Consider the following 461,373-nt stretch of genomic DNA (forward strand, 5'->3'; position numbering starts at 1 on the left):
CGAGCGACGGCAACTCGGCGACGGTGAGCCAGGGTGACGCGACCGCGGCGCTGACCGACGACAGCTATGGCAACACGAGCACGATCAACCAGGCGGGCAGCGGCGGCCATGTCGCCGAGGTGACCCAGCCCGGGCTCGCCAACAACAGCTCGGTCGATCAGACGGGCGATGCCGGCGAGGCGTACGTGACGCAGAGCGGCGCGCTCAACGGCTCGACGGTGGCCCAATCGGGGACCAACGACGACGCCTATGTCACCCAGAGCGGCGACGGCAACTCGTCCGACGTCGTCCAGGATGGCGAAAACGTGCTCGCGACCGTCGATCAATCGGGCAATGGCAACACCAGCCTGGTCGATCAGACCTCGCCGGGCGGCATTCGTCCGATCGATTCGTCGGCCTATGTCAGCCAGGCGGGCGACAACAATTCGTCCGAGGTCTATCAGCGCGCCAATCAGGGCTATGCCGAAGTGTGGCAGAACGGCACCAACAGCACGTCGCTGGTGCTGAACTACGGCAACCGCTCGGTCGCCTATGTCCATCAATTGTCGGGCGACCAGAACGACGCCACGGTCACGCAGCGCGCCGAGGACAGCGATGCGCTGATCGAGCAGACCGGCGATCGCAACACCGCCAGCATCACCCAGCGTGAAGACAGCCCACCGACCGAGAATTTCTCGGCGCAGATCTGGCAATCGGGCGACGACGGCCAGTCGTCGATCGATCAGGACGGCGACAACCACTGGGCGCAGAACGCGCAGACGGGCAATTTCGACGTGTCGACGATCGTCCAGACCGGATCGGGCAGCTATGCCGGCGCCGGCCAGTATGGCGACAACGACACCTCGTCGATCACCCAGGCCGGCAGCGCGCAATATGCGCTGGTGCTCCAGTATGGCGACGGCAACAACTCGATGGTGGACCAGAGCGGCAACAACAACAGCGCGCTGGTTCAGCAGTTCACCGACGGCAACAGCTCGTTCGTGACGCAGTCGGGGTCGTTCAACTCGGCGACCGTCAGCCAGTAATCCTTGCGGATCCGGGGGCTTCCACCCTCGCCCCCGGATCCCTTTTTTGCGGAAGGCCGCGCCATGAAGCGCTTATGCTTTTTCACCGGGCTCGCTCTACCGGTCGCCGCCGCCACGGCCACATCGGCCTCGGCGCAATCGGTCGCGATCGACCAGACCGGCACCGCCAACGCCGCGACCATCGCCCAGGACGATCCCGACAAGAAATTGCTCGCATCGATGATGGGCGACGGCAACGATCTTCGCGTCCGTCAGACGGGCGCCGCCGCCGATCTGACCGCACTCAGCGACGGGGCGGGCAATGTGCTCGACGCGGTGCAGGCCGGTGATCCCGGCGGCGCCAATATCGCCATCGTCAGCCAGTCGGGCGTGGCCAACACCGCCACCGTTCAGCAGATCGCCGCGAGCGGCGCTGCCAACGAATTGACGCTGCTTCAGGACGGCAACGACAATAGCGCCTCGCTGTCGCAGCACGGCGCGGGCAATCACCTCGACGTGAGCCAGTTGGGCGACACCAACGACGCCGCGATCGCGCAAACGGGCTATGATCTCGGGCTTATCATCAACCAGAGCGGCGGCGCCGCGATCGCCGTCACCCAGACCGGGTTCTGACGATGCGGGCCGTGCGATCACCGCTGGCGGCGGCGACGGGCGCGGCCGCTCTGGCGGCGTGCGCGCCATCGGCGGCGCAGCAGCGGATCACGCCGCCGCCCGATGCCGGCCTTCAGACAAGTCAGGACCACGATATCGCGGTTCGGCAAATCCCGCAGGAAACCGGGTCGCCGTCACAGCGCAATCGTGTCGAGCAACTCGACCATGACGAGACCCCGCGCGCCGAGGTGTCTCAATTGCCCGGCGATGCCGAGATCCTTCCGAGCGCCCCGGCGCCTGAGGCCGGGCTGGAGCAGGTCACGCGCCGATCGCCGCAGGCGGACCTCTATGCCGAGGTCGCCGCCGTCTGGGAACTCATCCGCCGCCGCGGCCAGCAGCCGACGCCCGAACTGATCGCGCGCGAGATCGGGCCGGACCTGCTCGCGCGGTTCCTCAACACCTTTCCGGGGTCCGAAGGCATGTTCGGGGTCGATTCGGACGTGCTGCCGATCAAGCCCCCGCAAGACCCCGCGCCACCGAAGGCAGGCCGCTGAGATGCGGCCGGGACCAGCGCTCATCGGCGTTGCGGCGGCAGGTATCGCCGCGATCGCTTCGCACGCATCCGCACAGGAGAGACCCATGACAACATCGTCCAGGCCGGTCGCCATGAACGTCACCCGGCAAAACGGCATGGTGGTCGTCAGCGTCGTCGGCCGAAGCGCCATTCCGCGGGTCGTCCGTTTCGTGGTCGATGTCGACGGCCGCTCGACAACCCGAAACCTCGCCCGAAGCACGGTCGGCCCGGATTCGAAAACGCTATCGGTGGTGCGCTTCGCCGATCTGCCGCCCTGGCAGGTGACGCTCGACGTCGACGAACAAGGCAGCGATCACTACACGCTGCACGCATCGGACAAGGCGCTCGAGTGAGGATGCATTATTGAACGGCCGGTCGTCTACCGGTCAGCCCAAGGCGAGCGCGCCGGTGAGGTCGCCCGGTGGAGGGCCGCCGGCCGCGATCATCGCACGTTCGCGCTCGATCAGGCCGGGGAGCTTTTTCAGCCCGAACCGCCGCGTGATGAAGCGCGCGATCGAACCGGTGTCGTAGATCGTGTGATCGACCTCGCCGTGGCGCGCGTGCGGCGAGATGACGAGCGCCGGGATGCGCGTGCCCGGCCCCCAGCGATCGCCCTTGGGCGGCGCGACGTGATCCCACCAGCCGCCATTCTCGTCGAAGGTGACGACGACGAGCATCTTTTCCCATTGCGGGCTCTTTTGCAGCGCGTCGATCACCCCGGCGATATGGCGATCGCCGGCGTCGACGTCCGAATAGCCGGCGTGCATGTTGAGGTTGCCCTGCGGCTTGTAGAAGGTGACCGGCGGCAGCGTGCCCGCCTCGACATCGGCGAGGAATTTGTTGGTCCGTGCCGTCTCGCCCAGGCCGCCGTCGCGCAAGTGCCGCGCGCGCGCCGCGGTACCGGGAGCGAACTGGACGAAATAGTTGAGCGGCTGGTGGTGCGGCTGGAAATTGGGCCGCGAGGGAAATTGGGCGTCGTTGGCATGGCCCGCCAGCGCCGCGTCCCAGCCGCCGGCATACCATGCCCAGTCCACCCCGCGCTGCGACAGCATGTCGCCGATCGTCGCGTGATGCTGCGGCACCAGCGTCTTGGCATCGGACCAGTCGGCATAGCCCGGCCGGTTGGGGTCGAGATCGTAGGTCGGGGCATAAGGCGGCGTCATCGTGTTAACCGCCCAGAAATCGGGGGTGATCGAATTGGGCACCAGCCGCACCGGGCCATCGAGCGCGCTGGCCGGCGACCGATCGGTCTGCTTCGGGCGGATACCGTGCGGATCGTCGCCTTCGAGCGCGGTGATGCGGCCCCTGGCCGGGCTCTTGTCCGCGTTGGGATAGAAAGGCGGCCGCGCGGCGATCAGATATTGGTGATTGAGATACGAGCCGCCAAACGCGCCCATGAAGAAATTATCGCACAAGGTGAAGTCGCGCGCGATCTGCCACAGTCGCAGGTTGGCGGCATTGTCGCCATAATGCCCCATCACCAGCGCGCCGCTGTCTCCCCAGGCGACGAAGCCGTCGTTGCGCCCGCCGTTGATCTGCAACTGGTTGTTGTAGAACGCATGGATCAGATCGCGGGTGACGATGCCGTGCGGCAGCGGATCGCCCTCCGGCGTGCTGAGCGCGAACGGCGCGTTGGGAAGCGGTGCGATCCCATTCTCGTCGATCAAATATTCGCGATGCTCGACGACCTGCCGGTGCGGGACCAGCCCCTCCCAGATCGGCGGCAACCGCTCAAGCACGCTACCGTCGCGGTCGCGCTGGGTGTAGCGTTCCGGCGGCACTTTCGACAGCGGCTGCTCGACCCCGGGAAAATCGCCGAACAGATTGTTGAAGCTGCGGTTCTCCGCATAGATCACGACCACGGTGTCGATATGGGCGCGCAGGGCTGCATCATCGACGGTGCGCCGATCGCGCGCGCGCGTCGGCGCCGCACTCACGGTCGCGGGCGTCAGGGCCGCGCCGGCGGCGGCGGCAAGGCCACCGAGAAGCAGGCGGCGTTCCGGCGAAAGAGGATCGTCCGAGCCCGGCGGATTCTCGCTCATGTCGTCTTCCTCCTATCGTCGCGCAATATCTGCCCGCCTGCCCGCTTCCCGTTGAAACGTCTATCGAATTCGCTGGCGCTTGCCGTGTTCCTGCGCCGGAATCCGTTGCTTCGAATCTGGAATGGGGGGATCGGGCAGGATCGCCACATTATTCCGGGCGAGCGCCAGCATCTCGTCCGTCCCCGGCAGGACCGGCGGCCTGCCGGCAGCCTGATCGAAGCGGAAAACCGACGTGAGATCGCCGAAGGTCTTGCGGCGCCAGTCGCTGATATTGGGTTCGCGCACGCCGGTGATCCGTTCCAGAAATTGCAGGACCGAGGTGTGGTCGAACCGCTGGCTGGAGACCCAGCCGCCTGCCGTCCAGGGCGAGACGATGATGCAAGGCACGCGGAAGCCGGCGCCGATCGGCATGCCGTCGACAAATTCCCGCGACGTGCCCGCGGGGGGGACGGGCGGCGCGACATGATCGAACAGACCGTCGTTCTCGTCGTAATTGAGGATGAAGACAGTCTTGGCCCAGACATCCGGGTTGGCGGCGAGTTCGTTGAGCCGGCGCGCGATGAAATCGGCACCGGCGGCGGGCATGTAATCGGGATGCTCGCACCCCACGGCGGAGGGCATCAGCCACGAAACGGCGGGCAGGCGATCGTGACGCACGTCATGGGCGAACCGGTCCTCGTCGGCATCCGGCAACCCGCGCATCGCCAGTTGCGAACCGGCCGCGGCATTCCGGAACCGTGCGACATATTTGAATATGTTGTTGGGGCGTTTCCCCATGTCGCCATATTGATAGATGCGCCAGTCGATCCCGGCGTCCTGCAATCGTTCGGCGTAGGTTTTCCAGCGAAATCCGCCGGGCGGCATGATATTCTCGATTACGGGCCCGCCGCCCGCCGCCTCTGGATCGAGCATGCCGCTCATATGATAAAACCGGTTCGGCCAGGTCGGCCCCATCACCGAGCAATGATAGGCGTCGCAGATCGTGAACGCCTCAGCCAGCGCATAGTGGAACGGGATATCTTCGCGCTTGAAATAGCCCATCGTATAGGGGCCATTCATCCCATCGGCGGCGCGGTGCGCCGGCAGCCACCGATCCATCCTGCCGCCGTTCCACGCCTGATGCTGCACCGCCCAGGCATGGCTGGTGGAGGGCAGCTTCTGCGCGTTGGTGGCGAAGGTGTCGAGATGGAACGGCAGCAGATAGCCGTCGGGGTTTGCCGCGTCCGGCTGATGAAAGACGTTCCTGCCCGTCGAGAGCATCTGCGCTTCGGGATCGCCGAAGCCGCGCACGCCCGACAGCATGCCGAAATAATGGTCGAACGACCGGTTCTCCTGCATCAGCAGGACGACGTGCTTGATGTCCTTCAACGTGGCTGCACGGCGTGGCGCCTGCGCCATCAGCTTCTGCACATTGGGCGGCATCAATGTCGCCGCCGCCGCAACCGACGCAACCTGCGCCGCGTTCGTCAGCAACCGGCGGCGCGTGAATACGGGCGCGCTCGACATTGATGAACTCCCTACTTGTCCAGTCTTACGGTGCGATTCCCGCCGCGATCGGCGGCGAACCGCCGACGGCCTGAAGGTCCTATTTCGATGTCGCCGGCCCGGTGCCCAGTGTCGGCCATTTGACCCCAAGCTGCTCAAGATACGATCCATAACGCTGCGGATCGTAATAATGCTTGGCCAGCTCGGGCTTGTACCGCGCCATGAGTTCGGCGTTCAGCCATGTCGGCGGCGTATCGTCCTTCGCCAGCATGGGGACGTATTGCTGATCCTTCGTCTGCACCTCACGGAAATAGCGCTTCGCCTCCGCCAACAACTTTGGCTTGGTCAACAGGTCGACGACCGTCATCGCCATCACCTTGGCGCCCGCCTGCACGCCCTTGTGCGCGATCGGCGTCGTCATCGCGATGGCGTTCGCCCAATTGTGCCCCGGCAACCCCGGGATATTGGCCGGATAGCGGATGGTGATCGTCGGCACCGTCCAGCTCACATCGCCGATATCGTCCGATCCCGCCGACTTCGGTTCCTTGGGCGGCGGACCGAACGCCGCCAGTTTCGTCGGCAGGCCGGTTGTCACCGTCGCGCCGACATTTTCCTGCACCGCGCGCGCGAATGCCTGATCGTCGGCATCCCACTTGGGGAGGCCGACCGCGACGATATTGGCCTGGGCGGCCTCCGCCATCGGCCGATTGAAATTCTGCGTTGCCGCCGCGCCCAGGATGCGCCGGCTGACCGTGGTGCTCGTCATCTTGGCGGCGCCGTCGGCAATGGTGTCGGCGGTCGCCAGCATCTTTTCGATGGCGGCGAAATCCATCTCGCGCAGATAGAACCAGATCTTCGCCTCTGACGGCACCACGTTGGGCTGATCGCCACCGTCGCTGATGACATAATGCGAGCGTTGTTCGGGCCGCAGGTGCTCGCGGCGCATCTCCCATCCATTGGCCATCGCGATCGCGCCGTCGAGCGCCGACCGTCCCCGCCACGGCGCCGCCGCCGCATGCGCGCTCTCGCCTTCGAACGTATATTCGACGCTGACCATGCCGGTGCCGTTCGGCCGCCCCCAACTGGTGGCGAGCTGGCTGCTGACATGGCTGAAGATCGTCGCATCGACGTCCTTGAACACGCCGGCACGGACGAAACGGGCCTTGCCGCCCAGCAGTTCCTCGGCAACGCCGGGCCAGATCACCAGCGTGCCCGGCGTGCGCGTGCGGACCATCCAGTCCTTCACCGCCAGCGCCGCGACGATGTTCATCGCCTGCCCGCTATTGTGCCCCTCGCCATGCCCCGGCGCGCCCTCGACCATCGGTTGGCGCCACGGGATGCCGGGGGTCTGGCTTGCCTTAGGAATCCCATCGATGTCGCTGCCCAGCGCGATCACCGGGCCGTCGGCGCCGTTCGTCCACCGCGCGGTCCACCCCGTCGGCAGCCCTGCGATGTCGCGCTCGATCGTGAAGCCTTCCTTTTCGAGCAGGGCGGTCAGATACCGTTCGGTCTCATGTTCCTGGAAGCCGATTTCGGCAAAGCTGAACAGTTCGTCGTTGATGACCTGCGACAGCTTCGCGCGCGCCTCCACGCCGCGCACCACCTCGGCTTTCGCGCCGCTCGGCGGGGTTTGTGAGATAGCGGGGGAAGCAAGCGCCAGCACCCCCGCGACGGCGATGAGGGATCGGATCATGCCCCTGCTCTCCTTGTTGGAGAGGCAAGCGAGGGATGAAACCCCCGCTTGCCTCTCGTTCTACATGCTTAGAAATTCATGTTGATCGTCGTGAAGAAATACCGGCCGACGACGCCATAGATCGACGTATCACGGTAAATCCCCGGCAGATATTTCGGCATGGTATTCATGATATTGTTCACACCAAAACCGATACGATATTTATCGCCGATATCATATTGGATCGACAGGTCGTTATATACTTTCGCAGGGATATGCTGCTGCGGATAGGCCTCGTCCGAATCGGTGTTCAGTTCATAGGTCGCGGCGCTGATGAAGCGCGTGTTGAGCGTGACGTTGAGATCGTCGATCTTGTACCCTGCCAGCAGATTGCCCCGGAACCGGGGGTTTCCCCACGCGCCATCATAGACGATGTCCCCTTCCGGGATGCCCGGCGTGGTTTCGGTCACCTTGTCGAGCAGGTAGCTGCCCTTGAACGACAGGTTGAGCGCGCCGCCGCCCAGCGGCCGATGATAGGCCAGCCCGATATCGATGCCGCGCGCATAGAGGCGTGCGGCGTTGAGCTGGTTCGATTCGACCCGCGTCGCATAACCGGTGGCGGGATCGCGGGTAACGCGCGCGCAATAGGGATTGTCGATCGTCGGCGCGTCGACGCAAAGCCTGATGAGTGTGGCGTAGGAGAATTGGGTGATGACATTCTTGATGTCGATATCCCAATAATCGACCGTCACATCGAGGCCCGGCACGAAGCTCGGTTGCAGGATGACGCCTAGCGTCAGGCTGTTCGAGGTTTCCGGCTTGAGGTCGGGGTTGCCGCCGGTGACGACGACCGGCCCGATCCGGGGCGTCTCGAACGGGGTATCGATCCCCAGCGCCTTGCAGTTCGCCGCCCGCGTCGCGGAGGCGTAATACAATGCCAGCGAGCACGCATCGGTATAGGCGCCGGTGAGCGTTTCGACCTTCGCTTCGTAAAGCTCGCCGAAATTCGGCGTGCGAACGCTGCGCGAGCGAACGCCGCGGAAGCTGACCCCGTCGATGGGCGACCACATCGCGCCCGCCTTCCATGCATGGGTGGCGCCGACGGTGCTGTAATCCGAATAGCGGTACGCGCCTTCGACCTCGAGCCGCCGGGCGAACGGCAGATCGCTGAGAAGCGGAACGACCAGCTCGCCGTATGCCTCGCTCACGCTGAACGCTTCGTCGAGTTCGGGATGCTCGGACGGACCGGCGCCGTAGACCAGCTCACCGGCAAGCGCGAGCGGATCGTCCGTCGTCCGGAGCGTTTCCCTGCGGTGCTCGGCACCCACGGCGACCGAGACATCGCCATAAGGGAGAGCGAACAGCGGGCCGTTGATATTCGCCCCGTAAATCTGTTGCGTATTGACCCGCTTCTCGTGGCGATCGGCCATCGCCCACTTGATCTGCGCATCGGTCGCCGGCGCCGTACTGAAGATGTCGAACGGCACACAACCCTGCGCGCGCGCCGCCGCATCGCGGCAGATGGGATCGCCGGTGACGGGATCGGCGATGGCATCGCGCGCGGCGATCCAGTGCGACTTCCAGGGGGCGTTCGCTTCGGTGACGTTGTCGGTTACCCGGCCATATTGCCAGAAGGCTTCCCATTTGAACCTGGAGCCCAGCTTGCCGCCAAGCGACGAGCCGATGGTATAGCTTTCCCGGTTATGATCTTCTTCCCGCTCCGGGAAATTGCCGTAGGTCCGATCGATATACAGCGACGTCAGGTTGTTATCGAGCATCACCTGCCGGACGGAATCGGGCAGATAGGGGTTGTCCAGCATCGCGCTGGCGCCCCGCCCACCCGGCACCGGGCCTGAGAAATAGGTCGTACGGCTATCGTCGCGCCAATAATTGTACGTGCCGTCGTACTTCTGGCGCGCATAGGAAAAGTACGTGCCGAATTCGATTGCGTCGGTGACCTGGTAATCGAGCCGGCCCATCAGCGCCAACGACTTGAGGCCGCCCTGGAACTGGTCGCGATCGCTCAGGTTCCTGCCATCGCCGCCATCGCAGACGGCATATTGCCCGGGGCTGTATTCGATGTCGCACTTGGATTCGCGAACGTTGCCGCCCTCGACCATGTAGCGCTTGCCGCCGAGCCAGTAGGTCGGCACGTAATCATAATAGAGCTGCCGGGTGTGCGGCGAGTACACCCGATCGGGAATGCCGTCATCGATGCCCGTATTCTCAGGGTTTGCCCGGTACGTCGGCCAATCGCGCCAGTCGAAGCGATCGGTGTAGATCAGCGGATTGGATTGCGAATAGGCGCCGCCGATCGAGAAGGTGCCCCGGCCATCGGCAAACTTGCCGCCGGTGGCGGCCGAGACCAGATATTTCGCGGCGTCGCCCTGCTCCGAAATCCCGGCCAGCCCGGAAATGTGGAGCCCCTCGATATCGCGCTTGGTGATGACGTTGACCGCGCCGGTCACCGCATCCGCGCCGTAAATGGCAGCAGCACCGCCGGTGACTACCTCGATCCGATCGATCATGCTCACCGGGATCATGCCGATGTCGACCGCGGAGGAGCGGGCCGACCCCGACACGCGCCGCTGCCCGTCGATCAGCGTCAGGCTGCGATTGGTGCCGAGATCGCGCAGGTTGACCGCCGAGATACCGGCATCCCACCCCCTGACATCGCTGCTGAGGTTCTGGTTGGTGCCGAGCGCCGGATCGAGTTCGAGCGCCTCGATCGCGCTGATCCGCCCGAGGTCGATCGCCTGCTCCATGCTGGTGACGCTGACCGGCATCGGCGACTGGAGTTCGGGCCGGGCGATGCGCGAGCCGGTGACGACGATCCCCTCCCCTGCCTGCGATCCTTCATCACCGGCCGGCGACGAGGCCTGCTGGGCAACAGCGGGAACGGCGGCCGCCATCAATGTCACAGCCGATGTCGCGAGGAACAAACTTGCCTTCAATCTCATGATGACCTCCCAGTAACACATTGTGATTTTTGTATAATATTATGAACGAGCGACCACGAACAGCACCCCTGGCGGCGGCTATGCGCGCCTTCGGCCCCCTATCGCGTCACGCCGTCTGCCGAGCGTTCTCAATATCGTTAATGTAACTCTGCCATATATCGCTATTGTCGTCAATATGGACATATTTCGTTGAAATATATTATGTTTATGTGAAAATTTGCCGTCTCGATGCCGCTATGGACAGACTCTCTATCCTAATTTACAATAACGATAATGTTACAGGGCGAGGATCAGCGATTGGCCTTTAAGGCACGCGATATGGATGCTGTGGCGCCCCCGGCCCCGCCGCACCCGCGACGGCTTGCGGTATCGCCGTCCAACCCGCGGCGCCGGCGCTCGCCTATCGCGATCGTGCGACAATCCGATGACCATCGCGCAATCGGGCATAGGGCAAACATCCGGCGTCGTTGCCGGGCCGGGGAGCAACGCGCTTCCCGCATCGATCGATTCATGGAAAACGGCGCCGTGCAGGAGTTCGACGCGCCGGTACGCCAACCTCAACCGATTGGACCTGTCAGATGACGCAAGCCCCGCCAGCAGATACCGGCGCCGCACCGGCCAAGAAGATGCCGCGCAAAGCCTGGTTCATCATCGGACTGTTGATGGCGCTGCTGGTGCTCAACTATTTCGATCGGCAGACGCTGTCGATTCTCAAGCCGATCATGAAAGACGAGCTGGCATTCGACGACGAAGCCTATTCGTTGCTGACCTTCGCGTTCATGCTGCCCTATATCGTCATGTACGTCGTGAGCGGCCGGCTGATCGACCGGTTCGGAACACGGATCTGCATGACGCTGTTCGCGGTCGGCTGGTCGGTTGCGAACATCGCGTCGGGCCTGTCGCACAGCTTCAGCCACCTCGCCGCGTCACGCGTGCTGATGGGCGCAGCGGAGCCCGGCGCTTTTCCCGTCGTTCAGCGTGCCATCCTGAACTGGGTCCCGATCGAGCGCCGCGCGCTGGCGATCAGCATCGCCACGCCGGCCGGCAATATCGGCGCCATTCTCGCGCCGCCGCTGATCGCGGTGCTGGCGACGGCCATCGACTGGCGCGCCGCCTTCGTGATTCCGGGTGCGATCGGGATCGTCATCGCGATCCTGTGGTGGTTCACCGACACCCGGCATACGCCGCCTGCCCAGCCGATCGCGGATGCCGCGCCGACGCTGCCCGAGCCGGTCGACGAAGGCGACGCCTCGATTCGCGGGCTGATGCGCGACAAGAGGTTCTGGTCGATCATCGCGGCGCGGATGCTGAGCGATCCGGTCTGGTATTTCTATCTGTTCTGGATTCCCGGCTATCTACAGGAGCGCGCCGGGCTGTCGCTGTCCGAACTGGGGGTCGTCGGCGGGCTGCCGTTCATCGCCGCCGTGCTGGCGTGCATGGTGCTGGGCCGCATAGTGGATCGCTTCACCGAGCGCGGCCACGATTCGATCCGCGTCCAGCTTTGGATTTTCGCGCTCACCGCCGCGCTGATGCCGCTGGGCGCACTCATCACCATGACCTCGAGCGTGGCGGTGGCGATCATCATCATCACGATCGTCGTCGTGGTCTGCCAAGGCTGGTTCGTAGGCTATTACGTGCTGCTGGCGGGCCTGTTTCCGGCGCGCGTCAATGCCTCGGCGGTGGGAATCCTCGGCGCGGTCGGCGCCAGCACGGCGCTGGTGTTCAACCTGTTCGCTGGATCGATCCTCGCGCATTTCGATTATGTCGCGCTGTTCACCGGACTGGCCGTGCTGCACCCGCTATCGGCGGTGATCCTGATCGTGGTGATCGGGCGCAGCCGGCGCAAACGATCAGCGCATGCTTGACGCGCGGATGACGAGTTCGGGAACGATGTGATCGTTGACGACGCGATCGTCCGCCTTGCCCTGAATCCGGTCGAGCAGCCGGCGCGTGGCGCGTCGGGCGACCTCCTCGAAGGGCAGGAGCAGTGTCGACAGCGGCGGCTCCATGAACCGGGTGAACGGGTGGTTGCCCCATCCCATCACCAGCACGTCGTCGGGAATCCGGATGTTGCGCTCACGCAGCGCGCGGTACAGGCCGAGCGCATAATAATCGTCCCCGACGACGAAGGCATCGGGGCGCCGACCGCGATCGAGCAGGTCGCTGGCGACGCGATAGGCGTCGTCGGCATGCCATGATTGGGAAACGCGAAACGAGCGCGCCGGCGGGACGAGCGCGAGATTGTTGCGCGGGTCGAACGCAAGCCCGTGCCGCTCGAGCGACCGCCGGAATCCCTCGGTGCGAAGCCGGATGGTGGAAAACGGCATATCTTCGTCGAGCAGTACGACGTCCTTTGCGCCCCGTGCCAGGACGGCGTCGGTGGTGAGCTGGATGCCCGCCTCGTTGTCGGTGGAATAGAAATCGACGTTCAGTTCTGGCAGTTCGCGGCTGACGAGAACCAGGGGAATGCCGGCCTTGATGATCGGCGTCCAGGCGGTCGAACGCTCCTGCACGGGCGCCGCGATGAGACCATCGAGCCCGGATCGCAGCGCCCTGTCGATGGCGTCCTGCTCGCGTTCAGCCGATTCGTAGGAGAGCAGCAGCAGAACCGTGTAGCCGGCGTGCTGCGCCTGTAATTCGACCTCGCTCACCAGATCGGAGAAGAAGGGGTTGGAGATGTTGGTGACGATCACCCCGATCGTCTTGCGCGAGCCGAGCACCAGCGAGCGGGCGTGGACGTTCGGAACATAGCCGAGACGCTCGGCCTCGGCCTTGATCAATGCCCGGGTCGTCGCGCTGACGCCCGATTTGTCGTTGAGCGCGCGCGACACCGTATTGGCCGTCAACCCGACGGCCTTCGCCAGATCCTGAAGAGTGGGCTGACGACGCCCCTTGATCACCTCCGCCATGCCCCGCGTCTCCCGTTTCGACACCCGGAGTCTAGCGCCCGACACGGCAGGCGCCAAACTTACATTATCGTTATTCTCCTTTCTCGATTTCTAAAGGACCCCTTCACGCAAGCAGGATTGCGTATATGAAAAATATACATTTTATATCAACTTTATACCTATTATATTGACGGCCACAACCCTGTGTGGCAAGGGTACATTAACGCTATCTAACGAGGCGGAAAATGGCAGATGGTCACGCGGAAGAAGCAAGGTTCGATCATGCAATCGCTGCACAGGCCTGCCGCTGGCGCTCGACTTGGCATTGCCAGGCAGCTTGCGTCGCCGGCTGAGCCAATCCGGGCGACGGCAGCCCAACGCGTTTCCCTTCACCCCCAAACCAGCCAATAAGAAAGAAGCCTGTCCGCGATGTTCAAGCAGAATGCGTCGATCCACCTGCCCAGCAGCGAGGTGCCCGTCGCCGGCACGTATGACGTCGTCGTCTGCGGCGGCGGGCCGGCGGGCCTGATCGCGGCGGTGGCCGCGGCGCGCAATGGCGCGAAGACGCTGCTGATCGAACGCTATGGTTTCCTCGGCGGCATGTCGACGAGCGCGCTGGTGACGCCGATCAGCGAGTTCCGCCATTTCGGCAAGCAGCATATCGGCGGAATCCCGTTCGAGCTTCTTCGGAAAGCGGCCGAACTCGGCGGCGCGGACGTGACGCTCGAAAGCGGGAATTTCCCCGTCAACGACGAAATCCTGAAGCTCGCCGCGCAGCGCCTTCTGCTCGAAAGCGGGGTGACGCTTCTCTACCATAGCTGGTTTTCGGACTGCGTGATGGAGGGCGATCGCGTCAGCCACGTCGTTGTTCAGAACAAGGCGGGCCGCGTCGCCTATGCCGCGGAGATCTTCGTCGATTGCACCGGCGATGCCGACCTTGTGCGGGCAGCGGGCTTCCCCACCACCAAGGGCGACGTCCTGCAACCGGCAACACTCTGGTTCCAGTTGGGCGGCGTCGACACCGATGCGCTCGACCATCTTTTCCGCGACGCCGTCGACGGGATGCTGCCGGTATCCGAGGTGATCCGTTCCCGCCTGCTCGAACTCAACGAACAGGACGAGATCCCGATTTTCGGCGGGCCGTGGATCAACAAATTCTTCCACGACGGCATGGTGAGCATCAACGTGCTCCGCGAGGCGACCGATGCGAGCGATCCGGCGTGGTTCACGCGGACCGAATGCAGCCTGCGCGAAAACCTGCAACTCATCATCGAGATATTGCGCCGCGAATTCCCGGAGTTTCGGGACTGCTGGCTGGCGAAATCGGGTATCCAGACGGGCGTGCGCGAATCGTACCATATCGTCGGCCTCTATGAGCTTCAAAGAGACGACATCCTGTTCCCCAAGGCCTTTCCCGACACGATCGCGAAAGGCGCGCACGTCATCGACATCCACGCGAGCGACAGCAACGACCAGAACGGCCTCGTCATCCCGCGGCAGGAATATAACGTTCCGTTCCGCTGCCTCGTGCCGCAAGGCAGCGTCAATCTCGTCACCGCGGGCCGCTGCCTCAGCGCGGACGGCCCCGGATTCGGCTCGGTCCGCGTCATGGCGACGTGCATGGCAATGGGCCAGGGCGCCGGGACGGCCGCCGCGCTGAGCGTCCGGCACGGCTACAGCATGTCCGACATGAATTTCGAGCATCTGCGACAGACGCTGATCGAGCAGGGCGCGGTCGTCGATTTCGACAATGTCGTCAATCCCGAGGCGCCGATCGAACTGTCGGTCTACCCGGCCATCTGATCCCCCGCTGAAAGGGGGAGGAGGGAAAGTTGTTCACATGATGCGGGGCGCCCTTGACCACCGGGACGTCGACGGCGGCAATTGGATGGCATGACATGAGCGTCGCCCAGCCTTGTTACGATCGCAGCCGGTTGACGCCGGGTATCGTCCATATCGGTCTCGGGAATTTCCATCGCGCCCATATGGCGGTGTATCTCGACGACCTGTTCGCCCGCGGCGAAGACCACGATTGGGCGATCCTGGGCGCCGGCGTCCGCCCGGCCGACGCGAGGATGCGCGATGCGCTCAAAGCGCAGGACTGCCTGTCGACGGTGATCGAACTTGATCCCGAGGGAAAACGCGCGCGGCGTATCGGTGCGATGATCGATTTCATCGCCGTCGATCCATCGAACGGGCCGCTGATCGCGGCGATGTCGCGGCCGGAAATCCGTATCGTGTCACTGACCGTCACCGAGGGCGGCTATTTCATCGATCCCGCCACCGGCCGGTTCGATCCGTCAGCGCCCGACATTGTTGCCGATAGCGCCGCCCCGGATCGTCCGACGACAGCGTTCGGCGCGATCATCGCCGCGTTGCGGAACCGCCGCGAGGCCGGGGTTGCGCCCTTCACGGTGCTGTCGTGCGACAACCTGCCCGGCAACGGCGACGCAGCACGCACCGCGACTGTCGGGCTTGCCCGCCTGTCCGATCCCGATCTTGCCGAATGGATCGATGCCACCGCGACCTTCCCCAACGGCATGGTCGATCGGATCGCGCCGGCGACAGGCCCGCGCGAATGCGCGATGGCGGCCGCGTTCGGCCTCGACGATCCGGTGCCCGTAACGTGCGAGCCGTTCCGCCAATGGGCGCTGGAAGACCGGTTCGCATCGGGGCGGCCGGCGTTGGAAAAGGTGGGCGTTACCTTTACCAGCGACGTTCACGCCTTCGAGACGATGAAGATCCGCATCCTCAACGGGGGCCATGCCATCATCGCCTATCCGGGCGGGATCAAGGGCATCGGGCATGTCCATGACGTGATGGCCGACGAAACAATCGCCGCTTTCCTCGACCGAATCGAAACCGACGAGATCCTGCCGATCGTGCCGCCCGTTCCGGGCCAGGATCTGGACGATTACAAGCGCTTGATCCGCGATCGCTTCGCCAATCCCGAGATCGCCGACACCGCGCGGCGGCTGTGCTTCGACGGGTCGAACCGGCAACCGAAATTCATCATCCCTTCGATCCGCGACAACATCGCCCGGGGCGTTATGCCTGAAGGGCTGATCCTCGCCAGCGCACTGTGGTGCCGCTATTGCTACGGCATCGATGAGCACGGGCAGGCGATCGCCCCCAACGATCCCAACTGGGAGACGCTGACGGCCGCGGCCCACGAGGCGAAGCAAAACCCCGCACGGTGGATCGCCATGCGCGCGATCTACGGCGATCTCGCGGACGATCGCGACGTCGTCGCGGCCTTTGCCGACGCGCTGCATCTCGTCTGGAGCCAGGGAGTCGACGCCGCCATGTCACAATACATCGCGAACAGGCCCGATCGGGCACGTCACTCATGACCAGAGCGAGAACCGCACGATGACCGGATTTGCGTTCGACCGCCGCACCCTGCTTCGCGCCGGCGGGCATGCCGCGCTGTTCGCCGCGCTGGCCCGCACGCCGGCGCTGGCCGCGCCCAAATTTCTCGACGATCCCTTTGCATTGGGAGTCGCCTCGGGCGATCCGGCGCCGGACGGTTTCGTGATCTGGACGCGCCTCGCGCCGAAGCCTTTCGAACCCCACGGCGGCATGGCCGCCGAGGCGGTCCAGCTCGGATGGGAAGTGGCGGAGGACGACGCCTTCCGCAGAATCGTATGCGCGGGCAAGGCGCTCGCGCGGCCCGAGTTGGCGCATTCGGTTCACGTCGAGATCGCGGGCCTCAGCAGCCATCGCCGCTATTGGTATCGCTTCGTCGTCGACGGGATTCGCAGCGACACCGGCACGGTCCGCACCGCGCCCGCCGCCGGTGCGGCGCTCGACCGCCTGCGCATCGCGGTCGCGGGCTGCCAGCATTACGAACGCGGCCTCTTCACCGCCTGGCGCCACATCAGCCGCGAAGCCGATCTCGATGCCGTCTATCATTACGGCGACTATATTTACGAGGGGAAGCCCGCCAGCGCGGCCGCGGCCACCAAGGCGCCGCTCGTTCGCCACCATGACAGCGACGAAATCTACAGCCTCGACGATTATCGGCGGCGCTACACGCTCTACAAGGTCGATCCCGATCTGAGGGCCGCGCATGCCACCGCGGCGTTCGTGTCGTCGTTCGACGATCACGAGGTCGAGAACGACTGGTCGGGCGATCTCGACGCGAGCAGCACGCCGCCCGAAATCTTCCTGCTGCGCCGGGCCGCGGCGATGCAGGCATGGTACGAACATAGCCCCGTGCGGATGCGCCAATTCCCCTATGGCGGCGCACCGCAGACGTATCGGCGGCTCGATTTCGGCCGGCTGATGCGCCTTCATGTCCTCGACAAGCGCAGCTATCGCAGCATCCGCCTGTGCGAGAAGCCGGGCGACGGCAATTGCGTCGATACGCGCGACGCGCCGGATACGATGCTGGGCGATGCGCAGGAACGCTGGCTCGGCGACGGGCTGACCAGCGCCTTCGACTGGAACCTGCTGGGGCTCGGCGGCCTCGTCATGCCCTTCGACCGCTCGGCGCAGAAAGTGCCCTCGAACGGCTACGACAATTGGACGGGCTATCCCGACGCGCGCGAGCGGCTGATCAAAATGATCGGCGAGCGTGGCAAGAACGTCGTCATCACCGGGGGCGACAGCCATATGTTCTTCATCGGCAACGTGCCATCGCGGCGCGGCGATCTGGAAAGCCCGCCGGCTGCGCCCGAGTTCCACGCGACGTCGATCAGCTCGAGCAGCAGCAACGGGCTTCCCATCGGCCCCGATCCGCGCAAGGCGACCAATCCGCACATCTCGATGATCCACGATCAGCGGGGCTATCTGGTGTTCGATGTCGCGCCGAAGGCCTGCAACGTCGACCTCCGCGTCGTCGATCAGGTGTTCACGCCGGGCGGCAACGTCAGCACGCTGGCGCGCTACGTCGTCGAACCCGGCAGGCCGGAGGCGATCCGGGCCTGATGGTCGCTCGCGACCGCGGCCGCGATTTCCTGTCGCGCACGACGCGCTATAGTGCGCTTGCGGTACACCGAAACAGCGGCGGCCCCTGCCCGCCTTCCGCGAGGATCACATGGCCAATTCTCCCCTGATCGCCGGCCTCGAACTAGGCGGCACCAAATGCGTCGCCATCCTCGGCACCGGGCCTGGCGACGTTCGGGCACGCGACACCGTGCCGACCACCGATCCCGCCACGACGCTGGCGGCGCTCGAGCAGGTGCTCGACGGCTGGCAGTTCGACGCGCTCGGCATCGCCTCTTTCGGCCCGCTCGATCTCGATCCGCGCAGTCCGGCCTATGGTTCGCTCAGCGCGACCCCCAAAGCCGGTTGGGCGGGAACCCACCTGACCCGCCGACTCACCGCGCGCTACGGCACGCCGCTGGCGATCCAGACCGATGTGGTCGGCGCGGCCTTCGCGGAACAACGCTGGGGCGCAGCGCAGGGGCTGGCAAGCCATTGCTATATCACGATCGGCACCGGGGTCGGCGTCGGGCTGATCTCGGGCGGCCGGCCGGTGCAGGGCGCCGCGCATGGCGAAGCGGGGCATATGCGCGTGCAGCGCGTGCGCGGCGACGATTTCGGCGGCGCCTGCCCGTTCCACGGCGATTGCGTCGAAGGGCTGATCGCGGGGCCGGCGCTTGCACAAAGGTTCGGCCGGCCGGGGCGCGAGATTGCCGATGGAGATCCCGAATGGGACCTGTTCGTCCACGATCTCACCGGGCTGCTGCATAATCTGGTCGTCACCGCCGCGCCCGAACGGATCGCCATCGGCGGCGGCGTGATGACGTCTCGCGCGCGCCTGTTCCCGAAGCTGCGCGCCGCGCTGGCGGCAAGCATCGCCGGCTACGGCTCGTTCGCCGCTTATGCCGATCAGCTCGACGATCGCCTGGGGCCGCCGGGGCTCGGGGCGCTGGCCGGCCCGCTGGGCGCGCTCGCGATGGGGCTCGAAGCCATGGACGAAACGCGCGGGTAACGCGCGAGCGCTGGCGCTGCTGAACGAGCTTGATCCACTGGCGTGTAAAGCGGCACCGCTGCCGATTCAGCGGGCTGATCCGAGCCCTATATCGAAACGGGAGACTTTATGGCGGAGAGGGTGGGATTCGAACCCACGGTACCCGTAAAGGCACAACGGTTTTCGAGACCGTCCCAATCGACCACTCTGGCACCTCTCCGCAAGAAAGGTATCCGCGAGCAAGCGCGGCGGCCGATGTGCGCGCGGCGTCTAACCCAATCGATACCGGCCCGCAAGCGCCGGGTTGTGCGCCGCCGAATCGCCATTAGATTGGGGGCATGGATCGTTCCCATCCGCTGCTTCCGCACACCGACGCCGACACGCCGCTTCCGGCGGTCGCGCACGCGAATTTCACGATCGGCGATGTCGTACGTCACCGCATGTTCGATTTCCGCGGCGTGATCTTCGACATCGATCCCGTCTTCGCCAATACCGACGAATGGTATGACGCGATCCCGCAGGATCTGCGCCCGCGCAAGGACCAGCCCTTCTACCACCTGCTCGCCGAGAACGGCGATTCGAGCTATGTCGCCTATGTCAGCCAGGGCAATCTGGTGCCCGACGACAGCGACGAGCCGGTCGATCATCCGGCGCTGTCGGGGCTGTTCACCGATTATCAGGACGGCCGCTACATGCTGCGGCGCGAACACCGGCACTAAATTCGCACGGGCGCCGACCAAGAGGCGTTGACAGAATCGGTCCGCTGGCATAGGCGGACCCCCTTTCCCGCCGGGCCTGGCTCGCGCGGGCACATGCATTTGGAAAGTGATGAGGGCCATGTTCGCAGTCGTGCGCACAGGCGGCAAGCAGTATCGTGTTGCCGCCGGAGACAAGATCGTCGTCGAGAAGATCGGCGGCGAAGCCGGTGACAAGGTGACGCTGGGCGACGTGCTGCTCGCGGGCGAGGGCGCCGAGTTGAAGGCGGTCGACGGGCTCACCGTCGGCGCCGAGATCGTCGCGCAGGCCAAGGGCGAGAAGGTCATCGTCTTCAAGAAGCGCCGCCGGCACAATTATCGCCGCCGCAACGGCCATCGCCAGCAGCACACGATCCTGAAGATTCTCGCCATCGGCGAAGAGAAGAAGGAGGCCGAGCCGAAGAAGGCCGCCGAGCCCAAGGCGGAAGCCGCGGCGGAACCGAAGGCTGCCGCGCCCAAGAAGGCGCCGGCGAAGAAGGCGGCGGCGAAGCCCGCGGCCGACAAGGCCTGAGCGCGAAGGAGTTTAGACAATGGCACATAAAAAAGCAGGCGGTTCGTCGCGTAACGGCCGCGATTCGGCAGGCCGTCGTCTCGGCGTGAAGAAGTTCGGTGGCGAAGTCGCCATTCCGGGCAACATCCTCGTGCGCCAGCGCGGCACCAAATTCTATCCCGGCCGCAATGTCGGCATGGGCAAGGACCACACGCTGTTCGCGCTCGTCGAAGGCCGCGTGACCTTCCACCAGGGCAAGCTCGGCCGAAAGTTCTGCTCGGTAGACGCGATTATGGCGGCGGCCGAATAACATCGGGTGACCATCCGGGTCGCCCACCGAGGCGATCCGGGTTCCACCGCAATCGGAACCATCAAGGGAGACGGGTCGCCCCGGCTCCCTTTTTTGTTGCTCCCTCCCCCGCTGTCTCGGACGCGTCACGGTGACGCGTCATGGGGCCGCTCAAAAGCGTGAGGAGAGCGTATGATGTTCGCCCGTACCAAGAGACTGACCCTGCGGCCCGGCTGGCCCGAGGACGCGCCCGCCCTGCGCCGCGCGATCGGGCACGAAGCGGTGGTCGCCAAACTCGCCCGCGCGCCCTGGCCCTATGCGCTGGAGGACGCCGAGGCGTTTCTGTCGCTGCCGCGCGGCGCCGCGCAGCCGAGCTTCCTGATCTGCGCGCGCGAAGGCGATACCGCCGAGATCGTCGGCGGGATCGGCATCCACCGCGCCGAGGACGGCGCGCACGAACTCGGCTACTGGCTGACGCCCGCCGTCTGGGGACGCGGCTATGCGACCGAGGCGGGCCATGCGGTGATCGCGATGGCGCGCCACGCGCTCGGCTATCGGCGGCTGCACGCCTGGCATTTCGTCGACAACCCCGCGTCGGCGCGCGTACTCGCCAAGCTCGGCTTCCGCCCGACCGGCCGGACCGAGCCGCGGCGCTCGATAGCGCGGGGCGGCGTCGCGCCGGGGGCAGCGTACACGCTCACGCTCGACGAAGGGGAGAGCGACGATCCGCTCCGCATGGCGGCGTAGGCTCCTTATGCGCCTGTGAAAGCAGGCGTCCGGAATTGCGGGCGACACACGTTGGGCTCTGGATTCCCGCTTTCGCGGGAATCCTGCCCGGCGCACGCCCTCGCCTTGATCTTCCCTGCGAATCCGCCGACAGGGAAAGGATAATGGCCGCCACCGCCCTCGCTTCCCGTCGCCGGATGACCCCGCAGGAATCGCGCGACGCCGCGCTCGAGGCGGCGCGCGCGCTGCTGCTCGAATCGGGGCCGCAAGCGGTCACGCTCAAGGCGGTCGCGGCGCGGATCGGGCGGACACACGCCAATCTGCTCCACCATTTCGGCTCCGCGGCGGGACTGCAAAAGGCGCTGATCGAGCGGATGGCGGGTGCGATCACCTCGACCATTCGCGACGCGGTGCTCGAGGCCCGCGCGGGCGATCAGGATCCGCGCGAAGTGGTCGATCTGACCTTCGATGCGTTCGGCACCGGCGGCGCGGGCGCGCTCGCGAGCTGGATGATCCTGTCGGGCGACGAGGACGCGCTCGACCCGATCCTGACCGCAATCCACGATCTGGTCGACGAACTCGCGGAGGGAAACGACGATGCCCACCCCATCCACGAGGAAACGTTGCAGCTCGTGCTGATGGCGCTGGGCGACGCGCTGCTCGGCGGGCCGATGGCGCGCGCATTGGGCCTGCCGCGCGACAAGGCGCGCGATCTTGCGTCTGACATGCTGCTCGGTGGGCGGAAAGCGGAATAGAGCGTCAGACTGCGGGGTGGCGAAACCCGCAGCTTTCGCTATCTAGCGGCCATGCATTTCCTTGATCAGGCGAAAATCTTCGTGCGCTCGGGCGCCGGCGGACCCGGCGCGGTGAGCTTTCGCCATGAAAAGTTCATCGAATACGGCGGGCCGGACGGCGGCAACGGCGGCAAGGGCGGCGACATCATCTTCGAGGCAGTCCACGGCCTCAACACGTTGATCGACTTTCGCTACACCCAGCATTTCCGCGCGCCGCGTGGCAAGGGCGGTGCGGGATCGAACCGCACCGGCGCGGGCGGCGACGATCTGATCATCAAGGTGCCGGTGGGCACGCAGATCCTGAGTGAGGACAAGGAGCATGTGCTGCTCGACTTCACGCGCGAGGGCCAGCGCGAGGTGTTTCTGCGCGGCGGCGACGGCGGCCGCGGCAATCTGAGCTACAAGACCTCCACCAACCGCGCGCCGCGCCAGCACGGCACCGGCTGGCCGTCCGAAGAGGCATGGGTGTGGCTACGGCTCAAGCTGCTGGCCGATGCCGGGCTGGTGGGGCTGCCCAATGCCGGCAAATCGACCTTCATCAATGCGGTCACCAACGCGCAGGCCAAGGTGGGCGAATATGCCTTCACCACCACCCGCCCCCAGCTCGGCGTGGTACGCCACAAGCAACGCGAATTCGTGCTCGCCGACATTCCCGGCCTGATCGAGGGCGCAGCCGAAGGCGCGGGGATCGGCGACCGCTTTCTGGGGCATATCGAGCGCTGCCGGGTGCTGCTCCACCTCGTCGATGCGAACGACGAGGATGTCGCCACCAGCTACGGCATCGTACGCGACGAACTCGCCGCTTATGGCGCGGGGCTCGACGGCAAGCGCGTGATCGTCGCGCTCAACAAGATCGACACACTCGACGACGAACTGATCGACGCGCTGTCGGCCGAACTCGAACAGGCAAGCGGCGCGCCGGTCATCCCCGTCTCGGGCGTCGGCGGCACGGGGGTCGACTGGGTGCTCGACAAATTGGTCGAGGCGCTCGGCCCCGCGCCCGACGCGGTGCCCGACAATGACGAGGGAGAGGAGGCGATCGAATGGTCGCCGCTATGAAGCGCCGGGCGTTTGAAATGACAGGAGACGCGCTTGGAGAATGAAGCCAACCGCTTTTCCCCCGGCACCTGCCCGCGGCTGATCGTCAAGGTCGGTTCGGCGCTGCTCGTCAGCCACGAAGGCGAAGTCCATACCGATTGGGTCGAGACGCTGGTCGCCGACATCGCCGGCCGCGCGCAAGCCGGGCAGCAGGTCGCGATCGTCAGCTCGGGCGCGATCGCGCTCGGCGCGCGACGGTTGGCACTGCCGGGCGGCGGCCGCAACAGCCTGGAAGACGCGCAGGCGGCGGCCGCGACCGGCCAGATCGCGCTCGCGCACATGTGGTCCGACCTGCTGTCGGCGCGCGGGATGACGGCCGCTCAGGTGCTGGTGACGCTCGACGACCTCGAGGATCGCCGCCGTTATCTCAACGCATCGGCGACGCTGGGCCGGCTGCTCGGACTCGGCGTCATCCCGATCATCAACGAGAACGACACCGTCGCGACCGAACGCATCCGCTTCGGCGACAACGATCGCCTCGCCGCGCGGATCGGCCAGGCGTCGGACGCGAGCGGCGTGATCCTGTTGTCGGACATCGACGGGCTGTACGATTCGAACCCACACACCAACCCGGACGCCACGCTGATCCCCGTCGTCGAGACGATCGACGGCGAGATCGAAGCGATGGCCGATCGCAAATCCTCGTCGGGCATGGGATCGGGCGGCATGGTCTCCAAGATCGAGGCGGCGCGGATCGCGACCGCCGCGGGGATCGACCTCGCGATCATCTCGGGCCACGGGCCACACGCGCTGGCGCGCTTCACGCATACCGGCCACGGCACGGTCTTCGTCGGCGAAGGCCACCCGACCGCACGCAAGGCATGGATCGCAGGCGGCCTCACCTCGGGCGGCACGATCCGCGTCGACGAGGGTGCGGCGAAGGCGTTGCGCGCGGGCAACAGCCTGCTTTCGGCGGGCGCCACCGCGGTCGAAGGCAATTTCGCGCGCGGCGACATCGTCGAGATCGTCTCAACCAAGGGCCGTCGCATCGCGCGCGGCCTGTGCGAATATGATTCAGCCGCCGCGCGCCTCATCATCGGCAAGCGCACCGACGAATTGACCGAGATTCTCGGCCACGCCCCGCGCGCCGCGCTGGTCCACCGCAACCATATGGCGCTGGTGTGAGCACGCTCGCGCTGACCGGCGGCACCGGGTTCGTCGGCGGGGCGCTGATCGATCGCGCGATCGCGGCAGGTCACGATGTTCGTGCGCTCACCCGGCGGCCGCAGCCCGAGCGCGAGGGGGTGGTCTGGATCGATGGTGCGCTCGATTCCCCAGACTCGCTCGACCGGCTGGTCGCCGGCGCCGACGCGGTGATCCACGTCGCGGGCGTGGTCAATGCGCCCGATCGCGCAGGGTTCGTCGCGGGCAATGTCGAGGGGACGCGCGCGATCGTCGTCGCCGCCGAACGGGTGGGCGTGCGGCGCTTCATTCACGTCTCGTCGCTCGCCGCGCGCGAACCCGCGCTCTCGGCCTATGGCTGGTCGAAGGCAGAGGCCGAGAAGGTCGTCGAAGCCTCCGCACTCGATTGGGTGATGGTGCGCCCGCCCGCGATCTACGGCCCCGGCGACATGGAGATGCGCGACCTGTTCCGGCTGGCGCGGTGGGGAATCGCCTTGCTGCCGCCGCCGGGCAAACTCTCGGTGATCGAGGTGTCCGATCTGGCACGGCTGCTGCTCGCACTGGTCGATGCGCGCTCCAACCGCCGCGTGCTCGAAGCCGATGACGGCAAGCCCGGCGGCTGGACCCACGACGAATTCGCACGCGCGATCGGCCACGCGGTCGGCCAGCGGGTAATGCCGATGGCGCTGCCGCAACCGTTGCTCCGCCTCGCCGCGCGCGGCGACCGGCTGGTGCGCGGCGCCCGCGCCAAGCTGACGCCCGATCGGGTGGCGTATTTCTGCCACCCCGACTGGAGGATCGACGCGGAAAAGCGCCCCGATCCAGCATTCTGGCGGCCCGAGGTGCCGACATTGGAAGGGCTTGCCGCGACCGCGCGATGGTATCGTGCCCATTCGCTGCTATAGGCGAGCCGAAATGCCGCCGCATTTGCGCGTCAGATGCGGATTCAACCAAAAAGTGAAAGCAAGCCATGAGCGACCGCCAGCAGACCTTCGACAAGGTTGCCGAACTGATCGCGCCTTTCAACAAGAAGGGCGTCACGCTGGGCGAGGCGACGACCTTCCAGGGCGATCTCGAATGGGACAGCCTGACGGTGATGGATTTCGTCGCCGCGATCGAGGACGAGTTCGACATCCTGATCACGATGAACATGCAGGCCGAGATCGAGACCGTCGGCCAGTTGGTCGATGCGGTCGAGAAACTGAAGACACAATAATTCCGTTCGCCCTGAGCTTGTCGAAGGGCCGTTCTTTCTTCGAAGCGGTAAGAAGAACGGTGCTTCGACAACCCCGGATCAAGTCCGGGGACGAACGGTTGGGATTATGAGCCGATGACCGATACCACCACCCCCGCACGCGACCTGATGAGCAAGTTCGATCCGCTGATCGCCGAACGCCAGGCGCTGATCGATTCGGGCGTCACCGATCCCTTCGCGATCGTCATGGAACAGGTGAAATCGCCCACCGAAGCGGTGATCAAGGGCAAGGACACGATCCTGCTCGGCACCTATAATTACATGGGGATGACCTTCGATCCCGACGTGGTTCAGGCGGGCAAGGACGCGCTCGACCAGTTCGGATCGGGCACCAACGGCAGCCGGATGCTCAACGGCACCTTCCGCGACCATGTCGGCGTCGAACAGGCGCTGCGCGACTTTTACGGCATGTCGGGCGCGATCGTCTTTTCGACCGGCTATATGGCCAATCTGGGGATGATCTCGACGCTCGCGGGCAAGGGCGATTACGTCATCCTCGATGCCGACAGCCACGCATCGATCTACGACGGCTGCAAACAGGGCGTGGCCGAGATCGTCCGCTTTCGCCACAATTCGGTCGAGGACCTCGACAAACGGCTCGGCCGCCTGCCCGCCGAAGCGGGCAAGCTGGTGGTGCTCGAAGGCGTCTATTCGATGCTCGGCGATATCGCGCCGCTCAAGGACATGGTCGCGGTCGCGAAGAAGCACGGCTGCATGGTGCTGGTCGACGAAGCCCATTCGATGGGCTTTTTCGGCCCCAACGGGCGCGGCGTATACGAAGACCAGGGGCTGGAGGGCGAGGTCGATTTCGTCGTCGGCACCTTTTCCAAATCGGTCGGCACCGTCGGCGGCTTCTGCGTGTCGAACCATCCCAAGTTCGAGGCGATCCGGCTCGCGTGCCGCCCCTATATCTTCACCGCCAGCCTGCCGCCCTCGGTAGTGGCGACGGCGGAGGTCTCGATCCGCAAGCTGATGCACGCCCACAACAAGCGCGCACATCTGTGGGAAAACGCCCGCACGCTCCATAACGGGCTCACCGAAATGGGCTTCACCCTCGGCACCAAGACACCCGATTCGGCGGTCATCGCGGTCCTTCTGGACGATCAAGAGCAAGCGGTCGCGATGTGGCAGGCGCTGCTCGACGGCGGCCTTTACGTCAATATGGCGCGCCCGCCGGCAACCCCCGCGGGCATTTTCCTGCTGCGCTGCTCGGTGTGCGCCGAACATAGCAGTGCGCAGATCAGCACTATTCTAAAAATGTTCCGTGCCGCGGGGCAGGCCGTGGGCGCGATCGGCTGAGCCGAACCAATGCCCTAGGCGCGCGACCCGCGTTTGGCTAAACTCAGCGACGAATGGACGAAATGGCGGGCGCACATCCGGGGACTGGGGCTCCGATCGTCCACTGGCGGATCATCTTGCTGGTGGTCGCGGCGGTGTTGGGGATCGGCGTGCTCACCGCGCTGGTAATCACCGTATCGGGCGCCGACCGCGAGCGGGACCGCGCGCTGCGGCTGCAATCGCACAGCTACGAAGTCATGATCCTGACCGGCGGGCTGGCGAGCACGCTCCGGCAGGCCGAGGCATCGCTCGGCCGCTACGTCATTTCGGGCGATCGCCAGCTCGGCCGACTCTATTACGAGCAATGGGCGCGCGCCGGGCGGCAACTCGATCGACTCGACCAGGTGACCGGCGACGATCCCGGCCAGCAGGCCCGGATCATCCGTCTGCGCACGGCCTATACCGAACGCGGCGCCGCGCTTTCCGATACCGCGCTCAGCACCTTCTACAACAAGAACAGCCAGGCGCTGGCGCGCTTCTACAAGGCTCGCGCAAGCGACTCGCTCAATACGGTCAACCGCATGCTCGACGAGATCGTCGCGCACGAACGCACGCTGCTGGGCGATCGCACCAAGACGGCAGCGGCAACGATCGACCGCGCGAACCGGGTGGTGAAGATCCTGGTCGCGTTCGGCACGCTGATCGTGCTCGCGATGATCGTGCTCGGCTGGCTCGCCGTGCGCGCGCTCGGCCAACGCGCCGCCGCGCGCGCCGAGGCCGAGGCCGATCGGCTGCGGGTCGAAGGCCTTGAGGAGATGATCGCCGATGCGACCGCCGAACTGAAGCAGCAGGCCGCCGAGAACGCCGAAACCGAAACGAAGCTGCGCCAGGTCCAGAAAATGGAGGCTGTCGGCCAGCTTACCGGCGGCATCGCGCACGATTTCAACAATATGCTCGCGGTCGTCCTAGGCGGGCTCGAACTCGCAAAGCGCAACGTATCGACCGATCCGGCGACCGCGACCCGCTATATCGACAACGCCACCGAGGGCGCCAACCGCGCCGCCGCGCTCACGCGCCGCCTTCTCGCCTTCTCGCGCGCCGAAGCATTGCTTCCCGAAGCGATCGACGCCGGCGCGCTGATCGCGGGGATGACCGAATTGCTCGATCGCACGATCGGCGATGCGATCACGGTCGAGACGCGCACGGGCGACACCGACTGGCGGATCTGGGCCGATCGCCACCAGCTCGAGAACGCGCTGCTCAACCTCGCCGTCAACGCGCGCGATGCGATGGAGGGGCGGGGCACGTTGACGATCGCGGTCGACGGCGCGACGCTCGCCGCCGAGGAGATCGGCCGGTGCGCGGCGGGCGATTATGTCCGCATCGCAGTGTCCGACACCGGTTGCGGCATGACGCCCGACGTGCTCGAGCGCGTGTTCGAGCCGTTTTTCACCACCAAGCCGGTCGGCAAGGGCACCGGGCTCGGCCTCAGCCAGATCTTCGGCTTCCTGCGCCAGTCGGACGGCGAGATCGCGATCGCCTCGACGCCCGGCGAGGGCACCACCGTCACCGTCTACCTGCCGCGTCACGTCGGCGAAGCGGTCGCCGCGGCCGACCGCGAGACCGGCGAGCCCGCCGCCCTTCCCGTCGTCGGGGCGATCGAGGTGCTCGTCGTCGAAGACGATCCGCGCGTGCTCGCCGCCACGGTCGGGGCGATCGAGGAACTGGGCCACCGCCCGATCGCGTGCGGCGATCCGCTGCTCGCGCCCTCGGTGCTCGCGCGGCATCCCCAGATCGAGCTGATCGTCTCCGACGTGCTGATGCCCACCCAGACCGGGCCGGAAATGATCGCGGCACTGGCGCCGCTCAACCGCCACCTCGCGGTGCTGTTCGTCACCGGCTATTCGGGCGAGGCGACGGGGGCCGATTTCCACGGGCACACCGTCCTGCGCAAGCCGTATACGCTCGCCGGGCTCGAAGCCGCGATCGCGACCGCGATGGCGGTCGAACGCGCCGCACCGCCGCACCGGGTCGCCGCCGAATAGGGCTGACGCGCGGCGCGCGCGCCGATATAGCGGGCGCTCCACGCATTATCGGGACCACCGGCGCGACCGCCATGAAATCGATCGATCGCTATCTGGCCCGGCTGATCGCGGTGCCGTTGATCTCGACGTTGCTGATCGCGGCGATGCTGCTCGTGCTCGATCGCATGCTGCGATTGTTCGAGTTCGTCGCGACCGAGGGCGGGCCGATCAGCGTCGTCTGGCGGATGCTCGCCAATCTGCTGCCCGAATATCTGGGGCTCGGCATCCCGATCGGGCTACTGCTCGGCATCATGCTCGCCTTCCGGCGGCTCGCCACCTCGTCCGAACTCGATGTGATGCGCGGCCTCGGCATGAGCTATGGGCGGCTGCTGCGCGTGCCGATGATGTACGCGCTGGTGCTCGCCGCACTCAACCTCGCGATCGTCGGCTATGTCCAGCCCTATGCGCGCTTCCAGTACGAACGGCTGCGCTTCGAACTGCGCTCGGGCGCGCTCGGCGCCTCGATCAAGGTCGGCGAGTTCACGCATTTCGGCAAGGATATGACGCTCAGGATCGAGCGCAGCCGCGACGACGGCCGGCAATTGTCGGGCATCTTCGTCCATGCCGACACCAAGACGGGCAGTTCCTATTCGGCCAATGCCGAGCGCGGCCAGTTCCTCGCCACCGACGATCCCGACGTCATCATCTTCCGGCTGACCAACGGCACGCTGGTCAACGACGCGCCCGGATACCGGACGCCGCGCGTGCTCACCTTCACCTCGCACGATCTGCCGATCAACCTGCCCAAGTTCGAAACCTTCCGCGCGCGCGGCGGCCGCAACCTCGAACGTACGCTGCCCGAGCTGGTGCGCTACAGCCGCGATCCCGGCGCGTCGGCGGAAGTGCGCGATACCTCGCGCGCCGAATTCCATTTCCGCATCGCCGAGGTCGCGACGATGCTGCTGCTGCCGCTGCTCGCGGTCTCGCTGGGGGTGCCGCCCAAGCGATCGACCTCGGCGCTCGGCGTGTTCCTGGGCATCGTGATGATCGTCAGCTACCACAAGGTGAACCAATACGCCGCCGATATCGGCGGGCTCGGCCGCATCGATCCGCTGATCGCCTTGTGGGTGCCGTTCCTGATCTTCGCCGCGCTGATCCTGTGGATGTACCACACGATCGCCTATGTGCCCGGCGGCCAGCCGATCGGCGGGCTCGAACGCGCCTTCGCCAAGCTCGCCAAGGCGGTGACGCGCTGGCTGCCCGGCCGCCGCAAGGCGCGCGCATGAGCCAGGCGAGTTTCTTCCCGTCGCGCACCGTGGCCTTCTACATGGTGCGGATGTTCCTGGTGCGGACGTTCGTGATCGTCGCCGCGCTGGTACTGGTGCTCCAGACGCTTGATCTGCTCAGCGAATCGGGCAATATTCTCGCGTTTCCGGGCAACGGCCAGGGCGAGGTGTGGCGCTACGTCTCACTGCGCAGCCCGCAGATCATCGCCTTCGTGCTCCCCTTCTCGGTGTTGCTCGGCACGATCGTCACGCTCGCGACGATGAACCAGAACAGCGAGGTGATCGCGCTCAAGGGCGCAGGGCTGTCGGCGCATCAGGTGCTGGCGCCGCTGATCCTCGCGGGGTTGGCGGTGTCGATGATCTCGTTCGCGTTCAACGACCGCATCGTCGCGCGCGCCAGCGCGACGCTCGATCAATGGAAGGCGGTCGAATACGGCCCGCTGCCGATCGATCGGGGCGATCGCACCAACGTCTGGGTGCGCGACGGCGACGATCTGATCCGTGTTGGCCAGATCCGCGGCCGGGGCGATGCAGCGCAGCTCGGCACCGTCACCGTCTACGATCGCACCGACGGGCGGCTGACCGGCATGCTGGCGGCGCCGCGGGGCGTTCGCGACGGTGACGGCTGGCGGATCGGCCCGGTCAAGAGCTTCGACGTCGCCAGCGGCCGGCTCACCACGCTCGACAGCGTCGTGATCGGCCACGGCGTACGCCCCGATCAGTTCACGCTTTCCAATATCAACGCCGACGGATTGTCGTTCGGCGCGCTCAAGGAAGCGATCGACGATCTCGATGCCGCGGGCCGCCCCACCAAGACGCTGGAGGGCGCGCTGTGGCACAAATTGTCGGGGCCGCTTTCGGCGATGCTGATGCCGATTCTCGGCGCGGTGGCGGCGTTCGGGCTGGCGCGATCGGGCAAACTCTTCGTCCGCGCGGTGATCGGCATGGCGCTGGGCTTCGCCTTTTTCGTCGCCGACAATTTCGCACTCGCGATGGGCAGCCTCGGCGCTTATCCGCCCTTCCTCGCGGCGTGGGCGCCGTTCCTGCTGTTCCTGATGATCGGCGAAGCGGTGCTGATCCGCACCGAGGAATGAGTTCTACCCGCTGATGTGAGGCAGTGCCGCCAATCAGCCGAGCCGCATCGTGCTCCGCGCGATCTTGGCGATCAGCCCCGGCATGCCCTTGTAGTTTGCCTTGTTATAGGGCGAATCGGCTTCCACCGCGGCGGTGATACGGCGGTGCGCCTCGCCAAGCGCATGATAGGGCACGCCCGGCAGCAGGTGATGCAGCGCGTGATAGCGCAGCCCCACGGGCGCCCACAACGCGGGCAGCGTCGCCGGCGGGGGAACGTTGACCGAATCGAGATATTGCGCGGTGACGCTCATCGGCTCGCCGTCATTCTCCCACAGATGCGCGACCAGGGTGCGCACCTGGTTGAGCAATGCGACCCCCGACGCGATCGCAAGAACAATCGCGAAGGTCGGGAGCGGGATCACCCCCGTCGCGACCAGCGCGAGGAGCGCGATCGCCCAGACGCTCGCCGCCGCCTCGACGCGGTGCCACAGCCGCTTCGCCTCACCTTCGGGCGCGCGGCGGCGAAAGCGCGGGTTGATCGCCAGCGCCGAATAACGCTCGACCACCGTCTTGCGCAGCCCCGGCACGACCAGCGACAGCGGCGTCAGGATCGCATAGCGGATCAGCAGCCCCACTGGTGCCAGCGCCGCGATCACGATGAACGCGGGTAGCGTCCACGGCTTCATCAGCGCGAGCGGCAGATACTCGGGATCGTCGGCGGTGCCGTACCGCGTCTTGGCGTGGTGCAGATTGTGCACGCCTTCGTACATGAACGAGGGCGTCAGCATCGGCACGCCGACCAGCGCATTCCAGCCGAGCCGGAAACCGGGCATCGCAGCGTGCTTGATATGCGTCAGTTCGTGGATGAAGCTGAGCGCGCGATAGAGCGCGAGCACCGCCACCACCCCGGCCGCGACCGCCCAGCCGCCCGTCAGCGTGACCGCACCGGCCAACGCACCATAGCCGATCGCCACCGACGCCAGCAGATCGGCCCAATAGATCGCCGGGCGCGGCGTATTGAGATCGCGCGTCAGCTCCGCCGCGGCGCGCAGCATCGCCTTGTCGTCCGCGATCCGCAGCCGCGGCGCAGGCGCAGCCCCGGCCGCAGCGCGGCGCGCGTTCGAGGGAAGCGTGGTATCCATGATCGGGTGCATTGGCGAGAAATAGTGGCTGGAGCATGGCGTTGCCAGTGCCAGATCGTCACACGTCGCCGACGTCGATCGATCAGAGCGATCAGCGGCGCCGATCAAAGGCGGCGTGGTTGAATCCGGTTGCGGCACCGGCCCTCTCCCCCGCCCCGCCTCCCATGCAGTATAATTACTTGGGAGGCGGGGCGGGGGAGAGGGCCGGTGCCGCCTGCCACACAAATGCGGCCTCGTCATCGCCATCTTCGCCCGCTACAGCGCGGCGATCCTGTATCGAAAGGCAGAACGTGGCAAACACCCTGACGATCCGACCCGTCCTTTCCAAGGCCGATCGCAAGGCGTTCGTCGACCTGCCCTTCCACCTCTATCACGACGATCCCAACTGGGTGCCCCCGCTCAAGACCGAGGCGCTGGGGTTGATCACGCCCGAAAAAAACGGCTGGTTCAGCCATGCCGAAGCGCAACTCTTTCTCGCCGAGCGCGACGGCCGTATCGTCGGGCGCATCTCGGCGCATATCGACACGCTGGCGCAGACCATGCCCGCCGAGCAGGGCTTCGGCCCCGGCTGCGGCCAGTTCGGGCTGATGGAAGCTGTGGACGAGGCGGTTTTCACCGCGCTGCTCGCCACCGCCGAAGCCTGGTTGCGCGAGCGCGGCATCACGCGCGTGATCGGGCCGATCAGCATGTCGATCTGGGAGGAACCGGGGCTGCTGATCGAAGGCTATGATCATCCGCCGACGGTGATGATGGGCCACGCCAAGCCCGAATATCGCGACTGGATCGAACGCGCGGGGTTCACGCCCGTCAAGCAGTTGATGACCTATGATCTCGACATCACCCAGGAATTCCCGCCGATCGTCAAGCGCATCATCCAGTCGGGCGAGCGCAATGATCGCATCGTCATCCGCGAGGTCGACAAATCGCAGTTCGAGCGCGAAGCCGCGATCATCCTTGCGATCCTCAACGATGCGTGGGCCGATAATTGGGGGTTCGTGCCGCTGACCCAGCCCGAGATCGACGATGTCGGCAAGAAATTGAAGCCGATCGTGTTCAACGACCTGATCCGCATCGCCGAACTCGACGGCCGGCCGGTCGCGTTCATGATCACGCTCCCCGATCTCAACGAGGCGATCAAGCCGCTGGGGGGCAGCCTGCTGCCGTTCGGCTGGGCGAAGCTGTTGTGGTGGCTGCGCAAGCCCAAGGTGCGCACGATGCGGGTGCCGTTGATGGGGGTTGTCAAGGAGCTGCAATCGTCGCGCATGGCGAGCCAGCTCGCCTTCATGATGATCGAGTATATCCGCCGCGCCTCGGTGGCCCATTATGGCGCGACCCGCGGCGAGATCGGCTGGATCCTCGACGACAACCAGGGGATGCGCGCGATCGCGGAGACGATCGATAGTCGCGTCAACAAAGTGTACCAGATTTACGAAAAGGCGTTGTGACGCGCCTTTTACCCATCATCCCGGAGACCGAATGAATGTCGATCATGTCCGACCGCTGGATTCGCGACGCCGCGCGCAACCATGCCATGATCGAGCCGTTCGAGGACGGCCAGCGCCGCGAGGGCATGATCAGCTACGGCCTGTCCTCCTACGGCTATGACGCGCGCGTCGCCGACGAGTTCAAGATCTTCACCAATGTCGACAGCGCGGTGGTGGACCCCAAGAATTTCGCGGCGAACAGCTTCGTCGATCGCAAGACCGACGTGTGCGTCATCCCGCCCAATAGCTTCGCGCTCGCCCGCACGGTGGAATATTTCCGCGTGCCCGACGACGTACTCGTGATCTGCCTCGGCAAATCGACCTATGCGCGTTGCGGGATCATCGTCAACGTGACCCCGCTCGAGCCCGGCTGGGAAGGGCATGTCACGCTCGAATTCTCGAACACGACGCCGCTGCCGGCGAAGGTCTACGCCAACGAAGGCGCGTGCCAGTTCCTGTTCCTGCAAGGCAACGAGCGCTGCGAGACGACCTATGCCGACCGCGCCGGCAAATATATGGGCCAACGCGGCGTCACGCTGCCCCGGCTATAGAGTGATTTCGAGCCGGATGGACTCATCCGGCGACTCGGAAATCACGGCGAACAAGAGAAAATCTGGAGTCGCTCCGGTTCAATCGGAACCGGATCGACTCCGGGCCAGCGCGGTTCTGAAGCAGCGGCGACGATAAAAAAGGGGCGACCCGAAGGCCGCCCTTACTTCGTGCCGTCGCTGGCGCGAAAAGGTTAGAAATCCCGATAATATTGCTCGTTGCCGATGAAACCCAGCTTGGTCACGCCCGAGCGCTTGATGATCGCCAGCACCGCATCGACCTTCGCGTAGCGCGCGTTGCGATCGGGCTGGAAGTGCAGTTCGGGCTCCGGGTTCATCGTCGTCGTCTGATCGAGATACTGACGCAGCGTCACATCGTCGACCGGCGCACCGTTCCACGCCACCACGCCCGCGGGATCGATCGAGATCTTGTTCTTGTCCGGCTCGATCGGATTCTGCTGCGCATTGGGGTCGTTCTGCGGCAGATCGACCTTAACCGCGTGGGTCTGGACGGGGATGGTGATGATGAACATGATGAGCAGAACGAGCATGACGTCGATCAACGGCGTCGTGTTCATTTCCATCATCGGTTCGCCGTCGTCTTGGCCACCACTCATTGACATGTCGTGTAACTCCTGACTCTCGCGCTCACAGACGCACCGAGCTGCCGCCCGGGGGCGGTTCGGAAATGAAGCCGACGCGCGCGAAGCCCGCCATCTGCATGGTGTAGATCGCCCCGCCGATGCAATGATACGGCGTGTCCACGTCGCCCCGGATATGGGCTTCGGGCAGTTCGAGGTCAGGGGCATTGACCCCGCCCTGGCGCGCGATCTCGAGCTTGAGCTTCTCGACCGCCCGGTCGAGCAGTTCCTGGCTCGTCACCTTGGTCATGTTCCAATAGACTTCGCAGTCACCGGTGGGACCGGCCTTGATCGAGAGCGACACGTTCTCGGGCTTGGTCGTGGTCGGGTCGAAGCGCACGTCGGGCAGCTTGACCGGCACCGACTGGATCACGACCGGAACCGCGATCAGGAAGATGATGAGGAGCACCAGCATGACGTCGACGAGCGGCGTCGTGTTGATGTCCGACATCGGGGTTTCGGTGGAGTCTCCACCAACGCTCATCGCCATTTGAGAGCTATCCTCTGCATTCTTGTCTACCGCCGACTCATCCGGCGACGGAAGAACCGGCGCCGCGTACCGGCGCCGGTTCCTGTCATTTTACGAGCGCTTCGGCGCGGCAGCGGCAGTCGCCGCGGCCGGCTTGGCGGCCGCCCGGGCGGGCGCATTCGTCGGCTTCACCGAACCGGCCGACGCCAGATAGCCGAGCACGTCGTTCGAGAAGGCCGACAGGTCTTCGGCGATCGACTTGTTGCGGCGCTGGAGCCAGTTGTAGGCGAGCACGGCGGGCACCGCGACGACGAGACCGAGCGCGGTCATGATCAGCGCCTCACCGACCGGGCCGGCGACCGCGTCGATCGACGCCTGGCCGGCCGCACCGATCTTGATGAGCGCGCGATAGATGCCGATAACCGTACCGAACAGGCCGATGAACGGCGCGGTGGCGCCGACCGTCGCGAGGAAGGCGAGTCCCGAGCCGAGCTTCGAGTTGATCGCCGCTTCCGACCGCGCGAGCGAGCCGTGAACCCAATCATGCGCCTCGACCGGATCGGTCAACTGGGCGTGCTGGTCCTGCGCGGCAAGCCCGTCGTCGACGATCTGCTTGTACGCGGAGTTCTTCTCGAGCTTGGCCGCGGCTTCGCGCAGATTGGGCGAATTCCAGAAGCTCTGCCGGACGCGCTTGGCCTGGTTCATGATCTTCTGCTGTTCGAACAGCTTGGTGAACAGGATGTAGAACGAGACGATCGACATGATGACGAGAATGCCGAACGTCACCTGCGAAATCAGGCCGCCTTCGCGAAGAGCGGGGATGAGGCCATACGGATTGTCGCCCGCGGGGGCCGCGGCGCCCGCGGCAAGAATGGTCATGAGCATTTGGCGTTGTTCCTTGTTAGATCAATATTTCGAACTGGAGACCGGGTCACGCGGGGCGGCGTGATCGCCACCCTGCGCTCCCGAAACCGGCGGTCAGCCGGTCAACTTCCACGTGACCGATTGTGTGAGCGAATCCGAAATCGGATTGCCGCTCTGGTCCTTCGCCGGCGTGAAGCGCACCCTCGATCGGAAGATGCGGCACGTCGTGTCGTCGAGCGAATCGTTGCCGCTCGATGACGTGACGGCACAGTTGGTGACCTTGCCATCGGTCCCCACTGTCAGGCGAACGCGCGTCGTGCCCTCGGCATTCTCGCGTTTCGCCTGCGACGGATAGTTGTCCGGCCCGAAAAACCGACCTGCATTGCCGCGGATCTTCGCCGACTGGTCGACGCGCGGCGCGGGCGGCGCCGGCGGCGCGGGCGGCACGGCGATCGGCGTCGGCACATACACCTTGGGCGGCGTCGGCACGGTGTTCATGATAACCGGCGGCGACGGCGTGCGCACGATCGGCGGCGGCGACACCACCGGCGGCGGCGTCATCGGCTGGTCGGGCGGCGGCGGCGGCGGCGGCTCGTCCGGCGGTGGCGGTGGCGGTGGCTCGACGTCGAACGTGTTCAACTTCTCCGAAACCTTCTTGACGTATTGGTACGCCAGGCCGGTCACGAAGGCATAGCCGAGCGCAACGTGGAGCAGGCCGACAATCACCAGCGCCACTACGCGACTTCCGCTCGCATTCCTATCAGCGTAGGCCATTCAGAAACGACACTCCCTCAATCCCAATGACAGGTCCGGCTTAATCTCATTCGATCCCGTCAGGCCGACCAATCCCGTTCAGGCTAACCCAGCCCGGCAGAGATCGCGAGTCTCTATCGACACCAATCGCTCGACGCAACGCCTTGTCTCACGCAATAAACGTACAAACGGCGTCTTGCAGAATTATTTCTGTATAGAACGATTGGTATCGCGTAACGCTACACGCATGTTTTACGTTCCCAAGGCGCTCCTCGCGGCGGCCGCCGCGCCGCTGCTTCTCGTCAGTCCCGCTTTCGGACAAAATGCAGAACAACCGGGAAGATACGCGCTTTCCGGCCCGCGCTATGCCGACTTCGCCGATCTCGTTCTCGCCGCGCCAATGATCGTCGACGCCGTGATCGCCAGCGTCGTGCGAATCAAGGGCGAGGAGGCCGCCGGCGTCGCGCCCGGCATGATGCGATTCTACGTCAATGCCGAGGTTCAGACGCTGATCCGTGGATCGTCGGGCATCCCCAAAAAGGTCGGCTATCTGGTCGACGTGCCGGTCGATTCGCTGGGCAAGACCCCCAAGTTGAAGCATCTGCGCGTGCTGCTGTTCGCCCGCCCGGTCGCGAATCGGCCCGATCAGATCCAGCTCGTCGCGCCCGACGCGCAGCGCCCGTGGTCGCCCGCGGCGGACGCGCTGGCGCGCCGGATCGCGCGCGACGCGGTGGCGGCCGATGCACCGCCGGTGATCACCGGCGTGGGCAATGCCTTCCATGTGCCCGGATCACTTCCCGGCGAGGGCGAGACGCAGATTTTCCTCGCGACCGCCGACGGCAGCCCGGTCTCGCTCAGCATCCTGAGCCGGCCCGGCGAGCAGAAGCGCTGGGCGGTCGCATTGAGCGAGATCGTCGACAATGCGGCGGCCCCGCCCCGGCCCGATACGCTGCTCTGGTATCGCCTCGCCTGCGCGCTACCGCCCGAACTGCCCCAATCGAGCCTCGATACGGCCGATCCGGCGAGCGCCAGCCAGGCCCGCGCCGATTACCGGTTCGTGCTGCGCTCGCTCGGCCCGTGCGATCGCAGCCACTCTTATTGACGATTCGGCACCGGTTCGAATCCAACTCTCAGCGGCGGTGACGCACCAGCGTGATCCCGATCGATTCGCCCGCCTCGGCGATCGCGAGCTTGACGATTCGCACCGCGACGCGCGCGACGCGTTCGTCCTGTAGAAACAACGTTTCGGCGATAAAGTCCGCGACGCCCTCGATCAATATGAAGTGCCGGCCCTCGGGCAGGTCGGTCGCCGCGCGTTTGAGATCGAGATAATTCTTCGAATCGCCCAGCGGCGAATCGGGGGTGAAGCGATCGGGGCAATCGAGATCGACCGTCAGCGAAATCCTGAGCGGCTGCGGCAGGTGCGTCTCCTCCGAATAGATGCCGGTGAGCACCGGCGCTTCGAGATCGTGGACTTCGAGCTGGAGACGGTCGCGCTGCATGGCCGCGCCCTTAGGCCCGCCCTCAGCAAACGGCAACGGGCGTATGCTCTGTCTGGCGGCACCGGACTTCTATTGGGAATGCGCCTATGGCGCATTGCGGCCCCGGCGCGGAAATCGCTCTCCCGCGATTTCCCAAGCAAACTCCCTTTCAGGCCGCCGCGCTCGGCCGGGCGGTCGCGGCGGCGTGCCAGCGCGCGATGTTGCCGTCGCCCTCGGGCACCGCGAGCCGCGTCGCGCGGGCGAAATCGATCGTCACCAGCGCGGTGATGTCGGCGAAGCTGTAGCCGCCGCCCGCGATCCATTCGGTCTCGCCCAGCCGCGCATCGAGCCCCTCGACGAAGGCATTCCACATGATCGCCCCGCGCGTCGCTAACTCGGGAATCTGTGGAATCGGCGGCCATTTCCCCGATGCGGCGCGATCCTTGAACGCATCGCGGCTGTTGCGGAAGGCGTAGACCACGGCGGTATAGCCATCATTCTCGATCCGCCGCGTCCACGATTCGATTCGCGCGATCTCGATCGGGCTCGTCCCGAACAGCGGCGGATCGGGCTGGAGAGCTTCGAAATAGCGGCAGATCGCCGCCGATTCGCAGATCACTTCGCCATCGTCGAGTTCGAGCGCAGGCACCGCCCCGCGCGCGTTGATCGCGAGATAGGCGTCACCGCGCTGCTCGTCCGAGCGCAGATCGACCATGACGCGTTCGACCTCGATCCCCTTTTCGGCGAGATAGACGCGCACCCGGCGCGGGCTCGGCGCCCATTCGGCATCGTACAGCTTCATCCCGATCACCGCCCTTTCGTGATTCGCGCTTGCCAGAACCTCTCACAGAGCTAAAGCGCGCCGCCCCGGCCGTCCATCGTGCCGGCCCTGGAGGATATGCCCGGTGCCGCAGTTCGTGCCCCTTTCCGAGATCGACGACGCCGCCGTGGAGCACTTGCTCGACCGCGCGTTCGGCACCGATCGGCACGCGCGGACCGCCTATAAGGTGCGCGAAGGCACGGCGCCGATCGCGGCGCTGAGCCTTGCGCTCGTCGAGGATGGCGCGCTCCTCGGGACGATCCAGTGCTGGCCGGTGGCGCTTGCGGGCGACGATGGCCGTGCCTGGCCGCTGGTGATGGTCGGCCCGGTCGCGATCGATCCGCCGCGGCAGCAACACGGGCTGGGGCACCTGCTGATGGAAAAGATGCTCGCCGCCGCGGCCGCGATCGGCGCGAGCGAACGGCTGATGCTTGTCGGCGATCCCGAATATTACGGGCGCTTCTTCGGCTTCACCGCCGATCGGACCGGCCAATGGCGCCTGCCCGGGCCAGTCGAGCGCCACCGCCTGCTCGCGCGCGGCGCCGATATCCCCGATCGCCCCGGCCTGCTCGGGCCGCGTTTTTGTTAGAGACTCGCACCGGCCCGCTCCCCCACCCCACCTCCCAAGTCATTATACTTGCATGGGAGGTGGGGTGGGGGAGCGGGCCGGTGTGGCCTCGGAAATCGCTCTTCCGCGATTTCTCAAACAAACTCCGGATTTGCATACCTCCCTGGACCGAACCCCCCGCCCCGAACTTGCCGCACCCGCGCGGCTCGCCTACCCAGCGGCCGATGCCGATGCCCGCCCAACCCGATTTCGCCGCGCTGTCGCTCGATGCCATCGCCGCCTTCGCGCGCGATCGGCGGTTGCCGCCGGTCGATCGGTGGCACCCGGCGCATTGCGGCGACAGCGAGATGCGCATCGCCGCCGACGGCACCTGGTTCCACCAAGGCAGCCCGATCGGGCGCGCCGAGCTGGTGCGACTGTTCTCGACGATCCTGCGGCGCGAGCCCGATGGCGGCTATGTGCTGGTGACACCCGCCGAGAAACTGGGAATCGCGGTCGACGACGCCCCCTTCGTCGCGGTCGAGATGAAGGCCGAGGGTGACGGCGCACGCGCGCGGCTCGCTTTCCGGCTCAACACGGGCGACATAGTAACGGCGGGGCCGGACAACGCGTTGCGGCTCGCGCACGGCAGCGACGGCCCGCGCCCCTATCTGCGCGTGCGTGGCGGGCTCGACGCGCTGATCGCGCGGCCGGTATTCTACGACCTCGCCGAGCGTGCGCTGGCCGGCGGCGACACCCCCGCCGGGGTGTGGAGCGATGGCGCGTTTTTCGCATTGGACGCCGGATGACGCTCACCGATCGCCTGCGCAGCGCGCTCGACCATCCGACCGAAGGCATCGTCCTGCTCGCGGGCGACGAGCGCGACGACGACATCCGCGGCCGGGGCGGCTCGATCATGCCCGCCGCGGTGCTGGTGCCCGTCACCGACCGCGCCGAGCCGGGGGTGATCCTCACCCAGCGCACCGAAACGCTGAGCCGCCATCCCGGCCAGATCGCCTTTCCCGGCGGCCGCGTCGATCCGGGCGATGCCGATGTGACCGCCGCCGCGCTGCGCGAGGCCGAGGAGGAGATCGGCCTGCCGCCGGCGCGCGTCACCGTGATCGGCGCGGCCGATCGCTATCGTACGGTCACCGGGTTCGAGGTGACGCCGATCGTCGGCGTCGTGCCGCCCGATCTGGTGCTGACGCCGCACGAGGCCGAGGTCGCCGAGGTGTTCGAGGTGCCGCTCGCTTTCCTGCTCGACGGCGCCAACCATGTCGAGGCGAGCGTCGAATGGCAGGGCCGCGACCGCCATTATTACGAGATTAGCTGGGACGGCCACCGTATCTGGGGCGCCACCGCGGCGATGATCGTCAACCTGTCGCGGCGGCTGCGATGGACCGCGTGACGCTTCCCGACGCCGCCTGGCGCCGGCGCGCGGGGCTGGCGCAGCTCGTCGACGTGCTCGGCGCGGCCGGGGGCGAGACCCGCATCGTCGGCGGCGCGGTGCGCGATACACTCCTCGGCATCGGGCTCGACGTCGCCGATGTCGATCTCGCGACGCGCCATCCGCCGCAGGAGGTGCTCGATCGACTGCGCACGGCCGGGATCAAGGCGGTGCCGACCGGCCTCGCGCACGGCACGATCACCGCGGTGCTCGACAGCGGCCCAGTCGAGGTGACGACGCTGCGCCGCGACGTTTCGACCGACGGCCGCCACGCGATCGTCGATTATACCGACGACTGGCGCGAAGACGCCGCGCGGCGCGATTTCACGATCAACGCGCTCTACGCCGATCCGCTGACGGGCGAATTGTTCGACTATTTCGGGGGGCTCGACGATCTCGCGGCGGGCCGCGTGCGCTTCATCGGCGATCCCTTGCAGCGCATCGCCGAGGATCATTTGCGCATCCTGCGCTATTTCCGTTTCCACGCGCGCTTCGGCGATACGCCCGATCCCGCTGGGCTCGACGCCTGCACCGCGCGCGCCAACGACCTGATGGCGCTCTCGCGCGAACGGATCGCGATGGAGGTGCGCAAGCTGTTGGTCGCGCGGAATGCAGTGCCGGTGGTGCGGCTGATGCTGGCGCGCGGCATCTTCGCGCCGATCGTGCCCGAAATCGATGCCGGCGGCGTCGATCGGCTGGCGCGGCTCGCCGGGGCCGAGGCCGCCGCCGCGATTTCCCCCAATCCGATCCGGCGGTTGGCGGCGCTGCTGCCGGCGGAGCCCGAGACCGCCGCCGCGATCGCCGCCCGGCTCAAGCTCTCCAATGCCGAGCGCAAGCGGCTCGCCGTCGCGCAGGCGCCGATCGACGAGGCGACCAGCGAGGCGCTGGCCTATCGCCGCGGCGCCGGCGGCGCGGTCGATGCGCTGCTGCTGGCGGATGCCCCGGCCGAGGCGGCACGCATCGCCCACTGGACACCGCCCGGCCTGCCGATCGGCGGCGGCGCGCTGGTGCGGCGTGGCGTCAAGGCCGGGCCGGATGTCGCCCGGCTGTTGCGGCGGATCGAGCGGCAGTGGATCGACGAAGGGTTCCCGGCCGCCAACCGCGCCGAACAGCTCGCCGATCAGGCCGCCGAAGAATGGTTGCGCGCGACCAGATAAGCGTAGGCCGCATCGGGATCGAGCGCGCGCGCGAAGGCATAGCCCTGGCCGTAGGTGCAGCCCAGCGCGGTGAGCGTCTGCGCGAGTTCGGGCGTCTCGACGCCTTCGGCGGTGGTGTCCATGCCCAGCGCCTGGGCAAGGCTCAGGATCGCCCGCACGATCGCCACCTTGTCGCGATCGGCGAGCAGCCCCATGATGAAGCTCTGGTCGATCTTGAGCACGTCGATGGGGAGCTTCTGCAACGAAGCGAGGTTCGAATAGCCGGTGCCGAAATCGTCCATCGCGACGGTGCAGCCGATCTCCTTCAAGGCGTGCATCGTGCGCGCGATCCGATCGGGATCGGTGATGAACGCGCTTTCGGTGAGTTCGAGCGTGAGGCGGTTGCCCGTCAGCCCGCTCGAGTCGACCACGCGTTCGACGACGGGGGCGATATCGTCGCGCTGGAGCTGGATCGCCGACAGGTTGACCGCGACCCGCACCCCGCAATCGCCGCCGGCGCGCGCATCCCATTCGACGAGCGTCGCCGCCGCCTTGTCGAGCGCCCAGCGCCCCAGCGGCACGATCAGCCCCGATTCCTCGGCGACCGGGATGAAATCCGACGGCGGATGGGCGGTTCCCGTCTCGTCGGTCCAGCGCGCAAGCGCTTCGAACCCCGTCACCAGGCCGGTGCCGAGATCGCAAATCGGCTGGAAGGTGAGCCTGAGATCGCCATTGTCGATCGCGCGGCGAAGCGCGGTCTCCATCTCGAACTGGGCGTGCGCCAGCGTCAGCGCGCGCGGCTGATACGCCTCGACCAGCCCGCTCGTCTTCGATCGCTTGACCGCAAATTGCGCGTGGCGGATCAGCACGTCCGGGTCGTCGAGACACGCGGTGCCGAACGCCACGCCGATCGCGCAGTCGATATGGAATTCGAGATCGGAAAGGCGAAACGGTGTCGCCAGCGCGCTGCGGATGCGCGCGGCGACGCGATCGGCCTCGTCGGGCGTTTCGTCGATCGCCATCAGGATGCCGAATTCGTCGCCGCCGATCCGCGCCAGCGTGTCGCGCACGCGCAACGCACCCTTGATCCGGCGCGCGACAGTGATCAGCAGTTCGTCGCCCGCCAGCGCGCCTAGGCAGGCGTTGACGCGGCTGAACCGGTCGAGATCGACCACCAGCACCGCGCACGATGCCACCTTGCCCGCCTCGATCATCGATTCGAGCCGGTCCGAGAAGCCCGCTCGATTGGGCAGCCCGGTCAGGCTGTCGGTCAACATTTCGCGCCGTAGATGCTGCTCGGTGCGCACCTCGGCGGTGCGATCGACCAGCGTGACGAGGCAGCGGGTGGCGCCCGAATGATGCGCCCGCGCGAGCGTGACCCGATAGTGGCGGCACTCGATCGGGTCGCCCGCCTGCCACGTCATCTCATATTGGTCGGCGTCCGAGGCGAGGAAATCCTCGATCTCGGTGCCCAGTGCCCGAACGAGCGCCGACGGGCGGCGATCGAGCGCGAAGCCGGCATCGTGAAACGCCCGATTGGATGCTTCGATCGCCAGGCCACCGGCGCCAAGCGCCAGCAGCGCTGCGGGAATCGGCAGCATGTCGAGCCTGCGCACGGTTTCCCCCGGCGCCGGAATCGCTTCCGCATCCGGCCGGCCTGTTGCGCCCCCCGCGCAATCGAGCTTTTCCAGCGCCATCAACCCGGCGCTTAGGGGAATGAGGTTAACGGGGTGCTAAGCCAGCGCCCCCGATCAGGTCACCGCGCGGCGGACGGCATAGCGCGATTCGCGGAATATCTCGCCCCGGACGATTCCCGCCAGCACCTCGCCCGCGCGCACGACATCCTCGAAACCGAGATAGAGCGGGGTGAGCCCGAAGCGCACGATATCGGGATCGCGGAAATCGCCGATCACCCCGTGCTCGATCAACGCCTGGCAGATCGCATAGGCATCGGGATGGCGAAAGCTGATATGGCTCCCCCGCGCGGCCGGATCGCGCGGGCTGACGCACGCCAGCCCGATCGCGTCGCCCGCCGCCGCCAGCACGTCGAACAAGGCGGCGCTCTTGGCCTCGAGCGCGGCCATCTCCGCCTCGAGCGCGAGATCCACCCCGGCTTCGAGCCCCGCCAGCCCGAGGATCGCAGGCGTCCCGCTCAGCCAGCGTTCGATCCCCGGCGCCGGGCGATAGCCGTCCTCGAACGCGAAGGGCGCGGCATGGCCCATCCAGCCCGACACCGGGTTGGCGAGCACCTGCTGCCAGCGCTCGGCAACGTAGAGGAACGCCGGCGCACCGGGGCCGCCGTTGAGATATTTGTAGCCGCAGCCGACCGCAAGATCGGCACCCGCGCCGCCCAGATCGACCGCGACCGCGCCGGTCGAATGGCTGAGATCCCACAGCATGAGCGCGCCGGCGTCGTGCGCGCGCGCGCTCCACGTCGCCATGTCGAAGCGCGCGGCGGTCTTGTAATGGACATGCGTCAGCAGCAGCACCGCGGTATCGTCACCGATCGCGCCGGCGAGCGCATCGCGCGGCACCGCTTTCAGCCGCGCGCCGGGAACGCAGCCCACCGCGCCCTCGGCGATGTGAAGATCGGTGTGAAAATTGCCCAGCTCGCTGACGATCGTGGTGCGAGCGGGATCGCGGCGCAGCGCGGCGACGAGCAGCTTGAACAGGTTGGCCGAGGTCGAATCGGCGGCGATCACCTCGCCGGGCCGCGCGCCGATCAGCCGCGCGATCTTGTCGCCGATGCGGCGCGGCGCCTCGATCCAGCCTTCGTTCCAGCTTCGGATCAGCCGCTCGCCCCATTGCCGGCGGACGAGATCGTCGAGCGCGGGCGGAGCCGCGCGCGGCAGCGCCCCCAGCGAATTGCCGTCGAGATAGATCACGCCGTCGGGCAGCATGAAGCGGTCGCGGAACCGCCGCAGCGGATCGGCGGCATCGCGCGCCCGCGCCTCGTCGCGCGTCATCGTCATGCGAACGCCGCCGCGATCAGCGCTGTCGCAGTCGCCCAGGCCGCGCTGCCCGGCGCGACCAGTTCGACGTGCCCGGTCGCCTCGACGACGTGCAGCGTCGCGGCGTCGCCCGCCGCCGTCGCCTGGTCGACATAGGACGTGCCGAGCCGGAGCGGGACGATGCGGTCCTCGTCGCCGTTGACCAGATGCTGCGGCACCCCGAGCGGGAGCAGGCGGGGCACCGAGGTATCCGCATAAGGATCGGGATGCGCCGCGGTTTGCGGCCCGACGAGCCGCGCCACCACATCGGTGCCGCACCCGTTGTCCGGGCTCGCGGCGACCGCTTCGAGATCGGGCAGCCCGCCGAGCGCGACGACGGCATCGATCCGCAGCGGATCGCCACCGGCAAGCGGACTCGCCGCGGGCAGCTTCGACCGCCCCGCAAGCCACAGCGCCAGATGCGCGCCCGCCGAATGCCCGACCGCGACGATGCGGCGGGTGTTCAAGCCGAAGCGCCCGGCGTGATCGCGCAGCGCGTCGGCGGCGCGCGCGGCATCGAGAAAGGTGCCGGGATAGCCACCGCCGTCGCGATCGACCCCGCGATAGTCGATGTTCCACACCGCATAGCCGGCATCGCGCAGGTCGGCGGCGATCCAGTCCATCAGCGAGCGATCGGCGACCGCCGTCTGCCAGCATCCGCCATGCACCATCAGCACGGTCTTGAACGGCCCGGCGCCCGCGGGCCGCCACACGTCCACCCTCTGCATCCGGTCGTCGCCATAAGCGATCGTCGCATCGGGGCGCGATCGGGGGCGGCGGGTGAGATCGTCCCACGTCATCGGCGCGGGGGCCGGCGGCGGCGAACCGCCCGTCAGCACGAAAGGGAAAGCGCGATCGATGGGATCATACCCTTCCCTACCCGGCGGCGGCCGGCGCGCCAATCCTCAACGCCGATCCTCAACGATAGCTGGAGAACCTCGTGTTACGCATCTGCTGTCGTGCCGTGCGCCGCCACGGCGCATCGAACTGATGCGCGCTGAGGCGCGCGAACGCGTGATCGAGACCCTGGAGCGAGGCGCGCACGAACGCCGCGACATTTTCGACGAATCGCCCGCGATACTGGGTCCAAACGGGGCTATAGAAATCGTGATTCATGGCAAATGATCCTTCTGCGTCTTCAGACCATCCTTCCGACCCCACCCATATCCGGTCGAAAGCCGCGCGATGCCAACAAATCGTTGGACGCAATTGACAAGCTGTGCTTATGAGTTCGAAACCATGCGCACCCTGCCCCCGCTCGCCGCCGTCCGCGTCTTCGAAGCCGCCGCGCGGCACGAGAACTTCACGGCCGCCGCCGCCGAACTCGGGATGACGCAGGCCGCGGTCAGTTATCAGGTCAAGTTGTTGGAAGAACGGCTCGGCGTGCCGCTGTTCCATCGCGAGAAGCGTCGTGTGACGCTGACCGAGGCGGGGCGCCGCGCGGCCGCCCCGGTCAGCCGCGCGTTCGACGCGATCGACGGCGCGTTCGCGGGGTTGCGCGCCGAGGACGAGGGGCTGCTCACGATCTCGACCTCGAACACCTTCGCCAACACCTGGCTCGCGTGGCGGCTGGGGAGCTTTCAGGTCGCGCATCCCGAAATGGCGGTGCGGCTCCAGACCACCGACATCCTCACCGATTTCGCGATCGACGACGTCGATGTCGCAATCCGCGCCGGGCGCGGGGGGTGGCCCGATCTCGTCCAGGAAAAGCTGATCGCCATCGATTTCACGCCGATGTGCAGCCCGAACTTTCTCGCCCGGCACACGATCGCGACCCCGGCCGACCTGCTCGACGTGCCGCAGATCAGCCCGCACGATCCGTGGTGGGCGCACTGGCTGCGCGAGGCGGGGGTCGATGTGCCCCCCGGCCCGCCGCGCGCCGGCGTGCGGCTCGATTCGCAGGCGCACGAGGGCCATGCCGCGATGGCGGGCCAGGGCGCGGCGATGCTGACCCCCTTCTTCTGGCGCAACGACCTTGCCGAACGCCGCCTCGTGCGCCCCTTCGAGCAGCTTTCGACGCGCGGCTATGCCTATTGGTTGGTCTATCCCGAGCACCGCCGCAACGTGCCCAAGATCAAGCGCTTCCGTGCGTGGCTGACCGCCGAGCTCGCGCGCGACCTGCCCAGCCCGGTGTAACCCCCACCCCACCCGCGTTCCGCGCCCGCTTTCGTCGCCGTGCCGAAACGGCTATCGCCCCCGCATGGCTTCAGACGTCACCGACCTTCCGCCCGATAATCCGCCGATCGGCATCCTCGACGCCCCGTTCGATTCGGCGTTGTCGGAGCGCTACCTCGTCTATGCGCTGTCGACGATCACCGCGCGCTCGCTACCCGACGTGCGCGACGGGATGAAGCCGGTCCACCGCCGCCTGCTCTGGGCGATGCGGCTGCTCAAGCTCGATCCCACCCAGGGCTACAAGAAATGCGCGCGCGTCGTCGGCGACGTGATCGGCAAATATCACCCGCACGGCGACCAGTCGGTCTATGATGCGATGGTGCGGCTCGCGCAGGATTTCGCGCTGCGCTACCCGCTCGTCGACGGGCAGGGCAATTTCGGCAATATCGATGGCGATAACGCCGCCGCCTATCGCTACACCGAGGCGCGGCTGACGCAGGTCGCGATCGACCTGATGGACGGCCTCGACGAGAACGCCACCGATTTCCGCCCGACCTACAATGGCGAAGACGAGGAGCCCGAGCTGTTCCCCGGCGCTTTCCCCAACCTGCTGGCGAACGGCGCCGCCGGCATCGCGGTCGGCATGGCGACCTCGGTTCCGCCGCATAACGCCGCCGAACTGCTCGACGCCGCGATTCTGCTGATCGACCAGCCAAAGGCCGACGACGCCGCGGTGCTCAGCCACGTCAAAGGCCCCGATTTCCCCACCGGCGGCCAGCTTGTCGACAGCCCACAGGCGATCGCCGAGGCCTATGCCACCGGGCGCGGCACCTTCCATACCCGCGCGCGCTGGCACGTCGAGGATCAGGGTCGCGGCACCTGGATCGCGGTGGTCGATCAGATCCCCTACGGCGTCCAGAAGGGCAAGTTGATCGAGCAGATCGCGAGCCTGATCAACGACAGGAAGCTACCGATCCTCGCCGACGTGCGCGACGAATCGGATGCGGCGATCCGCATCGTCCTCGAACCGCGCAGCCGCACGGTGGAGGCCGATCTGCTGCTGGATTCGCTGTTCCGCCTGAGCGATCTCGAAAGCCGCTTCTCGCTCAACCTCAACGTGCTCGACGCGACGCGCACCCCGCGCGTGATGAGCCTGCGCGAGGCGCTGCTTGCCTGGGTCGAGCACCAGTTCGTCGTCCTCCAGCGCCGCTCCCAGCATCGGCTCGACAAGATCGCCGACCGGCTCGAGCTGGTCGGCGGTTACATCATCGCCTTCCTCAACCTCGACCGCGTGATCGCGATCATCCGCACCGAGGACGAGCCCAAGCCGGTGATGATCGCCGAGTTCAGCCTCACCGACCGCCAGGCCGAGGCGATCCTCAACATGCGGCTGCGCAGCTTGCGCAAGCTCGAGGAAATGGAGCTGCGCCGCGAGCAGGACGCGCTGGAAAAGGAACGCGCCGAGCTTGAACAGCTCCTCGGCAGCGAGGCGCGCCAGCGCACCCGGCTCAAGCGCGATCTGGCCAAGATCCGCGACCGCTACGGCCCGGAAACCGAATTGGGCCGCCGCCGCACGCTGATCGAGCAGGCCGGCCCGGCGCGCGACATTCCGCTGGAGGCGATGATCGAGCGCGAGCCGATCACCGTCATCATGTCACAACGCGGCTGGATTCGCGCGATGAAGGGCCATGCCGATCTCGCCGCCGCCGATGCGCTCAAGTTCAAGGAGGGCGACGGCCCCGCCTTCGCCTTCCACGCGCAGACCACCGACAAGATCCTGCTCGCGGTCGCATCGGGCCGCTTCTACACGCTCGGCGCCGACAAGCTGCCGGGTGGGCGCGGCTTCGGCGAGCCGGTGCGCTCGATGATCGACATCGAGGGCGATCAGGACATCGTCGGCCTCTTGCCCGCTAGCGCGGCCGAAAAGCTGCTCGTCGTCGCCAGCGACGGCCGCGGCTTCGCGGTCAAATCCGCTGACGTCATCGCCGAAACACGCAAGGGCAAAACGGTGGCGACGCCCCGAAAGGGCGCGAAGCTCGCGCTCGTCAAGCCGATCGCACCCGCCCATGATTATGTCGCCGCGATCGGCGACAACCGCAAGCTGCTCGTCTTCCCCTTGTCCGAACTCGCCGAGCTGGCGCGCGGCCAGGGCGTCCAGCTCCAGCGTTACCGCGACGGCGGGCTCTCCGACGCCACGACCTTCACCTTCGCCGACGGGCTGAGCTGGGCGATGGGCGGCGACACCGGCCGCACCCGCACCGAGCCCGACATGAGCGGCTGGCGCACCGCGCGCGGCGCCGCCGGCCGGATGCCGCCGACCGGCTTTCCGAGGAGCAACCGGTTCTCGTGACGCACTGACGCTCACCGGATTGCCAGGCACGACCTTTACCGTTGCTGCCGAGGTGGGGCCGCCCGCGCCCCTATCCGCGGCGGGATCGGGCGGCCACACACGCCGCTGCGCGCCGATCTGAAGGCATATCTCTATCGCCTGCGAACCGAGCCGCTCACCGCGCTCAACCTGCTGATACCCTCGCGCCTGCCCGAGCGCGCGAGGGCCATTTCAAGGCGCCTGAAGCACCTCGTCATTCCGGGGTGACGTGAACACCCACCTTTTCCCATTCGGCGGCCGTCTTACAGACTTTGCGTGACAGGATGGTTCCGGTCGTCTGCTTGATCCGCGTGCAATACTTGACCTCGCCGTCGGACGACTTCTCCACCTTCATGTGCGGCGCGTCTGCGCTGGGATCGTTCGTGCGATCACCTGCCGCATAAGCCGCGGAGCCCGCCGTGGCGGCGAAGCACAAAGCGATGGTGCCGATCAGGCCATTGCGGGCGAAATTCCGGGTGTTACGCATAATATCCTCCAACATCCGCTGCTATCATCGTCAGCAGCGAGTGTAGCAGTGCATTATGTATGCCAAACACTTAAGTCATTGAGATATAATAATCCCTATGCCGGGATGCGGGCACAATCCGGGATAAAACCCCGGAATTCGGCCGTGAACGCAAATTGTTGGGCATCGCCGACCTGATCGATCCTGACCAATCGCGTAAAACTGTTCGCAACCGGACACGGACGCGATTGCTGCCAATTCGTCGCGCTTGACCGACGCATCTCCAGAGCGGGTCGGATCGAATTTCGATCGTCGGGTATGCAAACGCCCTTGCCGTATTGACCGATCCGCGCGACCATCAGTTTCAAACACGAACCTGATGGAGACCGGGCATGGCCGAAGCCTATATCGTGGAGGCGGTGCGCACCGCCGGCGGCAAGCGCGGCGGCCGGCTCGCCGGATGGCATCCGGCTGATATGGCCGGCGCGGTGCTCGACGCGGTCGTCGCGCGGGCGGGCATCGATCCGGCGGCGATAGAAGACGTCATCATGGGCTGCGTCAGCCAGGGCGGCGAACAGAGCTTCCAGATCGGGCGCGGCGCAGTGCTCGCCTCGAATCTCCCCGAGAACGTGCCTGCGGTGACGATCGACCGCCAGTGCGGCTCGTCACAACAGGCGATCCAGTTCGCCGCGCAAGCGGTGCTCTCGGGCACGCAGGACGTGGTGATCGCCGCCGGGGTCGAGAGCATGACGCGGGTGCCGATGGGCTCAACGGGCGCGCTGTTCGCGCAAGCCGGGCTCGGCACGGCCAAATCGCCGCGCCAGGAAGCGCGTTATCCCGGCGTCCACTTCTCGCAATTCGTGGGCGCCGAGCGGATCGCCGCAAAATACGACTTCTCCCGCGATGCGCTCGATCGGTTCGCGCTCGAAAGCCACGTCCGCGCAGCCGCCGCCACGACGCGCGGCGACTTCACCGACGAGATCGTGCCGTTGACGATTGAGACCCCCGAGGGCGAACAGCAGCATCATATCGACGAAGGCATCCGCTTCGACGCGACGCTCGACGGCATCGGCGCGGTCAAATTGCTCAAGGAAGGCGGCGTGATCTCGGCAGCGAACGCCAGCCAGATCTGCGACGGCGCCAGCGCGGTGCTGGTGGTTTCCGAGCGCGCGCTGAAAGAGCATGGGCTGACACCGCTCGCGCGCATCCACAACCTCACCGTCACCGGCGGCGATCCGGTGGTGATGCTCGAGGAACCCCTGTTCGCAACCGACAAGGCACTCAACCGCGCCGGCCTCTCGATCGACGACATCGATCTGTACGAGGTCAACGAAGCATTCGCCCCCGTGCCGCTCGCGTGGCTCCGGCATGTCGGCGCCGACCCCGCGAAAATGAACGTCAACGGCGGCGCGATCGCGCTCGGCCACCCGCTCGGCGCCAGCGGCACCAAGCTGATGGCGACGCTGGTCCATGCGCTCGGCAAACGCGGTGGCCGCTACGGGTTGCAGACGATGTGCGAAGGCGGCGGCATCGCCAACGTCACGATCGTCGAGCGGCTGTAACGATACACCGCCATCCCGGCGGATCAGGGAGAGGCTTCATGGAACTCGACACCACGATTTCAGCCGTCGTCACCGGCGGCGCGTCTGGGCTCGGCGCGGCAACCGCGCGGGCGCTGGCGGCGGCGGGCGTCAAGGTCGCGATCTTCGATCTTCAGGCCGAAAAGGGCCAACAGGTCGCCACCGAGATCGGCGGCACCTTCTGTGCGGTCGATGTCACCTCGGACGAATCGGTCGATGCCGGCTTCACCAACGCCCGCGCCGCCAACGGGCAGGAATCGATCCTCGTGTGCTGCGCGGGCACCGGCAATGCGATGAAGACCGCGAGCCGGTCGAAGGAAGACGGCACGATCAAGCATTTCCCCGCCGAGGCATTCAACTGGCTGATCCAGATCAACCTCGTCGGCACCTTCCGCTGCGTCGCCAAATCGGCCGCGGGCATGCTGACGCTCGATCCGCGCGAGGACGGCGAACGCGGCGCGATCGTGATGACGGCAAGCGTCGCCGCCGAAGACGGGCAGATCGGCCAGGCCGCCTATTCGGCGTCGAAGGGCGGCGTCGTCGGCATGACGCTCCCGATCGCGCGCGACCTGATGAACGAGGGCATCCGCGTCAACACGATCCTGCCCGGCATCTTCGACACCCCGCTGCTCGCCGCCGCGCCGCAACCGGTGAAAGACGCGCTGGCGGCCTCGGTCCCCTTCCCCAAGCGGCTTGGCCGGCCGGAGGAATATGCCCGCCTCGCGCTCGCGATGATCGAGAACCCCTATATGAACGGTGAGGACGTGCGGCTCGACGGCGCGATCCGCATGGCGCCGCGCTAACGCTCAAAGAGCAAAAATCGGCAGCGCACTGTCCTACAAAGCCGAATTGTGCTTTAATCGGGGATGATCGTTGATTGCCCTCGCCGCGACGCGGTGCGCCGGTGTGCGGCGAGGCGTTTTGGCCTAACCTTTGCCTAACCTTCCGCGCGCGCGGGGGTGTCGATTGGGCGGGCCGCCGCCCTCAATCCTCGAACACCGGGGGCCGCTTCGCCATATTCGCCGCCACCGCTTCCATCATATTGGGCTGGCCGATCACCCTCACCTGCTCCTCGGTCTCGGCCGCCAGCATCGCGCGTGGATCAGCGTCGTGCGCCATGTTGAGCAACCTTTTGGCGCCCCGCACCGCGTGCGGACTGCGATCGGCGATGATGCGCGCGAGCGCCATCGCCTCGGCGCGCGGATCGTCCGCCAGCCGGGTGACGAAGCCGTGCGCCAGTGCCTCCCCGGCATCGAATTCGCGCGCGGTATAGACCAGTTCGCGCAGCACATCGTCGCGCACCAGGGTGCGCCAGAGAGGGAAGCCCGCCATGTCGGGCACCAGCCCCCAATGCGTCTCGCGGATCGCGAAGCGCGTGGCGGGCGCGGCGACGCGAATGTCCGCCCCCGACATGATCTGGAAGCCCCCGCCGAACGCGACGCCGTGGACCGCCGCGATCACCGGCATCGGCAGCATCCGCCAGCCCCATGTCACATGCTGCGGCAGGATCGCGCCGTCGGCATTGCGGCCACGTGCCGACAGCCCCGATCCGCCCGCGGCCATGCTCGCCATGTCGAGCCCCGCGCAAAACCCCCTGCCCTCGCCCGACAGCACCACGCAGCGCACGTCCTTGCGCTGGCCAAGCGCATCGATCGTCGCGCCGATCGCGTCGAACATCGCCGGATCGAGCGCGTTCATCTTGTCGGGGCGAGCAAGGCGGACGTCGGCGACCTGATCGGCGACGGAGAAGATGACGCGGTCGTTCATGGAACGAAGGCTATCCCGATGGCGACGCCGCTTCAATCCGCGACCGCGCGCGGGTGAGCCTGGGCGCTTGGCGAACCCCATGCGGCGCGTGTAACAGGCGCGGCGATGACCGCCTTTCCATCCTTCGATCCCGAACGCTTCCTCGCCCACGGTCTGGGCGGGCACACCGGGTTGCTGGGGATCACGCACCACGCACACGGCGACGATTGGGTCGAGCTTGCGCTGCCTTATAGTGAAACCCTGATCGGCGATATCGCCTCCGGGGTGCTCGCGTCCGGCCCGATCCTGTCGATGATGGATATGGCGACCAGCATGGCGATCTGGCTCAAGCGCGGCCACTTCCGCCCGCAGGCGACGCTCGATCTCCGCATCGATTATCTGCGCCCCGCAACCCCGGGCAAGACAGTGATCGGGCGCGGCGAATGCTATCGCATCACCCGCTCGATCGCCTTCATCCGCGGCCAGGCGCACGATGGCGATGCCGACGATCCGCTCGCGCATGTCGCGGGCACCTATATGTTCCTCGACATGCCCGGTGCGGAGGCCAAGGCGTGACGCTGCCGCCTTATGCCCACTTGCTCGGCCTGTCGGTCGAGCCCGGCGATGGCGGCGCCCCGGTGCTGCTCATGCCCTTTTCAGACGACGTGCTCGGCCGGCCCGGCTTCCTGCATGGCGGCGCGATCGGCGGGCTGCTCGAAATGGCGGCGATCGTCGCGCTCCACACCGCGCTCGAAAGCGAGGGCGGCGGGCGGATCAAGCCGATCAACGTCACCGTCGATTATATGCGCGGCGGCCGTGAAAAGGAGACGCGCGCCCAAGGGATCGTCACTCGGCTCGGCACGCGGGTCGCCAATGTCGAGGCCACGGCGTGGCAGGACGATTCGACCAAGCCGATCGCCTCGGCACGGATGAACTATCTGATCGTGCGCGATATTTGACGGTTCGATTCGTCGCACTGTCGTTGCCGCCGGCGCCCCTGCCCGATAACCGGGATCGATCTGGATCAGGGAGGACGGGGCATGATGGGCTTGCGGATGTGGCGGTTGCTGTTGGCGGCGATCGGGGCGAGCATGCTGGTGGCGGCACCGGCCCATGCCCAGTTCGACCGGCTGGTCGATGCGCTCAAGGACAAAGCGATCGACGCGATCACCCAGCCGAATCAGGCGCGACCCGCCAGCGACGAACCGCAGGCCAGGCGCGCGCGACTGACGATCGATCAGGGCTTCGATTTCACTCCCGGCCCGCATGTCGTGACCGCGATCGACTTCGGCGACAGCGCGGTCGGCTCCATGCCGCCGGCGTGGAAGACCAACGGCTCAGGCCAGATCGTCGCCTCGCCGGACCTGCCGGGCAAGTGGCTCGCGCTCCAGGCGTTCGCGACCTACAAATTGACGACGCCGCCAACGCTGCCCGAACGCTTCACCGTCGAGTTCGATATCGTGCCGGTCGGCGACACGCTGCGCGACGCAGGGGACGTGACCTTCGGTTTCGCGGCCGACAACAGCGTCCAGAGCTACATCCAGGACGCCTATAACGACGGCGCGATCACCGCGGTCGAGCTGAACTTCGCGGGTGACAGTTCGGTCGCGAGCAGCGCCACGGGCGTGTCGCACTTCTTCAAGCCCGCACTGGACGGCTATATCAACCGCGCGATGCATGTCTCGATCGCGGTCGATGGCGATCGGATGCGCGTCTATATCGGCCGTGAAAAGATCGCCGACGCGCGGCTGTTCGACGGCAACCGCGCCAGATACCTCTTCGTCAGCGCGCCGGTGCGCTACGATCACGGCGCGCAGACGCTGATCGGCAACCTGCGTATCGCAGCGTTCGAATAAATCGCGCTGCTCACCCCTTCGGCGTCAGCCGATCGAGCGCGCCGTCATCCTGGAGCAGCCAGATCGCGCCGTCGGGCGCCTGGATCACGTCGCGGATGCGCGCACCCATGTCCCATTGCTCGGCGGGCCTGGCAGTCGCGCCGTTCAATTCGACGCGGATCAGCGCCTGCCCCGAGAGCGCGGCGAGGAACGCCGAACCCTTATATTGGGGGAACAGGTCGCCGGTATAGATGATCATCCCGCCGGGCGAGATCGACGGGTTCCACCACAATTTCGGCGCTTCGAATTCGGGCTTGCTCGGATGATCGGGGATCGGCTGGCCGCTGTAATTGTCGCCGTTCGAGACCACCGGCCAGCCGTAATTTTTGCCGGCCTCGATCAGGTTGAGTTCGTCGCCGCCGCGCGGCCCCATTTCGGTTTCCCACAGCCGCCCGTCGGGGGCGAAGGCAAGGCCGTACGGATTGCGGTGCCCCGTGCTCCACGTCATCGCGCGCACGCCGCCCTCGGCGTACATCGGATTGCCCGGCGCGGCCTTGCCGTCGAGCGTCAGCCGCAAGATCTTGCCGAGCAATTGCTCGGGATCCTGTGCGGGCGAGAAGCGCTGGCGCTCGCCCGAGCTCAGGAACAGATATTGGCCGTCGGGCGAGAAGGCCACGCGCGCGCCGAACTGCCCCCCGGGACCGTTCGAGCCCGAGCGCCAGAGCACCGACACATTCTGGAGTGCGGCGCGCGCAGGGTTGGGGGTGGCGAGCGTACCCCGCGCCAACGCGAGCGCGCTCCCCTTCTCGCCGGGTTCAGAATAGGTGAGATAGACATATTTGCTGTCGGCGAAATCGGGCGCGATCGCGACGTCGAGCAGCCCGCCCTGCCCGCCGGGCTCGACCTTGGGAACGCCGCTCACCGTCACCACCGATCCGTCGGCATGGCGCAGCTTCAGCGCCCCGGCCTTTTCGGTGACGAGCAAGCCGCCGCCGGGGAGGAATTCCATCCCGAACGGTTCCTCGAACTGGCCGATCTTCTGAATCGTGAAGGGTTGCGCGGTCGCCGGCAGATTCGCCTTGCCGGCGGTCGCGGGCACGTTCTTGATCGAGGCGTCCTGCGGCGCGTTCTTGGGCACCGGCTTGCTTGCCGAGGCGGGCTGCGGCGGCACGAACGCCTGGCCGGACGCCGCCGCGTCGCCGTTCGCGGGCTGCGATTGCGCTTGCGGCTGCGCGGAGCAGGCGGGGCTGGCGAGCAGAGCGACGAGGGCAAGGCGACGAATCATGGCGGGCCTTTCGAGAGCTTGGATGAAATGCGCGAACGACCCGTATAGCCGGTTTCAGTCATGCTGAAACAGAGACGGCACCGGCCGGCTCCCCCACCCCTCCACCCATTCAGTATACTGCCGTTGGGAGGTGGGGTGGGGGAGCGGGCCAGGGCCGCTTCCACGTAAGTGGAATAAACCCTAGCCAAGCACGGTTACAGCGGATGCGCAACGTGCTTGCCAGCGACGGCGGACGCGCCTATATCGCGGGCGTTCTCTTACATCGTCAGGTGAAGGAGGTCGGCGCCCCCCGGTTCCGGCGCCGGTGCCTTACGCCCATTGGAAGTGTGCATGGCGGACATCGCCCGGTTGACGCAGATGATCGAACCCGAGGCGCAAGCGCTCGGTTTCGCGCTCGTGCGCGTCAAGATGTATGGCGGCACGTCCGATCCCACGCTCCAGGTGATGGCCGAGCGCCCCGACACGCGCCAGCTCACGATCGACGATTGCGCCGATCTGTCGCGCCGCATTTCGGATCGGCTCGACGAAGCCGAGGCGACAGGCCGCGATCCGATTCCGGGTGGCTATCGGCTCGAGGTCAGCTCACCGGGGATCGATCGCCCGCTCACCCGCTTGCAGGATTATGACGATTGGAAGGGCCATGAAGCGCGGCTTCACCTCGTCGGGCCAATCGACGGACGCAAGCAACTCACCGGCATCCTGCTCGGGCTCGACGCCGGGCGCGTCGCGATCGATGTGAAGAAGTTCCAGACAATGACGGTCGATTTTGCGGCCATCGCGGACGCCAAGCTGCTGATGACCGATAAATTGATCGCCGCAACCCAACCCCTGTCCGCCGAAGGTGCGGACAAGGTTATCGAAGTGGAAGGATAAGTCCCGATGGCCACCGCCGTTTCCGCCAACAAGGCCGAGCTGCTCGCGATCGCCGATTCGGTCGCCAAGGAAAAGCTGATCGACAAGGCGATCGTCGTCGAGGCGCTCGAGGAAGCGATCCAGCGCGCCGCCAAGACGCGCTACGGCGCCGAGAATGACATTCGTGCGAAACTCGACCCCAATTCGGGCGACTTGCGCCTGTGGCGCGTCGTCGAAGTGGTCGAGGCGGTCGATGATTATTTCAAGCAGGTCTCGGTCAAGGACGCGCAGAAGCTCCAGGCCGGCGCGGTCGTCGGCGATTACATCGTCGATCCACTGCCCCCGATCGAGTTCGGCCGCATCCAGGCGCAGGCATCGAAGCAGATCATCTTCCAGAAGGTCCGCGATGCCGAGCGCGAGCGCCAGTTCGAGGAATTCAAGGATCGCGTCGGCGAGATCATCACTGGCGTCGTCAAGCGCGTCGAGTTCGGCCATGTCGTCGTCGATCTCGGCCGCGCCGAGGGCGTCATCCGCCGCGACGCGCAGATCCCGCGCGAAGTGGTGCGCGTCAACGACCGCATCCGCAGCCTGATCCTGAAGGTGGTGCGCGAGAACCGCGGGCCGCAGATCTTCCTCAGCCGCGCGCATCCCGATTTCATGAAGAAGCTGTTCGCGCAGGAAGTCCCCGAAATCTACGACGGCATCATCGAGATCAAGGCCGCCGCGCGCGATCCCGGCAGCCGCGCCAAGATCGGCGTCATCAGCCACGACAGCTCGATCGATCCGGTCGGCGCGTGCGTCGGCATGAAGGGCAGCCGCGTCCAGGCGGTCGTCCAGGAGATGCAGGGCGAGAAGATCGACATCATCCCCTGGTCCCCCGACACCGCGACCTTCGTCGTCAACGCGCTCCAGCCCGCGAGCGTCAGCCGCGTGGTGCTCGATGAGGAAGAAGACCGCATCGAGGTTGTGGTCCCCGACGATCAGCTCAGCCTCGCGATCGGCCGTCGCGGCCAGAACGTACGGCTCGCCTCGCAGCTCACCGGCAAGGCGATCGACATCCTGACCGAGGACGACGCGAGCGAGAAGCGCCAGCGCGAATTCCTCGAACGCTCCGAGATGTTCCAGAAGGAACTCGACGTCGACGAGACGCTGGCGCAGCTCCTCGTCGCCGAGGGCTTCGGCGCGCTTGAGGAAGTCGCCTATGTCGAGGCCGACGAGATCGCGGGCATCGAGGGCTTCGACGAGGAACTCGCTGCCGAATTGCAGAGCCGCGCGCAAGAAGCGCTCGAGCGTCGCGAGGCCGCGGCGCGCGAGGAGCGCAAGGCGCTCGGCGTCGAGGACGCGCTCATCGACATGCCGTATCTGACCGAGCCGATGCTGGTCACGCTCGGCAAGGCAGGCATCCGGACGCTCGACGATCTCGCCGATCTGGCGACCGACGAACTCGTCCAGAAGAAGCGCATCGAGCCGCGCCGCCGTCAGGAAACGAGCAACCGGCCCGAGGATAAGGGCGGCGTGCTCGCCGAATACGGCCTCTCCGACGAGCAGGGCAACGAGATCATCATGGCCGCCCGTGCGCACTGGTTCGAGGACGAGCCGGCGCCCGCGGAACCCGCGGCCGAAACCGGGGAGGACGCGAATGCGGAAACCTCCCAATGAGACGCTGAAGCGTAACGTCGGCACTCGCTCATGCTTCCCCGCTCCCTTCGAAGGGAGGGGAGCATGAGCGCCGATCCCATCCGCAAGTGCATCCTTTCCGGCGACCGTGAGGCGCGGGGCGACCTGATCCGGCTCGCGCTCGCCCCCGACGGCCGGATCCTGCCCGACGTGCGCGCCAAGGCGCCGGGGCGCGGCGCGTGGATCGGGGTGACGCAGCGCGATCTCGAACAGGCAACCGCCAAGGGCCGCCTGCGCGGCGCGCTGGCGCGGGCATTCAAATCGGGTGACCTGACCATCCCCGACGATCTGCCCGCGCTGATTGCCACGGCCTTGCAGAAAGCGACGCTCGACCGGTTGGGGCTGGAGGCGCGCGCGGGCCATGTCGTGATCGGCAGCGAGCGGATCGAGGCGGCGGCGCGATCGGGCAAGCTCCATCTGCTGTTCCACGCCGCCGACGCGAGCGTGGACGGCAACCGCAAGCTCGATTCGGCGTGGCGCGTCGGCAGCGACGCCGAAGGAAGTGACTTGCGGGGGTTGGTTCTTCCCGTCGGACGCGCCATATTGTCCTTGGCCCTTGGCCGCGAGAATGTGGTACATGGCGGCCTGACCGACCCCGATGCCGCCCGGCGATTGCGCGAAACGCTCGATCGCTGGCTGTATTTTATCGGACCCGACGAAGACACGGTAGCTTGCGAAACGGCCTCGCAAGAGCCATCGGCGTTCGAAACAGGCGGACCCGGACCGGCCGACGAGACGACACGAGGATTTTGAGTGAGCGATACGGACAACGAGAAGCCGAAACTGGGCGCCCGCGCGCCGCTGGGCCTGAAGCGTACGGTCGAGACCGGCAAGGTGAAGCAGAGCTTCAGCCACGGCCGCTCGAATACCGTGGTGGTCGAGGTCAAGCGCCGTCGCGTGCTGGGCAAGCCCGGCGAGGCCGAGGCACCGAAGATCGACGCCGAACCGCCGGCCCCGCCCGCACCTGCGCCCAAGCCTGCCGCGCCGGCACGCGCCGCGACGCCCAGCGAAACGCCGCGCGAGCGCCAGGAACGCTTGCTGCGCGACGCCGAGGAACAGCGCATGGAAGCGCTGGAGGAAGCGCGCCGTCGCGAGGACCGCGAAAGGGCCGAGGCGCTCGAGGAGGAGCATCGCCGCGCCGAGCGGAACAAGCGCGAGGCCGAAGCCAAGCCCACGGCCAAGCCCGAAGCCCCGGTTGCGGCTGCGGAAGCGCCGGCGGCAACACCGGCGCCGGCGGCCGAAGCCCCGACGCCGACCCCCGCCCCGCGCCGCGAAGTCCAGCTCGACGATTCGCTGCCCGCGCCGCGCCGGTTCACGCCGGTGCAGCGCCCCGAGCGGCCGCAACCCGTCGCGCGCCGCGCGGAACCCGACGTTTCGGGTCCACCGTCAACGAGCAAGCGTCAGGAACCCGCGAGCAAGCCGACGCGGGAACGCAAGGAGCGTGAAGATCAGCGTCGCTCGGGCAAGCTCACCGTCAATCGCGCGCTCGGCGGCGACGACGGCGCGCGGGCGCGCAGCCTGGCCGCGCTCAAGCGCGCGCGAGAGAAGGAACGCCGCAGCCACACCGGCCCGCGCGAGGCGCAGGCCAAGCAGGTTCGCGACGTGATCGTCCCCGAGACGATCACCGTCCAGGAACTCGCCAACCGCATGGCCGAAAAGGGCGCCGACCTCGTGAAGGCGCTGTTCAAGATGGGCATGGCCGTCACCGTCAACCAGACGATCGATCAGGACACCGCCGAACTGCTGATCACCGAATTCGGCCACAATGTGAAGCGCGTATCCGAATCGGACATCGACCTGTCGCTCGACACCGCCGAGGATTCGCCGGAGGCGCTCGAGCCGCGCGCGCCGGTGGTCACGATCATGGGCCATGTCGACCACGGCAAGACGAGCCTGCTCGATGCACTGCGCGGCACTGGCGTCGCGTCGGGCGAAGCCGGCGGCATCACGCAGCATATCGGCGCCTATCAGGTGACGCTCAAGGACAAGTCGAAGATCACGTTCCTCGACACGCCGGGCCACGAGGCCTTCAGCGAGATGCGCGCGCGCGGCGCCGACGTCACCGATATCGTCATCCTGGTGGTGGCGGCCGACGACGGGCTGATGCCGCAGACGATCGAGGCGATCAACCACACCAAGGCGGCGAACGTGCCGATGATCGTGGCGATCAACAAGGTCGACAAGGAAGACGCCAACCCGCAGCGCGTGCGCGAGCGTCTGCTCGAACACGAAGTGATCGTCGAGGAGATGTCGGGCGACGTCCAGGATGTCGAGGTATCGGCGCTTAAGAAGACCGGGCTCGACGAACTGGTCGAGAAAATCCAGCTCCAGGCCGAACTGCTCGAACTCAAGGCCAACCCGAACCGCGATGCCGAAGGTATCGTGATCGAGGCCAAGCTCGACAAGGGCCGCGGGCCGGTCGCGACGGTGCTCGTCAACCGCGGCACGCTCCGGGTCGGCGACGTGTTCGTCGTCGGCGCGGAAAGCGGCAAGGTCCGCGCGCTGATCGACGACAAGGGCCGCCAGGTGAAGGAAGCCGGTCCTTCGGTTCCGGTCGAGGTGCTCGGGCTTTCGGGCGTCCCGTCGGCGGGCGATCCACTTCAGGTCGTCGAGAACGAAGCGCGTGCGCGCGAGGTCGCCGAATATCGTCAAAGCGTGCTGCTGCAAAAGCGGACCGCGCAGGCCCCGGCGAGCCTCGAAAGCATGTTCAGTGCCTTGAAGGACAAGCAGGCGATCGAATATCCGCTCGTCGTCAAGGCCGATACGCAAGGCTCGGTCGAAGCGATCGTCAGTTCGATCAACAAGATCTCGACCGACGACATCAAGGCCCGCGTGCTGCATTCGGGCGTCGGCGGCATCACCGAGAGCGACGTGACGCTGGCCGGGGCATCGGGCGCGCCGATCATCGGCTTCAACGTCCGCGCCAACGCCAAGGCGCGCGAGATCGCGGTGCGGCAGGGCGTCGCGCTCAAATATTACGACATCATCTACGATCTGATCGACGAGATCAGGGCGGGGATGGCGGGCGAACTCGGCCCCGAGGCGTTCGAGACGGTGGTCGGCCGTGCCGAAATCCGCGAGGTGTTCTCGGCGGGCAAGCATGGCAAGGCGGCGGGCCTGCTCGTCACCGAAGGCGTCATCCGCAAAGCGCTCAAGGCGCGCATCACCCGCGAGGATGTCATCATCTACACCGGCGAGATCGCGTCGCTCCGGCGCTTCAAGGACGATGTCGCGGAGGTCCGCGCGGGGCTCGAATGCGGTGTGACGTTCACGCAGAACTTCACCGACATCAAGCCGGGCGACTTCCTCGAAACCTTCGAAGTCGAGATGCGCGAACGGACGCTGTAGGAAACAACCGTCATGCCAGCGAAAGCTGGCATCTCGCGCTGCGGGAGCGTCTTCACCGTCGTTCCTGCGGCCTGAGACCCCAGCTTCCGCTGGGGTGACGCCGTCTTGGAGGCCGCGTCATGCGAAACGACACCCCCGAAACCCAATCGATCCGCACGCTGCGCGTCGGCGAGCAGGTGCGGCATGTGCTGTCCGAAATCCTTGCGCGCGGCGACGTGCATGATGAAACGTTGGCCAAACACATGGTCAGCGTCACCGAGGTGCGCATGTCGCCCGATCTGCGTCACGCCACGGCGTTCGTGAAGCCGCTGCTCGGCAAGGACGAAGAGGCAGTGCTCAAGGCGCTGCGCACCAACACCGCCTATCTCCAGCGCGAGGTCGCCACCCGCGTGAAGATGAAATACGCCGCGCGCCTCAAATTCCTCGCCGACGACAGTTTCGACGAAGGCGGCCATATCGACGCGCTGCTGCGCTCACCCAAAGTCGCCCGCGATCTCGGCGAGGACTGACAAACACGCAAGGGCGCTTCAATCGCAGACGGGCACCAGCCCGAGCGTCATCGGCCCGCCGGCAGCACTGCCGATCGGCCGGGTTGCCATGTGGCACCCCTTCCCGTCCTTGCTCGAGGGAACCGGCGCCTTGCGGCTGAGATCGTAATCGATCCGTATCACCGCGCCGGCGGGAAGCCCGTGCGCCGCCTTGCCGTTGCGGACCTCGCTCGTCATCGTGAAATGCGTCGGCGAGACCTTGCCCGAATAACGGAAGGTCGATCCCGCGTCGGTGCCGCCTCCGGTGATGACGCCGCCGGCCGAGATCCGGATCAGGATGTCGCCGGGATCGCTGCGCCAGCCCGATCGATCGTAGCCGCCCTTGACGTTGGTTTCGATGTCGATGCGCGCGCCGGAAACCTTGGCTTCGAGCCGAAAGTCAGCGCGCGCGGGCTTCATGTGCACCAGCCGCGCGGTGCCGCGGCCTTGCTTGATATCGGGCTTGCGGCCGGGAATCTCGACCCGGATCGCCGCGGCGCCCACATAGGGGCTGCCGCCGAACCGCTCGTAGACGTCCTGCGCGAGCATGGGGGTCGCAGATGCGGGAACGAGGCCCGCACCGGCGACCGCGATGAGCGTCAGACCGCGCGGCGATCGTAAGGCGGTTCGCAAATCGGTTGGTCGCATGCGGGCCCCTCCAGCGATGATGCCGCGCATGGCGACCCGTCTTCAACCGCTTGCGTGGCGGCGCGGTTCCTGCTGATCCGAATAACCGAACTGCTCGAGCGCGGTCAGATAGCTTGCGTGATAGCGCTGCCCCACCGCCTCGGCATAGACCGGCACGGTGGCGAGATTGGCCGCGAGATTGGTTTCGACCGCGTCGCGCACGATCCCCCAGCTTGCCAGATCGCCCGCCGCTTCGCGTAGCCGCGCGCGAAAATGCTCCTCGGCGCGCGGGCGCGGTAGGCGGTGGTTGCACCGATCTTCCTCGGGCTGCTCGACGAGCATATCCAGCACCCCCAGCCGCTCGATGATCCGCCATCCGGGATAGGGATCGCGATCCTCATAATCGTGGACGAACAATTGTCGCCCGGGCATCGCCGCAAAACCCGCCAGGAAGGCGTGATAATCGAAGCAGAAGAACCAATAAGGCGTCGCGCCGGGGCCGTAATGCGGCTCGGGCAGGAACAGCACGCCCTTCTTCATGATCTCGGAGAACATCGTCAGGCTGTCGGCATAGGTATGCCAGCTCAATTGCGAATGCAGGCTCTCGAAATAGGCGCCGGGCGCGCGGATCACGGCATGCCATTCGATCGCGTCGAAACCATGATCGGCGGCGACCCGTTCGATCAGCAGCGCGATCTCGGGGTTGAAGACGACGCCTTCGAGATTCTCCGACGACAGGATCATCGTGTGCGCACCCGCCGCCTTTGCCTCGCCGATCATCGCCTCGAACGGGCCGGCATCGCCGACGAGGAGCGGATTCGCGGTATCGTGATGCGCGGCATAGCCCGGTTGCGGCTGATACCAGATGCCGCGCAAGGCGAGCACCGAGCTGTGGCGGTTCAACAATTCCTGCAAATGCGTCGAGGCGGTCTTGTGGAAGCCCATATGGACGATCAGGCGCACGCGGTGTCTCCTTTTGCGCGCCAGCCTAGGAAGCGTTGGTTAACGTGGTGCTAACCTTGTGCGGGCGCGGGCGCGATTGACCGCAGCGGGGCGCCACGCCATGCCGATGCGCATGGCCAAGCTCTATTTCTACTACGCCTCGATGAACGCGGGCAAATCGACCACGCTGCTCCAGGCCGATTTCAACTATCGCGAGCGCGGCATGGAAACGATGCTGTTCACCGCCGCGGTCCACGATCGCGGCGGTGCGGGCGTGATCGATTCGCGGATCGGCCTATCGACCCCGGCAACGCCCTTCGCCGCCGATACCGACATTGCGGGGCTGGTCGCCGATCGCCACGCGCACGGCCGCATCGCCTGCGTGCTGATCGACGAGGCGCAGTTCCTCACCGCCACGCAGGTGGCGCAACTCGCCCATATCGCCGACGTGATGGGCATCCCCGTCCTCGCCTACGGGCTACGCACCGATTTCCAGGGTGAATTGTTCGAAGGCTCGGCGCGGCTGCTCGCGATCGCCGACGCGCTCATCGAGTTGAAATCGGTCTGCACCTGCGGCCGCAAAGCGACGATGAACCTGCGCGTCGATGCCGAAGGACGCGCGGTGCGCCAGGGCGCGCAGACCGAAATCGGCGGCAACGATCGCTACGTCGCGCTGTGCCGGCGGCATTTCGCCGAGGCGATCGACACAACGGGGACGCTCAGCATCGGTTCAGCCGAGAGCTGCTAAGGGGCGGGACGAGGAGTTCGCACATGCGCATCGCTTCGATCGTCACCGCGCTCGCGGCCGGCATTGCTGCCGCCAGCGCCGTCGCCGCGCCTGGACAATCGCAGCGCAAGATCGGCGTCGAGACCAAAATCACCAATGCGGGCCACGGCGGCATCCGCAACTGGCAGGCCGGGCCACCCAGAAGCGGCATCCTCTACATGCAGGACCGCAGTTTGAAATGGTACGAGGTGACGATGAGCGGCCCATGCATCGAATCGCATGCAGGCCCGGTCACGGTCATCTACACGACCGACAATATCGGCACGTTCGACCGCTTCTCGAATGTGACCTTCCCCGATTTCGGTCATCGAAGCTGCGGCGTGAAAAGCATCAAGACCAGCCTGCCGCCTCCCGGCCAGCCGGGAGCCCCCAAACCGGAGAAGTGATCGCGCTTGGGTTCGCTTCCACGAACGTGGAATACGCTCTAAGGCCCGCGCGATGCATGGCTGGATCATCCTCGACAAGCCCGTCGGCCTCGGCTCGACCCAGGCCGTCGCCGCGGTCAAGCGCGCGCTCCGGACGGGCGGCTATCCCAAACGCAAGGTGGGGCACGGCGGTACGCTCGATCCGCTGGCCTCGGGGGTGCTGCCGATCGCGATCGGCGAAGCGACCAAGCTCGCCGGACGGATGCTCGACAGCGCCAAGATCTACGCCTTCACGATCACCTTCGGCGAGGAGACCGACTCGCTCGATGCCGAGGGCAAGGTGATCGCGACCAGCGCGTCGCGCCCGACGATCGCCGCGATCGAGGCGGTGCTGCCGCGCTTCACCGGCGCGATCGAACAGGTGCCGCCGGCGTTCTCCGCGCTCAAGGTCGACGGCAAGCGCGCCTATGATTTCGCGCGCGCGGGCGAGGACGTGACGCTGGCGACGCGATCGGTGACGATCCATGCTCTCTCTCGCGATGACGCCCCCGATGGCGGAGCCGACGCGCCGGTCGCTAGTGTGACGCTGACCGCCCATGTCTCCAAGGGCACCTATATCCGCAGCCTCGCGCGTGACATCGCGCACACGCTCGGCACAGTGGGGCATGTCACCATGTTGCGACGCCTCAAGGCCGGGCCGTTCGGCCTCGATCCGGCGATTTCGCTGGACAAATTGGACGAAGCCGCTAAGGCCCGCGCCCTTGAAGACGTGTCTCTGCCGTTGAGCACGGCGCTGGACGACATCCCGGCTCTCGCGCTCACCCCCGATCAGGCAGGGTCGCTCCGTCAGGGGCGAGTCTTGGTCGGGATCGCTGCCCACGATGGCCAACACCTTGCGTTCGAAGGCGAAATGCCGGTTGCGTTGGTGGAGGTCCTGAACCGCGAGGTTCGCGTCGTGCGCGGGTTCAATCTTACCCCCGATGTCGAAGGAAAGTGAATGTCGATCACGCAGGAGCGCAAGGACGCGCTCGTCAAGGAACATGGCCGCGCCAAGGGTGACACCGGCTCGACCGAAGTGCAGGTCGCGATCCTCACCGAGCGCATCCGCAACCTCACCGAGCATTTCAAGACCCACGCGAAAGACAACCATTCGCGCCGCGGCCTGCTGATGCTCGTCAACAAGCGCCGGTCGCTGCTGGATTACCTCCGTCATTCGGACGGCCAGCGCTACCTCGATCTGATCGCGAAGCTCGGGCTTCGCAAGTGACGCAAACGTTCGGCCCGCTTCGGCGGGCCGATTACGTATTGCGTCATCCCCGCGAAGGCGGGGATCCAGAGCCAAGAGCGTAACGCTCGAGACCCTGGGCTCCTGCTTTCGCAGGAGCACATGCTTGCCGGGCCGCAATTCGGTGATCCGGCACGAGCCACGAATGGCTCCCTCAAAGGCCCCAGGCGCATAGGGCACCTGGAGTGAAGGAAACAGAATGTTCGATACGAAAACTGTAAGCATCGAGTGGGGCGGCAAGACCCTCACGCTCGAAACGGGCCGCGTTGCCCGCCAGGCCGACGGCGCGGTGCTCGCGACGCTCGGCGAAACCGTGGTGCTGTGCGCCGTCACCGCCGCCAAGTCGGTGAAGGAAGGTCAGGATTTCTTCCCGCTGACCGTGCACTATCAGGAAAAATTCTCGTCGGCCGGGCGCATCCCGGGTGGCTTCTTCAAGCGCGAGCGTGGGGCGACCGAGAAGGAGACGCTGACCAGCCGTCTCATCGACCGTCCCGTCCGCCCACTCTTTCCCGAAGGTTTCTACAACGAGATCAACGTCATCGCGCAGGTGATGAGCTATGACGGCGAGAACGAGCCCGACATCCTGGCGATGATCGCCGCGTCGGCCGCGCTCACCATCTCGGGCGTGCCCTTCATGGGCCCGATCGCCGGCGCGCGCGTCGGCTATGTCGACGGCGAGTTCGTTCTCAACCCGACGCTCGAAGAGGCCAAAAGCGGTGATCTCGACCTCGTCGTCGCCGGCACTTCCAATGCCGTGATGATGGTCGAATCCGAAGCCGCCGAGCTGTCGGAAGAGACGATGCTCGGCGCCGTGATGTTCGCACATCGCGCGTGCCAACCGGTGATCGACGCGATCATCGACCTCGCCGAGCAGGCCGCCAAGGAGCCGTGGGAACTCGCGCCCAAGGCCGATCAGTCGGCGATGAAGAAGAAGCTCGAGAAGCTCATCGGCAAGGATATCGCCGCCGCCTACAAGCTGATCAACAAGTCCGAGCGGTCGGACGCGCTCAACGCGGCGCGCGCCAAGGCGAAGGAAGCCTTCGCCGACGCCACCCCGCAGGACCAGATGGCCGCGATCAAGCTCGTCAAGAAGCTCGAGGCGGAAATCGTGCGCGGCGCGATCCTCAAGGACGGCAGCCGCATCGACGGCCGCAACACCAAGCAGATCCGCCCGATCGAGGCGATGGTCCGCTTCCTGCCGCGCACCCACGGCTCGGCGCTGTTCACCCGCGGCGAGACGCAGGCGATCTGCACCACCACGCTCGGCACCAAGGACAGCGAGCAGATGATCGACGGGCTGACCGGCCTGTCGTACGAGCGCTTCATGCTCCACTACAACTTCCCGCCCTATTCGGTCGGTGAAGTGGGCCGCTTCGGCGCCCCCGGCCGCCGCGAAATCGGCCACGGCAAGCTGGCGTGGCGCGCGCTGCATCGCGTACTGCCGACCACCGAAGAGTTCCCGTATACGATCCGCGTCCTCTCCGACATCACCGAGTCGAACGGCTCGTCGTCGATGGCGACGGTATGCGGCGGCTCGCTGAGCATGATGGACGCCGGCGTGCCGCTCAAGCGCCCGGTCTCGGGCATCGCGATGGGGCTCATCCTCGAAGGCAAGGATTTTGCCGTCCTTTCCGACATCCTCGGCGACGAGGATCACCTCGGCGACATGGACTTCAAGGTCGCGGGCACCAGCGAGGGCATCACCAGCCTTCAGATGGACATCAAGATCGCCGGCATCACCGAGGAGATCATGAAGGTCGCGCTGGCGCAGGCACATGAGGGCCGCGCGCACATCCTCGGCGAAATGGGCAAGGCGCTCGATCACACGCGTGAGGAACTCTCGGCGCACGCCCCGCGCATCGAGACGATGCAGATCGACAAGACGAAGATCCGCGATGTCATCGGCACCGGCGGCAAGGTGATCCGCGAGATCGTCGCCACCACCGGCGCCAAGGTCGACATCGACGACGAGGGCGTGATCAAGATCTCCTCGTCCGACGTCAGCCAGATCGAGGCGGCGCGCAAGTGGATCGAGGGCATCGTCGAAGAGGCCGAGGTCGGCAAGATCTACACCGGCAAGGTCGTCAACATCGTCGATTTCGGCGCGTTCGTGAACTTCATGGGCGGCAAGGACGGCCTCGTCCACGTCTCCGAGATGAAGAACGAGCGGGTCGAGAAACCCACCGACGTCGTCTCCGAGGGCCAGGAAGTGAAGGTCAAGGTGCTCGAGATCGATCCGCGCGGCAAGGTTCGCCTGTCGATGCGCGTCGTCGATCAGGAAACCGGCGCCGAACTGGAAGACACCCGCCCGCCGCGCGAACCGCGCGAGCGCGGTGACCGTGGTCCGCGTGGCGATCGTGGTGATCGCGGCGGCCGTGGCGGCGATCGCGGTCCGCGCCGTGATCGCGGGCCTCGCCGCGACGACGACCGCGGCCCGCGTCGCGGCGGCGGTGAGCACAGCGACGGCGGCAAGGACGAGGGCGACGCGCCCGAATTCGCCCCCGCCTTCCTGACCGGCGATCGCGACTGAGCGGTTCGACCGACGACATGAAAAAGGGCTCGGCGAGCGATCGCCGGGCCCTTTTTCGTTATCCCGGCCCGCGGCGGCCCACACCCCTGTTCTCCCGCGAAAGCGGGAGTCCGGAATCACAAGCGCCACACCCGGCGACGGAGAACCGGTACGCTCACGCCGCCGCGTGCTGGCCCTCGTCGTCAAGCTCGCGCAGGTCGCGCCCCAGCGTCTCGCGGCCGAACCACGCGACCAGCACCAGCGCCGCCATTGTCGGCACGATGATGAGCCCCGCCACCACCGTCATCGTCGGCACCAGCGCGGTGATGGCCAGCCCCTGCGCGATCAGGCCGCCCGTCTTGGTGCACGCCGCGACCCAGCCGGTCGCGCGGCCGCGCACGCGCAGCGGAAAACTCTCGGCGGTATAGGGCAGGATGACCGCCAGCAGCCCGTTCGATCCGACGATCAGCAGCGCGACCGGCAGCACCGGGCCGCCGCCGCCCGACAGTTCGAGCCACATCACGCCGAGCAATCCGGCAATGGTGACGCCAAGCGTCGCGACGAGCGACCATTTGGTGCTCCACCGGCTGTAGATCAGCGCCGCGAGAAAGACCGTGGGAAACGAGATCAGCGCCGATTCGGCGAGCAGGCGGCTGCTGGCGCCCACCGAATAGCCCTTTTCGATCAGGTCGGCGGGAAGCCACAGCAACAGCCCGAAGCTGATGAAGCCCCACGACAGCCCGCCGATGCTGAGCCCGGCGAGCTTGCCGATCAGATGGCGGCCGGTGAGCGGCGAATGCGCGATCCCGCGCGCCGCGGCTCTGGGGGTTTCCTCCACGATCCGTCGCGCCACCGCGCCGAAACGGCGCATCACCGCCTCGGCTTCGTGTTCACGCCCCCGCGAGATCAGGAACTTGGCCGATTCGGGAATGTACCCGCCGAGCATCACGAGGAGCAAACCGGTCGGCAGATTGACGAGCCACAGGATGCGCCAGCCGAAGATCGGCTGGAGCAGCGCCGAAACCCCGCTCGCCGCGAGATAACCGCCCAGCGCACCAAGGCCGCCGACGAGTACGAGGCTCCACCCGCGATGACGGCTCGGCATCATCTCGGCGAGCAAGGCATAAGCGACGGGCAGCATCCCGCCGGCCGCGGCGCCCATCATGAAACACATGCCCACATTCCATGCCAGGCTGGGCATCGCACCGCAGATCGATGTGCCGACGAACATCACCGCCGACAGCAGGATCGACGCGCGCCGGCCATAGATATCGGCGACGATCCCCCACAGCACCGAACCGACAACGGTTCCCACCAGCGCCGAGAAAGCGATCAACGACGCGGTTTCGCGCGAGACCCGGTATTCGACCGCCATCCCCGGCACGACGAAGCCCAGCGCCGCCGGCTTCATCACGTCGACCACCAGCGCGATCACGAGCACGGTCATCAATTTCCAGTGCGGCGCGCCCAGCACGGCATCTTCGGGCGCGGAAATGGTGATATCGGCCACCGCTCCGCGATGCGCGACGAAATTGCGCGGCAATAGGCCGTAAGCGGCGACGAAGACCCCGGCGACGATCAGGAACATGCCGATCAGCATCGGCGTGTCCATCGGCATCCCGGCCATGTGATAGCCCATCGACCGCGACATCAGGAACATCGGCAGGTGCAGCAGCACCCCCGCCGTCACCGCGACGCAGCCGAGGACGAAGGCCCAGAGCGCCTGCCGGTCGGACAAGGTACTGCGCAATCCCGATGTCATCGAATCCCCCACTTCTCCGGCCGGCTTATAGCCAGCCGAAGCGATAACGCTATCATCCCGCGCCGACGCGCTGTTCCGCAAGCCGCATTTCGGATGAAATGACGCCGCTCTGTCGCATCGGCGATCGAGGATGCGCCGATTCGCGCGCCGTACGGGCGCGGCGACGACCTGCGCGGGACTTCAACTTGGCGACTATCCCTTTTCATCCACCCCCCGGCGAAGGCCGGGGTCCAGCATCGGGCGGCTCGTAACTGGACCCCGGCCTTCGCCGGGGTGGGAAGAAGGGGGCATTTCGGCGCTTACCTATCCGAAGGGGATAGTCGCCTAATACTTTGCGGGAACCTTGTGGGAGAGCGGGCGGAAGAGCGCCAAGGGTTCCGGCGATGCGCAGCATCGTTGGAATGGCGCTGGAGGGCGGTGCCGCCTCATGCAAGGAGGTCCAGGGGGTTCTGTTGCCCGGCCCCCCTGGCGGCCGCTGGAATCCGCTTCTGTTGCCCGGTGCGGTCCAACCGCGCTTTTGTCGTTCTAACCTAGACCGTGAGGTCTTGGGTTAGGCCGCAATCGCGAGCGCCTCGTTATCGTTGGCACTTGTGTTATGGGCCGTCGCGGTGGTCCCATTCCGGGCGAAAACAGCGCTTTTCAACACACGTCGATCCTGGTTCGGCCCCGTCAGTTGGCCCCGCGAGCAGGAGAGCCATCTGGTGGAGCCGCCGGGTACTGCCCCCGGGTCCGCTGCGCCTATTGTACGCCGCAGTTTATCGCCATAGCCGGCCCGAAAGCCGGCACCCCCTATATAGGCGCGTGGGCCTGAAAGAAAAGCCGCCTTACGCCGCCCCCTGCGCCCTCGAAGCGCCATAATGCGGGCTCATAGCCCGATCATGTTGACGCAGCGTTCTCGTTACGCGCTCCGCGCGATGCTCTATCTTGCTCAGACACCTGCCGGCGGCCCGCCGATCGCGATGCACCGCATCGCCTCGCACGCCAACGTGCCGCGCAAATTCCTCGAGCTTATCCTCGCCGACCTGCGCGACGCCGGCTTGCTCGTCAGCCGGCGCGGCAAACTGGGTGGCTATCATCTGTCCAAGCCCACCCACCTCGTGTCGCTGGGCGAGATCATCCGCATCATCGAAGGCCCGCTGGCGCTGGTGCCGTGCGTCAGCCGCACCGCCTACCGGCGCTGCAAGGATTGCGAGGACGAAGCGACGTGCGCGATCCGCCACGCGATGATGCGCGTGCGCGACGAAACCGCGCGCATCCTCGACGGCACCAGCCTTGCGGACGCCACCGCCGAGGATCTGGCGGCGGCCTGACGCGCAGGCCGCCGGCCGGAACGCTTACTGGCCCCCGCGCTGCGCCTTCAGTTCGTCGCGGATTTCGCGCAGCAGCACGACATCGGCGGGATCAGCCGCAGGCGCCTCGTCCTTCTCGAAACGCGCCATCGCCTTGTTCGCGTAGCGCACGAGCAGGAAGATGATGAACGCGAGGATCAGGAAGTTGATCGTCACGGTGATGAACTCGCCATAGCCGAACAGCGGCACGCCGGCTTCCTTGAGCGCGGCGTAATTGGTGGGCGAGCCCGCATAGCTTTCGGGGATCGGCCCGAGGCGGATGAAATAGCTCGAAAAGTCGAACCCGCCGAACAGCCAGCCGACCACGGGCATGATGACATCGTCGGTCAGCGACTTGGTAATCGTCGCGAACGCGCCGCCGATGATCACCGCGATCGCCAGATCGAGCACGTTGCCACGCATCACGAATGCCTTGAATTCGCTCAACATCCTGAAATCTCCCTTGACGAACACCGATTTCGGTTTCGCCTTGTAGCGCGCTTCGCCTAGAATAAGGAAGCAAGGGACTGGAGGAGGAAAGCGCATGAAATACCGTGCCGGAATCGTGCTCGCCGCGGCGATGACCGTGAGCGCCTGCGGGATCAATTCGGTCCCGACAGCAGAAGAGAACGTCAACGCGCGCTGGGCCGACGTCCAGGCCGATTACCAGCGGCGTGCCAATCTGATCCCCAACCTCGTCAACACGGTGAAGGCTTCGGTCGCCGCCGAGGACAAGATCCTGACCGACGTCGTCAACGCGCGCGCCAAGGCGACCGCGATCCAGGTCAATGCCGAGGATCTCTCCGACCCCGCCAAGATGCAGCAATTCGCCGCCGCGCAGGGCCAGTTGGGAGGCACGCTGAGCCGTCTGCTCGCGACCGTCGAGGCCTATCCCGAGGTCAAGAGCCAGACCAATTTCACGACGCTGATGAGCCAGCTCGAAGGCACCGAGAACCGCATCACGATCGCGATCCGCGATTATAACGGCGCGGTGCAGGAATATAACACCCGCATCCGCACCTTCCCCGACGCAGTCGGCGCCAAGATATTCTACGGCGCCAAGCCCAAGGTGCCCTATCAGGCGACGACGCCGGGCGCCGAAAACGCGCCGACGGTCGATTTCGGGAACCTGAGCTGATCGTCAAGGCGGCCCTCTTCCTGATCATCTGCGTCGTATCGTCCGGATGCGACAGCGGCGCTGCGCCGGCATCGTCCGAAGCGACACCGGCGTATCCGTTTCCGGCGCTCACCGGGCGCGTCGTCGATGCCGCCGACCTTCTGCCCCCACAGCAGGAGGCGAGGCTGAGCGACCGGTTGAAGGCCGTCGAGGTTCGCAGCCGACATCAGGTTGTCGTCGTTACCGTGCCATCGCTCGGCGGGCATACGATCGAGGATTACGGGCTGCATCTCGGCCGGACCTGGGGTATCGGCCGCAAGGATTACAACGACGGCGTCCTCCTGATCGTCGCGCCGAACGAACGCAAGGTGCGGATCGAAGTCGGCTACGGCCTCGAAAAGGCGCTGACCGACGACGAGGCGGCCGCCATCATCGACGACGACATCCTTCCCGCCTTCCGCAAGGGAACCATGCCCGAAGGCATCGAGGCAGGCGCCTCGGGAATCATCCGCGAAATCGCGCCGGAGGCTAACGCGTCATGAAGTGGCTGTATCTCATCCTGCTCGGCGTCCTGCTGTCGTGTACAGGCACGTTCGCCCACGCGCAGACCTTTCCCGCGCTGTCGGGCCGGGTGGTCGATACCGCCGATCTGCTCGATCCCGCACAGGAAGCGCAGCTCACCCAGCTCTCCGAACAGATCGAACAAGCCTCGTCGCGGCAGTTCGTGGTCGCGACGGTGCCCGACCTGCAAGGCTATCCGATCGAGGATTACGGCTACAAACTCGGCCGCGCATGGAAGATCGGGCAGGAAGGCGCCAATAACGGCATCCTCCTGCTGGTCGCGCCCAACGAGCGCAAGGTGCGCATCGAGGTCGGCTATGGGCTCGAGCCGATCATGACCGACGCGCTGTCGAGCGTCATCATCAACCAAGCCATCCTGCCGCGATTCCGCGACGGCGATATGGCGGGCGGGATCATCGCGGGCGCCGATGCGATCGGCGAGCAGATGAAGCTGCCGCTCGAAGCCGCCGAGCAGCGCGCGCAACAAGTGGTGAACGAGCGGGGCGACAGCGACGACGGCGGCGGCTTCTTCGTCGCGATCTTCTGGATGTGCATCCTGTTCTTCGTCATCTTCCCCACAATCTTCGGCCACGCCCGCGGACGACGCCATCGCGGCGGGCTCGGCTCGGTCTGGGTTTGGGGACCGATACTCAGCGGCTTGAGCAACGGCAGTTCGAGCGGCGGATCGAGCTGGGGCGGCTTTTCGGGCGGCGGCGGTGGCGGTTTTTCCGGCGGAGGCGGTTCGTTTGGAGGCGGCGGCGCCTCGGGGGGCTGGTAGATGCGCGTCAACCGATTGACCGAAGCGGAGCACACCCGCGTCACCGAAGCGGTGCGTGCGGCCGAGCACGGCACCGACGGCGAGATCGTGACGATCGTCACCGCGCGCTCGGACGCCTATCACGATATCGCACTGCATTACGCGATCGGCACGATGTTGCTCGTCGTCGCCCTCGCAGCGTTGTGTCCTGCCGCGCTGGAAGCCAGGATCGCCTGGTTCTCGGGCGGCTGGGCCAGCGAGCCCCAGCCCGGCCGCAGCTTCTTCGCGCTGATGCTGATCGAGGCGACCGTGTTCCTCATCGTGCGCTATGTATTGACCTGGCGCCGATTGCGCATGGCGCTCACGCCCAAGGCGACGCGGTCGCGACGCGTGCGGCGGCGCGCGGTCGAATATTTCAGGGTCGGTGCCGAACGGCGCACCGTGGCGCGGATCGGCATTCTGCTCTACCTCTCGCTCGACGAGCGGCGCGCCGAGATCGTCGCCGACGAGGCGATCCACGGCAAGGTAGCCGCCGAGCGCTGGGGCGACGCGATGGCAGCGCTGGTCGATGAGGTTCGCGCCGGACGACCCGGCGAGGGCATGGCGGCGGCAGTAGCGCAGATCGGCGCGATCCTGGCGGAGACCTTCCCCAAGACCGAGACCGACACCAACGAACTTCCCGATCGGCTGATCGAATTGTGAGCACCGATCCCGTCGAGACCGTCTGGCAGGGCGAATTCATCGCCGCCAAGCGCCAGGGCAAGTGGGAATATGCGGCGCGCGCCCGCGGCATCCAGGCGGCGGTGATCCTCGCTATCGACGCAGGCGACGTGATCCTGGTCGAGCAATACCGCGTGCCGCTGGGAAAGAAATGCCTCGAACTACCCGCCGGGCTGGTGGGCGACGAAACCGCGGACGAGGCGCCCGAGGCTTCCGCGGCGCGGGAACTGGAGGAGGAAACCGGCTACCGCGCCGGGGAAATCGAAAACCTCGGCTTTTTCTATGCGTCGCCCGGCATGGTCTCGGAAGGGTTCACGTTGGTGCGAGCACACGGGCTGACCAAGGTCGGGGCGGGCGGCGGCGACGGCGACGAGCAGATCACCGTCCACCGCGTGCCGCTGGCCACCATCGCCGATTTCGTGGCCACGAAGCGCGCCGAGGGGCTGGCGATCGACGTCAAGCTGCTGTTGCTGCTGTCGCCGTCGATCCTCGGCTGAACCTCAGCGGAAATTGTCGGCATAGGCCTGGAGCTTGAGCGTCTTCGCGGGCGCGGGCGTCACCGTGAAGGGCAGCCCCTCGCGCTCAGCATAGGCCTTGGCCGCTTCCAGGCTCGCGAAGCTCAATCGTACCTGCTCGCGCGTGTCGCCCGATCCGGCCCAGCCGGTGAGCGGATCGGCACGCTTCGCTTCGCCCGGCTCGAACTCGACCACCCAGCGATCGGTACGCGCCTTGCCCGACTGCATCGCGTTCTTGGGGCGTTGATAAATCCTGACGCTCGGCATGATGGCTCCTTGTTCGATCGCGGCATTAGCGCGGTTTTCCGTCGCGTGCATCCGCCTTTTTGGTCCTGAGCGTCGCCGAGGCCGAGACGGGGTCGTCGGGCCAGGGGTGCCGGGGGTAGCGCCCGCGCATCTCCCTGGCGACCGCCACCCAGCTTCCGGCCCAGAAACCCGGCAGATCGCGCGTGGTCTGGATCGGGCGTCCCGCAGGCGAGGTGAGACTGAGGACCAGCGGCACACGCCCGCCGCCGACGGTCGGGTGCGTCGCGAGCCCGAACAGCGCCTGCACGCGCAATTCGACGCGCGGGCCGCCTTCGGCGCCATAATCGATCGCGTGGATACTCCCGGCGGGGGCGTCGAAGCGGACAGGCGCCAGTCGGTCGATCGCCTGCATCGCCTCCCAGCCGATGATCCCGCGCAGCGCATCGGTGAGCGCACCGGGCTCGATCTGGTCGAGCCGGCGCTTGCCGGTGAGCAAGGGGCCAAGCCACTGATCGGCGCGATCGAGCAGCGAGGCATCGTCGAGCGCGAGATCGGCGCCGCCATGATCGGCGGCGAAATGCGCACGCTCGCGCAGCGCCAGCGCGGCGTCGCTCCACGGGAGAAGATCGAGGCCGTGCGTGCGGATGCCGCCGAGTAGCGCCGCGGCGATGGCATCGGGATCGGCGTCGCCATCGGGGCCGCTGGCAAGCCGGATCGCGCCGAGCCGACGTTCACGCAGCGCCTTCACCCCGCCCGTCGCGGGATCGAAGGCGGCAGTGCGGCGGGTCTCGATCCGGTCACCGAACAGCGCCTCGACCGTCGCGGCGTCGATCGGCGCGGCGGAGAGGATGCGCGCGCCTGCGGCCATCCCCTGCGTTTCGGCGACCGCGAGCCAATCGTGACGGGCGAGCGATAGGGTGGGATCGAGGCGGAACCCCCTGCCACCGACCGACGCCCAGGTCTCGCCCGAAGAATCGCGGCGGCGCGCGACACGATCGGGAAAAGCGAGGGCGATCGTCACCCCCACCTCGTCATCCCCGCGGAAGCGGGAACCCGGTTCCTGCGGATCGGATTCGGTGCGGCGGTCGGGAGATGGGTCCCCGCTTTCGCGGGGATGACGCAACAAGGATGTCCATCGTTTCGCCAGCCCCCGCCCCGCCTCGGCGCGCTTGCCTTTTTCGGTGCGCCAGCGGCGCAGACGGGTGTCGAGATCGGGGTCAGCGCCGCCAAGCCCGCGTTCGCCGAGCAATACGGCGACCTCGGCGGCGGTGCGCGCGAACCCGAGATCGGCGGCGGCGACGAGCATATGACCAAGGCGCGGCGGCAGCGGGAGTGTGGCGATTGCGCGACCGTGCGCGGTCGGGCGGCCCTGGGCGTCGAGCGCACCCAGCGTCGCGAGGCGAGTGCGCGCCTCGGCGATCGCGGCTTCGGGCGGGGGATCGGTCCAGTGGAGAACGCGTGGGTCGGCAACGCCCCAGAGCGCGCAATCGAGCGTCAGCGCCGACAAATCGGCTTCGAGGATCTCGGGCGGATCGAAACGCGGCAGCCCCGCCGTCGCGGCTTCCTCCCACAATCGGTACGCGATTCCCGGTGCCTGCCGCGCGGCGCGACCGGCGCGCTGGGTGACCGCCGCCTGGCTCGCGCGTTCGGTGACGAGGCGCGTCATCCCCGCCGCGCGATCGTAGCGGGGGCGCCGCGCCAACCCCGAATCGACCACGATACGGATACCGTCGAGCGTCAGGCTGGTCTCGGCGATCGCGGTCGCCAGTACCACCTTGCGGGTGGCGGGATCGGGCGCGATCGCGGCGCGCTGCGCGGCGGGATCGAGGCTGCCGTGGAGCTTGTGGAGAACCACGCCCTGCCCCAGCCCGTCGAGTCGTTCGGCGGTGCGCTCGATCTCGGCGACGCCGGGCAGGAAGGCGAGCACCCCGCCCTCCCCCTCCGCCAGCGCGATGCGGACGGCGGCGGCGACCGCCTCTTCGATCCGTGCTTCGGCACGACGGCCGAGATAGCGCAGTTCAAGCAGGAACGAACGGCCCTCGCTCTCGATCACCGGGCAGTCGCCCATCAACGCGGCGAAGCGCGCACCGTCTAGCGTCGCCGACATCGCGATGAGCCGCAGATCGGGCCGAAGCGAGCCTTGCGCGTCGAGCGCGAGCGCGAGGCCGAAATCGCTGTCGAGGCTGCGTTCGTGGACCTCGTCGAACAGCACCGCCGAGACGCCGGCAAGCTCGGGATCGGCCTGGATGCGGTTGGCGAAAATGCCTTCGGTGACGACCGTGACACGCGTTTTCGCCGAGCGCTTCGTATCCATTCGCGTCGCGTAACCGAAGGTCTCGCCGACGCGCTCGCCCGCCTGTGCGGCCATCCGCTCGGCCGCGGCGCGCGCAGCGAGACGTCGCGGGCTGAGCAGCAGGATTTCGCCGGTGCACCAATTCTCGTCGAGCAACGCGGGCGCCACCGCGGTCGTCTTGCCCGCGCCCGGCGGCGCCACCAGCACGGCGTTCGCGCCCGCGTGCAAGGCCGCGAGCAGATCGGGCAGAACGGCGTGGATGGGCAGGTCGGTCATGGGTGAAGTGGAGAAAGTGGAGAGTGTCGCGCGGTTCTGCCGGGGATACGCAAGATTTCCGAGATCCAGCAACAGACGAGGATTGGCGAGCGTGGTGTCACGCACCCTTTGTGGCATGAATCACCCTTTGTAGGACAGAGGGTGAACGGATTGCGTCGGGCGGCGCGCAACTGGACCCCGGCCTTCGCCGGGGTGGGAAGAAGGGGACAATTCGGCGTTTAGGGTCAGGACCCTACGTATCCGAAGGGGATCGTCGCCGGTCACAACATAAGACCGAACCGTTCAAGCAGCTTGATCACCCTTTCTCGCTTGCGTAGCGCTTGCGCATGGCCTCCCTGCCCAAAACCGACGAAGACGCCGCCGCCGAACTCGCACGGCTCGCGACCGAGATCGCGCGCCACAGCGCGCTCTATCATACCGACGACGCGCCCGAGATTTCGGACGCCGATTATGACGCGCTCGTCCGCCGCAACAGCGCGATCGAACAAGCGTTTCCACACCTGGTCCGCGCCGATTCGCCGAGCCGGCTGGTGGGCGCGGCGCCCGCGGGGCACCTTGCCAAAGTGCCGCACGCACGGCCGATGATGAGCCTCGACAACGCCTTTTCGGACGAGGAGGTCGAGGAATTCGCCGCACGGGTGCGTCGGTTCCTGCGGCTGGCCGACGACGAGAGGGTGGCATTGGTCGCCGAACCCAAGATCGACGGGCTTTCCTGTTCGCTGCGCTACGAGCACGGCCGGCTGGTACAGGCGCTGACGCGGGGCGACGGGCGGGTCGGCGAGGACGTGACCGCCAATGTCCTGACGATCGGCGATATTCCGCGCACGCTGCCGGCGGACGCGCCCGAATTGTTCGAGGTGCGCGGCGAGGTCTATATGGACAAGGCCGCGTTCGCCGCGTTGAACGCGCGGCTGCTCGCCGAGGCCGAGGCGGCGGGCGATGCGGGCAAGGCGCGGCAGTTCGCCAATCCGCGCAACGCCGCCGCGGGATCGCTGCGCCAGAAGGACGCGACCGTCACCGCGGCGCGCCCGTTGCGCTTCCTCGCGCATGGCTGGGGCGAGACCAGTGCCCTGCCGGGCGACACGCAGACCCGGGCCATCGAGGCGATCGGGCGCTGGGGGTTTCCGGTCGCCGACGCGCTGCGCCGCGTCGAGAGCGTGGCGGCAGCGCTGGCGGTCTACAAGCAGATCGAGGCGGCGCGCGCCGACCTGCCGTTCGATATCGACGGCGTCGTCTACAAGGTCGACCGGCTCGACTGGCAGGCGCGGCTGGGGCAGGTTGCCAAGGCCCCACGCTGGGCGATCGCGCACAAATTCCCCGCCGAGCGCGCGCAGACGACGCTGGAACGGATCGACATCCAGGTCGGGCGGACGGGCAAGCTGACGCCCGTCGCGCGGCTCGAGCCCGTCACGGTGGGCGGCGTCGTCGTGACCAACGCGACGCTGCACAATGCCGACGAGATCGCGCGGCTGGGCGTGCGGCCGGGCGACCGCGTCGTCATCCAGCGCGCGGGCGACGTCATCCCGCAGATCGTCGAGAACCTCACGCGCGACGTGGAACGGCCCGAATGGTGCTTCCCGAGCGTCTGCCCCGATTGCGGATCGGACGCGGTGGCCGGCGACGGCGAAGTCGATATCCGCTGCACCGGCGGGCTGATCTGCCCCGCACAGCGCGTCGAGCGGCTGCGCCATTTCGTCAGCCGCGGCGCGATGGACATCGAGGGGCTGGGCCTGAAGCAGATCGAGGATTTCTTCCACGACGGGCTGATCCACACCCCCGCCGACATCTTCCGGCTGACCGAGGCCGAATTGCTGCCGCGCAAGAAGGACGGCAAGGTGTGGGCGGCCAACCTGCTGGCGGCGATCGAGGCGAAACGCACGCCCGATCCGGTGCGCTTCCTGTTCGGGCTTGGCATCCGCCACGTCGGCGCGATCACCGCGCGCGATCTGCTGAAGGCGTTCGGCACGGTCGAGGCCATCGCCGGGGTCGCCACGCGCGCCGCCGCCGAACCCGAGGCGCGCGGCGAGATCGAGTCGGTCGAAGGCGTCGGCCCCGTGGTCGCCGAGGCGCTGGTCGATTTCTTCGCCGAGGAGCATAATCGCGCAGCGTGGGACGACCTGCTTTCGGTCACCCACCCCCTGCCCTTCGCCCAGGAAACCCGCGAGTCGGAAGTGTCGGGCAAGACATTGGTGTTCACCGGCAGCCTCGAGACCCTGAGTCGCGACGAGGCGAAGGCGCAGGCCGAGACGCTGGGCGCGCGGGTTGCCGGATCGGTCTCCGCCAAGACCGACCTCGTGATCGCGGGGCCGGGCGCGGGATCGAAGCTCAAGAAGGCCGCCGACCTCGGGATTCGGGTGATCGACGAGGCTGAATGGGCCGCGATCGTGGCCGCCGCGCGGTGATGCTTTTTTGCAACGCAATATAACTCTGTGGCGATCTGGCCCCAAGCTCGGTTGACTGTCACCCAAAGGAAATATTTGGGAGGCAGGGGCGCTCGTGACGCCGGGCAATAAGAACCCGCCACTTTAGGACCCTCACATCTCAATCTCCTCAGGGGAATGATTCACATGCGTATGACCTTTCTCACCGGCGTGGCCTTTGCCGCGCTGACCCTTCCGGGCGCGGCCTATGCCCAGTCGACCGGATCGGTGGACTTCGACAACGAGATCGTCGTCACCGGCGAGCGCGTCGGCGATGTCGGCGGCGTTCAGGTGCCGGAGACCACGAAGGCCAAGGCCGTGCTGACGCAGGAATTCATCAAGCGCCAGGTGCCGGGCCAGACGGTCGACGACATCATCAACATGCTGCCGGGCGTCAGCTTCCAGAACAACGATCCGTTCGGATCGGCGGGCGGCACGCTCACCATCCGCGGCTTCGACAACAGCCGCATCTCGCAGACCTTCGACGGCGTTCCGCTCAACGATTCGGGCAATTACGCGCTCTATTCGAACCAGCAGCTCGACCCCGAGCTGATCGAGCAGGTCAACGTCAACCTGGGCTCGACCGACGTCGACAGCCCGACCGCCGCGGCCTCGGGATCGACCGTCAACTACCGCACGCGCAACCCGTTCGACGAGTTCGGCGCGCGGTTGCAGGGTTCGGTCGGCGATTACAGCTTCTTCCGCATCTTCGGCGCGGTCGATACCGGCGTGTTCACGCCGTGGGGCACCAAGGCGTTCTTCTCGGCCAGCCATGCCGAGAACGACAATGTGTTCAACGACCACGGCAAGATCGACAAGCAGCAGTATAACGCCAAGGTCTATCAGCCGCTCGGCGACAACGGCGACTTCATTTCGATCGCGGGCCATTACAACGAGAACCGCAACAACTTCTTCGGCTCGGTCGGCCTGCGCAACGATCGCGCCGTGACCGGCGGCTTTCCGCAGACCAAGGACGAGCGCTTCTACGAGGTTGGCCGCTGCCAGATCGACACGCCCGAGCCGGGCGTCGCGGATGCCCCCAATTCGTGCGGCACCTCGTTCGACTATCGTTTCAACCCGTCGAATACGGGCAACATCCGCGTCAATTCACGCTTCACGCTGGCCGACGGCCTCGTCCTGACGGTCGATCCGAGCTACCAATACGTCAAGGCGAACGGCGGCGGCACGACCACCGGCTATGAATATAGCCGCGACGTCGACGGCACCCCGCTGTTCGGCTATATCGGCGGCAAGCCCTATACCGGTGTCGATCTCAACGGCGACGGCGATCTGCTCGACGCGGTCACGATCCTTCAGCCGAGCCAGACGCAGACGCACCGCTACGGCGTGATCGCTTCGCTGCGCTACGACCTGTCGGACACGCAGAGCGTGCGCGTCGCGTACAGCTACGATCGCGCGCGGCATCGCCAGACCGGCCGGATCGGCCTGCTCCAGGCGAACGGCAATCCGTTCGACGTCTTCCCGATCAACGATCCGGTGATCGCGGCGGACGGCTTCGCACCCAGCAAGCGTGACCGCCTGTCCTACGCGACCCTGCATCAGGTGTCGGGCGAGTATCGCGGTTCGTTCTTCGCCGATGCGCTGATGATCAACGCCGGTGTCCGCGCGCCGTTCTTCAAGCGCGATCTGAGCAATTACTGCTTCACCACCAGCGCGAGCGGTTTCGTCGACTGCTTCGGCCGGGACAACGATGCCGCCAACGCAGCCTATGCGGCCGCCAATGCGGGCGTGCAGGGACCGCAGCAGCGCGTGCTCAAGTACGACAAGGTGCTGCCGAACGTCGGCTTCACCTACAACTTCACCCCCGTCGTGAGCATGTTCGCGAACTATTCGAAGGGGTTGCAGGTGCCTGGCACCGACAATCTGTATAACAGCTTCTTCTTCGCACCCAACAGCGATGCCGCGCATCCGAACCCGGAGACGACCGACAATTTCGATCTCGGCGTGCGCTACACGTCGAGCAAGGTGCAGGCGCAGGTCAGCGGCTGGTACACGATCTTCAATAACCGGCTGGCATCGGCTTACGACCCCGTCACCGACCGGACGATCTATCGGAACCTGGGCCGCGTCGACAAATACGGCATCGACGGCAGCATCGCCTACGCGCCGATCCCCGAGGTCCAGCTCTACGTCTTCGGCTCGTACATGAAGTCCAAGATCAAGGACAATGTGCTGGTCGACACCGACACCAGCGGCAACCCGATCTATGCGATGACCGCGGGCAAGCGTGAATCGGGCGCGCCGGTCTATACGATGGGCGGTCGCGCCTCGGGCCAGCTTGGGCCACTCGAACTGGGTGTCCAGGCCAAGCGGACGGGACCGCGCTACGTCAACGACCAGAACCTGCCGATCACGATCGGCGGCGCGCAGGTCTATGGCGCCAAGGTGCCGGCCTATACGCTGGTCGATCTCGACGCCCGCCTGCCGCTCGACTGGGCGGGGCTCAACGACAAGACCTTCCTCCAGCTCAACCTGTCCAACGTCTTCGACGAACTCTATGTCGGCGGCTTCAGTGGCGGGTTGCCGGCGGACAACGCACCGTTCGTCCAGATCGGTTCGCCGCGCACCTTCATCGCGACGATCAACTTCCAGATCTGAGCATAGCGACACACCCGAGAAACAGCCGCCCCCGGAACCATCCGGGGGCGGCTTTTCTTTTGGCGGTCAGGCGGGGGCGAGGCCGAGCCAGCGGCGCGGGCCGGGCACCCACCGCAACAGCGTCCGTTCGAGCACCAGCACCACGATCAGCGTCGCGCCGAACAGCGGCAGGGCGAGGCCGATCAGGAGGATCCCGCCGATCAGCGCCCAGCCGAAGCGCGGGCGGGTCAGCGGCAAGGGAGCGCCGAGCAGCCCGCCGGGACGACGGCGCCACCACATTACCGCGCCCGAGACGGCGAGCACCACCAGCAGCAGCGCGGTGAGCGTGCCCGCGATCTGGTTGGCGATGCCGAAATACGCGCCTTCGTGGATCGCGATGCCGTAACCGACCACGCGATCGATCCAGTGGCGCTGCGCGAAGTCCTTGCGCGCGAGCACGCCACCGCTGCCCCCATCGACAACCAATTGCGTGCGTAGCGGCCGGTTGGCCGCCTCCGACGTCACCGTCCAGCCCGCCGCGCCCGCCTCGGGCGGGGCAACCATCACCGGGGCGGCGAGATCGAGCGGGCGGACCGCGGCGATCACCCGCGCCAGATCGCCGGGCCGCGGCGCGGCGTGCGCCATCGTCATGCCTTGATGCTCGGCGTGTGGCCCCAGCATCGGATCGGCGACCGGTGGCACGGGCCTGGCGCCGCCGATCGTCCAGTCGATCGGGCCGTCGGTGGTGCCCGTCAATGTGCGGATTTCGGCGAAATAGCTGCCCCATGCCTGAGCCCAGGGTAGCCCCGTCACGATCAGGAAGCACGCCGCGAGCGATACCCAGATGCCGGTGACGGCGTGCAGATCGCGCCAGAACGCGCGGCCTCCCCGCGTGAGGCGGGGGTAGAGCACGCCCGCAAGGCCGCGACGCCCGCGCGGCCACCACAGGTAGAGGCCGGTCAGCAGCATCACTAACGCCCAGCACGCCGCGGTCTCGACGAAGAAGCTGCCGAGCGGCCCCGCGAGCAATTCGCCGTGGAGGTGGAAGACGAGCCGGAGCGGCCGCTGCTCCTCGACGGCGACCTTGAGCACCCGCGTCGTGGCGGGGTCCACATAGGCACGCTGCTCGATGCCGTGCTTTCCGATCAGGATCTGCACCGCCTGATCCGGGGAATCGGGAAGCTGGTATTTGTGCAGGCTGGCGCCGGGCACCGCCCCGAGCGCGGCGACGACCTGCGCGTCAGGGGCGGCGGACGGCGCGCCCGCGGCGACATGGGCATAGGGCCGATCGAGCCACGCCTCAATCTGCGGCCCCCAGGTGTAGATCGTGCCCGTCAACGCGAGCCAGATCACGAACGGAATGCAGAACAGCCCGGCATAGAAATGCCAGCGCCAGACCGCATTGTACCAGCGCGTGCCGGGGGCGTGGACGCTCATAGCTTCACCCCCGCTTCGACCACGAAGGTGCGCTGCGGATAGGGATGATAGACCCAGGCGCGATCGTTGGTGAGATTGTTGACGCCGCCCGAAATCCGCAACCGATCGGTCACGTCGAGATTGGCCTTGAGATCGAGCGCGAACAATTCCGACGTATAGCCGTAGGTGTCGCCGCGCAGCAGCCCGTCGAGATCGGTGTTGGGCCGGCTCGCATAGCGCAGGCCGACCACGCCTTGCAGCGTCGGCGACACACGCCAGCGCAGATTGCCGTTCAGGCGCCAGCGCGGGATACGCGGGAACTGGACGCCTTCGGAGGCGGGATCGGCGTGGTTTGTCGCGGTGATCGCATCGATCCAGGCGGCGTTGGCGTCGATATCGAGGCCCTCGACCGGCCAATCGCGCGCCTCGGCGATCAGCTCGGCGCCATATTGCCGCGTGGCATCGATATTCTTGAAGCTCGAGGTCGAAACGCCGTTCTGGTTGAACCCGATGAAGCTGAAGATGGCATCCTTCACACGCTGATAGAAGACGCTGCCCGTCAGCGTGACCGGGCCGATGGCGTGGCGCAGCAGCAGGTTCGCGTCGCGGCTCTTTTCGGGCTTGAGATCGGGATCGAAACTATCCTCGTTGAAGCTGCCGTCGCCGTCGAGTGAACCCTGGAACAGCTCACCCACGGTCGGAAAGCGCGTCGCGGTGGCGAGGCTGAGTTCGGCGACCCAATCGCCCGCGAAGGCATGGCGCAGCGAGAATTTGGGGCTGAAGGCCGATTGCGCGCGCGCGGCGTAAAGTTGCGTGGCGTATCCGGCCCCTGCCCTGCCCGTCAGCCCGCCGTCATAGGCGCGCCACCAATCGTGCCGGGCGCCCAGCGTGAGCAGCGTCTCCGGCCCGAGATCGATCGCGTCTTCGACGAACGCCCCGATCGTGCGCGTCCGGCCGAAGGTGCGCGTGCGCAGCGCGCCGCCGGTGGTAGCGCGCCAATCGGCGGTGTCGACCACGCGCTGATCGGTTTCGTAGAGATTCGAATTGACGCCGAAGGCGATGTCGTGCGCGCCGAAGCTGCGCGTGACGGTGAGATCGCCCGTATACCACCCGGTCGGCCCCTGATCGGTGCGCTGGCCCGCGCCGCCCGTAATGCCTGCCCGCCAGCCGTTCGAGGTTCGACTGGTCTGGTCGGCGAACCGCAGCGTCGAGAGGTTGGCGCGCACGGTGAAGCCGGCAACCGGGCCTTCGAGCCGTACCCCGGCAAGCCATTCGTCCTTGTCGGCGATGCCGAGCCGGAAGGTCGAGGCAGGGTCGAGCGTCCAGCTATGACCATTGATGCTGATGGCGCGTACGGCATTGCCATAGAAGGGATCGCCCTTGCCGTCGCGCAGATAGGTTTGCGGATGCAGCGTTTTTTCGCGGTTCCACCAATAAGCGACCAGCGCCTCGGCGTGGAACGCGCCGCGATCGTAGCGCAGTTGCGCGCGCGCCTGATCGTGGCGCGTCTCGACGGGCGAATAATCACCCACGACGGGCGCGACGATGCCGTCGGTGCCGCTTACCGGCACGCCCGCACGATCGATGATCGCCCCGGTTACCGGCGTGCCGGCGGCGGGATCGGCGTAAAGCGCGGGCGAATAGCCGGGCAGGTAGAATTGTTGCGGCTGGCCGGTGTTTTCGAGCCGCCGGAACGACACGCGCAGACCCCACGGGCTGCCCGCCTGTTTGAGCGCGAACCCGGTTTCCGCCGCATAGCCGTAATAGGTGTCGCGGGTGCCGTATTGCCGATAGGGCTGCGCAAAGCCCTGGAGTGTGGCGAAGGCCGAGGTCTCGGTGGGCGCGCGGGTGGTGATGTTGACGATGCCGCCCATCGAATTGCCCGGATAATGCGCCGAATAGGGACCGTAGACGACGTCGAATTGGGCAACCTCGCTTGGGCTGACGATCCCCCAGGCGGGCGGGTAGCTGAACGAGTTGCCGAGGAAATTCGACACCACGAAGCCGTCGACCATCACCAGGCTGCGCGCCGACTGGGTCGAGTGCGTGCCGCGAAAGCCCGGCACCGCATTGTTGTCGCCGATGAAACGCGTGCGGACGAAGAAATCGGGCGCGTATTTGATCAGATCCTCGGTGTTGAACGCGTTGACCCCGGCGAACTGATCGTCGCCGAGGCTGACCGACAGGCCACGCGGTTCGATGGTGATCGGCGCGCCCTTCTGGCCGACGACGAGGATGTCACGGCCGGAATCGGCAGACGTATCCTGCGCGGCAGCAGGGGCCGCGGCGAGCGCCGACAGCAGTACGAGCGCGCTCAAGGGCGCGCGATAACGGATATTCATGGAGTCTCCTCGCTCAACCAGCAGCGGGCACGCGGGAGGCGTGCCCGATCGGTCAGGCGAGGAGCGGCGGCCCTGTCGGCGGCGGCGGCGGCGCGGCGAGCCCGTGCCCGATCGCCACGGCCGCGCGTACGAGCGCGCGCGGCTGCGCCACGATGAAGGGAACCGTCGGCGCAAGCGCGAGATCGGGCAACGCCGCGGCGAGACCGAGGCCGGCGAAGGTGCAGGGGTGGCTGCCCTGATCGTAGGGCGACGGCTGATCGTGCGTCGCGCCGGGTATCGCCGCGCCGGCGTGATCCATGCCCGCGTGACCCATATTCATGCCGGCATGATCCGCGGCGGCCGCCATGCCGGCATCGACCGGCCCCATGCCCGTGCAGATCGTTATCCGCACCGCCCCGCTCGCATCGGTGACGGGCATCCAGCCTTCGGGCACGGCCATGCGCACCAGCACCGCGCAGGCGAACAGCGCGATCATCAGGTGGCGCTGGAACGCCGTAAGAGGCCGGAACGCCCGCATCGCCCGCGCCATGCCATTGCGGCGCACACACCGCAATCGGCCCGATTGTCCACCCGCCCGGTGCGCCTGCCCCTTCCCGCCGCCCGGCGAGCCGCTATATGCAGGCGTTGCGATGCGCGCTCCCCGCCCCATCCTTCCCGAGCTGAAGCCCGGTACGACGCCGGGAATCTTCTCGCGGCCGTTCTTCGAGGACAAGAACCGCGCCTTCTGGATGCTCCAGGGCGCGGGGTGGCTGGGCTATCTGCTGCTGCGCACCGTCGTCAGCATTTCCAACGGCTTCGACATCAAGATCGTCGTCAACACGGTGATCGAAGCGATCATCGGCTATTGCATCACGCTGCTGCTCTCGACGCTGTTCGGATTCTATCGCCGCCGATTGCCGCAGATCACGGGAATCCTGATCTCGCTGGCGACGCTGGCGGCGGCGACGGTGCTGTTCGCGGTGCTCGACGCGTTCAATTTCTCGCTGTCGAGCGACCAGCCCGGCGTAACGCTGACGCGCGCGGTGGGGACGACCTATATCGCGTTCATCTCATTAACCGGCTGGTCCGCGCTCTATTTCGGGATCAATTATTATCTGATCGTCGAGGATCAGATCGACCAGCTTTCCAAGCTCGAAATGCAGGCGTCGTCGGCGCAGCTCGCGATGCTGCGCTATCAGCTCAACCCGCATTTCCTGTTCAACACGCTCAATTCGATCTCCACCCTGGTGCTGCTCAAGCAGACCGAGCGGGCCAACGCGATGTTGAGCCGGCTGTCGTCGTTCCTGCGCTATACGCTGGCCAATGAGCCGACCGCGAACGTGACGCTGGCGCAGGAGGTGGAGACGCTCAAACTCTATCTCGAGATCGAAAAGATGCGGTTCGAGGAACGATTACGCCCGCGGTTCGATATTGACCCCAAGGTCGAGAAGGCACGGCTGCCGTCGTTGTTGCTGCAACCCTTGGTGGAGAATGCGATCAAATACGCCGTCACCCCCAAGGAGGAAGGCGCCGAAATCGTCGTCCAGGCGCGGCTGGCCGGAGACAGAGTGCAGATCACCGTGACCGACACCGGCCCGGGGTTGCGCGAAACGAAAACACGCCCAAGCCTTTCGACCGGGGTCGGGCTGGCCAATATCAGGGACAGACTGGCGCAGGCATTCGGGCCTGACCACCGATTTGAGACGCGATCGAACCGCGGGGGAGGGTTCGGGGTGGACATTGAAATTCCGTTCCAGCTCGAGGAACCGACGAGAGAGGCCGCATGACGATCAGAACGATTTTGGTGGATGACGAGTCGCTGGCGATCCAGGGACTGCAATTACGGCTCGAGAGCCATGACGACGTGGAGGTTATCGACACCTGCACCAACGGCCGCGAGGCGATCCGCTCGATCAAGACCAACAAGCCCGATCTCGTCTTCCTCGACATCCAGATGCCGGGTTTCGATGGCTTTTCGGTGGTTCAGGGCATGATGGAGGTCGAACCGCCGCTGTTCGTCTTCGTCACCGCGTATTCGGATCACGCGATCCGCGCGTTCGAGGCACAAGCGGTCGATTATCTGATGAAGCCGGTCGAGGAGGCGCGGCTTGCCGACACGCTCGATCGCGTCCGGCTGCGGCTTTCCGAGAAGCGCAACGTCGAAGAAATCGAGAAGCTCAAGGAAGTGCTCGCCGAGGTCGCCCCCGAAGCGGCGGAAAATATGAGCGATGGCGGCGAACTCGCGTCGAACCGCTTCGAGAAGCTGATCAACATCAAGGATCGCGGCCAGATCTTCCGGGTCGACGTCGATACGATCGAAAGCGTCGAGGCGGCGGGCGATTACATGTGCATCAAGACCGGCGACAACACGCTGATCCTGCGCGAAACGATGAAGGATCTGGAAAAGCGCCTCGATCCGCGCCGCTTCCAGCGCGTCCACCGCTCGACGATCGTCAACCTCGATCTCGTCCGGCAGGTGAAGCCGCACACCAATGGCGAATGCTTCCTGGTGCTCGATTCGGGTGCGCAGGTGAAGGTGAGCCGGTCGTATCGCGACGTGGTCGCGCGGTTCGTGCACTAGGATTTAAAGCGGCACCGGGCCGCGACAGAGAAAGAAGGCCGCACCCGCCCTCCCGATCAATCGGGCGACGGGCGCGGCAGGTTTGGGGCTCCACCACGGCGCGGCACATTGCGCCGATGGCGGAAATCTGGCGGACGAGGCGCAAGGGGGCCGCACCCGCCGGGCGCCGTCAGTCCTTGACGACGATGGTGACGCCCTTCTCCGCCCATTCGGCCTGGGTGTAGCAGACCGTCTTGGGCAGCGGCGATTTCTTCGACTTGTCGATCATCGTGCGGGGCATGCAAAGCTTGCTCGTCGCATCCTTGATCGCCGAGGCGGGGACGGTGATCGTGTGCTCGTCCTTGTCCTTCGCGATCGCCGCGGTGGGCAGCATGGCGGTGCCGAGAACGGCCGCAGCGCCGGCGAGAACGATCAGGCGGGCGGGAACCGAATGCTTGGACATGGAAATTCTCCTTGGACGCTGTGATATCTGAGGCGAGCAGGGGGCCGCCCGCAGCCGTGACACTGCATTAATGATGCCAAACACCGAAAGCCGCGGGCGGGCGTCCTCAATCGTCCGCGGGAGGCGGAAAAATCGCCGAATTATGGGGTTGAATGCGAACAACTGGGTACGATGCTGCTTTTCTGGTTTCGCGATGCTGTTCATAATCGGACACAATTGCCCGCTCTCGGCCAATCGCCACCGATCCTGATCGCAGGTTTCGGGACGGCGCAGGCGAAGAATGCTGTATCCTGGGCCAACACGACTCAGTGCTAGGAATATGATGACCGAGCCTTTCCAGACCTTCGCCGCGCTCCATGTGCCCGGGAACCCGCTGATCCTGTTCAACGTCTGGGATGCCGGCAGCGCGATCGCGGCGGAGCGTGCAGGCGCGAAGGCGATCGCGACCGGCAGCGCCTCAGTGGCGATGGCGCACGGGATGAAGGACGGGGAGAACCTGTCGATCAACGAGGCGCTCGCCAATGCACAGCGGATTGCGGGCGCGGTGCATCTGCCGGTCACGGTCGATTTCGAAGGCGGCTATGCGATCGACCCCGACGGCGTCGGCGCCAACCTCGCCCGGCTTGCCGCGACCGGCGCGATCGGCTGCAATTTTGAGGATCAGGTGGTGGGCGGCGACGGCCTGCACCCGGTGAATGCGCAGGCGAGGCGGATCGCGGCGGCGCGCGCGGCGGTGGGCGCCGATTTCTTCATCAACGCGCGCACCGACATCTTCCTCAAGGCCAAGCGCGAGACGCACGACGCGGCGATGATCGATAGCGCCATCGCGCGCGCCCATGCTTATGCCGAGGCGGGTGCGAGCGGCTTCTTCGTGCCGGGGCTCGGCGATCTGGCGCTGCTCGAGCGCGTCTGCCGTGCGTCACCGTTGCCGGTGAATTTCATGGCGTATCCGGGGGCGCCGTCGGCAACCGAGGTCGCGGGCGCGGGCGTTGCCCGCATCAGCCACGGGCCATTCCCTTATTATCTCGCGATCGAAGCGTTCGAGACCGCCGCCCGCGCAGCGTTCGGCACCAGCGCCGCCGCGTAGAACTTGTTCCACTTATGTGGCAGCGAGCCGACGCGCCCTCACGGACGTGCGTCAGTCGGCCGGCGTTTCGCCCTCGCCCGCCTTGCCGGCATCGAGGAACCATGCCTCGACCGGCCCCGACAGCTTGATCGTCAGCGGCTTGCCGCGGCGATCGACCTTCTTGCCCAGCGCGACGCGCACCCAGCCTTCGGACATCGAATATTCCTCGACATCGGTGCGTTCGACGCCCTTGAAGCGGATGCCGATGCCGCGCTCGAGCACGGTCTGGTCGAAATGCGGGCTTTCCGGATCGATCGCGAGCCGGTCGGGGGGCGAATCACTGTTCATGGCCTGGGCTTTTGACGCGAAAACGCCGCCGATGCCAGAGCCGGAGTCGGCGGCGTTCGCGTGGACCGGAGTCGGCGGCGTTCGCGTGGAGTTGTATGCGATCGGATTTTGAGTGTCCGTTTGGGGATGCGCCTTTCGGCGCATTGCGGCACCGGCCCACTCCCCCACCCGGCCACCCAATGCGATTATCCTATGGGTGGCCGGGTGGGGGAGCGGGCCGGTGCCGCCTCGGAAATCGCTCTTTCGCGATTTCCCGAACAGCCTCTTAGCGGCAGACGCGCACGCGGACGTGGCGGCCGTAATAGGGATCCCAGCGCCGCTGCGTGTAGCAACGCGGGCGATAATCGCGATAGCGGTACGAATAATAGCGCGGCGGCGGCGCGTAATAATCGCGATCATAATAGCCGCGATCGTCATAATAGCGGTCGTTATAATAGCGATTGTCGTAGCGATCGTTGTCGCTCGACGCGATCGCGGCACCGATGCCGAGGCCGATGATGCCGCCGACGAGCGCCGCCGCGGCCGCATCGTCGCCGCCGTGATGCCGATTGTGATGCCAACGCTGCGCCTCGGCGGGCGCCGCGACCGTCAACGCCGTGGCGCCGAGCGCGACAGCAAGTCCAGCCTTCTTCAAAATGGATTGCATGGGTGACCTCCGGTAAACGCCTAGAACTGGGAAGCACGCTGCGGCAAACAACGCACGTTTCCGTCCAGTGTTTCCTTGTGTATCGCAGGCGTGCTGAACTCGCCCGGAACGCGACGTTAAGCGCCGGTTTAACCACCCCACCCCCGAGGTAGAGGCACGAATGGCGTATTGGCTGATGAAATCCGAACCCGACGCTTATGGTTGGGACGACCTGGTACGCGACAACGGCACCGAATGGGACGGCGTGCGCAACAATGCGGCCGCGCTCAACCTGCGCAAGATGGCGGTCGGCGACCGCGCCTTCTTCTATCACAGCATGACCGACAAGGCCGCGGTCGGCGTGATGGAGATAGCGCGCACCGCGAAGAAGGACGGCGCCGAGGGAAATTGGGTCTCGGTCGCGGTCAAGCCCGTCGCGCCGCTGGAGCGGCCGGTGACGCTCGCCGAGATGAAGGCGACGCCTGCGCTGAAGGACATGGCGACGATCCGCCAATCACGGCTGTCGGTATCGCCGGTGACCGACGCCGAATGGGCCGCCATGATGGCTCTGGCGGAGAAATCCGGGGGTTAAGCCTTGCGATCAAGGCCGATATATCGATAATCGATAAAACCTCTTGACTCGATATCTGCTGCCGGAATATATCGTTTATCGATAATTCATTTATCGAGGAACGATGATATGTCGACGCAACCCGCACGACAGAACGACACGCTTTTGCTGGTCGCCGAATGGATGACATTGCTGCTGATGCTCCTTGTCGGCATCGCCATGATCGCACTTGCGATCGCCGGGATCGTGCTGTTCCTCGACCGCACGAACCAGTTCGCCGAGCCCGCCGCGCAGGCCGCAATGTCGGTCGCGGGATTTGCGGCGCTGGTCGTGCTCGGGATGGCGGGCGGGCTGGTGCTGCTGATGCTTGGGATACGCTTTCTGCAAACGATGCTCGAGATCATCAGATCGGTCGGCAAAGGCGATCCGTTCGTCTCCGCCAATGCCGCGCGGCTGCGGGCGATGGCGTGGCTGCTGCTGGCGATCCAGCTCGGCGGGCTGGCGCTCGGCATTTACGGCCAATGGCTCGGTAAATTCTCCGATTCGATCCACATCAAATCGGATTTCTCGATGTCGGGGCTGGTCGGCGTACTGGCGCTGTTCGTGCTGGCGCGGGTGTTCGCGCACGGCACCGCGATGCGCCGCGACCTGGAAGGGACGGTCTGATGCCGGTCATCGTCCGGCTCGACGACCTCCTCCACGACCGCCGGCTGACGCTTTCCGAGCTGGCGGACCGGGTGAGAATCACGCTCGCCAATCTGTCGATCCTCAAGACCGGCAAGGCGCGCGCGATCCGCTTCTCGACGCTCGAAGCGATCTGCCGCGAACTCGATTGCACGCCGGGCGACCTGCTCGATTATCGCGACGACGGCGATCCTGGCGCCGACTAGGGTCAGGAGAAGATATTGGCGAGCGTCTCCTCGGCATCCGGGCCGTCGGTTCGCGGATCGAAGCCGTATTCGTTCTCGCCCGACGTCCCCGGCAGCAGGCCGATGATGATCGTCGCGATCCAGCCGACATAAGGAATCGCGGTCGCCAGCGACCACCAGCCCGACCGATCCTGATCGTGGAGCCGCCGAATCTTGACCGCCCAGCTCGGCAAGACCCCTGCGATCAGGACGACAATGGCAACGAAGCCCCATACCGAATCGAATAGCGAGCGATCGTCCTGCACGCCTGCAAGCAGGGCGAGGACGATCAGCACGCTGTAGAAGGCCCCGTAAAAGGCGAAGAACTCGCCGCGCCGGGATCGACCCGCGAAATCGTTATAATGCCGCCACGGCCGGAGTATCGTTGCGAGCATGCGGTTCCCCCTTGAACATCAGCATGTTGCATCGACTTCCGGCGCGCGGCAAGCGTCAGGTGGTCAGGCCGCGTCCTTCTGCCGCGACGCGCGCTTGCGCTCGTGCGGGTCGAGGTGGCGCTTGCGCAGGCGGATCGACTTGGGCGTTACCTCGACCAACTCGTCGTCGTCGATATAGGCGATCGCCTGTTCGAGCGTCAGCCGCTTGGGCGGGGTGAGGCGGATCGCGTCGTCCTTGCCGCCCGAGGCACGGAAGTTGGTGAGCTGCTTCGCCTTCATCGGGTTGACTTCGAGATCGTCGGTCTTGGCGTTCTCACCGATGATCATGCCTTCGTAGAGCGGATCGCCGGGCGCAACCATCAGCACGCCGCGTTCCTCGAGGAAGCCGAGCGCATAGGCATTGGCCTCGCCGCTGCCGTTGGAGATCAGCACGCCGTTCTTCCGCCCGACGATGTTGCCCTTGTAGGGGCCGTATTTCTCGAACAGCCGGTTCATGATCCCGGTGCCGCGCGTGTCGGACAGAAACTCGCCGTGATAGCCGATCAGGCCGCGCGAGGGCGCGGAGAAGGTGATCCGCGTCTTGCCGCCGCCCGAGGGGCGCATGTCGGTCATCTCGGCCTTGCGGGTCGCCATTTTCTCGACGACGGTGCCCGAATATTCGTCGTCGACGTCGATGACGACGGTTTCGTACGGTTCCTCGCGGCCGTTGCCTTCGTCGCGGAACAGCACGCGCGGACGGCTGATGCCGAGTTCGAAGCCCTCGCGGCGCATCGTTTCGATCAGCACGCCCAATTGCAGTTCACCACGCCCGGCGACTTCGAACGAATCCTTGTCGGCGGCCTCGGTGATGTGGATCGCGACGTTCGATTCGGCCTCGCGGAACAGACGGTCGCGGATCATCCGCGACGTGACCTTGGTGCCCTCGCGCCCCGCCATCGGCGAATCGTTGACCGCGAAGCGCATCGACAGCGTCGGCGGGTCGATCGGCTGCGCGTGGAGCGGCTCGCTGACGCTGGTATCGGCGATCGTATTCGCCACCGTCGCGACCGTGAGCCCGGCGAGGCTGATGATATCGCCGGCCTTGGCTTCCTCGACAGGCACGCGATCGAGCCCACGGAAGCTCATCAGCTTCGATGCGCGGCCGGTTTCGACGATGTTGCCGTCGTTATCGAGCGCGTGGATAGGCTGGTTGAGCTTGACGGTGCCGCTCGCGACGCGGCCGGTGAGGATGCGGCCGAGGAAATTGTCGCGATCGAGCAACGTCACCAGGAAAGTGAACGCCGCGTCGGGATCGACATCGGGGGCGGGCACGTGCTCGACGATCTTCTCGAACAGCGGCGCCAACGTGCCTTCGCGCACATCGGCATCGGTGCCGGCATAGCCGTTGCGGCCCGAGGCAAAAAGAACCGGAAAATCGAGCTGTTCGTCGGTGGCGTCGAGGCTGACGAACAGATCGAACACCTCGTCGAGCACTTCCTGCGCGCGGCTGTCGGCGCGGTCGATCTTGTTGACGACGACGATCGGCTTGAGCCCGAGCGCGAGCGCCTTGCCGGTGACGAACTTGGTCTGCGGCATCGCGCCTTCGGCCGAATCGACGAGCAGGATCACGCCATCGACCATCGACAGGATGCGTTCGACCTCACCACCGAAATCGGCGTGGCCCGGCGTATCGACGATGTTGATGCGGGTGGTGCCGTGCGCCCCTTCCCATTCGATCGAGGTGCATTTGGCGAGGATCGTGATCCCGCGTTCGCGTTCGAGATCGCCCGAATCCATCGCGCGTTCGTCGACGCGCTGGTTCTCGCGGAAGGTGCCGGACTGGCGGAAGAGCTGATCGACGAGCGTGGTCTTGCCGTGATCGACGTGGGCAATGATCGCCACGTTGCGTAGGGGCATGGGCATTTCCTGGAAATGAGGTGCGCGCGCCATATAGCAATTGCTGCGTTGCGGGAAGGGCGCATGAAAGGCTGGCGTGTCGCGGCCGGCGGCGCTAGCTTTGGCCCATTAAAACAACAAAATAGTGCGAACTGGGGGATATATGGGGGGACGGACGACAGGCGCATTGCGCCTGGGTGCGGCCATATCGGTGTTGGCGGCGGTGCCCGCGGCGGCGCAGAATCGCTCGGGCGACAATGCCGTGACGCAGGCCGAGGACGCGTTCGGCGTCTCGATCGGCCGCGAGACGCTGGGCATCTATTCATCGAGCAATGCGCGCGGTTTTTCGCCCTCGGCGGCGGGCAATGTGCGCGTCGAAGGGCTCTATTTCGATCCGGTCTATCTGCTGACGAGCATCCTCGCCGAATCGGCGAGCGTGAAGGTGGGGCTTTCGGCGCAAAGCTATCCGTTCGCCGCACCGAGCGGGATCGTCGATTTCTCGCTTCGGCGCCCGGGGGACAAAGCGGGGCAATCGTTCCTGTTCGATAGCGACAGCTTCGGCAGCTATGGGCTCGAACTGGACGGTTCGCTGCCGGTCTCGCAAACGCTCGGCATCGGTTACGGCGTCAATTTCGGCCGCAGCGAATATCCCGACGGCACCGACGGGCAGCATCTTTCGGGCGCAGTCTATGCGCGCTGGGGCCCGTCCGACGATATCGAGCTGGTGCCGTTCTGGACGGCCTCGAAATCGTACAATGATGAAGCGGGGCCTTATTACATCCCGGCGGGCGATTATCTGCCGCCCCAACCCGAACAGCGCCGTTTCGACGGCCCCGGCTGGGCAGACACCCGCTATGTCGCGGGCAATCACGGGCTGATCGCGCGCTACGTGCCTACCGAGAACTGGGAGGTGCGCGCGGGCGCATTCCGATCGGTCTATGATGCGCAGGCGGGCTATACCAACCTGCTGCTCGACGTGACGCCCGAGGGCGACGCCGACCGGCTGATCATCGCCGATCCGCGCGCCAAGCAGGAATCGGTGAGCGGCGAGCTTCGCGTGACGCGGCTGATCGCGGACGGGCCGCGGCTGCACACGATCCATCTCAGCCTTCGCGGCCGCCGATCGAGCGGCGATTATGGCGGATCGGACGAGGTCGACCTGGGGCCGACGCGGATCGGCGTACCGGTGATCGCCGACAAACCCGATTTCACTTTTGGCGAGGTGAGCACTGACAAGGTGCGCCAGCTCAATTACGGCGTTTCGTACGAAGGCCGGTGGAAGGGCGTGGGGGAGCTGGGCTTCGGCATTTCCAAGGCCGATTACCGCAAGCGCACGCTCTACCCCGCGACCGCGCCGATCGTCGCACAATCGCATCCGTGGATCTACAACGCCACCGCCGCGGGCTATCTGACGGCCAAGCTCGCGCTCTATGCGGGCTATGCGCGAGGGCTGGAGGAAAGCGGCGTCGCGCCGCCCAACGCCACCAACCGCAACCAGCCGCTGCCCGCGATCCTCACCTCGCAGCGCGACGCGGGGCTGCGTTATTACCTGACCGAGCGGGTCAAGCTGGTGGCCGGCGTGTTCGACCTGCGGCGGCCCTATTTCGGCTATGATGCGAGCGGCCGCTATGCGCGGATCGGGACGACGCGCAACCAGGGCATCGAGATGTCGGTTTCGGGCGCGCTCACCAGGCGGCTGAACATGGTCGCGGGCGGCGTGTTCCTCAAACCGCGCGTGATCGAGGATGCGACCGCCGCGACCGCGATCGGCAAGCGGCCGGTGGGGCTGCCCGACCATTTCATCAACTTCAACCTCAACTGGCGGACGCCGATCGCCGAGGGGCTGTCGTTCGATCTGGCCGGCGTGCATCGCGGCAAGACTCCGGCGACCACCGACAATGCGCTCTACGTGCCACCGCGGCTGACGGTGAACCTCGGCGCGCGCTATCTGTTCAAGCTCGATGGCAAGGACGCGTTGTTCCGGGTGCAGATCGTCAACCTGTTCGACGAACAGGGGTTCAGCATCGCGGGCCCGGGCATCTATGCCGCCAACGCCGGTCGCTACCTCAGCGGCTATTTCGCGATCGATTTCTGACGCGGAGCGGTGATGGTACATGGTTGAACTGCGCCGGTGTCATAGATAGATGATACACTTGCAGCGCGGCGCAAAGCGGATCATCTATTCATCCGCGCGAGCATGGAGACGATGATGGCGACCACGGCGACCGAAACGGCCGAACAGGATCTGAAGCTGACCCCGCCCGAGCCGGTGCCGGTGGTGGCGCCCGAAAAGGCCGTCGGGCTGGTGCCCGTCGACGACGCGACCAAGACCAAGCTCGAGGAGCGCGTCGACGCGTTCGTCACCGATCTGGTCGCGCAGGATGCCAACAGCCCCGAATTCGGCAAGCGCGTCGATGCGATCAGCGCGATGGGGCAGCGCGAGATCCGCGAGGCGGCGGGGCAATCGAATCGTTTCCTCGACCGGCCCGTGCGCGCGATGGACAAGGATAATGGCGTCGGCGCCGACCTCGCGCAGCTTCGCCGCACGATCGAGGAACTCGATCCGGGCCGGCAGGGCAGCCTGACGGGGCCGCGCAAATTGCTGGGGATCATCCCGTTCGGCAACAAGATGAAGAATTATTTCGACGGCTATCGCTCGTCGCAGACGCATATCGCGGCGATCCTCAAGAGCCTCGGCTCGGGCAAGGACGAGCTGTTGATGGACAATGCCGCGATCGACACCGAGCGCGCCAATCTGTGGACCGCGATGGGGCGGCTCGAACAGATGATCGTGCTGTCGAAAACGATGGACCAGAAGCTCGAGGACACCGCCAACGATCTCGACCACAGCGACCCCGCCAAGGCCAAGGCGATCCGCGAGACCGCGCTGTTCTACGCCCGCCAGCGCACGCAGGATCTGCTGACGCAGATGGCGGTGACGGTGCAGGGCTATCTCGCGCTCGATCTGGTCAAGAAGAACAATGTCGAGCTGGTGAAGGGCGTCGATCGCGCCTCGACCACCACCGTCGCGGCGCTGCGCACTGCCGTCACCGTCGCGCAGGCGCTGACCAGTCAGAAACTGGTGCTCGACCAGATCACCGCGCTCAACACCACCACCGCGGGGATCATCGATTCGACCGGCAAATTGCTCAAGAGCCAGACCGCGACGATCCACGAACAGGCCGCCGCCTCGACGATTCCCGTCGAGACGCTCCAGCGCGCGTTCCAGAATATCTACGACACGATGGACGCGATCGACACGTTCAAGCTGAAGGCGCTCGATTCGATGAAAACGACGGTCGATACGTTGTCGACCGAGGTCGAGAAGTCGCGCGGCTATATCGCGCGGGCCGAGGGCGCAGCGCAGAATGCGGGCGCATCGGCCAACGAGCAGTTCAAGCTCGAGGCGCTGTGAGGATGAGCGAGGTCGACGAGCAGATCGCGCGCTCGAACGAGCTGCTCAACCGCACGTCGGAACGCTATCGCTCGCTCTCGTCGCGGCGGCGCGAACGGCAGAAGCAGACGCTGGTGAGCCGGCTGGGGCGGATCGCAGCGGCGGATATCGCGATTCTACTGGGCGCGATGGTGCTCGGCTGGTTCGTGCCGCTGGGGATCGGCGGCGCGATGCTGGTGATGCTGTTGCTGCTCGTCGCCACGATCGGCTTCGCGATCTTCCCGAGCGAAGCGACGATCACGACCGAGAAGCTCGACGAGGCGCCGCTCAAATATCTGCCGATGCGCACCGAGCAATGGCTCGAACGCCAGCGCGGCACGCTGCCGACGTCGGCGCAGCGGCTTCTCGATGGGATCGGGCAGCGGCTCGAGACGCTGGGGCCGCAGCTCGTCAATCTCGACGACGCCAGCCCCGCGGCATCCGAGGTCCGCAAGCTGGTGGGCGACAATCTGCCCGAACTGGTCAAGGGCTATGGCCGCGTCCCCGAACCGCTCCGGCGCGTCGAGCGCAACGGCAAGACCCCCGATCAGCAATTGCTCGACGGGCTCGGCGTGATCGATCGCGAGATCGCGCAGATGACGCGGCAACTGGCCGAAGGTGATCTCGATCTGCTCGCGACACGCGGGCGCTATCTCGAGATCAAATATCAGGGCGACGATACGATCGAGGGGTAATTTCCCCCACGCGCCCCTATCGCGCGGCGTATCTTTCGGCGCGGTCGCGTAGCCGCTCGACCGCAGCCCCGTGCAGCCCCGTCGCGGTTGCCAGCACGCCAAACGCCTCGGCGCTACGGGTGTTGAACGCGAGCGGCTGGCCGAAGGCGTCCGAAATCTCGGCACCCGTCTCGCGCGCGATCAGCGTCGCGGCGGCGATGTCCCATTCGTGGCCCCAGCGCAGCGTCGCGACGAGATCGGCCTCGCCGGCGGCAACCATCGCGATCCTGAGCGCAATGGAATTGGGGCAATAGACCGCGACGAGATCGCGATCGACCTTGGGTAGCGCCTCGCTCGGCACGCGGGCGCCGGCAAGCTCGGTACGATGCGCCGCACGAATCAGGGCGCCGTTGAGCGTCGCGCCCTGCCCGGTCTCGGCGCGGAAGACGGCGGCGCGCGGCGGACAATCGAGCACACCGATCACCGGCTGGCCGTGTTCGACCAGCGCGACCGACACCGCCCAGCCTTCACGCCCGCGTATATAATCGCGCGTCCCGTCGATCGGATCGACCACCCAGAGGCGGCCCCTGGTCAGCCGATCATCATTGTCGACGGTTTCCTCGGACAGCCAGCCGGCATCGGGAAGCAGCGCCGTCAGCCGTGTGCGCAACAGCGCGTCGACTTCCAGATCGACCTCGCAGACGGGGTTGCCAGGGGTCTTGTCCCAGCGCCGGAAATCGGTGCGCCAGCGGGTGAAGGCAAGCCGCCCTGCCTCTTGCGCGATCGCCGCTACGGCGTCGGCGAGCGCCTCAGCCACTCGCCACCGTCATCCCTTCGATCCTGATTGTCGGTGCGTCCACGCCATAGCGATACGCGAGATCGCTGGCGGGCGTAAGGCCGGCGAACATATCCTTCAGATTGCTCGCGATCGTGAATTCGCTGACCGGCGCGACGATCTCCCCGCCCTCGATCAGGAAGCCCGAGGCGCCGCGGCTGTAATCGCCGGTGACCAGATTGACCCCCTGCCCGATGACTTCGGTGACGAGCACGCCGCGGTCGATCTCGCCGATCAGCGTGTCGCGCGGTACCTTGCCCGCCGCCATCGCGAGATTGCCCGGCGAGACGCCGCCGCCGCGCGCGGCGTGGCCGGTGGGCTCCAACCCCAATTGGCGTGCGGCGGCGCTATCGAGCAGCCAGGTTTCGAGCATCCCGTCGGTGACGATCGGGGTGGGCGACACGGGCAGCCCCTCACCATCATAGGGACGCGAGCGCAAGCCGCGGGGGCGGTGCGGATCGTCGGCGATGTCGACGCCGCGCGCGAACACCCGGCTGCCGAGGCAATCGAGCAGGAAGCTCGTCTTGCGGGTGATCGCACCGCCCGAAATCGCACCAAGCAGATGGCCGAGCAGGCTGCCGCTGATCCGCGAATCGAACACCACCGGCATCGCGCCGCTCCTGACGCGGCCCGGGTTGAGGCGGGCCACCGCGCGCTCACCCGCACGCACGCCGATCGCGGCCGCGCTTTCGAGCGCAGCGGCGTGGCGCGCCGAATGATGCGCCGAATCGCGCTCCATCGCGCCGCTGGTGCCTGCCAGCACGCTGGCATGGAGGCCGTAGCGCGTCAGTTCGTAGGCGCCCGCGAAGCCGTGGCTGGTCGCGATCGCCGAGACCGCGCGCGCCGCCCCCGCGCCCGCGCCTTCGCTATTGGTGACGCCTTCCACCGCGCGCGCGGCATCCTCTGCCTCGAGCGCGAGTGCCTTGAGCGCTTCGGGGCTCGGTTCGGCGCGATCGGCGAGATCGAGTTGCGGGGGCGCGCCGCGGAGCAAGCGATCGGCGGGAGCAAGGCCGGCCCATTTATCCTCGGGCGCCTCGCGCGCCATGCGGATCGCACGATCGACGAGGTCGTCGAGCGCGGCGCCGGCAAGATCCGACGTCGAGACGCTGGCGTTGCGGCGCCCGCAAAAGACGCGCAGGCCCAAATCCTCGGTTTCCGAACGGCCGACATCCTCCAGCGCGCCAAGGCGCACCGACACGTCGAGCGCGGCGTGCGCGGAGAAGCCGACATCGGCGGCATCGGCCCCGGCGCGGCGCGCGCGGGCGACGACATCCTCGACGAGCGCACGGGCTTGGTCTGGCGATTTCATGCGGTGCCACTTAGGAGCGGCGCGGCCGGAATCAAAGCAGTGCTCTGTGCTGTTTCAATTACCTTGAAACACAGAGCGGCACCGGCCCGCTCCCCCACCCCACCACCCAAGTCATTATGCTGCATGGGTGGTGGGGTGGGGGAGCGGGCCGGTGCCGCTTAATAAACTGGCTCAAAGCGCCTGGCCGACGACGACGCAGCCGAGAAACATCAGCAGCCCGGCAAAGCGGTTCGCGCGGAAGCGGTCGAGCGCGTTGGCGCCGTCTTCGGTATCGAGCGTGGCGATCTGCCAGCCGAAATGGAGCGCGACCGGCGCGAGCGCGACAAAGGCGAGCGGATCGGCGCGCACCTGCCAGATCGCCACCGCCCACAACGCCAGCGCAAGGGCATAGAAGCCGGCAGTGCCCACGCGGACATGGCGCCCCATCCTGAGCGCCGACGAGCGCACCCCGATCAGTGCGTCATCCTCACGATCCTGAAGCGCGTAGATCGTATCGTAGCCGATCACCCACGCGATCGCCCCGCCGTAAAGCAACAGCCCCGGCAGCGTCAGCGCGCCCGCGACCTCGGACCAGCCGACCAGCGCCGCCCATGAGAAGACCAGCCCGAGCCACGCCTGGGGCCACCAGGTGATCCGCTTCATGAACGGGTAAGCGGCAACGGGCGCGAGGCTGGCGAGCGCGACGATCGCGGCATAGGCCGAGAGCTGGAGCAGCACGACCAGCCCGATCAGGCACAGCAGCACCAGCCAGACCCATGCCGCGGTGAGCGACACCGCGCCCGAGGCGAGTGGGCGGGCGCGGGTGCGCGCCACTTTGCGATCAAGGTCGCGATCGACGATGTCGTTATAGACGCAGCCCGCGCCGCGCATCGCGATCGCGCCGAGCAGCAGCCACGCGATCAGATCCCAGCGGCGGAATGCACCGCCAGCCAGCGCGACGCCCCACGCTCCCGGCCAGAACAGCAGCCACCAGCCGATCGGGCGATCGAATCGCGCCAGCAAGGCGAACGCCCGTAACCGCGGCGGCAGATGCCCAACGAGGCCGCGATGCTGGGTATCGGGGACGATCTCGGCGGGTGCGGTCATTCGTAGCGCAGCACTTCGGCCGGATCGACCGCGGCGGCGCGGGTGGCGGGGAACAGCGTCGCCAGCACCGTACCGACCAGCGTCATCACCACGATCCCGACAAGTTCGAGCGGGCCGATGATGAAGGGCATATCGAGGAAGATGCCATAGCCGCTGGGCGCGGCGTTGCTCGCCATCTGCGCGCCGAGCGCGGCTGAAAGCGGCGCCTTCGAAAAGACGAGCCCGAGCCCGATCGCGAGCCCGACGACGGTGCCGATCCCGCCGATCACGCTGCCCACCGCGACGAAGATGCGGATCACCGACGCGCGCGAGGCGCCCATCGTGCGGACGATCGCGATCTCGCGGTGGCGCGAGCGGACCAGCATGACCAGCGACGACATGATGTTGAACAAGGCGACGAGCACCACCAGCGACAGCACGATGAACATGCCAACATGCTCGACCGCGAGCGCATCGAACAGCGCCTTGTTCATCTCGCGCCACGTCTGAAGCGTCGCCTTGCCCGCCAGTTTCGCCTTGAGGGGCGCGAGGATGCGATCGGCATGTTCGGAATCGCGGGTCTTGACGTCGATCCGGCTGACAACGTCGCCCGCGCCGACCATGCGCTGGACCGCGGGCATCGTCGCGACGATGCGGGTCGAATCGTACTTTGCGTTGTCCGAATGGAAGATGCCGGCGAGGCGGAAACTGTAGAAATCGGTGTCGATGCCGCCGTCGGGCTCGAAACGGACCATCATCAGCGACACCGGTTCGCCGACATAGACGCCGAGCTGTTCGGCAAGGCCGCTGCCGATCACGACCTCGCCGTCGCCCTGCGGCGCGTGGCCGGTGACGAGCGCCTGCCCCGGCTGGACGAGCGGGTTGGTGGCGAGCCGATCGGGCGGCAACCCTTGAAGATCGGCGGCATAGGTGCGGCCGTTGACGCTGGCGACGACGTCGCGTTCGATCGCGGGGCCGGCAGAAACCACGCCGGGAGTGGCCTGTGCGGCAGCGGCGAGCTGACGCCAATCCTGAAGAAATTCGCCCGGCCGGGTGACCGAGGCATCGCCGTCAATGCTCGCGAATTGCTGCACCAGCCGCGCCTCGGCGCCGTTCATCACGCTCATCACGAGGATCAGCGAGGCGACGCCAATCGTCACGCCGAGCATGCCGATCGCGGCGACGAGGAGCACGATCCGCCCGCCCACGCCGGGCAGCAGATAACGCCCGATCAGCATCCGTTCGAACCGGGAAAGCATGGCCCAAGTCCCTCGCCGATCGTAGCGGACGCCGCAAGCTGTTTCGCTTTCGGGGCAGACGCGCACGGCGCGGCGTGCCGGAATTTGTTCCGCTTGCGTGGAAGCGGGCCGGTGCCGCCTCTGTTTCAGTTACGCTGAAACAGCTTATAGCGACCTCATGCCCGCAACCCCCGCCTGGCCACCGCAATCGACACCGCGCCTGTTCGTCGAGGCGCCCCTGCATGCGGGCGCCGCCATTCCGCTTGACGGCGCGCCCGCACATTATCTGCTGTCGGTAATGCGGCTGAAGGAGGGCGATCCGGTCAAGCTGTTTGACGGAATGAGCGGCGAATGGCTGGGCATCGCGCGCGCGGTGCGCAAGCGCGATCTCGTGCTCGAGGTGACCGAAAAGCTGCGCGAACGCGAAGCGGTGCCCGATCTCTGGCTGTGCGCGGCGCCGATCAAGAAAGGCCGGATCGACTGGGTGGCCGAGAAGGCTTGCGAGTTGGGCGTCGCGCGACTGGTGCCGGTGCTGACACGCCGCACCGTTGTCGATCGCGTCAAGGACGAGCGGTTGCGCGCGCATATGATCGAGGCCGCCGAGCAATGCGGGCGCACCGCGGTTCCCGAGCTTGGCGAGACGCTGACGCTCGATGCGATGCTCGCCCGCTGGCCCACCGGGCGCGCCTTGTTCTTCGCCGACGAAACCGGCGGCGCGCCGGCGCTGGACGCGATGCGCGCTCGCGCCGGCCCGGCGGCGATCCTGATCGGCCCCGAAGGCGGGTTCGATGATGCCGAGCGCGCGGCGATCCGAGCGCTGCCTCAGGCGATCGGCATCAGCCTTGGCCCGCGTATCCTGCGCGCCGACACCGCCGCTGCGGCGACGGTGGCCTTATGGATGGCAGCAGCGGGCGATTGGTGATTCTGATCTAGCGCCGCCCGGCCCCCTCCCCTACATCGCGCGCATGACGACCAAGACCGTGACGGACAGCCACGCGGCGGTGATCGAAAGCCGGTCACAGCTCATCGACAGCTTCGCGCGCGGCGAGAAGCCTAGGGAACGCTGGCGGATCGGCACCGAGCACGAGAAGTTCGTCTATGCCAAGAGCGATCTTCACGCACCGAGCTATGACGAGCCCGGCGGTATCCGCGACCTGCTGACGGGCCTCACCGAATTCGGCTGGCAGCCGGTCGAGGAGGCGGGCAAGATCATCGCGCTGACCGGCCCCGACGGCGCCATCAGCCTCGAGCCTGCGGGGCAGTTCGAGCTTTCGGGCGCCCCGCTCGACAATCTGCACGAGACCTGTGCCGAGGCGGCGCGGCATCTGGAGCAGGTGAAGGCCGTCGGCGATCGGCTCGGGCTCGGATTTCTCGGGCTGGGCATGTGGCCCGACAAGACGCGCGCCGACCTGCCGGTGATGCCCAAGGGCCGCTACGCCATCATGCTGCGGCACATGCCGCGCGTGGGCGATCTGGGGCTCGACATGATGCTTCGGACCTGCACGATCCAGGTCAACCTCGATTACGCCTCCGAAGCCGATATGGTGAAGAAGTTCCGCGTCGGGCTCGCGCTTCAGCCGCTCGCGACGGCGTTGTTCGCCAACTCGCCCTTCACCGAGAAGAAGCCCAACGGCTATCTTTCGTATCGCAGCCATATCTGGTCCGACACCGATCCGGCGCGCACGGGGATGCTGCCGTTCGTGTTCGAGGCTGGCTTCGGATACGAGCGCTACGCCGACTATATGCTCGATGTGCCGATGTACTTCGTCTATCGCGACGGCCGTTATATCGACGCCGCCGGGCTGTCGTTCCGCGATTTCCTGAAGGGCGAGCTGGCGGCGCTGCCCGGCGAGAAACCGACGCTCGACGACTGGAACGATCACCTGTCGACCGCCTTTCCCGAGGTCCGGCTCAAGACCTTCCTCGAGATGCGCGGCGCCGACGGCGGGCCGTGGGGGCGGATCTGCGCGCTGCCGGCGTTCTGGGTGGGGCTGCTCTACGACGCGGGCGCGCTCGATGCGGCGTGGGATGTTGTCAAGCACTGGACGATGGAGGAGCGCGAGGCATTGCGCAACGCGGTGCCCAAGCTGGCGCTCGACGCGCCGATCGCGGGTGGCGGCATTTTGCGCGACATCGCGGGCGAGGTGCTCGATATCGCGGCGGCGGGATTGTCGGCGCGCGGCCGGCTCAATTCGTCGGGCGACAACGAATCGGGTTTTCTCGAGCCGCTGCGCGAGATCGTGCGGACCGGCAAGGTGCCCGCGCAGACGCTGCTCGATCAATATCGCGGGTCGTGGGACGAGGATGTTTGCCGGCTCTATCGCGAGACGCGGTTCTAGGCCCTAGCCACTCGACCGCCCACGCAGGCGCGCGAACAGGCGTGGGACGGGGCCGTTGCGTTCCATCCATTCCCAATAGGCGACGTAATCGGGATCGGCCTTGAGGTGCTTTTCCTCGGTCTTGGCGCGCCAGTAATAGACGCCGCTGACGACCGCGAGGATCAGCGTGTTGCGCGCGGCATCGACAAGGCTGCCGGTGGTGAGGAAGGGCAAGGTCGCGCACCACCAGAACAGGTTCTTGGCGAGATAGGCCGGGTGGCGCGACAGCGCGTAGGGGCCGTGCGTCAGGATGCCGCGATGCGTGAGGTTCGAGAAGCGCAGCCCGAACGCGACCGTCGCCCAGGCGTAGATCGCGGTGAGCAGCACGAGGACAATGCCGGTCGCGCTCAAGAGCCACGGATGCCCGGCGAACCAGTGCATCCAGCTTCCGTCGCTGAAATTGCCGATGCGGTAATCGAGCGGGCCGCCATCGTTCATCAGGATGAAGGGCGGATAACAGATCAGCGCCGCCGCCCAGGCCGAGGCATAAGGATTGGCGGTGCGGATATGCGCATCGAGCGGCCGCATCGTCAGCATATAGCCGACCGTCGCGAAGCCCACGTCGACGACGAACATGAAGGTGATCAGCCAATTGGCGAGCGCGACCGGATCGTCGAACAGCGCGCCCGTATCGGCGCGGATGAAATCGCCGAACCCGCCGGGCACGATCGCGAGCATGAAGGCGAGGTAGAAGCCCTTGACCGCCCAGCTTCGCAGATGGTTGGCGATCGCCTCGCGGTCTGCGGGTTCGGTGCCCATCAGCCAGGCGCCGAGCGCATAGGCGCCGTCTTTAGGCTCGATCAGCCGGCGATCGAGCCACAGCACATAGGGAACCGAGAGCACGAAGACGAACGGCGCCGCGCGTTGCAGGCACCACATCGCGAACGCGAAATTATCTTCCCAGTAGAAACGGAAGGTAGCGTAGATAATCGCGATGCCGGCCCAGGTGAGCCACAATCCCGCAATCTTGGTGAGGCTGATGTCGAGCGTCTCGCGCCACGGGCGCACCGTCTTCCAGTCGATGCCCGTAGAGGCGCGGCGATGGACCTTGTCGACGACCAGCGCCCACAGCACCATCGGCACCCCGCACGCGAGCACATTGACGAGCGCGGCATAGGGACCGTCCATCCCCACCAGCCGCGCGATCACGCACCAGCCGATCATCCCGACCATCCCCGCCAGCCCGATGCCGTGGCCGACCGCCGATGCCGGCCGCGGGTCCGTGGTGGCGGCGGCGAGGGATTTATCGTGGAACATCGGCCGCGGCATAATCCGCAATGGTAAGCAACCCGTGAAGCATGCGTCGCCGCTTGATCTGGCGCGCGCCGCCCGCTACCTCCGCACATCCGGCCCGTGAGCGGGTATAGCACAATGGTAGTGCAGCAGCCTTCCAAGCTGAATACGCGGGTTCGATTCCCGCTACCCGCTCCAATCCTTCGCCTTTGCCTGTCATTTCGCTGCATGTGTCATACAGCGCCGCTACACGCGCGGCGGTGCGTAATCGGGCTTGTAACGAGACGACAGGAGACTCGACCATGCGTATCGCAAAGATCGCGATCACCGCCGGGCTGCTGACGAGCGCGCTGGCGCTCGCGGGCTGCTACAACGACCGCCCGGGCCGCTGGGGCGACCATCACCATCGCGGGCATCATGGCCACCATGATCGCGGTGACCATCGCGGGCACGATTGGCGTCGCTGAGGCGCCGGCGTATCGATCACGGTTCTGGATGATCCCGGCGCCCCGGCGGTGGTGGACAGGGCTGGATTCGAACCAGCGTACGCTCACGCGGGCAGATTTACAGTCTGCTGCCTTTAACCACTCGGCCACCTGTCCCTGGGACCGCCGAAGCGAGGGCGGTCCAATGCCGCCCCGTGCCGCCCATGTCAACGCCCCCATCAACCTCCCGGCCGGGGTTGCGCAGGCTGACACCGCAACCTAGTGCTTGAGCCAGACAATACGCTTTGGTTCGAGGGGGTTTCATGCGCCATTTCGTTCTTGCCGCCGTCGCGCTGGGCGCGGTCGCGATGCCGCTCGCCGCGCAGCCGGCCGATCGCGGAGCGGTCGATCGCGGCGCGGTCAACCGCATCATCGATGAAGGCACCAACCACAGCCAGGTGATGCAGACCGCGCAATATCTCTCCGACATGATCGGCGCGCGGCTCACCAATTCACCGGCGATGCGCAAGGCCGAGGACTGGACGCAATCGCGCTTTCGCGACTGGGGGCTCAAGAACGTCCACAAGGAGGGGTTCGAATTCGGCCGCGGCTGGTGGATCGAGCGATCGCAGGTGCGGATGACGACCCCGCGGGTGATCGAGCTGACCGCGATCCCGATCGCCTGGTCGCCGCCAACCAACGGCACGATCTCCGCCCCCGTCATCGTCGCGCCGATGAGCAAGGCCGAGGATCTCGATCAATGGCGTGGCAAGCTTGCCGGCAAGATCGTGCTGGTGACACGCCCCGACGAAGGCTCCGAGCCCGATCGCGCGCCGTTCCGCCGCTATGACGATGCCGACATCGCCAAGATGGACGAATTCGAGCAGCCCAAATACGATCCCGAGGCCGCCGACCGCCGGATGAAGCGCGCGACCTTCGCCAAGCAGCTCGACGCCTTCCTCAAGGCCGAGGGCGCGCTTGCCTATGCGACGATGTCGTCGCGCGACGGCAAACTGATCCACGGCACGGGCTATCTGTTCGCAAGCGGCGACAGCCAGGTGATGCCGGGCTTCGAGATCGCGGCAGAGGATTATCGCCGCCTCGCGCGGCTCGCCAAGGTGGGGCCGGCGCCCGTCGTCGAGATGACGAGCGTGGTCCATTACGACGATACGGACAGCAAGGCGTACAACATCATCGCCGAGATTCCGGGCAGCGACGCCAAGGCCGGCTATGTGATGGCGGGCGCGCATCTCGATAGCTGGGTTGCGGGCGACGGCGCCGCCGATAACGGCGCGGGCACGGCGATGATCATGGAGGCGGCGCGTATCCTTGCCGACATGGGCGTGCGGCCCAAGCGCACGATCCGCTTCGCGCTCTGGGCGGGCGAAGAACAAGGGTTGCTCGGCAGCCTTGCCTATGTCGAGCAGCATCTGGCGACGCGGGGCGACCCCAACGTGCCCGAAAAGACTGGGCTGGAGCGCTATTTCGGCTGGCAGCAGCGCTGGCCGATCCATCCGCGGCCGGGCTATGGCGACCTTGCCGCCTATTTCAACATCGACAACGGATCGGGCAAATTGCGCGGGCTCTATGCCGAGAACAATCCGGCAGTGGTGCCGATCTTCCGCGAATGGCTGGCGCCGTTCGCGGCGATGGGGGCGAACCATGTCGTGATGAGCCGCACCGGCGGCACCGACCATGTCTTCATGCAGGCGGTGGGCGTGCCGGGCTTCCAGTTCATCCAGGACCCGCTCGACTACGGCAGCCGCCTGCACCACACCAATGTCGATACGTTCGATCATCTGAAGGCCGAGGACATGCGACAGGGATCGATCGTGCTCGCATCGTTGCTGCTCGACGCGGCGAATGCCGACCAGGCGCTCCCCCGTCCGCCGATGCCGACCGAGCCGGTGCCGACCGATCCCTACGCTTATCCGGACGAGGAGTGATGGCGAAGCGCGGCCATCGGCCGAGCCACGGCACCCCGGGCCGCCCCCGCTTCTGGGGGCGGCATGCGGTGACGGCGGCGCTCGCCAACCCCGAACGCACCGTCCGCAAGGTGTGGGGCACGCGCGAGGCGCTCGCCGGACTCGATCTGCCGCCGGTGATTCCGGTCACCTATGCCGACGTTACCGATCTCGCGCGGCTGGTGCCGGGCGACGCCCCGCATCAGGGGATCGTCGCCGAAGTCGACCCGCTCGAGGATATCTGGCTGGGCGATCTGCTCGACCGGCGCGGTGATGACAGGCGCCCGCTGATCGTGCTCGATCAGGTGACCGATCCGCATAATGTCGGCGCGATCTTGCGCTCGGCCGCGGCGTTCGACGCACTCGGCATCGTCACGCAGGATCGCCACGCGCCGCCCGAATCGGGCGTGGTGGCGCGTGCCGCCTCGGGCGCGCTCGAACTGGTACCGTGGGTACGCGTGGTCAACCTCGCGCGCGCGCTCGACGAGATTGCCGAGGCCGAGTTCTGGCGGATCGGCCTCACCGGCAATACCGAGACGACGCTGGCACAGGCGATCGGCGACAGCCGCGTCGCCTTGGTACTCGGCGCCGAAGGCGAAGGGATGCGACAGAATACCGAGGCGCATTGCGATGTGCTCGCGCGGCTGCCGATCTCGCCGAAGATGGAGAGCCTCAACGTCTCCAACGCCGCCGCGATCGCGCTCTATGCCGCAACGGTGGGCTGACCGGCGGGCGGCACGACGCGGCAAGCTTACATTTGATGCCGAATAGGTCTATATAGGTGCGGCTACAGTCGCATATCGACGGTCTTCGGCGCTTTGCGGCACCTTCTTCCTTCTTTCCCTGCTGCCGAAGCATCGGGCGTGCCGACAGTCGGCGCCCCCCTGAACGAAAGAAAGAAGGACTACCGCAATGGCCATCTCCGGCACCGTCAAGTTTTTCAACGCCGACAAGGGCTATGGCTTCATCGCCCCCGACGAAGGCGGCAACGACGCCTTCGTGCACATCACCGCGGTCGAAAAGGCGGGGCTTTCCACGCTTCGTCAGGACCAGCGCGTGACCTATGACCTCGAGGACGATCGCCGCGGCAAGAAGGCCGCGGTCAACATTCAGGCGCTCGACTGATACCGGCGCACCGGCGGCGGCACTCGTGAGACGCCGCCGGTGCCCGTTTTCGCCACATCGACCGCGTTCCTCCTCAATCTCGAGAGCCCCTATGGCCGACGACCCCGTTTTCTACCGCGCTCGCGCCGCTGCCGAGCATGCCGCCGCCGAAGCCGCGACGCTCGACAATGTCCGCGATCGGTGTGAACGCGCCGAGCGCGCGTGGACCGCGATGGCCGAGCGCGCCGAGCGCACCCGCCGCCAGCGCGACGTCCGCGAAGCCGCCACCGCCGCCCGCGCCATCGACGCCGCGTCGCCCGTCACGGTCGATTGACCACCTGTGCTGTCCGCCGCCGAGCACGGGCGCGCGGGTCGCATCGACGAGAAGCAGGCGCCGTCTCCGAAATCGACGCGCGCACCGGGCCTTACCCGTCAGCGTGCACCTTCGGCGTTCAATCTGCCTTTTAGATCGTCGAACCTGCCCTGGATATGCGTTGCGAGCAGGTGTTCGGTCGCCGCGGCATCGCGATCGAGCCACGCGTCGATAAGCTGGCGATGTTGGAGATCGGCACGATCCTGTCGGCCCGTCGGCCGCAGATACGCGATCACATAGCGTTCCGACATCACCTGGAGCCGCTCGACCAATTGCGTGGTGAGTGGCCGATCGCCCGCCCGTACGAGAGCGGCATGAAAGATTCGGTTACGCACGCCGATATCGGGGCTGCTGTTGCCGATCGCGGCGTCGAGTTCGTCGAAGGCACGCTGCGCGGCCGCGCGCTCCTCATCACCCGCGACCGTCGCGGCAAACCCGGCGGCGCGCGGTTCGATCGCAAGCCTGAGCGCGAAAATCTCGTCGACCTCCCCCGCCGTCATCCGTCGCACGAAATAACCACGGTTGGCCTGGCTGGTGAGCAGGCCTTCCTGTTCGAGCCGCGCCAGCGCCTCGCGCAACGGAATCTTGGAAATGCCAAGTTCAGCAGCAAGCGCGTCCTGCCGGATCGCGACATCATGCGGTAGCCGACCGGTGACGATGCGTTCGCGAATGACATCGAACACCTGTTCGGAAAGCGTGCGGACGACGATGCTCACGGGCTTTCCCCTTGATCGAACGTCGGTTTACCGCCGAATCGCCATCGCCCGCTTCGCCCACGCCGGCTGCGGACGACGCGCGCGATCACAATATCTTCACCGCCGTTTCCAATGCGGCCGCCGTACCGATCGGGTTGCGCACCGGCATCGTGAAGGGGGCGGCTTCGATCTCGAACACGTCGCCGGGTCGCGTCTGGACGCCCTCGCTGAACGACAGCGTCGCGGTACCGAAGAAATGGACGTGGACATCGCCCGGGCGGCGGAAGCCGGGATATTTGAAATGATGGTGTTCGAGATTGCGGATCGCATGCGACATATTCGCCTCACCCGAGACGAAGGGCTTTTCCCAGATCGTTTCGCCGTCGCGCACGATGCGGCTGGCGCCTTCGACATGATCGGGGAGCGCGCCGGTCAACAATTCGGGGCCGAGCGCGGCCGGGCGCAGCTTGGAATGCGCGAGCCACAGATAATTGCCGCGTTCGGTGACGTGATCGGAAAATTCGTTGGCGAGCGCAAAGCCGAGCCGGACCGGCGTGCCGTCGTCAGCGATCAGATAGATGCCCGCGATCTCGGGCTCCTCGCCCGCGTCGAGCGCGAAATCGGGTGAAGGCAGCGGGGCGCCGGGGGCAATCAGCGCGGCGCCATCGCCCTTGTAGAACCATTCGGGCTGGACGCCGATGCCGCCATCGGCGGGCTTGCCACCGTCGACGCCCATCAGGAACATCTTCATCGAATCGGTCTGGTGCGCGGCCTCGGTCGCGGCGCGGTGCATCTTGTCGCGCCCCTCGGCCGAGCCGAGGTGCGTGAGCCCGGTGCCCGTCATCAGCAGATGCGCCGGATCGCGATGATCGATCGGCGCGAGCACGGTCACCGTATCGAGATCGACCGCATCGCCCAGCCCCGCCGCGCGCGCCTGATCGGCAAGCCCCACGCCCGCCGCCAGCGCCGCCTGTGCGAGATCGTAGAGCGTCTCGACGCCCGAGACGCGGCGCGGTGCCTGATCGGCGGCAAGAATGGCGACGCCGCGCCCGGCGGCATCACGAAACTGAACGAACCTTGTCGACATTACATCCTTATCCTCGAATGATCCCGGTTCACGGCCGTCTCATCAGACGGCGAGTTGTTCATCGGTCGGCGGCGGCTCGCTGCCCGACACCACCGGCCTGGCGCCCCAGAGCGCGTAGAACAGCACGTAGAGTTCGCACGCCGCGGTCAGCAGGAACGACATCTGCAACCCGTAGAGATCGGCGAGCCAGCCCTGGATGATGACGAGCGCGCCGCCCGCGATCGCCATGATCAGCAACCCCGACCCCTCTTCGGTGAGCGGCCCCAGCCCGCGGATGCCGAGCGTGAAGATCGTCGGGAACATGATCGAATGGAACAGCCCCACCGAGATCAGTGTCCACATCGCCACCGGTCCGGTTGCGAAGGTGGTGATGATCATCACGACGAACGCGCCGATCGCCGCCCCCGCGAGCACGCGCTCGGCGGGGATCGAGCGCATCAGGAAGCTGCCCGCGAACCGGCCGACCATCATCCCGCCCCACAGCAGGAACAGATAGTTCGACGCCGTGGCGTGGCTGATATTGCCGATTTCCGGTGCCGAGACGAAGTTGATGAACAGGTTCGACACCCCGATCTCGGCGATCAGATAGATGAAGATCGCCGGCACCCCGAAGACGAGGTTGCGGTGCCGCCAGAGCGAATGGTGTTTGCGTTCCTCGGCGGCGGCGCGGCGCGTCGCGGTGCCGAGTGCAGGCAGGTTGAAGCGTGCGATCACGATCGCGAGCACGACGAGCACCCCGGCCACGATCAGATAGGGAAGCTGCACCGACTGGGCATCGGCCAGCCGTTCTGCCATCGTCATCTCGGCCGCCCCGTCGAGCCGCGTGCCCGAGGTACTGCGCGAGAGGATGAGATAGCCGCCGAACAATGGCGCCAGCGTCGTCCCCATCGAATTGAACGCCTGGACGAGATTGAGCCGCGACGATGCGGTCTCGGGCGAACCGATCACCGCGACATAGGGGTTGGCCGCGACCTGGAGCAGCGTAATCCCGCTCGCGACCACGAACAGCGCCGTCAGCACGACGCCGTAAGAGGGGATGCGCGCGGCGGGGATCATCATCAGCGCGCCCGCCGCCATTACCATCAGCCCCACTACCAGCGACTTCTGGTAGCCGATCCGCTCGATCAGCTTCGCCGAGGGGATCGAAGCCACGAAATAGGCGATGAACCACACCGATTCGATCAGCGTCGTCTGGGTGTAGTTGAGATCGAACACGCTGCGCAGATGCGGCAGCAACGTGTTGTTGATGACGGTGATGAAGCCCCACATGAAGAAGAGCGTCGCCAGCAGCGTCAGCGCCGAACGATAGACCGGCGCCGCCCCGCCGGGCGTCGCGGCGGGCCTTGTCGGGATCGATTCGGCAGGGGGTGGCAGGGCCATCAATCGCGTCCTCTCATGCACATATCGCGGATTCGGCTTTCCATTCGTTCTTGTCTGAGTATATACGGTTATAGCGCAGGTCAATCGTCTCGCGGAGGGATATCCCCATGCAATTGCACGCCATCGGATCGGCCATCGCGCTCTTGGCGCTGGCCGGTTGCTCGGCCCAAGGTAGCGACGACACCAGGCAGGAGAACGGCGTGACGGCACAGCGATCGCACTTCGGCACGCTTGCCGACGATACCCCGATCGAGGCGGTGACGCTGACCAACGATCGCGGTGTTTCCGCACGGATCATCACCTATGGCGCGACGCTGCAATCGCTCAGCGCGCCCGACCGCGCCGGCAAGAGCGCCGACGTGCTGCTCGGCTATGACGATCTTGCGAGCTATGTCGACAAACCCAATTATTTCGCGGTGACCGTCGGCCGCTATGCGAACCGGATCGCGGGCGGGAAGTTCAGCCTCGACGGCAAGGCCTATCAGCTCACGCTCAACGACGGCGCCAACTCGCTCCACGGCGGCACGCGCGGGTTCGACAGGCAGGTGTGGCGGATCACCGACGTCAAGCAAGGGCCGGTGGCGAGCGTCACGCTGGCGCTGACCAGCCCCGACGGCGACCAGGGCTATCCCGGCAAAGTCGAGGCGACCGTCACCTATGCGCTCGACGAGAAGAACCGGCTCACGATCGATTTCAATGCCACGACCGACACGCCGACGGTGGTCAACATGACCAATCACGGCATCTTCAACCTCGCCGGCGAAGGCGCGGCCACCGGCATCCTCGGCCACAAGCTGACCGTCCCCGCCTCGGCCTATACGCCCGTCGACGCGACGCTGATCCCGACGGGCGAGTTGAAGGCGGTCGAGGGCGGCGTGTTCGATTTCCGCAAGGGGCGCATCATCGGTGAGGGCATCCGCGACGGCAGCGATCCGCAGATCGTGATCGGGCGCGGCTATGACCATAATTTCGCGCTCGATGCCGGGCTGACGGCGGCGCCCAAGCTCGCCGCGCGGCTCGAAGATCCCGGGAGCGGACGCGTGCTCGAGGTGCTGTCCACCGAACCCGGCGTGCAGGTCTATACCGGCAATTTCCTCGACGGCACGCTCGTCGGCAAGCACGGCCATCTCTATCGCCAGGGCGACGGCATCGCGATGGAACCGCAGAAATTCCCCGATGCGCCCAACCAGCCCAAGTTCGCCTCGGCACGCGTCGATCCGGGCACGCCCTATCACCACCGCATGATTTTCCGTTTCTCGACGACAGATTGACCCCGGAGCCTTCAAGACATGACCGACGACCCAGCCACGCCCAAGCTGCGCAGCCGCGCGTGGTTCGACAATCCCGACAATATCGACATGACCGCGCTCTATCTCGAGCGCTATCTCAATTACGGGCTGAGCCTCGAGGAACTGCGGTCGGGCAAGCCGATCATCGGCATCGCCCAGACCGGCAGCGACCTGAGCCCCTGCAACCGGCACCATCTGGTGCTGGCGGACCGGGTGCGCGAGGGGATTCGCGACGCGGGCGGGATCGCGATCGAATTTCCCGTCCACCCGATCCAGGAAACGGGCAAAAGGCCGACCGCGGGGCTCGACCGCAACCTTTCGTATCTCGGGCTCGTCGAAGTGCTGTTCGGCTATCCGATCGACGGGGTGGTGCTGACGACGGGCTGCGACAAGACCACGCCCGCCGCGCTGATGGCGGCCGCCACGGTCAACATTCCCGCGATCGCGCTGTCGGTGGGGCCGATGCTCAACGGCTGGCATCGCGGCGAGCGCACCGGATCGGGGACGATCGTGTGGAAGGCGCGCGAACTGCTGGCCGCCGGCGAGATCGATGACGAGGGGTTCATCCAACTCGTGGCGTCGTCGGCGCCGTCGACGGGGTATTGTAACACGATGGGCACGGCGACGACGATGAACAGCCTGGCCGAGGCGCTGGGGATGTCGCTGCCCGGATCGGCGGCGATCCCCGCGCCGTATCGCGACCGGCAGGAAGTGTCGTGGCGCACGGGCAAGCGCATCGTCGAGATGGTGCGCGAAGACCTGAAGCCATCGGACATCATGACGCGCGCGGCGTTCCTCAACGCAATCCGGGTCAATTCGGCGATCGGGGGATCGACCAACGCGCCGCTCCATCTCGCGGCGATCGCGCGGCACATGGGCGTCGAGCTGAGCCTCGACGACTGGCAGGAGCACGGCCACCACATCCCGCTGCTCGTCAACCTGCAACCGGCGGGCGAATATCTGGGCGAGGATTATTACCATGCCGGCGGCGTGCCCGCGGTCGCGGCCGAACTGATCAAGCATGACCTGCTCGATACCGAGGCGATGACCTGCACCGGCAGGACGATCGGCGAGAATTGCCGCGACGCGCGGATCGAGGACGAGCGCGTGATCCGCCCCTACGACCAGCCGCTCAAGCAGGATGCCGGGTTCATCGTCCTGCGCGGCAATCTGTTCGACGCGGCGATCATGAAGACAAGCGTGATCTCGCCCGAATTCCGCGAGCATTATCTTTCCAACCCCGACGATCCCAACGCATTCGAGGGCGAGGCGGTCGTGTTCGACGGGCCGGAGGATTATCATGCGCGGATCGACGACCCCGCGCTGGGCATCACGGTGAACACGCTGCTGTTCATGCGCGGCACCGGGCCGTTCGGCTATCCGGGCGCGGCCGAGGTCGTCAACATGCGCCCGCCCGCCTATCTGATCCGCGAAGGTATCCATGCGCTGCCGTGCATCGGCGACGGCCGGCAATCGGGGACGAGCGGCAGTGCCTCGATCCTCAACGCCTCGCCCGAGGCGGCGGTGGGCGGCGGGCTGGCGCTGCTCAAGACCGGCGATCGCGTGCGGATCGACCTCAACCGCGGCACCGCCGACATGCTGATCTCCGACGCCGAACTCGCCGAGCGCCGCGCCGCGCTGGAGGCCGCGGGCGGCTATCCCTATCCGCCCTCGCAGACGCCGTGGCAGGAAATCCAGCGCGCGACGATCGGGCAGATAGCGTCGGGCGCGATCCTCGAAGGCGCCGAGACGTTCCAGCGGATCGCGCAGACCAGGGGCTTGCCGCGCGACAATCACTAGGGGCGGGTCGATTTCCCCGCGTTCGACGCCATCGCTTGCGGCACGATGGACCCTGAACTTGTTCGGCGACTATCCCCTTCGGATACGTAAGCGCCGAATTATCCCCTTCTTTCGACCCCGGCGAAGGCCGGGACCCAGTTGCGAGCCGCCCGATGCTGGACCCCGGCCTTCGCCGGGGTGGTGAATGAAAGTAATTCGGCGCTTACGTATCCGAAGGGAATAGTCGCCCAATTTTCAGCCTATGCCGGCGCCTGCTCGTCCTCGCGCATCGAAATCTCGGTGTCGGCGAGCGCGAGATCGATCAGCACGACCATCGCCTCGCGCGCGGCCTCCGCGTCGCCGGCGACGATCGCCGTGTGGAGCGCGCGGTGTTCGGGCATCGGATCGCGGGGCAGCGCGCGGCGGCGCTGCTTGAAGATCGTCGTCCACGCGACCGCCGCCATGATCGAACTCGACAGCGTCGAGAGCAACTGGTTGCGCGCCGCCTCGATGATGAGGCTGTGGAAACGCTGATCGGCGGCGCGGCCCTGCTCGGTCGACAGCCCGTGCGTCGTCATCTCGTCGAGCGCGTCGGCCATCTGGCGGGTCTGTTCTTCGGTGTGGCGCGCAGCGGCCGCCGCGGCGGCGGCAGGCTCGACGATCATACGCAGCTCGAACAGGTCGCGCAGGAATGCCGGGCTCGGCTCGCTTGCGAACTGCCACGCAAGCACGTCAGGATCGAGCCGGCTCCACCGCGCCGGATCGGTGACGCGCGTTCCCGCCTTGGGGCGGCTTTCGACCAGACCCTTGGCCGAGAGGATGCGGAACGCCTCGCGCAGCGCCGATCGCGACAGATCGAGCTGATGGCTGAATTCGATCTCACCGGGAAAGAGATGGCCGGGCGGAAATTCGCCGCTGAGGATGCGGCGCCCAAGCTCGCGCGCGAGCGAAGAATGCAGCCGTAGGTTGAGGTTGCCCTTCAGAAGGCCCGAATCCTGCGGCCCGTCATGATCGTCCAACCCCGCCCCCTGCGCCCTTGCGCTCTTTTCCGGCCACTTGCCAAGGCGCGTCGTCGCATGGGACGCGGGCGTCGGCGTGGCTCTCCTGTCGGAAGATATATTGTATAACGTATTGAGCCGTCATGCCAGCCGCGCGCGCAGCACAGCGCGGCTGTTATCGGGTCCACACCCGATCGAAGCGCGCGCCGAGGCCGGTGATGAGTTCATATTGCGACATGCCGCTCGCGGCCGAGGCGGCGGGCAGATCGTAATCGAGCGCGACCCAATCGCCTTCGGCAAGCTCGGGCGCGGCATCGACGCCGATCGCGACCAGATCCATCGATACGCGGCCGAGCACGGGGAGCGCCGCATCGCCGGCACGCGCGACGCCCTTGCCCGAGAAGCCGCGAAAATAGCCGTCGGCATAGCCGAGGTTGAGGATCGCAACCTCGGTATCGGCGGGCGCGCGCCAGGTGGCATTGTAGCCGACGGTGCCGCCGGCGGGAACACGGCGGCGCTGGAGCACCTGCGCCTCGGGCGTGACGACCTGCGCGATCGCTTCATGCCCTTCGCGCTGGCGGCCGCCGTAGAGCGCGATGCCGGGGCGCGTGAGATCGAAGGCGTAATCGGCGCCGAGCGCGATGCCCGATGAATTGGCGAGGCTCATCCGCCTCGCGCCGGTGCGGCCCGCGAGCGCGGCAAAGGCATCGCGCTGGCGCGCGTTCATCGCCTTGTCTTCGTCGGCGCAGGCGAGGTGGCTCATCAGCGTATCGATCGCGAGACCGTCGAGCAGGCCGCTCCTCACGTCTTCGGGCGCGACGCCGAGCCGGTTCATGCCCGTATCGACCATCACGTCGCACGCTCCCCCGCCGACCTCACGCCAACGCGCGATCTGCGCCGGGGTGTTGAGCACGGGCCGCGCGATGCCGCTCATCGCCACCGCGGCATCTTCGGCACGGACGCCGTGCAGGACAGCAAGCGGCAGCGCCAGATCGCGCAGCGCCTCGGCCTCCGCCCAGGTCGCGACGAGGAAATCACGGCAGCCGGCATCGGCAAGGCGCCGTCCGATCCCGGCGGCCCCAAGGCCATAGCCGTCGGCCTTGATCGCCGCGCCGCACGCCGCGCGCCCGCTCATCGCATCGAGCACGCGCCAATTGGCGACGAGCGCCGCGGAATCGAGACGGAGGCGGAGGGGAGCGATCATGAAGGCGTGTCTAACGTTCGAGGGCCGGATTGCGCCACCCGTTCGCCGGCAGCACGAACGGAATCGGAAGCCGCCCGACCTCTAGCCGTGCTCCGGCGCGCGCGCCACCCTCAGCCCGCCTCAAAAGCGCCGGGGCGCGGTTCCTTGAGCCAGAACAATGTCACCACCAGCGCCAGCGCGACAACCGCCCATGTGTACCACAAACCAGCATAGGGATTGCCTGTCTTGGCGACGATATACTGGCTGATGAAAGGCAGGAAGCCGCCGAAATAGCCGCAGCCGAGATGATAGGGGATCGACATCGAGCTGTAGCGGATGCGCGGCGGGAACATCTCCGACAGCAAGGCCGCGACCGGGCCGTAGGTCGCCCCCGACAGCGCGCTGAGCGAGATGATCGCGATGACGATGACGAGCACGTCCCGCCCCGCCGGCACCACCGGATCGAGCCCGTAACCATTGGTGGTGAGCACCGCGTCGAGCGCCTGCGGGGTGGGATCGGCGACAGGGACACCGCCCACCGTCACCACCGTCTCCGGCGCCTTGAGCGTGGTGTAGGCGATCCCCTTTTTGGAGAAATAGTCGAGCAGGCGGCCGCAAGCGTCGTCTTGCTGCTTCGCGAACGGGCTGTAGCCGCAATCGGGGCCGGAGACGACGATCGGCGCGCGTTCGGCCGCGGCGGCGAGGTGCGGGTTGGCAGCGCCGCCGATCACCCAGAAGATCGGGAACAGCAGCACCAGCGTGACCGCATAGCCGATCACGATCGGCTTCTTGCGCCCGACGCGATCCGACAGCCGCCCGAAGAACACGAACCAGAACAGCCCCGCCGCGGCACCAACGCCGGTGAGGAGTTGCGCCGCGGTCGGCGCGACGCGCATCGTCCCTTGCAGGAACGACAGCACGCTGAACATCGCGGTGTACCAGATCACCGTCAGCCCCGCGGCGATGCCGAGCATCGCGACGATCAGCCGGCGGATATTGCCCGGATAGGTGAAGCTTTCGACGAACGGGTTGCGCGCCGTCTCCCCTTTGGCCTTGAGCGCCTTGAACACCGGGCTTTCGGACAGTTTGAGCCGCATCCACAGCGACACGGCGAGCAGCAGCAGCGAGAAGACGAACGGGAAGCGCCAGCCCCACGCATCCCACGTCTCGGCCGGCATCGCAGCCTTGGTGAGCAGCACGACCGCGAGGCTGAGCACGAACCCGCCCGCGACGCTGGCCTGGATGAAGCTGGTGTAAAAGCCGCTTTTCCCCGGCGGCGAATGTTCGGCGACATAGATCGCCGCCCCGCCATATTCGCCGCCGAGCGCGAGCCCCTGCGCGACGCGCAGCAGGATGATGATCACCGGCGCGGCAAAGCCGATCGCCGCCGCCGAAGGGACGAGGCCGACGCCTGCGGTCGCGAGGCCCATCACGGTGATCGTGATCAGGAAGGTGTATTTGCGCCCGAGCTTGTCGCCGAGATAGCCGAACAACACCGCGCCCAGGGGGCGGAAGCCGAAGCCGACCGCGAACCCCGCCCAGGCGAGCAGCGTCTGCACCATCTCGTTGCCGGTGGGGAAGAAGGTGCGGCCGATGATCCCCGACGCCGCCAGCGTGCCGTAGATGAAGAAATCATACCATTCGAAGATGGTGCCGACCGACGAGGCCGAGATGACGAGGCGGATATCGCTTCGGCTCGGCGCCGGTTCACCCGTCGACTCGGCCACGCTCGCCATGCTTGCCCCTCCCCCTTTTTCCACGGCGTAGCGCGGGGCGCGGCCAAAGAAAATAGGGTACGGATCGGGCCTAGTCGGTTTTCAAGTAGCGCGTCTGCATAAAGCGCTTCGCAAGCCTCCCCGTCACCCCGGACTGGTTCCGGGGTCCAACGTGCCTCAGGCGCTGACGCTCGTGGCGGGTTGGATGCCGGAACAAGTCCGGCATGACGATGGCGTTTGTTCCTACGCCGCCCCGCCCGAGGTCTTGATGATCGCGGAGAAATCGAGCGCGCCGTTGCCGGCGGCGGCGAAGGCTTCGTAGAGATCGCGCGCCTTGGCGCCGATCGGCGTGTCGGCATCGACGCTCGCCGCCGCCTCGATCGCGAGGCGCAAGTCCTTGAGCATCAACGCGGTGGCGAAACCGCCCGCATAATCGTGGTCCGACGGGCTTTCGGGGCCGACGCCGGGGACCGGGCAATAGCTCGTCATCGACCAGCTCTGGCCCGAGGAGACCGACGCGATGTCGTAGAACGCCTGGCTGTCGAGCCCGAGCTTCTTCGCCAGCGCGAACGCCTCGCACGTCGCGATCATCGTCGCGCCGAGGATCATGTTGTTGCAGATTTTGGCCGCCTGCCCCGCGCCGTTGGCGCCGGCGTGGATCACCGCCTTGCCCATATCGGCGAGGAACGGCTCGGCGCGCTCGAACGCCTCGCCGCTGCCACCGACCATGAAGGTGAGGCTGCCCGCATTCGCCGCCGCGATCCCGCCCGAGACGGGGGCGTCGACCGCGGTCAACCCCTTGGCGGCGGCGGCATCGGCGACACGCCTGGCGGTGGCGACATCGATCGTCGAGCAATCGATCAGGATCGCCGCGGTCGAGGCGGTGCCGAACACGCTATCGGTATAGACCTGTTCGACATGGCTTCCCGCCGGCAGCATCGTGATGACCGCCTCGGCATCCTCGGCCGCTTCCCTGGCCGAACCGACGGGCAGGCATCCTTCCTTCTTCGCGCGATCGAGCGCGTCCTGCGAGAGATCGAAGGCGTGTACGTCATGGCCCTTTTTGGCGAGATTGGCCGCCATCCCGCCGCCCATGTTGCCGAGCCCGATGAAACCGATGCGTGCCATGCTTTCTCTCCTCATCTCCCCTCCAGCCCGGCGGGAGGAGAATACTATTTCCCGGTCCAGTTCCCCGGCCGCTTCTCGACGAAGGCGGCCATGCCTTCCTTCTGGTCCTGCGTCGCGAACAGGCCGTTGAACAGGCGACGCTCGAATTGCACGCCCTGCGTCAAATTCGTCTCGAACGCGGCGTTCACCATTTCCTTGTTCGCCAGCACCGCCAGCGGCGGCATCGCGGCGATCGCGGTGGCAACCTTGACCGCTTCGTCGACAAGATCGGCGGCGGGGATCACGCGGCTGACGAGACCGGCGCGTTCGGCCTCGGCGGCGTCCATCATCCGGCCGGTGAGGACCATCTCCATCGCCTTGGCCTTGCCGACCGCGCGGGTGAGGCGCTGCGAACCGCCCATGCCGGGCGAAACGCCGAGCTTGATCTCCGGCTGGCCGAATTTCGCGGTATCGGCGGCGAGGATGAAGTCGCACATCATCGCCACCTCGCAGCCGCCGCCGAGCGCATAGCCCGCTACCGCCGCGATCACCGGTTTGCGCGTCTGCGTGAAGCGTTCCCAACCGGCGAAATGGTTGGTGCCGTACATCGCGGCAAAGCCCATGTCGGCCATTTCCTTGATGTCCGCGCCCGCGGCGAACGCCTTGTCGCTGCCGGTGAGGACCGCGCAGCCCTGCCCTTCATCGGCGTCGAACACGGCAAGCGCGGCGAGCAGATCGTCGAGCACCTGCGCATTGAGTGCGTTGAGCGCTTGCGGCCGGTTGAGCGTGATCAGCGTGACACGCCCGCGCTTCTCGACGAGCAGGGTCTGGTAATCGGGCATTCTTGTCTCCGTTATCGCGGTGTCCACGCCTCGTCGTCAGCGAGCGGCGCGAAGATCTGATCGATGACGTGGTCGGTCACGCCGCCGGGGGTCGCCGGGTTCCAGCGCGGGGCGTTATCCTTGTCGACGATCACCGCACGCACGCCCTCGATAAAATCGTGGCGCTGGACGACGCGGCTCGCGACGGCATATTCGCGCGCCATCTCGTCGGCGAAGCTCGCCATCCGCGCGCCGTCATGGAGCAGCCGGAGCGACACCTTCATCGTCTGCGGCGATTTGGTCTCGAGGATCGCGCGTTGCTCAGCCGCCCAATCGCCGCCGTCGGCGGCGAGCGCGGCGAAAATTTCCTCCACCGTGTCGGCCGCGAACAGGCGATCGATGTCCGCACGGCGCGCAAGGATCGCCGCCTCGGGCGGATCGGTATCGAGATCGTCGAGGATCACCGCGATCGCCTGCGGTTGCTCGGCAATGCGCCCCTTGGCATGGGCAAGCGCGTCGGCGGGCAGATAATGCGTCGCGAGGCCGAGCGCCTTGCACTCGGCTCCGTCGAGCCGGTGGCCGGTGAGCGCGAGGAACTGCCCCATCCGCCCCGGCAGCCGTGACAGATACCAGCCGCCGCCGACATCGGGGAACAGCCCGATCCCCGTTTCGGGCATCGCGAATTTGGTGTTCTCGGTGGCGATGCGGAATTTGGCCGGGAGCGAGATGCCGACGCCGCCGCCCATCGTGATCCCGTCCATGAACGCGACCACCGGCTTGGCATAGGTGAACAGCGCGTGGTTCATGCGATATTCTTCGAAGAAGAAACGCCGCGCCTCGACACCGTCGCCTTTCGCGCTTTCGGCAACCATGCGGATGTCACCGCCGGCGCAGAAACCCCGGCCTTCCGCATGATCGATCAGCACCGCCTCGACCGCGAGGTCGCCGCGCCACCGATCGAGCGCCGCGGACATGGCAAGGCACATATCGATGTTGAGCGCGTGGAGCGCCTTCGGCCGGTTGAGCCGGATGCGGCCGACGCGGCCTTCGATAAGGGTGAGGACGTCGTCGCTCATTGCCGCGTCAGCTCGCGACCGACGATCATGCGCATCACCTGGTTGGTGCCTTCGAGGATCGAGTGGACGCGCAGATCGCGCCAGAAGCGCTCGATCGGGTAATCCATGAGATAGCCGTAGCCGCCGTGAAGCTGGAGCGCGCGATCGACCACCGCGGAGCCGGTGTCGGTGGCGAGGCGCTTGGCCATCGCGGCGAAGCGCGTCTTGTCGGGGGCGTTGGCGGTCACCTTGACCGCCGCGACGTAGAGCAGCGCGCGCGCCGCCTCCAATTCGGTGGCCATGTCGGCAAGCGTGAACTGGGTGTTCTGGAAATCGGCGATCGCCTTGCCGAACTGCTGGCGCTCGCGCGTATAGCGAACCGCCTCGTCGAGGCAGCGCTGCGCGCCGCCGAGCGAGCAGGCGCCGATGTTGAGCCGGCCACCGTCGAGTCCCATCATCGCGATGCGGAAGCCCTCGCCCTCGGCGCCGACCAGATTTTCCACCGGCACGCGGACGGACTCGAACATCACCTGCGCGGTCGGCTGCGAATGCCAGCCGAGCTTGCGTTCCTGCGCGCCGAACGACACGCCGCGCATGTCCTTTTCGATCACCAGGCACGAAATGCCCTTTGGCCCGTCCTCGCCGGTGCGGACCATGACGACATAGAGATCGTTCTCGCCGCCGCCCGAGATGAACTGCTTGGTGCCGGTGACGACATAATGATCGCCGTCGCGGACTGCCTTCGTCCTGAGCGCCGCCGCGTCCGAGCCCGACGACGGTTCGGTGAGGCAATAGCTCGCGAGCGTCTCCATCGTGACAAGATTGGGCAGGTATTTGTCCTTGACCCGCTGCGCACCGAACCGGTCGATCATCCACGACGCCATGTTGTGGATCGAGATGAAGGCGCTGGTCGAAGGGCAGCCATAGGCCATCGCCTCCATGATCAGCGCCGATTCGAGCCGGCCGAGATTGATGCCGCCCGATTCCTCGCTGACGTAGATCGCCGCGAAGCCGAGATCGGCGGCCTCCTTGATCACCGCGCGCGGGAAGATGTGTTTTTCGTCCCACTCGGCCGCGTTGGGCGTGATGCGATCGGCGGTGAAGCGGCGCGCGAGTTCCTGAATCTCGCGCTGATCGGCGGTGAGGTCGAATTGGGTCATAACGGTCCTGTCTTCGTCATGCCGGACTTGATCCGGCACCCAGAGCCCGAAACAATGTCGGCGGGGACTCTGGATACAGACGTTCGCCAGCATGGCGGGAATGGAGATGATGGAAAAGCAGCCCGCGGTCTACATCGTCGCCAGCGCGCGTAACGGTACGATCTATACTGGCGTAACCTCGCATCTGCTCGGGCGAGTCCACCAGCATCGCACCGGAGAAGTCGAAGGTTTCACCAAGCGTTATCACGTCAGGCGCCTCGTCTGGTTCGAGCCGCACGAGATCATGGAATCGGCGATCGTACGGGAAAAGCGGATCAAGAACTGGCCCCGGCGCTGGAAGCTCGACCTGATCGAGAAGGACAATCCGACGTGGCGGGACCTGGCCGAGGATTTCGGATTCGCGCCATTGCCGCAAGCATTGGACGGATCGACGCCCCATCGGCAAAGATCGACCGCCAGTGTTTGGGACTCTGGATCCTGACGTTCGTCAGGATGACGGCAGAGGGAATGCGCCACCCCTTCACCCCATCGTCGGGATGACGAAGGCGTTTTCGCCCGTGGCCGAGCCGTCGGGCCAGCGCTGGGTGACCTTCTTGTTCTTCGTCCAGAAGCGCACGCCTTCCATGCCGTGCTGGTCGATGTCGCCGAAGCCCGAGCGTTTCCAACCGCCGAAGGTGTGATAGGCGACCGGGACCGGGATCGGCACGTTGATGCCGACCATGCCGACGTTGACGCGCGCGGCAAATTCGCGCGCGGCATGGCCGTTGCGCGTGAAGATCGCGACGCCGTTGCCATATTGGTGGCGCGATGGCAGTGCGAGCGCTTCCTCGAAATCCTTCGCGCGGACCATCTGGAGGACGGGGCCGAAAATCTCCTCCTTGTACGAACTCATCTCGGGCGTGACGCGATCGAACAGCGTCGGGCCGACGAAGAAGCCGCCTTCATGGCCTTGCAGCGTGAAGCCGCGCCCGTCGACCACCAGCTCGGCGCCCTCGTCGACGCCTTTCTGAATCCAGTTTTCGATGCGGGCCTTGTGTTCGGCGGTGACGACGGGGCCGTATTGCGCCTCGGCATCGGTCGAGAGTCCGACGCGTAGACTGGCGATCGCGGGGAGCAGTTTCTCGCGCAGACGATCGGCGGTCTCGTCGCCCACCGGCACAACCACCGGGAGCGCCATGCAGCGTTCACCCGCACTGCCGAAGGCGGCACCCGCGAGATCGTTCACGACGGCATCAAGATCCGCGTCGGGCATGACGATGCCGTGGTTCTTGGCGCCGCCCATCGCCTGCACGCGCTTGCCGTTCGCCGTGCCGCGCGCATAGACATACTGCGCGATATCGCTCGAGCCGACGAAGCTCACCGCGCCGATCGCCGGATGATCGAGGATCGCATCGACCATTTCCTTGTCGCCGTGGACGACCTGCAAAATGCCCTCGGGCGCGCCGGCCTCGACCATCAACTCGGCGAGGCGCACGGGCACGCTGGGGTCGCGTTCGGAGGGTTTGAGAAGGAAAGCGTTGCCGCACGCGATCGCCGGGCCGAACATCCACATCGGAATCATCGCCGGGAAGTTGAACGGCGTGATCCCGGCGACCACGCCGATCGGCTGGCGCATCGAATAGACGTCGATCCCCGGCCCGGCGCCCTGGGTATATTCGCCCTTCAGGGCATGCGGGATGCCGCACGCGAATTCGATCACGTCGAGCCCGCGCTGCACGTCGCCGCGCGCATCGGCCACCACCTTGCCGTGTTCCGACGACAGCAAATGCGCGAGTTCCTCCAGATGTGCCTCGACCAGTTCCTTGAAGCGGAACAGCACGCGCGAGCGGCGCTGCGGGTTGGTCGCCGCCCAGCCGGGTTGCGCCGCCTCGGCCGCCGCCACCGCCGCATCCAGATCGGCGCGGGTGCCGAGCGCCACGCGCGCCTGCACCTGGCCGGTATTGGGGTTGAAAATATCGTGGCTGCGAGCCGACCCGCCGCCCGCATGGCCGGCGATGTGGTGGTCGATGGTGCGCATGGTCTCTCCTCGGCAATGTCGTGTCACGCGCCGCTTCGGCGCCCGAACGCACGCCGCACGGCCTGGCCGACCTGAGTCGGTCTTTGTAATAAAGTTGCTTGTGCCACAAGCGAAGACCGGAGTCAGCCGGTCGCCCGTCCGATCGGGATGCACAGGGGCCGCCCGGCGGAATCGGCGGTGACGCTGACATCAATCGCGAACACCGCGCGCAGATTGGCGGGGGTGAGCACCTGCGCCGCAGGGCCGAACGCGGCGACGCGGCCGGCCTTGAGGAGCAGCACGTCGTCCGCCGCGCGGCCCGCCTGGACGAGATCGTGGAGGACGATCGCGACCCCCGCCCCCGCCGCGGCGCGCGCGCGCAGGCGATCGAGGATGTCGATCTGGTGGGCGGGATCGAGGCTGGCGAGCGGTTCGTCGGCGAGCAGCCATTGCGGCGCGCCCGCCAGCACCCGCGCGAGCAGGACGCGGGCGCGCTCGCCGCCCGAGAGTTCGTTGACCGGGCGGTTCAGCAGATCGGCGGTCGCGGTCGCGGCGACGGCGTCGGCGATCGCGGCGTGATCGCCTTCCGAGAGCCCTGCGAAGGGCGCATGGTGCTGGGCGCGGCCGAGCGCGATCACGTCGCGCGCGGGGACGTTCCAGTGGATCGCGGCATCCTGCGGCAGATAGCCGATCCGGCGCGCCCGATCGCGCGGATCGAGCGCGGCGACATCGCGCTCCCCGAGCCGGATCGCGCCGCTCTGGATCGCGACCAGCGCCGCCATCGCCTTGACCAGTGTCGATTTGCCCGCACCGTTGGGGCCGAGGATCGCGGTGACGCGGCCGGGGCGGAAGGTGGCGGTGATGTCGTGGAGGACCGCGCGGCCGGCGAGCGTCACGCCGAGGCGATCGATCGTCAGATCCATGCCAGCCTCCGCTGCCGGAGCAGAAGGGCAAGGAAGAAGGGCGCGCCGATCAGCGCCATTGCGACCCCGAGGCGGACCTCACCAGGGCCGGGCGCGAGGCGGCATAGGCTGTCGGCGGCGAGCACCAACGCGGCACCGCCGAGCGCCGAGGGCAGGAGCAGCGCCGCCGGGCGGTGCCCGAAGATCGGGCGCAGCAGGTGCGGCACGACGAGACCGACGAAGCCGACCACGCCCGTCACCGCGACGCTCGCCCCGACCGTGAGCCCGGTGCCGAGCACGACCAGCGCCTGCAACCGCCCGAGCCGCACCCCCATTGATCGCGCCGCCGCCTCGCCGAGCGTGAGGGCATCGAGCGCGGGGGCGGTGAGGAGCAACAACAGCGCGCCGATGCCGAGGAAGGGCAAGGCCGGCAGCAGATCCGCCCAGCCGCGATCGGTGAGCGCGCCCATCAGCCAGTCGATCACCTCGGCGGTGGCATAGGGATTGGGGGCGATCGAGATCAGGAACGCGGTGAGCGCGCCCGACAGGCTGGCGAGCACGGTGCCGGCGAGGATGAAGCCGACCGCGCTCTGCGTGCGCCAGGTGAGCGCGGCAAGCAGCGCCATCGAGCCCGCCGCCGCCAGCATCGCGCAGGCGAACACTCCGCCCGCCCAGCCGAACACGATCGCCGCGACCGCGCCGAGCGCCGCCGAGGACGACACCCCGACCACCGCCGGATCGGCGAGCGGGTTCCTGAGATAGCCTTGCAGCACCGCGCCCGACAGCCCCAGCACGGCGCCGAGCACGAGCCCGAGCACCGCGCGCGGCAGGCGCAGTTCGAGGACGATGCGCCACAAGGGATCGGCGCTCCACCATGCCGAAAACGGCACCCAGATCTTGCCCGCCGTCAGCGACGCGGCGAACAGCAGCACGACCAGCGCCGCGAGCAGCGCGAGCTTGGCGGTGCGGCTCATTCGAGCACCTGTTGGCGGATCGCGGCGAGCGTCTGGACCGCGGGGATGATCGTCGGGCCGCCGCAATTGACGAGGTTGCGCGGGAACGCCGCCTGCCGCGTGCGATAGGTGAGCACGCGCGTGCGGATCGCCGATTCGCGCGTCGAGAATTCGGGCGCCATGATGAGTTGGGGCGGATCGCCGAGGATCGTCTCCAGCGGCAGCCGGCCGGTATGCTGCAATCCGTAATCGGCGGCTGCATCACGCAGGCCGACATGCGTCATCAATTCGTCGAGCAGCGTACCCCGCCCGGTCACGAGATCGCCGCTGATGTAGAGCAAGGCCGAGGGGCGCGCGGCATCCGTCGGTTTCGTCGCCGCGAGCGCCTGATCGATCCGCGCGACCATCGCCTGCCCGCGCCCCGGCCGATCGACTGCGCGCGCCAGTTCCAGAATCTGCGCCTTGCTGGCGGCGATCGTCGTCGGCGAATCGAACAGGAGCACGTTGAGCCCGGCGCGTTCGTAGGCGGCGCGGGTCGCAGCGGGGGTGAAGGTGCTCGTCACCACCAGATCGGGGCGAAGCGCGATCACCTCCTCTGCGGTGCCCGCCGTCACGCGGTAGCGGCGCGCGACCTCGGGAGGCAGCGACGTCGCGGTGGGGTCTTGCGAATAATGGCTGATCGCGGCGATCCGATCGGGCTCGACCAGCGAGACCAGCATCTGATCCGCGCAAGGATTGGTCGAGACGATCCCGCCATGCGTCGCCGGCGCCGGCCTGTCACAGCCGGCGAGGACGAGCAGCAGCGGCAGGATCGCCGCACGACGCATCAATCGAGCCTCATCCGCACCCCGCCATAAGCCGCGCGACCGACCGTGCCATAGCCGAACACCGTCTGGTAGCGCTCGTCGAACAGGTTCTCGATCCGGCCGTAGAGCGCGAAACGCTCGCCGACCGGCAATTCTGCCCGCACGCCCGCCAGCACGTAGCCGTCGAGCCGGGTGACATTGCCGGCATCGTCGTAGCTGTCGCCGACGACGCTGACCGTGCCGCCGAGACTGAGCGCGAAGGGAAAGCGATAATCGGCCGAAAAATTGACCGTCTCCCTCGGGCGGCGAGCGAGATCATGGCCGAAATTGGCGCCCGGGGTGCGGTTGCGCGCCCTGGTGTAGGTATAATTGGCGCTGACCGTGAACGCATCGATCGGGCGCAGCGCAATGCCGACTTCGACGCCGCTGGCGCGCGCACGCGCGATATTGGCATAGGTGAACGTGCCGAGATCGAAATCGATCTGGTTATGCGTATCGCGATGGAAATAGGTCGCGCCGACGCGGACGCGGCCGTCGAGCAGCGCCTGCTCGATCCCCGCATCGTAGCTTTTTGCCGTTTCGGGCTCGAGGCTCGGCGTGCCGTAGGCGCCGTGGAGCTGATAGAGCGTCGGCGCCTTGAACCCTTCGGCATAGCTGGCGCGCAACGTCGTGCCGGTCGCGAGCGCGAGCGCCGCGTTGGCGCCGATACTGGTGTGGCTGCCGAAATCGTCGTGATCGTCGTTGCGCACCCCGCCGGTGACCGTGAGCTGGCGCACCGGCTGGACGATCAGTTCACCATAGACGCTGGTGGTGCCGGTCGACGCGGTGGTAGTGCCGTCGTCGAAGCGGCTGTCCTCATGCTCGGCACCGGCGACGATGCGGAGCTGATCGAGGACGCGGTAATCGCCCTGATACTCGTAGCGCTCGGACCGACCACGACCGATGAAAAGCGCCGCCGCACCGACACCAGGATCATAATTGTCACGATTGACGTCGGCGATGGTGAAGGCGGCACGGTTGCGGAAGCTCCCGAAATCGGCATGGACGCCGGCATAGCCGTAGAGTTCCTGCGTCGTCGAATATTCGGGCGTGTCGGCGAAGACGTAGGCGGGCGGCGGAAAGCCGTCGAGATCGATCTTCGAATGGGCATAGTAACCGCGCAAATCGACGCCGATGCCGTCGGTGACGTCGATGCCGAGCCGCGCGCTGCCGCCGATCTGGCGATAGCCATCGCGCTCGGTGCCGTCGGCCGCCGCCGAGATGCCGTCGCTGCGCAGGTATCCGGCGGTGAGCGCGCCCGAGAGCGCGCCGCTGCGGCCGGAGACCGCGCCGTTGGCGACGACGCTGTCCGCCGCGCCATATTCGGCGTTCGCGCGCGCGGCGACGCCGGCTTCGGGCGGCCGTTCGGTGACGATGTTGACGACGCCGCCGATCGCCTGGCTGCCCCAGGGCACCGAATTGGCGCCGCGCAGCACCTCGACCCGTTCGACCGAGCCCGAGAGCAGGCTGCCGAAATCGAAGGCGCCGCCGGGCGACGACGGATCGTTGACGCGCACACCGTCGATCAGGACCAGCGTCTGCGTGGCCTCGGCACCACGGATACTGAGGCTCGTCAACGTGCCCGGCCCGCCCGAACGGGTGACGCTGATGCCGGGGGTGGTAGCGAGATAATCGGCGATCGAGACGGTCTGGCGCGCCTCCAGATCGTCGCGGGTGACGACGGTGATCGCGTCGCCGGTCTCGTTCACCGATTGCGGCGCGCCGGCGGCGGTGACGACGACATCGGCGGGCGTTTCCTGCGCAAGCGCGGGGGCGGCGAACGCAGCGGTGGCCAGAAGGAGCAATCGATACGGGGGGGTCATGCGGGTCTTCCTCGATGCAACCGCCGCGCACCATTGCGAGCGGACGAAATGTCGCTCGCTCGAGGAAAAAGCCCCTCGTCCGCCCGGCACACCCCGTCCGCGCAGAGGATCGACCGCGACGGGCAGGTCTCCTGACTCCCGGGTTATCGCGGGCAACGCCGCCTTCCCGGGGCATGAGCCCCAGTGGCGTGATGGCGTGCCGGCTATCCGGTTACAGTTGCGGGGGCAGTGCCGGGATTGCGGAACCTGAATTCCGCGCACCGAACTTCCCTTTTGATCCCTCTCGGGAACCCGTCACGCGGGAGCCTCTAGCGATTTGCGACGAACCGATCAAGTTCGACGAAAAGAGGGCTTTTCAAGACAGGTTGTTTATGATCCTTAAAGGGTAGGGTGGCAAAGGTAACAATTATTATTCGGGCGGGGGCCTGCTATGAAGGGTATCATAGGTGAGGCGCTTGAAGCGCCGCCGACAGACGGCGAAGGGCGGCCGGTGATGGGCATCGTGGTCGGATCACTCGGCGCGCTGGCGCTGTGGGCCGGAATCCTGGGATTGATCAGCCTGATCCTCTGATTCGGCGAGATCGGTCCTAATGATTGTGGCGCGGCGTTCGCGCCGCAATCCCTCTGTATTTGAGCGCGAATTCCAGCGCGGCGCCATCGGCGAGCTGGCCGCTCTTTTCACGAAACAGCTCTTCCCAGGGCGAATGGCTTTCGGGCAGCAGCGGCGGCGCTTCGGCCCCGCGCCGCGCGATCTCCGCTGCATCGACCAGCGCGTCGCACGTCCCCACGTTCAGATCGACGCGAATCACGTCGCCGGTGCGCAGCCAAGACAAGCCGCCGCCAACCGCGCTTTCGGGGCTGACGTTGAGGATCGACGGGCTGTCCGACGTTCCCGACTGGCGGCCGTCGCCCAAGGTCGGCAGCCAGGCGATGCCACGGCGGAGCAGCGCATCGGGCGGCTGCATGTTGACGACCTCGGCCGAGCCCGGCCAGCCGATCGGCCCCGCGCCGCGCATGACGAGGATGCAATCCTCATCGATCGCCAGCGCGGGATCATTGATGCGGTGATGATAATCGTCCGACCCGTCGAACACGATCGCGCGGCCCTCGAACACGCCTTGCGCCCCCGGGCGTGACAGATAGCGCCGACGGAACTCATCCGAGATCACCGAGGATTTGAGGATGCCGAGATCGAACAGATTGCCGGACAGCGCGAGATAACCGGCCTTTTCCATCAACGGATCGCCGAACGGGCGGATCACCTCGCGATCGCGCGATTCGCAAGGCTCGATATTCTCGGCGATCGTGCGGCCGGTGCAGGTGAGGCAATCGCCGTCGAGCTTGCCCGCTTGCAGCAATTCCCACAGCACCGCGGGCACGCCGCCCGCGCGGTGGAAGCGCTCGCCCAGATATTCGCCCGCGGGCTGGACGTTGGCGAGCAGCGGCAGATCGTAGCCGTGATCGGTGAGATCGCGCGGGGCGAGATCGACCCCGGCGTGGCGCGCCATCGCCATGATGTGCGGCTGCGCGTTGCTCGACCCGCCGATCGCGGTGAGCAGGCGGATCGCATTGAGGAAGCTTTCGCGCGTCAGGATCGCCGAGGGGCGCAGGTCTTCATACGCCATGTCGACGATGCGGCGGCCGGTTTCATACGCCATCTGCCCGCGCTCGCGGTAGGGTGCGGGGATCATCGCGCAGCCGGGGAGCGCCATGCCGAGCGCTTCGGCGATCGAATTCATCGTCGAGGCCGTGCCCATCGTGTTGCAATGCCCCGCCGACGGCGCGCTGTCGCACGCACGATCGAGAAATTCGTCCTCGCTGATCTCGCCCGCCGCGAGCTTGCGGCGCGAGCGCCAGATGACGGTGCCCGAACCAACCAGTTCGCCCTCGTGCCAGCCGTCGAGCATCGGGCCGCCCGACAGCACGATCGCCGGGATATCGACGGTGGAGGCCGCCATGATCGCGGCGGGCGTCGTCTTGTCGCATCCCGTCGTCAGCACCACCGCGTCGAGCGGGTAGCCGTAGAGCAATTCGGTGAGCGTCAGATACGAGAGGTTGCGATCGAGCGCCGCGGTGGGGCGGCGGCAATTCTCGAAGATCGGATGGACGGGAAATTCGATCGGGATGCCACCTGCATCGCGGATGCCGTCGCGCACGCGCCGCGCGAGATCGAGGTGGATGCGGTTGCACGGCGCCAGATCGCTGCCCGATTGCGCGATGCCGATGATCGGCCGCCCGTCGCGAAGCTCGGCCGGGGTCAGGCCGTAGTTCATGAACCGTTCGAGATAGAGCGCGGTCATATCGGCGCGGGCGGGGTCGGCGAACCAGTCGCGCGAGCGGAAGCGGCGCTTGGGAGTGCGGTCGGTCATGCGATCTTGTTAGCGCTACCTAACTCGCACTTCAATGCCGGTGCTTGAATGCCGGGCCGATATCGCGCCGCCCGCCGGGCAAGGGCGCCTTACTTCTTCCCCGCCACCACCTCGGGACGACGGCGGCGTGGGGGGGCATCGGAATGCCGCCGCACGAGCGAATAATCGAGCAGCACACGCCGATGGGGTGACGGCTTGCCGCTCCGCCGATCGCGCGCCTCGACGACGAGCTGATCGAGCGCGGCGCGCGACATATCCGCGATCGGCTGATGAATCGTCGTCAGCGCGGGCCAGATCGTGGTCGCAAACGGCGTGTCATCGAACCCGCAGATGCTGAGATCGCCGGGCACATCGACCCCGCGGCGGTGCGCGACCGCGACGGCGGCGGCGGCCATATCGTCGTTGCTGGCGAAGATCGCGGTGGGGGACGGATCGCGCGCCAGCAGAAGCTCGGCCGCGTCGAGCCCCGAGCGATAGGTGAACAGGCCCTGCGCGATCAGCGCCTCATCGACCTTCGCACCCCGCTCCTCAAGCGCGGCGCGATAGCCTTCGAGCCGGCGCGCGCTGGCATGCTGGTTGGGATTGCCGACGATGAACCCGATGCGATCATGCCCCATCGCGAGCAGATGCCTGGTCATCGCGCGTGCGGCCTCGAAATCGTCGATCCCGACCGAGGAGACGCGATCGGGCGGGCGCGCGCTTGCGACCACCACCACTGGCACCTCGGCTTCGCCGAACAGCGCGATCACCTCGGTCGCGTCGCTGAGCGGCGGCGGCAGCAGCACGCCATCGACGCCGCCGTCGATCAGGTGGCGCGCCGCGCGCTGTTCGTCCTGGCCAGGTTCGCATTTCTCGATCACGAGCTGGACATCGCCCCGCGCCGCCTGATCGAGCACGCCGACCAGAAATTCGCTGAGATAGGCCGCGCTCGGATTGCTGTAGAGCAATCCGATTCGCACCTGCCCCCCGCCCGCGAGGCTGCGCGCGGCCGAGTTGGGCGCGTAATTGAGCGCGCGGATCGCATCCTCGACCGCGGCGCGCGTGAGCGGCCGCACCGTCTGCTCGCCGTTGATCACGCGCGAGACCGTCATCGGCGAGACGCCGGCGCGCTTGGCGACGTCGGCGATCGTGGGGGCGCTGCTACCGCGCCGGCTGGGTTTCTTGGCCAAAATCGTTCCTCTGTTGTCTGATCAATGCCCCGGAGCATAGGGAAAGCGCAATGCCTTGTAATAATCGAGGTCATGCGCGGGCGGCCTCGCGCCCGGCGGCAAGGGCAATTTCGACAGCGACTGGAAATAGGCGATCGAGGCGTCGCGCCACCATCCGGCCTCACGATGCTGGATCGCGAGGAACGTCGCGGCCTTGGCATAGCGTTCGCGATCGACATAGCGGTCGAGCCCCGCCCAGGTCCGCTGCATGGCGGCAACCGCATCGACCCCGCGGCCGTAGCGACTGACGAGCGTGTTCCACAAACTGTCGCCCGATGCCATCCGATAGCCCCACGGCAGATGGTGGAACCACAGCAGGTAATCGTCGCCCACCGTGCCGAGATCGGCGAAGCGCCGCGCCACCGGCGGCGCATATTGCGCGACCGCATCGCTGCCCGATGCCGTGCGATCGAAGCCGATTCCGTTCGCGTCGGCGCGGTTGTAATAGGTGGGGTTCCATTCGGGGCGATCGAGATCGCCTACCCACGGCGCGGGGCCGTAATGGTGGCCGGTCGCCATCTGGTGCGCGAGACCGAGCGGAGTCATGTAATCGACCGCCGCCTGACGCGACCCCATCATCATCGCGGCGACGGGCGCGACGAAGGCGGGATCGGTGGTGAAGGTCTGTTTGATCCATTCCTCGGCGATCGTGCGCGACGACAGATCGGGATTCCAGGCGAGGCGGCCGAAGGCGTACCAATTGGCCTGATTGAAATCGGAGCCCGTCCAGTCGCGATCCGAGCCGATGTTCGCGACGCCCGCGATCGCGCTCAAAGCGTGGCCGTCGAGCCGGCCTTCGATCACCTTCGCGACCGTCGAGCCCTTGCCCTTTGCATAGGTGTCGGCGTCGAGCGCTTCCTCGAACAGCGGCGCGAGGTAGACGAGATGGGTCGCGAAGCCGAGATATTCCTTGGTGATCTGCACTTCGAGCGCGAGCGGCGTTTCCGGCATCGCGCCGAACAGCGGCGAGAATGGCTCGCGCGGCTGGAAATCCACGGGGCCGTTCTTGACCTGGAGGATGACGTTGGCGGCGAACCTGCCGTCGAGCGGTTTGAACTCGCTATACGCCTGTCTGGGGCGGTCCTCGGCATTGTCGGCCGAATAGACGAAGGCGCGCCAGATGACGATGCCGTGATGCGGGCGAAGCGCGGCGGCGAGCATGTTGGCGCCTTCGGCATGGCTGCGGTGATAATCGCCCGGGCCGGGCTGGCCTTCCGAATTGGCTTTGACGAGGAAGCCGCCGAAATCGGGAATCGCGGCATAGATCTCGTCGGCCTTGGCGCGCCACCATGCCGCGACCTGCGGATCGAGCGGATCGGCGGTCGGCAAGCCGCCGAGCACCTTGGGCGAGGCGAAATTGACCGATAGCCACACCTTGATGCCATAGGGCCGGAAAACGTCCGCCAGCGCCGCCGCCTTGGCGATGAAGCGCGGCGTCAGCATGTCGGGCGCGGCATTGACGTTGTTGAGCACGGCGCCGTTGATGCCGATCGAGGCATTGGCGCGCGCGTAATCGGTGTAGCGCGGATCGCGGTAATCGGGCAGCCGCCACCAATCCCAGATCGATTGCCCGGCATAGCCGCGCTCGACGCTGCGATCGAGATTGTCCCAGTGATCGAGCATCCGAATCGCGATTCGCGGCGCCGACGACATATCGAGATCGTCGAGCCGCGCCCCCGTCTGCGCCAGCCGCAGCCAGGCGAAGGCGCCGTGGAGCAGCCCGATATCGGTGTTGGCGGCGATCACCGTCACCGCCGCGCCGTCGAGCGTGACGCTGCGGATCAGATAGCCTTCGTCGCCGAGCCGGGCGAGCGGCAGGCCGAGGGCGGTGAGGCGAGGAAGTTCGGCGGGCGTGCCGATCACGAGCGCGCCGGCGCGCGGTGTCGTGGCGCGCGGCGGCGGTGCGCCGAGCAGGCCGGCAAGCCCGCGATCGAGTTCGCCGAGCGCCGCGCGCAGGCTGGGCGACGGATCGGCGGGCGCGAGGATCGCGGCGGCTTGCGCGGCGACGACGGCGCGCGGGGCCGCCGCGAGCGGGCGATAGCGGAGCCAGAGATCGTAGCCGTCCTCGGCGTGCGCGGCCGGCGCGATCCCCAGCAGCAACGCCAATGCCAGCAGCAGCCTCGTCATCCACCCCCTCCTCTTCGCGGTTGACAACCTCCTAGAGCATGGTAGCGCTATCAGCAACGGCCGCGGTCAGCGCGGCGTGAACTTGGGGAGGATGGGAATGAAGGCTCACGCGATCCTGGGCGCTGTTTCGGCTCTCGCACTGGTTTCGGCCGCACCCGTTCCCGCCCCCGTCGCCGCTCCCGCTCCTGCGGCCGCCGCGCAGGCGGAGCAGCCGCTCTATCGGCAGGTGTCGGCGCCGGTCGCCGACCGGGTCGAAGATCTGCTCGCCCGCATGACGCTCGAGGAAAAGGTCGCGCAACTCGAGGTCGTGTGGACGGGCAAGACCGCCATCTTCGACGCGAACGACCAGTTCGACGCCGCCAAGATGGCAAAGGTCTATCCCAACGGAATCGGCGGGGTCGCCCGCCCTTCCGACGCGCACGGCCCGATCTCGCCGCGCGAATTGCCCGGGCGCGACGTTGCGCAGACGATCCGGCTGGTCAACGCGATGCAGAAATGGGCGACCACCAAGACGCGCCTCGGCATCCCGATCCTGTTCCATGAGGAAGGGCTGCACGGTTACGCCGCGCCGGGCGCGACCAGTTTCCCGATCCCGATCGGGCTCGCCTCGTCATGGGACCCCGATCTGGTGCGACGGACGAACGTCGTCACCGCGCGCGAGATTCGCGCGCGCGGGGTGACGCAGGCGCTGTCGCCGGTGGTCGATATCGCGCGCGACCCGCGCTGGGGCCGGATCGAGGAGACGTTCGGCGAAGACCCCTATCTGGTCGGCGAGATGGGCGTCGCCGCGGTCGAGGGGCTGCAAGGGCCGGGGCGCGCGCGCGTGCTCAAGCCGGGGCATGTCTTCGCCACACTCAAGCATCTGACCGGCCACGGCCAGCCCGAGAGCGGCACCAATGTCGGCCCCGCGCCACTTTCCGAACGCGAATTGCGCGAGAATTTCTTCCCGCCGTTCGAGGAAGTGATCCGCCGCACCGGCGTCGCCGCGGTGATGCCGTCGTATAACGAGATCGACGGCGTGCCGAGCCACGCCAACAAATGGCTGCTCACCGACGTGCTGCGCGGCGAATGGGGTTTTCGCGGCGCGATCACCAGCGATTATTCGGCGATCGACCAGTTGAAGGATATCCACCACATCGCGGGCGACCTGGAGCAAGCCGCGCGGCTGGCGCTCGCGGCCGGGGTCGACATGGACCTGCCCGACGGGCTGTCGTACCGGACGCTCGTCAAGCAGGTGCGCGAGGGCAAGGTCTCGCAAGCCGCGATCGACCAGGCCGTGCGCTATGTGCTCGACATGAAGTTCCGATCGGGGCTGTTCGAGAATCCCTATGCCGACGTCGCCGCAGCGGAGGCGATCACCAACAATGCCGACGCCCGCGCGCTGGCGCTTGAGGCGGCGCAAAAGTCGATCGTGCTGCTCAAGAACGACGGGCTATTGCCGCTGAAACCAACGGGCACGATCGCGGTGATCGGCCCCAATGCGGCCAAGGCGCATCTCGGCGGCTATTACGGGATTCCGCCGCACACCGTATCGCTGCTCGACGGCGTCAAGGCCAAGGTCGGCGATCGGGCACGCATCGTCTATGCCGAGGGCGTCAAGATCACCGAGAACGACGATTGGTGGGCGGACGAGGTGACGCTCGCCGATCCCGCACAGAACCGGCAGCGGATTGCGCAGGCGGTGGAAGCCGCCAGGGGCGCCGACACGATCATCCTCAATATCGGCGGCAACGAACAGACCAGCCGCGAAGCCTGGGCCGACAACCATCTCGGCGATCGCGACGACATCGTCATGGTGGGGCAGCAGCAGGAATTGTTCGATGCGCTGAAGGCGCTGGGCAAGCCGATCGTGGTGGTGCTGACCAACGGCCGCCCGCTCTCGGTCAACCAGGTCGCCGAACAGGCCGACGCGCTGATCGAGGGCTGGTATGGCGGCGAGCAAGGCGGCGCCGCGATGGCCGACGTGCTGTTCGGCAGCGTCAATCCCGGCGGCAAGCTGCCGGTGACGATCGCACGCTGCGTCGGGCAATTGCCGCTGTTCTACAACCACAAGCCGAGCGCGCAGCGCGGCTATCTGTTCGACACCACGGCGCCACTGTTCCCGTTCGGCTACGGGCTCAGCTACACCAGCTTCGAAATCGGCGCGCCGCGGCTGTCGGCGGCAACGATCAGCACCGGGGGCAGCGTGACCGTGTCGGTCGACGTCGCCAACACCGGCAAGGTCGCGGGCGACGAGGTGGTCCAGCTCTATATCCGCGACAGGGAAAGCTCGGTGACGCAGCCGGTGAAGGAGCTGAAAGGTTTCCGCCGCGTGACGCTGGCGCCCGGCGAGAAGCAGACGATCAGCTTCACGCTGACGCCGCGGTCGCTCTCGCTGTGGAACATCGACATGAAGCGCGTCGTCGAGCCGGGCGCGTTCGACATCATGGTCGGGCCCGACTCGCGCACGCTCAAGACGGTGACGCTGGTGGTGTCGTGAGGCTGCTGCTGCTCGTTGCCGCGACGCTCGCCGCCGCGCCGCTGGCGGCGCAGGAACCGCATTGGGTCGCGTCCTGGGGATCGGCGCAGCAGGTGCCCGAACCGCATAACGCGCTGCCCGACGATGCGCTGACCGATGCGACGCTGCGCCAGACGGTGCGGCTTTCGCTGGGCGGCACGCGCGTGCGGGTGCGCTTCTCGAACGCGTTCGGCACCGCACCGCTGACGATCGACGCCGCCGCGATCGCGCGGCCGGTGGCGCGCGGTAAACCGCAGATCGTGCCGGCGACCAACGTGCGGCTGAGCTTCGGCGGGATGGCATCGGTGACGATTCCGGCGGGGGCGGAATATGTTTCGGACCCGGTGCTCTTCGACGCGCCGGCTGGATCGGACGTCACGGTGAGCATCCATTATCCCGAGCCGCCCGCGCGGCAGACCGGCCATCCGGGATCGCGCGCGACATCGTTCGTGGCACCGGGCAATCGCGTCGGCGACGCCGATCTGCCAGGCGCGATGCCGGTTGAGCATTGGTATCAGCTTGCCGACATCGAAGTGGCGGCCGACGGCCACGCGCGCGCGATCGTGACGATCGGCGATTCGATCACCGACGGGCACGGTGCGACCACCGACGGCGACGATCGCTGGCCCGACCAACTCGCCGCCCGGTTGCGCGCGGCGGGCGCCGACGCGGCCGTGATCAACACCGGGATCGGCGGCAACCGCGTGCTGCTCGACGGGCTCGGCCCCAATCTGCTGGCGCGGTTCGACCGCGACACCGCCGCGCGCAGCGGCGCCACCGACGTGATCCTGCTCGAAGCGATCAACGATCTCGGCACGCTGACGCGCGACGCGCCGGTATCGCAGGCGGAGCACGATGCGCTCGTCGCGAAGATCATCACCGGATACGGCCAGGCGATCGACCGCGCGCATGCCCAAGGTCTGCGCATCTGGGGTGGCACGCTGACGCCGTTCGTCGGCAACGATTATTATCATGCCGATGCCGCCAACGAGGCCGACCGCCAGGCGCTCAACGCCTGGATTCGGACGCCCGGCCATTTCGACGGCGTGATCGATTTCGACCGCGCCGTTCGCGATCCCGCGCAGCCGGAACGACTCTTGCCGGCGTACGATTCGGGCGATCATCTCCACCCGTCGCCCGCGGGCTATGCGGCGATGGCGGCGGCGGTGCCGATCACGGCGTTCACACCGAACGGGCCGAGAATCGCGATCACCTTCGACGATCTGCCCGCGCACGGGCCGCTGCCGGAGGGCGACAACCGGGTCGCGATCATGGCGGCGATCAGCAACGCGCTGAAGGAGGCGGGCGTACCGCCGACCTATGGCTTCACCAACGGCGGCTTCGCCGAGAACGAGCCAGCGTCGACGCCCGCACTGGCGGCGTGGCGCGCCTCGGGGCAGGTGCTCGGCAATCACACCTGGTCGCACATGAACCTCAATGAGAACGCCCTCGCGGCGTGGCAGGCCGATCTGCTGCGCGACGAAGCCGTAATCGCCCCGCTGATGACCGACAGCGACTGGCACTGGCTGCGCTACCCCTATCTCGCCGAGGGCGAGACGCCGGATAAGTGGCAGGCCGCGCGGCGCTTCCTCGCCGGGCACGGCTACAAAATCGCCAGCGTGACGATGAGCTTCGGCGACTATGCCTGGGCGGCGCCCTATGCGCGTTGCGTGGCGAAGCAGGACGACGCGGGGATCGCCGCGCTGGAGGCGAGCTATATGAAGGCGGCGGCCGATGCGCTTTCCTGGGCGCAGGCGGCATCGAACAAGGTCGAGGGGCGCCAGATCCCGCTGGTGCTGCTGATGCATGTCGGCGCGCTCGACGCGCGGATGCTGCCACGGCTGCTCGACTTCTACCGTGCACAGGGCGCGCGCTTCGTGTCGCTGGCCGAGGCCGAGCGCGATCCCTTTTATGCGGGCGACATCGCCCCCGCCACGGCGCGTCATCCGGCGACGCTCGAGGCGGCCGCGATCGCGAAGGGGGTTGCGCTCCCACCCGCGCCCTCGCCGCCCGCCACGCTGGAAAGCATTTGCCAATGACAGACAGGTGGCGCAGAGCGACGGTGACGCCCATAGAATGCTTGACTCGTGGGCCGTATCGCATATTGGTAGCGCTATCACACGCGAGGGGATGCACGAGATGGATTTTGCGGTGACGACCGCGTTGCCGGCCGATTGGCGGACCGGCCGGTTTGTCGGGCGCGTCGACCGCGGCGACGGCCCGTGCGTCATCCTGATTCGCGACGGCCGCGCCATTGATATCACCCACGCCTACCCCACCGTTTCCGCCTTCGCCGCGGCGGGCGCGCCCGATTGCGACGGCGAGGACCTGGGGGCGCTCGACGCGCTCGGCCTGTCGGTGACGGCGATCCCGCGGCTGCTGAGCCCGATCGACCTCCAGTGCGTCAAGGCATCGGGCGTCACCTTCGCGGTCTCTGCGATCGAGCGCGTGATCGAGGAGCGCGCGCGCGGCGATGCGGGCAAGGCGGCCAAGGTGCGCGGGCGGCTCGAGGAGCGCATCGGCGGCTCGATCCGATCGGTGGTGCCGGGCAGCGGCGACGCCGCGGCGCTCAAACAGGCGCTGATCGACGACGGCATGTGGTCACAATATCTCGAGGTCGCGATCGGCCCCGATGCGGAGATTTTCACCAAGTCGCCGGTGCTCTCGACCATCGGCTGGGGCGCCGAGATCGGCGTGCGATCCGATTCGACGTGGAACAACCCCGAGCCCGAAGTGGTGCTGCTGGTCGCGCCCGACGGCCGCGCGCTGGGCGCGACATTGGGCAACGACGTCAACCTGCGCGATTTCGAGGGGCGATCGGCGCTGCTGCTCGGCAAGGCCAAGGACAATAACGCCTCGTGCTCGCTGGGGCCGTTCATCCGGCTGTTCGATGGTGATTTCACGATGGACGACGTACGCGCGGCCGAACTCGATCTGGAGATCACCGGCGCGGAGGACGGCTATCGCCTGACCGGGCACAGCTCGATGCGCGAGATCAGCCGCGATCCCGACGACCTCGTCCGCCAATCGCTGAGCGAGCATCATTATCCCGACGGCTTCGTGCTGTTCCTCGGCACGCTGTTCGCCCCCACCCAGGACCGGGACGAGCCCGGGCGCGGCTTCACCCACAAGATCGGCGATCGCGTATCGATCGCGACGCCGCGGCTCGGCACGCTCGTCAACCGCGTCGTCACCTCGAAACAGGCCGCGCCCTGGACGATGGGGATCGGCGCGCTGATCACCAATCTCGCCGGCCGGGGGCTGCTCGGGCGCGCCGAATGATCGCTTCCGCCTACTTCATCACACGACGTCAAGGACTGCCTGAATGCTGCAAGAAGTGAGCGCTGCCGGCACCGATACCGCCCGGTCTGCGCACTATCCGAGCCTCGCCGACAAACGCGTGTTCATCAGCGGCGGCGGTTCGGGGATCGGCGCCGGGCTGGTCGAGGCGTTCGCGCGCCAGGGGGCGCGCGTCGCCTTCGTCGACATCGCCGACGCCCCCTCGCGCGCGCTGGTCGAGACGGTCTCCGCGAGCGCGCGCCATGCGCCGCGCTTCGACCATTGCGACATCACCGATCTCGATGCGTTCAAGGCGGCGATCGGCGCGGTCGAACGCGATTTCGGCGGTATCGACGTATTGATCAACAACGCCGCCAACGACGACCGCCACGATATCGACGCGGTGACGCCGGGCTATTGGGACGACCGCATGGCGGTGAACCTGAAGCATCAATTCTTTGCGGCCCAGGCGGTGTGGCCGGGGATGAAGGCGCGCGGCGGCGGATCGATCATCAATTTCGGCTCGATCTCGTGGCACCTCGGGCTGCCCGACATCGCGCTCTACCAGACCGCCAAGGCGGCGATCGAAGGGCTGACGCGCAGCCTTGCGCGCGAACTCGGCCGCGACCGGATCCGCGTCAACACGATCGTCCCCGGCAATGTCGAAACGCCGCGCCAGGCGCAATGGTACACCCCCGAAGGCGAGGCCGAGATCATCGCCGGCCAGTGCCTGAACGGCCGCATCCAGCCCGCCGACGTCGCCGCGATGGCGTTGTTCCTCGCCTCCGACGATGCGCATATGTGCACCGCGCACGCGTATTGGGTCGACGCCGGCTGGAGCTAGGGCCAATCGCCATTCAGCCCATGTCGGCCTGCAAATGGCGGCCTCTCGCGCTTCCGGTGCTCACGTACCTGAAAGTACGCTGCGCGCCGGGTCACGAGACACCACCATTTTCGGCTCGACCTGAACTGAATGGCAATCGGCCCTAATCCGTCGAGGAGAGCATATCATGGCCAGTGAGATCACGCGTCGCGAGGGCATGGCCTTGCTGGCGGGATGTGGACTGGCCGGGCTCGGGCTGATCGCGTCCGGTGATGGCGCGCGCGCCGCCGCGGCGCCCTCGATCGACGCCGTCGCGCGCAAGGGCAAGCGCCGGTTCGGGTCGGCGTTCGGCTGGAGCCCGCCCGGCGCCGATGCGGGCAGTTTCGCCAATCCCGCCTACGCCGCGCTGCTCGAACGCGAGTGCGGCGTGCTGGTACCCGAGAACGAACTCAAGTGGCAGGCGCTGCGGCCCGATGCGGCGAGCTTCGCGTTCGATCGCGTCGATGCGATGCTCGATTATGCGATGCGGCAGGGCATGGCGGTGCGCGGCCATACGTTGCTGTGGCATCGCCCCAAATGGATGCCCGCCTGGGCCGAGAGCCATGATTTCGGCAGTACGCCGGCCACCGAGGCCGAGCGGCTGCTGACGACGCATATCGAGACGGTGATGCGCCATTGCGGCCCTCGCATCGCAAGCTGGGACGTCGTCAACGAGGCGGTCGATCCCGAGACCGGCGGGTTGATCGAGATCGCGCTGTCGCGGGCGATGGGCGGTGCGCAGCAGTCGATCGATCTCGCCTTCCACACCGCGCGCGCCCACGCGCCCGCGGCCGAACTGGTCTATAACGATTTCATGAGCTGGGGCGCGGGCAGCGCGACGCACCGCACGGGCGTGCTGCGGCTGCTCGAAGGTTTCCGGGCGCGCGGCGTGCCGGTCGATACGCTGGGCATCCAATCGCATCTCGTCACCAACGGCCCCGACATCGCCGCCACCGTCGCGCGGCAGGAAAGCGACTGGCGCGCCTTTCTCGACGCGGTGGTGGCGATGGGATACCGGCTGATCATCACCGAACTCGACGTGCGCGATACCGGGCTGGCGGCGCCGTTCGCGGTGCGCGACCCGCTCGTTGCGGACTATACGCGCGCCTATCTCGATATCATGCTCGGCTATCCGCAGCTTGGCGACGTGCTCGTCTGGGGGATGTGCGACAAATATAGCTGGCTCGACGGGTTCGACCCGCGCGACGACGGCAAGCCGCGGCGCGGCTGTTGCTACGATCCCGATTTCCGGGCGACGCCGATGCGCGCCGCGATCGCGGCGGCATTTGCCGGAAGGTTAGGCGAAAGTTAGGCCAAAACGCCGCACGAAACCCAAGTCTATCAAAGGGATACCCGCGCCTCGATCTGCCGCGAACATGACAGAGTCGGGCTTTGTAGGACAGCCCCTTTCGCCTCGCCGTCCTTTCGAGACGGAAAAGGGCGCCCCTCCTTGCGGAGAGGCGCCCTTCCTGCGCCCGAAGGTTCCCGGCGTTACAGACTGCCGCGGATGATGAACGAGAAGCGGCGATCGTTCATGAAATAGGATCGCGGCCCGCGCAGCCCGCTGGTCGTGAACATCTGCGAGGTCTTGGTGATCTCGTTGGTCAAATTCACGCCCTGAACGCCGAGCTTGACGCCCTTGTAGATCGTGAACATCGCCGAAGCGTCGATCTGCCCGGTCGGCTCGTTGAAGATCGGATAATAAGGGAAGATCACATCCGACGAGGTGAGCAGGAAGCGCGAGCGCCAGTTGTACGCGGCGCGGAGCGACACCGGCCCCTTTTCGTAGAACAGCGCGACGTTGACGTTGTGCTTCGACAATTGTTCGAGCGGCAATCGGAAATCGGTGCCGATCGGCGAATTGGTCACCGGATTGCCGTTGTTGAGCCGCGAATTGGGCAGCCCCTTGCTCTCGATATAGGTATAGCTCGCGCTCGCCCCCAGCCCGCTGAGCAGCCCCGGCAGGAAATCATACGTCTGCTGGTAGGCGACCTCGAACCCCTTCACCTTGCCGCTGCCCTCGTAATTGGCCGGGCCGCGCGCCTGGAAGGTTTCGGTGATGCCGTTGTTGGTAAGCTGGATCGGCACCACGTCCTGGAAGAAGAAGTTCTTGATGTTCTTGTAGAAGCCATCGACCGTCAGCGAGCCGACGCGCGCGAAATACCATTCGGCGGTGATGTCGAACTGATCCGAGATCGCCGGTTTCAGATACGGATTGCCGCGCGTGGTGGCGAGCTGGAGCGTGTTGCCGTCGAAATTCGCCTGGAAGAAATTCCGGGTGTCGGCGAGTGACGGCCGCGCCAGCGCTCGCGATCCGGCGAAGCGGAGCAGGAAATTGTCGGTCAGGTTGAGCTTGAGGTTCAGGCTCGGCAGGAAATAATGATAGGTATTGGTCGCGCTGACCGGCTGCGCGACGCCATCACCGGCGAACGCCTGCAAATCGGCATAGCCTTCCGGCCCGAGCTGGCAGATTCCGCCCGGACGGCTCGGCGGCGTTCCCGGCGGCGCGTTATCGGGCGGCGGCTGGAGCGCGCAGCGCACATCATAGGGATCGGTCACGCCCAGATTGGTCGCCGTGGGAATCCCGAACGCACCGGCCGAACGCAGCTTGGTATCGACGTAGCGAACACCGATATTGCCCGACAGCTTGAGCCCGCCATCGGCATATTCGTCGTTGCCGAAACTCACCATCATATAGGCGTTGAGGTTGCGTTCGCTGACGGTCTGGATTTCCTGCGGCAGGAAATCGGTTCCCGGGACCACCCCCGCACGCTGCGAGGCAGGCACCCAGCGGTTGGTTGCGGTGGCACCGTTCTCGTTGTGCCAGATATCGTTGATGCTCTTGAAATATTCGGCCGAGCCCCGATAGGCTTCGATCAGGTTGCCGTTGAAATAATATCCCCCGGGCGGGCCGGATGTCTGGCCACGGAAGAAGTTGTCGAAATTGTAGAAGCCCGAATATTCCGGCGACTGGGCGAAGCTGACCGCCGAGCCCGACCACACCTCGCTGATCGCACCCCAGTTATAGGCCGAACTGCGGATCTTCTGATCACGATCGGCATAGCGCGCGCCGACCTTGAGGTGCTTGAGGAACGAGCCGTCGTCGAAATTATACTGAGTGTCACCGCGGAACGACCATTCGTTGCCGACGCTGTGTTCGATGTGATCCATCGCCGCGCGCCAGAACGAGAAATTGGGGTTCCTGAAATATTCGGAATCGCTCGCCGCCGCCATGTCGGGATTGGGCGTCGCCCAGCCCGCGGCGAGCGTCAGCGGCTTGTGCGGGATCACGACCGGAATGTCGCCGGTGAGATCGATCTCCTGATCGGCGAAGGTCGATCCGAACACGCTCATGTCGGTCGTGTCATGCTCGGCATGGACATGTTGGGCGTCGACATTGAACGACCAGCGGTCGTTGGGCGTGAACTTGAAGTTCAGGCCGTAATCCTCGACGATGTTCTGGTCCTCGACCTCGCGACGCGACAGCGATTGCTGGATGCCGCCGGTGGGAACGTTGGTCGTCGCCGAGCCGCTGTCGCCCGAACGCCAGCCGTTGCCGGGAAGCGTGATATAGCCGCTCTCGAAAACGCCGTTCTCGTCATATTGATAATTGTCGAAGCCGCCGACGGGGCATTCGGCGCGCGTCGAGGCCCCAGGGCCAGCGTTGTTCTGCTGACAGCCGTAGGGATAGGTATTGTATTCCGACAGATCGGGCGCGCTTTCGAACGTATGCTCGCCCCAGCGCTGATACGAATCGGTGCGCAGGAATTGCGCGGTGAGCAATGCGCGGCGATCGAGGCTTTCCCACTGCCCCGCCACCGCGATGCCGGTGCGCTGGCGATCGTAATCCTGGGTGCGGAACTGGCCGCCGAGCGGCGCATAGGCCAACGCCAACGGATCGGCGAAACCGTCTGCGCCGGGCGTCTGCGCGGCCCCGCAGGTATTGGCTGGATTGGCGATCGTAGTCGCCGGATCGTCGGGATTAGTGATGTTCGCCGGGATCAGCGTCGTCGAATCACCGCCGCCCGGCAGCGGATTGCGGCAGACCGCGGTGCTCGTGGAGTTGGCGGCCGTGGTCGACGCGTTGTCGCGGGTTTGGTAATTGGTGATCTGAAGGCCGTCTGCGCGGCTGTAGATCTGCGAATAGGAAACATCGGCGAGCAGGCCAACCCGGCCGATGCCGGTATTCCAATTGTTGCTGAACAATGCCGAGACAGTGGGCGACCATTTCTTCGCCATGTCACCGTAATTGGCCTCGACGTCGAAGCTGAACAGCATGCCGTCATGATCGAAGGGCTTGCGCGTGTTGAGGTTGACGGTGCCCGACAGCCCGCCTTCGATCATCTCGGCGGTGGCGTTCTTGTAGACCTCGACCGACCCGAGCAGTTCGGACGGCACGTCGGAAAAGTTGATCGCCTGACCGTAGACGCCGGTCGAGAAGGTGTCGCGGCCGTTGAATTCGGAGCGGACGAAGCTCAGCCCGCGGACAACGACGCCCGAGCCTTCGACCGAGAAGTGATCGGGATCGTTGCTGCCCGCGAAGCGATTGATCGCGACGCCGGGGACGCGTTGCAGCGCCTCGGTGACCGAGCGATCGGGCAAGGCGCCGATATCCGACGCGGTGATCGCATCGACGATCGTATCCGAATTACGCTTGATCTCCTGCGCGTTGGCAAGGCTTTCGCGAATGCCGGTGACGACGATCTCGCCGCCGCCCGACGCGGCCTGATCGGTATCCGTGCCGCTCTGCGTGGCCGGCGCATCCTGCGCCCAGGCCGGCAGCGCCGCGATCGCGCCGCCCAGCGCGAGCAGCGAGGCCCCGCAGCGCAGCGCCACACCGGTAGCGCTCCCACGATCGCCGCGCAGCGCGCGACGCAAATTCAGGAAGTCCCCCATGCATCCCCTCCCACCTGATAGCGCTAACAGCTTCTGCCACGCCTTGTTTGTGCCTCTTGCGTAACGCAAGACCCGCGTCGCTGCAAGATAGCGCAATATTCGCGACGGCAATCACCCCCCAATTGTGGCAAAACTATCACGACGCCCCGCGCCGCGCCCGCGCAAACCCCCGGAAATCCGCTATGCGCATGTGCGGGCGTCTCTAATGTATCGCTAACTTGATTGTTTGACGCTGCGCCGCCGGCCTCTCTAGAATAGCGCCCGACGGGGGGAGGACGAGAGCGGCATGGGCATGGGCGGCAACACCGGATCAGGCGCGACGGCACCAGGCGGGACGGCACCGGGCAGGGCGACGGACCAGGACACCGGCGGCGCACGCGCGCCGATCGAGCGACTCGTGATCGTCGGCGGCGGCACCGCGGGGTGGATGGCCGCCGCGGCGTTCTCGCGCTACCTCAACAACGGCCGCACCAAGGTGACGCTGATCGAATCGGCGGAGATCGGCACGATCGGCGTGGGGGAAGCGACGATCCCGCCGATCCTCAGCTTCAACAAGATGCTCGGGATCAACGAAAACGAGTTCATCGCGGCGACGCAGGGCACGTTCAAGGCAGGCATCGAATTCGTCGACTGGGGCGCGATCGGCGAGCGTTACGTGCATCCGTTCGGCTATCACGGGCACGAGATCCACGGCGTCGCGTTCCACCAGCTTTATCTGCGCGCGCGGGCACAGCGGCAGATGCCGCCGATCAGCGACTGGTCGATGAGCGCGGCGGCGATCCGCCACGGCCGCTTCGCGCGGCCCGGCACGGGGGCGTCGTTCCCGCTCGACCAGCTTTATTACGCCTATCAGTTCGATGCTGCGCTTTATGCCAGATACCTGCGCGGCTATGCCGAGCGCGGCGGGGTCGAGCGGATCGAGGGCAAGGTGGTCGACGTCGCGCTCGACGGCGAGAGCGGTTTCGTCACCGACCTGACGATGGCCGACGGGCGCATAATCGCGGGCGACCTGTTTCTCGATTGCTCGGGGTTTCGCGGGCTGCTGATCGAGCAGGCGCTCAAGACCGGCTATGACGACTGGTCGCGTTGGCTACCGTGCAACCGCGCGGTCGCGGTGGCGACCGAGAATGTCGTGCCGCCCGAGCCGCTGACACGCGCGACGGCGCGGGCGCGCGGCTGGCAATGGCGCATCCCGCTCCAGCACCGGATGGGCAACGGCCTGGTCTATTCGAGCGCCTATCTCTCCGACGACGAGGCGCGCGACACGCTGATGGCGAACCTCGAAGGCCCGGCGCTCGCCGATCCGCGCACCTTGTCGTTCACCACCGGACGGCGGCGGCTGTCGTGGAACAGGAACGTCGTCACGCTCGGGCTGTCGAGCGGGTTCGTCGAGCCGCTCGAATCGACCAGCATCCACCTCGTCCAGGCCGGGATCGCCAAACTGATCGCCTTGTTCCCCGACAAGCGCTGCACCGCTGTCGAGCGCGACGAATATAATCGCGCGATGAAGGATCTGGCGGAGGATATCCGCGATTTCGTCATCCTCCATTTCCACGCGACGCGGCGCGACGATTCGCCGTTCTGGGATTATTGCCGGACGATGGAGCCGCCCGACAGCCTCGCGCGCAAGATCGCGCTGTTCCGCGAGAAGGGCCGCGTCTTCCGCGACAATTTCGAGCTGTTCGCGACCCCGAGCTGGGTGGCGGTGATGTTCGGCCAGGGCATCTGGCCCGAGGGATACGATCCGATCGCCGACGCGCTCGACGAATCGAGAGTCGACCAGGCGATGGCGCAGATGCGCCGCGATTACGAAGACGCGGCGCTGCGGCTGCCGAGCCAGGCCGAGTTCATCGCGCGCTGCTGCGCGGCGCCGGCGATGCCGATGGCGGCGGCATCATGATCGACGATCCGATCCGCCGCATCGTCATCGTCGGCGGCGGCACCGCGGGCTGGATGGCGGCCGCCGCCACGGCGCGCATTCTGGGCGCGATGCCGGGGCTTTCGATCACGCTGATCGAATCGGAGCAGATCGGCACCGTCGGCGTCGGCGAGGCGACGATCCCGCAGATCGTGCTGTTCAACGCCTTGCTGGGGATCGACGAGCCCGACTTCGTGCGCGCGACCAACGCAACCTACAAACTGGGCATCGAGTTCATCGACTGGGTGCGGCCCGGCCATCGCTACACGCATCCGTTCGGCTTTTACGGGCTCGACATGATGGGGATCGAATTCCACCATCACTGGCTCAAGGGCCGCACGCTCGGCGATCGGCACAGCCTCGACGATTATGCGATCTCGATCGTCGCGGCGCGCGCCGAGAAATTCCTGCGCCCGCGCCCCGACCAGCCCAAATCGCCGCTCTCCAAACTCGCCTATGCCTTCCAGTTCGACGCCAGCGCCTATGCGCGGATGCTGCGCGGGCTCGCCGAGGCGGGCGGGGTGACGCGCGTCGAAGGCCGCATCGTCGATGCGACACAGGCCGGCGAGCGCGGGCTGATCGAGCACGTCACGCTGGCCGACGGGCGCACGATCGCGGGCGACCTGTTCATCGATTGCTCGGGGTTTCGCGGGTTGCTGATCGAGCAGGTGATGAAAGCGGGGTTCGAGGACTGGAGCAAATGGCTGCCGTGCGACCGCGCGCTCGCGGTCGCGAGCGAGCGCACCGCCGACTGGCAGCCGCTGACGCGATCGACCGCGAAGCCGGCGGGGTGGCAATGGCGCATCCCGCTCCAGCATCGCACCGGCAACGGCTATGTCTATTCGAGCGCGCACGTCTCCGACGACGAGGCGGCGGCGACCTTGCTCGCGGGGCTCGACGGCGCCGCGCTCGGCGATCCGCGGCCGCTGCGCTTCACCGCGGGGCACCGCAAGGCGGCGTGGGTGGGCAATGTCGTCGCGCTGGGACTCGCCAGCGGCTTCCTCGAACCGCTCGAATCGACCAGCATCCACCTCGTCCAGACCGGGATCGCGCGGCTGATGACGTTGTTTCCGACGCGCGCGTTCGATCCGCGCGCGATCGCCCGCTACAACGCGATGACGCTGCGCGAATATGTCGACATCCGCGATTTCCTCGTGCTTCATTACAACGCCACCGAGCGCGACGACACGCCGTTCTGGGATTATTGCCGCAATCTCCCGCCGCCCGAGGGGCTGAAGGCCAAGCTCGAGATGTTCCGCGCGTCGGGGCGCATCTTCCGCGAGCATGACGAATTGTTCACCGAGACGAGCTGGCTGTCGGTGATGGCGGGGCAGGGAATCGAGGCGGCAGGCTATCATCCGGCCGCCGACCTGCTGGCGGACGACGAGACGCTGACGCGGCTCCGGCATCTGCGCGAGGTGGTGGCGCACACCGCCGCGGCGATGCCGACGCAGCAGGAGTTCCTGCGCCAGGAACGATCGCTGGCCGAACAACCGCTCGCCCGCGCGTCGTGAGCGGGCTGCCCGCCCCCCGCCCCATCGCCGAATACGAGAGCGTCGATCGCGCGCGCTTCCTCGATGAGATCCGCCCGCTGGCGAAGCCCGCCGTGCTGCGCGGGCTCGGCGCGGGCTGGCCCGCGGTGGCGGCGGCGCGCGCCTCCGACGAGGCGGCGGTCGAGCATTTGCTGGGGTTCGGCCCGACGCGCGACATCACCGCGATCATCGGCGCGCCCGAGATCGGTGGGCGTTTCTTCTATCGCGACGACATGCGCGCGCTCAATTTCGCGCGCGGGCACGCGCCGCTCGGTGACGTGCTCGGCCGGTTGCTGCGCGACCGCGCCGATCCCGCACCGCACGCGATCGCGGTGCAATCCGAGGTGCTGCCCGAATTGTTGCCGGGGTTCGCCGAGGCCAACGCGATCGATCTGTTGCCGATGCCCGCGCCGCCGCGCGCGTGGATCGGCAACACGATCCGGGTGGCGCCGCATTACGACCTCAAGGAGAATATCGGCGTGGTCGTCGCCGGGCGGCGGCGCTTCACGCTGTTTCCGCCCGAGCAGATGGCGAACCTTTATCCCGGCCCGCTCGAACTGACGCCCGCGGGCACGCCGATCAGCATGGTCGACCTCGCCGCGCCCGATCTCGACCGCTATCCCGGCTTCGCGGACGCGATGGCGAGCGCCGAGACCGCGACGCTGGAGCCCGGCGACGCGATCTACATCCCCTTTCACTGGTGGCACGGGGTCGATTCGCTCGATCGCTTCAACGTCTTCGTCAATTACTGGTGGAACGAGGCGCGCGGCGATCTGGGCAATCCCTATGACGCGCTGATCTACGGCCTCTACGCGCTACGCCATTTGCCCGCCGACCAGCGCGCGGTGTGGCGCGACGTGTTCGATCGCTATGTCTTCGCGACCCACGGCGACCCGGTCGCGCATCTGCCCGACCATGCCAAGGGCGTGCTCGGCCCCGATCCCGACGCGACGCTGCTCGGCCGGATGCGCGCGACGATCAAGCAGCTTGCGGCTAGGTTGTAGGACAAGAGCGGGCGTCCTGAACTTGTGTGGTAATTCTCCCTTTCGGGAACGTGATCACTCAACCATCCCTCGACCACCCCGGCGAAGGCCGGGGTCCAGTATCGGGCCGCTCGCAACTGGACCCCGGCCTTCGCCGGGGAGGTCGAGGGGGAGATAATCCCGCATAGCCATGCCGCTTTACTCGTGGTAGCGTTAGCACAAACATAGAGGGGAGCGGGGATGCGCGGCGGATCGCCGATCTGGGGCGTGCTGGCGATAGCGCTGGGAGCGCTCACGCTGCCGGGCGCCGCGTCGGCGCCGCGCACCGCGACCTTCGCCTGGGTCGATTATACGGGCGACGACGCGCTGCCGCCGGGGGTGACGCAAGCGCCGGGCGATTATCGCAATCCGATCCTCGCCGGCTTCTATCCCGATCCCAGCATCACGCGCGCGGGCGACGCTTATTATCTGGTCAACTCGACCTTTTCCTATTTCCCCGGCCTGCCCGTCTTCAGGAGCACCGATCTGGTCCATTGGACCCAGATCGGCAATGCGATCGACCGGCCGGACATGGTCGATTTCGGCGCGCTGGGGGTGTCGCGCGGGCTCTATGCGCCGGCGATCTCGTATCGCGACGGCACCTTCTGGATCGTCAACACCTGCGTCGATTGCGGCGGCAATTTCGTGATCACCGCGACCGACCCCGCGGGGCCGTGGTCCGATCCCATATGGCTCAAAGAGGCGGCGGGCGGGATCGATCCGTCGCTGTTCTTCGACGACGACGGCAGCGCGTGGCTGGTCAATAACGACGTCCCCGCCGAGCCGCCGCGCTACGACGGGCACCGCGCGATCTGGCTGCAACGCTTCGATCCGGCGACCAAGCGGCTGGTGGGTGCGCGGCGGGTGATCGTCGATGGCGGCGCCGATCCGGCGGCCGATCCGATCTGGATTGAAGGGCCGCACCTTTTCAAGAAAGACGGGCATTATTATCTGATCGCGGCCGAGGGCGGGACGGCGGAAAACCATTCCGAAGTGGTATTCCGTGCCGATGCGGTGACCGGGCCGTACGTGCCCTTCGTCGGCAACCCGATCCTGACCCAGCGCAATCTGCCCGCGACCCGCGCCTTCCCGATCACCTCGACGGGCCATGCCGGGTTCGTCGATACCGGCAAGGGCTGGTGGGCGACCTTTCTCGGCGTGCGGCCTTATGACGGGCGCAACTTCAACACCGGGCGCGAGACCTTTCTGCTGCCGGTGACGTGGGCCGACGGCTGGCCGCGGATCACCGCGCCGGGCGCGGCGGTGCCCTATGTCCATGCCCGGCCCGACTTACCCGTGGCAACCGCGCCCGCCCCCACCACGGGGCCGATGACGCGGCGCGAGCGATTCGATGGCCCCGCGCTGCCGCTCGACTGGATGATGCTGCGCAATCCGGCCGGGCATTGGTATCGGCTTGGCGACGGCGCGACTCTCGACGCGCGGGCGGTGGGGCTGGGCGACAGCGGCAATCCCTCGTTCCTCGCGCGCCGGCAGCAGCATCTGAACGCGAGCGTCACGACGCGGGTGCGGTTCGCGCCCGCACAGGACGGCGACCGCGCGGGGCTCGCCGCGTTCCAGAACGACGATTACTGGTTCTTCCTCGGGATCGAGCAAGTGGCGGGCAAGGCGATGATCCGGCTCGACCGCCGCGCCGGAGAGCGCAACCCGAAAGCGGGAACGATGGTGGCCGAGGCGCCGCTCGACGCCGCTGCCGGTGCGCCGATCGACCTTCGCATCACGGCACGCGGCGGGCGCTACGACTTCGCCTATGCGACCAGGCCGGGCGTGTGGCGCGTGCTCGCGCGCGATGTGGACGGGACGATCCTGAGCACCGAGGTCGCGGGCGGATTCGTGGGGACGATGCTGGGGATTTACGCTTATGCCGCCGATTAGTTTTGGGGGAACGCTCATCGCCCGATCGTCATGCCGGACGTGTTCCGGCATCCGCCGTCCCGCAGATGCCGCGGCCGATTGGTTCGCGGCCCGGCGGACCCCGGAACACGTCCGGGGTGACGGAGCGAGTGCGCTGAAGGCACGCACGATCGGCGGGATCGCGTTTGCGGTCATGGTCGCCTTGGCCACGCCGGCATCGTCGGCGGCGCCCGCCCCCTCGGCGCCGATCCGGCTCAACCAGATCGGGCTGCTGCCTGACGGGCCCAAGCGCGCCTTGCTGCCCGATGCGGCGACGGCACCGCTGAGGTGGACGCTGGCCGATGCCAGGGGCGCGACGGTCGCGTCTGGCGAGACGATCGTGATCGGCGACGACGCGGCGTCGGGCGAGCATCTCCATCTGATCGATTTCGGTGGCTTCACGGGGCGCGGCGAAGGCTTTCGACTGCATGTCGGCGCGCGCGAGAGCCGCCCGTTCGCGGTTCAGCCCGGCCTCTACGCGCCGCTCAAGCACGCGGCGCTCAATTATTTCTACCAGTCGCGCGCAGGGACGCCGATCGAGGCGCGCTATGCGGGCGGCGATCGCTGGGCACGGCCGGCGGGGCATCCTCACGAGATCGTCACCTGCGTGGCCGGCACCGACGAACAGGGCAACCGGTGGCCCGGCTGCGCGAATAGCTACGACGTCACCGGCGGCTGGTACGATGCCGGCGACCACGGCAAATATGTCGTCAACGGCGGGATCGCGCTGTGGACGCTGCTCGACCTTTATGAGCGGGGCCAGCGCTGGAAGGCGCCGCCCTTCGCCGATGGATCGGCGGCGCTGCCCGAGGCGGGGAACGGCACCAGCGACCTGCTCGACGAGGCGCGCTGGGAGATGAATTTCCTGCTCGCGATGCAGGCGCCCGCGGGAACCACGATGGCGGTCGTGCCCGACGTGGCGCGCGCGGCGAAGGGGCTTGCGCCGGTGCCGACCGACGTTTCAGGCATGGCGTTCCACAAGGTCGCCGACGAACATTGGACGGCGCTGCCGATGCCGCCGCAGGACGACCCCGAGCGCCGCGTGCTGTTCCCGCCGAGCACCGCGGCGACGCTCAACCTCGCCGCGACGGCGGCGCAATGCGCGCGGATCTGGCGCACGATCGATCCGGCCTTTTCGGCGCGCTGCCTCGATGCCGCCCAGCGCGCCTTCGCGGCGGCCGAGGCGCATCCCGACATCTACCCCGTCGCCGATTTCACCGGCAGCGGCGGTTATGGCGACGGGGCGCTCGCCGACGAATTCTACTGGGCGGCAGCCGAATTGTTCGTCACCACCGGCGCGCCGCATTATCGCGCCGCGATCGAGGCGAGCCCGTTCTTCCGCGGCCCCCAAGCCGGCGAGTTCGGCTGGCCGACCACCGCGACGCTGGGCACGATCGCGCTCGCGACGCTGCCGAGCGCGCTGCCCGCGGCGGATCGCGTGCGGCTGGGCAAGGCCATCGTCGCCGCCGCCGACGGTTTCCTCAGCGACGAGGCGCGCGTCGGCTATCGGATTCCGTACGATCCGCCGGCCTATCCCTGGGGCTCAAACTCGAACCTGCTCAACCGCGCGATCCTGCTCGCGCTCGCGGGCGATATCACCGGCAAGCCGGCCTATCGCGACGGCGTGATCGACGCGATGGATTATATCCTCGGCCGCAACCCGCTCGACCGTTCGTTCGTGTCGGGGTTCGGCGCGCGGCCGATGACGCAGCCGCACCACCGCTTCTGGGCGCACGCGGCCGACGCGGCGCTGCCCCCTCCCCCGCCCGGCGTGCTGTCGGGCGGCCCCAATTCGAGTTCGCGCCGGGCCGACGAGATCGGCGCCGCGATGGGGCCGTGCGCACCGCAGCGCTGCTGGGCCGACGACTGGCGCGCGTTCTCGATGAACGAAGTCGCGATCAACTGGAACGCGCCGCTCGTCTGGGTGGCCGCGTGGCTGGACGCGCACGGGTGATTGCCTTGGTGCCACACGTGACGCTAGATGCGGCGGACAGGAGAGGCCGTGCCCAAATCGAGCCGTAGAAGCCGGGGAACGGCAACGATCCTCGACGTGGCGAGCGTCGCGGGGGTCTCGTCGATGACGGTGTCGCGCGTCGTCAACGGCGCGCCCAATGTGCGCGACAGCACGCGCCGCCGCGTGCTCGAGGCGATCGAGCAGCTCAATTATTCGCCCAACACCGCCGCGCGCTCGCTCGCCGCGGGATCGGCGACGCATATCGGGCTGTTCTACGCCAACCCATCGGACGCCTATCTGACGCAGTTCCTCGTCGGCGCGCTCGACGGCGCACGCCGCGCCGGCTGCCATCTCGTCATCGAGGTGTGCGAGGGCGAGACCGCCGAGGCGCAGGCCGAGGCAACGCGGCGCTTCGCCAACACCCGCGTCGAAGGCGTCATCCTGCCGCCGCCGGTGTCCGAATTCGAGCCCGTCCATGCCGAACTCGCCGCCGCGGGCATCCCGGTGGTGTCGGTCGCGCGTGGGCTCGCGCCCGCCGACGCGCTCAACGTGCGGATCGACGATTACGAAGCGGCGAAGACGATCACGCGCCATCTGATCGGGCTCGGCCACCGCGACATCGGCCATATCCGGGGGCATCCGGGACATATGGCGAGCGCCGAGCGGCACCGCGGCTTCAACGACGCGCTGGCCGAAGCGGGGCTGGATCCCGACGCGGCACCGGTGGAACAAGGCTATTTCAGCTACAAATCGGGGCTGGTGGCCGCCCAGCGGCTGATCACGCGGCCGCGCCGCCCCACCGCGATCTTCGCCGCCAACGACGACATGGCCGCCGCCACGGTTTCGGTCGCGCACCGCAGCGGGCTCGAGGTGCCGCGCAACATCAGCATCACCGGTTTCGACGACACCGCGCTCGCGACCTCGATCTGGCCCGAACTGACGACGATCCGCCAGCCGATCGCGGCGATGGCCGAAGCGGCGCTCGACCTGCTGCTCGCGCATCTCGGCGCGGGGCGGGGAAAATCCCATGCGCGCGAACGGGTGCTCGATTTCGAATTCGTGATCCGCGATTCGGCGGGGCCGCCGCACCGCGACAACGCCTGACGGGGAGCCCCCTAGGGTCCGGACCCTAAGAAAAAGCTCGCGCAATACGCTGCTAGCGCTAACATAGCGGTTCATCCGATCGACGAGAATCGGGCGGCAAGGAGAGACGGGGATGACTGAGGGGACCGACGAACGGGTCAACAAGGGCCTGATCGCGCTGATCGTGGCGGTCGCGACGATCGGCGGCTTCATGTTCGGATACGATTCGGGCGTGATCAACGGCACGCAGGACGGGTTGCGCCAGGCGTTCGGGCTCGACGATGTCGGGCTGGGGATATCGGTCGCGGCGCTGCTGCCGGGCTGCGCGGTCGGTGCGTTCGCCGCCGGGCGGCTCGCCGACGCGATCGGCCGCCGCGCGGTGATGATGCTCTCCGCGCTCGTCTTCATCCTGAGCGCGCTGCTCGCGGGCGCCGCGCCATCGGATGTGATCTTCATCTTCGCGCGCTTCTTCGCCGGGCTGGCGGTGGGCGCGGCGAGCGTGCTCGCGCCGGTCTATATCAGCGAGGTGACCCCGGCATCGATCCGCGGGCGGCTGTCGAGCGTCCAGCAGGTGATGATCATCGCCGGGCTGACCGGCGCGTTCCTCGTCAATTACTGGCTGGCGCACAATGCCGGGCATTCGACCGAAATCTTCTGGCTCGGCTATCCGGCGTGGCGCTGGATGTTCTGGGCACAGGTGATCCCGGCCGGACTGTATCTCATCCTGCTGCTGCTGATCCCGGACAGCCCGCGCTACCTCGTCATGAAGGGCCGCGATGCCGACGCCGAGAGCGTGCTGTCGCGCATCCTCGGCGCCGGCGCGGGCGTGCGCAAGGTCGGCGAGATCCGCGCCTCGCTCGCTGCCGACCACCACCGCCCCCGCCTCGCCGACTTGCGCGACAAGGCGACCGGCAAGGTACGCAAGATCGTGTGGGCGGGAATCGGCCTCGCGGTGTTCCAGCAGCTCGTCGGCATCAACATCGTCTTCTATTACGGATCGGTGCTGTGGCAGTCGGTGGGGTTCAGCGAGAACGACGCGCTGCTGATCAACATCCTGTCGGGATCGCTTTCGATCCTCGCGTGCCTGTTCACGATTTTCACGATCGACCGGATCGGGCGCAAGCCGCTGCTGCTCGTCGGATCGGCGGGGATGGCGGTGACGCTGGCGATCGTCGCCTTCTGCTTTTCGACCGGAACGCTGGTCGACGGTTCGCTCCAGCTTTCGGACCAGTACGGGCTGATCGCGCTGATCGCGGCCAACGCCTATGTGATCTTCTTCAACGCAAGCTGGGGCCCGGTGATGTGGGTGATGCTCGGCGAGATGTTCCCGAACCAGATTCGCGGCTCGGGGCTCGCCGTATCGGGGTTCGCGCAATGGGTCGCCAATTTCGGGATCAGCGTGAGCTTCCCGTGGATGGCGGCGAATATCGGGCTGCCGGTGACCTATGGCTTCTATGCCGCGGCGGCGTTCATCTCGTTCTTCTTCGTGCGCGCGATGGTCCACGAGACGCGCGGGCGCGAACTCGAAGAGATGGAAGGCTGATCGACCGGCCCCGCGCCCACCATCGGATGGGTGCGGGGCTCGTTGCGCTATTCGACCCCCTCGCGCTTCCTGAGCGCGATCTTGCGGTCCACGCCGTAAGCATAGCCGCCCATGCTGCCGTCGGCGCGTTGCGCACGGTGGCAGGGGATGACGACGGCAACGTTGTTGGCCCCGCACGCCGTTCCCGCCGCGCGCACCGCACGCGGGTTGCCGGCGGCGGCGGCAAGCTCGCTATAGGTGCGCGTCTCGCCCGCAGGGATCGCGCGCAGTGCCTGCCACACCGCCTCCTGGAACGCGGTGCCCTGGACGTCGAGCGGCAATTGCTGATCGCGCTCGGGCGATTCGACGCTGGCGACGACGCGCGCGGCAAGCTCGGCGAGCGCGGCGCCGCCGGCCGTGATCTCGGCCTTGGGAAAGCGCGCGCGCAGCGCCGCCGCGTCCTCGTCGAACGACACGCGGCACAGCCCCTTGTCGGTCGCCGCGACGAGCAGCGGGCCGAGGCTGGTCTCCGCGACCGTCCAGCGGATCGTCACCCCCGCGCCGCCGCGCTTCCACGCGCTCGGCGTCATCCCCAGCCGCCGCGCGCCGCTGTCGTAGAAGCGGCTCGGCGCCGAATAGCCGGCTTCGTAGATCGCTTCGGTCACACTCGTATCCTCCTTCAAGGCATCGGCCGCGGCACGGGCGCGCAGGCCGCGCGCATAGGCGGCGGGCGTCACGCCGGTCGCGCGCTTGAACAGGCGGTGGAAATGGTGCGGCGCATAGCCGACGTGCGCGGCGAGATCGTCGAGCGCGATCGCTTCCTCGGCGGCCTCGATCAGCGCGATCGCGCGCGCGACGGCGATTCGATCGCGCCCGACCTCGTCGGGCTTGCAGCGCAGGCAGGCGCGAAACCCCGCCGCGCGCGCTTCGGCCGGATCGGCATAGAAAGCGACATTCTCGCGACGCGGATGGCGCGCGGGGCAGCTCGGCTTGCAATAGATGCCGGTGGTTCTGACCGCGACAACGAAGCGACCATCGGCGTTGCGATCACGCATCGAAAAGGCGGCCCAGGCGGCGTTGGTGTCGATGTCGGTTTGTGTCATGCAACCGATATAGGCGCGCCGTCGCGGCGATGCTTCCCGTCGCTTGCCATCAAAGCGGATTGAGAGTCTGTTTGGGCTGCGCTTTCCGGCGCATGGCGGCACCGGCCCACTCCCCCACCCGACCACCCATAGGATACTGTCGTTGGGTGGTCGGGTGGGGGAGTGGGCCGGTGCCGCCTCAGAAATCGCTCTTTCGCGATTTCCCAAACAGCCCCTTAACGCTTGCTTCAAGCGCGTGCGACTATGCTGGCGCGGATGGCGCACGCGGCTGATAATCGATTCGATCCCGGCGCCACGGCGGCGGCGGTGCGCCCTCGCGTGCTGATCGACCGCCGTTTCACGCCGCTCTACGCGATGGCTGCCGCCGGCGTGGCCTTCCTGATCGTGGCGGTCGCGTTCAGTGACTTCGGTTATGCGCACGACCCGCTCGACGCGGTCGCGATCCTGCTCGTCGGGTTGATCGCAATCGGGATGGCGGCGCGCTGGCTGACGGTGCCGATCGTGCCCGATCTGGCCGAAACATTGGCGCTGTTCGCCGCGTTTTCGGTGCTGGCGCCGTTATGCGCGGCGATCCTCGCGACCACCGATTTCCCGCTCGCCGACCCATATCTTTCGGCGATCGATCGCCACCTGTTCGGGTTCGATCGTGCGCAGGCCGTCGCCCTTGTCTATCGATCGTCGACCGCCGTCGCGGCGATGCGGATCGCTTATGACAGCATCACTTTCCAGCCGCTGGCGCTGCTCGTCGCGTTCGCGGTGACGGGGCGCAACGATGCCGCGCGACGCTTCCTCGGCGCGTGGGCGCTGACGCTGGCGATGTGTCTGGCGGTCTTTTCCTTCGTGCCTGCGACGGGAACGCCGCCCTACGATCTCCACTGGCTCGATACGTTCGAGCGCTTGCGCAGCGGCGCGCTGCGGACATTGGGCAGCGAGAGCCTGACCGGCATCATCACTTTCCCGAGCTTTCACGCAGCGGCGGCGGTGCTGCTCGGCTGGGGCTTCGCGTCGTTCGGCAGGCTGGGGTGGCCGCTGGTTGCGCTCAACGCCCTGATGTTCGCCTCCGCGATCGTCGGCGGCGGCCATTATCTGGTCGATCTGATCGCGGGCGCGGCGGCGGCGCTGATCGGGCTTCGGCTGGCAGCGCGGCTGATCGCGTAGCGTTATTCCGCGCGTTCGGCGAGGATCGTCAGGCCGCGCTCGTTGACCTCGGCGAAACCGCCTTCGATGCGGATCGTCTCGGGTGTGCCCTTTTCCTCACGATGGATCACGAGATTGCCGTCGCGAATCGTCGACATCAGCGGCGCGTGATGCGCGAGCACGCCGAAATCGCCCTCGCTGCCCGGCACGACGACCATGTACACGTCCTCGGAGCGGACGAGGTGTTCGGGAGTGACGAGTTCGAAGTGGAGCATGTTGGATTCCCTTGGCCCCTCCCCCGCAGGGGAGAGGCCGGATAGTGCTTACGCCGCTTCGGCCAGCTTCTCGGCCTTGGCGATCGCCTCGTCGATGCCGCCAACCATGTAGAAGGCGGCTTCGGGCAGGTGATCATATTCGCCGTCGACCACCGCCTTGAACGAGCGGATCGTGTCCTCGATCGCGACGAACTTGCCGGGGATGCCGGTGAACACCTCGGCGACGTGGAACGGCTGGCTGAGGAAGCGCTGGATCTTGCGCGCGCGCGCAACCGTCAGCTTATCTTCTTCCGACAATTCGTCCATGCCGAGAATGGCGATGATGTCCTGCAGGCTCTTATACTTCTGCAGGATCGACTGGACGGCACGTGCGGTCTCGTAATGCTCTTGCCCGACGACGCGTGGCTCGAGCACGCGGCTGGTCGAATCGAGCGGGTCCACCGCGGGATAGATGCCGAGTTCCGAGATCGCGCGGTTGAGCACCGTGGTCGCATCCAGGTGCGCAAACGACGTTGCCGGCGCCGGATCGGTAAGATCGTCCGCGGGGACGTAGATCGCCTGCACCGACGTAATCGAGCCCTTGTGGGTCGAGGTGATGCGCTCTTGCAGCGCGCCCATGTCGGTCGACAGCGTCGGCTGATAGCCCACCGCCGACGGAATGCGGCCGAGCAACGCCGACACTTCCGAGCCCGCCTGCGTGAAGCGGAAGATGTTGTCGACGAAGAACAGCACGTCCTGGCCTTCGACATCGCGGAAATATTCGGCGATCGTCAGGCCCGAGAGCGCGACGCGGGCACGCGCGCCCGGCGGCTCGTTCATCTGACCATAGACCAGCGCGACCTTGGAGCCTTCCGAGGTTGCCTTGCCCTCGGCGTCCTTGGCGATGACGCCCGCGTCGAGGAATTCGTGATAGAGGTCGTTGCCCTCGCGGGTACGCTCGCCGACGCCGGCGAACACCGAGGTGCCGCCGTGGCCCTTGGCGATGTTGTTGATCAGTTCCTGGATCAGCACGGTCTTGCCGACGCCGGCGCCGCCGAACAGGCCGATCTTGCCGCCCTTGGCGTAGGGCGCGAGCAGATCGATGACCTTGATGCCGGTGACGAGGATCGCGCTTTCGGTCGACTGATCGACGAACAGCGGCGCGGGCGCGTGGATCGGCGCGGTTTCGGTCGCGCCGACGGGGCCGAGTTCGTCAATCGGCTCACCGATCACGTTGAGGATGCGGCCGAGCGTCTTGGGGCCGACGGGCATGCGGATCTGCGAGCCGGTGTCGGTGACGACCTGGCCGCGGGTGAGACCGTCGGTCGCGTCCATCGCGATCGTGCGGACGGTATTCTCACCGAGATGCTGCGCGACCTCGAGCACGAGGCGGTTGCCGTTATTGTCGGTCTCGAGCGCCGAGAGGATCGCCGGAAGCTGATCCTCGAACGCCACGTCGACGACGGCGCCGATCACCTGGCTGATGCGGCCGACATTGTTGGTCGTCGCCTTGGGCGCCGCGGCCTTCGCCTTGGGCGCTGCCGCCTTCGTCGCGGGCGCAGCCTTCCTGGCGCGCGGCTTGGCGGCTGGCTTCTTGGTGGTGGGGGCTTCGCTTGCCATGTCTGTCAGTCCTGCCTTTTAAGTCGTGCTTCCCCGGGGAAGGCCAAATTATAGAGCTTCCGCTCCGGAAATAATCTCAACCAGTTCCGTCGTGATCGCGGCCTGGCGGGTGCGGTTGTACTGGATCGTCAGGCGGTTGATCATGTCGCCGGCGTTGCGCGTGGCATTGTCCATCGCGGTCATGCGGCTGCCCTGTTCGGACGCCGCATTCTCCAGCAGCGCGCCGAAAATCTGGATCGCGATGTTGCGCGGCAGGAGATCGGCAAGGATCGATTCCTCGTCGGGCTCATATTCGACGGCGGCCGACGAGGCGGGCGCGGCCTCGGCGCTGGTATCGATCGCGACCGGGATGATCTGGCGGCCGACCGGCTCCTGCACCAGCGCCGACTGGAAGCGGGCGTAGAACAGGTGCGCGACGTCGAACTCGCCCGCCTCGTAGCGGCGGACGACCTCGTCGGCGACCTTCTGCGCGTCGGCGAACGCGACCGACTTGATCCCGCTCATGTCGTGATCGCCGGCGATCAGCGTCGGGAAGAAGCGCTTGAGCACCCGCCCCTTCTTGCCGACCACGAAGAAATGGACCTGCTTACCCTCGGCGATGAGCGCTTCGGCCTTGCGCTTGGCGGCGCGGACGATGTTTGAGTTGAACGCGCCGGCCAGCCCACGCTCCGACGTCGCAACGATCAGCAGGTGCCGATCGTCCTTGCCGGTCCCGGCGAGCAGCTTCGGGCTCGACGCGCTGACGGTGATGCGCGCGGCAAGGCTCGCCATCACGCGTTCAAGGCGTTCGGCGTACGGGCGACCGGCGACCGCCGCTTCCTGCGCGCGGCGCAGCTTGGCGGCGGCGACCATCTTCATCGCCTTGGTGATCTTCTGCGTCGACTTCACCGAGCCGATGCGGATCTTGAGGGCCTTGAGTGACGCCATCTAGCTTCCCTTGTGTCCCCGTGAAGGCGGGGACCCAGTCTGGGCTCCCGCCTTCGCGGGAGCACAATCAATTACGCAAACGTCTTCGCGAACGCGGCGAGCGCGTCCTTGAGCTTGGCCTTGGTGTCGTCCGACAGGTCGCGCTTGTCGCGGATGTCGGCGAGCACGTCGGCGTGGTTGGCGCGCATGTCGGCGAGCATCGCCGCCTCGTAGCGCGTCACCGCGTCGACCGGAACGTCGTCGATATAGCCGTTGGTGCCCGCGAAGATCGATACCGTCTGCTCCTCGAACGGCATCGGCGAGAACTGGGCCTGTTTCAAAAGCTCGGTCAGCCGTGCGCCGCGGTTGAGCAGGCGCTGCGTCGAAGCGTCGAGGTCCGAGCCGAACTGCGCGAACGCCGCCATCTCGCGATATTGCGCCAGCTCGAGCTTGATCGAGCCCGACACCTTCTTCATCGCCTTGGTCTGCGCGGCCGAGCCGACGCGGCTGACCGACAGGCCGACGTTGATCGCCGGGCGGATGCCGGCGAAGAACAGATCGGTTTCGAGGAAGATCTGGCCGTCGGTGATCGAGATCACGTTGGTCGGGATATAGGCCGACACGTCGCCGGCCTGCGTCTCGATGATCGGCAGCGCGGTGAGCGAGCCGTTACCGTGCTCGTCGTTCATCTTCGCGGCGCGTTCGAGCAAGCGGCTGTGGAGATAGAAAACGTCGCCGGGATAGGCTTCGCGGCCCGGCGGACGGCGCAGCAGCAGCGACATCTGGCGATAGGCGACCGCCTGCTTCGACAGATCGTCATAGACGATCAGCGCGTGCATGCCGTTATCACGGAAATATTCGCCCATCGCGCAGGCCGTGTAGGGCGCGAGGAACTGAAGCGGCGCGGGCTCCGACGCGGTCGCGGCGACCACGATCGAATATTCCATCGCGCCATTTTCTTCGAGTTGGCGGACGATCTGCGCGACGGTCGAGCGCTTCTGCCCGATCGCGACGTAGATGCAGTAAAGCTTCTTGCCTTCGTCGTCGCCGGCGTTGATGCCCTTCTGGTTGATGAAGGCGTCGATCGCGACGGCGGTCTTGCCGGTCTGGCGGTCGCCGATGATCAGCTCGCGCTGGCCGCGGCCGACGGGAACGAGCGCGTCGATCGCCTTGAGGCCGGTCTGCACCGGCTCGTTGACCGACTTGCGCGGGATGATGCCCGGCGCCTTGACCTCGACGCGGCTGCGCTGGTCGCTCACGATCGGCCCCTTGCCGTCGATCGGGTTACCGAGGCCGTCGACCACGCGGCCCAGCAGCCCCTTGCCGACGGGGACGTCGACGATCGTGCCGGTACGCTTGACGTCGTCGCCTTCCTTGATCTCGGCGTCCGAGCCGAAGATCACGACGCCGACGTTATCGGCCTCGAGGTTCAAGGCCATGCCCTGCACGCCGTTCGCGAACTCGACCATTTCGCCCGCCTGGACGTTGTCGAGCCCGTGGATGCGCGCGATGCCGTCACCCACGCTCAACACCTGGCCGGTCTCGCTGACCTGGGCCTCGATGCCGAAATTGGCGATCTGATCCTTGATGACCTTCGAGATTTCTGCGGCGCGGATATCCATGTGCGTGCCTTAGCCTTTCATCGCGTACGCGAGGGAATTGAGACGGGTGCGGATCGAGCTGTCGATCATCTGGCTGCCGATGCGGACCTTCAGCCCACCGAGCAGCGCGGGATCGACCGAGAGATCGACGGCGACGTCGCGGCCGAGCCGCTGACGCAGCGCCGCCTTGAGCGCGTCGACCTGCGCGGCCGACAGCGGGTGCGCCGAGGCGACCTCGGCGGTGGTCTCCCCGCGGTGGTGCGCGGCGAGTGTCCGGAACGCGCGGATGATCGCGGGAAGCTGCGCCAGCCGGCGATTCGCCGCGAGCACGCCGAGGAAGTTCGCGGTGGTGCCGTCGAGCTTCATCGCCTTCGCCGCGGCGGCGACCGCCTTGCCGGCATCGGCGCGCGAGACGAGCGGGCTGGTCGTCAGCGCCTTGAAGTCGGGCGATTCGGCGAGCGCCGCCGAGATCGCGGCGAGGCTCGATTCGACCTTGTCGATCGTACGGGCATCGCGCGCGAGCGCGAACAAGGCGGTGGCGTACCGCCCTGCTAAGCTCGCTTGAATACCGCCGGACATCTCCACGGACGCGGGTTCCTCTTCGGACAGACTGAAAGTGGCCCCATGCAAAAAGGGGCCCCGAAAGGGCCTCCTATGGGTTGCGCGGCTGCTAGCATCGGGGGCTGCGCGATGCAAGCGTCGCGCCCGCTCCGGCGGCATGTGTGAAATATTGCTCGATTTCATCAAAGTGTAACACCCGGTTTACCATCCATTGGGGTCCAGCCGCCGATAGACGGGGCCGACAAACAACCGGGTCCGCTGTCCTCATGCTTGCTTCGCTTCGTTCGCTTCTTCGTTCCTCGCCGCACGCCGTCGGGATCCGCCAGCAATTGCGGCGCGTCATCTGGGCGCTGTTGGCGACGCAGACAGTGCTCGGAATCACGCTGATCGGCACGACGATCGCGACGAGTTACGGCGTCGACACGCTGGTCACCGACCGGCTTTATCCGGTGAGCGAACTGCAAACGATGACCGATGCCTATGGCGTGGCGCTGGCGACCGCCCACAAGGTGGAAAGCGGCAACCTCTCACCGAGCAGCGCGATCACGGCGATCGACGCGGCGCAGACCGCGATCGCAAGCAACTGGGCACGCTTCAGGGCGCATGACCTGATCCGCGATCACGCCCGCGAGGTCGCGCAGATCGAGAAAGCGCGCGTCACCGCCGACGACGCGATCGCTGATCTCGAGAACCTGCTGCGCAACGGGCAAACCGATCGGCTCGATTTCTTCGTCAGCGGTGCGCTCTACGCCGGGATCGATCCGCTGACGGTCGCGAGCAACGCCCTGATCGAGCAACTCCGCACCGATGCCGAGCGCGAGCGCCGCTCGCTCGAGGCGGGATTCGTGCGCGTTTATCTGATCGCGATCCTCGCCACCCTGCTTGCCGCCGCCGTCAGCATCTGGGGGATGCAGATGGTGCGCCGCCGCATCGTGCGGCCGCTTGCCGAAATCGCGGTGGCCACGCGCGGCATCACCGACGACCGGCACGACGTCGCCATTCCGGACCTCGATCGCAGCGACGAGATCGGCGACATCGCCCGCGCGCTGGCCTTCGCCCGCGCGCGCTCGATCGAAGCGCGCGACCTTGCCGAACGAACCCGTGCCCAGGAAGAGCGGCTGCACCAGCGTACGCTCGATGATCACGCGGCCCGAGCCCGCCGCGGCGCCGCGCTCGACCAATTGTTCGGCCTGTTCGAAGAGAAGATCGGCGCCACCGTGCGACGTCTCGCCGCCGCCGGGCCTTCACTGCGACACACCGCCGCGAACCTCTCTTCCGAAGCCGAGGCCACCGAGCGGCACGCGCTTGCCACCGCAACCGTTGCCGAGCAGAGCGCCGCGAGCGTCCGCACAATCGGGCAATCAGGCGCCTCGCTGGCACAGGCGATCGAGCAGATCAGCCATGAGGCCGATGATTCGCGTCACCGGGCGCTCGCCGCGCGCGACGCGACCCGCGCCGGGCGCAACGACGCCGAATCGCTCGACGTCCTGATCGGCGAGATCGCCATCGTGCTCGACTTCATCACCGCGATCGCCGCGCAGACAAACCTGCTGGCGCTCAACGCCTCGATCGAGGCCGCGCGCGCAGGTGAGGCCGGACGCGGTTTCGCGGTGGTGGCCGAGGAAGTGAAGGGCCTTGCCCGCCAGACGCAGACGGCCGCCGGCGAGATCGACCAACGGCTGGCGACGATCCGCGCCGCAGCCGACACGATGCTGGTGACGATCGGCGCGGTCGACGATCTCGTGACGAGATTCGACCAGTCGTCGGACAGCGTCGCGACCGCAGTGGGACGCCAGCGCGACATGACGCGCCGAATTGCCGGGGCGATCGACGATGTCGAGAGCGGCACCACCGATGCGGCGCAGAACATGCAGCGATTGGGCGAGCGTGCCGAGCAGTCGCGCCGCACCGCGCAGGAATTGTCGCGCACCGCCGACGATGTCGCCGATGGAGTCGAGACGCTGCGCGGCCAGATCAATCGCCTGATCGCAGACGTCCGTGCCGCCTGATATGTTCGATCGCGCGCCGGCACGGTAAGAGAAGGACGAGGAGACCTAGCCGATGGGCAGGATGATCCGCATGACGATGGCCGACGGCGCGGAGATCGGCGTTTATCACGCCATGCCCAAAAGCGAGCGGCGCGGCGGGCTGGTGGTCGCGCAGGAGATTTTCGGGATCACCGATCATATCCGCGACGTCGCGGACGGCTTCGCGCGTGACGGTTACGAGGTGCTGGCACCGGCATTGTTCGATCGTGAGGCGCCGGGGCTGGAGGCGGCTTACGAAGGCGAGGATCGCGCAGCGGCGATCGCACTGGCGCGGGCGCATCCGCTCGACCAGTCGGTGCGCGATGTCGGCACCTGTGTCGCCATGCTCGCCGACAAAGGCCCGGTGTTCGTGGTCGGCTATTGCTATGGCGGCTCGATCGCCTGGCTTGCGGCGACGCGGATCGACCGGATCGCGGCGGCCTCGGGCTATTACGGCAGGCTGGTGCCCCAGCATCTCGACGAAACGCCGCGCGTGCCGGTGATCCTGCATTTCGGCCGGCACGACGCAAGCATCCCGATGGCCAAGGTGCAGAAGGTGATCGACGCCGACCCGCCGCTTACCACCGTCCACCTCTACGATGCCGGGCATGGCTTCAGTTCGGATCGGTGCAAGGATTATCACGCGCCCTCAGCCGATCTGGCCCGCACGCGCACGCTCGACCTGTTTCGCGCCAACGGCGGGTGATCCGGGCGGTTTTGCTTGCCCGTCGCGCGCGCCTGATCGTCAGCGACCGCCGAGCGAGCGCAGCAGATAGGTGCGGATATAGTCGGCGCGCGCCGGCGAAGGGGCGTCGAGCACGGTGCGCGCATGCGGCGGCAGGTGATCGGCGGCGTGCGCCGCCTCCGCGCCGAACACGTAATGATCGAGCCAGCCGCGCCATGCCGCCCGTTCGGCCTGGGGCAGATCGCGCATCGCGACCAGGGCATGGACCAGCGCCGGAAACGGCGAAAGATCGGAATATCCCCGCCAGTAATTGACGAGGACGTTGAACGGCCCCGCCGCCTGAACGTCGTGCCACCACAGGCCGGGAATGTAGATCGCGTCGCCGGGCTCCAGCTCGGCCGTCATCGCGTGCGCCAGTGCCTCGGCGAAGCGCGGGTAGCGCGCCAGATCGGGCGCGGCGAGATCGACCATGCTCGCCGGCTGGCCCGCCATCGTCACGTCGAGCGGGCCGACATAGAGATTGGCGATCTGATCGGGCGGGAACAGCGTGAAACGCCGCCGCCCGGCAACCACGCAGGCGAGGTTGCTCGACACGTCGTAATGCGTCGAGACGTGGGTGGCATTGCCGATCCAGACGCGCGGCACGGCATCGGGGACCGGCAGGCGAAGCGGGTTGGCGTCGACCCAGCCCGGCAGATGATCGGCCGCGGCGGCCGCACCGGCATAGAGCGCGGGCGCGGGCGCGGGCCGATCGGTTTCGGCAAGCGCGACCAGCCTGGCAAGGAGCGCCGGCAGCGGCACCGCTTCACGCGTGAAATTGAAGCCGCGCATGTCGTCGCGATAGAAGAAGCGCCCGGCGATCTCCGGCGGGCCGATCATCACCTCGACCGGGTGGTCGTTCGCGAAGCCGGCGATATAGGCCGCCGCCGCCCGCGGGCTGACACCGGCCGCGACCGCCGGCCAATCGGCCACCTGCCCGCGCAGCACGACGGGCCGGTACGCGGGCACGATCTCTCGCGCGAAGGTCTCGGCATCGACCGCGCCGCGTTCGGGCAGCGGTGCGATATTCGGAAGGGCGGCGGCGTTGCTCACGCCACCTGGTATCGGGTGATCATCGGCATCAGCACGCTTTCCATCACCGCATAGCCTTGCGCGGTGGGATGGACGCCGTCGGACGCGGTGCCCGGCTTCATCGCGCCTTCGGGCGTCGCAAGTGCGGGGGTGTAATCGACGAAGGTCGCGCCGGCGCGCCGCGCATAATCGGCAATCCACGTGTTGAGCGACCGGATCTTGTCGGTGACCGCGAGCCCCGGCCGCCACGGGAAGCCGTCCGACGGCGGGATCGAGGCAAGCAGCACGTCGATGCCCGACGCCCGCGCGATCTCGGTCATCATCACCAGATTGTCCTGGCTCTGCGCCGGCGTCATCGGGCCGGTATTGCCGGCGATGTCGTTGGTGCCCGCCATGATATGCACCGCTTTGGGTTTGAGGTGGACGACATCGGCCATCATGCGAAGCACCATCTGCGGAGTCGTCTGGCCGCTGATCCCGCGGCAGACACGGCCGGCGGTCGCGAAGAAATCGGGGTGGTTGCCTTTCCAGCCCTCGGTGATCGAATCGCCCATCATCACCAGCCCCACCGGCTTGCCCGACGCCTTGAGCGCCGCATTCTCGGCGGCATATTTGCCGAGCCACGCGAAATCCTCGCGCAATTGCTTCTCGTGCGCATCCTCCGCGACAGCGGGCGCGGCCGAGAGCGCGACCGGCAAGGCCGCGACGGCAAAAAGCGAGCGGCGGGTAAACTGGTCCATCGTCGGCATCCTCTCTACGTTGGCGACGCCGCAGCCGTGCGGTCGTCATCCGGCCCGATCTTGCGTCCGCGCGTCGCCTGATTGATACATCAAATTAAATAATCAATCGTCGGGGCGCTGGTAGCGCAATCAGGAGGGGCAGGATGGAAAAGGCGGGCGCTGACGTCAACCGGGGAGGCGTCAACTGGAACGCGGTGATCGCGGCGAGCCTCGCGGGGCTGCTGTTCGGGTTCGATACCGCGGTGATATCGGGCGTGACGGGAGCGTTGCGGAGCGAATTCGCGCTGAGCGCGGTGGGGCTCGGCACCGCGGTGTCGGCCGCGCTCGTCGGCACGTTGGTGGGCGCCCTGGGCGCGGGCGCGCCGGGCGACCGGTTCGGCAGCCGCACGGTGCTGGTGTGGATCGCGCTGGGCTATATCGTCTCGGCGATCGGATCGGGCGCGAGCTGGGATCTGGCCTCGTTCGTCGCCTTCCGTTTTCTCGGCGGGCTCGCGATCGGTGGATCGTCGGTGCTGGCGCCGGTCTATATCGCCGAGGTCAGCCCGGCGAAGCGGCGCGGGTTTCTGGTCGGGCTGTTCCAGCTCAACATCGTGATCGGCATCCTGGTCGCTTATGTCAGCAATTTCGCGATCGGACAGCTTGCCGGGGGCGATCTCGTCTGGCGGCTCAAGCTCGGCATTGCCGCCGCGCCCGCCGCTTTGTTCCTCGTCATGCTGTTGCGCATCCCGCACAGCCCGCGCTGGCTGGTCGCCAAGGGTCGCCATGACGAGGCGCATCACGCGATCGCCTTGCTCGACATGGGCGAGCCCGCCGCGCTGATCGAGAGTTTCCGCACCGTCCACGCCGGGCAGACCGAAGGACGGCTGAGCTGGACGCGCCACCGCAAGCCGATCCTGCTCGCGATCGGAATCGCGCTGTTCAACCAGCTCTCGGGGATCAACGCGATCCTCTACTATCTGAACGACATCTTCGCGGCAGCGGGCTTCTCCCGCGTTTCCGCCGATGTGCAGGCGGTGGGCATCGGCATCGCCAACCTGGTCGCGACGCTGATCGGGATGGCGCTGATCGACAAGGTCGGGCGCAAGCCGCTGCTGATGGTCGGCGCGGGCGGCACCGGGATCGCGCTCGCGGGCGTCGCGACGATCTATGCGACCGGCACCGGGCAGACATTGCTGCTGCCCGCGCTGATCGGCTTCATCCTGTTCTTCGCGATCAGCCAGGGCGCGGTGATCTGGGTCTATCTTTCGGAAATCTTCCCCACCGCGGTACGCGCGCGCGGCCAATCGCTGGGCAGCGCGACGCATTGGGGGATGAACGCGCTGCTCGCGTTCGGCTTCCCGGTGGTCGCGCGGCTGACGCAGGCCGCGCCGTTCTGGTTCTTCGCCGCCGCGATGGCGGTGCAACTGGTGGTCGTCTGGCGGTGGTTTCCCGAGACACGCGGGGTCGATCTCGAAAAAATGGATCGAGTGGTGCGTTAGATGTGAGCGGCACCGGCCCGCTCCCCCACCCCGCCTCCCAATCAGCATAATGTCTTGGGAGGCGGGGTGGGGGAGCGGGCCGGTGCCGCTTCAACAAAAAAACGGGCGTGATCCGGCGGGAAGGTGCCGGACCACGCCCTAAGATACCGCGCGCGTCAGTGCAGCGCGGCGCTTGATCGTCCCAGGGAAGGTCGTGCGGGACGCCAAGTCATTTGGGGCAGGCCGCGATCTGATCGGCGACGGTGCCAAGCTGCACGGTCGCGAGGCTGATCACGGCCTTGCCCGAGGTGGTGAGCGCGAACGGAACGTCGAGATGCTCCATGTCGACGCCCTGGTTCGCGAAACATTTGAGCGGAACGCCATAAGTGCGCCACGCACCCGGCGCGGCGAGACCGGCAAGCGGCACGCTGGCGCTCGCGGTGCCGCTGCGCGCCGACAGCGTCAGCGTGCTGGCGGGCGCGGTATCGACGCGCATCGTCGTCACCAGCATGAGATCGCCGTTGCTTTCCCGCGCGACATCGACCGGCGCCTGGGTCGTGAGCGCAATCGTCGCTTGCGCCTTGCCGCCGAAAGCGAAACGCCGCGCGCCTTCCTGAACGATATGATCGGTCGCCGTCACCGCGACATCGCCATTGGCGCCGGTCGCGGGAACAGTGGTGATCCGCGTCTGCTGGCCGGCGGCATCGGCGACGATCAGCGACCAGCTCGCCGCGGGGACGCCATTGGCGAAATAGGTGCCTTGCTGCGCATTGTCCGCGACGCCGGGGTCTTCGGACAGCGGCGGCACCGCCGTGTCGCTCGTCGTCTTGAGGCCGTAGCCAAGCGCGAACAGATGCTTGCCCTTGGCATCGGCGGTGGCGGGCCAGGGGAAGCTCAGCGTGCCGCGGAATTCGTGTGCGACCTTGCCGTCCGTTCCGGCGAGCAGCATGTCAGCGACGCCCGCACCTTCCGAGCCCGGCAGCCATGCGACGACGAAAGCGTCGGCGGCGTTGATCTCCGGGTTCACGAACAGCGGCCGCCCGGTGAGCATCAGCGCGACCACGGGAATCCCCTGCGCCTTCAACTTCTTCATCGTCGCCAGCGGCGCGCGCAGTTCTGGCTTCAACTGGAGCGTCTTCAGGTCGCCCTGAAATTCGGCATAGGGCGTCTCGCCGAACACGACGATCGCGGCATCGGGTTTGGCGCCGGTGAAGCTGCCGTCGGGGGATAATGTCGCGGTGCCGCCGGCCGCGCCGATCGCGCTGTTGAGCCCGGCCCAGATCGAGGTCGCACCGGGAAAATCCTCGGGCTTGAGCCCGGTGCCCTGCCACGACAGCGTCCAGCCGCCCGACTGGCGCGCGACATCATCCGCGCCGTCGCCAGCCACCAAGATGTTGGCGCCCGGATTAAGCGGCAGCACACTGCCGTTGTTCTTCAAGAGCACCAGCGATTCGCGCACCGCCTGACGGGCGATCGCGCGATGCTCGGGGCTGCCAAGCACGTCATATCTGCCCGACAGCAGCCGCGACGACGGCTTGCCCGCCTCGAACAGCCCGAGCCGCATCTTGACGCGCAGGATGCGGGTGACCGCATCGTCGAGCCGCGCCATCGGAATGGTGCCGTCCTTCACCTGGGCGAGCAGGCTGTGCCAGAGCGGCTTCCAGCTATCGGGCGCCATATACATATCGAGCCCGGCGTTGATCGCCTGCGGGCAGCTCGCGTTGGTGCAGCCCGCGACCTGGCCGTGCGCGTTCCAATCGCTGACGACGAAGCCGCCGAACCCCATCCTGTCCTTGAGCACACCCGTGACGAGGCTCTTGTTGCCCGCCATCTTGACGCCGTTCCAGCTCGAAAAGCTCGTCATCACCGTCTGCACGCCGGCATCGATCGCGGCGACATAGGGCAGGCCGTGAATATCGCGCAGTTCGGCCTCGCTGATCTTCGCGTCGCCCTGGTCGTGCCCATCCTCGGTGCCGCCGTCGGCGAGGAAATGCTTGGTCGAGGCGATGACGTGCGGCCCCTTGAGGATGTCGGTCGCGCCCGGCTCGCCCTGCAACCCGCGGATGAACTGGCCGACATAATCGGAGACCAGCCGGGGATCGCTCGAATAGCCTTCATAGGCGCGGCCCCAGCGACCATCCTGCGGCACGGTAATCGTCGGGGCGAAGGTCCATTCCTGCCCGGTCACGCGGATCTCGGCGGCGGTCGCCTCGGCGATCCGCCGCATCAGCGCGGGATCGTGCATCGCGCCGAGCCCGACATTGTGCGGAAACAGCGTCGCGCCGATGATGTTCGAATTGCCGTGGACCGCGTCTATCCCCCAGATCACCGGAATCCCGACGCCGCCGCCGCTCTTGTCCACCGAGGCGGCGTAGAATTCGTCGGCAAGCTGGAGCCATTTCGCCGCCGGCGCGAGATCGTCGCCATAAGGCCCCGAGCTGCCGCCGTTGAGCACCGAGCCGAGATGATATTGTTTGACGTCGGCGGGCGTCACGCTGGCGATATCGGCCTGGACGACCTGCCCGACCTTTTCCTCGACCGTCATCCGCTGGAGCAGGCCCGCGATGCGTTTTTCCAGCGCCGGATCGGCCTTGTAGGGCCAGTGCGCCTGCGGCCAGATATCGGGGTGGGCAATCGCTTCGGGCGGGATCGCCGGCGCCGGCGCCTGCTGCGCCGAAACCGCGCAGGCCGCGCCGATCGCCAATGCTGTTGACGCTAACATCAAGAGGCCCTTGCGCCTCTGGATCATTGCCCGCATGACCATCCCCTCTTGTCTCCGAGTATATTATTAAATTAAATTGAAAAGCAATTGGCATTGCTCCCGGCGCGCGTATCTTGGCATCGCCCGCGCCCAAGGGCAATGGGAACGTTCACAGGAAGGTAACGGGAGATGGCGGAAACGCTCCACACCATGAGGCACGGCGCGGCTGCCCGGCCTTACGAGGAACGCCGCGCATGAGCGTGCTGCCCACGCCCGGCCGCGTTCGCCTGTCAGGAACCAATCTCGAGCGGGCCGCCGATCACAATCAGCGCGTGACGCTGCACGCGATCCGCGTCAACGGCTCGCTGACGCGGGTCGATCTGGCGGCGATCACGGGGCTGACGCCGCCGGCGATCGCCAACATCACCAAGCGGCTGCTGGGCGACGGCCTGATCGAGGAAGCCGGCCAGCGGCGCGGCGGGCGCGGCCAGCCGCCGACCAAGCTCGTCATCAAGCGCGACGCCTGCCACGCGATCGGCATCAACATCGATCGCGACCACATCACGCTGGTGCTCGTCGATTTCGCGGGGCAGACGCTCGCGCGCGTTTCGGAAGAGGTCGATTTCGCGCTGCCGGGCCATGTCCGCGATCTCTATCGCCGTTCGGTGCGTGGGATGCTCGACGATGCCGGGGTCAAGCGCGCGAGCCTCGTCGGGCTGGGGGTCGCGGTTCCCGACGATCTCGGGCTGGTCGACCTGCCCGGCCGCCCCGCCACCTATGCCGAATGGGACGCCATCGACATGGCCGAATTGTTCGAGGAGCCGTTCGACCTGCCCGTCTTCGTCGAGAACGACGCCGCGGCGGCTGCGATGGGCGAGATGCAGCTCGGGCTCGGCCAGAAGCTGTCGAGCTTCTTCTACATCCTGATCTCGTCGGGGCTGGGCGGCGGGATCGTCGTCGACGGCGCCTATTTCCGGGGCGCCGACGGGCGTTCGGGCGAGCTGGGCTTCCTGCGCGCGCCGACCGAGGACGGCGGCATCCAGCAGGTGCAGAAGCTCGTGTCGCTGTCGGGCCTCGCCAAGCACCTCGCCGCCGATGGGCTGACGCTTGCCGACGCGCTTGCGGCCGACCGGTCGGCGCGCGCCGAGACGAGCATCCAGACCTGGATCGATCGCGTGGCGCAGCGGCTCTACGTCCCGCTCGAGGCGATCAACTGCCTCGTCAACCCGGGCATGGTGCTGATCGGCGGGCGGCTGCCCAAGGATCTGGTCGAGCGGCTCGCCACCGCCGCGCAGGCGCGGCTCAAGGAGCGCGGCGACAATATTCCGGTGATCGCACCGGTCGCGCGCGCCGCACTATCCGAAGATGCACCCGCGGTGGGCGCCGCGATCCTGCCGTTCAGCCATTTCCTGCTGCCTAAGCCGGGCGCGCTCTGGAAAGCGCCCGCCGACACCACCCGCCGCACCGCCAGGCACGCCTGACCGGGGATCGATGACAGACGCCAATTCAGTGGAGAGCCGCATGCCCACCCACAACAAGGCCACCGGCGCGTTCGCCTCGGTCACCACATTGTTCTTCGTCTGGGGGTTCATCACCTCGCTGGTCGATCCATTGGTCGCGGCGGTGAAGGGCATTTTCAACCTGTCGAACGTCGAGGCGCAGCTCAGTGCGTTCGCCTTTTTCATCGCTTATGGCATCATCTCGATCCCGGCAGCGATCCTGGTGTCGCGACTGCGCGCGGTGCCCTCGATCGTGCTGGCGATCGCGATGATGATCGCGGGCTGCTTCGTCATCCTCGCCGGCACCAACCTCGACACCTATCCCGGCGTGCTGCTCGGCCTGTTCGTGATCGCCAGCGGGATCACCATCCTGCAAGTCGCCGCGAACCCGCTCGCCGCCGCGCTCGGCGTGCCCGAACGCAGCCATTTCCGCCTCACCTTGAGCCAGGCGTTCAACTCGCTCGGCACCGTGCTAGGCCCGCTGCTGGGTGCGAACCTGCTGCTCAAGGGCGTCGAGGTGAAGCCCGGCGAGGTGATCGACGCGACCGCGCGATCGAATGCGCTCGGCGCGATCGACCTGAGCTTCGTGATCATCGCCGTGCTGCTCGCGTTCCTCGCCGGCTTCATCTGGTGGTCGCGCCGGCGCATCACCGATGCCGCCCCGCCCGCCCCCGCGGCACACGGTTTCGGGCAGACGCTTGCCGAGGTCGCCTCGTCGCGCTGGGCGCTGATCGGCGGGCTCGCGATCTTCCTCTATGTCGGCGCCGAGGTGGCGATCGGCACGCAGATGGCGTTGTTCCTCAACAGCGAATCGATCTGGGATATCCCGCTCCAGCACGCGGGCTATTATGTCAGCCTCTACTGGCTCGGCGCGATGATCGGCCGGTTCGTCGGCTCGGCATTGCTGACCCGGATGAAGGCACACCGGCTGCTCGCGGTCAACACCGCGATCGCGGCGGCGCTGTGCCTGTTCGTGGTGCTGACGCGCGGCGTGCCGGCGGGTTATGCGGCGCTGTCGATCGGGTTGTTCAATTCGATCATGTTCCCGGTGATCTTCACGCTGACGCTCGAGCGTTCGTCGGCGAGCACCGACGCGACCTCCGGCTTCTTGTGCATGTCGATCATCGGCGGCGCGATCATCCCGCTGATCGTCGGCAAGATCGCGGACATGAGCGGCTATTCGACCGGGCTCGCCGTGCCGATGCTCTGTTACGTCGTGCTCTGCGCGATCGCGATCGCCGCCGGCCGCGCGCGGACGCACGCCGCGGGCGTCGACGGCGACGAGGAATTCGTGAGCCCGCATTGATCGTGGGCGCCATCGCTCCTAACCCGTTCGCCAAACGCACGGCGGAGACCGGGCGAGCGGGTCGGGAGACGATGATGATGAAGCTGCTGGCGGCGCTCGCGCTGCTGCTAATGGGAGCGCCCGTCATGGCGCAGGCGTACAACCCGCGCGAGACCTTCGCACCGCTCGATCTTGGCCAGCCGGTCAACCGCTACCGATCGGCCAACGGGATGCCCGGGCCGGATTATTGGCAGAACCGCGCCGATTACGCGATCCGCGCGACGCTCGATACGCAGGCCAAGGCGATCCGCGGCACAGTGCGCATCGCCTATACCAACAACAGCCCCGACACGCTCGACGTGCTGTGGCTGCACCTCGATCAGAATCTCTACAAGACCGATTCGAGGGGCTATATGGCCGCCGGCGGCAAGCTGCGCGGCACGACCGACGGCATGACGCTCACCTCGGCCGAGGTTGCTGTCGGCAAGGCCAGGGCAGTCGCGGTCACCCCGCTGATCAGCGACACGCGCGCGCAGCTTCGCCTTCCCACGCCGCTGGCACCAGGCGAGACGGCGATCGTCACGCTCGCCTATCATTTCACCATCCCCGGCGAGTTCGGCGGGCGCATGGCGTGGGGGAAATCGCGCGACGGCGAGATCTACGATCTCGCGCAATGGTATCCGCGGATGGCGGTGTATGACGATCTGCGCGGCTGGGACCCCCTCCCCTATCTCGCGCAGGAATTCTATCTCGAATACGGGGACTTCGATTACTGGCTGACGGTGCCCGCCGACATGATCGTCGCCGGATCGGGCGAATTGATGAACCCGGACGAGGTGCTGACCAAAGCGCAGGTCGCGCGGCTGGAAAAGGCGAAGGCCAGCGATGCGACGGTGATGATCCGATCGCCGCAAGAGATCACCGATCCCGCCAGCCGGCCCAAACGGGACGGCACGCTGACCTGGCATTTTCGCATGGAGAACACGCGCGACGTGGCGTGGAGCGCGTCGAGCGGCTTCGCGTGGGATGCGGCGCGGATCAATCTGCCGGGCGGCAAGACCGCGCTCGCGATGTCGCTCTACCCGGCGGAGAGCCAGGGTGCGGATCGCTGGGGCCGCTCGACCGAATATATGAAGGACGCGGTCGAGCGCTTTTCGGCCAAATGGTACCCCTATCCCTGGCCCGCCGCGATCAACATCGCGGGGCCGGCGACGGGGATGGAATATCCCGGCATCGTGTTCGACGGCATCGACGATGCGGGCAAGGAACTGTTCTGGATCAGCGCGCACGAAATCGGGCATTCGTGGTTCCCGATGATCGTCGGCTTCGACGAGCGCCGCCACGCCTGGATGGACGAGGGCTTCAACACCTTCATCGACGTCTACGAATCGGACGAGTTCAACAATGGCGAATACGCCCCCAAGCGTGACGGCGAATATGCGCCGGGCGGCGGCAATCCGGTCGACGAGATATTGCCGATCCTCGCCGACAAGGACGCTCCGCCGATCCTGAGCCGCAGCGACACGATCGTCGAGAAGTGGCGCCATCCGGTGACCTATTTCAAGTCGGCGCTGGGGCTGATCCTGCTGCGCGAGCAAATCCTGGGGCCGGAGCGGTTCGACCATGCGTTCCGGCGCTTCACGGCCGCCTGGGCATTCAAACACCCCAAGCCCGCCGACTTCTTCCGCGCGATGGAGAATGATGCGGGCGAGGATCTGAGCTGGTGGTGGCGCGGCTGGTATTTTGAGAACTGGCAGATGGATCTCGCCGCCACGAAGATCGCCTATGTCGACGGCGATCCCAAGAACGGCGCGCTGGTGACGGTTGAGGCGCGCGACAAGCTCGTCATGCCGGTGACGCTGCGCGTGGTCTTCGCCGACGGCAGCAGGAAGGACGTGCGGCTTCCCGCCGAGACATGGATCCGGCAGGCGGCGACCGCGGTGCCGGTGGGGGGCGCGTCGAAGGTGGTGTCGGCGACGCTCGATCCCGACCACAAGCTGCCCGACAAGGATCGGAGCAACAACGCGGTTACGGGCTAGCTGGTGGCAGAGCTCCTGCGACAGCAGGATCTTTGCCAAGCCCTCGTCCGTCATTCCCGCGAAGGCGGGGATCCAGACTGGCTAACCTTCGAGGCGATGGCCGACGTTTCAATTCTGGATTCCCGCCTTCGCGGGAATGACGAAAGGCAGAAGCGCAAGGTGCTTTAATGGAAATCCCGCGATTTTGGCACGATCCGCACGTTGCGGGGGTGGCGCGACAGCGCGTCGGGCCCGACCGGCGCGACATCGGCTTCCGACAGATGATCGAGCAGATCGGTGCGGTCGACGATGCGGCTCGCCATCAGGTGGACGACGCCTTCGCGGCTGCGCTGGATGCGGCCTTCGACGAGCATCAGGCGCGAAGCCATCACCGCGCGGCGCCACATCTCGAACTGGCGCGCCCAGAGCACGATGTTGGTGATGCCCGTCTCGTCCTCGATCGTGATGAAGATCGCATTGCCCTTGCCCGGTCGCTGGCGGATGAGGACGATGCCCGCGGTGCGGACGAACGCGTCGTTCCTTGCATTATCGGTTTCGGCGCAGCTCAACACCCCTTCGGCGGCGAGCGTGGCGCGCAGGAAGGCCATCGGGTGATCCTTCAGCGACAGCCGCGTCGTCTGGTAATCGGTGACGACGTGTTCGGCCGTCGACATGGCCGGCAGCGCGACGTCGGGCTCCGCGCCCAGTTCGCGCGCAGCGGCCGCGGCGAACAGCGGCAATTCGGCAGCGGGCGTGCGGCGGACCTCCCACAACGCGGCACGGCGATCGAGCCCCAATGAACGGAACGCATCGGCATCGGCGAGGAGGCGCAGCGCGCGCTGGGGGAGCGCCGCGCGGCGGGCGAGGTCTTCGATGCTGGCGAAGGCGCGAGCGCCCCGCGCCGCAGCGATGGCGATTGCCCAATCCTCGCGGAAACCGTCGATCTGGCGGAGTCCGAGGCGTAACGCGGGGCCGTCACCTCGGACTTGTTCCGGGGTCCAACGTGCCTCAAGCGCTGACGCTCGTGCAGGGTTGGATGCTGGAACAAGTCCGGCATGACGGGAGGATTCCAACCCATTGTCCCACCCGCTCGCGTTGACGTCGATCGCGCGCACCTCGACGCCGCCCTTCTCGCGCGCGTCGCGGACGATCTGGGCGGGGGCGTAGAAGCCCATCGGCTGCGAATTGAGCAAGGCGGCGGCGAACACCGCGGGCTGATGGCATTTGAGCCACGCCGAGACATAGACCAGCCGCGCGAACGACAATGCGTGGCTTTCGGGAAAGCCGTAGCTGCCGAAACCTTCGATCTGCTTGAAACAGCGTTCGGCGAAATCCTGGCCGTAGCCGCGCCGCATCATGCCGCCGACCATCTTCTCGCGGAACTGGTCGATCGTGCCGACATTGCGGAACGTGGCCATCGCGCGGCGGAGCTGGTTGGCCTCGGACGACGTGAAACCGGCAGCGACGATCGCGAGCTTCATCGCCTGCTCCTGGAACAGCGGCACGCCGTAAGTTGCACCAAGCAGGCTGCGCAGTTCGTTCGGATCATGGGGTAGCGCGGGTGAGGGATAATCGACTTTCTCGACGCCGCTCCGCCGCCGGAGATAGGGATGCACCATGTCGCCTTCGATCGGCCCCGGGCGCACGATGGCCACCTGGATCGTCAGATCGTACAATGTCCGAGGCTTGAGCCGCGGCAGCATGTTGATCTGCGCGCGGCTTTCGACCTGGAACACGCCGATGCTGTCGCCCTTGCACAGCATGTCGTAGACGGCCTCGTCGCCGGCCTCGAGATCGACCTCGAGATTGTGATCGCCGAGCCCGTGCGCGCGCATCAGATCGAAGCTCTTGCGGATGCACGTCAGCATGCCGAGCGCGAGCACGTCGACCTTCATCAGGCCCAGCGTATCGATATCGTCCTTGTCCCATTCGATGAAGCTGCGGTCGTCCATCGCGGCGTGGTGGATCGGCACCGTCTCGTCGAGCCGATCCTGCGTCAGCACGAAACCGCCAACATGCTGCGACAAATGGCGGGGGAATTGCAGCAGCTCGCCGACCAACCAGCGCAGCCGCGCAATCGCCGGATCGGCAAGATCGAGGCCGTTCTCGGCAAAACGGCGTTCCTCGACGGCGTGCTCGTAGCTGCCCCAGGCGGTGCTCGCGAGCTGGGCCGTCACATCTTCCGAAAAGCCGAGTACCTTGCCGACCTCGCGCACCGCGCTCTTGGGGCGATAATGAATGACGGTTGCCGTGACCCCCGCGCGGTGGCGACCATAGCGCTTATAGACATATTGCATCACCTCCTCGCGCCGCTCGTGCTCGAAATCGACGTCGATATCGGGGGGCTCGTTGCGGTCGCTCGACATGAAGCGCGAGAAGAGCAGATCGTGCTTAATCGGATCGATCGACGTGACGCCGAGCAGGAAGCAGACGATCGAATTCGCCGCCGAACCGCGGCCCTGGCACAGGATCGGCGGCTCCTGCGACCGGGCGAACTTCACGAGATCATGGACGGTGAGAAAATAATAAGCGTAGCCACGATTGCGGATCAGATCGAACTCTTCGGTCAGGGAGGACTGGATTTTCTCGGGCAGGTCGTCGCCGTAGCGCGCGTGCGCGGCCTCGATGACGAGATGTTCGAGCCAGTCCTGCGGCGCCCAGCCGTCGGGCACCGGTTCGTGCGGATATTCGTAGTTGAGCTGATCGAGCGTGAAGTCGATACGCGAGGCGAAACAGGTCGTCTCCTCGATCGCCTCGGGGAAGCGTCGGAACAACCGCATCATTTCGGCGGGCTGCTTCAGGTGGCGCTCGGCATTGATTTCGAGCCGACGGCCCGCTTCGGCAATGGTAGTGCCTTCGCGGATGCAGGTGAGCACATCGTGCAAGGGACGCTGTTCGGGCGTCGCATAGAGCGCATCGCCGACCGCGATCATCGGCACGCGGGTGCTCCGCGCAAGCGATGCCAATCGTGCCAGGCGTCGCTGATCGTCACCGCGATGATGCATTGCCGCACCGAGCCACACTCGTCCCGGTGCCTTGGCCGAGAGCCGGGCCAGCAGCTCGGAAAGATCGCGCGGCAGCGCTTCGACGAGGCGGAGATGCGTCGTTTCCGGCGCGACCGCCGCACTATCGTATGGAACCGGCTTTCGATGCGGCGTCTGATCCGTCGCCGTGGAGTGCGGCAGCACGATCAGCAGCAGATCGTCGAGATGCGCGAGAAGATTGTCGAGCTCGAGGATGCAATCGCCCTTCACCGCCTGAAGATTGCCCGCGGTGAGCAGCCGGGTGAGCCGCCCCCAGCCGCGGCGGGTCATCGGATAAGCGACGATGTCGGGCGTGCCATCGGTAAAGACGAGCCGGGCGCCGACCAGCAACCGCAGATCGGTGCGGCACCCGGCCTCCTCTTCTTCGGAGAGCACGAGCGGCGCCCCTTGGGCGCGCTTCTCTTCAATCAAGGCGATCCGCGCCTTTTCGGGCGCATCGCGCAGCGCCTTGTAGGCGCGCACCACGCCGGCGACGCTGTTGCGGTCGGCGATGCCGATCGCGGTGTAACCGAGCGCCATCGCCTCGGCGACCATGTCCGAAGGGTGCGAGGCGCCGCGCAGGAAGGAGAAATTGGTCGCGGCGACGAGTTCGGCGTAGCTCACGCGAACAGCCCGTGCATGTACCAGCGGGGATCGTCCTTCTCGCGATACAATCCGTTGCGGAACACCCAGAAGCGGCGGCCGCTGGTGTCCTCGACGCGGTAATAGTCGCGCGTCAGCCCGGCATTGTCGGCGCGGCGCCACCATTCGGCGGCGATCCGTTCGGGGCCTTCGTAGCGGACGATCGTGTGCGTCGTGCGACGCCAGTGGAAGCATCGCGGCGGGCCATCGGGCACCTCGGCCGTCACCTCGATCGGCTGGGGCGGATCGAAGAGATGGAGCGGGCGCAGCGGCGGCTCGCCGGGGGTGGGCTCTCCCCACGGCATCGGGGCGCACGCCTCGACCGCGGGGAGCGCGCGCACCCGCTGCTCGGGGATATGCGTGTCGCGCGGCACCAGGCGGCGGAAGCGGGCGCGACCCATGCGCGTGCCGAGGCGATCGATCAGCGCGATCATCTCGCCGTCACGCGCCTCGCCGCCGTCGAGCGCGAGTTGCGCGGGCGCGAGCGGCGCGAGCACGGGCACGGCCAGCCGGATCAGATCGAAACCGAAACCGGGGTCGATCGGATCGGCGAGGCCGTCGATCCGTTCGCCGAACAGGCGCAGCACCAGTGCAGGATCGCGCGTCGGCAGGCTGGTCTCGACCGCGAGATCGCGCGTCGCGCCATCGCTCCTGAACAGCCGTACCGCGAAGCGGCGGCCGCCCTCGCCGCGCGCGTCCATCGTAACGGCGGCCTCGCGGGCGAGATCGCCGATCACGCCGAGCGCATCCTCGGCGCGCGCGATCGGCTCGGCGAAGCGGCGGTCGACACGCAGCGCCGGCGGCGAACGGCGCGGGGTAAGGCGGCTGTCGGCACGACCGAGCAGGCGCGCGAGCGCATCGGTCGCCGCCGTGCCGAAGCGCGCGGCGAGCGGCGCGGTGGGCCGGTCTGCGAGGTCGCCGATCGTGCGCAACCCGGCGCGGCGGAGCGCGGTGACGGTTTCCGGGTCAAGCCGCAGCCCCGCGATCGGCAGCGCATGGATCGCCCCGGCTTCGTCGGTGACGGGCAGATCGGCATGGCGGGCGAGCGCCTGTGCGGCCTCAGGCGTATCGGCGAAGGCGGCCTGCCCCTCGACGCCCCAACGCATCGTCTGCCGGCCGAGATCGGTGAGCATCGCCGTCTCCCCGCCGAAGACATGGGCGCTGCCGGTGATATCGAGCGTCAACCCGGCAGGCGGATCGAGCGCCACCATCGGCGTGTAGCGATCGCAGGCATCGGCAAGGCGGGCGAGCAGCCGTGCGTCGGCCGCGGGATCGGCGTCCGCCACCGCGAGATCGGGAACGCGCACGCGCGCATCCGCCAGCGGCAGGCCGGGGGCGAGACCGAGTGCGTGCACGGCGGCATTGCACGCGACGAGCCGCATCGCCCCGCGCTGCTTTTCGACCAGCGCGAGGGGCTGTCCTCCGCCGTGTTTCTGCGAAGGCGGGAGCCCAGAGTCGCGGGCGTCGTCCTTTGTGACCCTGGATTCCTGCTTTCGCAGGCATACTTGCTCTTCAAGCCGCAGCCGATCCGTGCTCAGCCAGGGGAACCATAACGCCAGAAAGCGGCGCTTCGGCAAATCCGCGCGCGTCACGATCCCATTCCACGCGCCAGTGCTGCCCTGCCACGCCGCCACGCTGGCGCAGAAGCGTGAGATCGAGCGCGGGAAAACCCGGCGCCTTCGCTTCGAGCGGCTGCGAAGGGGCCGCCGCGACCTGCCAGCGCGTGTGCGCGGCGCTGGGCGCAGGCGCGGCATCGACGCGCAGCATCAATGCGGTGACGCCCGAGGCTTCCGCCGCGACCGCCAGCCGCCGGCTCGCGGTCAGATCGAGCGGGCGCGGCTGACGCCACGATTCGATCACCGCCACGCCGACCTCGTCGCAGCGCACGATCTCGGCCGCCACGCGCAGCAGCATCAACGGATCGGCGGCGACTCCCAGCACGAGGCGGGCCGGATCGATCCCCAGTTCGGCCAGCCCCGGCGCGTGCAGATGCGCGGTGCGTTCCGCCTCGTCCTGACGCAGCCAGACGATCGGGGCGGTGTCGCCCAACCGCGCGGCCAGCATCGCCGCGAAGCCCGCCGCCGCCGCCACATCGCCCGGCGTGGCGGCGAAAATTTCGTGCAATCGGCCGCGTGCCAGCCCGCCGCCCAGCGCCGCCTCGATCGCGGGCACGCCCAACGCCGCACGCGCGGCCGGCACCGCCGCCGGCCGCCGCTCGAGCGCGGCAACCTTGCGGCGCAGCGCCTTCAGGGAAACGGAATGGGACACACACGACTCGACGCCATTGTTCGCTATTTGTTCCAAATTACGGCCGGGGGCGGGCGAGAGTCAACGACTTCCCATGTTTCCCCTGCAAAGGGGGATTTCAGGGTTTGTACGGCTCGGGCTGGCAACCGAGGACGGGGTCGAACGTCACCTTGCGGCTGGCGACGAGCGGCACCGAGGCGGTGATCGTCCTGGTCTTCGAATCGTCGGCGAGGTGGATCACCTCCATGCCGGGTTCGAAATCCTTGTAGCAGCTCTTGAGCGGGCGGCCCTCGATATAGCGGCACCCGCACGCGACGCGCGCGCCGTAGCCGACGCCGAGCTGGAGCTTGGGGGTCATCAGATGCGCATAGAGCGCGACCCCGGCCGCGAGCAGCACGATCAGCGCGAGCGCGCCCCAGCCGATGATGCGTCTTGTCTTCATGGCCGCCGAGACTAGGCTGGCTTGATGCGGATCAAAAGCCTGTTCGCGCTTCCCCTTCTCGCCCTGCTCCCGGCGAGCGGCGGCGCGCAGCCGCAGAACATGATCGCGCCGCTGTTCGTCGCCGATCCGGGCACCCGCGCGGTGCTGCTGATCGAGGACGGACGCGTGATCGCCAAACGCTATGCGCCGGGCTTTTCGGACGCCAACCGCTTCATCTCCTGGTCGATGGCGAAGACCGTGACGGCGATGCTGGTCGGCGAATTGGTCGCCGACGGCAAGCTCGCGCTCGATGCCCCTGCGCCGGTGCCCGAATGGCACCGCCCCGGCGATCCGCGCGGCGCGATCACGCTTCGGATGCTGCTCCAGATGCGCTCGGGGCTTCGTCATACCGAGATCGGCGATCCGATCGAGCGATCGGACACCAATCAGGTGCTGTTCGTCGGCGGCACCGGCGATATGGCGGCGAAGGCGATCGCCCAGCCGCTCGAAGCGGCGCCGGGGACCAAATTCGAATATTCGTCGCTGACGACGATCATCCTCGCGAAGATCATCGCCGATACGCTGACCGACAGCACCGATCCCAGGGTGCGCGCCACGACGTATCGCGACTTCGCCACCGAGCGGCTGTTCCAGCCCGCGGGGGTGACGAGCGCGTTCCTGGAGTTCGACGGCGCGGGGACGCAGATCGGCGGATCGCTCATTTACATGACGCTCGACGATTGGGGGCGGATGGGCCGGTTGCTGCTCGACGGCACGGGCGCCGACGGGGCACAGGTGATCGCGCCCGACTGGCTCGCGTTCATGAAGGCTCCCTCGCCGCGCGATCCCGAATATGGCGGGCAGACCTGGCTCAACCGCGCGGGCGGGAGCGACCCCGACGGGCCGACGCTGTTTCCCGACGCGGCACCCGATACGGTCGTGTCGATGATCGGGCATCTCGGCCAGTTCGTCATCGCCGGCACCGGCGCCGACCCGCACGATCCGGGCACGCACCATGCCATCATCCTTGTCCGGCTCGGCAAGACGCAGGATAGCGCGCTGGCGCCGACGCGGCAGGCGCTGGGAAGAGTCGTCGGGAGTCTGATCCAATGATCGAGCGCATCGGCCATATCAACATCCGCACCCCCGCGCTCGACGAGACGCTGACGTTCTACGAGGACGTGTTCGATCTCGTGCGCGGCCCCGCGTCGACGATGGCCGACCAGACCCGCAATGCCTGGCTCTACGACCGCGACGGGCGCGCGATCATCCACGTCAACATGCCCGCCGAGGGCGAGGATATTCCCGCGGTCGGCGCGCGCGGGCGGATGGATCATGTCGCCTTCGATTGTCGCGATCCCGATGCGATGGAGAAACGGCTGACCGATCTCGGCATCGCCTATCGCCGCCGCGACACGCGCGTCGCCGGATTGACGCAGATCGTGCTCAAGGACCCCAATGGGATCAACCTCGAACTAGCGTTCGGGACCGAGCACGCGCTCGCCCCCGCGCTGGCGCGCTAAACTTTGATTTCCGGGCGGCACCGGCCCGCTCCCCCACCCCACCTCCCATGCAGTATAATGACTTGGGAGGTGGGGTGGGGGAGCGGGCCGGTACGGCTATCCACGGCAGTGGATCAAATCAAAGCGCGAACACACCCTCGATCACCGTCACGCACTGGCCGCCGAGCACCGCGCGGTCGCCGTCGAGGCGGCAGGTCAGGTGGCCACCGCGCGCGCTGGCCTGAAACGCGGTGAAGCGATCGCGGTCGAGGCGGTTCGTCCAATAGGGCGTCAGCACCGCATGCGCCGAGCCGGTGACGGGGTCTTCGTCGATCCCCGCGCCGGGCGCGAACACGCGGCTGACGATATCGGTCTCGTCGCCGGGGGCGGTGACGATCGTCAGCGTATCGCCGGCGGCGGCGAGGCGGCGAAAATCGGGAGCGCACGCGCGCACCTGGGCCGCGGTTTCGAGCACCACGACGCCGTAGCGATTGGGGTGCCAGAGCGTTGCGACCGCGCTGCCCACCCCCAGCGCCGCGACGATCGCGTCGAGCGGCTTGGGATCCGGCCCCCAAGCGGGGAGCGCGAGTTCGTAGCCGCCGCCCGCCCGCGTCACCGTGAGCCCGCCCGCCTTGCGGGTGCGAAAGCGCACCCGATCACGGCCGGGATCGGCCGAGAGGGCATAATGGCCGCTCGCGAGCGTCGCGTGGCCGCACAGCACGACCTCCACCGTCGGCGTGAACCAGCGCAGCTCGAAATCGGCCCCCTCGTCCTCGGCAGGGACGAGGAAAGCGGTTTCGCTGAGGTTGTTCTCGGCGGCGATCGCTTGAAGCATCGCGTCGTCGAGCCAGGCGTGGAGCGGCATCACCGCCGCCGGGTTGCCGGTGAAGGGTGCGTTCGCGAAGGCGTCGATCTGCGCGAAGGGAATGTTCATACGCGCTTGCCGAACCAATGCGGGGTGACATCGGCCTCGACCAGCGGATTGTCGGTATCGACATGGCCTTCGGGATCGACGTGGATCAGCACCTCGACCTTGGGGAAGGCGCGCTTGAGCGCCTTTTCGACATTCTCGACGATATCGTGCGCCGCGGCCACCGTCAGATCGCGCGCCACCTCCATATGGAATTGCGCGAATTCATGCGCCCCGGCGCGGCGGGTGCGGAAATCGTGGATGCCCTTGATCCCCGGCTGACGCGCGGCGACCTCGACGAAGCGCGCGCGATCCTCCTCGGACCATTCCTTGTCCATCAGATGATCGATCGCGGTCGACGACGCCTTGAACGCGCCCCAGAGCAGCCACGCGGCGATCGCGATGCCGAAGATCGGATCGGCCGCGGGAATCCCGCCGAACTGATCGAGCGCGAGCGCGAGGATCACCGAGCCGTTGAGCAGCACGTCCGACTGGTAATGGACGTTATCCGCCATGATCGCGACCGAGCCGGTCTTGCGGATCACCTGGCGCTGATACCAGAGCAGCACCAGCGTGGCAGCGATCGCGACCAGCGAGACGCCGATCCCGAATCCGGCGTCGTGCGTTTCGACCGGGTTCGTGAGCGCCTCGATCGCGCGCCAGGCAATGCCGATCGCCGAGGCGGTGATCAGCGCGACCTGGAACAGCGCCGCCAGCGCCTCCGCCTTGCCGTGGCCGAAGCGGTGATCGTGATCGGCGGGCGTCGCGGCGAGGCGGACGCCGTAGAGCGTGACGAGGCTCGCGAGCAGATCGAGCCCGGTATCGGCGAGCGAGCCGAGCATCGCGACCGATCCGGTGTGCCAGGCGGCGAAGCCTTTCAACAGCAACAGGAAGCACGCCATCCCGACGCTCGCCAGCGCGGCGCGCACGGCGAACGGCAGCAGACGGCGGCGTTCGTTCTCGGTCACGGGTAGAGCAATCCTTCGGTCCAGCCGTCGCCATCGCGGGTGAACAGCCGCCGTTCGTGGAGACGGTGCGCGCGATCCTGCCAGAATTCGATCCGTTGCGGCGCCACGCGATAGCCCGACCAATGCGGCGGGCGGGGCACCTCTACGTCGGCAAAGCGTGCCTTCACGGCCGCGAACCGCGCTTCGAATGTCGCGCGGCTATCGAGCGGGCGCGACTGATCCGACGCCCAGGCGCCGAGCTGCGAATCACGGCTGCGGGTGGCGAAATAGGCATCGGCCTCGGCATCGGCAACGATGCTCACCGGGCCTTCGATGCGAATCTGGCGGCGCAACGATTTCCAGTGGAAAAGGAGCGCGGCCTGCGAGTTTTCGGCAAGGTCACTCGCCTTGCGGCCCTGCTGATTGGTGTAAAAGACGAACCCCCGGGCGTCGTGCCCCTTGAGCAGCACCATCCGCACCGCGGGCTGGCCGGCGGCATTGGCGGTGGCGAGCGCCATCGCATTGGGATCGTTGGGCTCGGTCTCGCTCGCTTCCGCGAGCCAAACGTCGAACAGCGCGAGCGGATCTTCAGTCATCAGCCCGCTGCGCACCCGCTAAGTGGACAAAGTGGAGAGTATGGCGCGGGTCGCGCGACCGCCGCCAAAAAGCCCGCAAAGAACCAGTGGAGGGAGGAGAATCCGGCATGGTCACGCCCATAACCCAATGCCACGCTGTAGGACAGCGCAGACATCGGGCGGCGGCACGCGCGGCAGAATCGGAGGCTTCGGAACCACGCCGCCCAGCGCGCATTGAATCGGTTTCGGGAATGACGGGAGACCGGGAATGGCCGCGCGCGCCTATTGGCAGGGACAGATCAGGCTCGCGCTCGTCTCGATCCCCGTGGAGATCTACCCCGCGACCAAATCGGGCGCGACGGTGAGCTTTCGCCAGATCCACGAACCGTCGGGCAAGCCGATCCATTACGAGAAGGTCGTCACCGGCATCGGCCCGGTCGATACCGACGAGATCATGAAAGGGTATGAATACGAGAAGGGCGAATATGTCCTGCTCGACCAGGACGAGATCGACGCGGTCAAGCTCGAATCGAAGAAGACGCTCGAGCTGACGCAGTTCGTCGACGCGCACGAGATCGACGTGCTTTATTACGAAAAGCCTTATTTCGTGGTGCCCGCCGACGATCTCGCCGAGGAAGCGTTCATCGTGCTGCGCGAGGCGCTGAAGCGGACGAGGAAGGTCGGGCTCGGCCAGCTTGCGCTCAGGGGCCGCGAATATGTCGTCAGCCTCAAGCCGTGCGGACGCGGCATGGTGCTGGAGACGCTGCGCTACGCCGACGAGGTCAACAAGGCGCAGGGCTATTTCCGCGACATCCCCGACGCCAGGCCCGACGCCGAACTGCTCGATCTCGCCGAGGCGCTGATCGAGAAGAAGGCCGCGCCGTTCGACCCGAGGGAATTCCACGACCGCTATGTCGATGCGCTCCACGAATTGATCGCGCGCAAGCGCAAATCGAAGAGCAACCGCAAGATCATCGAGGAGAAGGATGAGCCGTCGGGACGCGGCGCCTCGAACGTCGTCGATCTGATGGCGGCGCTCAAGAAGTCGATCGAAAAGCCGGGGAAGAAGACTCCCGCGAAAAAGCCGGCGGCGAAGAAGCGTGCTTGAGCGATTATTTCAAGCGACTCGTGTGATGCAGCCCGCTGGAGATGGGCCCCCGCCTTCGCGGGGGTGACACAGGAGCAAGTGGGGGTGACGCAGGAGCAACAGGTGGCCACGACATCAGACCCGCTCGCGCTCTACAACGCCAAACGCGATTTCGCGAAAACGGCGGAGCCCGCGGGGACGCTCGCCAGGGGGCATGGCAACGCCTTCATGGTGCAGAAGCACGACGCGACGCGGCTGCACTGGGACTTGCGGCTCGAGATCGACGGCGTGCTCAAGAGCTGGGCGGTGACGCGCGGGCCGAGCCTCGATCCGGGCGAGAAACGACTGGCAGTCAGGACCGAGGATCATCCGCTGTCCTATGCGACCTTCGAGGGCACGATCCCTGCGCAAGAATATGGCGGCGGCACGGTGATGCTGTGGGACCGCGGCACCTGGGCGCCGATCAAGGGCAAGTCGACAAAGGATCTGGAGAAAGGACACCTCCACTTCATCCTCGACGGCGAGCGGATGAAGGGTGCATGGCTGCTGATCCGGCTGAAGCCGCGTGGCAAGGAGACGCGCGAGAACTGGCTGTTGCGCAAGATCGACGACGCCGAGGCGGGCGGCACCGATACGTTGGTCGAAACGGGCCTGACGAGCGTGAAGACCGGGCGGACGATGCAGGAGATCGCGGAGGGAAAAAAGGCGCGCGTTCTCCCGCGAAAACGGGAGTCCAGAACCAAGAGCGGCGCGCGTGGGGCTCTGGATTCCCGCGTTCGCGGGAATACCGGGCTACCCAAATTTCGCGACCTCCAGCTCTGCACGCTGGTCGATGACGTGCCCGCGGGCAATGGCTGGATCCACGAGGTCAAATATGACGGCTATCGCGCGTTGCTGGCGGTGGGTGGCGGCACGGCCAGGGTGTTCACGCGTACCGGGCTCGACTGGAGCGACAAATTTGCCGGCATTGCCGAAGCGGCGGCGGCATTGCCCGTCGCGAGCGCGCTGATCGATGGCGAGATCGTCGCGTTCAAGGACGGGCGGCCCGATTTCTCGACGCTCAAGGACGCGATCTCCAACGGCGGCGACATGACGTTCTTCGGGTTCGACCTGCTGTCGCTCGACGGCGAGTCGCTGGAGGCGCTGCCCAATGTCCAGCGCAAGGAGCGGTTGCGGGCCGTGCTCGACGGTGCCGGCCCACGGCTCCAGTTCGCCGAGCATGTCGTCGGCGAAGGCGAGACGCTGTTCACCGCGATGTGCCGCGAAGGCTATGAGGGGATCGTCTCGAAGCGCGCCGATGCGCCGTATCGCGGGCGACGAACCAAAGCCTGGCTCAAGATCAAATGCACCCGACGGCAGGAATTCGTGATCCTGGGCTGGACCGAGAGCACGGCCAAGGGGCGCGGCTTTCGCGCCCTGCTGCTTGGCCAGCACAGGGACGGGAGGCTCGTCTATTCGGGCAAGGTCGGCACCGGGTTCGATCGCGACACGATGGCGGCGCTGCGCACCAGGATGGACCGGCTGGCGCGCAAGACGCCGACGGTCGAGGCGCCGCGAGCGGCGACGCGCGGCGCGCATTGGATCACCCCAAAGCTGGTCGCCGAGATCGCGTTCACCGAATTCACCCCCGACGGCGCGCTGCGGCATCCGAGCTATCTGGGGCTGCGCGAGGACAAGCCGGCGGAGGATGTGATGCCCGAGATACCGAAGAAGGCGGCGGCGGCGCGCATCACGGTCAAGGTGACGCACCCCGAGCGGCTGATCTTTCCCGACAGCAAGGTGAGCAAGGGCCAGCTTGCCGATTATTATGCCGCGGTGGCGCCGATCATGCTGCCCTGGGCCGCCCACCGGCCGATCAGCCTGGTGCGCTGCCCGCAGGGGCGCGGCAAGAAATGCTTCTTCCAGAAGCACGATGCGGGCTCGTTCGGAAAGCACGTCCGCCATGTCGACATCACCGAGAAGGACGGCAGCGTCGAGCCGTATCTGTACGTCGAGGATGCCGACGGGCTGGTCCAGTGCGTGCAGATGGGGACGATCGAGTTCCACGGCTGGGCATCGTCGGTGGGGACGCTCGAACAGCCCGATCGGCTGGTGTTCGATCTCGATCCCGACGAGGGGCTCGACTTCGGCGATGTGAAGAAGGCCGCGATCGATCTCAAGCAGCATCTCGCCGACATCGGGCTGACGAGCTTCGCGATGCTTTCGGGCGGCAAGGGCGTGCATGTGGTGGTGCCGTTGACGCCCGGAGCCGACTGGGACGCGACCAAGAGCTTCGCCGAACGCTTCGCCCGCGCGCTCGCCGAGGCCGAGCCCAACCGCTTCACCGCGACGATGGCCAAGGCCAAGCGCAAGGGCAAGATATTCATCGACTGGCTGCGCAACCAGCGTGGGAACACCGCGGTCCTGCCCTATTCAGCGCGCGCGCGCAGCGGCGCCCCGGTGGCCGCGCCGGTTTCCTGGAGCGAATTGAAGGATATCGAGACGCCGGCGATGTTCTCGGTCGAGGATGTCGATACACTGATCGGGCGCGCCAATGCCCGCGCGCTCGACGGCTGGGGGGTGGCCAATCAGGTGCTGCCCGACGTGTAAGGGGGCGCGGCTCTGCGAACGCGGGAGTCCAAGATACGAAGCGCCGCTACCCCGCGACTCTGGGCTCCTGTTTTCGCAGGCGTACGGGATCAACTCCGGCGGGCGGGGAGCGCTGCCATCACCGCGTCGCGCTCGGCGTCGGTCATACTGGTCCAGCGGGCGATCTCGTCACGCGTGCGCGCGCAGCCGCGGCAGCGATCGGTGGCGGGATCGAGCGCGCAGAGGTTGATGCAGGGGCTGGCCATCGGGCGGCGCGGCACGATCTCGACGATGCCGGCCATCGCCCGGATCAGGGAATCCGCGCCGACAGGAAACCGGGGACGGGGCCGTTCCAGCCGCCGTCATCGTCGAGCGGTTCGTCGTCGCGGGGCCGGGCGCCGCGATCGGCGCGCCGTTCGGGCGGCCGCTCACGACGGCGGTCTCGCGCAGGTTTGCGATCGGGCGCGCGGTCTTGGTCGTGGCCCCGGCCTCGCCCCCGGCGTGCGGGCTTTTCCGCCTCGGCCGGCGCGGGCGCGGCCTCGGGCGCGGCTCCGGCATCGAGGCGCGCGATCGTCTGCCCGGTCAATTTCTCGATATTGGCGACATTCTCGACGTCTTCCGGGGTCACGAACGTATAGGCCGTGCCGGTGGCGCCCGCGCGGCCCGTCCGGCCGACGCGGTGGACGTAATCGTCGGGATGCCAGGGCGCGTCGAAATTGAAGACGTGGCTGACGCCCTTGATGTCGAGCCCGCGCGCGGCGACGTCGGAGGCGACGAGGATGTTGATCTCACCGCGCTTGAACAGATCGAGTTCGGCGAGCCGCTGCGGCTGTTCCATGTCGCCGTGGATCTCGCCGGTTTGGAAACCCGAGCGCTTGAGGCTCTTGTTGAGTTCGCGCACGGTCGTCTTGCGGTTGCAGAAGATGATCGCGGTGCGGACCTCGTCCTGGCGCAGCAGATCGCGCAGCCGCCCGCGCTTGTCCGCCGAGGCGACGGGCACCAGCCACTGGGTGATGTTGACGTTGGTGGTCGCGGGCCGCGCGACCTCGATCGTCTTGGGGCTGTCGAGGAATTTGTCGGCGAGCTTCTTGATCGGCGCGGGCATCGTGGCCGAGAACAGCAAGGTCTGGCGCTGCTTGGGCAGCTTGGTGCAGATTTCCTCGATATCGGGGATGAACCCCATGTCGAGCATCCGATCGGCCTCGTCGATCACGAGCAGATTGCACGCGGTGAGCAGGATGTTGCCGCGCCCGAACAGATCCATCAGCCGCCCCGGCGTCGCGATCAGCACGTCGACGCCCTTTTCGAGCGCCTTGACCTGATCGCCCATCGACACGCCGCCGATCAGGAGCGCCATCGAGAGCTTGTGATATTTGCCGTATTTCTCGAAATTCTCGGCGACCTGCGCGGCAAGCTCTCGCGTCGGCTCGAGGATCAGGCTGCGCGGCATCCGCGCGCGGCTGCGCCCCTGCGCCAGAATATCGATCATCGGCAGCACGAACGACGCGGTCTTGCCGGTGCCCGTCTGCGCGACACCGATGATGTCGCGCATCATCAGCACACTGGGGATCGCGCTCGCCTGGATGGGCGTTGGCGCTTCATAACCCGCTTCCGCGACCGCGCGAAGCAATTCATCCGAAAGGCCGAGATCGGCAAAGTTCATTGGGGAATCCGGAAAGAGGAGCGGCCCGATCCATCGTACCGCGCGATCCGCGCTCGCGGATTTAGCGGCTAATGTCAAGGTTTCCCGCGCGTCAGCGCGCGGGAACGAGGTGTTTGAGCGCGACGATGGGGCAATTGTCGCCCGAGCGCGAACGGATCGAATCGCGCCGCGCGCAGAGCCGGCCGTCGCTGGTTCGCTTCAGGTAGAAGCCCGAATAGAAATCGAGCGCGGGGCAATCGTCGCCCAGCTTGGCGCGCAGCCTGCTGCCGCCGCGCACCACCAGATCGACGCTGTCCGGCTCGGTGATCGTCGCCGCGGCCAGCGTGTCGACGGCGACGCATTTGGGCGCGTCCTTCTCCACCCAGCGCAGCGGCTGGACGTCGGCGATCGGCTGGCGCCCCGGCGGGATCGGCATACGCGGCACGCGCACCACGATCCGCTCGTGAATCGTCACCTGCTGCCACGCGATGCCGCCCGGCGGCCCGGCCGGCGCAGCGGCCGGCGCGGCGAGCAACAGCAGCAGCGCGGCAGGGAAGACGAGGCTCGACATGCGGGCACAGCTTCTAGCGCCGAGGGTTGAACAGTCGATGAATTTGCCCGGCCTGCCGCACGTGCTACGCGCTGTCGCCATGACCCCCGGCCAAACCGCCCTGCTCGATCACTTGCGCGACCGGATCGGCTCCAAGGCGATCATTACCGAGCGCGACGCGATTGCGCCGTGGGAAACCGACTGGCGCGGCCGCTGGCACGGGCACGCGCCCGCCTTGCTCAGCCCCGGATCGACGCAGGAAGTCGCCGCGATCGTCGCCGCTGCGCGCGCGGCGGGCGTGGCGCTGGTGCCGCAGGGCGGCAACACCTCGATGGTCGGCGGCGCGACGCCGCCCGAGGACGGGTCGGCGCTGATCCTGTCGCTGCGGCGCCTGAACCGCGTGCGCGGCATAGATACGCACGCCAACCTCGCGATCGCCGAGGCCGGAGTGATCCTCGAGACGCTGCATCAGGCGGTCGCCGCCGAGGGCCGCCGCTTCCCGCTGACGCTGGGATCGCGGGGGAGCGCGACGATCGGCGGGCTCGTCTCGACCAATGCCGGCGGCACCCAGGTGCTGCGCTGGGGGACGATGCGCGGGCTGGTCGCGGGAATCGAAGCCGTGCTGCCCGACGGATCGGTGCACGACGGGCTCGCGGTGCTCAAGAAGGACAATCGCGGTTACGACCTGACCCAGTTGCTGATCGGCGCCGAAGGCACGCTGGGGATCGTCACCGCCGCCGCGCTCCGGCTCGCGCCCGCGATCACCGCGCGCGCGGTCGGCTGGGCGGGGTGTGCAAACCCGGTCGACGCGCTCGCGCTGTTGCGGCGGATGCAGGCCGCGACCGACCGAATCGAGAGTTTCGAGATCATCCGCGGCGATTCGCTTCGCCGCGTGCTCGATCACGTTCCGGGCACGCGATCGCCGCTGGCCGGGCAGCACGCCTGGCACGTGCTGATCGAGGCGGTGGCGAGCGACCCCGAGCCGGTACCCGGAGCCGAATCGCCCGCCGGCCTGCTCGAACGGCTGCTGGCGCCCGCGCTGGCCGACGGGCTGATCGCCGACGCGGTGGTTGCAGCAAGCGAAGCACAGGCCGAGGCGTTCTGGCGGCTGCGCGAATCGCTTTCCGAAGCCGAGCGCGCGGGCGGGCCGGCGCTGCAATTCGACATCTCGGTGCCCGTCGAGGCGATGCCGCGCTTCATGCTCGACGCGGCCGCCGCTGCCGAGGCGCGCTTTCCCGGCACCCACGCGACCGCGTTCGGCCATCTCGGCGACGGCAATGTCCATTTCCATGTGCGGGCGCCCACAAGCGCCGCAGCCGACCGTTGGTACGCCGATGAGGCGCCCGCGATCACGCGATTCGTCGACGATCTGGTGGTCGCGGCGGGGGGATCGATCTCGGCCGAACACGGGATCGGCCAGATGAAGCTCGCCGAACTCGAACGGCTCGGCCCGCCCGCGCGGCTCCACGCGCTGCGCGCGATCAAGGCGGCGCTCGACCCCGCCGGGTTGCTCAACCCCGGCAAGCTCGTCAGGCTTGCGCGCGAGCCCGCCGGGAAATAGAGCCGGGTGGAACCGAAACAACCGGCGCGCCGCGCCCCTGCATCTGGAGAGTTTTTCAATGGCCAGCGCGCCGCAAAGCCAGCTTCCGCTTTTCTACAACGCGCTCGAACCGCTTTCGAGCCAGGCGCATGCCAAATTCCGCACGCGCACCCGCGATAAGGCGCCGTTCCTCGCCAGCCAGCACGCGGTGCCGCTGACGATCGACGAATTCCCACTTGTCCAGCGCTTCATGCCGATCGTGTTCACGCTGGGCGACGACGCGATCCCGATCGCGCTGATGGGCTTGAACGAAGGTGTCAACGTGTTCGTCGACGACGAAGGCACGATCACCGAGAAGAACCTTTACATCCCGGCGTATATCCGCCGCTATCCGTACATGCTCGCGCGGCTGCGCCCCGACGCGCAGGAACTGTCGCTGTGCTTCGATCCGACATCGGACGCGATCGGTGATTTCGAGGAAGGCGAGGCCTTGTTCGACGGCGACCAGCCGACCGACTTCACCAAGGGCATCCTCCAGTTCAACGAAGCGTTCGAGCAGGCCGGCGGCCGCACCCAGGCGTTCATGAAGGAACTGAAGGAACTGGGCCTGCTGATGGACGGCGAGATCAGCATCCAGCCCGAGGGCGCCGAGCGGCCGTTCATCTATCGCGGCTTCCAGATGATCGACGAGAAGAAATTGCAGGAACTGCGCGGCGACCAACTGCGCAAGGCCAACCAGAACGGCATGTTGCCGCTGCTCTACGCGCACCTCTTCTCGCTCTCGCTGATGCGCGAGATTTTCGGCCGCCAGATGCAGCTCGGCAAGATGCCGCAGCCGCAGGCGCAACTCGATCCGGTCGCCTGAAATGGCCCCGGCACGAGCGACGAGCCCGGCGGGCCGCTATTCGACGGGCGCGATCTGGTTTCACTGGATCATCGCGTTGCTCGTGCTGTTCAACCTCGTCGTCGGCATCTTCCATGAAGGGGTGCCGGCGCTGAGAGCCTTGATGGGCACGCACAAGGCGGTGGGGATCACCGTGCTCGCACTCACGCTCGGGCGGATCGCGTGGCGGCTGGGGCATAATCCGCCGCCGCTGCCCGGCGAGGTTGCGGGCTGGGAACGCACCATCGCCCAAGGGATACGCTGGGTGTTCTACGCGCTGCTGCTGATCATGCCGCTGACCGGCTGGGCGATGGTATCGGCCAGCGCAAAGCCGCGGCCGATCGCCTGGTTCGGGCTGTTCGACGTGCCGTTCCTGCCCGTGACCAAGCCGATCGCCGGCACCGCGCACGAACTGCACGAAACGCTGGGGCTGCTGTTCGCGGGGCTCGTGCTGCTGCACATCGCAGGCGCGCTGCGCCACCATCTGCTGCTCAAGGACGGCGTGCTCGCGCGCATGATCCCGGGGATCGCCCCAAAGCGCTGACGGGGCGTGTGAAAATGGCGTCGGTTGCGGCGGGCATGGGCCTTGAAGCGACTGAACCTCTGTCCTATATTCGTGAGGTACGGCTTCGTGTCCCCCCCTTTCGCGAGGTCGTATGACACGCCTTCGGGCGTGTGTCCTCCCTGAACCTTGGCCACCTCGTGCCCCGCGCACGAGGTGGTTTTTTTATGTGGGGTTCGTGGCGCGCGGGAGGCGCACCGGCGCATCCCCCTATTCGGCCGCCAGCGCGCCCGGCTGCGCCAGCGCCTCGTCGGCGAGCGCGTCGATCATCCGGCGCAACACGGCCGCGGTGCGCGCCAGCCCCTTCCCCGGCCGATCGAGCGCCGCATCGAGATAGAGCGCGCGGCACAATTCGACCTGGACGGCGTGGATTCCCGCCCGCGGCGCGGCGTGGCGTTCGAGGATGTGGCCGCCCGCATAGGGGCTGTTGAGCGCGTAGCGCAGCCCGGCGGCGTCGGCCTCGCCTTCGAGCCGGGCGACGAAGCGCCCGCCCGCGCTTTTGCCGAAGCGATCGCCGAAGACGATACGGACCGTGTCCGCCGCCGTGCCGAGCGGCGGCATCGAATGCAGATCGAGCAGCACCGCGATCCCGAAACGCGCGCGCGCGGCGGCGAGCGTGCGCGCCAGCGCGGCGTGATAGGGCCGGTGATCGAGCCGGATCCGCGCGACGATCTCATCGGCGGTGAAGCGACGGCACCACAGATCGCCCGATCGCGCGGCGCGGCGCGGCACCAGCCCGAGGCCGCTGCGCAGCTTGGCAGACTGGAACGGCTGCCGCCCGGCGGCGGCGCCATCGTCGACGCGCGGGTCGCGTTCGTGTTCGGCGCGGTTGAGATCGATCCAGGCGCGGGCGCGGCGCTGGACGAACACGGTTTCGCCGACGCGCGCCGCCAGTGCCACGCGATCGACCGCGCGATCCTCCAGCACCGTCAATTGCGCGATCGGCACCCGAAGCGCGGCCCGCAGCGCGAGCGGATAATCACGCCCCGCGTGCGGCACCGAGAGCACCACCGGGCTGGTCGGCTCGGCAGGTCCGTGGCGGTCGAACGGCGGGGCATCCTCCATTGCCGTTCAACTTAAGACGGGCGACGCCTGTCAGCAATCGTCGCATTGCGGGACGTATAGCGGGTTGGGCCAGACGCGCGTCGGGCTGGAAAATCTTAAACGCTTTGCGCATAACCTGATCCGTGACGTGTAGGGGCTCCCGATGATCCGAATTCTGCTGGCCGAAGACGACCAGGTGATGCGCGAATATCTGACGCGCGCGCTCGAGCGGTCGGGCTATGCGGTGAGCGCGGTCGATCGCGGCACCGCGGCGATACCCTTGCTCGAAACCGAGCGGTTCGACCTGCTGCTGACCGACATCGTCATGCCCGAGATGGACGGGATCGAACTCGCGCAGCGCTGCGCCGAGATCGCACCCGATACGCGCGTGATGTTCATCACCGGCTTTGCCGCGGTGACGCTGAAGGCGGGACGCACGATGCCCGAGGCCCGCGTCCTCTCCAAGCCGTTCCACCTGCGCGACCTGGTGCTCGAGATCGACCGCATGTTCGAGATCGAACGGATGTCAGGGGGGAAATAGGGTTTCTTGCCGTTTGCAAAAGGCGGCGCCGGCCCACTCCCCCACCCCGGCGCCCATACAGTATAATGTCTTGGGTGGTGGAGCGGGGGAGCAGGCCGGGGACGCCTCTGTTTCCGTGTCATTGAAACAAACCACAGAGCGCTTGCATGCGCCCGCATCCCCGGCTACAGCCCGCCACCTCGTGGGCGTGTAGCTCAGTGGTAGAGCACTGTGTTGACATCGCAGGGGTCGCAAGTTCAATCCTTGCCACGCCCACCATTATTCGTTGCGAATGCAACACGCAGACAGGCCTGGCCGCGATCGACGGCCGGGCCTGTTTGTGTTGCGGCCCCCGATCGCCGACGTTCGGGCGCTGCCGGAACGCGAAAAAATCCGCCCCCGAAACGAATTCACATCCTATCCTCCAGAATCGCGGGTTCGTAAAAGAAGCCCGCGCGGCGGCGGCACGATCCATCGATATCGCCATTGCCGTCGCAGCGGCCTTGCCAGTACGCGTATAAAATATTACCAATTGAAAAAAGCGAGAGAGGTTGAATGGTTAGGCAAATAGCTGTTCCGCGCGCTACCGTCGCGGCGCGCAGGAACACCTTGCTGATGAATGACGGGCAATGCGGTTGCCTTGAGGCCACGAAATGACCGATGACGTTCTTCCCCGCACCGGATCCTCCGGCGACGGCGCAATATCGATTCCCGCCGCGCCGGTGGCGCGATCCGGGACCGGTCGAGCAGGAGCGTCCACGATGGCATCGCCAGCCAAGTTCGGGAGATACACCGAAGGCACGCTTTCGAGCCACGATCAGGTCGCCCGCGCGCTGGGCACCGAGATCCTCGCCGGCGTCTATCCGCCCGGATCGAAAATCCCCGGGGAAAGCGAAATCCTGCACCGTTTCGGCGTGTCGCGCACGGTGTTGCGCGAGGTGCTCAAGACGCTGACCGCCAAAGGGCTGATCGTCTCCAAGACGCGGGTCGGCACCACCGTGCTCGATTCGTCGCACTGGAATTTCTTCGATGCCGACGTGCTGTCGTGGAAGGTCAGCCAGGGTTTCGATGCGCATTTCCGCCACGACCTCACCCAGGTCCGCCTCGCGCTCGAGCCGGCCGCCGCCGCCGAAGCCGCCGAACATCGTTCGGACGAGGATGTCGCCGATCTACGGCGCTGCATCGCGCAGATGTGGGATGCGACCGAGAGCGCGCGCGCCTTCGCCGAGGTCGATCTCGATTTCCATCGCGCGGTCGGCAAGGCATCGGGCAACGTCCTGATGCGATCGATGTCGGCGGTGGTGGAAACCGCGCTGGTCGCCTCGTTCACGCTCAGTTCGCCGTTCCGCGAGGAGCACGAACACGAGGTCAGCGTCCGCGGTCATGAACGCATCGTCGATGCGATCGAGGCACGCGACGGCCCCGCCGCGGCGGCGGCGATGCGCGCGATCATCGGCCACGGGGTGGGGCGCATCGCCAAGGCCGAGGCCGGCGCGCAGCCCTGAACCCCCGCGCGCGGCGAGACGCGTGCCGCCTCGCCCGCTTGCTATCGTGAGGAACCACAAGACATGATCGACCGTCGTTCGCTTCTCGGCGCCACCGTGGCCGGCACCGGCGCGATGCTGCTGCCCGACGCCGCTCGCGCGATGGCGGCGGCCGCCGCCGATCCGGTCGCGCCCTATCGGACGCCCTACAAATATCCTAAGCTGATCCTCGCCGGATCGGGCATCCCCGGCAGCTTCGACGAGAAAGCGGTCGATTGCCCGTTCGTGTTCTCGGCCAACGGCAAATTCTACCTGACGCACGTCGGCTTCGACGGCATCGGCTATCAGACGGGGATCTGCGAATCGGACGATCTGATCAACTGGCGCCGGCTCGGCATCATCATGGCGCGCGACCCCGATGATCCGATCACCCGCTACAACATCGCCTGCGCATCGATCCTGCGCGAGAACGGCCTGCAATCGCCGGCACGGCTGATCAAGGTCGGCGGGCGCTATGTCGCGGCGTGGCACGCCTATCCCAATGCGGGTTACGAGGAAGGCGCGGCGGTGATCGGCCTCGCCTGGAGCGACGACTTCATGCACTGGGAGCGCGGCCCGGTGATCCTGCGCGCCGAGGACGGCGCCGACTGGGAGCGCGGCGGGCTCTACAAGCCGACGCTGATGAAGGACGACGATACCTTCTATCTGTTCTACAACGCCAAGACGACGGGTGAGCCGTGGCACGAGCAGACCGGTCTTGCCACCTCCAAGGATCTCAAGACCTGGACGCGCCATCCCGGCAATCCGATCATCCCGAACGGGCCGCGGGGCGCGCCCGACGCGCGCTTCGCCAGCGATCCGGTGCTCGTCCGCCACGACGGCCGCTGGGGCATGTTCTATTTCGGGCTCGCTTATGACGGCCACGCACGCGACCTGCTCGCGCTCGGCAACACGCTGACCGACTTCAGGAAGGTCGACGAGGTGCTGATCGACGTCGGCCCGCCGGGATCGATCGACGAGAAATACGCGCACAAGCCGTCGGTCATCTACCACGACGGCGCGCTCTATCACTTCTACTGCGCGGTCAGCGGCAAATGGCCCAACGACGTGCGCGGGCTGGCGGTAGCGCGCTCCAAGCCGTGGTAAAATGACAACGGCCCCGGCGATGAACGCCGGGGCCGTCGCTACCACCGTCACCGGCGCCCTTCCCTGCCGGCTCAGGCGAGCGGATAGAGCCTGGCATTGAGCAGGCGCACCGGCCCCAACAGGCCCGATTCGAGCAGCGGCGCTTCTGCATCATAATGTTTCCAGGTGGCGAAGGCGACGCGCTTGCCGGCGGGCATGGGCTTGCCATCGCGGAACCAGCCGGGGAGCGCGGTGATGCCGCCGGCCGTGCTGGCATTGACGACGCTATACTCATCATCGGTCGGGAAATGCTCGTCGCCGATCAGGCGATTTGGCCAGAGATTGGTGACGCTGACCTCGAGCGTGTTGGTGCCCGCACGCACCGCATCGGTGACGTCGATGCGGTAGGGCGGCTTCCAGAGCTTGCCGAGATCGCGGCCGTTGACGCGCACCGCGGCGATCACCTCCACCCGACCGAGATCGAGATAAACCCGCTTGTCGCCACCGAGTGCGCCCGCCGCCACGGCGAAGCGCGTGCGCCATGTCGCGGTGCCGGAGAAATGGCGGACACCGAAATCCTGGTGCCGATGGAGCGAGCCCAGCCGATCGAGCGTGATCGCAGCCGGGGCGCCGAGGTTCGGCGGGAAGGCGACCTGCCACGGCCCCGCGAGCGCCGCCGCCGGGGCGATGCCGCGCGCCTCGATCGGGCGCGCGCCGAGCGCATAGGCGCCGTCGCGCCAGATCAGCAGACCGTTATCGGCGACCTCGATCGACGGCACGTCTTCGGGCGTGGGCGGCCCCGCGGCGGTGCGACCGGCCAGATCGGCGGCGGAGAACACGCGCGGATGGACTTCGAGCGCTTCCAGATCGCCTTCGAAATAGCGCGGCCGGGCGCCGGGAAAGCCCGTCATGGCGTGGACGCGCGATGCCGATGCGGCGCCGGTGCCGATCAATTTGCCGTTGAGGAACACGCTCGGGCGGCCCCTGTCGTAGCTGACCGCGAGATGCGTCCAGCCCGCGATCGGCACCGTCAGCGCGAGCACCGCGCGATAGGTCTCCCCGGCATTCTCGTAGAGGATCACCCCGTTGCGCCCCACCGACACCGCAAGCGTGGCATGGCCCGCGCCGAAGGTGGCGTCGCCCGCGGGCGGATCGAGCACGAAGCTGGCCCCGGCGTGGCCGAGCGTGACCAATTCGCCGACGCGCGCAAGCGCCTCGGCGCGGGCAGCGACGGTTTCAGGGTCGGTGCGATCGGAGGCGATCGCCGGGGTTACCGGCCAGAGGTCGGTCTCGGGCTTGATCCACGCGGTAACGGTGAAATCGTGCGCCGCCTCGACCCCGGCGGGCACGCGATAGGGCCGGGTCTGCAACACCGCGCCCGCAGGACCGGTGAGCGCCGTACTGCCGCCTTGGGCGGGCTCGCGGAACACAACGAAGCACGAGCCCGCCTCGTCGAGGCGGAGCGCGACGCGGGTGCGGCCGTCGACCTGTTCGTAGACCGGCAGCGCGCGCGTCTTGCCGGTCATCGGATCCCACAATTCGGGGCGGCGGCCGGTGACGCGGAAGGTGCACACCAGATCCTCGGCCCGGCGCCGGCCGTTAGCGACGAAATAGATATCGGTATCGTCGGTGCGGCGGTGGATCCAGTTGATGAAGGGATCGGCCGACCGCGCGGTGATCTCGACATCGGGCGCCAGCCGCGCGGCGTCGAGCACTTGCCGAAGCGGCATCCCCCAGAACACCCGGCCGCGCCCGACATCGCGCGCGGTGCGCGTCTTGCCGTCGAGATCGCCCCAGAGGTCGTCGGCGAGGCGGCGGACCTCGGCATCGCTGTCGGGATAACCGCCGAGCCCGTGCGATTGTTCGACGCGCGGGCCGACCAGCCACATGCCGGCGCGGACGTAGCCCGCGAGCTTCGCCAGCAGGTCGCGCGTGATGCGGCGATCCTCGGGCATCACCAGCACGCGGTAACGGATACCCTCGGGCAGCACGATCTCGCCGTCCTCGATCCGCACGCGGTTCATCAGCACATCGGCATCGGCGACGTCGTAATCGTGGCCCGCGGGCACCGGTTGCGGCAATCTGGGCCGCGCGCCCGACAGCGTGGCGGCGATCGGCTCCTCGATATGGACAGGCACCTGGACCGGCGAATTCTCGCCCGCGAAATAGAGGATATCGGCGGCAAAACTGCCTTGGCGGAGCAGATGCTGGCAGCGCGCGGCGTAGGTCAGCCACGGGCCGGCATCGTCGAACCAGGTATTGGTGCGATCGAAATGGAAACCCCACGGCCCCATCGTCATCCCCGGCCTTGCGGTCGGATGCGGCTGCTGCGCGTAGCGGTGGAAGACGAAATGGTTGAGCCCGAGCGCGTACATCTCGTCGCCGAGCGCCTTCATCGCATAAGGGTGTTCGAGCCAGCGCGATTGCGCCGGGCGGCCGGTGAAACTCTCGGCGCCGATGAAGGTCTTGCCGTGGACGTGCGCGGTGGTCGCGGCGACCTTGACCGAATAGGCGGCGGCGCCACCGCGCACCCAGAATTCGCCCATCAGCGCATCGACCTTCGCGCCCGCCTGCTGATCGTCGAACGGACCGTTGCCGTACGGCTCGGTGTACGAGACGAGGCCGTGCTTGCCGCAGAGATCATGGAAGCGGCCGTAATAGCGATCCTCCATGAGCAGCGCGTGGACGCGGCGCAAATCCCACAGGAAGCGTTCGGAAATCTCGGCATCGCCAACGACGCGGCCGGTGACCGCGGGCATATAAGGCGTGAGCGCATAACCGCGCCGCGCCTCGAACTGCTCGGGCAGATCCGCCGTCCAGTTCTGCATGCCGCCTTCGTAGCTGTCGATCACCGCACCGGCGAGATCGCGCTTGCCGAGGCGTTCCATCGCCGAGATCACCTTGGCGAAATACTGATCGAAGTGGAAATCGAGCGCGGCGGTGCTGAACTTGTCGCATTCGAGCCCCAGCCCGGCATCGGGCGCGGCGATGTTGCGCGCGCCCGTCGCGGTGTGGCCGAAGCGCAGGATCGTCCAGTCGCCGCGCGGTGCCGCCCAGCGCAGCCGCCCGTCGGCGTCCATGAAACGGCTGACGTCGATCACCTTGCCGGGATCGATCGCCGCATCGGATGCGCGCGGGGTTTCGCCGGCGTTGACATAGCGCCCCCAACCCGCCTTGTCGCCGGTATCGGCGATGCGCGGATCGGCGGAGAGCGCCAGTTCGACCACGCGCATCGGCGTCGGCATCGAGACCCGGAAGAATTTGGCGCTTGCCGTCTCGAAGCTTAGGATGATTGGCGGATTGGTGTGGAGCCGCCAGATCGGCATCGGCGCTTCGCCGATCGCGCGATAGGTGCGCCCGTCGTCCGACGCCTCGATCCGCACCATCGCCCGGCTCGCGTAATTGGCGGTATCGTCCGCCGTCGCGCGCAAGGTTAGCGATCGCGCGCGATAAGGACGCGCGAATTCGAGCACGAGCTGCGCCGGATCGGCGCCGGGCGTAACGTCGAGCCCGGTAGTGCTGTCGCCGTCGACGAGCACGCGGATGTCGGCGGGCGCCCCGTCGAGCGTCGTGCGCACGATCTGGCCGCGGGCATTGGCGCGATCGCCGGGCAGCGCCGGAAAGGCGATCACCATCGCGTCGCGATAATGGCCGAGCCGGACGAGCGGCGTGGGCAGGTGCTGATCGATCGCCTTGCCACCGGCGAGCGTGACTTCGCTCCACACCAATTGCTGCATCGACAGTTCAGGCGTGATCCACGGGCCGCCGCTCGACGACCAGCCGGGGCAATTGTGGAGCGTGAACGAGAGGCCGAGGCGGTTGCTTTCATCGACCGCGTGGCGGACCAACCTGACCCATTCGGGGCTTTGGGTGCCCGCCGGCCCAGCCGGAATGCCGCAGCCGACATCGAACATCTGCGTGCCCCCGACGCCGACGCGCGCCATCGCTTCGAGATCGCGGGTGATGCCGTCGGCGGTCGCGTTGCCGTTCATCCAATGCCACCAGGTGTGCGGCCGGGAATCGACCGGGGGCGTCTTGAAGCCGTCGAGGAGCCGGTCGCCACCCTCGGCGAGCGCGGGCGCCGGCCAGTTGAGCGCTACCGCGAAACTGCCCACGGCGGTTCCCGCCAAAAAAGTGCGCCGTTCCATCCTCACCTTCCCCTTTTTGCAACCGATGCCCGCACCTTTGCGCGTGCTGCAATCGACCGGATCAACGATCCTGCCGGCCCGGCGTGTTGCGCCGCTCTGGGCCGACGCCGGCTGGCATGTTATGGTATGCTGGTATCATGAGCAATCGCAAATTCGTATTATAATATTTTGAAGCTGCGCCAATCCCGGTCGCGGCGGCCGGTGACGCCATTCCGGGCATCCGGGCGACGGCGAGGCCGAATGTCCTGCACGGCGCGTGACCGCTCTTGATCGCGTATCGATTTCGGAAGAAGAACATGCCTGTGACACCAAGCGAAAACGAACCCATCGTCAGACGCAAGCTGGCCGACGAAGTCTTCGACAGGCTGAAGGCGATGATCGTCAGCGGCGAACGTCGCCCGGGCGAAAGCCTGCCTTCCGAGCGCGAGCTGATGGCGCGTTTCGGCGTCGGGCGGCCCGCGATCCGCGAGGCGATGCAGGCGCTCGCCAATCTCGGGCTGGTGACGATCAGCCACGGCGAACGCGCGCGCGTGCGCGAGATCAGTGCCAGGGCGGCGATCCACCAGGTCGACATGGTCGCACAGTTGATGCTGTCGACCTTACCCGACGCGCTGGAGCATCTGAAGGAAACGCGCACCTTCTTCGAGCGTGGCATGGTGCGCAAGGCGGCCGAACTCGCAAGCGCCGAGGACGTGGCGGAACTGCGCGCGATCGTCGAGCAGCAACGCGCGGTCACCGGCGACGCGGCTGCGTTCGTGCACGCCGACATGGGCTTCCACACGCGGATCGCCCAGATCACCGGCAACCCGATCTACAGCGCGGTGAGCGAAGGCATGTTGGGCTGGCTCCAGGAATATCACGCGCACATGCTGATCTGGCAGGGCCAGAGCGAGCGCACGCTGACCGAGCATGGCGAGATTATCGACCGGATCGAGGCGCACGACCCCGACGGCGCCGAGGCCGCGATGGTGCGCCATCTCGAACGATCCGATCACCTCTACGCGCGCAGCCACTAAGGCTCAGAGCGCGATCCGCCGTGTTTCGTAGGCATCGAGGTCGAGCCGGTGCGACGTGTCTTCCACGCGCACGACGCACGGCGCCGGCGTGAGGTTCGCAAGCAGCATGTGATCGCCGCTCGCGACCGCGAGCACCCGATCGGGCGCGGATGACCGGCACGCGCGGCGCGGTGCCCCGGCGAGCGCGGCGAGATCGCGGACGATCGAAAACACCGGGCGCGGACCATCAGGGCCGAGCACGCCGAACGGGCCGGTCAGCGCGCCAAGCGTCAACGTCTCCAGCCCGCCCGCCTCGCCCGCCGCGACATAGCCGAGCGCCCAGGCGGCGGCGAAGCGGCCATCCTGACGGGGATCGACGCTGGCCATCGGCACCCGACCGCGATCGGGATTGTCCATCGTCCGCGAGCCATATGGGTTCTGCCGCATCCCGATCGTGCTCGGGCCAAGCCGATACGGCGCCGCCCCGATAATCTCACGCGCCGAGCGGACGATGTGCGGGATCGCCTCGAGCGTCTGCATGACGCTGCGATCGTCGGCGGCATGGACGATCGGGCACGTCGCATGGCTGACGAAATCGAGCAGTTCGACCGGCGGGCGCTTGCGGTTGAGTTCGGTGAAATAGCTGAACATCCCCCCGCCGAGTGCGATGCCGGGAAAGGCCCGGCGTGCGGCGGCGTAGATGCTGTCGAACGGCGGGCACGCCGGCCACGCACTGCCCGGCGGGGTCGATTGCAGATCGGGCGCGGGGAACACCGCAATGCCATCGAGCGGCAGCCCGGCATCGGCGACGAGCCACGCCACCGTGCCCAGTTCCTCATCGAGATCGCCTGAGGCCGCGATCACGCATTCAAGCGTGACCCGCGCGTTCGTGCACGCGGCGACGCGCGCCAGCGCCGCTATCTCGGCCGCGCCCTCGCCCGCATCGGCGCGCACGCTGAGCAGCAGATCCTGCGGCGCGATCGCCCCGAGCGCATCGATCGCGGCGAGCGTTGCCGCCGCCTCCGCCGCCGAGACCGCCAGCCCGATCCGAGGCATCGTGCCCACCGGCGCGCCCGGCGTGATCGTGATCGAGGTATCAGCGTGCGCTGTCGCGATCGCGGCGCCTTCGATCGACAATCGCACCGACTGGCGATCCACGCTGCCGCCCGGCACGACATAGGGCCAGGGCCGCGCGAGCGGGCGGACATAGGTTTTGTACGAGGCGTCGGACCAGTTGCGCTGATCCTCCATCTCGAACGTGTCGCCATCGAGACGGCACGCGATCGTGGCGCCGCTCTGTTGGTGGATCAGCGCGCGGATGTCGGTGAACGGCTGCCACGGCGCGATCAGTTCGGGGAACGTCGCGCGCTCGACGCTGCCGTCGCCATGCTCGACCGTCAGCGGAGTACCAGCAAGATGCGCCGGGTGGAGCACGCAGAAGCCGAGCCGGTTGGTGGTGAAATCACGCTCGGCACGCGCCTCGACGGTGAAATCGAGCGTGGCATTGGTCGCGGCGATCGTCGCGGCATAGGTGAGCGCGGCACCGTCGGGATCACGCACCGTCGCACTGTAGGTCACGGTGACGCCGATCGCGTCCTGTACCACCACCAGATCGGCGATCGCCGGGCTCAGCGTGCCCCAATCACGATCGCGGATCAGATATTGGATCGCGCGGATTATTTCGACGCCGCCGATCCGCACCGCGTGCACATCGCCACCCACCAGTTCGAACGACAGCGCCCCGGCCGAAAATCGCAGCGGCTGCGGCTCGGCCGCTGCCGTGCCGTAGAGCGTTTCAGCGCGGGTCGACATCGAGCGTGCGGCCGGTGGCGGCGCTGCGATAGGCGGCATCGACCAGCCCCAGCGTGCGCAGATTGTCGCACCCCGATGTATCGGGCGCCCGCCCGGCGCGCAGGCATTCGACCCAATGATGCTGGATCGCGGCGACGCTTTCCTGGATACCGTGCCACGGCCGTTCGGCCCAAGGCAGCAGCGGCGGCGAGGCGTCGCGTTCCTCGATCCGCGTGCGATCCTCGATCGTCAGGCGGTAATCGGCACCGAGCCGCACCCGCCCCCTGTCGCCATCGACCTCGATCAGCGTCTGCGGGAACAACTCGTCGTGGATCGGGGTGGCGTAGCTGCAATCGACCACGCTGGTCGCGCCGCTGGCATGGCCGAGCAGGATCGTCGCGACATCCTCACCACGGATCGCCGGGTTGACGCGCTGGGTGCGGCAGGTGAGCGTTGCCGCCTCGCCCATCACGAAGCGCGCGACATCGAGGATGTGGATGCCAAGATCCTCGATGATGAAGCGATCGCCCTCGGCGAGATAGGGTTGCGCGGCATAGACGTCGAACCCCGATCGGAAGGCGAAGCGCGCGAAGAAGGGCGTGCCGATCCGGCCGTCGTCGATCACGGCCTTGAGCGCGCGGATCGGTGCCTGCCAGCGGAAATTCTCATGAACCATCATCGCCACGCCGGCCGCATCGCACGCTGCGACCATCGCCGCGGCGTCGGCGAGCGTTGCCGCCAGCGGTTTTTGACAGATCACGGGCACGCCGTGGCGCGCAGCGAGTTCGACCAGCGCGCGGTGGCTGGGCGGCGTGGTGGCGATATCGACGAAATCGAGGCGCTCGGCGGCGAGCATCGCCGCGGCATCGGTGTAGCGCGCGGCGATGCCGAACGCGTCACCGGTCGCCCCCAGCCGGGCCGGATCGGTGTCGCAAATCGCCACGATCCCGGCGCCGTCCTGATCGCGCCACGCGTGAAGTTGATTGGCGGCGAAGAAGCCGCAACCGATAAGCCCGCCGCGCAGCATCACGCCAGCGCCGCCGCACGCCGGATCGCGACGCGGTGCTGGAGGCGTGCCTGCGCCCCGTCGAGCAGCACCGCGGCGATGATCACCAGCCCCTTGATCACCATCTGCCAGAAGGCGCTGACCCCCATCATCACCATGCCGTCGCCAAGCACGCCGATCACCGCCGCACCCACCAATGTGCCGACGATCGTGCCGCGCCCGCCCGCAAGCGAGGCGCCGCCGAGCACCGCGGCGGCGATCGCGTTCAGTTCAAACGTATCGCCGGTCGCCGGGTGCGCGGCCTGCAATTCGGACGCGATGATCAGCCCCACCACCGCGGCGCAAAAGCCCGAGACCATATAGGTCACGATCAGCACGCGGTTGACGCGGATACCCGACAGAGCGGCGGCATGGGCATTGCCGCCGACCGCATAGATCTTGCGCCCGAGCGGGGTGCGCATCGCGACATAAGCGGCGACCGCGGCGATCACCCCCAGCAGCCAGACCGAGACCGGCAGGCCGAGCAGATAGCCGCCGCCGATGAACGGGAATCCACTGGTGCCGTAATAAGCGTCGCCCACCAGATCGGGGAAGGTCCGCCCGTCCGACGACAGCAAGGCCGCGCCGCGCACGACGTAAAGCGTGCCCAAGGTGGCGATGAACGGTGCGACCTTGAGCCGCGCGACCAGCACGCCGTTGATGGCCCCGATCAGCACCCCGATCGCGAGCACGATCAGGACGATCTCGAACAGGTTGAAGCGCATCAGCATGTCGCCGCCGACGGGCACGCCGTTGAGCATCAGGAAGCCCGCGACCATCCCCGTGAGCCCGACAGTCGAGCCCACCGACAGATCGATCCCCCCGGCGACGATCACATACGTGAGGCCGATCGCGAGGATCGCGTTGAGCGCCACATGCTTGAGCATCAGCACCATATTGGCGCTGCTCAGGAAATTGGGCGCCGCGGCGGAAAACACCGCGAGCACGACGATCAACGCGATCACCGTCCGCAGCCGCATCAACAAGAGCAGCGTGTCGCCTCGCATTATCTTCCTTTCAAGCCGCCTGGGCGCGCGGATTGGCCGCGGCGGTAATACTGTCATGATCGGCCGCGTCGCACGGCAGATCGAGCGTGATCTTGCCCTCGCACATCACCAGCACGCGGGTGGCGAGCGCGGTGAGTTCGTCGAGTTCCGACGTGGCGAACAACACCCCCAGCCCCTCGCCGGCGAGGTGGCGGATCAGGCGATATTGCTCGGTCTTGGCGCCGACATCGACCCCGCGGGTCGGTTCGTCGAGCAGCAGCACCCGGGGCCGGGTGAGCAACGCCTTGCCGATCACCACTTTCTGCTGGTTGCCGCCCGACAGCGTGGTGACCATCGTCTCGGGACCGGCGACCTTGATCGCCAGATCGCCGATCGACCCGCGCGCGGCCGCTGCTTCACGGCGCATATCGAGGTTGAACCACCGGGCGAACCGCCCAAGGCTGGCGATCGTCAGGTTATGCGCGACCGAGAAGCTCTGAATGAAGCCCGCACGGCGGCGATCCTCGGGCACCAAGGCGATGCCCGCGGCCATCCGGTCACTCACGTCGCACCCGCTGATCTCGGTGCCCGCGATTGTGATGCTGCCGGTCGCATCGCGGCGGCAGCCCATGATCGATTCGAGCAATTCGGTGCGGCCCGCGCCGAGCAGGCCGTAGATCCCGACGATCTCGCCCGCGCCGACCGTGAGCGACACGTGATCGACGGTGAAACCGCCGCGTTCGCGCGGCAGGACAAGATCGGTGACCGCAAGCACGTCGCCGCCGCTCGCGCCGCACGGCGCGGCATCGGCGCGCGCGGGCGCATCGCGGCCGATCATCTGGCGGACGATCCACGGCACGTCGACATCGGCCATCGCCGCGGTCGCGACCAGATGGCCATCGCGCAGCACGGTGACGTAATCGCCGATCCGCTTCAATTCCTCGAGCCGGTGCGAGATGTAGACGATCGCGACGCCGCGCGCCTTCAGTTCGGCGATCACCGCGAACAGCGTCTCTGCTTCGGCCGCGCTCAACGCCGAGGTCGGCTCGTCGAGGATCAGCACGCGCGCATCCTGCGCCAGCGCACGCGCGATCTCAACGATCTGCTGCTGGCCGATCGTCAGCGACGAGACCAGCGCGCGCGGATCGAGCGGGTGATCGAGTCGTTCCAGCAATTCGCGCGTGCGCTCGATTTCCGATCCGCGATCGATATCGATGCCGAGCCGGCAGCGCTCGCGGCCGATGAAGACATTTTCGGCGATGCTGAGATTGGCGAACAGGTTGAGTTCCTGAAACACCATGCACACGCCCGCCCGCGCGGCGGCGGCGGGATCGGCGAAATGGACTTCTTCACCGTCGAGCAGCAGGCACCCCGTGCTGGGCTGCTCGACCCCGGCGATGATCTTCATCAGTGTTGATTTGCCCGCGCCATTCTCGCCGATCAGCACGTTGACCGCGCCCGCGTGCACCTCGAAATCCACGCCGTCGAGCGCCTGCACGCCGGGGTAGAGTTTCGAGACTCGCTGGGCGCTCAGGCGAGGCACGGCCTCGGTCACGGCGCGGGCTGAATCGTGACCGGAGTCACCACCGGCGGCCCGTCGCCACCCGGCACATAGGCCCCGATTACCGCGACGCTGGCGCCCGGCGCAATCGCCTTCGCCGCGTCGCGCACTTGCCCGACCGCCTGGTCGTTGATCAGCCGCGCATAGCGGGCGTAATCGATCTGGCTGTCGAAATCGTTGAAGGTACGCGTGCCGAGCGCATCGCGCAGCGCGGTGCCGCGCACCACCGGGCCTAGTTGAAGGATCGCATCGGCGCTGCCGTCACCATCGGTATCGATCGTCATCGATCGTGCCCGCTCGCCGCCGGTCACCGCCAGCGCCGTGCCGGTCAGGCGCACCGCCCGCACGGTATCGCCCTTCCCCTGGGGATCGAACAGCGTCGCCTTCTCGGCGATCGCGGTCGGGAGCGCGCGCAGCGCCTCGGCGGCCATGCCCTCGATATCGACGCTCTGGCCGCTCGCGGCGTGGCGCGCGGCCTCCTCGCGGGTTTCGAGCCGGCAGCCCGCAACGAGGACGAGGCTGATCAGGATCGCGGCCGCCTTCATGCGCGCATATCGAAATCGTGGAGCCGCTCGGCATTGCCCGGCACGATCAGGATGCAATCGATGAGCTGCTTTTCGGGCATCCCCGTGGAACCGGTGCGCAGATAGGTATCCGCCTGTTCGACCGCCATCCGCGCCTGGAGCGACGCGGGCTGGAGCACCGTCGCACGGATACCGCCCGACAGGATCGACTGGCGCACATCGTCGCTGCCGTCGAAGCCGACGACGATCACATCGGTGCGCCCCGCGGCCTTGAGCGCCGCCCAAGCGCCCATCGCCATCGTATCGTTGCCCGCGATCACACCCTTGATCTGCGGGTTGGCCTGAAGCATCGATTCCATCTTCGCATAGGCCTCGGTCTGGCTCCAGTTGGCCGATTGGCGCGCGACCTGCTTCATCGCCGGATATTGATCGATGATCGCGTGGAAGCCCTGGGAGCGAATCGCCGCATTGGTATCGGCCTCGCGCCCGACCAGTTCGGCATAGCTGCCCTTTTCCGCCATCGCGTCGACGAACGCCTGCGCGCCGATCTGCGCGCCCTGATAATTGTTCGACACGATCTGCGACACCGCGACGCCGCGCACGTTGAGTTCGCGATCGATCAGGAACGAGGGCACGCCCGCGAGCTTGGCGCGGCGCACCGCGGCGACGGTGGCGGCAGCCCCGGCGTTATCGAGGATGATCGCCTTCGCCCCGCGCGCGATCGCGGTATCGATCATCTCGGATTGCTTGCTGGCGTCGTCGTCGTGCACGAGCATCAGCGGCTCATAGCCGAGCGCCACCGCACGATCGCGCGCCGCCACCGCCTGCGCGCGGAAGAAGGGGTTGTCATAGGGTGGCATGATGATCGCGATGATCCCGCCGCCGGAATCCGCGTCCGGGGAGCAGGCCGCGACCAGCGGCACCGCCCCCAACATCCCCAGAAAAGTGCGCCTTGCGATCACTCGCCTCTCCCGTTGCGGCCGCTCCTCTTTCCGAGAGCGTTCGACCGACCGATCGCCGTCTTACGTGATGCGCTCGATCGATGCCGCGATTTCGTCGGTTTCGAACACGCGCTTCCAATCGTCGCGCATCAGCGCGGGCTTGCCGAAGGTGATCGCCTTGTTGCACGCATCCGAGAACACGCCGGGCACGTGCTTGAAGATCACCGCCGCCAGCACGTTCATGTGGCCGAGCAGGAAATCGCGCGCCGCCTCTTGCGGCACGCCGCGCGCGACGACTTCGTCCATCGCCTCGCGCATGACATCGAGCAGCGAGGCGCACACCGTTTCCGACAGCCCCGGCTCGAGCAGCGCCATCTGGTCGACAGTCACCTTGTGCGAGCGCAGGATCGGCGCCCAGATCACCCGGGCGATTTCCTCGCCGAGCGCATAATGCTCCTCGGGCCCCTGCATCAGCGCGCTGACGATGCTCTGGCGGGCATGGAGACCGCCGAAGCGGTCGTCGCGCGCGGCGGGCTCGGTCTCGTCGTTGAAGATCGGCGGATGGCACGGATGCGTGACGAAATAGGTCAGGTCGTCGCGCTTGGGCAGATGCCCGGCGAACGGCGCGGCGGCATCGAGCGCCACCACCATCGTGCCGCTTTTGAGCAACGGCGAGATATCGTGCGCGACCTTGCCGATATGCGTATCAGGCACCGCGAGGATGACGACATCGGCATTGTCGAGCGCGACCTCCTTGTCGACGCATTCGATCCCGAGTTCATCCTTCAGCCGGACCCGGCCGGCCTCGCCCGGTTCGACGTGGCGAACGTCATATTCGCTCGACTTCAAATTCTTAGACAGGCGCGCGCCCATCTTTCCACCCGCGCCAAACAGCGCAATCGCAACCATGATGTGACTTCCTCCAACGGCTTGGCAGTCATGGTATGCTGGTATACTGACTAGTGCAATAGCGGTCGTTGCCCGAGCGACGATCGCGTCGCTAAGAGAGACGAATGACCCTGAAAATGCCCCAGCCGGAGGCGGCGGTGCTTGCGCGGCGCGCGGCGATCGTCGCCGCGCTGCGCCGAATCGTGCCCGGCGAAGGGGTGATCGCCGATCCCGATGGCTTGCGCCCATTCGAAAGCGACGGCCTGACCGCGTATCGCCAGCCGCCGATGGTGGTGGTGTTGCCGGAGACCACCGAACAGGTGTCACAGGTGTTGCGCTGGTGCCATGATGAGGGCGTCAAAGTGGTGCCGCGCGGATCGGGCACCTCGCTGTCGGGGGGCGCCTTGCCGCTGGCGGACGGCGTGCTGCTTGGGCTTTCCAAGTTCAACCGCGTGCTCGAAGTGGATTATGACGATCGCCTCGCGGTCGTGCAGCCGGGCGTCACCAACCTCGCGGTCACGCAGGCGGTGGAGGCGCGCGGCTTTTACTACGCCCCCGATCCGTCGAGCCAGATCGCCTGCTCGATCGGCGGCAATGTCGCCGAGAATTCGGGCGGGGTGCATTGCCTCAAATACGGGCTCACCACCAACAATGTGCTCGGGGTCGAACTGGTGATGATGGACGGCGAGATCGTCCGGCTCGGCGGGCGACACCTCGATGCGGCGGGGCTCGACCTGCTCGGCGTGGTGGTCGGGTCCGAAGGGCTGCTCGGCGTGGTCACCGAGGTGACGGTGCGGATTCTGCCCAAGCCCGAAGGCGCGCGCGCGCTGCTGATCGGCTTTCCGAGCGTCGAGAGCGCGGGGCAATGCGTCGCCGATGTGATCGCCGGGGGTATCATCCCCGCGGGCATGGAGATGATGGACCGACTCGCGATCGAAGCGGCCGAGGCGTTCGTCAAGGTCGGCTATCCGCTCGATGTCGACGCGCTGCTGATCGTCGAACTCGACGGCGTCGGCGCCGAATGCGACCATCTGATCGACGAGGTCACGCGGATCGCCGAGGCCAACGGCTCGACCACGCTCAGCGCCTCGCGCGACGAGGCCGAACGGCTGGCGTTCTGGGCCGGGCGCAAGGCGGCATTTCCGGCGGTGGGGCGGATCTCGCCCGATTATTATTGCATGGACGGCACCATCCCGCGGCGACGCCTGCCCGACGTGCTCGAACGGATGGCGCAATTGTCGGCAAAATACGGGCTCGGGGTCGCGAACGTCTTCCATGCCGGCGACGGCAATCTCCATCCGCTGATCCTCTATGACGCCAACAAGCCCGGCGAACTCGACCGCGCCGAGGCGTTCGGCAGCGATATCCTGCGGCTGTGCGTCGAGGTCGGCGGAGTGCTGACCGGCGAGCACGGCGTCGGCGTCGAAAAGCGCGATCTGATGCCCGACATGTTCGGCGAGGAGGATCTCGCGCAGCAGCAGCGCGTCAAATGTGCGTTCGACCCCAAGGGGCTGCTCAACCCCGGCAAGGTGTTCCCGACGCTCCACCGCTGCGCCGAGCTGGGGCGGATGCACATCCACCGCGGCCAGGTGCCGCATCCCGATCTGCCGCGCTTCTGATGCGCCCGACAACCGAACAAGAGGTCCGCGACGCGATCGCCGACGCCATCCGCAGCGGCGCGACGCTCGACATCAAAGGCGGCGGCAGCAAGGCAGCGATCGGCGCGCCGCGCCCCGAGGCAACCGTGCTCGATCTGTCGGCCATCGCGGGCGTGGTCGATTACGATCCCGCCGAACTGGTGCTGACGGTGCGCCCCGGCACGCCGCTCGCCGAGGTCGAGGCATTGGTCGCGGAGCGCGGACAGAGGGTCGCCTTCGACCCGTTCGATCACGGGCCGATCCTGGGCGGCACCGCGGGCGCGGCGACGATTGGCGGCGTGGTGGCCGCGGGCGTTTCGGGTTCGCTGCGACTGTCGGGCGGCGGGGCACGCGACCATCTGCTCGGCCTGCGCGCGGTCTCCGGGCGCGGCGAGGTGTTCGTCGCCGGGGCCAAGGTGGTCAAGAACGTCACCGGCTATGATCTGCCCAAACTCGCGGCGGGGAGCCGGGGACGGCTGTTCGCGATCACCGAGATGACGCTCAAGGTGCTGCCGCGCGCGCCGATCGCGGCGACGCGGGCGGTCGCGGGGCTCGATCCGGCGGCGGCGGTCCGGCTGATGGCGGCAGCGATGGGATCGCAGGCCGAGGTCGGCGCGGCCGCCTATCTGCCCGCCGCGCTCAACCACGGGCAATCGCTTACCTTGCTGCGGCTGCTCGGCTTTGGGCCGTCGGTGGCGGCGCGGTGCCGGATGATCGAAACATTGCTTGGCGCGCACGGCGCGGCGGTCGCGCTCGATGGCGATGAAGACACCGCCTGCTGGGCAGCGCTGCGCACACTCGCGCCGCTGGCGGGTGACACCTGCTTATGGCGCGTCAACGTGCCGCCAAGCGGCGCGCCATCGGTCGTCACCGCGCTCGAACCGCTCGGCTCGCGCTGGCTGTTCGATTGGGCCGGCGGGCTGGTGTGGATCGCGTTCGACGGCGATGCGGCGCTGGTCCGCAACGCCGCGACGGCCGCGGGCGGCCATGCCATGCTGATCCGCGCGCCCGAGGCGCTGCGCGCCGCCGTCCCCGCCCTGCACCCGCCCGCGCCGGGCGTGGCAGCGCTTGAGGAGCGCGTCCGCCGCGCCTTCGATCCCGCCGGCGTATTCGAAACCGGGCGCTTCTAGACGATGCAAACCAATTTCACCCAAGACCAACTCGTCGATCCGGCGATGGCCGCATCCGAAGCGGTGCTCCGCAAATGCGTGCATTGCGGATTCTGCACCGCGACCTGCCCGACCTATGTCCTGCTCGGCGACGAACTCGATAGCCCGCGCGGCCGCATCTATCTGATGAAGGACATGCTCGAGAACGAGCGCACGCCCTCGGCCGAAGTCGTCAAGCATATCGACCGCTGCCTGTCGTGCCTGTCGTGCATGACGACCTGCCCGTCGGGGGTGAATTACATGCACCTCGTCGATCACGCGCGCACCTATATCGAGGAACGCTATCGGCGGCCCTTGCACGAGCGACTGGTGCGGTCGCTGCTGGCGCAGGTGCTGCCCTATCCGCGGCGGTTCCGGCTCGCGCTGGCACTGACACGATTCGCGCGGCCGGCGACGCCATTGTTTGCGCGGGCGACGGCGTTAAAGCCGATCGCGGCGATTCTGGCGCTCGCCCCCAAGCGCGTGCCGCCGCGCGCCGCTACCCTGCCCTCGCCCGCCCCCGAAGGCACGCGCGGGCGGATCGCGCTGATGCAGGGTTGCGCCGAACCGGTGCTGCGCCCCGAAATTCGCGCGGCCACGGTTCGGCTGCTCAACCGCGCGGGCTATGACGTCGTGTTCGCGCCCGACGAGGGATGCTGCGGCGCACTCGTTCACCATATGGGCAAGGACGAGGCGAGCCTTTCGGCAGCCCGGCGCAACGTCGATGCCTGGAGCGCGCTGATCGACGATGGCGGGCTCGAGGCTGTGGTCATCACCGCCTCGGGCTGCGGCACCACGATCAAGGATTACGGCTTCATGCTGCGCGACGACCCCGCCTATGCCGACAAGGCGGCGCGGGTATCGGCGCTTGCCAAGGATGTCAGCGAACTGCTCGCCGACATTCCCCTGCCCGCCGGCGACGGCCGTGGATTGACCGTCGCCTATCACGCCGCCTGCTCGCTCCAGCACGGGCAGAAGGTCACGCTCGCGCCCACGCGGTTGCTCGCCGATGCCGGTTATACCGTGCGCACGCCCGCCGAAGCGCATCTGTGTTGCGGTTCGGCGGGGACGTACAATATCCTCCAGCCCGAGATCGCGGGCCAGCTCGGCGACCGCAAGGTCGCCAACCTCGCCCGGCTCGACGCCGATGTCATCGCGACCGGCAATATCGGCTGCGCGATCCAGATCGGCCAGCGCGCCAGCGTGCCCGTCGTCCATATCGTCGAACTGCTCGATTGGGCGACCGGTGGGCCGCAGCCGGCGGCGATGCTTGATTTCTCATGACGGTCCGCCGTAGCTGACATTAATTCCCAGTATTTGATACGAGGGGAAGAAACGTCTCTCCACTAAGAGGGGCGAACCGGTTCGTCCGTTCGGGCGGATCGCCATCATGAGAGCGAGGCGGACTTTATGACCACAGCGGCGACGTCGGACGGCAATCGGGGGAAGACGGAGCCGAAGGGAAGCCAGACACTGCTGCGCGGACTGGATATCCTCGATCAGGTCGTCGACGGGCCGGTTGCGCTGGCCGAATTGTCGGCCCGAATGGGGTTGACGCGTTCGACCACCCATCGGCTGGCGACCGCCTTGATCGATCGCGGCTTCCTGATCTTCATGCCGCGCAAGGGCTATCGCCTCGGCCCCAAGCTGCTCCATCTGGGCTTCGTCGCGCAGAGCCAGGTCGACCTCATCCAGATCGCCCGGCCGCATATCGAAGCGCTGGCGGCGCGGACGGGAGATACGGTGCATCTCGGCCGCCTCGATACCGATCGCGCACTCTATCTCGACAAGATTTCGGGGCGGCGACGGGTGGAAATATCGAGCCGCGTCGGCGATCGCCATCCGCTGACCTCGACCGGGCTGGGCAAGGCGCTGCTGCTCGATTTCGCGCCCGCGCATTGGCGGCATCTGTTCGAGGACGATCAGGCGCGCGGCGCGCCCGCGGCCGATTATGCGACATGGGAACGGCGGATGCGCCGCTATGTCGCGGCGGGCTGCGCGTTCGACCTCGAGGAAAACGAGGACCGGATCCGCTGTGTCGCCGCACCGATCCACGATGCCTCGGGCCGCACCGTCGCCGCGATCAGCGTGTCGAGCGCGGCCCAGTATATGGACAAGGAGCGGATGGCCGCGCTGAGCGACGACGTGCTCGCGACCGCGCAGCGCATTAACCTCGCGCTCGGCCAGGAGCCCGCCCCCGCCGCGGAGGAAAATGACGAGGCCGAAGAGTGATTTTGTCCCAATATATGGATGTATAGTCCGTAAATTGGATTTTGCTTGCTGTCGACGCAGGCTCGTGGCTTACTGATCAGACCATCCCCGGCAGTCGGGGAAGTTTTGATGGGAGGGGCCCGGTGGCTCGTATCAACGGTTTGATCAGGCGTGTGGCGGTGGTTTCTGTCTCGGCGCTCGCGTTGATGGGAAGCGGCGCGGCCGCGCAATCGAACGTTCCCGACTATGAAGCCAAGGTCGAGACCAAGCTGAACGAGATTCAGGCCGGCATCGCCAGCGGTCCGTTCAAATCCGATTGGGATTCGCTGCGCGAGGGCTATCGCACGCCCGACTGGTTCCGCGACGCCAAGTTCGGCATCTTCATCCACTGGGGCGTCTATTCGGTGCCCGCGTTCGCGAACGAATGGTATTCGCGCAACATGTACGTGCCGGGCAACCCCGCCTACGAGCACCACCTCAAGACCTACGGGCCGCAATCGAAGTTCGGCTACAAGGACTTCATCCCGATGTTCAAGGCGGAGAAGTTCGATCCCAGCGCGTGGGTGAAGCTGTTCACCGACGCCGGCGCGAAATACGTCATCCCGGTCGCCGAGCATTGCGATGGTTTCGCGATGTACGATTCGGACCTCACCGTCTGGGACGCCGCCGACATGGGGCCGAAGCGCGACGTGGTCGGTGAGATCGCCAAGGCGGCACGCGCCAAGGGCATGCATTTCGGCCTGTCGTCGCACCGCGCCGAGCATTCGTGGTGGTATTATATGGGCCGCACCTACGATTCGGACGTCAATGATCCGAAATATGCGGGATTGTACGGCCCGGCGCATCGGACCGGCCTGCCCGCCGACGCCCCGACGAACTGGCCGGACAGCGGCCAGCTCCAGAACTGGATGCCGCCCAGCAAGGCGTTCCTCAACGATTGGAGCGCGCGCACGACCGAACTGATCGACAAATACAGCCCCGAGCTGATCTATTTCGACTGGTGGACCTCGGCGCCGGTATACGAACCGATGATGCGCGACACCGCGGCTTACTATTATAACCGCTCGAAAGCCCGCAACGAACAGGGCATCATCGCCTACAAGGGCTCGCAATTCGCGGAAGGCAGCGCGCTGTTCGACATGGAGCGCGGCAAGACCGACGCGCTCAAGCTGACGCCGTGGCAATCGGATACGTCGGTGAGCGTGCATAGCTGGGGCTATGCCCAGAACGACACCTATCGGACGGCGCCTTCGCTGATCGCCGATCTGATCGATATCGTCAGCAAGAACGGCAACCTGCTGCTCAACGTCGGCCCCAAGGCCGACGGCACCATCCCCGCGGAAATCACGACGGTGCTCAAGGGCATGGGCCAATGGCTCAAGGTCAACGGCGAAGCGATCTACGGGACGCGGCCGTTCAAATATTTCGGCGAAGGCTCGACCAAATCGGGCCAGGTTCGCGTCGGTGGGCAGGTCGAGGAATCGGCCGTCAAGGGCTTCGGCCCCGACGACATCCGCTTCACCACCAAGGGCGACAACCTGTACGCGATGGGCCTGGATCGGCCGAAGGACGGCGCGGTCCTGATCAAGACGCTCTATGCGGGCAACCCGTATCTCGACGCGCCGATCAAGAGCATCGAGCTTCTCGATGGCGGCAAGATCACATGGCAGCAGACGCCCACGGGGCTCAAGATCAGCTTGCCGCCGGCGGGCGACGGGGCGTTCCCTTATGCGCTCCGAATCCGGACCAACTGATCGCAGGCCGCGACGCGGGATGACGACGGCGCCGGCGACAGACCGGCCGCCGTCATGACGGGGAGGTTGAGGTGAGCAGAACGCAACGGGGGGCGAGGTGCGCCCTCGCGGCGGCGACGGCATGGGCGGCATTGATGGCGGCCCCCGCCTCGGCGCAGTCGGATATTCCGCTCCAGCCGTTTCCGGTGAACCACGAACTGCGGGTCGATTCGGGTGCCGACGCGCGCTTCCTGCTCGATGGCCCGGCGGGCAAATACGGGTTCATCGAGGTGCGGGACGGCCACCTCTACCGTCCCGACGGCAAGCGCTTTCGCTGCTGGGGCGTCAACCTGACCGGCTTCAGCCTCGGCTCGGTGGAAATCCCCCCGCGTGCCGAAGCGACCGAGATGGCCGCCGAGCTGGCGCGGCTGGGCATCAATTGCGTGCGCCTGCACTTTCTCGATCTGCCGAAGACGCAGACCATGAAGGCGACCGGCGATCTCGGCCCCGATCCGGTGCCCGTCAAGCAGATGCCTTCGGGGCTGATCGCCGACGGCACGACCTCGCAGGTGCTCGATCCCGAAGCGCTCGACCGGCTCGACTTCATGTTCGCCGAACTCAAGAAGAACGGCATCTACGTCGATTTCAACCTCAACGTCGGGCGCACCTATCGCGCCGGCGACAAGGTGCCCGACTATAAGCTGATCGGTAGCGCCAAGGCCTATACCTATTTCGGCCCCGAGCTGATCGCGTTGCAGAAGGACTATGCGAAGAAGCTGCTCGACCACACCAACCGCTATACCGGGCTGCGCTATGCCGATGACCCGGCGGTGATGACCGTCGAGGTGGTCAACGAGAACTCGCTGCTCGAATTCTGGATGCGCAACTGGCTGCGCGGCGAACGCGTCGACGGCGGGGAGAATCTCCAGCTCGACATGACGCCGCATTATCAGGCGATCCTCGTCGGCATGTACAACGACTGGCTGGCGAAGAATCGCACGCCCGCCGAGATCGCCGAGCTGCACCGGATGGCAGGCGTGGCCGCAGGCCAGCCGATCCCGTTCATGCGCCGCGGCGACCATCCCGAGGCCCCGCGCCTCAGGCTCGATGCCGAGCTTGCCTTCATCACCCAGGTCGAGATCGACTTCCACGCCGAGATGAAGCGCTTCCTGAAGGATGAGGTCGGCGTCAAATCGCCGATCGTGCCGCTGGCGGACCACACCTATTTCATCGCCAACCAGCCCTTGATGCGCACCGCGGTCAAATCCGACATCGTCGATGCCCATGTCTATTGGCAGCATCCCGCGATCTACGGCCGCCGCAACGAGCCGATGGTCAATTCGCCCGAACGCTCGATCATCCAGAAGCTCGCGCGCAGCGCGACGGTGGGCAAGCCGTTCACGGTGAGCGAGGTCAACCACCCCTATCCCAGCGACTATGGTTCGGAGATGATCCCCATCCTCGCTTCCTACGCCGCACTCCAGGACTGGGATGGCATCTTCTTCTATACCTATGAGACCAAGCTCCACGGCAAATGGACGCCGCATATCACCGGGGAGTTCGATATCACGCTCGATCCGGTGAAGATGGCGCAGATGCCGGCGGGAGCGATGATCTTCCTGCGCGGCGACGTGTCGGCGGCGAAGGAAGTGATGACGCGCTCCTATTCGACCGACCAGATCAGCGAGGCCTCGCGGATGCCGCGTGCGGCGATGCCTTATTATACGCCCGGCTTCGACATGAAGCTGCCGCTGGTCCACGGCTCGCGGGTGTCGTGCCTCGACTGCAAGCCCAGCCTGCCCGCCCCGCTGCCCGAGATGGACCCGATCGTCTCCGACACCGGCGAACTGCGCTGGCAGACCGACGACGGCAAGGATGGCATCGTCAGCGTCAACACGCCGCGCAGCCAGGCGCTGGTCGGGTTCGTCAGCGCCAATCGCGAGGTGCAGACCCGCAACCTCTCCGCCGATATCGCCAACACCTTCGCGACCATCACGCTGTCGTCGCTCGACAACAAGCCGCTCAACCTCTCCGACCGGATGCTCCTCACCACCACCGGCAAGGTCGAGAATACCGGCCAGAAGTGGAATGCGCGCCGAGCGATGCTCTCGGACTGGGGAGGCGCGCCGACGTTGATCGAACCGATCACGGGCTGGATCCAGCTCAAGGACCTCGAGGGCGCGGTCGGCGTGTTCGCGCAGCCGCTCGACGGTTCGGCACGCCCGATCGGACCTGAGATCAGGGGCCGCATGATCGAACCGGGCTGGGAAATCGCGGTCGGCACGCCCGCCACCACCAGCTATCTGATCCGGGTCGTCCGCTAAAAAAAAAAGCGGCCAGCACCGCGGGGGCGCTGGCCGAATCGTCACGAGGGGGAAGGCACCCGCGAGCAATCGCCCGCGGACACCGCCCGCTGGCTGACGTCACCAGCGGAAACGAACACCTACCGTGAACTGGCGATCATCGTACGAACGGCCGTTGGGCTGAAGCGGCGTTCCGTAATAGGTCACCGATTTCGTGCGGGTCAGATTGCTGCCTTCGAAGGTCAGCGAGACCTGGCTGGTGACATCGACCGTCGCCGAGGCGTCGAGCCACCCGTAACCCTCGCGGAAGTTCGAGGCGACGCCGAGGCCGCCGTTGAGATAGGCGAGCCCCGAATAATAGCTGCTGCGATAATTGTATGCGACACGCGCCGACACCGGCCCCTTCTCATACATCGCGATGATGTTGTAGCTGTTCGGCGACAGATTGGGCAGCGGCAGCGTCTCGCCGGCCAGCGGGCTCGGCGATTTGCTGTCGACATGCGTGTAGTTGGCCTGAAGACCCAGCCCGCTCAACAGGCCCGGCAGGAAATCGAAGAACTGCGTGTAGCCGATCTCGACGCCCTTGATCGTGCCGTCCCCGCCGTTGATCGGCTGCGTCAGCGTATACGTATTGCCGTCGATGACGACGCCCGGTGTCGCCGAACTCGACAGGAAGCCCTTCACCTTGCGGTAGAAGCCGGCGACGTAGACCGAGCTGCTGTCGCCGAAATAATATTCGAGCGACGCATCGAGATTGTCCGAGCGCAGCGGTTCGAGATCGGGATTGCCGGAATTGGCCAGCCCCGAGGCGGGCACCACGGTGACCGACGGCGACAGGTTGTTGAAGTTCGGCCGCGTGATCGTCTTCGAGGCCGACAGGCGAAGCTGCAAATCCTCCATCAGGTGCAAGCGGAGGTTCAGCGACGGCAGCCAGTCGGTATAGCTGGTCTTGCGATTGAGCGGACGGAATCCGTCCTGCTCCAGATTCCCGTCTGCATCCGCGACATAGATCGGCACGTTGCCGACGAGGCTGCCCCGCGTGTTGACCATGCGCAGCCCGACGTTGCCATCGATGCGCACGCCAGGATCGACATCGAATTTGACCATCCCGTAAACGGCCTTGGTCTCCTCCCCGATATCGAAGGTGGACAGCGGGTTGACCGTCGGCCCCGTTGTAAAGCCGAGCTGCTGGCGGATGCCTTCGAAATCGTGACGCAGCAAATCGGTCTTCGACGTCAGGAAGTCCCGCGTGAACGCCACGTCGCCCTTCTTGGTGTAGAAATCGGGCGTATGCGTGGGCTCGAACAGATCTGGAAAGGCCGTTGCCGCCGGCGATCCGGGGGGCGCCGCGAAGAACCGGACGGGCGTGAAATAGGCGCTCCGGTCGGCATAGCGGAAGCCCACCGCAATCTGCGTGATGGGGCCGTCCAGGTCTTGGGCGGCGTCCAGCGTCGCAGCCCACATATCGCCCTTATAATGGTTCTCGCTCAGCGTGTAATTGCCGATATTGTAGGAGCCGAGCGACGTCATATCGACGCCTTCCACCACCATCGACGGCGCCGATCCAGAATTGTCCTGATGCACGATCGGCGCGACCGTCACGAGATCGAGTTCGATATAGGAGAGGTCGTTCCGTGATTTCGTCCGGCTGACATCCGCCTTCAACTGGAATCCGTCACGCTGCCACTTGCCGCCGATCGAATAGGCCTGATTCTCGTCAAAGACGTCGCGCGCCGCCGCGAAGGTCGACACCCGATCATTGGCGAACGATCCCGACTTGAAGATGTCGGTGCCGTCGAACGTGGTGAAACTGCCGGGAACCGGGGCGACCGTCGGCGACGAACCCGACGCGGTCCGGACGTTCAATCCCCATTGATCGGTGATGTTGTCGAACTTCGAATAATTGCCTTGCGCGTAGAATTCGAGTTCGCTGCTGGGCCGCCATTGCAGCGCGGCGTCGATACCCTTGCGCGTACGATTGCCGATGATCGACGGGCTGTACGTGCCGTCGGGCGTGGCGATCGTCCGTCCCGGAATGATGTCGTCGCGCCCAATCGGCGCGCCCGACGAAATCCCGTCGTTCCGGAAATCGCGTTCCTGATAGGCACCGGCGATCATGATACCGATTTCGCCGATTCCCGTATCCCAGCGATCCGACACCAGCGCCGAAAGCAGCGGTGACACCTTGTCGGCGAGATCGTTGTACCTCGCCCGCGCGCTGCCCGAGAGCGTGAAGCCATCAAAATCCAGCGGCATGTGCGTGCGCACATCGATGGTGCCGCCGATGCCGCCTTCGATCAGATCGGCGGTCGGCGCCTTGTAGACGTCGATTCCGGCGATCAGTTCCGCGGCCAGATCCTGGAAATTGAAGTCACGCCCCGCACCGGCGGTGAACACCTCGCGGCCGTTCAACGTGGTCTCGACCTGGGAGAGGCCACGAATCGCGACACTCGATCCCTCGCCATAGTCGCGGCCGATCTGCACGCCGGTGATGCGCTGGAGCGCCTCGGTCACGTTGACGTCGGGCAGCTTGCCGATGTCTTCGGCAACGATCGAATCGGCGATCGAATCGGAATTGCGCTTGATCTCCTGCGCGCTGCGTAGGCTGGCGCGCACGCCGGTGACGATAATGCCGCCCGCAACTGCTTCCTGCGATTGATCGGCGGCCGGTTGTTGAGCCTGGTCCTGCGCCCATGCGGGTGCGGCGACGGTGATAAGGGCGCACATGGCGGCGCCCGACATGAGTCTTCCAAAAGCCACGTTAATCCTCCCCTGATTTCGCCATTCCACCGGCGATGGTCCTGCCCTCCCTTCCCTCTGCCTGGCGCAAGAATCTTACATTGTGGAAGGTTGGTCCACATTATTTACATCGTTGGTGTGATGAGTACAACACTAATCTGGTATAATGAGATGAAGTCGGCTAGGCCGTTGCCGGCGTGACTACCATAATGTGTCATATTGTTGCATTTTGTGGGATAACAGCCGGGGCCACCGGCAAGGGGAGGGAAAGCATGAAGCAATTGATCGGCGCAGGTGTATTGGCCGGACTCGTCGGCGCATTCGCGGGGCCGGTGGTGGCGCAGGACATCCCGCTCCAGCCGTTTCCGGTGAACCATGAACTGCGGGTCGATTCGGGCGCCGACGCGCGCTTCCTGCTCGATGGCCCGGCGGGCAAATACGGCTTCATCGAAGTGCGCGACGGCCATCTCTATCGCCCCGACGGCAAGCGCTTCCGCTGCTGGGGCGTCAACATGACTGGCTGGGCGGTCGGCTCCGAGGAAATCCCGTCACATAAGGATGCCGACATCTATGCCGCCGAGTTGGCGCGGCTGGGCGTCAATTGCGTGCGCCTGCACTTCCTCGATCGCCCCGACACCGAAAACCCGGTGCGCAACGAAGGCGCCGACAGGTCGCCGACAGCCGGTCCGTTCACGCATGGCCCGCGCGGCCTGATTCGCGGTGACGTCGACAACAGCCAGGAATTCAACGCCGAGCGGCTCGACAATCTCGATTACTGGGTCGCGCAGCTCAAGAAGAACGGCATCTACGTCAATTTCAACCTCAACGTCGGCCGCCGCTTCAAGGCAGGTGACGGCGTTCCCGACGCCGATTTGCTCGGGCCGGCAAAGGGCTTCACCTATTTCGGCCCCGAGCTGATCGCATTGCAGAAGGACTATGCGAAGAAGCTGCTGGGGCACACCAACCGCTATACCGGGCTGCGCTACGCCGATGATCCGGCGGTGATGACCGTCGAGGTCGTCAACGAGAACTCGCTGCTCGAATTCTGGATGCGCAACTGGTTGCGCGGCGAGCGCGTCGACGGCGGGGAAAATCTCCAGCTCGACATGACGCCGCATTATCAGGCGATCCTCGTCGGCATGTACAACGACTGGCTGGCGAAGAACCGCACACCCGCCGAGATCGCCGAACTGCACCGGATGGCGGGCGTGGCCGCCGGCCAGCCGATCCCGTTCATGCGCCGCGGCGACCATCCCGAGGCCCCGCGCCTCCGCCTCGATGCCGAGCTTGCCTTCATCACCCAGGTCGAGATCGACTTCCACGCCGAGATGAAGCGCTTCCTGCGAGACGAGGTCGGCGTCAAATCGCCGATCGTGCCGCTGGCCGATCACACCTATTTCATCGCCAACCAGCCCTTGATGCGCACCGCGATGAAATCGGACGTGCTCGATGCGCACGTTTATTGGCAGCACCCGGCAATCTACGGCCGCCGCAACGAGCCGATGGTCAATTCACCCGAACTCTCGATCATCCAGAAGCTCGCGCGCTCGGCCACTGTCGGCAAGCCGTATACGGTGAGCGAGGTCAACCATCCCTATCCCAGCGACTATGGCTCGGAGATGATCCCCATCCTCGCTTCCTACGCCGCGCTCCAGGACTGGGATGGCATCTTCTTCTACACGTTCGAAACCAAGATCAGCGGCAAGTGGACGCCGATGATCGGCGATCATTTCGATATCACGCTCGATCCGGTGAAGATGGCGCAGATGCCGGCGGGAGCGATGATCTTCCTGCGCGGTGACGTGTCGGCGGCGAAGGAAGTGATGACGCGCTCCTATTCGACCGACCAGATCAGCGAGGCCTCGCGGATGCCACGCGCGGCGATGCCTTATTACACGCCCGGCTTCGACATGAAGCTGCCGCTGGTCCACGGCTCGCGGGTGTCGTGCCTCGATTGCAAGCCGAGCCTGCCCGCCCCGTTGCCCGAGATGGACCCGATCATCTCCGACACCGGCGAACTGCGCTGGCAGACCGACGACGGCAAGGATGGGCTGGTTACGATCAACACCCCGCGCAGCCAGGCGCTGGTCGGGTTCGTCAGCGCCAATCGCGAGGTCCAGACGCGCAACCTATCCGCCGACATCGCCAACACCTTCGCCACCATCACACTGTCGTCGCTCGACAACAAGCCGCTCAACCTTTCCGACCGGATGCTCCTCACCACCACCGGCAAGGTCGAAAATACCGGCGCCGAATGGGACAAGCGCCGCGCGATGCTGACCAATTGGGGCACCGCCCCCACCGTGATCGAACCGATCACCGGCTGGATCCAGCTCAAGGACCTCGAAGGCGCGGTCGGCGTGTTCGCGCAGCCGCTCGACGGCTCAGCGCGCCCGATCGGGCCGGAGATCAGGGGCCGCATGATCGAACCGGGCTGGGAAATCGCGGTCGGCACCCCGGCCACCACCAGCTATCTGATCCGGGTCGTCCGCTAATGCCTAAGCTCACCCGCCGCGGCCTGATGGCCGGCACGCTCGCATCGTCGCTCATCCCCAACATCGCGTTCGGCGCGCCGGCGGGAACACTGCGCCCGGTGACCCCGCGCGTCGAATGGCGGCGACGCCCGGAAGGCATCGACACCCCGCGCCCGCGCTTCACCTGGACCGCCGAAGCGACCGATCCGGCCGCGCAGGGCGTCCGGCAATCGGCGTGGCGGATCGTCGTTGCCAGCAGCGCAGCGAAGGCGGCGGCGGGCACCGGCGACATCTGGGACAGCCGCAAGGTATCGGGCAGCGGATTCAGCGCCCGCCCCGACCACGACCTCAAGATGGCGGCACAGACACCCTATTGGTGGGCGGTGATGCTGTGGAGCGACGACGGCAAGGCCTCGACATGGAGTGCGCCCGAGCGTTTCATCACCGGCGTGACCGACGGCTGGCAGGCGACATGGATTGCGGCCGACAAGGGCTGGCCGGTTCATATCGCCGAATCGCGTAAAGGCGCCGACAATCCCGGCCCCAAGGCGATGCCGCTGTTCCGGCGCGCGTTCACCATCGGCAAGCCCGTTCGCCATGCGGTCATCTCGATCAGCGGGCTCGGCCATTATCAGCTCAGCATCAACGGGCGCGAGACCACGGCGTCGCTGCTCAATCCGGGCTGGACCGATTATCGCAAGACCGTGCTCTACAACAGCTACGACGTCACCGAGTTGTTGCAGCCGGGCGCCAACGCGCTGGGCGTGATGCTGGGCAACGGCATGTACAATGTCGAGCAGGTCGCCACCCGCTACAAGAAGTTCGTCGGCACCTTTGGCCAGTTGCGGCTGATCGCGCAACTCGCGATCACCTATGAAGACGGCAGTCGCGAGATCGTCGGCAGCGACGACCGGTGGCTGACGCGGCCCGGCCCGATCGTGTTTTCGTCGATCTTCGGCGGCGAGGATCACGATGCCCGGCGCGAGATCGCCGATTGGGATCGCGCGGGTGCGCCGCGCGACGGTTGGGCGCCCGTGCTGGTGGTCGATGGTCCCGAGGGCACGCTCAAGCCGCAAGGCATCCCGCCGATGACGGTGGGCACCACCTACCCCACGGTGGCGATCACCGAGCCCCGGCCCGGCGTCTTCGTCTACGATTTCGGCAAGAACTGTTCGAGCCGCCCGGTGCTCACCGTCCGCGGCCCCGCAGGCAGCACGATCAAGCTCAGCCCGTCCGAAGTGCTGGGCGACGACGGGCTGATCGAGCCGCGCAGCATCGGCGCGCGCCCCAATCTGCCGGTCTGCTACAATTACACGCTCGCGGGGCGTGGCGACGAGACATGGCGGCCGCGCTTCACCTATTGCGGCTCGCGCTACCTCCAGGTCGAGGGCGCGAAACCCGCCGACCGCGCAGGCCCGAACGACATCGCCATCGTCGCGCTGGCGAGCGAGTTCGTCCATACCGACCTTCATCAAGGTGGGCGGTTCGATTCGAGCCAGAAGCTGCTGGTGCAGACGCACGACCTGATCAAGCAGGCGGTGCTGAGCAACACCGCGAGCGTCCTCACCGATTGCCCGCATCGCGAGAAGCTCGGCTGGCTCGAACAGACGCATCTCAACGCCGAAACCGTCCTTTACGTCGAGGACGGGATCACGATGTACGAGAAGATGCTCGCCGACATCGTCGACGCGCAGCTTCCGAGCGGCCAGATCCCCGAGATCGCCCCCGAATTCGTCCAGTTCACCGGCGTCGACGAGATGTTCCGCGATTCGCCCGAATGGGGCGGCACCGTCGTGATCGGGGCGTGGAAGGCGTACCAGTTCTACGGCGACACCCGCGTGCTCGACATCGGTTATCCGGCAATGAAGCGCTACGCCGATTACATGGGGAGCAAGCGCACCGACCGGGGCCTGGTCGATTACGGGCTTGGCGACTGGCTCGATCTCGCGCCGCCGACGACGCCGCGCATCGGCAACCAGCGCCCGACGCTGACGACGATGGGGGTGACGGGCACCGCGACTTATTATCAGATGCTCACCTGCCTGGTCGATATCGCCGGGCTGCTCGGGCGCACCGCCGACGCCGCCGATTTCGCCAGGCGCGCCGACGAGGTGAAGGCCGCCTTCAACGCCGCGTTCTTCAACGCCGCCACAGGCAATTACGATCGCAACAGCCAGACCGCCAACGCGATGCCGCTCGCGCTCGGCATGGTGCCGGCGGGGCAAGAGGCCCGCGTGCTCGCCGCGCTGGTCGCCGACATCCAGTCGCGTGGCGACCATGTCACCGCGGGCGACGTCGGATTCCATTATGTCGTGCGGGCACTGGCCGAAAACGGCCGGTCGGACGTGCTCCACGCGATGCTCTCACGCACCGACGCGCCGAGCTATGGCGCCCAGATCATGGCCGGCGCCACCGCGCTGACCGAGAATTGGGATCCCAGCCGCGGCGGCTCGCAGAACCACTTCATGCTCGGCCATGCGCTGGCGTGGCTCTACAGCGGCCTCGGCGGTATCCGGCTCGATTTCTGGGCGCGCGGCGCAACGCCGCTCACGATCGCGCCGCAGCTCGTGCAGGGGCTCGAGGCGGCCGAGGCGCGCTACGATTCGGTGCTTGGGCCGGTACGCAGCGCGTGGCGCCGGAGCGGCGCCGCGACGCGGTTCGAGATCACCGTCCCCGCCGGCGCCGTCGCGACGGTGCGCCTGCCCGCACCGCTCGCGAAACTACGGGTGGATGGCGCCCCGGTCGCGCGCGCGCGCGGCATTTCGGGCGCCACCGACCGGCACGGCGAGGCCACGCTGTCGGTGGGCTCGGGGCGTTATCTGTTCGAGGCGTTGGCCTGACCACACCCCTGCGCCAGAACGACCGGCAGCGCGGCCTCGGCCATGCGGGTATAGCCGGCATCGTTCGGGTGCAGGTGGTCGCCGATCTGGTCGGACAGCCGCATCACGGCCGGCTTCCCCGGCTCCTGCATCGCCTTGTCGAAGTCGATCAGCCCATCGAAGCGGGCGGCGTTGGCGCGTAGCCAGGCGTTGACCGCCTGCCGGCGCTGTTCGCCCGCGGCATCGGCGTAGGCCGCGCCTTCATAGGGCAGCAACGTCCCGAAGATCACCTTGAGCCCGCGCGCCCTCGCACGGGTCAGAAGCTGTTCGTATGCGGCGATGAGTTGATCGGCGGGGGGTTGCCAATCCTTGGCCGGATCCTTGACCTTGCCGATATCGTTGATGCCTTCGAGCACGACGACATGCGTCGCGCCCGGCACCGACAGCACATCGCGATCGAAGCGCGACAAGGCGTTGGGGCCGCGCCCGCTGCTGAGCAGGCGGTTGCCGCTGATGCCCTGGTTGGCGACCGCCCAGCAACGGCCGTCGGGATTCGCGACGAGCATGCGTCCGAGCTGGGCGGGCCAGCTCATCGCCTTGCCCGGCGTTGCGCCAGCGCCCTCGGTGATCGAATCGCCGAAGGTGACCAGCACCCGCGTCGCCGCGCTGCCGCCGATCGCGAGCCCGCTGACCACACCCGATGCGCGGGCGCGCCGCGGCGAGACGAGGTCCAGCGATCCGGTCGCGTCCCCGGCGACGATATCGACCATCTGCGCGTGCGCGGGCGGTGCGGTTTCTTCGGGGAAATAGACCGAGATTGCGAGTCGTTCACCGGCCGTCACCGGATAATCGATCGGATCGGAGAGCATCGGCGCGAACGCCGGCACCCGCACTCCGGCGACGCGGCCGAAGGTCAGCGCGCGCAAGCTGCCGGCGACGGGCTTGCCCGCCGCGTCGAGCCGCACGATCGAGGCTGCCCCGATCCTGAGCGGCACGTCCGCGAGTTCGTTGCTGAACCGGACGCGCAGCGTGGTGCCGGTGATACCTACACGGAGATCCTGCCGCACCGTCTCGGCATGGAAAGGCCGGCCAAGCCCGTCGCGGATCGCGGGTTCATAACCGATCGGCGGCGCGGCCCAGCCCGGCACCCAGTGTTCGGGCGCGGCGGCATGCGCCGCCGTCAGCGCGAGCGCGCCGAGCAGCGGCAGGGCGGCAAGATGGCGCAGCTTCATCATCGATCAATCCTCGTCGGCGAACTGGAACAGCGCGACACCATGCGCGGCAACCTGCCCCCCCGTCCAGTCGCCGCTTACGGGTCTGGCGCCGGCGGGAAGCGCGAGCGGATGCGCGACGTCGCCGTGGTTGATCGCGATCAGCACCCGCTTGCCGGCGCCCGCGCGTTCGGCGATCTCGAGATCGGGATGCGCATCGGCGACGATCGGCGCCACCTTCGCATCGGCGAGCAGCGAAGCGGCGAGCTTCGCCATCGCCTCGGGCTCGAGCCAGGTGCCGACATAGGTGATGCTGCCGCGCCCGACCTTGCGCGTCACGATCGCGGGCTTGCCGTCGAGCCAGCCACCGGCGTCCTTGTAGGCCGCCAGCGTGCGCACGTCGCGCGCGACCGGTTCGATCGCCTCGGCCCAGATCGATGCCTTGCCCGCGATCGTGCCGGCGATCCCGACGCCCTCGTCGAGCGCATAATATTGCGCCACGCGCGCGCCCAGCAGCGCCGAGAGCGGCCCCGGCTGACGCTGGGGCCACAGCGCGTTGGCATCGTCCTTCATCCCCGAGCGCGGGCCGAGCACGAGATGGCCGCCGCCGCGGACATAGGCGTCGAGGTGCTTCGCCTGCGCTTCGGTCACGACGTTGAGATCGGGCGCGACCACGAGCGGATAGGCCGTGAAATCCGCCTCGGGCGCGAGCACATGAACGCCCTGCGACTGAACCCTGAGCGGCCGATAGAAATCGGTGAACGCCCTGATCGGATCGAAATCCTTGTGGTGGCGCTGGAGGTCGATCGCCCAGCGGCTGTCGTACGAATAGATCATACCGACCTTCGCCGTCGGCTGGGTATCGGCGAGCAGCGCCGCCGCGCCGGTCATTTCGGTCGACATCTCCGCGATCTCGGGCTGGATCGGGTTGGGCGTGCCATCCTGCCCCAGCACCGTGCCGTAATAGGTTTCCTGCCCGTTCGCCGCCGGGCGCCACTGCCAATAGAGCACGGCATCGGCGCCGTGCGCCACCGCCTGCCAACCCATCTCGCGGACCTGCCCCGGATCGAGCGCGCGGTTGATCTGCCCCCAATCGACGTGGCCGGCCTGCGTTTCCATCAGCCAAAAGTTGCGCTGCTTGTAACCGCGCACGAGATCGTGGTTGGCGCCGTTCGCGACCCAATCGGGGCGGCCTTCGGGGATATAATTGTCCCACGACGCCAGATCGAGATCGCGGTGCATGACGAAATGGTCGAAGCCCGCGTTCCAGAACATCGTGTTGGTGGTGATGAACGACCGCGAATCGATGAGCGGGCGCATCGCGCGCGCCTGGTTCTGGACGTAATCGGTCCACATCGCGGTCGTGAAATGCCGGAAATCGAGCAGCAACCCCGGATTCTGCTGGCCGGTGGCGTGGAGCGGCACCTGATCGAAATCGTTGTAATGCTGGCTCCAATATTCGGCGGTCCAGCGCCGGTTGAGTTCGTCGATCGTGCCGTAGCGCGTCTTCAGGAAGGCGTGCCATGCCGCCACCGCTTCGGGATCGAACGACGGCGGCCCGACCTCGTTGTCGATCTGCCAGCCGACCACCGCCGGATGATGGCCATATCGTTTGGCCATCTCGACCGCGATGCGGCGCGATAAATCGCGATAGCGCTTGCTGGCGAAGGAAAATTGGCGGCGCCCGCCATGCCCCGCGCGACGCCCGTTTTCATCGACGCGCAGCGTATCGGGATATTTCTGCGTCAGCCAGGCGGGCGGCGCCGCGCTGGGCGTGCCGAGGACGACCATGAAGCCGTGACGCTGCGCGGCCGCGATCGCGCGATCGAGCCAGGCGAAATCGAACCTGCCTTCCTCGGGCTCCATCCGGCTCCACGCGAACTCCGCAAGGCGAACCGTGTTGAACCCGGTCGCCTTCATCAGCGCCAGATCTGTATCCCAGCGCGATTCAGGCCAATGTTCGGGATACCAGGCGGCCCCGACCGCGATCGCGGGGCGATCGACATAAGCGGTTGCGCGCGCGGGGAAATCCGCAGGCTTCTGGGCAAGCGCCGCCGGCATGCCGGCGAGGCACGACGCCAATGCGAGCGCCGCAAAAACTGGCCTACAGATCATACCACTCCCTCTTGCCATTCGTATTATCATATGTCTAGATATAGCCGGGGTGGCGCTTAAAGTGCCAGAGGTAATTGGACCGAGCATTCCCATGAAGGAGAGCGATGTGGGCGACGGCGTTTCGAGGCGTGATTTCTTCCATTGCGCCGCGTGCGCGGCAACCGCGGCGGGCACCGTCGCGCTGCCGGCGACCGCCTGGGCCGGCGCGGCGTCGGCGGCGATGCGCGGCAAGGAAGCGCTGCACGAATTCGATTACGGCGCGGTCCAGTTGACCGGCAGCGGTCGGATGAAGGAACATTACGACCGCATCCATTCGCATTATCTAGCGCTCGACAACGATCGCCTGCTCAAGGTTTTCCGCCAGAATGCCGGGTTGCCGGCGCCGGGGCCGGACATGGGCGGCTGGTACGATGCCGACGGCTTCGTGCCCGGCCTCGCCTTCGGCCAATATGTCTCGGGCATCGCGCGGTTCGCGGCGACCACCAACAACGCCGCCGCGCACGCCAAGGTCGCGGCGCTGGTCGACGGCTTCGGCGAAGCGATCGTCAAGGCCAAGAACCCCTATGCCGGCAAGAACGCGCAAGATCAGTGGGCCGCCTATGTGATGGACAAATATGTCGTCGCACTGGTCGATGCCTATCAGTTGAGCGGCGTCGAGCGCGCGAAGGAGCTGATGCCGATCGTCATCGACAAGTGCCTGCCCTATATCTCGCCGGTATCGCGCGACCGGATCGGCAAGGTCGATCCGCCCTATGACGAAACCTACGTCATCTCCGAAAACCTGTTCCACGTCGCCGACATCACCGGCGACGACCGCTTCCGCGCGATGGCGGTCCATTACATGCTCAACAAGGAATGGTTCGATCCGCTCGCGGCGGGGCAGGACGTGCTGCCGACCAAGCACGCCTACAGCCACACGATCGCGCTGAGTTCGGGCGCGCAGGCGTATCGTCATCTCGGCGATCCCAAATATCGCACCGCGCTGATCAACGCGTGGAAGTTCATGGAGCCGCAGCGTTTCGCGTCGGGCGGCTGGGGACCGGAGGAGCAGTTCGTCGAACTCCACAAGGGCCTGCTCGCCGAGAGTCTCAAATCCTCCAAGGCGCATTTCGAGACGCCGTGCGGCAGCTTCGCCGACATGAAGCTGGCGCGCTATCTGACGTCGTTCACCGGCGAGGCGCAATATGGCGACGGGCTGGAACGCATCCTCTACAACACGATGCTGGCCACCCGCCTGCCTGACAGCGATGGCGAATATCCCTATTATTCGAACTACGGCGCGGGCGGCGAGAAGCTCTATTACCACAAGAAATGGCCGTGCTGCTCGGGCACGCTCGTCCAGGGCGTCGCCGATTATGTGCGCGGGCTCTATTTCCACGACAACGACACGTTGTTGGTCAACATGTACGCCACCTCCCAAGTCAAATGGGATCGCGCCGGCGGTGCGGTCGAGGTCGCGCAGGAGACGCTCTACCCCGCGACCGATACGGTGCGGCTCACCGTGCGCAAGCCCGGCAACGGCCGCTTCACGATGAAGCTGCGCATCCCGGCCTGGGCCAAGGGCGCGACGATGGCGATCAACGGCCGGCAGCAGGCAGTGACGCCTGGCACGCTTGCCGCGGTATCGCAGACGTGGAAGGCGGGCGACACGATCGATCTCGTCATCCCGCAAGCCTTGCGCACGCTGGCGATCGACGACCAGAACCCGAACCTCGCCGCCGTCATGCGCGGGGCGGTGATGTATGTCGGCGTCAATCCGTGGGAGGGGATCGAAAACCAAACGATCGCGCTGCCCGGCGCGCTGGCCCCGGTTCCGAACCAGGACCAGGCGTATCGCGCCGGTGTCGACGGGCGCGACCTGGTGTTCGTGCCTTATTATGCGATCGATACCGAGCGCTATAACACCTACTTCAAGATCGCGTGACGATGGACCGCGTCTTCGCAACCTACTGGATCGAAACCGCGTTTCCGCTCGCGCAGGCGGCGGAAACGATGGCGGGCGAGCAATCGACGGGCACCTTCGTGCGCGTCCCCGGCGAGACCGACGCGTTGCGCGAAGCGCATAGCGCGCGGGTCGAATCGATCGAGGAACTGGAAGACGCGGCCGCGCCGTCGCTGCCCGGCTCGGGGCTGCCCAAAGACGGCGGCGACGGGCGGCGACGCACCGCGCGCGTGGTGCTGTCATGGCCGGTCCACAATTTCGGGCCGTCGCTCCCCAATCTGCTCGCCACGGTGGCGGGCAACCTTTCCGAGCTGAAGGCCTTTTCAGGGCTCAAGCTGCTCGATCTCAAGCTGCCGCCGGTGTTCCTCGATCGCTATCAGGGCCCGCAGTTCGGCGTCGCGGGAACGCGCACGCTGGCGGCCGTCCACGATCGCCCGATGATCGGCACGATCATCAAGCCGAGCGTCGGGCTCGATCCCGAGGCAACCGCCGCGCAGGTCAAGGGCCTGCTCGCCGCCGGGATCGATTTCATCAAGGACGACGAGCTTCAAAGCGACGGCCCTGCCTGCCCGTTCGAGGCCCGCGTCGCGGCGGTGATGCGCGTCATCAACGATCACGCCCAACGCACCGGCAAGAAGGTGATGTACGCCGCCAACCTGACCGGCGACATCGACGAGATGCTGTCGCGGCACGATCATGTGCTGTCGCAGGGCGGCACCTGCATCATGGCGAGCATGAATTCGATCGGCTTGCCCGCGATGAAAATGCTGCGCGCGCATGCACAGCTCCCGATTCACGGCCATCGCAACGGCTGGGGAATGCTCGGGCGGTCGCCCGCGATCGGGATGAGCTATCTCGCGTTCCAGAAGCTGTGGCGGCTGGCCGGGATCGATCACAGCCACGTCAACGGCATCGACAACAAGTTCTGCGAGACCAATGAGAGCGTCATCGCCTCGGCACGCGAGTGTCTGACGCCGATGTTCGACGCACCGCATCACGGCTGCGAGATCATGCCGGTGTTCTCATCAGGGCAATCGGTGAAACAGGCACACGCGACCTATGCGGCGCTCGAATCGATCGATCTGATCTTCGCGGCGGGCGGCGGCATTCTGGCGCATCCGGGTGGACCGGCGGCGGGGGTCACCGCGCTGCGCCAGGCATGGGACGCGGCGGTGGCGGGCGTGCCGCTGGCCGAAGCCGCGCAGGGCTCACCCGAATTGCGCGAGGCCGTGGCGGCGTTCGGCGGGTGACACCGCTCTACGCTTATTACGGCGACGATTTCACCGGATCGACCGACGTCCTCGAACAGCTTGCCGAGGGCGGCGTGCCCGCGGTGCTGTTCCTGCGCGCGCCCGACGCCGCCTTGCGCGCGCGCTTCCCTGACGCGCGCGCGATCGGCCTTGCCGGCGACAGCCGCAGCCGGTCGCCGGCGTGGATGGACGCCAATCTGCCCGGTGCCTTCGCGGCGATCGGCGATGCGGCGGTCGTCCATTACAAAACCTGCTCGACGTTCGATTCGAGCCCACAGACCGGATCGATCGGCCGCGCGATGGAGATCGGCGCGCGTCAGTTCGGCGGCGTGGTGCCGATCGTGGTCGGTGCCCCGCATCTCGGCCGCTATGTCGTGTTCGGCAATCTGTTCGCTGTGGCCGGGGGCGACGAGGTGTTCCGCATCGATCGCCATCCGACGATGGCACGCCATCCGGTGACGCCGATGCACGAGGCGGACCTGCGCCGCCATCTCGCCGCGCAAACCGACATGCCGATCGCGCTGGTGCCGATCGACCGCATTCAGGCCGGGGCCGCCCCTGCGCTGTTCGACGCGGTGAGCGACGGCGCGGTGCTGTTCGATGGCATCGACATGCCCAGCCTCGCAGCGGCCGGCGAGTTGATGCAGGCACGCGGCACCCGCTTCGCAGTGGGCAGTTCCGGCGTCACGCGTGCGCTGGTGATGGCGTGGCAGGCGAGCGGCGTCATCACGCCTCCTGCCGCCCCCGAGCGCGCCGCCGAGGTCGATCGGATGCTGGTGGTGAGCGGAAGCTGCTCCCCCGTCACGGCGGCGCAGATCGCGCGCGGGCTGGCCGATGGCTATGTCGGCGTCCGCGCCGATGTGCCCGCGCTGATGCGCGGTGAGCGCGCCGAGGAAGCCCGGCTGATCGACGCGACCAGAAGCGCGCTCGACAGCAACGGGCGGTGCGTGATCCATTCGGCCGAAGGGCCGCTCGGCGAAACCGCGCCCGCCGCCGGCGATCGGTTGGGCGCGGCGCTCGGCCGCGTCGCGCTGGGCGCGATCCGGCAGCACAAGCTGCGTCGCGTGCTATTCGCGGGTGGCGACACCTCCAGCCACGGCGTTGCCGAACTGGGGATCGATGCGCTGACCTGGGCCGCGCCGATGGAGCGCGGCGCGCCGCTGGTGCGCGCGCACGCCGCCGAGGCCGCGGTCAATGGCCTCGAGCTGGTGCTCAAGGGCGGCCAGATGGGCGGCGAAGGCTTTTTCGAGACCGTGCGGCGCGGCCGCTGACACCGGCGTTCGGAAACGGGCGTCACCTCCCGATCGTCCGCCGCGCCGAACCATGCCGACGCGACGGACGATAGGGTTCAGGCAGCGGCAGGCGCGACGAGCGGCACGATCTTCTCGTCGAGGCCCTTGGTGCAATCGATCAGCAAGAACAGCACCGCAGCGATGAACACCATCGCCGCCACGCCCTGCAGCGGCAGGTCGTAATTGCCTGTCGCGGCGAGCACGTAGCCGATCACCACCGTGCAGATGAAGCCGCCGAAATTGCCGGCGGTATTCATGATACCGCTGGCGGTGCCCCCGAACTTGCCCCCGATCGCCATGCACATCGCCCACGCGGCGGGCAGCATCAGATCCATCACGCCGAAGGCCGCACCGGCAAGCAGCACGATCGCAATCCGATTGTCGATCTGGCTCATCGCCACCAGCAGCGCCGCCGTGATCGTCAGGCAGAAGAAGGCGATCAGGCTGTACGCGCGGCGAATGCCCATCCGCTCCGCCAGCCGATCGCACAGGACGCCGCCGATGATATTGCCGACCACCCCCAGCAGGAAGGGGATCGAGCCGTACAGGCCCATCTCGGCGATCGAGAATCCGGCGCCCTGCACCATCCAGACGGGGAACCAGTTGAAGAAGAACCACGCGCCGAACGCGTAGAAGAAATAGGCGATCGCGATCAGCCAGAGCTGCGGCAGCGCGAACAGTTTGCGCCACGGCGTGCCGCTATGCCCCCCGGCGCCGTCGTCGCCGATTTCGGCAACCTCTTCGGGCGTGATCCCCGGTTGATCGGCGGGGCGCTCGTGATACCAGAATCGCCAGCCGATGGCCCAGACCAGGCCGACGATCCCGAGCGCCACGAACACCGCGCGCCAGCCGAACACGGCCTCAAGCGGCACCAGCAGCAGCGGGGCGAGTGCGCCGCCGAACCGGCTGGCCGCCCAGATCGTCCCCTGCCCCCGCGCGCGCTCGCGCGCCGGCAGCCAGCGATACAGCACGCCGGTGATATTGGGATAGGCGCCAGCAGCACCGAGCCCGAACATGAAACGCGCGCCGGCAAGCTGCCAGAAATTGCGGCACACCGCGGTGATCGCAGTGAAGAACGACCACCAGACAGTGATCCGCGTCAATTCCCTGCGATATCCGTGGCGATCACCCAACGCGCCCGAGGGCACTTCGAACACGGCATAAGCGATCACATAAGCGCCAAGCACCCAGCCCCATTGATCGGGCGTGATCGACAATTCCTTCTGGATCGCCGGCCCGGTGACCGCGATCGCCATGCGATCGAGGAAGGTGATGACCGACAGGACCGCGAGCACGCCGACGACGGCATGGCGCTTCTTCACTTGACGCGCCCGGCGAGCACGTCGCGCGCCCGCTCCATACCGAGTTCGGGGCTCGAATAGACCGGTGCGGCCACCGCCCCTTCGGGAAGCGACGCCACCACCCGCGCCATCGACGCCTGCGCGAGGACGATCGCGTCGACACCCTTCATGCCCTCGGTCAGGCCCTCGCCCACGATGCGATCGTGCGTGGCACCGTCGCCCGCCATCACCGCCTCGAACGCGCCTTCGCACAGATGCTCGACGATCTCGATCTGTTTGCCCTGCTCGGCCGCCACCCGGCGGACGAGATCGGCGGTCGGGTTGAGCGTGGTCGACAACGTTGCCACCACCCCGATCCGGCGGCCGGTGGCAACCGCCTTTTCGGCCATCGCGCGATCAACCCGCAGCACCGGCTGGTCATAGAGTTGCGCGGCGATATCCACCGCCGCGCCGATCGACGAGCAGGTGACGAGCGCGGCATCGCAGCCGGCGTCGAAGGTCGAGCCGACCAGCCGGATCACCTGCCGCATCGTCGCCTTTTCGAGCCGCCCGGCCGCGATCGTATTCTTGATCGTGCTTTCGTCGACGAAGTGGAGGATGCGCACGTCGGGCATGACCCGTGCGGCGATCTCGTTGAACACCGGCGCAAGCATCGGCGAATTATGGATCAGTCCAAGTGTGGGCACGGGTCGGGTTCTCCCAGGTTCAAATCTTGAAGTCGTAGCTTCCGGCACCGACCTCGAAGCGGACGAGATCACCAGCGCGGGTGAGGTTGCGGACATCGGGATGCTGATCGATCGCCCGGCCGCCCTCGCGCCAGGCGCGCGCCGGCAGTTCGACCTCGGCAATCGTGTTGGCGGGAACAGAGAGCGTCAGGTGCGACACGCCGCCGGTATCGCCATCGACCTCGGTCGCGATCGTCCCGACGCACGATTCGTATTTCGCCGAGACTTTGCCGACCTTGGGCAGCCAGATCGGCCGCACCGAGATGCGGCGGAAACCGGGCGCCGCCGGGGCGATCCCGGCAAGGCGGCGATAGAAGAACCCGACCACCGCGCCGAGCGCATAATGGTTGTAGCTGTTCATCGCGACGTCGCCGACATCGCCGTTCCAGCGTTCCCACACCGTGGTCGCGCCCTTGACCGGCATATAGCCCCAGCTCGGATAACCGGTCTGGAGCAGCAGCCCGCTGACTTCTTCGAGCCGGCCGTTATCGGCCAGCACATCGAGCAGATAGGGTGTGCCGAGAAAGCCCGTCGAGAGCTTCATGCCGCGCCGCCGGATATCGGCGGCGAGCACCTCGGCGGCGGCGGCGCGCTGATCGGGCGGCGTCAGCCCGCAATGCAGCGCGAGCACCTGGCTGGTCTGGCTGGCATTGCCCGCGACACCATTTGGCTTGAGCAGATCCTTCTGCGCCGCCGCGACGATCTTGCCGTGGAGCGCGGTGTAGCGTTCAGCATCGGCGTCGCGGCCGGTCGCCTGCGCCATCTCGGCCATCAACTGGGCGCACCACGCCCAATAGGCCGTCGCGCACAGGATGCGCGGCGTCGTCTCGTCATCGGGCTTGACCGCATCGACCGAGAGCCAGTCGCCGAGATCGAGCCCGCGATCGTTGCGCCAGATATGATCGGCGTTGCTGCGCGCGACATAGGCCATCCAGCCTTCCATCGCCGCCCAATTCTCGTCGATCGCTTCGGTATCGCCGTAGCGCTGCCAGAGCTGCCACGGCAGGATGATCCCCGCCTCGCTCCAGCCTGCCGTCACCACATCGGGGAAGGATTGCGGCTGCGGCACGACGATCGGATAGGCGCCGTCCGTCCGCTGCGCGGCGCGCGCTTCGATCAGGAAGCGGCGGATGAAGGGATCGACCTCCATGTTGAATGCGGCGGCATCGAGGAAGATCTGGATATCGCCCATCCAGCCCATCCGCTCGTCGCGCTGCGGGCAATCGGTGGGCACCGAGAAGAAATTGGAGCGCTGGCTCCATTCGGCATTCTGCCAGATCTTCTGGAGCAACGGCGAGGCGAAGCGCATCTCGCCCGTCGTGCGGCATGCGCTATAGACGACAATGCCTTCGATATCGTCGGCGGTCGGCGCACCCGGATAACCCTCGACCTCGACGTAGCGGAAGCCGTGATAGGTGAAATGCGGCTCGAAAATCTCGGCCTTGCTGTCACCGGCGAGAATGAACCGATCGGTGCATTCGGCGAGCCGCAGGTTCGATTGATCGACTGTGCCGTCCGGATTGAGCAATTCGGCGAAGCGCAGCGTGATTTGCGTGCCCGCCTCGCCGCGTGCCTTCAGGCGCACCCAGCCCGCGAAATTCTGCCCGAAATCGAACACGAACCGACCCGGCGCGGGCTCAGTGACCTTGGCGACACGCTGCTTCATGTTGGCGGTGAGTAGCGGCGAGGTCTGCGCGACCAATCGCACCGGCGGCTCGGCGCCCACGGTCGCGGTAGTCCAGGTCGCGGCGTCGAAGCCGGGGCTGTCCCAACCCGGCGTTGCCAGCCGCGCGTCGATCGTCTCGCCGTTGTAGATGTCCGATTTGAGGATCGGCGACGCACCGAGCCGCCAATCGGGGCCGGTGACGATCCAGTCGTGGCTGCCGTCGGCATAATCGAGCCGGAGTTGCGCGCGCAGCCGACGCGGCGCGGGGCCGAAGCCATAGCGCTCCATCCGCCAGCCGAACGCGCCCGCATACCAGCCGTCACCGACGACGACGCCCAGCGCATTCTCACCCTTTCGGATCAGCCTGGTAACGTCATAGACCTGATAGAAGACGTGCTTGTGCGCGACACTCGTCTCGGGTGCCAGGAACGCGGTCGACACACGGTCGCCGTTGATCCGCGCATCATAAGCGCCGAGCGCCGTGGCATAGAGCCGCGCGCCAACCACCTTCTTGGTCGTGCTGAAATCGGTGCGCAGCAGCATCGCAGGTTCGGAAGGCCGGGGATCGTTGTTGACGTTCGATCCGCTCGCCACCGGGCGCGCCCAGGCGCTGGCGTCGAACGTCGGCGCGGTCCAGCCTTCAGGCGGGTTGGGGCGCACGCGCCAATCGGGCCCGCTGACGATGCGATCGATCACGCTGCCCTTGCGATGGAGCCGGATCAGCGCCGCAAACGCGCCGCCGTCGACCGGGAAAAACCCCGTGGTTTCGGCCTCGACCAGCGCGCACACGCTGTTGCGACCGGGGCGGACAGCACCCTCGAACGGTAGCAAGGTGCCCCAGAAGGGGAGCATCGTATCCCAGCCGAGCCCGAGCGGCAGTGCATCGGGGTTCTTGTGCTCGCCGTTGATCCACACGCCGCGCATGTGATCCTTACCCGCGATCAGGATCTCGGCGCGCTCAAGGTCTTCGGGGGCATCGAAATCAACCCGGAACGCGTGCGGGCGGCTGTCGAGCGCGGTCGGGCTCCACACCCAGCGCACGCCCGCGGCGCGATCGGCCGCGGCGAGCGGGTCTTCGGCCTCGATCCAAGCGGCGCGCCAATCGTCGGGCGACAGCAGGCCGGTTTCGAACCATGCGGGCGCGGAGGTGGCGGTGGCGCCGCCTTCATCCTCGATCTCGACCGACCACCAGACGCGCTGCATCGACGTCAGCGGCGTGCCGCCCCATGCGATATCGACGCTCGCGTCGGATGCGACATCGCCGCTGTCCCACAGATCGTTCTTGCCCGCGGCGCTGCCCGCGCGGACGCGGTAGCGCGTCTGGCTAACGCCGCGATCCCTGGCTTCGATCCGCCACGACAGGCGTGGCCGTGCGACCTCGGTGCCGAGCAGATCGACAGTGTGTTCGGCACGCAGATCGACCGCGGCGAGTGCAGGCGCGGTCGAACAGGCCGGCACCGCGACCAGCGCGGCGGCAGTGCCGGTGCCGGCGAGGAATTCGCGACGCGTGGTCATGCGCCCGTCCCGATCATGTTGCCGTAACCGATCACGACCGTGGCGAAGACCAGCAGGAAGATGCCCAGCCACACGAGGCGGCGCACGCGCGGCGCGGCATCCTTCCACTCCTTGAAGCCGAAGCCCCACAGCGTGCCGAAGATGATGATGCTCGCCATGTGGAGCGTCCACGACGAGAAGCCGAAGCGCCCCATCTGGCTTTCGCCCATCGTGTAGAAGAAGAACTGGAAGTACCAGAGCGTCCCGCCGAACGCGGCGAGCAGGTAGTTGAGGAGCAGCGGCGGGCGCCGGCCATCGGCGTCGGGCGCCTTGCCCGGCCGGCCGATGAACTCCCCCGCGGTGCCGTTGCGCACGATCAGGAAACCGCACCAGACCGCATTGGTGATGAGCCCGCCGAACATGATCAGGCACAAAGCCGGCAGCCCGGTCCACAGCGGGCCGGTGCCCGCGGCGGCGGAAAGCGCCTTGATCGGCTCGCCCGCCGCCAACCCGAAGGCGAAGCAGGCCGACATGATGCCCGAGAAGATCGCGACCGCGACGCCCTTCTTGAAGTTGAACTCGGCGATCGCCGCCACCTTCTGCTCGTCGGAAAGCGCGGCGTCCTTGCGCGCGCCGGCGATCGCGACGACGATGATCCCCGCCAGCGTGATCGCGAGGCCGAGCAGGATGATGAGGCCGCTCGTGGTGCCGAGCAGCTTGCTCGCGAAATCGCCCTGAACGATCGGCGGGATCAGCGTGCCGAACACCGTGCACAGCCCCAGCACCACTGCCATCCCCAGCGACAGCCCCAGATAGCGCATCGTCAGGCCGTAGGTGAGCCCGCCGAAACCCCAGAGGACGCCGAACAGGATGCACAGCCCGACGACATTGCCGGGGATCTGCCCCATCACGCCGAACAGATCGTTGGTCTGGATGCTGGCCATGATCCACGGCGCGAACACCCAGGAAAAGATGCCGCCGACGAGCCAGAACACCTCCCAGCTCCACCGCTTGATGCCGCGATAGGGAACATAGAAACTGGCCGACGCGAGGCCGCCCATCCAGTGGAACAGGACGCCGAGGAGCGGGTTGCCGGGCATGAGGTCGGTCTCCTGCGATCAATCGAGGTGGAAGACGGTGTCGAGCGATACGGGGCGCGGCGACAGGGACGCGCGCCGCATCACAGCGCGATCCCCAGCCGGTAGACGCGATTGGCGTTGCCGCCGAACAGCGCACGCTTTTCCGCATCGCTGAAATCGGCGACGATGGCGTGATACGCCTCCATGTGCCGATCGAAGCTGCCGAACAATTTGTCGGTCGGCACGTCGCTGGCGAACAGGCAGCGATCGGCGCCGAACATCTCGATCGCCTCGAGCACGAGCGGACGGATCTGCTCGATCGTCCAGCGGCGGTCGATGAAACCCACCCCTGAAATCTTGGTGACGACATGCGCGTTGGCGGCCAGCGCGCGCATCCCCTGCCGCCAATCGTCGAAGCCGGCAGGATCGCTCGCGACCGCCATCCCCATGTGGTTGACGATCACCGGCACGTCGGGATGGCGCGCGACCAGCGCCGCCAGCGATCCCATCTGGCCGGGATAGCATTGCAGATCGAACGACAGGCCGTGATGCGCGAGCCGGGCGTAACCCCGCCGCCACGCTTCGTCCTGCGTCATGTCGCGCGGCGTATAGGTCCGCATCGGATCGGCGTGCCAATTGACGATATGGCGAATGCCGCGAACCCCGCCGTGGCGAGCATGCGCCGCCAGCAGGACATCCACATCGGGATCGTCGAGCGCGGCGAACGCGACGATGCCACTCGGCATCCCGCGCGCGTCGCGCATCGCCTGCAGCCATTCGGTCTCGGCGAGCGCCGCCGAGGCTTCCGCCCCGGCGTCGATATGCACCATGCCGACCACATTCCAGCGGGCGGCGTCGGCGAGATAGTCGTCGAGCAGATAAGTGCGCGCGATCGCCTCGACGCTGCCGTTGGGGCCGTCGTCGGCGAACGGCGGCGTCAGCCACGGATAGTGGAGGCGCGACAGATCCCAAAGGTGGACATGGGCGTCGACGAACGGAATCTCCGGCACTCAACTCTCTCCCAAATGAGCCGGGCGCCGCCTCTTGGCGGGCGGCTGCCCCGACGCGGTCAGAATGTCGTTCGCCCCCCCGAGGTGTCGAAGGTGGACGCGGTGGTGAAGCTGCATTCCTCGCTGGCCATGAAACAGACCATCGCGGCGCTTTCATCGATGTTGCCGAGCCGCCCCATCGGGATCTTCGAGCGCATGTAATCGACCTGGCTTTGCGGCAACTGATCGAGGATCGGGCTGTCGAAGGTAGCGGGCGTGAGGCTGTTGACCGTCACGCCCTTGCCCGCCAGCTCCTTGCCGAGGCTCTTGGTCAACCCGATGACGCCCGCCTTGGACGTCGAATAGGCCGAGGCGTTGGGATTGCCTTCCTTGCCCGCGACCGAGGCGATGTTGACGATCCGGCCATAACCGCCCGCGAGCATCAGCGGCACCACCGCGCGACAGCAATAGAACAGGCCGTTCAAGTTGATGTCGATCACGCGCCGCCAGCTATCGAGCGGATATTCGTGCACCGGCGCCGTCGCCCCGGTGATGCCCGCCGAGCAGACGAGGATATCGACCTTGCCGAGCGCGGCGGCACTGGCAGCGGTCGCCGCCTCGACCGCGGTGGGATCGGCGACGTCGAGCGCCTGGATATCACGCGCGCCGACCGCGTCGCGAGCGGCGGCGAGCGCGTCGGGGTTGACGTCCCACAGCGCGACCGCGCCGCCTTCGGCGACGATCCGTTGCGCGACGGCCTTGCCGAGACCCGAGGCGCCGCCGGTGATGATGGCGGTACGGCCGGCAAAACGATTGGCGAAAATGCTCACGCAAGCGCCTCCAGGTCGAAAGCGATCACATTCTGGCGCTGCTCGCCGAGCTTGGAGATGCCGAGGTGCATCCGGTCGCCCGGCTTGAGGAAGATCATCGTCGGCTTCTGCCCCTCGCCGACGCCCGGCGGGGTGCCGGTGATCAGCAGATCGCCCGGCTGGAGCGTGATGAAGCGGCTGACATAGGCGATGCATTCGGCGACCGGGAAGATCATCGTCGCGGTGTGGCCGGTCTGCATCCGCTTGCCGTTGACGTCGAGGAACATATCCAGCGCCTGGCAGTCGCCGACCTCGTCGGGGGTCACCAGCCAGGGGCCGGTCGGGCCGAACGTGTCGCAGCCCTTGCCCTTGTCCCACTGGCTGCCGAGTTCCTTCTGGAAGGCGCGCTCCGACACGTCGTTGACGAGCACGTATCCGGCGACGTGATCGAGCGCATCGGCCTGCTCGACATAGCGGCAGGTCTTGCCGATCACGACGCCCAGTTCGACTTCCCAGTCGGTCTTGGCGCTGCCGCGCGGGATCATCACGTCGTCATTGGGGCCGACGAGGCACGAGATCGCCTTGGTGAAGAAGATCGGCTCGGGCGGGGGTTCAAGCCCGGCCTCGCGCGCATGATCGGCATAATTGAGGCCGATCGCGAGGAACTTGCCGATGCCGTTCACCGGCACGCCGTAGCGCGGGTCCCCTTCGACCAGCGGGAGCGAGGCAGGATCGATCGCCTTGAGCCGGGCCAGACCCTCGGGGGTGATTTCGGCGGGGGTGATATCGGCGACGTGCGCGGAGAGGTCGCGGATGCGGCCGTCGGCATCGACAAGACCCGGTTTTTCGGCGCCTTTCGGGCCATAGCGGCAAATCTTCATGGATTCCTCAATTCGGATAGGGACGGTGAAGCGTGATGTCGGGGTTGCGCTCGACGCCGAAGCCCGGCTTGTCGAGCGCCGACGCCCGGATGCGACCGTTCTCGGGCACCGGCTCGCCAAGCAACTGGGGCGCGAACATCGGCACCACGTCGGTGGCCTCGGGGTGCATCATCAGGAATTCGGCAAAGGGCGAGTTGTGGCGGGTGATGACGAAATGATAGCTGTAGACGCTCGATCCGTGCGGCACGACCAGCTTGCCGCGCGCATCCGCCAGCGCGGAAATCTTGAGCAGTTCGGTGACGCCGCCGCACCAGCCGATATCGGGCTGGAGGATGTCGGCGCATTCCATTTCGAGCAACATCCGGAAACCCCAGCGGGTCGCCTCGTGCTCGCCGGTCGTCACCAGCATGCCGCGCGGCACGTTGCGGCGCAGATCGGCATAGCCCCAATAATCGTCGGGGCTCAGCGCCTCTTCGATCCACTTGAGCCCGAGGTCGTGGCACGCGATCGCCAGCCGGGTCGCGTAATCGAGGTTGAGCGACATCCAGCAATCGTACATCAGCCAGAAATCGTCGCCCACCTTCGCGCGCATGTCGGCGAGCAGCGCGACGTTCTTGTGCAGCCCTTCGAGCCCTTCGGCGGGGCCGTGGCGAAGCGGCAGCTTGCCGCCGATGAAGCCCAGTTCCTTCGCGACATCGGGCCGCGCGCCGGTGGCGTAGAATTGCAATTCATCGCGCACCGCGCCGCCGAGCATGTGGTAGACCGGCTCGTCGCGCAGTTTGCCGAGCAAATCCCATAGCGCCAGATCGACCCCGGAGATGGCGTTGATAACCAGCCCCTTGCGCCCGTAATATTGGGTCGAGAAGTACATCTGGTCCCAGATCTTCTCATATTCCGCCGGGTCGCGGCCGATCAGGAAGCGCGAGAGGTGCTTTTCCACGATGTACGCGGCGGGTTCGCCGCCCGTGGTCACCGCGAAGCCGACCGTGCCGTCCTCCGCCTCGAGTTCGACCACCAGCGTGCCCAGCACGTTGATGCCGAAGCTCTGCCGCGACTGGCGATAGTCGGGATAACGCGCCATCGGCGTGGCGACGTGATCGTCGATCCAATGGCCGTCGCCCTGATCGTGATAGTCGGCCCCGCCGCCGCGCACGGTGAACGCGCGCACATATTTGATCTTCGACAGCGCCACCGCTGAACCTCCCCGCCTTCGTATCATAGAGTATATAATATTCAGATTATACCAGCGTCAATTCGACCCACCCGCCTCACGGACAGGACACCAACACGCCTTTGCCCCATCTTTGCGGGCGTGTCCAGAATAGTAATATTATATCTATGAAGGCGTGTGTGCCAGCCCCTCGCGCGTCATGATCGCTGGGGGTGCTCGGCCAGGATCGCGCGATCGATCCTGGCGATGCTGGTCGCGCCGGTCAGCGTCATCGCGACGCGCATTTCGGCCTCGATCAGGCTCAGCATGTGGGCAACGCCCGCTTCGCCCCGCGCCGCGAGCGCATAAGCCCAGATCCGCCCGAGCAGCACGCCCTTGGCGCCTAAGGCGAGCATCCGCACGACATCGAGCCCCGATCGGACGCCGCCATCGGCAAGCACCGTCAGCCGATCCCCCACCGCGTCAGCAATCGGCGGCAGCGCGCGCGCCGAGGACAGCACGCCATCGAGCTGGCGGCCGCCATGATTCGAGACGATGATGCCGTCGGCGCCGATCGCCGCCGCTTCGCGCGCATCCTCGGGGTCGAGCACGCCCTTGATGATCAGCGGCCCGTCCCATTCGGCGCGGATGAAATCGAGATCCTTCCACGAGATCGACGGATCGAAATTATTGCCCATCCAGGCGAAGAAATCCTCCAGCCCCGACTTCTCGCCGAGCACCGGCGCGACATTGCCCAGGCTGTGCGGCCGGCCGTTGACGCCGACATCCCACGCCCAACCGGGGCGCTTGATTGCCTGCCACGTCCGCCGCATCGACCCCAACATGCCCGCCGCGCCGGCGAGTCCCGAGCGATAGTCGCGATAGCGCGTGCCGGGCACCGGCATATCGACGGTGAACACCAGCGCCGTGCAGCCCAATGCCTTTGCCTTGGCCAGCAAGGTGCGCATGAACGCGCGATCGCGGATCATGTAGAGCTGGAACCAGAACGGCTTGGTGGTGCCCGCCGCGACTTCATCGAGCGGGCAGGCCGAGACGGTCGAGAGGCAGAAGGGAATACCCTTGGCCTCCGCCGCGCGCGCCGCCTGCACCTCGCCGCGCCGCGCGTTCATCCCCGCGAGGCCGATCGGTGCGAGCGCCACCGGCAGCGCCATTTTCTGCCCGAACAATTCGGTCGACAGATCGAGCCCCGAAGCATCGGTCAGCACGCGCTGGCGCAACGCGATCGATCGCAGATCGGCGACGTTGCGCTTGAGCGTCACCTCGTCATACGACCCCCCGTCGATATATTCGAACAGGAAGTGCGGCAGCCGCCGTTTCGCGAGCGTGCGATAGTCGAGCGTGGAAGCGGCCTTGCTCACTGGAGGTTCACGAACATGCCGCCGTCGACCAGCATCGACGCGCCGGTGACGTAGCGCGCGAGATCGGAGGCGAGGAACACCGTGGGGCCGACCAGATCGTCAGGCTCGCCGAGGCGGCCCAGCGGGATGCGCTTTTCCATGTACGTCCGCTTGCCCGTATCGGCGAGATCATCCTTGTTGATGTCGGTCAGGATGGTGCCGGGGAGCAGCGCGTTGCAGCGGATGCCATGCTTGCCGAGCGCGATCGCGCACGATTGCATCAGCGACAGCACCCCTGCCTTGGTCGGCGTGTAATGCGTCTGATATTCGCCGCCGACCAGCGCCGAGATCGACGACATCGCGATGATCGAGCCGCCGTCGCCCTGCTTCACCATCTGGTTCGCCGCGGCCTGGACCATGAAATAGGCGCCGTGCATGTTCACGCGCATCGTCCGCTCGAACGTCTCGGCGGGCATATCGAGAAAGGCATGGAACGGGCAGATACCGGCATTGTTGACGAACACGTCGACGCGCCCCAGCGCCGCCACCGCGCCTTCGACGAAGGCGCGCGCGGTTGCGGGCTCGGCGACATCGCCCTGGATCGCGACGGCCTTGCGCCCCAATGCCTCGATCGCCGCGACCGCGGCCGCAGCCCCTGCGGTATCGCGGCCGAAATTGATCGCGACATCGGCGCCGTGGCGTGCGCAGCCGATCGCGACCGCGCGGCCGATCCCCGCCGACGCGCCGGTGACGAGGACGACCTTATTTTCGAGCAGCATCGGTGCTCCTTTCCGAAAGAACGGCGACGCCTTCGGGCGCCAGCGTGAGCGTGGAGACATTACCCTTGCCGAGCACATCCGCCATCGGCCGCGGCAACGCGACCGAGCGCGTCTCGCGCCCGTGGTTGATGAGGATGAACACGCGGCGGCCCTTGCCCTCGCGGGTCATCAGTTCGACGTCCTCGGGCATCGCGAAATCGCGCGCAACCCCGGCATGCGCCAGCGCGCCGTCGATCAGTTGCTTCATCACCGTGTCGTCGACCAGCGCGCCGACATAGGTGATCGTGCCCTTGCCGACCTTGCGGCGGATCACCGCGGGGCGGCCGTCGAGCCAGCCATTGCCCTTGCCGTAGGTGAGGACGGTTTCGGTATCGGGCGCGGTCGCGGCGAGCCGCTCGGCCCAGATCGCCGCCGTCCCGTCACCCACCGCGACCGTTTCGTCGAGCGCGTAATATTGCTCGACCTGACCGCCGAGCAATTCGGCAAGCGGCCCGGGCTGCCGGATGGGATCGAGCCGGTTGTATTCATCCTTCATCCCCGAGCGCGGCCCGAGGATCAGATTGCCGCCGGCTTTGACATAAGCGGTGAATTTCGCCGCCTGGTCGTCGGTGATGATATTCAGGCTCGGTGCGACCACCAGCTTGTAGGCATCGAGCGGCCCTGCCGCCTCGACGATATCGACCGCCCCCAGCGCATCCTTGAGCGGCCGGTAATAATCGAGCAGCACGCCGATCTGGTCGTAATCCTTGTGCTGCAACTGGAAATCGATCGCCCATCGGCTCGGATAATCCTGGAGGATCGCGACCGGCGACACCGGGTGCGTGCCCGCCAGCACCGGCGAGGCCTTCGCCATGTCGCGCCCGATCCGGACGACCTCGTCATAGATCGGCAGCGGCTTGCCGTCGGGGCCGATCAGCGAGCCGTGCATCGTCTCCTGCCCGTTGAGCGCGTTGCGCCACTGCCAATAGAGGATGCCGTCGGAGCCGTGCCCGATCGCCTGCCACGCCATCGCCCGCGTCTCGCCGGGATAGAGCATGTTGCTGACCGGTGCCCAGTTCACGAACCCGGGCTGGATTTCCATCACCCAGAAATTCTTGCGCTTCCACCCGCGCACCAGATCGTGCGAGGCGCCGTTGCGATAGGCCTGCAAATGGCCGGTGCCGACATAATTGTCCCACGACGCGAAATCGAGGTCGCGGTTGATCTCGTAACGGTCGAACTTGTTGGCCCAGCCGAGCCCGCCCAGATTGGTGGTGATGAATTGCGACGGCGCCACGCGCGCGCGCAGCACATCGAACTGATTCTTCTGGAAATCGACCCATTGGCTGGTGATGAAGCGCTTCTGCTCGAGCATCAGGCCGGGATTGCCCTTCTCGGTGTTGAAGGGCACCTGATCCCACGCCGTATAGGTCTGCGACCAATAATCGGTCGTCCAGGCCGCGTTGAGCTTGTCGAGCGTGCCAAAGCGCCGTTCGAGCCACGCGACCCAGGCCGCCTGCGCGTCAGGCCCATAGCTTTCGTCGGTATATTCGTTGCCGATCTGCCAGCCCATCACGTTAGGCTCGTGCCCCAGCGCGTCGGCCATGTGCGACACGATGTCGCGGCTGAACTGGCGATAAAGCGTCGACGAAATCGAGAACTGGCGGCGTCCACCGTGGCCGAGCCGCTTGCCATCGCCGTCGATGCGCAGCACCTCGGGATATTTCTGCGTCATCCACGCCGGCGGCGTGTCGGTGGGGGTGCCGATCACGATCTTGATGTCGTATTTCGCCGCGAGCCGGACCGCGCGGACCAGCCAGCTCATGTCATAGGCGCCTTCGGTGGGCTCCATCCGGCTCCACGCGAATTCGCCGATCCGCACGACGTTGGCGCCGTGCGCCTTCATCAGCCGCAGGTCTTCGGCCCAGCGTTCCTCGGGCCATTGCTCGGGATACCAGGCCGAGCCGAGCCACAGTTTGTCGAACTGCTGCTGGCCGGCAGGCGCCACCGTATCGGCGGCCACCGGCAGCGGCGCCGCGAGCATCAGCGCGGCGGTTGCGAGCAACAAGCGCTTCATATCGACCAGCCGCCGTCGATATTGTGGATCTGGCCGGTCGTATAGGTCGCGCCTGCGAGATAGACGACGAGATCGGCGATCTCCTCGGGCGTGCCGATCCGCCCGATCGGCTGGCGCGCGACGAACGCCGCGCGGGTGGCCTCGTAATCGCCCTGCGCCGCCAGCCGCTCGTTGAGCGAGGGCGTCTCGACCGTGCCCGGGCAGATCGCGTTGCAGCGGATGCCCTTGCCGACATAATCGGCGGCGACCGCCTTGGTGAGCCCGATCACCGCCGCCTTGGTGACGCCGTAGACGAAGCGGTTGGGCACGCCCTTCACGCTGGACGCGACCGAAGCCATGTTGATGATCGCGCCGTCACCCTTCGCGAGCATGCCGGGGAGCACCGCGCGGCACATCCGCGTCATCGCCTTGACGTTGAGTTCATAGGCGAAGTCGAGATCGGCGTCGGTCGCCTCAAGCAACGCGCCGCCGTGGACCACGCCCGCGCAATTGAACAGGATGTCGATAGCACCCGCACCACCGACCACCGCTGCGATCGCAGCGGGATCGAGCACGTCGAGCGCAAGCGTGGTCACAGCATCGCCCGCAAGGCCATCGAGCGCGCCTGCGTGGATGTCGGTCGCGATCACGCGCGCGCCGGCGGCGGCGAGCGCCGTCACCGACGCGCGGCCGATGCCCTGCGCGGCGGCGGTGACAAGCGCGGTTTTGCCGGAAAGGTCTATCACTGGGGATCCTTCGTTCATTCGGTGGGAATTGGATAGGCAGGCGCGGCGGCGGCACGATAGCACGCTTCGACCAGCGCCATCGTTTTCCATGCGTCCTCGACCGCGGTGGCGAGACGATCGTCCTCGCCCGCGGCAAAGCGCTGGAGATTGGCCATCGGGCCGATAAAGGCGTCGGGGAACCACGCGCCGCCCAGCGGCACCTGTTCCCACGGCCCGCCGCGCGGCGCGAACCACAATTCGTCGGGCTCGCCGGTCGGGTAATCGAGCAGCAACCCGAGCTTGATCATCATCGCGCCATCGCTGCCCTCGACCCGAAACGACGCATCCTGAAAGCGGCGGCCGAATTCGTGGTGATGGTTGATCGACAAAGCCACCCGCAGCGGCGCGTCGTAATCGAGGATCGCAGTGGTGCGCGTGTCGGCAAGCGGGCTCGACGGATGTGCATAGCTGCGCGCGAACACGCCCTTGGGATCGCCCGCAAACGCGCGGATCGTGTCGAGATAATGGATCGAGTGCGACACGATCTCGACGCGCGGGTTGGGGATCAGGTGCGGGAACAGATGCCAGGGTGTGACGAGGTTGAGATGCACCTCGATCTCGACCAGGTCGCCAAGCCGCCCCCGCGCGATCGCATCGGCGACCGCGAGCATCATCGCCGAATAGCGGAGCTGGAAATTGACCGAGGTGGTCAGCCGCCGTGCACGGCATGTGTCGCGGATCGCGGTGGCGGCGGCGAGATCGAGCCCCATCGGCTTTTGCAGCAGCACCGCCGCGCCTTCGGGCAACGCCGAGAGGATATCGACATGCGCCACCGGCGGCGCGGCGACATCGAACACCGCGTCGGCGGCAGCGGCCTGTTCGAGCGTGTCGAACACCGTGCCGATGCCCCATTCGCCTGCCAACGCGTCGGCGCGCGCGCGATCATTGTCGTACAGCCCTGCTACGGTGAAGCCCGCCTTGCGATAAGCGGGCAGATGCGCATCCTTAACGATCCCGCCGGTGCCGATGATCACGATCGGGCGAGGGTGCGACGGCATCGGCCATTGTTGCCGCAAAGGTTGGCCAAGCGCGCTCATGCCAGCGCCTCGGCGCGCGCCTGGGCCTCGGCGAGCAGGTCGGCGGTCGGCGCATCGCCGGTCACCGCCGCCGTCAACATATCGTCGACGATATGCGAAATCTCGGCGAGCTTCGGCGTCAGCGGCATTTCGCGCGCGTGCTCGTGGAGCCAGTCGAGCCGGTGATAATAAGGCACGTCGGCGTTGATCTCGGGATCGGTCCAGGTCGATTTGCGGACCCCGATCGCGCCTTCGGTGGTGGTGAGCTTGTCCATCGGCGCGGTCGCGCAGTGGCGCAGGAAATCCCACGCGAGTTGCTTGCGCGGCGAGCCGCTGCCGATCGTCAGCACCCAGAACACGTTGAGCGAGACGCTGCGCCCGCCCGGCCCGGCAGGCAAGGGCGCAACATCGACCAGCCCCTTCACGCGGCTGTCGGGCGCCGTATCGGCATAAGCGGCAAACCCGAACCAGTTCGCCATCAGCGCGACCTTGCCTTCGGCGAACAGCAGCCCCGATTTGACGCTGTCGAGATCGCGCGCGCCCGGCGCCATCGCTTCGGTATCCGCAGCGAGCATCCGTAGGAAATCGAGCGCGTCATGCGCCTGTGGTGAAGTGAACGCCGGGCGGCCGTCGGCGGTGAACGGCTCGCCACCGCGCGACCAGATGTGGATGCAGAAATCGTAGAAACTGTTGTGCCCGTCGGGGAACAGCGCGAGCACGGTGCCATATTGGTCGCGATCGGGCGCATGAAGCGCGCGCGCCGCGGCGTGGAAGTCATCCCATGTCGCGGGCACCGCGATCCCCGCGGCGTCGAGCAGATCCTTGCGATAGATCAGGCATTCGGGGCCGTCGTGATAGGGCATCCCCCAGAACCCGCCGGCGAAGCGCTGCATCGTCGTCAGCGACGGGCTCCACGCATCGGGAAAATCGGCGACGGGCGCGCGCGCCATATGCGGCGTCAGGTCTTCGAGCAGGCCGCCCGCCTGTGCCTCGGCGAGCCAGTCGGTCGCCATGAAGGCGATGTCCCAGCCGCCGGTCGCGAGGCCGCGCTTTTCGATCGCCGCTTCGTGCAGCGGATTGAGGTCCATCGCCACCGCTTCCAACCGCGCATCGGTGCCCGTCGTCGCGACGAAATCGGCGAACTGCTTCTGGATCGCGCTTTCGAACGGATCGAACTTGCGGACGGCGATGCGCAGCGTCTCGGTCATGCCGCCACCTCGACGGGCGTCGGCTCGGACGCGGCCGGGCGGGCGCGGCGGCGCTCCGCCCCCAGCGTGTAGATCGCGGCCGCCGCGACGACGACGATACCCTCGATCAGCCCCTGATAATTGGCGCCGAGATTGAGGATGTTGAAGCCGTTGGTCAGCGTGAACAGCAACAACGCGCCGACCACCGTCTTGACCACGCTGCCCGCGCCGCCGAACAGCGAGGTGCCGCCGAGGATCGCCGCGGCGATCACGGTCAACTCGGTGCCCTGCAGCGCGGTCGGGTTGATCGCGCCGAGCCGACATCCGAACAGCACGCCCGCGAAACCGGCGGCGACGCTCGACAGCACGAACGCGCCGAGCCGATAGGCATGGACATTGATCCCCGACAGCCGCGCCGCCTCGGGATTGCCGCCCACCGCATAGAGGCGGCGGCCGATCACGGTGAAGCCGAGCACGAACCAGAGCAGCGCGGTGAACCCGGCGAGATACACCACAGGCGCGGCCACATTGAAACCGGCGCCAGCCACCAGCGCGAGCGCCCCCAGCACCGCGCCGCCCACCGCCACGAACGGCCGCCGCTTGGCCAGCCCGAGCACGACCAATGCCGCCCCCAGCGCCAACAGCGGCCAGAACAGCGGCACGCGCGTGCTTTCGAACGCGAGCATCTGGGCGAGCACTTGCGGTTGTTCGACCATCAGCGAGCGGCCGTCGGTGAGAATCAGCACCAGCCCGCGCACCGCGGTCAGCGTGCCCAGCGTGACGATGAACGCATTGATCCCGACGAACTGGACGATCGCGCCGTTGATGAGGCCAATCGTCGCGGCAACCGCCAACGCGGCAAAGGCGGCGGGCACGAACCCGATCTGCCCCGCCAGCCCGACCAGCACCGCCGCCGCCAGCGCAGCCACCGACGCCACCGACAGATCGAACGCGCCGGTGATCAGCATCACCGTCATCGCGACGCCCATGATCCCGACCAGCGACGCCTGATAGGCGATATTGCCGAGGTTCTGCCCCGACAGATAAAGCGGCAGCCCGCGTGCCGCCGCGAGCGCGGCCAGCACGCCGAGCAACAGCAGCAGGGCATAATAGACGCCCGCCTCACGCAGGCTGAAGATACGTCGCCAGTCGGTCATGCAGCGGCTCCCAGAGGGGCGCCGCCCCCGGTCATGAGGATAAGATCCGATTCGGTGCTCGTCGCCGGATCGGCCTCGCCGATCACCGCGCCGTCGCGCAGCACCAGCAACCGATCGCAGATCGCGAGCAATTCCTCGAACTCGGACGAGACGAGGATCACGGGCAAGCCGTCATCGGCCAGGCTGCGCACAAGACGCAGGATGTCGGTGCGCGCGCCGATGTCGATCCCGGCGGTGGGTTCGTCGAGCAGCAGCACGCGCGTGGTCGGCGCCAGCCATTTGGCGATCACCACCTTCTGCGCATTGCCGCCCGAAAGCTCGCCCGGCAGCGCATCGGCGCCCGGCGCCTTGATCGCCAGCCGCGCGATCGCCGCATCGGCCGCCACGCGATCGGCCTCGGCATCGAGCAGCAGCCCGGTGGGGCGCGGCAAGGCGATGTTTTCGGCAAGCGTCAGCAACGGCACATAGCCCTGGCGCGCGCGATCCTCAGGCACCAGCGCGATTCCGGCGGCAACCGCCTCGTCTGGCCAGCGCCCCACCGGCGCACCATCGAGCAGGACCGCCCCCGTTGCCGCCGGATCGGCGCCGAAAATCGCATGCAGCAATTCGCTCCGGCCTGAGCCGAGCGTTCCGGCCAGCCCCAGCACTTCGCCAGCGCGCAACGTGAGGCTGGTTGGCGCAAGCTTACCCGGCGAGGCGACATCGCGCAGTTCGAGCACCGGCGCGCCCGGCGTCCGCGCCACCGCAGGACGCTCGAGCGCGGTCACCGACCGGCCCGCGATCGCAGCGGCAATCGCCTGCGGCTCCAGCCCGGCGGTCTCGGCATGGAGCACGGTACGGCCGTCGCGCAGCACGGTGACTTCGTCGGTCAGCGCCATGATCTCGTCGATGAAGTGCGACACGAACAGCACCGCTTTGCCTTCGGCGGCGAGGCGGCGGATCGTCTCATAGACGCGCGCGCGCTCGTGCCCGGCGAGCGACGCGGTAGGCTCGTCCATCACCACGACCTCGGCGCCCGAGGCCAGCGCCTGCGTGATCGCGACCATCTGCCGCGCGCCGATCGGCAGGTCGCCAACCGGCGTATCGAGGGGGAACGGGTTGCCGAGCGACGCGACCAGAGCGGCGATCCGCGCGCGCGCATCGGCACGCCGGCGCCGCCAGCCGCCTTCGTCGAGCAGGATATTCTCCAGCGCGCTGAGCGTCGGCACCAACGGGATATGCTGGTAGATCGTCGCGACGCCCGCCGCCTTGGCGCCGCGCGGGCTCGACCAGCGCACGACCGCATCGTCGCGCCGGATCGTCCCGGCGGTCGGCGCCAGCGCCCCCGCAAGGATCTTGATCAGCGTCGATTTGCCGGCGCCGTTCGCGCCAAGCAGGCCGTGGACGCGGCCCGGCGCCAGCACCAGATCGACGCCGCTCAGCGCGACGGTGCCGTTGGGGAAGGTCTTGGCGATCCCTTCAAGGCGGAGCGTCACCATTGGCCGACACACGCATCGACAGTGGCGCGCGTCACCGCGGGAATCGGATAGGTGCGGAAACGCGGCCCCGCTTGCGGCGCGTGCAACGCCTCGAACGCGAGCGCGCCCAGCGCCTCGGGCTTGAAGCAGACGGTGCCGTCGACCGCGCCGGCCTTGATCGAGGCGACCGCGAGCTTCGAGCCGCCGACGCCGATCAGACGCGCGTGCGACCCGGCGGCGCGCACCGCGCGGGCGCACCCGATCACCATGTCGTCGGCCTCGTTGAACAGCAGATCGATGTCGGGCTGCGCGGCAAGGATGTTCTGGCACGCCGCCTCGCCGCCCTCGGCTGTCCAATTCCCGGGCTGCGAGGCGACGATCGTGTAGCGGACGCCCGCCTTGTCCAACCCCTGTCGGAAGCCGCGCGCGCGCTGCTCGACCTCGGGGAAGCCCGCCGCGCCTTCGATCACCGCGATCCGCGCCGGACGATCGCGCGGCAACAATTCGGCGGCGAGCGTGCCCGCCGCTTCACCGGCTGCCACCTCATCCTGCGAGGCAAGCGCGACGAGGCCGGGATACACATCGTCGATCGCGCGCGTGCGCGGGTCGCCGACCAGCGCCGCCACCGCCGCCACGGGCACGCCCGCGCGGCCCACGCGATCGACCCAGCCCTGCGCCACCACCGAATCGAGCGGCATGATCGCGATTCCCTTGACGCGCTGCGCGACCAGATCGTCGATGTCATTGGCCTGTTTCTGCACACTGCCCTGCGCATCGAGCACCACCGGCGTCGCGCCCGCCGCCACCGCCGCATCGCTGAACCCCTTGGCGATCGCGGCGGCGAAGGGATAGCTCAGCCCCACCGTCGACAGCCCGTATCGCGGCCCGCCGCTAGCGGCCACGGCGGCCGGGGCGTCGGCGCGCGCCGCGCCACGCAGCGCCACGAGCGCCGCGAGCGCCGCGACCACCACGATCGTCCACAACAACAGGGGGATCGGGCGCCAGCGCATGATCAGGCGAGCGGCTGGCGCCGCGTGACGAGATAGAGATGCTCGCACGCCAGCACGGTCTCGCCGTTCTGGTTGCGGATATCGACCTTCTCGGTGACGACCCCGTGGCCCGCGCGCTTGGGATGATCGCGCTTGTCGGCGATCGTCGTGATCGTCGTGATGGTGTCGCCGATATGCACCGGGCGGATGAAGCGCAGCCGATCATAACCGTACGACATGGCGTGCGGGTTGATCGTGGTCGCGGTGAGGCCGATACCGATCGAGAAGATCATCGTCCCATGCGCGATCCGTTGGCCGATATCCTGCGTCGCGCACCACACGGCATCCATATGATGCGGGAAGAAATCGCCGGTATGGCCCGCGTGGACCACGAAATCGGTTTCGGTGATCGTGCGGCCGAAACTGGTGCGCGCCGCGCCGATCTCATACTCCTCGAAATATTGCTCAACGATCATCGCTGGCCTCCATCAGGGCAGTGTCGGCGCCGAGCCGGGGGGCGGCGCGTTCGTTGGTGAGAATACGCCCATCGACGCGGATCGGGCACCGCGTCAGCGTCAACGCCGCGCCGTCGGGGGCGCGCACCTGCTGCGTCGGCTCCAGGGCGGCGAAGGCCGGATCAGCGGTAAAGGCGGGCCAGTCGTTGACCGGCGCCGCCCAGATCCCGGCGGGCTCCAGCCGATCGAGCCAATAGCGGGTCGCCTGCGTCGCGAGATGATCGCGCAACACCGCCTTGATCGCGTCGCGATCGGCGAACCAGCGGTCGGACGGGAAATTCGCGAGCGCCGGGCAATCGATCACCGCCGCGAGCCGATCGACCGGGCACATCGCGATCGCGAGATGGCCGTCGGCGGTGGCGTACAAGCCATAAGGCGCGGCGAGATAGAGGTTGGCGTTGGCGACCGCGCTACGCGCGGGCATCGCGCCGTCGCGATTGAGATAGACCGCGAGATGTTCGAATTGCAGGTCGATCGCGGTTTCGATCAGGCTGACGTCGACACGCCCGCCTTGCCCGGTCACCCCGCGCCGCACCAGCAGCGCGAGAATCCCCTGCGCAAGCTGCGCGCCCGCCATCATGTCGGTGATCGACAGCCCTGCCGGAACCGGCGGCCCATCGGCATCGCCCGACAGCCAGGCGATTCCCGACAGCGACTGGACGAGCAGATCCTGCCCCGGCCGATCGCGCCACGGGCCCACCGGGCCGTAGCCGCTGACACCGGCATAGATCAGCCGCGGATTGAGCGCCGACAGCGCCTCCCAGCCGAGCCCCAGCCGCTCCATGATACCGGGCCGGAAATTGTGGATCAGCACATCGGCCTTCGCGATCAATGCACGCACCTTGGCGAGGTCGCCCGCATCCTTCAGATCGGCGGCGACCGACAGCTTGCCGCGGTTGATCGCGTGGAACAGCGCACTATCCTGATCAAAGGCGAGATCGGCGAGATAGAGCTTGCGGCTGGCGTCGCCGCCGTCAGGACGCTCGACCTTGATGACCCGCGCGCCGAGGTCACCGAGCCGCAGCGCACACGCGGGACCGGCGAGGAACTGGCTGAAATCGAGCACCGTCACGCCGGAGAGCGGCATGACGAAACCGCTGTCGGGCGGGCTGTCCTGCTGGACCACGGTCATGCGCGTTCGGATCCTCAATTAGTATGTTTATATGATATTTCTTCCCAAGAGCTATGCTGCGCGTTAGGAGACGAGTCAACCGGTATCGGGAGCGGGAGAGCGACATGCGGGGAATGACGTGGGACCATGCGCGCGGCTACGATCCGCTGGTGGCCGCGTCGCGCGCATGGGCGGCAGTCGGCGGCGGGGAGATCGTCTGGGACCGCCGCTCGTTGCAGGATTTCGAGAGCTTCCCCGTCGAGGAACTGGCCCGCCGTTATGATCTGATCGTGATCGATCATCCGCATGTCGGGCAGGTCGCCGAGGCCGGCTGCCTCGCGCCGCTCGACACGCTTTGCGAGGCCGAGTCGCTTGCCGGGATCGCGGCCGGATCGGTCGGCGGTTCCTATGAAAGCTACAATTGGGCCGGCCACCAATGGGCGCTGCCAATCGATGCGGCGGCGCAGGTGCAGGCATGGGTGCCCGGCCGGATCGCCGGCCCGCCCGCCGATTGGGATGCGGTGAGCGCACTGGCGCGCGACGGGCGATTGGCGCTCGCGCTGCGCCCACCGCATTCGCTGATGTCGTTGTTCACGCTCAGCGGGTTGCTGGGCGTGGCGCTGCCGGTCGAGGAAGACGCGCTGTTCCCCGATGCGGCCCGCACCGCCTATGATCGCCTGGCGGCGTTGGCCGCCCTCGTCGGCCCCGACGCCTATACGCAGGATCCGATCGCGGTGCTCGAGGCGATGGCCACACCCGAATCGCCGATCGCGGTGTCGCCGCTGATCTATGGCTATATGAATTATGCGCTCGCCGATTTCCGCGCCGTCCGTATCGCTTTCGCCGATCTGCCGTCGGCCGATCCGCAAGGTTCCGCGCTCGGCGGCACCGGCATCGCCGTTTCCGCTTTCGGCGAAGCGCCCGCCGAGGCCGCGCGGTTCGCGCAATGGGTGGCGAGCGGCGCGGTGCAACGCGGGCTCTATGCCGCCGCGGGGGGGCAACCCGCCCATGCCGACGCATGGAGCGATGCGGCGGTGAACGACCCCGTCGACGGCTTCTATACGAACACGCGCGCGTCGCTCGATCGCGCATGGCTGCGCCCGCGCCACGACGGCTACATGGCGTTCCAGCACGCCGCCTCCGAACGCCTCAACACCGCGTTGCGCGCCGATGAGGATGCGGTGTCGGCGCTGGCCGCGCTCAACGATCTGTACCGGAACAGCCGATGACGACGTCCCCGCCGCTCGACGGGCTGCTCGTCATCGATATGGCGCAATTCCTGTCGGGCCCGTCGGCGGCGCTGCGGCTTGGCGATCTCGGCGCGCGCGTCATCAAGGTCGAGCGGCCGGGCGTGGGCGACATCTGCCGCACGCTCTATCTCTCCGATACCGATATCGACGGTGCCTCGACGCTGTTTCACGCGATCAATCGCGGCAAGCAGAGCATCGCGCTCGACTACAAGATCAATGCCGATCGGGCGGCGCTGGTGCGCCTCGCGACGCACGCCGACGTGGTGATCCAGAACTTCCGCCCCGGCGTCGCCGATCGGCTTGGCGTCGGCCCGGCCGTCTTGCGCGCGGCCAATCCCCGGCTCGTCGTCGGCACCATCAGCGGGTACGGCGATGACGGCCCCTGGGCCGATCTGCCGGGGCAGGATTTGCTCGCGCAGGCGCTCTCGGGCGCGATGTGGCTCAACGGTGATGCCGGTGACGGGCCGCAGGCGGTCGGGCTGTCGATCGCCGACATGCTCGCGGGGCATGTGCTGGTCGAAGGCGTGCTCGCGGCATTGGTGCGCCGCGGCATCGACGGCACGGGCGCGCTGGTGGAGACCAGCCTCCTCGAAGCGCTGATCGATTACCAGTTCGAGGTGTTGACGACGCACCTCAATGATGGCGGCCGGCTGCCACGCCGTGCCGCGGTGGATAATGCGCACGCCTATCTGGGCGCCCCCTACGGCGTCTATCGCACGAGCGACGGCTGGCTCGCACTGGCGATGATGCCGCTCGATCGGCTGGCACCGCTGCTCGGACTCGATCTCAGCGGCGATCCCTTTGCCGATCGCGACGCGATCAAGGCGCGCATCGCGGGGCGGATCGTCCAGCGGACCACCGACGACTGGATGGCGGTGCTGCGCGCGCACGACATCTGGTGCGCGCCGGTGCTCGACTGGCCCGCCCTGCTCGCCTCCGACGCGTTCGCGCGGCTCGGGATGCTTCAGGAGACCGACGTCGTAACCACCACCCGCCCACCGCTGCGCATCGACGGCGCGCGCGCAAGCAACCCCGCCGGAGCGCCGGCGATCGATCAGCATGGCGCCGCGATCCGGCGCGAATTCAATCTTTAGAGGACAGCAGGAGTCGATGATGAGAGCGATCGGACGATGGACGACGGGCAGCGCGCTGGCGGCGCTGGCGATGACGGCGGCCACCGCGCAGGACCGCGCCACCGCCCCTGCGCCCGCGCCCGCGCCCGCGCCCACCCCCTCAGCGGCGCCCGATGCCGAAACCTTCCGCGATCCGCCGATGAGCGCACGGCCGGGCACTTTCTATCACTGGATGAACGGCAACGTCACCAAGGAGGGGCTCGATTCCGACCTGACCGGAATGCATGAGATCGGCCTCGGCGGCGCGATGATGTTCGACGGCAGCAGCGACGTGCCCAAGGGGCCGGTCGATTATATGAGCCCGCACTGGCTCGATCTGATGACCCACATGGCAACCAAGGCCGACGAACTCGGCCTTGAAGTCGGATTGCACAACGCGCCGGGCTGGTCGTCGAGCGGCGGGCCGTGGGTCACGCCCGCGCTGTCGATGCAGCAGATCGTGTGGACCGAAACCACCGTCGCCGGCGGCAAGCCGCTGGCGGTCAAGCTCGCCCGGCCTTATACCAAGCGCGATTATTATCGTGACGCTTTCGTGATCGCCTTCCCGGCGTCGCAGGGCGATGAGAGCTATTACCGCGACCGGATCGCGTCGATGCGCGTGGGTGCCGGGGTTTCGGCCGCCACGCTCACTGACCGCAATCTCAACACCGCCGTCGAGATTGCGCCGGGGTCGCCGCTGATCGTCACGATGAAGGCGCCCTTCACCGCGCGCGCCTTCACGATCTACGGCGCGCACGATGCCGTGTTCTCGGCGACCGTCGAGGCGTCGGACGATGGCGTCCAGTGGCGGCCCGTGGGCAAGGTATCGATTGCCCGCGAGCGCGGGATCGAGGCACCCGGCGCGCTCAGTTTCCCGGCGGTCACCGCCCGCCATTTCCGGATCACGCCGTCGACCAAGACGATGCTCGCCGAGGCATTGTTCTATGCCACCCCCCGGATCGCCGATTGGGCCAAGAAGGCCGAACACGCGTTCGATAAGGGCGCCGATCCCGCGGGGCGCACCGCCGACAACGATACGAGCGATGCGATCGACCCCACCAAGGTGATCGACATCACCGACAAGCTGGCGGCCGATGGCACGCTGCGCTGGACGCCGCCGGCGGGGCGCTGGACGGTGATGCGCTTCGGCCACACCAGCACCGGCCATATCAACATCGCCGCCTCCGATGCGGGGCGCGGGCTAGAGATCGACAAGCTGAGCACCGCGGCAGTCGATTATCAGTTCGACAACAGCGTCGGCAAAATGGTGAAAGCGGCGGGGTCGCTCGTCGGCAAGTCGTTCAACATGGCCATGATCGACAGTTTCGAAGCCGGCCTGCAAAACTGGACACCGACGCTGCCGGCCGATTTTGCGGCCCGCAACGATTACGATATCCGGCCCTATCTTCCCGCGTTGACGGGCCGCATCGTCGGCGATCGCGATACGTCGGATCGCTTCCTGTTCGATTTCCGCCGCACGCTGGCCGATCTGATGGCGGACAATTATTACGGCCGGATGCAGCAGCGTGCGAACACGGCCGGGCTGCGCTTCTTCGTCGAGGGCTATGGCCCCGGCGCGTTCGACGCGTTGCAGGTCTCGGGCCGCGCGCAGATACCGACGAGCGAATTCTGGTCGCGTACGCCGTGGACAGACAACCGCACCGTCAAGATGGTTGCCTCCGCCGCGCACATTTACGGCAAGGACGTGATCGCCGCCGAAGCCTTCACCGGTGAGGCGGAGACCAGCCGCTGGCAGGATTTCCCCTATTCGATGAAGACGCTGGGCGATCAGATGTTCGCGCTCGGCGTCAACCAGATCCTGTTCCATCGCGCCGCGCATCAGCCCGACCCCAAGGCGGCACCGGGCATGGTCATGGGGCCGTGGGGCATCAACCTCGACCGCTCGAACACCTGGTTCGGGCAGGGGCGGGCTTGGATCGATTACCTCACCCGCGCGCAATATATGCTGCGCAAGGGGACGTATGTCGCCGATCTGCTCTATTTCATCGGCGAAGACAGCCCCAATCAGTCCGAATATGTCCGGCCCGACGTGTCGTCCGATACCAACCCCAAGATCGGCGTGCATTTCGATCCGAAGGTGCCCGCGGGCTATCAATATGATCTCGTCAACGCCGAGGTACTGCTGACGCGCGCCCGGATCGAGGACGGGCGGATCGTGCTTCCCAACGGTGCCAGCTACCGGATGCTCGTCATCCCCGACGGCATCGACGGCATGACCCCGACGCTCGCCGCCAGGCTGCGCGAATTCGTCGAACAGGGCATGGCGATCATGGGGTCGCGCCCGGTGCATCCGATGACGCTGGCCGGCAAGACCGATGGCGACACCGATTTCCACGCCGCGGTTCAAGCCGTGTGGGGCAGCGGCGAACCCGATCGCCGCGTCGGCAAGGGCCGCGTGTTCGCCTCCGGCCCGGTTGGCGACGCGCTCGCCAGGATCGGCGTCGCGCCCGACGCGCAATGCACGACCTCGCACCCCGGCGGCCAGGTGGTGTGGATGCACCGCGCGCTCGCCGCGAGCGACATGTATTTCGTCGCCAACCGTGAGCGGCGGGCGGAAACGGTGACCTGCACCTTCCGCGTCGGCGATGCCGCCCCGCAGCTTTGGAATGCCGAAACCGGCACCATCAGCCGCCCCGCGCTGTTCGAGAGCGACGCGACGACGACCCGCGTGGTCTTCGATCTGTCGCCCGCGGGGTCGACCTTCGTGATGCTCGATCGGGCACAGGCCGCGACGGGCGTTGCCTGGGTGGCGAAGGATGGCCGCCGCTTCGCCGATGTGACCGCACCTGCCCCTACCCCGCCGGCCGCGCCGCGGGACAGCTTCACCATCTCGCTATGGGCCAAGCCCGATATCGACCTGCGGCTGATGCCCGACGAAACGATCGAGGGACGCATCAACGAAACGGGGAAAAATTATCTCGTCTCGGCGCGCTCGGGCCGCGACATGCACGGCGACGGCACCGCGGTGGCGGGGCTCGCGCTCGGCCGCAACGGCGCCTTCGTGATCGAGCGCGCCTCACCCGACGAGGTGCCTGCGGTGCTCGTCAGCCATCAGCCGGTTTCGGGCTGGACGCACGTCGCGTTGGTCTACGATCGGGGCACCCCCAAGCTCTATCTGAACGGCAAGCTGGTGCGCACCGGCCTCAAGAGCGGTCGCACGGTGTTCGCGGGCGGCAATGATCCAGCGTCGCCCAACGGCGTCACCTATTTCTTCGAGGGCAATTTCACGCCCGCCGATACAGTCGCGCGTGCTTTGACGCCGGCCGACATCGCAGCCGAGGCGGCAGCGGGGCCGCCCGCCCCGGCGGTCGCCGCGATGCCCGCCGAACTCACCCGCACGGACAACGGCGCGCTGCACGCGCTGGCATGGGAAAGCGGTCGCTATACGACCAGCACGGGCGCCCGCTTCACCGCGAAGGTGCCGGCGCCGCGCGTCGTGGAGGGGCCGTGGACGGTCGCCTTCCAGCCCGGCCGCGGCGCCCCGGCACAAACCGTGCTGCCGACGCTCGAAAGCCTGAGCCGCAATGCCGACGAGGGCATCCGCCACTTTTCCGGCACCGCCACCTATACGCGCACGATCGACGTGCCCGCCGCATCGCTTCGCAAGGGGCGGCGGGTCTATCTCGACCTCGGCCGTGTCGAGGTGTTGTCGAGCGTGACCGTCAACGGCAAGGATCTGGGCGTCACCTGGAAGGAGCCGTATCGCGTCGACATCACCGATGTCGTGCACGCAGGCGCCAACAGCGTCTCGCTGGCGGTCACCAACCTGTGGGCCAACCGCATGATCGCCGACGCGGCGCTGCCCGAGGAGGGCAATTTCGTCGATGCCGAATGGCCGGTGGGCGAGCGGTTCTCCGCCGACGGCAAGAAGACACCGATCATGGCGCGCAAGATCACCGCGCTGCCCGACTGGTACAAGCAGGGCCAGCCCAAGCCCGCGGGCGGGCGGGTGACCTTCTCGCCCTGGACCTTCTATTCGAAGGACGAGCCGTTGCTCGATTCAGGGCTGCTCGGCCCGGTGCGGATCGTGTTCGCCGACGAGATCGCGATCAAGTGACCGAAAAATAGGTCACATAGTCCTCGTCGTGGAGGTACATGAACGGCCGCAGGCGCAACGTGCCTGCGGTCGCCTCCAGCGTCCATTGCGGCGGCCCGGACGACACCTGCTTGAGCGTGTCGAACGCACGGCGCGGGATCGCTCCCTGCGGACCGATCGCATGCAGCACCAGCGGCCCGCGCAGCAACGCGCACAGGTTCGGATGCTCGGCGTCGATCGGCTGGAGCCGCACCGTCATCGGCAGCTCGATCACCACCCGATCGCCCTCGCGCCAGACACGATCGATCGTCGCAAAGCTCCCTGCATCGGCAGCGCCTGGAAAACGTTCGCCATTGACGCTGATCGTCGCGCCGCCTGTCGCCCAGCCCGGAACGCGCAGTTGCAGCGCGAACCGCGTCGGGCGCGAGACCGACAGCGCCAGCGTCGATTGCGCGCCGACGGGATAATCGGTGCGCTGCTCGATCGCGACCTTCGCGCCCCCTTGCGTCCACGACACGCGCGACGGCAGATAGAGGTTCACATAGACGCCATCGGCATCGTGCATATACGCGCTGATCGCATAATCGTTGACGACTTGCGGCAGCGTGCCCGCGCAACACGGCCATTTCGCGCCGTAATAAATCTTCTTGCCCGTGTGGAGCTTATAGTCCGAATAATAGAAGGCGCTGCCGTCGGCGAGCATCGGCATCGCGCCGAGCACGGTGTTGTAGAACACGCGCTCCATGCTGTCGCCGTAACGCGAATCCTTGGTGATGCGCAGCAGATAGCGGGTCAGCTTGAAGTGTGCGTAAGAGCCGCACACTGTCTCGAAGCTTGACTTGAAATTGCGGAACAGCGTCTCGGCCAGTTCGCCCGACCCCGGCTTGATGAAGAACTCGCCCGGCCCCCAGCCGCCCGACGCCCAGCTTTGCTCCTGAATCATGCGGAACGCGTTGGTGACGGCGGTCAGATATTTCTCGTCGCCGAGCGTCAGATACGCCTGCACGCCCGAACACAAGGCGTTGACATGGCTATAGGCGTGCAGGCCCGGCAGCACATTCTGATCGGCGGCGAGCGGATCGAAGAAGCTGTCGTCCATCAGGAACTGCTCGCCGATCGCCTTGTAGCGCGCCTCGCCGCTGCGCTGCCAGGCGAGGAACTGGTTCTCGGGGATCGTATAGCTCTCGTCGTTGGTGCGCCGCATCTTGCGCGCGATCTGCTCCTCGCGCGTGAGCGCCTTTTCGGGAAGCCGCGGATGGACGAGATCGGTCACGCGGCTAAGCAACGGCCAGGCACCCCGATAGCCGGCGTGTTCGGCGGCATCGATGCACCCGCACGCCATCTTGTCGAAGAAATAGGCGCCTTCGCCCGCCGGCCCGGCGAGCATCCCCCCGTCACCCGCGACGGTGAGCGCATAGCCGTCGAGCAACCGGCCGACCTTGTCGCGCGCCGCCTTCGATCCGGTGGCTTTGGCATAACGCGCCAGCCCCGATACCCATTGGCCGAAAATGCCCCCGCCACCGCCGCCATGCGCGCCATCGTACCAACCGCCCATATCGAGTCCGGGCGCCGGCAACGTCGCCTGCTGACGGAACGTCTTGAGCAGATTATCTTCGGGCACCGTCTGGACGACCGCCATCGTCATCTCGCGCTGGGTGAGCGCAGGGCCGTCGAGCAAGGCGACCTGATCGTAATCGAACTCGCCGAGCGTGCGCACCCCGCCGGGGTGCAGATAGGGATCGCTACCGGGCTTGGCAGTCGCCGCGAGAGCGCCGGACCATGTGGGTGTCGTGGCGAGGGCGGATGCCCCCATCAGCATGGTCCGGCGCGAAATCATGGTGTCCTCCCTGTCGTACTGTCGTCGAGCAGCAATACCCAGTCGTTGCCGGGCGCCGGCGTGCCGGGCGGCACGAAGCGCCGCTCGCCGCGGTTGTCGAAATTTCCGATCGCCTGCGTCTCGCCGGTGCGCGGCGAATACCAGGCGGCGCGGACGCGCCTGCCCTCGATCGCGCCGAGCCGGACCCGGAACGGGCGGCCGGTATAGCTGTACGCCATCATGTAATCGCGCCCGCGCGTGGCGAGCACGCGGTCGTAACGGACCCCGTTATCGAGGATCAGCGACTGATCGGGCACGCGCTCGAAATAGGGGCGCGACAACATCAGCCGCTTGAGATGCCGCATCTGGCCCGCGGCGGGGGCGTCGAGCGCTTCTTCCCAGCGCAACTCGGCGCCATAGGCCGGCTTGTCGCGGCCGGGCACGTACATCTGCATCACGCTGTTTTCGCCGTAGCTATGCCCCATCGCCCCGGCGAACACCGCCCACCAGGCGTAGCGGCGCGCATCGGCAGCGCCCCAGCGCGGCTGGGTAGTGTCGTGCAGCCCGTGCGGGATGTTCTCGTAGGAAGGCTCGCCGTCGATCGTCGGCTTGGGCGGCGACAGTGCCAGATCCTCGGTGACGAAACGCCAATTGTCTTCGCTGCGCGCGCCCGGATCTTCCTGATCGTAGGTTCGGTGGCCCGATTGGAACATGTTGAAATCGAGCCACGGCGCGCGGTGGAAGGTCCACGACGAATCGGTGCGGCCGAACGGATGGAAGGTCATCAGGTGGCGCGGATCGGCCGCCTTGATCGTGCGCCCCAGCGCCTGCCACGTCTCGGTATTCTCATTGCCGAGCGTATCGCCGCCGTTGAGCCAGACGATGTTCGACTTGTCGCCATAACGCTCGGCGAGGAAGCGGCCGTAGACCTCGGCGCTTGCGGGGTTGAGCTTGCCGCTCGAGGCAAGCGAGCCCCACGAGGGCACCAGCGCCAGATAGAGGCCGTGCGCCGCTGCGCGATCGACCGCCCAGTCGAGATGATCCCAGAAATCATATTCGCCCGGCCGCGCCGGATCGCGCCCCGGGGTGACGTGCGGATGCGCCGGATCGCCGCCATCGAGTGCGGGCGCGCCGTAACGGCTCGTCATTTCCGGCGAATGCAGCACCATCACCTGGATGACGTTGAAACCCTGCGCCGCGCGCTTGGCCAGATAATGTTCGGTTTCCTCACGGTTCAGCCGCGAAAGCATCAGCCAGCCGGTATCGCCGAGCCAGAAGAACGGCTTGCCGTCCGCGCGCAGATATCGTCCTTCGGCGGACACGCTCAGCCACGGCAAGGTTTCAGGTGCAGGCGCGGGCGCCGCTGCTGTCGCCACCGGCATCGCGAGCAGCGCCGCGGCGAAACCGAGCTTGCGCAACACCCGCCTCACCACGGAACCGACCGCGCGACGGCGACGCCGCGGACCTCGTCGGGATATTGGCCCGCCACCGCGGCATAGAAATGGTAGAGCGCGCCGTCGTGCCAGATCACCGACGGCTTGTGCGCGTGGGTTTCGTCGATGCTGCCGGGTTCGCCGCGATCGATCATCGGCTCGGCGACTTTCTCGAAACGAAAGGGATCGCGGCCGATCGCCAGCAGGTCGCGCGCACCGCGCCGCGACGTATAGCCGTAATAATACATCACCCACAGGCCGTTGTGGCGCATCACACAGGGGTTGGCCACGAACCGCGCGTCGTTCGATCCGGGTTCGCCGACCTTGAGGATCGGATTGCCGGGGTGGCGCCGCCACGTCTTGAGATCGCGCGAGGTCGCGACACCGATCTGCTCGAGCCAGGGGGTGTCGTGATTCTTGGCGTTGTAGAACAGATAATAGATGCCGCCGTCGCGGATCAGATACGAGCGATAGAGCCCGGCTTGCTCCCATTCGGCGCCGTCCTCGGGCCGCAGGATCGGCGTGTCGTCGCGATGCCAGCGGATCAGGTCGTCGCTCCAGGCGAGGCCGATCACCGCCGGCCCTTCCTCCATGCCCGGCCGCGGATAGGCGTTCCAGCTCGCCAGATAGCGCCCGCCGACCTTGATCGGCCGGCCTTTGGCGTGGAGATCGGGTTCGCGCAGGATCGACGACATCGCCACATTGTAGCGCGTGATCGGCGACGACAGGTCGCGCCCGAGCGCGATACCGCGCTTGCGCCAGTTGAGGAGATCGTCGGATTCGGCCAGGCCAGTCTGATAGCCGACTCCGTCGAAGCCGTAATAATACATGTAGAAGCGATCAGGCCCGCGGATCACCAGCGGCGCATCCACGAATTTCGAATCGAACGCCGCGGGATCGTCGGACCGGGTCACGATGAGCCGATCCAATTTGTAGGGCGTGCGATAAGGGGCGATGTCGAACGGCGCGGGTCGCGCCAGCGCCGGAACGGCGGCCAACCCGCCCCCTGACGCCAACCCGGCGAGCATCCCGCGCCGGGAGATAAAAAAATCCCCCACGGCCGAAGCCGCGGGGGAGGGGTGGAGGAGCTTAAAAGGCGAAGCGGACACGGGTCACCTGCATATCGTCGAAACACTGGCGGGCGGCCATTTTACGTACCGCCGCCCGCCGCGTTCGGATCACAGCTTGAAGCGGATGCCGGCCATGATCTGGCGGTCATCGATCGAGCGGCCGTTGGGCCGTGTCGGCGAGCCGTAATAGGTGAACTCACGCCGTTGCAGCAGGTTGCTGCCCTCGAGCGTCACCGTGATCTGCTTGGTGATGTCATAGCCGATCGACGCGTCGAGCCAGCCATAGCCCTTGGCATAAACCGGCAGGAGTTCCGGCGGCACGCCCGCCCCGTGGCTCAGCCCGTAGATGCCGCTGAGATACTTCGACCGATAATTGTACGCGACGCGCGCCGACAGCCCGCCCTTCTCGTACAAGCCGGCGACGTTGAAGCTGCTCTTGGACAGATTGGGCAGCGGCGTCAGCTCGGTCGGGATGATGGCCGGAGTCGAGCTGTCGACATAGGTGTAGTTCGCCTGGATGCCGAAACCGTCGAACGGCCCGGGCAGGAAATCGAAGAAGGTCTGGCCGCCGATTTCGACGCCCTTGATCTCCCCGCTCCGCCCGTTGGTCGGCTGCGTGATGACATATTCGATGCCGTCGATCGTCTGCGTATTGCCGTTGGTGAAGATGAAGCCCTTCACCTTGCGATAGAAGCCCGCGAGATAGAGCGAGCCCGTGCGCGAGAAATAATATTCGAGCGAGGCATCGAAGGCATCGGCGCGCAGCGGCTTCAGGTTGGGGTTGCCGCCCGAACCCTGGCCCTGCGCCGGCACCAGCGTCAGCGCCGGCGACAACTGGCTGAAGTTCGGCCGCGTCAGCGACTGCGACGCCGCGAGGCGAAGCTGGAGCCGATCGGTGAAGTGCACGCGCAAGTTAGCGCTCGGCAACGCGCTGACATAGCTCGAATCCCAGAACGCGGGTTCAACCACGCCGTTGACCGCCTGATTGCCGTCAATGCTCAGCTTGGTCTTGATCACCCGGACGCCGATATTACCGTCGATCGGAATCGCACCGCTGGTGCCGAAATCGAGCCGGGCATAACCGCCCAGCGTTTCTTCGGACATGTTGTAGACCGACTTCGGATCGACCGCCGGCTTGTTGGTCAGCCCAATCGTCTGGCGCACATTCTCCCAATCGGCGGCATTGCCGAGATTGGAGGTGATCGCGGTCAGATAATCATGCTCGAGGCGCGACGTCCCGTCGAAATAGTCCTTGAAGGGCATCGATTCGAACAACCCCGCGAACGCCGCGGCCGAGGTCGTCGTCGCCGGCCCCTGATAGAAGCGGATCGGCACGAACGACGTGCTGAGCTTCTGATAGCGGAAGCCCGCCTTGAAGGCCGTCAGGAAAGAATTGTCGATCTTGAAATCGCCGTCGATCCGCCCGGCGTAGGAATCGCCCTTATAGTGGTTCTCGCTGCGCGTCAGCGGGCCGATATTGTAATTGTTGATATCGCTCAGATCGATACCGTCGACCAGCGCCGAGGGCACCTTGCCGCTCGTATCGATCGTCAGCCGCGGCAGCACCGTGGCGAGATCGAGTTCCGAGTAATAGAGTTCGTTGGTCGATTTCTGATAGGTGAACTCGCTCGAAATCGACGATTCGCCGAAGAATTGCTTGGCGCCGATCGTATATTGCTGGTTCTTGTCGTAGGTGTCGCGCTGGACGCCGTACGTGGTAATCGGAACGTCGAGGAACGTGCCCGACTTGAAGTCGCTCGTCCCCTCATAGAGCGTCACCGTGTCGGGATCGACAGCGCGCCCGTTGGTCGGGTTGTTGAGCCCGCGCTGCTGCTGGAGCGAGCGGAATTCCTGATAGCCCGCCTCGGCGAAGATCTCGAGATCGGGGTTCGGCTTCCACTGGAACGCGCCTTGAAGGCCGATGCGGCGGCGCTTGCCGTTGATGAGCGGCTCGTAATCGCCGTTGGGCGTGTAGATCTGCTGCCCCGGAATGATATCGCTGCGCAACGACGGCGCACCGTTCGAGATGACGTCGGAACGGAACGACCGCTCCTGGTAGGAACCGCTCAGCAGCAGCCCCATCTCGCCGCCGCCGACATTCCACCGGTCGCTGACCAGCGCGGAGACCAGCGGATCGATCTTGTCCGCGAGCGTCTCGTAGCGGCCGCGCACGCTGCCGCTGAGTTCGAACCCGTCGAAATCGAGCGGCTTGCGCGTGCGCAGGTCGATCACGCCGCCGATGCCCCCTTCGATCAGATCGGCAGTCGGCGTCTTGTAGACATCGACGCCACCGAGCAGTTCGGACGGAAAATCCTGGAGATTATAGCCGCGACCGCCGCCGGCGGTGAAAATGTCGCGCCCGTTGATCGTGGTGAGAACCTGCGTGAGCCCACGGATCGCCACCGAGCCGCCTTCGCCACGGTCGCGCGAAATCTGGATGCCCGAAATGCGCTGCAACGCTTCGGTCGTGTTGCTGTCGGGCAGCTTGCCGATATCGTCGGCGACGATCGAGTCGACAATCGCGTCGGCGGTGCGCTTGCGCTCCTGCGCCGATTCCAGGCTGGCGCGGATACCGGTGACGACGATGCTGTCGTCGGCCGAAGCGGCATCCTGGGCGTGCGCCGTTGCGGACATGCCGCCGATGATGGCCAGAGTCGCGGCGCCGGTCAGGGCGCGTGTAATCACTCTCATTTTCAACCTCCCCACACGAGAACACTTTGTCATCTGTATATAATACTATTTTAGACGATCAAGCCCATTCGTATCGTGCATGCCGCCGGTACGCCGCGGAAAACTGCGGGATGTGGGCTTAAGTGACGAGAGACAGAGGAAATCCTGCACGCCACCCGACGCACATTTTTGTCATCCGATCGTCATCGAGGCGGGGCTGAAAGCGGAAATCGAGCCCCTCACCACCACGCGCGGGAGGTGTTTGCAGACCTCGTGGACGGGGTTCCAGCCGATACGGCCGCCGCGATCACGAGCGCGTGCCTACCGTCCTTCGAAGCGGGGCGCGCGCCGATCGAGAAAGGCGGCGACGCCTTCGTGATGGTCGTCGGTCGCCGCGCACCGCGCCGCGGCCGCGGCCTCGTGCAGCAATTGCTCTTCGAGCGAGGCGGCATGCGCACCGCGGACCAGGCGCTTGGCGAGGCCCAGCCCGACGGTGGCGCCGGCCGCGAGGCAGCGCGCGATCGCCTCGCTTTCGTCCGCAAGATCGGCGCGCGGAACGATTCTGGTCACCAGCCCGATGTCGGCGGCGCGGCGCGCGTCGATACGCTCGCCCAGCAGCATCAATTCGAGCGCGCGCCGTTCGCCGACCAGCCGCGGCAGATGAAAGGTGGCACCGCAATCGCCCGCCAGCCCGATGCGCGTGAACGCGAGCGCGACATAGGCGTCGTCGGCCGCGATCGCGATATCGGCCGCCATCATGATGCTCGCGCCCATGCCCGCCACCGCGCCCTGCACCGCCGCGACGACGGGCTTGGGCATACGCACCAGCCGGAGGATCGCGAGATGGACGTCAAGCGCGCGCGCCTCCGCGCCGCGGCGATGCGCATCGGGGTCGTGCTCCATCCGCTCACGGAACTCGCGCAGATCGCCCCCCGCCATGAAATGAGCGCCCGCGCCCCGGATCAGCACCGCGCGCACGGCGTCATCGGTTTCGGCCCGATAGGTCGCCTCGATCAGAAGCGCGCGCATCGCGGGCGAGGTCGCGTTCATCTGATCGGGCCGGTTGAGCGTGATGATCGCGAGACCATCCTCCACCTCGTACAGGAGCGGCGCCATCCTCTCTCCTTTCTTCACTCCGAATCGACTTGACGAGATAGTACGTATGCGTACGATATAGATCAAGCTTCACGGCCAATGGCGCAACGAGGATCGGGGATGGATTTCGACACGCTCGACGTGGGTCAGTCACATCGCCACGCGCTCACCCGCACGCTGACCGAGACCGACAACCTCCTCGCCTCGGCGCTCATCATGAGCGGCGAGCCGCTCCAGCTCGATGCCGTCTTCGCCGCCCGGCACGCGCCGTCGGGCGAACGGCTCTTCAACAGCGTCTTCACGCTGGGGCTGATGATCGGCATCAGCGACCGCGATTTCGCTCCGCTCGCGCCGAACGAAGGCATCGAGGAAGCGGTGTTTCCGCATCCGGCGCGGATCGGCGACACCATCCGCGTGGAAAGCGAGGTGGTGGCGCTCGATCGCGACACGCGCAGCGTGCGGCTGCGCCACCGCGCGCTGACGGCGCAGGACACCTGTATCGGCATCGCAACGCGGGAGCTACGCCTGCCATGAACCAGAACACTGATGGCTTCGTGCCGATCTCGAGCGAGAACGCGCTGATCGTTGATTCGGTGCGACGCATCATCACGGCCTATGGCCGGCGGCGCTTTCTCGATCGCGCGCGATCGGGCGACGGGATCGACGATCTCTGGCAGGAACTCGCCGCAGCGGGGTTGATCGGCGCGCTCGTCCCGCCCGACTATGGCGGCTCGGGGCTCGGGGTCGAAACCATGAGCCTGATGCTCGAGGAGCTTGCCGCCGAGGGCTGCCCGTTGCTGGCGATCGTGCTGCTGACGGTCGCCGTTTCGGTGCTCGCGCGCCACGGCTCCGCCGAACAGCGCGCGGCGTGGCTGCCAGGCATCGCCGACGGCTCGACGCGGCTCGCCTTCGCGATCACCGAACCCGACGCTGGCACCAATGCGCACGCCATCCGAACCACGGCGACGCCGATCGCGGACGGCTGGCGGATCGACGGCGCCAAAACCTATATCACCAATGTCGACGAGGCAGCGGCGCTGATCGTGGTCGCGCGCAGCGGCACCGACACGGCGACCGGCCGCGGGCGGCTGACGATGCTGATCGTGCCGGCCGATGCGCCCGGCCTGAATTTCACCCGGATCGAGACGCGCGTGGTGTCGCACGAGCGGCAGTTCGCGGTGCATTTCGACGATGTCCGCGTGCCCGCCGAGGCCCGGATCGGCCCCGAAGGTGACGGACTGAAAGCCGCCTTCGCCGGGCTCAACCCCGAGCGGATCGTGGTCGCGGGCATGTGCAACGGCCTGACGCGCTTCGCGCTCAAGGCGGCGAGCAGCTATGCCAACGATCGCCGCGTCTGGCGCACCTCGATCGGCGCGCACCAGGCGATCGCCCACCCGCTCGCCCAGGCCTATGCCCAGCTCAAGCTCGCGCAGCTCGCCACCCAGCGCGCCGCACAGCTCTACGACGGCGGGGGCGACGCCGGCGAGGCGTCCAATATCGCCAAATTCATCGCCGCCGACACCGCGGTATTCGCGTTCGATCGCGCGATCCAGACACACGGCGGCAACGGCATGAGCGCCGAATACGATCTCGCCGATCTGTGGTTCGTGACTCGGCTCCAGCAGATCGCCCCCGTCAGCCGCGAGATGATCCTCAACTACCTCGCCCAGCACGCGCTGGGGCTGGAAAAATCGTATTAAAGGCGGGGTAAGGGAATGGGCTGGCGCCGCTCTCTATAACATCCGCGCGCGCTGCGCGTCGGTGAGGGGCCAGATCGCCGCTTGGGGACCATCGGCCGGCGAAAAGCGCGGCGCGACGCCGGGTCGGAAGGCGCCCGCGTGCTCGCAAAAGCCACCGCGCGCGGCAGCGTGTGGATGCGTCGGCGCTTCGGTCATCGACAGGACCGGCGTGACGCACGCGGCGGTGCCGTCGAAAGCCTGCTCCCAATGCGCGCGCGTCTCCGCGGCGAACCGCTTCGCGAACAGCGCCTTGAGCGCCGGCCAGTTGGCCTTGTCGGCGCGATCGGGAAGCGCGGCGGCGGCGAAGCCCAACCCGTCGAGCAGCGCGGCATAAAATTGCGGTTCGAGCGCGCCGACCGCGACATACTTGCCGTCGCGGGTCGCGTAGGTGGCATAGCAGGGATGTGCGCCGTCGAGCCCGTTGTCGCCGCGGCGGTCGGTCGCCTTGCCATCGGCGAGCAAACCGTATTGGAGCGTCATCAGCGCCGCCGCGCCGTCGACCATCGCCGCATCGACCGTCCGCCCGCGCCCGGTCGCGCGCGCCTCGATAACCGCGGCGAGCACGCCGGCGATGAGGAACATCGCCCCGCCGCCGAAATCGGCAACCAGATTGAGCGGCGGCACCGGCGCGCCGCCCGCCTCGCCGATCGCATGGAGCGCACCCGTCAGCGCCAGATAATTGATGTCGTGGCCCGGCTGCGGCGCGAGCGGCCCGTCCTGCCCCCACCCCGTCATCCGGCCATAGACGAGCGCCGCGTTCGCCGCGCGCAGGTCGTCAGGGCCGAGGCTCAGCCGCTCCATGACACCGGGCCGGAACCCCTCGATCACGATATCGGCATGAACCGCAAGGTCCGCCGCCATCGCGCGGTCGCTCTCCTGCTTGAGATCGAGCGCTAGCGTCGGCCGGCCGATGTTGAGATAATCGTGCGGCGTCGCAGGGCGCAGCGGATCGCCCCCCGGACGCTCGATCCGCAACACCTGCGCCCCCATCTGGGCCAGCAGCATCGCCGCAAAGGGCGCGGGGCCGATCGCGGCGAATTCGAGCACGCGCACACCCGCCAGGGGGCCGGCGCCGCTCATTCGTCGAGCATCCGGCGCAGATTGGCCTTGATCGCCTCCAGCGTGTCGGCGCAGCGATCGAGCGCGGCGTCGTCGATGCCGTCGAGCGCGGCGCGATCGATGCGGTGCGCGACGGCGGCGATCTGTTCGATCGCGACATAGCCGGTATCGGTCAGGAAAATCCGCCGGAGCCGCCGGTCCCGGGAATCGTCGCGACGCTCGACAAGGCCGAGCGCTTCCAGCCTCGTCACCAGCGCGCCGACGCTGACCTTGCCGCTTTCCAGCGCCCGCGCAAGCTCGGTCTGGGTAAGTCCGCTGTCGTTGGTCCGCGCCAACCGGCCGAGCACCCAATATTGGACCGCGGTGATCCCGAACGGCCGCAGCCGCGCATCGAACGTCTGGCGGCGCATGTGCGCCGCGCGGTGCAACAGATGCGTCAGCCGCGCGCGCCGCGCGCCATCGGAAAGCGAAGGTCGTTGCATCGTCATGGCCAAAGCTAACCTCCCCATCCCGCCCGGGCAATCACCGCACCCACCTGCCTTGTCACACCCGATCCAACCCCATCCGCGCGCCGTTCGATATTGTGCGCATACGTACTATCTGATAGCACGGATGCAACGATAGGGGAACGACATGCCGTTCGATGCTGTGGCTGCGTTGCGGATCGGCGCCAGCGACGTCCGCTCGCATTATTCAAGCCGCGATACGATCCTGTATGCGCTCGGGCTCGGCATGGGGAGCGACCCGCTCGACCCCGATCAGATCGCCTTCGTTTATGAAGGCCAGCGCGGCCCGCGGGTGATGCCTACGCTGCCGGTCGTGCTCGTGCCGAGCAATACGCACAGCCTCGGGCTCGACATGACGCGCGTTCTCCACGGCGAGCAGCGGCTGACCCTCCATGCCCCCCTCGCGCCCGAAGGAGAAGTGATTTCCGACACCCGCACCCACAGCATCATCGACAAGGGCGAAGGGCGCGGCGCGATCGTCAATGTCGAGACGATCGGCCGGCGCGCGACCGATGGCGCGCCACTGTTCACGATGATCAAGAGCCTGTTCGCGCGCGGCGACGGCGGCTGCGGCGCGCCGCCGGCCGAGCCGCTGCCCGTCCATCGCCCGCCGGATCGGCCCGCCGATCTCGACCATGCGATCGCGACCCGACCCGATCAGGCGCTGCTCTACCGGCTGAGCGGCGATTACAACCCGCTCCACGCCGATCCAGCGATGGCGCGGCGCGCGGGCTTCGAGCGCCCGATCCTGCACGGCCTGTGCACCTACGGCGTCGCCGCGCGCGCGATCATGGAACGGCTGTGCGACCATGATCCGACCCGGATCTACGCGCTCGAGGCGCGCTTCACCGCCCCCGTGCTACCGGGCGAGACCATCGTGACCGAGATGTGGCGCGACGCCGACACGGTGTCGTTCCGATGCCGCGTCGCCGGGCGCGATGTGATCGCGATCGACAACGGCCGCTGCGTGATCGGGCCGGCGCGATGATCTGGACGCGCTTCACCGACGCATTCGGCGTCACGCATCCGATCACGCAGGGCGGGATGCAATGGGTGGCGCGCGCGGAATTGGTCGCCGCCGTCGCCAATGCCGGCGCGCTCGGCTTTCTCGGCGCGCTGACCCAGCCGTCGCCCGAGGCACTGGCGCGTGAGATCGCGCGGACGCGCGACCTCACCGATCGGCCGTTCGGGGTGAACCTCACCGTCTTCCCGACGCTGACACCGCCGCCTTATGCCGAATATTGCGATGCGCTGATCGAAAGCGGGGTCCGCGTGGTCGAAACCGCCGGGCAGCGCGCCGCCGACCATTTCGCGCAGCTCAAGGCGCACGGCGTCAAGATCATCCACAAATGCACCGCCGTCCGCCACGCGCTCGCCGCCGAGCGGCTGGGGGTCGATGCGGTGTCGGTCGATGGGTTCGAATGCGCAGGGCACCCGGGCGAGGACGATATTCCCGGCCTCATCCTGCTGCCCGCCGCGGCGAACCGGTTGTCGATCCCGATGCTCGCCAGCGGCGGTATCGGCGACGGCCGCGGGCTGGTCGCCGCGCTCGCGCTCGGCGCCGACGGGATCAACATGGGCACCCGCTTCTGCGCGACCGCAGAGGCGCCGATCCATGATGCGATCAAACAGGCGTTGGTCGCCAACGACGAACGCGCGACCGACCTCATCCTGCGGTCATTCCGCAACACCGCGCGCGTGGCGCGCAATTCGGTGAGCGCGCGGGTGCTTGCGCTCGAAGCCGACGGGCGGCCGTTCGAGGAGATCGCGCCCTATGTCAAAGGCGCGCGCGGGCGCGAGGGGCTCGAGAGCGGCGACCCCGAGCACGGCATCTGGTGGGCGAGCATGGTGCAGGGGCTGATCGACGACGTGCCCACGGTGGCCGTGCTGATCGACCGGATCATCGCCGATGCCGAGCGGCTGATCCGTGATCGGCTGACGGCGATGGTCGCCGACTGAGCCGTCAGGCCGGGCGCTGCGATTCCGAAGGCAGGGGATCGCCCGCCCCGATCCCGGCGGCGATATCCTCGACGATCCGGCGATGCTGGGCGTTGTTGACCCCGAAGAAGCAGATCGCCGCGCCCGACGCGGCGACCACCACCGCCGGCACCAGAAAGATCGCGATGCGCAGCCGGATGAGCGTGTCGGCATCCTGCGCGACGTTGGACACGAACCCGGCCCAATCGAGCGCCAGCCCCATCAAGCCGCCGCCCAGCGCCAGGCCGAGCTTGCTCGACAGCGACAGGAAGCCGAAGCTGTATGCCTCGACACGCCTGCCCTGTTTCCACTGCCCGTAATCGACCGCATCGGCCGTCATCGAATAATAATTCATCAGCACCGACGCCTTGCCCGCCCCCATCGCGAGATACAAAGCGAGCACGAGCGCGAGCGGGGCAGCGTGGAGCAGGCAAAGCGTGACGAACGCGGCGGAGAGCAGCGCACTGCCCGCGACCCAGGTGATCGATTTGCTGAAGCGTCGCGCGATCGCCACCCACAGCGGCGGAAACGCCATCGCACCGATGCCGATCGCAAGCACGCCGAGCTTGGTCGCCTCAGGTGCAAGATACAGATATTTGAAGAAATAGGCCGCCCCCCCATACATGAAGGCGTAACCGATGAAGAACAGGATGTTGGCGACCAGGATCGCCATCAACGCACGATTGCCCAGTGCATAACGGGCGGCGCTCAACAGCGAGGCTGAGTCGGTGTCGAGCGCGGTGCCGCTGACCCGCTCGCGCGTGATCAGCCCGGAAACGAGCACCGAGACGATCGTCAGCGCGCCGAGGATCGCGCCGAAATAGACGAAGCCCGCGCGCTCATCCGCGCCGCCGATCCAGTCGATAAGGCCGAGCCCGAGATAGCCCGCGCACAAGGTGCCGAGCCCGCCCGCAGCCGCCTTGACGCCGCCGATCGACGCGCGTTCGTTGGCGTCGGTCGACATGCGGGTGATCAACCCGGCGTGGGGCACCGCGATGAAGGCATAGGCGGTGCGGTAACAGACATGAACGACCAGCGCGATCGCGAACAATACGGCAGGAGCCAGATCGGGCTTGATGAACAGCAGCCCGAACGTGACGCCGAGCGGCGCCGCACCGTAGATCAGGAACGGCCGATACCGCCCCAGCTTGCTCTGCATCCGCGTGGCCGCCGCCGCCGCCAGCAGGTTCGCGCCGCAATCGGTGAGGCCGCCGATCAGCATCAACAACCCCGCCGAGGCTGGCGCGAACCCCATGATATCGGTGTAGAAATAGAGCAGCAGCGTGCTGACGCCGATCTGCACGATCGACAGCCCGAACAACCCGCCACCATAGCCCAGCTTGACGAGCAAAGGGACGCGCGATGCCAACGGCGCGGCGGCACTCATCGGCGCCCGCCCCCGCGCGCTGCCCTCGGGTTATGCATGAACGCGATCCTCTTCGTAACGCTACCGCCGGCCGTGTGTCGCCAGCACGCAAGTCTAGCAGCGATAGCGTATCGGACCAAGAAAATGCCGCCTATGTGACTATAATTTCATCATGATGAATTATCTTGACGGCGAGACCGCAATCGCGTTGAATGGAATTCATGGATGTGAAAACCGCCGGTCGTACCGTCGACCTGTTCGAACTCTTCGCCAAGTCGAAGGCGCCCCTCACCTTGTCCGAGATCGCGCGCGGGTTGAGCGCCCCGCAATCGAGCTGTTTCAACCTCGTTCGCGCGCTCGAGGCAAGGGGGTTTCTCTATTCGATCGGCGGCAACAAGCGGCTCTACCCGACCCGCAAGCTATTCGACATCGCGCAGGCGATCGCCGAATACGAGCCCGCCATTCCAAGGCTCGAACCGCTGCTGGAGAAGCTCCGCGACGCGACCAACGAAACCGCGATCCTCGGCACGCGCCAGGGCGATCGCGTGATCTACCTCGCGGTCGCCGAAGGGCAGCAGACGATCCGGTACATGTCGCGCGCGGGCGAGCTGAAGCCGATCCACGCGAGCGCGATCGGCAAGGCCTTGCTGACCACCGCCCCCGCCGACGAACGTGCCGACATCGTCAAGCGCGTCGCGCTGCCGGCGGTGACCGGCAACACGATCACCGGGCGCGACGAATTGCTTGCCGAGATCGCGACCGCCGAAGCACGCGGATGGAGCCAGACCCGCGGCGAGAACGTCGCCGACGTCATGGCGATCGCGGTGCCGTTCAAGGTCGATGGTGCCGCCTATGCGATCGCGATCGCGGGGCCGATCGGCCGCATGGAGCCGCTGGCGGCACAGCATGTCGCCACGGTCCAGGCGATGATCGGGACGATGGTCTGATCAGGCGGCGCCACGCCCCAGCGCAAACTCGACCACCTGGGCACCGACCAGCGCGAGTTGGTCGGCGATGCGCGGATCGGCGCAGCAGCCATCGTGGAACGGCCCGCCCGACGTATTGATCGCCGCGCCGAACGGAGTCGGCCAGCCGCGCAGCGCATGGACGATCGATCGCATCGCGAGCAGCGTCCCGCCGGTCGCCTGCCAGCCGAACGCGGTGGCGATCAGCCCGACGGGCAGCCCGTGGAGATAGACACGCCGATCGCGCGCGGTTTCTTCGAGATAATCGATCGCGTTCTTGACCAGCCCGGAAATCGATCCGTGATAGCCCGGGCTGGCGAGGATCAGGCCATCCGCATCCCGCACCGCCGCCACCAGCGCCGCCGCGTCGCTGCCCGGCACCAGCGGTTCGCCCGAATAATGCGGGATGGCGAGCAGGCGTTCGCCGCCGAACAATTGCGTGTGTGCGCCTGCATCCGCCGCGGCGGCAAGCGCCAGCGCGAGCGCCTGTTCGGTCGATGAGCCCGGCCGGGTGGTGCCGCCGATGCCGACGATGCGAAGCGGCCGATCAGCCATCGGCGAACACGCCGCGCGCGCGCCAATCCGCGATCCGGGCGTCGTCATGGCCCAGCTCGGCGATCACCGCGGCGCCGTCCGCGCCCTTGGCGGCGACCGACCTCAGCGGCGCGGCGCCGGTCCGCCCGAAACGCGGCGCGGGCGCGGGTTGCAGGACGCCGTCGACCTCCGCCGTGCTGTGCCGTGCGACGAAATGCGGGTGCGCGGCGGCCTCGATCGGCGACAGCACCGGCGCGAAGCAGACGTCTTCGTCGCCGAGCAGCGCCTCCCAATGCGCACGATCGTGCATGCGGAAGGTCGCATCGAGCAGCGCCTTCAATTCGGGCCAGCGCGCCTTGTCGGCGCGCGCCGCTTTCCATTGGGGATCGAGGCCGAGGATATCGACCAGCCGCGCGAAGAATTGCGGTTCGAGCGCGCCGATCGACACATATTGATGATCGGCGGTTTCGAAGACGCCGTAATAGGGCACACCGCCGTCGAGCAGGTTGGTGCCGCGATCAAGCGTGTGGAAACCGCTGGCGAGATAGCCGAACGTACTCGCAAGCAGCGTCAGGCAGCCTTCGACCATCGCCGCGTCGACCACCTGGCCCTTGCCCGACTGGCTGCGCTCATGGAGCGCGGCGAGGATTCCGAACGCGATCAGCATCCCGCCGCCACCGAAATCGGAAATCAGGTTGAGCGGCATCACCGGCGGGCCGTCGACAGGGCCGATCAGATCGATCACGCCGGCGAGCGCGGTATAATTGAGATCATGCCCGGCGCGCTGCGCCAATGGTCCGTCCTGGCCGTAGCCAGTGATCCGACCGTAGATCAGCCGCGGGTTGCGCCCCAGGCAGATATCGGGGCCGACGCCCAGCCGCTCGGCAACCCCCGGGCGAAAGCCTTCGATCAGCACATCGGCGCGATCGATCAGGTCGAGCAGGATCGCGATCGCATCGGGCTGCTTCAGGTCGAGCGCGAGACTGCGCTTGCCGCGATTGTAGACGAAGAAGCGTTGTTCGATCTCGAAACCGTGATCGTGCGCGCTCGCGCGCTCGATGCGGATCACCTCGGCGCCGTGATCGGCGAGCATCATGCCCGCCATCGGCCCCGGCCCGAAACCGGCGAGTTCGACGACCCGCAATCCCGAAAGCGCGCCCATTCCCGTCCTCTCCGCTCAGATCGGATCCCAGCTAAAGACGTCCTTGCTCATGTCCGGCCCGTAGAAATTGGCGCGGAGCGCGGGAATGGCGTGATCGGCAACGCTTTGCGGCGTCCAGCCTTCGGGACGGTGGACCGAGCGTAGCGGACGGCTCTGCGACATCAGGAAAATCTCGTTGGCGCGCACCGCGAACACCTGGCCGGTGACATCGGCCGCGGCATCGGTGAGCAGATAGACGGCGAGCGGCGCGACCATCGCCGGATCCATCTTCTTGAGCGTCTCGACGCGCGCGGCCTGCGCTTCGTCCTTCACCGGGATCGCCCCGATCATGCGGCTGAACGCGAAGGGGGCGATGCAGTTCGAGCGCACCCGCGCCTGCGCCATGTCGATCGAGATCGAGCGCGACAGGCCAGCGATCCCCATCTTCGCGGCAGCGTAGTTCGCTTGGCCCATGCCGCCGATCAGCCCCGAGGTCGAGGTCATGTGGACATAGGCGCCCGATTGCTGCGCGCGGAGGTGGGGCGCCGCCGCGCGCGACATGTAGAAAGTGCCGTTGAGATGCACGTCGATCACCGCGCGCCACTCGTCGGGATCCATCTTGAAGAAGAAGCGGTCGCGAAGGATGCCGGCGTTGTTCACCACGCCGTCGATCCGACCATAGGTGTCCAGCGCCTGGCCGATGATCCGCTGCGCCGATTCCCACGAGGCAACGCTGTCGCCGTTCGCGACCGCATTGCCCCCGGCGGCACGGATTTCATCGACCACCTTCCCGGCGGCGCTGGCACTGGCCCCCTCCCCGTGGACCGACGCGCCGAGATCGTTGACGACGACGCTGGCCCCCTCCGACGCTAACAGCAGGGCGATGCCGCGCCCGATCCCGCCGCCGGCGCCGGTGACGACTACGACCTTGTCTTCAAGCAATCCCAACGTTCTTCCTTCCCGTTGCGTAATCGAGACGCGATGCCGCGTCAGAAACGATAGCCGAGTTCGACCGCCACCTCGCGCCCGCGGCCGACGACGCCGCGCTGCTCGCGCGCCTGCCCGGTCTTGTCCTGTGCCGAGAGGATGTAATAGCGGTTGGTAAGGTTGCGCCCCACCAGCCCAACGGTGGCACCGTTCCCGAGATCGAACCGGGCGCTTGCGTTCAAGCGCCAGAAATCGGGCTGGTACGACCCCGGCGATAGCGCCTCGGCGCCGTAATAGCTGCTCGTATAGATCGCGTCGCCGGTGAGGGTGAGCTTCTGATCGCCCAGATCCGCGACATAGGTGGCGCCGATGTTGCCCGCCCAATCCGGCGAGCGCGTCGGTGCCCGGCCGGTGAAATCCTGCGCCGCCGCGACGCAGCCCTCGTCCTCGGTCTGTCCCGAGAAGCATTGCCCGACGAAGGTGCCGAACCGGTTTCGGTTCCAGTTCAGCGAACCGCGCAACTGGAAAGCGCTCGTAACGTCATAATAAGCGTTCGCGTCGATCCCGACCTGTTTCAGCGCTCCGGCATTCGCAAGCGTGTAGGAAATGGTCGCGGGGTTGTAGGTGTTCACCTGAAGATCGGTGAATTTATATGTATAGGCGGTCACGTCGGCACGCAGCCGGCCACCCATCAGCGACGCCTTCGCGCCGGCCTCGAAACCGCGCACCTTTTCGGATTCGAAGTCGAAATCGCCAAGCACCGATGCCGCCGTAATCGTCGACGACAAGGCGAAGCCGCCCGATTTGTAGCCGGTCCGATAGCCGACGAAGAAGGTCACGTCGGGCGAATAATGATAAGCGACCGTCACTTCGGGCGAGACGTTGTTGAACGTCTGGTGATCGGTGAAGCCCTTGCCGTAGGGGAAGGACGCGCGCCCGTGTTCGGCGATGTTGAACAGCGTCGATGCCTTGGTTTCATGCGTGTACCGCGCGCCACCGGCGATCTCGAGTTGGTCAATCGGCTTGAGGATCATCTGCGCGAACGCCGAATAGGCCTTGTTGAGCTGGGTGCCGTGCTTTTCGAACGCGACCAGCGTGCCCGCCGCCAGATTGAGATCGGTATCGTCGCGCAGCTTGGCGTATTGATGATACGGATCGACATCGACGCTCTGGTAGAACCCACCGACCATCAGGTTGAACGGCCCTTCGAAGTCGGTCAGGACGCGCAATTCCTGGCTGAAAATCTTGTAGGTCATGTTGGTGTAGGTCTGGAGCTGCGAATAGCTCGTTTCGTCGAAATTGCCGTAGGCGAAATTCTCCCATGCCGTGTAGCCGGTGATCGCGCTGATCTTGAACTTGTCGAGATCGAGCTGGTTGGCGAACGAGACGAGCACCGCCTTGAACGATCCGCGATCGATGCCACCCTTCGAATCCGGGATATATTGGGCGAGGCCCGGCGGAAGCTGCCCCTGCGAGACGCGGTTGTCCGGCACGCATTCGCCGTACGGATCGTCGATATTGTAAACCTTGGGATGCGCGCCGACGCACCCGCCGACGACCTGGCTGGTAACGCCGGGGCCGTCGTTGCGCGCATCGTCGACCGTCACCTTGAGCTTGCTCGAGAAGTTCGGTGCCGGATCCCAGCTCAGCGACACGCGGCCGAGGAACTCGCGATCCCCCAGCCGCTGACGGCTCTTGGGCGGATCGGCAAAGGGATAGGCCGGGTTGAACGGGTTGGCGATCGCCTGCGCGGTATTGTGCATCCAGCCGGTCATGTTGCGATACCTGAGCGCGATCCGGCCCTTGAGCGTGTCGGTGAGCGGGCCCGACAGCATCACGTCGGTGGTCGATTCGTCACCGACGAATTCGTACGACGTGCGCGCATAGCCCTCGAAATGATCGGTCGGCTCGGCTGAGGTCAGCGAGATGACGCCGGCGGTGTTGTTCTTGCCGAACATCAGCGTCTGCGGCCCCTTCATCACCTCGGCCCGGCCAAGGTCGAAAAAGCCCGCCGAGGTGATCCACGAGCTGTTGATCGGTACGCCGTCCGCGACGATCGTCACCGGCTGTTCGAAACCGATCGTCGTCGGCGCGGTGCTGACCCCGCGGATCGCGATCGAACCGCCGCCGAGCCCGACGGTGCTGCCGACGACAAGGCCGGGCACGTTCTGCGTGATCCGCTGGATGCTGTCCGAATTATAGCGCTGGATCTCGTCGCCGGTGAGCACACTGACCGCCACCGGAACCTCGATCGCCCGCTCCTCGCGCAGGCGCGCGGTGACGACGATATCCGCGGGCGCCTGATCGGCGGCGGCCGACGGCACCTGCTGCGACGGCCCCGAATCGCCCGCATCGGCGGTCTGCGCGATCGCCGCACCGCCGCACAACATCACGGCAACCGCAACCAATGATGCGGCGCCCTTCATCGTCACGTCCAGTTTCGTCATGACCAACCTCCCCTAGAGAGCACCGAAAATTTTCCATCAACTTTCGTATGCCCGATGAAATCAGATTAAGTTTCGATCTTTATTTGGTTTTATCTTCTATATATCGCGCGAGCTTTGGCCCGATATCTTCGGCCATCAGCCGGTATGATTTGAGATGGGCGGCGCGATCGTCCCAATCCTTCTTCGCGATCAGGAGGCCGCCGAACGGCCCGACCGTGTCGACGATCTCGACGAGACGATCGAGCACCGTCGCCGGGCTGCCCTTGATGACGATATCGGCGAGCATCCGCGCGACGGTGATGTCGGCATCGGGGGTCTCGGGGGTCGGCTTGAAGATGCCGAGCATCCCGCGCGATCCCAGGTTCCGCCAGAAATAATCGTAATACCACCAGATCGAATTGTTCGGCCGAGCGAGATAGGCCTCGGCCTCGGCATCGCTGTCGGCGACGAAGATGCTCCGCCCAAGCCGCCATTTGCGCCAGTCGGGCGCGATCCCGCCGCGCTCGGCGCCCTCGCAATAGGTTTCCCAATGCGTCTTGGCGTTCACGAAGGGCATGAAATTCGCCGAAATCATGCCCCAGCCGCGCTCGCCGGCGAGCCGTGCCGGCCCCGAACGCGGGCTCATCGCGGTGGTGAAGATCGGCGGATGCGGCTGCTGGAGCGGCTTGATCACCCGGCCGTGGCCGAGGCTGGTGTTGACCGCCTTTTCGAGCTTGATCGTCCAGAACTCGCCCTTGATGTCCCAGGGCGGTTCGCCGGCCCAGATCTGCTGGATCATGTCGATCGATTCGACCATCATCGCGTTGCGATCGGACGTGAGTGTGCCGAACACCTCCATGTCGCTGCCCAGCCCGCCCGGCCCGATGCCCATCAGCAGGCGCCCGCCCGAAAGGTTGTCGAACAGGGCGGTATTGCCCGCGATCTGGAGCGGGTGATGCTGCGGCAGGTTGAAGACGCCGGTGCCCAGCTTGATCGACCGCGTTTCGGGGATCAGCGTCGCGAGGAACTGGAGCGGATCGGTGATCGGCTCCGACGTGGCGGTATAATGTTCGCCGACGAAGACCTCGTCATAGCCGAGCTTGTCGAGTTCGATGACGCACTCGCGATCCTCGGCGAGAAACGGCGCAAGCGGTTTGTCGGGATCGTGCAAGGGCATCAGGAACAGGCCGAGCTTCATCACGCAATCTCCGCTTTGTGGGTATGGCCCTGGGCCTGAACGTCGTTCGCGGCCGTGGGGCCGTCGAGGTGCCGCTGCGCCATCTCGCGCAGCCGGCCGCGCTGGATCTTCACGCCGTTGGGACTAGCGATCGACGGCAGGCTATCGATCACCAGCGCGCGCACCGGCACCTTGTAGCGCGCGAGCGAGGCGCGACAGGCGGCCAGGATCTCTGTTTCGACCAGGACCGCGCCGGGCGCGGCGATCAGGAAGGCGAACGGCACCAAGCGGCCTTCATGGGTCACCGCGACCACTTGCGCACTCTCGACGCCAGGCAGGTCCTGGAGGAAGTCCTCGATCTCGCGCGGGTTCACGAGGAAGCCGCCGAGCCGCAACACATCGTCGATCCGGGATCGGAAGGTGAAGCGCCCATCGGCGACCTCACCATGATCGCCGCTGTGAAAGAAGCCGTCGGCATCGCGTGCGCGTTGCGTGCGTTCCGCGTCGCCCAGATAATGGTCGAAGCCCGAAGGGCCGCGGAGCAGCAATTCGCCATCGACGGCGCGGACATCGGCATCGGCGCTCACCGGCGCCACCGCAACCTGCTCGCCAGTGGCCTGCGACGCCAGCGCGTAGAGCGCCTGCATCTCGGAACTACCATAGATGCTGTGTGGACGGAGCCCCATCGCGATACCGCGCGCGATCGCGTGGACGGCATCGGGTTGGAAGGCCGCGATCGCGGAGAAGCGCACGCCGTCGAACGGCACGCCTTCCGCAGCGTCGGCGAGCCGGCCGATCATCCGATCGTCGCCGAAGAGATGCGTGATGCCCCGATCACGGATCAGCGTCGCCGCCAGGCGCGGATCGAATATGTCGAGGCAGACAAGCTCAGCCGCCCCGGCGACCGCCGCCATCGCCGCGACATTACCGAACGTCCCGCAAAACGGCACCGTCGCGAGCAGCCTGGCGCCCTGCTCCCCCATACCGATCCGATCCGCGACATCATCGGCATGGCCCGCGATCGAGGCCTGATCGTGGACGATCAATTTGGGTCGCGCGGTCGTACCGCTGCTGGTGTAGACGAGCGCGGCGGCATCGGGCTGCGCGCGATCTTCGATCCGACCGTCGAGCCCCGTGGGGATCAACGCGCGACGCACCGCCAGATCATCGTCGGGCAGCGTGTCCGCGAACAACATCGCCTCGAGCGCGGGCAGCGCGCCAAGATCGATCCCCTCCCGCACCGATCGCAAATCGATCGCGCCGAAGGCTTGACGCGTGATCAGAAGCCGAGCGCCCGAGCGCGCCAACACGTCGCCGATCTCGGCACTGCCGAAGCGCGTATTGATATGAACCGCCGGCGCCGCGAGTCGCGCGAGCGCGAATATGCCGGTCAGGTAATCGATTCCATTGGGCAGCCAGAGCGCGACGGGCACGCCGGGCGCAACGCCCTGATCGGCGAGATACCGCGCGAGCCCTTCGACCCGGCGCGCGAAAAGAGTCCAGGTCAGGCGCTGATCGCCGTCGTGGATCGCGACCCGCGATCCGGCACGCGCCATCGACCGGGCAAGAAGCTCCGACAAGGTTGCCGAACGGCCGTATCGAGGCACGCGAGCGATCATCCTCTTCCCATCTTCGGGCCAGGCGTCTGATGCGCCCGAGCCGGCAGACCATAGGCACAGCCGGATCGACGTTCAACATAATTTTCAACTGAGTGACATTATTTTCATCATATTGAATAATTTTGATGTGATAGGCCATGAACGCTTGACGATCTATATTTCACCATGCAGAAACTTCTTTCACTGATGTGTAAATATTCGCTTCGGACGGATGAGGCGTAAGAGAGGGTGTCGGGGCAGACATGCTGGTTGCGAAAACGCACAAAAGTGGCGTCGTCACGCTGACGCTGTGCCGCGCCGCCAAACGCAATGCGCTGAGCGGTGCTCTGATCGAAGCGCTCGGCACGAGGCTTGATGCGACGCGCGACGAAGATATGGCGGTGCTGGTGGTGCGCGGTGACGGGGACCGGGCGTTCGCGTCGGGGGGTGATCTCGACGAACTCTCGGCGATCCGCACCGTGGAAGCCGCCGCCGATATGTCGCATCGCTTTCGGGCGGTTCTCGAAAAATTGCGCAGCTTCCCGGTGCCCGTGATCGCGGCATTGAACGGCGATGCGTTCGGCGGCGGGGCCGAACTGGCGATGGCCTGCGATCTGCGGATCGCGGCCGGGCACGCGCGGATCGGGTTTCTCCAGGGCAAGCTCGCGATCTCCACCGCATGGGGCGGCGGACCGGATCTGTTCGCCGCGCTGGGGATCAGCCGCGCGCTACGCTTACTAGGACGCGCGGAAATCCTGTCCGCGCCCTGCGCGCGCGAATGGGGATTGCTCGACGCCGTCGCCGATGACGGCCAGCCGTTCGAGGCCTTCGTCGACGCTTATGTGGCGGGCTTCTCCGAACGGACGCCCGACGTCATGCGCGCCTTCAAGGCGCTCGCACATGCCGCGCGCATCGGCGCCCCCCGCGACGCGGCGCTGGCGCTCGAAACCAAGCATTTCGCCCGCACCTGGGCCGACGACGCACATTGGGCCGCGGTCGAGGCAAGCCTTGGCCGGGCCGGAAAGGTTCAGGAGTAACGATGGCGCGCGCAGCCGAACCCCCGCCAACCCGCCCGCTGGGCCGAACGCCGTCCGGAATCGAGATCCCGCTGGTCGCCGGCCCCGGGCATCACCGGACCGCGAGCGAAGGCGAGCCCGGGCAATGGCCGTTCACGCGGGGCATCTTCCCCGACGGCTATACCGGCCGGACCTGGACGATGCGCCAATATTCGGGGTTCGGCACCGCCGAGGAATCGAACGCCCGGTACAAGTTCCTGCTCGAAAGCGGGCAGACCGGCCTGTCGGTGGCGCTCGATCTGCCCACCCAGTGCGGCTACGATCCGGTCGATCCGATCGCCGGCCCGGAGGTCGGCAAGGTCGGCGTGTCGCTGTCGAACCTGTCGGAAATGGAATTGCTGTTCGACGGCATCGATCTCGGCGGCATCTCGACCTCGTTCACGATCAACGGCACCGCGGCGATCATCTACGCCATGTACGTCGCCTGTGCCGACAAGCAGGGCGTGCCGCGCGATCGGCTGACCGGCACGATCCAGAACGACATCCTCAAGGAATATGTCGCGCGCGGCACCTGGATCTGGCCGGTGCGGCCGTCGATGCGGCTGATCGCCGATACGATTCTCTACGCGAACCAGACGAGCCCGCGGTTCAACCCGATCTCGATCGCCGGGGCGCACGTCCGCGACGCCGGCTGCACCGCGGTCGAGGAAATGGCGTACACGCTCGCCAACGGGCTCGCTTATGTCGACGAACTGGTCGCGCGCGGCGGCGAGGTCGCCAAATTCGCCAAGCGGCTGAGCTTCTTCTTCTACGTCCACATGGATTTCTTCGAGGAGATCGCGAAGTTCCGCGCCGGGCGGCGGCTGTGGGCGAAGCTGCTCAGCGAACGCTACGGCGTCACCGACGCGAAGGCGCTGATGTTCCGCTTCGGCGTCGTCTGCGGCGGGTCGTCGCTCACCGCGGCGCAGCCCTTCAACAATGTGGTGCGCGTCGGCATCGAGACGATGGCCGCGGTCTTCGGCGGCGCGCAATCGATCTTCACCGCCGCGTTCGACGAGGCGACGCAAATTCCCAGCGAATTTTCCGCTGAACTCGCGCTGCGCACCCAGCAGGTGCTCGCCGCCGAAAGCGGGATCGCGAAATCGGTCGATCCGCTGGGCGGCAGCCATCTGGTCGAATATCTTACCGATCGTACCGAAGAGGCGATCGAGGCGGTGATGCGCGAGATCGACGATTATGGCGGCGTGATCAAGGCGATCGAGGACGGCTGGTTGCAGGCGCGGCTGGCGCAACGCGCGCTCGAGCGCAAGATCGCGATCGACGCCAGGGAAACGCTCGTCGTCGGCGTCAACGTCCATACCGGCGGCTCGGGCGGCGAGATGGGCGAACAGTTCCGGATCGATCCGGAAACGACCCGCACCGTCAAGGCGAAATACGCCGCGATCCGCGAATCGCGCAACGAGGGCGATGTCGAGCGAACGCTTGCCGCGCTGTCGAGGGCGGCCGCCAGCGACCACGAGAACATCCTGCCCTACCTGGTCGACTGCTGCCACGCTTATGCCACCGTCGGCGAGATGGTCAGCCGGCTGAGCGCCGAATGGGGCGCTTTCGAGGAACCGATCCGGCTATGAACGACGCTCACGCCCTCCCCCTCACCGGCAAGCGCATCCTGGTGGCAAAGCCGGGGCTCGACGGCCACGACATCGGCGCCAAGATCATTGCGCTGGCGCTTCGCGACGCGGGCGCCGAGGTGATCTATACCGGCTTGCGCAAGGCGCCCGATTTCATCGCCCGGATCGCGGTCGATGAGGATGTCGACGCGGTCGGCCTCAGCATCCTCTCGGGCAGCCATGTCGAACTCGTACGGCAGACGCGCGACTCGCTCGCCGACCTGGGCGGCGAGGATATCCCGATGTTTGTCGGCGGCACGATCCCGGGTGACGATCATGACGCGCTGCGGCAGCTCGGCGTCGCGCGCATCTTCACCAGCGAGATGCAGCTTCCCGACGTCATCACGCAGGTCGCCGAGGTATTGGCGTGAGCGGCCCGCTTCGCGGCATCCGCATCCTCGAAATCGGCCATATGCTGGCCGGCCCCTATTGCGGGCTGCTGCTGGCCGATCTCGGCGCCGAGGTCATCAAGATCGAACCCCCGACCGGCGATATCGCCCGCGAGGCGAGCCCGCATTTCGTCGGCGCGCACAACGCCTATTTCGCCAGCCTCAACCGCAACAAGCGCGGCGTCGTCATCGACCTGCAAAGCACAACCGGGCAGGCGCAGCTTCACGAGCTGTGCCGGTCGGCGGATGCGCTGATCACCAATCTCCGGCCGTCGGCGATCCGCAAGCTCGGGCTGACTTATGCGACCCTGCGCGAGATCAATCCCGGTCTCGTCTGCGTGGCGCTGACCGGGTTCGGCCTCACCAGCCCCTATGCCGAGCGCCCCGCCTATGATTACATCATCCAGGCGATGACGGGGGTGATGGAATTGACCGGCGATCCCGGAACGCTTCCCACCAAGACGGGCTATTCGGCGGTCGACAATTCGGCCGGGGCGTTCGCGGCGCTGGGGATGCTCGCCAAGCTGCATTCGGGCGAGGGCGGGCAGGTCGATATCGCGATGTACGACGTGATGCTGTCGCAGCTCAATTATCTCGCCTCCTCGATCCTCAACGGCCAGGAAACCGCGCTGCGCCAGGCGAGTTCGGCGCACCCTTATTTCGTGCCGGCGCAGGTGTTTCAAACCGCGGATTCGTGGCTGGTGCTGTTCATCACCCATGACAGCTTCTGGCGCCTGTTCTGCGAAGCGGTCGGCCATCCCGAATGGATCGGCTCCCCCGAACACGGCACGATCTCCGCACGTAGCCGCAATCGCGCCAAGGTGATCGCCGACGTCTCGGCGGCGCTCGCGCAGCGCACCACCGAGGAATGGCTCGAACGGTTGCTACCGCTCGGCATCGTGGTCGCCGGGATCAAGACACTCGACCAGGCCCTGCACAGCGAGCAGACCCGCGCCCGCGGCATGATCGTCGAGGTGACCGCCGGCGACGCCACGCTCCAGCTCGTCGGCAATCCGATCAAGGTTCTCGGCATGGACGAGCAATTCGCCGAACCCCCGCTGCTCGGCGGCGACGACGACACGCTGCTCAGCACGCCGGCCGAGCATGACGCCGGTTGACCGCCGCAGTCTCTCCCGCGAGATCACGCGGCTCGCCAATGCCAGCGTCGCGGAGGCGCTCGCGCTCGACGCGCTGCCCGCCGACCGCTGCCCGCTGATCGGGATCACCGGCCCGCCCGGCGTCGGCAAAAGCTCGCTGATCGCCCGGCTCGCGCGCGAGCGGATGGCCGCGCGCGACTCGCTCGCGATCCTCGCGATCGACCCGACCAGCCCGTTGAGCGGCGGCGCGATCCTCGGCGATCGCATCCGCATGGGCGAACTGGTCGATGATCGCCGCATCTTCATCCGATCGCTGGCGACGCGCGACAGCCGCGACGGGCTGGCCGACAACCTGCCGCTGATCATCGACCGGATCGTCCGTGCGGGCTTCGCCGAAGTGCTGCTCGAGACGGTCGGCGTGGGGCAGGTCGAATATGCCGTGCGCGACATGGTCGATACGATGGTGCTGGTGTTGTCGCCGGGATCGGGCGACCAGATCCAGGCGATGAAGAGCGGCATCATCGAGACGCCCGACATCTTCGTCATCAACAAGGCCGATCTGCCCGGCGCCGACCGGGTGGCGGGCGAAATCCGATCGATCCTGCATTTCCGCAAAGCCCCTCCGACCGTATGGCGGCCACGATTGGTCAAGGTGTCGGCCGATCGCGGCGAGGGGCTGGCCGATCTGAGCACGCTCATCGACGGCCATCAGGCATGGCTCGTCGAACAGGGCGGCGGTCCCACCGCGGCCCAGTGGCGTCGCCAGATCCTCGCCAGCCTGATCGCGCGGCGCGCCGGCGACGTCTTGCGTGCGTTGCCCACCGACGCGACCGAAGGCCGGCTCAGCGACGCCTTCCACCGCGCGATCGGCGCAATGGCGGCGAAGGAGGAGCCCGGCGATGGCTGACGCCTATATCGTCGGTGCGTATGAATTGCCGTATCGCAAGGCGCCCGACAAATCGGTGGCGCAGATGCACGGCGAGGCGGCGCTCGGCGCGCTCGCCGATGCGGGGCTGACGCTCGCCGATGTCGACGGCTATTTCTGCGCGGGCGACGCGACCGGGCTCGGCCCGGTGTCGATGGCCGATTATCTCAACCTGCGGCTGCGCCACCTCGACAGCACAGAGATCGGTGGCAGTTCCTACGTCGCCCACGTCGCGCACGCCGCCGAGGCGATCCGCGCCGGCAAGTGTGACGTCGCGCTGATCACGCTCGCCGGGCGGCCGCGACAGGGCCAAAAGGGCGGGCTGCCTTTTCCCGGCCCCGAAGGCGCCTGGGAAATCCCGTTCCGCCCCGTCACCGCCAACGTCTATGCGATGGCGGCGCAGCGGCACATGCACGAATTCGGCACCACGTCCGAACAGCTCGCCTGGATCAAGGTCGCCGCCTCCGAGCACGCGCAGCACAATCCGCACGCGATGCTGCCCAGGCCGGTGACGGTCGAGGAGGTGCTTGCCTCGCCGATCATCGCCTCGCCGCTACACATGCTCGATTGCTGCGTCGTCAGCGACGGCGGCGGCGCGCTGGTGGTGGCGCGCCCCGAGATCGCGCACGGCCTTTCGCGGCCACGGGTCGCGGTGAAGGGCGCGGGCGAAAGCTACAAGGGCCAGAACGGCGGCGCGATCGACATCACCTGGTCGGCCGGGCGGATGTCGGGCGCCACCGCCTTCGCCGAGGCGGGGATCACCCCGGCCGATATCAAATATGCCTCGATCTACGACAGTTTCACGATCACCGTGCTGATCACGCTGGAAGACCTCGGCTTCTGCGCGCGCGGCCGCGGCGGCGCGTTCGTCGCCGACGGCAATCTGATCTCGGGCGTCGGCGCGCTGCCGTTCAACACCGATGGCGGCGGGCTGTGCAACAACCACCCCGCGAACCGTGGCGGGATGACCAAGGTGATCGAGGCGGTCCGCCAGCTCCGCAGCGAGGCGCACCCGGCGGTTCAGGTGCCGTCGTGCGACCTCGCGCTGGTCCACGGCACGGGCGGTTTCCTGGCCAGCCGCCACGGCTCGGCGACGTTGATCCTGGAGCGCGAATAATGGGCGAGAGCCTGCTGCCCGCACCACCGGCGAGCCCCGAGACGGCGAAGTTCGTTGCCGCCGCGCGCGAGGGGCGTTTCCTGATCCGCCGCTGCACGGTCTGCGCGAAGCCGCATTGGTATCCGCGCGCGATCTGCCCGTTCTGCGGCGGCGAGACGCAGTGGGAGGAAGCGACCGGGCGCGGCGAACTCTATGCCTTTTCGACGCTGATGCGTGCCGATCCGCCGTACACGCTCGCTTATGTCACGTTGGCGGAAGGCCCGACGATGATGACCAATATCGTCGATGCCGACCCGGCGGCGCTGGCGATCGGGCAGCCAGTGCGGATCGTCTGGCGCGCAGCCGAGGACGGCACGCCGGTGCCGTGCTTCACGCCGGCCGATCAGCCGACCTGACGGCTGCGCCCCTCCCAGAAGGGTTTGCGCAGCTCCGCCTTCAGCACCTTGCCGGTGGCGTTGCGCGGCAGCGCATCGATCGCGAAGACCGCGCGCGGCGCCTTGTATCGCGCCAGCCGTTGCTTGCTCCATTCGATCAGCGCGGCCGCGTCGATCGCGCGGCCCGGCTTGGGCACCACGAACGCCGCCACCGCCTCGCCCCACGAATCGTCGGGCACACCGATCACCGCGACCTCGGCGACATCGTCGTGACCGAACAAGACGTTCTCGACCTCGGCCGGGTAGATGTTCTCGCCGCCCGAGATGATCATGTCCTTCACCCGGCCGCGGATCCACAGATAGCCCTCGGCGTCGATCGAGCCCGCGTCGCCGGTATGATACCAGCCGTCGGCGTCGATCGGTGCCTGATCGGGGCGCCGCCAATAGCCCTGCATGACGCAGTCGGATCGCACCACGATCTCCCCCACCTCGTCGGTGCCGAGCGGGTGGTTCCGTTCGTCGACGATGCCGATCTCGACCCCCGGCATCGCCTTGCCCGCCGCGGGCAGCAGGCGCCCGCCTTCGGCACGGTGATCGTCGGGGGTGAGCGCGACCACCCCGCCCCCGGTTTCGGACGCGCCATAACCCTGCGCGAACCCGCAGCCGAACACCTCGGTCGCCTCGCGCAGCAGATCGGTCTCGATCGGCGAGGTGCCGTAGAAGATGAGGTTGAGCCGGCTGTAATCGGTGGCCCGCGCATTGGGGCTCGCGAGCAGCCGCTGGATCATCGCCGGCACCAGTGCGATCTTGCTGATCCGGTGCGCCCCGATCGCCCGCAGCACGGCTTCGGGCTCGAATTCGGGCAGGATCACGGCCTCGGCGCCGAAATACCAGGTCCGCAGCAGCACCGCATAGCCGCCGACATGGCCGAAAGGCATCACGCACAGGCACGTATCCGCGCTCGTCCAGCTATCCCACGCCAGATGCCGCCGCGCCTGATTGCCTGCGAGCAGGTTGCGGTTGGTGAGGGTAACGCCCTTCGGGATACCCGTGGTGCCAGACGTATAGACCAACGCCGCCATGTCGTCGCCGGTGCCGGGATCGGCGTGCCAATCATCGAGAAGCTCGGCTATCCAGTCGGTCGAATCGGCCGGCAGCACCTTGACCGCGCCGTCAAGCGCGGCGGTGCAATCGGCGAGGAAGGCGTCGCTCACCAGCGCGAGCGCCGCGCCGCTGTCTTCGGCGATGAAGCGCACCTCGGGCCGGGTCAGCCGCCAGTTGATCGGCACGAGCACCATCCGTGCGCGCGCGACCCCGGCGACGATCCGGGCGAACCCGTCGTTGTTCTTGCCCACCCACAGCACGCGATCGCCCGGCGCCAGCCCCATCGCGGCAAGCGTCGCGGCGATCCGGTCGGCGATGTGGTCGAGGTCCGCATAGGTCATCGACCGTCCACCGAAATCGACCGCCGGCGCCATTGGCGCGATCGTCGCATGATGCCGGATCATTCCCGAAACCGTCAGTTCGCGATCGTCCAGAACATCTGCCATGTCTCGTCCTCGTCCGGCATCGGCGGTCGATCGGAGAGATCGCCTGTCCGCGTTGATCTTTTCACAGATATGATTAGAGATTTCTATAGATGAATTACAGGAGACGGTCATGACCGACGGCCCCACCACGCGCATTGCCTGTTCGGACGCCGATTCGGTGACGATCCGCGGCGAAAATCTGGTCGACGATCTGATCGGTAAGAAGACCTTCACCGAGATGGTCTATTTCCTGACGCGCGGGCGGCATCCGTCGCCGACCGAAACCGCGATCCTCGATGCCTGTCTCGTCACGCTGATGGAACATGGCTTCACGCCGGCGGCGCTCGTCACCCGGATCACCGCTGATTCGGTGCCCGATCAGGTCCAGGTCGCGATGGCGGCGGGGCTGCTCACCGTCGGGAGTGTCTTCGTCGGGACGATGGAAGGCTGCGCGGCGATCCTCGCACGCGGGATCGAGGCGCCCGATGCCGAGGCTTTCTGCGCCGGGATCGCGCGCGACTATCTGAGCGCGAAGCGGCCGCTGCCCGGTTTCGGGCATCCGTTCCACAAACCCGACGATCCCCGGACGCCGCGGCTGTTCGCGGTCGCCGAAGCGGCGGGCGCCGAGGGCCGCTACATCCGCCTGTTGAAGATGCTGAGCGCCGCCGTCGATCGCGAGGCCGGGCGGCACCTGACGATCAACGCCACCGGCGCGATCGCCGCGCTGCTGCTCGAGATCGACTTTCCCGCCGACGTCATGCGCGCCGTCGCCGTGATCTCGCGCTGCGGCGGCCTCGCGGGCCATATCATCGAGGAGCGCGAGACGCGCAGCGCGCGGACGATCTGGGCGCTCACCGAGGCGAATATCCCGTATGACGGGCCGCCGCTCAGTCGCGAATGATCGTCGCGATGTCGCCAATCGGCGCGCGCCGCGTCCTAAATGCGTTGGCGGGGTCGCTCCGGTTCTCATAGCCGAACGAGATGCCGCACACGATGACGCGCTCGTCGGGAATCGCGAAATGCGCGCGCACCGTCGGCGATCGGGCGGCCAGCGCCGCCTGGGGAATCGCCGCGACGCCGTGCGCCTGCGCGGCCAGCAGGAAGGTACCGACATAGGCGCCGCAATCGACCGCGCCGTACACGCCCAGTTCGCGCCGCGACGTCACGATCGCGACATGCGGCGCATCGAACAGGACGAAATTGCGGGCCGCCTGCGCGCCCGATGCCGCCCGGTCGCCATGCGCGACGCCGACCGCGTCATAGAGCTGAAGCCCGCATTCGCGCCGCCGCGTGCGATATTCGTCGGGATAGCCTTCGGGAAAGGGGAGATCGGGTTCGGGGGGCGCCGGTTGGGCGAGGGCGTCACGGAACCGGTCGGTCGCGGCGCCGCTGGCGACGATCACCTGCCAAGGCTGGGCGTTGCACCACGAAGCGGTGCGCTGCGCGAGTGCCAGCATCGCGTCGATCGTCGGTTGCGGGACGGGGTCGGGCAGGAACGCGCGGCAACTGTGGCGCGTCGTCAGCAGTCTTTCGAGGGTCGCCGCGTCGGTCATGGGTGCTGCGGATAGCCCATCGCCGCGATCGCCTCCGCGTCGAAGCCGAGTTCGCGCAGCACTTCCGGTCCATGCTCACCGAGCCGCGGCGGCAGGCGCCGTAACCGGCACGGCGTCTCCGAGAAGCTGATCGGAAAGCCCAGCAGCCGGATCCTGCCCTCGCTGGGGTGATCGACGACCGGAAACATCTCCATCGCTTCGAGATGCGGGTCTTCGAGCAGATCGTTGGGGCCTTTGACCTCGCCGAACAGGATATCCGCGGCGAGCAGCAGGTCGACCCATTCGGCGGTCGTCTTCGTCGGCATGACGCCGTCGATCAGCCCGTAAAGCTCCTCATAATGCCGGCTGCGATAGACCGGATCGGCGAGTTCGGGATTGTCGGCCATGTCGTCGCGGCCGATCATCCGCAGGAAGCGCAGCCACTGTTTGGTGGTATAGGGCAGCACGCACAGCCAGCCGTCCTTGGTCTGGAACGGGCGCCGGTCCTTGTTGATCACGCGGGCATAGCCCGCCTCGCCCATCGGCGGCTCGAAGGCACGGCCCGCCATATGTTCGGGCATGACGAACGCGACCATCGTCTCGAACATCGGCACTTCGATATACTGGCCCTTGCCGGTGCGTAGGCGGTGGATCAGCGCGCCCATCACCGAATAGGCGATCGCCTGGCCGCACGCCTTGTCCGCGACCACCGTCGCGATCAACTGGTTGGTGCCCGAGGCAAGCCGCTGGAGCCCGGCGATGCCCGACATCGCCTGGATCGTATCGTCGGCGGCGGGCCGCCCGGCATACGGGCCTTTTTCCGAATAGCCGTAGGCCGCGCAGTAGATGATCTGAGGATTGATCGCGCGAACGGTCTCGTAATCCATGCCGAGCGCGCGTGCTGCCTCCGGCCGCACCGTCACCAACACCACGTCCGCGGTCTTGAGCAGCCGTTCGCGCGCCTCGCGGCCGAGATCGCTCTTGAGGTCGAGCGCGAGGCTGCGCTTGTTGCGGTTGAACTGCATGAAGGTGTGGCTCATGCCCGCCGAACGCTGCGGCACGATATGGCGGAAGGCATCCCCCACCGGCACTTCGAGCTTGATCACGTCGGCGCCGAAATCGCCAAGGATCTGGGCCGCAAGCGGGCCCATCCCCAAGGTCGTCATGTCGACGACGCGCATGCCTTCGAGCGGCTGCGACGGCGCCGTCTCGCCTTCAGCCATCGGTGGGAACCTTCATCATCAGCGCGATGCGATGGATTTTGGCGATCAGCGTGCCTTTCTGGTTGTAGCCGCGATGCTCGAATTCGACGATGCCCGCGTTCGGGCGCGACTTCGATTCGCGTTTCGACAACACCTCGGTCTCGGCGCGTAGCGTGTCGCCGATCGAGACGGGGGCGGGAAAGCTGATGTCCTTGAAGCCCAGATTGCCCACGGTGGTGCCATTGGACACATCGCTGACGCCGACCCCGACGACGAGGCCGAGCGTGAAGATGCTGTTGACGAGCCGCGTGCCCGACACCGAATGCTCCTTGGCGAATTCCTCGTCGAGATGGAGCAACTGGGTGTTCATCGTCAGCGTGGTGATGAGCAGATTGTCGGTCTCGGTCACCGTGCGCGTCAGCGGATGCCGGAAGACGTGGCCGACCTCTAGCTCTTCGTAATATTTGCCGGACGGACGTTCCATCATCTTCTCCCTTATTCCCCGATTTCGGTTGGTTCGGCGGCAGCGAGGATCGCGCGCGCCGTCTCGACATGCGCCTTGTCGATATGCTCGCCACCGACCATGATCGAGCCGAGCCCGGCCGCCTGCGCGCGCTCATATTCGACGATCATCGTGCGATAGTGCGCGAGTTGCTCCGGCCCCGGGCTGAACGCGCGGTTGACGATCGGCGCGTTCGACGGGTGCAGGATAGTCGTGCCCGCGAACCCCATCCGGCGTTCGGCGGCGGCGAACGCCGCGAGCCCGTCGAGATCGTGGACCTGCTGCCAGATGCCGCCGATCGGCCGCTTGCCCGCCGCGCGCGCGGCCATCACCACGCGCGACTTGAGATAGAGCGCCTCGGTGCCTTCCGCGCTCCATTCCATGCCCATCGCGCCCGCGAGATCGGCGCCCTTGGCGAACGCGCCGATCAGATAATCGACCCGCGGGTGCTGCGCGATCTCATAGGCGAGTTGCAGCGATCGCGGCGTCTCCAGCGCCGGCAACAGCCGGACGCTACCGGGGGTCACGCCGTTGCGATCCTCCGCCTCGGCGACGATCGCCGCGCACAGCGCCACGTCTTCCGGCCCCATCGGCATCGACAGGCAGATGCCCTCCAGCCCCGGACGGACGACCGCCATCAGATCGTCGTAATCGTACAGATGCGGGCTCTTGTTCGCGCGCACGTAGACGCGCCGGCCGTGTTCGGCGAGCCAGCCGATCCTGCTCGCGGACAAATCCCGCGCGGCCGCCTTTTCGGATGCCGGCACGCTATCCTCAAGATCGAGGATCACCGCATCCGCTTCGGCTTTGGGCAGGCCGTCGATGAATTTCTGCCGGTGCCCCGGCACGAACATGAACGATCGGATCGGCTTCATCGTCATTTCTCTCGCAGGATCCGGTTCAATAGGATTTGGGCAGCCCGAGCACGCGCTCGCTGATATAGCACAGGATCAGTTCCGGACTGATCGGCGCGATCCGGGGAATGAGCGCTTCACGCAGGAAGCGTTCGACGTGATATTCGCGCGCATAGCCGAACCCGCCATGCGCCATCACCGCGCGCGTACAGGCCTCGAACCCGAATTCGCCGGCGAGATATTTGGCTGCGTTCGCTTCCGCCCCGCAAGGCTTTCCGGCATCGTAGAGCGTCGCCGCCTTCATCATCATCATCTGCGCGGCCTCCAGCTTGATCCAGCTATCGGCGAGCGGATGCTGCACGGCCTGGTTCTGGCCGATCGGCCGGCCGAAGACGACGCGTTCCCGGGCGTATTCGGTGGCGCGTTCAAGCGCGACCTTGCCCAGCGAGATTCCTTCCGAGGCCACGAGGATGCGCTCGGGGTTCAGCCCGTCGAGCAGATAATAGAAACCCTTGCCTTCCTCGCCGATCCGGTCCTCGGGCGCGATCGGCAGGCCGTCGAAAAAGACGGTGCACGATTCCATCGCATTGCGGCCCAGCTTGGCGATCTTCGAGGTCTCGACGTAACGGCGGTCGAGCGGGGCGTAGAACAGCGTCAGCCCATCGACCGGACGCTTGCACTGATCGATCGGCGTGGTCCGCGCCAGCAGCATGATGCGCGCGGCGGTACTCGCCATCGTCGGCCAGACCTTGGTGCCGGTGGCGATATAGTTGGTGCCGTCCCACGTCGCGCGCATGCTGACGCGGGTGGTATCGAGCCCGGTATTGGGCTCGCTGATCCCGAAGCACGCGCGTTCCTCGCCCCGCGTCAGCGGGCCGAGCATCCGCTGCTTCTGCTCGGGCGTGCCGTGCATCACGATCGGATTGGGCGCGAAGACGTAGGAATGGATCGTCGCCGCGCCGGTGAGCCCCGCGCCCGATTCGACGATCGCCTGCATCACCACCGCCGCATCCGCGATCCCCAGACCGGCCCCGCCGCATTCCTCGGGCAGCGTCAGCCCGACATAGCCGCCGGCGACCATGTCGGCGTAGAATTCCTCGGGGAAGCGCTCCTCGCTATCGCATTTGAGCCAGTATTCGGGCGGATACTTCGCGCAAATGGCTTCGACCGCCTGCCGGATGGCGACCTGGTTCTCGGTCGGTGAAAAGTCCACGCGACATTCCTCTCCGCTCGCGTTTCAAGCTTGTCCGGGCCAAATTGACCTCCACAACATTTCAGTCAAGAGAATTATTTTTCACTGTTATGAAATATACCGCATCCGCCGCGCCGCCTCCGTACCGACGCCACTGGCCGTAAACCTCTTTCCCGGCTACATGCAGGACCGAACCTTATGACATATGGCACGACGATCCGAACCGGGCTGATCGGCTACGGCCTCGCCGGCCGCGCGTTTCACGCGCCGCTGATCGCCGCGGTCGAGGGACTCGATCTCGTCGCGATCGCCTCGTTGCGCGCCGAGGAGATCGCGCGCGACTGGCCGGCCGCGCGGACGGCCGACGCCAACACGATCATCGCCGACCCCGACATCGACCTCGTCGTCATCGCCACGCCCAACCCGACGCACGCCCCACTGGCCTGCGCGGCGATCGCGGCGGACAAGCACGTCGTGATCGACAAGCCGCTTGCGCTCGACGTCGGCGAAGGTGCTGTGGTCGCCGCGCTCGCGGCCGACCGGGGGCGCGTGCTCGGCGTGTTCCACAACCGCCGCTGGGATGGCGATTTCCTGACCGTCCGGCACCTGCTCGACGATCGCGCGCTGGGCACGGTGCAGCTCTACGAGGCGCGCTGGGATCGGTTCCGCCCCGCGATTAAGCCGGGCTGGCGCGAACAGCCGGGGCCGGGCAGCGGGCTGCTCGCCGATCTCGGCCCGCATCTGATCGATCAGGCGCTGCTGCTGTTCGGCGCACCGCAGGCGATCACCGCCGACGTGCTCGCCCAGCGCGATGCCGCGCAGGTCGACGATTATTTCGAGCTGACGCTCGATTACGGGCCGATGCGCGCGATCCTTTCCGCCTCGACGCTGGCGGCGGCGCCGCGCCCGCGCTTCGCGGTGCACGGCACCGGCGGCAGCCTCGTCAAATACGGGCTCGATCCGCAGGAGGCATGGCTGCGCGCCGGCAAGCGCCCCGCCGATCCGGGCTATGGCGAGGACGATCCCGCGCTGTACGCGACGCGGACCGACGCCACCGGCACGGCGACGCGTGTGCCGACCGCGCGCGGCGACTATCGCGCCTTCTATGCCGGCATCGTCCGTGCGATCGAGGAAGGCGCGCCGCCCCCGGTCGCACCCGCCGACGCGATCGATGCGCTGCGGCTGATCGAGATCGCGCGGGAGAGCGCCGCCCAGGGCCGCCGCCTCGCCCTCGCCTGATCCCCTTGCGTTCGGGCCGGCGCGCGCCGATGTTCGCCCGTACGTAAGCCGCACCGAGGAGTAGATGGCCGATCCATATTCGACGTTGGGGGTGTCGCGCGGGGCGAGCGAGGCCGAGATCAAGAAGGCGTATCGCAAGCTCGCGAAGGAACTCCATCCCGATCGCAACAAGGACAACCCCAAGGCGGCCGAGCGCTTTTCGCTGGTGACCAACGCCTATGACCTGCTCACCGACAAGGACAAGCGGGCGCGCTTCGACCGCGGCGAGATCGACGCCGACGGCAATCCCACCTCGCCGTTCGGCTTCGGCGGCGGCGGGGGCGGCGCGCGATCGGGCGGGTTCCGCCCCGGCGGCGCGCAGTTCGATTTCGGCGGCGAGGCAGGCGATATCGGCGACATTTTCGAAGGGCTGTTCGGGCAGCGCCAGCAGGGCGGCGGCGGCTTTTCAAGTGGCTTCGGCTTCAACCGCGGCCCCAAGCCCAAGGGCGCCAACATCGCCTATCGGTTGCAGGTGCCCTTCACCGATGCCGCCGCGCTGAAACCGCAGCGGATCACGCTGGGCGACGGATCGACGATCGACCTCAAGCTGCCCGCCGGCGTCGAATCGGGCACGCAGATGCGGCTCGGGGGCAAGGGTCAGGCCGGCCCCGGCGGCAACGGCGACGCGATCGTGACGATCGAGGTGCAGCCGCACCGCTTCTTCACGCGCGACGGCGACGACGTGCGGCTCGATCTGCCGGTGAGCCTGGCCGAGGCGGTGCTTGGCGCCAAGGTGCGCGCACCGACGGTCGACGGCGCGGTCAATCTGACGATCGCGAAGGGCTCCAGCTCGGGCAAGGTGCTGCGGCTCAAGGGCAAGGGCTTCCACAGGAAGGGCGGCGGCCGCGGCGACCAGCTCGTGACGCTGATGATCGATCTACCCGCCGACGACACAGCGCTCGCCGACTTCGTCGAGAGCTGGCCCGGCCGCGACCAGGGGAACCCGCGCGCCCGTTTAGGCGTCTAGCACCGCGTGGAGGACGTCTCCCCCGTCTCGCCCGAGGAGCGGCGCCGGCACGGCGGCACCGCGCGCGTCCGGCTCGACCGGCACCTCGCCAAGGTCAGGCCGGGGAGCTGGACCTACGAGCTGATCAAGCGCGTGCTCGTCGGCACCTGGTCCGACGGGTTCATCCATGCGGGCAATATCGCCTATCTCTCGCTGCTGACGCTGTTCCCCTTCTTCATCGTCGCCGCGGCGGTGGCGCAATTGTTCGGCCAAACGGGCGAGGGGATGCACACCGTCGAGGCGTTCCTGCGCACCGTGCCGCCGAGCGTCGCCAACGTGCTGGCCAAACCGATCGGCGACGTGCTCGCCGCACGCTCGGGGACGCTGCTGTGGCTCGGCGCGATCGTGGGGCTGTGGACCACCGCGAGCTTCGTCGAGACGATCCGCGACATCCTGCGCCGCGCCTATGGCGTGCGCTCAACCCGGGCTTTCTGGCAATATCGACTGACCTCGATCGGGCTGATCATCGCCTCGGTGGTGCTGACGCTGGTGGCGTTCGGGTTTCAGGTGGTGCTCGTCGGGATCGAGCAATTCCTGCTGCGCGTGCTGCCGCTGTCGAGCGACGCGGCAAAGCTGATCTCGATCACCCGCGTCGCGCCGGCGATCGCGCTGTTCGCCGCGCTCTACATGCTGTTCTATTCGCTGACGCCGAGCAAATATCGTTATTCGAAATGCCCCAAGTGGCCCGGCGCACTGCTCACCGCCGCGTGGTGGCTCGCCGTCACCGCGCTGCTGCCGCCGATCCTGTCGATGCTCGGCAGTTACGACCTCACCTATGGCAGCCTTGCCGGCGTGATGATCGCGCTGATCTTCTTCTATCTGGTAGGGCTTGGCCTCGTCATGGGCGCGCATCTCAACGCGGCACTGGCGGAAGACCCCGATGACGGGCTAGAGGGCGCGGCTGGACACAAGGAGGACACTGCGTCGTGACTGGATTGATGCAGGGAAAGCGCGGGCTCATCATGGGACTCGCCAACGACAAGTCGCTCGCCTGGGGCATCGCGCAGAAGCTCAGCGAGCACGGCGCCGAGCTGGCGTTCAGCTATCAGGGCGAGATGATGGAAAAGCGCGTGCGCCCGCTCGCCGAGCAATTGGGCACGGCGAAGCTGATCGACTGCGACGTTTCCGAGACGGCGGAAATCGACCGCGCGTTCGACGATCTCGCGCGCGACTGGCCGCAAATCGATTTCGTCGTCCACGCGATCGGCTTTTCGGACAAGAGCCAGCTTCGCGGGCGCTATTACGATACCACGCTCGACAATTTCCTGATGACGATGAACATCTCGGTGTTCAGCTTCACCGCGGTCGCCCGGCGCGCGCGACAGATGATGCCAGAGGGCGGCAGCCTGTTGACGCTGACCTATTACGGGTCGGAAAAGGTGGTGCCGCATTACAATGTGATGGGGGTCGCCAAATCGGCGCTCGACACCTCGGTCCAGTATCTCGCGGTCGATCTGGGGCGCGACAATATCCGCGTCAACGCGATCTCGGCCGGGCCGATCAAGACGCTGGCGGCCAGCGGGATCGGCGATTTCCGCTACATCCTCAAGTGGAACGAACTCAATTCGCCGATGAAGCGCAACGTGACGATCGAGGATGTCGGCGGCGCCGGGCTCTATCTGTTGAGCGACCTCGCCAGCGGGGTGACCGGCGAGATCCATCATGTCGATGCCGGCTACAACGTCATCGGCATGAAGGCCGAGGACGCGCCCGATATCGCGCTCGCCTGAGATGAAGAGAATCGTCGTCCAGCGCGCGGCGCCGAAAGATGCCTATGACATCGACGACTTGCTGCGCACCTGCTTCGCGCAACCGGCGGAGGCGATGCTCGTCAAGCAGCTCGCGATGGACGGCGACCTCGTGCTCGCGCTGATCGCGCGTGACGAGGCAAGCGATGCGATCGCCGGGCTGGTCGCGCTGAGCAAGATGCACGTCGCGATCGGCGGCGATCCGGCACCCGCGGTCGCGCTGGCGCCGCTCGCGGTGATGCCCGATTATCGCCGCTCAGGCGTTGCCGCGGCGCTGGTGACGGCGGCGATCGAACAGATGCGGGACGCAGGGGCGCTGCTGATGTTCGTGCTCGGTGAACCCGGTTATTACGGGCGCTTCGGTTTCTCGTCCGAAAGCGCCGAAGGCTTCGATTCGCCTTATGCCGGCCCCTATTTCATGGCGCTCGAGCTGCAAGGCGGCCTGCCGTGCGGCCCGCGCGGGCTGGCCGATCACGCGCCGGCGTTCGCGGCGCTGGCGGAGACCGATCCATGAGCTTCAACACCTTCGGCCGCGTCTTTCGGTTCACGACCTGGGGCGAAAGCCACGGGCCGGCGCTGGGCGCGGTGGTGGACGGGTGCCCGCCGGGGCTCGCGCTCACCGAAGCCGACATCCAGCCGTGGCTCGACAAGCGCCGGCCGGGCACCTCGCGCTTCACCACCCAGCGGCGTGAGCCCGATTCGGTGCGCATCCTCTCGGGCGTGTTCGAAGGGCGCACCACCGGCACCCCGATCAGCCTGATGATCGAGAATGTCGACCAGCGCTCGAAGGATTATTCGGAGGTCGCCAAGACGTATCGCCCGGGCCATGCCGATTACGCCTATGACGCCAAATACGGCTTCCGCGACTATCGCGGCGGCGGTCGTTCGTCGGCGCGCGAGACGGCGGCGCGGGTGGCGGCGGGCGCGGTGGCGCGCGCGGTGATCCCCGAGGTCAAGATCCGCGGCTGGGTGGAGGCGATCGGCGGCGACCGAATCGATTACGATCGGTTCGATCCGCAACAGATCGACCGCAACCCCTTCTTCTGCCCCGATGCCGAGGCCGCCGCACGCTGGGAAGCCTTGATCGATGCCACGCGCAAGGCGGGGTCGTCGATCGGTGCGGTGGTGGCGTGCGAGGCGATTGGTGTGCCCGCCGGTTGGGGCGCGCCGCTCTATGCCAAGCTCGACAGCGAACTGGCGGCGGCGTGCATGTCGATCAACGCGGTCAAGGGTGTCGAGATCGGTGACGGCTTCGCCGCCGCCGCGCTCACCGGCGAGGGCAACGCCGATCCGATGCGTCCCGGCGCCGACGGGCCCCAGTTTCTGGCCAACCACGCCGGCGGGATCGCGGGCGGTATCTCGACCGGGCAGCCGGTGCGGCTGCGCGTCGCGTTCAAGCCGACCAGTTCGATCCTGACCCCGGTCGCGACGATCGACCGCGACGGCGCGGCGGCCGAGATCGCCACCAAGGGCCGCCACGATCCGTGCGTCGGCATTCGCGGCGTGCCCGTGGTCGAGGCGATGATGGCGCTGGTGCTGGCGGATCAAAAGCTGCTCCACCGCGCCCAATGCGGCGGCTAGAGCGCTTTCCGGCCTGTCTGGATCGCCGTGATCGTCCTGGGAAGCTTGCTGGGTAGAAGCGGTGCGCAGCGCGGGCTGTCGCGACGCCCCCAGCGAGCTTCCCAGGACGACCCCGTCGGGGCGGGCCGATTTTGGCCGATTGCAGCGTTGCTCGTCGGTCACGATAGGCGCTGGCATCGCTTCCTCCTCGCGCCTTGCACTCGGCCAAAATCGGCTCCGTCACGACGACCCAGACAGGTCGGAAAGCGCTCTCAACACGCCCGGGCGGTCGATTCGGGCGACGAATCAGCTCTGACGATGCGACCCGCCCCCGCGCGGAATCGTTGATTTTCCTGAGAGGTGACGGGGAGCGACCCATAGCTTCGAGGAGAACAGACATGCGCATCGCAACAATCATGAGCATCGCGGTGCTGGGTCTGTCGGGCGCCGCCATCGCGCAGGTGACGTCGACGCCCGATCAAGACATCCCGGCGCCGACGCAGAACGACATGGCCAACAACATGGTCACGCCGAACGATACGATGACCAACGACATGATGGACAACGGCGCCGACGATATGGATTCGGCAATGCCCGACACCGTGCCGCCGACCGCGCCCGACACCCTTGATCCGACGATGCCGCCGACGACCGCGCCGGTCCCCGATGGCGCACCGATCCCGCCGGACGATACCAACCCGACGATCTGACCGTCATTCGCGGCCAGATTGCGCGAGACAGCCGGCCCGCCACACGGCAGGCCGGCTGTTCATGTATTCATTCGTCGTATTTTGGTCACGGTGGATCGCAAATCAGGCAATTTTACGTCGGTCAAAGTCGATTTGTCGACTCGATAGCTAAAAAGGCCCAATCGTTCGATTCAATGGATGAAATGAACAATCATGGTCTGGAATTATCCAAAGACAATCAAATATACACTGTGAAGCAGGGGCTTTGCCACTTCACCTGTAATGGAGAACAAGACAATGCGGATCGCAACGATTTTGAGCCTGGGCGTACTTGCCGTGTCGACCGCTGCCGTTGCGCAGGTCGCCACCGACCAGAGCGCACCGCAGGAGATCGAGAACAACACCGCCGCCACCGACGGCACGGTCGCCCCGGAGACCACCGCGCCCGATACGAGCGCGACCGATCAGACCGCGCCGACCGACGACAGCGCGACGACGCCTGCGCCGACCGATGATTCGGCGACCGACGACGCCACGTCGGGCGACGATACGACCGCCCAATAAGCGAAGGCTCAGTCCGCGAACGGATCGCGCACGAGGATCGTGTCGTTGCGTTCCGGGCTGGTCGATACCAACGCCACGGGGCAGTTGATCAGCTCCTCGACACGGCGGATATATTTGATCGCGGCCGCCGGAAGTTCCGCCCATGAGCGGGCTCCGGCGGTCGATTGCTGCCAGCCTTCGATCGTCTCGTAGATCGGCTCGACCGCCGCCTGATCGGCATAATGCGCGGGGAAGTAATCGAGCTGTTCGCCGTTCAGGCGATAGCCGACACAGATTTTCACTTCATCGAAACCGTCGAGCACGTCGAGCTTGGTGAGCGCGATCCCGGTGACGCCGGAGACCGCCGCCGATTGCCGTACCAGCACCGCATCAAACCAGCCGCAGCGGCGCTTTCTGCCGGTGACGGTGCCGAATTCATGGCCCCGCTCGCCGAGCCGGGTGCCGGTAGCGTCGTCAAGCTCGGTCGGGAACGGCCCCGATCCGACGCGCGTCGTATACGCCTTGGCGATCCCGAGCACGAAGCCGACCGCGCTCGGCCCCAGCCCCGAGCCGCCGGCGGCGGTCCCCGAAATCGTGTTGGACGAGGTGACGAACGGATAGGTGCCGTGATCGACATCGAGCAGCACGCCCTGCGCGCCTTCGAACAGGATGCGCTTGCCCGCCGCGCGCGCATCGCCGAGCATCCGCCAGGCGGGCTGCGCGAAGGGCAAGACGAAGGGCGCGATCTCGCGCAATTCGCCGAGCAGCCGCGCGCGATCGATCGGCGGCTCGCCGAAGCCGGCACGCAGCGCGTCGTGATGCGCGGTCAGGCGATCGAGCTGCGCATCGAGATCGTCGAGATGCGCGAGATCGCACAGCCGGATCGCGCGGCGGCCGACCTTGTCCTCATAGGCCGGGCCGATCCCGCGCCGCGTGGTGCCGATCTTGCCGGCACCGCTCGCATCCTCACGCAGCGCATCGAGATCGCGGTGGAACGGCAGAATCAGCGCGCAATTGTCGGCGATCATCAGCCGATCCGGGGTGATCTCCACCCCCTGCGCACGCAGCTTCTCGACCTCGGCCTTGAGCGCCCAAGGATCGAGCACGACGCCGTTGCCGATCACGCTCGGCGTGCCGCGCACGATGCCCGAGGGCAGCAGCGACAATTTGTAGACGGTATCGCCGACGACGAGCGTGTGGCCGGCATTGTGCCCGCCCTGGAAGCGGACGACGACATCGGCGCGCTCGGCGAGCCAATCGACAATCTTGCCCTTGCCCTCATCGCCCCATTGGGCGCCGATCACCGCTACATTTGCCACTGATGCTTCCCTGTCTGCTGCCGTCACCTGGACGCGTGGAGATCAAATCGGCCGCGCCTCGCCGTCGGCCAGAATGTGCGTACACAATTGCGCCTGCGCGGTATCGCGCGGCTCGAGCGCGGCGACGGTGACCCAGCCGGCGCGTCGCAGCCCGGCCGCGATCGCGGGATCGCTGCCCAGCGGCACGAACAGGCGGCGGCGCGCGTCGGCGCCCGCGCCCGCCTCGACGAGCTGGTCGATATAGAGCGAGAAGCCCATCGCGGGCTCCTCGGTGCCGTTCTCGACGATCGCATAGGCGCCGCCGCGCCCGATCTCGCCGCGCACGCCTTCGGCGAACAGCGAGAAGCCGAGCCAGGTCTGATATTCGAAGCCGTGGCGCTCGGTCGGGTCGAGCGTCAGCGCGACATCGAGCCCGGCGGCCACCGCCGCCAGGCCATCGAGCCGCGAGGCAAGCGCGCCATCGAAACCACGCAGCCGAGTCAGCGCGGGGCCGAACGGCCCGGCCGCCTCGATCAGCGGCAGATAATCGGGCGCGATCTCCGCGACCCCGCCGGCATCCTTGGCGTCGAGCCGGTCGCGCAGCGCATCGATGCGCTCGGCCGGCACCGGCAGCGGCCCGGCGGCGAGCACGTCGACCAGATCGGGAAGCGTGAAATCGATCGAGACGCCGGTGACGCCCGCGGCCGCCAGCGCCTCGACCGCGATCCCCGCCACTTCGCGCGCGGCGGCGACGTTATCGAGCCCGATCAGCTCGCAGCCGACCTGGAGCCGTTCGCGTTCGGGCGCGAGATCGGCCGCGCGCAGCTTGAGCACCGGCCCGCCGTAGGAAAGCCGCAGCGGGCGCGGGTGGTGCGCCATGCGCGTCGCCGCGATGCGCCCGACCTGCGCGGTGATGTCGGGCCGGATCGCAAGGCTGCGCTGCGACACCGGATCGATGAAGCGCACCGCATCCTGCCGCCGCGCCGCCTTGAGGCGGCTCGCCAGCCCTTCCTCGAATTCGGCAAGCGCGGGATCGGTGCGTTCATAGCCGTGCGCGAACGCGGTGCCGAGCACGCACGCCTCCAGCCGCGCCGCCGCATCGGCACGCGGCGGCAGGCGATCGTGAAAGCCGGCGGGGAGAAGCGCGGAGGTCATCGGCGGCCCCTTAGCACGGATTCGGGCAGCGTCACCCTCACCCTTCCGATACGACGGCGCCGCGCGGAAGAATGAGGGCGTGCGTCATCAGAACGACAGCGCCATCGCGGTCTTGACGCCCGGAAGCACGCGGACTTTGGCGACAAGCTCGGGCGATACCGGCTCGTCGACCGAAAGCAGCAACACCGCCTCCCCACCCGCCGACCGACGGCCGAGGTGGAAGGTGCCGATATTGACCCCCGCCTCGCCCAGCGTGGTGCCAATGCGGCCGATGAAGCCGGGCGCGTCCTCGTTGACGACGTAGAGCATATGGCCTTCGAGATCGGCCTCGACCTTGATGCCGAACAGTTCGATCAGCCGCGGCGCGGCGTTGCCGAACAGCGTGCCCGCGACCGAACGCTCGCCCGCCTCGGTCTTGACCGTGACGCGCACCAGCGTGTGATAATCGCCCTCGCGATCGTGGCGCACCTCGCGCACGTCGAGGCCGCGCTCGCGCGCGAGGAACGGCGCGTTGACCATGTTCACCGTGTCCGAATAAACGCGCATCAACCCCGCCAACACCGCGCCGGTGATCGGCTTCATGTTGAGGTCGGCGGCAGCCCCCTCGACCTCGATCGAGATCGTGCTGAGCGGCCCGTGCGCAAGCTGGCCGATCAGGCTGCCCAGCGTTTCGGCGAGCGCCATGTACGGCTTGAGCTTGGGCGCCTCCTCGGCCGACAGGCTCGGCATGTTGAGCGCGTTGGTGACACCGCCGTTGACGAGATAATCGGCCATCTGCTCGGCGACCTGGATCGCGACATTGACCTGCGCTTCGGTGGTCGAGGCGCCGAGATGCGGGGTCGAGACGAAATTGGGGGTGCCGAACAGGCCATTTTCTTTCGCGGGCTCGGTGACGAACACGTCGAGCGCAGCACCGGCGATATGCCCCGAATCGAGCCCGGCCTTGAGCGCCGCCTCATCGATCAGCCCGCCGCGCGCGCAATTGATGATGCGCACGCCCTTCTTCGTCTTGGCGAGGTTCTCGGCCGACAGGATGTTGCGCGTCTGATCGGTCAAGGGCGTGTGGAGCGTGATGAAATCGGCCCTGCTGAGCAGCGTATCGAGATCGGCTTTCTCGATACCCAGTTCGATCGCGCGCTCGGGCGTAAGGAAGGGATCGTAGGCGACGACCTTCATCTTGAGCCCGCGCGCGCGATCGGCAACGATCGAGCCGATATTGCCGGCGCCGACCAGGCCGAGCGTCTTGTTGGTCAGCTCGACCCCCATGAAGCGGTTCTTTTCCCACTTGCCGGCCTGCGTCGAGGCGTCGGCCTCGGGGAGCTGGCGGGCGAGCGCGAACATCAGCGCGATCGCATGTTCGGCGGTGGTGATCGAATTGCCGAACGGGGTGTTCATCACCACCACGCCCTTGGCGCTGGCGGCGGGGATATCGACATTATCGACGCCGATCCCGGCGCGGCCGACGACCTTGAGGTTGGTCGCCGCGTCGAGGATTTCCTGCGTGACCTTGGTCGCCGAACGGATCGCGAGGCCATCATATTGGCCGATGATCGCCTTCAATTCTTCGGGGGTCTTGCCGGTGATCTCATCGACCTCGACGCCGCGCGCGCGGAAGATCTGCGCGGCCTTGGGATCCATTTTGTCGGAAATGAGGACTTTGGGCATTTTGATGTGTCCTTGTTTTCGCCGTCACCCCCGCGAAAGCGGGGGCCCAGCCCCTGTCGGTTGCGCTGGCGGGACGGTCGGGAGATGGGTCCCCGCTTTCGCGGGGATGACGTCAGGCGGCCGAAAGCTGCGCCCAGGCCCAGTCGAGCCAGGGGCCGAGCGCCTCGATATCGGCGGTGTCGACGGTGGCGCCGCACCAGATGCGCAGCCCCGGCGGGGCATCGCGATAGCCGGCGATGTCATAGGCCGCGCCTTCCTTCTCGAGCAGGCCGGCGAACTTCTTGATGAAATCCGCGTCGGCGCCTTCGACCGTCAGGCACACGCTGGTCTTCGAGCGGATACCGCGATCGACCGCGAGATGGCCGAGCCACGGCCGCGCGGCGACGATCTTGTCGAGCGCGGCGGCATTGGCGTCCGAGCGCTTGATCAGGCCGTGCAGCCCGCCCACCGACTTGCCCCATTCGAGCGCGAAAATCGCATCCTCGACCGCGAGCATCGACGGCGTGTTGATCGTCTCGCCCTTGAAGATGCCTTCGCTGAGCTTGCCGCCCTTCGTCAGGCGGAACACCTTGGGGAGCGGCCATGACGGTGTATAGCTCTCCAGCCGTTCGACCGCGCGGGGCCCAAGGATCAGCACGCCGTGCGCGCCCTCGCCGCCCAATACCTTCTGCCACGAGAAGGTGGCGACATCGATTCGGTCCCACGGCAGGTCATAGGCGAACACCGCACTGGTCGCGTCGGCGAAGCACAGCCCTTCGCGGGTCTCGGCGATCCACTCGCCGTCGGGCACGCGCGCGCCCGAGGTGGTGCCGTTCCAGGTGAACAGGACGTCGTCCGACCAATCGACGGTATCGAGATCGGGAAGCTGGCCGTAATCGGCGCGCAACACGTTCGGTTCGAGCTTCAATTGCTTGACCGCGTCGGTGACCCAACCTTCACCAAAGCTTTCCCAAGCCAGCGTGGTGACGCCGCGCGCGCCCAGCATCGTCCACATCGCCATTTCGAAGGCGCCGGTATCCGACCCGGGCACGATGCCGATGCGGTGCGTATCGGGCAGCGCGAGCATCTCACGCATCAGATCGATGCAATATTGGAGGCGCGCCTTGCCCAGCTTCGAGCGGTGCGAGCGGCCGAGCACCTCGGCGGCGAGTTTGGTCGCGTCCCAGCCCGGCGGCTTGGCGCAGGGGCCCGACGAAAAGAAGGGGCGAGCGGGTTTGGTCTGGGGCTTGGCGGACGCAGATGTGGCGTCGGTAACAATCGTATCAGTCATATAGACTCTCCTTGCAGAGAGCACGCGCGGCGTTGGGACCGCGTGGCCCGCCGGCGGCCGTAACGATCTTCGCGACGGAGTCAAGGAAATGCCCAGGTGTTCATCAAAAATCCGTCATTCCCGCGCAGGCGGGAATCCGGACTGGTTGACGTCGCGACTCTTCAGGCGCGCTGGTGGTTCTGGATCCCCGCCTGCGCGGGGATGACGGAAAAGAGAGACAGCCGCGATGCAGGGATCACGCTATTTGGGCGTGAAGACCGGCGCGGGGCGGCCGAGCAGCCCCCGATCCGACAGCCAGTCGAGCACGACCTGCGGCCAGTGCTGGAGGCTGACGAGCGGCGTATCCTCGCCGAGATTGAACGCATGCCCGCCCGCGGCATAGAGATGGATTTCCGCCGACGCCCCCGCCTGACGATACGCCTGGAGAAGATCGATCGTCGGCGCCGAACAGCACGCATCGTCGTTCGCCGCGCCGAGCAGCAACGGCGGCGACTCGGCCGTGACGTGCTCGGCGGCGTGGAGTGGGCCGGGGAATTCGAGGATCGCGAAATCGGGCCGTGCGGAGAGCGCATCGATCGCATCGGGCGTCCCCCGCGCGGGCACCGGCGGGCTGAGCGTCGTCATCCGCGCCAGTTCGCCGCCCGCCGAAAAACCCCAGATACCGATCCGGTGTGGATCGATCGCATAATCGCCCGCGCGGGCACGCACGCTGCGCACCGCGCGCTCGACATCGGCGCGCGCGTCCTCGAGCGTGTAGGGCGAGCCCTCCTCGCGGAACAGGCGATAGCGCACGACGAACGCCGCGATCCCGCGATGGGCGAGCCAGCGGCCGACATCGTCGCCCTCGGTGGTAGTGACGAGCAGCCGATGCCCGCCGCCCGGCACGACGACGATCGCGGTGCCGGTCGCGTTCGCGCGCGGTGGCAGAAAGGCGGTGATGCCGGGGTTGTTGACGCGCTTCGTCCAATAATCTCCGGTCAGTTCGGGGATAGCCGCGCGATCCTCGAAGCCCGGCGCGCCGTGCGCCCATAGCGGTGTTCGCACGGGTTGTTGCTGCGCGACGGCGCCTGCCCCAATCAATAACGCTATCATCAGTACGACAGTTCGTATCGAACGCATTTTCATCGCCGACCCTCCCCTCCATTGGTAGCGCAATCTTCACTGGCCGGCGCGAGGCTGTCAATGCGCGCCGTCGCCGCGCGCACGGGCCGGCGCGGCACAAATGCAACAGCGCGTCGGCAAAGCATGGGGGCCTCTTGCGCCGCCCGAATGGAAACGGTTACAAGAACGTGGTGGAACCGGTTACAGGACCGCAAGAGTCCGAGCCGGCACGGAGGATGCCGACGGCGCAGCACACATGACCATCTTGTCGATCCGCATTGTGGGAAGGCGCACGCGCGCGCTGGGCCTCGCCGCCCGGCCACGGGCCTTTCTGGCCGTGCGGCGCGATACCGATCGATCGATCAGCACAACGTACCGATGCCCTGAGAAGGCCGGAACGGGGGAGAACCACCAATGATGTTCAACACCAAATCCTCACGCGGCCTGCGGCTGCATTTCGCCGCCGCGCTGCTGATCGGAACGGCCTCGGCCGCGCTGATAGCAACGCCCGCGCACGCGCAGGTTTCCGCCGCGTCACTGCGCGGCACGATCACCGAGGGCGGCGAAGCGACCGCGACATCGGTGACGATCGTCGAGACCGCCACCGGCTATCGCCGCACCGCGCCCGTCAGCGCGAACGGCCAGTATAATTTCCCCTCGCTGCGCCCGGGCACGTACCGGCTCGAAGTGACGACCCCCAGTGGCGTGCGCAACACCGATACCTTCACGTTGCAGGTCGCGCAGAACGCGCAGCTCAACTTCGACCTCGCGGAGACCGCGCCCGAAACCGCGAGTACGCCCGGCGAGGACATCACCGGGGGCGACGACACCGGCGGCGCGATCATCGTCACCGCATCGAAGCTCCAGAGCCTCGAGGGCGGCGAAGTGGGCGCGGTCGTCTCGCAGCGGATGATCGAGCAACTGCCGCAGAACAACCGCAACTTCCTGGCCTTTGCGGACATCGCGCCGGGCGTGCAGTTCATCACCGGCAGCAACGGCAATTCGCGCATCCAGGGCGGCGCGCAGGACAGCCGCACGGTCAACATCTACATCGATGGCGTCGGGCAAAAGGATTACGTCCTCAAGAACGGCATCACCGGCCAGGATTCGACGCAGGGCAACCCATTCCCGCAGCTCGCGGTCGGCGAATATCGCGTCATCAGCTCGAACTACAAGGCCGAGTTCGATCAGGTCAGCTCGGTCGCGATCACCGCGGTCACCAAGTCGGGCACCAACCAGTTCCACGGCGAGGGCTTCTTCGATTTCACCAACCAGGACTTGCGCGAAAAGATTCCGGACGAGGTCTTCAACAGCCGCGAGAAGGTGAAGACCAAGGACATGCAGTTCGGCGGCGCGCTGGGCGGGCCGATCATCAAGGACGTGGCGCACTTCTTCGTGACCTACGAAGGCAAGCGCCAGCAGGTCCCGGTCGAGATCACGCCGGGCACCAACTTCCCAATCAGCTATTTCCCGGCCGAATATCAGGGCTATTTCGGCACCACCAACCGCACGTTCAACGAAGACCTGTATTTCGGCAAGATCGACATCGTGCCGACCGCATCGGACCTGTTCGAATTTTCCGGCAAGTATCGCAACGAGAGCGGCGAGAATCTCAACAGCGGCAGTTCCGCGCGTGAAACACTGAGCCTGGTCGACACCAAGGAATGGCGCGGGCTCGGCCGCTGGCAGCACAGCGCCGACACCTGGATCAACGATTTCAAGGTCGCCTACGAGGACGTCCACTGGGCGCCGCAGCCCGACATCTTCGAACCGGGCAGCATCTTCGTCTATGACGGGCCGAACCCGAACGATCCCGGCGGCGACAGTGTCCGCGGCACGATCTTGCGCATCGGCGGCAGCCCGAACTATCAGAACAAGGGCCAGAAGGGTTGGACCGTTTCCGACGACTTCACCTATACCGGCCTCGTCGGGCACACGATCAAGGCGGGCGTGAAGGCCAAATGGGTCAAGCTCAACGCCGAGACGCTCAACAATTTCAATCCACAATATACCTACAATCCGGCGTTCAACCCAGGCGGCGGCGGCTTCAACGACACCATTCCCTATACCGTCCAGTTCGCCGCCAACACGGGGAACGGCGACCCGGTCGTGCGGTCGAAGAACTTCCAGCTCGGCCTCTATCTCCAGGACGATTGGGAGGTCACCGATCGGCTGACGCTCAATCTCGGCGTGCGCTGGGATTACGAGGAAACGCCGTCGTATCTGAATTTCGTGACGCCGGCGGACGCGGTCGCGGCGCTGACCAACTGGCCCAACATCCAGAACACCGATTACGACATCAACGACTATATCTCGACCGGCAACAACCGCCACCCGTTCAAGGGCGCGTGGCAGCCGCGGCTGGGCTTCACCTACGAACTCGACGATGCCGGCCGGTTCGCAGTGTTCGGCGGTTACGGCCGGTCGTACGACCGCAACCAGTTCGATTTCCTCCAGCAGGAGATCAGCACCGGCGCCTTCACGACGCGAACGTTCAACTTCATCACCGGCGATCCGGCGAATACCTGCTCACCCAGCGCGACTTGCGTTCCCTGGGATCCGATCTACCTGACCGAGGAAGGCCGCCAGCAACTGCTCGCCGGCACCGGCCCGGCAGGCGCGCGCGAACTGCACCTCGTCAACAACGATCTCAAGGTGCCTTATTCAGATCAGTTCAGCCTCGGCGTGCGCGGCCGGTTCGGGCTGTGGCAGCCCGAGATCGGCTACAGCCATATCGAGAGCCACGATGGCTTCGCCTTCCTGCTCGGCAATCGCGACGCGAACGGCAACTTCTTCATCTACAACGCCACCACCGGCGAACCGGGGGCGCCCTTCGGCTTCCCGCCGCCTGGATTCGGCAGCCTGCTGATCGGCAAGAACGGCATCGAGACCAAGGCGGATTCGGCGTATTTCAAGGTGGTGAAGGATTACACGCCGACCTCGCCGTGGAGCTTCAACGCGACCTATACCTACACCGAGGCGGTCGAGAACCGGCAGTTCGGCGAGACGTTCGCCTTCGACTTCCCCGACTTTGGCGGCGACAACGGCTACCCGGACAGTTATCCGTTCGCGCGCTCGGCTGGGGTGCGCAAGCATCGCCTGGTGATGACGGGAAGCGTCGATCTACCGCTGGCCTTCGCGCTGTCGGGCAAGTTCCAGATCGCCTCACCGCCCTATTTTGCGTCGTTCGTGCGCACCGGCGGCACCAACCCGTCGCTTGGCGTGATCTCGAACGAGGCAGATGGCAATGGCGATCGCTGGGGCCTGCGCCAGCTCGATCTCGCGCTCACCAAATATTTCCCGCTGCACTTCGTGACCGACGAAACGCAAGTGCGCCTGCGCGTCGACGTGATCAATGTCTTTAACGACCGCAACTACGTGAATTACTTCACCAATCCGAACGAAGACCGGTATTTGCAGCGCAACGGCTACGGCGTCGGCGGCAACCCGCCGCGCACGATCAAGCTGACCGCTGGCTTCAGCTTCTAAAGGAGGCCCTTCCCCTCCTCACCTGTGGCGCGTTCTCTACCCGAGAGCGCGCCATTTTCTTTTCGATCACATGGACGGCGCAACAATGCCCCGCTTTAACGTCATCCCCGCGAAAGCGGGGACCCATCTTCCAACCGTCGCGTATGAGCAAAGCGAAGGAAATGGATCCCCGCTTTCGCGGGGATGACGGACTGAAGAAAAGGTATGATCGCCAAGACGGCGATCGGCGTTACGACCCGCCCGGAAACGCCAGATCGGCGACGATCGGATAGTGATCCGATGGATAGACGTTCCCCCGATGCGTGGTGATCGTCTGCTGATCGAGCGCGGTGAAGCCGCGATAGAGGATCCAGTCGATCCGCTTGTCGGGGGTGCCGGTGAAATTGTGGAAGGTCTCCGCCGGGCCTTCGGGGTTCGTCACCGTGTCGCGCGCGTCCTTGAGGTCGGTGGTCAGCAGCGTGTGCGCCTCGCTCTCCGGCCCGGTGTTGAAATCGCCGGTCATCACGAACGGCACGCCCGGCGGCAGCGCCTTGATCCGCGACAGGATCAGCGTCGCACCCTTGACGCGCGCCGGCTCGTCCTCATCCATATAGGGCAGGTGCGTATCGTACATGTAGAAGCGCTTGCCGTCCGCCTTGCGCTCGAACAGCCCCCAGGTGACCATGCGCGGGAACGGCTCCTTGCTCCAGCTCTTGCTGCCCACCACCTCGGGCGTGTCCGACAGCCAGAAATTGCCGAGATCGACCAGCGTCAGCCGGTCGCGGCGGTAGAAGATGCCCATATGCTCGTCGGCATGGCCGCCGCGGCGATCGATCCCGAACCAATTATACTGGGGCAGCTTCTTCAGCACGTAATCGGCCTGGAGCTTGTAGAGTTCCTGCGTGCCGATGACGTCGGGGTGCGCCTTGCGGATCGTATCGACGAAGAGGTCACGGCGTTTCGCCCACACGTTCGCGCCGTCGTCGGGCGACGGCCAGCGGACGTTGAAGCTCATCACCTTGAGCGGCGCGGCATCGTCTGCGGCGTAGGCGGGGCCAGCGAGCGCGAGCAGCGCGACCCCGGCGGCGAGCGAAAGGCGGATCATGGGCGTCTCCTGACTATCGGGCGAGCGTGACGCGCGCGGGCTCCCCCGCCTCTGCCGAGGGGGCGATCCAGACGTCGAAATCGCCCGGCTCGGCGATCCATTGCATCTTCGGACCGACGAACATCAAGTCCGATCGTGTCAGCGTGAAGCTGATCGTGCGGCGTTCGCCGGGCTTGAGCGTGACCTTCTGGAAGCCTTTCAGCTCGCGCACCGGCCGCGTGATGCTGGCGGTGCGGTCGTGGATGTAGAGCTGCACCACCTCCTCGGCCGCGCGCTTGCCGGTGTTCGATACGGTGGTGCTGACGACGAGCGTGCCGTCCCAGGCGAGCGTCCCCGCGCCGGCATCGACCGGGCCGTAGCCAAGCGTCGAATAGGTGAGTCCGTGGCCGAAGGGATAAAGCGCCTTGTTCAGGATTCCGCGGAAATGCGCCTTGTACGGCTCGGGCGGCTTGCCCGCGGGATTGGGGCGGCCGGTGGGCTTGTGATCGTAATGATAGGGGGCCTGCCCCGACGCCTGCGGAAAGCTTACCGGCAGCCGCGCTGAAGGCAGAGCATCGCCGAACAGCATGTCCGCGGTGGCGGGGCCGCTCTCGCTGCCGAGGAACCAGGTGACGACGATCGCCGCGGCATCGCGCACCGCGCCCTCGAGCGCGAGCGCACGGCCGTTCTTGAGCAGCACGACCACCGGCTTTCCCGTCGCCGCGACCGCCTCGGCAAGCGCCTGCTGGGCGTCGGGGACAGTGATCGACGTGCGCGACTGCGCTTCGCCCGACATGTTGGTGCTCTCGCCGATCGCAAGCACGACGACATCGGCGGCGTTGGCGGCGGCGACCGCGGCGTCGATCCCGCCGGGAAGCGGTTCGTCGACACCCGAGCCGTCGGTGACGGTAAGCGCGCCGCGCTGCCCCATCGCCGCGCGGATGCCGGTTTCGAGATCGACCGCCTGCTTGTCGTCGCCATAGACGTTCCACGGCCCGACCAGATCGTGCTGACCGCGCGCGAATGGGCCGATCAGCGCGATTCGTTTGCCCGCTTTGGGCAGCGGCAACAGCTCGCCCTCGTTCTTGAGCAGCACGATCGAGCGTTGCGCGGCCTCGCGCGCGACCTTCAGATGCTCGGGCGTGCGCACGCGCTGTTCCTCGCGGCCGGGCTGGATGCGGCGATAGGGGTTGTCGAACAGCCCGAGCCTGGCCTTGAGGTCGAGCACGCGGCGCACCGACGCATCGACCAGCGCGATCGGCACCTCGCCCCTGGCGACCAGATCGGGGAGGTGATCCATGTAGAAATGCGATTGCATGCTCATGTCGACGCCCGCGAGGAACGCCTTCATGGTCGCATCGCGCGGATCGGTGGCATAGCCCGCGTCGATCAATTCCATGTCGCCGGTGTAATCCGACACCACCACGCCACCGAAATTCCACGCCTTGCGCAGCACCTCGGTCAGCAGCCAGTGGTTGGCGTGCGCGGGCACGCCGTTGATCTCGTTGAACGAGGCCATCACGGTGCCGCATCCGGCCTCGAGCGCAGCCTTGAACGGCGGGAAATAGGTCTGCTCGAGCGTGCGTTCGGAAATGTCGACCGGATTGTAATCGAGCCCGCTTTCGGCCGCCCCATAAGCCGCGAAATGCTTGGCGCAGGCCATGACCGAAGTGTCGCTGGTGAGATCGTCGCCCTGAAACCCCTTCACCCGTGCGGCCGCGAACAGATTGCCGAGATAGGTGTCCTCGCCCGCACCCTCGACGCCGCGGCCCCAGCGCGCATCGCGGGCGATGTCGACCATCGGCGCGAAGGTCCAGTCGATGCCCGCCGCCGACGCCTCGACCGCCGCGACTCGTGCGGTCCGCTCGGCGAGGTCGGGGTCGAAACTCGCCGCCTCGCCCAGGGGCACCGGGAAGACGGTGCGGTGACCGTGGATGATATCGGCCGCGACGATCAGCGGAATCTTGAGCCGCGACTGCATCGCCGCATCCTGCAAGCGGCGGGCATAGTCCGAACCGCGGCCGTTGAACACGCCGGTCAGCCGGCCGGCGCGCGCCTCGGCGATCTGCTGCTCGACGGAGGGCGTCGTCGTCACCGGATTGAGCGCGCTCGCCGCCGCGCCGCCCAAAGCGGCGGCCATCAGCGTCAATTGGCCGGCTTTCTCCTCGATCGTCATCCTGCCGATAAGATCGGCGATGAAAGCGGGGGTCGCGCGGGTCGCGCCCAGCCCGCGCGCGACCGCGGGGGCCTTGGCAAACAGCACCAGCCCCAGCGCCCCGGTGATCGCGCCGCGGCGCGTCGTCATCATCTTCGTCATCTTGCCCTCCCCGCTCACGCCCGCTCAAGCCAGCCGCCGGTGAAGCCCGCGCGCTTCAATCCGGTGACGATCGCCGGGTGGCGTCGCATATATTTCCATACGAAATCAGAACGATGGTTGGCGATCATCGTCAGGATCGCGCCCTGATCGATGCCGAGATAATCGGTATCGAACCACCCCAGTTCGGGATCGACGATCGAATGCGGCGCCTTGTTCTCGAAGGCGTAGCTGGGGTTGAAGCTGTCGAGGAAACCATAGTCGCCGTAGAGCCGCCGGCCGTAGCGCGCGACCATCGCCTCGGCCGCCGCCGTCGCCTCCTCGGGCACGAACGCGATCGACCCCAGCGCCGCGGTGGGCGCGATCGTGCCGTCGTCGAACGGGTGGTTGCCGCTCACCCCGCGCGCCGAATAGGTACGGAATTCGCGCAGCTCGCCCTTATAGGTCAGCTTGCCGCCGCCCGGGCCGTCGCAGGCCGTCCAGCCCCACACATTCTCGTCATAGCCGCGCCAGCCCATCGGATTGGCGGCGCCATAGCCGCGCTGGGCAAGCGCCGCGCGGCGGCTGTTCTCGAAATAATCGAAGCCGGCGGCACGCATCGGCGCATCCTTGATACCGCGAAAATCGATCCAGACATGGCTGTACTGATGCCCGAACAGCGGCGCGAAGCCGAGGAAATGCTGGCCGTATTGATTGACCCAATCCTGCTCGTAGCCCGCGACCCAGCCCTGCCACGCGTCGGCCGACAGCGGGTGCGTGGGCGAGGCGAGCCCCAGCACGTAGAGCAGCATCGCTTCGTTGTAGCCGACCCAATCGGCGGCGATGAACCCCGATTCGGGATGCCAGCCCATCGAGACGACGGGCTTGTCCTCGACGAACCACGGCCAGTCGGCGCGCTCGTAGAGGCGCTGCGCAAGATCGCGGATTTCCGCCTCTCCGGCCTCATCGGCGTCGAAATAGCGCGCCGCGAACAACACGCCGCCGAACAACAAGGTGGTGTCGATCGTCGAGAGTTCAGTGCGGCCGTAGCGGTGGCCGGTCTCCATATCGAGGAAATGGTAGAAGAAGCCCTTGTAGCCGGTGGTGCCGCTGGGCTCCGGCCCCTGCGGCGCGTTCCAGAAGAAGCGCAAGGTGGCGAGCGTGCGATCGCGCGCCTCGGCCCGCGTCACCCAGCCCTGCTCGACGCCGTAGGGATAGACGGTGAGCGCGAAGCCGACTGCCGCGATCGAGGCGAAGCTTTTCGACGGATAGCGATCGGGCGCCAGCCCGTTGGCGGGGTTGGTCGTCTCCCAGAAGAAGCGGAAAGTGCGGTGCGCAACATCGTCGATCAGCGCCTCGCCGCGTAGCGCGCCTGCGCTCGCGCCGCCTGCGGCAACCGTCGCGCAGCCCGAGAGCAGGCCCGTGCCCAGCAGCATCGTCGTGGTCAGCAAATCGCGGCGATTGGGGCGCGGCGCACCGACTCGCGTCGGATGCTCGTAAGCCATTACTCTCTCCCTGATCCACGGCCGGGGTGACCGCGTATCAGGTCTTTGTAACCGGTTACATCAATGCTTAGCAAGGGGCGGTTCGCGGCATCTTCGCCGCGATCGGGCAAATATCAGCAGAAAGAAGAATGGTCGGGGCGACTGGATTCGAACCAGCGACCCCCACACCCCCAGTGTGATGCGCTACCAGGCTGCGCTACGCCCCGACCGGAGCCGCGCGCTCTATGCGCAACCGCGCCGAGATGCAAGCGGGAGCTGCGGTACGTTCGCCGCAGTGGCTACGAAGAGTCTTTCCCGCTCTTCTTTCGTCATCCCCGCGTTCGCGGGCACGACGGAAGGGTGGACCGGGTGATTCCGAAATTCGTTTTCGTAAATCGCTTGTCGCGCCTACGCGCGCCTGCTTTGATGTGCGCCATGAAGATGCTCCGCCGCCTGACGCTTCCGCTCGCGCTGCTCGCCGCTCCCGCCTTCGCGCAGACCACGCCCTCGCCCTATGATACGGTCGATCCGTTCATCGGCACCGGCGGCGAGGGGCATACCTTCCCCGGCGCGGTGGCGCCGTTCGGGATGGTGCAATTGAGCCCCGACACCGACACCACCTGCACGATCCGCGACTGCTACGATCATGCGGCAGGCTATCGCTACGACGACACGACGATCCAGGGGTTCAGCCACACGCATTTCTCGGGCGCGGGGCATTCGGATCTCGGCGATTTTCTGGTGATGCCGGTCGCCGGAGACACGGTGGCGCTCGAACCGGGCGATCCGAAGAAGCCCGGCACCGGCTATCGCCAGCATTTCGACCACCAGACCGAAATCGCGCAGCCCGGCTATTACGCGGTGACGCTGACCGATTCGAAAGTGCGCGCCGAGATGACCGCGGGCACGCGCGTCGGCGTTCATCGTTACACTTTCCCGGCGGGGCAGGCGGCGCATCTAGTGCTCGACCTGCGCCCCTCGCTCTACAATTATCCCGGCAAGGTCTTGTGGTCGTCGATTCGGCTGTGGCCCGACGGCACGATCACCGGCACCCGCCAGACGCGCGGCTGGGCGCCCGATCGCAAGCTCTATTTCGCGATGAAATTCTCCGCGCCGCTCGCCGATCATGCCTTCCTCGATACCGAGAAGCATGTGGCCTACAAGGGCTTCCAGGGGCCGGGGCGCGGGCAGGACGACCTTGCCGAGAAAGCCGGGCGCCAGCTTGTCGCGCGGCTCGATTTCGGGCGGCTCGCGCAGCCGCTCGAGGTCCGGGTCGCGATCTCGTCGGTCGACGAGGCGGGGGCGATGAACAACCTCACCGCCGAGCAGGGCGATTTCGACGCGATCCGCGCCAAGACCAAGGCGGCGTGGCAGAAAGCACTCGGCGCGGTCGAGATCGCGGCCGACGCCCCGATGCGCACGACGATGTACACCGCGCTCTACCACAGCCTGATCGCGCCCTCGGTATCGAGCGATGCCGACGGGCGCTGGCGCGGGCCGGACAACGCGGTCCACAAGGCCGACTTCACCGTACATTCGACCTTCTCGCTGTGGGACACGTTCCGCGCCGAGCATCCGTTGCTCACGTTGGTTCAGCCCGAGGAGACCAACACCGATTTCGTCAAATCGCTGGTCGCGAGCCAGCGGGTGAGCCCGTTCGGCATCCTGCCCGTCTGGCAATTCCAGGGCCGCGAGACGTGGACGATGATCGGTTATCACGCGGTGCCCGTCATCGCCGACGCCTATATGAAAGGCATCAAGGGCTTCGACGCCAAGGCCGCGCTCGACGCGATGGTCGCGAGCGCGACCTACGGCCCGTACGGCGACCTCAAGGATTATATGGCGCTCGGCTACGTCCCGATCGACAGGGAGCCCGAGGCGGCATCCAAGACGGTCGAATACGCCTTCGACGATTGGACGATCGCGCAGATGGCGCGGAAGATGGGCGAGACCGACATCGCCGACCGGTTCGAGAAACGCTCGCTCAACTGGCGCAACAGTTTCGACGCCGAGACCGGCTTCCTGCGCGCGCGCAAGAGCGATGGCAGCTTCCGCACCCCCTTCGACCCCACCGCGATCAATTACGGCAGCGACTATACCGAGGGGAATGCCTGGCAATATTCGTGGTTCATGCCGCACGACGAAGGCGGGCTGATCCGGCTGCTCGGCGGCGACGACGCAACCGTCAAGAAGCTCGACGCGATGTTCGAGTTCGACAATTCCAAGCTCGACTATAGCCATGCCGAGGACATCGCCGGGCTGATCGGCCAATATATCCACGGCAACGAGCCGAGCCACCACGTCGCCTATATATACAATTACGCAGGCCACCCGTGGCGCACGCAGGAGCGACTCAAGCAGATCGTCGACAGCCAGTACAAGCCGACCCCCGATGGCCTCTCGGGCAATGACGATCTCGGCCAGATGTCGGCGTGGATGTTCTTCACCGGGCTCGGATTCTATCCGGTGGCGCCGGGGAGCAACCAATATGTGATCGGGCGGCCGTTCGTGGAGCGTGCGGTGCTCAACCTGCCGGGCGGCAAGCATTTCACGGTGCGCGCGGACCATCTGTCGGCGGCGAACCATTACGTCGGGCGCGTGCTACTGAACGGCAAGCCGTTGGCCAAGGGCTATGTCACCGACGCGCAGGTCCGCGCCGGGGGCGAATTGCGCTTCGTGATGCAGGCGACCCCCAACAAGGCCTGGGCGACCGCACCGGCGGACCGGCCCTATTCGCTGAGCGGATACGGGGCGGAGTAGAGGGTCGCCCCTTCCTCCGTCATGCCGGATTGGTTCCGGCATCCAACCATCCGCGAGCGACGGCGCTTGAGGCTCGTTGGACCCCGGAACAAGTCCGGGGTGACGGGCGCGTACAAGGAAACCGACGGAACCGTTCCGATCGGCCTGCGTAGGGCTTATTATCCCACCCACTTGCCAGAAAAGGGCCGATGGCCTCCACAGATCTCGCGCGCCCGCCCGCCGGCCTGCTCGACGGCGCCAGTCTCTTCCTCGATTTCGACGGCACGCTGGTCGATCTTGCCGACCGACCCGGCGATGTCGCAGTCGATCCCGCGCTGATCGCGCTGCTCGACCGGTTGGCGCGGCGGCTCGACAACCGCATCGCGCTCGTCAGCGGCCGATCGGTCGCGCAACTCGACGGCTTTTTCGGCGACGGCGGCAAGGCGCTGGCGGTGATTGGCAGTCACGGCGCCGAACATCGCACGATCGGCGGCGCGATCACGCGGCCCGACCGACCGCAAGCGCTCGATGCGGCGCAGAAGCTGATCGCCGAGACCTTCGCCGGGCGTGACGGCGTGGTGATCGAGGAAAAGAGCCTCGGCGTCGGCGTGCATTACCGGCTCGATCCATCGAGCGAGGGCGATGCGTGCGCGCTGGTCGAAAAGCTCGCCGCGGCGCACGGCCTGGGGGTGCAGCACGGCAAGATGATGGTCGAGCTGCGGCTGCCCGGCATCGACAAAGGCAGCGCGATCACGGCGATGCTCGGCGAGCCGCCCTTCGCGGGCCACCGTCCCGTCTTTCTGGGCGACGACCTGACCGACGAACCCGGCTTCGCGGCTTGCGCCGCGGCAGGCGGTGCCGGCGTGCTCGTCGGCTCCTTGCGCGAGACCGCGGCGACCTACCGGCTCGACAGCGTCGCGGCCGTGCATCTTTGGCTGAAGGAGGCTGCCCGATGACCGCGACGCTCGATCTCTGGCCGATCGGCAATTGCCAGGTCTCCGCGCTGATCGATCGTTCGGGCCGGTTCGTGTGGGGCTGCACCCCGCGCGTCGACGGCGACCCCGCCTTCTGCTCGCTGCTCGACGACGAGCCGCCCGCGGGCGAGGGCGCCTATGGCTTCTGGGAGATCGACCTCGACGGCGCGGTCGAGACGACCCAATCCTATATCCGCAACACGCCGATCCTGGTGACGCGACATGCCGACGACGCCGGCAACGCGATCGAGGTGATCGATTTCTGCCCGCGCTTCAAGCGCAACGGGCGGATGTACCGCCCGGTCGCGTTCGTGCGGATCGTGCGGCCCGTCGCCGGCTCCCCCCGCGTGCGCATCCGGCTGCGCCCGGCGCGCAACTGGGGCGAGCGGATGGCCGAGCATACGCGCGGCTCCAACCATATCCGCTATCTGCTCGAACAGGAGGTGCTCCGGCTTTCGACCACGGCCCCGGTCGGCTGGGTGCGCGACGAGCGGCTGTTCCGCGTCGAGCGGCCGCTGCATTTCTTCCTCGGCCCCGACGAGAGTTTCGCGACCGAGATCGCCGCGTCGCTCGACCACATGCTCGATCATACCATCGCCGAATGGCAGCATTGGGCGCGCGGGCTCGCCACCCCGGTCGAGTGGCAGGAAGCGGTGATCCGATCGGCGATCACGCTCAAATTGTGCCAGCATGAGGAGACCGGCGCGATCGTCGCTGCGCTGACCACGTCGATCCCCGAATATGCCGATTCGGGGCGCAACTGGGATTACCGCTTCTGCTGGATCCGCGACGCTTATTACACGGTGCAGGCGTTGAACCGGCTCGGCGCGCTCGACGTGCTCGAAGGCTATCTCGAATATCTGCGCAACATCGTCGACAATGCGGCCGGCGGGCATATCCAGCCGCTCTACGGCGTCGGCGGTGAGGCCCGGCTGATCGAATATGAGGCCAAGGCGCTTTCAGGCTATCGCGGCATGGGGCCGGTGCGCGTCGGCAACGAGGCCTATGAGCAAATCCAGCACGATGCCTATGGCCAGATCGTGCTTTCCAATGTGCAGGCATTCTTCGACCAGCGGTTGCTGCGCGTCGCGGGGACGGCGGATTTCGAAGCGCTCGAGCCGATCGGCGAGCGCGCTTGGAAGGCATATGACCAACCCGATGCCGGGATCTGGGAATTGCGCACCAAATCCTATGTCCACACCTATTCGGCGGCGATGTGCTGGGCGGCGTGCGACCGGCTCGCCAACGCCGCCGCCACGCTCGGCCTCGTCGATCGCGCCGAATTCTGGCAAGAGCGCGCCGACACAATGCGCGCCCGGATCGAGGACGCGGCGTGGCGCGAGGACGCCGGGCATCTCTCCGCGACCTTCGCCGGCGACAATCTCGACGCGAGCCTGCTGCAATTGCTCGAGCTGCGTTTCCTCGCGCCCGACGATCCGCGCTTTCGCGGCACGCTTAAGGTGGTCGAAGAAGGGCTGCGGCGCGGCGGCTATATGCTGCGCTATGCCACCGAGGACGATTTCGGCCTGCCGCACACCGCATTCAACGTCTGCACCTTCTGGCTGATCGAGGCGCTCCACGCGACCGGCCGCAACGAGGATGCGCGCATCCTGTTCGAAGAGATGCTCGCCCGGCGCACACCCGCGGGGCTGCTCAGCGAAGATATCGACCCGGCGACCGGCGACCTATGGGGAAACTATCCGCAGACCTATTCGCTGGTAGGTATGATCAACTGCGCCGTGCTGTTGAGCAAACCGTGGAGCACAATCCGCTGAGCCGCCTGATCGTCATCTCGAACCGCGTTTCCGCGCCCCAGCCCGAACAGCCCGCCGCGCAAGGCGGGCTCGCGGTCGCGCTCACCGCGGCGCTGCGGGAAAGCGACGGCATCTGGTTCGGCTGGTCGGGCGACATCGGCGCGCGGCACGATCTCCATTTCGAGACCTATGGCGGCGTCACTTCGGGCACGATCGACCTGTCGGAGCAGGATATCGAGGAATATTACAACGGCTACGCCAACCGGACGCTGTGGCCATTGTTCCATTACCGGCTCGATCTCACCGAGTTCGAGCGCACCTTCCAGGGCGGCTACGAGCGCGTCAACGAGGCGTTCGCGCGGATCATCGCGCCGCATATCGATGCCGACGATCTCGTCTGGGTGCACGATTACCACATGATCCCGCTGGGTTGGCTGCTGCGCCAGCAGGGCCTGGCCAACCGGATGGGGTTCTTCCTCCACATCCCCTGGCCGCCGACGCGGCTGCTGGTGGCGCTGCCCGATCACCGCCGGCTGGTCGAGGCGCTGTTCGCCTATGACGTGATCGGCTTCCAGGCCGAGGAATGGCTCGAATCGTTCCGCCATTACGTGACGCATGAAATGGGCGGCACGCTGGGGCCGGACGATACGCTGACCGTCGGCGGCCGCACGATCCGCGCGATCGCCTGCCCGATCGGGATCGACGCGCAGGATTTCATCGCCAGCGCAGCGAGCGCCACCGCCCGCGACGTGCAACAGCGAATGCGGGAGAGCGGCACCGGGCGCGGCCTGATCGTCGGCGTCGACCGGCTCGATTATTCGAAGGGGCTCGCCGAACGTTTCCTCGGCTACGAGCGCTTCCTCGATGAGCATCCGGACCGGCACGCGCGCGTCTATCTGCTCCAGATCGCGCCGCCCTCGCGCAGCGATGTCGAGACCTATCAGAACATCCGCGATTCGCTCGACCAGCTTTCAGGGCGGATCAACGGCGCCCATGCCGATATCGACTGGGTGCCGATCCGCTACGTCAATCGCGGCTATCCGCGCGAGGCGCTGGCGGGCGTCTATCGCGCGGCGCGGATCGGGCTGGTGACGCCCTTGCGCGACGGGATGAACCTGGTCGCCAAGGAATATGTGGCGGCGCAGGATCCCGCCGATCCCGGCGTGCTCATCCTGTCGCGCTTCGCGGGCGCGGCCGAGCAGCTCACCAACGCGCTGCTGATCAACCCTTACAGCGCCGACGACATTTCCGACGCGATCGACAAGGCGCTGTCGATGCCAAAGGAGGAGCGGATCGCGCGCTGGCGGCCGATGTTCGAGAACGTGCGCGACCACGATGTGGTGTGGTGGCGCAAGCGCTTCACCGAAGCGCTGGAAGCGGTTTAAGGCGCGGCCTACAGCCCCAGCGTCCGTTCCAGCCACCGCGCCGCCGCATCGGGCGTGCGCTTGTCGGAATCACGATCGACCATGTAATTGGCCTCGCGCATCGCCGCGACGGGTATCGCGCCGACCAGCGGTTGCAGTGCCGTCACGATCTTCGCATCATCCGCCCGCTTTGGTGCGAGCAGTAGGATCGCGTCGTAGCCGGGGATTGCGCCCTTCGGATCGGAAACCACCGTCAGATGCTGCGCCGCAATCCGGCCGTCCGAGGAGAAAGCGGAGATCACGTCGGCGCGCCCGCTTGCGAGCGCGCGATACATGAAGCTGGGCGTATAGCGTTGGGTGGCGGCGAAGCGCAGGCCGTAGGCATCGCGCACCGCGGCCCATTCGGGGCGTTCGAGGAATTCGAGGTCCGACCCCAGCGTCAGTCGCGGCGCCTGCCGGGCAAGATCGCCGAGCGTCGCGATGTCTCGCCGTTTCGCATCGTCGCTGCGCATCGCGAAGGCATAGGCGTTCTCGAACCCGAGCGCGCCGAGCAGCCGTACGCCATCCGTCTGGCGCGTCCACTCGCCCACAAGCTGCACGATGCGGGGGCGCGGCGGGACATCGGTTCGGTGCATCGCGTTGGTCCACAAGGTGCCCGAATAATCGACATAGACATCGATATCACCGCTCGCGAGCGCCTGATAGATCACCGCCGAGCCCAGTCCCTCGCGATAGCGTACGCGGTATCCCGCGGCCTCCAGCCGATGCCCGATCACGCGCGCGAGCACATATTGTTCGGAGAAATTCTTGGCGCCGACGGTGATCGTGCGCGCCTGCCCGCCGCCCGCCCAGATCGGCGCGAGCGCAAGCGCGATTCCTGCACCGAGCAGCCCGATCCCAGCCCATATCCGTCCGCGCCGCCGCATGGCGATGCCGCGCTCGATCAGCCCGAGCAACGCATCGGCAACGAGCGCGAGCAACGCCGCCGCGGCGCACCCGGCGAGCACCAGCGCCCAGTTCTGCGTCTGCAAGCCGGCGAAGATCAGATCGCCCAGACTCGGCTGGCCAACCGTGGTCGACAGCGTCGCGGCGCCGATCGTCCACACCGCCGCGGTACGGATGCCCGCCATCACGATCGGCACGACCAGCGGCGCTTCGACCAGCCGCAGCTTTTGCGCGGCCGTCATGCCCACGCCGTCGGCGGCCTCGATGATCGCGGGATCGATCCCGGCAAGCCCGGTCACCGCGTTCCTGAGGATCGGCAGCAGCGCATAGAGCGACAGCGCGAGCAGCGCGGGCAGGAAGCCGAGCGCGGGGATGCCGCCGCCGACCAGTGCCGACAGCCACAAGAGCAACGGATAGAACAGCGCGAGCAGCGCCAGCGACGGGATCGTCTGGACAAGGCTCGCGAACCCCAGCGTCACACGCGCGACACCGGCATGGCGCGCCGATAGAATCGCCAGCGGCAGGCTGATCGCCAGCCCGGCCACCAGCGCGGCTGCTGCGAGCAACACATGCGCCGCGAGCAGATCCGGCACGCGGGCGAGAGCATCGAGGAAGGCGCGCGTCATATGCCGTCATCCCCGCGAAAGCGGGGACCCATCTCCCCCCTCCGGGATCGTTCGGAACAGATGTTTGGAGATGGGTCCCCGCTTTCGCGGGGATGACGATAATGGTTAATCATACCCCCGCCTCCAGCGCCCGCAGCCGCCGCGCCTGATCGCGGGGGACTGCCACCAGCGCATCCGCCACCGCCCCGCCCTCGCCCGCGAGCAATACGCGCGGGGTGGCGTCGGCGACGATCCGGCCCGCCTGCATCACCAGGACGCGATCGGCGAGCAGGAGCGCCTCGGCCATATCGTGTGTCACCATGATCGTGGTGAGGCCGAGCGTGTCGTGCAGGCCCCGCACGGCCGCGCCCAGTTGCTCGCGCGTGACGGGATCGAGCGCGCCGAACGGCTCGTCCATCAGCATCAACCCGGGTTCCGTCGCCAGCGCCCGCGCGACGCCGACCCGCTGGCGCTGCCCGCCCGACAGCGCCTCGGGCATCCGCTCGGCCAGATCGCGCGGCAGATCGACCAGATCGAGCAGGTCGCCGACGCGCACGTCGTTGCGTCGCTCGCCTTCGAGCCGCAGCCCGATCGCGATGTTCTCGGCCACAGTCATATGCGGGAACAGCCCGACATTCTGGAAGATGTAGCCGATCCGCCGCCGCAGCCGGTGTGGCTCGATCGTGTCGACCGGATCACCGTCGATCAGCACGCGGCCCGCGCTCGGTTCGACCAGCCGGTTAACCGTCTTGAGCAAGGTCGACTTGCCCGATCCCGACGCGCCGACCAGCGCGACGAAGCCGCCCGCCGCGATCGCCACCGACACCCCGTCGACCGCCACCGTGCCGCCCGGATAGCGCTTGACGACCGCGTCGAACGCGACCGACGGGCCGTGGGGGAAAGGAGCGGCTGGCATCGCGCGGGATAGTGAGCGGCGCGGCGGACGGCGTCAAACGCCGCGTGATCGCGCTGGCATTGCACGCGATTGTGCGGGATGATCGCGGCAAAGGAGAGGGGCATGAAAGCGATCTTCATCACCGGCGGCGCATCGGGGATCGGGCGCGCGGTGGCGCAGCGGTTCGCCGCCGAAGGCTGGCGGATCGGGGTTGCCGATGTCGACGCCGCGGGTCTTGCCGAAACGGTCGCGATGCTGCCGGACGGCGCCGACAGCTACACGATGGACGTGCGCGATCGCAATGCCTGGGGGCGGTCGCTCGATGATTTCACGCGGCAAGCGGGGCGGCTCGACGTGCTGTTCAACAATGCCGGGATCGGCGTCGGCGGGCCGCTGGCCGAGGCCGATTTCGCCGATCTCGATCGGCTGGTCGCGATCAATTTCACGGGCGTGCTCAACGGCGCGCGGATCGGCCATGCCTATCTCGCGGCGACGCCGGGATCGTGTCTGCTCAACACCGCCTCGGCCTCGGCGATCTACGGTTCGGCGGGGCTCGCGACCTATTCGGCGACCAAATTCGCGGTGCGCGCGCTGAGCGAGGCGCTCGACGGCGAATGGGCCGCCGCCGGCATCAAGGTGCGCGACATCGTCCCCGGTTTCATCGAAACGCCGCTGCTCGACGGCGGTGTCGCGGGATCGAACCACACGATCCGCGATACGGTGAAGGAAGCCGGGCTCGAGCTTACCCCCGTCGAAGCGGTCGCCGACGCGGCGTGGGCAGCGGTGCATGGCGATCGCGTCCATACCTATGTCGGGCCGACCGCAAAGCGCATGGCGTTCGCCGCGCGCTGGATGCCGGGCAAGCTGCGTACAATGATGCGGCGCGGATTGAGCTAGGGCCTCTCACCCCACGGCGGAGTTGCGAACAGATCCTTGAGATAGGCGAGCATCGCCGCCCCCGCGCGCGGCAGCGCGTCGGGAAGGTGGAGGGCGTAGACCGCCGCGTCATCGGAGCCGCGCCAATCGGGCAGCACCCGCACCAGCCGCCCGTCGGCAAGCTCGGCATCGACATCCCAGATCGAGCGCAACGCGATTCCCGCCCCGGCGATCGCGAGTTCGCGCACCACCTCGCTCGAATCGGTGGCGATCGCGCTCGGCGCATCGATCGCGGTCGCGCCCGCCCCGGTCAGCCGCCACGGCATCTGCCCATCGGCGGCGAGTAGGCGATGCTGCGCCAGATCGCCGATCGCGCTCGGACACCCGGCCGCTGCCAGATAGGCGGGCGCGGCGCACAGGACGCGGCGGCTCGGCGCAAGGCGGTGCGCAACCGTCCCCGGCGGCGGCGCCCCGGTGACACGGATCGCCAGATCGACTCGCGCCACGGTGAGGTCGACGAACGTATCGGTGAGATCGAGCCGCAGCGCGATCGCCGGATGCGCATCGAGAAACGACCGCAAATGGGGCGCGAGATGCAGCCGCCCGAACGAGGTCGGCGCGTTGACCACCAGCGGCCCGGCGATGGCGCCGGTATCGGCGACACGCGCCTCGGCCTCCGCGATCGCCGCGAGCACCGCGACCATATCGCGGTGGAAGACCGCACCGCGCGGGGTGAGCGCAAGACGCCGCGTGGTGCGGTGGAGCAACCGCACCCCCAATCGCGCTTCGAGCCGCGCGATCCGTTTCGACACCATCGCCGGCGAAATGCCGCGCGCGCGCGCCGCCGCGCTCAGGCTGCCCGCGGCGACGACATGGACGAACAGGGCGGCATCGGGATCGATGATTGTTTCCTTAGGCGAACAACAGCATCTCCTTTCGATCGTCTACCGAAAGGCCCGGCGAGCGTCTATCGTGCGCCACGAGGAGATACGACATGACCGACCGGATGGATCGCGCGGGGCTGAAGGTGGCGCCCGCACTGGCGCAGTTCATCGAGGCCGAGGCGCTGCCCGGCACCGGGATCGACGCCGAGGCTTTCTGGCGCGGCGTCGCGGCGATCTACGCCCGCTTCACGCCTGAAAACCGCGCCTTGCTCGCGACGCGCGATCGCCTCCAGGCTGAGATCGACGGCTGGCACGCCGCGCGCACCGGCACCCCGATCGACCAGACCGGCTATCAGGCGTTCCTGCGCGAGATCGGTTATCTCGTCGATGCCCCCGCCCCCTTCACGATCGCGCCCGGCGCGGTCGATGACGAGGTCGCGCGGATCGCGGGGCCGCAACTCGTGGTGCCGATCCTCAACGCGCGCTTCCTCCTCAACGCCGCCAATGCGCGGTGGGGCAGCTTGTACGACGCGCTCTACGGCACCGATGCGCTGCCCGGCACGCCCGCGGGCAAGGGCTATGATCCCGCGCGCGGCGCGACGGTGATCGGCTGGGCGCGCGCTTTCCTCGATTCCGCCGCCCCGCTCGCGCAGGGCTCATGGACCGATTGGGATGGCAATGCGCCGGTACTCGCCGATCCGGCGCAGTTCGTCGGCCATGCGGGCGACAATCTGCTGCTCAAGCGCCACGGCCTGCACATCGAGATCGTGATCGATCGCAGCCACCCGATCGGCAAGGACGACAAGGCCGGCGTCGCCGATCTGATCCTCGAATCGGCGATCACGACGATCTGTGACCTCGAGGATTCGATCGCCGCGGTCGATGCCGAGGACAAGGTGGCGGCCTATGCCAATTGGCTGGGGCTGATGAAGGGCACGCTCGAGGCCAGTTTCGAGAAGGGCGGGCGGACGATGACGCGGCGTCTTGCCGGTGACCGCGCCTATACCGCGCCCGACGGCACCACCTTTACGCTGCCCGGCCGTAGCCTGCTGTTCGTGCGCAACGTCGGCCATCTGATGACGACGCCGGCGATCCATCTGCCCGATGGCAGCGAGGCGCCCGAGGGCATTCTCGACGGCATCGTCACCAGCCTGATCGCGCTCCACGACCTCAAGCGCACCGGCGGCCTGCCCAACAGCCGCGCGGGGTCGGTCTATATCGTCAAGCCCAAGATGCACGGGCCGGACGAAGCCGCGTTCACCAACAGCCTGTTCGACGCGATCGAGGATCTGCTCGGGCTCGCACGCCACACGATCAAGGTAGGTGTGATGGACGAGGAGCGCCGCACCTCGGCCAACCTCGCGGCGTGCATCCACGCGGTGAAAGGCCGGATCGTGTTCATCAACACCGGCTTCCTCGATCGCACCGGCGACGAGTTGCACACCTCGATGCAGGCCGGGCCGATGGTCCGCAAGGGCGAGATGAAGAGTTCGGCCTGGATTGCGGCCTATGAGGATCGCAACGTCCAGATCGGGCTCGCCTGCGGTCTCGCGGGCAAGGCGCAGATCGGCAAGGGCATGTGGGCCGCCCCCGATCGGATGGCCGATATGCTCGATCAGAAGATCGGTCACCCGCAAAGCGGCGCGACCACTGCCTGGGTGCCCTCGCCGACCGCGGCGACGCTGCACGCGACGCATTACCATGCCATCGATGTCGCCGCGCGGCAGGCGGCGCGCGCCGGTGAGCCGGTGGCGTCGCTCGACGCGCTGCTCACGGTGCCGCTCGCGCTCGGCCGCAACTGGCAGCCGCAGGAGGTTCGCGAGGAACTCGACAACAATGCGCAAGGGATACTCGGCTATGTCGTGCGCTGGATCGATCAGGGCGTCGGCTGCTCGAAGGTGCCCGATATCCACGACATCGGGCTGATGGAGGACCGCGCGACGCTGCGTATCTCCTCGCAGCATATCGCCAATTGGCTGCTGCACGGCGTCGCGACGCCGGTGGATGTCGATGCCGCTTTCACGCGGATGGCCGCCAAGGTCGACGCGCAGAATGCGGGCGATCCGCTCTACGAACCGATGGCGGGCAATCCCGACAGCATCGCCTTCCAGGCGGCGCGCGCGCTGGTGTTCGAGGGGCTGGAACAACCCAACGGCTATACCGAACCGCTGCTCCACCGCTTCCGCCAGCAGCGCAAGGCGACCGCCCCGGCCGCGTGACACGGCAGGGCGAGGACGATAGACCGGCGGCATCCTGTTGAACGAGGTGGATGCCCATGCGCCGTGCCCTTTTCCTCGCCCTGCTCGCGACCGCCGCTTGCTCCGGGCCGACATCGACCGACAATAACACCGCCGCCACCGAAGCGGTCGCCTCGCACGCCTATCTCACCGCTGAGCGCGCCAAGGTCGCGCGGATCGACATGGCGCCGCGCACCGATTTCCTCACCGACGAGGAACGGCAGGTGGTCAACCTGCTGATCGAGGCGTCGGACCTGATGAGCCAGATCTACCTGCGCCAAGTCGCGGTCGATAACCCTGAGACACGCGCGGCGATCGACGCGGCGAAGGGCGGCGATCACGATCTGCTGCTTAACCTGTTCGATCTCAATTTCGGCCCGTGGAACCGCTTCGACGAGAACAAGCCCTTTTGGGGAGGCAAGCCCTGGCCCGAGGGCGCGGGCTTCTATCCCACCGACATGACGCGCGACGACTATGATCAGTGGCTCGCCAAGCATCCGCAAGACAAGGAGGCGTTCGCCAGCCTCTACACCGTCATCCGCCGCACGCCCGAAGGGGGCCTCAAGGCAGTGCCCTATTCGGTCGAATATAAGGAGTGGCTCGAGCCCGCGGCGGCCTTGCTCGACAAGGCGGCGGCGATCACGACCAACCCCAGCCTCAAGAAGTTCCTCTCGCTGCGCGCCAAGGCGTTCCGCACCGATGATTATTACGCGAGCGAGCTTGCCTGGATGGACCTGAAAGACACGCCGATCGAGATCGCGATCGGGCCGTACGAGGTCTATACCGATCGCCTGTTCGGGCAGAAGGCGGCGTTCGAGAGCTTCGTGACGCTCAAGGATCCGGAAGAATCGGCCGCGCTCGCCAAATACAAGGCATATCTGAAGGACATGGAGGCCAACCTCCCCGTCCCCGATGCCTACAAGAACTTCAAGCGCGGGTTCGAATCGCCGATCGCGGTCGCCGAGCAGGTGCATGGCGGCGGCGACAACGTGCCCGGCAGCCAGACGATCGCGTTCAACCTGCCCAATGACGAGCGCGTGCGCGAGGCCAAGGGCGCGAAGAAAGTCATCCTCTCCAACGTGCTCGGTGCCAAATACGATCGCGTGCTCGCACCGATGGCGCCATTGGTGCTCGTTGGCGATCAGGCGAGGCTGGTCGTCAAGAAATACATGCAGCTAGAGACGCTGTTCCACGAACTGTCGCACAGCCTCGGCCCCGGCACGATCACCGTCGACGGGCGGCAGACCACCGTCAACGACGAGCTGAAGGAACAGGCGTCGGCGATCGAGGAAGGCAAGGCCGATGTGATGGGCGCCTACAACATCCTCTTCATGATGGCGAAAGGCGAGCTTCCCGCCGCCGAGAAGAACCAACTGCTCGCGACCTATTTCACCGGCATCTTCCGTGCGATGCGCTTCGGCGCGGCCGAGGCGCATGGGCACGGCGCGGCGATGCAATATGGCTATCTCAAAGCGAAAGGCGCCTTCACCTGGGACGGCGCCGCCAAGCGTTACCGCATCGACGACGCGAAAATGGAGGCGGGCATCCGCGATCTCGTCCACGACATCGTCTTGCTCCAGGGCAACGGCGATTATGCGGGCGTCAAGGCGTTCATGGCCAGATACGCGGTGCTCGACGAGCAGGCCGAGGCCGTGATCGGCTCGATGAAGGACATCCCGGTCGATATCCAGCCGGCCTATCCCGGAAAGGTGTGAAGTCGAGTTCTATATGCCGCGCCGATCATCCTCACCCTTCCGGCGCTTCGCGCTTCCTTCCCTCTCCCACTGGGAGAGGGAAGGGGCCCGCTCGGCGCAGCCGAGTGGGAAGGGTGAGGGTGATACGGGAGGCTGTCCCTATTCCGGCCCGAAGCCGCCGAAAATGCCGTGAAGATACTGCACGGTGATGTCGATCGTCTTCACGCCGGCCCCGACATCGACGATGCCGTCGGCAAGCTTGGGCTTGGATCGGCCGAGCTTGCGGTTGCTCGGCACGCCCGCGCCGTCCTTCCAGATGCTGAACTTGTTCTTGCCGTCGCGATCGTGCGTGAAGACGAGGCCGTAACGGCCGGGCTTGGGCACCTTGATGCACATCGCGACCGCGCCGCTCGCGGGCACGTCGGCCCAGACGCGGCGGAAGGTCTTGCCAGCCGCCTCCAGCGTCTTGCGATGTTCGAGCCAGTCAACCTCGGTCGCGGGATAGAGTTCGAGCTTCATCCGCCCGGCGCGGTCCTTGAACCCGGAGACGTTGACCAGCACCGCCGGTCCCTTGCCCGCGGCACAAGCGGCGGCGTCGGGGCCCACAGGCGTCGCCGCGTGCGCGGCGGCCGGCAGCGCGAGCGCAGCGGCAAGCAGAGCGGGAATCGTGCGGTTCATATTGATATCCTCGTAAGCGAGAGCGCGCCGAAAGCGGCGTCGGCGCGCCATGCATCGGCGCGGCAGGGCCCGTACCGGCCCGATTGATCCCTTAAGGATAGGGGCGATATTGGCGAAAAGAAGGTCTTTGTTCGGCGCTGGCACGAGACGCGCGCGAATCGGGGGGCCGGCAGCGTGCGTTCAGGCGGGCCGGGCGCGGTCGGGATGAGCAGCGGCAAAGGCCGGCAGCGCGGTGGCGGCGGCATCTGCACGCACCAGCGCCGGATAGGCGGCAAGCGGCAGTTCGAGCCGGCGCGCATTGTATATCTGCGGCACCAGGCAGACGTCGGCGATACCGGGTGCGGCGCCGTCGAGGAACGGCCCCGCGCCCGCCATCCTTTCCAGCGCGACGAAGCCTTCGGCGATCCAGTGCCGATACCAATCGTCCCGCGCCTGCTTGTCGGCCCCGAACTGGCTCTGGAGCCGCTTGAGCACGCGCAGATTGTCGAGCGGATGGATATCGCACGCGACCACCAGCGCACGCGCCAGCGCCTGCGCCCGCGCGACAGGCTCGCGGGGAATGAGCAGCGGATCGGGGAAGGTCGTATCGAGCCAGTCGATGATCGCGAGGCTCTGGACGAGCGGCGTGCCGTCGACCTCAAGCGTCGGCACGAAACCCTGCGGGTTGATCGCCAGATTATCCGCGCCGTGCTGGGCGTCGTCGAGCAGGCTGACGGGCCGCGACTCATAGGCGATCCCCTTGAGCGCGAGCGCGATCCGCACACGATAGCTCGCCGACGAGCGCCAGTAATCGTGGAGCACGAGCTTCATGCGGCGCCCCCGCCCTCTTCTTCCTCGCGCTCGGCGCTGCGTTCGAGCGCGACCTTGATCATCGCCGTCATCGGATCGGCGAGCGCGAGACCGACGACGCCGAACAGGGTGCTCGCGAGGATCTGCGCCGACAGCGTGAGCGCGGGCGGCAGGTCGACGGTGCGCTTGGCGACCATCGGGATCACGACATAGCCGTCGAAAGTCTGCACGACGAAATAGGTCGCGAGCGCATAAAGACCGGTATCGACGCCCGCCGAAAAACCCACCGCGGTCATCAGCACGCCGGTGATGAACGCGCCGACATTGGGGATGAAGGCGAGGATCGCCGCGATCAGCCCGAGCACGAGCGCCATCGGCACGCCCAGCACCATCAGGATGAACCAGGTGAGGAACCCCTCGAACGCCATCCCGAGCAACCGCCCCGCGAGCAGCCGGCGCATCGTGAATGCCATCCGATCGATCGTGATCGCGAATTGCTCGCGCTGCGCGGTCGGCACCATCCATTGCAGCCCGCGATCGTAGATGCGCGGCTCCATCGCGACGAACAGGCCGATCACCATGACCATGAACAGGCTGGTGAGCGCGCCTACCGCGGTGCCGACCCAGGTGGTGAGCCTGCCGACCGAGCCCAGCGCCTGCTGCGCCAGCCCCTTGAGATCGGAGTGGCCGGGGACGATGCCCATCTGCGTCGCCCAGGCGGAGACGCGCGCGGCCTGCACATCGAGCGTCGTGCGCAACTGTTCGACCTGCGCGGCGATCTGAACCCCGGTGAGGTAGAAGACGCCGAAGAGGAACGCGAGCACGCCGAGCACGACGATCAGCAGCCGCCAGCCGCGCGGAATCGGCAATAGCTTGCCAAGCAGTCGCACGCCGCCGTCGAGCATCGACGCGAACACCAGCCCGGCGAAAATGATGAGCAGCGGCTGGATCAGCAGCACGACGAGCGCGATCGCGCAGATCAGCCCCAGCCAGACGCCCGCCTTCTTGAGTTCGCGGCGCGTTTCGGGATCGCGCCATTCATGCGGGCTCGCCGCCTGGACCTCGGCTCCCTCCCCGGCCCCGGCTCCATCCCGGCCCCCGGCCTGCGATCGCGCCGCGCTCACCGACCGGCCTCATGCGGATGGAGCGAGGTGCCCGAGCGCCCGCCGCGAAACGCGCCGAACCAGGTGAGCGGGTTCCAGGTCGCGCTGCCGTCGAGCGAGAAGGTGATGAATTCGGCGCGCCCGCCGATATATTCCCACGGCACTGGGCCGCCGAGCCCGAGTTCGGAGAGCGGGAAGCGGCTGTCGGCGCTGCGATCGCGATTGTCGCCCATCAGGAACACATCGTCGGCGGGGACCGTGATCGGCCCGTAATTGTCGCCCGGGCTGTAGCCCGCTTCGAGATCGATCGTATCGTAGCTGCGCCCACCCGGCAGCGTCTCGGTGATAATCGGCAGGCGGCAGACGAGGCGGCCGTCGGGAAGTGTCCGCCGCGCGCCGGGATATTCGTTCGGATCGCAGACCGAATTGTCGTCGATCTTGAGATCGACATAATGGAGCGGCCCACGCTTCACCGGCACGCCGTTCAGGATCACCTGCCCGCCGCGCACCTCCAGCCGGTCGCCGGGCAACCCGATCACGCGCTTGATGTAATCAGTGCGCGTGCCCGGCGGAGTCACGATCACGATGTCGCCGCGTTCGGGCAGGCTGCCGAACAGCCGCCCCTTCACGAACGGCATCAGGTGGAAGGTCGGCGACACGAACGAATAGCCGTAGGGATATTTGCTCACCACCAGCCGATCGCCGACGAGCAGATCGGGCAGCATCGATTCGGACGGGATGTAGAACGGCTTGGCGACGAAGCTGTGGAAGGCGAGCACCGCGAGGATCAGCCAGAAGATACCCTTGATCTCGGCCCACCATTCGGCGCGGCGTCGCGCACCGCGCGCGGCGGCCGATTCTTCGATCGCGGCCCCGGCCCGCGCTTCGTCACTCTCCAACGCCAACTCCTCGGCCATCTACTCGTCCCTATTGCGCGATCGCTTCGATGATCACGAAGGCCTGCGCCCAGGGGTGGTCGTCGGTCAGCGTCACATGGATATGCGCGACGTGGCCTTCGGGGGTCAACGCGTCAAGTCGCGCCTTGGCTCCGCCGGTGAGTGCGAGCGTCGGCGCGCCCGACGGCGCGTTGACCACGCCGATGTCTTTCAGGAACACGCCCTGCTTGAACCCGGTGCCGACCGCCTTCGAGAAAGCCTCTTTGGCGGCGAAGCGCTTGGCGTAGGTGCCCGCGCGCGTGAACGGCCGCCGCGCCGCCTTCGCGCGCTCGACCTCGGTGAAGCAGCGCGCCTCGAACCGCGCCCCGAAACGATCGAGCGACGCCTGGATGCGCTCGATATTGCACAGGTCGGAGCCGAGGCCGATGATCACGAACAAATACCTCCCCGGAACGGGGAGAGGAACCAAGGCGCGAAGCGGCTTGGTGGAGGGGTTTTTGACCCGGACGATTCGCTCGTGGCGGCCACCCCTCCACCATTCGGCATTGCCGAACGGTCCCCCTCCCCGTTCCGGGGAGGTGTTTGGAAGGGCATTCTCACCGCGCGTCGTCCATCGTCGCGCGCATCCGGCGGACGCTGGCGTCGAGCCCGACGAAGATCGCCTCGCCGATCAGGAAATGGCCGATATTGAGTTCGCGCACCTGGCGGATCGCGGCGATCGGCGCGACATTGTCATAGGTCAGGCCGTGGCCGGCATGGACCTCGATCCCGTTCTTGGCGGCAAGTGCGGCAGCATCGGACAGGCGGCGCAGTTCGTCGGCGCGCGCTGCCCCATCGATATCGGCATAGCGGCCGGTGTGCAGTTCGATCACCGGCGCGCCGAGCCTCAGCGCCGTATCGATCTGCCGCGAATCGGGTTCGATGAACAGCGACACGCGCACCCCCGCCCCGGCAAGCGCCGCGACCATCGGCTGGAGCCGATCGAACAGACCCGCGGCATCGAGCCCGCCTTCGGTGGTCAGTTCCTCGCGCTTTTCGGGGACGATGCACGCGGCGTGCGGGCGATGGCGCAGCGCGATCCCCAACATCTCGTCGGTCGCCGCCATTTCGAGGTTGAGCGGGATCGCCAGTTCGGACGACAGGCGCGCGATATCGGCATCGGTGATATGGCGGCGATCCTCGCGCAGATGCGCGGTGATACCGTCGGCGCCCGCCTCGGCCGCGAGCAAGGCGGCGCGCACCGGATCGGGATAGCCCGAGCCGCGCGCGTTGCGCACCGTCGCGACGTGATCGATATTGACCCCGAGGCGCAGCGCATCGGTCATTTCTTCAATCCCCGGCTGCCCGGCTTGGTCGCGGGCAAGGCGGCGAGTTCGGGCGGCAGCGCGTCGGCCGGATAGGCGGGCACGTCCATCCTGAGCAACGACACCAGCGGCGCGCCGACATCGGCGCGGCCGTTCGAGCGATCGATGATACACGCCGCGCCCAGCAACTCGCCCGGATGCGCGCGGATCGCGGTGAGGCATTCGCGCGACGACAGCCCGGTGGTGACGATATCCTCGACCATCACGACGCGCGCACCGGCGGGAATCTCGAAGCCGCGGCGCAGGCGGAATTCCCCGTCCTCGCGCTCGACGAAGATCGCGTGACAGCCGAGCGCGCGCGCGGTCTCATAGCCGGGGATGATCCCGCCCATCGCCGGCGACACGATCAGATCGGGTTCGCCGAATTCGTCGATGATCGCCTCGGCCAGCGCGCGGCACAGCCGTTCGGTACGCGCCGGATCCTGAAACACGCGCATCTTCTGGAGGAAAACGGGCGAGTGCAGCCCCGACGACAGGATGAAATGCCCCTCGAGCAGCGCATCCGCGCCACGGAATTCGTCGAGCACTTCGTCTGGGGTCATCGGCGCACTTCCTCGCTGCAATCGGCAAGCGCTCAATACGAAGCGTCGGGCAGGCGCGCAACGGATGTGCCAAAAATCACGCGGCTGGCGCTTGAGACACCCGGCACTGCGGCGTATAGGCCCTCACAAAAGGGCGTATCCCCGTCCTCGCGCCTGGGGTAAGGCGCTCCGCAACAAGGGTGAAAAGCAACGATGCGCATGACAGGGTTGAAATCGATCGTCCTGGCCGCGGGCCTGGCGCTCGCGGGCATGGGGGCCGCAACGGCGCAGGAACCCGCCGCGCCCACCGCGAGCACTGCCGCCCCGACGACCGCGGTTGCCGCGCCGGCGGATCAGGCAGCGGCGCCCGCGAGCCCGCTGCTCGCCCAGGACGGCGCGCCCGCGATGGCGCCGATCGAGCATGTCGGCCAGCCGAGCGACGGCCGGATGGGTCTCCAGGTTCAGGTGACGCCCAACGGCCACCGCGCACACTGGATGCACAATGCGATCCTGATGCCGGCGGTGACGGGTATTTCGCTGCTCGTGCTCGTGCTGATCCTGTGGTGCATCTTCGCCTATCGTCGCGGCCGCAACCAGACGCCCTCACGCACCGCGCACCACACCGTCATCGAGATCATCTGGACCTTGGTGCCCGTGATCATCCTGGTGCTGATCGCGATCCCTTCGATCGGGCTGCTCCAGGCGCAGTACAAGCCGGCGCCGGACAATGCGATCACGCTGAAAGCAATCGGCAACCAATGGTTCTGGAGCTACGAATATCCCGATAACGGCGATCTCCAGATCACCGCGAACATGCTGAAGGAGAAGGATCAGGTTCCGGCCGGCGATCGCTACCGCACCGATGCCGACGGCCCGCGCCTGCTGGCGGCCGACAACCGCGTCGTGCTGCCCGTCGGCGTGCCGATCCGCCTCATCACCACCGCCACCGACGTGATCCATAGCTGGGCGGTGCCCGCCTTCTGGATCAAGCTCGACGCGATCCCCGGCCGCCTCAACGAGACGAGCTTCACGATCGAGAAGCCGGGTGTGTATTTCGGCCAGTGTTCGGAATTGTGCGGCGCCCGCCACGCCTTCATGCCGATCGCGGTCGAGGCCGTGCCGGCGGCGGAATTCGCCGCCTGGGTGCGCGCCAAGGGCGGGACGATGCCGGGCGACGCCGCCGCGGCGCCCGCGCAACCCGCCGCCGGCGCCGATGCGGCCGCGCCGGCCGCCGCCCCCGCCACCCCGACTCCGGCTGCGACACCCGTCGTGCCTGCTCCCACTTCGGACCTCTGATCATGACCGATACCGCCATCCAGCCATCCGCCTTCCAGGCCCACGACGCCCACGAACACAGCCACGACGCCGATCACAAGCCGGCATTCTTCCAGCGTTGGTTCATGTCGACCAACCACAAGGACATCGGCACGCTCTACCTGATCTTCGCGATCTGCGCGGGGATCATCGGCGGCGCGGTCTCGGGGCTGATGCGCGTCGAACTGGCCGAGCCGGGCATCCAGTATCTCCAGACCTGGGCAAGCCTGTTCCACGGCGGGCCGCAGAGCTTCGACGAAGCGCTGCACTTCTGGAACGTCATGATCACCGCCCACGGGCTCATCATGATCTTCTTCATGGTGATGCCGGCGATGGTCGGCGGGTTCGGCAACTGGTTCGTGCCGCTGATGATCGGCGCGCCCGACATGGCCTTCCCGCGAATGAACAACATCAGTTTCTGGCTGCTGGTGCCGGCGTTCACGCTGCTGATCACCTCGCCCTTCTTCGGTGGCGCGGGCAACGGCTGGACGATGTATGCGCCGCTTTCCACTTATGGCGAGCCGGGGCCGTCGACCGACATGGTCATCCTGTCGATGCACCTTGCCGGCGCCTCGTCGATCCTCGGTGCGATCAATTTCATCACCACGATCTTCAACATGCGCGCGCCGGGCATGACGCTGCACAAGATGCCGCTGTTCGCCTGGTCGATCCTGATCACCGCGTTCCTGCTGCTGCTCGCGCTGCCGGTGCTCGCCGCCGCCATCACGATGCTGCTTACCGACCGCAATTTTGGGACGACCTTCTTCGATCCGGCCGGCGGCGGCGATCCGGTGCTGTATCAGCATCTGTTCTGGTTCTTCGGCCACCCCGAGGTCTACATCATGATCCTGCCGGGCTTCGGCATGGTCAGCCAGATCATCGCGACCTTCAGCCGCAAACCGGTGTTCGGCTATCTCGGCATGGCGTATGCGATGGTCGCGATCGGCGTGGTCGGCTTCATCGTGTGGGCGCACCACATGTTCACCACCGGCCTGCCGGTGAACGTCAAGATGTACTTCACCGCCGCGACGATGGTGATCGCGGTGCCGACCGGCATCAAGATCTTCTCGTGGATCGCGACGATGTGGGGCGGCTCGATCACCTTCAAGACCCCGATGCTGTGGGCGATCGGCTTCATCTTCATGTTCACGATCGGCGGCGTCACCGGCGTCGTGATCGCCAACGGCGGCATCGACGATTACATGCAGGACACCTATTACGTGGTGGCGCATTTCCACTACGTGCTCAGCCTGGGCGCGGTGTTCAGCCTGTTTGCCGGCTTCTACTACTGGTTCCCGAAGATGTCGGGCCGGATGTACAACGAGTTCCTCGGTCAGCTCCATTTCTGGATCTTCTTCGTCGGCGTGAACGTGCTGTTCTTCCCGATGCACTTCCTGGGCCTCCAGGGCATGCCGCGGCGCTACCCGGATTATCCCGATGCGTTCGAACATTGGAACGCCATCGCGACCCACGGCTATGAGATCATGGCTGTCGGGATGGGCGTTTTCTTCATCAACCTGATCTGGTCGCTCGCGGCCGGCAAGAAGGCGGCCGACAATCCGTGGGGCGACGGCGCGACGACGCTCGAATGGACGCTGTCGAGCCCGCCGCCGTACCACCAGTTCGAGACACTACCGAAGATCGACTAGCCGATACCCGGCGCGCAACCCACGTTGGTTGCGCGCCGGTGACGCTATCGAACGAACGACGGACCGGCGACAGCCGCGCCCATCCTTCGGCACGGAATTCGAGACCGCACCGGCCCTTCCACCCCCCTTCCCCCGCAGCGCGTGCCTGCCTATAGCCGGGTCAGCCATGACCACCGTTGATCACCCCCTGGCGATTCCCGCCGACTGGCGCGATTTCCTCGCGCTCACCAAACCCCGCGTGATGACGCTGGTGGTGTTCACGGGGCTGTGCGGGATGCTCGCGGCACCGCAGGCGATCGACCCGATCCTCGGTTTCACTGCGGTGCTGTGCATCGCGCTCGGCGCGGGCGCGGCGGGCGCGCTCAACATGTGGTATGAAGCCGATCTCGATGCGCAGATGAAGCGCACCCGCGGCCGCCCACTCCCCGCGGGGCGGATGGACCGCCAGTCGGCGCTCCATTTCGGGGTCGGGCTCGCGGTCTTTTCGGTGCTGCTGATGGGGCTTGCGATCAACCTCATCGCCGCCGCGATCCTCACCGCATCGATCCTGTTCTACGTCATCATCTACACCGTCTGGCTCAAGCGCCGCACGCCGCAGAACATCGTCATCGGCGGCGCCGCGGGCGCGTTTCCGCCGCTGATCGGCTGGGCGGCGGCGACCGGGCAGGTCACGCTGCTGCCCTTCCTGCTGTTCGCGCTCGTCTTTTTGTGGACGCCACCGCATTTCTGGGCGCTCGCGCTGTTCGTGAAGACCGATTACGCCAATGCCGGCGTGCCGATGCTGCCCGTCGTCGCAGGCGAACGCACCACGCGGCACCAGATCGGGCTCTATACGATCCCGATGGCAGCGGTTGCAGTCGTGCCCTGGCCGCTGGGGCTGACGGGGCCGATCTACGGCGCGGTCTCGATCGTCGCGACCGCGTTCTTTGCGCTGCTCGCCGCGCGGGTCGCGCTGCGGATGGCGGCGGACGGCGACACGATGGCTCCCGAAAAGCGGCTGTTCGGCTATTCGGTCGCCTATCTTTTCATCATGTTCGGCGCGCTGGTCGTCGATCGGTGGGTGGCATGAACGATCCCAGGCGCGACGACGAAGACCTGATCCGCAAGCGCCAGCGCAGCCGCTCGATCGTGATGGCGCTGCTGCTGGGCGCGTTCGTGATCCTGATGTTCGGGATCTCGATCGTGAAGATCAAGGCGGGCATGCTATGACCCCCAAGCTGCGCACTGCGCTGTTCGCCGTCGTCGGCGTTTTCGGCATGACCGGGCTCGGCTATGCGAGCGTGCCGCTCTATCGCGTTTTCTGCCAGGTGACGGGGCTGAACGGCACCACCCAGCGCGCGGCGGATGCTCCCGGCGGGGTCGGCGACAAGGTGGTGGTCGCGTTCGATACCAACGTCTCGCCCAAGCTGCCCTGGACGTTCAAACCCGAAAATCACGAGGACCGGATCGACATCGGCGCCCGCGACATGGCGTTTTTCCTCGCGACCAACGATTCGGATCATCCGATCACGGGGACTGCGACCTTCAACGTCACCCCGGCGCAGGCAGGCAAATATTTCACCAAGATCGAGTGCTTCTGCTTCACCGAGCAGACGCTGGCGCCGCACGAGACGGCGCGGATGCCGGTGATCTTCTTCGTCGATCCGAAGATACTTGACGATCCCGATACCCGGGATATCCGCGAAATCACGCTGAGCTACACCTTTTACCCGGTGGATTCCGCCGGGACCGCAAGCTAGAGCGGTCGCAATACAGACAGGGACGAGACGATGGCTGGAGCCAAGAACCACGATTATCACATCCTGCCGCCGAGCTTCTGGCCGTTGCTCGGCGCGTTCGCCGCGCTGACGATGGCGACGGGCGCCATCATGTGGATGCACGGCGGCCACCTGAGCCCTGAAAAGGCCAATGGCGGCGGCTGGGTGTTCTTCCTTGGCGTCGCGCTGGTGCTGCTGACGATGCGGCTGTGGTGGGGCGACGTGATCAAGGAAGCGCATCACGGCGATCACACGCCGGTGGTGCAGCTCCATTTCCGCTACGGCATGATCCTGTTCATCGCCTCCGAAGTCATGTTCTTCGTCGGCTGGTTCTGGGCGTTCTTCGATTTCGCGCTGTTTCCCTCGACGGTCGATGCCGTCGGCGGCGTCTGGCCGCCCAAGGGGATCGAGGTCATCAACCCGTTCGAGCTGCCGCTGCTCAACACGATCATCCTGCTGACCTCGGGTACCACCGTCACCTGGGCGCACCACGCGCTGATCCACGGCCAGCGCGGCGGCGACAAGACCGGCCTGTGGGGCCTGCTCGGCGTCGGCAACCGCGATGGCGTGCTCAAGGGACTGTGGCTGACCATCGTCCTCGGCGTGCTGTTCAGCTCGATCCAGGCGTATGAATATGCGCACGCGCCGTTCGCGTTCAAAGGCCTGAACTATGGCGCGTCGTTCTTCATGGCGACGGGCTTCCACGGCTTCCACGTCATCATCGGCACGCTGTTCCTGATTGTGTGCCTGATCCGTGCGTACAAGGGCGACTTTACGCCGCGCCAGCATTTCGGCTTCGAAGCCGCCGCCTGGTATTGGCATTTCGTCGACGTCGTGTGGCTGTTCCTGTTCGTCTCGATCTACGTCTGGGGCGGCTGGGGCGCGCCATACCACGCGGGATGACCGACGCGGGCGACCAGGCCGGCGGTGCCGCGCCGCCGTCGCCCGCCGCCACGCCGATCGTGGGGGCGATCAAGGGGCTGTGCCCGCGTTGCGGGGCGGCGACCCTGTTCGCCGGCCCGGTTCGCTTCGCCGACCGTTGCCGGGCCTGCGCACTCGATTATTCGAGCTTCAACGTCGGTGACGGCCCCGCCGCCTTTCTGACGCTGATCATCGGGGCGCTGGTGATGGCGCTGGCGGTGACGCTGCAACTCAGCATCGATCCGCCGCTGTGGCTCCAGTTGCTGATCTGGGTTCCCGTCACCGCCGCGATGGTGATCGGCGGCCTGCGCGTCGCCAAGGGCGTGCTGCTCGCGCTCGAATATCGCAACGCGGCGCGCGAAGGGCGACTCTCGGACACGTGAAGCGCTTGCCTCTCCTGCCGACGCTCCTCGTCACGCTCGCGGCCGCGGCGATGGTCGCGCTCGGCGTGTGGCAGCTCCACCGCAAGACGTGGAAGGAGCATCTGCTGGCGCGCTACGCCGCCAACGAGACGCTGCCGCCGATGGCCTTCCCGAAGACATCGTTCGGCGACGACGCGCTGTTCCGCAAGACCTATGCGACCTGCGCCGAAGCATCGGATTGGGCGCGCGAAGTCGGCCGCAGCGCGGACGGCACGATCGGCTGGCGCCAGATCGCGCGCTGCACCCGACCCGAAGCGGGCGCGCCGTTCTTCGTCCAGCTCGGCGTCTCGTCCGATCCCGATTGGCAGCCGGACTGGCACGGCGGGACGCTGTCGGGATTCATCAGCCACGCCCCCGACCACCGCTCGTTGATCGAGGAAATGCTCAGCAAGCGCGGCCCCAAGCCGCTGCTGCTCGTCGCCGACACCCCGCCCGAGGGGCTGATGCCCAATAGTGGGCCGGATCGGTCGGCGGTGCCCAACAACCACCTCGCTTATGCGGTGCAATGGTTCATCTTCGCGGGGCTCGCGGTGCTCATCTACCTGCTGGCGCTCAGGTGGCGCGGGCGCGTGCTTGTCACACCGCCGACGCGCGGCTGAGGGTCTGCCTGCGCGATTGGTAACGGCCCATATTCGCTCCGTCCCGGCCATTGCCAATCGCGCAGGCAGGCCCTAGGCGACGCCCGATATGCGTTACGTAAGCACCAGGGGAAATGCGCCCGTCCTCGATTTCGAGGGTGTGACGCTGGCCGGGCTCGCCGCCGACGGCGGGCTGTATCTGCCCGAGCAATGGCCGGCGCTGTCGGCCGACGCGATCCGCGACCTGCGCGGCCTGACCTATGCCGAAACCGCGGCCGAGGTGATGGCGCCCTTCGTCGGCGACTCGCTCACCCGTGACGAGCTGACGGCGCTATGCGATCAGGCCTATGGTCGCTTCGCGCATGACGCAGTGACGCCGCTCGTCCAGCTCGATCATCGCCAGTGGCTGCTCGAATTGTTCCACGGCCCGACACTGGCGTTCAAGGATGTCGCGCTGCAATTGCTCGGGCTGCTGTTCGAGCGTTTCCTGACCGGCAAGAACCGCCACCTCACGATCATCGGCGCGACCAGCGGCGACACCGGATCGGCGGCGATCGACGCGCTGGCGGGGCGCGAGCATATAGACGTGTTCATGCTCCACCCGGCCGGCCGCGTCTCCGACGTCCAGCGCCGGCAGATGACGACGGTGCTCGCCCCCAACATCCACAATATCGCGATCCAGGGCAGTTTCGACGACGCGCAGGCGATGGTGAAGGCCGCGTTCAACGACAAGGATTTCGCCACGCGGTTCCGGCTCGGCGCGGTCAATTCGATCAACTGGGCGCGGCTGATGGCGCAGGTGGTCTATTATTTCTATGCCGCCGTGCGATTGGGCGCGCCTGAGCGGCGAATCGCCTTTGCGGTGCCGACGGGCAATTTCGGCGATGTGTTCGCAGGGTATGTGGCGGCGAAGATGGGGCTGCCGATCGCAAAGCTGATCGTCGCGACCAACGTCAACGACATCCTCCACCGCGCCCTGAGTGCGGGCGACTATTCGGTCGGCGGCGTCACGCCGACGCCGAGCCCGTCGATGGACATCCAGGTCAGCTCCAACTTCGAACGCCTGCTGTTCGACGTCGGCGGCCGTGACGGCGCGGCGCTCGCCGAACAGATGCGCGGATTCGAGGCGTCGAAGGCGATGCGGCTGACCAACGCGCAAACCGAGGGTGCGGCGGCGTTGTTCACGAGCGACCGCGTCGACCTGGATGAGATGGCGATCGCGATGCGCTGGGCATGCGACCATGCCGGCGAGATCATCGATCCGCACACCGCGATCGGGCTGGCGGCAGCGCGGCGCGCGGACGTAGGCGATGCGCCCGTCGTGACACTGGCGACCGCGCATCCGGCCAAGTTCCCCGACGCCGTCGAGCGGGCGACCGGCGCGCGGCCGGCGCTGCCGGGCCGGATCGGCGACCTGTTCGACCGCGAGGAGCGCTACACCACGCTGCCCGCGACCTTCGAGGCGGTGACCGCCTATATCGCCGAGCGGGCGACGCCGGCTTCGTGAATCTTTCGTCCTCACCCTTCCCACTCGGCTGCGCCGAGCGGGCCCCTTCCCTCTCCCGCCGGGAGAGGGAGGGAGGCGCGAAGCGCCGGAAGGGTGAGGGTGCACGAAATCGATGAACCTCCACACCCTCATCGGCGAGCCCTGGTCCGATTACGGCCTCATCGACTCGGGCCACGGCCGTAAGCTCGAACGCTACGGCCGCTTCCGCTTCGTCCGGCCCGAACCGCAGGCGATGTGGGCGCCCGCTTCCGACGACTGGCGCGCCGAGGCCGAGTTCGTCCCCGGCTCCGATGAGGAAGGCGGCGGGCGCTGGGTCTATCACCAGCCCGTCCCGCATGACGGCTGGCCACTCCACTGGGACGACGTCACCTTCACCGCGCACACCACGCCGTTCCGCCACCTCGGCTTCTTCCCGGATATGGCGCCGGTGTGGGCCTGGATGCGCGAGCGCGTGGCGGGGATGGACGCGCCCGAGTGCATGAACCTGTTCGGCTACACCGGTGTCGGGACGCTCGCGATGGCGGCGAAGGGCGCGCGGATGGTGCATGTCGACGCCTCGAAGAAATCGGTCGAAGCGGCAAAGGGCAATGCCTTGCTCTCGGGGCTCGCCGAGGCACCGGTGCGCTGGATCGTCGACGACGCGGCCAAGTTCGTCGCGCGCGAAGGTCGGCGCGGGCGGCGCTACGACGGCATCCTGCTCGATCCGCCCAAATACGGCCGCGGACCCACGGGTGAGGTGTGGAAGCTCGAGGAAGGGCTGCCCGGGCTGATCGCCGATTGCCGCAAGCTGCTCGACGGCGAGTCGCGCTTCCTGTTCCTGACGGTCTACGCCGTCCGCATGTCGGCGCTGGCGATCGGCGAGTTGCTGCGGCAGGCGCTCGGCGATCTGGGCGGGACGATCGAGGCAGGCGAACTCGGCGTCCGCGAGGAAGCGCGTGGCCTCGTTCTCCCCACCGCCATCTGGGCACGCTGGTGGCGGTAAGCGGTCCGCCTTCGGATGGCCGGGTGGGCGCGCGTATCCGGATCAAGCCGGAACATGCCGAGGCGACCGCCGCCCGGTTTACCGCCGGGTCATTTCATCCGATCCATGTTGAGTATCGCCCGGACGGAAACACATCGTTCTGGTTCGATAGAGCGACCGCGAAGAAGCCCGCCTTTATCGAAATCGTCCGAGCTCTCCCGTTGGAATGGTGGGCGATCATCGGCGTCGTTGGTGGGGCGCCGTTTACCGACCAAGACTGATCCCGCGCAGGCGGCTCGCGACGCCTGCGACGAAAGCCTGCATCCGCAAGGCACATCGCAAACCGCTGTCCTACACGTTCATTTTATGTTCTATCCTGCGTGATGGAACAGAATCATCCCGACGCGGCGCCTTCCGCACCTCCACCGCGCACGCACTGGACGCCCGCGAAGCAGCGCATCTTCCTCGCCACCCTGCTCGATAGCGGCAGCGTCGCGGCCGCGGCGCGGGCGGCGGGGATGTCGCGATCGAGCGCGCATCGCCTGCGCCGGCGCCTTGCCGGCACCCCGTTCGACCGCGCTTGGGATTCGGCGCTCGCGCTCTACGCCCGCCGGCTCGCCGATCCCTTCGCGCGGGCGCCGACGCCGGCGCGCGGCTGATGCGCAGCCCGGCACGCCACCGGCGCGGTCGAGGCGCGGCCCCGGCGCACGCGCGCCGCAGACCGCCCGCCGGCAAGGTGCGCCCGTGTCGCGTCGCCGTCGCGCTCATGATGCCCCGATGCCGCGCTCCTGCCGCCTCCCCGGCGTGGCGCGTTGCCGAACCGTCGCGTCGGGGGCGCAACTGCCCGCTACCCTCCCGATACGGTGAACATCGTCAATTTCGCTTGCGCGCCGGCGGCCGTTGGTCGCTACGCCCGCCCCGCCCGGATCGCCGCGCCGGCCACGAAGGGGGCACCCGCGAGCAGCAGCAGGCTGACCGCGGCGAGCAGCTTGACCGCGCCTGGCCCACCCGCGATCGAGCCCGCGCCGAAGATGAGCAGCGGCACCGCCACCGGCAGCATCACCAGCCCCGCCAGCGCGCTCGCGCCGCGCAGCCCGGCGACGAGCGCGCCGGTCGCCACCGCCAATGCGGCGAGGCCGGGAGTGCCGATCAGCAGCCCCAGTTCGACCGTGGCGAGCGTCTCACGATCGATCCCGAGCAACCCGGCGGCAAGCAAGGCGGCGAGCATCAGCGGCGGGCCGAAGCTCAGCCAGTGCGCGGCGATCTTGGCGGCGGCGACGGCGGCCATGCTCATCCCCCGGATCGCGAACTGATCGAGCACCCCCGATTCGGCGTCGGGCGCGACGAGGCGTTCGACCGGGAGCAGCGCCGCGAGCAGCGCCGCCGCCCAGATCACGCCGCCGCCCACCTGCGCGAGCAGCACCGAATCCGGCCCGATCGCGAAGGGGAACAGGATCGCGACGAGCAGGAAGAAAGCGATCGGCAGACTCGCGCCGCCGTGGCTCCAGGCGCGGCGCACATCGCGCACGATCAGGGCGGCGACGACGCTCATGCCGCCTCCAGCCGGATCGTCGCCGCGCCGGGCGCCTCGATCGGCAGATGGGTCGCGACCAGCACCACGCCGCCGCCCGCACGATGCCCCGCGATCAGCGTTTCGAGCGCCTGCATCGCCACGCGATCGAGCCCGTTGCCGGGTTCGTCGAGCAGCCAGATCGGCGCGCCGCTCGCCGCCACCGCCGCGAGTGCCGCGCGCCGCCGCTGGCCGGTCGAGAGCAACCCCACCGGCACATCGGCGAGCTGCGTCAGCCGAAGCGCGTCGAGCGCGGCATCGACCGCGTCGCGCTGCCCATCGATCGCCGCCCAGAAGCCGAGCGCCTTCGCCAGCGGGCGATCGTGATCGAGCGCCGACGCCTCGACGAGCAGCGCGCGCCGCCCCGCGACCGTGACCTTGCCTGCCGCCGGCGCGAGCAGCCCGGCGGCGACGCGCACGAGGCTCGACTTGCCGACGCCGTTGGGGCCGGTGACGAGCGCCGCGTCGCCGGGGGCGAGATCGAACGAGCGGTCCTCGAACAGCAGCCGTCCGCCGCGAACGCACGACACGCCCGCAAAGGCAAGCCGCGTCATGCTTCGTCCTCAAGCCGGTGCATATCGTCGTCCGACAGCCCGAAATGATGGCCGACCTCGTGTACCAGCACATGGCGGACGAGATCGTCGAGCCGCACGCCGGTCTCCACCCATTCCTCGAGGATCGCGCGGCGATAGAGAAAGATGCGATCGGGCATCGCGCCCGAATCCATCGACGATTTCTCGCCCACCGGGCGGCCGTGATAGAGCCCCGACAGATCGAGCGGGTGGTCGATGCCGAGCGCGGCGAGCGTCTCATCGTCGGCATATTCCTCGACCGCGAACACGACATCGCCCAGATAGGCGCGGAACTCGGCCGGCAGCCCCGCCAGCGCGTCCCGCGCCATCGCCTCGATCTCATCCGCGCTCGGTGCTTGCCCCTTCATGGCCATGTGGATAGCCCTGACCTCGAAGCCACGGCAAGGAGAGAGCGATGGTCGAGCAACTGAGCGAAGCCGAGCGTGCCGAAGCGCTCGATGGCCTGTCCGACTGGGATTATGACGAGGCGCGCGATGCGATCACGCGGGCGTTCGTCTTCGCGGACTTTTCGGAGGCGTTCGCCTTCATGACGCGGGTCGCGCTGCTCGCCGAGAAGGCCGATCACCATCCCGAATGGTCGAACGTCTACAATCGCGTCGAGATATTGCTGACGACGCACGACGCCGGCGGGCTTTCCGGGCGTGACATCGAGATGGCCGACGCGATCGACGGGCTGGTGGAATGATCGTCCTATCCGCTCTGTAGCCCGTCGCGATACCGCCGGCTGCCGCGTACGGCCACGCCGCTCGCCAGCTCGACGGTGAAGTCGCCGCTCTTGTCGGTGACGACGCGACGGATCGCGGCGCGGCGGACGAGGCGGCCGCGATGAATGCGCACGAAGGCGTCGCCCAGCTCGGCTTCGACGGCGGCGAGCGTGGCGCGATGGAGCAAGGTACGTGGCGCCCAGGCGATCTCGACGTAATTGCCGGCCGCGGCGACGCTTTCGATCTCGTCGACCGGCACGTGATGCGTGATGCTGCCGTCGCCGATCGCGAGCGTGCGGACGGACGGGGCGGCCTCACCCGAGGTCGCCGCCCGCGCGATCAGCCACTGCGCGACCAGCGCGATCGCCGCGAACTGGAGATAGGTGCCCAGATCCTTGCGATATTCGTAGAGCAGCGGGTTCCCGATGCCGACCATGAAGCGGTATTGCTCGCCTTGCAGCCAATAGACCAGGATCCGGATCGCGACCATCAGGCCGATATGCCAGGCCGATGCCGGGACGCTCGCCGCCGCGACGATCAGCGCGGTCTTCCACCATGCGAGCCGCGCGCGGGCGAGCCAGGCGACCAGCAGCCAGATCGGCGGCAACAGCGTGAGCCAGGCGATGATGCTGCTGACTTCCCACAGCCAGACGTGCGCGGTCGTCACGGGCACGCCCGCGGCGGCGAAATCGCTGGCCATCGAGGTCGCGTTGGCGACCATAATGACGGCGAGGATGACGAGGAAGCCCGCGCCGAGCAGCAGCGCGAGCCGACGCTGCGCGCCGTTCATCCCGCGCCACCCGCCGCTCGTCACGCTCGCCTGCTGCATTGTCCCTCGGAAGCCTCCATCCGCCCCTTCCCGATACAAGGCTGACCGGACCGGCGCCAGTTGTCACGCATCGACGCATCCGAAGGACGATGGTGATGGAACGGCATTACGGCATGGACTGGCTGCGGATCGGGGCGTTTGCGCTGCTGATCGTCTATCATGTGGGCATGGTCTTCGTGCCCTGGGGCTTCCACGTGAAGACCGAGCACCCGCTGGTCTGGGCGGAAATCCCGATGTTCCTGACCAGCCCGTGGCGGCTGACGCTGCTGTTCGTCGTGTCGGGCTATGCGAGCCGCGCGCTGATCGGCAAGATGCCGGGGATCGGCGCGTTCCTGCGGCAGCGCAGCGGGCGGCTGCTGTGGCCGCTGCTGTTCGGCATGGCGGTGGTGGTGCCGCCGCAGACCTGGGTCGAGCTGACCACGCAGCACGGCTATACGAGCGGCTATCTCCATTTCTGGCTGACCGACTATTTCCGCTTCGGCACGCTGGCGGGGATCGTCATGCCGACGTGGAACCACCTGTGGTTCGTCGCCTATCTGTGGGTCTATACATTGGTTGTCGCAGGGGTTGCCGCGCTGCCGGTGGGGGCGCGGGCGCAGGCGTGGTTCGATCGCGCGTTCGGCGGCTGGCGCGCGCTGGTGCTTCCCGCGCTCTATCTCGTGCTGCTCGAGGCGGTGGTCTTTCACCGGATCGACGACACCCACGACCTGTTCCGCGACGGGGTGGCGCACCTGCGCTATCTGCCCGCGTTCGCCTTCGGCTTCGGCCTCGCGGGATCGCGGCCAGTGATGGCGGCGCTGGCGCGGCACTGGAAGGCGGCCGCCGTCGTCGCGATCGGCTGCTACGCGACGCTCGCGGGGCTGCTAATCGCCTGGCCCGATTTCAGCTTCCCCGGCGACGCGAGCGTGCTGGCGTATCGACTCGCGCGGCACGGCGAGGCGTGGCCCGCGATCGCGGCGCTGATCGGGATCGCCGAGACCTTCTGGAACCGCGATTCGGCGTGGCGCCCGATGCTGACCGAGGCGGTGTTCCCGTTCTACATCATCCACCAGACGGTGATCGTCGTCGTCGGCTACGCGATCATCGGGCGCGGGATCGCACCGGGGGCCGAATTCGCGATCCTGCTGGCGGCGACAGTGGCGGGGTGCTGGGCCTTCTATCTGATCGGGCGCGAGATCGGCTGGCTGCGGCCGCTGATCGGGCTGAGGGTGGCGAAGGCCCGCGCGTCTGCTACACCGCGCGGCGATGGACGACTGGACCCTGCTGATCCACGGTGGCGCCGGGATTCTCGAGCGCGGGAAGATTGCGCCTGAGGCCGAGGCGGCCGCGCGCGACGGGCTTGCCCAGGCGCTGGAGGCGGGGAGCGCGGTGCTGCGGGGCTGCGGCACCGCGCTTGACGCGGTGGAGGCGGCGGTGCGCGCGCTGGAGGATCATCCCGCATTCAACGCCGGGCGCGGATCGGTGTTCACCTATGAGGGCCGCAACGAGATGGACGCCGCGATCATGGACGGGCGCGACCGTTCGGCCGGCGCAGTGGCGGGCGTCGTCGCGACGCGCAATCCGATCAGCCTCGCGCGCGCGGTGATGGAGCACAGCCCGCACGTCATGCTCGCCGGGCGCGGCGCCGACGGCTTCTCGCGCGACCACGGGCTGGAGCAGGCCGATGCCGACTGGTTCGCGCTCCCCGAGCGGCGCGCGCAGCTCGACGCGATGAAGGCATCGGGCGGCAGCGCGTTCGATGTCGACATGAAATACGGCACCGTCGGCGCGGTGGCGCGCGACGCGCACGGCCATGTGGCGGCGGCGACCTCGACCGGGGGCATCACCGGCAAGCGCTGGGGCCGGGTGGGCGATTCGCCGATCGTCGGCGCGGGTACCTGGGCCGATGACCGGGCGTGCGCGGTCTCGTGCACCGGATCGGGCGAGTTCTTCCTGCGCGTCGGCGTCGCGCACGAAATCGCCGCGCACCTCCGCTTCGCCGGCGAAAGCGTGCAGACCGCCGCCGATGCGGTGATGGCCGAGGTCAAGGCGATGGGCGGCACCGGCGGGGTGATCGTGGTCGGCGCCGACGGCACGCCGGCCTGGTCGCTGACGACGCCCGGCATGTATCGGGCACGAGCGCGGGCGACCGGGGTGCCGGTCGTGGCGATCTTCGGCGACGAATGAACCGGCGTGGGGCGCCGCGGGCGCGGAAGAAGAAGAATGGTTCACGCGGAGGCGCGGAGACGCGGAGGTGTATCGTTGGTGGTGCCGTCGGCCGCGCCAGCGGCCAATCATTTCACGGCAGCCTCGGACTTCAGGGTCTCGCTGACGCGAGACGGAGGCAAAACGCGCCGACTCTCCGCGTCTCCGCGCCTCCGCGTGAATCATTCTTCTTCGAGCCGGTCGGGTATGACCCTGGACTCCCGCTTTCGCGGGAAAACGATGGTGCAGGAAGAATGAAGGCGCCGCCGCGTGAACATCGTCTTTCTTCGCACCGCCGCGCGCCGCGAAACGTAACGACAGTGCCTCGGTAGCGGCGTAAGGCGCGTTCATGATTCGTCGTCTTTCGCTGCTGCTCGCCGCCTTTGCCCTCACCACCCTCGCCGCGTCTCCGGCCGCTGCCTATTGGGAATATGGGCATGAGACCGTCGCAAAGATCGCGATGCTCAACGTCAAGCCGCAGACCCGCGCCAGGGTGCGCGCGCTGCTTGCCCATGCCGGCGATCTCGATACCCCCGAGTGCCCGGCGCGCACGCCCGAGCAAGCGGCGGTGTGGCCCGATTGCGTCAAGAAGCTGGGCGACCGGTTCAAGGCGACATTCGTCTGGCACTATCAGGACGTGAACATCTGCGCGCCGTTCGCGCTGCCGCCCGAATGTGCCGACGGGAATTGCGTCTCCGCGCAGATCACGCGCGACATGGCGACGCTGAAGGACCGGCACGCGGCGCGGATCGACCGGCTCAAGGCACTGGTGTTCCTGATCCACTTCGTCGGCGATCTGCACCAGCCACTCCACGCGGGCGAGAAAGGCGATGCCGGCGGCAACAAGGTGAACGCGGCATACGGCATCTACGCGCCGCCGCGGCTCAACCTGCACAGCGTGTGGGACGGGCTGCTCGCCGAACGCGCGATCTCGACCCCGCCCTCGATCGTCCGCCGCTATTCGGCGGCCGAGAAGGCGCGGATGCAGGCGGGCGACGTGATCGACTGGAGCCGCGAGAGCGCCAAGGTCGCGCACGATTCGGTCTATGGCAGCGTCATGCCCGATCCGTGCGCGCCAACCCCGGCCAAGGTGACGCTCGACGAGGCAACGATCGCGCGGCTGGTGCCGGTCGCGCAATTGCAGGTCGCGCGCGGCGGGCTGCGGCTGGCCAAGTTGCTCGACCAGGCGTTCGGCTGAAGAACCGGCTCAGTCCCCTCGTCACCCCGGACTCGTTCCGGGGTCCAACGTGCCTCAAACGCTACCGCTCGTGGAGGGTTGGATGCCGGAACGAGTCCGGCATGACGTGTGGCCGATCTACACCGTCTGCCCCGTGGGTTATTCCGCCGCGATCTGCTGAGCGGCCTCGGCGGCGTCGATCTCGGCGGCCTTGGCCTCGACCAGCTTGACGATGTGATCGACCATGTCGGCATCCTGCACGTGGTGATCGGTGACGCCCGAGAGATAGACCATATGGGTGCCGTTGCCGCCGCCGGTGATGCCGATATCGGTCTCGCGCGCCTCGCCGGGGCCGTTGACGACGCAGCCGAGCACCGACAGGCTCATCGGCGTGCGGATGTGCTGGAGGCGCTCCTCCAGTTTCTGCACGGTGCGGATGACGTCGAACCCCTGCCGCGCGCAACTGGGGCACGAGACGACGCGGACGCCGCGGTTGCGGATGCCGAGCGCCTTCAGAATTTCGAAGCCGACGCGCACCTCGTCCTCGGGCTCGGCCGACAAGGAGACGCGGATCGTGTCGCCGATCCCGAACCACAGCAGGCTGCCGATCCCGATCGCCGATTTGACCGTGCCCGACACGAACCCGCCCGCCTCGGTGATGCCGAGGTGCAAGGGACAATCGACCATCTCGGCGAGTTGCTGATAGGCGGCGACCGCGAGGAACTGGTCCGACGCCTTCACCGCGACCTTGAACTCGTGGAAATCGTGATCCTGGAGGATCTTGATGTGATCCATCGCCGATTCGACGAGCGCCTCGGGGCACGGCTCGCCATATTTTTCGAGCAGGTCGCGCTCAAGGCTGCCGGCGTTGACCCCGATCCGCATCGAGCAGCCGTTCGCCTTGGCGGCGTTGATGACTTCCTGCACGCGGTCGGCCGAGCCGATATTGCCCGGATTGATGCGCAGGCACGCCGCGCCGGCATCGGCGGCTTCGAGCGCGCGTTTGTAGTGGAAATGGATGTCGGCGACGATCGGCACGCGGACGGCGCGCACGATCTGCTTGAGCGCGGCCGTACTCTCCACATCGGGGCAACTCACGCGGATGATGTCGACGCCGGCGTCCTCGCAGCGGCGGATCTGGTCAATCGTCGCTTTCGCGTCCGAGGTCGGCGTGTTGGTCATCGTCTGGACGGTGACCGGCGCATCGCCGCCGACGGGCACGTTGCCGACCATGATCTGGCGGCTCTTGCGGCGCACGATATCGCGCCAGGGACGAAGAGACATGGGAGAATTCCTGCGTTTGCGCAGCCCATATAGCGCTTGCGCGGTGCAGGTGAAAGGCAGGTGGATCAGACGCCGTTCGAGAATGCGCCTTCCGGCGCATTGCCGCACCGGCCCACTCCCCCACCCGACCACCCATAGGATAATCGCATTGGGTGGCCGGGTGGGGGAGTGGGCCGGTGCCGTTTTCGGAAATCGCTCTTCCGCGATTTCTCGAACAGACTCTCAGCCGTTCGGCAACGCCCCGTTCCCCGCGATCACGTCGCGATAGAAATGCGCGCTGTTCTTGAGCGTGCGCGCCTGGGTTTCGAAATCGACATGGACGATGCCGAAACGCTGGGCGTAGCCGAGCGTCCATTCGAGATTGTCGAGCAGCGACCACAGCATATAGCCGCGCACGTCCACCCCGCGCGCGATCGCCTCCCCCACCGCCGCGATATGGGTGCGCAGGTAATCGACGCGCAGCGGATCGTCGATCGCGCCGTTCATCGCGCGCGGCGGATCGTAGAAAGCGGCGCCGTTTTCGGTGACGTAGAGCGGGATGTCGCCATATTCGGCGCGGACCCAAACGAGCATGTCGGTGAGCGCCTGCGGGGAGACTTCCCACCCCGTCGTCATATGGGTTGAGCGCGGCTGCGGCACCGGCGCAGCGCGGGTGAGGAATGCGGCATCATCGGCGCGCACGACGCTGCGCGTGTAATAATTGACGCCGAGGAAATCGAGGCGCTGGCGGGCGAGCGCGAGATCGTCCGGCGACCAATCCTGCCACGCCTCGCCGTACATCTCGGCGAGTTCGGGCGGGGTGCGACCACAGAGCGCGGGATCGAGATACTGACGGTTCATATACGCCTCCGCCCGGCGCTGCGCGGCGTGGTCCGCTGCGCTGTCCGATGCCGCCTGCTTGGGTTCGATATTGACGACGAGGCCGATCTCGTGGGCGCCGCCGGCGCGGTAGGCCTGCACCGCCCGCCCGTGCGCGCGCATCAGGTTGCGGCTGACGATCGGCGCCTCGAACATGTTGCGATGCCCCGGCGCGAGCACGCCGTTCAGATAGCCGCCGTCGGCGACCACCCACGGCTCGTTGATCGTCACCCACCGCGTCACCCGCCCGTCGAGCCGATCGAACAGCACGCGCGCATAATCGGCGAACCAATCGGCGCTGTCGCGGTTGAGCCAGCCGCCGCGATCATCGAGCGCGGCGGGCAGATCCCAGTGATAGAGCGTGACGAGCGGTTGAATCCCGTTCGCGAGCAATTCGTCGACCAGCCGCTCGTAGAAATCGAGCCCGGCCTGGTTGATGCGGCCGGTGCCCTCGGGCAGCACCCGCCCCCAGGCGATCGAGAATCGATACGCCTGCAACCCGAGCGTCTTCATCAGCGCCACGTCGTCGTGCCAGCGGCGGTAATGATCGCACGCAACCTCGCCGGTGTCGCCCTTGGCGATCATCAGCCGCGGATCATGACTGAAGCGCCGCCAGATCGACGCGCCCGCCCCATCGGCGAGCGGCGACCCTTCGATCTGATAGGCCGCGGTGGCGGCGCCCCACAGGAAATCGTCGGGAAAACGGGTCATACGCAAAACCGTCCTGTCGGTGAGATCATCCCTTGACGCTTCCCGCGAGCAGCCCGCGAACGTAGAAGCGCTGGAGCGCGAGAAAGAGCAGCAGCACGGGGACGAGGGTCACGACCGCGCCCGCCATCATCAACTCGATATCCTGGACATGCTCGCGCGCCAGCCCGGCAAGGGCCACCGGCAGCGTCTGCTTGTCGGCATCGTTGAGGATGATCAGCGGCCAGAGAAAGTCGCTCCAGCTCGTGAGGAAAGCGATGATCGCGAGCGTGATCAGGATCGGCGCCAGGCCGGGGAGCACGATGTGCCCAAAGATGCGCCATTCGCCCGCGCCGTCGACGCGCGCGGCCTCGAGCATCTCGTCGGGAATCGACAGCGCATATTGGCGCACGAGGAAGATGCCGAAGATCGTCGCGAGATTGGGCGCGAGCACGCCCGCGAAGCTGTTGACCAGCCCCAGTTCCTTGCACAGCAGGAACAGCGGGATCATCGCCACCTGCGCGGGGATGACGAGCGCGGCGATCAGCAGCCGGAACAGCCGATCACGCCCGCGGAAATGGAGCTTGGCGAAGGCGTAGCCCGCGGTGACGTTGAACGTCAGCGACAGCAGCGTGGCGAGGATCGCGAGCGCGAGGCTGTTGGCGAAATAGCGCGCCATATCGAGCCGCGCGAACAGCATCGTGTAATTCGTGAAGGTCGCATGATCGGGCAGCAGCGGCGGCGGCGTGTGCGCGGCGTCGCCCGGCGCCATCAGCGACACCGATACCATCCACGCCAGCGGCACCAGCGTCACCAGCGCGAGCAGGGCGAGCAGCCCGTTGACCGCGACCGCGCGCTTCATGCCCGGCTCCACCGGCGCGCCAGCGCGAGCTGCGCCAGCGTCAGCGACAACAGGATCGCGAACAGCACCACCGCGATCGCGGTCGCAACCCCGAGGTTCCAGAATTTGAAGCCCTGATCGACCATCATGTAGATGATCGAGGTCGTGCTCTCGACCGGCCCGCCCTGTGTCATCACATAAGGCTCGGCGAAAAGCTGGAAATAGCCCGCGACCGTGAGGATCGAGACGACGAGCATGATCGGCGCGAGCGCAGGCAGCGTGACGTGGCGGAATTGCCCCCACGCCCCCGCGCCGTCGATCCGCGCGGCCTCGTACAATTCGTCGGGGATCGTCTGGAGCCCGGCGAGCAGGATGATCATGTTGTAACCGAAATTCTTCCACACCGCGAAGATCACGATCGCCGGCATCGCCCAGGCGGGATCACCGAGCCAGTCGATCGGGGCAATGCCGACGCGCCCGAGCGCCCAGTCGATCAGCCCGTATCGGGCCTGGAACAGATACCGCCAGATCAGCGCGACCGCGACCAGCGTGGTCACCACCGGCGCGAAATAGATCGTGCGAAAGACGCCGCGCCAGCGTGCCACTCTGGAATTGACGAGCAACGCGGCGCCGAGCGACAGCGCGATCGAGAGCGGCACGCCGAGAATGACGAATTCGGCAGTGTTGCCCAGCGCCTTCCAGAACAGCGGTGTGCGGGCAAGCGCGAGGTAATTGTCGAGCCCGACGAAGCGCAGATTGCCGAGATCGGCAAGCGCATAGATGTCGAAATCGGTGAAGCTCAGGAGCAGCGCCGCCACGACGGGCAGCGCGAAGAACAGCCCGAGCGCGGCGAGCGCGGGCGCGACGAAGGTCCAGGCGGTAAGCTCGCGGCTCATGCGGGGATGCCTTCTCGTCGTCATGCCGGACTTGTTCCGGCATCCAACCCTCCGCGAGCGTCGACGCCTGAGGCGGGTTGGATCCCGGAACAAGTCCGGGGTGACGGAGGCGGCGATGTGGCAGCGCGGCACGCGGACGCTCCGCCGGACGCCCGCTCCAGCATCCAGCGGCGCTTGGTGAGGATCGCGTCGGCGCGGGCGTCGATGTCGGCGGCGACCGCGGCAACGGGCGTGTCGTTATGCGCGGCGGCCTCGGCGACGAGGCGCATTTCGGTCGCGATCCGTTCCCATTCGGGCACTTTGGGGCTGGGCCTGAGCCGGGTGAGTTGCGCGGCGAAGGCGCGTTCGGGGAGGCCCTCGACAAGCGCAGGCGCGCGCCATGTGCTGCGGCGCGGCGGCAGATCGCCGGTCAGCGCATGGAGGCGGCGCTGGATTTCGGGGCGCGAGAGATAGGCGATCAGCCGCCACGCGGCATCCTGCCTGTCCGAACGGCGGAAGATGACGAGGCTCGATCCACCCGCGGTCGAGACCCCCGGCCCATCCGGCCCCGGCATCGGCGCGGTCGCCCAGATATACTGGCGATCCGGCGGCAGGCGGCGACGGAACTCGCCGATCTGCCACGGCCCGGTGATGTAGAAAGCGAAGCGCCCGCGATCGAATTCGTCCCAGATGTTGGCGACCTGCGTGCTCGTCCAGGCAGGCGCGAGCCCAGAGCGGATCGTATCGAGATAAAAGCCGAGCGCGCGTTCGAAGCCCGCGCTTTCGAAATTGCCGTGGCCGTCGTCGGTCACCATCGGCTCGGGCGCCTGAAGCCCCAGGACCTGAAGCGGTTCGTATTCGTTGAGCGGGAAATAGGCGGCGTAGCGCCCCGGCCCCACGAGCGCCTTGATCGCCACCATCTGCCGCCGCCATTCGGTCCAGGTGACAGGCGGCGCATCGAAGCCGGCGCGCTTCAGGATGTCACGCCGGTAGAACAGCAACCGCGTATCGACATACCAGGGCACGCCGTAGAGGCGCCCGTCGATCAGGTTGCTTGCCCACACGCCCTCGAAATAATCGTTCGGATCGATCGACGGCGTCGCGGCGACACGCGCGTCGAGCGGCACCAGCGCGCCCAGCGCCTCGAATTCAGGCACCCAGGTGTTGCCCATCTGCGCCATATCGGGCAGCGAATCGCCCGCGAAGCCGGTCAGCAATTTTTCGTGCGCGCCGTTGTTGGGCAGCGCGGTCACGCGCACGCGGATACCCGGATTCTCCGCCTCGAAACCCTTGACGAGCGCGCCGATCACCTCGCCTTCGCGGCCCATCGCCCACATGGTGAGTACGGTCCTGTCCGGGGCGCGGGTGCAGCTTGCGAGCAGCGCTATCAGCGCGAGGATCAGCAGGCAGCGTCCGGGCACGGTCGGCTAGCCTCCCCCGTCGCCCGCGCGGAGGCTGGAGGCGCGGACCAGCAATTCGGGCATCAGGTGATCGGGCTCGCCCGCCGGCGCGGCCGGATCGTCGATCGCCTCGATCAGCCGATCGAGCGCGCGCGCGCCGAGATCGGCGATGCGAATCCCCATCGTGCTCAGCCGCGGCGTCACGAAGCGCGCGATCGGGACGTCGTCGAACCCGATGATCGCGACCTTTTCGGGCACCGCGACGCCCCCCTCGATCAGCGAGACCATGCACGCGATCGCCATGATGTCGTTCGCCGAGAACACGCCGTCGATATCGCCGCGCGCGCGCAGCGCCCCGGCGGCGGCGACCCCCGCTTCCTCGGAGAAATCGCCGGGCAGGACGAGTGGCGTTTCGTCACCAAGCAAGGCGCGCGCCGCCTCGCGGAAGCCGCGCGCGCGTTCGAGCGCGTCGGCATTGTCCGCCGGGCCGGCGATATGCGCGAGCCGCGTGCAGCCCTGCGCGACCAGATGCTCGACCGCCGCCCACGCCCCGGCATGGTTGTCGATCACGATCGAGGCGTGGCCGGCGCCGTCGAGCCGCGCGCCCATCACCACCGCGGGCAACCCGGTCGGCAGATTGGCGACGAGGACGTCGGCGTCGATTTCGGGCGACATGACAAGCAGGCCGTCGACGCGCCCGCGCATCGCGCGGATCGCGAGCGCGGTCTCATCGGCATTGCCGTGCATGTTGGAAAGCAGCAATTGCAGGCCGCGGCGGTGCGCCGCCCGATCGATGCCGCGAATGATCTCCGAGAAGAATTCGCCGAACAGATCGGGCAGCACGACGCCGATCGTGTTCGAGCGCCGGGTCGACAGGCTGCGTGCGCCGAGATGCGGCACGTAGTTGAGCGCCTGCGCGGCCGAAAGCACGCGCTCGCGCGTCGCCGGGGTGACGCTGTGATGGCCGTTCAGGGCCCGCGACGCCGACGCGACCGACACCTCGGCCGCGCGCGCGACATCCCTGATCGTGGCGGTTCCGATGGCCACGGGCCGCATCCCCCCGAATTTCGTCACCGGCCGCGCCAACGCGCCCGTGTAACCGTTTTCACGACACGCTTCTAAGCCGGTTGTCAGCCTGGCGCCAAGATTCTTTTTGTGTCGGCGCGCCGTTGCCGATCGTCAAGGCGCCGCCGTCGCCGCCGAACAGATGGAGCCGATCGGGCGGCAGCGCGACCGACATCGTCGCGCCGGGCGCGGGGCGATCGGTGGTCGTCACGAGCAACGGCTCGGCAAGGCCAGGCAGATCGAGATGGACGACCTGGATCGCGCCGAGCGATTCGACGAAGCGCACTCGGCCCTCGCGGGCGTTGGCGCCGCTCTCCGCGACATGCTCGGGCCGGATGCCGATCGAGACCGGGGCACCGGGCGCGATCCCGGCGAGCGGCGGGCCGTCGAGGAACGCGCCGCCGGCAAGGTCGAACCGCGAGCGATCGGGGCCGGCCTCGCGCAGCGTCGCCGCGATCAGGTTCATCCGCGGGGTGCCGATGAAGCCGGCGACGAAGCGCGTCGCGGGCCGGTCATACAATTGCTGCGGCGTCCCGACCTGCTCGATCCGGCCCTGGTTGAGCACGACGATCCGATCGGCGAGCGTCATCGCCTCGACCTGATCGTGCGTCACGTAGAGCATCGTCGCGCCGAGCGCGCGGTGGAGGGCGGCGAATTCGTAGCGCATCCGGACGCGCAGCGCGGCATCGAGGTTCGACAGCGGCTCATCGAACAGGAACACGCGCGGCTTGCGCACGATCGCGCGGCCGATCGCGACGCGCTGGCGCTGGCCACCCGACAGCACCGCCGGCCGGCGATCGAGCAGATCGGTGAGATCGAGCGTGGCGGCGGCGGCATCGACCGCGGCGCGGATCTCAGCGCGCGGCAGCCGCTGCATCCGAAGCGCGAATTCGAGGTTCGCGCGCACGCTCATGTGCGGATAGAGCGCGTAGGACTGGAACACCATCGCGATGCCGCGCTCGGCGGGCGGCAGATGATCGACCACGGCGCCGCCGATCGCGACCGACCCCGCGCCCGGCGCCTCGAGCCCCGCGATCACGCGCAGCAGCGTCGACTTGCCGCAGCCCGACGGCCCAACGACGACCACGAACTCGCCGTCGGCGACCGTGAGATCGACGCCGTCGAGCACCGTCGTGTCGCCGAACGCTTTGCGCACGCCCGTCAGCCGGACGTCGGCCATATCCGCCTCTCCCGAGCGATGGAGCCGTGGGTGATGCGCGTTCGCCCGGCCGCTGGCAAGGGGCGTGCCGCCGCACCTGTTGCGCACCCGCCACGATGATGATAGCGCCCGCCGCTTGACCCTGCGGGTACTTTCGCTCGCGTTCCAGACAGTCGGGACCTTCATGTTCGCAACTCCAGCTTATGCCCAGGCCGCCGGTGCGGCGTCCGACGCAGGCGCCGCCGGCTCGATCCTGTCGTTCGCGCCGCTCGTCCTCATCTTCGTCGCTTTCTATTTCCTGATGATCCGCCCGCAATCAAAGCGGATGAAGGAGCTTCAGGCCTCGGTCGCTGCCGTCAAGAAAGGCGATGAAGTGACCACCGCGGGCGGGATCGTCGGCAAGGTGACCAAGGTCGAGGATCTGATCGTCGAGATCGAGATCGCCACCGGCGTCAAGGTGAAGGTCGTCAAATCCACGCTGGCGGCGGTCGCGCCGCGCGGCGCCAAGCCGGCGAACGACTAAGATGCTCGATTTTCCGCGCTGGAAGATCACCTCGATCATCGCCTTCCTCGTGGCGTTGATGCTGCTGGCGGTGCCGAGCTTCTTCCCCGAAGATCAGACCGCCAAATGGCCGATCCCGCATCCGCGGGTCAATCTGGGGCTCGATCTTGCCGGCGGCAGCTATCTGCTGCTCGAGGCCGACACCAAGGATCTCGCCAGCTCGCGGCTCGAGCAGATGCGCGAGCAGGTGCTGACCGAAATGCGTCGCACCGAGCCCCGGATCGGCATCGGCGACATCTCGATCCGCGGCGGTAAACTCTCCTTCATGGTCCGCGACGCGAGCCAGGTCGACGCCGCGCGCGAGCGGCTGCTGGGCATCACCGGCAGCGGTGCGGGCATGACCGGGCAGCGCGAGTGGAACGTCGAGGTGGTCGATACCTCGCGCTTCGTGCTCACCCCCACGCAAGCCGGGCTGAGCGAGGCGATCAAGACCGCGATGGCCGACGCGACCGAGGTCGTGCGCCGCCGCATCGACGAACTCGGCACCAAGGAGCCGACGATCATCCAGCAGGGCAGCGACCGGATCGTCGTCCAGGTGCCGGGCTTGCAGGACCCGCAGGCGCTGAAGGACCTGCTCGGCAAGACCGCCAAGCTCGAATTCAAGATGGTCGACATGAACGCCGACCCCGCCGAACTGGTGAAGGGCAACGCGCCGATCGGCGACGAGATCGTGCCCTATCCCGGCAACCCGATGGGCATCCCGGTGATCGCGGTGAAGCGCGCGACGATCATCGAGGGCGGCCAGTTGGTCGACGCCCGCCAATCGTTCGAGCCGCAGACCAACGCGCCGATCGTCGACATCACCTTCAACGGCGAGGGCGGCAAGCGCTTCGCCCGGGTGACGCGCGAGAATACCGGCAAGCAGTTCGCGATGATCCTCGACAATCAGGTGATCTCGGCGCCCTCGATCAACGAGCCGATCATGGGCGGCAAGGCGATGATCAGCGGCAGCTTCACCGTCGACAGCGCCAACGAACTGGCGATCGCGCTCCGATCCGGCAAGCTGCCGGTGCCGCTCAAGGTGGTCGAGGAACATACCGTCGGCCCCGATCTCGGTACCGATTCGATCCACGCGGGCATCCTCGCCTCGGCGATCGCGGCGACCGCGGTGATCGTGTTCATGTTCGTCACCTACGGCCGCTTCGGGCTCTATGCCGACCTTGCCGTCACCATCAACATCTTCGTCATCCTGGGCGTGATGGCGCTGCTCAACGCGACGCTCACCTTGCCCGGCATCGCCGGGTTCGTGCTGACGATCGGCACCGCGGTGGACGCCAACGTGCTGATCAACGAGCGCATCCGCGAGGAACGCCATCGAGGGCGAAACGTCGTTCAGGCGGTCGAGCTGGGCTATACCGAGGCCAGCCGCACGATCTTCGAGGCGAACGTGACGCACGCGATCGCGGGCTTCATCATGCTGATGCTCGGATCGGGGCCGATCAAGGGCTTCGCGATCGTGCTGCTGATCGGCATCGCGACGTCGGTGTTCACCGCCGTTACCTTCACGCGCATGTTGGTTGCGATCTGGCTTCGCCGGAATCGTCCCAGCGACATCCACATCTGACGGGACCGGATCGATGCGTCTTCTGAAAATGGTTCCCGACGATACCAACATCGATTTCGTGCGCCTGCGCCACGCGGCGTTCACGATCACGGCGTTGTTGACGGTGGCGGCGATCGCGCTCGTCCTCGTGCGCGGGCTCAACATGGGCGTCGATTTCGTCGGCGGGCTGATGATCGAGGAGAAATTCGAATCGCCGCCGCCGCTCGACGAGGTGCGCAAGACGATCGAAAGCCTCAACGTCGGCGAGGCCACGCTTCAACCATTCGGCGATCCGCGCACGATCTCGATCCGACTGCCGGCGCCGGAAACCACCGACGAAGGCGCGACCAACGCCATCGTCAGCAAGGTGGAAACCGCGCTCTCCGCCAAGTTCCCGGGCGCGACCTTCTCGCGCTACGCCACCGTCTCGGGCAAGGTCTCGGGCGAGCTGGTGCGCAACGGCATCCTCGCGGTCATCCTCGCGGTGGTGGGGATCGGGCTGTTCGCGATGTTCCGGTTCGAATGGCAGTTCGGCATCTCCACCGTGGTCGCGATCCTGCACGACGTGCTGATGGCGATGGGCTTCTTCGCATTGTTCCGCGAATGGCTGGTGTTCGATCTCACCATTGTCGCCGCGGTGCTGACGATCGTCGGCTATTCGATCAACGACAAGATCGTGATCGACGACCGCATCCGCGAAAACATGCGGCGATACCGCAAGATGGACATGACCCAGATCGTCAACCTGTCGGTCAACGAGACGCTGCCGCGGACGGTGATGACATCGGTGACGATCCTGCTGGCGCTGGGCGCGCTGCTGATCTGGGGCGGGCACGTGCTGCGCGGCTTCACCGCGGTGATGATCCTCGGCGTGATCGTCGGCACCTATTCGTCGATCTACGTGTCGTCGTCGCTGCTGATCACGCTCGGCCTGCGCGCCGAGCCGCCCGCCGACAAGCCGGGCGCGGTCAGCAACGCCGAACGGGTCGGACCAAAGAGCGGCGGCTGATGCGGATCGACCGCGAGACGCGTGCCGCCGGGCCGATCGTCAGCGGTTTCGCGGCGGGCGGCTTCAAGGTCGACGAAGCGGTCCACCCTGCGTTGCTGATCAGCCCCGAGGGCGCGGCCGGCTGGGCACCCCCGCCGCTCGACGCGCTGCGCGTCGACGATCTCGGCACGATCCTGGCGATCGACCCGCCGCCCGAATTCGTGCTGCTCGGCACCGGCCCCGATCTCGTCCGCCCCGCGCCCGCGTTCGTCGCCGCGCTCGAGGCGCGCGGGATCGGCGTCGAGGCGATGGACAGCCGCGCCGCCGCGCGCGCCTGGGGCGTGCTGCGCGGCGAAGGGCGCGTGATCGTCGGCGCCTTCTACCCGCTCGCCTGAGCGGCGGTTTTTCCGCTTGCGCGGACGCGGTACTGGTCCGGTGCCGCCTTTGGTTCAGCCTCGCTGAAACAGACTATAACCCCGCAAGATGCGCATAGAGCGCGGCAGTATTCGCCTCCCAGGTGAAGGGTAGCGCCGACCGACGCGTTTCCTCGGGCGACGGCGGGTGTGCGAGCACTTCCTTGATCGCGGCGGCGAAGGCGGGCGCGGTGCGCGCGACGACGCGCCCCGCCGCCGCGTCGCGCACCAGTTCGCGCGCGCCGCCCGCATCGGTGATGACGACCGGGGTGCCGCAGGCGAGCGATTCGACCCAGGCATTGGCGAGCCCTTCCGATGACGAGGCGAGCGCGCTGACATCGGCGGCGGCGATCAGGCGCGGTAGATCGGCATGCGGGACGGCGCCGAGCAGGCGGACGCGATCCGTGAGCCCCAACCGGGCGATCAACGCGTCGAGCCGGCCGCGTTCGGGGCCGTCGCCCGCGATCAGCAGCGTCGCATCGGGCACGCCGCGCATCGCTTCGATGACGATCGCATGGCCCTTGCGCTCGATCAGCGCGCCGACTGCGACGACGAGCGGCCCCGTGACGCCGAGCGCGCTTTTTGCGGTGGGACGATCCAACGGCGCGAAGCGATCGAGGTCGACGCCGGTCCGGTGGACGCGGATGTTTTCCGCCGGCAGGCCGAGCGCAGCCATGTCGCGCTTCATCGCTTCCGACACGGCGAGCATCCCGGCAGCACCGTGCCCGGCGGCGACCACCTGGCGACCGGTAGGCCCATGCCCCCAATGGTGGATGTCGGCGCCGCGCGCCTTGATCGAGACCGGCACGCCGTAGCGCTGCCCGAGCGCGATCGCGGCGGGGCCGTCGGGAAAGAAGAATTCGGCATCGATGACGTCGAAGGGAAATTCTTCCCGCAGCGCATCGATCACCGGCACCAGCGCGCGGACCAGCGCCGCGACATGACGCCGCCCGCCCGTCCCCGGCACCGTCAGAAAGCGCGGCCGCAGCGTATCGAGCCCTTTCCACATTTCATGCCGGGGCAGGCCCGCGAGCGCGCGGTAACGCGGGTGGCGCGTCAGCGGCCACGGCGGCAGCCCGATGGGCGCGACCAGCCGCAGATCGACCTCGGCGTACGCCGCGAGCCCAAGCGTCTGGCGTTCGACGAACACCCCGAAATTGGGGCGGGTCGCATCGGGGAACAGGGTGGCGAGGGTCAGCACACGCAGCATCGCCCCGTCATAGCGCGAGAAGGTTAAGAGGTGCTCGCGGATCGACGCGCTTTCGGGCTGGCAAAGCCCGCCCGCGACGGGCATGCGCAATCGCCATGATCGAACATATCCTCGCCTGGCTTGCGGGCATCATCATTTCCGTCATTTCGACGACGGGCTATCTCGGCATCCTGATCCTGATGGCGATCGAATCGGCGTGCATTCCACTGCCGTCCGAGGTGATCATGCCGTTCGCAGGCTATCTGGTATCGACCGGCCGATTCGACCTGGTCCTCGCCGCGACGGCGGGGGCGCTGGGCTGCAACGTCGGGTCGATCTTTGCCTATGAGGCGGGCAAGCGCGGCGGACGGCCGCTGATCGAGCGCTGGGGCAAATTCGTGCTGATCGGGCCGGGCGAGCTCGACGCCGCCGACCGTTTCTTCGCGCGCTGGGGATCGATCGCGGTGCTGATCGGGCGGCTGATGCCGGTGATCCGGTCGTTCATCGCCTTCCCGGCGGGAATCGCGCGGATGCCGCTGGGGAAATTCCACCTCTACACCTTCATCGGCTCATGGCCGTGGTGCTTCGGGCTCGCCTGGCTGGGCATGGTGCTGGGCGACAAATGGGACAGCGACCCGCGCGTCAAGGCGGCGTTCCATTCGGCCGACGCGGTGATCCTGGCGGTGCTCGTGCTGGGCGCGATCGCCTATGTCTGGCACCGCTGGCGCGGCGTGCGGCGGGGATGAGGGAAACCCGGAGGTATCGCCGGCTGATGGACCTAGCGAACAAGGGACATACCGATCTGGACGGATTTTGTTGGTGGATTGATGCCTTTCCGCTTTGGACGATTATGCGTCGAAAGGGGACATTCCATCCGCCATTTACATGTCGCAAACCATGAGAGCCGCGCTAGGCCGGTATTATGAGCGTGCAGATTTCTGAGGTCAGCACAACAGCAACGTCGCCACTTGGCGCGGTATCGTTCCACGTCAGCGGATCGTCTGGCATTACGATTGACGTATCTCAGACCGAAGTACCCGCACTGCCCAAGGGTATGGTCGTCGACGGTGTAATGCTGATTTGCATCCATATAGCAACGCCAGTTACCCGCGAGTTTCCCGTGCAGCTAACGGCAAGTGTTGGTTGCAATGGAGATGCCGAAACCGGCGAGTGGTTAGAAAGCATGGCGTTCCCAAGCGACGACGGCGTTTTGCAGGTGGCGATGCGAGATACTGAATGGCTTGCTGCGAACGGCGTTACCGCAGAGCCTGTGCAATACCAGCGGCAGGGCTTCTATCAGATTATTAGCAATGCTCCCGCTGCAACGACGCTTTACGTCAGCGTGGCCTGGCGGGTTGATGATCGCGCGGCGGCCGCAAACGACGCCTCCACATGGTTTGCGGCCGATCTTACACTCCCCAGCTAGTGGGTCAGGCAACGTCTATGATCGACCGCAATATGCAGCGATGTAGAGCGAACGGCAGAGAATGACCTGAACCGTCGCCCGCCTCATGCTTCGTCGCGCAGACGCTCGTGGTGGCGGATCACTTCGTCGATGATGAAGCGCAGGAATTTCTCCGAGAATTCGGGGTCGAGATCGGCCTCGTGCGCGAGCCGGCGCAGCCGCGCGATCTGGCGTTCCTCGCGCGCCGGATCGGCCGGGGGCAGCCCCTCGGTCGCCTTGTAGCGGCCGACCGCCTTGGTGATCCGAAACCGCTCCGCCAGCATGAAGACGAGCGCGGCGTCGATATTGTCGATGCTCTGCCGGAATTGCGCCAGCGTCTCGTCGGTCATCGTGGGGGCTCCTTCGCCAGATCGCGCGGCCTTTTGGGCATGCGGCCGCGCGCGCGCAACCCCAAACGCTTGCCTTTGACGCCGTTCCCCGCCACATCGCCGTGCACGATGACCGCGACGATCCACCGCCTCGATGCGCACCCGCAGCCCTCGCTCGATCCGATGATCGCGCTCGTCGCGGGCGATATGAACCTCGTCAATGCGGTGATCCTCGATCGGATGCAGTCGCAGATTCCGCTGATTCCCGAGCTTGCCGGGCATCTGATCGCGGGCGGCGGCAAGCGCATGCGGCCGATGCTGACGCTCGCGGGGGCGGCGCTGCTGGGCTATACCGGCAACCGTCACCACCGGCTCGCCGCCGCGGTCGAATTCATTCACACCGCCACCCTGCTCCACGACGATGTCGTCGACGGATCGGACCTGCGGCGGGGGAAACGCACCGCCAACATCATCTGGGGCAACCCGGCGAGCGTGCTGGTCGGCGATTTCCTGTTCTCCAAAAGCTTCGAACTGATGGTCGAGGACGGCAGCCTGAAGGCGCTCAAGATCCTGTCCAACGCGAGCGCGGTGATCGCGGAAGGCGAGGTCAACCAGCTTACCGCGACGCGCCGGATCAACCTCGGCGAAGAACGCTATCTCGACATCATCGGCGCCAAGACCGCCGCGCTGTTCGCCGCCGCGTGCCGGATCGCCGCCGTCGTCGCCGAGCGCGAGGAAGCCGCCGAGACCGCGCTCGACGCCTATGGCCGCAACCTCGGCATCGCATTCCAGCTTGTCGACGACGCTATCGATTACGTCTCTGACGCCGATACGATGGGCAAGGACGCCGGCGACGATTTCCGCGAGGGCAAGGTGACGCTGCCCGTCATCCTCGCCTATGCGCGCGGCGACGAGGCCGAGCGCACGTTCTGGAAAGACGCGATCGAGGGCCGGCGCACGAGCGACGACGATCTCGCGCACGCCATCCGCCTGATCCGCGACAGCCGCGCGGTGGACGATACGCTGGCGCGCGCGCGCCATTACGGCCAGCGCGCGATCGACGCGCTCGGCATGTTCGCATCGGGCCGCGCGAAGGACGCGATGGTCGAGGCGGTCGAATTCGCGATCGCGCGCGCTTACTGAGCCGCGCCCAGCGCCGCCTTCACCTCGAACGCCCGCGCGAACACCGCTTCGAACATCGCCGCCGTCAACCGGCCGGTGTTCGTGTTGTAGCGCGAGCAGTGATAGCTATCGATCAGCACCCGCCCGCCGGGCAGCCGGTGTTCGGCGAGATGGCCGAACCGCGCCTTGGGCAGCCGCCCGCCCAAGGCCTTCACCGCCGATTGATGCGCGATCTGGCCGAGCGCGATGAAGATGCGCGTCCCCGGCAGCGCCGCGATCGGGGCCTCGAGGAACGGGCGGCAGGTGCGGATTTCCTCGGGCGTCGGCTTGTTCTGCGGCGGCAGGCAGCGCACCGCGTTGACGATGATCGCACCGTTCAGCGTCACCCCGTCGTCGGCCCGCGCCTGATATTGCCCCTCGGACAGCCCGAACTTGGCAAGCGTCGCATAGAGCAGATCGCCCGCATAATCGCCGGTGAACGGCCGCCCGGTGCGATTCGCGCCCTGCTTGCCCGGCGCGAGCCCGACGATCGCGAGCCACGCGTCCGGGTCACCGAAAGCGGGGACCGGCGCGTTCCACCAATCGGGAAAAGCGTCGCGCAGTTCCTCGCGAAACGCGACGAGGCGGGGGCAACGCGGGCAATCGTGTGGCGGCTCGGTCGCCGGTAAGGGGCTTGGTGGCGGCATCCTTCCCGGATAGGCACCAGGCGATGGCAAGGACAAGCTATGTCGTGGCGCTGGGATCGAACCGGCGCGGCCGGCACGGCAGCCCGCGCGCGGAGATCGCGGCGGCGCTGGCGGCGATCGGCGGCGTGACGGCGGTGTCGCCGATCGTGACGACGCCCCCGCTCGGCCCGTCGCTGCGCCGCTTCGCCAATGCCGCCGCGATCATCGAGAGCGACGAGGCGCCGCCCGCCCTGCTGTGCCGCCTCAAGGCCATCGAACAGGCGTTCGGGCGGCGGCGCGGGCGGCGCTGGGGCGCGCGCGTGATCGATCTCGACATCATCCTGTGGTCGGGCGGCGCCTGGGCGGACGCGCGGCTTACCGTGCCGCACCGCGCGTTTCGCGCGCGCGGCTTCGTGCTCGGGCCGCTGCTGGCGATCGCCCCCGGCTGGCGCGACCCGCTGACCGGACGCACCGTTCGCCAACTCGCCCATCGCCAGCGCGCGGTTGACCGGCGCGCGCGCGATGCGTAACGCCGCGCGGATGGTGCGGGTCCGTAGCTCAGTCGGTAGAGCAAGCGACTTTTAATCGAGAGGTCCCGGGTTCGAATCCCGGCGGACCCACCATTTTCCCACCACGAATCCACGAACCAAGCGCGATGCCTTGCGGCGACAACGAGTGCGCAAGCGCGGGCTTGCAAAATGCCCGTTTCGATCTTATGAATGCTATTGCTGTAATTCGTTCTGGAGAATGCCGATGGCAACGGCGCGACTGGCCCGCACGGCGGACGAGAATCGGGTGCTTTCCGAAGCGGTCGCCCGCGTGGCGCGCTGCTGGAAGCTGACCAACGAGCAGCTCGGCGCCATCCTGGGGCTGTCGTCCGCGACGGTGTCGCGGCTTCATGCGGGTGGTTTCCGGCTCAATCGGTCGAACAAGGCGTTCGAGCTGGGCCAGTATCTCGTGCGCCTGTTCCGCAGCCTCGATTCGCTGATGGGCAGCGACGACGCGGCCGCGATCTCGTGGCTCAGGACCGCCAATCTCGATCTCGGCGCGCGTCCGGTCGATCTGATCCGCACCATTCGAGGCCTGAGCGACGTGGCGGATTATGTCGACGATTACCGCGCACGCGTCTGATATCACCCCCGACGCCCGCGATTTCCGCGCCTATCGGGGCGACGTCTGGCGGCTGGTCGAGGCGCAGCACCGCATCTCGACCAACCGGCTCACGGCGGATGCGGGCGACCAGGTGCTTCTCGAACAGCTCGTCGAGGAAGCGAAGCCGGCGCTGCCGCCCGCCGCGCATCGGCTGCACTATCTGCTCGCGACGCCGTTCCGCTACGGCTACAAAAAGGGGTCGCGCTTTCGGGCGGCGGGCGAGCGGCCGGGCATTTTCTACGCCTCGGAGCAGCTCGCGACCGCGATCGCCGAAACCGCTTATTGGCGGCTGCTGTTCTTTTCGCGGTCGCCGGGCTTCACCCCGCCGAACGCGGTGGTCGAACATTCGGCCTTCACCGTGGCGATCGCCGTCGACCGGCTGATCGACCTCACCGCGCCGCCGTTCGCGCAGGCCGCCGCGCGCTGGCGCGATCCCGACGATTATTCGGCGTGTCGCGCCCTGGCCGGGGCCGCGCGGCGGATCGACACCCAGGCCATCCGCTATACCTCTGTGCGCGATCCCGACAGCGGCGCGAACGTCGCGTTGCTCGACCCGTCGGGTTTCGCCGCACGCACGCCCCGGATCGAGCAGACATGGCATTTCCGCTACGAAAGCGGCCGGATCACCGCATTCGCCGCCTTTCCCTCGAACGAACGCTATTCGTTCTCCTGCGCGCAATTCGGGCTTTGAGCCGGATCGGGCGACACTGAACCCGGTTACGGCACCGGCCCGCTCCCCCACCCCGCCTCCTACGGCAATATGCTGAATGGGAGGTGGGGTGGGGGAGCGGGCCGGTGCGGCCTACACAAAAGGAATCACATTCTAATGCGCGACCGGTGCCTCCGCTTCGGGGTCGAGCGGCAGGAGGTTATCCATCCGTTCGCGCACGCGCTTCTCGAAATCGGCCTGGGTCTGTGAACGCGGCCGTGCGCCGGCGACATCGGCGATGATCGCCTCGCGGATGCGCTCGACCGCGTCGTGGCCGAGCACGCGGGCATCGAGCAGTTCCTTGAGCAACTGAAGCAGCCCCACCGCGCTGCCCGATGCACGCATCCCGATCGCATCGAGATCAGCGCGCACGCGATCGCTATCGCTCTGCATCGATCCTCTCCCTCTGGTGCCGGCACAGCCTATCAGGGGGAGGCACGTGCGCAAGGGTGCGCTATCGAGGCACCGACGAGGAAACGGCAGAATATCATGGAGCATCCCCATCTTCCCCATCCGCAGGGCGCCGACGCCGCCGGCCAGGTGCCCGAGGCGGTGCGTCATCCGCCGTGGCTGCTCTGGGCCGCCGCAGGGCTCGCGCTGGCGATGGCGATCGTGGCGCTGGTCGGCTGGACGATCGATCGTGGCCATGTCTTCGGCTTCGACCGTTCGATCATGCGCGCGATGCGGCATGCGGGCAATACCGCGCTGCCGATCGGCCCGGCGTGGCTCGAAGGCCTGATGATCGACATCACGACGCTGGGCGGCGGCACCGCGCTGACGCTGGTCGTCGTGCTGACAGCGGGCTTCCTCGCGGTGCGGCGCTTGTGGATCACCGCGGCGCTGGTGGTAGCGGCGACCGCGCTGGGCTCGCTCGCGGTCGATCTTGCGAAGCTGATCGTCGCGCGGCCGCGCCCGCAGGTCATCGACCATCTCGTCGAGGTATCGTCGATGAGCTTCCCGAGTGGGCATTCGGCGAACAGCGCGATCGTCTATCTCACGATCGCGACGCTGCTGGCACAGGTGGTCGACACGCGCGGCGCGCGCAACTTCATCCTCGTCGCCGCCGGGCTGCTCGTCGTCGCGATCGGATGCAGCCGCGTCTATCTGGGCGTCCACTGGCCGACCGACGTGCTCGCCGGGTGGAGCTTCGGGACGTTCTGGGCGCTCGGCTGGTGGGCGCTCGGCGCGTGGATCAGGATCAAACGCTCAACCGGTTAGCGCATCACGCCGACAATCAAGACACCCCGTCACCCGTTCCCCCGCGCTCGTCGACGCGAGTCGGGTCGCCGCAACGGATTAAAGCCCAAGCAACCGCTGCGCCGCTTTCAGATGCGGCGCGTCGACCATCTTGCCGTCGAGCGACAGCGCACCCGCGCCGGGATTGGTGGCGAACAGATCGACGATGCGGCGCGCGTGCGCGATCTCGTCGTCGCCGGGCGTAAAGGCGGCGTTGATCACCGGCACCTGCGTGGGGTGGATCGCCATCATCCCGGTAAAGCCGTCGCGGCGGCCGCGCGCGGCATAAGCGGCGAGCCCGTCGAGATCGCGGAAATCGGGATAGACCGTCTCGATCGCGGGCACGCCCGCGGCGTGGGCGCCGAACAGGGTGAGCGCGCGCGCGAGTTCATAAGGCGGCGTGAAGCGGCCATCGGCCTCGCGCGCCGTTGCCGCGCCGATCGCGGCGGGCAGATCCTCCGCCCCCCAGGTCAGCCCCGCCAGCCGATCGGTGATCCCGCCATAGGTGCCCGCCGAAAAGATCGCCGCCGGGGTTTCGGTGGCGATCGGCAGGATCAGCATGTTTTCGGGCAGCCACGAATCGAGCGCCTTGAGCGACGATGCGCCCTCGGCCTTGGGCAGCACGATCCCATCGGGCGCGGCGGGCAGCATCGCGGCGAGATCGTCGGCGATGAAATCGCTGTCGAGCGGGTTGATCCGCACGAACAGGGGCATGGCGCGCGGCGTGCCGAGGAACGCCGCCACCGCCTCGCGCGCCGCCGGCTTGGCATCGGGCGCGACCGCATCCTCGAGATCGAGGATCAGCGCATCGGCGCCGAGACCGAGCGCCTTTTCCATCCGATCGGGCCGATCCCCGGGCACGAACAGCAGCGAACGCAGACGGGGCATGGGCTTCTCCAGACGGATCGAATGACGCGATTCGCTAGCACGCGGCAGAGGTGCGACAAAATCCTCATTGGGTCTTGTAATACTATATCATCACCTGTACCGCGCCGCACAAAGATCGTTCAGTCCAGGGAGTTTCATTCATGCCGATCCGTTCGCTTCTTCTCGCCGGGGTAGCGCTAGCCGCCGCGTCCGCCGCCCACGCGCAGACGAGCCGCGACGACGATGCGACGCCAGCGAACATCATCGTCACCGCGCCGATCGAACAGAGCGAGGCCGACGTGCTGTCGGGCACATCGATCGTCAGCGGCGCCGAACTGACGCGATCGGTGAAGCCGACAATCGGCGAGACGCTGGCGCATCAGCCCGGCGTGACCGCGAGTTCGTTCGGCCCCAACGCCTCGCGCCCGATCCTGCGCGGGTTCCAGGGCGATCGCGTGCGCGTGCTGACCGACGGGATCGGCTCGATCGACGTGTCGAACACCTCGGCCGATCATGCGACGATCATCAACCCGCTGCTCGCCGAGCGCGTCGAGGTGCTGCGCGGGCCTTCCGCCCTGCTGTTCGGATCGTCGGCGGTGGGCGGCGTGGTCAACGTGATCGACCGCCGCATCCCGCGCAGCGTGCCGGGCGACGGCTACCGGCTCGACGGCCTCGCGACCTATGGCTCGGCCGCCGACGAGCGCTCGATCGGCGGCGCGGGCGACGTCGCGGTGGGCGATCACCTCGTGCTCCACGCCGACGGATCGTATCTCAAGACCGGTGACCTGCGCATCGGCGGCCACGCGCTGAGCCCGGCCGCGCGCGCCGCCGCGCTCGCCTCCAGCCACCTGCCGCCCGAGGCAGGGGATGACGGCGAGGAACCGATCGATTTCGCCGCCAACGCCGCGATTCGCGGCAGGCTGCCCAATTCGGCGGCCGAGACGTGGACCGCGGGCGCGGGCGCCGCGTGGATCACCGACGGCGGCAATCTCGGCGTGTCGTACAGCCATTACGACAGCCTCTACGGCGTGCCCGTCCGCTACGCGACCGAGCCCGGCCAGGAACAGGAAGCGCCGCGGCTCGATGTCGTCCAGAACCGCTTCGACGTACGCGGCGAGGTCGATGCCGGCGGCGGGCTGCTCGACAGGATCCGCTTTCGTGCCGCGACCGCGCATTATCGCCATTTCGAACTCGAGGAAGACAATTCGGTCGGCACCGCCTTCTACAATGACGGGATCGAGGCGCGGCTCGAACTCGTCCAGGCGAAGCACGGCGGCTGGCAGGGCGCGACCGGCGTCCAGTATTTCTCGCGCGACTTCGACGTCGAGGGCGACGAGGCCTTCCTGCCCAAGAACAGCACCAGCCAGTTCGGCCTATTCACGCTCCAGCAGCTCGAATCGGGCCGGGTGAAGGCCGAGGCGGGGCTGCGGTACGAGCGTACCAGCGTCGCCTCACACCTTACGGCCGGCGATCTGCGCTTCTTCGACGGCGCCCGGCGTTTCAGCGCGGTGTCGGGCTCGCTCGGCGCGTCGTACGACCTCGGCGGGCAGTGGCGGATCGGCCTCAACGGCTCGCGCACCGAGCGCGCGCCCACCGCCGAGGAATTGTTCGCCAACGGCGGCCATGCCGGCACGCAGGCCTATGAACTCGGCAATCCCAACTTCAAGCTGGAAAAGAGCTGGGGGCTGGAAGCGACGCTCCACCATCACAGCGACGCGTTCAGCGTCGATGCGTCGGCGTTCTACAACTGGTTCTCCAACTACATCTACGAGAACCAGGCCGCGCAAGGCGTGTGCGAGGCGGCGGCGGCGCCGTCGGGCCGCGACGTCGATCTGCCCTGCTACCAGATCAGCCAGGCCGACGCGCGCTATTACGGCTTCGAGATCGACGCCACCGCCAGGCTGGCGACGATCGGCGGCACCGCGATCAACGCCGACGGGCTCGCCGATTACGTCCACGCGACCGTAACCGGCCAAGGCCCGGTACCACGCATCCCACCGCTGCGGCTGCTCGGCGGGATCGAGGCGCAGAGCGACACGGTGACCGGGCGCGTCGAGGTGGAGCACAGTTTCAAGCAGGATCGCGTCGCCGATTTCGAAACGGCGACGCCGAGCTATACGATGGTCAACGCATCGCTGTCGCTGAGCCCGTTCGGCGCGGGTAACCGCACCAGCCTGGTGCTGAGCGCGAACAACATCTTCGACGTCAACGCGCGACGCCATTCGAGCTTCCTCAAGGATTTCGCACCGCTCGCGGGCCGCGATCTGCGCGCGACGCTGAAGTTCAGTCTTTGATGGAGATTCAGCGGGGCTGAATCTCGGAGCGGCGCCGGCCCGCTCCCCCACCCTGCCTCCCAACGGCAGTATACTGAATGGGAGGCGGGGTGGGGGAGCGGGCCGGCGCCGCAATCAACAAATCAAGCGTCGCGCTGAGTCTCGTCGAGCGGCGGCACGGCGGGCGCAGGGGTGGCGCGATAGCCTAACCGCGCCTCGCCCTGCACCGGGCCGGCAATATCGGCGACGAGGTAGAGCGGCCGCCGCTTGGCCTCGATATAGAGCCGCCCGAGATATTCGCCGATCATCCCGAGCACGAACATCTGCACCGCCCCCAGCAGCACGACGACGAGCATCGTCGAGGTCCAGCCCTGCACCGCCGAACCGGTGATCCAGCCGAAGGCGATGTAGATCAGCAACAGCAGCGACGCGCCGGTCAACAACAACCCGGCATGGCTCGCGAGTCGCAGCGGCGCGGTCGAAAAGCCCGTCACCGCGTCGAGCGCGAGGCGCACCATCTTGCCCAGCGGGTAATTGGTCTCGCCCGCATGACGCTCGGCACGGTCATACGCGAACGGCACCTGGCGGAAGCCGATCCACGCCACCATCCCACGGATGAAGCGCGCCTGTTCGGGCAGCGACAGCAAGGCATCGAGCGCGCGGCGGCTCATCAGCCGGAAATCGCCGGTATCGAGCGGGATCGGCGTATCGGTCAGCCGTTCGAGCACGCGGTAGAAAGCGGCGGCGGTCGCGCGCTTGAACACCGTCTCGCCCTCGCGCCGACGGCGCACCGCATAGACGACATCGGCCTCTTCGCGCGCCATCGTCGCGCGCATCTCGGCAAGCAGTTCGGGCGGGTCTTGCAGATCGGCGTCGATGATCAATATCTGATCGCCGCTGCACAGATCGAGCCCGGCGGTGAGCGCGAGCTGGTGGCCGTGGTTGCGCGACAGGTTGATCGCGACGAGGTGCGGATCGCCCGCCGCGAGCCGCTGCATCGCCGGCCAGCTCGCATCGCGTGAGCCGTCGTTGACGAGGACGATCTCGTAATCCCCGCCCACCGCCGCGCGCGCGGCCGCGCCGACGCGCGCATGGAGCGTCTCCAGACACCCTTCCTCGTTGTAGCAGGGGATGACGATCGAAAGCGCGGGACGATGCATGGCCGCGCTGCTTTAGCCGCTCGCGACGCCCGCGTCATCGGGCTCTTTGTTGTGGGTGGCGGCGAAGAACGCAGGCCGTTCGCATAAGGTGGTCATCCCCGCGAAAGCGGGGACCCATCTCCGCATGGTTATACTGGGCGAGACGGCGGGAGATGGGTTCCCGCTTTCGCGGGGATGACGACAAGAGGATTGAGAGGCCGCAGCCCCCCTACACCCGCTCCGCCTTGGCGACCGCGTCGGCGGCGCGCAGCGCGGCGAGGACACGCATCAGGTGCGCGGCGTCATGGACCTCGAGGTCGATCGTGTTGGTGTGGAAAGTGGTGTCGCGCGTGTCGAGGCGCAGGTTGATGATGTTCGCCCGCTGCGCGCCGATGATTGTCGCGAGCACGCCGAGCGCGCCGGGCTCGTTCTTGACCTCGACGCTGATCCGCGCGGTGCCGCCTTCCGAATCGTCACCCCAGGCGAGATCGACCCAATCGACATCCTCGCCGTCGACCAGCCGGTTGCAATCGATACCGTGGACCTCGATCCCCTGCCCCGGCCGCCGCAGCCCGACGATCCTGTCGCCGGGGACCGGATGGCAGCATTCAGCGAGCGTATAGGCGACGCCGGGCGTCAGCCCCTTGATCGAGATCGCGGTCGATTGCGGCGGCAGCGCGTGGATCGCCTCGGCATCCACCGAGCCGGGCATCAGCGCCTCCATCACCTCCTCGTCGGTGATCGTGCGCCGCGCGATCGCCTCCATCAGCGCGGCCTCGTCGACCAGCTTCAACCGCGCGAGCGCATCGTCGAGCGCATCGGCGGCAAGCGGCACCGGCAGACGGGCAGCGATCTCGTCGTAAATCTTGCGGCCGAGCGCGAAGGTCTCGTCGCGCTCCTTGTTGCGCAGGTGGCGGCGGATCGCCGCGCGCGCCTTGCCGGTGATCGCGAAGTTGAGCCAGTTGCGCTGCGGCGTCTGCGCGTTCGAGCGCAGGATCTGCACCTGATCGCCGTTGGCGATCGCGGTCCTCAGCGGCACGACGCGGCCGTTGATCTTGGCGCCGACCGCTTGATCGCCGAGATCGGTGTGGACCGCATAAGCGAAATCAATGGGCGTCGCGCCTTTGGGAAGCTGGAACAGCTCGCCCGCCGGGGTGAAGGCGAAGATGCGATCCTGGTACATCGCCATGCGAGTATGTTCGAGCAGTTCCTCGGGGCTGCCGGCGGTGTCGAGGATCTCGATCAGGTCGCGAATCCAGCGCACCTGCGTATCGGGACGCACCGCGTCGTGCTTGTAGGCCCAGTGCGCGGCGATGCCGAATTCGGCCTGGGCGTGCATCTCGTGGGTGCGAAGCTGGACCTCGATGCGCATCGTATCGGCGTGGATCACCGTGGTGTGCAGCGAGCGATAGCCGTTGCGTTTGGGGGTCGAGATGTAATCCTTGAAGCGCCCCGGCACCATCGGCCAACGGCGATGGATGACGCCGAGCGCGCGATAACATTCCTCCTCGGTGCCCACGATCGCGCGGAACGCCATCACGTCGGACAGTTGCTCGAGGCTGACGTGGCGTTCCGACATCTTCTTCCAGATCGAATAGGGGTGTTTCTCACGCCCCGAAACCTCGGCCTCGATCCCCGCGCGCGCCAGCAATTGTTCGAGCCCGGCCGAAATCTTGAGAATCTGGTCGTGATCGCCCGCGCGCACGCATCGAGCCGCTTGGTGATCGATTCGTACGCCTCGGGCTCCAGTTCGCGGAAGGCGAGCGTCTGCATCTCCTTCATGAATTCGCACATGCCGATCCGCTCGGCGAGCGGGGCGTAGATATCCATCGTCTCGCGCGCGATCCGGCGGCGCTTGTCCGCGTTGGCGATAAAGTGGAGCGTGCGCATGTTGTGCAGACGATCGGCGAGCTTGACGAGCAGCACGCGGATATCGTCGGACATCGCCAACAGGAATTTGCGCAGATTCTCCGCCGCGCGCTCGTTCTCGGTCTGCGCCTCGATCGACGAGAGCTTGGTGACGCCGTCGACCATCCGCGCGACATTGGCGCCGAACAGCTTCCTGATCTCCTCAGGCGTGGCGACGGTATCCTCGATCGTGTCGTGGAGGATCGCGGTCGCGATCGTCTCGTCGTCGAGGCGGAGGTCGGTCAGGATTCCCGCGACTTCGATCGGGTGGCTGAAATAGGGATCGCCCGAGGCGCGCTTCTGGCTGCCGTGCGCGTGCATCGAAAAGACGTAGGCGCGGTTGAGCAGCGCCTCGTCGGCTTGCGGATCGTAGCCTAAGACCCGATCGACCAGTTCATATTGCCGCAGCACACGGCCAAGATGGGGCCGCGTGCTGCCGCTTTGCAACATGAATTGCGTGCGGGCGGGTCGAATCAGTTGCGGCGCCGGCCCGCCCCCCACGCAAGGGATCAAGATAACCCGCGTTACTTCGCCTTGGCGTTGCACTTGGCGAGCGCATCGGCATCGAGTGCGGTGCCGCCGGCGGTGAACGCGCTCAAGGCGCCGACGCTGCCCGCGACGCGTTCACACACGAAAGCGTCGCGTTCGGGCGCGCGGGCGGCGGTGCAGACCGCCCCGTCGCACGACCAGGCAGTGCTGCGGGTGACGAAATTGGCCTTGGCCGGGGCCTCGAGCGCGGTGGCGACATAATAGCCGCGCGGCTGGGCGGCATGGCCGGCGGCGGCACCGAACAGCATGGCCGGGGCCACGACGGCCGCGGCGAGGGGAACGAAACGCAACATGGTGTCCTCCACAAGATAAGTTGCGAATCGCTACTTACTTGCTGCACATGCGAGTTGCAAGTAGAAACTTATAACCCATTCCCAACCCTCGCAAAGTGGGATAGGCTGCGTGCCGATGGGTGGTAAATTACGCGAGCCTCTTCGGGATCTGGCCGAATGCAGCCTGCCGGCGGCACTCGAGGCGATGGGTGAACGCTGGTCGTTCCTCATCCTGCGCGCCGCCTTCAACGAACTGCATCATTTCGAGGAATTCCAGTCCGAACTGGGGATCGCGCGCAACATCCTCGCCAACCGGCTGTCGCGGCTGGTCGAACACGGCATCCTGATGCGCACGGCGATGCCCGAGGATCGGCGCAAGATCGAATATCGCCTGACCGACAAGGGCGCCGCGCTGCTGCCGACGATGATCGCGCTCAGGCAATGGGGTGAGCGCTGGGAAACCGGCATCGCGGCCACCCCGGTGCTGGTCGACGCGCGCGATCGCCGCCCGATCGGCCCGATCGAGGTCCGCGCGCATGACGGCCGCGTCCTCACCAAACAGGAGCTGATCTGGTCGCTTCCCGAAGACGTCGCCGACGACGCGGCCGAAGTGCGCGCCGCTGAATAGCGGGGCGGGGCGCGGAAGAATTGGTTTCGTCACCCCAGCGCCGGCTGGGGTCCATGTCTCTCGCGATCGGACTCCTTGATCAGAGATAGACCCCAGCCTGCGCTGGGGTGACAAACAGAACCGTGTTCAGCGCTTTAATCGAAATCTTCGGCGGGGATCATCGCGCCTTCACCCGATTGATCGTGCCGTTCCGCCGGATGCGGGCGATGGCCCCAATGCACCAGCGACCACGCGCGTTCGTGAAAATAGAACAGCACGATCTTGGTGAACACCTCGGTCCCCGCGATCGACGCCGCCGCCCCGGTGCTGCCGGTGAAGATGTAGCTCAACACAAAGGTGTCGATGCTCCCCAGCGCCCGCCAGCTTATGGCCTTCACCAGCGAGCGCGGATGGCTTTCGACCCCCCTGAACAGGAACATGCGTTCAGCCGGTCCGTTGCGTGGGCGTGTTGACGCCCATGCTCTGGAGGTAGCGTTTCACGTTGCGCGCCGCCTGGCGCAGCCGCTGCTCGTTCTCGACCATCGCGATCCTGACATAGCCTTCGCCCTTCTCGCCATAGCCGACCCCGGGCGCGACCGCGACCTTGGCCTCGGTGAGCAATTGTTTGGAGAACTCAAGGCTGCCTAAATGCGCGAGCGCGGGCGGCAGCGGCGCCCAGGCGAACATCGACGCGGGCGGCGACGGAATCTCCCAGCCGGCGCGGCCGAAGCTTTCGACCAGCACGTCGCGGCGCTTGTGATAGAGCGCGCGGTTCTTCTCCACGATATCCTGCGGGCCGTTCAAGGCCGCGCACGCCGCCGCCTGGATCGGGGTGAAGGCGCCGTAATCGAGGTACGATTTCACCCGCGTCATCGCCGCGATAAGCCTTTTGTTGCCAACCGCGAAGCCCATCCGCCAGCCCGCCATCGAATAGGTCTTGGACAGCGAGGTGAACTCGACCGCGATATCCTTCGCGCCCTTGACCTGGAGGATCGAGGGCGTCGGCTTGCCGTCGTAATACAGTTCCGAATAGGCGAGATCGGACAGGATCCAGACCTGATTCTCGCGCGCCCAGGCGACCAGCCGCTCGTAGAAGGCGAGATCGACCGTCTCGGCCGTAGGATTCGACGGATAATTGACGACGAGCACGCTGGGGCGCGGCACGGTGAAGTTCATCGCGCGCTCGAGGCTTTCGAAATATTCGTCGTCGGGCGTGGTCGGCACCGCGCGAATCGTGGCGCCGGCGATGATGAAGCCGAAGGTGTGGATCGGATAGCTCGGGTTGGGCGCGAGCACGACATCGCCCGGCGCGGTGATCGCGGTGGCGAGGCTCGCCAGCCCCTCCTTCGACCCCATCGTCACGACGACCTCGCTCTCGGGATCGAGATCGACCCCGAAACGCCGCGCATAATAGCCCGCCTGCGCGCGGCGTAGCCCCGGAATCCCCTTCGATTGCGAATAGCCGTGCGCATCCGGCTTGCGCGCCACCTCGCACAATTTCTCGATGACGTGATCGGGCGGCGGCAGATCGGGATTGCCCATGCCCAGATCGATAATGTCCTCGCCCGCCGCCCGCGCCGCTGCCCGCATGCCGTTGACTTCGGCGATGACATAAGGCGGCAGCCGCTTGATGCGGTAGAATTCCTCGGACATTCTATCCTCCGTGGGCACCACGCGGACATCGCGCGGCGCGGGCGCGTTGGTATACGGAGAGGCAAGCGCGCTTGCCAGAGGAGATGAAGGTGGCCGACGACAGCGATACCCCGCCGATCCCCAGCCTCGAAGACATGCAGCACTGGACCTGGGTGATGGGGCGCGCGCAGCAGATGATGCTCGAACACGGGTTGCAGACGCTCGACGATACACCCGCGCTGCCGACGATCCCCGGCTTCACCGACAAGGCGACGATGGCGCGCGCGCAGGAATTCTGGCTCGACAGCATGAAATTGTGGCAGCGCTTCCTCGATCCCGCGGGCGCGCCGGCCGCCGACGAACCGCCCGAGCGCGCGAAGGACCGCCGCTTCCAGGCGCCGCAATGGCACGAGAACCCGGTGTTCGACTGGATCCGCCAGAGCTATTTCCTGATCGCCGACCATCTGCTTCGCGGGGTCGAGGCGATCGAGGGCGTCGACCCCTTGCAGAAGGAGCAATTGCGCTTCGCGGCGCGCAACTTCGTCGACGCGATGAGCCCGACCAACTTCCCCGCCACCAACCCGCAGGTACTCGAAAAGACGATCGAGACGCGCGGCGAGAATCTGTTGAAGGGGCTCGCCAACATGCTTGCCGATCTCGGCAAGGGCCAGGTGACGCACACCGATTCGGATGCGTTCGAGGTCGGCGGCAACATCGCGACGACGCCGGGCAAGGTCGTCCACCGCACGCGCGTCTACGAACTGATCCATTATGCGCCGACCACCGAGACGGTGACGACGACGCCGCTCGTCATTTTCCCGCCGTGGATCAACCGCTTCTACATCCTCGACCTGCGGCCGGAAAAAAGCTTCGTCAAATGGGCGGTCGACCAGGGATTGAGCGTGTTCATGGTCTCGTGGAAATCGGCCGACGCGTCGATGGGGGACGTGACGTGGGATGATTACGTCGCCGCGCAGATCGACGCGATCGACACGATCCGCGACCTGCTGGGCGTCGAGGGCGTCCATGCGATCGGCTATTGCGTCGCGGGCACCACGCTCGCCGCGACGCTCGCGCTGCTCGCCGCGCGCGACGAGGCCGCGAAGGTCAAAAGCGCGACCTTCTTCACCGCCCAGGTCGATTTCGCGCGCGCGGGCGAGCTGAAGCTGTTCGTCGACGACGATCAGTTGAAGCTGATCGAGCGCCTGTCGCCCGACGGCTTCCTCGACGGCCGCTACATGGCCGCGACCTTCAACCTGCTGCGCGGGCGCGACCTGATCTGGAACTATGTCACCAACAATTACCTGCTCGGCCAGGATTACATGCCGTTCGATCTGCTCCACTGGAACGGCGACACCACCAACCTGCCGGTCAAATGGCATCTGAGCTATCTGACCGATCTCTATCGCGACAATCTGCTCGTCCAGCCCGGCGCGCTCAGGATCGCGGGCATCCCGCTCGATCTCACCACGATTCACACCCCGGCCTACGTGCAGGCCGGCCGCGAGGATCATATCGCCCCTGCCGAAAGCGTCTGGAATCTCACCCAGCACCTCAAGGGGCCGATCCGCTTCGTGCTTGCCGGCTCGGGGCATATCGCAGGCGTGGTCAACCCGCCGGCCGCGGGCAAATATCAATATTGGACCAACGACACGATCGGCGACACGCTGAGCGAGTTCGTCGCCGGCGCCACCGAGACCAAGGGAAGCTGGTGGCCCGACTGGATCGACTGGCTCAAGGCGCGCGACCCTGAAACGGTGCCGGCGACAGGCGCGCGCGTGCCGGGCAAGGGCAAGCTCAAGGCGATCGAGGACGCACCGGGAAGCTACGTGCGCGCGCACTGAGGACCGGTCGCAATACTTTCCGTCACCCCGGACTGGTTCCGGGGTCCAACGTGCCTCGATCGCTGACGCTCGGGGATGGTTGGATGCCGGAACAAGTCCGGCATGACGGAAGAGGAGTAGCGTTCGTCCGTATTCGGACGCGGCCGACCTGTTCTCTGCACAGTGCTGGCACCGGAAGCGCCATCATCCTACATCGCATCCTCATGCCGCCCGATCCCACCTCGCATACCCGCGCGGATCAGCCGCTGTGGCCGACGCTGCGGCGTTTCCTGCCCTATCTGTGGCCGGCGGACGAACCGCACCTGAAGCTGCGCATCGTCGCGGCGATGCTGCTCGTGCTCGCCTCCAAGCTCGTCCAGGTGTTCGGCGCGGCCTATACGCTCAAATATGCGGTCGATCGGATGGCGGCCGGCGATCGCGGGCTCGCCACGCTCGTCATCCTGCTGGTCGTCGGCTACGCCACCGCGCGCTTCTCGACGACCTTGTTCGACAATCTGCGCAACGCCGTGTTCGAGCGCGTCGGGCAGGAAGCGACGCGGCGGCTGGCGGCGACGGTATTCCGCCACCTCCACCAATTGTCGCTGCGCTTCCACCTCGAACGCCGCACCGGCGCGGTGACCAGAGTGGTCGAGCGCGGCACCAAGAGCATCGATACGATGCTCTATTTCATGCTGTTCAACATCGCGCCGACGGTGTTCGAGCTGGCGCTGGTGCTCGGCATCTTCTGGGTCGATTTCGGGCTCTGGCTGGTCGCCTCGACCGTGGTGATGGTCGCGGCCTATATCGTCTTTACCCAGAAGGTGACCGACTGGCGCAACGCGCTCAGGGCGCGGATGAACGACCTCGATACGGGCGCGGTGGCGCACGCGGTCGATTCGCTGCTCAATTTCGAGACGGTCAAATATTTCGGCGCCGAGGAGCGCGAGGCGCGGCGCTACGATCGCGCGGTCGAGGCCTATGCGGCAGCGGCGGTGAAGTCGGAAAACTCGCTCGCGCTGCTCAACGTGGGGCAGGCGCTGATCACCAACGCGATGCTCGGCGGCGGGATGGCGTTCGTCGCCTGGGGCTGGAGCCGGGGGCGCTTTTCGGCGGGCGACGTGGTGTTCGTCTCGACGCTGCTGTCGCAGCTTTTCCGCCCGCTCGACCTGCTCGGCATGGTCTATCGCACGATCCGGCAGGGCGTGATCGACATGGCCGCGATGTTCGATCTGATCGACACGCCGAGCGAGGTGATCGACGCGCCCGGCGCCCCCGCGCTGACGGTCACACAGGGTCATGTCCGTTTCGAGGACGTACGTTTCGGCTATGACGACGACCGCGCGATCCTGAAAGGGATCACGATCGATATCCCCGCCGGGCATACGGTCGCGGTGGTCGGGCCGTCGGGGGCGGGCAAATCGACGCTCGCGCGGCTGATGTACCGTTTCTACGATCTGACCGGCGGGCGCATCACGATCGACGGGCAGGATATCGCGCGGGTGACGCAGGCAAGCCTGCGCGCGGCGGTGGGCATCGTCCCGCAGGATACGGTGCTGTTCAACGACACGATCGGCTACAACATCGCTTATGGCCGCGAAGGCGCGACCGAGGCCGAGATCGTGGCCGCCGCGCGCGGGGCCGCAATCGCCGATTTCATTGAGCGCCAGCCCGACGGCTATGAGACGCGCGTCGGCGAACGCGGGCTGAAACTGTCGGGCGGCGAGAAGCAGCGCGTCGCGATCGCGCGCACGCTCGTCAAGAACCCGCCGATCCTGATCCTCGACGAAGCCACCAGCGCACTCGACAGCCGCACCGAGGCCGAGATTCAGGCGACGCTCGAACGCATCGAGCAGGGCCGCACCACGATCGTGATCGCGCACCGTTTGTCGACGGTGGTCGCGGCCGACGAGATCATCGTCCTCGATGCCGGTCGGATCGTCGAGCGCGGCACGCACGCCGACCTGCTGCGACAGGCCGGCCTCTACGCCGAAATGTGGAACCGCCAGGCGCAGGAACGCGCCGAACAGACGCTGGCGGCGGAGTGATCTTCTACCTCGTCCTGCCAGCACAGGCTGGCGTGACGGATCATTGCACCAGATCGCGATATTCCGGATGGCGTTCGATATAGGCCGCAACGAATTCGCATTGCGCCACTACCTTCAACCTCTCATCACGCGCGGCATCGAGCGCGGCGCGGATCAGCTTGCTCGCCACCCCGCGGCCCTCGATCGCCTTGGGCACCTTGGTGTGCGTGAACACGATCTTCCCGCCCTCGCGCTGATAGGCGGCGATCGCGCGATGACCGTCGATGTCGAGTTCGAATTCCTGTTCGGCGCGATTATCGCGCACGGTGCCGACCGCCATTCGCTGTCCTTTCGCTTCGATGGGTTGGTGTAACGCCCCGAAGTGCGCAATAGCACCGGCAATGACCGACCCGCGCGACATTCTCAATTCAGTTTTCGGCTTTTCGGACTTTCGCGGCGTGCAGCGCCAGGTGATCGCGCGCGTCCTCGAAGGCACGCGCACGCTCGCGGTGATGCCGACGGGCGCGGGCAAGTCGCTGTGTTACCAACTCCCCGCGGTGATGCGCGAGGGCACCTGCGTCGTCGTCAGCCCGCTGATCGCGCTGATGCACGATCAGTTGCGCGCGGCCGAGGCGGTGGGCATCCGCGCGGCGACGCTGACCTCGGTCGACGACAACCGCGCCGAGACGCGCGAGCGCTTCGCGGCCGGCGATCTCGATCTGCTCTACGTCGCCCCCGAGCGCGCCTCGTCGGGGTATTTCCGCGACCTGCTGGCCCGCGCGAAGCTCAATCTGTTCGCGATCGACGAGGCGCATTGCGTCAGCGAATGGGGGCATGATTTCCGCCCCGATTATCGCCTCCTGCGCCCGCTGCTCGATAGCTTCCCCGATGTCCCCCGCCTCGCACTGACCGCGACCGCCGACGCACACACCCGCGCCGACATCCTCGACCAGCTTGGCATCCCCCACGACGGGCTGATCGTCGCCGGGTTCGATCGCCCCAATATCCGTTATGCGATCAGCCCCAAGGCCGGGACGACGCAGCAGATCGCCGATCTGATCCGCGAGACCCCCGGCCCCGGCATCGTCTATGCGCCTACCCGCGCGGCGACCGAAAAGCTCGCCGAGGCGCTCAGCCGGACCGGGCGACCGACGCGCGCCTATCACGCCGGGCTCGATTCCGCGGTGCGGCGGCGCAACCAGGCCGATTTCGTCGCCAGCGAGGATATGGTGATCTGCGCCACGATCGCGTTCGGCATGGGGATCGACAAGCCCGACGTGCGCTTCGTCGCGCACGCCGCGCTGCCCAAATCGATCGAGGCTTATTATCAGGAAACCGGCCGCGCGGGCCGCGACGGCGATCCGGCGGTGGCGCATCTGTTCTGGGGCGCGGAGGATTTCGCCAAGGCGCGCCAGCGGATAGCCGAGGTCGAGCCCGAGCGGCAGGCGGGCGAGCGCGCGCGGCTGACCGCGCTGGGCGCGCTGGTCGAGACCGCGGGCTGCCGCCGCGCGATCCTGCTCCGGCATTTCGGCGAGAACCCGCCGCCGACCTGCGGCAATTGCGACAATTGCCTCAACCCGCCCGCCGCGATCGACGCGACCGAGACCGCGCGGAAATTCCTCTCGGCGGTGTTCCGCACCGGGCAGATGTTCGGCGTCGGCTATATCGAAGGCGTGCTGACCGGCCAATCGAGCGAGCGCAGCCTGATGAACGGGCACGAGCGGCTGTCGGTATGGGGCATCGTCGACGGCGAGGAGGCCGCGTTGCTCAAGCCCGTCTCGCGCGCGCTGCTGCTGCGCGACGCGCTGCGCACCAACGCGCACGGCGGGCTCGAATTCGGCCCCGGCGCGCGGGCGCTGCTCAAGGGCGAGGACGATCTCGCGCTGGTCCTTCCGCCCAAGCGCGAACGCCGCCGCCGGCGCGGCACGGCGGAAGCCAATCCCATCGGCGATCCGCTGTTCGAGGCGCTGCGCGACAAACGGCGCGAACTCGCGGCCGAGGCGCAGGTGCCGCCGTATATCGTCTTCGCCGATGCCGTGTTGCGCGATATGGTCGCGCTGAAGCCCACCAGCCTGGCACAGATGAGCAATATTTCAGGTGTTGGCGCGAAGAAGCTGGACGCCTATGGCGACGCCTTTCTGGCGGTGATCAGGGATAACGGTTAGATCCTGACCACCCCGGCGAAGGCCGGGGTCCAGTATCGGGCCGTTCGTAACTGGACCCCGGCCTTCGCCGGGGTGGTTTGGTGAATGGAAAGAGCGAGAATGCAGATTCGCCGCCTTGATGACCGCATCTCGGTCTCTCCGCAGATCACGACGGATGATCTGGCCGTGCTGGCCGACGCTGGCTATCGGACCGTCATCAACAATCGCCCCGACGCCGAGGAAACCGGCCAGCCCGAGGGCGTGGCCGTCGCCCGCGTCGCCGAGACGCTGGGGCTCGATTATACCGCGATCCCGATCGACCACACCGGCTTCTCGCACCCGCAGATCGATGCGATGCGCGCCGCACTCGACGCCGCCAGGGGACCAGTGCTCGCCTTCTGCCGCTCGGGCACGCGCTCGGCGCATCTCTGGGCGCTCGCCGAAGCCAAGGCGGGCGGCGACCCCGAGACGATCATCGCCAAGGCCGCCGCGGCGGGATACGACCTGGCTGGCATCCGGCCGCTGCTCGAGTCGCTGGCGTCCGGGCGCGCATGAACTGGCTGGTTCTCGCCGGATCATTGGCGGCGATATTGGCACTGGCGGGGATCGCCCGGCTGCTCCGGCTCGGCCGCGACGGCAAGGTCGAGGATGCGGGCGCCGCGGCACAGGCGGCAGAGGATGCGCTCGCGGGCTTTTGCGCCGAGGGCGCGCTCGTCTCCGATGACGATCTCGCCGCGATCGTCGCGGGCGCCGACGGGCGCGTCGCGGTGGTCAAATGCCACGGCGTCAACCTCGCGGTGCGCGAGGTGCGCTGGTCGGCAGTGCGATCGACCTATGAAGGAATCGAGGTCGACACCGGCGACCGCCGCTTCGGCCTCGTCAAATTGAAGGGCGTCGACGTGCTCGACGTCCGCCGTATGGCGCGCTCGCTGACATCAGTGTAAGCAAGCGGGCATGGAATTGCCCGATCCTGTCGATATCGCGGTTCCCGGCTTCGTCGCGCTGGTGCTCGCCGAGATGCTGGTGGCGTGGGCGAAGAACCGGCGGCGCTACGAACCGCGCGACACGCTGACCTCGCTCGCGCTCGGGCTGGGCAGCACGATCGCGGGCGTGCTCTCGGCCGGGCTGGTGGCCGCACTCGCCTTTTGGGTGTGGCAATTCCGCCTCTTCGACATCGGCTACCAATGGTATTGGTTCGTCGTCGCGTTCGTGATCGACGATTTCGCTTATTACGTGTTCCACCGATCGGCGCACCGCGTCCGCTGGTTCTGGGCGAGCCACGTCATCCACCATTCGAGCCAGCATTATAACCTGTCGACCGCGCTCCGGCAGACCTGGACGGGCTTTTTCAGCGCGTCGTTCGCGTTCCGCCTGCCGCTGTTCCTGATCGGCTTTCCGCCGCCGCTGGTGTTCTTCGTCGCAGGGGTGAACCTGATCTACCAATTCTGGATTCACACCGAAGTGATCGGGCGGATGCCGCGCTGGTTCGAGGCGGTGATGAACACGCCGTCGCACCACCGCGTCCACCACGCGACCAACCCGCGCTATCTCGACAGGAATTATGCCGGGGTGTTCATCGTCTGGGACAAATGGCTCGGCACGTTCGAGCCCGAGCGCGATGACGACAAGCCCCGCTACGGCATCGTCAAGAATCTCGGCAGCTTCAACCTGCTCTGGGCGGCGTTCCACGAATGGGTGGGGATCGCGAAGGACGTGTGGGCGGCGCCGGGGCTCGCCAACAAGCTGGGCTACATGATCCGCGAGCCCGGCTGGAGCCACGACGGCAGCCGCGACACCAGCGCGACGATTCGCGCGAAATGGCAGCAACGAGAGCAGGGAGAGGCCGAGTGGAGGAAGCCGATATCGTCGTCGTCGGGGGCGGATCAGGGGGCGCCGCCGCCGCGGGTCGCCTGAGCGAGGGCGGCCGATACAGCGTCGCGATCCTCGAAGCGGGCGGGGCCAATGACGGCATCCGCACCCTCTGCCCCGGCTTCATGGCGTTCCAGACGCCGGCGACCAACTGGCAATATGAAACCGTCCCGCAAGCCGGGCTGAACGGCCGCCGCGGCTACCAGCCACGGGGCAAGGGCATGGGCGGATCGAGCGCGATCAACGCGATGCTCTACATCCGCGGCAATGCGTGGGATTACGATCGCTGGGCCACACTCGGCGCGACCGGCTGGAGCTGGAGCGAGGTGCTCCCCTATTTCAAACGCGCCGAGCACAATGTGAACGGCGCCGATGCCTGGCACGGCGCCAACGGGCCGTTATGGGTGAGCAATCAGGAATATGCGCACCCCGGTGCCCGAGATTTCATCGAGGCGGCGCGGCGGCTGCAAATCCCCGTCAACCAGGATTTCAACGGCGCCACGCAGGAAGGCGTCGGCCTCTATCAGGTGACGCAGAAGGGCGGCGAGCGCTGGACCTCGGCGCGCGCCTATCTCGCCGATGCCAAGAGCCGGCCAAAGCTCAACATCCTCACCGATGTGCTTGCCGAGCGCGTGCTGTTCGAGGACGGCCGCGCGACGGGCGTCGCCTATCAACGCGGCGGCGCGCAGCGCGTGATCCGCGCCCGCCGCGCGGTGGTGTTGGCGGGCGGGGTTTTCGGCACGCCGCAATTGCTGATGCTTTCCGGCATCGGCGGCCCGGCGCAGCTTGCCGACCACGGCATCCCGGTGCGCATCGCACGCGACGAGGTCGGGCAGAATTTGCAGGATCATGTCGATTACGTCGCCAGCTTCGAGACGCCGGGCACCGCGTTCATGGGGCGCTCGCTCAAGGGCAGCATCAATGTCGCGCACGCGATCCTGCGCTGGAAATGGTCGCGCTCGGGGCTGATGACGACGCCCTATGCCGAGGCGGGCGGCTTCCTGACGGTGACCCCCGGCGCCCCCGCGCCCGACGTCCAGCTCCATTTCGTCATCGCCCCGCTGGAGGATCACGGCCGCGTCGCGGTGAAGGCGCATGGCTATAGCTGCCACGTCTGCGTGCTCCGCCCCGAGAGTGCGGGCAGCGTGACGCTCGCCTCGGCCGATCCGCGCGCGGCGCCGCTGATCGACCCCGCCTTCCTCAGCGACGATCGCGACATGACCGTGCTCAAGGCCGGGGTGCGCGCGATGTACCGCATCCTCGAGACACCGCCGCTCGCCGATCATCAGGGGAAGGATCGCTATCCGATCGACCTCGCCGACGATGAAGCGCTCGAACACCTCATCCGATCACGCGCCGATACCGTCTATCATCCGGTCGGCACCGCACGGATGGGGTCGGACGAGGCGGCGGTGTGCGATCCGCGGCTGCGCGTGCGCGGGGTCGACGGGCTCTACGTCGCCGATGCCTCGGTGATGCCCAAGCTCGTCTCGGGCAATACCAACGCGCCGTCGATCATGATCGGCGAGCGGTGCGCCGATTTCATCTGCAGCGATCTCGGTTGACGCAATTGCACGTTCAGCCCGGCGCGTTACACGGGCGGGCATGGACCGCAAGACCTGGAACCGCCTCGGCCTCGCCGCCGTGATCCTGCTCGCCCCCGGCGGGTTCATCCTCGGCGCCACGCTCGCGGCGAAGAAATGGCGTGATCGGCAGGCGGAGGACAGCGACGGCGGCGATTGAGGCATAATCCCCGACCGTTCGTGCTGAGCTTGTCGAAGCACCGCTCTTACGTGCGGCAGCGGGAGAAGAAGAACGGCCCTTCGACAAGCTCAGGGTGAACGGAAGGGAGAAGTCGATCCCGAGTAGCGAAGGCCGCGCTTGAGGCACGAGGCCCCCGCCTGCGCGGGGGCTGCGCATCATTCGCTGGGAGCGAATGATGCTTGAAAAAATGGCCGGCGCGTCGCCGCACCGGCCAGGGGGTCCGCAGGAGGAACCTCGTCAATAATTGTAAGCGCGCTCGCCGTGCTCGCCGAGATCGAGCCCTTCGCGTTCGACCTCCGCTGAGACGCGCAGCCCGGTGAGCCACCTCGCGACGGTAATCGCGATCGCGGTGCCCACCGATGCCCAGACGACCGTCGTCACCACTGCCTGAAGCTGGATCCAGACCTGCGCGCCGATCCCCACCGAACCGTCGCCCGGCCCGCCGAAGACGGGGGCGTAGACGATGCCGGTGCCGATCGCGCCGATCATGCCGCCGATGCCGTGGATGCCGAACGCATCGAGCGAATCGTCATAGCCGAGCTTCGGCTTGAGCACCGACACCGCGTAATAGCAGACCACGCTGGCGACCGCGCCGAGCACGATCGCGCCGAACGGCCCCGCATTGCCCGCCGCCGGCGTCACCGCGACCAGCCCGGCGATGATCCCCGAGCAGAACCCCAGCGCCGATCCCTTGTGGCCGTTCAGCCGCTCGGCGAGCATCCAGAACAGCGCGGCCGAGGCAGTGGCGACGAAGGTGTTGATCATCGCCAGCCCCGCGGCGCCGTTCGCCGCCAGCGCCGACCCCGCGTTGAACCCGAACCAGCCGACCCACAGCAGCCCGGTGCCGATCCCGGTCATCGTCAGCGAGTGCGGCGCCATGTATTCGGTCGGGTAGCCGATCCGCTTGCCGAGCATCACCGCGGCAACCAGCGCCGAGACGCCGGCGTTGATATGGACCACCGTGCCCCCTGCGAAATCGAGCGCGCCTTTGTCGAAGAACAGCCCGCCCGCCGCCCACACCATGTGCGCGATCGGGAAATAGACGATCGTCAGCCACACGATCGCGAAGACCATGATCGCCGAGAATTTCATCCGTTCGACCACGCCGCCGAGCACCAGCGCCACGGTGATCGCAGCGAAGGTCATCTGGAAGCTGGCGAAGACATATTCGGGGATCGTGCCCGCGACGCTGCCGGCGGTGATGCCCGCAAGGAAAGCCTTGTCGAACCCCGCGACAAGCGCGTTGCCGCCGTCCCCGAACGCCATCGTATAGCCCCACATCACCCAGATCAGCATGGCGAGGCAGGCGACCGCCCCGATCTGCGTCATCGTCGCGATCATGTTCTTGGCTCGGGTGAGGCCGCCGTAGAACAGCGCCAGCCCTGGCACGATCATCAGCAGCACGAGCAGCGTCGCGGTCATCATCCACGCGGTGTCGCCGCTGTCGATCGCGGCCGGTGCGGCGCCCTGCGCCCAGGCGGGTACGCCCGCGACCAGGGCCGTGCCGAAGCCGGCGACCGCCAGGATTTTCAAGCCATGCTTCATTGCTTCCCCCTTGTTTCTAAAGTGCATTGTCGTCGGTTTCGCCGGTGCGGATGCGCACCGCACGGCCGACATCGAGGATGAAGATCTTGCCGTCGCCGATCGCGCCGGTGGCCGCGGCGGCCTCGATCGCCTCGGCGACGCGATCCGCGAGGTCGGTGGCGCAAACGATCTCGATCTTGATCTTGGGCACCATGTTGGTGGTGTATTCGGCGCCGCGGTAGATTTCGGTCTGGCCCTTCTGGCGGCCGAATCCCTTGACCTCGGTGACCGTCATGCCCGCGACCCCGAGATCGGTGAGCGCTTCGCGAACGTCGTCGAGCTTAAACGGCTTGATGATGGCGGTGATGAGTTTCATGCGCGCGCCCCTGTTGTGGTGCGACAACGCTTCGCAAAGTGCGTGCCAACGCCCGAAACGCACGCGATCGGGCATTTTCGGTGGTACGGCGTTGCGGGATCGCGACGATTTTTATGCAGCCGCGCGCGACTGCCTAAAAATCAGGCAGCGGGTGGCGGGCCGGCGAGGAGCGCGCGCGCGGCGCTGAGGTCATCCTCGTCGACCATGACGCGCGAAGGCACGAGCAGCCAGCTTCCTCCCGCGATGCTGGCATCGGCATCGAAGGCGATCGCGGGAATATCCGCCGCCTCGAGCCGGCCGACGATGATCAGCGCCTCGTTGCGATCGGTGCGCAGCAGTTCGACCAGCGCCATCAGTCGGGCGTGTCCCAGGCGGGGATCTCGCTTTGGACGCGCAGCGGCAGGCCATCGATGCTCCGCGTGCGCCCCGCAATCCTGGCGAGGCGCTTTTCGGGATCCTGCTGGACATGATATTTGAACAGCGTCTCGCGCTCGCGGTCGAGCGTCATCCGCGGCACGCCCCAGCCGCAGCTCGTCATCACGCTGTCGATCGCGATCGAGAACACCTGCCGCACGCCGGGCAGCCGCGGGAAAAGTGCTGCGAGATCGGCGAAGCCCGCATCCTGCGGCAGCGTCGAGGTGCCGCGGCCGTAGAGCCGCAGGATCAACGCGGGATTGTCGAACGCGCAGAACATGATCGTGATGCGCCCATCGGCGGCAAGGTGCGCCTGCGTTTCGTTACCCGAGCCGCCGAGATCGAGATAGGCGACGTGATTGGCATCGAGCACGCGGAACGTATCCATCCCCTTGGGGCTGACATTGACGCGCCCCGTGGCCGCGGCGGTGGCGACGAAGAACACCGGCTGCGCCGCGATGAAGGCGCGATGATCGTCGGTCAGTGCGTCGAAGAAATCGGCCACGGCATCCTCCTTCCCCGCGCCTCACACCAGCGCAGCGAACCCTTGTTCGAGCCCGGCGATCAGATCGTCAGGGTTTTCGAGCCCGATCGACAGCCTGAGCAACCCGTCGCCGATCCCTGCGACGCGGCGCGCCTCCGCGCCCATATCGGCGTGCGTCATCGTCGCCGGGTGCGCGATCAGGCTTTCGACCCCGCCGAGCGATTCGGCGAGCGTGAAGACGGTGATCGCCTCGACCAGCCTGGCGGCCGCCGGGGCGCCGCCCGCCAGATCGAAGCTCATCATCGCGCCGAAGCCCTGCTGCTGCGCGCGGGCGATCGCGTGCCCCGGATGCGAGGCGAGCCCCGGATAATGGACCGCGCTGACCGCCGGATGCGCCTCAAGCCACGCCGCGACCAGCCCGGCGTTGCGCTGCTGGCGCTCCATCCGCGCGAACAGCGTGCGCAATCCGCGCAGCGTCAGCCAGGCATCGAACGGCGATCCCGTGACGCCGACGACATTGGCCCAGCCGCGCAGCCGCTCGACCTCACCCGCGTCGGCGGCGATCACCGCGCCGCCGATCACGTCCGAATGGCCGTTGAGGAATTTGGTGGTCGAATGGACGACATAATCGGCGCCGAGCGCGAGCGGGCGCTGGACGGCGGGCGAGAGGAAGGTGTTGTCGACTGCCACTTTGGCGCCGGCGGCGTGCGCGCGCGTTGCAATGGCGGCGATATCGACCACGCGCATCAGCGGATTGCTGGGGGTTTCGATCAGCACCAGCGCGGGTGCCTCGGCCAGCGCGCGATCGAGCGCGACCGCGTCGGCCTGATCGACGAAGCGCAACCGGAACTGACGCTTGGCCGCACGCGCGGCGAGCAGGCGATAGGTGCCGCCATAGCAATCGTGCGGTGCGACGATCAGGTCGTCGGGGCCGAACAGCCCGAGCACCAGATCGATCGCCGCCATGCCGGTCGCGGTGACGACTGCGCCCGCGCCGCCTTCGAGCGCGGCCAATGCGTCGCCGAGCATGTCGCGATTGGGATTGCCCGAGCGACCGTAATCGTAGCGCCCCGCGCGCTCATAGCCCTCGAAGGCGTAGGTGCTCGACAGATAGAGCGGCGGCGCCACCGCACCGAACGACGAATCGTGCGCGACGCCGTGCGCAGCGGCGATCGTCTCGGGGGCGGGTTTGAACGTGTCGGTCATCGCGAATTCCACACACAGGCATCAAGCGGATTCGCGTTCGGCGAACAACGCGCCGATGTCCAGTCGTTTGGCGAGCAGATCCTCGAGCGTATAGCCGTCGAGGACCGCCATGAACGCCGCCAGCGCCTCGCGCAGCGCCACCGTCAGCCCGCACGCGGGCGCGATCACGCAGGCATCGCAATCGGCGAGCGCGAACCCTTCCTCGGTGTGACGGATCACCGCGCCGACATTGATCTCGCCCGGCGGCCGGCCCAGCCGCATCCCGCCGAAGCGGCCGCGGACGCTGGTGACATGGCCCTGCCGCACCAGATCGTTCGCGACCTTCATCAAATGGTTCTGCGAGACACCATAGGCGCGCGCGATCTCGGAGACCGAGCACAGTTGATCGGGCCGCGTGCCGAGATAGAGCAGCACGCGCATCGCATAATCGGTATACCGCGTCAGGCGCATCGGCTCCCTCGGTCAATTTGTCCCATTTTAATATGCATCTATATTGCATATATCAATTCGCAGGGATACATGCAGCGCGAATACATGATTGGAGACGACTCGTGAGCATGAGCGGCGACATCCTCGACAGGCTCGACGACGCCGGGCTGAAAAATGTCGTTCACAATTTCTACGGGCGCGTGCGCGACGATGCCGAGCTGGGGCCGGTGTTCAACGACGCGATCTCCGATTGGCCGCATCACCTCGGCAAGATGGTCGATTTCTGGTCGTCGGTGATGCTCACTACGGGGCGCTACAAGGGCAATCCGATGATGATGCACCTGAAGCACAAACGGCGCATCACCCCCGAATTGTTCGATCGCTGGCTGGCCTTGTGGGCCGAGACCACCGACGAACTGATGCCGCCCGACATCGCCGCCGCGCTCCAGGCCAAGGCCGGGCGGATTTCGGAAAGCCTTCAGCTCGGCATGTTCTTCAGACTCGATCCGCATCCTTCAGGCGCGATGGCCTGAACCGTTCGGGAGATCACCCATGCAGACCGCACCGTTCGTCGATCTTAGCGTCCATCACAAACCGGTCGATTTCTCCGATCGCGTCGCGTTCGGCTTCACCAAGGCGATGCGCTTCTGCGCCGACACCTTCTTCGCCAAGCGCTATGGCCACCGCGCGATCGTGCTGGAGACCGTCGCGGCGGTGCCCGGCATGGTCGGCGCGACGCTGACCCATCTCAAATGCCTGCGCCGGATGTGCGACGATCAGGGCTGGATCCGCACGCTGATGGAGGAGGCCGAGAACGAGCGCATGCACCTGATGACCTTCATCGAGGTCGCGCACCCGACGCTGTTCGAGCGGTTGGTCATTTTGGCCGTGCAGTGGGTCTTCTACCTCGCCTTCTTCGGGCTATATCTGGTGAGTGCCCGAACCGCGCACCGCGTGGTCGGCTATTTCGAGGAAGAAGCGGTGGTCAGCTACACCCTCTATCTGGAAGAACTCGATTCGGGCCGCAGCCCCGATCTGCCCGCGCCCGAGATCGCGCGGCATTACTGGAAGCTCGGCGCCGACGCGACGCTGCGCGATGTCGTGCTGGTGGTGCGCGCCGACGAGGCGCATCACCGCGACGTCAATCACGGTTTCGCGTGCGAGCTTGCCGGCCGCGAGGTCGATCCCGCGCACCACGCGCCCTACCCCGAACACGCGGACGATATCCGCATGGCGGCCTGAGATGGCGGACCGGCCGACCTCGCTTTTCAGCACGAGCGCGAGCAACGACGCGCGGGGCGATTTCATTCGTTCGATGCGCTGGATCGCGATCGCGGGCGTGCTCATGGTCGCGGGCGCGCTGTGGTATATGTCGCTGTTCGGCCCGCTCACGGCCCACACCGTGATCGCGACGACGCTCGGCGTGTTCATCTCGATGCTGCTCGGCTGCGGGCTGTTCGCCGCGGCGTTCTTCAGCTCCAAAAGCGGTTACGACCAGAACGTCACCGACGCGACCCGCGGCGACCATCTCGACACCAACCCGACCAGCCTTCCCGAGGGGCTCGAATCGTACCGGCGCACCGGCGATTTCACCGACGCCACCATCCCGGCCGCGCTGTTGAACGCCCACACCACCAAGGAAGGAAGCTGGGGGCTGATCCACGTCACCGAGGGGCGTTTGCGCTATCGCGTCACCGACCCGCACCGCGCGCCGCTCGACACGATCCTCACGCCCGATACCCAGCCGGGGATCGTCGAGCCGACCATTTTGCACCAAGTCGAGCCGCTGGGCGCGGTGCGCTTCCACGTCGAATTCTGGCGCCGGCCGGCCGATTAGAGTTTGATCCACTTGCGTGGAAGCGCCACCGGCCCGCTCCCCCACCCGGCCACCCAGCAGAGTATTCTATGGGTGGCCGGGTGGGGGAGCGGGCCGGTGCCGTAGCCGATTCAGCGTAGCTGAATCCGACTCCAGAATCAATCAAGCCGGCGGAGCAGCTCGCCGCTGGCGATGACTTCGAACGTCTGCGCATCGATATAGCGCACCGGCTCTCCGGTGGTGAGCGCGAGCCGCCGCGCGCCCGGCCGGCGGCGCACGCCCGTGGCCCCCGTTTCGATCGCGACATTCTCGATGGCGACATGGCGATAATCGACGACGGTCACATAGGTGCCGTCGTCGCCGGCGCAGCGATAATGCGCCAGCGCCTCTTCCATTATTCGGCCGGCGCGGGGCGCACCTGCTCGATCCTGAGGCGCCGGTCGTGGCCGTCGCGATCGGGCCAGGTGATCGTCTGGCCTTCGGACAGGCCGATCAGCCCCGCCCCGACCGGGGTCAGGATCGATACGCGGCCGTTCGCGATATCCGCATTCTCGGGATAGACGAGCTGGACCTCGCGGCGGCTGCCGCTGCCTTCGTCGACAAAGGTGACATGGCTGTTCATCGCGACCGTGTTCGCCGGCAGCGTGGCGGCGGTGTGGATTTCCGCGCGATCGATTTCGTCGAGCAGCATCTCCGACACCGCGGGCTGGCTGTGCTCGACGCGCAGCGCGAGACCGGCGAGCCGATCGGCTTCCTCGTCGATGAGGTGCAGCGGTGGCCTTGAATTGGCATTCGTCGTCATGACAGTGATCCCGGAAGATAAAACTAAGACGTGCCCAACACGCACCACTCTTGCGATTTGGGCCCAGACTTCGTGATGGAAATGGAGAAGTCCGGGTCAGGCGCGCGCGGCGAGCTGCCCGGAATGGTGGCGATAGCGTACGAAGGCGATCGGCGCGGTCATTTCAACATGATGCGGCGGCCACATCGCGCTGTCAAACCCGATTCGTCGCGATCATCGCAGGCGGCAAGGCGGCGGCGTCACATCGCCCTGCCGCCGACCGTGAGCCCCCCGACGAGCAGCGTCGGCTGGCCCACGCCCGCGGGCACGCCCTGCCCGCCCTTGCCGCACATGCCGATCCCCTCGTCGAGCGCGAAATCATCGCCGATCCCCTCGACGCGGGTGAGCACGCTCGGCCCGTCGCCGATCAGCGTCGCGCCCTTGATCGGCGCGCCCAGCCGGCCGTTTTCGATTTCGTATGCCTCGGTGCACGAAAACACGAACTTGCCCGAGACGATATCGACCTGCCCGCCGCCGAACGCGCTGGCGAAGATCCCCTTCTTCACCCGGCGCATCAATTCGGCGGGATCGTCGCTGCCGGCACGCATGAAGGTGTTGGTCATCCGCGGCATCGGCGCGTGCTCGAACGATTCGCGGCGGCCGTTGCCGGTCGGCGCCATCCCCATCAGCCGCGCGTTGAGCCGATCGTGCATATAGCCCTTGAGGATGCCGTCCTCGATCAGCACATTTTCCTGCGTCGGCGTGCCCTCGTCGTCGATCGTCAGGCTGCCGCGCCGGTCGAGGATCGCGCCGTCATCGACCACGGTGACACCCGGCGCCGCGACACGTTCGCCGATCCGGCCCGAAAAGGCGCTCGTGCCCTTGCGGTTGAAATCGCCTTCGAGCCCGTGGCCGACCGCTTCGTGGAGCAGCACGCCCGGCCAGCCGGGGCCGAGCAGCACGGTCATCTCGCCCGCGGGCGCCTCGACCGACTCGAGGTTGACCAGCGCCTGGCGCAGCGCCTCGTCGATCGCGCGGTTCCACACGTCCTCGCCCATCAGCCGGTCGTAGAGATAGCGCCCGCCGATCCCGAAACTGCCGGTTTCGCGCCGCCCGCCGGCCGCAACCGTGATCGAGACGTTCAAGCGCACCAGCGGCCGGATGTCGGTGGCGACGAAGCCGTCGGCGCGCACGATCTCGACCACGCTCCACGATCCCGACAGCGACACCGAGACCTGCGCGACACGGCGGTCGCGCGCCCGCGCCGCCGCGTCGACCGCCAGGCACAGGTTCACCTTGTCCGCGAACGGCACGAGGTCGATCGGATCGGCGTCGGTATAAAGGTGACGGTTGGTCCGCTTGGGCGCGCTGCTCCGCGCTTGCGTCGACGGGTCGATCAGCGCCATCGTCTCGCCCGCGCGCCGGATCGCGGCGGCCGACAGTTCGTTGGCGTGCGCGAACGCCGTCGTCTCGCCGGAGACAGCGCGTAGCCCGAAGCCTGATTGCGTATCGTAGCTCGCGGTCTTGAGCCGTCCGTCGTCAAAACCGAACGACTCGCTCTTGCGATATTGCAGGTACAATTCGCCATCGTCGGCGCGCGCGAGCGCTTGCCCCGTGAGGCGGATCGCGGCGTCGGGATCGAGCCCCTGGCCGTAGAGGAAGCTGCGCGGATCGGCGGAAATCGTCATGCCCGCCGATATAGGGCGTCTAGCCCGCGTCGCCAGACGGGCTCGCACCCGAAGCGATATCGGGAAGCGCGGCCTGATCGACGCCATCGGCCGGCCCGCCGGCAAGGATGAAGCGCCGGTCGCAATAGCCGCAATCGACATAGCCGTGCTCGTCGATCTCGAGGAACACGCGCGGATGGCCGAGCGCGCCGGGAATACCGTCTCCGCTGCCGTCGCAGGCGATGCGGCGGTGGGTGACTCGGATCGTTTCGGGCGGCGGGATCATGGATGCGCCGATAGCAAGGTGCGCTGCGGCGGGCAATCGCCAACCGACATCCCGCCATGCCAGCGGAAGCCGGCACCTCGCGCGGCAAGAGACCCCGGCTTTCGCCGGGGCGACGACGAGGGTTGGCGTGACAACCAGACCATCCTAGATGCCCCTCCATGACCGACGCCGCGATCGCCATCGACCAACTCTCCAAAACCTACGAAGGCGGCAAGCAGGCGCTCGACAATGTCTCGTTCGAGGTGCCGCGCGGCAGCATCTTCGGGCTGCTCGGCCCCAACGGCGCGGGCAAATCGACGCTGATCAACATCCTCGCCGGGCTCGTCAACAAGACCAGCGGCAGCGCCGCGATCTGGGGTTTCGACATCGATCGCAACCCGCGCAATTCGAAGGCGTCGATCGGCATCGTCAACCAGGAAATCCTGTTCGACCCCTTCTTCACCCCCTATGAGACGCTCGAGATCCAGGCCGGCCTCTACGGCGTGCCCAGGGCGAAGCGCCGCTCGATGGAGCTGCTGCGCGCGGTCCATCTCGACGACAAGGCGAACGCTTATGCGCGCACGCTCTCGGGCGGCATGAAGCGCCGGCTGATGGTGGCCAAGGCGATGGTCCACGCGCCGCCGGTGCTGGTGCTCGACGAACCGACCGCGGGCGTCGACATCGAGCTTCGCCAGCAGCTCTGGAGCTATGTCCGCGGGCTCAACCAGGCCGGGGTGACGGTGGTGCTGACGACGCATTACCTCGAGGAAGCCGAGGAATTGTGCGATCGCATCGCGATCATCAACCACGGCCGGCTGATCGCCAACGAGCCCACGCGAACGCTGGTCGGCAAGGCCAAGGAGAAACTGGTCGAGGTGACGGTCGATCGCGACGTCGCCGAAGCGCCCGCCAGCCTCCGCTTCGAAAAGGTCGAACTGAAGGGCGATCGGGTGCTCGCGATCACCTACGCCAAAGACCAGGCCAATGCCGGCGACGTGTTCGCCGCGGTGCAGGCGCAAGGCTATGGCATCATCGACGTGTCGACCCGCGAAGCCGACCTGGAGGACGTGTTCCTGAGCCTCACGCGCGCCGCGAACGCCTGACGCTCGTCCCGTCATGCCGGACTCGTTCCGGCATCCAAATCTCCAAGAGCGGCAGCGTTTGAGGCGCATTGGACCCCGAACGTAATTCGCGACTATCCCGTTCGGGCATGTAGTCTGGGAGAACGGTGCGCGAGTGCCGTATTCGTCCCTTGTGCTCCCGCGAAGACGGGAGCCCAGACTGGGTCAATACCGGGCTAAGCATGTCCCGCATGCTCAACCCGGTACTCCTTCGCGGGGACGCAAGCGAGGCGCTACGGATTGCGCGCCATCGAGCCGCCACCTGCCGATAGCGGCTTGCGTTGCGCCGCCGCCTTGCCCCATGCGCTGCCGGCGATGACGTTTCAGGTGGACATGGGTTTGGACGATGCCGGCCGCACGGTCGCGATCGATCTTGAGGAACTGCTCGCGACGCGGCTGCTCGTCCAGGGCAATTCGGGCTCGGGCAAATCGCACCTGCTGCGCCGGCTGCTCGAAAAGAGCGCGGGCGAAGTCCAGCAGATCGTGATCGATCCCGAGGGCGATTTCGTCACGCTCGCCGACCATTACGGCCATGTCGCGATCGAGGCGGTCGATTATTCGGCGACCGAGATCACGCGCTTCGCCGGGCGCTGCCGCGAGCATCGCACCTCGGTGGTGCTCAGCCTCGAAGGGCTCGAGATCGACAGCCAGATGCGCTGCGCCGCCGCGTTCCTTTCCGGGCTGTTCGATGCCCCGCGCGACCATTGGTATCCCGCGCTCGTCATCGTCGACGAGGCACAGTTGTTCGCCCCCTCGGGCGCCGCCGAGGTGAGCGAGGACGCGCGGCGCGGGTCGCTCTCGGCGATGGCCAACCTGATGTCGCGCGGGCGCAAGCGCGGTCTGGCGGGCGTGATCGCGACCCAGCGACTCGCCAAATTGTCGAAGAACGTCGCCGCCGAGGCCTCCAATTTCCTGATGGGGCACACCTTCCTCGATATCGATATGGCGCGCGCCGCCGATCTGCTCGGCATGGAGCGCCGCCAGGCCGAGGCGATCCGCGATCTCCAGCGCGGCAGCTTCCTCGGACTCGGCCCGGCGATCGCACGCCGATCGATCACGGTCAGGATCGGCGCGGTCGAAACCGCCGCACGCAGTACCAGCCCGCAGCTCGTGCCGCTGCCCACAGCGCCGGCGGAGGACATGCGCGAATTGTTGTTCGCCGATCTGGAGGATGCGGCGCCGGCCCCGCCACCGCCACCCCCGCCTCCTCCGCCGCCGACCGCCAACCAGATGCTCGCCGACCTCGCCCGCGCCTCCGCCGAGGCCGTCCCGCCCGCCGAAGCGGAGGAAGAACCGCAGGACCACGAGCCCGTCATCGTCGACGTGCTGCGCGCGATCATCGCCGATGCCGATTCGGCCGCGCGGCCGATCGCCGCTTTGTTCCAGGATTTTCAGGTCCGCTGCCGGATGGCGGGGGTGCGCCGCCCGCTGCTCGATCCGCCCGGCTTCGCGCGGCGGCTGGCGGCGGCGCGCGCGGGCATCTTCGAATCGCTCGACGACGATTGGGCGGATGCGCTCGCGGTCGCGCGCGACCTTCCCGACGACATGCTCGGCGTGTTCCTGCTGATCGCCCGCACCGCACGCGACGGCGCCCCCTGCCCCGGCGACGAGACGATCGCCGACATCTACGGCACCAGTTCGCTCGGCCGCGCGCGCCGCGTGCTCGCCTATATGGAAAGCCGCGACGTCATCGTCCCGCGCGAGGATCTGGCCGGACGCCGCTCGATCGCGATTCCCCAACTCGGCTGGACGACCCAGCCCGCCGAGCCGGCGTGATGCCTTAGCGCTTCCTCGAACATCACCTATTGTGTATTGCCCAAGTCATACACCTGCGGAGGATCGGATGTTCTTGCTGCTCTTGGCACTTGCGGCCGCTGGGCCTGATCCTGCGTCGGCGGACCAGCAGGTCGAGGCGGCGGACGTCGCCTTCTGGCGCGCGTTCAACGCCTGCGACCGCGCCGCGATGGCGCGGCTCATCGCCGACGACGCCGAATTCTACCACGACAAGACGGGCCTCACCGCCGGCCGCGAGCGCATCGTCGCGTCGCTGATGGACGGGCCGTGCGGTACGCCCGGTCTGCGCGTGCGTCGTGAGGCCGTCGCGTCGAGCGTCAGGGTGGACCCGGTGCCGGGCTATGGCGCGATCGTCAGCGGGCGCCAGCGTTTCTACGCGCGCAAGGGCACCGCGCCCGAGGCGGTCGACGGCGAGGCACGTTTCGCGGTCGTCTGGCGACTCACCCCCGATGCCGCGCAGATGGAACGCATCCTGAGCTACGATCACGGCGCCGTGCAGGCCGAGGTGCCGGTGTGCGAGGTCGCGCTGCCGCCGGCTGCGCTCGCCGCGCTTACGGGCCGCTACGCCTCGCCGATGGGCGAGATCGTGGTGACGAGCGACGACACGCATCTTCACCTTGTCTCGGGAAAGCTCCGTACCGTTCTGATCGCGACCGGCCCGCGCAGCTTTCGCGTGCCCGATCGCGCGCTCGTCATCGACTTTCCCGCCGAGCGCGCCGGCCGCATCCGCGTGCGCGAGAACGGCGCGATGGTCGCCGAGGGCAATCGGCAGCAATGATCGCACGCCCCTCTGTCCTACAGGCCCCGATCTGTGGCAGAGAATGGGGATGAGCACGATCGGCCCGTCCTGCACCCACCGCGACCGCGCGCCCGGCATTGTCCGGTTGGAACTCCATCCGCGCGACACTCTCCACTTTCTCCACTTCACCTCCGCTGAGAGGCATTGCTCGTGAGCGACACCCAGCATTCCAGCGACGTCCTGATCGTCGGTTCGGGCGCGGCGGGATTGACGGCGGCGCTCAACCTCGCCGAGCGCTTCAAGGTGACGGTGCTCGCCAAGGGCGCGCTCAACGAAGGCTCGACCGCGTGGGCGCAAGGCGGAATCGCCGCGGTGCTCGAACCCGGCGACACGTTCGAAAGCCATATCGAGGATACGATGATCGCGGGCGCGGGGCTCAACGATCGCGCGGTCGTCGAATTCGTCGTCGAGGGCGCGCCGCGCGCGATCCAGCGGCTGGTCGATCTCGGGGTGCCGTTCAATACCGAGGGCAAGACGCTCCACCTGACGCGTGAGGGCGGGCACAGCCACCGCCGCATCGTCCATGTCAACGACGCCACCGGCTGGGCGGTTCAGGAAGCGCTCCAGCGCGCCGCCGAGGCGCATCCCAACATCACGCTGGTGCCCGATCGGGTCGCGATCGATCTCGCCACCAGCCGGCACGAGGAACGCTATTCGGGCGCGGGCAATGTGTGGGGCGTCTATGCCGTCAACCGCGCCACCGGCCATGTCGAGACCTTCACCGCCAACGCGACGATCCTCGCCACCGGCGGTGCGGGGCGCACCTATCTGTTCTCGACCGCGCCGCGCGGCGCGACCGGCGACGGTATCGCGATGGCGTGGCGCGCGGGCTGCCGCATCTCGAACATGGAGATGATGCAGTTCCACCCGACCTGCCTCTACAACCTGGAGGTCAAGAATTTCCTGATCACCGAGGCGGTGCGCGGCGAAGGCGGGCAATTGAAGCTGCCCCCCGGCGTGCCCGGCGGCGGCCATCGCTTCATGCCCGATTTCGATCCCCGCGCCGAGCTGGCCCCGCGCGATATCGTCGCGCGCGCGATCGATCATGAGATCAAGCGGTTGGGCCTCGATTACGTCCATCTCGACATCAGCCATCGCGGGCCCGATTTCGTGAAGGCACATTTCCCGACCATCTACGACAAGCTGCTCGGGCTCGGGATCGACATGACGACCGATCCGATTCCGGTGGTGCCCGCGCAACATTATACCTGCGGCGGGGTGGTGATCGATCGCGACGGCCGCACCGATCTGCCGGGCCTTTATGCGGCGGGCGAGGTGACGCAATCGGGGCTCCACGGCGCCAACCGCCTGGCCTCGAATTCGCTGCTCGAATGTTTCGTGTTCGGCGAGGCGGCAGCACAGCATATCGCCGCGCATTGGGACGATCTGCCGCCCCCGCCCGCGATCCGGCCATGGGACGAAAGCCGCGTCGCCGATTCGGACGAGGAAGTCGTCATCAAGCAGAACTGGACCGAGATCCGGCGCTTCATGTGGAACTATGTCGGCATCGTGCGCACCACCAAGCGGCTCGAGCGCGCGGCGCACCGGATCAAGATGCTCAACGACGAGATCGCCGATTATTACGGCCATTTCCGCGTCACGCCCGACCTCATCGAGCTGCGCAACCTGCTCCAGACCGCCGATCTGATCGTCCGCTCCGCGCTCCATCGTCAGGAGAGCCGCGGGCTGCACTACACGCTCGATTATCCCGAAACCCTGCCCGACGCGGTGGATACCGTGCTGGTGCCGTGACGCGGGATGCACGGTTCATCGCGTATTTACCGGCATTCGCCGCAGGATTGGCGGGCAACTATGTTGCGATCGTGCGGAAAACCGCATGATTCACGGTAACGAAAGCGTCGGGGCGCGAGTATAGTCGAATGATCTGGAACGCGAGGATGACGAAATCCGCGGTGGCCGTCGCCGCGGCGATCGCCGTGCTCGCGGGCTGCCGCGCGGACGACCGGATCGGCGCGGCGGTGGCAAGCGTCGGCCGCGTCGCCCAGCCCGCGCAACCGAGCTACAGCGTCCGCGTGCCGGTGCCGCCCGCGCCGGTGCGCATCGCCGCGCCGCAGCCGCTGGTCGCCGCGATCAAGGCGATCGGCACCCAGTTCGACGGCAAGGTCGGCATCGCCGTCCAGAGCATCAACCAGGGCTGGACGGTCTCGAGCAACGGCGACGTCAAGATGCCGCAGCAGAGCGTCAGCAAGCTGTGGGTCGCGCTCACGGTGCTCGACCTGCGCGATCAGGGCCGGCTGACGCTCGACGATCCCGTCACCGTCACCAAGGCCGATCTCACCTTGTTCCATCAGCCGGTGGCGAGCCTGGTCGGCGACACCGGCTATCGCACCACCGTCCGCGATCTCCAGTATCGCGCGATCACGTCGAGCGACAACACCGCCAACGATCGCCTGCTCAGCTATGTCGGCGGGCCCGAGGCGGTGCGCGCGATGATCGCGCGCAAGCAATTGGGCGCGATCCGCTTCGGCCCCGGCGAGCGTCTGCTCCAGAGCTACACCGCCGGGCTGACATGGCAGCAACGCTATTCGGCCGCCGGCGCCTTCCAGCAGGCGCGCGCCGCGCTGTCGCCGGCGGTACGCGCGGCGGCGTTCAACGCCTATGTCGCCGATCCGATCGACGGCGCCTCGGCCAATGCGATCGCCGATGCGCTCGCGCGGCTGGTGAAGGGCGATCTGCTCTCGCCCTCCTCGACGCAGTGGCTGATCCAGACGATGTCGGAGACGCGCACCGGCCGCGCCCGCCTGCGCGCGAACCTCCCCGGCGGCTGGAGTATCGCGCACAAGACCGGAACCGGGCAGGATTTCGGCCGCCGCACCGCGGGCTTCAACGACGTCGGCGTGCTGACCGCGCCCGATGGCCGCCGCTATACCGTCGCGGTGCTGATCGGCGATACCAGCCGCCCGGTGCGTGAGCGCCAGCAGCTCATCCAGTCGGTCGCCGGTGCGGTGATCGCCGCCGAACACAACCGTTCCGATATGGTCGTGGCGCAACAGCCTGCGGCGATGTCGTCCGCCAGCGGCGCAAACTAGTTTCGCCGCACGCTCGCCTGCGATAGAGCCGGGCGGGACATGACCAATCACCTCTATCTGGTCGATGGCTCGGGCTACATCTTCCGCGCCTATCACCGCCTCCCCCCGCTCACCAACATCCGTGGCGAGCCGGTCGGCGCGGTCTACGGCTACACCACGATGCTGTGGAAGCTGGTCGACGAACTCCACAAGGCCGACGGCCCCACCCACATGGCGGTGATCCTCGACAAGTCGAGCCACACCTTCCGCAACGAGATGTACGATCTCTACAAGGCGCAGCGGCCGCCGCCGCCCGAGGATCTCGTCCCCCAATTCCCGATGATCCGCGACGCCACCCGCGCCTTCTCGCTGCCGTGCATCGAGGAAGAAGGCTGGGAAGCCGACGATCTGATCGCGAGCTACGCCAAGGCCGCACTCGCGCAAGGCTGGCAGGTCACGATCGTGTCGTCGGACAAGGATCTGATGCAGCTCATCGAGCCCGGGCTCGATCTCTACGACACGATGAACAACCGCCGGCTGGGGCCTGAGTACGTCCAGGAGAAGTTCGGCGTGCCGCCGGCCAAGCTCGGCGAGGTGCTCGCGCTGATGGGCGACAGCGTCGACAACGTGCCCGGCGTCCCCGGCATCGGCCCCAAGCGCGCGTCGGACCTGATCAATCAATTCGGCGATGTCGAGGCGGTGCTCGCCGCCGCGCCGGGCCTGAGGCCCTCCAAGATGCGCGACAACCTGATCGAGCATGCCGAGATGGCGCGGCTGTCGCGGCGGCTGGTCGAACTCGCGCGCGACGTGCCGCTCGAACACCCGCTCGAAGAATTGACGCTGCAAGGCATCCCCGAGGCGCCGCTCAAGGCGTTCCTCGAACATCACGGCTTCCGCTCGCTGCTCGCGCGGCTGGGCGCGGTCGCCGATGCGCCGGTGGCGGCTCCGGCCGCCGATGTCGTTCTGCCCGACGAGGAACCGTGCGATCACGATGCTTATGAAACGGTGATCGACGCGGCGACGCTCGAACGCTGGATCGCCGAGGCGCGGCACCAGGGCTTCATCGCGGTCGACACCGAGACCACCGGCAAGGATGCGACCCGGGCCGAGCTGGTCGGCGTCAGCCTCGCGCTCGCCCCCAACCGCGCCTGCTACGTGCCCGTCGGCCACGGCGGCAGCGACATGTTCGCCGAGAAGCCGGTTCAGCTCGATCGCGCGCTGGTGCTGGCCAAGCTCAAGCCGCTGCTCGAGGACGCCAGCGTCCTCAAGATCGGGCACAATCTCAAATACGACGCGATCATTCTCGGGCGTCTCGGGATCGCCATCACGCCGTTCGACGACACGATTCTGATGAGCTTCGATCTCGACGCCGGGCTCCACGGCCACGGCATGGACGAGCTTGCCGCGACGCACCTGTCGCACACCTGCATCGCCTACAAGGACGTGGCCGGCACGGGGAAGAAGCAGATCGGCTTCCACGAGGTCGATCTCAAGGCGGCGACGCGCTACGCCGCCGAGGATGCCGATGTGACGCTCCGGCTGTGGCGGCGCTTCAAGGCACGGCTGCCCGCCGAGGGCGGCACGCGGGTCTACGAGATGGTCGATCGCCCGCTGGTGCCGGTGATCGCGGCGATGGAAAGCGCGGGCGTCAAGGTCGATGCCGACGCGCTGGGCCGTCTTTCGACGCAATTCGCACATCAGATCGCCGACCTCGAAATCGAGATTCACGGGCTCGCGGGTGGACCGTTCACGATCGGCAGCCCCAAGCAACTGGGCGATGTGCTGTTCGATCGGCTCGGGCTGAAGGGCGGGCGCAAGGGCAAATCGGGCGTCTATTCGACCGACGTCAACGAGATGGAACGCCTCGCCGCCGACAAGGACCAGCCGCAGGGCGCGGCGATCGCGAAGAAGGTGCTCGACTGGCGCCAGCTCAGCAAGCTCAAGAGCACCTATACCGATGCGTTGCAGGCGCAGATCAACCCCGCGACGGGGCGCGTCCACACCAGCTACTCGCTCACCGGCGCGCAGACCGGGCGGCTGAGTTCGACCGATCCGAACCTCCAGAACATCCCGATCCGCACCGAGGTCGGCCGCCAGATCCGCGACGCCTTCGTGGCGGAACCGGGCAATGTCATCATCGCGGCCGATTATTCGCAGATCGAGTTGCGGCTCGCCGCGCACATGGCCGACGTGCCCGCGCTGCGCGAGGCGTTCGCGCGCGGCGACGACATCCACGCGATGACCGCGACCGAATTGTTCGGCGAAGTCACACGCGACACGCGCGCGCAGGCCAAGACGATCAACTTCGCGATCCTCTACGGCATCTCGCGCTGGGGGCTCGCCGGCAGGCTCGACGTGACGCCCGACGAGGCGCAGGCGATGATCGATCGCTATTTCGAGCGCTTCCCCGGCATCAACCGCTACATTGCCGAAACGCTGACGAGCGTGCGCGAGCACGGCTACACCGAGACGCTGTTCGGCAGAAAAACGCACTTTCCGCGCATCAAATCCAAGGTCCAGCACGAACGCCAGGGCGCCGAGCGCGCCGCGATCAACGCCCCGATCCAGGGCACCTGCGCCGACATCATCAAGCGCGCGATGGTGCGAATGCCGGCCGCGCTTGCCGACGCCGGGCTGCCGGAGGTGCGGATGCTGCTCCAGGTCCATGACGAACTGGTGTTCGAAGCCCCCGACACCGATGCCGACAAGGCGCGGGGCGTGATCGAAGCGGTGATGGCGGGGGCGGCCGAACCGGCGGTGACGCTGTCGGTGCCGCTCGCCGTCGAGATCGGCGTGGGCAAGAGCTGGGGCGCAGCGCATTGAGCGAGGCCGGGGGCAAGGCGGACATCGCCGCGCTGGCCAAGGGCGGACGCACCAATGTCGGCGGTTTCGTGCTGCGGCTGATCGCGCGGCTTCCGTTCCTGTTCATCGCCGGGCGGCTCTACGGACCCGATCTGGTCGGGCGGTTCGCGCTCGCCGTGGTCGTGGTCGAACTGGCCGCGCTGCTTGCCACGCTGGGGCTCAAGCGCGGGCTGGCGCAGGCGCTCGCCAACACCGATCGGCCGCACGTCCATGTCGTGTGGGATGCGATGGCGCTCGCCTTCGTGATGTCGCTGATCGCGAGCGCGGTCCTGATCGCCTTCCCACAGGTCATGTATCCCGACAGCGTGGTCAAGGGGCTCGATCGGTTCCTGCCGTGCATCATCTTCGCGATCGCCTGGTCCGACGTCAGCCTCGCCGCGCTCGCCTATCGCCTCAACATCAAGGCGACGGTGACGGCGCGCGCGGTGGTCGAGCCGTGGACGATCAGCATCGCCGCCTGGGTGATGTCATACGTTTCGTTCCACGACGGGCTCGTCCTGTCCTACGTCGCGTCGATGGCGGCGGCGATGATCGCGTCGGTGATCCCGTTCGTGCGCAGCTACGGCCTGCCCTATGGCTGGTCGCCGCGCATTTCGGAGCTGTTCACGCTAGCCCGGCGCAACGTGCCGCTGGCGGGCGCCGATGCGATCGAATGGGCAACACGCAATGTCGATCGCTTCATCCTCGGCTTGCTGTTCGAGCCGCGGATCGTCGGCATCTATTTCATGGCGCAGCAGGTGTCGTCGCTGCCCCAGAAGCTCAAGACGAGCTTCGAGCCGGTGCTGGGCCCGGTGATTTCGCGCAGCCTTGCCGACGACAATTACAAGGCGGTCGCCAATCAGGTGCGGCAGGTCGGGTTCTGGACGATCGCGGCGCAGGCGGGAATCGCGCTGGCGCTGTCGATTCCAGGCGAAGCGGTGATGGGCATGGTCGGCCCCGAGTTCGTCGCGGGCACCGCCGCGCTCGGCTTCCTGCTCACCGCCGAGGTGCTCGCCTCGACAGGGACGGTATGCGAATCGGCGCTGGTCTACGTCGCGCGGATGCGCAATCTGATGATCTCGCTGACGATGCTGGGCGTGCAGATCGCACTCAGCTTCGCGCTGATCCTCGCGATGCGAAGCCAGCATTGGCCGATCGATTACCAAGCCGCCGGGCCTGCGGTCGCGCTGATGGTATCGGTCACCATCACCTCGCTGATCAAGGCGCTGGTGCTCAAGCGCGTGCTCAAGGCGCCGGTATCGGGCTATCGCTGGCCGCTGGTCTGGGCGGCGCTGGCCGCGATCCTGATCGGTACGATCTTCACCTCGCTGCCCAGGAACATGGAATGGGCCGAACTCGTCATCGGCATCCCGGCGATCGCGGCGACCTATCTGTTCATCATCTGGCGCTGGGCGTTCGGGCCGGAAGACCGCACGCTGTTCAGGAAGCTGCCGCGCGGTGACGAGGAAGCGCAGCCGGCGGGAACCAACTGAGGTTTTTTATCCGTATCCGGCTTCGCCGCATCCGGGTGTGCCGCACCGGCCCGCTCCCCCACCCCGCCTCCCAACGGCAGTATACTGAATGGGAGGTGGGGTGGGGGAGCGGGCCGGTGCGGCACAACATCAGTGCCGGAAATGCCGCATCCCGGTGAAGACCATCGCCAGCCCGGCCTCGTCGGCGGCGGCGATCACCTCGTCGTCGCGGATCGAGCCGCCCGGCTGGATGACCGCGGTGGCGCCCGCCTCGACGGCGGCAAGCAGCCCGTCGGCGAACGGGAAGAACGCATCCGACGCCACCGCCGAGCCGATCGTGCGCGGTTCGGCCCAGCCCGCCTTCTCGGCGGCATCCTTCGCTTTCCACGCCGCGATCCGCGCCGATTCGAGGCGGTTCATCTGCCCCGCGCCGATGCCCGCGGTGCTACCCCCCCTGGCATAGACGATCGCGTTCGACTTGACGTGCTTGGCGACCGTCCAGGCGAAGCGGCAATCGGCGAGTTCCTGCGCGGTCGGCGCGCGCCTGGTGACGACCTTGAGATCAGCATCGGCGACGCGGCCGTTGTCGCGCGACTGGACGAGCATCCCGCCCGCGATCGTCTTCATCATCAGCCCGCCGCGCGCCGGATCGGGCAGGTCGCCGGTGAGCAGCAGCCGCAGGTTCTTCTTGGCCGCGAAAATCGCGCACGCCTCCGCATCGGCGTCGGGCGCGATCACGACTTCGGTGAAGATCGCGGTGATCGCGCGCGCCGTGGCGCCGTCGAGTAGGCGGTTGAGCGCGATGATCCCGCCGAACGCCGACACCGAATCGCAGGCAAGCGCGGCGTTATAGGCGTCGACCAGGCTATCCGCGCTGGCGACGCCGCACGGATTGGCGTGCTTGACGATGACCACGCTCGGCGCGGCATCGCGGAATTCGGCAACCAGCTCCAGCGCGGCGTCGGCATCGCCCAGATTATTGTAGCTCAGCGCCTTGCCCTGCACCTGCTCGGCCTGCGCGATCCCGCGCGTGTCGCCGGTGAGATACAGCGCGGCGTGCTGGTGCGGGTTCTCGCCGTAGCGCAGTTCCTGCCCCTTGGTGAGCGGCACCGAGAGCGCGACCGGGAACGTCTCGCCCTGATCGACTTCGGCGAACCAGCGCGCGATCGCGGCGTCGTACGCGGCGGTGGCGGCATAGGCCTTGGCGGCGAGCCGCTTGCGATCGTCGAACGTGGTCGAGCCGCCCTCGACCAGCGCGTAATCGGCCGGGTCGGTGACGATCGCGACATAGGCGTGGTTCTTGGCCGCCGAGCGCACCATCGACGGGCCGCCGATATCGATATTCTCGATCACCTCGTCGCGGCCAGCGCCCTTGGCGACCGTCTCGCGGAACGGATAGAGATTGACCACCACCAGATCGATCGCGCCGATCGCATGGTCGCGCATCGCCGCCGCGTGTTCGGGATCGTCGCGCACCGCGAGCAACCCGCCATGCACCTTGGGGTGGAGGGTCTTGACGCGGCCGTCCATCATCTCGGGAAAGCCGGTGAGATCGGCAATATCGCGCACCGTGAGCCCGGCGTCGCGCAGCGCCTTCGCGGTGCCCCCGGTCGAGACCAGCTCGACCCCCTTGCCTGCGAGCGCCTTGCCCAGATCGACGATTCCCGTCTTGTCCGAAACCGAAAGCAGCGCGCGTTTAATGGCAATGGCGGTCATGATATCTTTCCGTTCGCCCTGAGCTTGTCGAAGGGCGGGTGGCGACAATCGTGCAGCGACAAGCTCGGCACGAACCGGGGACGTGTGGCGTTTCCCTTAACCCTCAGGCCGCGCGCTTCAAGGCCCAGCTCACATTGGCGCCCCCCGGCGCCGCCTCGCCCGAGACGACGAGCTGCTGCGTGGCGACCGGCCGGCCGTCGCCGTCGATCCACACGCTCGATTCGATGCCGAGCGCACCGCCCTTGCAGCGGAACTGCCATGCCGTGCCGCCGGGCAGGCGCAGCAGCGCGGCAAGGCCGTCGGCGGTCTGCGTGACCTGCACCGTCGCGCCGAGGTGGAAGCGGATCGCGAACGGTGTCTGCGGCCGCTTGGGCGCGCGGCGGCCGGCGGGCAGCAGCATGTCTTCGCCGCGCAGCTCGCGCCCGTCGCCGGTCAGCACCAACTGGCGACGGTGGACGAAGCCGTGGCGCTTGGCATAGCCGTCGTGGCTCGCCTCGATCCGGCTCGCCTGCTCGCTTTCCTGCCGCGTCAGCTCGACCTCGGCGACGCCCTTGCCCAGCGTGCCGTCCGCCAGCACAGCGGTCGAGTTGGAATCGGCCAGCACCAACGTCGAATGTGCGGCGGTAGTGCGCAGTCCCTCGGCGAGATCGGGCGGCAAATGCGCGACCGCGGCACGCGCGCCGCCGCAATTGACGATCAGCCGGTGCGGCCCGTCGGACATCTCGAACGCGAGCGTCGAGGCGCAGCCCCCATCGATGACACGCGCAACCGGGGGCGGGGCGGCGTCGACGATCACCACCGCCTTCGCTGCCGCGAGCCGTTGATAGCCCCATTCACGCGCCTGCCGCATCGGGCGCGTGCGAATCCCCGTGCCGTCGACCAGACGATCGAGTTCGTCCGCGGTCAGCGGTCCGCCGCCCTGCCAGCTCGACAGCGCGTGATCGCCGTGGGTGATGCCGAGCAAGGCGGGCACCATCCGCGCGAGCGCGGCGTCGATCGACGCGGGCACGACCATCCGCCGCGCGTCATACGTGCGCGCCAGCATCGTGAGGATGCGGATCAGCGCGACCTGATCGCGCGGCGAGCGCGAGACGATCCCGCCGTCGTCGAACACCGAGAGCGCGAGCGCCTTGGCGATTCCCGCCTCGCCCACCGCGCGCCGCGCGTCGCCACCCGGAATCAGCAGCCCCGCGGTGAGCACGCCCGCCCAGGTCGCGACCCGACGAACCCCGATCGGCTGCTTGTCGGCGACGCGATCGATGTGGCGGGCGCCGCGGGCGAGCGTGTTGAGCACGCGCGAGCGATAGATGAGATCGGTGCTCGACAGGATCAGCGGTGCGTGCGCCGCCCAGAATTGCAGCCGCCGTCCACACAGATCGGGGCGCCAGGCGGGATCGGCGATGGTGTCGGCGTGCGCGTGGAGCCAGCGACGCATGAGGTTTTCGGCGATCGGCGCGGCCTGCGCGCGCGGCGCGACCGACGACAGATCGCGCAGCCACGCGAACCGGTGGACATAATCGAGGAAATCGGCCGACACGTCGGGCCGGGCGATGTCGAACGTATCGATCGCGCGTTCCTCGCCGCGAAAGCGCAACTTGCCCTCGAGCAACGCATTGCCGCGCGCGACATCGCCGAAAAAGGGATCCTCGGGCACCGCGATCAGCTTGAGCGGGTAGCGCCCGCGCAGGCGCAGCGTGTGGATCGGGGTGCGCCAGGTGAGGCGATGGAAGCGATCCTGCAACCGCTCGGCGAGCGACAAGCCCTTCTCGCCCCCCAGCCTGATCAGCCGCTTGCCTTCCTCGATACCGTCGGCGGCGGGATCGTCCTCGTGCCCGCTCACCCGCCTCTCAAGGCCCGGATATTGTCGGCATAAGCGGCCGGGCCACCCTTAAAGGTAGCGGTGCCGGCAACGAGCACGTTCGCGCCTGCCGCGATCGCGCGTGGCGCGGTTTCACGATCGATGCCGCCGTCGACCTCGAGATCGATCGGCTTGCCGGTCTTGTCGATCATCTTGCGGATCGCCTCGATCTTGCGGAGCTGGCTCTCGATGAAGCGCTGCCCGCCGAAACCGGGATTGACGCTCATCACCAGCACCAGATCGACCTCCTCGATCAGATAATCGAGCATCTTGGCGGGCGTCGCGGGATTGAGCACGACGCCGGCGCGCTTGCCGAGCCGCTTGATCTCCTGGATCGTGCGGTGGGTATGCGGCCCCGCCTCGGGGTGGACGGTGATCGTATCCGCGCCCGCCTCGGCAAAGGCATCGAGATACGGATCGACCGGCGAGATCATCAGATGGACGTCGAAGGGCTTGCTGGTGTGCGGGCGGAGCGCCTTCACCACCGCCGGGCCGATCGTGATGTTGGGAACGAAATGCCCGTCCATCACGTCGACATGGATCCAGTCCGCGCCCGCCGCGTCGATCGCGCGTATTTCCTCACCGAGTTTCGCGAAGTCGGCGGAGAGGATCGATGGAGCAATACGGATGTCGGCCATGAGATCGCCATGTAGCATGGCGCGGTCGCCCCGCAAGCCGCCCCGTCAGCCGACCCGCATCATCCGTGCGATGAAGAAGCCGTCGCAGCCGCCCTCGTCGGCCAATATCCCCGGCAAGGTGCGCAGCCAGCCGCGTGGATGCGGCGCGAGCCCTTCGGGAAGCTCATCGGGCAGCACGGGATCAATCGCGAAATCGGGATGCCCCCCCAGAAATCTCTCTATCTGCGCCTCGCCCTCGGCGGGCTCGAGCGAGCAGGTCGCGTAGACGAGCAGCCCGCCGGGGCGCACCATCGCCGCGGCGTGATCGACAAGGCGGGCCTGGAGTGTCGCCATGTCCTCGACCAGCCCCGGGCGGACGCGGTGGAGCACATCGGGATGGCGGCGGAAGATGCCGGTCGCGCTGCACGGCGCGTCGAGCAGGACGGCATCGGCGGGCGCCGCGGGCGTCCAGGCGAGCGCATCTGCGGCAACCACCTCGGCTGCGAGGTGCGTGCGGGCGAGATTGTCGCGAAGTCGCGCGAGACGACTTTCCGAAACGTCGATCGCCGTCGTCGACCAGCCGGCGGCGGCGAGCTGCATCGTCTTGCCGCCGGGCGCGGCGCACAGATCGATCGCGCGGCCGGTGCCGCGGCCGATCAGCCGCGCGGGGAGCGACGCGGCGATGTCCTGCACCCACCAGCGCCCCTCGTCGAAACCGGGCAGGCTGGTGACGGGACCGGCATCGGTGAGCCGCAGATGGCCGGGGAGCAGGCTGGCGCCGCCGGATTCCGCGAGCAACGCATCCGCTTCGTCCCGGAAGGTGAGGTCGAGTGGCGGCGGGGCGGCGATCGCGCGGGCGGCGCCCGCCACCGCTGGCGCCCCCCAGGCAGCGCGCCAGCGCGACGCGACCGCGTCGGGAAGCACCGGCACGTCGGTCAGCCGCGCCTCGCCCCGCATCAGCGTGCCGAAAACGCCGTGGACGAGCTTGCGCGGGCCACCGTCGACCAGCGGCAGCACGGTCGCGATCGCGGCGTGCGGCGGGGTGCCGAGCGACAGCGCCTGTACAAGCGCAATGCGTAGCGCGGTGCGTGCCTTGGCGTCGTCCGGAAGCGGTTGCCGGGTCGCCGAATCGATGAGCGAGTCAAGGTCGGGAAGGCGCCGCAGCACCTCGGCGGCGATGGCGTGTGCGAGCGCGCGGTCGTCCGCCCGGTCGAGCCCGCGCGTGGCCGGGCCCAGCGCCGACTCGAGCGCTTCTCCGCGCCTCAGCACGCCATCGAGGACGCGCAGCGCGGCGCGGCGGGCGGGGACGCCGGGCGCGTCGGTGGAGCGACGAGGCCCGGTCATACGCGCGAAACGCGGCGCGCGAAGTTGACCAGGTTGACTGTCACACACGAGTAGGGAGCCGACCCCGCGGCGCGGGGATGGTGGGAACGAGCGCAAGGTGGAAGATCGGTCATCATGCTCCCTTGCCACAAATCGGGGGCTGTAGGACAGGCCGCGAGGACGCACAGGCGCTTGGCAAGCCCGCTTCACGGCACCAAAATAGCTGCCCGCGTGTTGAAGACCGATCGCAATGAGGAACCCGCCAATGGGCCAGCGCCCGCCGCATGTAAAACCGCCCGCCTATCTTTCGAAGAGCCCGCCGGTGCCCGAGCCTGATCAGACCCAGGCGCCCGCGCACGATCCGCTCGGCAAGAATCCGGTGCGGTACGGCGATTGGGAACTCAAGGGAATCGCCGTCGATTTCTGACGCCACGGCCCTGCGCGATCGGTTGACCGGCTGGGCGGCGGATCGCCGCCTCCGCCGGGGCGCAGCTATTCTCGGCGGACTGGCAATCGGCCTCGTCATCCTGATCGGCGCCTTCCCTTGGGGCACGCTCAAAGGCGTGGTCGAGAACCGGCTCGGCGCGCGTTACGGCGCCGGGGTGACGATCGGATCGATCCACCGCACCCGATTCTTCTCGTTCACGCCCACCGTCGAAATTCGCGATGTGCGCATTCCGCAACCCGCATGGGCCGGAAGCGGCGCGTTCGCGCAGGTGAGCGTCGCCCGGGTGCGGTTCAGCGCGTTCGGTGCGCTGACGGGGCGCGTCTCGCCGAGCGCGATCGAGATCGACGGACTGCGACTGGCGCTGGTGCGCGACAAGCAGGGCCGCAAGAACTGGAGCGACGGCGACGACCGCGGCGGCAGCCTCGCGCTCGATCGCCTGCGGCTCGCCGACAGCCGGTTGCGCTACGACGATGCGGTGCAGGATCGCCATCTCGACGCGGCGATCGCCGCCGACGCGCAGAGCCTGCGCCTGACGGGCAAGGGATCGATCCGGGGCGCGCCCATCACCGTCACCGCGCGCGGCCCCGCCGTCTCCTCAGCCGGACGCTGGCCGTTCGCGGCGGCGATCGACGGCACGGCTTTGACGATGACCGCCAAGGGCACGATGGCGCGCGCGCTCGACACCGGCCATATGGCCTTCACCATGACGGCGCGCGCCGACGACCTCAAACGGGTCGACGCGGTGATCGAGGCGGGGTTGTTCGGCACGCAGCCGATCAACCTCGCCGCGCATGTCGAGCGTGCCGGCGCAAGGTGGATCGTCACCGCCCTCAAGGGCACGATCGGCGGGTCCGATCTCACCGGCCATGTCACCGTCGACAAGCGACGCGGCCGCACCATGCTCGACGGCGAAGTGGCGTTCGGGACGCTCGATTTCGAGGATCTCGCGTCCGACGCCGGCAATGCGGCGGCGCTTGCGCTCGAGCAGTCGGAAGGGCTTCGGCTCGTCCCCGACACCCGCATCAACCTCGCGCATGTCGGGCCCACCGATGGACGAATCGCGTTTGCCGCCAGACGCATGGTCAGCCGTCGACGGCCGTCGTCGCTGGCCTGGACGCGCGAGCAACTAACGCTCGATCACGGCGTGCTCACCGCCGATCCGTTCACACTGGGGCTCAAGCGCGGTACGATCGAGGGGCGCATCGCGGTCGATCAGGCCGATGGCGGGGCGGTGCCGACGGTGACGGTCGCGCTCGATCTCAAGGGCAGCACGCTGGCGGCGATCGCGGGTGGCGGCGGCGCGGTCGACGGGCGGCTCAACGGCAAGGTCCGACTGGTCGGCAAGGGCGGCACCTTCCGCGAGGCCGTCGGGCGCGCGGACGGCAACATCGGGCTGATCGCGACCCAGGGGGTGCTTCCCGCCCGGATCGCCTCGCTGCTCGGCTTCGACGTCGGGCGCGGGCTCACCACCGACGCGGACGAACGCGCCGCGCTGCGCTGCGCGGTGATCCGCCTCGATATGAAGCAGGGCATGGGCACGCTCGCCCCGATGGTGATCGACACCGCCCGCGCGCAATCACGCGGCAGCGGCACGGTGGCCTTCCCGTCCGAAGCACTCGCGATCCGGATCACCGGAGCGCCCAAGGAAAAGAGCGTGCTGCGGCTGCCCGGCGCGATCATCGCATCGGGCACGATCCGCGATCCGCAGATCGAAACGCAAAAGGGCACCAAATCCCTGGGCAATGTCCTGAAGGCAATCGGTCGGTCGATCACCGGCGACCAACCGCCGCGCGCCACCGACGCCGATTGCGACGCGCTCGCCGCGCAGGCGCTCAATTTCTAGATCGCGTCGCGGCGGAGCGCTTCGGCGAGCGCGTCGCGGATCGTGCGCAGCCGGGCGGCCCCATCGGCACCGGGCGCGGGTGTAACGGGCGCCGCGCCCTTGGTCGCAAGCAATTGCTGGACGCCCTTGATCGTATAGCCTTCGCGGTTGAGCAACGCGTCGATCCGGCGCACCAGCGCGACATCGCCGGGGCGGTAATAGCGCCGCTTGCCCGCCCGCTGGAGCGGCCGCAACTGGGGAAAGCGCGTTTCCCAATAACGCAGGATGTGCTGTGGCAGCCCCGTCTCGCGCGACAACTCCCCGATCGTGCGGAAAGCGGTGTCGGCCTTGTCGGGAGCGCCCGCCACCCCGCGGCTATCCCGCCGCGACGATGCGGTCGCGCATCATCTGGCTAGCCCGGAAGGTGAGCACACGGCGCGGCGCGATCGGCACCTCGACGCCGGTCTTGGGATTGCGGCCGATCCGTTCGCCCTTGTCACGCAGCACGAAGGTGCCGAATCCCGAAATCTTGACGTTCTCGCCATCCGCGAGCGCGCTGCACATGCGGGCGAGAATGCTTTCAACCATCCGGGCCGAATCGGCGCGCGACAGCCCCACCTCGCGATGGATCGCATCGGCCAGATCGGCCCTCGTCATCGTTCCGGCTTCGCTCATGACATCCCTTCTCCCACCACCCTCGTGATAAGAGTAACACACGCGGCAAGTTTCCTGAAAGAGGCATTGTTACCGGAACGTTGCGGCATGCCCCGCGTCAGAAACGGACGACCGCCGCGCCCCAGGTGAAGCCGCCGCCCATCGCCTCCAGCACGATCACGTCGCCGAGACCGATCCGGCCGTCGCGCACCGCGGTATCGAGCGCCAGCGGCACCGACGCCGCCGAGGTGTTGGCGTGCTTATCGACCGTCACCACGACCTTTTCGGGCGCCAGGCCCAGCTTGCGCGCGGTGGCATCGAGGATGCGGGCATTTGCCTGGTGCGGCACGACCCAATCGACCGCATCGGCGGCAATCCCCGCGGCGACGAGCGATTCCTCCATCACCGCGGCCAGATTGACCACCGCGTGCCGGAACACCTCGCGTCCCTTCATTCGGAGCTTGCCGACCGTTCCCGTCGTCGAGGGACCGCCATCGACATAGAGCAGATCGTTGTAGCGACCATCGGCGTGGAGGCGCGTCGTCAGGATGCCACGACCGGTGGCGTCATCGCTTTCCCGTGCCTCGAGCACGATCGCGCCCGCGCCGTCACCGAACAGCACGCAGGTGCCGCGATCTTCCCAATCGAGCAGCCGGCTGAAGGTCTCGGCGCCGATCACCAGCGCGCGGCGATGGACGCCGGCGCGCAGCATCGAATCGGCGACCTGGACCGCATAGAGGAAGCCCGAGCACACCGCCGCGACATCGAACGCCACGCAATCGTCGATGCCGAGCATCGCCTGCACCCGGGTCGCCGAGGATGGGAAGGTCTGATCCGGCGTCGCGGTGGCGAGCACGATCAGATCCATGTCCTGCGCCGCGATTCCGGCCGCCGCGAGCGCCGCTTCGGCCGCATCGGCGGCGAGCGTCGCTGTCGTTTCCTCCGGGCCCGCGATGTGGCGGAAGCGGATGCCGGTGCGCTCGACGATCCATTCGTCCGAGGTGTCGACGGTTTCGGCGAGTTCGGCGTTCGAGACGCGCCGCGCGGGCAGCGCCGAGCCGGTGCCGATGATGACCGAACGCACCGTCATGCCGCTTCGGCCCGGACGTTGCCGAGATCGTCGATGATCCGCCGGGTGAGATCGTCGCGCACCATCTTGGCGGCGGCGCCGATCGCGGTCGCGACGCCCAGTTCAGTCGCGCCGCCGTGGCTCTTCACCACCAGCCCGTTGAGGCCGAGAAACACCGCGCCGTTATGGTTGTTGGGATCGAGCCGGTTGCGCAGCAGATCGGTCGCGGGCTTCGAGATCAGGAAACCGATCTTCGAGCGCGTCGAACTGCGGAAGGCACGGCGCAGCAGATCGGCGACGAAGCGCGCGGTACCCTCTGCAGTCTTGAGCGCGATGTTGCCCGAAAAGCCATCGCACACGATCACGTCGACCTCGCCGCGCGACAGCCGGTCGCCCTCGATGAAGCCGGTGAAATCGAGCGGCAGGTGATGCGCATCGCGCAGCACTGCGGCGGCATCGCGGATCGTGTCGGTGCCCTTTTGATCCTCGGTGCCGATGTTGAGCAGCGCGGTGCGCGGGCGCGCGAGATCCATCGCGGTGCGGGCGTAGGCGGCGCCCATCACCGCGAACTGGACGAGATTGCGCGCATCGCATTCGGTGTTGGCGCCGAGATCGAGCACGACGACGTCGTTGTCGCCGAGCGTCGGCAGCAACGCGGCGAGCGCGGGGCGATCGATCCCCGGCATCGTGCGCAGACTGAGCTTGGCCATCGCCATCAGCGCACCGGTGTTGCCCGATGAAACCGCAGCGCCCGCACGGCCCTGCTTCACCATGTCGATGGCGATCCCCATCGAGGTGGTCTTGGCGCGGCGGATCGCCTGGCTCGGCCGTTCGCTCGACCCGATCATGTCGGGCGCGTGGACGATTTCCGAATGCGCCGTCAGCTTGGGGTGATTCTGGAGGCCGGCCCGAATCCGCTCCTCGTCACCGACGAGAATGAATTTCATGCCCTCGAATCGGCGGCGTGCACGCGCGACGCCAGCAAGCATCACCGCCAGCCCCTCGTCGCCGCCCATCGCATCGACGGCAATCCGGGAGCTGGTCGACACGCGCGCTGGTCTCCTGTCTGGCGTGGTAGGTCGGCTTAGCCTTCGACCGAGACGATCTCGCGGCCGTTATAATGGCCGCAAGCCGGGCACAGATTGTGCGGGCGCTTGAGTTCGCCGCAATTCGGGCATTCCTGGAACGCGTGCGGCGTCAGCGAATCGTGCGCACGACGCATACCGCGCTTCGAAGGAGAGGTCTTTCTCTTAGGGACGGCCATTTCGGCACCTTATTCGTGTAAATGCTATCGGGGCGCGATAAGCCCGAACGCGGCATGAAGCAACCGATGGCCCCGAAAGGCCGCGGAAGGCACCACGGCCAGACGCATCGCGAAGCGTGGCGCTATAGCGATTTTGAACGGCGTTGCAAGCGGCGCGGCGGCGTGCGATCGCTTGCCGCGTAACGGAGACGGGAGCGCGACATGGCTTTGATCACCCTACCGGTGACGCTGGTGACCGCGGGCGGCGCGGCGCTGATCAACGCCTGGCTCGCCCTGCGCGTTGGGCTGGTGCGCCGTGCCGCCGCGGTCAGCATCGGCGACGGCGGCAATCTGGCGCTGGCGACGCGGATGCGCGCCCAGGCGAATTTCGTCGAAAATGCGCCGTTCATCGTCATCCTGATCGGGCTGATCGAATTCGCGCAGGGATCGTCGATCTGGCTGTGGATCGTCTCGGCAATCTTCCTGATCGTGCGCGTCGCGCATGCGCTGGGGATGGAAGGGCTGCGCCACGGCCGGCTGGCGGGCGCGGTGGTGACGATGCTGTTGCTGGTGGTGCTCGGCATCTATGCGGTGTCGCTGCCCTTCCGCGAACCGCCGCGCACGCAGATCGAACTACCGATCGAATCGCCGGCACGAGGGTAGCCCGGCACCCCCTGAGACAGAGAAGCAGCGGCCCCGTCATGCGCGCAATTACCCTCTAGCGCGCGATCGCGGCGTCGCTGACGAACGGATTGTGGCGGCGTTCGTGCGCGAAGTTGCTTGTCGGGCCGTGGCCGGGGATGAAGGCAGTGTCGTCGCCCAAGGGCCAGAGCTTCTCGACCACGGTGCGCAACAACGTCTGGTGATTGCCGAGCGGGAAATCGGTGCGGCCGATCGAGCCTGCGAACAGCACGTCGCCCACCAGCGCGAGCGCCGAGGGCGGGTGGTGGAAGATGACGTGGCCGGGGGTGTGCCCGGGGGTGTGATAGACGTCGAGCGCGAGCGTACCGACCGTGACCTGATCACCTTCATCCAACCAGCGATCGGGCTCGAACGGTACACCGTGGATTCCGTATTTGCGGCCGTCTTCGTCGAGCCGGGCGATCCAGAAGCGATCCTCCTCGTGCGGCCCCTCGATCGCCACGCCGAGATCGTCGGCGAGCAGCTTCGCCTCGCCGCAATGATCGATATGGCCGTGGGTGAGGAGGATCTTCTCGATCGTGACGCCGTGCTGCGCCGCGGCCGCCTTGAGCCGGGGAAGATCGCCGCCGGGATCGACGAAGGCCCCCTTCATCGTCTCGGTGCACCACAGCAAGGTGCAATTCTGCTGGAGCGGGGTGACGGGGATGATCGCGGCGCGGAGCGGGGGCTGAGGCATCGCCCGGAAATAGGCCTGGCCGCCGAATCTGCCAAGGAGGCTTGCCCCACCCCGCCTTTGACGTGCATCTGGTCCGAACGATGGTCGCCGACGAAAAGACACCCTTCGTCCTGCTCGACGATGCCGCGGGCGGTGACGCGACGCTTTATCGCGCGCCCGTCCGCGTGATCGAGGCGCGCCGGGCGGACGAGGTGCGCCCGGCGCTGGCCGCGTTGCGCGCGGCGCGACGCGACGGACTGCACGCGGCGGGATATCTCGCTTACGGCGCGGGTACGGGGATCGAGCCCCGGATCGCGGCGGTCACCGACGATCGCGCGCTGCTCTGGTTCGGGCTGTTCGAGCGCGCAGAGACGATCGCGGCCGATCAGCTATCCGCGCTGCTTCCCGATCCGGCGGCGGCATGGTGCGCGGCGCCGCGGCCCGCGATCACCAACGCCGATTATGAGGCACGCCTCGCGCGCGTGCTCGATTACATTCGCGCGGGCGACATTTATCAGGCGAACCTCACCTTTGCCGCTGAGGTGGCCATCCTGGGTAATCCGCTGGCGCTCTACGCGCGGCTGCGCGCGCAGGCGCGGGCGCATTACGGCGCGGTGGTGCGCACCGACGACACGCTGCTGCTGTCGCTGTCGCCCGAACTCTTTTTCAGGCTCGATGCGGACACGCTGCTGGCGCGGCCGATGAAGGGCACCGCGATGCGCGGCGACACCGCGGACGAGGATCATGCGATCACCGAACGCCTCGCCGCCGATCCCAAGCAGCGCGCCGAGAATCTGATGATCGTCGATCTGTTGCGCAACGACCTGACCCGCGTCGCGCGGCCGGGCAGCGTGAAGGCGCCGCGGCTGTTCGGGGTCGAAACCTATCCGACGATCCACCAGATGGTGTCTGACGTCACAGCCGACCTCGCCGAGGGCCGCGACGCCGTCGACGTGATCGAGGCGCTGTTCCCGTGCGGATCGATCACCGGCGCGCCCAAGATCCGCGCGAGCGAGGTGATCGCCGAAGTCGAGGCCGCCCCCCGCGGCACCTACACCGGCGCGATTGGCCGGATCGACGCCGACGGCGACGCGATCTTCAACGTCGCTATCCGCACGCTCGAGATGGCACACGGCGACGAGACCGCGCGACTGGGGCTGGGATCGGGTGTGGTTGCCGATTCGAACGCCGCCGAGGAATGGGCCGAATGCCTTGCCAAAAGCGCGTTCGTCACCGCGGGTCAGCGGCGCTTCGACCTGATCGAGACGATGGCGTTCGATCCGCAGGCGGGGACCGTGCTGCTCGACCGGCACCTCGCGCGGATGAAGGCGAGCGCGCTGGCGTTCGGCATCCCGTTCGATCGCCACGCGACGCGCAACGAATTGCAGGCTGCGACCTTCCGGCTGCGCGAGGCGCGCCGCATCCGGCTGCTGCTCGCCCCGAGCGGCGCGATGGCGATCCAGGTTTCACCGCTGCCCGAACCCCCGGCCGGCCCGGTAGAGGTCACCATCGTCGCGTCGACGATCGACCCCGACGATTTCCGCTGCCGCCACAAAACGAGCGACCGCGCCTTCCATGATGCCCCGCGCAAGGCCGCCGGCACGTTCGAGGTCGCCTTCGTCGACGCGCACGGCTTCCTCACCGAGGGCAGCTTCACCAGCCTGTTCGTCGAGCGCGGCGACAAACTCGTCACCCCGCCGCTGACGCGCGGGCTGCTGCCCGGCGTGCTCCGCGCCGAATTGCTCGAATCGGGCCGCGCGATCGAGGGCGATCTGACCCCCGCCGACCTCGCCGGGGGCTTCTTCGTCGGCAATGCGCTGCACGGGCTCATCCCGGCGGTTGCAGTCGCGAACAAGGCGGGGCTATAGCGCCCCCGCCTTTTGTAGGGGACACCACGCCATGCAGACTTCCGCCGCGCTCGGCCGCATCAAGCCGTCGCCCACGCTCACGATCACCAGCAAGGTGCTGGAACTGAAGCGCGCGGGTGTCGATGTGATCGGTCTCGGCGCCGGCGAACCGGATTTCGATACGCCCGATTTCATCAAGGATGCGGCGATCGAGGCGATCCGTGCGGGCAAGACCAAATACACCAATGTCGACGGCACACCCGAATTGAAGCAGGCGATCGCCGCCAAGTTCAAGCGCGACAATGGGCTTGCCTACGAGGCCAGCCAGATCACGGTGAACGTGGGCGGCAAGCACACGCTGTTCAACGCAATGATCGCGACGCTCGATCCAGGCGACGAGGTAGTGATCCCGGCGCCGTATTGGGTGAGCTATCCCGATGTCGTGCTGTTCGCCGGCGGCGTGCCCAAATTCGTCGCGGCGGGCGCCGAGCAGGGTTACAAGCTCGCGCCTGAAGCGCTCGAGGCCGCGATCACGCCCAAAACCAAATGGGTGATCCTCAATTCGCCGTCGAACCCGACCGGCGCTGGCTATACCGCGGCTGAGTTGAAGGCGCTCGGCGAGGTCATCGAGCGTCACCCGGACGTGTGGGTGTTCGCCGACGATATGTACGAGCATATCGTCTATGACGGATTCGAGTTCGCGACGATCGCGCAGGTCTGCCCCTCGCTCTATGAGCGCACGCTGACGGTCAACGGCTGTTCCAAGGCCTATGCGATGACCGGCTGGCGGATCGGCTTCGCGGGCGGCGCGCCGTGGCTGATCAAGGCGATGGCGAAGCTCCAGAGCCAGTCGACCTCGAACCCCTGCTCGATCGCGCAGGCCGCGGCGGTGGCGGCGCTGAACGGCGACCAGAGCTTCCTGAAAGAGCGCGCGCAGGCGTTCCAGGGGCGGCGCGATCTCGTCGTGTCGATGCTCAACCAGGCCGACGGAATCACCTGCCCGCGGCCCGAGGGCGCGTTCTACGTCTATCCCGAACTGTCGCAGTTGATCGGCAAGACGACCCCGAAGGGGGTGACGATCGACAGCGATTCGGCGTTCGTCGAATATCTGCTCGAAGACGTGAAGGTGGCGGTCGTCCCCGGCGTCGCGTTCGGCCTGTCGCCCGCGATGCGGATCAGCTACGCGACCTCGGATGCGCTGCTGCTCGAAGCCTGCGAGCGCATCCAGACGGCCTGTGCTGCTCTAAGATGAACGGGTTGCCCAGCGCGCGTTAAGCCGCCGGGCGTACAAGCCGGTGCCAAGGATCGCGAGTCGGCGTTGCCGATTCCGGGCGGTCCTTGCTCCTGATGCTTGTGCTGCGGCGACGCGGCGCGGGATGGATAGAAAAAGGCAAGAACGATGCGGGCCATCCTGAAGTCCGACTTCCTGTGGCAGTTCCTCGGCGGCTTCGCGCTCGGCGCGATCGGGCTTGCCGGGCTGCACATCGCCGAATCGTCGGCGGCGCCTACCGAGGCGACGGCGCCCGCGCCCGCGCCCGCCCACTGAACGCGACTCGGGCGGGGATCGCCCGATCGTGCTAGGATGAGGGCTGATCGAGGCCGCGGCGCCATGCCGCGCGCCGCAGGAGAGCGCTCATGCACCGCCCCTTCATCGTCCTGGCCGGCTTCGGCGGCATCGCGGCAGCCGCGTGCAGCGCTGCCCCTGCCGCCGAGCGAGCGGTTGCGATCCCCGCCCCCGTGCTCGACGTGCCGCCGTCGACGCATTCCGAAACCGCGGTGCTGGCGGGCGGCTGTTTCTGGGGCATGGAAGCGGTGTTCGAGCAGGTGAAGGGCGTCACATCGGTGGTCAGCGGCTATGCCGGGGGCAGCAAGGCGACCGCCCGCTACGGCGACGTCAGCACCGAAAAGACCGGCCATGCCGAAGCGATCAGGATCACCTACGATCCAGCCCGGGTGAGTTACGGCACGCTGCTGCGCGTCTATTTCTCGGTCGCGCACGACCCCACCCAGCTCAATCGGCAGGGGCCGGATCGGGGGCCGAGCTATCGTTCGGCGATCTTCCCGCAGACAGCAGCACAGCAGAAGGTGGCCGCCGCATACATCGCGCAACTGACGCGCGCGCACGCCTTCAAGGCTCGGATCGTAACGCGGCTCGAACGCGGCGGCTTCTACCCGGCCGAAGCGTATCATCAGGACTTCTATCGCCGGAACCCGACCCATCCGTATATCGTGCACTGGGACAAGCCCAAGGTCGCCGCCTTCCGCGCCGCTTTCCCCAAGCTGGCGGTATAACGCGGCGATCCCGACCAACCACGTTGCGGCAAGGCCCGGGAACGCCTAAATTGGCGCGATGAACACTTTCCTCGTCATCCTGCTCGTCGCCGCGATGATCGCGACAGTGGTCGCGCTGGTACGCGGCATCGTCACCTTCCTCAAGACGACCGAGGCGGATCTGAACGGCACCCAGCCGAGCGCGTCGAGCCTGAAATCGAACAAGATGATGCAGTTTCGCATCTTCTTCCAGGCGCTCGCGATCATGATCGTGGTGCTGATCCTGTTTGCCGCCGGACGTACTTGAAGGCTTTGGTATAGATCGGTTCCGGCCCGCTCCCTCACCCGGCCACCCATAGGATAATCGCTTTGGTTGCCCCGTGGGAGAGCGGGCCGGAACCGCAACAAAAGGGCATCTCGCGCTGGTCAAGCTCAACAAGATCTACACCCGCAAGGGCGATGACGGCACGACCGGGCTGGTCGACGGATCACGACTCGCCAAGAGCGATGCGCGGATGACGGCGATCGGCGATGTCGACGAGACCAACAGCGCGATCGGCGTGGCGATCGTCGCGATCGGGGAGGCCGACACGATCCATTCCGCCGGCCTTTCCGCCGGGTTGACGCGCATCCAGAGCGACCTGTTCGATCTCGGCGCCGATCTCGCCACGCCGGGCGAGGATTTCACGCCGTCGGAGATGGTGCTGCGGATCGTGCCGACCCAGGTCGCGCGGCTCGAAGCAGAGATCGATGCGATGAACGCCAGCCTGACGCCGCTCACCAGCTTCATCCTGCCAGGCGGCACGCCGCCGGCCGCGGCGCTCCATCTGGCGAGAGCGATCGCGCGCCGCGCCGAACGTGCCGCCGTCACCGCGGCGGCAGCGATGCCGATCAACCCGCACGCGCTCGCCTATCTCAACCGATTGTCGGACTGGCTGTTCGTCGCATCGCGGGCGATGAACAAAGCCGGCGCCGAGGACGTTCTCTGGCAACCCGGCGCGACGCGCTGACACGAGGTTCACCTGCTCGCGAGACGATGATCGATCGACGCTCCCCCGCCCCCGCACCGCTCGCAGCGCGGTTCGCGGCGGTTCGCGCGCTCAGCCGCGCACTGGTCGAACCATTGTCGGATGCCGATGCGACCGTGCAATCAATGCCCGACGCCTCGCCTGCCAAATGGCACCTCGCTCACACGAGTTGGTTCTTCGAGACGTTCGTGCTGCGCGATTTCGTGCCGGGTTATGCACCGTACGACGCGCGGTTCCCATTTCTGTTCAACAGCTATTACGAGGCCGAGGGACAGCGCCACGCGCGCGACCGCCGCGGCATGGTGACGCGGCCGAGCCTTGACGACGTGCTCGCCTACCGCGCGCATATCGAAGCCGCCCTGCTCGATGCGCTGCCGGGGCTGGCGCCCGAGGTGCGCGATCTGGTGGCGCTCGGCTGCCATCATGAGGAGCAACATCAGGAATTGCTGCTGACCGACATCCTCCACCTGCTGAGTTGCAACCCGATCGAGCCTGCGCTGTGGCCGTCGGCGCACGAGGCACCGATCGCGATGCCGGGGGTGATCGACTGGATCGAGGGTGCGCAAGGCACGGTCGAGATCGGCCACCGCGGCGACGGGTTCGCGTTCGACTGCGAGAGGCCGCGCCACGCCGCGCTGCTCCACCCCCACGCGCTCGCCGACCGCACCGTCACCAACGGCGAGTGGATCGCGTTCATCGAGGACGGGGGCTATGCCGAGTCGCGCCACTGGCTATCCGACGGCTGGGCGTGGGTGCAGGCCGAACGCATCGCCGCGCCGCTCTACTGGGAACAGGACGACGGCGGCTGGACACGCTTCGGGCTCGACGGGCGGCAACCGATCGATCCTGCCGCACCGGTGACGCACATCAGCTTCTACGAAGCCGATGCTTATGCGAGCTGGGCGGGCGCGCGGCTGCCAACCGAGGCTGAGTGGGAAGCGGCGGCGCAGGCGCACGACCCGGCGGGCGGCAACCAACTCGACGCGGCCGGGCCGGCCGAACCGCGTCCTGGCACCACGCCCGGCTTTTTCGGTGACGTCTGGGAATGGACCGGTAGCGCGTATCGCCCCTATCCCGGCTTCCGCCCTGCCGAGGGTGCGGTCGGCGAATATAACGGCAAGTTCATGAGCGGGCAGTTCGTGCTCAAGGGCGGCTCATGCGCGACGCCGCGCGGGCATGTCCGTGCGAGCTATCGCAATTTCTTTTATCCGCATCAGCGCTGGCAGTTCACCGGCGTGCGGCTGGCGAAGGATTGTTGATGCATTCCTATCCTGTTGGAACACAGCACCGGGCTTCCGAAGACAAATAGCTGCTGGAGAAACGCGCCATCGACGACAGCGATACCATCACCGCCGATCCGGCTTTCCGCGCCGACGTGCTCGACGGTCTCACCGCGCCGCAGCGCGCGGTGCCGGCGCGCTGGCTGTACGATCGGCGCGGATCGGAGCTGTTCGAGGCGATCACCGACCTGCCCGAATATTATCCGACACGCACCGAAACGCGCATCCTGACCGAAAGCGGCGCGGATATTGCCGCCAAGGTGGGGCGCGGCCGTGCGGTGGTCGAGTTCGGATCGGGATCGTCGGCCAAGACGCCGCTGCTGCTGCGCGCGATTACGCCCGCCGCTTATGTGCCGATCGATATCTCAGGCGATTTCCTGCGCGATGCGGCAGCCGCGCTGGCGCAGGATTTCCCCGACCTGCCGGTGATCCCGGTCGAGGCCGATTTCATGGAGCCGATTGCGCTGCCGGAGGCGATCCGCGGCCTGCCCAAGCTCGGCTTCTTCCCCGGTTCGACGATCGGCAATCTGGTGCCGCGCACCTCGGTCGATCTGCTGCGCGCGATGCGCGAATCGCTCGGCGACGACGCCTTGCTGCTGATCGGGATGGACCGGGTGAAAAGCGAGGACGTGCTGGTGCCCGCCTATGACGACGCCGCCGGGATCACCGCGGCGTTCAACCTCAATTTGCTCGATCGGATCAACCGCGAGCTGGGCGGCACCATCCCCGTCGATGCGTTTCGCCACCGCGCGATCTGGAACGAGACGCTGACCCGGATCGAGATGCACCTCGAGGCGACGCGCGACGTGGATTTCGCGATCGACGGCCACGCCTTCCAGATGGCGGCGGGCGAAACGATCCACACGGAGAACAGCCACAAATACGGGCCCCGCGACGCGCGGATGCTGCTGCTCGCCGGCGAATGGACCCCGGTGGCGGAATGGACCGACCCCGACGATCGCTTCGCGCTGCTGCTCGCCGAGGCGCGCCCACGGCGGAAGGCGCCGTAGAGGGCGACAGTCGGCCCCTATCGTCGCATCACCTGTGTGCGCCATGTCGTGAGGAGGTTCGGGTTGCCGCGGCATTCGCCCATTTCCGCCTGCTGGGCGAGGCGGAACATGCTGCCGTCCCAGACGAAATCCTGCTCGACGCCGCAATCGCCCAGCCCGCGCCCCTTGGCGTAGCTGGAGAGCACGCCATCGGTGACGCCGGCGTTGACGACCTGCGGAATTTCCGCGGGCGCGCCCGATTCGGTGAAGCCGGAGGGGGCGTCGATGCGCGCGGGGTCGGCCTTGCCGTCCTTGAGCACGAACAGCGCCGAACTGAGATTATAGGCGCCCCGGCCACACGGCACGAGCACCAGCGTCGCGCCGTCGCCCAGCGAGTACGTCTCGGGCGCGATGCCGGTGACGAGCGTATCGTCGCAGCCCGCGCGCTGCTTCAGTTCGGCCGCCATCGTCGCGCCGACCTGCGCGGTGCCGGTGGCGGCGGGCGGGGCGACGATCACCGGCAGCGCCGGCGCGGCGGGCACCGCGCTCGCGGGCCGGTTGCCCTTGGCGACGATCGCGGTCGCGGTGCCCGCACGACGTTGTTCGGCATCGATGTAGCGCAGGCTCGCCGAAGCGCCCGCGAGCGAGATCGTCGCCAGCACCGCGCCGCCAGGATCGCGCACCGTGAGCCGCTGCCCGTTGGCGAGCGCATAAGCGATCGCGGCGGCGGCGTTGCCCGTCACCGTGGTGCGCCCGTCTTTCACGGCGGGAAACGCACCGCCCACCGGCACGCCATCGACCGCGACCGCCGCCGGGGTCACGCCTTCCTCGTTGGGCAGCAGCGCGACCGCGATCGCACCGTCGGGCCCCGCCGCGCGGGTTAGCGCGAGGTTGACCGCGTAGAAGTCTCCATCTTCGGGCGAGAGCGAGGCCATCGAGCATTCGCCGCCATTGTCGCATGCCACCGTCCAGTCGGCGAACGTGCGCGCGCCGGCGGGGTGCGGTGTCGCATGACTGTCGGGTGCGTCGGCGGAAACCGACGACGCCGGCGCAGTTTCCGTATCGGGCGCCGGCGCTGCGTCGTTACCCGGCGCGCGCGGAGCGCAGGCGGCGAGAACGGACAACAGGGCGAACGCGGCGATCGGTCTCATCGCACCATCTTAGGAGGCTGCGGGCGATGGAAAAAGAGGCCAGGTCCCGTTTCCGGCACCGGCCCGCTTCCACGTAAGCACAATAAACTCTAGAGCGCGTGCGACACGGAACATTCTTATCGAAGGAGCAGGCGAGATGCAGGCAGTCGGCGTGATCGGGGCGGGGCAGATGGGCGCTGGCATCGCGCAGGTATCCGCGCAGGCGGGGTATCGCGTGCTCCTCACCGATGTCTCCAGGGAACGCGCCGAGGCGGGCAAGGCGGGGATCGCGAAGCAACTCGGACGGCTGGTCGAGAAGGAAAAGATCGACGCGCAGACGCGTGACGCCACACTTGCCCGAATCGAGCCGATCGACGGCGTTGCCGGCATGTCGACCTGCGGGCTGGTGATCGAAGCCGCGACCGAGCGCGAGGAGATCAAGCGATCGATCTTCGAGGCCGTCGGCAAGGTGCTGGGCCATCAGGCGGTGCTGGCGTCGAACACCTCGTCGATCCCGATCACACGGCTGGCGCAGGCGGCGCCCGATCCCAAGCGTTTCATCGGCGTGCATTTCTTCAACCCCGTGCCGGTGATGGGGCTGATCGAGGTGATCCGCGGACTCGCTACCGCGGACGAGACCGTGAAGATCATCGAGACCTATGCCGCCGCGCTGGGCAAGCGCGTGGTCCATGCCAACGATGCGCCGGGCTTCATCGTCAACCGCGTGCTGATGCCGATGCTCAACGAGGCGTGCTTCGCGCTCGGCGAGGGCGTGGCGACGATTGCCGATATCGACGCGGCGTGCCAATTGGGGCTCAACCACCCGATGGGGCCGTTCACGCTCGCCGATTTCATCGGGCTCGATACGTGTCTGGAGATCACCAAGGTGCTGTTCCACGGCACCGGCGATCCCAAGTTCCGCCCCGCGCCGCTGCTCGTCAAATATGTCGACGCGGGCTGGTACGGCCGCAAGACCGGGCGGGGCTTCTACGATTATTCGGGCGACGCGCCGGTTCCGACGCGCTGAGCCGCGGCGGCGCGCGCGGCACGTCGATCGAGCAGCTTCCGCCAGAGCGGGATGGTGACCAGCGCCGCTTCGGCAAGCGCCGGAATCGGCGAGACGATCGCGACCAGCACCGCCGTCGCTGCGCCGAGCACGACGGCAAGCCCGCGCCGGCGGATCGTCTCGGCGCGGCCCGGCGACAGCACCGGGCTGACGACCGGCGGGGCGAGCACCACGCGCTGCAGGTTCATGTTGAGGAATCCGGTGACGAGCAGCCAGCCGCAATAGACCGCCACCGGCACGCGCGCGTTCGGATTGGCGCTGACGAACGCGGTGAAGAAGGGCATCGCCGCGATCGCGCACAGTATCAGCAGGTTGGGGAAGACCAGCCGGTCGCTCCAGCGTACTGCGCAGGCGAAGGCGCGGTGATGCCCCGCCCAGAAGGCGCCGATCACGAAGAAGCTGATCAGGAAGCCGACGAAATTGGGGATGAGATAGGCGAGCGCCTGGACATAATCGAGCGCGCCGGCACCGCGCTCAAGCTCGGGCACGTGAATTTCGATGATGAGCAGCGTGATTGCGATCGCGAATACCGCGTCCGAAAAGAAGATCAGCCGTTCGATCGTATGTTCGGGTTCGGGTTGTTCGGCGCTCATCGCGTTCCCTTTCCTACTGGATCAACAACCCCGCCAGCGCCGCCGACATCAGGTTGGCGAGGCTCCCCGCGATCAGCGCGCGGATACCGAGCTTCGCGATCATCGGGCGTTGGTTGGGCGCCAGTCCCCCCGTCACCGCCATCTGGATCGCGATCGACGAGAAGTTGGCGAAACCGCAAAGCGCAAAGGTGACGATCGCGACGGTGCGCGGGCTGAGCGTATCCTGCACCTTGCCGAGATCGATGTACGCGACGAATTCGTTGAGCACGATCTTCTCGCCGAAGAAGCCGCCCGCCGCGCCCGCCTCGTGCCAGGGGATGTTGAGCAGGAACATCACCGGCTTGAAGACCATGCCGAGCAGCCCCTGAAACGTCAGTCCCGGAAGCCCCACCAGATTGCCGACCCCGGTGAGGAGCCCGTTGGCAAGTGCCACCAGCGCGACGAAGGCCAGCACCATCGCCCCCACCGCAACCGCGAGCTTGACCCCTGTCTGCGCGCCTTGCGCGGCGGCCATGATGATGTTGGCGGGCTTTTCCTCATCGTGCGTGGCATCGGCGAGCGCGATTTTTTCATCCTCTGGATGGTCGCCCAGCGGCAGTTCGCCGTCGCTATCGGCGGGTGTGTCGGGCATGATGATCTTGGCCATCAGGATGCCGCCGGGCGCCGCCATGAACGAGGCGGCGAGCAGATAATCGATGCGGATGCCCATCGAGGCATAGGCCGCGAGGATCGTGCCAGCGACCCCCGCCATCCCGCTGGTCATCACCGTGAACAATTGCGCCGGAGTGAGGCTGGCGAGATAGGGCCGGATGACGAGCGGTGATTCGCTTTGCCCGACGAAGATGTTCGCCGCCGCGCACAGCGATTCGACCTTCGAGACACCGATCACTTTTTCGATCGCCCCGCCGATCCAGCGCACGACGAGTTGCATGATGCCGAGATAATAGAGAATCGACACCAGGCTGGCGAAGAAGATGATCACGGGCAGCGCCGCGATCGCGAAGCTGTTGCCACCGATCTCGGGCGATGCGAGCGGGCCGAAGATGAAATCCACCCCCGCCTTGGCGTAGCCGAGCAGGTTGGAGACCCCGCCCGACAGGAAAGCGAGCACCGATTTGCCCCAGGGCACGTAGAGCACCAGCACCGCGATTCCCGCCTGGAGCGCGAAGGCGGCGCCGACGACACGCAGGCGGATCGCACGGCGGTTGGTCGACAGCGCGAACGCGAGGCCGAGGATCACCAGGATGCCTGCGATGCCGATCAGGATTCGTGTCATGGAAGGTGCTTGCCCGCGCTTGATAATCGACCGACACGCGGCCCCCCGGCTGCGCGGGCGACGACCATACACGGCGCACGCGCCTCCGCCAGCCCCGACGTTGATCTGCGCCGATTTCGCGTTACAGCTTGGAGCGAACGACCAAAACCGCTCGTGCTGAGCTTGTCGAAGCACCGTTCTTTTCTCCTTGCGTGCGGGCACGAGGGAAGAACGGCCCTTCGACAAGCTCAGGGCGAACGGACGGGGACGTATCGCCTTTTCCACTTTTCGGCCGACCGCATGAACCATCCCACCCCCGCGATCCCGCGATCGCTTTTCGCTTTCTCGATCTTCTATGGCGGCATGGTCTGCATCGCGGGCGTGCTCGGCAACAAGCAGGTGTCGCTGGGGCCGGTATCGGAGCTGGGCAATCTGATCGGCATCGGCCCGCTGGCGGTCGAGGCGGGGATCTTCGCGTTCCTGCTGCTCGTCGTCACGTCGAGCGCGGTTGCCGAGTTGCATGGGCGCGCGATCGCCAACCGGCTGGTGCTGATTGGTTTCGTGCCGCTGATCGTGTCGATCATCCTGTCTGTGATCGTCCACGCGCTGCCCGCCTCACCGGCGATGCGCCCCGAGAATCGCGAGGCGATCCAGCTCATCCTCGGCGGCACCTGGCGCATCTGGACCGGGGGCATCGTAGCTTACGGGATTTCGCAGACGCTCAATGTCACGATCTTCTCGGCGCTCAAGGGCAAGGAGGGCAGCCGGCTGCTGTGGCTGCGCGCCGCGCTGGCGAGCATCCTGAGCCAGATCGTCGATACCTTGCTGTTCGTCACGATCGCGTTCGCGGGCGTGTTCCCGATCGGTGCGCTTCTCGTCGGGCAGATGCTCGCCAAGGTGGTGCTGTCCGCAGTGCTGGTGGCGCCGGTGATCTATCTCTTCGTCGCGATCGGGCGGCGGCTCGATCGGGCGCCCGCCAAGCTTCCGCTAGCGTGACGGCCACGCTATGGGAGCGCGCATGACCGACCATACGCCCTCCGCCGCCTTGCTCGCCAAGGCCGAGACGCTCACCGAGGCGCTGCCCTATCTTCAGCGCTATGCGGGCGAGACCTTCGTGGTGAAATATGGCGGCCACGCGATGGGCGATCCCGAGGCGCAGCGCGACTTCGCCGAGGACGTGGTGCTGTTGAAGGCGGTCGGGATCAACCCGGTCGTGGTCCACGGCGGCGGGCCGCAGATCGGCGCGATGCTCAAGCGGCTGGGGGTCGAATCGCAGTTCGTCGGCGGCCTGCGCGTCACCGACGCCGCCACCGCCGAAGTCGCGGAGATGGTGCTCGCGGGCAAGATCAACAAGGAGATCGTCGGCTGGATCGCGGCGCTAGGCGGGCGCGCGGTGGGGCTGTCGGGCAAGGACGCCAACCTCGTCATCGCCGAGAAGGTGCAGCGCACCGAAGCCGACCCCAATTCGGGGATCGAACGGCATGTCGATCTGGGCTTCGTCGGCGATCCGGTGACGGTCGATCCGCGCATCCTGACCAACCTTGCCGCGGACAATTTCATCCCTGTGGTGGCGCCGGTGGCGCTGGGCGCGGACGGCGCGACCTACAATATCAACGCCGACACGATGGCCGGCGCGATCGCGGGCGCGCTGGGGGCCAAGCGCTTCTTCCTGTTGACCGACGTCGCCGGCGTGCTCGACAAGGCAGGAGAGCTGCTGACCGATCTCGACGAGGCGAAGATCGCCGCGCTCAAGGCCGACGGCACGATTTCGGGCGGGATGATCCCCAAGGTCGATACCTGCGTTGCCGCGATCGAGGCGGGGGTGGAGGCCGCGGTGATCCTCGACGGGCGGATTCCGCACGGGATGCTGCTCGAAATCTTCACTCGCCGCGGCGCGGGCACCTTGATCGGGAAATAGGTTTGCGCCTGACAGGGGTTGTTGCCCCGCGCTGCTTTCCTGTAACGATCCCCCGTTCCTCATGTCTGCGGAGGCCCGCTTGATCGCCGTTTTTCAGATCCTGACGATTCTGCTCAACGTCCTGTGGTGGATCATCATCGTCCAGGCGATCATGTCCTGGCTGATCGGGTTCAACGTCATCAACCTGCACAACGATCTCGTCCGTTCGGTGTGGTACGCGCTCGAGAAGATCACCGATCCGATCTATCGCCCGATCCGCAAGATCATGCCCGATTTCGGCGCACTCGACCTGTCGCCGCTGGTCGTGCTGCTGATCATCTACATCTTGCAGGCGGTGGTGCTGCCCAATCTCGCGATGTCGCTGATCGCGCCCGTCACCTATTGAGCGGCTGGCGCGCGACCGATTCGGGGATCAGCCTTGCAGTGCGCGTCACGCCGCGCGCCTCGCGTGACGGCTGGGGCACGCACGGGCCCGATCATTTCGGCATCCGCATCGCCGCGCCGCCGGTGGAGGGCGCCGCCAACGCACGGCTGATCGCGTTCGTCGCCAAGGCGTTCAAGGTCGCGAAACGCGACGTGACGCTGATCGGCGGCGACACCGGGCGGCTGAAGCGGCTGGCGATCACCGGCGATCCCGACACGCTGGCGGGAATCGCCGCGAGCCTTTATGGGGCGCAGACATGACGGCTGACATCATCGACGGAAAGGCGTTCGCGCTTGGCTTGCGCGAGCGCGTGGGCAAGCAGGCAGCGGCGTTCACCGCCAGGACCGGGCGCCAGCCGGGGCTCGCGGTGGTGCTCGTCGGCGACGACCCGGCCTCGTCGGTCTATGTCCGATCGAAGGGTAAGGCGACCGCGGCAGCGGGGATGCAGGGGTTCGAGCATCGTCTGCCCGCCGCCACCAGCCAGGCCGACCTGATCGCCTTGGTCGATACACTCAACGCCGATCCCGCCGTCGACGGCATCCTCGTCCAATTGCCGCTGCCCGGCCATATCGACGAACGCGCGATCATCACCCGGATCGACCCCGACAAGGATGTCGACGGCTTCCACCCCGTCAATGCCGGGCGGCTGGCGACCGGGCTCGACGGCTTCGTGCCGTGCACGCCGTTGGGTTGCCTGATGCTGCTCAGGCACCAGCTCGGCGATCTTTCGGGCAAGGAGGCGGTGGTCGTCGGGCGATCGAACATCGTCGGCAAGCCGATGGCAGCGCTACTGGTGAAGGAAAGCTGCACCGTCACGGTCGCGCATTCGCGCACCCACGACCTCGCCGGCGTGATCCACCGTGCCGATATTGTCGTCGCCGCGGTCGGCGTGCCGCGACTCGTCAAGGGAGAGTGGATCAAGCCGGGTGCGGTCGTGATCGACGTCGGCATCAACCGCACCGAGGACGGGTTGGTCGGCGATGTCGATTTCGATGGTGCCGTAAGCCATACGGCCGCAATCACACCAGTGCCGGGCGGGGTCGGCCCGATGACGATCGCGTGCCTGATGCGCAACACTCTGGTGTCGGCGTGCCGGCGCGAGGGTGTGGCGTACGACGCGAACGCGCTGGGATGAGCATCGCCGCGCTCACCGAATTGTTCGTCTCGGCGCTGATCACTTTTTTCGTCGTCATCGATCCGCCGGGCTGCGCGCCGATCTATGCCGGGCTGACGGCGGGGGCGAGCCCGGCGCACGCGCGCGCGATGGCGTTGCGCGCGGTCGGCGTCGCGGCGCTGATCCTGTTCGTCTTCGCGCTGTTCGGGCACGACATCCTCGACGCGCTCGGCATCAGCCTCGACAGTTTCCGCATCGCCGGCGGGATCATGCTGTTCCTGATCGCGCTCGAGATGGTGTTCGAGAAGCGCACGCAGCGGCGCGAAGATCGCGCGCAGAAGATCATCGACACCCCCGAGGTGGAGGACGTTTCGATCTTCCCGATGGCGATGCCGATGATCGCCGGGCCGGGATCGATCGCGAGCGTGATGCTGCTGATGTCGCAGGGGCACGGCGTGTCGCACACGCTGGTGATTCTCGCCGCGATGGCCTTGATCCTGCTGCTCACGCTCGCCGCATTGCTGCTTGCCGGGCCGCTGATGCGGATCCTGGGGCAGAAGATCGAGGCGGTGATCACGCGATTGCTGGGGGTGCTGCTGGCCGCGTTGGCCGCGCAATTCGTCATCGACGGCCTGATCGCGAGCTTCGGCGGCGCCTGAGCGGCCGTGCCCCTCGCGCCGACGCGCGAAAAGGTGTATGGTCATATCCAGAGGGCGGACTGGGCTTCGGGAGAGGCACCGATGACGACGCTCACCCAATCGACTCCCGACATCAGGCCGGCGGAGGCGCGCATCCGCCGAATCGACGCGGCGGACCTGCGCTGGGCGCTGCGCGAAGGCTGGAACGATTTCCGATCGATGCGCGGCGATATCTTGTTCGCGGCCTTGCTTTATCCGCTGATCGGGCTGATCGCGGCGGCGCTCACCTTCGATACGCGGCTGCTGCCGCTGTTCTTCCCGCTGGTCGCCGGGCTGTCGATCCTCGGGCCGATCGTGTCGTCGGGATTCTACGAACTGGCGCGGCGCCGCGAGGAAGGGCTCGAGGCGAACTGGACCCATTTCCTCGATCCGATCCGCGAGCGCCGCCGCGGGATCGTCGAACTGACGATCTGGCTGCTGGTGCTGTTCCTGATCTGGCTCGGGGTCGCATGGCTCGTCTACGATCTGACGCTAGGCGCGCTGGCGCCGACCGATCTCGGCAGCTTCCTCTCGGCGCTGTTCACCACGCGCGAGGGCTGGATGATGATCGTGCTCGGCAATCTCGCTGGCGCGCTGCTCGCCGCTGGCACGCTGGCGACGACGCTGGTCGCGGCGCCGATGGTGGTCGACAAGGCGGTCGAAGCCGATAGCGCGATCGCGGTTTCGCTGCGCGCGACGCGGGCCAATGCTGGGGCGGTCGCGCGCTGGGGGATGATCGTCGCCGCGCTGCTCGTGATCGGCGCAATCCCCATCTTCATCGGGCTGGCGGTGGTGCTGCCCGTGCTCGGATACGCCACCTGGCACCTGTATACGCGCCTGGTGGAGCGATGAGTCAGCCGTCGCTGACGCGCTCGATATCGGCGCCGACCGCGGAAAGCTTCTCCTCGAGCCGTTCATAGCCGCGATCGAGATGGTAGACGCGCTGGACGTGCGTCTCGCCCTCGGCGGCGAGCCCGGCGAGGATCAGGCTCATCGAGGCGCGCAGGTCGGTCGCCATCACCGGCGCGCCGACCAGTCTGTCGACGCCACGCACCACTGCGGTGCGGCCGCGCACCTGAATATCGGCGCCCATCCGCGCCAACTCCGGCACGTGCATGTAGCGGTTTTCGAAAATCGTCTCGGTGAGCACGCTCGCGCCATCGGCCTTGCACAGCATCGCCATGAATTGCGCCTGCATGTCGGTCGCGAAGCCCGGATAGGGCGCGGTCGACAGCGTCAGCGGGCCCAGGCCGTTGGTCGCCTCGACGCGGACCCCCTGCTCGTACTCGATGATCGTCACGCCGGCCTCGACAAGCGCCTGGAGTGTCGCGCGCATATCGCCCGCGTGCGCACCGACCAGATCGAGGCTGCCGCCGGTGATCGCGGCGGCACAGGCATAACTGCCCGCCTCGATGCGATCGGGCATGACGCTGTAAGTCGCGCCGTGGAGCCGATCGCGGCCCTCGACCTCGAGCGTCTCGCTACCGATCCCGCCGATCGACGCGCCCATCGCGACGAGCAGATTGCACAGATCGACGATCTCGGGCTCGCGCGCCGCATTTTCGATGCGGCTGCCGCCCTTGGCAGTGACGGCGGCCATCAGTGCGTTCTCGGTCGCGCCGACCGAGACGACGGGGAAGGTGACGCAGCCGCCCGGCAACCGCCCGCCCGGCGCGCTCGCCTTGACATAGCCCGCGGCCAGCTCGATCTCGGCACCCATCTCCTCGAGCGCCTTCAAATGAAGATCGATCGGCCGGTTGCCGATCGCGCAGCCGCCCGGCAGCGACACCGTCGCCTCGCCCGCACGGCCGACCAACGGGCCAAGCACGAGGATCGAGGCGCGCATCTTGCGGACGATGTCATAGGGCGCCTCGGTCGCGGTGAGGCGGCCGGCACGGATCGTCATCACGCGCCCGAAATCCTCAGGCCGCGCGCCCTCGATCTGGGTCGAGGCGCCGAGTTGGTTGAGCAGATGCCCGAAACTGTCGACGTCGGCGAGGCGCGGCAGGTTCCTGAGCGTCACCGGCTCGTCGGTGAGCAGCGCGCACGGCATCAGCGTCAGCGCGGCATTCTTGGCACCCGAAATGGGAAGGCGGCCCTGGAGGCGATTGCCCCCGCGAATGAGGATGCGGTCCATCGACGCGCTTTAGAGCCTGTCCCGCCCAGCGGCAATAATCGTGATGGGCACGCCCCGGCCGCGATTCACGCCTTTTCGAGCGTGCATTGCAGTGGGTGCTGGTTCTCGCGTGCGAAATCCATCACCTGGCCGACCTTGGTCTCGGCAACCTCATAGGTGAACACGCCGCACACCCCCACCCCGCGCTGATGGACGTGGAGCATCACCCGCGTCGCTTCCTCGATCGACATGCGGAAGAAGCGCTGGAGGCACAGGACGACGAATTCCATCGGCGTGTAGTCGTCGTTGAGCATCAGCACGCGATATGGCGTCGGATGGCGTGTCCGCGTGAGCGTGCGCGTGGCGAGCCCGGTGCCGGTGCCACCATTCTCGTCATCGTCGTCGTCGGGCGGCGAGGCCATCGCCCGGGGGATGTTGGGATTGTCGATCATGCCAGGCTGAAAATATGGCAACCGATCCCGCAAGGGCAAGGGGCTGCGCGCCACGTTCACCTTCTTTCGACACCGCCGACAAAAAGCGCGGCCGCCGATCGGCAGCCGCGCTTATCGGGTTCGATCCACCACGTTGGTGGATGCGGGCCTGGCTTCAGGCGCTGAGCTTGATCTTCTCGGCCGCAACCGCGGCGCGGTTCGACAGCGGCTGGGCGACGTCGCCGGCGAGCTTGAGCACCGCCTCGGTCTTCTTCGAGGTTTCGGCAACGACCGCATCGAACGCCGAGCGGACATAATCGCTCTGGAGCTTGAAGAATTCGGCCGGCGACTTGACGGCGGCGAACTGCTTCAGCGTCGCGGTCGCGTCCTCGAACGACTTGCGGCCGTATTCGGCGCTGTCCTGGCCGAGCGCTTCGAAGCCCTTGGCGGCGATCTTCGACGATTCGACGATCGCCTCGATATTGCCCTTGGCGAAATCATTGGCTTCGTCGAACAGCTTCGTGCCCTTCTCGACCGCGGCCTTGGCGCGATCGTTGAAGTCGGCGAACAGGGTCTGGGCCTGGGCGGTGGTCTTCTTCACGGTGTCTTCCATCGGTTCGGGTTCCTTGTCAGCGGCCGCGCTCGCGGCGAATGCAGATGATTCGTTGATCGTCGCGGCAACCGGGGGGAGCGATGTCGCCGGCGCGGCCACGGGACGCTTTTTGGGCGCCGACGCAGGCTTCGCGACCGGACGGGGTGCGGCGGCGGTCTGCTTGGACGGGGTATCCTTGCGGGCCATCGGGCCTCCTTCTCATCGATTGCTGCATTGCACAATAAGCGAGTCGCGCATCGATTTCAAGAGAATTTTGTGCGTTGCACCATGTTGGATATTGATCCACTTCCGTGGGAGGCGGCGCCGGCCCGCTCCCCCGCCCCACCTCCCCTTCAGTATACGGCCGTTGGGGGACGAGGTGGGGGAGCGGGCGGGCGCCGCCCTTGTTTCAGTGCAACTGAAACAATCTCAGCCGACGCTTGGCAGTGCCCAATCGATCGGCGGCTGGCCGGTCGCTTCGAGGAAGGCGTTGACCTTCGAGAAATGGCGGCAGCCGAAGAAGCCGTTATGTGCCGAGAGCGGCGACGGGTGCGCCGCCTTGAGCACGAGATGCCGGCCACCGCGATCGACCGATTCGACGAACGCCGCCTTCTTCTGCGCGTAGCTGCCCCACAGCAGGAACGCGACCGGGGTCTCGCGCGCGTTGACCAGCCGGATGATGGCGTCGGTGAAGCGTTCCCAGCCTCGCCCCTGGTGCGAGGCGGCGTTGCCTGCCTGGACGGTCAGCACCGAATTGAGCAGCAGCACCCCCTGCCCGGCCCAATGTTCGAGAAAGCCGTGGCGCGCGGGCGCGATGCCGAGATCGGCGTGAAGTTCCTTGTAGATGTTGACGAGGCTGGGCGGCACACGGACGCCCGGCCTGACCGAAAAGCACAGCCCATGTGCCTGGCCGGGACCGTGATACGGATCCTGCCCCAGGATCACGACGCGAACGCGCTCGATCGGCGTCAGGTCGAGCGCGCGGAACCACTCGGCCCCGCGCGGGAAGATGCGGCGGCCTGCCGCCTTCTCGGCGACGAGGAATTGCTTGAGTGCCGCCATATAGGGCTGCTCGAATTCGCCCGCGAGCGGCGCGAGCCAGCTTGGATGCAGGTTGATGGCCGATCCCGTCACCCCGGTGGCATGTCCGAATTGCGCCCGTGATGTCAACGCGTGCCGGCGCGCTTGACCACCCCGGCACGCGGCCATAGCCTCGTGTCTCGGCCGCGCCGCAAGAGCGCGCCGAACCGAGGGGGTGCCCATGAACATCACGCTCGTCATGCTGGCGGCGCCGATCGCATTGATCGCGGCCGCGCTGCCCGCGCAGGATCAGGCCGGCGACATCGCCGACAAGATCATCAACAACCCGAATCCGCAGGCCTTTCAGGTCTTCAACGCGCCCGAACCCGCGCGGGTGGTGGCCGACAAGACCGTGCAGGGCGGCCATGCGCTGCGCGTCAAAATTCCCGGCGCCGACGCGAAGGCGTGGACGATCTCGCTCTCCGACCCGATCGAGAAACCAGTGAAAAAGGGGGACAAGCTGGTGCTCGCCTTCTACGCGCGCGCCACGAAGAGCGAGGCCGCCGACGGCGGGGCGCACCTGCCCAACAACGGCGTCCAGCTCGCCAGGGAACCCTATACCGGGATTTTCGGCGGGCCTGTCGACATCACCCCCGAATGGAAGATGTACGACCTGCAAGGCGTCGCCGATCGCGATTATGCGGCGGGCGAGCTGTCGGTCTCGATGCATCTCGCGTCGGGCAAACAGACGCTCGAATTCGGGCCGATCTTCGTGCTCGACCTCGGCCCGACATCCTAATCGCCGGAATCATCGGCGATCGCGATCTCTCTCGCCGCCACGAACGCACCCCCGGCGATCGCGCTGCGTACTTGGAGCCGCCGGGCCGATGTGCTTCATTGGCGCCGGTCGCTGCCCGCGGAGATCCGGTCTCATGCTCGAACATATTCCCCGTTGGCTCGGCACGGCGATGCGGGGAATGCGCGCGGGCGCGGACAAGCTTGCAATCGTCCAGCTTACCAACGGGATCGAGGTCGGCACGATCGATCTGATGAGCCCCGCCTTCGCCAACGAAGGACGCCTGCCGCCGCGCTTCACCGCCGACGGCGCGGGGCTGTCGCCACCGCTCGTGTGGGGCACGCTGCCGCCGAAGACCGCGGCGATCGCGCTGATCGTCGAAGATGCCGACGCGCCGACGCCGGCGCCGCTCGTCCATGCGATCGTATGGGATCTGCCGCCCGACGAGCACCGGATTGCCGAAGGGGCGATCGCGGCCGATGGCGCGGGCGAAGCGGATGGCCGCGATGTCGGCCGGCATTCGTTCTTCGGAGAGGGCTGGCTACCGCCCGATCCGCCGACCGGGCACGGCGAGCATCGCTATGCGTTCCAGCTTTTCGCGCTGGACGACGATACGCCCGACCCCGGCGAAACGCCGCGCCGCGCCGCGCTCGTCAAGGCGATGCGCGGGCATGTGCTGGCGGCGGGCTTGCTGATCGGCACCTATTCGCGCGGCGATACGAAGCCGGCCGGCAAGGCGCGCACGGCGGCGGCGTTGCGCACCGCGGGCGGCATCTAGGATCGGGATTCATTAATGGCGCGAACGACGCCGGTTTGCGCGGGGTGGTCAGCCGACCGCGCCGCCGATCGTGGCCCCCTGGCCGACGATCAGAAGGATCGTCGTCGCGAACGAGGCGAGCGCGATCAGGAAACTGCGCATGCGAGGAACTCCTTTGACGCGCGTGTGGCGCGTCGTCCCGATCAGGCGATCGGAACGACGGGCACGGCGGCGCTGATCATCAGCGCGGCGACGACGAGCGCACCGACCATCGAGATGGCGAAGCGCTGGGCGGATTCGAAACGGAAAGCCATGATATCTCTTCCTTGCCTGGGCCGATCGGACCACCCGATCGGTGATGCCCAATCCACCGCAAGGGGTGTGCCAATTTTCTAAGTTGTTGAAATTACGTCGCACGTAAAGCCACGCACCGCGGCATTAGCGCCATATACCAAATGAGCCGCGTGAAATTCGCTATCTATCGGCGATATCTGCCGCCGCAGCGCGGATGCAGTTCCTGCCATCGGCCTTGGCGGCATAGAGCAGGCGATCCGCGCGGCCGAGCACGGTGCCGAGCGTCTCTCCGACCGCGGCCAGCGTGAGCCCCGCCGAGAAGGTGATCACGCCGAGCGGCGCATCGCTTTCGCGCAGCCGATACCGCTTGCTCGACACCGACGCGCGCGCGCGTTCGAGCAGTTCCTCGGCACAGGCAAGCGACACGCCGGTGAACAGAACCGCGAATTCCTCGCCGCCGTACCGCGCGACGAGATGATCGACGCAGATGTCGTCGAGCGCGGTGCCGATCGCGCGCAACACGCGATCGCCCACAGCATGGCCGAAACGATCGTTGACCTGCTTGAAATGATCGATGTCGCACATCGCGAGGCAGATCGCCGGATCGGCGTCCGTAGGGATCGCATAGCGCTCCTCGAGCACGCGCCGGTTGGGAAGCTGGGTCAGCGGATCGCGCTGAGCATCGGCGCGCGCTTCGTCGAGTTCGCGCCGCAGCACCTGCGCCTCGCGCGTCGCATCGTCGAGCCGCGCTTCGACCACGCGCGTCCGCGCGACCATCGCGCGTGCGACCGCGACGATCTCACTTACCGGGCTGATATCGCGCGCGTCGCTGATCGCGTCCGCCCCGGCGGCGATCGAAGTGGCGAACGCATTCGCCTCGGCCTGAACCGTGCGGACGATATGTTCGACACCCTCGATCTGTGTCTGCGCGCGCGCGACCCATTTTTCGCCGGCCGCCGATGGCGCGCATGCCTCGCCGACCGATTCGCCGAGCGAGGCGATGTCCGACAAGGTGAGCCGTACGCCGCCATCGACGAGCCCATTGACCGCGCGCGCGAGCGGCCCCTGAGGCTCGCTCAGCACCCGATAGACGAAATTATAGGTGATCGGATCGGTGCCGAGCCGGTGATTGTCGAGAAAGGCCCCGATCCGTTCGAACAGATGGCGCGCTGTCTCGCCCGGTACATCGCCGGGCGACGCCATGTCGCCCGACCGGTCAGCCGGCTGATCCCGCTCGCTCTCCGATACGTGCGATGCCATTCTCGCCCCCAACCCGGCACCATGACGCCCAATCGCTAAAATCTCGTAACATCAACAAATTATCGCCGGATTCTACCCATGATGCGTCGCGCGCCATGCCTTGACCGCGGCGAGCGTGCCGCTGATGTGCCCCTCCGGCGCGGAATCGGAATGCGCGTAAATGATCTTGCCGTCGGGCGCGATGACATAGCTCGTCCGGCTGGTGATCTGGCGCGGCGCCGATCCGTTGATCGATACCTTCTTGCCGATATCGACATC

General features: G+C 67.0%; 410 protein-coding genes, 6 tRNA genes, 1 other RNA gene, 1 pseudogene and 1 riboswitch (2 of these 419 running past the window's edge). Of the genes and pseudogenes, 218 read left to right on the top strand and 200 right to left on the bottom strand.

Annotation, left to right across the window (positions count from 1 at the left end):
- From DFR49_RS08785 to DFR49_RS08800, 4 genes are all read left to right on the top strand, one after another.
- Positions 1-1,025 carry the 3' portion of a hypothetical protein gene (locus tag DFR49_RS08785; RefSeq protein WP_119035410.1) on the top strand. Its footprint begins 391 nt before the window's first position, so only the last 1,025 of its 1,416 coding nucleotides appear in the window; its start codon lies beyond the left edge, outside the window; it ends in the stop codon at positions 1,023-1,025.
- A gap of 63 nt (positions 1,026-1,088) precedes the next feature.
- Positions 1,089-1,637: a hypothetical protein gene (locus DFR49_RS08790; protein WP_119035411.1), complete on the top strand. Its 549-nt coding sequence runs from the start codon at positions 1,089-1,091 to the stop codon at positions 1,635-1,637.
- 11 nt (positions 1,638-1,648) lie between these two features.
- A complete protein-coding gene (locus tag DFR49_RS08795) occupies positions 1,649-2,170 on the top strand; it encodes a hypothetical protein (protein ID WP_147373672.1) in 522 nt (173 codons plus the stop codon).
- 85 nt (positions 2,171-2,255) lie between these two features.
- Positions 2,256-2,543: a hypothetical protein gene (locus tag DFR49_RS08800; protein ID WP_147373673.1), complete on the top strand. Its 288-nt coding sequence runs from the start codon at positions 2,256-2,258 to the stop codon at positions 2,541-2,543.
- A 33-nt stretch (positions 2,544-2,576) separates the two neighbouring features.
- On the opposite strand, the gene acpA is transcribed toward DFR49_RS08800, so the two are convergent.
- The 4 genes from acpA to DFR49_RS08820 all read right to left on the bottom strand — a co-directional run bounded on the left by acpA (position 2,577) and on the right by DFR49_RS08820 (position 10,349).
- Positions 2,577-4,232 (bottom strand): acid phosphatase, encoded by a 1,656-nt coding sequence (gene acpA / locus DFR49_RS08805; protein WP_119035414.1) that lies wholly within the window; start codon positions 4,230-4,232, stop codon positions 2,577-2,579.
- Between the two features lie 60 nt (positions 4,233-4,292).
- Entirely contained in the window at positions 4,293-5,738 is a 1,446-nt protein-coding gene (locus DFR49_RS08810; protein ID WP_119035415.1) for an alkaline phosphatase family protein, read from the bottom strand.
- Positions 5,739-5,817: 79 nt separating this feature from the next.
- Positions 5,818-7,410, bottom strand: coding sequence for an amidohydrolase (locus DFR49_RS08815; protein WP_119035416.1), 1,593 nt, complete (start codon positions 7,408-7,410; stop codon positions 5,818-5,820).
- 68 nt (positions 7,411-7,478) lie between these two features.
- Positions 7,479-10,349, bottom strand: coding sequence for a TonB-dependent receptor plug domain-containing protein (locus tag DFR49_RS08820; RefSeq protein WP_170150983.1), 2,871 nt, complete (start codon positions 10,347-10,349; stop codon positions 7,479-7,481).
- Between the two features lie 578 nt (positions 10,350-10,927).
- Here DFR49_RS08820 and DFR49_RS08830 point away from each other — a divergent pair.
- Positions 10,928-12,214, top strand: coding sequence for an MFS transporter (locus DFR49_RS08830; protein ID WP_119035419.1), 1,287 nt, complete (start codon positions 10,928-10,930; stop codon positions 12,212-12,214).
- On the opposite strand, the gene DFR49_RS08835 is transcribed toward DFR49_RS08830, so the two are convergent.
- Complete coding sequence (locus DFR49_RS08835; protein WP_119035420.1) at positions 12,200-13,258, bottom strand: LacI family DNA-binding transcriptional regulator; 1,059 nt, start codon at positions 13,256-13,258, stop codon at positions 12,200-12,202. The genes DFR49_RS08830 and DFR49_RS08835 overlap by 15 nt on opposite strands.
- 408 nt (positions 13,259-13,666) lie before the next feature.
- On the opposite strand from DFR49_RS08835, the gene DFR49_RS08840 reads away from it, so the two are divergent.
- The 4 genes from DFR49_RS08840 (at position 13,667) to DFR49_RS08855 (ending at position 19,178) form a co-directional block, all read left to right on the top strand.
- Entirely contained in the window at positions 13,667-15,040 is a 1,374-nt protein-coding gene (locus DFR49_RS08840) for an FAD-dependent oxidoreductase (RefSeq protein ID WP_119035421.1), read from the top strand.
- Positions 15,041-15,135: 95 nt separating this feature from the next.
- Positions 15,136-16,590 (top strand): mannitol dehydrogenase family protein, encoded by a 1,455-nt coding sequence (locus DFR49_RS08845; RefSeq protein WP_119035422.1) that lies wholly within the window; start codon positions 15,136-15,138, stop codon positions 16,588-16,590.
- Between the two features lie 19 nt (positions 16,591-16,609).
- Positions 16,610-18,169, top strand: a complete 1,560-nt coding sequence (locus DFR49_RS08850; RefSeq protein ID WP_119035423.1) for an alkaline phosphatase D family protein — start codon at positions 16,610-16,612, stop codon at positions 18,167-18,169.
- 109 nt (positions 18,170-18,278) lie between these two features.
- Positions 18,279-19,178 (top strand): ROK family protein, encoded by a 900-nt coding sequence (locus DFR49_RS08855; protein ID WP_211325849.1) that lies wholly within the window; start codon positions 18,279-18,281, stop codon positions 19,176-19,178.
- A 109-nt stretch (positions 19,179-19,287) separates the two neighbouring features.
- Here DFR49_RS08855 and DFR49_RS08860 read toward each other — a convergent pair.
- Positions 19,288-19,377, bottom strand: a tRNA-Ser gene (locus tag DFR49_RS08860).
- A gap of 118 nt (positions 19,378-19,495) precedes the next feature.
- On the opposite strand from DFR49_RS08860, the gene hspQ reads away from it, so the two are divergent.
- From hspQ to lptG, 13 genes are all read left to right on the top strand, one after another.
- Complete coding sequence (hspQ, locus tag DFR49_RS08865; RefSeq protein WP_119035424.1) at positions 19,496-19,876, top strand: heat shock protein HspQ; 381 nt, start codon at positions 19,496-19,498, stop codon at positions 19,874-19,876.
- A gap of 118 nt (positions 19,877-19,994) precedes the next feature.
- Positions 19,995-20,423 (top strand): 50S ribosomal protein L21, encoded by a 429-nt coding sequence (rplU, locus tag DFR49_RS08870; RefSeq protein WP_119035425.1) that lies wholly within the window; start codon positions 19,995-19,997, stop codon positions 20,421-20,423.
- A 19-nt stretch (positions 20,424-20,442) separates the two neighbouring features.
- Complete coding sequence (gene rpmA / locus DFR49_RS08875) at positions 20,443-20,712, top strand: 50S ribosomal protein L27 (RefSeq protein WP_119035426.1); 270 nt, start codon at positions 20,443-20,445, stop codon at positions 20,710-20,712.
- Between the two features lie 174 nt (positions 20,713-20,886).
- Positions 20,887-21,438, top strand: a complete 552-nt coding sequence (locus DFR49_RS08880; RefSeq protein ID WP_211325884.1) for a GNAT family N-acetyltransferase — start codon at positions 20,887-20,889, stop codon at positions 21,436-21,438.
- 143 nt (positions 21,439-21,581) lie between these two features.
- On the top strand, positions 21,582-22,172 hold the full coding sequence (locus tag DFR49_RS08885; protein WP_119035427.1) for a TetR/AcrR family transcriptional regulator: 591 nt from the start codon (positions 21,582-21,584) through the stop codon (positions 22,170-22,172).
- A 51-nt stretch (positions 22,173-22,223) separates the two neighbouring features.
- On the top strand, positions 22,224-23,270 hold the full coding sequence (gene obgE, locus DFR49_RS08890) for a GTPase ObgE (protein ID WP_119035428.1): 1,047 nt from the start codon (positions 22,224-22,226) through the stop codon (positions 23,268-23,270).
- Positions 23,271-23,303: 33 nt separating this feature from the next.
- Positions 23,304-24,434 carry a glutamate 5-kinase gene (gene proB, locus DFR49_RS08895; protein WP_119035429.1) on the top strand — a complete coding sequence of 377 codons (1,131 nt, stop codon included), beginning with the start codon at positions 23,304-23,306 and terminating at the stop codon, positions 24,432-24,434.
- A complete protein-coding gene (locus DFR49_RS08900; RefSeq protein ID WP_119035430.1) occupies positions 24,431-25,336 on the top strand; it encodes an NAD-dependent epimerase/dehydratase family protein in 906 nt (301 codons plus the stop codon). The genes proB and DFR49_RS08900 overlap by 4 nt, the downstream gene beginning before the upstream one ends.
- A 65-nt stretch (positions 25,337-25,401) precedes the next feature.
- Positions 25,402-25,647 carry an acyl carrier protein gene (locus tag DFR49_RS08905; protein WP_119035431.1) on the top strand — a complete coding sequence of 82 codons (246 nt, stop codon included), beginning with the start codon at positions 25,402-25,404 and terminating at the stop codon, positions 25,645-25,647.
- A 114-nt stretch (positions 25,648-25,761) separates the two neighbouring features.
- The gene (spt, locus tag DFR49_RS08910; RefSeq protein ID WP_119035432.1) at positions 25,762-26,985 is read left to right on the top strand and encodes a serine palmitoyltransferase; all 1,224 of its coding nucleotides are present in this window, start codon (positions 25,762-25,764) and stop codon (positions 26,983-26,985) included.
- Between the two features lie 62 nt (positions 26,986-27,047).
- Positions 27,048-29,009: an ATP-binding protein gene (locus DFR49_RS08915; protein WP_211325850.1), complete on the top strand. Its 1,962-nt coding sequence runs from the start codon at positions 27,048-27,050 to the stop codon at positions 29,007-29,009.
- A 71-nt stretch (positions 29,010-29,080) separates the two neighbouring features.
- Positions 29,081-30,274 (top strand): LPS export ABC transporter permease LptF, encoded by a 1,194-nt coding sequence (lptF, locus tag DFR49_RS08920; RefSeq protein ID WP_211325851.1) that lies wholly within the window; start codon positions 29,081-29,083, stop codon positions 30,272-30,274.
- Positions 30,271-31,368 (top strand): LPS export ABC transporter permease LptG, encoded by a 1,098-nt coding sequence (gene lptG, locus DFR49_RS08925; RefSeq protein WP_119035434.1) that lies wholly within the window; start codon positions 30,271-30,273, stop codon positions 31,366-31,368. The genes lptF and lptG overlap by 4 nt, the downstream gene beginning before the upstream one ends.
- Positions 31,369-31,401: 33 nt before the next feature.
- On the opposite strand, the gene DFR49_RS08930 is transcribed toward lptG, so the two are convergent.
- Entirely contained in the window at positions 31,402-32,490 is a 1,089-nt protein-coding gene (locus DFR49_RS08930; RefSeq protein ID WP_119035435.1) for a fatty acid desaturase family protein, read from the bottom strand.
- Positions 32,491-32,780: 290 nt separating this feature from the next.
- On the opposite strand from DFR49_RS08930, the gene DFR49_RS08935 reads away from it, so the two are divergent.
- Together DFR49_RS08935 and dcd are read left to right on the top strand one after the other, a co-directional pair.
- Entirely contained in the window at positions 32,781-33,935 is a 1,155-nt protein-coding gene (locus tag DFR49_RS08935; RefSeq protein WP_119035436.1) for a GNAT family protein, read from the top strand.
- A 35-nt stretch (positions 33,936-33,970) separates the two neighbouring features.
- A complete protein-coding gene (gene dcd, locus DFR49_RS08940; RefSeq protein ID WP_119035437.1) occupies positions 33,971-34,525 on the top strand; it encodes a dCTP deaminase in 555 nt (184 codons plus the stop codon).
- A 191-nt stretch (positions 34,526-34,716) separates the two neighbouring features.
- Here dcd and DFR49_RS08945 read toward each other — a convergent pair whose 3' ends face one another.
- From DFR49_RS08945 to DFR49_RS08960, 4 genes are all read right to left on the bottom strand, one after another.
- Entirely contained in the window at positions 34,717-35,145 is a 429-nt protein-coding gene (locus tag DFR49_RS08945) for an ExbD/TolR family protein (RefSeq protein WP_119035438.1), read from the bottom strand.
- Between the two features lie 25 nt (positions 35,146-35,170).
- Entirely contained in the window at positions 35,171-35,653 is a 483-nt protein-coding gene (locus DFR49_RS08950) for an ExbD/TolR family protein (RefSeq protein WP_119035439.1), read from the bottom strand.
- A gap of 90 nt (positions 35,654-35,743) precedes the next feature.
- Complete coding sequence (locus DFR49_RS08955) at positions 35,744-36,517, bottom strand: MotA/TolQ/ExbB proton channel family protein (protein WP_119035440.1); 774 nt, start codon at positions 36,515-36,517, stop codon at positions 35,744-35,746.
- Positions 36,518-36,610: 93 nt separating this feature from the next.
- Positions 36,611-37,270: an energy transducer TonB gene (locus DFR49_RS08960; RefSeq protein WP_119035441.1), complete on the bottom strand. Its 660-nt coding sequence runs from the start codon at positions 37,268-37,270 to the stop codon at positions 36,611-36,613.
- Positions 37,271-37,496: 226 nt separating this feature from the next.
- On the opposite strand from DFR49_RS08960, the gene DFR49_RS08965 reads away from it, so the two are divergent.
- Positions 37,497-38,351, top strand: coding sequence for a hypothetical protein (locus DFR49_RS08965; protein WP_245968327.1), 855 nt, complete (start codon positions 37,497-37,499; stop codon positions 38,349-38,351).
- A 28-nt stretch (positions 38,352-38,379) separates the two neighbouring features.
- Here DFR49_RS08965 and DFR49_RS08970 read toward each other — a convergent pair whose 3' ends face one another.
- Positions 38,380-38,751, bottom strand: a complete 372-nt coding sequence (locus DFR49_RS08970) for a dihydroneopterin aldolase (RefSeq protein WP_119035442.1) — start codon at positions 38,749-38,751, stop codon at positions 38,380-38,382.
- Positions 38,752-38,899: 148 nt separating this feature from the next.
- On the bottom strand, positions 38,900-39,532 hold the full coding sequence (locus DFR49_RS08975; protein WP_119035443.1) for a glutathione S-transferase family protein: 633 nt from the start codon (positions 39,530-39,532) through the stop codon (positions 38,900-38,902).
- Between the two features lie 103 nt (positions 39,533-39,635).
- Between DFR49_RS08975 and DFR49_RS08980 the strand changes: the two genes are divergently transcribed.
- The 4 genes from DFR49_RS08980 (at position 39,636) to DFR49_RS08995 (ending at position 42,701) form a co-directional block, all read left to right on the top strand.
- Positions 39,636-40,139 (top strand): GNAT family N-acetyltransferase, encoded by a 504-nt coding sequence (locus DFR49_RS08980; protein WP_119035444.1) that lies wholly within the window; start codon positions 39,636-39,638, stop codon positions 40,137-40,139.
- A 203-nt stretch (positions 40,140-40,342) separates the two neighbouring features.
- The gene (locus tag DFR49_RS08985; RefSeq protein WP_119035445.1) at positions 40,343-40,906 is read left to right on the top strand and encodes a DUF1285 domain-containing protein; all 564 of its coding nucleotides are present in this window, start codon (positions 40,343-40,345) and stop codon (positions 40,904-40,906) included.
- Entirely contained in the window at positions 40,903-41,505 is a 603-nt protein-coding gene (locus tag DFR49_RS08990) for a CoA pyrophosphatase (protein ID WP_119035446.1), read from the top strand. Before DFR49_RS08985 ends, DFR49_RS08990 begins: the two co-directional genes overlap by 4 nt.
- Complete coding sequence (locus DFR49_RS08995) at positions 41,493-42,701, top strand: CCA tRNA nucleotidyltransferase (protein ID WP_119035447.1); 1,209 nt, start codon at positions 41,493-41,495, stop codon at positions 42,699-42,701. The genes DFR49_RS08990 and DFR49_RS08995 overlap by 13 nt, the downstream gene beginning before the upstream one ends.
- Here DFR49_RS08995 and DFR49_RS09000 read toward each other — a convergent pair.
- The 4 genes from DFR49_RS09000 to DFR49_RS09015 all read right to left on the bottom strand — a co-directional run bounded on the left by DFR49_RS09000 (position 42,665) and on the right by DFR49_RS09015 (position 46,786).
- A complete protein-coding gene (locus tag DFR49_RS09000) occupies positions 42,665-44,281 on the bottom strand; it encodes a putative bifunctional diguanylate cyclase/phosphodiesterase (RefSeq protein WP_245968532.1) in 1,617 nt (538 codons plus the stop codon). The two genes, DFR49_RS08995 and DFR49_RS09000, sit on opposite strands and share 37 nt — an antisense overlap.
- A gap of 150 nt (positions 44,282-44,431) precedes the next feature.
- On the bottom strand, positions 44,432-45,646 hold the full coding sequence (gene kynU, locus DFR49_RS09005) for a kynureninase (RefSeq protein ID WP_119036324.1): 1,215 nt from the start codon (positions 45,644-45,646) through the stop codon (positions 44,432-44,434).
- A gap of 2 nt (positions 45,647-45,648) precedes the next feature.
- Positions 45,649-46,572, bottom strand: a complete 924-nt coding sequence (locus DFR49_RS09010; RefSeq protein WP_245968328.1) for an alpha/beta hydrolase — start codon at positions 46,570-46,572, stop codon at positions 45,649-45,651.
- Positions 46,573-46,588: 16 nt separating this feature from the next.
- The gene (locus DFR49_RS09015) at positions 46,589-46,786 is read right to left on the bottom strand and encodes a hypothetical protein (RefSeq protein ID WP_119035449.1); all 198 of its coding nucleotides are present in this window, start codon (positions 46,784-46,786) and stop codon (positions 46,589-46,591) included.
- Between the two features lie 123 nt (positions 46,787-46,909).
- On the opposite strand from DFR49_RS09015, the gene gcvA reads away from it, so the two are divergent.
- Positions 46,910-47,806 (top strand): transcriptional regulator GcvA, encoded by an 897-nt coding sequence (gene gcvA, locus DFR49_RS09020; RefSeq protein ID WP_119035450.1) that lies wholly within the window; start codon positions 46,910-46,912, stop codon positions 47,804-47,806.
- A gap of 64 nt (positions 47,807-47,870) precedes the next feature.
- Positions 47,871-50,135, top strand: a complete 2,265-nt coding sequence (gene parC / locus DFR49_RS09025) for a DNA topoisomerase IV subunit A (RefSeq protein ID WP_119035451.1) — start codon at positions 47,871-47,873, stop codon at positions 50,133-50,135.
- A gap of 232 nt (positions 50,136-50,367) precedes the next feature.
- Here parC and DFR49_RS09030 read toward each other — a convergent pair whose 3' ends face one another.
- Positions 50,368-50,655: a hypothetical protein gene (locus tag DFR49_RS09030; RefSeq protein WP_147373674.1), complete on the bottom strand. Its 288-nt coding sequence runs from the start codon at positions 50,653-50,655 to the stop codon at positions 50,368-50,370.
- 356 nt (positions 50,656-51,011) lie between these two features.
- Between DFR49_RS09030 and DFR49_RS09035 the strand changes: the two genes are divergently transcribed.
- Together DFR49_RS09035 and DFR49_RS09040 are read left to right on the top strand one after the other, a co-directional pair.
- Entirely contained in the window at positions 51,012-52,181 is a 1,170-nt protein-coding gene (locus tag DFR49_RS09035; RefSeq protein ID WP_119035453.1) for an acetyl-CoA C-acetyltransferase, read from the top strand.
- 38 nt (positions 52,182-52,219) lie between these two features.
- Positions 52,220-53,002 carry an SDR family NAD(P)-dependent oxidoreductase gene (locus tag DFR49_RS09040; protein ID WP_119035454.1) on the top strand — a complete coding sequence of 261 codons (783 nt, stop codon included), beginning with the start codon at positions 52,220-52,222 and terminating at the stop codon, positions 53,000-53,002.
- 181 nt (positions 53,003-53,183) lie between these two features.
- Here DFR49_RS09040 and DFR49_RS09045 read toward each other — a convergent pair whose 3' ends face one another.
- The gene (locus DFR49_RS09045) at positions 53,184-53,966 is read right to left on the bottom strand and encodes a crotonase/enoyl-CoA hydratase family protein (protein ID WP_119035455.1); all 783 of its coding nucleotides are present in this window, start codon (positions 53,964-53,966) and stop codon (positions 53,184-53,186) included.
- A 105-nt stretch (positions 53,967-54,071) separates the two neighbouring features.
- Here DFR49_RS09045 and DFR49_RS09050 point away from each other — a divergent pair, with 105 nt between their 5' ends.
- The 3 genes from DFR49_RS09050 to DFR49_RS09060 all read left to right on the top strand — a co-directional run bounded on the left by DFR49_RS09050 (position 54,072) and on the right by DFR49_RS09060 (position 55,801).
- A complete protein-coding gene (locus DFR49_RS09050; RefSeq protein ID WP_119035456.1) occupies positions 54,072-54,521 on the top strand; it encodes a PaaI family thioesterase in 450 nt (149 codons plus the stop codon).
- A complete protein-coding gene (locus tag DFR49_RS09055; RefSeq protein WP_170150980.1) occupies positions 54,518-54,904 on the top strand; it encodes a PaaI family thioesterase in 387 nt (128 codons plus the stop codon). Before DFR49_RS09050 ends, DFR49_RS09055 begins: the two co-directional genes overlap by 4 nt.
- 81 nt (positions 54,905-54,985) lie before the next feature.
- Positions 54,986-55,801, top strand: a complete 816-nt coding sequence (locus tag DFR49_RS09060; protein ID WP_119035458.1) for a hypothetical protein — start codon at positions 54,986-54,988, stop codon at positions 55,799-55,801.
- A gap of 10 nt (positions 55,802-55,811) precedes the next feature.
- On the opposite strand, the gene DFR49_RS09065 is transcribed toward DFR49_RS09060, so the two are convergent.
- The gene (locus DFR49_RS09065; RefSeq protein ID WP_119035459.1) at positions 55,812-57,065 is read right to left on the bottom strand and encodes a PQQ-dependent sugar dehydrogenase; all 1,254 of its coding nucleotides are present in this window, start codon (positions 57,063-57,065) and stop codon (positions 55,812-55,814) included.
- Positions 57,066-57,395: 330 nt separating this feature from the next.
- Between DFR49_RS09065 and rimP the strand changes: the two genes are divergently transcribed.
- The 5 genes from rimP (at position 57,396) to rbfA (ending at position 63,451) form a co-directional block, all read left to right on the top strand.
- Positions 57,396-57,938 (top strand): ribosome maturation protein RimP, encoded by a 543-nt coding sequence (gene rimP / locus DFR49_RS09070; RefSeq protein ID WP_119035460.1) that lies wholly within the window; start codon positions 57,396-57,398, stop codon positions 57,936-57,938.
- A gap of 6 nt (positions 57,939-57,944) precedes the next feature.
- Complete coding sequence (nusA, locus tag DFR49_RS09075) at positions 57,945-59,576, top strand: transcription termination factor NusA (RefSeq protein WP_119035461.1); 1,632 nt, start codon at positions 57,945-57,947, stop codon at positions 59,574-59,576.
- Positions 59,577-59,639: 63 nt separating this feature from the next.
- Positions 59,640-60,347 (top strand): DUF448 domain-containing protein, encoded by a 708-nt coding sequence (locus DFR49_RS09080; protein ID WP_119035462.1) that lies wholly within the window; start codon positions 59,640-59,642, stop codon positions 60,345-60,347.
- Positions 60,348-62,942: a translation initiation factor IF-2 gene (gene infB / locus DFR49_RS09085; RefSeq protein ID WP_119035463.1), complete on the top strand. Its 2,595-nt coding sequence runs from the start codon at positions 60,348-60,350 to the stop codon at positions 62,940-62,942. It begins immediately after the preceding gene.
- A gap of 119 nt (positions 62,943-63,061) precedes the next feature.
- Positions 63,062-63,451 carry a 30S ribosome-binding factor RbfA gene (rbfA, locus tag DFR49_RS09090; RefSeq protein WP_119035464.1) on the top strand — a complete coding sequence of 130 codons (390 nt, stop codon included), beginning with the start codon at positions 63,062-63,064 and terminating at the stop codon, positions 63,449-63,451.
- An 18-nt stretch (positions 63,452-63,469) separates the two neighbouring features.
- Here rbfA and DFR49_RS09095 read toward each other — a convergent pair whose 3' ends face one another.
- Positions 63,470-64,117: a hypothetical protein gene (locus DFR49_RS09095; protein WP_119035465.1), complete on the bottom strand. Its 648-nt coding sequence runs from the start codon at positions 64,115-64,117 to the stop codon at positions 63,470-63,472.
- A gap of 42 nt (positions 64,118-64,159) precedes the next feature.
- On the bottom strand, positions 64,160-65,059 hold the full coding sequence (locus DFR49_RS09100) for a hypothetical protein (RefSeq protein ID WP_147373675.1): 900 nt from the start codon (positions 65,057-65,059) through the stop codon (positions 64,160-64,162).
- A 112-nt stretch (positions 65,060-65,171) separates the two neighbouring features.
- On the opposite strand from DFR49_RS09100, the gene DFR49_RS09105 reads away from it, so the two are divergent.
- The 5 genes from DFR49_RS09105 (at position 65,172) to pnp (ending at position 70,005) form a co-directional block, all read left to right on the top strand.
- A complete protein-coding gene (locus tag DFR49_RS09105) occupies positions 65,172-65,786 on the top strand; it encodes a thymidine kinase (RefSeq protein WP_119036326.1) in 615 nt (204 codons plus the stop codon).
- A 23-nt stretch (positions 65,787-65,809) separates the two neighbouring features.
- The gene (locus DFR49_RS09110; RefSeq protein ID WP_119035467.1) at positions 65,810-66,211 is read left to right on the top strand and encodes a hypothetical protein; all 402 of its coding nucleotides are present in this window, start codon (positions 65,810-65,812) and stop codon (positions 66,209-66,211) included.
- Between the two features lie 52 nt (positions 66,212-66,263).
- Positions 66,264-67,187 (top strand): tRNA pseudouridine(55) synthase TruB, encoded by a 924-nt coding sequence (gene truB / locus DFR49_RS09115; protein ID WP_119035468.1) that lies wholly within the window; start codon positions 66,264-66,266, stop codon positions 67,185-67,187.
- Positions 67,188-67,457, top strand: coding sequence for a 30S ribosomal protein S15 (rpsO, locus tag DFR49_RS09120; RefSeq protein WP_119035469.1), 270 nt, complete (start codon positions 67,188-67,190; stop codon positions 67,455-67,457).
- Between the two features lie 217 nt (positions 67,458-67,674).
- Positions 67,675-70,005: a polyribonucleotide nucleotidyltransferase gene (pnp, locus tag DFR49_RS09125; RefSeq protein WP_119035470.1), complete on the top strand. Its 2,331-nt coding sequence runs from the start codon at positions 67,675-67,677 to the stop codon at positions 70,003-70,005.
- 154 nt (positions 70,006-70,159) lie between these two features.
- Here the strand turns inward: pnp and DFR49_RS09130 are convergent, their stop codons facing one another.
- Together DFR49_RS09130 and ssrA are read right to left on the bottom strand one after the other, a co-directional pair.
- Entirely contained in the window at positions 70,160-71,746 is a 1,587-nt protein-coding gene (locus DFR49_RS09130; protein WP_119036327.1) for an MFS transporter, read from the bottom strand.
- A 477-nt stretch (positions 71,747-72,223) separates the two neighbouring features.
- Positions 72,224-72,568: a transfer-messenger RNA gene (gene ssrA, locus DFR49_RS09135) on the bottom strand.
- Positions 72,569-72,624: 56 nt separating this feature from the next.
- Between ssrA and DFR49_RS09140 the strand changes: the two genes are divergently transcribed.
- Positions 72,625-73,056: an RrF2 family transcriptional regulator gene (locus tag DFR49_RS09140; protein ID WP_119035471.1), complete on the top strand. Its 432-nt coding sequence runs from the start codon at positions 72,625-72,627 to the stop codon at positions 73,054-73,056.
- 24 nt (positions 73,057-73,080) lie between these two features.
- On the opposite strand, the gene mscL is transcribed toward DFR49_RS09140, so the two are convergent.
- Entirely contained in the window at positions 73,081-73,524 is a 444-nt protein-coding gene (gene mscL / locus DFR49_RS09145) for a large conductance mechanosensitive channel protein MscL (RefSeq protein WP_119036328.1), read from the bottom strand.
- 94 nt (positions 73,525-73,618) lie between these two features.
- On the opposite strand from mscL, the gene DFR49_RS09150 reads away from it, so the two are divergent.
- The 5 genes from DFR49_RS09150 to DFR49_RS09170 are packed head-to-tail and all read left to right on the top strand — an operon-like array spanning position 73,619 to position 76,726.
- Positions 73,619-74,212, top strand: coding sequence for a LemA family protein (locus tag DFR49_RS09150; RefSeq protein ID WP_119035472.1), 594 nt, complete (start codon positions 73,619-73,621; stop codon positions 74,210-74,212).
- 26 nt (positions 74,213-74,238) lie between these two features.
- Entirely contained in the window at positions 74,239-74,733 is a 495-nt protein-coding gene (locus DFR49_RS09155) for a TPM domain-containing protein (RefSeq protein ID WP_281271773.1), read from the top strand.
- Complete coding sequence (locus DFR49_RS09160) at positions 74,730-75,530, top strand: TPM domain-containing protein (RefSeq protein WP_119035474.1); 801 nt, start codon at positions 74,730-74,732, stop codon at positions 75,528-75,530. The genes DFR49_RS09155 and DFR49_RS09160 overlap by 4 nt, the downstream gene beginning before the upstream one ends.
- On the top strand, positions 75,531-76,211 hold the full coding sequence (locus DFR49_RS09165) for a TPM domain-containing protein (RefSeq protein ID WP_119035475.1): 681 nt from the start codon (positions 75,531-75,533) through the stop codon (positions 76,209-76,211). It begins immediately after the preceding gene.
- Positions 76,208-76,726, top strand: a complete 519-nt coding sequence (locus DFR49_RS09170) for an NUDIX hydrolase (protein WP_119035476.1) — start codon at positions 76,208-76,210, stop codon at positions 76,724-76,726. Before DFR49_RS09165 ends, DFR49_RS09170 begins: the two co-directional genes overlap by 4 nt.
- A 3-nt stretch (positions 76,727-76,729) precedes the next feature.
- Here DFR49_RS09170 and DFR49_RS09175 read toward each other — a convergent pair whose 3' ends face one another.
- Positions 76,730-77,011 (bottom strand): ETC complex I subunit, encoded by a 282-nt coding sequence (locus tag DFR49_RS09175; RefSeq protein WP_119035477.1) that lies wholly within the window; start codon positions 77,009-77,011, stop codon positions 76,730-76,732.
- Positions 77,012-77,036: 25 nt separating this feature from the next.
- Positions 77,037-79,559: an ATP-dependent helicase HrpB gene (hrpB, locus tag DFR49_RS09180; protein WP_119035478.1), complete on the bottom strand. Its 2,523-nt coding sequence runs from the start codon at positions 79,557-79,559 to the stop codon at positions 77,037-77,039.
- 326 nt (positions 79,560-79,885) lie between these two features.
- On the opposite strand from hrpB, the gene ligA reads away from it, so the two are divergent.
- Positions 79,886-81,961, top strand: a complete 2,076-nt coding sequence (ligA, locus tag DFR49_RS09185; RefSeq protein WP_119035479.1) for an NAD-dependent DNA ligase LigA — start codon at positions 79,886-79,888, stop codon at positions 81,959-81,961.
- A gap of 165 nt (positions 81,962-82,126) precedes the next feature.
- On the top strand, positions 82,127-84,598 hold the full coding sequence (locus DFR49_RS09190; protein WP_425454930.1) for a TonB-dependent receptor: 2,472 nt from the start codon (positions 82,127-82,129) through the stop codon (positions 84,596-84,598).
- A 66-nt stretch (positions 84,599-84,664) separates the two neighbouring features.
- On the opposite strand, the gene DFR49_RS09195 is transcribed toward DFR49_RS09190, so the two are convergent.
- Genes DFR49_RS09195 through DFR49_RS09205 form a run of 3 tightly spaced genes read right to left on the bottom strand, consistent with a single transcriptional unit; the run spans position 84,665 to position 88,852 of the window.
- Positions 84,665-86,014: a PepSY-associated TM helix domain-containing protein gene (locus DFR49_RS09195; protein WP_119035481.1), complete on the bottom strand. Its 1,350-nt coding sequence runs from the start codon at positions 86,012-86,014 to the stop codon at positions 84,665-84,667.
- Positions 86,011-88,335, bottom strand: coding sequence for a TonB-dependent receptor (locus DFR49_RS09200; protein WP_119035482.1), 2,325 nt, complete (start codon positions 88,333-88,335; stop codon positions 86,011-86,013). Before DFR49_RS09200 ends, DFR49_RS09195 begins: the two co-directional genes overlap by 4 nt.
- Positions 88,336-88,387: 52 nt before the next feature.
- Positions 88,388-88,852 carry a hypothetical protein gene (locus tag DFR49_RS09205; protein WP_119036329.1) on the bottom strand — a complete coding sequence of 155 codons (465 nt, stop codon included), beginning with the start codon at positions 88,850-88,852 and terminating at the stop codon, positions 88,388-88,390.
- A 112-nt stretch (positions 88,853-88,964) separates the two neighbouring features.
- Between DFR49_RS09205 and DFR49_RS09210 the strand changes: the two genes are divergently transcribed.
- Both DFR49_RS09210 and DFR49_RS09215 read left to right on the top strand, forming a co-directional pair.
- Positions 88,965-90,101, top strand: a complete 1,137-nt coding sequence (locus DFR49_RS09210) for a sensor histidine kinase (protein ID WP_119035483.1) — start codon at positions 88,965-88,967, stop codon at positions 90,099-90,101.
- A complete protein-coding gene (locus tag DFR49_RS09215) occupies positions 90,098-90,895 on the top strand; it encodes a LytR/AlgR family response regulator transcription factor (protein ID WP_119035484.1) in 798 nt (265 codons plus the stop codon). The genes DFR49_RS09210 and DFR49_RS09215 overlap by 4 nt, the downstream gene beginning before the upstream one ends.
- A 169-nt stretch (positions 90,896-91,064) precedes the next feature.
- On the opposite strand, the gene DFR49_RS09220 is transcribed toward DFR49_RS09215, so the two are convergent.
- Positions 91,065-91,337, bottom strand: coding sequence for a hypothetical protein (locus tag DFR49_RS09220; RefSeq protein ID WP_119035485.1), 273 nt, complete (start codon positions 91,335-91,337; stop codon positions 91,065-91,067).
- A 322-nt stretch (positions 91,338-91,659) separates the two neighbouring features.
- Here DFR49_RS09220 and DFR49_RS09225 point away from each other — a divergent pair, with 322 nt between their 5' ends.
- Complete coding sequence (locus tag DFR49_RS09225; RefSeq protein ID WP_119036330.1) at positions 91,660-92,424, top strand: isocitrate lyase/PEP mutase family protein; 765 nt, start codon at positions 91,660-91,662, stop codon at positions 92,422-92,424.
- Positions 92,425-92,475: 51 nt separating this feature from the next.
- Here the strand turns inward: DFR49_RS09225 and DFR49_RS09230 are convergent, their stop codons facing one another.
- On the bottom strand, positions 92,476-92,751 hold the full coding sequence (locus tag DFR49_RS09230; RefSeq protein WP_119035486.1) for a DUF3297 family protein: 276 nt from the start codon (positions 92,749-92,751) through the stop codon (positions 92,476-92,478).
- Between the two features lie 265 nt (positions 92,752-93,016).
- Positions 93,017-93,397, bottom strand: a complete 381-nt coding sequence (locus DFR49_RS09235) for a hypothetical protein (protein WP_119035487.1) — start codon at positions 93,395-93,397, stop codon at positions 93,017-93,019.
- Between the two features lie 160 nt (positions 93,398-93,557).
- Between DFR49_RS09235 and DFR49_RS09240 the strand changes: the two genes are divergently transcribed.
- The 3 genes from DFR49_RS09240 (at position 93,558) to DFR49_RS09250 (ending at position 94,837) form a co-directional block, all read left to right on the top strand.
- Positions 93,558-93,968, top strand: a complete 411-nt coding sequence (locus tag DFR49_RS09240) for an EVE domain-containing protein (protein ID WP_119035488.1) — start codon at positions 93,558-93,560, stop codon at positions 93,966-93,968.
- 108 nt (positions 93,969-94,076) lie between these two features.
- Positions 94,077-94,613 carry a DUF2975 domain-containing protein gene (locus DFR49_RS09245; protein ID WP_119035489.1) on the top strand — a complete coding sequence of 179 codons (537 nt, stop codon included), beginning with the start codon at positions 94,077-94,079 and terminating at the stop codon, positions 94,611-94,613.
- Positions 94,613-94,837, top strand: a complete 225-nt coding sequence (locus DFR49_RS09250; RefSeq protein ID WP_119035490.1) for a helix-turn-helix domain-containing protein — start codon at positions 94,613-94,615, stop codon at positions 94,835-94,837. Before DFR49_RS09245 ends, DFR49_RS09250 begins: the two co-directional genes overlap by 1 nt.
- Before the next feature lie 2 nt (positions 94,838-94,839).
- Here the strand turns inward: DFR49_RS09250 and DFR49_RS09255 are convergent, their stop codons facing one another.
- Both DFR49_RS09255 and typA read right to left on the bottom strand, forming a co-directional pair.
- Positions 94,840-95,250 carry a DUF805 domain-containing protein gene (locus DFR49_RS09255; RefSeq protein ID WP_119035491.1) on the bottom strand — a complete coding sequence of 137 codons (411 nt, stop codon included), beginning with the start codon at positions 95,248-95,250 and terminating at the stop codon, positions 94,840-94,842.
- Positions 95,251-95,313: 63 nt separating this feature from the next.
- The gene (gene typA / locus DFR49_RS09260; RefSeq protein WP_119036331.1) at positions 95,314-97,146 is read right to left on the bottom strand and encodes a translational GTPase TypA; all 1,833 of its coding nucleotides are present in this window, start codon (positions 97,144-97,146) and stop codon (positions 95,314-95,316) included.
- 166 nt (positions 97,147-97,312) lie between these two features.
- Here typA and DFR49_RS09265 point away from each other — a divergent pair, with 166 nt between their 5' ends.
- The 3 genes from DFR49_RS09265 (at position 97,313) to DFR49_RS09275 (ending at position 101,253) form a co-directional block, all read left to right on the top strand.
- A complete protein-coding gene (locus tag DFR49_RS09265; protein ID WP_170150984.1) occupies positions 97,313-99,220 on the top strand; it encodes a TonB-dependent receptor in 1,908 nt (635 codons plus the stop codon).
- Positions 99,221-99,334: 114 nt separating this feature from the next.
- Positions 99,335-100,540: a toxic anion resistance protein gene (locus tag DFR49_RS09270; RefSeq protein ID WP_119036332.1), complete on the top strand. Its 1,206-nt coding sequence runs from the start codon at positions 99,335-99,337 to the stop codon at positions 100,538-100,540.
- A gap of 2 nt (positions 100,541-100,542) precedes the next feature.
- Complete coding sequence (locus DFR49_RS09275; protein WP_119035493.1) at positions 100,543-101,253, top strand: hypothetical protein; 711 nt, start codon at positions 100,543-100,545, stop codon at positions 101,251-101,253.
- A 16-nt stretch (positions 101,254-101,269) separates the two neighbouring features.
- Here DFR49_RS09275 and DFR49_RS09280 read toward each other — a convergent pair whose 3' ends face one another.
- From DFR49_RS09280 to DFR49_RS09295, 4 genes are all read right to left on the bottom strand, one after another.
- Positions 101,270-102,049: a 3'(2'),5'-bisphosphate nucleotidase CysQ gene (locus DFR49_RS09280; RefSeq protein WP_119035494.1), complete on the bottom strand. Its 780-nt coding sequence runs from the start codon at positions 102,047-102,049 to the stop codon at positions 101,270-101,272.
- Positions 102,042-103,376: a TldD/PmbA family protein gene (locus DFR49_RS09285; RefSeq protein ID WP_119035495.1), complete on the bottom strand. Its 1,335-nt coding sequence runs from the start codon at positions 103,374-103,376 to the stop codon at positions 102,042-102,044. The genes DFR49_RS09280 and DFR49_RS09285 overlap by 8 nt, the downstream gene beginning before the upstream one ends.
- Positions 103,377-103,547: 171 nt before the next feature.
- Positions 103,548-104,462, bottom strand: a complete 915-nt coding sequence (gene ubiA / locus DFR49_RS09290) for a 4-hydroxybenzoate octaprenyltransferase (protein ID WP_119035496.1) — start codon at positions 104,460-104,462, stop codon at positions 103,548-103,550.
- Complete coding sequence (locus DFR49_RS09295; RefSeq protein ID WP_119035497.1) at positions 104,459-105,700, bottom strand: ABC transporter permease; 1,242 nt, start codon at positions 105,698-105,700, stop codon at positions 104,459-104,461. Before DFR49_RS09295 ends, ubiA begins: the two co-directional genes overlap by 4 nt.
- Positions 105,701-105,857: 157 nt before the next feature.
- On the opposite strand from DFR49_RS09295, the gene DFR49_RS09300 reads away from it, so the two are divergent.
- The gene (locus DFR49_RS09300; RefSeq protein ID WP_119035498.1) at positions 105,858-106,601 is read left to right on the top strand and encodes a 16S rRNA (uracil(1498)-N(3))-methyltransferase; all 744 of its coding nucleotides are present in this window, start codon (positions 105,858-105,860) and stop codon (positions 106,599-106,601) included.
- Between the two features lie 43 nt (positions 106,602-106,644).
- Positions 106,645-108,018, top strand: a complete 1,374-nt coding sequence (locus DFR49_RS09305; protein ID WP_119035499.1) for a glutamate--cysteine ligase — start codon at positions 106,645-106,647, stop codon at positions 108,016-108,018.
- 3 nt (positions 108,019-108,021) lie between these two features.
- Here DFR49_RS09305 and DFR49_RS09310 read toward each other — a convergent pair whose 3' ends face one another.
- Complete coding sequence (locus DFR49_RS09310; protein ID WP_119036333.1) at positions 108,022-109,314, bottom strand: methyltransferase family protein; 1,293 nt, start codon at positions 109,312-109,314, stop codon at positions 108,022-108,024.
- Positions 109,315-109,414: 100 nt separating this feature from the next.
- Between DFR49_RS09310 and DFR49_RS09315 the strand changes: the two genes are divergently transcribed.
- A tRNA-Gly gene (locus tag DFR49_RS09315) sits at positions 109,415-109,488 on the top strand.
- A gap of 104 nt (positions 109,489-109,592) precedes the next feature.
- Positions 109,593-109,757 (top strand): hypothetical protein, encoded by a 165-nt coding sequence (locus tag DFR49_RS21955; RefSeq protein WP_170150985.1) that lies wholly within the window; start codon positions 109,593-109,595, stop codon positions 109,755-109,757.
- A gap of 49 nt (positions 109,758-109,806) precedes the next feature.
- On the opposite strand, the gene DFR49_RS09320 is transcribed toward DFR49_RS21955, so the two are convergent.
- Positions 109,807-109,892 (bottom strand) — tRNA-Tyr (locus tag DFR49_RS09320).
- 146 nt (positions 109,893-110,038) lie between these two features.
- Here DFR49_RS09320 and DFR49_RS09325 point away from each other — a divergent pair.
- From DFR49_RS09325 to DFR49_RS09340, 4 genes are all read left to right on the top strand, one after another.
- Positions 110,039-111,661 carry a M20/M25/M40 family metallo-hydrolase gene (locus DFR49_RS09325; protein ID WP_119035500.1) on the top strand — a complete coding sequence of 541 codons (1,623 nt, stop codon included), beginning with the start codon at positions 110,039-110,041 and terminating at the stop codon, positions 111,659-111,661.
- Complete coding sequence (gene rlmB / locus DFR49_RS09330) at positions 111,661-112,404, top strand: 23S rRNA (guanosine(2251)-2'-O)-methyltransferase RlmB (protein ID WP_119035501.1); 744 nt, start codon at positions 111,661-111,663, stop codon at positions 112,402-112,404. The genes DFR49_RS09325 and rlmB overlap by 1 nt, the downstream gene beginning before the upstream one ends.
- A gap of 187 nt (positions 112,405-112,591) precedes the next feature.
- Positions 112,592-112,804, top strand: a complete 213-nt coding sequence (locus tag DFR49_RS09335) for a cold-shock protein (protein ID WP_119035502.1) — start codon at positions 112,592-112,594, stop codon at positions 112,802-112,804.
- 91 nt (positions 112,805-112,895) lie between these two features.
- On the top strand, positions 112,896-113,117 hold the full coding sequence (locus DFR49_RS09340) for a hypothetical protein (RefSeq protein WP_119035503.1): 222 nt from the start codon (positions 112,896-112,898) through the stop codon (positions 113,115-113,117).
- A 98-nt stretch (positions 113,118-113,215) separates the two neighbouring features.
- On the opposite strand, the gene DFR49_RS09345 is transcribed toward DFR49_RS09340, so the two are convergent.
- From DFR49_RS09345 to DFR49_RS09355, 3 genes are all read right to left on the bottom strand, one after another.
- Positions 113,216-113,872, bottom strand: a complete 657-nt coding sequence (locus DFR49_RS09345; protein ID WP_119035504.1) for a GntR family transcriptional regulator — start codon at positions 113,870-113,872, stop codon at positions 113,216-113,218.
- An 85-nt stretch (positions 113,873-113,957) separates the two neighbouring features.
- Complete coding sequence (gene araD1, locus DFR49_RS09350) at positions 113,958-114,938, bottom strand: AraD1 family protein (protein WP_119035505.1); 981 nt, start codon at positions 114,936-114,938, stop codon at positions 113,958-113,960.
- Between the two features lie 42 nt (positions 114,939-114,980).
- Positions 114,981-116,318: a sugar MFS transporter gene (locus DFR49_RS09355; RefSeq protein ID WP_119035506.1), complete on the bottom strand. Its 1,338-nt coding sequence runs from the start codon at positions 116,316-116,318 to the stop codon at positions 114,981-114,983.
- 107 nt (positions 116,319-116,425) lie between these two features.
- On the opposite strand from DFR49_RS09355, the gene DFR49_RS09360 reads away from it, so the two are divergent.
- On the top strand, positions 116,426-117,589 hold the full coding sequence (locus DFR49_RS09360) for an aldose epimerase family protein (protein WP_119035507.1): 1,164 nt from the start codon (positions 116,426-116,428) through the stop codon (positions 117,587-117,589).
- Positions 117,590-117,607: 18 nt separating this feature from the next.
- Positions 117,608-119,407, top strand: a complete 1,800-nt coding sequence (locus DFR49_RS09365) for an IlvD/Edd family dehydratase (protein WP_119035508.1) — start codon at positions 117,608-117,610, stop codon at positions 119,405-119,407.
- 239 nt (positions 119,408-119,646) lie between these two features.
- Here DFR49_RS09365 and DFR49_RS09370 read toward each other — a convergent pair whose 3' ends face one another.
- The 7 genes from DFR49_RS09370 to DFR49_RS09400 all read right to left on the bottom strand — a co-directional run bounded on the left by DFR49_RS09370 (position 119,647) and on the right by DFR49_RS09400 (position 127,425).
- The gene (locus DFR49_RS09370; protein WP_119035509.1) at positions 119,647-120,405 is read right to left on the bottom strand and encodes a FadR/GntR family transcriptional regulator; all 759 of its coding nucleotides are present in this window, start codon (positions 120,403-120,405) and stop codon (positions 119,647-119,649) included.
- A gap of 154 nt (positions 120,406-120,559) precedes the next feature.
- Entirely contained in the window at positions 120,560-121,588 is a 1,029-nt protein-coding gene (locus DFR49_RS09375) for an alanine racemase (protein ID WP_119035510.1), read from the bottom strand.
- 110 nt (positions 121,589-121,698) lie between these two features.
- A complete protein-coding gene (locus tag DFR49_RS09380) occupies positions 121,699-123,303 on the bottom strand; it encodes an MFS transporter (RefSeq protein WP_119035511.1) in 1,605 nt (534 codons plus the stop codon).
- A gap of 222 nt (positions 123,304-123,525) precedes the next feature.
- Positions 123,526-124,410 (bottom strand): 3-hydroxyisobutyrate dehydrogenase, encoded by an 885-nt coding sequence (gene mmsB / locus DFR49_RS09385; RefSeq protein ID WP_119035512.1) that lies wholly within the window; start codon positions 124,408-124,410, stop codon positions 123,526-123,528.
- Between the two features lie 44 nt (positions 124,411-124,454).
- On the bottom strand, positions 124,455-125,231 hold the full coding sequence (locus DFR49_RS09390) for an enoyl-CoA hydratase (RefSeq protein ID WP_119036334.1): 777 nt from the start codon (positions 125,229-125,231) through the stop codon (positions 124,455-124,457).
- 11 nt (positions 125,232-125,242) lie between these two features.
- Complete coding sequence (locus DFR49_RS09395; RefSeq protein WP_119035513.1) at positions 125,243-126,286, bottom strand: enoyl-CoA hydratase/isomerase family protein; 1,044 nt, start codon at positions 126,284-126,286, stop codon at positions 125,243-125,245.
- Entirely contained in the window at positions 126,283-127,425 is a 1,143-nt protein-coding gene (locus tag DFR49_RS09400; RefSeq protein ID WP_119035514.1) for an acyl-CoA dehydrogenase family protein, read from the bottom strand. Before DFR49_RS09400 ends, DFR49_RS09395 begins: the two co-directional genes overlap by 4 nt.
- Before the next feature lie 109 nt (positions 127,426-127,534).
- Between DFR49_RS09400 and DFR49_RS09405 the strand changes: the two genes are divergently transcribed.
- Positions 127,535-127,906, top strand: coding sequence for a GIY-YIG nuclease family protein (locus DFR49_RS09405; protein WP_119036335.1), 372 nt, complete (start codon positions 127,535-127,537; stop codon positions 127,904-127,906).
- Positions 127,907-127,945: 39 nt separating this feature from the next.
- Here the strand turns inward: DFR49_RS09405 and DFR49_RS09410 are convergent, their stop codons facing one another.
- From DFR49_RS09410 to DFR49_RS09430, 5 genes are all read right to left on the bottom strand, one after another.
- Complete coding sequence (locus tag DFR49_RS09410) at positions 127,946-129,442, bottom strand: CoA-acylating methylmalonate-semialdehyde dehydrogenase (RefSeq protein ID WP_119035515.1); 1,497 nt, start codon at positions 129,440-129,442, stop codon at positions 127,946-127,948.
- Between the two features lie 122 nt (positions 129,443-129,564).
- The gene (locus DFR49_RS09415) at positions 129,565-130,344 is read right to left on the bottom strand and encodes an ABC transporter ATP-binding protein (RefSeq protein WP_119035516.1); all 780 of its coding nucleotides are present in this window, start codon (positions 130,342-130,344) and stop codon (positions 129,565-129,567) included.
- The gene (locus DFR49_RS09420) at positions 130,335-131,297 is read right to left on the bottom strand and encodes a FecCD family ABC transporter permease (protein WP_119035517.1); all 963 of its coding nucleotides are present in this window, start codon (positions 131,295-131,297) and stop codon (positions 130,335-130,337) included. Before DFR49_RS09420 ends, DFR49_RS09415 begins: the two co-directional genes overlap by 10 nt.
- Complete coding sequence (locus DFR49_RS09425) at positions 131,294-132,103, bottom strand: ABC transporter substrate-binding protein (protein ID WP_119035518.1); 810 nt, start codon at positions 132,101-132,103, stop codon at positions 131,294-131,296. The genes DFR49_RS09420 and DFR49_RS09425 overlap by 4 nt, the downstream gene beginning before the upstream one ends.
- Positions 132,103-133,944, bottom strand: a complete 1,842-nt coding sequence (locus DFR49_RS09430) for a TonB-dependent receptor plug domain-containing protein (protein ID WP_119035519.1) — start codon at positions 133,942-133,944, stop codon at positions 132,103-132,105. The genes DFR49_RS09425 and DFR49_RS09430 overlap by 1 nt, the downstream gene beginning before the upstream one ends.
- A gap of 104 nt (positions 133,945-134,048) precedes the next feature.
- Positions 134,049-134,254: riboswitch (cobalamin riboswitch) on the bottom strand.
- 120 nt (positions 134,255-134,374) lie between these two features.
- Here DFR49_RS09430 and DFR49_RS21960 point away from each other — a divergent pair.
- Positions 134,375-134,515 (top strand): hypothetical protein, encoded by a 141-nt coding sequence (locus DFR49_RS21960; RefSeq protein WP_170150986.1) that lies wholly within the window; start codon positions 134,375-134,377, stop codon positions 134,513-134,515.
- A 16-nt stretch (positions 134,516-134,531) separates the two neighbouring features.
- Here DFR49_RS21960 and DFR49_RS09435 read toward each other — a convergent pair whose 3' ends face one another.
- The 3 genes from DFR49_RS09435 to DFR49_RS09445 all read right to left on the bottom strand — a co-directional run bounded on the left by DFR49_RS09435 (position 134,532) and on the right by DFR49_RS09445 (position 139,648).
- Positions 134,532-136,313, bottom strand: coding sequence for an IlvD/Edd family dehydratase (locus DFR49_RS09435; protein WP_119035520.1), 1,782 nt, complete (start codon positions 136,311-136,313; stop codon positions 134,532-134,534).
- Between the two features lie 89 nt (positions 136,314-136,402).
- Positions 136,403-137,482: a LacI family DNA-binding transcriptional regulator gene (locus DFR49_RS09440; RefSeq protein WP_211325853.1), complete on the bottom strand. Its 1,080-nt coding sequence runs from the start codon at positions 137,480-137,482 to the stop codon at positions 136,403-136,405.
- A 21-nt stretch (positions 137,483-137,503) separates the two neighbouring features.
- A complete protein-coding gene (locus tag DFR49_RS09445; RefSeq protein ID WP_119035522.1) occupies positions 137,504-139,648 on the bottom strand; it encodes an alpha-glucuronidase family glycosyl hydrolase in 2,145 nt (714 codons plus the stop codon).
- A gap of 97 nt (positions 139,649-139,745) precedes the next feature.
- Here DFR49_RS09445 and DFR49_RS09450 point away from each other — a divergent pair, with 97 nt between their 5' ends.
- The 5 genes from DFR49_RS09450 (at position 139,746) to DFR49_RS09470 (ending at position 147,598) form a co-directional block, all read left to right on the top strand.
- Positions 139,746-142,127, top strand: a complete 2,382-nt coding sequence (locus DFR49_RS09450) for a glycoside hydrolase family 3 N-terminal domain-containing protein (protein ID WP_119035523.1) — start codon at positions 139,746-139,748, stop codon at positions 142,125-142,127.
- Complete coding sequence (locus DFR49_RS09455) at positions 142,124-144,184, top strand: GDSL-type esterase/lipase family protein (RefSeq protein ID WP_119035524.1); 2,061 nt, start codon at positions 142,124-142,126, stop codon at positions 144,182-144,184. The genes DFR49_RS09450 and DFR49_RS09455 overlap by 4 nt, the downstream gene beginning before the upstream one ends.
- A 100-nt stretch (positions 144,185-144,284) precedes the next feature.
- Entirely contained in the window at positions 144,285-145,427 is a 1,143-nt protein-coding gene (locus DFR49_RS09460) for a fumarylacetoacetate hydrolase family protein (RefSeq protein ID WP_119036336.1), read from the top strand.
- 43 nt (positions 145,428-145,470) lie between these two features.
- Positions 145,471-146,268, top strand: coding sequence for a D-xylose 1-dehydrogenase (xylB, locus tag DFR49_RS09465; RefSeq protein ID WP_119035525.1), 798 nt, complete (start codon positions 145,471-145,473; stop codon positions 146,266-146,268).
- Positions 146,269-146,434: 166 nt separating this feature from the next.
- Entirely contained in the window at positions 146,435-147,598 is a 1,164-nt protein-coding gene (locus DFR49_RS09470) for an endo-1,4-beta-xylanase (RefSeq protein ID WP_119035526.1), read from the top strand.
- Positions 147,599-147,777: 179 nt separating this feature from the next.
- On the opposite strand, the gene DFR49_RS09475 is transcribed toward DFR49_RS09470, so the two are convergent.
- The gene (locus tag DFR49_RS09475; RefSeq protein ID WP_119035527.1) at positions 147,778-151,182 is read right to left on the bottom strand and encodes a TonB-dependent receptor; all 3,405 of its coding nucleotides are present in this window, start codon (positions 151,180-151,182) and stop codon (positions 147,778-147,780) included.
- Between the two features lie 286 nt (positions 151,183-151,468).
- On the opposite strand from DFR49_RS09475, the gene DFR49_RS09480 reads away from it, so the two are divergent.
- The 7 genes from DFR49_RS09480 to DFR49_RS09510 all read left to right on the top strand — a co-directional run bounded on the left by DFR49_RS09480 (position 151,469) and on the right by DFR49_RS09510 (position 162,145).
- Positions 151,469-153,082 (top strand): tryptophan halogenase family protein, encoded by a 1,614-nt coding sequence (locus tag DFR49_RS09480; RefSeq protein WP_281271762.1) that lies wholly within the window; start codon positions 151,469-151,471, stop codon positions 153,080-153,082.
- Positions 153,079-154,614 (top strand): tryptophan halogenase family protein, encoded by a 1,536-nt coding sequence (locus tag DFR49_RS09485; protein ID WP_119035529.1) that lies wholly within the window; start codon positions 153,079-153,081, stop codon positions 154,612-154,614. The genes DFR49_RS09480 and DFR49_RS09485 overlap by 4 nt, the downstream gene beginning before the upstream one ends.
- Positions 154,611-155,636 carry a cupin-like domain-containing protein gene (locus DFR49_RS09490; RefSeq protein ID WP_119035530.1) on the top strand — a complete coding sequence of 342 codons (1,026 nt, stop codon included), beginning with the start codon at positions 154,611-154,613 and terminating at the stop codon, positions 155,634-155,636. Before DFR49_RS09485 ends, DFR49_RS09490 begins: the two co-directional genes overlap by 4 nt.
- 219 nt (positions 155,637-155,855) lie before the next feature.
- On the top strand, positions 155,856-157,547 hold the full coding sequence (locus DFR49_RS09495; protein ID WP_119035531.1) for a glycoside hydrolase family 43 protein: 1,692 nt from the start codon (positions 155,856-155,858) through the stop codon (positions 157,545-157,547).
- A gap of 172 nt (positions 157,548-157,719) precedes the next feature.
- The gene (locus tag DFR49_RS09500; protein ID WP_119035532.1) at positions 157,720-159,519 is read left to right on the top strand and encodes a glycoside hydrolase family 9 protein; all 1,800 of its coding nucleotides are present in this window, start codon (positions 157,720-157,722) and stop codon (positions 159,517-159,519) included.
- A gap of 48 nt (positions 159,520-159,567) precedes the next feature.
- Positions 159,568-160,623, top strand: a complete 1,056-nt coding sequence (locus DFR49_RS09505) for a LacI family DNA-binding transcriptional regulator (RefSeq protein WP_245968330.1) — start codon at positions 159,568-159,570, stop codon at positions 160,621-160,623.
- A gap of 112 nt (positions 160,624-160,735) precedes the next feature.
- On the top strand, positions 160,736-162,145 hold the full coding sequence (locus DFR49_RS09510; RefSeq protein WP_119035534.1) for a sugar porter family MFS transporter: 1,410 nt from the start codon (positions 160,736-160,738) through the stop codon (positions 162,143-162,145).
- Between the two features lie 47 nt (positions 162,146-162,192).
- Here the strand turns inward: DFR49_RS09510 and ada are convergent, their stop codons facing one another.
- A complete protein-coding gene (gene ada / locus DFR49_RS09515) occupies positions 162,193-163,227 on the bottom strand; it encodes a bifunctional DNA-binding transcriptional regulator/O6-methylguanine-DNA methyltransferase Ada (RefSeq protein WP_119035535.1) in 1,035 nt (344 codons plus the stop codon).
- A gap of 243 nt (positions 163,228-163,470) precedes the next feature.
- Between ada and DFR49_RS09520 the strand changes: the two genes are divergently transcribed.
- On the top strand, positions 163,471-164,385 hold the full coding sequence (locus DFR49_RS09520; RefSeq protein WP_119035536.1) for a phosphatase PAP2 family protein: 915 nt from the start codon (positions 163,471-163,473) through the stop codon (positions 164,383-164,385).
- Positions 164,386-164,387: 2 nt separating this feature from the next.
- Here the strand turns inward: DFR49_RS09520 and DFR49_RS09525 are convergent, their stop codons facing one another.
- The 5 genes from DFR49_RS09525 to DFR49_RS09550 form a co-directional block, all read right to left on the bottom strand.
- Positions 164,388-164,639 (bottom strand): ATP synthase F1 subunit epsilon, encoded by a 252-nt coding sequence (locus tag DFR49_RS09525; protein ID WP_119035537.1) that lies wholly within the window; start codon positions 164,637-164,639, stop codon positions 164,388-164,390.
- Positions 164,640-164,687: 48 nt separating this feature from the next.
- Positions 164,688-166,238 carry a F0F1 ATP synthase subunit beta gene (atpD, locus tag DFR49_RS09530; RefSeq protein ID WP_245968331.1) on the bottom strand — a complete coding sequence of 517 codons (1,551 nt, stop codon included), beginning with the start codon at positions 166,236-166,238 and terminating at the stop codon, positions 164,688-164,690.
- A gap of 48 nt (positions 166,239-166,286) precedes the next feature.
- A complete protein-coding gene (locus DFR49_RS09540; RefSeq protein WP_119035538.1) occupies positions 166,287-167,165 on the bottom strand; it encodes a F0F1 ATP synthase subunit gamma in 879 nt (292 codons plus the stop codon).
- A gap of 71 nt (positions 167,166-167,236) precedes the next feature.
- A complete protein-coding gene (atpA, locus tag DFR49_RS09545; RefSeq protein WP_119035539.1) occupies positions 167,237-168,766 on the bottom strand; it encodes a F0F1 ATP synthase subunit alpha in 1,530 nt (509 codons plus the stop codon).
- Between the two features lie 9 nt (positions 168,767-168,775).
- Positions 168,776-169,330: a F0F1 ATP synthase subunit delta gene (locus DFR49_RS09550; RefSeq protein WP_119035540.1), complete on the bottom strand. Its 555-nt coding sequence runs from the start codon at positions 169,328-169,330 to the stop codon at positions 168,776-168,778.
- Positions 169,331-169,572: 242 nt separating this feature from the next.
- Between DFR49_RS09550 and DFR49_RS22540 the strand changes: the two genes are divergently transcribed.
- Positions 169,573-171,315: a methyl-accepting chemotaxis protein gene (locus tag DFR49_RS22540; protein ID WP_425454931.1), complete on the top strand. Its 1,743-nt coding sequence runs from the start codon at positions 169,573-169,575 to the stop codon at positions 171,313-171,315.
- 70 nt (positions 171,316-171,385) lie between these two features.
- Complete coding sequence (locus DFR49_RS09560) at positions 171,386-172,039, top strand: dienelactone hydrolase family protein (RefSeq protein ID WP_245968332.1); 654 nt, start codon at positions 171,386-171,388, stop codon at positions 172,037-172,039.
- Between the two features lie 39 nt (positions 172,040-172,078).
- On the opposite strand, the gene DFR49_RS09565 is transcribed toward DFR49_RS09560, so the two are convergent.
- Entirely contained in the window at positions 172,079-173,110 is a 1,032-nt protein-coding gene (locus tag DFR49_RS09565) for a cupin-like domain-containing protein (protein WP_119035542.1), read from the bottom strand.
- On the bottom strand, positions 173,107-173,829 hold the full coding sequence (locus DFR49_RS09570) for a GDSL-type esterase/lipase family protein (protein ID WP_119035543.1): 723 nt from the start codon (positions 173,827-173,829) through the stop codon (positions 173,107-173,109). The genes DFR49_RS09565 and DFR49_RS09570 overlap by 4 nt, the downstream gene beginning before the upstream one ends.
- 143 nt (positions 173,830-173,972) lie before the next feature.
- On the opposite strand from DFR49_RS09570, the gene DFR49_RS09575 reads away from it, so the two are divergent.
- Positions 173,973-175,307, top strand: a complete 1,335-nt coding sequence (locus tag DFR49_RS09575) for a sugar porter family MFS transporter (protein WP_119035544.1) — start codon at positions 173,973-173,975, stop codon at positions 175,305-175,307.
- A 208-nt stretch (positions 175,308-175,515) separates the two neighbouring features.
- Here DFR49_RS09575 and DFR49_RS09580 read toward each other — a convergent pair whose 3' ends face one another.
- A complete protein-coding gene (locus DFR49_RS09580; protein WP_119036338.1) occupies positions 175,516-178,008 on the bottom strand; it encodes a glycoside hydrolase family 3 protein in 2,493 nt (830 codons plus the stop codon).
- Between the two features lie 233 nt (positions 178,009-178,241).
- Here DFR49_RS09580 and DFR49_RS09585 point away from each other — a divergent pair, with 233 nt between their 5' ends.
- The 3 genes from DFR49_RS09585 to DFR49_RS09595 all read left to right on the top strand — a co-directional run bounded on the left by DFR49_RS09585 (position 178,242) and on the right by DFR49_RS09595 (position 182,810).
- Positions 178,242-179,468, top strand: coding sequence for an ROK family transcriptional regulator (locus DFR49_RS09585; RefSeq protein ID WP_119035545.1), 1,227 nt, complete (start codon positions 178,242-178,244; stop codon positions 179,466-179,468).
- Between the two features lie 40 nt (positions 179,469-179,508).
- A complete protein-coding gene (locus DFR49_RS09590; RefSeq protein ID WP_245968333.1) occupies positions 179,509-180,792 on the top strand; it encodes a sugar MFS transporter in 1,284 nt (427 codons plus the stop codon).
- A 74-nt stretch (positions 180,793-180,866) separates the two neighbouring features.
- Positions 180,867-182,810: a M1 family metallopeptidase gene (locus DFR49_RS09595; RefSeq protein WP_170150987.1), complete on the top strand. Its 1,944-nt coding sequence runs from the start codon at positions 180,867-180,869 to the stop codon at positions 182,808-182,810.
- Between the two features lie 164 nt (positions 182,811-182,974).
- Here DFR49_RS09595 and DFR49_RS09600 read toward each other — a convergent pair whose 3' ends face one another.
- The 4 genes from DFR49_RS09600 to DFR49_RS09610 form a co-directional block, all read right to left on the bottom strand.
- A complete protein-coding gene (locus tag DFR49_RS09600) occupies positions 182,975-186,436 on the bottom strand; it encodes an error-prone DNA polymerase (protein WP_245968334.1) in 3,462 nt (1,153 codons plus the stop codon).
- Complete coding sequence (locus tag DFR49_RS22235; RefSeq protein WP_245968335.1) at positions 186,433-187,836, bottom strand: Y-family DNA polymerase; 1,404 nt, start codon at positions 187,834-187,836, stop codon at positions 186,433-186,435. The genes DFR49_RS09600 and DFR49_RS22235 overlap by 4 nt, the downstream gene beginning before the upstream one ends.
- Positions 187,837-187,966: 130 nt before the next feature.
- Complete coding sequence (locus DFR49_RS09605; RefSeq protein ID WP_119035548.1) at positions 187,967-188,722, bottom strand: ImuA family protein; 756 nt, start codon at positions 188,720-188,722, stop codon at positions 187,967-187,969.
- 97 nt (positions 188,723-188,819) lie between these two features.
- Positions 188,820-189,143 carry a hypothetical protein gene (locus DFR49_RS09610; protein WP_119035549.1) on the bottom strand — a complete coding sequence of 108 codons (324 nt, stop codon included), beginning with the start codon at positions 189,141-189,143 and terminating at the stop codon, positions 188,820-188,822.
- A 24-nt stretch (positions 189,144-189,167) separates the two neighbouring features.
- Between DFR49_RS09610 and DFR49_RS09615 the strand changes: the two genes are divergently transcribed.
- Complete coding sequence (locus DFR49_RS09615; protein WP_119035550.1) at positions 189,168-190,235, top strand: serine hydrolase domain-containing protein; 1,068 nt, start codon at positions 189,168-189,170, stop codon at positions 190,233-190,235.
- Positions 190,232-190,645, top strand: a complete 414-nt coding sequence (locus tag DFR49_RS09620; RefSeq protein ID WP_119035551.1) for a VOC family protein — start codon at positions 190,232-190,234, stop codon at positions 190,643-190,645. The genes DFR49_RS09615 and DFR49_RS09620 overlap by 4 nt, the downstream gene beginning before the upstream one ends.
- A gap of 118 nt (positions 190,646-190,763) precedes the next feature.
- Here DFR49_RS09620 and DFR49_RS09625 read toward each other — a convergent pair whose 3' ends face one another.
- Genes DFR49_RS09625 through pdxH form a run of 3 tightly spaced genes read right to left on the bottom strand, consistent with a single transcriptional unit; the run spans position 190,764 to position 193,077 of the window.
- Positions 190,764-191,558: a PhzF family phenazine biosynthesis protein gene (locus DFR49_RS09625; RefSeq protein ID WP_119035552.1), complete on the bottom strand. Its 795-nt coding sequence runs from the start codon at positions 191,556-191,558 to the stop codon at positions 190,764-190,766.
- Complete coding sequence (locus DFR49_RS09630; RefSeq protein WP_119035553.1) at positions 191,555-192,502, bottom strand: cation diffusion facilitator family transporter; 948 nt, start codon at positions 192,500-192,502, stop codon at positions 191,555-191,557. Before DFR49_RS09630 ends, DFR49_RS09625 begins: the two co-directional genes overlap by 4 nt.
- Positions 192,499-193,077, bottom strand: coding sequence for a pyridoxamine 5'-phosphate oxidase (pdxH, locus tag DFR49_RS09635; protein WP_119036340.1), 579 nt, complete (start codon positions 193,075-193,077; stop codon positions 192,499-192,501). Before pdxH ends, DFR49_RS09630 begins: the two co-directional genes overlap by 4 nt.
- 247 nt (positions 193,078-193,324) lie before the next feature.
- On the opposite strand from pdxH, the gene ku reads away from it, so the two are divergent.
- On the top strand, positions 193,325-194,164 hold the full coding sequence (ku, locus tag DFR49_RS09640) for a non-homologous end joining protein Ku (RefSeq protein ID WP_119035554.1): 840 nt from the start codon (positions 193,325-193,327) through the stop codon (positions 194,162-194,164).
- Between the two features lie 102 nt (positions 194,165-194,266).
- On the top strand, positions 194,267-196,732 hold the full coding sequence (gene ligD, locus DFR49_RS09645) for a DNA ligase D (RefSeq protein ID WP_119036341.1): 2,466 nt from the start codon (positions 194,267-194,269) through the stop codon (positions 196,730-196,732).
- A gap of 89 nt (positions 196,733-196,821) precedes the next feature.
- Here ligD and DFR49_RS09650 read toward each other — a convergent pair whose 3' ends face one another.
- The 3 genes from DFR49_RS09650 to DFR49_RS09660 all read right to left on the bottom strand — a co-directional run bounded on the left by DFR49_RS09650 (position 196,822) and on the right by DFR49_RS09660 (position 198,924).
- Positions 196,822-197,013: a DUF1289 domain-containing protein gene (locus DFR49_RS09650; protein ID WP_119035555.1), complete on the bottom strand. Its 192-nt coding sequence runs from the start codon at positions 197,011-197,013 to the stop codon at positions 196,822-196,824.
- An 8-nt stretch (positions 197,014-197,021) separates the two neighbouring features.
- A complete protein-coding gene (locus tag DFR49_RS09655; protein ID WP_119035556.1) occupies positions 197,022-198,374 on the bottom strand; it encodes a DEAD/DEAH box helicase in 1,353 nt (450 codons plus the stop codon).
- A gap of 91 nt (positions 198,375-198,465) precedes the next feature.
- Positions 198,466-198,924, bottom strand: coding sequence for a hypothetical protein (locus tag DFR49_RS09660; protein ID WP_245968336.1), 459 nt, complete (start codon positions 198,922-198,924; stop codon positions 198,466-198,468).
- A gap of 37 nt (positions 198,925-198,961) precedes the next feature.
- On the opposite strand from DFR49_RS09660, the gene DFR49_RS09665 reads away from it, so the two are divergent.
- Genes DFR49_RS09665 through DFR49_RS09675 form a run of 3 tightly spaced genes read left to right on the top strand, consistent with a single transcriptional unit; the run spans position 198,962 to position 201,870 of the window.
- A complete protein-coding gene (locus DFR49_RS09665; protein WP_425454932.1) occupies positions 198,962-200,464 on the top strand; it encodes an FAD-binding oxidoreductase in 1,503 nt (500 codons plus the stop codon).
- 58 nt (positions 200,465-200,522) lie between these two features.
- Complete coding sequence (locus DFR49_RS09670; RefSeq protein ID WP_119035557.1) at positions 200,523-201,308, top strand: SapC family protein; 786 nt, start codon at positions 200,523-200,525, stop codon at positions 201,306-201,308.
- Between the two features lies 1 nt (position 201,309).
- Entirely contained in the window at positions 201,310-201,870 is a 561-nt protein-coding gene (locus DFR49_RS09675) for a cytochrome b (protein WP_119035558.1), read from the top strand.
- A gap of 228 nt (positions 201,871-202,098) precedes the next feature.
- Here DFR49_RS09675 and DFR49_RS09680 read toward each other — a convergent pair whose 3' ends face one another.
- A complete protein-coding gene (locus tag DFR49_RS09680) occupies positions 202,099-202,953 on the bottom strand; it encodes an N-formylglutamate amidohydrolase (protein WP_119035559.1) in 855 nt (284 codons plus the stop codon).
- Between the two features lie 142 nt (positions 202,954-203,095).
- On the opposite strand from DFR49_RS09680, the gene cpdR reads away from it, so the two are divergent.
- The 4 genes from cpdR (at position 203,096) to DFR49_RS09700 (ending at position 206,082) form a co-directional block, all read left to right on the top strand.
- Complete coding sequence (cpdR, locus tag DFR49_RS09685; protein ID WP_119035560.1) at positions 203,096-203,473, top strand: cell cycle two-component system response regulator CpdR; 378 nt, start codon at positions 203,096-203,098, stop codon at positions 203,471-203,473.
- 183 nt (positions 203,474-203,656) lie between these two features.
- Positions 203,657-203,731: transfer RNA gene (locus DFR49_RS09690), tRNA-Val, on the top strand.
- Between the two features lie 482 nt (positions 203,732-204,213).
- A complete protein-coding gene (locus tag DFR49_RS09695; protein ID WP_119035561.1) occupies positions 204,214-204,957 on the top strand; it encodes a FadR/GntR family transcriptional regulator in 744 nt (247 codons plus the stop codon).
- A 63-nt stretch (positions 204,958-205,020) separates the two neighbouring features.
- Positions 205,021-206,082, top strand: coding sequence for a glycoside hydrolase family protein (locus DFR49_RS09700; RefSeq protein WP_119035562.1), 1,062 nt, complete (start codon positions 205,021-205,023; stop codon positions 206,080-206,082).
- A gap of 71 nt (positions 206,083-206,153) precedes the next feature.
- Here the strand turns inward: DFR49_RS09700 and DFR49_RS09705 are convergent, their stop codons facing one another.
- Entirely contained in the window at positions 206,154-210,209 is a 4,056-nt protein-coding gene (locus DFR49_RS09705) for a glycosyl hydrolase (protein ID WP_119035563.1), read from the bottom strand.
- 296 nt (positions 210,210-210,505) lie between these two features.
- On the opposite strand from DFR49_RS09705, the gene DFR49_RS09710 reads away from it, so the two are divergent.
- Positions 210,506-211,225 carry a transcriptional regulator NanR gene (locus tag DFR49_RS09710; RefSeq protein ID WP_119035564.1) on the top strand — a complete coding sequence of 240 codons (720 nt, stop codon included), beginning with the start codon at positions 210,506-210,508 and terminating at the stop codon, positions 211,223-211,225.
- A 3-nt stretch (positions 211,226-211,228) separates the two neighbouring features.
- Here DFR49_RS09710 and apnL read toward each other — a convergent pair whose 3' ends face one another.
- From apnL to DFR49_RS09745, 7 genes are read right to left on the bottom strand one after another with little or no spacing between them, the layout of a single operon-like run.
- Complete coding sequence (gene apnL, locus DFR49_RS09715) at positions 211,229-213,055, bottom strand: D-apionate lactonase (protein WP_211325854.1); 1,827 nt, start codon at positions 213,053-213,055, stop codon at positions 211,229-211,231.
- Entirely contained in the window at positions 213,000-214,022 is a 1,023-nt protein-coding gene (locus DFR49_RS09720; protein WP_119035566.1) for a Gfo/Idh/MocA family protein, read from the bottom strand. The genes apnL and DFR49_RS09720 overlap by 56 nt, the downstream gene beginning before the upstream one ends.
- A complete protein-coding gene (locus tag DFR49_RS09725; protein ID WP_211325856.1) occupies positions 214,022-215,047 on the bottom strand; it encodes an ABC transporter permease in 1,026 nt (341 codons plus the stop codon). Before DFR49_RS09725 ends, DFR49_RS09720 begins: the two co-directional genes overlap by 1 nt.
- 10 nt (positions 215,048-215,057) lie before the next feature.
- Positions 215,058-216,581, bottom strand: coding sequence for a sugar ABC transporter ATP-binding protein (locus tag DFR49_RS09730; RefSeq protein ID WP_119035567.1), 1,524 nt, complete (start codon positions 216,579-216,581; stop codon positions 215,058-215,060).
- Entirely contained in the window at positions 216,578-217,132 is a 555-nt protein-coding gene (locus DFR49_RS09735; RefSeq protein ID WP_119035568.1) for a DUF2291 family protein, read from the bottom strand. The genes DFR49_RS09730 and DFR49_RS09735 overlap by 4 nt, the downstream gene beginning before the upstream one ends.
- A complete protein-coding gene (locus tag DFR49_RS09740) occupies positions 217,129-218,073 on the bottom strand; it encodes a D-ribose ABC transporter substrate-binding protein (RefSeq protein ID WP_211325857.1) in 945 nt (314 codons plus the stop codon). The genes DFR49_RS09735 and DFR49_RS09740 overlap by 4 nt, the downstream gene beginning before the upstream one ends.
- A 60-nt stretch (positions 218,074-218,133) precedes the next feature.
- Entirely contained in the window at positions 218,134-218,961 is an 828-nt protein-coding gene (locus DFR49_RS09745) for a phosphogluconate dehydrogenase C-terminal domain-containing protein (RefSeq protein ID WP_119035570.1), read from the bottom strand.
- A 104-nt stretch (positions 218,962-219,065) separates the two neighbouring features.
- Here DFR49_RS09745 and DFR49_RS09750 point away from each other — a divergent pair, with 104 nt between their 5' ends.
- From DFR49_RS09750 to DFR49_RS09775, 6 genes are all read left to right on the top strand, one after another.
- A complete protein-coding gene (locus DFR49_RS09750; protein ID WP_119035571.1) occupies positions 219,066-220,559 on the top strand; it encodes an FAD-linked oxidase C-terminal domain-containing protein in 1,494 nt (497 codons plus the stop codon).
- Entirely contained in the window at positions 220,559-221,707 is a 1,149-nt protein-coding gene (locus DFR49_RS09755) for an FAD-binding protein (protein ID WP_119035572.1), read from the top strand. Before DFR49_RS09750 ends, DFR49_RS09755 begins: the two co-directional genes overlap by 1 nt.
- A 3-nt stretch (positions 221,708-221,710) precedes the next feature.
- Complete coding sequence (gene glcF, locus DFR49_RS09760) at positions 221,711-223,009, top strand: glycolate oxidase subunit GlcF (protein WP_119035573.1); 1,299 nt, start codon at positions 221,711-221,713, stop codon at positions 223,007-223,009.
- 126 nt (positions 223,010-223,135) lie between these two features.
- A complete protein-coding gene (locus DFR49_RS09765) occupies positions 223,136-223,957 on the top strand; it encodes an IclR family transcriptional regulator (RefSeq protein WP_119035574.1) in 822 nt (273 codons plus the stop codon).
- Between the two features lie 122 nt (positions 223,958-224,079).
- The gene (locus DFR49_RS09770) at positions 224,080-225,690 is read left to right on the top strand and encodes an alpha-L-fucosidase (RefSeq protein ID WP_245968339.1); all 1,611 of its coding nucleotides are present in this window, start codon (positions 224,080-224,082) and stop codon (positions 225,688-225,690) included.
- 134 nt (positions 225,691-225,824) lie between these two features.
- Positions 225,825-227,993 carry a glycoside hydrolase family 5 protein gene (locus tag DFR49_RS09775; protein WP_119035575.1) on the top strand — a complete coding sequence of 723 codons (2,169 nt, stop codon included), beginning with the start codon at positions 225,825-225,827 and terminating at the stop codon, positions 227,991-227,993.
- Between the two features lie 99 nt (positions 227,994-228,092).
- Here DFR49_RS09775 and DFR49_RS09780 read toward each other — a convergent pair whose 3' ends face one another.
- The gene (locus tag DFR49_RS09780) at positions 228,093-230,714 is read right to left on the bottom strand and encodes a TonB-dependent receptor (RefSeq protein ID WP_119035576.1); all 2,622 of its coding nucleotides are present in this window, start codon (positions 230,712-230,714) and stop codon (positions 228,093-228,095) included.
- 269 nt (positions 230,715-230,983) lie between these two features.
- Here DFR49_RS09780 and DFR49_RS21965 point away from each other — a divergent pair, with 269 nt between their 5' ends.
- A complete protein-coding gene (locus DFR49_RS21965; protein ID WP_170150988.1) occupies positions 230,984-233,206 on the top strand; it encodes a hypothetical protein in 2,223 nt (740 codons plus the stop codon).
- Complete coding sequence (locus DFR49_RS09785) at positions 233,206-236,025, top strand: family 78 glycoside hydrolase catalytic domain (RefSeq protein ID WP_170150989.1); 2,820 nt, start codon at positions 233,206-233,208, stop codon at positions 236,023-236,025. Before DFR49_RS21965 ends, DFR49_RS09785 begins: the two co-directional genes overlap by 1 nt.
- Here the strand turns inward: DFR49_RS09785 and DFR49_RS09790 are convergent.
- Together DFR49_RS09790 and DFR49_RS09795 are read right to left on the bottom strand one after the other, a co-directional pair.
- The gene (locus DFR49_RS09790) at positions 236,001-237,239 is read right to left on the bottom strand and encodes an SGNH/GDSL hydrolase family protein (RefSeq protein ID WP_245968342.1); all 1,239 of its coding nucleotides are present in this window, start codon (positions 237,237-237,239) and stop codon (positions 236,001-236,003) included. The two genes, DFR49_RS09785 and DFR49_RS09790, sit on opposite strands and share 25 nt — an antisense overlap.
- A gap of 3 nt (positions 237,240-237,242) precedes the next feature.
- Positions 237,243-239,330, bottom strand: a complete 2,088-nt coding sequence (locus DFR49_RS09795) for a beta-galactosidase (RefSeq protein ID WP_119035578.1) — start codon at positions 239,328-239,330, stop codon at positions 237,243-237,245.
- A 91-nt stretch (positions 239,331-239,421) separates the two neighbouring features.
- Here DFR49_RS09795 and DFR49_RS09800 point away from each other — a divergent pair, with 91 nt between their 5' ends.
- The 3 genes from DFR49_RS09800 to DFR49_RS09810 are packed head-to-tail and all read left to right on the top strand — an operon-like array spanning position 239,422 to position 243,793.
- Positions 239,422-241,254 (top strand): beta-L-arabinofuranosidase domain-containing protein, encoded by a 1,833-nt coding sequence (locus DFR49_RS09800; RefSeq protein WP_170150990.1) that lies wholly within the window; start codon positions 239,422-239,424, stop codon positions 241,252-241,254.
- A 2-nt stretch (positions 241,255-241,256) separates the two neighbouring features.
- On the top strand, positions 241,257-242,522 hold the full coding sequence (locus DFR49_RS09805; protein ID WP_119035579.1) for a ribulose-bisphosphate carboxylase large subunit family protein: 1,266 nt from the start codon (positions 241,257-241,259) through the stop codon (positions 242,520-242,522).
- The gene (locus DFR49_RS09810) at positions 242,519-243,793 is read left to right on the top strand and encodes a four-carbon acid sugar kinase family protein (protein WP_211325858.1); all 1,275 of its coding nucleotides are present in this window, start codon (positions 242,519-242,521) and stop codon (positions 243,791-243,793) included. The genes DFR49_RS09805 and DFR49_RS09810 overlap by 4 nt, the downstream gene beginning before the upstream one ends.
- A 77-nt stretch (positions 243,794-243,870) precedes the next feature.
- On the opposite strand, the gene DFR49_RS09815 is transcribed toward DFR49_RS09810, so the two are convergent.
- From DFR49_RS09815 to DFR49_RS09905, 19 genes are all read right to left on the bottom strand, one after another.
- Positions 243,871-245,136 carry an MFS transporter gene (locus DFR49_RS09815; protein WP_119035581.1) on the bottom strand — a complete coding sequence of 422 codons (1,266 nt, stop codon included), beginning with the start codon at positions 245,134-245,136 and terminating at the stop codon, positions 243,871-243,873.
- Positions 245,133-245,801 carry an aspartate/glutamate racemase family protein gene (locus tag DFR49_RS09820; RefSeq protein WP_119035582.1) on the bottom strand — a complete coding sequence of 223 codons (669 nt, stop codon included), beginning with the start codon at positions 245,799-245,801 and terminating at the stop codon, positions 245,133-245,135. The genes DFR49_RS09815 and DFR49_RS09820 overlap by 4 nt, the downstream gene beginning before the upstream one ends.
- A gap of 19 nt (positions 245,802-245,820) precedes the next feature.
- Positions 245,821-249,021, bottom strand: a complete 3,201-nt coding sequence (locus DFR49_RS09825) for an alpha-L-rhamnosidase (protein ID WP_119035583.1) — start codon at positions 249,019-249,021, stop codon at positions 245,821-245,823.
- On the bottom strand, positions 249,018-250,100 hold the full coding sequence (gene rhaT / locus DFR49_RS09830) for an L-rhamnose/proton symporter RhaT (protein WP_119035584.1): 1,083 nt from the start codon (positions 250,098-250,100) through the stop codon (positions 249,018-249,020). The genes DFR49_RS09825 and rhaT overlap by 4 nt, the downstream gene beginning before the upstream one ends.
- Positions 250,101-250,180: 80 nt before the next feature.
- Positions 250,181-251,089 carry an amidohydrolase family protein gene (locus tag DFR49_RS09835; RefSeq protein ID WP_119035585.1) on the bottom strand — a complete coding sequence of 303 codons (909 nt, stop codon included), beginning with the start codon at positions 251,087-251,089 and terminating at the stop codon, positions 250,181-250,183.
- Between the two features lie 59 nt (positions 251,090-251,148).
- On the bottom strand, positions 251,149-251,898 hold the full coding sequence (locus DFR49_RS09840) for an SDR family NAD(P)-dependent oxidoreductase (protein ID WP_119035586.1): 750 nt from the start codon (positions 251,896-251,898) through the stop codon (positions 251,149-251,151).
- Positions 251,895-252,758: a 2,4-didehydro-3-deoxy-L-rhamnonate hydrolase gene (locus tag DFR49_RS09845; RefSeq protein WP_119035587.1), complete on the bottom strand. Its 864-nt coding sequence runs from the start codon at positions 252,756-252,758 to the stop codon at positions 251,895-251,897. The genes DFR49_RS09840 and DFR49_RS09845 overlap by 4 nt, the downstream gene beginning before the upstream one ends.
- A gap of 7 nt (positions 252,759-252,765) precedes the next feature.
- On the bottom strand, positions 252,766-253,977 hold the full coding sequence (gene rhmD, locus DFR49_RS09850; RefSeq protein WP_119035588.1) for an L-rhamnonate dehydratase: 1,212 nt from the start codon (positions 253,975-253,977) through the stop codon (positions 252,766-252,768).
- A 149-nt stretch (positions 253,978-254,126) separates the two neighbouring features.
- Entirely contained in the window at positions 254,127-255,287 is a 1,161-nt protein-coding gene (gene lldD, locus DFR49_RS09855; protein WP_119035589.1) for an FMN-dependent L-lactate dehydrogenase LldD, read from the bottom strand.
- The gene (lra1, locus tag DFR49_RS09860; RefSeq protein WP_119035590.1) at positions 255,284-256,045 is read right to left on the bottom strand and encodes an L-rhamnose 1-dehydrogenase Lra1; all 762 of its coding nucleotides are present in this window, start codon (positions 256,043-256,045) and stop codon (positions 255,284-255,286) included. Before lra1 ends, lldD begins: the two co-directional genes overlap by 4 nt.
- Positions 256,029-258,101 (bottom strand): beta-galactosidase, encoded by a 2,073-nt coding sequence (locus DFR49_RS09865; RefSeq protein ID WP_119035591.1) that lies wholly within the window; start codon positions 258,099-258,101, stop codon positions 256,029-256,031. Before DFR49_RS09865 ends, lra1 begins: the two co-directional genes overlap by 17 nt.
- Positions 258,098-258,844 carry an SDR family oxidoreductase gene (locus DFR49_RS09870; protein ID WP_119035592.1) on the bottom strand — a complete coding sequence of 249 codons (747 nt, stop codon included), beginning with the start codon at positions 258,842-258,844 and terminating at the stop codon, positions 258,098-258,100. Before DFR49_RS09870 ends, DFR49_RS09865 begins: the two co-directional genes overlap by 4 nt.
- The gene (locus DFR49_RS09875) at positions 258,841-259,902 is read right to left on the bottom strand and encodes a Gfo/Idh/MocA family protein (protein ID WP_119035593.1); all 1,062 of its coding nucleotides are present in this window, start codon (positions 259,900-259,902) and stop codon (positions 258,841-258,843) included. Before DFR49_RS09875 ends, DFR49_RS09870 begins: the two co-directional genes overlap by 4 nt.
- A complete protein-coding gene (locus tag DFR49_RS09880; protein WP_119035594.1) occupies positions 259,899-261,089 on the bottom strand; it encodes an extracellular solute-binding protein in 1,191 nt (396 codons plus the stop codon). Before DFR49_RS09880 ends, DFR49_RS09875 begins: the two co-directional genes overlap by 4 nt.
- The gene (locus DFR49_RS09885) at positions 261,086-262,225 is read right to left on the bottom strand and encodes an ABC transporter permease (protein WP_119035595.1); all 1,140 of its coding nucleotides are present in this window, start codon (positions 262,223-262,225) and stop codon (positions 261,086-261,088) included. Before DFR49_RS09885 ends, DFR49_RS09880 begins: the two co-directional genes overlap by 4 nt.
- Positions 262,222-263,703 carry a sugar ABC transporter ATP-binding protein gene (locus DFR49_RS09890; RefSeq protein WP_119035596.1) on the bottom strand — a complete coding sequence of 494 codons (1,482 nt, stop codon included), beginning with the start codon at positions 263,701-263,703 and terminating at the stop codon, positions 262,222-262,224. Before DFR49_RS09890 ends, DFR49_RS09885 begins: the two co-directional genes overlap by 4 nt.
- Positions 263,697-264,692 (bottom strand): sugar ABC transporter substrate-binding protein, encoded by a 996-nt coding sequence (locus DFR49_RS09895; protein WP_119035597.1) that lies wholly within the window; start codon positions 264,690-264,692, stop codon positions 263,697-263,699. Before DFR49_RS09895 ends, DFR49_RS09890 begins: the two co-directional genes overlap by 7 nt.
- Positions 264,693-264,694: 2 nt before the next feature.
- A complete protein-coding gene (locus DFR49_RS09900; RefSeq protein WP_119035598.1) occupies positions 264,695-265,147 on the bottom strand; it encodes a MaoC/PaaZ C-terminal domain-containing protein in 453 nt (150 codons plus the stop codon).
- On the bottom strand, positions 265,137-266,318 hold the full coding sequence (locus DFR49_RS09905) for a CaiB/BaiF CoA transferase family protein (protein ID WP_245968347.1): 1,182 nt from the start codon (positions 266,316-266,318) through the stop codon (positions 265,137-265,139). Before DFR49_RS09905 ends, DFR49_RS09900 begins: the two co-directional genes overlap by 11 nt.
- A 104-nt stretch (positions 266,319-266,422) precedes the next feature.
- Between DFR49_RS09905 and DFR49_RS09910 the strand changes: the two genes are divergently transcribed.
- The 3 genes from DFR49_RS09910 to DFR49_RS09920 are packed head-to-tail and all read left to right on the top strand — an operon-like array spanning position 266,423 to position 272,737.
- Positions 266,423-267,526, top strand: a complete 1,104-nt coding sequence (locus DFR49_RS09910) for an extracellular solute-binding protein (RefSeq protein WP_119035599.1) — start codon at positions 266,423-266,425, stop codon at positions 267,524-267,526.
- Positions 267,523-268,641, top strand: coding sequence for a CaiB/BaiF CoA transferase family protein (locus tag DFR49_RS09915; protein WP_119035600.1), 1,119 nt, complete (start codon positions 267,523-267,525; stop codon positions 268,639-268,641). Before DFR49_RS09910 ends, DFR49_RS09915 begins: the two co-directional genes overlap by 4 nt.
- Before the next feature lie 16 nt (positions 268,642-268,657).
- The gene (locus DFR49_RS09920; protein WP_245968349.1) at positions 268,658-272,737 is read left to right on the top strand and encodes a glycosyl hydrolase; all 4,080 of its coding nucleotides are present in this window, start codon (positions 268,658-268,660) and stop codon (positions 272,735-272,737) included.
- Here the strand turns inward: DFR49_RS09920 and DFR49_RS09925 are convergent.
- The 5 genes from DFR49_RS09925 to DFR49_RS09945 all read right to left on the bottom strand — a co-directional run bounded on the left by DFR49_RS09925 (position 272,730) and on the right by DFR49_RS09945 (position 280,821).
- Positions 272,730-274,553 (bottom strand): beta-L-arabinofuranosidase domain-containing protein, encoded by a 1,824-nt coding sequence (locus DFR49_RS09925; RefSeq protein ID WP_119035601.1) that lies wholly within the window; start codon positions 274,551-274,553, stop codon positions 272,730-272,732. The genes DFR49_RS09920 and DFR49_RS09925 overlap by 8 nt on opposite strands.
- Positions 274,550-275,953, bottom strand: a complete 1,404-nt coding sequence (locus DFR49_RS09930) for a glycoside hydrolase family 140 protein (protein ID WP_425454933.1) — start codon at positions 275,951-275,953, stop codon at positions 274,550-274,552. Before DFR49_RS09930 ends, DFR49_RS09925 begins: the two co-directional genes overlap by 4 nt.
- A gap of 5 nt (positions 275,954-275,958) precedes the next feature.
- Positions 275,959-276,963 carry a glycoside hydrolase family protein gene (locus DFR49_RS09935; RefSeq protein ID WP_245968351.1) on the bottom strand — a complete coding sequence of 335 codons (1,005 nt, stop codon included), beginning with the start codon at positions 276,961-276,963 and terminating at the stop codon, positions 275,959-275,961.
- A 180-nt stretch (positions 276,964-277,143) separates the two neighbouring features.
- Complete coding sequence (locus DFR49_RS09940) at positions 277,144-279,726, bottom strand: TonB-dependent receptor (RefSeq protein ID WP_245968353.1); 2,583 nt, start codon at positions 279,724-279,726, stop codon at positions 277,144-277,146.
- 300 nt (positions 279,727-280,026) lie between these two features.
- Positions 280,027-280,821, bottom strand: coding sequence for an enoyl-CoA hydratase-related protein (locus DFR49_RS09945; protein WP_119035604.1), 795 nt, complete (start codon positions 280,819-280,821; stop codon positions 280,027-280,029).
- 99 nt (positions 280,822-280,920) lie between these two features.
- Here DFR49_RS09945 and DFR49_RS09950 point away from each other — a divergent pair, with 99 nt between their 5' ends.
- Positions 280,921-281,334, top strand: coding sequence for a MaoC/PaaZ C-terminal domain-containing protein (locus tag DFR49_RS09950; RefSeq protein WP_170150991.1), 414 nt, complete (start codon positions 280,921-280,923; stop codon positions 281,332-281,334).
- Positions 281,331-282,500, top strand: a complete 1,170-nt coding sequence (locus DFR49_RS09955; protein WP_119035606.1) for an acyl-CoA dehydrogenase family protein — start codon at positions 281,331-281,333, stop codon at positions 282,498-282,500. The genes DFR49_RS09950 and DFR49_RS09955 overlap by 4 nt, the downstream gene beginning before the upstream one ends.
- 33 nt (positions 282,501-282,533) lie before the next feature.
- Here DFR49_RS09955 and DFR49_RS09960 read toward each other — a convergent pair whose 3' ends face one another.
- Together DFR49_RS09960 and DFR49_RS09965 are read right to left on the bottom strand one after the other, a co-directional pair.
- Complete coding sequence (locus DFR49_RS09960) at positions 282,534-283,619, bottom strand: CaiB/BaiF CoA transferase family protein (protein WP_119035607.1); 1,086 nt, start codon at positions 283,617-283,619, stop codon at positions 282,534-282,536.
- Positions 283,616-284,086: a MarR family winged helix-turn-helix transcriptional regulator gene (locus tag DFR49_RS09965; RefSeq protein WP_170150992.1), complete on the bottom strand. Its 471-nt coding sequence runs from the start codon at positions 284,084-284,086 to the stop codon at positions 283,616-283,618. Before DFR49_RS09965 ends, DFR49_RS09960 begins: the two co-directional genes overlap by 4 nt.
- A gap of 145 nt (positions 284,087-284,231) precedes the next feature.
- On the opposite strand from DFR49_RS09965, the gene DFR49_RS09970 reads away from it, so the two are divergent.
- A complete protein-coding gene (locus tag DFR49_RS09970; RefSeq protein ID WP_119035609.1) occupies positions 284,232-285,092 on the top strand; it encodes a MaoC/PaaZ C-terminal domain-containing protein in 861 nt (286 codons plus the stop codon).
- Entirely contained in the window at positions 285,089-286,063 is a 975-nt protein-coding gene (locus tag DFR49_RS09975; protein ID WP_119035610.1) for an NAD(P)H-dependent flavin oxidoreductase, read from the top strand. Before DFR49_RS09970 ends, DFR49_RS09975 begins: the two co-directional genes overlap by 4 nt.
- Before the next feature lie 4 nt (positions 286,064-286,067).
- Here the strand turns inward: DFR49_RS09975 and DFR49_RS09980 are convergent, their stop codons facing one another.
- The gene (locus DFR49_RS09980) at positions 286,068-287,468 is read right to left on the bottom strand and encodes an MFS transporter (RefSeq protein ID WP_119035611.1); all 1,401 of its coding nucleotides are present in this window, start codon (positions 287,466-287,468) and stop codon (positions 286,068-286,070) included.
- Positions 287,469-287,668: 200 nt separating this feature from the next.
- On the opposite strand from DFR49_RS09980, the gene DFR49_RS09985 reads away from it, so the two are divergent.
- On the top strand, positions 287,669-288,394 hold the full coding sequence (locus DFR49_RS09985; RefSeq protein WP_170150993.1) for an IclR family transcriptional regulator: 726 nt from the start codon (positions 287,669-287,671) through the stop codon (positions 288,392-288,394).
- On the opposite strand, the gene DFR49_RS09990 is transcribed toward DFR49_RS09985, so the two are convergent.
- From DFR49_RS09990 to DFR49_RS10015, 6 genes are all read right to left on the bottom strand, one after another.
- Positions 288,395-288,967 (bottom strand): NADPH-dependent FMN reductase, encoded by a 573-nt coding sequence (locus tag DFR49_RS09990; protein ID WP_245968354.1) that lies wholly within the window; start codon positions 288,965-288,967, stop codon positions 288,395-288,397.
- The gene (locus DFR49_RS09995; protein WP_119035614.1) at positions 288,960-290,108 is read right to left on the bottom strand and encodes a CaiB/BaiF CoA transferase family protein; all 1,149 of its coding nucleotides are present in this window, start codon (positions 290,106-290,108) and stop codon (positions 288,960-288,962) included. The genes DFR49_RS09990 and DFR49_RS09995 overlap by 8 nt, the downstream gene beginning before the upstream one ends.
- 15 nt (positions 290,109-290,123) lie before the next feature.
- A complete protein-coding gene (locus tag DFR49_RS10000; RefSeq protein ID WP_211325860.1) occupies positions 290,124-291,035 on the bottom strand; it encodes an SDR family NAD(P)-dependent oxidoreductase in 912 nt (303 codons plus the stop codon).
- A gap of 41 nt (positions 291,036-291,076) precedes the next feature.
- Complete coding sequence (locus DFR49_RS10005) at positions 291,077-293,461, bottom strand: TonB-dependent receptor (RefSeq protein ID WP_119035615.1); 2,385 nt, start codon at positions 293,459-293,461, stop codon at positions 291,077-291,079.
- Between the two features lie 79 nt (positions 293,462-293,540).
- A complete protein-coding gene (locus DFR49_RS10010) occupies positions 293,541-294,638 on the bottom strand; it encodes an LLM class flavin-dependent oxidoreductase (RefSeq protein ID WP_119035616.1) in 1,098 nt (365 codons plus the stop codon).
- Positions 294,638-296,236: an AMP-binding protein gene (locus DFR49_RS10015; RefSeq protein ID WP_119035617.1), complete on the bottom strand. Its 1,599-nt coding sequence runs from the start codon at positions 296,234-296,236 to the stop codon at positions 294,638-294,640. Before DFR49_RS10015 ends, DFR49_RS10010 begins: the two co-directional genes overlap by 1 nt.
- A gap of 242 nt (positions 296,237-296,478) precedes the next feature.
- On the opposite strand from DFR49_RS10015, the gene DFR49_RS10020 reads away from it, so the two are divergent.
- The 7 genes from DFR49_RS10020 to DFR49_RS10050 are packed head-to-tail and all read left to right on the top strand — an operon-like array spanning position 296,479 to position 302,824.
- Entirely contained in the window at positions 296,479-297,252 is a 774-nt protein-coding gene (locus DFR49_RS10020; protein WP_119035618.1) for an enoyl-CoA hydratase/isomerase family protein, read from the top strand.
- Positions 297,253-297,254: 2 nt separating this feature from the next.
- Entirely contained in the window at positions 297,255-298,862 is a 1,608-nt protein-coding gene (locus tag DFR49_RS10025) for an acyl-CoA mutase large subunit family protein (RefSeq protein ID WP_119035619.1), read from the top strand.
- A complete protein-coding gene (locus DFR49_RS10030; RefSeq protein WP_211325862.1) occupies positions 298,859-299,272 on the top strand; it encodes a cobalamin B12-binding domain-containing protein in 414 nt (137 codons plus the stop codon). Before DFR49_RS10025 ends, DFR49_RS10030 begins: the two co-directional genes overlap by 4 nt.
- Positions 299,269-300,408, top strand: a complete 1,140-nt coding sequence (locus tag DFR49_RS10035) for a CaiB/BaiF CoA transferase family protein (RefSeq protein ID WP_119035621.1) — start codon at positions 299,269-299,271, stop codon at positions 300,406-300,408. The genes DFR49_RS10030 and DFR49_RS10035 overlap by 4 nt, the downstream gene beginning before the upstream one ends.
- Complete coding sequence (locus tag DFR49_RS10040) at positions 300,395-301,294, top strand: ArgK/MeaB family GTPase (protein ID WP_119035622.1); 900 nt, start codon at positions 300,395-300,397, stop codon at positions 301,292-301,294. Before DFR49_RS10035 ends, DFR49_RS10040 begins: the two co-directional genes overlap by 14 nt.
- Positions 301,287-302,429 (top strand): thiolase domain-containing protein, encoded by a 1,143-nt coding sequence (locus DFR49_RS10045; protein ID WP_119035623.1) that lies wholly within the window; start codon positions 301,287-301,289, stop codon positions 302,427-302,429. The genes DFR49_RS10040 and DFR49_RS10045 overlap by 8 nt, the downstream gene beginning before the upstream one ends.
- Positions 302,429-302,824 (top strand): Zn-ribbon domain-containing OB-fold protein, encoded by a 396-nt coding sequence (locus tag DFR49_RS10050; RefSeq protein ID WP_119035624.1) that lies wholly within the window; start codon positions 302,429-302,431, stop codon positions 302,822-302,824. The genes DFR49_RS10045 and DFR49_RS10050 overlap by 1 nt, the downstream gene beginning before the upstream one ends.
- Here DFR49_RS10050 and DFR49_RS10055 read toward each other — a convergent pair.
- Positions 302,812-304,353, bottom strand: a complete 1,542-nt coding sequence (locus tag DFR49_RS10055; RefSeq protein ID WP_119035625.1) for a long-chain-fatty-acid--CoA ligase — start codon at positions 304,351-304,353, stop codon at positions 302,812-302,814. The two genes, DFR49_RS10050 and DFR49_RS10055, sit on opposite strands and share 13 nt — an antisense overlap.
- Positions 304,354-304,462: 109 nt before the next feature.
- Between DFR49_RS10055 and DFR49_RS10060 the strand changes: the two genes are divergently transcribed.
- Positions 304,463-305,233: a citryl-CoA lyase gene (locus DFR49_RS10060; RefSeq protein ID WP_119035626.1), complete on the top strand. Its 771-nt coding sequence runs from the start codon at positions 304,463-304,465 to the stop codon at positions 305,231-305,233.
- On the opposite strand, the gene DFR49_RS10065 is transcribed toward DFR49_RS10060, so the two are convergent.
- The 5 genes from DFR49_RS10065 to DFR49_RS10085 are packed head-to-tail and all read right to left on the bottom strand — an operon-like array spanning position 305,220 to position 309,635.
- Positions 305,220-305,885: a nitroreductase gene (locus DFR49_RS10065; RefSeq protein ID WP_119035627.1), complete on the bottom strand. Its 666-nt coding sequence runs from the start codon at positions 305,883-305,885 to the stop codon at positions 305,220-305,222. The genes DFR49_RS10060 and DFR49_RS10065 overlap by 14 nt on opposite strands.
- On the bottom strand, positions 305,882-307,087 hold the full coding sequence (locus tag DFR49_RS10070) for a CaiB/BaiF CoA transferase family protein (protein WP_119035628.1): 1,206 nt from the start codon (positions 307,085-307,087) through the stop codon (positions 305,882-305,884). Before DFR49_RS10070 ends, DFR49_RS10065 begins: the two co-directional genes overlap by 4 nt.
- The gene (locus tag DFR49_RS10075) at positions 307,080-307,550 is read right to left on the bottom strand and encodes a MaoC family dehydratase (protein WP_119035629.1); all 471 of its coding nucleotides are present in this window, start codon (positions 307,548-307,550) and stop codon (positions 307,080-307,082) included. The genes DFR49_RS10070 and DFR49_RS10075 overlap by 8 nt, the downstream gene beginning before the upstream one ends.
- An 11-nt stretch (positions 307,551-307,561) precedes the next feature.
- Positions 307,562-308,443 (bottom strand): HpcH/HpaI aldolase/citrate lyase family protein, encoded by an 882-nt coding sequence (locus tag DFR49_RS10080; protein WP_211325863.1) that lies wholly within the window; start codon positions 308,441-308,443, stop codon positions 307,562-307,564.
- A 25-nt stretch (positions 308,444-308,468) separates the two neighbouring features.
- On the bottom strand, positions 308,469-309,635 hold the full coding sequence (locus DFR49_RS10085; protein WP_119035631.1) for an acyl-CoA dehydrogenase family protein: 1,167 nt from the start codon (positions 309,633-309,635) through the stop codon (positions 308,469-308,471).
- 177 nt (positions 309,636-309,812) lie between these two features.
- On the opposite strand from DFR49_RS10085, the gene DFR49_RS10090 reads away from it, so the two are divergent.
- From DFR49_RS10090 to DFR49_RS10125, 8 genes are all read left to right on the top strand, one after another.
- The gene (locus DFR49_RS10090; protein WP_119035632.1) at positions 309,813-310,853 is read left to right on the top strand and encodes an oxidoreductase; all 1,041 of its coding nucleotides are present in this window, start codon (positions 309,813-309,815) and stop codon (positions 310,851-310,853) included.
- Positions 310,854-310,917: 64 nt separating this feature from the next.
- Entirely contained in the window at positions 310,918-311,859 is a 942-nt protein-coding gene (locus tag DFR49_RS10095) for a DnaJ C-terminal domain-containing protein (protein WP_119035633.1), read from the top strand.
- 6 nt (positions 311,860-311,865) lie between these two features.
- Complete coding sequence (locus DFR49_RS10100) at positions 311,866-312,828, top strand: YihY/virulence factor BrkB family protein (RefSeq protein WP_119035634.1); 963 nt, start codon at positions 311,866-311,868, stop codon at positions 312,826-312,828.
- Entirely contained in the window at positions 312,825-313,628 is an 804-nt protein-coding gene (fabI, locus tag DFR49_RS10105) for an enoyl-ACP reductase FabI (protein ID WP_119035635.1), read from the top strand. The genes DFR49_RS10100 and fabI overlap by 4 nt, the downstream gene beginning before the upstream one ends.
- Position 313,629: 1 nt before the next feature.
- Positions 313,630-314,160: a GNAT family N-acetyltransferase gene (locus DFR49_RS10110; RefSeq protein ID WP_119035636.1), complete on the top strand. Its 531-nt coding sequence runs from the start codon at positions 313,630-313,632 to the stop codon at positions 314,158-314,160.
- Positions 314,157-315,227 carry a chorismate synthase gene (gene aroC / locus DFR49_RS10115; RefSeq protein ID WP_119035637.1) on the top strand — a complete coding sequence of 357 codons (1,071 nt, stop codon included), beginning with the start codon at positions 314,157-314,159 and terminating at the stop codon, positions 315,225-315,227. The genes DFR49_RS10110 and aroC overlap by 4 nt, the downstream gene beginning before the upstream one ends.
- 377 nt (positions 315,228-315,604) lie before the next feature.
- On the top strand, positions 315,605-315,916 hold the full coding sequence (locus DFR49_RS21970) for a hypothetical protein (protein ID WP_170150994.1): 312 nt from the start codon (positions 315,605-315,607) through the stop codon (positions 315,914-315,916).
- Between the two features lie 276 nt (positions 315,917-316,192).
- Positions 316,193-316,459 (top strand): hypothetical protein, encoded by a 267-nt coding sequence (locus DFR49_RS10125; RefSeq protein WP_147373677.1) that lies wholly within the window; start codon positions 316,193-316,195, stop codon positions 316,457-316,459.
- Between the two features lie 8 nt (positions 316,460-316,467).
- Here DFR49_RS10125 and DFR49_RS10130 read toward each other — a convergent pair whose 3' ends face one another.
- The 5 genes from DFR49_RS10130 to DFR49_RS10150 all read right to left on the bottom strand — a co-directional run bounded on the left by DFR49_RS10130 (position 316,468) and on the right by DFR49_RS10150 (position 322,870).
- Positions 316,468-317,757, bottom strand: a complete 1,290-nt coding sequence (locus DFR49_RS10130) for an adenylosuccinate synthase (RefSeq protein WP_119035639.1) — start codon at positions 317,755-317,757, stop codon at positions 316,468-316,470.
- Between the two features lie 42 nt (positions 317,758-317,799).
- Positions 317,800-318,891, bottom strand: coding sequence for an ATP phosphoribosyltransferase regulatory subunit (locus DFR49_RS10135; protein WP_119035640.1), 1,092 nt, complete (start codon positions 318,889-318,891; stop codon positions 317,800-317,802).
- Positions 318,892-318,978: 87 nt separating this feature from the next.
- Complete coding sequence (gene serA, locus DFR49_RS10140) at positions 318,979-320,556, bottom strand: phosphoglycerate dehydrogenase (RefSeq protein WP_119035641.1); 1,578 nt, start codon at positions 320,554-320,556, stop codon at positions 318,979-318,981.
- Between the two features lie 112 nt (positions 320,557-320,668).
- Positions 320,669-321,826 (bottom strand): phosphoserine transaminase, encoded by a 1,158-nt coding sequence (locus DFR49_RS10145; RefSeq protein WP_119035642.1) that lies wholly within the window; start codon positions 321,824-321,826, stop codon positions 320,669-320,671.
- A gap of 240 nt (positions 321,827-322,066) precedes the next feature.
- Complete coding sequence (locus DFR49_RS10150; protein WP_211325864.1) at positions 322,067-322,870, bottom strand: alpha/beta hydrolase; 804 nt, start codon at positions 322,868-322,870, stop codon at positions 322,067-322,069.
- A gap of 471 nt (positions 322,871-323,341) precedes the next feature.
- Between DFR49_RS10150 and DFR49_RS10155 the strand changes: the two genes are divergently transcribed.
- The gene (locus DFR49_RS10155; protein ID WP_119035643.1) at positions 323,342-326,416 is read left to right on the top strand and encodes a TonB-dependent receptor; all 3,075 of its coding nucleotides are present in this window, start codon (positions 323,342-323,344) and stop codon (positions 326,414-326,416) included.
- A gap of 229 nt (positions 326,417-326,645) precedes the next feature.
- Here the strand turns inward: DFR49_RS10155 and DFR49_RS10160 are convergent, their stop codons facing one another.
- The 4 genes from DFR49_RS10160 to DFR49_RS10175 all read right to left on the bottom strand — a co-directional run bounded on the left by DFR49_RS10160 (position 326,646) and on the right by DFR49_RS10175 (position 331,483).
- Positions 326,646-327,500: an endonuclease/exonuclease/phosphatase family protein gene (locus tag DFR49_RS10160; RefSeq protein WP_119035644.1), complete on the bottom strand. Its 855-nt coding sequence runs from the start codon at positions 327,498-327,500 to the stop codon at positions 326,646-326,648.
- A gap of 13 nt (positions 327,501-327,513) precedes the next feature.
- Positions 327,514-329,796 (bottom strand): glycoside hydrolase family 3 N-terminal domain-containing protein, encoded by a 2,283-nt coding sequence (locus tag DFR49_RS10165; RefSeq protein WP_119036353.1) that lies wholly within the window; start codon positions 329,794-329,796, stop codon positions 327,514-327,516.
- A 14-nt stretch (positions 329,797-329,810) separates the two neighbouring features.
- Positions 329,811-331,277 (bottom strand): glucoamylase family protein, encoded by a 1,467-nt coding sequence (locus DFR49_RS10170; RefSeq protein WP_245968359.1) that lies wholly within the window; start codon positions 331,275-331,277, stop codon positions 329,811-329,813.
- 129 nt (positions 331,278-331,406) lie between these two features.
- Positions 331,407-331,483, bottom strand: a tRNA-Pro gene (locus DFR49_RS10175).
- Between the two features lie 208 nt (positions 331,484-331,691).
- On the opposite strand from DFR49_RS10175, the gene DFR49_RS10180 reads away from it, so the two are divergent.
- From DFR49_RS10180 to DFR49_RS10195, 4 genes are all read left to right on the top strand, one after another.
- On the top strand, positions 331,692-334,016 hold the full coding sequence (locus DFR49_RS10180) for a GH92 family glycosyl hydrolase (RefSeq protein ID WP_170150995.1): 2,325 nt from the start codon (positions 331,692-331,694) through the stop codon (positions 334,014-334,016).
- Positions 334,017-334,204: 188 nt separating this feature from the next.
- Complete coding sequence (otsB, locus tag DFR49_RS10185; RefSeq protein ID WP_119035646.1) at positions 334,205-334,951, top strand: trehalose-phosphatase; 747 nt, start codon at positions 334,205-334,207, stop codon at positions 334,949-334,951.
- The gene (locus tag DFR49_RS10190) at positions 334,948-336,744 is read left to right on the top strand and encodes a glycoside hydrolase family 15 protein (protein WP_119035647.1); all 1,797 of its coding nucleotides are present in this window, start codon (positions 334,948-334,950) and stop codon (positions 336,742-336,744) included. The genes otsB and DFR49_RS10190 overlap by 4 nt, the downstream gene beginning before the upstream one ends.
- A complete protein-coding gene (locus tag DFR49_RS10195) occupies positions 336,726-338,108 on the top strand; it encodes an alpha,alpha-trehalose-phosphate synthase (UDP-forming) (protein WP_119035648.1) in 1,383 nt (460 codons plus the stop codon). The genes DFR49_RS10190 and DFR49_RS10195 overlap by 19 nt, the downstream gene beginning before the upstream one ends.
- An 8-nt stretch (positions 338,109-338,116) precedes the next feature.
- Here DFR49_RS10195 and DFR49_RS10200 read toward each other — a convergent pair whose 3' ends face one another.
- Both DFR49_RS10200 and DFR49_RS10205 read right to left on the bottom strand, forming a co-directional pair.
- Positions 338,117-339,658, bottom strand: coding sequence for an ABC transporter permease/substrate-binding protein (locus DFR49_RS10200; protein ID WP_119035649.1), 1,542 nt, complete (start codon positions 339,656-339,658; stop codon positions 338,117-338,119).
- 109 nt (positions 339,659-339,767) lie between these two features.
- A complete protein-coding gene (locus tag DFR49_RS10205; protein ID WP_119035650.1) occupies positions 339,768-340,553 on the bottom strand; it encodes an ATP-binding cassette domain-containing protein in 786 nt (261 codons plus the stop codon).
- Positions 340,554-340,655: 102 nt separating this feature from the next.
- On the opposite strand from DFR49_RS10205, the gene DFR49_RS10210 reads away from it, so the two are divergent.
- The gene (locus DFR49_RS10210) at positions 340,656-341,429 is read left to right on the top strand and encodes an SDR family oxidoreductase (RefSeq protein WP_119035651.1); all 774 of its coding nucleotides are present in this window, start codon (positions 340,656-340,658) and stop codon (positions 341,427-341,429) included.
- Here DFR49_RS10210 and DFR49_RS10215 read toward each other — a convergent pair.
- The gene (locus tag DFR49_RS10215) at positions 341,426-342,313 is read right to left on the bottom strand and encodes a LysR family transcriptional regulator (protein ID WP_119035652.1); all 888 of its coding nucleotides are present in this window, start codon (positions 342,311-342,313) and stop codon (positions 341,426-341,428) included. The two genes, DFR49_RS10210 and DFR49_RS10215, sit on opposite strands and share 4 nt — an antisense overlap.
- Before the next feature lie 89 nt (positions 342,314-342,402).
- Between DFR49_RS10215 and DFR49_RS10220 the strand changes: the two genes are divergently transcribed.
- Positions 342,403-344,511 carry a malate synthase G gene (locus tag DFR49_RS10220; protein ID WP_119035653.1) on the top strand — a complete coding sequence of 703 codons (2,109 nt, stop codon included), beginning with the start codon at positions 342,403-342,405 and terminating at the stop codon, positions 344,509-344,511.
- A 56-nt stretch (positions 344,512-344,567) separates the two neighbouring features.
- Positions 344,568-346,244: a dipeptidyl-peptidase 3 family protein gene (locus tag DFR49_RS10225; RefSeq protein WP_119035654.1), complete on the top strand. Its 1,677-nt coding sequence runs from the start codon at positions 344,568-344,570 to the stop codon at positions 346,242-346,244.
- Positions 346,245-346,382: 138 nt separating this feature from the next.
- Here the strand turns inward: DFR49_RS10225 and DFR49_RS10230 are convergent, their stop codons facing one another.
- From DFR49_RS10230 to pyrE, 7 genes are all read right to left on the bottom strand, one after another.
- Positions 346,383-346,901 (bottom strand): DUF2141 domain-containing protein, encoded by a 519-nt coding sequence (locus DFR49_RS10230; RefSeq protein ID WP_119036355.1) that lies wholly within the window; start codon positions 346,899-346,901, stop codon positions 346,383-346,385.
- A 180-nt stretch (positions 346,902-347,081) separates the two neighbouring features.
- Positions 347,082-347,711, bottom strand: a complete 630-nt coding sequence (gene maiA, locus DFR49_RS10235; protein ID WP_119035655.1) for a maleylacetoacetate isomerase — start codon at positions 347,709-347,711, stop codon at positions 347,082-347,084.
- On the bottom strand, positions 347,708-348,814 hold the full coding sequence (locus DFR49_RS10240) for an AI-2E family transporter (protein ID WP_119035656.1): 1,107 nt from the start codon (positions 348,812-348,814) through the stop codon (positions 347,708-347,710). The genes maiA and DFR49_RS10240 overlap by 4 nt, the downstream gene beginning before the upstream one ends.
- Positions 348,811-349,710, bottom strand: a complete 900-nt coding sequence (gene lepB, locus DFR49_RS10245) for a signal peptidase I (RefSeq protein ID WP_119035657.1) — start codon at positions 349,708-349,710, stop codon at positions 348,811-348,813. The genes DFR49_RS10240 and lepB overlap by 4 nt, the downstream gene beginning before the upstream one ends.
- A gap of 10 nt (positions 349,711-349,720) precedes the next feature.
- On the bottom strand, positions 349,721-350,122 hold the full coding sequence (gene acpS / locus DFR49_RS10250) for a holo-ACP synthase (protein WP_119036356.1): 402 nt from the start codon (positions 350,120-350,122) through the stop codon (positions 349,721-349,723).
- A 163-nt stretch (positions 350,123-350,285) separates the two neighbouring features.
- Complete coding sequence (locus DFR49_RS10255; RefSeq protein WP_119035658.1) at positions 350,286-351,014, bottom strand: pyridoxine 5'-phosphate synthase; 729 nt, start codon at positions 351,012-351,014, stop codon at positions 350,286-350,288.
- The gene (gene pyrE / locus DFR49_RS10260; RefSeq protein ID WP_119035659.1) at positions 351,011-351,595 is read right to left on the bottom strand and encodes an orotate phosphoribosyltransferase; all 585 of its coding nucleotides are present in this window, start codon (positions 351,593-351,595) and stop codon (positions 351,011-351,013) included. Before pyrE ends, DFR49_RS10255 begins: the two co-directional genes overlap by 4 nt.
- A 192-nt stretch (positions 351,596-351,787) precedes the next feature.
- On the opposite strand from pyrE, the gene coxB reads away from it, so the two are divergent.
- From coxB to DFR49_RS10315, 12 genes are all read left to right on the top strand, one after another.
- A complete protein-coding gene (coxB, locus tag DFR49_RS10265; protein ID WP_119035660.1) occupies positions 351,788-352,870 on the top strand; it encodes a cytochrome c oxidase subunit II in 1,083 nt (360 codons plus the stop codon).
- A gap of 2 nt (positions 352,871-352,872) precedes the next feature.
- The gene (gene ctaD / locus DFR49_RS10270; RefSeq protein WP_119035661.1) at positions 352,873-354,537 is read left to right on the top strand and encodes a cytochrome c oxidase subunit I; all 1,665 of its coding nucleotides are present in this window, start codon (positions 352,873-352,875) and stop codon (positions 354,535-354,537) included.
- A gap of 166 nt (positions 354,538-354,703) precedes the next feature.
- Positions 354,704-355,606 (top strand): heme o synthase, encoded by a 903-nt coding sequence (locus tag DFR49_RS10275; RefSeq protein ID WP_119035662.1) that lies wholly within the window; start codon positions 354,704-354,706, stop codon positions 355,604-355,606.
- Positions 355,603-355,746, top strand: a complete 144-nt coding sequence (locus DFR49_RS21975; RefSeq protein WP_170150997.1) for a hypothetical protein — start codon at positions 355,603-355,605, stop codon at positions 355,744-355,746. The genes DFR49_RS10275 and DFR49_RS21975 overlap by 4 nt, the downstream gene beginning before the upstream one ends.
- The gene (locus DFR49_RS10280) at positions 355,743-356,276 is read left to right on the top strand and encodes a cytochrome c oxidase assembly protein (RefSeq protein ID WP_119035663.1); all 534 of its coding nucleotides are present in this window, start codon (positions 355,743-355,745) and stop codon (positions 356,274-356,276) included. Before DFR49_RS21975 ends, DFR49_RS10280 begins: the two co-directional genes overlap by 4 nt.
- A 30-nt stretch (positions 356,277-356,306) precedes the next feature.
- Complete coding sequence (locus DFR49_RS10285) at positions 356,307-357,197, top strand: cytochrome c oxidase subunit 3 (protein ID WP_119035664.1); 891 nt, start codon at positions 356,307-356,309, stop codon at positions 357,195-357,197.
- A complete protein-coding gene (locus DFR49_RS10290; RefSeq protein ID WP_119035665.1) occupies positions 357,194-357,598 on the top strand; it encodes a DUF983 domain-containing protein in 405 nt (134 codons plus the stop codon). The genes DFR49_RS10285 and DFR49_RS10290 overlap by 4 nt, the downstream gene beginning before the upstream one ends.
- Positions 357,595-358,236, top strand: coding sequence for an SURF1 family protein (locus tag DFR49_RS10295; RefSeq protein ID WP_119035666.1), 642 nt, complete (start codon positions 357,595-357,597; stop codon positions 358,234-358,236). The genes DFR49_RS10290 and DFR49_RS10295 overlap by 4 nt, the downstream gene beginning before the upstream one ends.
- Before the next feature lie 88 nt (positions 358,237-358,324).
- Positions 358,325-359,722, top strand: a complete 1,398-nt coding sequence (gene thrC, locus DFR49_RS10300) for a threonine synthase (protein WP_119035667.1) — start codon at positions 358,325-358,327, stop codon at positions 359,720-359,722.
- A 112-nt stretch (positions 359,723-359,834) separates the two neighbouring features.
- Entirely contained in the window at positions 359,835-360,704 is an 870-nt protein-coding gene (locus tag DFR49_RS10305; protein WP_119035668.1) for a class I SAM-dependent rRNA methyltransferase, read from the top strand.
- 23 nt (positions 360,705-360,727) lie between these two features.
- Complete coding sequence (locus tag DFR49_RS10310; RefSeq protein WP_119035669.1) at positions 360,728-360,964, top strand: hypothetical protein; 237 nt, start codon at positions 360,728-360,730, stop codon at positions 360,962-360,964.
- Between the two features lie 102 nt (positions 360,965-361,066).
- Positions 361,067-361,342 carry a LysR family transcriptional regulator gene (locus DFR49_RS10315; RefSeq protein WP_119035670.1) on the top strand — a complete coding sequence of 92 codons (276 nt, stop codon included), beginning with the start codon at positions 361,067-361,069 and terminating at the stop codon, positions 361,340-361,342.
- Positions 361,343-361,590: 248 nt separating this feature from the next.
- On the opposite strand, the gene DFR49_RS10320 is transcribed toward DFR49_RS10315, so the two are convergent.
- From DFR49_RS10320 to DFR49_RS10330, 3 genes are read right to left on the bottom strand one after another with little or no spacing between them, the layout of a single operon-like run.
- Complete coding sequence (locus DFR49_RS10320; RefSeq protein WP_119035671.1) at positions 361,591-362,235, bottom strand: heme exporter protein CcmB; 645 nt, start codon at positions 362,233-362,235, stop codon at positions 361,591-361,593.
- Positions 362,232-362,807 (bottom strand): heme ABC exporter ATP-binding protein CcmA, encoded by a 576-nt coding sequence (gene ccmA, locus DFR49_RS10325; RefSeq protein ID WP_119035672.1) that lies wholly within the window; start codon positions 362,805-362,807, stop codon positions 362,232-362,234. The genes DFR49_RS10320 and ccmA overlap by 4 nt, the downstream gene beginning before the upstream one ends.
- Positions 362,804-363,199, bottom strand: a complete 396-nt coding sequence (locus DFR49_RS10330; protein ID WP_119035673.1) for a metallopeptidase family protein — start codon at positions 363,197-363,199, stop codon at positions 362,804-362,806. The genes ccmA and DFR49_RS10330 overlap by 4 nt, the downstream gene beginning before the upstream one ends.
- Before the next feature lie 41 nt (positions 363,200-363,240).
- Here DFR49_RS10330 and DFR49_RS10335 point away from each other — a divergent pair, with 41 nt between their 5' ends.
- Entirely contained in the window at positions 363,241-363,531 is a 291-nt protein-coding gene (locus DFR49_RS10335; protein ID WP_119035674.1) for a 4a-hydroxytetrahydrobiopterin dehydratase, read from the top strand.
- Between the two features lie 5 nt (positions 363,532-363,536).
- Here the strand turns inward: DFR49_RS10335 and DFR49_RS10340 are convergent, their stop codons facing one another.
- Positions 363,537-364,379 carry a LytTR family DNA-binding domain-containing protein gene (locus DFR49_RS10340; RefSeq protein ID WP_119035675.1) on the bottom strand — a complete coding sequence of 281 codons (843 nt, stop codon included), beginning with the start codon at positions 364,377-364,379 and terminating at the stop codon, positions 363,537-363,539.
- A 95-nt stretch (positions 364,380-364,474) separates the two neighbouring features.
- Here DFR49_RS10340 and DFR49_RS10345 point away from each other — a divergent pair, with 95 nt between their 5' ends.
- The 3 genes from DFR49_RS10345 (at position 364,475) to DFR49_RS10355 (ending at position 367,761) form a co-directional block, all read left to right on the top strand.
- Positions 364,475-365,692, top strand: a complete 1,218-nt coding sequence (locus DFR49_RS10345) for an acyltransferase family protein (protein ID WP_119036357.1) — start codon at positions 364,475-364,477, stop codon at positions 365,690-365,692.
- Entirely contained in the window at positions 365,625-366,545 is a 921-nt protein-coding gene (locus tag DFR49_RS10350) for an isoaspartyl peptidase/L-asparaginase family protein (protein WP_119036358.1), read from the top strand. The genes DFR49_RS10345 and DFR49_RS10350 overlap by 68 nt, the downstream gene beginning before the upstream one ends.
- 367 nt (positions 366,546-366,912) lie before the next feature.
- Positions 366,913-367,761 (top strand): S1/P1 nuclease, encoded by an 849-nt coding sequence (locus tag DFR49_RS10355; protein WP_119035676.1) that lies wholly within the window; start codon positions 366,913-366,915, stop codon positions 367,759-367,761.
- 138 nt (positions 367,762-367,899) lie between these two features.
- Here DFR49_RS10355 and ispG read toward each other — a convergent pair whose 3' ends face one another.
- From ispG to DFR49_RS10390, 7 genes are all read right to left on the bottom strand, one after another.
- Complete coding sequence (gene ispG / locus DFR49_RS10360) at positions 367,900-369,024, bottom strand: flavodoxin-dependent (E)-4-hydroxy-3-methylbut-2-enyl-diphosphate synthase (protein WP_119035677.1); 1,125 nt, start codon at positions 369,022-369,024, stop codon at positions 367,900-367,902.
- Between the two features lie 222 nt (positions 369,025-369,246).
- Complete coding sequence (locus DFR49_RS10365) at positions 369,247-370,593, bottom strand: GH1 family beta-glucosidase (RefSeq protein WP_119035678.1); 1,347 nt, start codon at positions 370,591-370,593, stop codon at positions 369,247-369,249.
- Positions 370,594-370,618: 25 nt separating this feature from the next.
- Positions 370,619-371,431: a carbohydrate ABC transporter permease gene (locus DFR49_RS10370; protein WP_119036359.1), complete on the bottom strand. Its 813-nt coding sequence runs from the start codon at positions 371,429-371,431 to the stop codon at positions 370,619-370,621.
- A complete protein-coding gene (locus DFR49_RS10375; protein ID WP_119035679.1) occupies positions 371,428-372,306 on the bottom strand; it encodes a carbohydrate ABC transporter permease in 879 nt (292 codons plus the stop codon). Before DFR49_RS10375 ends, DFR49_RS10370 begins: the two co-directional genes overlap by 4 nt.
- A gap of 20 nt (positions 372,307-372,326) precedes the next feature.
- Entirely contained in the window at positions 372,327-373,706 is a 1,380-nt protein-coding gene (locus DFR49_RS10380; protein ID WP_119035680.1) for a sugar ABC transporter substrate-binding protein, read from the bottom strand.
- A gap of 6 nt (positions 373,707-373,712) precedes the next feature.
- A complete protein-coding gene (locus tag DFR49_RS10385; protein ID WP_245968361.1) occupies positions 373,713-374,732 on the bottom strand; it encodes a LacI family DNA-binding transcriptional regulator in 1,020 nt (339 codons plus the stop codon).
- 58 nt (positions 374,733-374,790) lie between these two features.
- Positions 374,791-375,930 carry an ABC transporter ATP-binding protein gene (locus tag DFR49_RS10390; RefSeq protein ID WP_119035681.1) on the bottom strand — a complete coding sequence of 380 codons (1,140 nt, stop codon included), beginning with the start codon at positions 375,928-375,930 and terminating at the stop codon, positions 374,791-374,793.
- A gap of 163 nt (positions 375,931-376,093) precedes the next feature.
- On the opposite strand from DFR49_RS10390, the gene yajC reads away from it, so the two are divergent.
- Genes yajC through DFR49_RS10410 form a run of 4 tightly spaced genes read left to right on the top strand, consistent with a single transcriptional unit; the run spans position 376,094 to position 379,397 of the window.
- Positions 376,094-376,432: a preprotein translocase subunit YajC gene (yajC, locus tag DFR49_RS10395; protein ID WP_119036361.1), complete on the top strand. Its 339-nt coding sequence runs from the start codon at positions 376,094-376,096 to the stop codon at positions 376,430-376,432.
- 1 nt (position 376,433) lies between these two features.
- On the top strand, positions 376,434-378,035 hold the full coding sequence (gene secD, locus DFR49_RS10400) for a protein translocase subunit SecD (RefSeq protein WP_119035682.1): 1,602 nt from the start codon (positions 376,434-376,436) through the stop codon (positions 378,033-378,035).
- A gap of 13 nt (positions 378,036-378,048) precedes the next feature.
- Entirely contained in the window at positions 378,049-379,023 is a 975-nt protein-coding gene (gene secF, locus DFR49_RS10405) for a protein translocase subunit SecF (protein WP_119035683.1), read from the top strand.
- Entirely contained in the window at positions 379,023-379,397 is a 375-nt protein-coding gene (locus tag DFR49_RS10410; protein WP_119035684.1) for an MTH938/NDUFAF3 family protein, read from the top strand. Before secF ends, DFR49_RS10410 begins: the two co-directional genes overlap by 1 nt.
- Before the next feature lie 73 nt (positions 379,398-379,470).
- Here the strand turns inward: DFR49_RS10410 and DFR49_RS10415 are convergent, their stop codons facing one another.
- Positions 379,471-380,625, bottom strand: a complete 1,155-nt coding sequence (locus DFR49_RS10415) for a glycosyltransferase (protein ID WP_119036362.1) — start codon at positions 380,623-380,625, stop codon at positions 379,471-379,473.
- A gap of 95 nt (positions 380,626-380,720) precedes the next feature.
- Here DFR49_RS10415 and DFR49_RS10420 point away from each other — a divergent pair, with 95 nt between their 5' ends.
- Together DFR49_RS10420 and DFR49_RS10425 are read left to right on the top strand one after the other, a co-directional pair.
- Positions 380,721-381,350, top strand: coding sequence for a DedA family protein (locus DFR49_RS10420; RefSeq protein WP_119035685.1), 630 nt, complete (start codon positions 380,721-380,723; stop codon positions 381,348-381,350).
- 176 nt (positions 381,351-381,526) lie between these two features.
- Positions 381,527-382,030, top strand: a complete 504-nt coding sequence (locus tag DFR49_RS10425) for a hypothetical protein (protein WP_147373678.1) — start codon at positions 381,527-381,529, stop codon at positions 382,028-382,030.
- An 83-nt stretch (positions 382,031-382,113) separates the two neighbouring features.
- Here DFR49_RS10425 and DFR49_RS10430 read toward each other — a convergent pair whose 3' ends face one another.
- The gene (locus DFR49_RS10430) at positions 382,114-382,398 is read right to left on the bottom strand and encodes a chorismate mutase (RefSeq protein ID WP_119035687.1); all 285 of its coding nucleotides are present in this window, start codon (positions 382,396-382,398) and stop codon (positions 382,114-382,116) included.
- Positions 382,399-382,506: 108 nt separating this feature from the next.
- On the opposite strand from DFR49_RS10430, the gene DFR49_RS10435 reads away from it, so the two are divergent.
- On the top strand, positions 382,507-383,520 hold the full coding sequence (locus DFR49_RS10435; RefSeq protein WP_119036363.1) for a polyprenyl synthetase family protein: 1,014 nt from the start codon (positions 382,507-382,509) through the stop codon (positions 383,518-383,520).
- On the opposite strand, the gene DFR49_RS10440 is transcribed toward DFR49_RS10435, so the two are convergent.
- Positions 383,514-384,185, bottom strand: a complete 672-nt coding sequence (locus DFR49_RS10440; protein ID WP_119035688.1) for a uracil-DNA glycosylase — start codon at positions 384,183-384,185, stop codon at positions 383,514-383,516. The two genes, DFR49_RS10435 and DFR49_RS10440, sit on opposite strands and share 7 nt — an antisense overlap.
- Positions 384,186-384,208: 23 nt before the next feature.
- On the opposite strand from DFR49_RS10440, the gene folK reads away from it, so the two are divergent.
- From folK to DFR49_RS10460, 4 genes are all read left to right on the top strand, one after another.
- On the top strand, positions 384,209-384,694 hold the full coding sequence (gene folK, locus DFR49_RS10445; RefSeq protein WP_119035689.1) for a 2-amino-4-hydroxy-6-hydroxymethyldihydropteridine diphosphokinase: 486 nt from the start codon (positions 384,209-384,211) through the stop codon (positions 384,692-384,694).
- A 17-nt stretch (positions 384,695-384,711) separates the two neighbouring features.
- A tRNA-Lys gene (locus DFR49_RS10450) sits at positions 384,712-384,787 on the top strand.
- 130 nt (positions 384,788-384,917) lie between these two features.
- A complete protein-coding gene (locus DFR49_RS10455) occupies positions 384,918-385,295 on the top strand; it encodes an MbcA/ParS/Xre antitoxin family protein (RefSeq protein WP_119036364.1) in 378 nt (125 codons plus the stop codon).
- Positions 385,267-386,007, top strand: a complete 741-nt coding sequence (locus tag DFR49_RS10460) for an RES family NAD+ phosphorylase (RefSeq protein WP_119035690.1) — start codon at positions 385,267-385,269, stop codon at positions 386,005-386,007. Before DFR49_RS10455 ends, DFR49_RS10460 begins: the two co-directional genes overlap by 29 nt.
- Positions 386,008-386,139: 132 nt before the next feature.
- Here the strand turns inward: DFR49_RS10460 and DFR49_RS10465 are convergent, their stop codons facing one another.
- Positions 386,140-386,418 (bottom strand): hypothetical protein, encoded by a 279-nt coding sequence (locus tag DFR49_RS10465; protein WP_119035691.1) that lies wholly within the window; start codon positions 386,416-386,418, stop codon positions 386,140-386,142.
- 96 nt (positions 386,419-386,514) lie between these two features.
- Between DFR49_RS10465 and DFR49_RS10470 the strand changes: the two genes are divergently transcribed.
- Positions 386,515-387,243 carry a phosphatase PAP2 family protein gene (locus DFR49_RS10470; protein ID WP_211325866.1) on the top strand — a complete coding sequence of 243 codons (729 nt, stop codon included), beginning with the start codon at positions 386,515-386,517 and terminating at the stop codon, positions 387,241-387,243.
- A gap of 78 nt (positions 387,244-387,321) precedes the next feature.
- On the opposite strand, the gene DFR49_RS10475 is transcribed toward DFR49_RS10470, so the two are convergent.
- Positions 387,322-388,149 (bottom strand): HpcH/HpaI aldolase/citrate lyase family protein, encoded by an 828-nt coding sequence (locus DFR49_RS10475; protein WP_119035692.1) that lies wholly within the window; start codon positions 388,147-388,149, stop codon positions 387,322-387,324.
- A 140-nt stretch (positions 388,150-388,289) separates the two neighbouring features.
- Between DFR49_RS10475 and DFR49_RS10480 the strand changes: the two genes are divergently transcribed.
- Positions 388,290-390,422, top strand: a complete 2,133-nt coding sequence (locus DFR49_RS10480; RefSeq protein WP_170150998.1) for a TonB-dependent receptor — start codon at positions 388,290-388,292, stop codon at positions 390,420-390,422.
- Positions 390,423-390,544: 122 nt separating this feature from the next.
- On the opposite strand, the gene DFR49_RS10485 is transcribed toward DFR49_RS10480, so the two are convergent.
- The 3 genes and pseudogenes from DFR49_RS10485 to DFR49_RS10495 form a co-directional block, all read right to left on the bottom strand.
- Entirely contained in the window at positions 390,545-391,561 is a 1,017-nt protein-coding gene (locus DFR49_RS10485) for a glycosyltransferase family 2 protein (RefSeq protein WP_119035693.1), read from the bottom strand.
- A gap of 208 nt (positions 391,562-391,769) precedes the next feature.
- A pseudogene (locus DFR49_RS10490) lies at positions 391,770-393,859 on the bottom strand (RelA/SpoT family protein).
- Between the two features lie 113 nt (positions 393,860-393,972).
- Complete coding sequence (locus DFR49_RS10495) at positions 393,973-394,290, bottom strand: CC_3452 family protein (protein ID WP_119035694.1); 318 nt, start codon at positions 394,288-394,290, stop codon at positions 393,973-393,975.
- A 115-nt stretch (positions 394,291-394,405) separates the two neighbouring features.
- Between DFR49_RS10495 and DFR49_RS10500 the strand changes: the two genes are divergently transcribed.
- The gene (locus DFR49_RS10500; RefSeq protein WP_119035695.1) at positions 394,406-394,897 is read left to right on the top strand and encodes a winged helix-turn-helix transcriptional regulator; all 492 of its coding nucleotides are present in this window, start codon (positions 394,406-394,408) and stop codon (positions 394,895-394,897) included.
- A gap of 134 nt (positions 394,898-395,031) precedes the next feature.
- Here the strand turns inward: DFR49_RS10500 and DFR49_RS10505 are convergent, their stop codons facing one another.
- The gene (locus DFR49_RS10505; protein WP_119035696.1) at positions 395,032-395,316 is read right to left on the bottom strand and encodes a DUF2061 domain-containing protein; all 285 of its coding nucleotides are present in this window, start codon (positions 395,314-395,316) and stop codon (positions 395,032-395,034) included.
- A 4-nt stretch (positions 395,317-395,320) separates the two neighbouring features.
- The gene (locus DFR49_RS10510; protein ID WP_119035697.1) at positions 395,321-396,529 is read right to left on the bottom strand and encodes an LL-diaminopimelate aminotransferase; all 1,209 of its coding nucleotides are present in this window, start codon (positions 396,527-396,529) and stop codon (positions 395,321-395,323) included.
- 83 nt (positions 396,530-396,612) lie between these two features.
- On the opposite strand from DFR49_RS10510, the gene DFR49_RS10515 reads away from it, so the two are divergent.
- Both DFR49_RS10515 and DFR49_RS10520 read left to right on the top strand, forming a co-directional pair.
- Complete coding sequence (locus tag DFR49_RS10515) at positions 396,613-398,352, top strand: PHA/PHB synthase family protein (RefSeq protein ID WP_119035698.1); 1,740 nt, start codon at positions 396,613-396,615, stop codon at positions 398,350-398,352.
- 203 nt (positions 398,353-398,555) lie between these two features.
- Positions 398,556-400,376 (top strand): ABCB family ABC transporter ATP-binding protein/permease, encoded by a 1,821-nt coding sequence (locus DFR49_RS10520; RefSeq protein ID WP_119035699.1) that lies wholly within the window; start codon positions 398,556-398,558, stop codon positions 400,374-400,376.
- Between the two features lie 40 nt (positions 400,377-400,416).
- On the opposite strand, the gene DFR49_RS10525 is transcribed toward DFR49_RS10520, so the two are convergent.
- Entirely contained in the window at positions 400,417-400,695 is a 279-nt protein-coding gene (locus tag DFR49_RS10525; protein WP_119035700.1) for a GNAT family N-acetyltransferase, read from the bottom strand.
- A gap of 61 nt (positions 400,696-400,756) precedes the next feature.
- Between DFR49_RS10525 and recQ the strand changes: the two genes are divergently transcribed.
- The 6 genes from recQ (at position 400,757) to DFR49_RS21980 (ending at position 406,111) form a co-directional block, all read left to right on the top strand.
- On the top strand, positions 400,757-402,520 hold the full coding sequence (gene recQ / locus DFR49_RS10530) for a DNA helicase RecQ (protein WP_119035701.1): 1,764 nt from the start codon (positions 400,757-400,759) through the stop codon (positions 402,518-402,520).
- 99 nt (positions 402,521-402,619) lie between these two features.
- Positions 402,620-403,054 carry a protein tyrosine phosphatase family protein gene (locus DFR49_RS10535; protein ID WP_119035702.1) on the top strand — a complete coding sequence of 145 codons (435 nt, stop codon included), beginning with the start codon at positions 402,620-402,622 and terminating at the stop codon, positions 403,052-403,054.
- Positions 403,051-403,443, top strand: a complete 393-nt coding sequence (locus DFR49_RS10540) for a hypothetical protein (RefSeq protein ID WP_119035703.1) — start codon at positions 403,051-403,053, stop codon at positions 403,441-403,443. Before DFR49_RS10535 ends, DFR49_RS10540 begins: the two co-directional genes overlap by 4 nt.
- A gap of 10 nt (positions 403,444-403,453) precedes the next feature.
- Complete coding sequence (locus tag DFR49_RS10545; protein ID WP_119035704.1) at positions 403,454-404,413, top strand: sterol desaturase family protein; 960 nt, start codon at positions 403,454-403,456, stop codon at positions 404,411-404,413.
- The gene (locus DFR49_RS10550; protein ID WP_119035705.1) at positions 404,347-405,933 is read left to right on the top strand and encodes a GMC family oxidoreductase; all 1,587 of its coding nucleotides are present in this window, start codon (positions 404,347-404,349) and stop codon (positions 405,931-405,933) included. Before DFR49_RS10545 ends, DFR49_RS10550 begins: the two co-directional genes overlap by 67 nt.
- Positions 405,934-405,973: 40 nt before the next feature.
- Positions 405,974-406,111 carry a hypothetical protein gene (locus tag DFR49_RS21980; RefSeq protein WP_170150999.1) on the top strand — a complete coding sequence of 46 codons (138 nt, stop codon included), beginning with the start codon at positions 405,974-405,976 and terminating at the stop codon, positions 406,109-406,111.
- A gap of 258 nt (positions 406,112-406,369) precedes the next feature.
- On the opposite strand, the gene DFR49_RS10555 is transcribed toward DFR49_RS21980, so the two are convergent.
- From DFR49_RS10555 to DFR49_RS10580, 6 genes are all read right to left on the bottom strand, one after another.
- The gene (locus tag DFR49_RS10555) at positions 406,370-407,677 is read right to left on the bottom strand and encodes an ammonium transporter (RefSeq protein ID WP_119035706.1); all 1,308 of its coding nucleotides are present in this window, start codon (positions 407,675-407,677) and stop codon (positions 406,370-406,372) included.
- Between the two features lie 16 nt (positions 407,678-407,693).
- Positions 407,694-408,032: a P-II family nitrogen regulator gene (locus DFR49_RS10560; RefSeq protein ID WP_119036367.1), complete on the bottom strand. Its 339-nt coding sequence runs from the start codon at positions 408,030-408,032 to the stop codon at positions 407,694-407,696.
- A gap of 140 nt (positions 408,033-408,172) precedes the next feature.
- Positions 408,173-408,385 carry a putative signal transducing protein gene (locus DFR49_RS10565; RefSeq protein ID WP_119035707.1) on the bottom strand — a complete coding sequence of 71 codons (213 nt, stop codon included), beginning with the start codon at positions 408,383-408,385 and terminating at the stop codon, positions 408,173-408,175.
- Positions 408,385-408,951, bottom strand: a complete 567-nt coding sequence (locus DFR49_RS10570; RefSeq protein WP_119035708.1) for a pyridoxamine 5'-phosphate oxidase family protein — start codon at positions 408,949-408,951, stop codon at positions 408,385-408,387. Before DFR49_RS10570 ends, DFR49_RS10565 begins: the two co-directional genes overlap by 1 nt.
- Before the next feature lie 21 nt (positions 408,952-408,972).
- Complete coding sequence (gene metB / locus DFR49_RS10575; protein ID WP_119036368.1) at positions 408,973-410,136, bottom strand: cystathionine gamma-synthase; 1,164 nt, start codon at positions 410,134-410,136, stop codon at positions 408,973-408,975.
- 21 nt (positions 410,137-410,157) lie between these two features.
- On the bottom strand, positions 410,158-410,586 hold the full coding sequence (locus tag DFR49_RS10580; RefSeq protein ID WP_119035709.1) for an Rrf2 family transcriptional regulator: 429 nt from the start codon (positions 410,584-410,586) through the stop codon (positions 410,158-410,160).
- Between the two features lie 107 nt (positions 410,587-410,693).
- Here DFR49_RS10580 and DFR49_RS10585 point away from each other — a divergent pair, with 107 nt between their 5' ends.
- The 3 genes from DFR49_RS10585 to DFR49_RS22455 are packed head-to-tail and all read left to right on the top strand — an operon-like array spanning position 410,694 to position 412,402.
- Positions 410,694-411,098, top strand: coding sequence for a group III truncated hemoglobin (locus DFR49_RS10585; RefSeq protein ID WP_119035710.1), 405 nt, complete (start codon positions 410,694-410,696; stop codon positions 411,096-411,098).
- A 19-nt stretch (positions 411,099-411,117) separates the two neighbouring features.
- Positions 411,118-411,807, top strand: a complete 690-nt coding sequence (locus DFR49_RS10590) for an alternative oxidase (RefSeq protein ID WP_119035711.1) — start codon at positions 411,118-411,120, stop codon at positions 411,805-411,807.
- Between the two features lies 1 nt (position 411,808).
- Positions 411,809-412,402, top strand: a complete 594-nt coding sequence (locus DFR49_RS22455) for a TehB family protein (RefSeq protein WP_342768470.1) — start codon at positions 411,809-411,811, stop codon at positions 412,400-412,402.
- A gap of 137 nt (positions 412,403-412,539) precedes the next feature.
- On the opposite strand, the gene DFR49_RS10600 is transcribed toward DFR49_RS22455, so the two are convergent.
- The 4 genes from DFR49_RS10600 to DFR49_RS10615 form a co-directional block, all read right to left on the bottom strand.
- Positions 412,540-412,776, bottom strand: a complete 237-nt coding sequence (locus DFR49_RS10600) for a hypothetical protein (RefSeq protein WP_119035712.1) — start codon at positions 412,774-412,776, stop codon at positions 412,540-412,542.
- On the bottom strand, positions 412,776-413,183 hold the full coding sequence (gene rnk, locus DFR49_RS10605) for a nucleoside diphosphate kinase regulator (protein ID WP_119035713.1): 408 nt from the start codon (positions 413,181-413,183) through the stop codon (positions 412,776-412,778). Before rnk ends, DFR49_RS10600 begins: the two co-directional genes overlap by 1 nt.
- Positions 413,184-413,422: 239 nt before the next feature.
- Positions 413,423-414,850, bottom strand: a complete 1,428-nt coding sequence (tldD, locus tag DFR49_RS10610; RefSeq protein ID WP_119035714.1) for a metalloprotease TldD — start codon at positions 414,848-414,850, stop codon at positions 413,423-413,425.
- A gap of 19 nt (positions 414,851-414,869) precedes the next feature.
- Complete coding sequence (locus DFR49_RS10615) at positions 414,870-415,115, bottom strand: zinc-finger domain-containing protein (protein WP_119035715.1); 246 nt, start codon at positions 415,113-415,115, stop codon at positions 414,870-414,872.
- Between the two features lie 158 nt (positions 415,116-415,273).
- Here DFR49_RS10615 and DFR49_RS10620 point away from each other — a divergent pair, with 158 nt between their 5' ends.
- From DFR49_RS10620 to DFR49_RS10650, 7 genes are all read left to right on the top strand, one after another.
- Complete coding sequence (locus tag DFR49_RS10620; protein WP_119035716.1) at positions 415,274-416,197, top strand: ABC transporter ATP-binding protein; 924 nt, start codon at positions 415,274-415,276, stop codon at positions 416,195-416,197.
- Between the two features lie 333 nt (positions 416,198-416,530).
- Positions 416,531-417,991 carry a helicase HerA domain-containing protein gene (locus DFR49_RS10625; protein WP_119036370.1) on the top strand — a complete coding sequence of 487 codons (1,461 nt, stop codon included), beginning with the start codon at positions 416,531-416,533 and terminating at the stop codon, positions 417,989-417,991.
- Positions 417,992-418,058: 67 nt separating this feature from the next.
- The gene (locus tag DFR49_RS10630) at positions 418,059-418,787 is read left to right on the top strand and encodes a nuclear transport factor 2 family protein (RefSeq protein ID WP_119035717.1); all 729 of its coding nucleotides are present in this window, start codon (positions 418,059-418,061) and stop codon (positions 418,785-418,787) included.
- Positions 418,788-418,958: 171 nt separating this feature from the next.
- On the top strand, positions 418,959-420,560 hold the full coding sequence (gene nadB, locus DFR49_RS10635; RefSeq protein WP_119035718.1) for an L-aspartate oxidase: 1,602 nt from the start codon (positions 418,959-418,961) through the stop codon (positions 420,558-420,560).
- 146 nt (positions 420,561-420,706) lie between these two features.
- Positions 420,707-421,858, top strand: a complete 1,152-nt coding sequence (bla, locus tag DFR49_RS10640; protein WP_119036371.1) for a class A beta-lactamase — start codon at positions 420,707-420,709, stop codon at positions 421,856-421,858.
- 39 nt (positions 421,859-421,897) lie between these two features.
- A complete protein-coding gene (polA, locus tag DFR49_RS10645) occupies positions 421,898-424,660 on the top strand; it encodes a DNA polymerase I (RefSeq protein WP_119035719.1) in 2,763 nt (920 codons plus the stop codon).
- Positions 424,657-426,171 carry a lipopolysaccharide biosynthesis protein gene (locus tag DFR49_RS10650; protein ID WP_119035720.1) on the top strand — a complete coding sequence of 505 codons (1,515 nt, stop codon included), beginning with the start codon at positions 424,657-424,659 and terminating at the stop codon, positions 426,169-426,171. The genes polA and DFR49_RS10650 overlap by 4 nt, the downstream gene beginning before the upstream one ends.
- Positions 426,172-426,300: 129 nt before the next feature.
- Here the strand turns inward: DFR49_RS10650 and purH are convergent, their stop codons facing one another.
- The 4 genes from purH to DFR49_RS10670 all read right to left on the bottom strand — a co-directional run bounded on the left by purH (position 426,301) and on the right by DFR49_RS10670 (position 431,685).
- Positions 426,301-427,866 (bottom strand): bifunctional phosphoribosylaminoimidazolecarboxamide formyltransferase/IMP cyclohydrolase, encoded by a 1,566-nt coding sequence (purH, locus tag DFR49_RS10655; protein WP_119035721.1) that lies wholly within the window; start codon positions 427,864-427,866, stop codon positions 426,301-426,303.
- Positions 427,867-427,969: 103 nt separating this feature from the next.
- The gene (locus DFR49_RS10660) at positions 427,970-429,706 is read right to left on the bottom strand and encodes a heparinase II/III family protein (protein WP_245968368.1); all 1,737 of its coding nucleotides are present in this window, start codon (positions 429,704-429,706) and stop codon (positions 427,970-427,972) included.
- The gene (rpe, locus tag DFR49_RS10665; protein ID WP_119036373.1) at positions 429,703-430,362 is read right to left on the bottom strand and encodes a ribulose-phosphate 3-epimerase; all 660 of its coding nucleotides are present in this window, start codon (positions 430,360-430,362) and stop codon (positions 429,703-429,705) included. Before rpe ends, DFR49_RS10660 begins: the two co-directional genes overlap by 4 nt.
- A 45-nt stretch (positions 430,363-430,407) precedes the next feature.
- A complete protein-coding gene (locus DFR49_RS10670; protein ID WP_119035722.1) occupies positions 430,408-431,685 on the bottom strand; it encodes an RsmB/NOP family class I SAM-dependent RNA methyltransferase in 1,278 nt (425 codons plus the stop codon).
- Positions 431,686-431,929: 244 nt separating this feature from the next.
- Between DFR49_RS10670 and DFR49_RS10675 the strand changes: the two genes are divergently transcribed.
- Complete coding sequence (locus tag DFR49_RS10675; RefSeq protein WP_119035723.1) at positions 431,930-432,091, top strand: DUF1674 domain-containing protein; 162 nt, start codon at positions 431,930-431,932, stop codon at positions 432,089-432,091.
- Positions 432,092-432,113: 22 nt separating this feature from the next.
- On the top strand, positions 432,114-433,955 hold the full coding sequence (locus DFR49_RS10680) for an AsmA family protein (RefSeq protein WP_119035724.1): 1,842 nt from the start codon (positions 432,114-432,116) through the stop codon (positions 433,953-433,955).
- Here DFR49_RS10680 and DFR49_RS10685 read toward each other — a convergent pair.
- The 5 genes from DFR49_RS10685 to rpmF form a co-directional block, all read right to left on the bottom strand.
- Entirely contained in the window at positions 433,952-434,302 is a 351-nt protein-coding gene (locus tag DFR49_RS10685) for a MerR family transcriptional regulator (RefSeq protein ID WP_119035725.1), read from the bottom strand. The two genes, DFR49_RS10680 and DFR49_RS10685, sit on opposite strands and share 4 nt — an antisense overlap.
- A gap of 7 nt (positions 434,303-434,309) precedes the next feature.
- Positions 434,310-434,609, bottom strand: a complete 300-nt coding sequence (locus DFR49_RS10690) for an integration host factor subunit alpha (RefSeq protein ID WP_119035726.1) — start codon at positions 434,607-434,609, stop codon at positions 434,310-434,312.
- Between the two features lie 97 nt (positions 434,610-434,706).
- Complete coding sequence (locus DFR49_RS10695; protein ID WP_119035727.1) at positions 434,707-435,678, bottom strand: beta-ketoacyl-ACP synthase III; 972 nt, start codon at positions 435,676-435,678, stop codon at positions 434,707-434,709.
- Positions 435,675-436,706: a phosphate acyltransferase PlsX gene (plsX, locus tag DFR49_RS10700; RefSeq protein ID WP_119035728.1), complete on the bottom strand. Its 1,032-nt coding sequence runs from the start codon at positions 436,704-436,706 to the stop codon at positions 435,675-435,677. Before plsX ends, DFR49_RS10695 begins: the two co-directional genes overlap by 4 nt.
- 35 nt (positions 436,707-436,741) lie before the next feature.
- Entirely contained in the window at positions 436,742-436,921 is a 180-nt protein-coding gene (gene rpmF, locus DFR49_RS10705; RefSeq protein ID WP_119035729.1) for a 50S ribosomal protein L32, read from the bottom strand.
- A gap of 201 nt (positions 436,922-437,122) precedes the next feature.
- On the opposite strand from rpmF, the gene DFR49_RS10710 reads away from it, so the two are divergent.
- On the top strand, positions 437,123-437,563 hold the full coding sequence (locus tag DFR49_RS10710; protein WP_119035730.1) for an MAPEG family protein: 441 nt from the start codon (positions 437,123-437,125) through the stop codon (positions 437,561-437,563).
- A gap of 55 nt (positions 437,564-437,618) precedes the next feature.
- Here DFR49_RS10710 and DFR49_RS10715 read toward each other — a convergent pair whose 3' ends face one another.
- Positions 437,619-438,278 carry an MBL fold metallo-hydrolase gene (locus DFR49_RS10715; protein ID WP_119035731.1) on the bottom strand — a complete coding sequence of 220 codons (660 nt, stop codon included), beginning with the start codon at positions 438,276-438,278 and terminating at the stop codon, positions 437,619-437,621.
- Positions 438,279-438,358: 80 nt separating this feature from the next.
- On the opposite strand from DFR49_RS10715, the gene pabB reads away from it, so the two are divergent.
- From pabB to egtD, 8 genes are all read left to right on the top strand, one after another.
- Positions 438,359-440,125: an aminodeoxychorismate synthase component I gene (gene pabB / locus DFR49_RS10720; RefSeq protein WP_119035732.1), complete on the top strand. Its 1,767-nt coding sequence runs from the start codon at positions 438,359-438,361 to the stop codon at positions 440,123-440,125.
- 31 nt (positions 440,126-440,156) lie between these two features.
- The gene (locus DFR49_RS10725) at positions 440,157-441,356 is read left to right on the top strand and encodes a pyridoxal phosphate-dependent aminotransferase (protein ID WP_119035733.1); all 1,200 of its coding nucleotides are present in this window, start codon (positions 440,157-440,159) and stop codon (positions 441,354-441,356) included.
- Between the two features lie 147 nt (positions 441,357-441,503).
- On the top strand, positions 441,504-441,650 hold the full coding sequence (locus DFR49_RS21985; protein WP_170151000.1) for a hypothetical protein: 147 nt from the start codon (positions 441,504-441,506) through the stop codon (positions 441,648-441,650).
- Between the two features lie 89 nt (positions 441,651-441,739).
- A complete protein-coding gene (msrA, locus tag DFR49_RS10730) occupies positions 441,740-442,396 on the top strand; it encodes a peptide-methionine (S)-S-oxide reductase MsrA (RefSeq protein ID WP_119035734.1) in 657 nt (218 codons plus the stop codon).
- A 58-nt stretch (positions 442,397-442,454) separates the two neighbouring features.
- Positions 442,455-442,682, top strand: a complete 228-nt coding sequence (locus tag DFR49_RS10735; protein WP_119035735.1) for a twin transmembrane helix small protein — start codon at positions 442,455-442,457, stop codon at positions 442,680-442,682.
- A gap of 115 nt (positions 442,683-442,797) precedes the next feature.
- Positions 442,798-443,385, top strand: coding sequence for a cob(I)yrinic acid a,c-diamide adenosyltransferase (locus DFR49_RS10740; protein WP_119036374.1), 588 nt, complete (start codon positions 442,798-442,800; stop codon positions 443,383-443,385).
- A 26-nt stretch (positions 443,386-443,411) separates the two neighbouring features.
- Positions 443,412-444,662 carry an ergothioneine biosynthesis protein EgtB gene (egtB, locus tag DFR49_RS10745; RefSeq protein WP_119035736.1) on the top strand — a complete coding sequence of 417 codons (1,251 nt, stop codon included), beginning with the start codon at positions 443,412-443,414 and terminating at the stop codon, positions 444,660-444,662.
- Positions 444,663-444,715: 53 nt separating this feature from the next.
- Positions 444,716-445,693: an L-histidine N(alpha)-methyltransferase gene (gene egtD, locus DFR49_RS10750; protein ID WP_119035737.1), complete on the top strand. Its 978-nt coding sequence runs from the start codon at positions 444,716-444,718 to the stop codon at positions 445,691-445,693.
- Between the two features lie 17 nt (positions 445,694-445,710).
- Here egtD and DFR49_RS10755 read toward each other — a convergent pair whose 3' ends face one another.
- Complete coding sequence (locus tag DFR49_RS10755; RefSeq protein WP_119035738.1) at positions 445,711-446,823, bottom strand: DUF1176 domain-containing protein; 1,113 nt, start codon at positions 446,821-446,823, stop codon at positions 445,711-445,713.
- Between the two features lie 136 nt (positions 446,824-446,959).
- Here DFR49_RS10755 and DFR49_RS10760 point away from each other — a divergent pair, with 136 nt between their 5' ends.
- The gene (locus DFR49_RS10760) at positions 446,960-447,829 is read left to right on the top strand and encodes a 3-hydroxyacyl-CoA dehydrogenase NAD-binding domain-containing protein (RefSeq protein WP_119035739.1); all 870 of its coding nucleotides are present in this window, start codon (positions 446,960-446,962) and stop codon (positions 447,827-447,829) included.
- On the opposite strand, the gene DFR49_RS10765 is transcribed toward DFR49_RS10760, so the two are convergent.
- Positions 447,796-448,461 carry a TMEM175 family protein gene (locus DFR49_RS10765; RefSeq protein ID WP_119035740.1) on the bottom strand — a complete coding sequence of 222 codons (666 nt, stop codon included), beginning with the start codon at positions 448,459-448,461 and terminating at the stop codon, positions 447,796-447,798. The two genes, DFR49_RS10760 and DFR49_RS10765, sit on opposite strands and share 34 nt — an antisense overlap.
- Positions 448,462-448,474: 13 nt before the next feature.
- Positions 448,475-449,737: a NupC/NupG family nucleoside CNT transporter gene (locus DFR49_RS10770; RefSeq protein WP_119035741.1), complete on the bottom strand. Its 1,263-nt coding sequence runs from the start codon at positions 449,735-449,737 to the stop codon at positions 448,475-448,477.
- 279 nt (positions 449,738-450,016) lie between these two features.
- Here DFR49_RS10770 and DFR49_RS10775 point away from each other — a divergent pair, with 279 nt between their 5' ends.
- The 7 genes from DFR49_RS10775 to DFR49_RS10805 all read left to right on the top strand — a co-directional run bounded on the left by DFR49_RS10775 (position 450,017) and on the right by DFR49_RS10805 (position 454,701).
- On the top strand, positions 450,017-450,712 hold the full coding sequence (locus DFR49_RS10775; RefSeq protein WP_119035742.1) for a queuosine precursor transporter: 696 nt from the start codon (positions 450,017-450,019) through the stop codon (positions 450,710-450,712).
- 22 nt (positions 450,713-450,734) lie between these two features.
- A complete protein-coding gene (gene argB, locus DFR49_RS10780; protein WP_119035743.1) occupies positions 450,735-451,634 on the top strand; it encodes an acetylglutamate kinase in 900 nt (299 codons plus the stop codon).
- A gap of 79 nt (positions 451,635-451,713) precedes the next feature.
- Positions 451,714-452,019, top strand: a complete 306-nt coding sequence (locus tag DFR49_RS10785; protein ID WP_245968370.1) for a YggT family protein — start codon at positions 451,714-451,716, stop codon at positions 452,017-452,019.
- Positions 452,016-452,318, top strand: a complete 303-nt coding sequence (locus DFR49_RS10790; protein WP_245968372.1) for a DUF167 domain-containing protein — start codon at positions 452,016-452,018, stop codon at positions 452,316-452,318. The genes DFR49_RS10785 and DFR49_RS10790 overlap by 4 nt, the downstream gene beginning before the upstream one ends.
- On the top strand, positions 452,315-453,193 hold the full coding sequence (gene folD, locus DFR49_RS10795; protein ID WP_119035745.1) for a bifunctional methylenetetrahydrofolate dehydrogenase/methenyltetrahydrofolate cyclohydrolase FolD: 879 nt from the start codon (positions 452,315-452,317) through the stop codon (positions 453,191-453,193). Before DFR49_RS10790 ends, folD begins: the two co-directional genes overlap by 4 nt.
- Positions 453,190-453,831 carry a MarC family protein gene (locus DFR49_RS10800; protein ID WP_119035746.1) on the top strand — a complete coding sequence of 214 codons (642 nt, stop codon included), beginning with the start codon at positions 453,190-453,192 and terminating at the stop codon, positions 453,829-453,831. Before folD ends, DFR49_RS10800 begins: the two co-directional genes overlap by 4 nt.
- Positions 453,832-453,912: 81 nt before the next feature.
- On the top strand, positions 453,913-454,701 hold the full coding sequence (locus DFR49_RS10805) for a DUF2189 domain-containing protein (RefSeq protein ID WP_119035747.1): 789 nt from the start codon (positions 453,913-453,915) through the stop codon (positions 454,699-454,701).
- Position 454,702: 1 nt separating this feature from the next.
- On the opposite strand, the gene murA is transcribed toward DFR49_RS10805, so the two are convergent.
- From murA to ung, 4 genes are all read right to left on the bottom strand, one after another.
- Positions 454,703-455,986, bottom strand: coding sequence for a UDP-N-acetylglucosamine 1-carboxyvinyltransferase (gene murA / locus DFR49_RS10810; RefSeq protein WP_119035748.1), 1,284 nt, complete (start codon positions 455,984-455,986; stop codon positions 454,703-454,705).
- A gap of 65 nt (positions 455,987-456,051) precedes the next feature.
- Positions 456,052-456,387, bottom strand: a complete 336-nt coding sequence (gene clpS / locus DFR49_RS10815; RefSeq protein WP_119036376.1) for an ATP-dependent Clp protease adapter ClpS — start codon at positions 456,385-456,387, stop codon at positions 456,052-456,054.
- A gap of 184 nt (positions 456,388-456,571) precedes the next feature.
- On the bottom strand, positions 456,572-457,195 hold the full coding sequence (locus DFR49_RS10820) for a phasin family protein (RefSeq protein ID WP_119035749.1): 624 nt from the start codon (positions 457,193-457,195) through the stop codon (positions 456,572-456,574).
- A 222-nt stretch (positions 457,196-457,417) separates the two neighbouring features.
- The gene (gene ung / locus DFR49_RS10825) at positions 457,418-458,122 is read right to left on the bottom strand and encodes a uracil-DNA glycosylase (RefSeq protein WP_245968373.1); all 705 of its coding nucleotides are present in this window, start codon (positions 458,120-458,122) and stop codon (positions 457,418-457,420) included.
- Positions 458,123-458,249: 127 nt separating this feature from the next.
- Here ung and DFR49_RS10830 point away from each other — a divergent pair, with 127 nt between their 5' ends.
- Together DFR49_RS10830 and DFR49_RS10835 are read left to right on the top strand one after the other, a co-directional pair.
- Positions 458,250-458,807: a carbohydrate binding domain-containing protein gene (locus DFR49_RS10830; protein ID WP_119035751.1), complete on the top strand. Its 558-nt coding sequence runs from the start codon at positions 458,250-458,252 to the stop codon at positions 458,805-458,807.
- Between the two features lie 133 nt (positions 458,808-458,940).
- Positions 458,941-459,582 (top strand): YbhB/YbcL family Raf kinase inhibitor-like protein, encoded by a 642-nt coding sequence (locus tag DFR49_RS10835; RefSeq protein ID WP_119035752.1) that lies wholly within the window; start codon positions 458,941-458,943, stop codon positions 459,580-459,582.
- Positions 459,583-460,035: 453 nt separating this feature from the next.
- Here the strand turns inward: DFR49_RS10835 and DFR49_RS10840 are convergent, their stop codons facing one another.
- Together DFR49_RS10840 and DFR49_RS10845 are read right to left on the bottom strand one after the other, a co-directional pair.
- Complete coding sequence (locus DFR49_RS10840) at positions 460,036-461,115, bottom strand: GGDEF domain-containing protein (protein WP_245968375.1); 1,080 nt, start codon at positions 461,113-461,115, stop codon at positions 460,036-460,038.
- Between the two features lie 72 nt (positions 461,116-461,187).
- Positions 461,188-461,373: the 3' end of a peroxiredoxin gene (locus DFR49_RS10845; RefSeq protein ID WP_119035753.1), read on the bottom strand. 372 nt of this gene lie beyond the right edge of the window; 186 of the gene's 558 nt are visible here — the last part of the coding sequence; the start codon falls outside the window, past its right edge — the gene reads right to left on this strand; it ends in the stop codon at positions 461,188-461,190.

The sequence above is a fragment of the Hephaestia caeni genome (assembly GCF_003550065.1).
In the GTDB taxonomy this organism is placed as follows: Bacteria; Pseudomonadota; Alphaproteobacteria; order Sphingomonadales; family Sphingomonadaceae; genus Sphingomonas; species Sphingomonas caeni_A.

Excerpts from the sequence above, each read along its gene's own strand:
- nusA (WP_119035461.1), top strand. The coding sequence starts at position 57,945 with ATGGCCACCGCCGTTTCCGCCAACAAGGCCGAGCTGCTCGCGATCGCC.
- DFR49_RS09985 (WP_170150993.1), top strand. The coding sequence starts at position 287,669 with ATGGATGTGAAAACCGCCGGTCGTACCGTCGACCTGTTCGAACTCTTC.
- DFR49_RS09585 (WP_119035545.1), top strand. The coding sequence starts at position 178,242 with ATGAGCGTGCTGCCCACGCCCGGCCGCGTTCGCCTGTCAGGAACCAAT.
- DFR49_RS09030 (WP_147373674.1), bottom strand. The coding sequence starts at position 50,655 with ATGTTGGAGGATATTATGCGTAACACCCGGAATTTCGCCCGCAATGGC.
- DFR49_RS10590 (WP_119035711.1), top strand. The coding sequence starts at position 411,118 with ATGCAGACCGCACCGTTCGTCGATCTTAGCGTCCATCACAAACCGGTC.
- DFR49_RS09755 (WP_119035572.1), top strand. The coding sequence starts at position 220,559 with ATGCGCCCGACAACCGAACAAGAGGTCCGCGACGCGATCGCCGACGCC.
- DFR49_RS10230 (WP_119036355.1), bottom strand. The coding sequence starts at position 346,901 with ATGAACCGCACGATTCCCGCTCTGCTTGCCGCTGCGCTCGCGCTGCCG.
- DFR49_RS10345 (WP_119036357.1), top strand. The coding sequence starts at position 364,475 with ATGGAACGGCATTACGGCATGGACTGGCTGCGGATCGGGGCGTTTGCG.
- DFR49_RS09110 (WP_119035467.1), top strand. The coding sequence starts at position 65,810 with ATGCGCATCGCTTCGATCGTCACCGCGCTCGCGGCCGGCATTGCTGCC.
- DFR49_RS10200 (WP_119035649.1), bottom strand. The coding sequence starts at position 339,658 with ATGACGCGCGCCTTCCTCGATGCTCTCGCCCGCGTGCCGGATCTGCTC.
- DFR49_RS09870 (WP_119035592.1), bottom strand. The coding sequence starts at position 258,844 with ATGAACGAAGGATCCCCAGTGATAGACCTTTCCGGCAAAACCGCGCTT.
- DFR49_RS10805 (WP_119035747.1), top strand. The coding sequence starts at position 453,913 with ATGACGACGCTCACCCAATCGACTCCCGACATCAGGCCGGCGGAGGCG.
- DFR49_RS08930 (WP_119035435.1), bottom strand. The coding sequence starts at position 32,490 with ATGGATACCACGCTTCCCTCGAACGCGCGCCGCGCTGCGGCCGGGGCT.
- DFR49_RS10435 (WP_119036363.1), top strand. The coding sequence starts at position 382,507 with ATGACCGCGACGATCCACCGCCTCGATGCGCACCCGCAGCCCTCGCTC.
- lepB (WP_119035657.1), bottom strand. The coding sequence starts at position 349,710 with ATGGCCGAGGAGTTGGCGTTGGAGAGTGACGAAGCGCGGGCCGGGGCC.
- DFR49_RS09580 (WP_119036338.1), bottom strand. The coding sequence starts at position 178,008 with ATGTTAGCGTCAACAGCATTGGCGATCGGCGCGGCCTGCGCGGTTTCG.
- DFR49_RS10675 (WP_119035723.1), top strand. The coding sequence starts at position 431,930 with ATGGGCCAGCGCCCGCCGCATGTAAAACCGCCCGCCTATCTTTCGAAG.
- DFR49_RS09520 (WP_119035536.1), top strand. The coding sequence starts at position 163,471 with ATGCTGGCGCGGATGGCGCACGCGGCTGATAATCGATTCGATCCCGGC.
- rhaT (WP_119035584.1), bottom strand. The coding sequence starts at position 250,100 with ATGCCCGGCAACCCGCTCCTCGGCGTCCTGTTCCACTGGATGGGCGGC.
- DFR49_RS10455 (WP_119036364.1), top strand. The coding sequence starts at position 384,918 with ATGGCAACGGCGCGACTGGCCCGCACGGCGGACGAGAATCGGGTGCTT.
- DFR49_RS21960 (WP_170150986.1), top strand. The coding sequence starts at position 134,375 with ATGAAGGGTATCATAGGTGAGGCGCTTGAAGCGCCGCCGACAGACGGC.
- DFR49_RS10005 (WP_119035615.1), bottom strand. The coding sequence starts at position 293,461 with ATGACGAAACTGGACGTGACGATGAAGGGCGCCGCATCATTGGTTGCG.
- ada (WP_119035535.1), bottom strand. The coding sequence starts at position 163,227 with ATGACACAAACCGACATCGACACCAACGCCGCCTGGGCCGCCTTTTCG.
- DFR49_RS09960 (WP_119035607.1), bottom strand. The coding sequence starts at position 283,619 with ATGAGCGGCGCCGGCCCCCTGGCGGGTGTGCGCGTGCTCGAATTCGCC.
- DFR49_RS08800 (WP_147373673.1), top strand. The coding sequence starts at position 2,256 with ATGACAACATCGTCCAGGCCGGTCGCCATGAACGTCACCCGGCAAAAC.
- DFR49_RS10585 (WP_119035710.1), top strand. The coding sequence starts at position 410,694 with ATGAGCGGCGACATCCTCGACAGGCTCGACGACGCCGGGCTGAAAAAT.
- DFR49_RS10220 (WP_119035653.1), top strand. The coding sequence starts at position 342,403 with ATGACCGACCGGATGGATCGCGCGGGGCTGAAGGTGGCGCCCGCACTG.
- DFR49_RS10715 (WP_119035731.1), bottom strand. The coding sequence starts at position 438,278 with ATGCCTCAGCCCCCGCTCCGCGCCGCGATCATCCCCGTCACCCCGCTC.
- mscL (WP_119036328.1), bottom strand. The coding sequence starts at position 73,524 with ATGTTGAGCGAATTCAAGGCATTCGTGATGCGTGGCAACGTGCTCGAT.
- DFR49_RS09065 (WP_119035459.1), bottom strand. The coding sequence starts at position 57,065 with ATGATTCGTCGCCTTGCCCTCGTCGCTCTGCTCGCCAGCCCCGCCTGC.
- DFR49_RS10410 (WP_119035684.1), top strand. The coding sequence starts at position 379,023 with ATGCGGATCGACCGCGAGACGCGTGCCGCCGGGCCGATCGTCAGCGGT.
- DFR49_RS08790 (WP_119035411.1), top strand. The coding sequence starts at position 1,089 with ATGAAGCGCTTATGCTTTTTCACCGGGCTCGCTCTACCGGTCGCCGCC.
- polA (WP_119035719.1), top strand. The coding sequence starts at position 421,898 with ATGACCAATCACCTCTATCTGGTCGATGGCTCGGGCTACATCTTCCGC.
- DFR49_RS09495 (WP_119035531.1), top strand. The coding sequence starts at position 155,856 with ATGCGCGGCGGATCGCCGATCTGGGGCGTGCTGGCGATAGCGCTGGGA.
- DFR49_RS10770 (WP_119035741.1), bottom strand. The coding sequence starts at position 449,737 with ATGACACGAATCCTGATCGGCATCGCAGGCATCCTGGTGATCCTCGGC.
- typA (WP_119036331.1), bottom strand. The coding sequence starts at position 97,146 with ATGCCCCTACGCAACGTGGCGATCATTGCCCACGTCGATCACGGCAAG.
- maiA (WP_119035655.1), bottom strand. The coding sequence starts at position 347,711 with ATGAAGCTCGTGCTCCACGATTACTGGCGCTCGTCGGCGAGCTATCGT.
- DFR49_RS10320 (WP_119035671.1), bottom strand. The coding sequence starts at position 362,235 with ATGAGCGTCGTCGCCGCCCTGATCGTGCGCGATGTGCGCCGCGCCTGG.
- DFR49_RS10510 (WP_119035697.1), bottom strand. The coding sequence starts at position 396,529 with ATGTCCGAGGAATTCTACCGCATCAAGCGGCTGCCGCCTTATGTCATC.
- metB (WP_119036368.1), bottom strand. The coding sequence starts at position 410,136 with ATGACCGACACGTTCAAACCCGCCCCCGAGACGATCGCCGCTGCGCAC.
- DFR49_RS09965 (WP_170150992.1), bottom strand. The coding sequence starts at position 284,086 with ATGACGATGCAACGACCTTCGCTTTCCGATGGCGCGCGGCGCGCGCGG.
- atpA (WP_119035539.1), bottom strand. The coding sequence starts at position 168,766 with ATGGATATCCGCGCCGCAGAAATCTCGAAGGTCATCAAGGATCAGATC.
- DFR49_RS10305 (WP_119035668.1), top strand. The coding sequence starts at position 359,835 with ATGAACCTCCACACCCTCATCGGCGAGCCCTGGTCCGATTACGGCCTC.
- DFR49_RS09415 (WP_119035516.1), bottom strand. The coding sequence starts at position 130,344 with ATGGATCTGACGATCGATCGCCTCGGCGTGACGCTCGCCGGCCGCGCG.
- DFR49_RS10190 (WP_119035647.1), top strand. The coding sequence starts at position 334,948 with ATGACCGCGACGCTCGATCTCTGGCCGATCGGCAATTGCCAGGTCTCC.
- DFR49_RS09160 (WP_119035474.1), top strand. The coding sequence starts at position 74,730 with ATGAAGTGGCTGTATCTCATCCTGCTCGGCGTCCTGCTGTCGTGTACA.
- rpmA (WP_119035426.1), top strand. The coding sequence starts at position 20,443 with ATGGCACATAAAAAAGCAGGCGGTTCGTCGCGTAACGGCCGCGATTCG.
- argB (WP_119035743.1), top strand. The coding sequence starts at position 450,735 with ATGACCGACCATACGCCCTCCGCCGCCTTGCTCGCCAAGGCCGAGACG.
- DFR49_RS09390 (WP_119036334.1), bottom strand. The coding sequence starts at position 125,231 with ATGCCCGATTACCAGACCCTGCTCGTCGAGAAGCGCGGGCGTGTCACG.
- DFR49_RS10515 (WP_119035698.1), top strand. The coding sequence starts at position 396,613 with ATGAAGGTGGCCGACGACAGCGATACCCCGCCGATCCCCAGCCTCGAA.
- DFR49_RS09910 (WP_119035599.1), top strand. The coding sequence starts at position 266,423 with ATGCGGGGAATGACGTGGGACCATGCGCGCGGCTACGATCCGCTGGTG.
- murA (WP_119035748.1), bottom strand. The coding sequence starts at position 455,986 with ATGGACCGCATCCTCATTCGCGGGGGCAATCGCCTCCAGGGCCGCCTT.
- acpA (WP_119035414.1), bottom strand. The coding sequence starts at position 4,232 with ATGAGCGAGAATCCGCCGGGCTCGGACGATCCTCTTTCGCCGGAACGC.
- DFR49_RS10285 (WP_119035664.1), top strand. The coding sequence starts at position 356,307 with ATGGCTGGAGCCAAGAACCACGATTATCACATCCTGCCGCCGAGCTTC.
- DFR49_RS10315 (WP_119035670.1), top strand. The coding sequence starts at position 361,067 with ATGGAACAGAATCATCCCGACGCGGCGCCTTCCGCACCTCCACCGCGC.
- otsB (WP_119035646.1), top strand. The coding sequence starts at position 334,205 with ATGGCCTCCACAGATCTCGCGCGCCCGCCCGCCGGCCTGCTCGACGGC.
- DFR49_RS08840 (WP_119035421.1), top strand. The coding sequence starts at position 13,667 with ATGTTCAAGCAGAATGCGTCGATCCACCTGCCCAGCAGCGAGGTGCCC.
- aroC (WP_119035637.1), top strand. The coding sequence starts at position 314,157 with ATGAGCTTCAACACCTTCGGCCGCGTCTTTCGGTTCACGACCTGGGGC.
- rplU (WP_119035425.1), top strand. The coding sequence starts at position 19,995 with ATGTTCGCAGTCGTGCGCACAGGCGGCAAGCAGTATCGTGTTGCCGCC.
- DFR49_RS10725 (WP_119035733.1), top strand. The coding sequence starts at position 440,157 with ATGCAGACTTCCGCCGCGCTCGGCCGCATCAAGCCGTCGCCCACGCTC.
- DFR49_RS10630 (WP_119035717.1), top strand. The coding sequence starts at position 418,059 with ATGTTCTTGCTGCTCTTGGCACTTGCGGCCGCTGGGCCTGATCCTGCG.
- DFR49_RS08880 (WP_211325884.1), top strand. The coding sequence starts at position 20,887 with ATGTTCGCCCGTACCAAGAGACTGACCCTGCGGCCCGGCTGGCCCGAG.
- DFR49_RS09650 (WP_119035555.1), bottom strand. The coding sequence starts at position 197,013 with ATGGCCGGCATCGTCGAGATCGTGCCGCGCCGCCCGATGGCCAGCCCC.
- DFR49_RS09750 (WP_119035571.1), top strand. The coding sequence starts at position 219,066 with ATGACCCTGAAAATGCCCCAGCCGGAGGCGGCGGTGCTTGCGCGGCGC.
- DFR49_RS10255 (WP_119035658.1), bottom strand. The coding sequence starts at position 351,014 with ATGACCGATGCGCTGCGCCTCGGGGTCAATATCGATCACGTCGCGACG.
- DFR49_RS10500 (WP_119035695.1), top strand. The coding sequence starts at position 394,406 with ATGGGTGGTAAATTACGCGAGCCTCTTCGGGATCTGGCCGAATGCAGC.
- DFR49_RS09670 (WP_119035557.1), top strand. The coding sequence starts at position 200,523 with ATGGCCAGCGCGCCGCAAAGCCAGCTTCCGCTTTTCTACAACGCGCTC.
- DFR49_RS10430 (WP_119035687.1), bottom strand. The coding sequence starts at position 382,398 with ATGACCGACGAGACGCTGGCGCAATTCCGGCAGAGCATCGACAATATC.
- DFR49_RS10145 (WP_119035642.1), bottom strand. The coding sequence starts at position 321,826 with ATGACTGATACGATTGTTACCGACGCCACATCTGCGTCCGCCAAGCCC.
- DFR49_RS09865 (WP_119035591.1), bottom strand. The coding sequence starts at position 258,101 with ATGAAGCGCTTGTTGCTCGCAACCGCCGCGCTGATGCTCGCGGCGCCG.
- DFR49_RS10415 (WP_119036362.1), bottom strand. The coding sequence starts at position 380,625 with ATGCTGCGTGTGCTGACCCTCGCCACCCTGTTCCCCGATGCGACCCGC.
- DFR49_RS09095 (WP_119035465.1), bottom strand. The coding sequence starts at position 64,117 with ATGCGACCAACCGATTTGCGAACCGCCTTACGATCGCCGCGCGGTCTG.
- DFR49_RS10820 (WP_119035749.1), bottom strand. The coding sequence starts at position 457,195 with ATGGCCCGCAAGGATACCCCGTCCAAGCAGACCGCCGCCGCACCCCGT.
- DFR49_RS10275 (WP_119035662.1), top strand. The coding sequence starts at position 354,704 with ATGACCACCGTTGATCACCCCCTGGCGATTCCCGCCGACTGGCGCGAT.
- folD (WP_119035745.1), top strand. The coding sequence starts at position 452,315 with ATGACGGCTGACATCATCGACGGAAAGGCGTTCGCGCTTGGCTTGCGC.
- DFR49_RS09590 (WP_245968333.1), top strand. The coding sequence starts at position 179,509 with ATGCCCACCCACAACAAGGCCACCGGCGCGTTCGCCTCGGTCACCACA.
- DFR49_RS22235 (WP_245968335.1), bottom strand. The coding sequence starts at position 187,836 with ATGCGGCTCGTCGCGTGCAATGCCGCCGTGCACGCACTCGGTCTCGCC.
- DFR49_RS10020 (WP_119035618.1), top strand. The coding sequence starts at position 296,479 with ATGCTGGTTGCGAAAACGCACAAAAGTGGCGTCGTCACGCTGACGCTG.
- DFR49_RS10670 (WP_119035722.1), bottom strand. The coding sequence starts at position 431,685 with ATGACCGGGCCTCGTCGCTCCACCGACGCGCCCGGCGTCCCCGCCCGC.
- DFR49_RS09480 (WP_281271762.1), top strand. The coding sequence starts at position 151,469 with ATGGGCATGGGCGGCAACACCGGATCAGGCGCGACGGCACCAGGCGGG.
- DFR49_RS09665 (WP_425454932.1), top strand. The coding sequence starts at position 198,962 with ATGAATTTGCCCGGCCTGCCGCACGTGCTACGCGCTGTCGCCATGACC.
- DFR49_RS10370 (WP_119036359.1), bottom strand. The coding sequence starts at position 371,431 with ATGAAGCGCGCGGTCGCGGTCAACGGGCTGCTCGCCCTGCTCGCGCTG.
- xylB (WP_119035525.1), top strand. The coding sequence starts at position 145,471 with ATGCTGCAAGAAGTGAGCGCTGCCGGCACCGATACCGCCCGGTCTGCG.
- DFR49_RS10470 (WP_211325866.1), top strand. The coding sequence starts at position 386,515 with ATGGAGCATCCCCATCTTCCCCATCCGCAGGGCGCCGACGCCGCCGGC.
- DFR49_RS09925 (WP_119035601.1), bottom strand. The coding sequence starts at position 274,553 with ATGATTTCGCGCCGGACCATGCTGATGGGGGCATCCGCCCTCGCCACG.
- DFR49_RS08815 (WP_119035416.1), bottom strand. The coding sequence starts at position 7,410 with ATGATCCGATCCCTCATCGCCGTCGCGGGGGTGCTGGCGCTTGCTTCC.
- DFR49_RS09660 (WP_245968336.1), bottom strand. The coding sequence starts at position 198,924 with ATGTCGAGCCTCGTCTTCCCTGCCGCGCTGCTGCTGTTGCTCGCCGCG.
- DFR49_RS10095 (WP_119035633.1), top strand. The coding sequence starts at position 310,918 with ATGGCCGATCCATATTCGACGTTGGGGGTGTCGCGCGGGGCGAGCGAG.
- DFR49_RS09795 (WP_119035578.1), bottom strand. The coding sequence starts at position 239,330 with ATGATCTGTAGGCCAGTTTTTGCGGCGCTCGCATTGGCGTCGTGCCTC.
- DFR49_RS09790 (WP_245968342.1), bottom strand. The coding sequence starts at position 237,239 with ATGATGAAGCTGCGCCATCTTGCCGCCCTGCCGCTGCTCGGCGCGCTC.
- DFR49_RS10070 (WP_119035628.1), bottom strand. The coding sequence starts at position 307,087 with ATGGCTGAAGGCGAGACGGCGCCGTCGCAGCCGCTCGAAGGCATGCGC.
- DFR49_RS09205 (WP_119036329.1), bottom strand. The coding sequence starts at position 88,852 with ATGCGGGCGTTCCGGCCTCTTACGGCGTTCCAGCGCCACCTGATGATC.
- DFR49_RS09435 (WP_119035520.1), bottom strand. The coding sequence starts at position 136,313 with ATGACCGACCGCACTCCCAAGCGCCGCTTCCGCTCGCGCGACTGGTTC.
- DFR49_RS09980 (WP_119035611.1), bottom strand. The coding sequence starts at position 287,468 with ATGAGTGCCGCCGCGCCGTTGGCATCGCGCGTCCCTTTGCTCGTCAAG.
- DFR49_RS10170 (WP_245968359.1), bottom strand. The coding sequence starts at position 331,277 with ATGGCTTACGAGCATCCGACGCGAGTCGGTGCGCCGCGCCCCAATCGC.
- DFR49_RS09060 (WP_119035458.1), top strand. The coding sequence starts at position 54,986 with ATGATGGGCTTGCGGATGTGGCGGTTGCTGTTGGCGGCGATCGGGGCG.
- DFR49_RS21955 (WP_170150985.1), top strand. The coding sequence starts at position 109,593 with ATGCGTATCGCAAAGATCGCGATCACCGCCGGGCTGCTGACGAGCGCG.
- DFR49_RS10775 (WP_119035742.1), top strand. The coding sequence starts at position 450,017 with ATGAACCATCCCACCCCCGCGATCCCGCGATCGCTTTTCGCTTTCTCG.
- DFR49_RS08995 (WP_119035447.1), top strand. The coding sequence starts at position 41,493 with ATGGACCGCGTGACGCTTCCCGACGCCGCCTGGCGCCGGCGCGCGGGG.
- DFR49_RS08970 (WP_119035442.1), bottom strand. The coding sequence starts at position 38,751 with ATGCAGCGCGACCGTCTCCAGCTCGAAGTCCACGATCTCGAAGCGCCG.
- DFR49_RS09895 (WP_119035597.1), bottom strand. The coding sequence starts at position 264,692 with ATGCGCTGGCGCCCGATCCCCCTGTTGTTGTGGACGATCGTGGTGGTC.
- DFR49_RS08975 (WP_119035443.1), bottom strand. The coding sequence starts at position 39,532 with ATGAAGCTGTACGATGCCGAATGGGCGCCGAGCCCGCGCCGGGTGCGC.
- DFR49_RS10755 (WP_119035738.1), bottom strand. The coding sequence starts at position 446,823 with ATGAGACCGATCGCCGCGTTCGCCCTGTTGTCCGTTCTCGCCGCCTGC.
- serA (WP_119035641.1), bottom strand. The coding sequence starts at position 320,556 with ATGCCCAAAGTCCTCATTTCCGACAAAATGGATCCCAAGGCCGCGCAG.
- DFR49_RS09525 (WP_119035537.1), bottom strand. The coding sequence starts at position 164,639 with ATGCTCCACTTCGAACTCGTCACTCCCGAACACCTCGTCCGCTCCGAG.
- DFR49_RS09680 (WP_119035559.1), bottom strand. The coding sequence starts at position 202,953 with ATGGAGGATGCCCCGCCGTTCGACCGCCACGGACCTGCCGAGCCGACC.
- DFR49_RS10485 (WP_119035693.1), bottom strand. The coding sequence starts at position 391,561 with ATGCATCGTCCCGCGCTTTCGATCGTCATCCCCTGCTACAACGAGGAA.
- DFR49_RS09355 (WP_119035506.1), bottom strand. The coding sequence starts at position 116,318 with ATGGCCCTGCCACCCCCTGCCGAATCGATCCCGACAAGGCCCGCCGCG.
- DFR49_RS10505 (WP_119035696.1), bottom strand. The coding sequence starts at position 395,316 with ATGTTCCTGTTCAGGGGGGTCGAAAGCCATCCGCGCTCGCTGGTGAAG.
- DFR49_RS09425 (WP_119035518.1), bottom strand. The coding sequence starts at position 132,103 with ATGCGTCGTGCGGCGATCCTGCCGCTGCTGCTCGTCCTCGCCGGCTGT.
- secF (WP_119035683.1), top strand. The coding sequence starts at position 378,049 with ATGCGTCTTCTGAAAATGGTTCCCGACGATACCAACATCGATTTCGTG.
- DFR49_RS10080 (WP_211325863.1), bottom strand. The coding sequence starts at position 308,443 with ATGAAGCCGATCCGATCGTTCATGTTCGTGCCGGGGCACCGGCAGAAA.
- DFR49_RS10055 (WP_119035625.1), bottom strand. The coding sequence starts at position 304,353 with ATGGCAGATGTTCTGGACGATCGCGAACTGACGGTTTCGGGAATGATC.
- DFR49_RS10155 (WP_119035643.1), top strand. The coding sequence starts at position 323,342 with ATGATGTTCAACACCAAATCCTCACGCGGCCTGCGGCTGCATTTCGCC.
- pyrE (WP_119035659.1), bottom strand. The coding sequence starts at position 351,595 with ATGACCCCAGACGAAGTGCTCGACGAATTCCGTGGCGCGGATGCGCTG.
- DFR49_RS10075 (WP_119035629.1), bottom strand. The coding sequence starts at position 307,550 with ATGGAACGTCCGTCCGGCAAATATTACGAAGAGCTAGAGGTCGGCCAC.
- DFR49_RS10615 (WP_119035715.1), bottom strand. The coding sequence starts at position 415,115 with ATGATCCCGCCGCCCGAAACGATCCGAGTCACCCACCGCCGCATCGCC.
- DFR49_RS09500 (WP_119035532.1), top strand. The coding sequence starts at position 157,720 with ATGGTCGCCTTGGCCACGCCGGCATCGTCGGCGGCGCCCGCCCCCTCG.
- DFR49_RS08835 (WP_119035420.1), bottom strand. The coding sequence starts at position 13,258 with ATGGCGGAGGTGATCAAGGGGCGTCGTCAGCCCACTCTTCAGGATCTG.
- lptF (WP_211325851.1), top strand. The coding sequence starts at position 29,081 with ATGAAATCGATCGATCGCTATCTGGCCCGGCTGATCGCGGTGCCGTTG.
- DFR49_RS09300 (WP_119035498.1), top strand. The coding sequence starts at position 105,858 with ATGCCCGCAACCCCCGCCTGGCCACCGCAATCGACACCGCGCCTGTTC.
- DFR49_RS10460 (WP_119035690.1), top strand. The coding sequence starts at position 385,267 with ATGTCGACGATTACCGCGCACGCGTCTGATATCACCCCCGACGCCCGC.
- DFR49_RS10580 (WP_119035709.1), bottom strand. The coding sequence starts at position 410,586 with ATGCGCCTGACGCGGTATACCGATTATGCGATGCGCGTGCTGCTCTAT.
- DFR49_RS08830 (WP_119035419.1), top strand. The coding sequence starts at position 10,928 with ATGACGCAAGCCCCGCCAGCAGATACCGGCGCCGCACCGGCCAAGAAG.
- DFR49_RS10425 (WP_147373678.1), top strand. The coding sequence starts at position 381,527 with ATGAGCGTGCAGATTTCTGAGGTCAGCACAACAGCAACGTCGCCACTT.
- DFR49_RS09475 (WP_119035527.1), bottom strand. The coding sequence starts at position 151,182 with ATGGGGGACTTCCTGAATTTGCGTCGCGCGCTGCGCGGCGATCGTGGG.
- DFR49_RS10525 (WP_119035700.1), bottom strand. The coding sequence starts at position 400,695 with ATGGCGGTCGGCACCGTGCGCGATAATCGCGCCGAACAGGAATTCGAA.
- DFR49_RS10600 (WP_119035712.1), bottom strand. The coding sequence starts at position 412,776 with ATGGAAGAGGCGCTGGCGCATTATCGCTGCGCCGGCGACGACGGCACC.
- DFR49_RS08965 (WP_245968327.1), top strand. The coding sequence starts at position 37,497 with ATGTTTTACGTTCCCAAGGCGCTCCTCGCGGCGGCCGCCGCGCCGCTG.
- DFR49_RS10830 (WP_119035751.1), top strand. The coding sequence starts at position 458,250 with ATGAACATCACGCTCGTCATGCTGGCGGCGCCGATCGCATTGATCGCG.
- DFR49_RS10180 (WP_170150995.1), top strand. The coding sequence starts at position 331,692 with ATGAAGATGCTCCGCCGCCTGACGCTTCCGCTCGCGCTGCTCGCCGCT.
- DFR49_RS10060 (WP_119035626.1), top strand. The coding sequence starts at position 304,463 with ATGACCGACGGCCCCACCACGCGCATTGCCTGTTCGGACGCCGATTCG.
- DFR49_RS09080 (WP_119035462.1), top strand. The coding sequence starts at position 59,640 with ATGAGCGCCGATCCCATCCGCAAGTGCATCCTTTCCGGCGACCGTGAG.
- coxB (WP_119035660.1), top strand. The coding sequence starts at position 351,788 with ATGCGCATGACAGGGTTGAAATCGATCGTCCTGGCCGCGGGCCTGGCG.
- DFR49_RS09035 (WP_119035453.1), top strand. The coding sequence starts at position 51,012 with ATGGCCGAAGCCTATATCGTGGAGGCGGTGCGCACCGCCGGCGGCAAG.
- DFR49_RS10210 (WP_119035651.1), top strand. The coding sequence starts at position 340,656 with ATGAAAGCGATCTTCATCACCGGCGGCGCATCGGGGATCGGGCGCGCG.
- DFR49_RS09885 (WP_119035595.1), bottom strand. The coding sequence starts at position 262,225 with ATGACCGACTGGCGACGTATCTTCAGCCTGCGTGAGGCGGGCGTCTAT.
- DFR49_RS09615 (WP_119035550.1), top strand. The coding sequence starts at position 189,168 with ATGCGGATCAAAAGCCTGTTCGCGCTTCCCCTTCTCGCCCTGCTCCCG.
- DFR49_RS09400 (WP_119035514.1), bottom strand. The coding sequence starts at position 127,425 with ATGACCCAATTCGACCTCACCGCCGATCAGCGCGAGATTCAGGAACTC.
- DFR49_RS21965 (WP_170150988.1), top strand. The coding sequence starts at position 230,984 with ATGAAGCAATTGATCGGCGCAGGTGTATTGGCCGGACTCGTCGGCGCA.
- DFR49_RS10835 (WP_119035752.1), top strand. The coding sequence starts at position 458,941 with ATGCTCGAACATATTCCCCGTTGGCTCGGCACGGCGATGCGGGGAATG.
- spt (WP_119035432.1), top strand. The coding sequence starts at position 25,762 with ATGACCGATACCACCACCCCCGCACGCGACCTGATGAGCAAGTTCGAT.
- DFR49_RS09995 (WP_119035614.1), bottom strand. The coding sequence starts at position 290,108 with ATGGGCGCGCTTTCGGGATTGCGGGTCGTCGAACTCGCCGGTTTCGGG.
- DFR49_RS09470 (WP_119035526.1), top strand. The coding sequence starts at position 146,435 with ATGGCCAGTGAGATCACGCGTCGCGAGGGCATGGCCTTGCTGGCGGGA.
- DFR49_RS09420 (WP_119035517.1), bottom strand. The coding sequence starts at position 131,297 with ATGAGCCGCACCGCCAAGCTCGCGCTGCTCGCGGCGCTGGTCGTGCTG.
- DFR49_RS10355 (WP_119035676.1), top strand. The coding sequence starts at position 366,913 with ATGATTCGTCGTCTTTCGCTGCTGCTCGCCGCCTTTGCCCTCACCACC.
- DFR49_RS09765 (WP_119035574.1), top strand. The coding sequence starts at position 223,136 with ATGACCACAGCGGCGACGTCGGACGGCAATCGGGGGAAGACGGAGCCG.
- DFR49_RS09270 (WP_119036332.1), top strand. The coding sequence starts at position 99,335 with ATGGCGACCACGGCGACCGAAACGGCCGAACAGGATCTGAAGCTGACC.
- DFR49_RS08850 (WP_119035423.1), top strand. The coding sequence starts at position 16,610 with ATGACCGGATTTGCGTTCGACCGCCGCACCCTGCTTCGCGCCGGCGGG.
- DFR49_RS10480 (WP_170150998.1), top strand. The coding sequence starts at position 388,290 with ATGCCGATCCGTTCGCTTCTTCTCGCCGGGGTAGCGCTAGCCGCCGCG.
- DFR49_RS09295 (WP_119035497.1), bottom strand. The coding sequence starts at position 105,700 with ATGCTTTCCCGGTTCGAACGGATGCTGATCGGGCGTTATCTGCTGCCC.
- ispG (WP_119035677.1), bottom strand. The coding sequence starts at position 369,024 with ATGTCTCTTCGTCCCTGGCGCGATATCGTGCGCCGCAAGAGCCGCCAG.
- DFR49_RS09045 (WP_119035455.1), bottom strand. The coding sequence starts at position 53,966 with ATGAACGACCGCGTCATCTTCTCCGTCGCCGATCAGGTCGCCGACGTC.
- DFR49_RS10205 (WP_119035650.1), bottom strand. The coding sequence starts at position 340,553 with ATGCCAGCCGCTCCTTTCCCCCACGGCCCGTCGGTCGCGTTCGACGCG.
- DFR49_RS09460 (WP_119036336.1), top strand. The coding sequence starts at position 144,285 with ATGGATTTTGCGGTGACGACCGCGTTGCCGGCCGATTGGCGGACCGGC.
- DFR49_RS09275 (WP_119035493.1), top strand. The coding sequence starts at position 100,543 with ATGAGCGAGGTCGACGAGCAGATCGCGCGCTCGAACGAGCTGCTCAAC.
- DFR49_RS09880 (WP_119035594.1), bottom strand. The coding sequence starts at position 261,089 with ATGACCGAGACGCTGCGCATCGCCGTCCGCAAGTTCGATCCGTTCGAA.
- DFR49_RS09595 (WP_170150987.1), top strand. The coding sequence starts at position 180,867 with ATGATGAAGCTGCTGGCGGCGCTCGCGCTGCTGCTAATGGGAGCGCCC.
- DFR49_RS10545 (WP_119035704.1), top strand. The coding sequence starts at position 403,454 with ATGGAATTGCCCGATCCTGTCGATATCGCGGTTCCCGGCTTCGTCGCG.
- DFR49_RS10540 (WP_119035703.1), top strand. The coding sequence starts at position 403,051 with ATGAACTGGCTGGTTCTCGCCGGATCATTGGCGGCGATATTGGCACTG.
- DFR49_RS09950 (WP_170150991.1), top strand. The coding sequence starts at position 280,921 with ATGGATTTCGACACGCTCGACGTGGGTCAGTCACATCGCCACGCGCTC.
- DFR49_RS09970 (WP_119035609.1), top strand. The coding sequence starts at position 284,232 with ATGCCGTTCGATGCTGTGGCTGCGTTGCGGATCGGCGCCAGCGACGTC.
- DFR49_RS09015 (WP_119035449.1), bottom strand. The coding sequence starts at position 46,786 with ATGAATCACGATTTCTATAGCCCCGTTTGGACCCAGTATCGCGGGCGA.
- DFR49_RS09365 (WP_119035508.1), top strand. The coding sequence starts at position 117,608 with ATGACCGACGACCCAGCCACGCCCAAGCTGCGCAGCCGCGCGTGGTTC.
- DFR49_RS09245 (WP_119035489.1), top strand. The coding sequence starts at position 94,077 with ATGTCGACGCAACCCGCACGACAGAACGACACGCTTTTGCTGGTCGCC.
- DFR49_RS09775 (WP_119035575.1), top strand. The coding sequence starts at position 225,825 with ATGGCGGCCCCCGCCTCGGCGCAGTCGGATATTCCGCTCCAGCCGTTT.
- DFR49_RS09375 (WP_119035510.1), bottom strand. The coding sequence starts at position 121,588 with ATGATCGCTCCCCTCCGCCTCCGTCTCGATTCCGCGGCGCTCGTCGCC.
- DFR49_RS09780 (WP_119035576.1), bottom strand. The coding sequence starts at position 230,714 with ATGTCGGGCGCCGCCATGTGCGCCCTTATCACCGTCGCCGCACCCGCA.
- DFR49_RS09825 (WP_119035583.1), bottom strand. The coding sequence starts at position 249,021 with ATGACCACGCGTCGCGAATTCCTCGCCGGCACCGGCACTGCCGCCGCG.
- DFR49_RS08915 (WP_211325850.1), top strand. The coding sequence starts at position 27,048 with ATGGCGGGCGCACATCCGGGGACTGGGGCTCCGATCGTCCACTGGCGG.
- DFR49_RS09570 (WP_119035543.1), bottom strand. The coding sequence starts at position 173,829 with ATGGACCAGTTTACCCGCCGCTCGCTTTTTGCCGTCGCGGCCTTGCCG.
- DFR49_RS21985 (WP_170151000.1), top strand. The coding sequence starts at position 441,504 with ATGCGGGCCATCCTGAAGTCCGACTTCCTGTGGCAGTTCCTCGGCGGC.
- DFR49_RS10440 (WP_119035688.1), bottom strand. The coding sequence starts at position 384,185 with ATGCCGCCACCAAGCCCCTTACCGGCGACCGAGCCGCCACACGATTGC.
- DFR49_RS09620 (WP_119035551.1), top strand. The coding sequence starts at position 190,232 with ATGATCGAGCGCATCGGCCATATCAACATCCGCACCCCCGCGCTCGAC.
- rnk (WP_119035713.1), bottom strand. The coding sequence starts at position 413,183 with ATGACGACGAATGCCAATTCAAGGCCACCGCTGCACCTCATCGACGAG.
- tldD (WP_119035714.1), bottom strand. The coding sequence starts at position 414,850 with ATGACGATTTCCGCCGATCCGCGCAGCTTCCTCTACGGCCAGGGGCTC.
- DFR49_RS09720 (WP_119035566.1), bottom strand. The coding sequence starts at position 214,022 with ATGCTGCGCGGCGGGCTTATCGGTTGCGGCTTCTTCGCCGCCAATCAA.
- DFR49_RS09800 (WP_170150990.1), top strand. The coding sequence starts at position 239,422 with ATGAAGGAGAGCGATGTGGGCGACGGCGTTTCGAGGCGTGATTTCTTC.
- DFR49_RS10420 (WP_119035685.1), top strand. The coding sequence starts at position 380,721 with ATGATCGAACATATCCTCGCCTGGCTTGCGGGCATCATCATTTCCGTC.
- mmsB (WP_119035512.1), bottom strand. The coding sequence starts at position 124,410 with ATGGCACGCATCGGTTTCATCGGGCTCGGCAACATGGGCGGCGGGATG.
- DFR49_RS10010 (WP_119035616.1), bottom strand. The coding sequence starts at position 294,638 with ATGAAGCTCGGCCTGTTCCTGATGCCCTTGCACGATCCCGACAAACCG.
- hspQ (WP_119035424.1), top strand. The coding sequence starts at position 19,496 with ATGGATCGTTCCCATCCGCTGCTTCCGCACACCGACGCCGACACGCCG.
- DFR49_RS10160 (WP_119035644.1), bottom strand. The coding sequence starts at position 327,500 with ATGATCCGCCTTTCGCTCGCCGCCGGGGTCGCGCTGCTCGCGCTCGCT.
- DFR49_RS10050 (WP_119035624.1), top strand. The coding sequence starts at position 302,429 with ATGGGCGAGAGCCTGCTGCCCGCACCACCGGCGAGCCCCGAGACGGCG.
- DFR49_RS09920 (WP_245968349.1), top strand. The coding sequence starts at position 268,658 with ATGATGAGAGCGATCGGACGATGGACGACGGGCAGCGCGCTGGCGGCG.
- DFR49_RS10475 (WP_119035692.1), bottom strand. The coding sequence starts at position 388,149 with ATGCCCCGTCTGCGTTCGCTGCTGTTCGTGCCCGGGGATCGGCCCGAT.
- DFR49_RS09785 (WP_170150989.1), top strand. The coding sequence starts at position 233,206 with ATGCCTAAGCTCACCCGCCGCGGCCTGATGGCCGGCACGCTCGCATCG.
- DFR49_RS10025 (WP_119035619.1), top strand. The coding sequence starts at position 297,255 with ATGGCGCGCGCAGCCGAACCCCCGCCAACCCGCCCGCTGGGCCGAACG.
- hrpB (WP_119035478.1), bottom strand. The coding sequence starts at position 79,559 with ATGACCGACCTGCCCATCCACGCCGTTCTGCCCGATCTGCTCGCGGCC.
- dcd (WP_119035437.1), top strand. The coding sequence starts at position 33,971 with ATGTCGATCATGTCCGACCGCTGGATTCGCGACGCCGCGCGCAACCAT.
- DFR49_RS10555 (WP_119035706.1), bottom strand. The coding sequence starts at position 407,677 with ATGAAGCATGGCTTGAAAATCCTGGCGGTCGCCGGCTTCGGCACGGCC.
- DFR49_RS10045 (WP_119035623.1), top strand. The coding sequence starts at position 301,287 with ATGGCTGACGCCTATATCGTCGGTGCGTATGAATTGCCGTATCGCAAG.
- DFR49_RS09485 (WP_119035529.1), top strand. The coding sequence starts at position 153,079 with ATGATCGACGATCCGATCCGCCGCATCGTCATCGTCGGCGGCGGCACC.
- DFR49_RS10290 (WP_119035665.1), top strand. The coding sequence starts at position 357,194 with ATGACCGACGCGGGCGACCAGGCCGGCGGTGCCGCGCCGCCGTCGCCC.
- DFR49_RS08955 (WP_119035440.1), bottom strand. The coding sequence starts at position 36,517 with ATGCTCATGACCATTCTTGCCGCGGGCGCCGCGGCCCCCGCGGGCGAC.
- DFR49_RS09575 (WP_119035544.1), top strand. The coding sequence starts at position 173,973 with ATGGAAAAGGCGGGCGCTGACGTCAACCGGGGAGGCGTCAACTGGAAC.
- rimP (WP_119035460.1), top strand. The coding sequence starts at position 57,396 with ATGGCGGACATCGCCCGGTTGACGCAGATGATCGAACCCGAGGCGCAA.
- DFR49_RS10365 (WP_119035678.1), bottom strand. The coding sequence starts at position 370,593 with ATGACCCGTTTTCCCGACGATTTCCTGTGGGGCGCCGCCACCGCGGCC.
- pnp (WP_119035470.1), top strand. The coding sequence starts at position 67,675 with ATGTTCGATACGAAAACTGTAAGCATCGAGTGGGGCGGCAAGACCCTC.
- DFR49_RS09955 (WP_119035606.1), top strand. The coding sequence starts at position 281,331 with ATGAACCAGAACACTGATGGCTTCGTGCCGATCTCGAGCGAGAACGCG.
- rpsO (WP_119035469.1), top strand. The coding sequence starts at position 67,188 with ATGTCGATCACGCAGGAGCGCAAGGACGCGCTCGTCAAGGAACATGGC.
- DFR49_RS09360 (WP_119035507.1), top strand. The coding sequence starts at position 116,426 with ATGCAATTGCACGCCATCGGATCGGCCATCGCGCTCTTGGCGCTGGCC.
- DFR49_RS09255 (WP_119035491.1), bottom strand. The coding sequence starts at position 95,250 with ATGCTCGCAACGATACTCCGGCCGTGGCGGCATTATAACGATTTCGCG.
- DFR49_RS09130 (WP_119036327.1), bottom strand. The coding sequence starts at position 71,746 with ATGACATCGGGATTGCGCAGTACCTTGTCCGACCGGCAGGCGCTCTGG.
- DFR49_RS09340 (WP_119035503.1), top strand. The coding sequence starts at position 112,896 with ATGGCCGACGACCCCGTTTTCTACCGCGCTCGCGCCGCTGCCGAGCAT.
- DFR49_RS22540 (WP_425454931.1), top strand. The coding sequence starts at position 169,573 with ATGCTTGCTTCGCTTCGTTCGCTTCTTCGTTCCTCGCCGCACGCCGTC.
- DFR49_RS09050 (WP_119035456.1), top strand. The coding sequence starts at position 54,072 with ATGACCGCCTTTCCATCCTTCGATCCCGAACGCTTCCTCGCCCACGGT.
- DFR49_RS21975 (WP_170150997.1), top strand. The coding sequence starts at position 355,603 with ATGAACGATCCCAGGCGCGACGACGAAGACCTGATCCGCAAGCGCCAG.
- DFR49_RS09655 (WP_119035556.1), bottom strand. The coding sequence starts at position 198,374 with ATGAACTTTGCCGATCTCGGCCTTTCGGATGAATTGCTTCGCGCGGTC.
- DFR49_RS09310 (WP_119036333.1), bottom strand. The coding sequence starts at position 109,314 with ATGTTCCACGATAAATCCCTCGCCGCCGCCACCACGGACCCGCGGCCG.
- DFR49_RS21980 (WP_170150999.1), top strand. The coding sequence starts at position 405,974 with ATGGACCGCAAGACCTGGAACCGCCTCGGCCTCGCCGCCGTGATCCTG.
- DFR49_RS09105 (WP_119036326.1), top strand. The coding sequence starts at position 65,172 with ATGGCCAAGCTCTATTTCTACTACGCCTCGATGAACGCGGGCAAATCG.
- DFR49_RS09705 (WP_119035563.1), bottom strand. The coding sequence starts at position 210,209 with ATGGAACGGCGCACTTTTTTGGCGGGAACCGCCGTGGGCAGTTTCGCG.
- DFR49_RS09540 (WP_119035538.1), bottom strand. The coding sequence starts at position 167,165 with ATGGCGTCACTCAAGGCCCTCAAGATCCGCATCGGCTCGGTGAAGTCG.
- DFR49_RS10710 (WP_119035730.1), top strand. The coding sequence starts at position 437,123 with ATGGCTTTGATCACCCTACCGGTGACGCTGGTGACCGCGGGCGGCGCG.
- DFR49_RS10620 (WP_119035716.1), top strand. The coding sequence starts at position 415,274 with ATGACCGACGCCGCGATCGCCATCGACCAACTCTCCAAAACCTACGAA.
- rlmB (WP_119035501.1), top strand. The coding sequence starts at position 111,661 with ATGGCGAAGCGCGGCCATCGGCCGAGCCACGGCACCCCGGGCCGCCCC.
- DFR49_RS10280 (WP_119035663.1), top strand. The coding sequence starts at position 355,743 with ATGACCCCCAAGCTGCGCACTGCGCTGTTCGCCGTCGTCGGCGTTTTC.
- DFR49_RS08820 (WP_170150983.1), bottom strand. The coding sequence starts at position 10,349 with ATGAGATTGAAGGCAAGTTTGTTCCTCGCGACATCGGCTGTGACATTG.
- egtB (WP_119035736.1), top strand. The coding sequence starts at position 443,412 with ATGATCGATCGACGCTCCCCCGCCCCCGCACCGCTCGCAGCGCGGTTC.
- DFR49_RS09220 (WP_119035485.1), bottom strand. The coding sequence starts at position 91,337 with ATGTCCAAGCATTCGGTTCCCGCCCGCCTGATCGTTCTCGCCGGCGCT.
- thrC (WP_119035667.1), top strand. The coding sequence starts at position 358,325 with ATGCGTTACGTAAGCACCAGGGGAAATGCGCCCGTCCTCGATTTCGAG.
- DFR49_RS09225 (WP_119036330.1), top strand. The coding sequence starts at position 91,660 with ATGACCGAGCCTTTCCAGACCTTCGCCGCGCTCCATGTGCCCGGGAAC.
- DFR49_RS09695 (WP_119035561.1), top strand. The coding sequence starts at position 204,214 with ATGGCATCGCCAGCCAAGTTCGGGAGATACACCGAAGGCACGCTTTCG.
- truB (WP_119035468.1), top strand. The coding sequence starts at position 66,264 with ATGCATGGCTGGATCATCCTCGACAAGCCCGTCGGCCTCGGCTCGACC.
- DFR49_RS10225 (WP_119035654.1), top strand. The coding sequence starts at position 344,568 with ATGCGCCGTGCCCTTTTCCTCGCCCTGCTCGCGACCGCCGCTTGCTCC.
- secD (WP_119035682.1), top strand. The coding sequence starts at position 376,434 with ATGCTCGATTTTCCGCGCTGGAAGATCACCTCGATCATCGCCTTCCTC.
- recQ (WP_119035701.1), top strand. The coding sequence starts at position 400,757 with ATGACCGACCCGCGCGACATTCTCAATTCAGTTTTCGGCTTTTCGGAC.
- DFR49_RS09905 (WP_245968347.1), bottom strand. The coding sequence starts at position 266,318 with ATGACCGTGGTCCAGCAGGACAGCCCGCCCGACAGCGGTTTCGTCATG.
- DFR49_RS08990 (WP_119035446.1), top strand. The coding sequence starts at position 40,903 with ATGACGCTCACCGATCGCCTGCGCAGCGCGCTCGACCATCCGACCGAA.
- DFR49_RS08960 (WP_119035441.1), bottom strand. The coding sequence starts at position 37,270 with ATGGCCTACGCTGATAGGAATGCGAGCGGAAGTCGCGTAGTGGCGCTG.
- araD1 (WP_119035505.1), bottom strand. The coding sequence starts at position 114,938 with ATGTCGACAAGGTTCGTTCAGTTTCGTGATGCCGCCGGGCGCGGCGTC.
- apnL (WP_211325854.1), bottom strand. The coding sequence starts at position 213,055 with ATGCCGCCTATCGCAGCGCCGCCACCGGCCGCACGCTCGATGTCGACC.
- DFR49_RS09510 (WP_119035534.1), top strand. The coding sequence starts at position 160,736 with ATGACTGAGGGGACCGACGAACGGGTCAACAAGGGCCTGATCGCGCTG.
- DFR49_RS09990 (WP_245968354.1), bottom strand. The coding sequence starts at position 288,967 with ATGGCTGATCGGCCGCTTCGCATCGTCGGCATCGGCGGCACCACCCGG.
- ctaD (WP_119035661.1), top strand. The coding sequence starts at position 352,873 with ATGACCGATACCGCCATCCAGCCATCCGCCTTCCAGGCCCACGACGCC.
- DFR49_RS09000 (WP_245968532.1), bottom strand. The coding sequence starts at position 44,281 with ATGCTGCCGATTCCCGCAGCGCTGCTGGCGCTTGGCGCCGGTGGCCTG.
- DFR49_RS10165 (WP_119036353.1), bottom strand. The coding sequence starts at position 329,796 with ATGACGAAGATGATGACGACGCGCCGCGGCGCGATCACCGGGGCGCTG.
- DFR49_RS09845 (WP_119035587.1), bottom strand. The coding sequence starts at position 252,758 with ATGAAGATTTGCCGCTATGGCCCGAAAGGCGCCGAAAAACCGGGTCTT.
- DFR49_RS10690 (WP_119035726.1), bottom strand. The coding sequence starts at position 434,609 with ATGAGCGAAGCCGGAACGATGACGAGGGCCGATCTGGCCGATGCGATC.
- DFR49_RS09150 (WP_119035472.1), top strand. The coding sequence starts at position 73,619 with ATGAAATACCGTGCCGGAATCGTGCTCGCCGCGGCGATGACCGTGAGC.
- DFR49_RS09940 (WP_245968353.1), bottom strand. The coding sequence starts at position 279,726 with ATGAGAGTGATTACACGCGCCCTGACCGGCGCCGCGACTCTGGCCATC.
- DFR49_RS09805 (WP_119035579.1), top strand. The coding sequence starts at position 241,257 with ATGGACCGCGTCTTCGCAACCTACTGGATCGAAACCGCGTTTCCGCTC.
- DFR49_RS10090 (WP_119035632.1), top strand. The coding sequence starts at position 309,813 with ATGACATATGGCACGACGATCCGAACCGGGCTGATCGGCTACGGCCTC.
- DFR49_RS10765 (WP_119035740.1), bottom strand. The coding sequence starts at position 448,461 with ATGAGCGCCGAACAACCCGAACCCGAACATACGATCGAACGGCTGATC.
- DFR49_RS10840 (WP_245968375.1), bottom strand. The coding sequence starts at position 461,115 with ATGGCATCGCACGTATCGGAGAGCGAGCGGGATCAGCCGGCTGACCGG.
- DFR49_RS09890 (WP_119035596.1), bottom strand. The coding sequence starts at position 263,703 with ATGGTGACGCTCCGCCTTGAAGGGATCGCCAAGACCTTCCCCAACGGC.
- DFR49_RS10340 (WP_119035675.1), bottom strand. The coding sequence starts at position 364,379 with ATGCAGCAGGCGAGCGTGACGAGCGGCGGGTGGCGCGGGATGAACGGC.
- DFR49_RS10565 (WP_119035707.1), bottom strand. The coding sequence starts at position 408,385 with ATGGCGCTGGTCGAACTGCTGCGCACCGATCGCAACGAGGCGCTGATC.
- DFR49_RS21970 (WP_170150994.1), top strand. The coding sequence starts at position 315,605 with ATGCGCATCGCAACAATCATGAGCATCGCGGTGCTGGGTCTGTCGGGC.
- rhmD (WP_119035588.1), bottom strand. The coding sequence starts at position 253,977 with ATGATACGAAGGCGGGGAGGTTCAGCGGTGGCGCTGTCGAAGATCAAA.
- DFR49_RS09240 (WP_119035488.1), top strand. The coding sequence starts at position 93,558 with ATGGCGTATTGGCTGATGAAATCCGAACCCGACGCTTATGGTTGGGAC.
- DFR49_RS10800 (WP_119035746.1), top strand. The coding sequence starts at position 453,190 with ATGAGCATCGCCGCGCTCACCGAATTGTTCGTCTCGGCGCTGATCACT.
- DFR49_RS10015 (WP_119035617.1), bottom strand. The coding sequence starts at position 296,236 with ATGATCGCTCGCGTGCCTCGATACGGCCGTTCGGCAACCTTGTCGGAG.
- DFR49_RS09725 (WP_211325856.1), bottom strand. The coding sequence starts at position 215,047 with ATGCGAGGCGACACGCTGCTCTTGTTGATGCGGCTGCGGACGGTGATC.
- DFR49_RS10330 (WP_119035673.1), bottom strand. The coding sequence starts at position 363,199 with ATGGCCATGAAGGGGCAAGCACCGAGCGCGGATGAGATCGAGGCGATG.
- DFR49_RS08810 (WP_119035415.1), bottom strand. The coding sequence starts at position 5,738 with ATGTCGAGCGCGCCCGTATTCACGCGCCGCCGGTTGCTGACGAACGCG.
- DFR49_RS09945 (WP_119035604.1), bottom strand. The coding sequence starts at position 280,821 with ATGGCGCCGCTCCTGTACGAGGTGGAGGATGGTCTCGCGATCATCACG.
- DFR49_RS09210 (WP_119035483.1), top strand. The coding sequence starts at position 88,965 with ATGCGCGCTCCCCGCCCCATCCTTCCCGAGCTGAAGCCCGGTACGACG.
- DFR49_RS09610 (WP_119035549.1), bottom strand. The coding sequence starts at position 189,143 with ATGAAGACAAGACGCATCATCGGCTGGGGCGCGCTCGCGCTGATCGTG.
- msrA (WP_119035734.1), top strand. The coding sequence starts at position 441,740 with ATGCACCGCCCCTTCATCGTCCTGGCCGGCTTCGGCGGCATCGCGGCA.
- DFR49_RS09900 (WP_119035598.1), bottom strand. The coding sequence starts at position 265,147 with ATGATCGTTGAGCAATATTTCGAGGAGTATGAGATCGGCGCGGCGCGC.
- DFR49_RS10030 (WP_211325862.1), top strand. The coding sequence starts at position 298,859 with ATGAACGACGCTCACGCCCTCCCCCTCACCGGCAAGCGCATCCTGGTG.
- DFR49_RS09235 (WP_119035487.1), bottom strand. The coding sequence starts at position 93,397 with ATGCAATCCATTTTGAAGAAGGCTGGACTTGCTGTCGCGCTCGGCGCC.
- cpdR (WP_119035560.1), top strand. The coding sequence starts at position 203,096 with ATGATCCGAATTCTGCTGGCCGAAGACGACCAGGTGATGCGCGAATAT.
- DFR49_RS10495 (WP_119035694.1), bottom strand. The coding sequence starts at position 394,290 with ATGTTGCGTTTCGTTCCCCTCGCCGCGGCCGTCGTGGCCCCGGCCATG.
- DFR49_RS09410 (WP_119035515.1), bottom strand. The coding sequence starts at position 129,442 with ATGCGCACCATCGACCACCACATCGCCGGCCATGCGGGCGGCGGGTCG.
- DFR49_RS09175 (WP_119035477.1), bottom strand. The coding sequence starts at position 77,011 with ATGCCGAGCGTCAGGATTTATCAACGCCCCAAGAACGCGATGCAGTCG.
- obgE (WP_119035428.1), top strand. The coding sequence starts at position 22,224 with ATGCATTTCCTTGATCAGGCGAAAATCTTCGTGCGCTCGGGCGCCGGC.
- ku (WP_119035554.1), top strand. The coding sequence starts at position 193,325 with ATGGCCGCGCGCGCCTATTGGCAGGGACAGATCAGGCTCGCGCTCGTC.
- purH (WP_119035721.1), bottom strand. The coding sequence starts at position 427,866 with ATGACCGCCATTGCCATTAAACGCGCGCTGCTTTCGGTTTCGGACAAG.
- DFR49_RS09305 (WP_119035499.1), top strand. The coding sequence starts at position 106,645 with ATGACGACCAAGACCGTGACGGACAGCCACGCGGCGGTGATCGAAAGC.
- DFR49_RS10040 (WP_119035622.1), top strand. The coding sequence starts at position 300,395 with ATGACGCCGGTTGACCGCCGCAGTCTCTCCCGCGAGATCACGCGGCTC.
- DFR49_RS10375 (WP_119035679.1), bottom strand. The coding sequence starts at position 372,306 with ATGAGCCGCGAGCTTACCGCCTGGACCTTCGTCGCGCCCGCGCTCGCC.
- clpS (WP_119036376.1), bottom strand. The coding sequence starts at position 456,387 with ATGGCCTCGCCGCCCGACGACGACGATGACGAGAATGGTGGCACCGGC.
- DFR49_RS10465 (WP_119035691.1), bottom strand. The coding sequence starts at position 386,418 with ATGCAGAGCGATAGCGATCGCGTGCGCGCTGATCTCGATGCGATCGGG.
- DFR49_RS10535 (WP_119035702.1), top strand. The coding sequence starts at position 402,620 with ATGCAGATTCGCCGCCTTGATGACCGCATCTCGGTCTCTCCGCAGATC.
- DFR49_RS10335 (WP_119035674.1), top strand. The coding sequence starts at position 363,241 with ATGGTCGAGCAACTGAGCGAAGCCGAGCGTGCCGAAGCGCTCGATGGC.
- DFR49_RS09745 (WP_119035570.1), bottom strand. The coding sequence starts at position 218,961 with ATGGTTGCGATTGCGCTGTTTGGCGCGGGTGGAAAGATGGGCGCGCGC.
- DFR49_RS08985 (WP_119035445.1), top strand. The coding sequence starts at position 40,343 with ATGCCGATGCCCGCCCAACCCGATTTCGCCGCGCTGTCGCTCGATGCC.
- DFR49_RS08885 (WP_119035427.1), top strand. The coding sequence starts at position 21,582 with ATGGCCGCCACCGCCCTCGCTTCCCGTCGCCGGATGACCCCGCAGGAA.
- DFR49_RS09200 (WP_119035482.1), bottom strand. The coding sequence starts at position 88,335 with ATGAATATCCGTTATCGCGCGCCCTTGAGCGCGCTCGTACTGCTGTCG.
- DFR49_RS09250 (WP_119035490.1), top strand. The coding sequence starts at position 94,613 with ATGCCGGTCATCGTCCGGCTCGACGACCTCCTCCACGACCGCCGGCTG.
- DFR49_RS09675 (WP_119035558.1), top strand. The coding sequence starts at position 201,310 with ATGGCCCCGGCACGAGCGACGAGCCCGGCGGGCCGCTATTCGACGGGC.
- pdxH (WP_119036340.1), bottom strand. The coding sequence starts at position 193,077 with ATGACTGAAGATCCGCTCGCGCTGTTCGACGTTTGGCTCGCGGAAGCG.
- DFR49_RS10695 (WP_119035727.1), bottom strand. The coding sequence starts at position 435,678 with ATGACGGTGCGTTCGGTCATCATCGGCACCGGCTCGGCGCTGCCCGCG.
- lptG (WP_119035434.1), top strand. The coding sequence starts at position 30,271 with ATGAGCCAGGCGAGTTTCTTCCCGTCGCGCACCGTGGCCTTCTACATG.
- DFR49_RS09625 (WP_119035552.1), bottom strand. The coding sequence starts at position 191,558 with ATGAACATTCCCTTCGCGCAGATCGACGCCTTCGCGAACGCACCCTTC.
- DFR49_RS08945 (WP_119035438.1), bottom strand. The coding sequence starts at position 35,145 with ATGTCAATGAGTGGTGGCCAAGACGACGGCGAACCGATGATGGAAATG.
- DFR49_RS09915 (WP_119035600.1), top strand. The coding sequence starts at position 267,523 with ATGACGACGTCCCCGCCGCTCGACGGGCTGCTCGTCATCGATATGGCG.
- DFR49_RS09700 (WP_119035562.1), top strand. The coding sequence starts at position 205,021 with ATGATCGACCGTCGTTCGCTTCTCGGCGCCACCGTGGCCGGCACCGGC.
- DFR49_RS09710 (WP_119035564.1), top strand. The coding sequence starts at position 210,506 with ATGCCTGTGACACCAAGCGAAAACGAACCCATCGTCAGACGCAAGCTG.
- DFR49_RS10390 (WP_119035681.1), bottom strand. The coding sequence starts at position 375,930 with ATGGCCGACGTCCGGCTGACGGGCGTGCGCAAAGCGTTCGGCGACACG.
- DFR49_RS09190 (WP_425454930.1), top strand. The coding sequence starts at position 82,127 with ATGCGTATGACCTTTCTCACCGGCGTGGCCTTTGCCGCGCTGACCCTT.
- DFR49_RS09335 (WP_119035502.1), top strand. The coding sequence starts at position 112,592 with ATGGCCATCTCCGGCACCGTCAAGTTTTTCAACGCCGACAAGGGCTAT.
- DFR49_RS09560 (WP_245968332.1), top strand. The coding sequence starts at position 171,386 with ATGACGATGGCCGACGGCGCGGAGATCGGCGTTTATCACGCCATGCCC.
- DFR49_RS09230 (WP_119035486.1), bottom strand. The coding sequence starts at position 92,751 with ATGAACAGTGATTCGCCCCCCGACCGGCTCGCGATCGATCCGGAAAGC.
- rpe (WP_119036373.1), bottom strand. The coding sequence starts at position 430,362 with ATGGCCGACATCCGTATTGCTCCATCGATCCTCTCCGCCGACTTCGCG.
- gcvA (WP_119035450.1), top strand. The coding sequence starts at position 46,910 with ATGCGCACCCTGCCCCCGCTCGCCGCCGTCCGCGTCTTCGAAGCCGCC.
- DFR49_RS22455 (WP_342768470.1), top strand. The coding sequence starts at position 411,809 with ATGGCGGACCGGCCGACCTCGCTTTTCAGCACGAGCGCGAGCAACGAC.
- DFR49_RS10625 (WP_119036370.1), top strand. The coding sequence starts at position 416,531 with ATGACGTTTCAGGTGGACATGGGTTTGGACGATGCCGGCCGCACGGTC.
- DFR49_RS09430 (WP_119035519.1), bottom strand. The coding sequence starts at position 133,944 with ATGACCCCCCCGTATCGATTGCTCCTTCTGGCCACCGCTGCGTTCGCC.
- lra1 (WP_119035590.1), bottom strand. The coding sequence starts at position 256,045 with ATGCTGCTCGAAAATAAGGTCGTCCTCGTCACCGGCGCGTCGGCGGGG.
- DFR49_RS09405 (WP_119036335.1), top strand. The coding sequence starts at position 127,535 with ATGGAAAAGCAGCCCGCGGTCTACATCGTCGCCAGCGCGCGTAACGGT.
- DFR49_RS09040 (WP_119035454.1), top strand. The coding sequence starts at position 52,220 with ATGGAACTCGACACCACGATTTCAGCCGTCGTCACCGGCGGCGCGTCT.
- DFR49_RS10110 (WP_119035636.1), top strand. The coding sequence starts at position 313,630 with ATGAAGAGAATCGTCGTCCAGCGCGCGGCGCCGAAAGATGCCTATGAC.
- parC (WP_119035451.1), top strand. The coding sequence starts at position 47,871 with ATGGCTTCAGACGTCACCGACCTTCCGCCCGATAATCCGCCGATCGGC.
- ccmA (WP_119035672.1), bottom strand. The coding sequence starts at position 362,807 with ATGACGCGGCTTGCCTTTGCGGGCGTGTCGTGCGTTCGCGGCGGACGG.
- DFR49_RS10560 (WP_119036367.1), bottom strand. The coding sequence starts at position 408,032 with ATGAAACTCATCACCGCCATCATCAAGCCGTTTAAGCTCGACGACGTT.
- DFR49_RS10350 (WP_119036358.1), top strand. The coding sequence starts at position 365,625 with ATGGACGACTGGACCCTGCTGATCCACGGTGGCGCCGGGATTCTCGAG.
- DFR49_RS10125 (WP_147373677.1), top strand. The coding sequence starts at position 316,193 with ATGCGGATCGCAACGATTTTGAGCCTGGGCGTACTTGCCGTGTCGACC.
- DFR49_RS09165 (WP_119035475.1), top strand. The coding sequence starts at position 75,531 with ATGCGCGTCAACCGATTGACCGAAGCGGAGCACACCCGCGTCACCGAA.
- DFR49_RS09875 (WP_119035593.1), bottom strand. The coding sequence starts at position 259,902 with ATGAGCGCGCTTGGCCAACCTTTGCGGCAACAATGGCCGATGCCGTCG.
- DFR49_RS08845 (WP_119035422.1), top strand. The coding sequence starts at position 15,136 with ATGAGCGTCGCCCAGCCTTGTTACGATCGCAGCCGGTTGACGCCGGGT.
- DFR49_RS08855 (WP_211325849.1), top strand. The coding sequence starts at position 18,279 with ATGGCCAATTCTCCCCTGATCGCCGGCCTCGAACTAGGCGGCACCAAA.
- DFR49_RS09445 (WP_119035522.1), bottom strand. The coding sequence starts at position 139,648 with ATGACGAGGCTGCTGCTGGCATTGGCGTTGCTGCTGGGGATCGCGCCG.
- DFR49_RS09395 (WP_119035513.1), bottom strand. The coding sequence starts at position 126,286 with ATGAGCGACGACGTCCTCACCCTTATCGAAGGCCGCGTCGGCCGCATC.
- kynU (WP_119036324.1), bottom strand. The coding sequence starts at position 45,646 with ATGACGCGCGACGAGGCGCGGGCGCGCGATGCCGCCGATCCGCTGCGG.
- glcF (WP_119035573.1), top strand. The coding sequence starts at position 221,711 with ATGCAAACCAATTTCACCCAAGACCAACTCGTCGATCCGGCGATGGCC.
- DFR49_RS09735 (WP_119035568.1), bottom strand. The coding sequence starts at position 217,132 with ATGAAGGCGGCCGCGATCCTGATCAGCCTCGTCCTCGTTGCGGGCTGC.
- DFR49_RS09215 (WP_119035484.1), top strand. The coding sequence starts at position 90,098 with ATGACGATCAGAACGATTTTGGTGGATGACGAGTCGCTGGCGATCCAG.
- DFR49_RS09380 (WP_119035511.1), bottom strand. The coding sequence starts at position 123,303 with ATGGCGAGCGTGGCCGAGTCGACGGGTGAACCGGCGCCGAGCCGAAGC.
- folK (WP_119035689.1), top strand. The coding sequence starts at position 384,209 with ATGGCAAGGACAAGCTATGTCGTGGCGCTGGGATCGAACCGGCGCGGC.
- DFR49_RS10135 (WP_119035640.1), bottom strand. The coding sequence starts at position 318,891 with ATGACCTCCGCGCTTCTCCCCGCCGGCTTTCACGATCGCCTGCCGCCG.
- DFR49_RS08905 (WP_119035431.1), top strand. The coding sequence starts at position 25,402 with ATGAGCGACCGCCAGCAGACCTTCGACAAGGTTGCCGAACTGATCGCG.
- rbfA (WP_119035464.1), top strand. The coding sequence starts at position 63,062 with ATGCGAAACGACACCCCCGAAACCCAATCGATCCGCACGCTGCGCGTC.
- atpD (WP_245968331.1), bottom strand. The coding sequence starts at position 166,238 with ATGGCAAGCGAAGCCCCCACCACCAAGAAGCCAGCCGCCAAGCCGCGC.
- rpmF (WP_119035729.1), bottom strand. The coding sequence starts at position 436,921 with ATGGCCGTCCCTAAGAGAAAGACCTCTCCTTCGAAGCGCGGTATGCGT.
- DFR49_RS09450 (WP_119035523.1), top strand. The coding sequence starts at position 139,746 with ATGAAGGCTCACGCGATCCTGGGCGCTGTTTCGGCTCTCGCACTGGTT.
- DFR49_RS09325 (WP_119035500.1), top strand. The coding sequence starts at position 110,039 with ATGCGCCATTTCGTTCTTGCCGCCGTCGCGCTGGGCGCGGTCGCGATG.
- pabB (WP_119035732.1), top strand. The coding sequence starts at position 438,359 with ATGGTCGCCGACGAAAAGACACCCTTCGTCCTGCTCGACGATGCCGCG.
- DFR49_RS10520 (WP_119035699.1), top strand. The coding sequence starts at position 398,556 with ATGCCGCCCGATCCCACCTCGCATACCCGCGCGGATCAGCCGCTGTGG.
- ubiA (WP_119035496.1), bottom strand. The coding sequence starts at position 104,462 with ATGACCGCACCCGCCGAGATCGTCCCCGATACCCAGCATCGCGGCCTC.
- yajC (WP_119036361.1), top strand. The coding sequence starts at position 376,094 with ATGTTCGCAACTCCAGCTTATGCCCAGGCCGCCGGTGCGGCGTCCGAC.
- DFR49_RS10065 (WP_119035627.1), bottom strand. The coding sequence starts at position 305,885 with ATGACCGACGCGGCGACCCTCGAAAGACTGCTGACGACGCGCCACAGT.
- ligA (WP_119035479.1), top strand. The coding sequence starts at position 79,886 with ATGGCCTCCCTGCCCAAAACCGACGAAGACGCCGCCGCCGAACTCGCA.
- DFR49_RS09140 (WP_119035471.1), top strand. The coding sequence starts at position 72,625 with ATGTTGACGCAGCGTTCTCGTTACGCGCTCCGCGCGATGCTCTATCTT.
- DFR49_RS09195 (WP_119035481.1), bottom strand. The coding sequence starts at position 86,014 with ATGAGCGTCCACGCCCCCGGCACGCGCTGGTACAATGCGGTCTGGCGC.
- bla (WP_119036371.1), top strand. The coding sequence starts at position 420,707 with ATGACGAAATCCGCGGTGGCCGTCGCCGCGGCGATCGCCGTGCTCGCG.
- DFR49_RS10760 (WP_119035739.1), top strand. The coding sequence starts at position 446,960 with ATGCAGGCAGTCGGCGTGATCGGGGCGGGGCAGATGGGCGCTGGCATC.
- DFR49_RS09285 (WP_119035495.1), bottom strand. The coding sequence starts at position 103,376 with ATGAAATCGCCAGACCAAGCCCGTGCGCTCGTCGAGGATGTCGTCGCC.
- DFR49_RS08950 (WP_119035439.1), bottom strand. The coding sequence starts at position 35,653 with ATGGCGATGAGCGTTGGTGGAGACTCCACCGAAACCCCGATGTCGGAC.
- DFR49_RS10735 (WP_119035735.1), top strand. The coding sequence starts at position 442,455 with ATGAACACTTTCCTCGTCATCCTGCTCGTCGCCGCGATGATCGCGACA.
- DFR49_RS09975 (WP_119035610.1), top strand. The coding sequence starts at position 285,089 with ATGATCTGGACGCGCTTCACCGACGCATTCGGCGTCACGCATCCGATC.